This window comes from Tardiphaga sp. 619_E2_N8_4, assembly GCF_051810905.1.
Lineage (GTDB): Bacteria > Pseudomonadota > Alphaproteobacteria > Rhizobiales > Xanthobacteraceae > Tardiphaga > Tardiphaga robiniae.
In genome coordinates this window covers 5401904-5863276 of the sequence record NZ_JBPWQJ010000001.1, presented here as the reverse complement: position 1 = coordinate 5863276, position 461373 = coordinate 5401904, and the positions used below count along the sequence as shown (strand labels likewise).

The following is a 461373-nucleotide window of genomic DNA, read 5'->3' as shown; positions in this document are numbered from 1 at the left end:
GAGGACGCGAAAGCTGGCAGACACATAGGCTGCCAGCTGCTCCTCCCAGCGCCGCTGCATCTGGGGCTCGACCGCCATTGCTTTCAATGTCTCGATGGCAGTGACACTTTCGACCAGAAATGCCTGGTTCTCGGCACCGCGCCTGAATTTTTCATCGAGCCGGTACTGGAATAGCGGCGTCGCAACCGCAGAGATGACGACATAAATGGGAAACGCGGCGACGACGATCCAGGTGAGTAGGGGCGAATAGACAAACAGAACGCCAATGAAGATGATCGTGAAGAACAGGTCGATGGCAACGGTCAAAGACGAACTGGTGAGAAAAGTCCGGATGTTCTCCAGCTCACGGACGCGCGCCACGGAGTCGCCGACGCGCCGGGTCTGGAAATAGCCGATCGGAAGCGCCAGTAGATGTCGGAACAACCGGGCGCCAAGCTCTACGTCGATGCGGTTGGTGGTGTGAGACAGGAGATAGGTCCGAAGAATCGAAAGGACGGTCTCGAACAAAGCGATGGCAATCAGGCCAATCGCGAGCACGTCGAGGGTGCTCATACTGCGATGAACAAGAACCTTGTCGACCACAACCTGGAAAAAGAGCGGAGAGACCAGCGCAAATAGCTGGAGAAAGAACGAAGCAAGGAGAACTTCGCTCAACAGCCAGCGGTACTTGTAGATTGCCGCGATGAACCAGGTGAGGTCGAACCGCCGAGCCAGATCTGAAAGGGTTGCCCGTTTCGTCATCAAGAGAAGCGGGCCGTCCCATACGGTTGTCAGCTCGGATGGCGTCATCATTGTCGGCTGCGATCGACCCGGCTGCAGGACAATGACCCTCTCGGGCTCGACCTTGCCGAGCAGGAGGAACTGACCGTCCTTGAGAAGCGCCAGGGCCGGCATTGGCACCTTGGACAGCCGCACCCAACTGCTGCGCACAATGCGCGCCTTTAGGCCGAGATCCTTGGCGCAACGGAGCATCTCAGCCACGCCAATGAGCTTGTGGCCGAACTGATGTCGAATGCGCTCCGGGTCAATGCTCAGCCCCTGAAATCTGAGCATCATGACGAGAGCTATAAGACCGCCGTCAGGCTTTGCTGCTGTTGGCTCGAGGTGCTCTTCCATTGGTCCCCTCGCGCCGCGCGGCACCTGTGCTGCTACCATGTCGCGCTCGAGCCGCAGTAATGATCCGGTCCAATTCTGGCGCCGAAATAGAGGAGAAGTTCAGGCAGATGTCGTTGAGAGAGACTCTATTGCGCTGCGCTAAGCGGAGTTGACGCCCGTCAATATCACTGTCGTACCTACGCATACGCTTCGTTCATGGATCGTTTGAGAGACGTCTGAGAGATGGCTTCAACCCATAAAGACGAGGTCATTACGCATGCCCGCCAGTAGCGCGTTCCGCAACGAGAACATCGTGATGCTAAGGCCGTCGCAGGCCGAACGTAGCGCGGACGGAGGCACCGATATTCAACGGCCGACACTGAGTTGCGCTGCGGATCAGGTCGAAAAGATCCTTGTCGCGAATAAATTCTTCTTCCGGAATGGCGGCTCAGAGGCCGTTATGTTCGACGAAATGGACTGGATGAAGGGGCGCGGCATCGACGTCATGGAGTTCTCCATGCGCGACAGTCGCAATCGCCCGTCGAAATACGAATCTTACTTCGTTTCCGAGAAGAGCTACAAGGCGGGGTCGAGAAGCAGCAAAATAAGAGCGGCGATCTCCTTCGTTCGGTCTCAGGAAGCCGTAAGTAATATTTCCGCGCTCATACGCGACGAGAATCCCAACCTTTTACATTGCCACAACATCTACCATCAGCTGACGCCGTCGATCATCAATGCCGCTGCGCGGCTTCATACGCCAGTCGTCCTGACGCTGCACGACTACAAGCCGGTTTGCCCGGTCTACACGCAACTGTCGAATAGCGCAGTCTGCACAGACTGCACCAGCGGACGTTTCGAATCGATTTTGCGTAAACGATGTGCGGACGGGTCGCTGGGGCGAAGTGCGTTACTTTGGGCGGAAGCGCGCTATCACGCGGTGGCGCAAAGTTATCAACGTGTTAGTCAATTCATCGCGCCCAGTCGATTCATGCGTGACGCCGTCGCACGCCGGTTTGGAGACGCGAAAGTCACGCATATTCCCAATGGTATCGACGCCTCTGCGATCCAGGTATCTCGTGAAGATGGCGGCTATGTCCTCTATCTCGGGCGACTTTCGTCGGAAAAAGGTGTGGCCACCCTGCTGAAAGCACATGCTGCAGACAGTGCCATTTGGCGGCTTGTGGTGGCCGGGACCGGGCCTCTGTTATCTGAGCTCCGGACGCAATTTCCAGACGCCGAGTTCAAGGGACATCTGGCTGGTGCAGATCTGACGAGTGTCATTCGCGGAGCCGCCGTCGTTGTGGTGCCTTCGGAGTGGCACGAAAACAGCCCGCTCTCGATCCTGGAGGCGATGGCGCACGGAAAAACCGTTCTTGCATCGCGAATTGGTGGAATTCCCGAGTTGGTCAGAGACGGATTGACCGGGCTGCTGTTTGCCTCGAAGGACGTTCACGACCTATCGAGCAAAATTCGACTGCTGCTCGCGGACCGTGACCTCCGTGGGCGACTTGGTGCTGAGGCCAGGAAGGTCGTCGAAGCCGAATACTCGCTTCAAACCCATGGGGCGGCGCTGCTCGCGCTCTACCAAAGCGTCGTGAATCCCCTGAAGGAACAGAACAGAGTCGGAGTATAAAATGGATCTCACTATCATTTCGACGTTCCGCTGCAATTCCAAGTGCCAGATGTGCTATATTTGGCAGAACCCGACCGATCCGCGGGAAGAGATATCACTCGAGACACTGTCGAAACTGCCACCTGGCTTCGACAACCTCAATGTGTCGGGTGGCGAGCCAACACTTCGCAAAGATCTCGCCGAGATCGCGGACCTGCTTTATCCGAAAGCGCGGGTCCTCGAGATTTCGTCGAATGGCCTGCATCCCGAACGCCTGGTTCCAATCATCAAGAAGTATCCGAACATCAAGGTTCGGTTCTCCGTCGAAGGTGACCAAGTAACCAGCGATACGATCCGGGGCGAGAAGGGCGGCTATGCCACGAAGGTCGCCGGGCTCCGGATGCTGAAGGAGGCGGGCGGCACGGATCTTGGCTTTGCGATGGTGATCCAGGACGAGAATGTCGATCAGCTGGTCGATGTCTACGAATTCGCCCGCAAGGAAGGCTACGAACTCGCAACCTCGACGCTGCATAACGCCTGGCAATTCTACAAGAACGACAACTATTTCTATGATCGGCGCAGTGTCGCGCGCAAGGTCGAGGGGCTCGTCGAGGCGCTGTTGAAAAGCAACAAGCCGAAGAACTGGTTCCGCGCCTATCTGAATCTCGGTTTGATCGAGAAGATTCTCGGTCACGACAGGCTCATTCCCTGCAGCGCCGGAAAGGATTTTGCGTTCATCGATCCGTGGTCGGATGTCTGGGCTTGCAACGTCCGGTCCGATCTTCCGATGGGAAATCTTGCAAAGCAGTCGTGGGATGAGATCGCCAACAGCGACACCGCCCGGAAAACGCTCGGCAAGGTCGCTGGATGCGCACAGAACTGCTGGATGGTGACCACCGCACGGACAGCGATGCGATCCCGGATCGTGCCGCAACTGCCAAAGCAGGAGCCATTGATGTGGGTTCTGAAAAACAAAGCCAAGGTGTCGATGGGCAAGAAGATCTGCTTCGACAGCTATATCGACTATTCGGATGCGCGGCCGTCGCCGCATGTCGAGCGACCGTCATTCCTGGACAAGACCGTCAAGGCCAAGCTGGTCAAGGGGCGCATAACAACTGACCAACATTACCCACTGAAGTCATTCATCAACAACTAAGAGCGGGGAGTGGCGTCATGGGTAAGGGAGAGGTCTACACGTTCGGGTTTCGTGGCTTCCCGGACGTTCAGGGCGGGATCGAGAACCATGTCGAGAATCTCGCACCGAGGCTTGCGAAGCTCGGACAGGGTGTAACGGCCTGCGTGCGATCGCCATATGTGGACGCGCAGGAAGGCGATGCTTGGCGCGGAGTGAGGATCCTTCGCCTCTGGACTGTTCGCAGTGTGTATCTCGAAACGTTGCTGCACTCGCTGATCTGTGCGCTCGTCGCCGGGATTAAGCGACCGAGCGTCGTGCATATTCACGGAATCGGCCCGGCGATTGTGACGCCGTTGCTGCGATTATTTGGCTTGCGCGTGGTCGTGACGCATCATGGCGAGGACTACAATCGAGAAAAATGGGGTTGGGCTGCGCGGACGATTCTGCGGACCGGCGAGGCATTCGGAATGCGATACGCGCATAAGAGGATAGCTGTCAGTCGCAGCATCGGTCAGCTCATCGAGGAGAAGTATGAAAAGACGTGCGATGTCATACCAAATGGGGTCGTATTTTCCGAGCTTCCGCTGAACACAGACAAGATCAACGCACTGGGTCTCGAAGCGGGGCGGTATGTCTTGACGGTTGGGCGGCTGGTCCCCGAGAAGCGGCAGATCGATCTCTTGCGGGCGTTCGAGGGACTAAAATCGGATGGATGGAAGCTCGTTATCGTTGGGCGGATCGATCACAAGAACGAATACGCAGATCGGCTTGTGATCGAGGCGCAAGGCCAGGACAACGTTGTGATGGCCGGATACCAAAGCGGCGAGACGTTGCGTCAGCTCTATGCGCATGCGGGACTTTTCGTATTGCCGTCGTCGCATGAAGGATTACCAATCGTCCTACTCGAAGCCTTGAGTTATGGGCTTCCGGTGTTGGTTAGTGACATTCCGTCAAACTGCGAAGTTGTGACGGATCCAGCCAATATCTTTCCGGTTGGCGATTGCGAAGAACTCAGATCGAAGATGGCTGCTCTCACTGCGGTTCGGATGGGAGCGGCCGAGCGCGAGACGATTCGACACGAGAGTACGCGCCGTTATGACTGGAATGATATCGCTTCGAAGACGCTCGAAATTTATGATGCCGTGATGGGAGCGTCCCACCCGGACAGATCGACAACGCGTCCGCAGAAGGACAAGGATGACCTCATCGTCAGACCTCCAATTGGGCGCCGGCAGAAGCGACGACCATCGATGGTGGTGTCGGAGGTTGCGGTGATGAGGGCAAAGGCTGAGGAAGCGATCACCGATATGAGTGGCCGTCGATGAGCGAATTTGCGATCGAAGGCCGACCCACTGTTGCGGTACCGAAATCGTCTTACTTCTCGATGTTCTGCATCGGCTTGTTGATCGTCAATCTTTGCGCATTTCTTTATCACTTTCTGGGAGCGCAAGTCTTCAATGCCGTGGGAAACGCCGTCAGCCTCGCGATCATCGCATATTCAATTCAGATCATTATGCAGTCGAAGCGGGAAGACGGCGCGGCGAAGGGATATCTGCTCGTCGCGCTGGTGACGACGACGTTAAGTGTCATCTACAATCTGCAGGTTGCGTCGATGACGGATGCTCTCAAGTATCTGTCAATCTATGTGTTCTATGCTGCGGGACGCGCAACCGGTGGCAAGATGAAACCGATCGAGTTGCGCTGCATTGTTGCGCTCGGCATTGTGCCGATACTTTTCTTGCTGACCAAAGGGAGCAGCAAGGTTTACGAGAATGAGAGCTTTGCGAGTGAAGTCTTCTCGTATTTTCCGAACGCGAATACCGGTGTTTTGTATTTTTCTGCGCTTCTGTTTGCGGTAACGCAGCTCTACGGCAACCGGGTCATTCTGTTCCAGTTCATCAATGCTATCGTCATGAACAAGCTGGGGGCAGCCGTCGCGACAGCAGTGGCATCCTGCTTGTGGATCGTCATGCCGATCCGGAGCAGTTCTATCGTTGCTCTTATTGCCGTTGGCATAGGCGGTGCTGTCGCGCTGTCGGTTGGCGCCCTAGATCGCGGAATTGCGACGTTCGACAACTTGATGCTGGTATTCAGCATGGATCCGAGCGCGATTGCGTCAATGTCCTACAAGCAGCTTGTCACCATGACGGGTTCCACAGATCTTTCGGCATTCTTTCGTCTGATACATTGGACGGATATCTGGAATGTGTATTCGAGCCAGGGGACCGGTGTTTTTCTCTTCGGTTACGGATCGGGGCAAACGGCGCTTGTCACCTATGCCGCGCTCGTTGCGCATAACGACTATCTGCGCATTCTGGTAGAGTACGGTTTGATCAATCTCGCTATCTTCGTTCCATTTCTGATCCACGTTTACCGATCACTTCCGATTGGAGCGACGCGAGTTCTGTTTGTCGTTCTCTGTATCTATTTCTTCTCGGAGAACCTTCTCGATAATTTTACATCGATGGCCCTGTACTTTGCCTATGCGGGCCGGGCGTCGGTGATGCATGGAAGCCGTTCCGACGCGCAGGCGAGCGTAAGGAAAAGAGCGCGATACATCAGTCGGAAGACCGACGAAAAAGAATTTCTCTAGCTGGCCCGAGATGTCGAACCGTGAAGATTGTAACGGCTGAGCGTGGTGGTCCGTATGTGAGGCCGAGCGCTGCGTGTGGGGTGGATGATGAGTGAGACGCCGAATGTCGTGGTCGTGGGCGGCGCTGGGTATATAGGGTCGCATTGCTGCAAGGGTCTTGCAGAAGCCGGCTATCGTCCAATTTGCTATGACAATCTGTCGACGGGACATCGATCATCGGTCAAGTGGGGCCCATTGATCGAAGGCGATATTCACGCTCAGCGACGCTTGGCGGAGACGATTGAGAAATATCGCGCCGTGGCGGTGTTTCACTTCGCCGCCTCGAGCCTCGTCGGCGAATCCGTCAGTGATCCGGAAAAATACTACAGAAATAATGTTGAAGGCACGGTGAGTCTGTTGCGTGCCATGCGCGATGCGTCGTGCAAGACATTGGTGTTCTCGAGCAGCGGCGCTGTCTATGGATGCGTCGATAAGGATTTGATTGAAGAGAGTGAAGTCCTGCAGCCGATCAATCCGTATGGGAGAACCAAGCGGATCGTCGAGGACATGTTGGCGGATTTCGGTGAAGCCTATGGCCTGGCGACAATCTGCCTGCGATACTTTAACGCGAGTGGTGCGGATATTGGCGGAGAGATTGGCGAAGACCATTCCCCCGAGACGCATCTAATCCCGCGCGCTATTCTGGCGACGCAGGGCAAGCTGGATGATTTTGCGATTTTCGGAGACGACTATGCGACTCCCGATGGCACAGCCATACGTGACTATATTCACGTTACGGATCTGGCGCAGGCTCATGTCCTTGCCTTGAAGCATCTTCGCGCGGGTGGGGCCGGTGGATGCTTCAATCTGGGAACGGGAAGGGGATACTCCGTCAAGGAGATTATCGGTCAAATTCGGCGTGAGACGAATAGGGAGACGCCGTTCGTCATCAAGCCTCGGCGGAATGGCGATCCGCCGGTTCTGGTTGCAAATCCGGGGCGCGCCAAGGCAGTTCTGGGCTTCCAGCCCAGGTATTCCGACCTTTCGACCATCGTCGGCTCTGCATGGAAGTGGCATCAGCGAGCGACCTGAGAGAGACGCGGTATGCGATGCGCTCTCACGCAGTCATAGGCTGTCGGTTTGCCGTTATTATTCGGCTATCCAAATCGCACCGGATTGAACACTGGTGGCGCAGGCGTGCGAACATGCTAAAGGGAAGCGGTACGTAGACCCTGGACGCCGATTCGTGCGCACACCGACTGGCAATCTGTTTAGCCTGAGATAGCCGGCGCCAATGACCATTGTTGAAGCAGAAGCTGCCGCCTCGCAGATCGCAGCAGGCTTGCTCGATCGGATCATAGATGATGCCAAGGTTAGCCTGAGCGTCGCCGATGCACCCTACCTCAGCTCGTTGCCGGAATTCGCGAGAAATCCGATCGCCGTGGCACATGATAAGCTCAGGGAAATTGTAGAAGCGTTATTGCAATTTGAGACGGTCTGCGAAGATGCATGGGAATTTCAGAGAATCGCGAGCGGTCTGACGCAGGCAGAGGAGGCCAGCCGTCCGTATCAGCGTCTGAGATTCGTGCATTCCCATTTGGAGTATCTGTGCACCTCGTTCGACGAAGCGGTTATGCGTTTTGGGGTCTGTTATAACGCTGGGCTCGAATTGCTATCTGCCGATGAAGATCCGGTCGATGTTGGGTCGTTGACGCCGGGTATCCGCTCCAATTTGCAGGCGGCGCATGGTGAGACGCTGCCAAATGTGGGGCCGTGGTATACGGCTTCACCGAAATCGGCCGAGTTTCCGTTTCTCAATACGCCACGGATCGCAAGTCGCTGGCCAGATGAGTGGCCGTCTTTCGCGGAATTCTATGCTGAAGCCGATAAGGCGCTGACTCGTGAAATCCAGCGCTGCTGCGAGGAGATGCGAGCGAGATCCACGAGTATTGTTCTCGCCCATGGACCGGCTGTTCTTGAATTAGTTGGTCGACACAACACGATCGTTAGAAATTTCCAGTCGCAAAATCACGCTCCGTGAGGAGTGAGAAAAGGCCCCTCGAGGGGCGCGCATCTGGAGCGGCGCCCCCTAAGATTGATGTTGTCAGGTGTGCTGCTGCGATTGCGCTAACGTCTGTGAGAGAGTGGTGAGGGAGTCGGCCGCGTTCGCCAAGGGGCTGGTCCCGTAATCTGAATTGACAGCACTTGTTGCGGAATATTGATTGATAAGGTCGACGGCACGTGATGCCTGAGCCAGACTGGCCTGTGACGCGGATGTTATCGGCTGCTTGGCCACCAAACTCACATTGTCATAAAGTGCGCCCAAGCCGTCGCCGCCTTGGCCTGCGACCTCACGAATGGTCAGACGGTCAGACCCACCTGTGCCGGTCACCGTAAAATTATAGGTCTGCCAGCTACTTCCTGGTGGTACGCGCGCGACCACGGTGTCGTTCCAGAGAATTTCCATGGAGCAGGTTGCCCCCGTAAAGCCAGGCCGACTGCGCGCGTCGAGTGAGAGGTCGTAACTCTGGCCCTGGATAGTCAACACGTTCTGGTAGAGCCCGTCATCGGCGCCGAGATAATCGAGCTCTCCAAAGTTCACGCCATTGGTCGCTTTTACGCCGTTCAAATTGTTCCAAAGTTCGATCGTGCCACCGCTGACGGCCGACCATCCCGGAATCGTACTGAATCCAGCAAACCAGCTGGATTTCACGGCTGATGCCTCGAACGATCCGTTGACCAAAAGATTCTCACCCGTGACCGGGGGCGTAGAAGTCCCGCCTCCATCGACTCTGACGTTGAGCGGCGATGACGCTGTACTTGAGTTGCCGGCGACATCGGTGGCCGTAGCTGAAAAAGTGTGAGTGGCCGTCGACAGTGGCCCCGTTACCAAACTCCATGATCCCTGCGAATCGGTCCTCACGGTCCCGATCTGGGTCGCCCCATCGAACACCTTGACGGCGCTGCCAGCCTCCGCTGTGCCGGTCAGCTTAATGACAGCCGCGTCGGTCTTGCCGTCTCCGACGACGCCCGTGTCGGGAGAGAACGAGAGAAGCTTCGGTGCAGTGGGGGCAATCGTATCGACCTGAACAGTGAGGGTTGTCGATGCGGTGCTCGTATTTCCTGAGGCACTGATGGCCTTTGCAGTGAAGCTGTGCGACGTGCTGGTAAGCTGCGCCGTCGTAAACGTCCATGCACCGGACGCATCAGCCTTGGTGGTCCCGAGAAGCTGGGATCCGTCAAAGACGTTGACAGCGAGTCCCGCCTGAGCGGTCCCCGTCAACTTCAAGACAGATGCGTTCGTAATGCCGTCGCCGACGACGCCACTGTCGGCGCTGAAGAGCGTGATGGTAGGCTTTGGAACTTCCGTAACCACTCCTTCAAGCGGTGGTGGCAGGTCTACCTGAAATTGAGATGTCGTTGAGGAATAGAACCCGAGCGTGGTCCACTGAGTCGACAGCTCGACCCAGTTGCTCATGCCTGCCCCGGGATTATTGGTCATTCCGTTGGCGTAGCCGACCGAAGGGGTGCGCCACCAATCGGCGCCAACATTGGCGATCAGTTGCAGATTGGGATCGCTGACCTTCATATCCATCTGCACATAGACGGCATCAACCGCCCCCGCTGCATAGATACCGCGCGCGCTGGGCCAGAAATGGTCGTTGTATCCAGTCGGGGGGGCGGCCATTGTCGCGCTCCCCGCGGCCTGGGACCCGATCTTCATGGCGATCGCCGAGTTACCGCTGAAATCGGCAACGAAATGCGCGCCCGCAATCTGGTTATTGGCCTGATTCTGAACCAGAACCCACTCACCTGTGGCCTTCAGGTGCACATAAGTCTTGGCGTTGGCGACATCGATGGTAGCATTTGGATTCGAATACGCCGGGGCGCCAGCCTTCTGATAGACTTGCCCCCATCCAGTTACCGACGTGAAGTCGGATGGCGGACCGCTATAGCCAATTGGCCTATACAAACCGTTGTACCATGCGTAGCTCGCCGGCACGCCAACTGGTTTACCCTCACTATAACCGATCGTGTTCTGAGCTATGATATCCGAAACAGAAATTGCCATCCTATGTCCCCGGTTGTCGCTGCTTGGTGCGACCGATTTCAAAAGAAATACCTGTGAAGAGCATCCATCTCGGCCAAGAAGATGGGATTTTGACTGTTTCGAGATTGTGCCCGTACGAAACATGCGGGCGACGCGAAACCGGAGTTTTGCCGAGTGCCCACCGAACTTGCATCTGTCCAGGATGTCGGCCGATGAGGATTGATGTGACGAAGGCTCTTGTCGTTTGAAACGATTCGTAGCTTATGCGTAGTAGTTGTGCAGTCGCCAATAAATCGTGCATTGACGAATCAACAATAGTGTAGCGAACCGTGGCAACACATTTTGTTTTCAATGTGTTCGTGTTGCACCGCGTAATGGGCAGCAGCAGCGATACACTGATCGAGTAGTAGCTAACTACATAATACATTTAGAGAACGCATCTGCTATTGAATGCGAACGTCAGTGTAATCGCGGCACTGTGTCGCGGCGTGCAGTTTCCAGTACGCCTTTCAAGATAGCTATTGCGGTTGGGTTTCGCGACTGAGGGAACAAGGTATCCTCGCGATGTCGCGCCGCTTCGTTTTCGTAGGCATGTAGGGTAGCCGCGTGGATAGTAAGGGAGGCGGTGGGTCGGCCCACAGGTCGTCGTTGCTGGTTGAGTAGAAGCGTAGCGTCGACCACTGCGTCGAAAGGGTGAGCCAGTTGCTCATTCCGGCTCCGGGATTGTTTCCGAAGCCGTCTTCGAATGCGGCTGTTGCGTTGCGCCACCAATCGGCCCCGACGTTAGCGACGACGTTCAGTGCGGGATCAGCCGATCGCATATCCATTTGTACGTAGACCCCGTCAACGCTAGAGGCCGGATAGGTGCCGCGCGTAACGAGCCAGAAATGGCTGTTGTAGCCGGGCGGTGGCGCGCCAATCATCGCGGCGCCGCCTGGGCTTTGACGAATCTCCATCCGGATCGCCGCATTCTTGGAAAAGTCGGAGACGAAATGCGCACCGGCGATCTGTATGCGCGCCTGACTTTGGACCAATACCCAACCATTCCGTCCTTTGAGGTGGACATAGGTGCGTGAATTGGCGACCTCAATGACCGGATCGAGTGTGGAATATTCGGCTGCGCCTATTGCGGGATAGATTTGCCCCCAGCCGGTCACAGCGGTGAAGTCCGGTGGAGGCGCACGGTTGTTAGGCGGCCTGTAAGATCCACCACACCAGGCAAACGTCTTCGGGACGCCTGCAGGATACTGATCGCTGTAACCCGGAGTGTTTTGAACCGTAGCGTCCACTAGTGGTGTATCAATTGTGACCTCTCGCTCCGGTTTGAATCGCGGTATTCCAATTCGTCGTGGAGCCAGGTCCGCTGAATAGGCTGCCAGCCGATAAGGCTGCGCCAGAGCGGAGCGCGGCGTCGCGATCGTGAGGAGTTGCGTTGAATCAGATGCTGGAGGGGAGGAACCGTCAAAAGCGTTGGCGCTAACATTGAATGCAAGCAGAAGCGTTACAGCAGCCGCAGTCACCGATTTTCGCTGATATCCAGAAGAATGTTGAGTGCTATTCTGGCCTCGAAAAAATGCCGTCCATGGGTGAAACGGCTGGCGACAAGCAGGCATTCTCACACCAACTGCTCTGACGCGCCCCGACGTCGCTGGCGCAGATAGTCTGCAATGAAAGGAGGGCAGAGGACGAGTGCGAAGAAACGTAAGCCGACTTTTGGTCCGGCGGATGTCAGATAACTGCGGAATTTCCAAAGTAAGGTGATAAATCGGTCCATCTTCCCGCCGCTTGATCGATAATCGGAGAGAACGGTCAAGCCTCGTTGTGCAAAACACCGACGGGCATTGAGCTGCAGCAGACGCTGTTGCTCGGGGTCTCCGACATACTTCACGGCAAGGTCAGAAATCATTTCCTCCATATGCCGTCCGTCCAATAGCAGCTCCTCCGGACTCAATCGGGACGTCTCGGAGTTGCCATGATAGGAGAAGGTCGCGCACGGCTCGTTTACCAGCCCAGCTTCGCCTAGAAATAGAAGTGGTGCCCAGGCTGCGATATCAGCCATATGAGGACACTCCAGAGGAAATCCTCCATTTGCCCGAACGCAATCGGCACGCAGCAGAACGCTGCACATCGTGACAGTAATGTTATTCTGCAGGAACTCATCCAATACCGCCGTTCCTGGCCAGATTCCCGTCGACAACTTTCGGCTCCCGCGAGCCGCGAACGTCTTACCAACAGCTTCAGAATGCAAATTGCTCAGCGTAACGACTATCGGCAGGCCGGGTCGTTTACGGACAACGTCGATAGATTTCTGAATCATAAATGGCGACACACGATCGTCGTCGGAGAGAAAAACGACGTAATCGCCCTTTGCATCAGCGAGACAAGCATTCCAATTCGGCAGTAGTCCAATATTGCTCTGCTGCTGGACAATACGAAGCCTCTCGTCTGAAAACTCGTTCAGCACCTCGTGCGTTGTGTCCGTTGATGCATTGTTGGAGACCAGAACTTCGAAATTGTCGTAAGTCTGAGCGAGCGCCGACTTGATGCAATGGCGCAGATGCCTTGCGCGATTAAATGTCGGAATGGCGATTGTGACCATTGGCGACAGAGGGCGCGGTGATCCTGCGTCTAAACGAGACGGGTCCGAATGAACGTCATCATCATTATCAAAACAGAGTTGATCCATAATCCGTCCATGTATACTCAGTTTTAAAACACAGTGACAAATTAGTCACGCAATAGCGCAACTCATTCAGCCGCTTGTGCGGCTTTCAACGCTGCCTTGTACTCGCGAACCGATCGGATTCCGATTTCGTTCATTGCGAGCTCGCGCTCTTCAAGCTCGTACTGATCTTGGCGCAGGCGGCTCAATTCCTTCATGATGATGATGGCGGATCCCGCAATCACGCCGCCAAACAGTGCCAGCAGGACAAAGTGAAATCTCTGGGGAAAGATCGGCCGGAGAGGGCGATCGGCAGCTTGGATTACACGCACGCTCGACAACTGAGTTTTCTTGGCGATGTCGAGATTGATCTTTTCCTCGATGACTCGTGCGCCGTAGTGATCGGCGGCCGTGGAGGCGCGGACCAACGCGCGCTTGAGCTGGTCATACTGGGATTCCTTGGACGACAATGACGCGAGCTCGGCATTCACATGTTCGAGCTCGTCAGCAAGGAGGCTCTCAAGCTTCATGGATCCGTTCAGATCGGTGTTGACCTTGAAGAGAGTGGCGACGGCGTCCTGATACACTTTGATCAGCAATAATGGAGGGGTTTCCTCAAAGTTCTGAGGTGTCCCGGCAGCATTTGGCGTAACTGGATAATCGCGCGCACCCAGGCTATTGACGATACCAGTGACCGTTTTCGATTGTTGAACCGGCTTCAGTATCAGGAGCTGATCAACGATGGACTGCTTTTGGCCCTTTCGATCCTGGATCTGCGCACGGGTCGTTGAGATCAACGTACTCAGCTCGTTTGCCCGCTTGAGGAGCAGTGCGCGTTGCTCTGCAACAGAGTATATCGCCGCTCCGACCGAGAAATTCTGGAGTTCGGTCGCCGACTTTTCAGCTTCCAACTGCAGCCGTCTCGTTTGATCTTCAAAGAAGATATCGGCGCCAGGTGTCTGGACGAGATCGGCCTGAACCGCGACGAGGGCATTTGCCAGTTCAGTTAAAAAGCGTGTGGCAACAGCAGCGTCGGGATAGCGAAAGGAAATGCGCAGCAGGTCTGACCGCCCCTCCTGCTTCGCGGTAATCAGATCACGGAGCGAAGCGACCAATGTCGCCTCTTTACTTGGCGCCTGATCGCTGGCCTCGTTCGTGTCAGCCGGCTTCGACCAACTCGCTAATGCTTCGGCTACGCTCTTCGGCAGCAGCCGCGAAAGATCGATAGACCCGATCGTCTTGCTCATGGACGCCATTAGACTGTTGTCTCGGCCTTTGTTGAAGCGATCAAAGCCGGTGCTGGACGCTGCTTCCCGGACAACGTGGTCAGTCGTAACAAGTCGAGCGAGCGAATCGATTCGGATAGACAGGTCGGCGCCCTCGGCGAACGGATTCACGCTTGCGCCTGACGACCGGTCTTTGATGCCCTGGCCGACACGCAGCAGAGTGTAGGACTCATATCTTTCACCGATCGTTGCGTAGGCCATGAGGGTCAGGAGTGAGACGACAACGATGGAGCTGACGACAATGCCCTTTTGGCGCCAAATGCTTGGCAAGAGGACTCCGAGGAGCTGACCGTATCGTGTCATGTGCATTCTCCGAATTCAGGACGACGCGACGGCCTCTCCTGATTGGAGAAGACGCGGGTTCTGTCGCCGTGATCATGCGAGACGCGCATGGGTCAAAGTTGATGGGTGTCAAATTCGGGGGCGATTTCCCCAGGAACGCTCAGCACCTCCAAATGCCGCCAGGAGCGGCGCTGGGCCGAGCTTTAACATCGAATTGGGTGGGGGCAGGTTAGGAGCGCTCTCTTCGAATGCCAGCGTATTGAGAGTTGTCAAGTCTAAGGGCGCTGCCTGCGTTTAGCTGGTTCACACAGGTCGATGACGTGCCAATTGCAGACTGACGCTTTGCAGGATCTCGAGCTCATGGATGAGGGTTGGATTGGGTTTCGTACCAACGCCGTGACACCGGCGAATCTGCCCACATGGCTAGATCTCGCCCGTACGATGGCTGCAATCGAGGTGGTTGCGTTCCACTCCTACCAATTGATGTTTCTGGAAAGGTCTCCGGACCCGGGAGATGGCTCTCCAGTCAGCTATCTCTACTCTCTTGTACAGACCCTCAGCGCGCATGGTATGGCCGCTGTCATCGTCTTCTTCGTTTTGAGTGGCTATCTCGTGGGCGGACCAGCGATCGTCAGAGCAAGATCGGGGCAGCTCAATGCGATTGAGTACTTCGCGGCCAGAGGCGCTCGCCTCTATGTGGTGTTGATGCCCGCACTTGTGACGTCCATCTGCGCATATGGTTTGGCGAGACATTTGCCGAACTGGCAGGAATTCGTTGCGACGCGCCACGACCTATATGATGCAGGGAGGCTGTTCTCTGCAAGCGCTGGGGTGACGACGGCCGTATGTAATGTCGCATTTCTTCAGACGATCGCATGCTCGGAGTTTGCCGGAAATCTGGCATTGTGGAGCCTCTCCAACGAATTCTGGTACTATGTCCTGATCTTTGCTCTTGTCGTCGTTTGGTCTCGTCCCAGTTTTACATTTTTGATCATCGGCATTCTTGCCTTGTTTTGGTATGCAGAAAGACATGACCCGGCGGGGGCGCATATCGGAGCCAAATTCATCTTCTACTTTTTGATATGGTGCCTCGGCGCCGCCGTTTACGCCATTAGGGCGCCTGCCGTGAGTTGGCTGTTCTTATTCTGCGTAGGTCTCGTTGGAGCCTGGCTGCTCTATGTAGGGGGGGCGGCGCCGAAATGGGCGGCAAGCCAGCTGGCAACTGGCCTGATTGTCGCAGGCAGCATCGTGGGGCTGACTCTCTCAGGTGCATCTATGCCAAGGCGGCTGCACCCACTCGCAAACGGTGCGAAGTATAGTTTTTCGCTATATGCAACACACTATCCAATTTTGGTGGTGCTGAACGTTATCTTCAGTAGTGGCCCGAGCGAGTTTACGTTGTTCTCTCTCGTTCGCTTCGTGTCCTTCATGCTGCTCTGTGGTGCGCTATCTGTTGCGTTTTATCGCCTGTTCGAAATACACACTTCATCGGTCAAGGCGTTCGTCGCGAAAGCTGTGAGAACGATAGCGACCGAGACAGGAACGGTATTCGTTTCTCGGAGAGTTTTCGAAGAGCATGCGTTGACTACAAAATCAACGGGGAAAGGAGATCTATTTTTGCCTGAGGCCCGGGGAGCTGGGGCCCGCGAAAAATCCCGGTAATCTAGACACCGAACTGATAGCTCTCGGGATAACAGCCTGCTTGCAAAAGTATGGGAAAGGCAGCAGGTCGAAATCGCTGTGCTGAGGCTTAGTTGCCCCAACGTCGTGTCAATTTCGCAAGAGGATTTCGAGTTGGTAAGGAGAATACGAGGCCGCAAAAATAGGTTTCATACCCTGAGCTTAAAACTGCGTTCGAGTGAAAGGCCGATCTGCAACGCCACATCTCGGAATTTAGCTTCGGTTGGATTATTGGTCGGTGTTATCAGGCATTCCCAGCTGTCATCCACGCGAAATACAAATATATCCAGGTTGCTGGGCCACGGGCCGATGAGTCGGGTAGCTTCAGCAGAGATCATGCGGATAATTTCGGTTGGTGTCGTCTCTGTCTTGCCCATGCGTCTGGCTCGGGTCTCGGTTTAGATTGTAGAAATTGATTTCATGTTCTTGTTAAGGAGATGGGATTGACAAGATAAGCTGGATTCGATTCACGGAAAGGCCAATTGACGCGAGATGCACGATCGACTTGTGCTGTTAACAGCCTTCATCGCGGTACCTCGCGGCGGAAATAATCGTCTCGATTAAGCGTCACGACGGATATGTGCGCTCGGCTTTTGAAAACATCCCCCTTTAAGAGTGGGTTTTTGCGAACAGTATCAGAATACAATTTATGGAAGCTGTCACTAACTATTATCGGGAAAGGAATATTCTCGTGACCGATCCTTTCAGTGATCGACTGTTGTTTGCCGTAGAGATTGATGGACATCCGACGTTAGCGTTCGATGCGAGTTCTGTTGAGGTCGCGAAAGGCATATGTCTTCTTTCTGAGTTTCGAGAGGATCTCGGTAGGGTGACGTGCGACGGTCAGCGAATTTTCAGGCAGACATCGGTTATCAGTGTGCGAGGCGCAAGCGCGTGCGAGGCTGCAACGTTTTATGCCGCCTTGAAAGATTTGGGGCCCACGGCTGAAATATCGTTTGTGTTCCTCAGCAAGGTCGATCGTATTACTCTTGCAGCCGATGAAGGCGCTCAGCCACTTCCGGATGCCTTGGTCACTATCCGCAGAACCCATCCCTCATTTTAAAACGAGGCCCCGAGTTCCTGAGTGATCGTGCGTAGTTCACTCTCAAGCCCGCTTGGCCTGCGGCCTATACAACCGATTGGGTCGCTTGTGCCGGAAGGATTTCGATCTGGAGCAAGTGCTAGGCATCATCCTGCTGGTTGTAATCGTCGTTGTGCTCGCGATCGGATTTTTGGGATTGGCCAAGCTCATTCCCACCTATGCTGGATGCTCCAGAATTCGAGTGGCGTGGTCCGGCGGACAAGGCGCTTGGTACAATCCCAGGACAGGCGAAAGTATGCGGCCTGATCGGGCGCGCGCAAAGTGCGGTTGGGGCGAACGGTGGGGTTGATCCGGAAGAAATTGTAAAATCTAATAAAATCAACAAACAGTGCAGGATGCAGCTGGCATCACCACAGCTTTGCAAGCCTTACTGCTGATATGGCACCGAGTGCGGATAACCAACGGCCGTGCGGCACCGGCGCGAGATGCGGCAACTACACCGAGTTGATCGGAACTGCCTATGCCATCGATATTGCTTCATTCAATATTTCATGAGCGGCATTGCTTTAGGTGGCACGCTGTGGCCGCAATCACTGCCCCTCGTAAAAGATGCATCAGGCCTCATCTCGAGGAAGGAGTGGAACTACAGATCGCACGACTAACTCTTCCAGGCATCAGAAATCCAACGGGCGGGCGTAGTGCTTCTCGATCATTGAGGTGCGCGCCGTCACGCCCGTAGATGAGCGCGACGAACTTTACCGGTCCCAGAATGCCGGCGTCGCCTTAAAGCGCCGCCATTTCTTGCGCAGCGTTGTCGCGGCTGCAATCTCGTCGCGGACCTGCCAGCCCGTCACGGTGCCGATGGAGAGATGAAGCGCGGCCTGATCGTCCTGCCTGACCGAACGGAGCAATCCGCGGATACTTGCGATGTCGCACACGCGTCCCAGACTTTTTTGGAGTCTGGCGAGCCGAGCCACGTAGCGCTTGGCGGGCGCATGGCCGGTGTAAAGTGGCAAGAAGAATTCTGCCGCATAGCGCAGCCTCTTGAGCTGGATCCTGAGACTGTGCCGTGCAGCGGTGTCGAGCTGCCGGAAGTGCGTGCCACGCTTGCGCACCTTCCGCTGCTGTCGCGCCAGAATTTTGTCAGCGAGCGCCGGTATTGGCTGCGACAGGACAGCCAGCGCATCGCTGTCGATATCGTTGCGCCAGCTGCGGCGCTCGACCCAGTGCCCGAGCGAAAGCAGAAAACGGCTGTAGCGCGGATCGTCGAGAACCGCCTGCAGGCTGCCATAGCTCGACTTGCGCTGCCGCTCGATTGCCTCGCGCAAGCCGCCGAAGTCGACCTCCGGCGTGGTCGTCGCCACGCGAGAAACTATCGTGGTGGCGAAAACGTCCCAATCGCGGGTTCGGCCGAGCTGTCGCATCAGCCACCTCGCTTCGCTGTTGATCGCCTCAAACGAGGGCGATGGGATCTCGCGCCGGAACAGCGCACAGATCGTGCGCAAACGGCGCAAAGCGATGCGCATCTGGTGCACGCCTTCGGGGTCGGATCCCGCCTTTGCCACCGCATGATTGCGCAGGAGATGATGCCAGCAGGCGCCTCCCAGCAGCGCAATGACGTCGTCAACCGCGCGCTCGGCAGTGATGTTGACAGGTTCGGCTTTCACTGCCGGTTGCATGACATTGAACGCCAGCGCATAACCGCGTTCTGCCTTGCTCCGTGTGCCGACCTGCAGCGGCGCGGCATCGAGCAACTGCGTTCCGAGATCAAACAGCGCGCCGGCGTTGCCGCTCTTCAATTCGAGCTCGATCTCGGACAGGACTTCTTGACGCGTACCGGCCTCGATAGTCCCCACGTCGAAGGCGACTTCAACTGACGCATCAGGCAGATCGAGCTGCCGTGCATGCCGGCGAACTCTTGTTGCAAACGCTGGCACGAGCGCATCGGGCGTAAGTGTCGTCAGCGGATCGCCGATCTCGGCGACAGGAAGCCGCGCCAGATCGGGAGTCATACCGTCAACCGATGTTTCCCACTGTCGTCGCGCCAACGGCCGCCCGATGTCGGGCAGAAGCTTCAATGTCTGAATGAAATGCTTGCCGCTGCGTCGCACGCGCAGCGACATGCCGCGTTGAAACAGCGCCCCCTCCGGTGTGTCGTAATAAATTGTCTCCAACCGGCGGACCACGCCGCGATTGCGCGCATGCTGCACGATGACGGGGATCTCGCGCAGTTTTTCGAGGATACCTTGCGGCGCCAGCAGCTTAAGTTCGATTTCCGCCTGTTCACCCGGTCGTACAGCAATTGCTGCGCCAGCAGAATCGGGCACGATTGGCTGCTGGGCGTTCAATGGTAACTCCATCGGAAGCACGCATCATGTTTTATGACACTAGCAAGACATGCCCAAGATGGCGATGGAATGACGCGGTAAATTACGACGGCAATTTCCGGATCGATCGGGACCAGCGGGACTCAGGGCTGTTCGAATGGTGCGAACGCCCACATTCGTGAAAAGCGAAACGCTGCCTCAGTTGGCGGCCCTAGTTTGCTTTTCGCTCGGCGGTTTGACCGGGGTCGGCGGTACGGGACCGGTCACGACTGGAGATGATCTAGCACCGGATGGCTTATCATCGGAGGCGTGACTTCTGATTGTCTCGAGCACCAGAAAAAACTTCTCGGCAAGCATGGCAGTAACCTCGCTGGCGAAAGTATCTCCATCATTAGTTGAGTCGAGTTGCTGAAAATTCAATCACTTACGGCAGGCCGCCGCAATTAAATTTGCGCGCCAGAGTATCGCGAACGGGGCAGCGATATCCGCTTGGTTACCTCGTCGGACGAAAGCGATCCGGCGGAAGCCGGCGCTGCATTCCGGACGGGTTACGTCGTCCTTCTGGAAGCGGGACTGGGCCGCAAAGCGGACCTCGGCACGATTGAGCCTAAAGGAGTTCCCATAAATTATATAATGATATCAATTATATAATGCGCGTCTTCTTCAGACGTATCGAGCGCAAGATCGAGGTAGCACAGGCTGGTTCGAACAGGACAGAGAATGATGGTGCCAATCCGGATCAGGACGGATGATGCCGTGCAAATCAATCTCGAAGCAAAGGCAGGAGTATTTTGCCTTGCCGCTCGATCTCCGCCAGATAGGGCGTGTCGGACAGGATGAAATACTTGATTCCGAGATCGCGGTATTTCTGCAGCGAACTGGCCACTTCGGATGCCGAACCGACCAGCCAGGTGGTGCCGGCGCCGGCTGCTCCGAATTTTCCTGGTGCCGTATAGAGATTGTCATCGAGGACGTCGCCGCGGGCCTGGAGGTCGAGCAGTCGCCGTTGGCCGATTGCGATGGCTGGGCCGTGGTCGTTCCAGCCCGCGCCAGCTTTCTTCGCCATATCGGCAACCTTGGCTTCCGCCACAGCCCAGGCTTCGGCCGAGCTCTCGCGGACAAGCGTCGTGATCCTGAGTCCAAACTCCAAAGGCGGGAGGTCCCGATCGAGGCGCTGACTCAAGGTCTTGAGCCGTTCGATGCGCTGTTTGACGTCACCGAGCGGTTCGCCCCAGAACAGCTGGACATCGGCTTCGGTTGCGGCGACATGCTCGGCCGCGTCCGACGCCCCGCCGAAATACAGCTTCGGATGTCGGCGATTGCCGCGCTGGAGTATGCGCGGCGCCGCGGTCGAGTCTGAAACGCAAAAATGTGCGCCGGAATAGGTGACGTTTTCTTCGGTCCATAGCCGCCGGACGATGCGCATGAATTCCTTGGTGCGCGCATATCGCTGCGACGAGTCGGCTTCGTCATCCCCGTAAGCTGCCAGATTGTCCTTGCCGGAGACGATATTGATGCGAACCCGGCCACCGCTCAATTGATCCAGTGTGGCTGCGGCAGATGCAAAATGCGCCGGCTGCCAATAGCCGGGACGGATGGCTATCAGCGGCTCGAAACGCGTCGTTCGGGCCGCCAGCACTGACGCGACAGTGAATGTGTCCGGTCTTCCCCAGCCGGTTCCGATCAGCGCGCCTTGCCACCCATGACGTTCCAGCGCTTGCGCCTGGTCGGCAAGCGTCTCGACGCTGTTGTGGTTTGGATCGACGACATCGCCGCGGTGACCTGCCTTCACGTCATTCGGGATGTACCAAAGAAACTCCGAACGATCGCTCATGATGTCCTCTGACGATGGGACCGCATGTTTGCGTACGGCTCACCGTCCCGTGCCGTTGTCAAAATGGGCGCACCGATGTCGCGCCGAACACGATGGCTGCGATCAACGCAAATGCGCCGTAAACGGCGGCCGTGTGCAGGCGCACCGCTGTGCGGTTCGACGACGCGCGCGCACGGTTATGCAACCGGGCTTCCGCCGATAGTTCACGCATCATCGTTCTCCAACGCGCCATTTGCAGATAACAAGGCGATAAATCTGGTCTACGCAAGCGCGCGCCGGAAATAATGATGATCAGCACGTCGGGGCGTTCCGGCGTGGAGTAATATTCTCCATGCCGTCTGCGCCGGGCAATTTTGTTCGTTCGACGCTGATTGTCATTCTGGTCGGGCGAGGACAGTCTCAAACTCAGCGGGCCGTGGCGATACGGGATTGGCTAGCCTTGTGACTTCGCTGGTCCATAAGTGCCTTCGCTGCGCGTTCCGCTGCCCGGGCCGATCCGAAATGGTCGCCTTCAAGCGTGTCGAAGGCAGGTTCTGATGAAAAGAAACGAAATCCGCGCTCTTCCGCGACGACGATTCCGGCAGTGCGATGGAAGACTTCGATGACATAGGCATTGGACATGCGCGTTCTGTTCGCCGCCGAGGCAGCGATCCTATCAATGAGTGATGGAATGTTCGGTGAGAGTCGTTACGCTGGAATCAACAACACGCGCCGGTGGCCGCGGACACGCAGCGGCGGGTTACGCGCTTGCGCAACTGGCTCACTACTGTTGTCTCATATGCGGTCATGCAGGCATTCCGAAGTGCATAATCTGTGTCAGAAATATCCGACGTCGGCGTTCATTCGTCAATGAAATGGCCATCCAAATTTATCGGCACCTCAATGACGACGATGCTGCGCGCAGCCATGTGCGGCGAATGAACGGCTGTTTGGCGACGGCAGCAGCCATCCGATCACGGTAAAATCGTTCCGCCGTGCAGCTTGCACAGCCTTGGAAGCTGCGCGCACGCTGGTTCAGTGCCTGATTGCGATCGTATCGGAAGCGAAGGGCACGTGATGTGAGGTCGGCGCGTGAGGAGGAAGGATGGACGTATCGAAAATGCTGCACTTTTGGAATTCCTTGTCCCAGGCTCATGAGTCACAGTTGCAGCTGCGTGAGATCGCAACAGGGGAGCCGCGATGTCGAGGGTTGCCGAGGACGTCAAGCAAGACACAGATCGGGACGGTCCGGCGCCACTCTGGGACCTGGGTACGATCGTTGCCGGGCTGCGCGAGTCCCGCGATGTTGCCCACAATATCTGGCAGCGTGGGCCGAACAGACGGGCGCCGTCGCGCGAAGCCCTCGGGGACGTGCTCAAGAGCCTCACCGAGGTATTGTTTCCCCGGCATTACGGCCGCTCCGATTTCGGCACCGAAAGCATCGATGCGTTTGTCGAAGGCAAACTGGGCGCTGCGCTGGATGGCTTGCTCGAGCAAGTCTACCGCGGGCAGACTTTCGTTTCCGACGGCGCGCCGACCGAGCGACATTTCGAGGATGCCGTTACGTTGACGCGCGACTTCGCCGCCCGGCTGCCGGAAATCCGAGGCAGGCTGGTCAGCGATCTCAGGGCCGCCTTCGTGGGAGATCCTGCTGCAACGAGCTTCCCCGAAATCCTGATTGGCTATCCCGGCATGGTGGCGATCATCCATCACCGCGTCGCGCACCTGCTTTACAATCTCGGGGCAACGATGGTGGCGCGGTTGATCGCCGAGTTGGCGCATAGCGCAACGGGAATCGACATTCACCCGGGCGCGCGTCTTGGCGCCAGCATCTTCATCGACCATGGCACCGGCGTGGTGATCGGCGAAACTGCCATCGTCGGCGATCGCGTCCGAATCTATCAGGCGGTAACGCTTGGAGCCCGGCACTTCCCCACCGATCACGAGGGCAAGGCCATCAAGGGCAATGCGCGCCATCCGATCATCGAGGACGATGTCATCATCTATGCGGGCGCGACCATTCTGGGACGCATCGTGGTCGGAAGCGGCTCCACCATAGGCGGCAATGTCTGGTTGACCGAAGACGTACCGCCCAACAGTTTCGTGACGCAGGCATCGGTGCGCAGCAAGATCAGCCCGCGATGATGGTTGGATAGCCGCCGCGCTGGCACGCTGTCGCTATCCAACTGGCGCGGCCCGTGGTCGGGCCATGCCACATCGCGTCAGGGAGAACACCCGAGCTGCCATCCCGTTGGGATTACCAGGCGGCGAGGATCGAGCCGTTGAACTTGGTGCGGATGAAATCCTTCACCGGCTGCGAACGATAGATCGAGATGAATTTCTTGATCTGCGGATCGTCCTTGCGATCGTCACGTGCGGCGAAGACGAGGGTATAATATGGCTTGGCTTCGACGACGCTGGTCTCGGCCGCAAGCGCCTTGTTGAGATCCAGGCCAGCGAGATAGGCGTAGTTGGATGACACAAAGGCGGCTGCCACGTCATCGAGAGACCGCGGCAACTGGGCCGCGTCGATTTCAACGATCTGCAGCTTCTTCGGATTTTCAGTCACATCGAGAATGCTCGCCGAGAGGCCGGTATCGGTCTTCAATTTGAGCAGTCCGGCTGTCTGAAACAGCAACAATGCGCGTGCTGCATTGGTCGGGTCGTTGGGGATGGCGATCTTGGCCCCGTCGGGAATGTCGGAGGCCTTGGTGTATTTCTTGGAGAAGACGCCGGCCGGCACCAGGATCGATTCATCGAGGGCGGAGAGCTTGTAACCGCGCGCCTTCGATTGATTGGCGAGATAGAAGCGGTGCTGGAAGTTGTTGAGGTCGATGTCGCCTGCCTGCAGCGCTGCATTGGGCTGGTTCCAGTCGCTGAACTCGATGATCTCCGCCTTCAGTCCCTCTTTCTCGGAAAGCCGCGCGGCCTCGCGAAGAATGTCACCATAGGGCCCTGCCGAAACGCCGACCTTGAGCGGCTTGTCTGCGGCGTTGGCCTGCAGGGCGGGTAACGACAGTGCAAGCACCGAAAGGGAGAAAATAAGAAATCGAGATGCAGCTTTCATGATGTGTCCAGGTTGGGAATGAAGTGAATGTAACGCGCTCGCTACGACGGCGCAGCGTTCCGGATTGCCTAGAAGAAGCCCTTGGCCGGCAGCGGCGTGCCGTTGACCTCATACGCACCGATCGCCTGCGCCTTGTAGGTCACCGGGTTGTGCGACGACAGCGTTCGCGCATTGCGCCAGTGGCGGTCGAGGTTGTCGGACTTCTTGGTCGCGGATGCGCCGCCGGCATCGAACAGCAGGCTGCCGCTGCGGATAGCCAGTTCGTCGACGACGATCTTGGCTTTGGACGATGCGAGGGCGGCATCCAGCGCCGGCTTGGTATCTTCCCGATCAGGGGCCTTGCTCGATACGTCAAGCGCGTCGGCGGCGGCCAGCACGGTCGCTTCTGCCGCGAACGCATTGCTTGCGATCTGGCCAATAGTCTGCTGCAGGATCGGGTCCTCGCGCGGGCGAAGGGTGGGCGCGTAATAGAAACTGCGCGCGCGCCGCCTGACCAGGTCGCTGGCGTCACGCAGGATGGCTGCAGCGATGCCGGCATTGATAGCCGTCAGATAGAGTTGCGCGAACGTGTTCTGATAGGCGGCCCCATAACCGATATTGGGTTGATCGAAAATGAGCTCGGCCGCTTCGACCCGGACGTTGCGGAAATGCGTGGTGCCGCTTCCGGTCAGGCGCTGGCCCGAACCATCCCAGTCGTCGACCAGTTCGATGCCTTCGCGCTTGACCGGAATGATCGTGGTCGCGAGTGCTTCATTGCCGTCCGCGACGCGCACCAGCACGTAGTCCGCATAGAGCGTGCCGGTGCTGTAATATTTGGTGCCGTTCAGGCGGTAGCCGTCGCCATCCGGCGTGACGGTGGTGGCGGGAGCGATGTCTCCCACCTGCGAGCTGCCCAGCTCGGTGGTGGCGAGGCCAATGATGGCGCCGGCCGCGACGTCGTCGCGCCACTTGCGATTCTGCGCGCTTGGCGGCGAGGCCAGCAGACGCTCGACCACGCTATAGTGATTGCGCAGGATATGCGCGACATTGGCGTCGGCTTCCGCCAGCCTGATGACGGCAGTGAGCAGTTCTCGCACGGTACTGCCGCCGCCGCCGTCGGCTTTGGGAATGCGGAGCGCGCCGATCCGCGATCGGCGGATCAGCTCGATGATGTCGTAGGGCAGAACACGGTCGTGCTCGCGCTCTGCCTCGCCCTGCGCGATGTGATCAAACAACTGTTGCAAGTCGGACGAGCCGATCCGGATCGGCTGCGACACGTCGAACGAGTGCTGCGATGTGGGCTTGTTCATGGGATTCCTTCTCGGCGGTTCCGGTGGGAGGATCGAGCGGCGACAGAGGCTTAAAGACTGGCCAGATGATCCGAGACGGTGACAGACTCGGGCAGGACCTTGCGCTCGGTCAGCCAGTTCGCTGCGGTTTGCAGTTCTCCGACGAATTTCTTGTCCGACACGGGGATGAGCGTGTAGTTGCGTTTGCGCTCGATGAACTGGTCTCGAATCCGGTCGTCATATTTCGCGACCTTCTGGATGAGATGCTCGGCGTCGGTGGTGTTCTTGTTGACCCACTGCGCTTCCTTCTCGTAGGCCGCGTTGAGCGCCCGCAGGATGGCCGGATTGTCCTTCGCGAATTTGCGCGCCGTCACGTAAGAGGAGAAGTCGATCTGGAACGGCAGGTCGCGTCCCTCAAGGAAAACGTCGTGAGCCTTGTAGTCCAGCCGCGCGATGTCGACGCCCGGCGACCACATCGACCAGGCATCCACTTTGCCGGATGCGAGCGCCGGCGCTGCGTCCGGCGGGTTGAGATAGACGAATTTCACCTTGGAGCGGTCGACCTTGTGTTTCTCGAGCGCGGCGATGAGCAGGAACTCGCCAAGCCCGGAGCGGTTGACCGCGACCGACTTGCCGACCAGATCCTCGACCTTGTTGATGCCGGAATCATCCTTGGCGATGATCGCCGTCGTGCGCGGCTCGTAGAGCACGAATTGGGTGAAGACGAGCGGCGAGCCGGCGATAATCGCCGCCAGCGCGGGTGTGGTGCTGCCGCCAAAGCCAAAATCAGCACTGTCACCGGTCACTGCCTGTAAGGTCGGCGCGTGGTTCGGGAATGGGCCGAGCCATTCCACCTTGATGTCATGCTGGGCGAGTGCCTTCTCGAACTCGCCGCGTTCCTTCGCGATCAGCGTGAGACCGTGATAACCCCAGGTGAGACGGACCTTGTCGGTCTTTCGCCCGGTGCTTTGCGCGATGGCGTCGTCATGGCTGGCGAGATGAATGCCGGCATAGGCGCTGACACCAGCCATCGCGAGACTGAGAAAATCCCGGCGTGACGATGTGAAGAACGGTTTTGACATGAGAAAACTTCCTGTGAGGTGGAATCAGGCGACCTGGAGATTGGTGGTGACGCCGAGTTCGCGAAGCAGTTGATCGCGGGATGCAGCCGGCCCGCCGTGAGTGTGGGCGCGGTGCTCGGACGCGATCGCGCCGTTGCGCATCACCAGAATTCGATCGGCCAGAGCAATTGCTTCATCGACGTCATGTGTAACGAGAAGAACGCCGGGCTGGTGGCGGGCCACAAGCTCCTTGACCAGCACATGCATGCGAATCCGCGTCAGCGCGTCCAGTGCTGCGAAGGGCTCGTCGAGCAACAGCAGCCGGGGTTCCTGCACCAGCGCGCGGGCGAGTGCGACGCGCTGCGCCTGTCCGCCAGACAGATTACGGGGCCAGTCGTCCAGCCGGTCGCCGAGTCCGACCTCAACCAGAGCAGCGGCGGCGCGCTGGCGCGGATCCGCGCCGGGAAGGCCGAGCGAGACATTCTGCCAGAGCGTATCCCAGGGCAGCAGGCGATGTTCCTGAAACACCACGGCAGGTCGCCCGGGCACCTCGATATGTCCGCCCTGGATCTGGTCGAGGCCGGCGAGGGCGCGCAGCAACGTGGTCTTGCCGCAGCCGCTCTCACCGAGAAGTGCGACGAATTCACCGCGCCCGATGCGGAGATCCAGCCTGTCGATCACCACTCGCGGGCCATAGGCGCGCGTCAGGCCGCTCACGGTGACGGCGGTTTCGCTTGATGTCACGGATGTCGGGCTCATGATCGTGCGCCCTTGCCGTAGTTCGGATGCCAGGCGAGCAATTTGCGTTCGAGCAGCCGGGCGATGGAGTCGGCGGCAACACCGATTAGCGCGTAGATCACGATGGTCAGCACGATCACGTCGGTGCGCAGGAATTCACGGGCATCCATGGCGAGGAACCCGAGGCCTGACTGCGCGCCGACGGTCTCGGCCACCACAAGCGCCAGCCATGCCGTGGCCAGCGAATAGCGGACACCGGTGAGGATCGACGGCAGCGCGCCGGGCAGGATGACGCGCCGGATCAATTGCAGCGTGGACAGCCCCTGCACGCGGCCAAGCTCGATCAGCTTCGGATCGATCTGACGAATGCCGAGCGTGGTGTTGATATAGATGGGGAAGGCGACACCGAGCGAGACCAGAAAGATCTTCTGTCCCTCACCGACGCCGAACCAGACGATGACGAGGGGTACGAGGGCGAGGAACGGGATCGCGCGGATCATCTGCACGCTGCGATCGATCAATGCTTCCGCGATGCGCGAGAAGCCCACCAGCGTGCCGAGAATGAAGCCGATGCTGCCGCCGATTGCAAAGCCCGCGGCCGCGCGCAGCAGGCTGACGCCGAGATCGTTCAGCAGCGAGCCGGATAAAGTCAGTTTCCACGCCGTGCGCAGCACTTTCGAGGGGGCAGGAAGGACTTGCGGCGACAGCCAACCGGCCTGCGCCAGCGCTTCCCATACAACGATGAGAATAACGGGCGCGATCCAGGACAGGACGATCAGATTTGGCTTCAGGCCGGGTTTGGCAATGGCGGAAGCGTGGCGCGCGGGTGCCGGCGTTGCGGGCGCGTGATACTCCTGTTGAATGACGTAGTCGACGTTGCTCACCCTGCCATCCATTGCTGAAGTTCTAAAAGTCAGCGGCGATGATAAAGCAACGAAAAGCGCAGCGTCTTCAGTTTCTTCGGCGAAACCATTCTCCATGCGATATTAGATCAGTTTGATATCCGAGCGACGCGATTGAGAGGTGAACGATCTTTTGCAGTGCTTGTTTTTGGAAAATGAAGCTGCGCGTTGCCTTGAAATCCAATCGGCCCGAAGCGCAGTGGAATTTTCTTGTGGCGCTATGCGTCATGCGAAGAAGAAGTTTCTCGTTCGATCCGCGCTATTTTGCCGCCGATGTCATGAGTGCATGGCGGTGCTTGCATTGTTGTGTGCGGGTCGTCTTATAGCGAGAGCGACGTGAATATGAGGCAAACAATGAGCACGAATCCTCTTCGATTTGGCGTCTGGGCACCGGTGCATGGGCCACGGGCGGCGCATCAGGATCCCGAAGAGCCGTATGATGCATCGTGGGAGCGTAACAAGGCGCTGGTCCTGCAAGCCGAGGCACTGGGTTACGATTCGACCCTGATCGCGCAGCACACCATCAATCCGCATCAGGAAGATCTCGATCAACTCGAGACCTGGAGCTCCGCAGCGGCACTGGCTGCGCTGACCAGTCGGATCGAGATCATCGCGGCGATCAAGCCCTATCTGTTTCATCCCGTCGTACTCGCCAAGATCGCACTGCAGATCGAGAATATCAGCCGCGGCCGCTTTGCGCTCAATCTGGTCAATGCCTGGAACAAGCCCGAGCTGGAGAAGGCCGGTATCGGCTTTGCCAAGCATGACGATCGCTATGCCTATGGCAAGGAATGGATCTCGATCGTTGCGCAGCTGACGAGCGGGGAACGGCTGACGCACAAGGGCGAAAATTTCGATGTCCGAGACTACGCGCTGCGGCCGAAGGACCTGTACCGCGCGCGGCCTGCGATCTATGTCGGCGGCGAGTCGGAGCCGGCGCGCGAACTGGTCGCGTCCCACGGCGATGTCTGGTTCATCAACGGCCAGCCGCTGGCCGATGTGGCAGCGCTGATCGCCAATGTGGCGGCACGACCGCGCGCCGGCGCACCGCTGCGTTTCGGCCTGTCGGCCTTCGTGATCGCACGTGAGACTGACGCAGAAGCCGAGCAGGCACATCAGCGTCTGCTGGCGCTCGCCGCGCAGGACGCGCCGATGAAGGCCATCCAGCGTGCCAATACCGATCCCAAGGTCGTGATGATGCAGACGATGCAGAAGTCGCCGCGGGTCGGCACCAATGGCGGCACCGCTGCGGGTCTGGTGGGAAGCTACGATACGGTCACCGCTCGCATCCGCGAATTCCATGCCGCCGGCATCGAGTTGTTCATGCTGCAGTTCCAGCCATTGGAGAGCGAGATGCAGCGTTTCGCCGAGCATGTCTTTCCGCGGGTGAAGAGGGAGGCAGCTTTGCTGAAGGCCTCGCGCGGTTGAGTTGACACCGCGAAGCGGTCTTGCCGGAAGGCGAGAGCCCCGCTTAGCCAAACCACCACACGAACAGGCTGAGGAACGTCGCGTGTCCCAGTACCAAAGCGATCATCTTTCCGAGATACATGCCTTGGTCCCTTCTCCTGTCTACATGGCTGATGCGTTGTCTCTGACAGCATCGACGCGGAGTGCCTGCAGGGCGCGATCGAGTTGCTGGGCTGGTGTCACTGTGGCTGCAGCATTCCGGAACATGTCAGGCTTGGGCTGGTGGGCGGCGTGATAGGTCTCGACGGCCGTCGCGAGCGCGAGAGCGCCTGCGATGGCAACGGCGAGACGTGGCGGATGTGGCATCAATTCGACTCCTGAAGGCGCCCATTAACGCTCCACACAGCGCGCTTGGGAATTACAAAGTTGGGCCGAACGGCTTCCAATCCTTCTTTCGGAGCGTCGGTCATGAGGCGTAAATGCTTGCGGATGCAAGCGATGTCCCGCCTTACGTGGGAACACCGATGCCGAACGTCATTCACGATGGTCGTGATCACAACATTAAACATCTTCAATCGATATCAATGCTGAAATCGCATCATCTGTTTTCACGCTGCCGGGAAATGACGTTCTTATTTGAAAAGTCCCATTGGCGCGGTGGGTCGCCGGGATCAGATTGAAGCAAATGGGCCGCATGAAATGCGTGATGAGCCCATGTCAATCGGGAGAACCATCATGGGATTGCTCAACGAAAAGATCACGGCCGGTGCATTCGTCACCGCGGATCTGAACTATCTGGCACCGATCAATGGCCGCCCTCGTACCTATACATTCGATCCTCCGGCCGGCGAGCCGCGTTCCACTGCGGAACCGGAGCCGCATGCGGTTGCGATCCATGATGCGCGACCGAGCATCGATCAGTGGTCGCTCGATGAACACGGCTTTGCGGTGGCGCACCAGCACAGCGCGGTCTCCGACTTCTACGATGATGAGAACGTCAAGGGCGTCTACTATCCCGAAGCCGAGAAGCTGCTCAAAGACATCACCGGCGCGAGCCGCATCTTCATCTTCGATCATACCGTGCGCAAGCGCGTCGATGGCGTCAATGACCGCGGCGAAGGCCCGCGCCAGCCTGTCGCCCGGGTGCATGTCGATCACACCGATAGATCGGGTCCGCAACGTGTCCGCGATCTGCTCCCGGCGGATGCGGAAGAATTACTCAAGGGGCGCGTGCAGATCATCAATCTGTGGCGTCCGATCCGCGGCCCGTTGAAGGATTCGCCGCTGGCGGTCGCCGATGCGCGCACCGTTCGCTTTGACGAACTGGTCGGATCGGATCTGGTCTATCAGCACCGGGTCGGTGAAACCTACGCGGTGAAGTTCAATCCGCAGCATCGTTGGTACTACATGCCGGATATGACGCCCGACGAGATATTGCTGCTGAAGTGCTATGATTCGACCAAAGACGGCGTCGCACGTTTCGCTCCGCACACGGCGTTTGCCGATCCGACCGCGCCTGCTGATGCGCCGCCGCGAGAGAGCATCGAGTTGCGCGCGCTGGTGTTCCACGCGCCATAGGGCAGGTTAGAGCGACCATGAATGCTCCCGCCGATCGCGACGGGAGTATTCACTTGTGGTGATATCACGCCGTGACGGCCGCTGCGGGACGCTTGGCATAGCGGCTGGGCGGACGTTCCAATCCGAAGTGGTCGCGCAGCGTGGTGCCCTCGTAGTCGCGGCGGAAGATGCCGCGCTTTTGCAGCAGGGGGACGACTTCGTCGACGAACACGGCCAGGCCTGTCGGGAGTACGTCAGGCATCAGGTTGAAGCCATCGGCGGCACCGGCCCTGAACCAGGCCTCGATATCGTCGGCGATCGCCTCGGGTGTTCCGACGATGATGCGATGGCCGACCCCGCCGCCCAGCGCCTTGAGCAGTTGCCGCACCGTGAGATTATCTTTGCGGGCCATGGCGACGGTGCCCTTGAACATCGTCTGGTTGGCATTGGCCGGCAGTGGAATGTCCGGCAATGGCTTGTCGAGTTCGAGGATCTCAGGCGGGACATGCAGGGTTCCTGCCAGTCGCGACAGGCTGTACTGGATCGGCACCAAGTCCCACAACTCGTCCTGCCGTCGCTGCGCCTCGGCCTCGGTGCTGCCGATGATGGTCGCGAGGCCCGGCAGGATCACGATGGAATCGGATGGACGGCCATAGGCGACGGCCCGCGCCCGCAGATCACGCGCATAGGCGACGCCGTCGTCGATCGATTGCGAGAGCGTGAATACCGCATCAGCCTGCGCCGCGGCGAGGTCGCGGCCGTCGCTTGAACCGCCGGCCTGCACGGTGATCGGCCGGCCCTGCGGCGAGCGCGGAACGGTCAACGCACCGGCAACGGTGTAATGCGTGCCGCTATGATCGATGGCGTGAACCTTCGATATATCGACGAAGCGCGCCGTCGCCTTGTCGCCGACAAAGGCGTCGTCTTCCCAGCTATCCCACAGCGCGTGCGCGACCTCGGCGAATTCCTTGGCGCGCTCGTAGCGTAAGCCGTGTTCGAGCACGTTCGACAGGCCGAAATTGCGGCTCGCAGACGCGTCCGCGGTGGTCACCGCATTCCAGCCGACGCGGCCGCCGCTCGCATGGTCGAGCGTCGCGAAGCGCCGCGCGATATTATACGGCTCGTTATAGGTCGTGGATGCGGTGGCGATCAGGCCTATATGCGTGGTCGCGGCAGCCACGATAGCCAGAACGATGGTCGGCTCCATGGATTGAAAAGGCCGCAGGTCGATGCGGTCGGTGATGGCGGGCGTGTCGGCGAGGAAGATCGCGTCGAACTTTCCGCGCTCGGCGATCTTCGCGACATTCACATAATGCTGCACGTCGTAGAATGCGCCGGGATCGCTGTCCGGCAGCCGCCATGCCGATGCATAGACCCCGGAATGGAGCAGGTTCACGTTGAGATGCAGTTTGCGTTCACTCATGGAGCATTCCTGATGGGCGAGGCGGAGAGCGATCCAGTTGTCTTCGGGCTCGCACGTATGACATTCGCCCACTGATCGCATCGCATCGCGAATGATCTTTCAAACTTGGTGTCGCGACGGTGAGATCGCGTGAAGTGCATTGTCTTTGCGCGGATTGCAGATTTAGATCGCGCTACAAATTGCTACCGCGTTGCAGCGCTCAGATGAAGTGGCAACTCTATGCCATTGATCACTTCAGAAGATGCGAGACGTTGCTGCTGCGGTTGGTAGTGAAAAACACCAACGGACGGTCCCCAATGAGGAAGATTAGTATTTCGCCACGCACTGCGATCGTCATCGCGTCGGTCATGCTGGGCGGACAGCTTGCGCAGGCGCAGGAAGGCAAGCCGGTTTCCGGCGGCGCCATTACATGGGGCGTTGCGACCGAGCCGAGCTGCTTCGATCCGCATCGCGCCTCGCAGCAGGCTGCATTTTTCGTGGCGCGCAACTATATCGACTCGCTGGTTGGCAAGAAGACCGACGGCACCTTCGCGCCATGGCTGGCGACTGAGTGGTCGATCTCGCCGGACGGCAAGGAATATACGTACAAGCTGCGCGAGGACGTCGTCTTCCACGACGGCGAGAAGTTCGACGCGGCGGCGGTGAAGGCGAATTACGATTTCGTCAAGAAGCCGGAAAACGCCGCCAACGCAGTCGCGCTGCTGCAATATTTCGATCGTGCCGAAGTCGTGTCGCCCTATGTCGTCAAACTCATCCTGACGCAGCCTGATTCGACGTTCCTGGAGTCCACGTCCAACGTCAAACTGGGCATCATCTCGCCAAAGGCTCTCGCCAAGGGTGACCTGTGCGGCGGCGGGCCGCTGCTGGCGGGCACCGGACCGTTCGTGTTCGAGCGCTACAGCCGCGGCCAGTCGGCGGTGTTCGTGCGCAACAAGGATTACAAGTGGGGACCGGGTTATGCCGCGCATAGCGGGCCGGCCTATCTCGATCGCGTGACCTTGCGGTTTCTGCCGGAGGCTGCAGTGCGGGCCGGTGCGCTGACGTCGGGACAGGTCGATCTGATCGAAGGCGTGCAGCCGACCGACGTGGCGCTGTTCGCGGATCAGGCCGAATTCAAATTGCTGACCGGCCCGTCCGGCGCCAGCACGTCGTTTACGTTCAACATTAACTACACCATTCCGCCGGCTGATGACGTGCGAGTCCGGCGCGCGCTGCGAGACGGCTTCGATCTCGAGCCGCTGGTCAAGCAGGTCTATCTCGGCACCGTGCCGCGTGCATGGTCCATCATCGGCCCGGCCAACCCGGCCTATAACAAAGCGCTGGTCGGTGCGTGGGGCAACAATATCGCGGGCGCCAACAAGCTGCTCGACGAAGCCGGCTGGACCGGCCGCGATTCTGAAGGCTTCCGCACCAAGAACGGCGTGCGCCTGAAGATCGACGTCGGCTATCCGCAGCCTTACGTCCGCGACAATCGCGAAGTGCTGATCCAGGGTATCCAGGCTGCGTTGCGCAAGAATATCGGATTCGATCTCAATCTGCGCATCATCACCGCCGGCGAATATGCCAAGAACAACGCCAATGGCAACTGGACGATCTATCCGAACACCGACAATCCATCGGATCCCGCGCGGGAGTTGTGGGATATGCTCGGTTCCAAGGGCTTTCTGTATTCCAACATCGCCAATCCGGATCCGCAGATCACGGGTCTGATCGATGAAGCGCTGCGCTCGACCGACGTGGCGAAGAAGCGTGCCCTCACCGATGAGATCCAGAAGCTCGGCGTCGATCAGGCCTTCATCGTGCCGATGTTCGCCCCGAGCTGGTTTCTGGCGGCGAAGAACAATGTCAACGGGCTGAGCTTTGAGGCGGGTCTGGACTCGCCGTCGAGCGCTTATGACTTCTGGCTGGCGAAGTAGACGAGATCATGTGGTCTCGTATCATTTCCAGATTGCTCACCAGTCTCGTGGTGGCCTGGGCGAGTGTGACGGCGGCATTCTTGGCGCTGCACGCCTTGCCGGGGCGCATCCAGGATATCCTGGCGGGCGATCTGGAATATCCAGGGCTGCGCGAGGCGATTGCGGCGGAGTGGGGGCTCGATCGCAGTCTGCCCGCGCAGTACCTGGATTTTCTTCTGCGCATCCTGCAGGGCGATTTCGGCACGTCCTATGTGCTGCGTCAGCCCGTCACCGAGGTGGTGGGATCACAACTGATGCCGACCGTGCAGCTTGCGCTGCTCGGCGGGATTCTGGCCATCGTGATCGCAGTCGGGCTCGCGCTGCTGACAGCCGGCCGCGGGCGCATCTCGCGCCAGATCGCATCCTTTCTGGAACTGGTGTTCGCATCCACGCCGGTGTTCTGGCTTGGCATCCTGCTGCTGATGGCGTTTTCCTTCACGCTGCGCTGGTTTCCGGTGTCCGGGGCCAGTGGCTGGCAGTCGATCGTGCTGCCGTCGCTGACGCTGGCATTGCCGACGGCCGGCCTCCTCGCGCAGGTGCTGCGTGAGGCGATGGAGAAGACGCTCGATCAGCCCTTCGTCACCACGGTGCGTTCGCGCGGCGTCGGCGAGCTCGTGATCCGCGCGCGCCACGTCTTGCGGCATGCCTTACTGCCGGCAGTGACGCTCGGCGGCTGGCTGATCGGCGGACTGCTCGGCGGCGCTGTGATCACGGAGAAAGTCTTCGGGCGTCCCGGTCTCGGCACCGTGACGCTCGGCGCCGTGCTGACCCATGACGTGCCGGTGGTGCTGGCCGTGGTGCTGCTGGCCGCTTTCATCCATGTCGCCGCGTCGACGTTGCTCGACATCCTGTATTTGCTGATCGATCCGAGACTGAGGGCGCAATGAACGTGCAAACCCGTCCGCTCGCGGACCTGTCCATCGCGCTTGACCCGCAGGTCAATCCGCCCGGTGCGGTGGAAACGGTGACGACGGCGGCCGTGATCGCGCCGCGATTGCTGTCGCTGGGCCTTGCGATCTCGCTGCTGTTCCTGTTCGTGCTGCTTCTTGCCGCGGCATTCCCACGCGCCTTCACCCAGTTCGATCCGCTGATCGGCGATTACACGCTGGGGCTGAAGCCGCCGAGCTGGGAGCATCTGTTCGGCACGGACCGGCTCGGCCGCGACGTGTTCGCGCGGACCATCCACGGCACGCGCTATTCACTGTTGATCGGGATCGGCGGCATGGCGATCAGCCTGGCCTTTGGCATCGTGCTTGGCATTCTCGCCGGACAGCGTAACCGCTTTCTCGATGAGGCCACATCGCGCGTGTTCGACGTGCTGTCGTCATTCCCCGGCGTGCTGCTGGCGATGCTCGTGGTCACGTTTCTCGGGCAGGGTATGCTCAACATCGCCATTGCCGTGGGCATTGCCGGCATCCCGAAATTCGGTCGCGTGATCCGTGCCCAAACGCAATTGGTACGCGATGCCGATTACGTGACGCATGCCGTCGTCTATGGCCTCGGTCGCTGGCAGATCTTCATCCGCCACGTGCTACCGAATGTATTGGTCGCGGTGCCGGTGATCGCGACGGTCTATATCGGCAATACGATCCTCGCGGTGTCGGGCCTCAGCTTTCTGGGGCTCGGCCCGCAACCTCCGACGCCGGAATGGGGCGTGATGCTGGCGGAGAGCCGCGACGTGCTGCGCGTGGCGTGGTGGCCCGGCGTGTTTCCCGGACTCGCCATCACGCTGACGGTGATCGCCTTCACGCTGGTCGGCAATGCCATCCAGAAACGGTTCGAAGGGCGGCTGGCATGACCGACAAGCCATACCTGGTCATTCCACAACCCGACGATTTGCTGATCGACATCGAGGGCCTCTCGATCGGCTTTGCCGGCGCCAATGGCGGCGCACCGATCGTCAGGAACTTCGACCTGACGATCCGCCGCGGCGAATGCGTGGCTTTGGTCGGCGAGTCCGGATCTGGCAAGAGCATTACCGCGCGCAGTCTGCTGAATCTGTCTGGTGACGGGGCCAAGATCGACGCTGACCGTTTCCAGATCAAGGGCCGTAATGCGCTGGAGTTTCGTGAAGCCGACTGGCGCAAGCTGCGCGGCACGGTCACCGGTCTCGTCATGCAGGACGCGCTGGTGTCGCTGGATCCGCTACGCACCATCGGCCAGGAAGTCGGCGAGGTGCTCTCCGCGCATCGGACATTACGTGGGCGACAAACAGTTGCCGCACGTGTCACCGATGTGCTGCGCAAGGTCGGCATTCCCGATCCCGAACATCGAGCTGCACAATATGCGCATCAGCTCTCCGGCGGTTTGCGCCAGCGCGCATTGATTGCGTCGGCCATTGCGGCCGACCCGGATCTCATCATCGCAGACGAACCGACCACATCGCTGGACGTCACCGTCCAGGCGCAGGTGCTCGCCGTATTGGCCGAGCGCGTGCGGGAAGGCGCCGGACTGCTGCTGATCAGCCATGATCTCGCAGTTGTGGCTGGCATTGCCGATCGGGTGATCGTGATGCGCGACGGCCGCATCGTGGACAGCGGAGCTACGGCGGATGTCTTGCGCCGTCCGCGCCATCCCTATACGCGCCAGCTTCTTGCTGCGATCCCATCCGCTGATTCAAAAGGACATCTGCTCGCCTCCGCCCGGTTTGACGTCGCCGGCGCCGAAGGCGGCAGCACCAACGGGTCTATCATCGTCCGCGAGCCGCTTCCGGCCCGCAAGCCATCGGATGACGCCGTGGTGCTGCAGGTGGACGGCATATCGAAGCGATACGTATCGCGGCGGACGTCTGGCCGCGAGCCGCCGCTTCCGGCGCTGGATCGGGTCAGTTTTGCTGTGAAGGCCGGCGAGGTTGTCGGCATCGTCGGCGAATCCGGATCTGGCAAGTCGACCTGCGCCAAGATCGTGCTCGGATTGCTCGCGCCGGATGAGGGCGAGGTGCGCCTGCTCGGGCAGCGCTGGTCCGGGGTGGCGGAGGCCGAGCGGCGCGCGCTGCGCGCAAGACTGCAATATATCCCGCAGGATGCGCTCAGCAGTTTCGATCCGCGCTACCGGGTGGCCGATGTGATTGCCGAAAACCTGACCGGCGATGCGCGCGCAAAGCGCGACCGCATCGTCGCGCTGCTCGAGCAGGTCGGGCTGAATGCGGGGCATCTCGGCCGCACTCCGCGCTCCCTGTCCGGCGGCCAGCGTCAACGTGTCTCCATTGCACGTGCACTGGCGGCGGAGCCGGACATCATCGTATGCGACGAGCCGGTGTCGGCGCTGGATGTTTCGATCCAGGCGCAGGTGCTGGATCTGCTGAGCGAGCTGCAGGCGCGCCTCGGCACCGCGCTGCTTTTCATCTCGCATGATCTCGGCGTGGTCCAGCATATCGCCGATCGTGTGCTGGTGTTTCACCGCGGGCGGATCGTCGAAGCCGGACCGGTCGATCAGGTCTTTTCCAACCCAGCCGATGACTATACCAGGGCCTTGTTGTCATCGATCCCCGCGATCGAGAGTGCCTTCGTGCGTTCGTCTGCCAATGCGGCGATGGCTGGCCCTTCGACGGCACGATCGGTTTGAACGGAACGACAAGACGGCTTGAAATACTCTACGACGCCGGCACCCGTTTGCCGGTCGTGCGGTTTCGGAATGGCCGTGGCGGGTGCCGTGCCGTCTCGGCTTTCGCTGCCAGCGCATCGACCAGGCGGTACGCGGCCGGCCACGCGCCATAGCCCGACGCGATATTGATGTGGCCGGCATCGCCCATGTTGACGAAGTCCGAGCCCCAGCTCTCGGCCAGCATGCGCGCCCGTTGCAGCGACATGAAGGGATCGTTGCTGCTGGCGACGACGATGCTCGGAAACGGCAGGGATGTCGTCGGCATCGGTGCAAAGTTGCGCAATTGCGGGAATGCGTCGGTGTTCGTTTCCACATCGGCCGGTGCGACCAGAAGTGCGCCGCCGATTTTGATGTCCGGCACCCGCAGCGCTGCATGAGCAATGAGGATACAGCCGAGACTGTGGGCGACTGCGATCGCGCCGGGATTGGCATCCGCGCTCGACAGAAGTCGCTCCACCCAGCGATCGAGCACAGGTGCGTCCCAGTCGTCCTGCTCGACGCGGCGCGCAAATGGCGTATGGCTCTGCAACAGGGTCTGCCAGTGGCCGTCCGGTGAGCCGTGAAGGCCCGGAATGATCAGAGCGTCCCGCATGCGTCGATCCCTCTGCTGCTTTGATGCCAGCCCGAGCCGGAGGCCGACGTCGAGTCGTTCGGCCGTTACTCCGCGGCGATAGCGGCTGGCAGCGCGGGGCGGAACGAGGAGGCTGGATGCGGCGCCTGCAGCCGTGCGCGACCGGCACCGAATAATTTCTCGCGAAGCGTGCCGGGCGCGTAGGCGCTCTTGTAGATGCCGCGCCGGGTCAGTTCCGGAACCAGGAGATCGACTATGTCCTCGAAGCTGCCCGGCGAGATCGCGAAGGCGAGGTTCAGGCCATCGACGTCGGTCTGCGCGACCCAGTCCTCGATAGCGTCAGCCACCTGTTCGGGCGTTCCGACCATGATTGGCCCGATGCCACCGATGCCGACATGCTCGGCGACTTCGCGTACCGTCCAGGTGCGATCGGGATCGGCGCGGGTGATATTGTCCATCGCCGTGCGGCCGGCCTCGTTGTGGACGTGCTCCACCCTTTGGTCGAGGTCATAGGTCGAGAAATCGACGCCGGTCCAGCCGGACATCAGCGTCAGGGCGCCCTCATGGTTGATGTAGCGACGATACTCCGTATGCTTCGCGGCGGCTTCCTCCTCGGTGCGGCCGAGGATCACCGTCATCATGCTGAACATCAGGATTTCCGACGGGTCGCGCCCTGTTTCTGCTGTAAGCGCGCGGATCGCAGCGACGCGCGGCGCGATCACCTTTGCGGACGGACCGGACATGAACACGCATTCGGCGTGTTGCGCGGCGAACAGTTTTCCGCGCAGCGACGTTCCGGCCTGATACAGCACCGGCGTTCGTTGTGGTGACGGCTCGGAGAGATGGATGGCGTCGAGCGTGTAGTTCTCGCCATAATGCTGGACGCGGTGAACACGCGACGGCTCGGTGAAGATACCGCGCGCCTTGTCGCGCTGCACGGCGTCGTCTTCCCAGCTGCCTTCCCACAGCTTGTAGACGACCTCCATATATTCTTCGGCGACGTTGTAGCGGTCGTCATGGGCGTTCTGGCTGGCCTTGCCCATGCCCTTCGCGGCGCTGTCGAGATAGCCGGTAACGATATTCCAGCCGATACGGCCATCGGTGAGGTGATCGAGGGTCGACATCCGGCGCGCGAATGGATAGGGCGGCTCGTAAGACAGCGTACAGGTCACGCCGAAGCCGAGATTCTCGGTGACGGCGGCCATCGCCGACACCAGCAGTAGCGGGTCGTTGACCGGCACCTGTGCGGCATTGCGCAATGCCGCGTCCGGATTGCCGCCGAACACATCGTAGACGCCGAGCACATCTGCAAGGAACAGTCCGTCGAACCGTCCGCGTTCCAGCGTTCGCGCGAGATCGAGCCAGTAGGGCAGGCGATTATAGTCGCTGGAGCGGTCGTCGGGATGCGTCCATAGGCCGGGCGACTGGTGCGCCACGCAGTTCATGGCAAATGCGTTAAGGCGAATCTGCTTGGTCATGTGGGGTCCTCCAGATGCCCCGCGGCGTCATTGCGCCGCTGGGATCAAGGCTGGCGACGCATCAAACTTTTGCGGTCGGCCGGCGGTGATCGACGAGCGGTTCTCCGAACGGTCCGGTATTGGCGCGGAACTGCCGGACATTGCTGGTTTGTTGCAGCGACAGCAGCGGAAACACCAGTTCCGCAAACCGATAGGCCTCTTCGAGATGCGGATAGCCGGACAGGATGAACGTATCGATGCCGAGGTCCTGATATTCACGGATGCGTCCGGCGACGGTGACGGGATCGCCGACCAGCGCCGTGCCGGCGCCGCCGCGCACCAGGCCAACGCCGGCCCACAGATTCGGGCTGACCTCGAGCCGGTCGCGCCGGCCGCCGTGCAATTGCGACATGCGCTGCTGGCCGACGGAATCCATTCGCCCGAGAATCTGCTGCGCGGATGCGATCGTGTCGTCGGTGAGGTGTTCGATCAGTTCGTCGGCGGCCTTCCATGCCGCTTCATTGGTATGGCGGACGATGACATGGAGCCGAATGCCGAACGTGATCTTGCGGCCGCGCTGCTCGGCGATCCCGCGCACGCGTGCGATCTTCTCCGCGACCTGCGCCGGGGGCTCGCCCCAGGTCAGGTATTTGTCGACGGTATCGACAGCGACATCGATGCCGGCATCCGACGAACCACCAAAATAGAACGGCGGATGGGGTGTCTGGATCGGTGGATAGAGGATGCGGCCGTCTTCGACCGTGATGTGCTTGCCCGCGACAGTGACGGCTTCGCCGGCGAGCTCCCGTGCGTAAACATTCAGAAACTCACGGGTGACTTCATAGCGTTCGTCGTGATTGAGGAAGACGCCATCGCCCTTGTTCTCGACGGCATCGCCGCCCGTCACGATGTTGATGAGCAACCGTCCGTTGGTCAGGCGATCCAGCGTGGCAGTCATGCGCGCTGCTACTGTGGGCGACTGCAGTCCGGGGCGCACGGCGACGAGATAGCGCAATCGTTCCGTCCACGGCGCGATGGCCGATGCGATGACCCAGGAGTCTTCGCAATTGCGCCCGGTCGGGAGCAGGACCCCGTAATAGCCGAGCTTGTCCGCGGCACGCGCAATCTGCCGCAGATAGTCGAAATCGATCTCGCGCGCACCGGCCGTGGTTCCGAGATAGTGGCCGTCGCCGCTGGTCGGCAGGAACCAGAGAATCTTGAGAGCGTCGTCGGCAGCGGTCATGGTGCGGGTGTCCCGGCGGCGTCAGCTACGGCAATGGCTTTCGGGATCAGTCCGAGCGCCAGAAACGTATCGGCCAGTTGCTGCTGCTCGGTGATGACCTTGCGATCAATCGGCTTGATCCCGTAGGCCTGCCGCTTGAGCGCGACCTCCAGTACAGGAACCGGCAGGCCGACCGAGGGGCTCAATTGCTCGGCCACGGCCTTGATGTCTGTCTTGGCCCAGTCGTCGACTTCCCGCAGGCCTTCGAGAATCGCATCGACCACCTTGGGATCGGATTCCAGGAATTTCTGCGATGACAGATAGAACTGGTAGTTCGACACGGTATCGGTGCCGTCGGCAAGAACCGTCGCCTCAATTGCGGCTTCAGCGGCCGCCTGGAACGGATCCCAGATCACCCAGGCATCCACGGCTCCGCGCTCGAACGCAGCTCGCGCGTCAGCCGGCGCCAGGAACACCGGGGTGATGTCGGAATATTTGACATTGGCTTTCTCCAGCGCCTTGACGAGGAGATAGTGAACGTTGGAGCCCTTGTTGAGCGCGACCTTCTTGCCGTTCAGCTCGGTGACCGATTTGATCGGACTGCCTTTCGGCACCAGGATCGCTTCGCCCTTCGGCGCTGGCGGCTCGTAGGCGACGTAGCGGATCGGTGCGCCAGCGGCCTGCGCGAAGATCGGCGGCGCCTCGCCGGTGTTGCCGAAATCGAGCGCACCGACATTGATCGCTTCCAGCAGCGCGGGGCCTGCCGAAAACTCCGTCCACTTGATGTTCCAGCCAAGTGCCTTCAGGCGTGGCTCCAAACTCCCCTTGCTCTTCAGCAGAACCAGCTTGCCGTATTTTTGGAAGCCAATCCGGACGGTCTTCTCCTGCGCGTGTGCTGATCCGGAACCGATCAGCGTGGGAGCGGAGACGACAGCCACGCCGAGACCCATGGCGATGGCGGCTTTCAAGATCATTCGTCTGGCATGCATTGTCGTTGTCCTGCATTGGGGCGTGAAAGGCACCATCATTGATGACGCATTAGAGTCCCAAGCAGGCGATCTGGGGAATTCCAAAAACCAGGATGATCATGGGTTGATCGCTCTGCACAATGCCGCCATCCGGAGAACGTTGTGCCTCAGATGCGGTAACCTTGATCTTCGATCGATGCACTGCGGCGTTTGGCGCGCAAGCCGTGATCTGCAGCAGCACCATAGATGCACTGCGCGAAAGATGTATCGGGCGATTTGCTCAACTGTAGCAGAAATCCATCGTTGTTGATCATGGGCCAGAGCATCGCTCGCGGCGCGATCGAATGCTGAAGGATGAAATACTTTATTGAGATCAGCACATTGACATCTCTTTTGCGCTCGGAGACATGCCGCGGAACTCATAAGGAGATGATCATGAAGTTGGGACATTCGCTGCTGGCTGCCGCCGTGGCCATAGTGTTGCAGGCGGGCATCGCAAGCGCGCAGGATTCCCTGCGCATTGGCGCACCGCTTCCGCTGACGGGTGCGTTGGCTCCGGAAGGCGCAAAACTGAAGCAGGGCTATGAGCTTTGGCAGGAAAAGGTCAATGCGGCCGGCGGCATCAAGGCGGGTGAGAAGAAGCTGAAGATCGAACTGGTCTATTACGATTATCAGTCGACGACGCCCAAGGCGGTCCAGCTCGCGGAGAAGCTGATCACCGACGACAAGGTCGACTTCCTATTTTCGCCGTTCGGCTCTGGCGCAGCGAAGGCCGTGAGCGCGGTAGCCGAGAAAGCGGGCGTACCTCTGCTGGCATCGAGCGCGTCGTCGGCCGAGGTGTTTGATCAGGGGTACAAGAACCTGTTCGGCCTCTATACCGACAATAGCACGCTGAGCGAACCGATCGCCGATCTGATCAAGGCGAAGTTGCCGAACGTGAAGCGTGTCGCGATTCTGGCGCGCAACGATCTCTATCCGTTGTCGTTGGCCAATGAATTCGAGAAAAGCGCCAAGAAGCGCGGCTTCGAGGTCGTGTTCTTCGAGAAATATCCGATCGGCACGCTGGATCATTCTTCTGCGTTGACGCAGTTACGTGCCGCCAAGCCCGATTGGGTGGTGGTGACCGGCTACATCAACGACCTCATTCTGGCCCGCAAGCAGGCCGGAGAACTGAAGGTCGGCGGGCAGGCTTACACGCTGATCAATGGCCCGGCCTACAAGGAGTGGATCGATGCTGTGGGCCCGCTGTCGGAGAATGTCACGACCGCGAGCTGGTTTCATCCGATCCTGAATTACAAGAGCGAAGACGTGTTCGGCTCGACGCAGAATTTCGTTGCGCAATTCAAGACCAAATATGGTGCCGAGCCAGATTTCACCCAGGCGTCAGGCGCGGCGGTCGGTGTCATTCTGCAGCTGGCCGTCGAACGCGCCGGCTCGAAGGATCGCAATGCTGTCCGCGAGCAACTCGCGAAGGGCGGCTTCAAGACCTTCTTTGCACCGATCTCGTTCGGCCCGACGGGTATCGCCAACTCCTACATCCCGCCGGTCTATCAGATCCAGCAGGGCAAGGTGCAGGTGGTTTATCCCGCCGACATCGCCACCAGCGATTTCCGCGCGACCCCGGGAAATTGATCTTCTGACGCTTGCGAGGCCGTGGCAGTGCGCTCTGCCACGGCCTCTGCATTGAGGCATCGACATGCTCTGGATACAGGTGCTGGTCAACGGACTGGCTTTAGGTGGGCTTTATGCCTGCATCGCCGCCGGCTTTTCGCTGGTCTGGGGCGTACTCAACATCATCAACATCCTGCATGGGTCGCTGATCGTGCTCGGCGGATATCTGGCTTTCTTCGCCCATCAATCGTTCGGCATCAGCCCGTTCCTGTTCGCGCCGCTGGCGGGAGCGATCATTTTCGTGCTCGGCTATGTCATCCAGCGCATCGCGATCAATCCGGTGATGGGACGACCGGTGCTGATGACGCTGGTGCTGACCTTCGGACTCAACCTGTTTCTCGACAATGCCATGCTGGCCGGGTTCAAGGCCGATTACCGCAAGATCAATCTCAATCCGCCGCTTGGTGTTTTCGAGTTCGGCGACATCATCCTCCCCATCGACCGCGTCTATGCCACAGCGGTCGGGCTGGTGCTCGTCGTCGCCTTGGGACTGCTGCTGCGTTTCACCCAGCTCGGCCGCGCCATCGTGGCGGTGCGCATGGATCGTGATGCCGCGTCGCTGATGGGCATCGACGTCAAGCGTACCTATGCAATCGCGTTCGCGCTCGGAACCTTCATGGCGGGATCGGCCGGCGCGCTGCTCGCTGCCATCTTTCCGATCTCGCCGGTGTCCTCCGGCGGATATCTCGGCAAGGCGTTCGTGATCTGCGTGCTCGGCGGTCTTGGCAGCATCCCCGGCGTCGTTGCGGGCGGCTTTGCGCTGGGCGTGATCGAGAGTTTTGGCGCGCTGTTCATCGGGCCTGAGAATGCGCTGACGATCTCCTTCCTCCTTTTGCTGGTGTTGCTGGTGGTCAGGCCCACCGGGCTGCTGGGCCGCAAGGGGTTCAACTGATGCGCTGGAGGATATTCTTGGTCGCCGCCGGGCTGGTGCTGTTCATTGGGTTGTTGGCATTTGGCGACAACTATGTGCTGCGCCTCGCCACTACGGTCGCGATGTATGTGACGCTGGCCGTCGCCTGGAACATCGTCGGTGGTTTCTCCGGCTATCCGTCATTCGCGACAGCAGCCTTCTTCGGGCTTGGCGCCTATGCGGGCGGCCTTGCATCGTCGGCGGGTGTGCCGGCAGTTGCCGCCTGGATCGGTGCCGGTGTGTTCACGGCCGTCTTCGCGACCGCGCTCGGGTTCGCGATCCTGCATCTGCGCGGGCACTATTTCGCGATCGGCAGCCTCGTCGTTGCTGACGTGCTTCGCGAGGTAACCAATTCCTGGACGTCGCTGACCGGTGGCGGCATGGGCCTGAACGTGCCGTTGCTCGGCGGTAGTTCGAACAGCCAGGCGCAGTTGTTTCTCGTGGCGATGAGCGTCGTCGCGGTGGCAGCGGTTGTTGCATCGATCTGGATTGATCGGGCACGGCTGGGTGTCGCACTTCGCTGTATCGACCAGAACGAGGACGCCGCGCAGGTCATCGGCATCGATACCCGGCGCGCCAAGGTCATCGGTTTTACTTTGTCCAGCCTGTTCATCGGCATCGCCGGCGCGATCTATGCGTCATGGGTCAGCTATATCGATCCATCCGACGTCTATGATGTCTCACTCTCGGTCAAGCCGATCATCATGGCCCTGCTCGGTGGTGTCGGTACCATCGCCGGACCGGTGATCGGGGCCTTCGTCTTCCTCGGACTGGAGGAACTGATCTGGCGCAACAGTCTCGAATTCCACGCAGGCTTCCTCGGCCTGTTGGTGGTGGCGCTGGTCCTGTTCCTACCAAGCGGCCTTGGAGCGCTGCGCGGGCGTGGGATGCTGTCATCCATTGCCGCGATCATGCGGAGAAAGTCGCGATGAGCACACTTCTCACGATGAACCATCTCTCGCGCCGCTTCGGAGGCTTGCTGGCGCTTGACGATGTATCGGTGGCATTGAAGGAAGGCGAGATCATCGGCCTCATCGGTCCGAACGGCGCGGGCAAGACGACCTTCGTCAACGTCGTTACAGGCGTTCTGAAGCCGACATCGGGGACAATCGATTTCGCCGGACGGCAGATAGGTGGATTGCGACCGGACCTTGTGGCCCGCGCGGGCATCGCGCGCACTTTCCAGATCGTGCAGCCGTTTCCGCGTATGACTGTGCGCGAGAACGTCGCTGCTGCCGCGCTGTTTGCCGGGGGTGTTCCGACGCGCGAGGAGGCCAGCCGCGATGCCGACCTGCATCTGGCTTTCTGTGGGCTGACGCGTGAGGCCGATACGCTGGCGTCAGCATTGACGCTTGCCGGCCGCAAGCGGCTGGAACTGGCGAAGAGTCTTGCATCGAAACCGAAGCTGCTGCTGCTCGACGAGGTCAATGCCGGCCTAAATGCGGCGGAAATCGACAATGCCTTGCGCCTGATCGCCGATATCGCCGCCAAGGGCATTACCGTTCTGCTGATCGAGCATCTGATGAAGGTGGTGTCACGGTCCTGCAGCCGGCTGCTAGTGCTGCATCAGGGTCGGTTGGTGGCCGATGGCCCGACGGCCGAGGTCATGCAGGACGAAGGGGTGATCGAGGCCTATCTCGGTAAGCGCTTTGCTAGGCTGCAGAAGGAGATCACACCATGAGCGCGACCTTGCTCGAGGTCCGTCATCTCGCGGTTGGCTACGGCGACGTGCAGGTGGTCTGGAACGTCGATCTAGCTGTTCCGCAGGGCGATGTCGTCGCTCTCATCGGGTCGAACGGCGCCGGCAAGAGCACGATCCTGCGCGCTTTGTCCGGACTGCTGCAACCCACCGGCGGCAGGATCGTGTTCGACGGTGAGGAGGTGAGGGCAGCGTCGCCGCTGGATTTCGTCCGCCGTGGCCTGATACATGTGCCGGAGGGACGGCGCCTGTTCGCCGGCCTGTCGGTGCTAGATAATCTGATGCTCGGCGCCTATGGCCGCAGCAATCGCGGGGCGATATCCGCCGACATCGAGCGCGTCTTCGACCTATTTCCCCGTCTGCGTGAGCGGCGCAGGCAGGATGCCGTTACGCTATCAGGCGGCGAACAGCAGATGTGTGCGATCGGCCGCGGGTTGATGGCGGCGCCGCGCTTGCTGCTGATCGACGAATTGTCACTCGGACTGGCGCCAAAAGTAGTCGATGAATTGATCGAGGCGCTGCGCAAGGTGAATGCGGCGGGGACGAGCCTGCTGGTCGTGGAACAGGATGTGGCAACCGCGCTCGAATTCGCCGATCATGCCTATGTCATCGATCAGGGCCGCAGTGTTGCGGCCGGCACGGCAGCAGAGATATTGCGTGATCCGTCGGTTCGCGCCGCTTATCTTGGAATCTAGGTTTTGCTTTCAGAAGGACACGGCATGGCCGAGCAACATCCCCGGGTCGATTACTATTTCAGCTTCATCTCGCTGTGGTCCTATATCGGCAGCCTGGTGTTTCAGGACATCGTGAAACGCCATCACGTCGAGGTCGTCTACAAGCCCATCGACTTGCTGACAGTCTTCGCTGCCGGCGGCGGCAAGCCGGTTCGTGAGCGGCCGCTCCAACGCCAAGCCTATCGGCTTGTCGAAATGGAGCGCTGGAAGGGTATCCGCAACATTCCGCTCGTCACCTGGCCGAAATTCTATCCAGCCGACCCGTCGCTTGGTCATCGCATGCTGCTGGTCGCTATCGCTGAAGGCGCCGACGTCTCGGCTTTCGTGCATGCCGGACTCAAGGCGGTGTGGGCTGATGAGCTGGACATTGCTGACCCCGAGACGCTGGTGCGCCTGGCCGATCAGAGCGGTCTCGATGGACGACGGCTGCTGTCCGGCGCCAACGACCTTGCCGTGCAGGAACGCGAGGCGAGCCTGACGCGTGAGGCTGTCGATAGAAAGCTGTTCGGCGCGCCGTTCTACTTCTATCGCGACGAACCGTTCTGGGGCCAGGATCGTCTCGATCATCTCGAGCAGGCGATCGTATCGGGGCGCCCGCCGATCGCGACACCTGTTGTTTAAGAGCTGGCTCATTGGCCTGTCGTCGTCGCTCAGGCCTGCTCCTGGCCCCAGCGCTGCACCGTGATCCGCGTCAATGTGCGAAAGATAACTCCTTCGACGACGAGGCCGATCAGGATCACCGTCAGCAGTCCCGCGAACACGCTGGCCGTCTCCAGCTGTGCACGGCTGGTGTAGATGAACCAGCCGAGACCGCCGGAGCGCGCGCTGACGCCGAATACCAGTTCGGCTGCGATGAGCGTCCGCCATGCGAAGGCCCAGCCGATCCGCAGGCCCGACAGGATTTGCGGGAACGCCGCAGGCACCAGGATCTCCACCACGAACCGGCCGCCGGACAGGCCGAGATTGCGGCCAGCCATTCGCAGCGTCGGCGGCACGGCGAGGAAGCCGCCATAGCAGGCCAGCGCCACCGGCCATAGTACCGAATGGACGATGACGAAGATCAGGCTCGGCGTGCCGATGCCGAACCAAAGCAATGCAACGGGCAGCAGCGCGATGGCGGGAAGCGGATTGAACATGGATGTCAGCAGCCCGAGCGCTTCGTTGCCCCAGCGTGACAGCGCGGCGAGGGTCGTGAGCGCCGCGGCGACGGCTACACCCAGCGCATAGCCGGTGATCAGGACACGCAGCGACGTCAGGGTGCGGTCCGGCAGTTCACCGGAGACGATAGCCGCCCACAGCGCCGACAACGTCGCGCCCATGGTCGGCAGCAGCAGCGCATTGTCCAGCCAGCGTGCATAGAGCTCCCAGATCAGCGCGAAGCCCAGCAGGATGACGGCACGGCGCCACGGCGTGCCGGAGAACACGCGTTGTAGGGCAGGCGCGCGCACCAGTTTCGGCGCAGCAATATCAGACATGTTCGGTTTCCGGATCGGCGAACACGCTCTGCTGGATCTGTCGTTCCAGCTCGGCGAAGCGCGCGGTGCCGCGGATGCGGGTGTCGGGCGGCACGTCGAATGTCGCGCCCAGCCGGCCGGGATGCGGCGTCAGTGCGAGGATGCGGGTGCCGACGCGGATCGCCTCGTCGATGCCGTGGGTGACGAACAGCGCCGTGCTCCCGGTCTCCTCGCACAGCTTCAGCAGTTCGTCCTGCATCTGTCGACGCGTCAGCGCATCCAGTGCAGCGAACGGCTCGTCCATCAGCAGCAATGCAGGCTCGAGCGCGAAGGCACGGGCGATGGCGACGCGCTGCTTCATGCCGCCAGACAGTGTATGCGGATAGGCATCGACGAAATTCTTCAGCCCGACGCGGCTGAGCCAATGACGCGCGACATCCTCCGCCTGCCGGCGCGGCAGCGACTTGCCGCGCTCCAGCGCGTAACGGACATTGCCCAGCACCGTGCGCCATGGCAGCAACTGGTCGAATTCCTGAAACACCGTCATGCGGTCAGGGCCGGGCGCATCGATGCGCCGCCCGTGTAGCCGGATCTCGCCGGTGCTTGGCTTCAGGAAACCGCCCACCGTACGCAGCAGCGTGGACTTGCCGCAGCCCGACGGGCCGAGCAACACCAATCGCTCGCCGGCCGAGAGCGTGAAGCTGACATCCTCGACGGCCGTGAGGATGCCGTCGCGGGTGGGATAGCTGATGCTGACATGGTCGAGCGCCAGCAGCGGCGCCGTTACGGCGTCACCGACGAAGTCAGCCGATCGCGGTGCGACGTTCACGTCAGCTCCCCGGCTTCTCTCCGAGGCCGGACCAGAACAGATCCCGCCACGACGCCGGCGCCTGCTTGATGAGGCCGACCTTGGCTTCGAAGTCGGCGAATTTCTGCGCGCCCTCGGGAATTGTGGTGAAGTTGATGTTCTTGTCGCGAATGATGCTCTCGACGAAGTCCGGCGTGAGCTTCGAATTTTCGGCCTTGATGTAGAGCGCGGTGGCTTCTTTCGGATTGGCCTTGATCCAGTCATTGGCGCGGTCGAGCCCGCGCACGAAGGCCTGGATCGTCTTCGGATTGTCGTTGACGAATTTTGTGGTGGCATAGACCACGTTGAAAGTATGCGGGCCGCCGAGCACGTCGTAGCTGTTCAGCACCTGGTGCACCTTGCCGCTGGCGAGCTGCTGCTGCGAGAACGGCGGCGAGGTGAAGTGTGCCGTGATCTCGGAGCGACCCGACAGGATCTGCGCGGTTGCGTCCGGATGCGGCATGCTGACGGTGAGCTCGTCGAGCTTGTCGTATTTGCCGAACGCCTTGTCGGCCGCCATCTGCAGCACGATCGGCTGGAAACCGACCTTGACTGACGGCAGCGCGATGCGGTCCTTCTCGGTGAAGTCGGCCAGTGTCTTGACGTTCGGATTGTTGGTGGTGAGGATATTGGCCATCGATCCCAAGGCGGCGACGCCGATGATCTTGGCGGTGGTTCGCGTCTTGTCCCAGGTCAGGATCATTGGCGTTATGCCGGCGGTCGCGAAATCCAGTCCGCCGGAAATCAGTGCTTCGTTCATCGATGCGGCGCCCGAGAGCCGCAGCCATTCGATCTTCGGCGGCGTGATGCCAAGCGCCTTGGCTTCTTCCTCGATCAAGCCTCGTTCGCTCGCGACGATGAGCGGGAGATAGGCGATCCCGAACTGCTGCGCGATACGGAGTTGGGCCGTCTCGGCGCGAGCGCCTTGCATAGTCGCCGCGACAAAGCCCAATGCGAGCGCGCCGACGTGCAGAAATTTTGCTGTCTTCATGGTGTGTTTCTTCAATACCGGCTTGTGCGAGCCAAGTGTCGCGGTTTCAACAATTCGCAATTACACTTCAGGAAATCAGCAAAATGGTCCAGCGTGCAGATGCGATGGCACCATGTTCGGAAGAAGCCTGCTGGCACGACGGTGAATGTAGGAGAGTTTTTCTCGGAATTGCTTGTTCGAGAGAACGTCGTTGACCTGTCGGCCAGCAGTTTCAGGGCAGGGTTGCTGATTGGGGGCTGTCCCAAGCGAGACGTCTGGCAATTTCGGCACCCGCGCGCTGCCTCCGGATGCCGATCGACCTCCTGACGCCATCGCTGAATGGTCGCAGCACTCAATCAAACAGCGACGGCTTTCGCCGCGCGCGTCATTGCTATTCCGACTTCCAGTCGCGCTTGATCTTCTTGGCGAGCGACCATTTGTGGACTTCGGTCGGGCCGTCATAGATGCGGAACGCGCGGATCTCGCGGAAGGCCTGTTCGACGATGGTTTCGCCGGAAACGCCGGTGCCGCCCATCACCTGCACGCAACGGTCGGCGATCCGCATCAGCGCTTCCGACACGGCCACCTTGGCCATCGAGCTTTCGGCCGTGCCGAGCGAGCCGGTGTCGAGCACGTCGGCGCACCAGTCGATCATCAGTTCCGACTGTTTGATGTCGATCAGGTTTTCCGCCAGCATGAAGCCGACGCCTTCATGATCGATCAGGGCCTTTCCGAATGCATGGCGACGACAGGCATAGTCGGTCGCGATCTCGTTGGCGCGGATCGCAAGACCCAGCCAACGCATGCAATGCGACAGGCGCGCCGGGCTGAGGCGGATCTGCGCGTATTTGAAACCGTCGCCTGAGGCGCCAAGCATCTGGTCGGCGGGGACACGCAGGTTATCGATCTCGATCTCCGCATGGCCGCCGGGCATCGAGTTGTCGATCGTATCCAGCACGCGCAGGGTGCGGATCGCAGGATCGGGCAGATCGACAAGGAACATGCAGGCGCCGTCCTCGGACTTCGCCATGACGATCCCGACCTTGGCGCCTTCCGCACCGGTGATGAACTTCTTCCGCCCGTTGATCACCCAGTGATTGCCATCGAGCCTGCAGGTGGTCTGCATCATCGACGGATCGGAGCCTGCGCCGCCTTCGTTTGCCGGCTCGGTCATGAAGAATGCCGAACGCGCTTTCCCCGACACCAGCGGTTCGAGAAACCGCGTCTTCTGTTCGGCGGTACCGACCTTGCCGAGCAGGTACATATTGCCCTCATCGGGCGCCATCGTGTTGCAGGCAAGCGGACCCAGCGGCGAAAGACCGGACTTGATCAGGGCCTTTGCCGTTTCGCGCTGCGTCAGATGCGACCCATCCGCAAGAATATGCGGGGTCAAAACGCCAGCCTTGCGGGCCTTGTCGCGCAGCTCTTGCACCAGTTCGTCGCTCGGGCCGTGAGCACCTGTCCGCGGATCTTTCTCATAGGGGATGACTTCGGCGCGGATGAAGGTCTCGATCCTGGCGGCAATGGCGTCGGCGCGATCAGTCATGGATGCAGATACTCCGGTCGATCCTTGGGCGAAGCCCTGGGGCGGGATTGAGGCAGGCGGGGCCGATCACGGTACGGGTGGTGGCCGGCGACGAGGTGAGGGATAGCATTTACACGACCAGTATGCCTGATCGTATCGAACTCGGCTACGAGGCATCGATCGCCCTGAAGAGTGTCGTGGCGTCACTGACCCTCGCAGGGGCGTGCTGATCGGCTGGTCTTGATCGGTGGAAACCGCTATTTCGGCGCCGGCTCGGCGGCATCGAGATTGATGCTCGGGAAACGCCGTCTCAGGTCCCGCTTCAGCGATCTGAAATGCTCGATATTGTTTTCGAGCGTCCGCAGCCGTGCTTCGCCGATGCGGATCTCGTCGTCCGATTTCTGCAGGAGTTCCGCCCGTGGGTCCGACTGGCTGTTAACGTCCTCGATCTCGTTACCGCCGACAATTGCGGCGATGGAGATGACGTCTTCCAGCCGACGCTTCAGGCCGTCATGCTCGTATTCTGCGCTGCGCAGGCCGGAGTCGATGGTCGCCGCAATGGCAAGAACCAGCCGTTCATCGGTGATGCGATCGCGTTCCGGCGAGCGTGTCCGGAATGTCTCGGACGAGGAGCGAAAGATGCGCTTCAGCATGGCGGCATTTCCCTCTGGCTCAGGTGAGACCCTTGATCTTCTTACACGACGTTGCGGAACCTGACGACATCTGCACAATGCCCGATGTCGATTTCGTTAGCACGAGCTCCTTGGCGGAGATGAAGCGTAGCGTGGCTCTGGGGTTGGCGTCGCAGAATCGCGACAGCGTCGCCGCGGTGGCGGCCACCGTGTCCTGTTTCGGAATCACCGCGATGGCCCCATCCTTCAGGATGTAGGCATCTTTGACGTTCGGCATCGTCGCCGTCGCGGTGCAAACCTTGAACAGGCCTTCATAGGCCTGTGGCGGCATGGTGAGATCGCCTGCAAGGCCGCCGAGCAAATACTCCCGGCTCTTGTTGCAGTTGTCGGCCTGCGCGGCGCCTGCGGTGAGCACGAGCAATGTGACGATGGCAGCGAGCTGTTTCATGCCGATGCCCTCAGCTCCGATCCGGTCTGCAAGGCATCCTCCGACGGTGATGGCCGTTTCAAACCATAGGTTTCTGCGGCGCAGCGTTCCCACGACAGATCACGCGCATGTGCGGCGGCGCCAGCGCCGAGGCGCGCCCGCAGCTCATCGTCCTCGGCCAATTGCCGGATCACATGGGCGATCATGTCGACGCGGGGGGCGACCAGAAGGCCAGACTGGCCGGCGAGCACCGCATCGGGCACACCTCCGATATTGCTTGCGACGCTCGGCAGGCCCGTGGCACCGGCCTCAAGATAGACGAGACCGAAGCCTTCGACGCGGCCGGACGAATCCGGCACACCGGTCAGACAAAAGAAGTCTGCCGCACCGTAGATATCGCGAATTTCTTCATTCGATAGCGCGCCGAGTAGCCTGATGTCGCAGTCCGACGCAGCGATCATGCCGCGAAGCTCATCGACATAGTCAGCTTCTCCTTGCGGACCGATGACCAGCCAGGTGACGCGCTGACGTAATTCGTCAGGAAGCTGCGCGAGGGCGGCGAGCGTGAGATGATGTCCCTTGCGCCGCGTGAGCCGCGCCACAGTGACCAGGACGATCCGGTCTGGCGCAATGTCATAGATCGCGCGTGTGGCAGCGCGGTCGCTGCGCCGGCCGGACCAGAAATCGGAGACGCCAAGGCGAATGGCATGAATGCGGCGTTCGTCGATCGTGAATCTTTTGCGAAATAGCTCGCGTGTGAAGTTGCTATTGGCAGCGATCTCGGTGCGTGGCCCGAACACGCCACTGAACCGGATCGCCAGCCGCTTCAGTGGCGTCTGCGTCTCATTGATCTCTGTACCGTGCACAGTCATCAGCATCCGCGCCGGCGTGCGGCCGCGCGCGAGTGCGACCGGAATGAAGAAGGGCCAGTCGGCGGCATGCACCACATCGAACGGGGCCGTACCGATCCGGCTGCGCGCCAGCATGATCTTGGCAGGCAGATCACGCGCCGAATGCAATCCGCCGCTGAAGCGGTGGATTGCGAAGGGCATGGCGCGATCGTCGGCTGACATATCCTGTGCGTAATCGGGAGCGACCAGCGTCACCCGCGCGCCGAGCTGCGTTGCGGCCAATGCGATCTCATGGGCGTAGGTGCCTATCCCGCCGCGTGCGGGAGCATATTCGCTCGATAGCAACAGGATATTCACAAATAACCTCAGTGTGCCGCGGAGGGCGTCATCGTCATGTTGCGCGCATTCTGGATGTCCTGGTGATAGGTAAAGACGCGCGCCAGCTGTGTTGCTGGTGTGAAATTATCGATCGCGCTGGCAACCTGCGCCGGGTTGATCTCGCCGGTGCCGATCGCATCGCGGGTATCGAGGAAACGTTGGGCCAGGTTCTCGATCATCTCGTCGCGCGACGCGCTACGTGAAATCAGGTAGCCACTCTCGCCATCATGGATCACCGATTCCAGCTGCGGCAGGTGCACCGCGACGACCGGGCGGCCGACCGCAAGCGTCTCGAGCACGCAACGCGGCATGCCCTCGAACTCCGACGTCAGGATGCCTGCATGGGCATTGGCCAGTGTTGCGGCCATGCCGACAGCGTCCTTGAAGCCGTGCCGGATTGTGATGTCTTCGATCGCGGCGAATTCGGCAAAGCGATGCGGATCGCTGGTCCCGATATAATGGAATTCGAGATGGCCATGCAGCCGCTCGCGCAGACGGGCGATGGTGCTGAACATCAGCGGCGGATCCTTGAACTCGTCAAGGCGTCCCGCGAAGATGATTCGGAACGGCTCGGTCATCGCCGGAAACGGCTGTGGCTTGAAGATGTCGGTATTAACCCAGGTCCACAACGTGTCGATCTTGCCGCTCTGACCGGGATATGTCTTTTGCAGCCGTTCGGTGATGAACGGATTCACGCACAGAAATTTTGCGCTGGTCGTGACCGCGAAACGCTCGCCGATATTATGCACGAACGAATACTTCTTGAGGAGCGAATCCATTTGCAGCTTCGGCGCGCCCTCGCCATGCAGCATCTGGATGAACGGACGGCGCAGCAGCGTCGGCAGCCAGGAGAATTCGACACGGCGCAGATCGACCGTGCAGCCGCGCTCGCGGATCAAGCGCGACACCGGCCCGAAATAGCGCAGTAACGCCATGAAGAACTGGCCAGTGAGTGACGAGCGGATGGTGCGCGCGGCCTCTCGGGCCTGCTGGTCGGAATAGTGCAGGATCGGGAGAAAGTCGAAGTCGCGCCCGCGGAAAGTCAGCCGTCGCACTTCGCCGAGCTTGAGGTCGCCGATCGAATCCACGCCAACGAACAGGATGTCCGTGTCCGTGGGATGGAAGGTGATGAAGTCGCGGATATAGGTCTCTAGCCCACCCACCTTCTGGCCGCGCGGATCGAACGGGTGGATGAGGCAGATCTGGTAGCGTTGCTTGGCCGGCGCGGCGTTCCGGGCGCGAAGACCCAGAGTGAGTGTCGAGGTCATGCGGCTTTCCTCATGCGAGCGTTCAGGATTTGTGGAAGCGTACTGGCGATCAAACGTGGCACGGCGGCCGCGCAGCGTGCGTAACGGGGCGCAAGGCGGCGCGGATCCCGCAACATGCGCCAGGCCCATTCGAGACCGGCACGTTGGGTGAACATCGGTGCGCGAACCTGTGTACCTGCGATGAAGTCCAGCGCTGCGCCGAAACACAGGCAGCCCGTTCCGTCCAGCTCATCGATACAGCGCGACGCAAACACTTCCTGCCGCGGGGCGCCCAGCGCGAGGAAGCAGAGCTTTGCACCGGATGCGCGGATCTGTGCAATCGCTGTATCGGCCTCCGCTGAATAGGCCTCGAAGTTGCGACCAGGCGCGAAGGTGCCGACGATCTGCAAGCCCTGATATCGTTTGCGCAATTCCGCTGCAGTCTTGTCCAGCGTTGGCCTGTCGGAGCCGAACAGAAAGATGGGAAGCCCTTTCTTGCCTGCAGCTTCGCACAAGGGAGCAGCAAGATCAGCGCCGGTTGTTCGTGAAATAGGTTTGCCAAGCAGATGACTGAGAACGACGATCGGAAAGCCATCCGCAGTCACGAAGCGTGCGCGCCGGTAGGCCGCGCGAAAATCGGGCTTTTGTTGCAGATGTACGACATGATCGAGATTGAGCGTGCATACACTGAAGTTATCGCCGCGTTCGGCCGCTTCTACGATCGATAAAACGGCTTCGTCGAGCGATGAAACGTTCACGGTGACTCCGTCAACGGTGAGATTTTTGGCGTGTGGTGCCTGCGTCTTCGACATGTCGGTCCCCTGATGACGATGTAGCCGAGGTACGCTTGAACGAAGTGCACACCTGCTTGCTGCCGATGCAGCAAAGAAAAGTGAGTCGAAAATCATCTCCCCGACGTCATGGACATCAAAACGAACTATTGCGACGCAACGATGGCGATGCTGTCGCGCAATATGGAAAAGATAGCAGTCACGATTTTGAATCGATGGAGAGTGGATATGTTCGAATGTTCAAGGAGAAAGTCGCTCGCAGTCATCGCCGGTGCGACAGTCGCTATGCAACAACATGCACTCGGCGCGACTCAAATGCAGAGCCTTGGTACAATTGCGGCAAAAAATGGTTTGATGTTTGGCGCGGCTGCGGGGCCGGTGATCGACAAGGATGTCGGATATCGTGAGCTTTACACAACACAGACGAAAATTATAACGACGGACATCGCTCTGAAAATGGGCACGCTTGCGCCGATGGCGGGTCCGAAGCGATTCGAGAGCGCCGATCGATTGCTACAATTTTGTGCGAGCAATCGCATTCCCATGCGCGGTCATTGTCTGATCTGGAACGAATGGGTTCCGCAGTGGATCAAGTCCATGAGCAATACCGAGCGGCAGGCCTTCTTTGATAGTTATATCGATGAAGTCGCAGGACGTTATGCCGGCCAATTGCAGTCATGGGACGTCGTGAATGAGCCGTTCTGGCCCGGTCACAAGGCACCCGGCGGCTATCGCCTTGGCCCGTGGTACGATGCCTTTGGCACTGATTATATCAGGCGCGCCTTCGCGCGGGCCGGTGCTGTGGATAAGAAGACTAAACTTGTGCTCAATGAGGCACAGGCGGAACGCGATGACGATGTCGGTCTCGCGGTACGCACCGGACTGTTGCGTCTGGTCGATGAATTGCAGCATGCCGGCGTCCGGCTTGATGTCGTCGGCCTGCAGGGCCACTTGCAGCCGCGCTATCCGCATGATCCCCAGCGGTTTCTGGAATTCGTCCACGCGCTCGCCGAACGCAAGGTCGACATCTACATCACCGAATTCGATGTCCGTGACGACACGTTCCCCGATGACGTGGCCACGCGCGACAAGATGATCGCGGAGACCGGCGGGAAATTCCTCGAAACGGTGCTGCAGGTTCCGGCGGTCAAGGCCGTGATCGCATGGCAGCTGTCCGATCACTATTCATTCTATACGGACGCCGTGAGAAAGAAGAATCCTCTCGCAGAGCGACTGCCACGGCCGCTGCCGTTTGATGAGAACATGCAGAAAAAGCCGCTGTGGTACGCAATGGCCCGTGCGCTGGAGACCGCCAAACGGTCGTGACGATTTCACGACATTAGAGCTCCGAGAGTTGCGGCTGCCGGCGCAGCATCCGAAGCAACGTCGGCCCGTAAAGGATGGCAAGGACCAACACGTAGATCGCCGCGCCTGCGGCGACATGTGCTGCCAGTAAGACATGGTTGGGCGCTTCGGGCAGTTGCGTCAGCAGTGCCGCCATGGCCCCGGTTGCGAGGACGATGCGGGCGAGATGCGCCCAGGGCAGGGTCAGGCCGAATTTCGAAAAACCGATGATGAAACTGACCAGCGCTGCGGCAATGGCGGACAGCACTGTCGCGCCGGCCGCGCCAACGAGTCCCCAATAGTGGATACAGATGAAGCTCGCCACGATCGTCACCAGCGCGTCGATGCTGGAGACCACGATCATCAGCTGTGTCTTGCTGTGTAGGAGAAACACCTGATCGCCGAAATGGGCACGGATGTTGCGGATCGAACCGGCCAGGGCCGAGAGAGGCAGAATTGCCAGCGTCACCTGTTGAAACGGCGTGGCGATCAGCAGGTGCACGATCTCGGCCCGTAGCAGGAAGATGCCCGCAATGCTTGGCGCCAGAATGCCGATGAGCAGTGCACTGTTGTCGGCAAGCTGGCGCATCGCAGCCTTGCTGCCGCCTTGCTCCATGCTCTTGACCGCCAGCGGGAACGCCGCAGCCGTCACCAGCATCGCGGCCACTGCCGCGGCGCGCTGGCCCAGACCATAACCAACGGCAAAGAGACCGGCGGCGGCGACGCCGAGCATGTCGTTGACGATGAAGCGCGACGCATTGAGGCCGACCCAGCCCAGCGCGCCGCCGATAATCAGCGGAATGCCGTAGCTCACCGCATGGCGAATGATCTCGCGATCGATCGGCCACAGGCGGCGGCTGTAGCCGATATGGGGCAGGACGACCAAAGCGGCAAAGAGCTGCGCGGCGGCATAGCCCAGCAGCGGCCATTCCGGCGATGGGCCGATCAGCTTGATGAGTATCAGGCCAAGAATGAAGCCGATCGACGGCCCGACGATCTGCTGGATCGAATAGACGCCGATCTGGTGCCGGACCCGGGCGCGTTCAGCGATATAGAGATTGAGAGAGCGGCTGATGACATAAGCGATTGTGGCGCCGAGCAGCGCCGGGTTGGTGTCAGTCGCGATGACCGTATAGAGCACGCCGATCACGGCGGTGCTCTGCAGCACCAGCGAAACAAGAATGACGACATTCTCGGTGCGATAGAAGCGTTCGGCCTGTTCGCCGTCCTGATAGCGGCCGAAGAAGCGCAGCGCATATTGCGACCACCAGGCCAGGAACGCGATCTGTAGCAGCTCATGCGTTGCGGTGATCAGCGTGATCACACCCAGCGTATGCTCGTTGACCACATGGGTCCACACGATCATCGCGATCAGCTGGAACATTGGCCCGACGATCTGGGCCGGAAGATAAAGGATAGTGCGCCTCAGCAGCATGGTCAGGCTCCGAGCCAGCGGGCTGCGCGCGGCGGCGCCCATCGTTGCACAGCGAGCAACGCGACAAGGCTCAAGGCGACGGTGATCGCATACATCAGAAATGTCCCCGCAACCGGGCCGAACTGGCGCAGTCCGCCATGATCGCGCAAGGCCATGACAATGAAAATATGCCAGAGATAGATGAAGTAGCTGCCGGACCCGAGCATGGCCAGGACCGGCGTGCGGATGCCGAGTGCGAGCAACAGCACGCAGAGCGCCGCGGCATAGCCGAAGAACGCCATCGAATCATAATCCGCAGCGTCGCCGATCTTGAGCAGTCTCGCTGCCGCATAGATCACATAGGCCAGCAGTGCCGCCGCAGTCAGCGTCAGGCGCATGTGCGGAAGGGCCGGCCGCGCCGTCGACCCAGCGACCAGCATCCCCAGCGCCACGAAGCTGAACCAGAACGGGATATCGCGCATGCGCACTTCTTCGATCAGCCCATCGGATAGTCCGCGCTGGATCAGCAGGGGATCGAGATAGCTGCCGATGATCAGGCCGAAGACAAGGGCGAGCATCAGGACGACGCGCAGTCGCTCACTGGCTTGGGTCGGATCACGATGGGCAAACCACAGGGTCAGCCAGAGCATGAGCGTACAGCCGAGATAGACGAAGACATAATAATACACGAACACGTAAGCGAGCACGAAACGGGCAGCCGTTGTCGTTGGGCGGTGATCCATCGCCGGATTCTGCAGCGCCATGTAGAGATAAGCCGCAGCGAAAGCGATTGCATAGGGGATCAATGCGGCCATGACGCGCTTGCCGAGTGGAACGCGGCCCGACAGGGCGGTCAGATAGCCGGATGCGAACAGGAAGATCGGCACACAGGGGCGCAGCGCCGCATCGAGCATGGTCTGCCACGATGCATCGAGCGGTTGCTGCAGCGAATGGATGCCGATCACCATCAGAATGGCGAGGCCGCGCATGCTGTCGATCGCCACATCCCGGCTGGCCGTCCTCGTTTGAGTCAGCGGCCGCGTTGTCCCGGACATTGTCTGCGTTGCATCCACCATCAGGTCACGTCTGCCTTGGCACCGTCGCCGCGGCAATTCGCGTGCTGAAATGGCGATCATAAGCCTCATTGAGAGCGCGCCGCATGGGCGTCTCGAAATAGCGCAGGGACAGAATACTGACGGCGGCAAGAACGGCGATGGCCAGCGGCACTAGGGCGAGCTTGCCGCCGGGAATAACGGGGGCAAGGAAGCGTGCCGCCAGCGTGAGGACGACGGTCGCGACTGGAATATGCAGCATGTAGGAGGAATAGGTCAGCGACGACCAGCGCTCAAAGCCAAGGCGCGAGAACAGGGTGGTCTGGCGGGAAAGATCGTGATGGATGGCGAGGACGGCGATGAGATAGATCACCGCCAGCGCCACCATGATCGGAAGCTGCGCGCCGAAGATCAGGAACAGGACGAGGGCCGCGGTCAGCAGGCCCGGTATCGCCGGAAGGCGCGCAATCCGGTCGCGAAACAGCCAGCAGGCAATGCCGAGATTGAAGGCAGGCAAAGCGCGGAAGGCGCCGCCCTTGTTGATCCAGTCCGGCCAGGGCTCGGTGCCCATGGCAACGGCATAGATGCTGTTGGCCAGCAGCGGCAGCACGACGAGGGCCACAATCACCGTCCTGCTCCGCGCGATCGTCAGCACCATCAGCGGAAACAGCACATAGCAGAAGAACTCTGCCGACAGCGACCAGCTCGGAAAATTGAAGGTCAAGCGGTCGCCATCGATGGCGTGCAGCAGCAGGAACTGCGCCGGCAGGTCCGAGAACGGATAACGTGCCGGGTTGTCGGTCTTGGCGATGCCGGCATGAAGCGCCAGTGCGATCACGATATAGAAAGCCAGCGTTGCCAGATGCAGGGGATAGATCCGCGCGAGGCGCCGCCACAGGAAGCGGCCGACCGCGGCGGGTGAGCCAACTTTCGCCAGATACTGGCTGGCAATGACGAAGCCGGAGATGACGAAGAACAGATCGACGAACAGATTGAAGTGCCAGGTGTGGTCCACCATGAAGCGACCAATTGGCAGTTCCTTGATGTAATCTGAATAGTGCAGGATCACGACGGCGCTGGCCGCAACGATGCGCAGCCCGTCCAGATGTCGTGTGCTGGTGTCGATATCCTGCAAGAAGCAATATCCCCTGTTGAACGGACCGAGCGTGGCCCCGATCCGGCATGGACGCCGGCGCCGCGGTCCTAATGCGCGACGTTGGGCTTCGCCGCCGAACGACGGCCGGCCAGCTGCCCGCCGGCGAGTTCGGCGATCAGGTCGATGACGATGTCGTGGTCGCTTGCTGCCAGCGCGTTCCAGCGCGCGAGGTTTTCGGTCGCTGTCGCAACATACTGCCTGCGCCACTGAGAAGCCGCGATAGCCCCGCCGATCTGCGACGCTGCGGTGCCGTGGTCCGATGGATTGATGAAGATGCCGGATGTGCCCAGAACTTCGTGGAAGACGGGGGCATTCGGCGCCACGATCGGCAGGCCGGCATATTGGGCTTCGAGCAGTGGAAGGCCGAGGCCTTCGTCATGCGAGGTACACAGGAAAATATCGGCCTCATTGAGAATGCGCGTCACGTTCTCGGACGACTGGTAGCCATGCAAGGTCACGCACGACATGCGTTCCAGCGTCTTCCAGTCATCGCCCCAGCCCTTGCGGCCGACGATGTCGAGGGTGGCGCCGGGAAAACCGTGCTGGCGCAATTCACGTACGATATTGGCCGCGGCGATGAAGTTCTTGCGTGGCTCTACGGTGCCGAGGGCCACGACGCGCAGCGGCGACGTCTCGGGCTCGCGCTCGGCGCGCTCGGCGGATTCCAGCTTGAACACGTTGCGCACCGGCGGGCGATACAGCGTAATCTTAGCGTCCGGGCGACAATGCTCGGCCAGCTTGCGCTGGGTGTCGCGCGAATTGGTCAGGAAGCGCGGATAGTTCTTCAGCGCGATCTTGAAAGGCGTCGCCATATAGAGTCGCGCACGTGCATTGAGATCGGCCTGTCGCGTCAGCAGGAAGTCGTCGTGCATATAGGGCAACACGCGCGATGAAAACGGTCGTAGCAGCGGGCTTGGCGGAAAGCCGGGGCACAGCAGGAACGACGAGGGAGACGCCAGGCGCATCGGCAGACCGAAAGTCTGCGTCGCCACCATCTGGCCGGTGCCGCGCGAGGTAATGGGCACGACATCGAGCGGCGCCAAAGCCTGTTCCGAGAACAGCTCCAGTGTGATCCGTTCGAGCCCGGTCACATGGCGTCCGAGATGGGTGTGATCGACATAGATGGTCATGCAAACTCCTGATCCCGGGGGACGGCGCGGACATGCGGAGCCGCCGTCGGCGGCCGCTGATGGACATGGCGGGGTGGCGCCACGGCCGGCGCGCGTTCGCGCGGCAACAGCAGCGCGATGAGTAGAACGAGCTGCGCCAGCTGGATATTCTTAGACGAGAAGCTCACCGAGCTTGCCGCAATCATCAGGATCAGCAGCAAGATGGCGAAGGCTGCGCGGTCCGACCGGCGCAGCAATTCGATGAAGAAGCAGGTCAGGCCGAGCGTGATCAGGATGGTGTGGATCAGGCCGAATTGCACGATGCAGGACACCCAGAAATTCTCGATGCCATAATTCAAACCGAGCTGCGACTGCAGCGCGTTCACGCGAACCGGATTGGGTCCGAGGATCAGTTCGCTCCACTGGAAATGATTGAGCATGTCGAAGGTCGCAAAGCGAGCCAGGGCGCTGCCTTTATCCGATGAGAAGCGCAGCAGCATCTTGTCGAAGATGCCGAGATAGAGCGCAGCAAACACGACGCCTGCCGCCGCAAAAAGAAAGCAGATCGCGCCGACAGCGAACAGCAGCGGCACGCGCTTGCCGCGGATCAGCCGGATCGTCTCAAGCAGACCGAGGCAAGCCAGCACGAACAATACCGTCATCAGCGCGGTACGGCCGCCGAAGGCCATTAGCGAGCCCAGACTGAAGGCGATCAATGGCACGCGGATCATGATCGGCGGGCAGATGGCCGGCCGCAGCACCAGCGCCATGATATAGGCGCCGACAATGCCCGAGGCTGTCAGCGGATGGCCGAGGAGCGCAGCCGAGCGCCATTCACCGACCACCAGCACGCTGCCGAGTGTCAGCGGAATGATGCGATGGCCGGAAAAATATTCGTAATAGCCAATCAGGATGTTGAGCAGCAACGTCGCATGGATGGCCCAGACCAACGGCCGTCGTTGCGCCGGCGTCAGCCGCCAGATCAGCAGGCACAGCAGCACCGGCAGCAGGAACGTGTCGATGATGACCGTGAACGGGCGTTCCAGCACGAACATCTGGATCAACAGGACGAACCAGCAGAACAGATGCACCAGCAAAAGCTTGGCGTCCGTGAAGGCACGGTTGATCTCGCCGATCGGGTCACCGTCGCGCATCAGCAGCAAGAGCGTCGCGATGAATGTCGCATAGGTGCCGGGGTGCAATTTCTCGAGAAAATTGCCGCCGGGTGTCAGGTAGTGAATCTTGAGATTGGTCAGAACGCCGCCGGACAGCGTGAAGATCGCGACGATGGCGCCCAGCAGCACGCTGACGATCATCAAATTGATGAGCTGAGCCGTATTGACGATCTGGCGTCGTTGCGGAACGCGTGCACGCGAGCCCGCCGCGGCGACGGCGCCGTTGCGATGCAGCCTGAGCGGCGCGGTCCGGGCCAATGTCAACGCGCAGCTCCCGCACTGGCGGCGGCGACACCATAGGGCTTCAGATAGGCCGAGCTGCGGTAATAGTCGTAGAAGCGGATCTTGCTGAGATCGACCTGGGTCAGCACGGTACCGAGAATGCGATCATGCACCGGAGCCAGCAGCTCCATCGTGTGGGCGACGACTTCGCGCGGCGTCTGATTCCAGGCCATGGCCAGCAGGATTCGGTCGGCGAGTTCGGCCAGCGCGCGGCCGTCGACCAGCGGAATCAGCGGCGGCGAGTCGATGATGATCAGTTCATAATGTGACTTCAAGCGGTCGAGGATTTCGACGATCTGCTCGGAGAACATCAACTCGGTGATGGCATCGACGTCCTTGATAGCGGGGGAGGGTAGAATCGAGAGGCCGGTGCTGCGATCGAGCAGGATGGCGCGCTCCAGCGACACTTCGCCGGTCGCCACCTGCAGCAGGCCGGCATCGGCATTGGGGCTGACGGCGCGGGTCAGGCCGGGATTGCGCAGATCGCCGTCGATCAGCAGCGTCTTGATGCCCAGCGTGGCGAAGGACAAAGCGAGATTGCCGGCGAAGGTTGTCTTGCCTTCACTTTCGAGGCCCGATGTCACCAGCACGACCTTGACCGTGTCGATCTTGCGCGCACGCTGAATCGCCAGACGCACGGCACGAATCGCTTCGGCGAAGAATGTGCCGGGCTCCTCGATGGCATAGCGCATCAGTGGTGGCTGCAATGCAGCCGGCAGCAGCCGCATGGTGCGCGGATCGTAACTGCCGAGTTCGGTGCGGCCGCGTTTGGCACGCCCGGCGAGTTCGCGACTGCTGATCGATGGCAGCGCTGCCAGCGCGGGAACGCCCGAAATCTCTTCTGCCTGTTCCAGCGTCTTGATCCGTCCGTCGAGATAGTCGGTCAGGAATGCCAGCACCGTGCCGCCGCCGAGGCCGAGCAGGATGGCAAAGCCGAGAATAAGCATCGTCTTCGGCGCGGAAGGCTTGAGCGGGATGCTGGCAAAGCTGACGATGCGGGAGTCCGGCATCTCCAGGCTTTCCTGCGCCGTCGTCTCCTTCGAGCGCGCCAGATATGACTCATAGAGCGTGCGGTTGGCCTCGGCCTCGCGCTGCAGCTCATGCAGCCGGACCACGGCCTGACCGGACGTGCTGGAGACGCCCTGCAGCTTGTCGAAACTGTCCTGCAGCGACGCCTCGCGCGATTTCGCAACGTCATAATCATGCGCCGTGCCCTGCACGATGCGCCCGATTTCCTCGTTGATCAGCCGCTGCGTGTCCTTGAGCTGCGCCCGCACATTGGCGACCTGCGGATGCCGCGGACCATATTTGCTGGTCAGGTCGGCTTCGTTCTTGGCGATATCGGCATATTGCGCGCGCAGCTTGGTCACCATCTCCGAGGAGACGGCGGCATTGAGCCCGCCGGCATCGCCGCCGGTTTTCGCCAATTGTTGCACCTGATCGAATTTGGCACGCGCCTCGGCGGTCTGCACCCGGGCAGCAATCAGCTTGCTGTTGAGATCGGTGATCTGCTGGTCGTTGACCGTCACGCCCTGCGAGACCGCGAGGTTATTGGCGGAACGATAGTCCGCGACGGCCTGTTCGGAGGTGACGACGCGGTTCTTCAGCGCATCGATCTGGCCGCCGAGCCATTTGGCTGCGATGCGCGTCGCGTCGAATTTGGCGCGGACCTGTTCCTCGAAATAGGCGTCAGCCACCGCATTGGCGATGGTCGCGGCTTTCTGCGGCGATTCCGAGCTGACGGCGATATCGACCAGGAATGTCGTGCCTTGTCGTGTCACCTTCATGCGGCGCTGGAGCAGATATATAGAGTATGCACGCGCGGCGTCTTCGGGGCTCACGCCATCGACCGGACTGCTGCTGCGAAACAGATTGCGGATCGGATCGAGCAGGCCGGGCTTTGGCATGAACTCGAGATCCTGCGTCAGCTTCAACTTGTCGACCACGCGCTGCAGGATCGTGAGCGACTGGATCAGCAGCGTCTGGCTCTCGATGGTCGCATCGTCCGTGCCGAAATTGGTCAGCACCGATTGATTGGTTTCGACCACATTGGCGCGCCGGGGATCGACCAGTACGGTGGAGTTCGCAGTATAGAGTGTGGTCGCCGTCGCCACATAAGCGAGGGCGATGCCGCCGAGCACGGCGGCGGGCAGCACGACCGCGCGCCAGCGCCGGCGCAGGATGCGCGCCATTTCCCGGAGATCGACGGTTGGCGCCTGCCAACCGGCAACGGCGGTCGGAACCGGTTCCGGTGCCGCCGGATAAGGCTGGTCAAAATTGCGCTGTAACATTGAGCCCTACCTGATGTTTGTCATAACTGAAGGTGGGTATATCGCTGTCGCGCGATGTGTAGCGGTGATAGGCCGAGATCGCGCTGAAGCGGTTCATCAAATACTTCACGCTGGCATTGGTTGTGGTCACGCGGTCCTTGCGGGCCTGGCCGAAGAAGCGATCGATCTCATAGGCGCCCGCCAGCGACAGGATGACGTTGCGACGCAGCTCGTAGTCGACGCCGACCTGCACGGCATTGGCCAGCACGCCGGTCGAGCTGGTATCGGATGTCTGCGTGACCAGTTGTTCGGCCTTGACGTGGATGTCCATCAATCGCGTCGGGCTCCATGTGAGCTTGGCGCGATAGGACGGTCCGTCGACGGTGCCGATCAGAGGATTGTCGAAGCGCTGCTCGACATAGCCGCCGCCAAATTCGCCGCGGAGCAGATTGCCGAAACCGACGGTCAAGCCGGACAAAGCGCGATAGCCGGTGGAGTCCAACGTCTGGCCGGGCACGCCGCGGATGTTGCGCTGGTTGCCTTCGACGCCGCCGAACCAGCCGAGCACGGGCGAGAACGCATAATCGACACGGCCGTGAAGCGCATAGATCTGGCCGTCGCGGCTGCTCTGGTCGATCAGACTGCCATCCTGCGCGCGCGCCGTGCCGTAATCGTACGAGTCGACGCGTGCGCCGATCGATGTCGCCAGCCGGTTGAATTCCTTGCGGACGGTCAGGTCGCCGGACATCAGATTATAAGGCGTCGGTGTCACGGCATTGGAAGGCGAGCTCAGCGAACCCACACCCTCATTGAGATGCGCGATCTGGAAACTGCCCAGCACGACCATGTCGTTGGCGATATCGATCCAGCCGGCGCCCTTCAGGCTCACATCGGTCTGGTCGAGGCTCGAATTTTCATTATAGGCCGTGGTTCGTGAATTGAGCTTGATGTCGATGCCGTGTCGCTCCCACAGCGTGTGCGCACGCAGGCTGGGTTCGATCACCGCTGCGACGTCGCCGCGCTTCTGGGTGTTCGAGGCAAACACATTGCTGTCATAGAGCGCGCCCGTCATCAGCGACGGGTTGAACATCCAGGATCCCTGGCGGATGCCGACGGGTTCATAACCAGGTTGCTGTCTCTTTTTTACTGGCATGTCCTCTGGCGCTATTGCTTCGCGGTTATCCCGGTCGACCAGATCGGGCAGCGCGGACGGTTCGAAAATCCGTTGCGCATTCCAGGGCGGCGCGAGCTCGTCGCTGGTTGCCGGGATCGCCTGAGCGTTGGCGGGTGATGCAATACCAAGCAGAATCGCCGTGACCGGCCATGGCGCGATACGGAGAGCGCGGCGCGTGACGGGAATCGGCCGCAGCCCCTCCGGTCCTTCGCCGATCGCATCCGATCCTGCTGATACAAACGTACATTTCATCACTCATCCCTTGCGAAGGACATGCATTCCTCCGCTATCGAATTGTCGTCGAGACTTGATTGCCGCTTAGAAATTCATCCCGGCGCTTACAAACTCAGCAAGCCCGTGATGAATGTCGCGCCCCCACTAGCGCACTCAACACTCGTCTGATGAAACGCCCTTCTCTTTGCTGCCCACAATGCGAAGTACGAAGTAAAGTTCGTCGCACTGCACAAGAATACGCACCGCAAAAAGTCGAGACTATGGCGACGCGCGACATGAAGGCGCGCATCGGTCACTACACATCAGACAAAATCAAAAATGATGAGTTCAGAAGTATCGTTCTGGGACACGCACATTGTCGCCGGGAAATACCAGGACTGGCGAATCGAGCGCATAGATCTCTTCGACCGTTGAGCCCGATCGCCGCAAATACACTTTGTTCTCATTGGCACGGTAGGTGAACCCGCCGGCGGTCGCGACGGCGTCCATCACGGTCAGGCCCATGCGATAAGGGTATTCGCCACTCTTCTTCACTTCGCCGAGGATATAGAAGGGTCGATACAGCGCGATTTCCACGTTCACGCGTGGGTCTCGCACGATTCCCTTGGCCAACGCGGAGGAGATGCCCTTCTCTAATTGCCGTGTGGTCAGTCCAGCGGCCTTCACGTGGCCCGCAAGGGGAATCGATACAAATCCGTTGCTGTCGACTTCATATTCACCGGTGATATCAGCTTCGCCATAGACCTTCAGACGAATCCTGTCAGTTGGTCCAAGAAGATAGGTGCCTGACGGCGAAGCCGCAGAAACCCGCTGGTCCTGTGCGAGCGAGATCGACGGAGCGACGCCAGCAAGGAAAAATGAAAGCACCGGTACTATCAAAATGCCGGCGCATCGGTTCGTTCGCAACATGGTAGACCCCCAACACAACATCAATGTGATCATCTGCATCAATTCGATGACAATTGATGCAGACGACAATTGCGCGAGAGTGTCCGGCAAAAAACGGCGAAAGAATGTGGCGTACTCAGAGAGTGCGCAGATTGCGTACTAATGTCTTCTTAGAGAACCAGAATCTCTGTGCCTTCGATGGCAATGCACGTGAGGATGCCGCTGCGCCACGCACCTGTGTCAATATTCACACGGTTATCTCTAATATCTGCATGGGGAACCGGTGTGTGTCCGTGCACCACATAGACGCCATGATCGCGCTTGGAATCCAAAAACTCGTCCCTGATCCACATCAGATCATGTGGATCTTGAGATGACAGCGGTACATTGGGACGAATGCCCGCGTGAACGAACAAAAAGTCGCCGCATCTGATATTGTTCCGCAGGCAACGCAAGAAAGCGTCGTGCGCCGGAGGGAATGCGGCGCGAAAGGCGTTCTGTACATCGCGCGCCGTTGCCGTGCGCGATGGAGAAACGCCATAGGACGCGAGAGTCTGAAGTCCGCCCAGTTGGCGCCAGTGCTCAAGCACGCTGGCATCCTCCAGGAAGTCTTCCATGATGGCTTCGTGATTGCCGCGTAGGCAGATTGCATGGTTGTGCACCATGCGGACTGCCAGCAAATCGATCACACCTTTCGAATCCGCGCCACGATCGATGTAATCGCCGATATAGACTTCCGCCGCATAGGTGATCGGGCGACGTCGGATGTCCTCATCGATGCGCGCGATGGTTTCCTGCAGCAGGTCGGCGCGTCCGTGAATATCACCGATGGCATAGATGCGCGTATCGGGCGGCAGTGCCGCCTTGTTCGAATCTGACCTGGAGAGGGAGCGCGGCATTTCGCGCAAGCTACGATCAGGGAACCGTCGCGGTCAAATTCAATCGGCCGCGCAACGCATTGGGACTCATAAAGCTTTGGGGATAGCGAAGAGCTCAGAAGAAAATGATGCGAACGGCGACGATCACAGCGACCCAGACGGCCGCATTGATAAGAAGAAGTCTGTTTCGCAGTTTGCGGCCAGATGCGTTACGCACATCGTTGGCAGAACTATCCACAGGGTTGGAGATAGTGGCCTTATCCACGGCAATCGCGCGCGGGGGAAATGAAATGTCCCCTGTAGTCATCTGAGGTGTTCGTCGAGCGACCATGGCGATGCCGAAATATCTGGCGGAGTGAGCAGTCTCAGTGCGCAACATAATGGGCGCGCTTTAGTATCGAGTGAAAAATCAAGCTCGAATCGATTGCCGCTTGGTGGCGATTTGTTAATTGCGAAGATCATGCACCCGATCTCGCAGCGACGCGATGCAATTCATCGATCTGCGTCGTGTAATTATTTTGCATGGCTGCTGTGAGCGTGATGCAGCGCAATAGACGTACAAAACGATCTAAGCGCTTCCGTGCACAACGAATTTTGCGCGCCGCACAATTATATCAATATTGCGACTGCGTAATGTTACACGCCAATACCGTTTTGCCGCCCTAATTCGTTCGCACAGTTAAGAAATCTTCAGGGATGAAGGTTCTTGCTGATCGACGAAGATGGTTTCGCAATTGCGAATGTTCGTCGAAGGGAAGGGTTCTGAATTCGCATGCCTGCCACATAGGCATGTTTCTGTTCGATTATCGCGCACCAAAGTTCCAGCAGGGAGCGAGAGCATGGCCTCTACAGTTTCAGTTGGTTTTGATCGCAACAAGGTGACGCCGCTCTGGAAGGAGCGGCAGTTCATTTCAGTGCGGCCGGTCGAGTTTGCCGGCCACGGGTCCTATCGCAACAGCGCCTATCGCAGCCGCCGGACGAACCAGGTTGCCCGGTGCGAGCCGTCGGAGTCGATTGCCAAGCGATTGTTCGACATTGCGGCCGCAGGCTCGGCCCTGCTGTTTCTCGCGCCGCTGCTGATCACGATCGCAATCATCATCAAGGCGACCTCGCCGGGGCCGGTGTTCTTCACCCAGTATCGTTACGGCTACCGCAACCGCTTCTTTAAGATCTACAAGTTCCGCTCGATGCGCACCGATGCAGGCGACAAGCGCGGCATTCAGCAGACGGTCGAAGGCGACGCTCGGGTGACGCGGATCGGCAAGCTGCTGCGCAAGACCAGCCTCGACGAAATTCCGCAGCTGATCAACGTGCTCAAGGGCGATATGTCTCTGGTTGGGCCGCGGCCCCATGTACCGGGCATGCTGGCGGCCAACGTGCTCTATGAAGATCTCGTGCCGTATTACTTTACGCGTCATAGCGCACGGCCCGGTATCACCGGTCTGGCCCAGGTGAGCGGCTGCCGCGGCAGCACTGTCGAGGCGCCCCGGGCGATCTCGCGCATCGATTACGACCTCGAATATATCGAGAAATGGTCGATGCATATGGACATCATGATCATCGTGCAGACGGTCCGGCGCGAATTCCTCTCCGGTAATGCCTTCTGATGCCCACGCCCGATTGAGCGGCGGCATCGATCACACCACACATTGCAGACATTGCGCTGGCGGACCTCCGTCCGGCGCCCAGAATTGTTTTGCCTTGAAACCAGCCTCGAACGAAGGGTGACAGCCATGACGGCGACGCAACGGACCAAGCAGCTTCTGAAAGACGCTTTCCCGTCGATGTATCTGCGCTGGCGCTTCATGAAGCGTCCCAAATCGGCGGAGCGTGAACTGGCCTATCTCGATAAGATCGTGCCGCAGGGTGCTGTCACGGTGGATGTCGGCGCCAATTGCGGTCTCTACACCCAGCAACTGGCGCGGCTGTCCGGTCAGGTCCATGCATTCGAGCCGTCGCATGAGATGGCCGATCTGCTCCGGCGCACCTCCGCGTCCAATGTCCGCATCCATGAAGTGGCCCTCTCGGATCATGAAGGCGATGCCGAGCTTTACACACCGCAAGGCGAGGATGGCCTTGTTTACGGGCGGGCATCGCTCGAACAACAATATGAGCCGTCGGTGAAGCAACTGATCACGACGCATGTTCCATTGGCGCGTCTCGATGGTGTCGTGCGCGAGGACGTGTCCTTCGTGAAGGTGGACGTCGAGGGGCACGAGTTGAGCGTCTTGCATGGCGCCGTCGGTCTGATCGACCGGTGCCAGCCAGTCTTCCTTGTCGAGGCAGAGGATCGCCACCGTGCCGAGGCGACGCGCTCGGTGTTCGACTTCTTTCGCGACAAATCCTATCGCGGCTTTTTCCTCCAGGACGACGAGGTGATCTCCATCGATCATTTCAACGCCGGGGAAATGCAGGACGCCGATGCGCTGCTGCCCAATGGTGGCCGTAAACCCGGGCAAGCTTACGTCAACAACTTCTTTTTCTTTCCGCAGCATCTCGACGGCGAGTTGATCCTCAACAGCTGAGGCGCATGCGGAATTCTCGGGGGATGTCCGGGTCGTTCTGACCGCGGACTGTTTATAAGACAGGACATGCAATGCGAATTGCCATGATTGGCGCTGGCTATGTGGGGCTCGTGTCGGGGGCGTGCTTTTCGGACTTCGGCCATCACGTCACCTGCGTCGATACGGATCAGGGAAAGATCGATGCGCTGAACAACGGTGAGATTCCGATCCATGAGCCTGGTCTCGATGCGCTAGTCGCGAGCAATGCCAAGCAGGGACGGCTGAAATTCGTCACCGATGTCACATCTGCTGTCGGTGCGGCCGAGGTGGTGTTCATCGCCGTCGGTACGCCATCGCGGCGTGGTGACGGCCATGCAGATCTGTCTTATGTTTATGCGGCGGCGCGCGAGATCGCGAAGGCCATCAAAAAGTTCACCGTGGTGGTCAACAAGTCGACGGTGCCGGTCGGTTCCGGCGACGAGGTCGAGCGCATCATTCGCGAAGAGAACCCGGATGCCGAATTCGCGGTAGTCTCGAATCCGGAATTTCTGCGCGAAGGCGCGGCTATCAGAGACTTCAAACATCCCGACCGTATCGTGATCGGTTCCAGCGATCAGCGCGCCAAGGATGTCATGGCGGAAGTCTACCGGCCGCTGCACCTCAACTCGTCGCCGATCATGTATACGGATCGCCGCACGGCCGAACTGACCAAATACGCCGCCAACTCGTTCCTAGCGACCAAGGTGGCCTTCATCAACGAGATCGCCGATCTCGCCGAGAAGGTCGGTGCCAATGTGCAGGAAGTCGCGCGGGGCATCGGCCTCGACAACCGGATCGGCCTGAAGTTCCTGCACGCCGGACCGGGCTATGGCGGCTCGTGTTTTCCGAAGGACACGCTGGCACTGATCAAGACGGGCCAGGATTACGAAGCGCCGCTGCGCATCGTCGAGACCGTGGTTGCCGTCAACGACCAGCGCAAGCGCGCGATGGCGCGCAAGGTGGCGCATGCCTTCGGCGGCAATCTGCGCGGCAAGTCCATCGCCATACTCGGCGTGACCTTCAAGCCCAACACCGATGACATGCGCGATGCGCCGTCGATTCCGTTGATCACGGCGCTGCAGGATATGGGCGCCGAGGTGCGGGTCTATGATCCCGTTGGCATGGAGCAGGCGAAGAAGGTGTTCGAAAACGTCACCTTTTGCGAGGGGCCCTATGAATGCGCCCGCGGGTGTCACGCCATGGTCATCGTCACCGAATGGGAGCAGTTCCGCGCGCTCGATCTGAAGGAGATGGCGGCGATCATGGCCTGTCCGGTGATCATCGATCTCCGCAACATCTATTCGCCGGATGAAGTGACGCGGAACGGATTTCTCTATAGCGGCGTCGGGCGGCCGCAAGCAGTGGCTTACTAGCTCGCGCATCTGCGCAGATAAGGGGAGGCGCGCAGTGTCTTACTGCGTCGCTTCCTCCGTCGTGCCGGGCGCAGTCGCATGTTCGCTTCGCGGCGTCGTGGAGGCGTCGTTATAGCTTTCAGTCTGATAGATCGATTCCAGGTCGCTGCCGCCGAGATACCAGCTTCCAAGGAAATATGTGGCGCCGATGATGGCTGCGGCCATCACGAGGCCGCGGCCGACGGAGAAGACGATATCGGCCTTCGTGACTTTATGCGGAGCGATCTTGTCCATGAAGGCGTCCCTATGGGGCATGCCGCTATCCTGCAACGGCGTGGTCCAGTTGGTGCTCAGGAATTCGAGCGCAAGCAACAGCGCAATCAATCCCGGACAGTGTAGCGTTATCGACCTGACATGTCTGCTGGAAATGCCGAGATCGTCGCGTAGCAGAGAACCCATTGAATAAGCGAATAATGCGGCGCTCAGATCGCAGAATCACAATCACTTTCGGCATCCGCCCCATCCGCGAACATCGCTAATGCGGCTCATTTGTTCAACCGTCACAATTGCAACAATTCAACCCCGAATGTCGAAATACCGAACACAGGCGCGTGAGCACGAGCTTTCTCCCGTGGAACCTGAGGATGACGACAGAGTGACGATGCGTTGCTGGAGTACCGAGGTTATGATCGCACTATGAGACAAACTACATTTATACTGGCACTTGCCGCCGTGATCGCGTCCCCGATCTATGCGAACGAAATCGATCAGATGGCGAACAATCTGGAAACAAGCTGTTCGAACCACTTTCGCAAGCGGCCGAACAAACCTTCGAGCGATTCCAAAAAGTTCTGCAGCTGTTTTGCCGGAACCTTCACATCGACCATCTCGCTGCGGGAACTCGATGCCGCAAATGGGGTGGTAACATCGGAAATTCAGGAACAATTCGAGCGCGCTGCGGAGTTCTGCGGCCGCGATGTTGCGCCGTCCGTCGCGCAAGCGGGCAGGGCATGGATCATGGAATCCAACTGACCGACGAATCCCGGCGATCATTGTCGGCTGTTACCCTGACTCACTGTCGCCTCATTTGACCGCAAGTCTTTGCTCGTCGGCAAAGTGGGACACATCTTGCGCCGGCATTTGGGGACTGCTCATTGACTGACTCTCGTTTCAAGGCGCAAGTGGCGTCTCGCATGCCTATGCTCCGATTCAAGGAGTCGAAGCTCAGGCAGAAGGTCGGTTCCGCCGTCGAGGCGGTTTCGATTGCATGCGCCCATATTCTTGCTATCGCGGCCCTGGTAATCATCGGCGGTCTTGTCATCTATGTGAGATAATCGTCGTGCGTACTATTCTACTTGGACTGTTCCTGACGGCCGTCGCCCAGCCGTGTTTCGCGCAAAAATTTCTCTCCTTCGAACCTTTGATGATGGATCCGTATGCGACCGTGTTCGTCGACAACGGTTCGTGTTCGGCGGGCAAGGTGCTGAAGGTGCAAGGTGCGCCGAACAACCAGCGTCGTAAGAAAAGCTGTGTGCCGATCAGCGACGTTCGCGGCGCCGGCGCCGTCAGAGGCAAATAGCCAAGACCAGAGCAACGGCGCTTACGCCGTCGCCTGCTGTATCGTCGGTCGGCCCACGCTATAGGCGTTGACGGCGCCCGGCGGATCGATGCCGCGCATATGCGATGGATGTGGCTTCCGTGGCATCCATGCCCAAATGGGCAGCAAAGGCAGAAAATACGGGCTTAATTCGTCGAAAATGCCCGCATCCGCGCGGACGCGCTGACAAGCGGGAACAGCGTTGCTATGGTCGCGCGTACCGGTCGCGACGTGCCGGGTTCCGAATCGAGATGGATCAGTTCAGGTGACAGTTGAGTCTTCCGCGCGTCCGGGTGCAATGCAGGGCGGACTCGCGGCATGGTATATAAATATGACGGATGATGAGGCCGTCGATCTCGCCCGCGAGCGTTTTGGCATCGAAGGCCGTCCCACGCGCTTTGCCACCGAGAAGGACGACACCTTCCGAATCGCGCCGACAAGCGGGCCGCGCTTTATCCTGAAGGTTGCGAACCCCGTCGAGGACATTCCCGAGATTGATCTGCAGGTGCAGGTGCTCGATCACGTCGCGGCGCGTGCGCCCGATCTGCCGGTGCCGCGCGTCATTCCCAACGACAAGGGCGAGCGGCATTTCAACTATCTCGACCGCGCCGGCCAGAACCGCCAGGTGCGGATGATGTCCTATCTCGAAGGTCAGCCTTTGAGCGAGGTGCCGTCCACGGCCTCAGGTCGTGCAGAAATCGGCAAATTGCTGGCGCGGCTCCGCCTCGCACTGGCGGATTTCAGCCATCCGTCGGATTCCCGGGTCGTTGCATGGGACGTGAAGAATCTGCTGACGCTGCGCGATCTGCTGGCGGAAATCACCGATGCCGCACAGCGCCGCAAGGTCGAGGCTGCACTGGAGCGCTTCGCCGCCATCGAAACCCGGCTCAAACAGTGCCGCATGCAGGTGCTGCACAATGATTTCACCCGCTCCAACATTGTCGTCGATGCGTCGCTGCCGGGTTTCGTGAGCGGCATCATCGATTTCGGCGATACGGTCCGTACCGCGATCGCCATCGATGCGTCGACGGCGATGCTCAATCAGTTGCCCGTCGCGATGAAGGGCGATGTCTTTGCCGATGGCCGCGATCTGCTCAAGGGCTATCTCTCGATAGCCGATCTGACCGCGGAAGAACTCAGCCTCATTCCGCATCTGATCTTCTCGCGTCTGGCGACGCGGCTGCTGCTGTCCACGGCCATGGCCAACCGGGTGCCGTCCGTCGCCGCCTATGTCCTGCGCAACAATGAGCAGACCTGGGTGCAGATGGACTGGTTCATCGCTCGCTCGATGGACGAGATCTCCGATCAGTTGATGGACTTCGCCAGATAATCTCCGCCACATCCGACCCTGCTTCCAAAGGAAACAAGAACATGACCGCAGTCACCAGCGCCCCGCGCGGCAAGATGGTCAACGGCTTCGACCCCGCCACGGCAACCGGCCTCACCGAAGAGAGCCGCAAGCTCGTCACGCGCCGCACTGAGTTACTCGGCCCGGCCTACCGGCTGTTCTACAGCAACCCCGTCGAGGTCGCGCGCGCCAAAGGCGTGCTGCTCTATGATTCAGAGGGCAACGAATATCTCGACGCCTATAATAATGTGGTGTCGGTCGGCCACTGCCACCCGCGCGTGGTTGATGCCATCACTAAGCAGGCGCAGACCATCTGCACCCATACGCGCTACATCCAGAAGGGCATTCTCGATTACGCCGAGGACCTGCTCGGCACGTTCGACGGGCCGAAGCGCCATGTGATGTTCACCTGCACCGGCTCGGAAGCCAACGATCTCGCCATCCGCATGGCCAAGCATCACACCGGCAATCAGGGCATCATCATCACCGAGGAGGCCTATCACGGCAATTCGGAGCTGACCGCGGGCTTCTCGCCGTCGCTCGGGCCGTATTCGCCACTCGGCACCTATGTGCGCCGCGTGCCCGCGCCGGATTCCTATCGCATCGCGCCGGAGAAGATCGGTGCATGGATGGCGGAAAAAGTTTCCGAGCAAATCGTCGACCTGCAGCGTCGCGGCGTCGGTGTTGCCGCCTTCATCGCGGATTCGATGTTCTCGTCCGATGGCATCTTCTCGCATCCCACCGACGTGCTGAAGCCGGTGATCGATGTCGTGCACAAGGCTGGCGGCGTGTTCATCGCCGATGAAGTGCAGTCCGGCTTCGGCCGTAGCGGCGAGAAACTGTGGGGCTATCAGCGCCACGGCATCACGCCTGATATCATCACCATGGGCAAGCCGATGGGCAATGGCTACCCCGTCGCTGCCGCCGTGATGCTGCCGGAGATCGTCGAGAAATTCGGCCGCGACAACCGCTACTTCAACACGTTCGGCGGCAATACGGTGGCGATGGCGGCCGCACAGGCCGTGCTGAACGTCATTCGCGACGAGAAGCTGGTCGAGAATTCGCTCCGCGTCGGCAATATCCTGCGCGACGGCTTCCATGCGCTGGCGAAGAAATATGAGCAGATCGGCGATGTTCGTGGTTCGGGGCTTTATGTCGGCGTTGAACTCGTGAAGGATCGCAGTACCAAGGAGCCGGATGCCGCCGCGGCATCTGCCGTAGTCAATGGCCTGCGTGCACGCCGCGTATTGATTTCGGCGACTGGTCCCCATGCCAATGTTCTGAAGGTGCGCCCGCCGCTGGTCTTCACGGAAGCCAATGCCGACCGGCTGCTGACCGAGGCCGAAGCCGTGATGGCGTCGCTCTGAGATGACACGAATTGATGCCATTGCGCGGGTCAACGCGCAATTCACGTCAGGTGACTTCCTCGCCACGCTCGATCGCATGGTGGGCTACAAGACCGAGAGCCAGAGCGACAAGCGCGCCGACGATCTGCGCGCCTATCTCGAGCAGGAACTGACGCCGACCTTCACGGCGCTCGGCTTCACCACGCAGATCATCCCGTCGCCATCGGGACGCGGACCCCATCTGCTCGCGACCTATCACGAGAGCGACGATCTTCCGACCGTGCTGATGTATGGCCATGGTGATGTGGTCCCCGGCATGGAAGGCGAATGGCGCGACGGGCTCGATCCGTGGCGCTGCACGACGGTGGGAGAACGCGTCTATGGCCGCGGCACCGCCGATAATAAAGGCCAGCATGCAATCAACATCGCGGCCCTCCGGGCTGTGCATGAAGCGCGCGGTGGCAAGCTCGGCTTCAATGCTAAGTTCATTATCGAGATGGGTGAGGAGATCGGCTCACCCGATCTGCCCAAGGTCTGCGAAGCCCATCGCGATGCGCTGAAGGCCGATCTGTTTCTCGCCTCCGACGGCCCACGGTTGTCGGCGGAGCGTCCGACGATCTTCCTCGGCTGCCGCGGCGGCCGCCGCATTCACCTCGATATCGAACTGCGTGACGGCGCGCATCATTCCGGCAACTGGGGCGGGCTGCTCGCCAATCCCGCGACGATCCTCGCTTCGGCGATAGCGACGCTGGTCGACAGCAACGGCCGCATCCTGCTCGACGCATTGAAGCCGCCGCGCATTTCCAACCAGGTCCGTGCGGCTCTGGCGGATGTGATCGTCGCGCCGACCGCCGATGAACCTGCGCTCTCCGAGAATTGGGGTGAGGACGGACTATCGCCGGCGGAGCGGCTCTATGCCTGGAATACGCTGGAAGTGCTGGCGATCAATGCGGGCAATATCAACAATCCCGCCAATGCCATTCCCGGCAAGGCCGGCGCGGTGCTGCAGCTGCGCTTCGTGGTTGGCACCGATATCGAGAATGTCGTGCCGGCGATTCAGAAGCATCTCGCTGAAAACGGCTTCGCTGATATCAAAGTGAGCCAGTCGCAATATTTTTCGGCCTCGCGCACCGATATCGACAATCCATGGGTGGGCTGGGCCGTCGAATCCGTTCGCAAGACCACGGGTAGCGCGCCGGCGCTGTTGCCGAATTTCGGCGGCTCGCTGCCGAACGACGTATTCACGGATATTCTCGGTCTGCCCACCGTGTGGGTGCCGCATTCCTATCCCGGCTGCTCGCAGCACGCGCCCGATGAGCACATTCTCCTGCCGGTGACGGAACAGGCGCTGAACATCATGGCGGGTTTGTTCTGGGATTTGGGTGAGGCGCCGGTGCGGGCCTAATCGTTGCGATAGTAACGATGAGCAATGGCGCTCGTGCTTTACGCTGTCATGGCCGGGCTTGACCCGGCCATCCATCTTTCGCACCGGTCATCTTCAAAAAGATGGATCCCCGGGTCAAGCCCGGGGATGACGAGGAGGGGGCAGTGCGCCCTCTCAATCCTTCACAAACGCCAGCAGCACGCCATTGCCCTTGCTCGGCGGCACGACGACGCCGACATCGCTGCGGCTTCCGGCCGAACCAACGGCCTTCTCCGCCGCTGCAATATCAGCCACGCCGAACACCAGCGAAATGCCGCCGCGCTCCGGAATGCCGGCCAGCGATGTGCCTGGGAAGTGTTTCGCAAGCACGTCCTTGGTGACGAACACGAAGTCGGCGCGGTCGCCGCCTGACGGCACGGTCACGGCGCCATCGGCTTCCGTCTTTGCAGCGCCGTCGATCAGCTTCGCCATATGCTGCGCGTCCTTCTCCGGCTCCGGCGTGACGATGAACACCTTCTTCAGGCGCTTGGCCGTGTTGGCATGCACCTGCAGCTCGGGAATCCAGACCGTCTCGCGGGTCTTGTGCTGGCAGGCGAAGATGCGGAGGCCACCGGGCGCTTCTTCATAGGGCCACTGATAGGTGGCAAATTTCGCCGCGCTCAGGCTGCCGTCCGGCATCGTCACCGGGCGTTCGAAATCGGTCGGGCCGATCGGCGTGTAACCGCGCGCGCGGATTTCCTCGGCGCCGACAGCGGCGTCGGTGGTGGTGAAGGCGATGCGCTCGATGCCGTCGCCGCGCTTGGCGAGAAACGCCCGCGTCGGCGCGTTGTGCTCGGTCTCGTTAAGCACGCCCAGCAGCTCCACATAGTCCGGGCCGAGCATCATGGTGTAATTGCCGGAGCCCATCTTGGCGCTGTGGGTGCCGCGCGGCGACACTGTAAAGCCGAGGCTCTTCCAGTTCGCAGCAGCAGCGTCGAGGTCCTTGACGACGACCACGGCGTGGTCGATTCCAACGATGTTTTTCAGCGTCACGTGCTCATTACCTTGCAATGGATCAGGGCCGTAAACTATGCAGAATGCAGGGGTGCCGCAAGAGAACGGTTATGTTCGGTTGCGCGGCGCAATGCCCGATTGATGCTGCAGAAAGGCGTGACGATGGATACCGCAAACGTGCCCTGGCCGAAGTCGCTCTGGGCCGGCGTCACGCCTCCCGGTCCTGATTTGCCGGAATTGAGAGGCCCGGTCGAAGCCGATGTGGTCGTCATCGGCGGTGGCTTCACGGGGCTCTCGACGGCGCTGCATCTGCGCGAAGCCGGTATCGATGTTGCGGTTGTCGAGGCGATGGAGCCCGGATGGGGCGCCTCGGGGCGCAATAACGGTCAGGTGATTCCGACACTGTCGCGGCCCGATCCCGAAGACATCATCAAGCGCTACGGCGCCGCCGGCGAGCGCCTCGTCGGGCTGATCCGCGACAGCGCCTCGATCCTGTTCGACCTCACGCGCCGTTATCAGATCCAGGCCGAGGCCGAACAGAACGGCTGGATCCAGCCGGTGCATTCGCCCGGCCGCATCAAGATCGCCGAGCGCCGCGTGCGGCAGTGGTCGAAGCACGGCGCGCCGGTGGAGCTGCTGTCACGCGAGCAGATGCGCGGGCTGCTCGGCTCCGATGCGTGGTTCGGCGGCTTCTGGAACAAGACCGGCGGCCATATCAATCCGCTGGCGCTGGCGCGCGGTCTTGCGCGTGTGGTGCTGGAGCAGGGCGGCCGCATCTATGCGCGCTCGCCGGTGGAGAGTTACGAGCGCAAGGGCGATCGCTGGATTGTCAGGACGAAGAATGGCCAAGTCAGCGCGCGTAGCCTGATCGTCGCCACCAATGCCTATACCGGGGAATTCTCCAAGCAGCTCTCTCCGGGCATCGCGAGTGAGGTGATGCCGGTGCTGTCCTGGCAGATGGCGACGCAGCCGCTGTCGGACGAGGCGCGCAAGACCATCATCCCCGGTCGGCAGTCGATGTCCGACACGCATGGTGAGCTCTATTTCGCGCGCTACGACGCGCGCAATCGCCTCGTCACCGGCGGCAATGTCGTTGGGCTCGGCGACAAGACGGAGCGGCTGAAAGTTATGGTCGCGGAACGTCTGAAGCGGCTGTGGCCACAGATAGGCGATGTCCAGTTCGACTATGTCTGGAACGGCTATGTCGGCATGACCACGGACTTCCTGCCGCGCATGCATAGACTCGGGCCGAATGCCTATGGCTGGACCGGCTGCAACGGCCGCGGCGTCGCACTGTCGGTGGCGCTCGGCGATGAATTCTCGAAGGTGGTGCGCGGTGTGCCGGAGAGCGAACTGGCGCTGCCATTCTCCGAGCCGGTGCCGATTGCGGCGCATGGGCTCATGCGTCTGCTCGCGCCCTTCATGCTGCTGGTCTATCGCCGCAGGGACGCGAAGGAGATGGCTTAGCGTACGCCACACACTCAGCCCTCATCCTGAGGAGCCGCGCAGCGGCGTCTCGAAGGATGGGCGCGAGCTCGGAACCTAGCCATCTCATGGTTCGAGACGCGCGCAAGTGCGCGCTCCTCACCATGAGGGATGGAGCTACACCGTCACCGGCTTCCGGCTGCGCGCAAAGTCGCCGCCGGGGATCGAAGCCAGCAGGGCCTGCGTATAGGCATGCTGCGGATTGCCGAACACTTCGCCGGCCAGTCCGTGCTCGACGACTTCGCCGTCCTTCATCACAGCGACGAGATCACAGATCTGCGCGGCAACGCGCAGATCGTGCGTGATGAAGACGATCGAGAGCCCAAGCCGCTCGCGCAGTTCGTGCAGCATCTTCAGCACCTGCGCCTGCACGGAGACGTCGAGCGCCGAGACAGCCTCGTCGGCCACCAGCACGTCGGGCTTCAGCGCGAGCGCACGCGCGAGGCCGATGCGCTGGCGCTGGCCGCCGGAGAATTCGTGCGGGAAGCGATCGATCGCGGAAGGATCAAGACCGACCAGCCTGAACAGTTCTTTCGCTTGCGCCATGGCATCAGCACGCGGCGTACCGTGCACGATCGGGCCTTGCGCCACGAGATCGCCGGCCTTGCGGCGCGGGTTCAGCGAGGCGAACGGGTCCTGAAACACCATCTGGATGTGTTTGGTCTCGCGGCGCACCTCGTCGCGCGTGAGCTTCGCCCAGTCCTTGCCTTCCAGCACGATCGCGCCGCTATCGGGATCGATCAGCCTGATGATGCAGCGGGCCAGCGTCGATTTGCCCGAACCTGACTCGCCGACAATGCCGAGCGTCGCACCGCGTGGCAGTTTCAACGACACAGACTTCACCGCATGGGTTACGCGCACGCCGCGGCCGAGAAAGCCGCCATTGCGATAGGTCTTCGACACGTTGTCGAGCGTCAGGATGACGTCGTCGGACAGTGCGCGCGGCGGCGGCGCCGTCAGCGGTGGCACCGCGGCGATCAGCTGTTGCGTATAGGGATGCTGGGGATTGGTCAGCACGTCCTTGACCGCGCCTTGTTCGACCACATTGCCGTGCTGCATCACCACGACCCTGTCGGCGATCTCGGCGACGACGCCAAAATCGTGGGTGATGAACAGCACCGCGGTACTCCTGCGGCTCTGCAATTCCTTGATCAGTTTCAGGATCTGCGCCTGCGTGGTGACGTCGAGCGCGGTGGTCGGCTCGTCGGCAATCAACAGCCGCGGATCAAGAGCGAGCGCCATGGCGATCATCGCGCGCTGGCGCTGGCCGCCGGAGAGTTCGTGCGGATAGGCACGTGCGGCCTGGGCGGGATCGGGAATGTGCACATCCTGCAGCAGTGCCAGCACGCGCGCCTTGATCTCGGCCTTCGAGAGTTCGGTATGGATCTCGAACATCTCGCCGATCTGGTCGCCGATGGTGCGCAGCGGATTGAGCGCCGTCATCGGCTCCTGGAAGATCATCGCGATGCCGGCGCCCCGCACCTTGCGCATCTCGGCATTCGACGCGCTGGCGAGATCCTTGCCCTCGAACAGCACGCGGCCGCCATCGATGGCGACTTCGCCGGGCAGCAGTCGCATGATGGCATTGGCCATGACAGACTTGCCGGAGCCGGACTCGCCGACCACGCAGACGATCTCGTTGGCGGCAATCGCCATGGAGACGCCGCCAAGCGCATGCGAGCGGTCGGCGCCCTTGGGCAGCTTCACGCTGAGGCCGTCGATGGTGAGGATCGGATTGTCCACGGCGCTCATCGGCTTTTCAGTCTCGGATTAAGCGCATCGTTGAGGCCCTGGCCGACCAGCGATACGGCGAGCACCGTGAGCAGGATGGCGATGCCGGGGATTGCGGAGACATACCACTGCACGCGCAGCACGTCGCGGCCGAGACCAATGAGGTTGCCCCATGACGCCACGTTGGGATCAGAGAGACGCAGGAAGGCGAGTGCGCTTTCCAGCAGGATCGACAACGCCATCACCACGCTGGCATAGACGATCACGGGCGGCAGCGCATTGGGCAGGATCTCGCCCAGAATGAGCTGAATGTCTTTCATGCCCAGCGTGCGTCCGGCCTGCACGAATTCACGGCTGCGCAGCGACATGAATTCGGCGCGCGTCAGCCGCGCCGGTGCCGGCCATGATACGATGCCGACCGCGATGGTGACGGTGGTGATGGTCGAGCCGAATACGGCGACGAGCACCAGCAGCAGCACGAAATTCGGCAGGGTCTGGAACGCCTCGGTGATGCGCATCAAGACCGTATCGACCCAGCCGCCATAATAGCCGGCAAAGGCGCCGATCAGCACGCCGATGACCACGGCGATGACAGTCGCGACGCCGCCGATCAACAGCGAGATGCGCGCACCGTAGAAAATCTGCGCGGCGATATCGCGGCCGGAATTATCGGTGCCCAATAGGAAGCGCGGATTGGAGAACGGCCAGATCAGCGGCCGACCGGCCAGCGCCAGCGGATCGCGCGGATAGATCCAGCTCGCGGTGATCGCCATCACGATGACCACCAGCAGGAGCAGCAGGCCCACGACGGCGGCCGGGCTGCGGAAATAACGTTTGATCGCGTCCATCATCTCACGCCTCCGCCTGGATACGCGGATCGAGCCGCGCATAGAGAAGGTCGACGAGGAAGTTGACGAGGATCACGAGAAGCGCCGAGACGAAGACGATGCCGAGCAGCGTGTTCAGATCGCGCTGCACGACAGACTCATAAGCCAGCCGTCCGAGGCCGGGCAGGGAGAATACGCTTTCGACCACGACCGAGCCGCCGAGCATGGTGCCGGCCTGCAGACCGATCAGCGTCACCATCGGCAGCAGCGCATTGCGCAGCACGTGTTTCACCACCACGCGGGTCTCGTCGAGGCCCTTGGCGCGCGCGGTGCGCACGAAATCGAGGTTGAGCGCTTCCAGCATCGAGGCGCGCATGATGCGCAGATAAATCGCGAGGAAGATCAGGCCCAGTGTCAGCGTCGGCAGGATCAGATGCAGCGCGATGTCGATGGTGCGGCCAAATCCGGTCTGTACGGCGCCGATATCCTCGAAGCCACCGGCCGGCAGCCATTGCAGATAGATCGAGAACACCACGATGGCCATTAGGCCGAACCAGAATGACGGCGTGGCGTAGAAGACGAGGCCGAGGGTGGAGATCAGCGTATCCGGCCATTTGTTGACGCCGCGCGCGGCGACGACGCCAAGCAGCAGGCCGAAGAAAAACGCAAAGGACAGCGACGCGGTCATCAGCAGGATCGTCGGCGGCAGCCGTTCGAGGATCACGGTGGCGACCGGCTTGCCATAGATCGAGGAGAAGCCGAGATCGAGGCGGATCAGTCGCCACAGATAGTTGCCGAGCTGCATCGGGATCGAAAGGTCGAGCCCATAGAACTTGCGCAGCTCGCGCGCGGTCGCGGCATCGCCGCCGCCCATCTGCGCCATCATGGCATCGACGGTGTCTCCCGGTGCGAATTGCAGCAGCAGGAACACGCCGATCAGGATCAGGAATAGTGTGGGTATCGAGGCGGCGAGCCGCCGCCCCGCAAGGCTCAGGATGCGCATCTGGCTATTGTGGCGAAGTTTGGCTCAGGCGGAAAGCCAAAGATCGTGCCAGCTCGACGATCCCCAGCGCGGCGTGTTGGAATGGTTACGCGCCTTGGCCGTAATCACCGTGACGAAGATCTGTTCGATCGGCATCCACACCGGCAATTCGGTGTTGGCTTCCTTGACGAAGGTCGCGTAGAGCGCCTTGCGCTTGACCGGGTCGATCTCGGTGGCCGCGTCGTCGATCACCTTGTCGATGGCTTCATTCTTCCAGTCCCACTGGTTGGTCCAGGGCGCGCCCTTCGGCTGGCCCGAGCGATACCAGACCGTGGTCGAGACGGCGGGATCGTTGCGATACTGGTGCCAGCCGGTTGAGAGGTCGAAGGCGTGATCGTCATAGACCTGCTTCAGGAAGCCGCCGCCGTCGTTGCGGACAATCTCGACGGGAATGCCGACTTCGCCCAGCGACTGCTGGATGAAGGTCGCCCACAGCGAGATGTCCTCGCCCCAGGGCGCGGGCAGCAGACGCAGCGAGAAGCGGGTGCCGCCGGCACCCGGTTTGAAGCCGGCCTCGTCGAGCAGCGCGATCGCCTTCTTCTTGTCGTAGGGATATTGCGGCGTATCCGGACCCGGATAGAAGTCGGTGGAGACCGAGGGGATCGGGCCGGTGCCGAGCTTGGCGAAATCGCCGAGGAAGTTCTCGATGAAGAACGGCACGTTGATCGCATGCGCGATGGCGCGGCGAACGCGGATATCCGCGAGCTCCTTGCGGCGGAAGTTGAACTCGATGGTGTTGGTGCGCGCGTTGCCTTCATTGCCCTTTGTGGAGACGATGAAGCGCTTGTCCTTGGAGAGCCGTGCCGTGTCGGAAATCGTGAGACCGGTGAACGGGCTGTACTGGATGTCGCCGGCTTCCATCTGGGCGGCAGCGGCAGCGCGGTCGGTGACGACCTTCCAGACGATACGGTCGAGATAGGGTGCATTGGGGCGCCAGTAGTTCTCGTTGCGCTCGGCGATGATGTATTGGCCGCGCTCGTATTTGACGAACTTGAAGGGGCCGGTGCCGACCGGGGCGAGGTTGGTCGGGTTCTGCCGGATGTCGCTGCTGCCCTCATAGAGATGCTTGGCGGAGATGTAGCCGAGGTCCGGCAGCGCGCGCAGCAGCAGGCCGAGCGGCATCGGGCGCTCATATTTGAAGATCGCGGTCTGCGCGTCCGGCGTTTCGACAGCGGTGAGGAACAGCTGCAGGGTTGATCCGTAATTGAGGATCTTCTTCCACATGTTCATGGCGGTGAATTGGACGTCGGCCGAGGTGAACGGCTTGCCGTCGTGCCAGGTCACGCCCTTGCGCAACTTGAAGGTGATGGTCTTGCCGTCCGGCGTGGATTCCCAGCTCTCCGCGAGCACGCCGACCGGCTGGCCATTGGCGTCGAGATCGACCAGTGCTTCCTGGATCTTGCCGCCGATGATGTAAACGCCGGTGGAGGCCTGAATGCTGGGGTTGAGCTGACGCTGTTCTGCACCGTAATGGACGTTGAACACGCCGCCCTTGCGGGGCGTTTCCTGCGCGAAGGCGCGTAGCGGGTTCGCGACATTGGCAGCAATGGCGGCGGAGGTCAGCAGCGCCGTGCGGCGGGTCATTTCCAGGCGGGTCATGGTGTCGAAGTCTCCTGCGTCGTGCCTGCGCAGATGGAACCAGCGCATAGCCCGCGCAACCTAGGGCATAACCGGCGGCCAAGTCATTCCCTAATGCTGCGGCGGCTCAGAGAATTCTTGCAAGACATAGCAATGGCGCAGCATAAAATGCCGCGCCATTGCTTCGACCTGAAAGCTTTGCTCAAAAGTTATGCCGGCCCGCACACAGGGCGGGCAACCGCATGCTTCAGCGCATCTTGACGCTCGGTTCGCGGCTCCAGAGCCGCAGCTTGGCCAGCTTGTCCATGAAGCCCGGCACGTCGTCGGCGCTGCCCAGCGCAACGACGCCTTCATCGAGGTCGTCCGCGATTCCCACCTTGGCGAACAACCGCTCGGCGGCCTCGGAATGTCCGATAAACTTGCAGTGGGCAAAGGCGTCGGTGACGAAGTCGCGGGCGGTTGATTCCTGCAAGAGGTCGTCGATTCCGGCTTCCGCCGGGAGCAAGGCCACTGCGTCATAGAGAACGGACGGGCCACCATCGATCATCTGGTCGGCGGCGACCAGGCTGCCATCGCTGGCTTCAACGCCGTTCACCTTTGGCGCAATGATCTCGTATGTTGCGCCGGCCTCCGTCACCGCGCCTTGCAGGGCGGCAAGCAGCTTGGCATCGACCCCGTCGGTGACGAGGATGCCGAGCTTGCGGCCCTCGAAACGCTGCGGGCCATTTGCGACAATGCTGAGCGCTGGCGACTCCGCCAGATCCTGCCGCGTGGGCATCGCCGCGTCAGCAGGCTTCGGCATCGTCGGAAGACCCAGCATGGTGCCGACCCTGTTGGCCAGTCCTTCATCGATGTTCAGGAGATGCGCGACCATGCGCTCGCGGATCACCGGTGTCTTCACTTTGCTCAATTCGAAAGTCAGCGCTGCAGCAATATGGTGTTGCTCGCCCCTGGTCTGGCTGATGAAGAACTGCCGTGCCTGGCTGTAGTGATCCGCAAAGCTCTCCGCGCGCAGCCGACGCTTCGCGCCTTGCTCTATGTCAGCAAATGTCTTGAAGCCTTTGGCGGTTGACTCGCGCGGGCCTACGCCGAACGAATTTGGCTGGTAGTTGACGCGACCGACCGGGTTGCGCATGGCCATGTGCCCGTCCTGCTGGAAATGTCCGAACGGACATTTCGGAGCATTGATCGGGATATGGGTGAAGTTCGGACTGCCGAGCCGCTTCAGCTGTGTATCCAGATAGGAGAAGTTGCGGCCTTGCAGCAGTGGGTCATTGGTGAAGTCGATGCCGGGCGGAACATTCTGCGTCATGAACGCGACCTGCTCGGTCTCAGCAAAGAAATTGTCCGGCATGCGGTCCAGCACCAGACGGCCGATAGCGATCGGGGGCACGAGTTCTTCGGGGATGATCTTGGTGGGGTCGAGCACGTCGAAATCGAATTTGTCAGCAAACTCGTTGTTGAATAGCTGCACCCGCAGCTCCCATTCGGGATAGTCGCCGGACTGGATAGCGCTCCACAAGTCGCGGCGATGAAAATCCGGATCGGCGCCGTTGATCTTGACGGCCTCGTTCCACAGCACCGATTGCAGACCGAGCTTCGGCTTCCAGTGGAATTTGACGAAGGTCGATTCGTCCTTGGCGTTTACGAAGCGGAACGTATGGACGCCGAACCCCTCCATAAAGCGGAAAGAGCGGGGAATCGTTCGGTCCGACATCTGCCACATGACCATGTGCATGCTTTCGGGCGTCAGCGAAATGAAATCCCAGAAGTTGTCATGCGCCGACTGCGCCTGAGGGAAGGCGCTGTCGGGCTCTTCCTTCACGGCATGGACCAGATCGGGAAACTTGATTGCATCCTGGATGAAGAACACCGGGATGTTGTTGCCGACCAGGTCCCAGTTGCCCTCTTGGGTATAGATTTTGACGGCAAAGCCGCGCACGTCGCGTGCGAGGTCGAACGAGCCCTTGCTGCCCGCGACCGTCGAGAATCGAACGAAGGCGGGGGTTCGCTCGCCTGCGCGCTGAAACAGATCTGCGCGGGTATGCTTGGCCAGTGAACCGTAATTTTCGAAGAAGCCGTGCGCCGCGTAACCGCGTGCATGCACCACGCGCTCGGGAATCCGCTCGTGATCGAAATGGAAGATCTTTTCACGAAAGTGAAAGTCCTCGAGCAATGTCGGTCCGCGCGATCCGGCCTTGAGCGAGTTTTGATCGTCGAAAACCGGGCCGCCCTGGGCGGTCGTCAGCAACGCGTCCTCTGGTCCGGCTATCTGATGGAGTTCGCCGCCTTCACCGCGAATGAGCGTCTGATCGTGAATCGTTGCATTGGTGGTGCCGCTTTTGGGCATCGATGATTTGGCCATGGGATGTCTCGCAGAAGTTACCGGGAGAAGGGCCCGCGATTGCGTTCGCGGGCCTCAGGGAGTTCGGCGTTGGGCAGGCGCTACTTGCTGAGGTTCTGCGCCATTTCGAGGTGATGCTTCAGCGCCGGCAGCGTCTTTCCGGCCCATTCCTTCAATTCGGCATTGTCGCCGCTTTTGGCGTAGCGCTCGAACAAGTCAACCGCGTCCTTGTGGGCGTCGACCTGGACCGAATTGAAGTTCTTGCTGAAGTCAGCTCCGCTTTGTTCCTTCAACTTGTCGAGCTTACTCTGATGCGCGCTGTCGAGCGCTGGCGGAAGTTCGGCCTTAACCTTGCCGCTGCTGACCATCGCCTTCAGCTCGGTGCTGGTCTTGGTGTGATCTTTCACCATCATAGCTGCAAAGGATTTCTCGGCGGCATTTCCCTTGCTTTCCGCCAGCGTGTTGGACTGGATCTCGAACATGTCGCTGATCGCGACCTGCTTGACGAAATCAGGGGTGCTCGGGCTGACACCGAGAACGGAATTGACTCCCGTCTTTTCGCCGACGGACTGCGCGTAAACGGCTGGGGCGAGGGCGGAGGACACGAGCAACAGGCTCGCGGCAATAAGGGTGCGGCGTTTCATGATTTTTCCAATGTTTGGACGAGGGCATCAGGTGTCAGCACAACCGGATCAATCGTGTTGTGTTCCGGACCAAATGAGGCAGGGGGCGAAGGCCCGGATCAGGCCTGTCTGGGCCGCCCGGTCCCAGCGGGCCGGAAGGGCCTCGTGTTGGCTCGATCATTGCTTTCGGTTCTGGTACAAACCGCACGCAACCCGAACCCGGATAATTTTATGCGTAAGCTTACCGTCGCCGCTGCCCAACTGGGCCCAATTCAGAAAGCCGAAAGCCGCGAGGCCGTGGTCAAGCGCATGCTGGCGCTGCTGGACGACGCCAGGGTGAAGGGCGCTGATCTCGTCGTCTATCCGGAACTGGCGCTGACGACATTTTTCCCGCGCTGGTACATGACCGACCAGAAGGAGGTCGACACCTGGTTCGAGTCGGAGATGCCGAACGCCGCGACCCAGCCGCTATTCGACGCCGCCGCCAAGGCCGGTATCGCACTCTCGATCGGCTATGCCGAACTGACCCCCGACGGCCATCACTTCAACACCCAGATCCTCACCGACAAGACCGGCAAGATCGTCGGCAAATATCGCAAGGTGCATCTGCCCGGCCATGTCGAATTCGATACCGAGCGTGCCTTCCAGCATCTGGAAAAGCGTTATTTCGAACCGGGCGACCTCGGCTTTCCCGTCTTCCGCGCGCTGGGCGGCATCTTCGGCATGATGGTGTGTAACGACCGCCGCTGGCCGGAATCCTATCGCGTGATGGGCTTGCAGGGCGTCGAGATGATCGTGCTCGGCTACAACACGCCGTCGGTGAATTCGCAGAAGTCGGTCGAGGGCCCGGAGCAGCGCCTGTTCCACAACCGCCTGTCGGTGCAGGCCGGCGCCTATCAGAACTCGACCTTCGTGGTCGCCGTCGCCAAGGCCGGAGATGAAGACGGTCATCCCCTGATCGGCGGCTCACTGATCGTCGATCCCAACGGCGTCATTCTCGCCGAAGCCAAGACCGAAGGCGATGAGCTGCTGGTCTGCACCGTCGATCTCGATGACACGAAGTTCGGCAAGGACACGATCTTCGACTTCAAGCGTCACCGCCGCATCGAGCACTATGGCCGGATCACCAGCCAGACGGGCGTGGTTCTGCCGCCGGAGTAAGGCGACGCTCTTAAATCGACGAGAAGCACTGACCTAACCTCTCCCCGCTTTGCGCGGGGAGAGGTCGCCGCGTCTTCGCGGCGAGTGAGGGGCGGTTCACCGCAGTCGCGTTAATGTCGGATTCTCGTGTCGATCGTCGAGCAGTTCGCTTGCTGTAGAGTTAAGGCTGAGTTCGTGCCTCGCCCCTCACCCCGACCCTCTCCCCGCGCAGTGCGGGGCGAGGGAGCGCATTCCCGCCGGAGTGAAATCCGCTACTGAAACATCACCGTGCCGATGGCCATGCTCACCGCAGCCTGGGTCGGATCGATCACCGGAATGCCGAGCGCATCCTCAAGCGCGCTGCGATGACGCGACATGCCCGCGCAGCCCATCACCACGGCGTTGGCGCCGTCCTCGTCCTTCAACTGGCGGCCGACCTTGATCATGCGCGCCAGCGTGTCGTCGCCGGAGGCAGCTTCCGCCACACTCATGTTGAGCGGTCGTTCGCCGGCGAAGCGATCCATCAGGCACATCTGGCGGAGATAACGCATGTGCCGGCCGATCGAGCCCTGCGCCACCGCGATGACGCCGAAGCGGTCGCCGCGCGACAGTGCCGTCAGCACGCCGGATTCGGCGATGCCGAACACCGGGCGTTGCGTCGCCTCGCGGCAGACATGCAGGCCGGGATCGGAATAGCAGGCGATGACGAAGGCATCGGCGGAATTGTCCGCGGCCACCAGCCGGCTCAGCGGTATCGTGACGCTTTCGAGATCGGCCTGCGTCTGCACGCCCAATGGTCCTTCCGCCAGCGTGACGCATTCGATCTCGGGCCCGGCCTCGAACATCACCGGTTGCAGTGCTTCGGCGAGGTTGCGCGTCACCTGCGGATTGCTGTTCGGATTGACCACCAGAATCTTCTTGCGGGGCTGCATATTCGGCTCCTTGTCAGGACAGCAGTATTACCGGAAAGTGCCGACCGTCAAAGCCTGTAAAATGTTCGCATATCTGATCTCATCCCTGGAGTTCTGCCCTTGTCCGATCCCGTCTACGACCTCGTAATCCGCGGTGGCACCGTCGCCACATCGAGCGATGTATTTGCCGCCGATGTTGGTATTACCGGCGAGACCGTCGTGGCACTGGGCAGCGGGCTTGCAGCCGGCAAGACGGAGATCGATGCAACAGGCAAGCTGGTATTGCCAGGCGGCGTCGATGCCCATGCCCATATCGAACAGCTCTCCGCAGCCGGCATCATGAATGCTGACACTTTCGAGAGCGCGACGCGCTCTGCAGCTTTCGGCGGCACCACCAGCGTGATCTCCTTTGCCGCCCAGCATGTCGGGATGGATGTGCAAGAGGTCGTCACCGACTATACGGCGCTTGCAAGGAAGGGCGCGATGATCGACTACGCCTTCCACATCATCGTGTCGGATGTGACCGACAAGGTCATCGCCGAGGATATTCCGGCGCTGGTGAAGCAGGGCCATTCCTCGATCAAGATTTTCATGACCTATGACCGGCTCAAGGTCGATGACGAGAAGCTGCTGGATATCCTCGCCGCTGCGCGTGAGGCGAAGGCGCTGGTCTGCGTCCATGCAGAAAATCACGGCGTCATCGCCTGGATGGTGAAGCGCCTGATCGACAAGGGCTACATCGCGCCGAAATATCACGCCGTCAGCCATGCGCGCGTGTCGGAATCCGAAGCCTTCACGCGGCTGATCGCGTTCAGCGAATTGCTCGACCAGCCGGTGATGATCTTCCACGTCTCGACCCGCGAAGGCGCTGCCGTGATCCGCGAGGCGCGCGGCCGCGGCGTCAAGATTTTCGCCGAGACCTGTCCGCAATATCTGTTCCTCACCGCCGAGGACATGGACAAGCCCGGCGCCGAGGGCGCGAAATGGATGTGCAGCCCGCCGGCGCGCACCACGGACGATCAGGAGGCGCTGTGGCACGCGCTGGCGCTCGGCGATCTGCAACTGATCTCGTCGGATCACGCGCCGTATCGCTATGACGAGACCGGCAAGCTGCGCGCCGGGCCGAACCCGACATTCAAGCAGGTCGCCAACGGTCTGCCGGGCCTCGAAGTGCGCCTGCCACTGCTGTTCGACGCGATGGTGTCGAAGGGGCGTCTTGGTCTCTCGAAATTCGTCGAGCTGACATCGACCGCACCGGCGCAGATCTACAATCTGCCGAAGAAGGGCTCGATCGCCATCGGCAACGATGCCGACATCGCGATCTGGGATCCCGCGCGCAAGGTGACGCTGACGGACGAGATGATGCACGATCTCACCGGCTTCTCGCCGTTCTCCGGCCGCACCGTCATCGGCTGGCCCGAGAAGGTGTTGTTGCGCGGCCGCGTGCTGGTCGATGGCGATACGTTCACCAGCAAGCCGGGCGAGGGACGCCTGATGCTGCGCGAGGGCGGCAGGGCCGCGACGCCGTCAGGCAAGCTCGCTGCGGAAATGGACCTGGCGAAGAACTTTGGCGCAAAGCTGCTGTGATGCCAAAGATGCTCGATCCCAATCTGCCAGCTTTTGCGGATATCCAGACGCCTGCGCTGGTGCTGGATGCGTCTGCTCTTCAGCGCAACATCACGGCCATGGCCGAGTTCGCCAAAGCGAACGGCGTTGCGCTTCGCCCACATGCCAAGACTCACAAATCGACGCGTATCGCGCAGATGCAGATCGAGGCTGGCGCTGTCGGCATTTCCTGCGCGACGGTCGCCGAGATCGAGGCCTTTGCGCAGGCTGGCATCACAGGGCTGCTGCTGACGACACCTGTCGCCGACCGACCGAAGCTCGCGCGTCTGGCCGCTGTCGCCGACCAATCCGATATCAGCATCGTCGTCGATCACGCCGACCAGATTCACGTGCTGCATGAATTGCTCGATGCCGGCAGCCGTCAGCTGCAGGTGCTGATCGATATCGATGTCGGTCAGCGCCGTACCGGTGTGGTCGATACCGCATCGACGCTCGCGCTCGCGCAACTGATCGAAGCCACGCCGGGCATGAATTTCAGTGGCATCCAGGGTTTCGCCGGTCATGTGCAGCACATGATCGACTCGCAGGAGCGCAGGGCAGGTGCTGCGCGCGTGCGCGCGATGCTCGACGAGCATCTGCATGTACTGACGGAAGCCGGCATCAAGGCGGAGATCGTCACCGGCAGTGGCACGGGCGCCTGCGCCTATGATGTCACGGGCACCTATACGGAGCTGCAGGTCGGTTCCTACGTGTTCATGGATTCTGACTACGGCAAGTTGGAGCACGAGGGTGGCGCGCTGCCTTACGATCCAAGTCTGTTCATTCTCGCCACGGTCACCTCGGTGAATCGTGCCGGCGAATTCACCGTGGATGCCGGCGTCAAGGCGATGGCCTTCAACGGCCCGGTGCCGTCGCTGATGTTAGGTGTGCCGGAAGGGTCGACCTATCGCTTCGGCGGCGACGAACATGGCATGATCACGATGCCATCAGGCGCGGAAGCGCCGAAACTCGGTAGCCGCGTATTGCTGCTGACCACGCATTGCGATCCCACGGTAAATTTGCACGCGGACTATCACGTGGTCGGGCATAATATCGGCGTGGAGACCTGGCCGGTGCTGGCGCGGTATGGGGCGTGAGAACCTCTCCGCTGTCGTCCCCGCGCAGGCGGGGACCCATACACTCTAGAGATTTGGTTAGAACGCTGACCGTTGTAACTCTGCCGCCTAACCGCGTTGACCGTGGTTATGGGTCCCCGCCTGCGCGGGGACGACAACTGAGTGTCAATGTGTCCCACCCAAAAACGCATCCGACACCGTCGGATCATTGATCAACGCCTGCGCTGTGCCTGAGGTCACAACGCGGCCGGTCTCCAGCAGATAGGCCCGGTCGACGATCTTCAGCGTCTGCCGCGCCTTCTGCTCGACCAGCAGCACCGTGAGGCCTTCGTTGCGGAACTGCGCAATCATCTTGAACAGCGTATCGGTCATCAGCGGCGCGAGGCCGAGCGAGGGCTCGTCGAGCAGCAGCAGCTTTGGCTTCGACAGCAGCGCGCGGCCAATGGCCAGCATCTGCTGCTCGCCACCGGAGAGAAGACTGGCGAGACCGTCGCGGCGCTTGCCGAGAATCGGAAAGCGCTCCAGCATCTTGCCGACGTCGGCCATCGCCTCGGCCTTGTCTGGGCGGGTGTAGATGCCCATCAGCAGATTTTCATAGACCGTCATGCGCGCGAGAATGCCGCGGCCTTCCGGCACCAGCGCGATGCCGCGGCGGAGATTCTTTTCGGCCGCATTCGGCACGAGCTTCTCGCCCTGATAGGTGATGTTGCCCTGGAACGGCAGCAGTCCCGCAATGGACCGCGCGATGGTGCTCTTGCCGGCGCCATTGGCGCCGAGCAGCGCGACGATCTCGCCCTGCTTGATGTCGAGATCGACGCCGCGCACAGCGGTGATGGCGCCGTAGCGGACCTGCAAGCCCCGGATCGTGAGCATCAGTCGTCCTTTCCGAGATAGGCGTCGAGGACGACAGGGTTGGCGCGCACTTCCTCGGGTTTGCCTTCGGCGATCAGCACGCCGAAATCGAGGACATAGAGATAGTCGCAAAGCCGCATCACGAAATTCATGTCGTGTTCGATCAGGAGAATGGTGAGGCCGGTGTCGCGCAAGCGGATCATCAGCGCGCGGATTTCCTCGGCCTCGTCATGGTTCATGCCGGCCACGGGCTCATCCAGCAGCAGCAGCTTCGGCCTGGCGGTGACGGCGCGCGCCATCTCCACCTTGCGCTGGATGCCGTAGGGCAGCGACTTGGCCGGGCGGTCGCGCAGTTCGGTGAGGCCGAAGAACGCCATCACTTCCTCGGCGCGTTCCTGCGCCGCCGGATTGGCCCAGGAGATCGGCAGCAGACGCCGCCACGCGCTTTCGCTATGCGGCTGCGCCACCAGCAGATGCTCCCAGACCGTCATGCTGCCGAACAGCCGGATGTTCTGGAAGGTACGGGCGATGCCCTCGCGCACGATGCGATAGGACGGCCACTGCGTGACGTCGACGCCCTTGAGTTTCACTTCGCCGGCATCGGCGCGATAGGCGCCGGTGATGGTGTTGAACAAAGTCGTCTTGCCGGCGCCGTTCGGGCCGATCACGCCGACGATCTTGCCTTCCGGCACTTCGCAGACCATGCCGGACAGCGCATGGATGCCGCCGAACGTCTTGGTGACGCCGGTGAGTTGAAGCAGGGGCGTGCTCATGCCGCGGCCCTCCGGAAGGTCAGTGTGCGGATCAGCGAACGATCGAGAATGCCTTGACGCCGTACCAGCAGCACGACGATCAGCAGCGTGCCGAAGGCAGCGAGGCGCCAGTCGGCGATCGGACGCAGGAATTCAGGCAGGAACACCAGAAGGAGAGAGCCGACCAGCGAGCCCGGTCCGACAGTGGAGCCGCCGAGGATCACGGCCAGCACGAATTCGATCGAGCGATCGAAGCCGAAATTGGCCGGCTCGATATAGACGTTGTGATGCGCGAACAATCCGCCGGAGACGGCGGCCACGGCGGCGCCGACACCGAAGGCACCGATCTTGGTCACGGTGGTGTTGAGACCGATCAGGCCGGCGGCGGTTTCGTCGTCATGGACGGCCTGCATTTCCAGCCAGACGCGCGAGCGCTCCAGCAGCATCACCGCGATCAGGATGCCGCCGGCCCACAGCCAGACATAGCCGACCGAGATGTGCTGCATGCCGCGATAGCCGCCGGAGCCGCCCATGGCGTCGAAGTTGAGGAAAAAGCTGCGCACCATTTCGCCAAAGCCGACGGTGGCCATCGCGAGATAGATGCCTTTCAATCTCAAAGCAGGGAAGGCAACGATGGCACCGATGATGCCGGCGGCGATCGCCGAGATCACAAGTGCGAGCGTCAGCGGCACGTTCAGCGCGACGGTGAGGTAAGACGACAGATACGCGCCGATTCCCATGAAGGCGCCGTTGCCAAGCGAGAGCTGGCCGGTGGCGAGGATGATATAGACGCTGAGTGCGCCGAGCAGGAGGATGCCGGACTCGGCGAGCAGGCTTGCATAATAGGTCGACATCAGACGCGCTGCCCCTGATCGGACCGCGCGCCGCCGAGCAGGCCCTGCGGACGCAGCAACAAAATCAAAATCATGAAGCCGTAGACGACGAAGTCGCGGACCTGCGAGCCGCCGTAAGCAACCGTCAGCACTTCGGCGATGCCGATCAAGGGACCCGCGACCAGCGCGCCCCAGATCTGGCGCGTGCCGCCGATCACCATCACGGCGATGGCCTTGAGGCCGATCTCGACGCCGAGATAGGGCGTGATGGTGCCGTAATGCAGCGCGATCAATACGCCTGCGACGCCGGCGAGCGAGCCCGACAGGATGAAGGCCAGCATGGTCAGGCGGTCAGCGGAGACGCCCAGGATTCTTGCGACTTCGCGGTTCTCGGCGACGGCGCGCAGCGCGCGGCCCATCGGGGTCTTCTGCACGATATAGGCAACCAGCGCGACCAGCACGACGGTGGCGACCAGCACGATCAGCTGCATCTCGCCGATATTGACCGGGCCGAGCGCGTATTGCTTGCCGAAATACTCGTCGGGGAGCTGGGCAGGATCCGAGCCCCAGATGTTGGTGGCGACGTTCTGCAGGATGATCGAGAAACCCAGCGTCGACAGCATCGGCGTCACCAGCGGCGCGTCGCGCAGCGGCTGGTAGCCGATCTTCTCGATGGCGATGGCGATCACGGCTGCGCCGAGCATGCCGCCGAGCACGGCGACCGGAAGCGGGAAGCCTGCGGTGATCAGCGTGAAGCCGAGATAGCCGCCGATCATGAAGAGTTCGGCAATCGCGAGATTGAGAATGCCGAGAATGCCCATCACGAGCGAGAACGACAGCGCCAGCAGCGTATAGACCGCTCCGAGCGTCAGGCCGTTGACGAGTTGCTGTATCAGCATGGGAATCGCAATCGTTAAATCAGGTGGTCGTCATCATGACTGCGGCCGGGAGGACTTCCCGGCCGCAGCGGCGTGGATGGTGCGGAAGATCAGCAGGCCGGGTGGCCGGGCGCGGAGCTGCAGCCCTTGACCTTGGTGTCCCAGGCGCCGTTCTGGCCCTGCAGCACGTAGAAGGCCTTGATCGCGTCGCCGTCGTCATTGAAGCCGATCGGGCCGCCGAGACCGGCAAAGCCTTCGAGCTTGGCAAGATGATCGCGGATCTTGGTGCGGTCGGCTTCGAGATCGGCCGGCTTGCCGGTGACGCCAGTCTTCTTGATCGCGTCGATATACATCGAGACGATCTCGTAGATGTTGGCGTCATACATCGAGGGTTCGATGTCCTTCGGCAGGCCCGATTCCTTGCGCAGCAGCGGCGTCAGGGTGGCCGTGAATTTCTCGGGTGCCGGGCCCGTCATGGTGGCGTAGAAGGTTGCGGGCGCGATCACCGGGATTTCCGGCGCAGCCTTGAGAATCGCTGACGAGATCAACTGGGTGGCGCCGACAACCGGCTTGATCAGACCCTGGCGCTTCATCTCGCGCAGCACGGTGATGGCCTGGCTGTAATCGGCGCTGACAACGACGCCGTCGGGATTCAGGGCCTTCAGTTTGGTGACCTGTGCTGACACGTCGAGGTCGCCGGTGTTGAACGACAGCAGATCGTTCTCGTTGGCGACGATGATGTCATTGGCCTTCAGTACAGCCGGCATGATCACCTTGCCGACGGTGGACGCCGTGGCGTCCTTGGCGTCGAAGATCACGGCGACGGTCTTGATGTTGAAGGCCTTCTTGTAGAAAGGCACGGTGGTCTTGGCGAGCACGCCTTCGTCGATGGTGTTACGGAATGCCCACGGACGGTTGAGTTTCGCCACGCCCGGCTTCGAGGAGGCCTGCGAGGTGGAGACCACCTTCATTTCATTGGCGACCGGGAACGTCACTTCGGCGGCGCTGGAGGTGAGCGGGCCGGCCACGGCAAGAACCTTCTCGTCGCCGGCCAGTTTGCGCAGCGAGCTTGCGGCCTGCGCCGGCTTGGCGGCGTCGTCGAGAATGGTGATCTTCAGCTTGGCGCCATTGATGCCGCCGGCATCGTTGGTCTGCTGTTCCAGCATCTTCAGCGTCACGGTGTTGCTGCGGCCCCACTCGGCGAACGGACCGGAGCTCGGCACCACCGCGCCGATGGCGATTTCCTGCGCCCATGCCTGACCGCCAACCATGGCGGAAAGCGTGACGGCGGCAACTGTGCCCAATACGCGCGGCAAATTCGATTTGATCCGTGACATCGACGATCGTCCTCTTCTGCTGATGCTTTTGCTGCAGTGATCCGCAGCATAATCCAGATAAAGATTTCTATGCACGCCATGTGCCATCGCCGGCTGTGACAGCGGAATGACAGCGTTGGTCGGATCGTCCAATAAATTTCAGGCTTTGACAATCGTCATTCTGAGTATCTTTATAAAATAGTTCTCTTAAGAAGCTAATTTATGCGGCAGTGCGGCCCGGAAATGCAGCAATTCGAAGCTGGCGGGAATGCGCGCAATTGCCTGTTTCACGGGTGTTTGGTGTTGCGGGCGCGTCGAGGCTGATTCCCGCGTCGCCCTTGGGCGGGCGGGGGCTGTGCGCACGGGTGCCGTTTTGTCGCAGCAATAGCGACGCGGGCTATGGCTGTCCCCGGGGCCTTGGCCGGGTGCAACCGCCGGTCCTGACGCGGGTCAGATTGCAGACCGGATTCAGCCCTTGCGCGGCTTGCCGCGCTTGGCGACGGCGATCGATTGCGCCTCGGGCGAGAGCTGCTTCACATTGGTGTCGGCCAGATAACGCTGCAACGCAATGGCGCGGTCGCTGGAATCGACAAGCCGCTGCACCATGTCCAGCAACTGGTGGAATTCCCGGGTGCCGAGGCAGCCGAACTGCACGTCGTTGACCTGCGCCTGAGTCGGCGCGAGCCGCTCCAGCAATTCGGCGCCATGCGGCGTCACCACGAGGCTGATACGGCGGCGGTCGCCGGTATGCGAGGTCTTGGTGATGAGCCCTTTGGTTTCGAGCTTGTTGGTCACGGTGGTGACGAAGGCGCCGCTCAGATGCAGGTGATCGGCGACGGCGCGCACATGGACGTCGCCTTGCGCCGACAGATGCCGGATCGAGATCAGGGTGGTGTATTCGATGCCGGCAAGGCCGATGACGGCGGCGTGACCTTCGCGCAAGGTCTGATGGCGGACCAGAAAGCCGAACAGGCTGTGGACCAGGCGGCGGAACTGGGCGTCCGAGCCGTCCACCAGCAGCTCCTGACGGGAGACCGTCAATGCGGCGCGGGACGCCGGCCGGCCTGTGGCAGGCTTCTTGCTGATCTCCTTGCCAACTGATTTGCCGATCGAAGTGGAGCGCGCTGCGGATTTGGCCACGTGATGATCCCATGTATCAAAACTTGCCCGAGCTTGGCGGCTTCGCGCGGTAATTGCAATCACGACGAATGATGCAGTGTGCGAATGCCACAGGTCCGCTTGACAACGGATTTAAAATAGCTTCGGATGATAGCTATTAATGGTGATGACCGGCGCGCGGCCGGCAGCAGGTGACGGAGAAAAGTGATGAACAAGGCATTTGGATCCGGGGCGGCAGTTGCCGGCGTCAAGAACGGCGCCGAGCATGTCGCCGCTGTCCGCGACGGTCGTGCGGTCTATCTCGACGGCAAGAAGGTCGATGACGTCTCGACCCATCCGGCCTATCGCCATGCGGTCGCCTCGGCTGGCGCGCTGTATGACTATCAGGCCGACCCCGCCAATATCGAACGCATGACCTTCGATGTCGGTGGTGGCCGCCGCGTCAATCGCGCCTGGCAATTGCCGACGAGCTACGCGGAACTGGTCGAGCGTCGCAAGGCGCTGGTGGAGTGGGCCGAACTGTCCGGCGGCTTCCTCGGCCGCTCGCCCGATCACGTGGCCTCGTCCATGTCCGGCATGATGATGGGCATCGAGGTGTTCGACAATTACGATCCGAAACGCGCACAGGCGTTCCGCGACTGGTACGACTACGCCCGCAAGAGCGACCTGTTCCTGACCTATGTGATCAACAACGTGCAGGGCGACCGCTCCAAGGCGTTCGGCGATCAGGGCAAGAATGCGCAGGACATGGTCGCGCGCATTGTCGACGAGGATGCGTCGGGCATCACCATCCGCGGCGCCAAGCTGTTCGCCACGTCAGCCATCATGGCCAACGAGATCTTCGTCGGCTCCGGCCAGCCGCTGCGGCCTGGCGAGGAACATCTGGCCTTCTCCTGCGCGCTGCCGATGGGGACCAAGGGCCTCAAGATGCTGTCGCGCAAGAGCTTCGAGGCCCATGCGCCAAACGAATACGACAACCCGCTGGCCTATCGCTATGACGAGAACGACGCGCTGGTGTTCTTCGACGACGTGAAAGTGCCGTGGGAGCGCGTGTTCCTGCTTGGTAATACCGATATGTGCCGCGCCCAGCTCCATGACACGCCAGCCCATGTCTATCAGAACTATCAGGCGCAGATCCGCCTGTCGGTGAAGCTGCGTTTTCTGGTCGGCCTCGCGCGCGGCATAGCCAAGACCATCGGCACCATCAATTTCCCGCCGGTGGTGGATGTGCTCGGCAAGCTGGCCTCGCAGGCCGCGCTGATCGAGGGCATGGTGCTCGGCATGGAAGCCGGCGGCGCGATGCGCGGCGATTACTATCTGCCCAACAAGCATCTGCTCTATGCAGCGCAGGTGCAGTCGCAGGAGATGTATCCGCAGATCATCAGCGCCATCCGCGAACTCGCCGGTGGTGCGCTCTTGATGCTGCCGTCGTCGGTGGATGATTTCAGCAATCCGGAAATCGCGGATATTATCGGGCTGACCCAAATCTCGCCCGCGATGTCGGGCCAGGACCGCGTCAAGCTGCTGAAGCTGACCTGGGACGCCGTTGGCTCCGAATTCGCCTCGCGCCATCTGCAATACGAGATGTTCTATGCCGGTGCCCAGTTCGTCACCCGCGGCCACAGCTACCGTACCTATGACTGGGAGCGGGCAGGGGCCATGGCCGAGAAGATGACGGCGAAGTACGATTTGCCGGAGTTCAAGGGCAGCAACTAAAGCGCAGTCGCTTCCTTAACCTCTCCCCGTCCTTTACGGGGAGAGGTCGCCGCGTCTTCGCGGCGGGTGAGGGGCCATTTTCGGAGTTCAACGCAAGCGCAGTATGCGCTGTTCGGAGAACGTGCCGATCTGTGAGGGATCAATTGCGGCGAGTCTTGTGCCCTGCCCCTCACCCCACCCCTCTCCCCGTGCAGTACGGGGAGAGGGAGCCTACGGTGCGTGCCGCTGCCTCCCTGCAATCCCGATCAATGCGCCGCGGCGCCCGAGAAATCCCGCGGCAATCTCGTTTCCGCCACGCGCACATTACGCATCCCCGCCGGCGTGTTGCGGCTGCGGCCGACAAAGCGCGGCACGCCGTCAGTGATCACGGCGCTGACTGCCGGCACATCGCCGTTGCGAAGCGCCGACAGCGCATCGTCCTGTGAGCCGCCGGCGCAGGCGTCGATCAGTACCACGTCGGCATCCTTGCCCGTCTTCAGAAATCCGCTGTTGAGCCGGTAGACCGTTGCATTGTTCCCCGTCGCCGCCGCGATCGCCTGTTCGGGCGGCATGTGGCCCAGGCTGGCGAGATGGCTGATGGTGTAGAACATGCCGAGCGGCATGATCCCGCTGCCGGTCGGCGTGTCGGTCGCGATCAGCAGCCGCTCCGGTTGTTTGGCTTCGTCGAGCAGCTTCGCCGTCAGCAGCGCGGTGCGAAGATTGCCGGCGGTGCAGAGCTGCAGCGCGATGTCGCTTTCATTCACCAGCCGCGCAAAGCCGGCTTCCGGCATCGCCACCGGTCCGCCATTGACGTGAAACGACACGCTCGGATTCGATTTCAGCACATGTTCGGCCCAGATGCCGGACGAGCCGGGGATCGATGAGCCGCCGGTATGCATGGTGGTGACCATGCCGAGCTTGCGTGCGGCGAGCATCAAGGGCGCATAGTCGAATGGTGTCTCGAATGCGCCGAAGCCGGCCTTGGCAAGCCACAAGCCGGCCTTCACCAGTTCTTCCAGATCGGCCTCTGTTAGTCCCGGCTCGAGGATGATCGAGCCGGCATGGACGCGCATGCCGCCGGGGCGATAGTCGAGGAAACAGGCGCGGGCGGCCAGCGCCAGCGCCTTGACGCCCGCAGGATCCTTGGGACGTCCGGGCACGTGCACTTCCGACGCCGTGATGGACGTCGTCGTGCCGCCATGCACGTAGCTTTCGAGATAGCCGACCACGCGCTGCCTTGGCGTGTAATCGCCGAAGGTGATGTGCACATGGCTGTCGATCAGGCCGGGAATTGCCGTCGTGCCGGCGGCGTCGATCACCACATCGGCCGATGACACCTGGTCCGATGACAGCGTGCCGATCGCGCTGATGCGGCCATCCTGCATCAGGATGCCGTCGCCGTCGGCGAACGGCGCCTTGAGATCACCGGTGACGATGGTGCCGATATTGACGATGGCCGTTTTCATATCCGTCTCCGCAATCTCAAGGCCGTCCAAGGCCGCAGCCTAGCGCAAGCCGTCCTTGCCGCCGATATCCCTGGCATTCAACCCGCCGACCCGCGCATTGAGGCGCCCGCGATTGGCGAGACAGACGATCAGCGCAACTTCATCAGTGGCAGGCGCATCGGGTGGCAGCGTCACCGAGATGCCGTCGTAATGCGAGCGGACATAGAGCGCGTCCTTGTGCGCCAGGGGAACGTCGATCAGGCAGCCGGGGGCGGCGAGCTTGGTGAAGGAGGGAATCCAGGCTTCGGCGCCGCCGACGGCCTCGCGCAGCGGCGTGGCGAAAGTCGTGGTCAGCATCGCATTGGCATGTTCGAGTTCGCCGCCGAGGCCAACGACGCCGCCCTTGCCGTAGCTTTCCACCTTGTACGATCCCATCGCCTCGACGGCGAGCTTGGCCAGCACGGCGCCGACATCGACACTGGCGGCAATTGCCTCGGAGAGGTCTTCGACATAGCGTCCGGCATAGGGATTGGCGACGATGGCCACGGCGGCGACGCGGCGCAGCGGCTGCTCGTGCCGGTGGCCGGCCTCGACCTCCTTGTGGTCGGTGAAGCAGAGCAGGCGCCTGATATCGAGTTTCATGATGTTCTCCCGTCAGATGTGGCGCCGATCCTGACCCAGTAAATGCATTTGATCAATAGCTTCGTTAAGAAGGTATGCAGAATCGCTTGACGAAGCAGGGGCCGCCAGCCAATCCTGTAGCGGATCGTTCACTGGGAAGCGGTATGTCTCGTTCCAAGGTTGCGCCGCTCTCCAAGACGCCGGCGCTGCGTAAATCCGAAAAGGCCGCGGCCAAGCCCGCAGTGAAGACGGGAGCCAAAACCGCGCTCAAGGCAAAACTTCCGGCTCCGGCGCTGACCACGTCGCGCAAGGCGCTGCTGGTCGATGGTTCCGATCATGCATTCCGGCAACTCGTGCACACATTGCTGGCGTTCCTCGCGCGTCACGAGACCGTGCGTGAGGGGCATGCCGCCGCGATCGGCCTGGCCGGGATCGAATACACTGTGCTGATCTCGGTCAAATATCTGGCCGCTGAAGGCGATGTCAGCGTGCGCGAACTCGCAGCGCATCTGCATCTCAGCGGCGCTTTCGTCACCACGGTGTCCAACAAGCTGCAGCAGATGGGATTGCTCGACAAGCTCGTCGATCCCGCCGATCGCAGGCGCCTGCGTCTCATGGTGACGCAGGCCGGCGATGCGCTGCTGGCAAGCCTCAATCCCACGCAGCGTCAGGTCAATGACGTACAGTTCGATTGTCTCAACGCGGACGAATTTCATCAATTGCTGGGGAGCGTCGAGCGACTCGTCGAATCCAGCGAGCGCGCCATTGCGCTGCAACGCTATCTGCAGCCGCGCGGTCCGGATACTCCGGCGCCATCTGATGGCGGCGACAAACCGGCACGCCGCAAAAAGATATAAATCTGCGGTCTTTGGTACGAATCGAACCCGAATGCTGCGGCACCGGTATGGATTGCCGATATCGGGCGATTGAATCGGGTGCGACGACATGAGACATAATGTCACTCAGGTCGCTGCGAGGAAGACATGTCCCAGCTTGATGCATCCCCAACGCCGCAACCGGCGCCGTCACAACCTGTTGCGCCGACACCGGCACAACCGGCTGCGCAACCGCCCGCACAGCCTGCGGCGCTGACGCCAGCACAGCAGGCGTGGCGTCGTCTTGCGATTCCGCTGCTGGCCGTTGCTGCCGCGGTTGTCTTCATCGTTCTGGCCACCACCCGCTGGGACATCTGGATGGGCAACCGCGCGGTGCAAACCACCAACGATGCCTATATCCGCGCGCAGACGACGCGGCTGTCGAGCCGCGTGGCCGGTGCCGTGAAAGCCGTGCCGGTGAACGACTTCCAGCACGTCAAAGCCGGCGATCTGCTGATCCAGATCGATCCCGCGGATTACGAGGCGCAGGTAGCGCAAGCCGAAGCCGGCGTCGCCGGTGCGCAGGCGGCGCTGGACAATCTCGCCAACCAGGTCGAGCTGCAATACGCCACCATCGCGCAGGCCGAGGCGCAGCGCGTGTCGGCGCAGGCGATGGAAGTGCAGGCGCAACAGGAGCGGGAACGTCAGGCTTCGCTGACGCAGACCGAAGCCGGCACGCGGCAGCGCTTCGAACAGGCAACCGCCGCCTATGCCAAGGCACAGGCCGATGTAAAGGCGAGTGGCGCGGTGATCGCTGCGCAAAAACATCAGCTCGAAGTTCTCGCTGGCACGCGCAAACAGCGCGCGGCCGATCTGCTCGGCGCCAAGGCGACGCTCGATGCCGCCAGACTACGCCTCGGTTATACGAAGATCGTGGCGCCCTTCGATGGCGTGGTCAGCGAGCGTCAGGTGCAGCCGGGCGATTATGTGAATATCGGCTCCAGCCTGATCAGCATCGTGCCGCTGCCGGACGTCTATGTGATCGCCAATTTCAAGGAAACGCAGCTCACGCGCGTGAAGCCCGGCCAACCCGTCGACATCGTGGTCGATACATTCTCGGCGGAGACGCTGCGTGGCCGCGTCGAGCGCGTCTCGCCGGCGTCGGGATCGCAATTCGCTTTGCTGCCGCCGGATAACGCCACCGGCAATTTCACCAAGGTCGTGCAGCGCGTGCCGGTCCGCATCACGCTCGACAAGGGACAGCCGCTGCTCGACCGGTTGCTGCCGGGCATGTCGGTAACCGCGAGCATCAACACCGACGCGCCGGCGGCCGGCAATGGCGGAAAGTAAGGTCATCGAAAGCGGCCCGGTCTCGACCGGGGGCGTTTCGCACCATCCGATCTTTGCGGTCGGCGCGGTGCTGCTCGGCGCATTCCTCGCCAATTTCGATACGCGTATCTTCTCCATCGGCCTCGCCGATCTGCGCGGGGCGTTGGGGCTGAGTTTCGATGAAGGCGCGTGGCTCTCCACCGCCGGAACAGCGTCGCAGATCTTCATCGCGCCTGCGGTGGCCTGGATGGCCACCGTGTTCGGGCTCCGCCGCGTGCTCGGCATTCCCGCTCTGGTCTATGCGGCGATCTCGCTGGTGATCCCGCTGGTGCGCGACTACAATCTGCTGCTGGTGCTGAACATCGTGCACGGCATGCTGCTTGGCACCTTCGTGCCGGCAACGCTGCTGATCATCTTTCGCAATCTGCCGATGAAGTGGTGGCTACCGGCCATTGCGATCTATTCCATTCGCGTCGGCTTCTCGCTCAATTCCGGCACCGCGCTGGTCGGCTTCTATGTCAGCCACATCGGCTGGCAATGGATGTTCTGGCAGGATGTCATCATCGCGCCGCTGCTGGCGCTGTTCGTCTGGCTCGGCACACCGCGCGAGCCGATCAACCGCTTCGTGTTGTGCGAGGCGGATTGGGGCGGCATGCTCTTGCTCGGCACCGGCATGGCGATGATCTATGCCGGGCTCGATCAGGGCAACCGGCTGGACTGGCTGGGTTCGGGTACCGTGGTGGCGCTGCTTGGCGGCGGCACGGTCCTGACCGTCGGCTTCTTCATCAATGAGTCGGTGGTCAAACGGCCATGGGCGCATGCCGAGGTGCTGCTGTCGCGCAATATCGGTCTCGCGCTGCTGACGATCATTCTCTACACCATGACCAGCCTGTCCAATTCATCGTTGGCGCCGAATTTTCTCACCAACATCGCGCTGTTGCGGCCGGAACAGTCCGGCATGTTGTTTCTGCTCTATGCCGTCGTGCCGATGATCGTACTCGTGCCGCTGTCGATCTGGCTCATTCGCTACTACGACGTGAAGCTGACGCTGATCATTGGCCTTGCGGCATTCGCCGCCGCCGCCCTCCTGGGCACGCAGCTCACCCATGAATGGGCGCTTGGCGATTTCATCCCGATGGTGATGTTGCAGTCGCTTGGGCAGAGCTTCACGCTGCTGCCCATCGTGATCATCGCACTGTCGAATTCCGATCCGTCGCGCGCGACGGCTTTTGCGGCCTATATCCAGGTCTTCCGACTCGGCGGTGCCGAGATCGGCATCGCGCTGATGGGCACCTGGCTGCGCGTGCGCGAGCAGATCCATTCGAATCTGCTCGGCCAGCATGTCGCCAGCGGCGATGCCGATGTCGTCGGCATTCTTGCCAAACTCACCGGCCGCTTCGCCAGCCATGGCGAGGGCCTTGCCCAAGCCCGCGGCATCGGCACGCTCGCAAGCCTTGTGCAGCGCGAGGCCAATACGCTGGCCTATATCGACGGCTTCTGGCTCACCTTCTGGTTCGCGATGGCGGCGCTGATCGTCGTGTCGCTGATCGGCAATGCGCCGAAGGGACCGTTCACGCTAAAGCCGCGGGGGTGAGGGGGATCTCTCTCGTCATTCCCAGGCACACCAATTGGTGTGCCTGGGGGCCGGACTGAGCTCGGAATCTCGATCCAAGCTCGTCATTCCGGGGCGCATGAAAGCGGCGAAGCCGCTGCAATGCGAACCCGGAATCCCGACATGTTCAGCGCAAAACAGGTCGAGATTCCGGGCTCGGTCCCGTCGCCTCCGGCGCCGGTCCCGCCCCGGAATGACAGTATGGGGCGGCAAGACAGCGCCCAAACATTTTTTCCTATTTCCCGTTGACAGTATCCCTGTCTGGTTTATATTCCCATTCGTCCTGCCCCACCGAGAGGGGCGATCGCGATCGTCACGTTCGCGGGGCAGGATGCGGTGGACGCCGGAGATGCGGCGTCACGCGGTTTATGGGTGACGTCTGTCTTCGGGCAGGACGGATCTGCGCCAGCACTGCCACTGGCAAGGAGACGGCCGACCTTGGGATGGAAAGACTCTCTGGACAGTGTGACGGACGACCAAGTCAAAACGCGTTCGGCTTACTCGCTTGAGGCTCCCTTCCCATCGCCTTGGGACTTTAATTCGCGATCGGAGCGTTCGTCGAGGCAAAGTGCAAGCAACCGAAAAAACACCGCATGCGGAACGCCGGGCACTTGCTCGGCGCCTCCGAAAGTCCTGATGCACTCACAATTGCGGAAGACCGCATCGCATCAGGCCCAAGGGTGCAACGGGCACCTGGCGTTCCGCACGCCCTCTCACAGGGGGCAAGGAATGCAGCAGACGACGGCGCCCCCGCGCCGCAAATAATGGGGGTGATGACGCATGTCTGCAGAGCAGTGGCTGTTTGACATTCGAAGAAGCTGGGACGCGCAGGCGTTCGTGGAATCCCCCCGCCTGGCAAAGCTTCGCTTCGCGCGGGGGGAGGGATAAGAGAAGCGCCGCTAATCCTGCAGCTCGTTCACCTTGCTCACCCAGATACGCACGTCAGTGAGCACCTGCGGCAGCACGTCCTTGACCTCCTGCACGGTCATGCCGGCCTTGATGCGGGGATCGTAGAGGATGTTGAGGATGTACTGGTCGTAGACGTCGAAGAAGCCCATCTGGACGTTGTCGTTGAACATCGTCCACGGCACCGTACTGGTATCGTTGATCGGGCCCAGCGACTGCAGCAATTCCTCATAGGCGCAGTCGAGAAAGACGAAGTCGCCATTGTCGACGGTGAGGATCACGTCGGAGCGTTCGATCTCGAAGGCCTCGTTCTTGCGGAAGCCGGACAGGCATTGCGGGTCCAGGGAGTCGCGGATCTCGTTGGCCCGGTCGGTGCCATAGAAGGTCGAGATGGTGCGATAGAGATCGCGGTCGCGCACCAGCTTCACCAGTACATTGGCGTCGTCGCGGTTGTCCGCCATGGCGATGTTGAGATGCTGCACCCGGCGCGCGATGTCGGTCACGACCTTGGCGATTTGAGCCTTGCGGTCGGCACGGCCCTCGGCGAAGACCCGCACTGGAAGCTCATATTTGCGGATGCGGTCGACGCGGCCGGCGAGGTGATACTCGGCGCCAAAGGCGGTCTTGAAAAAACCGTCGATGATCTCGCTGTCGGTAAAGGTTTTCTTCTCGGTGCGCTGGCGCGCCGTAACGGCGGGCGGCTCGCTCGCACCGGCATAAGACGGCTGCGGCACGAAGGCGGTCAAAGACGCTAGCGCCAGCAGCGCGGCAATCGTCCGGACGATGAATCGATCTGGTGTCGGGGCGGGCATTATTACTCAAGTTCTCGCAATGCGCGTATTTGCGCAAGCGTTCAGTGCCGCCCCCGCGGACAATTCGAAGGCTTCCCGCAGGAAGCCTTCGTTCTCAGCTCAAGCTCAGTTCTTGACGATGACCGTCGCGCCGACCGAGACGCGGTTATAGAGATCGGTGACATCGTCATTGGTCATGCGGAAGCAGCCCGAGGACACGGCCTGCCCGATGGTCTCCGGCTCGTTGGAGCCGTGGATGCGGTACAGCGTCGAGCCGAGATACATGGCGCGGGCGCCGAGCGGGTTGTCGATGCCGCCGGGCATGTGGCGGGGCAGGTCGGGGCGGCGGGCGAGCATCTGGGCCGGCGGGGTCCAGCTCGGCCATTCCTTCTTGGCGGTGACGCGGTGGACGCCGCCCCAGCGGAAGCCATCGCGGCCGACGCCGATGCCGTAGCGCAGCGCCTGGCCGCCCGGCTGCACCAGATAGAGCCGGCGCTCGGCGGTGTTCACGACGATGGTCCCAGGGGCGTAATTGCTGTGGAAGCCGACGGTCTGGCGCTGGATCGGGCCGGAGCTGTTGCCGCCGCCATTGCCGAAATTGGAGAAGAAGTTGGAGAGCGACGGGCCGTCGTCGACCTCGAAGTCCTGCGCCGGCGGCTGGTTGCGAACGCGTGCATCGGCAGGAAACGCAATTGTGGTGAACGCGGCTGCGGCAAAAAAGAGAGCAAAAAGGCGCTTCATCATGGTCCTCGCCAGAAAAAATTGAGGCCCAAGACAGGCCATAAATCGCCCCGATCCGCAACCCACGGCCGTGTGAGGACAGCCCGGATGGAGCGATAATAACCGGCGTTCAGCCCGCCCCGCGGCCCTCACAACGAAGCCTTGCGTTCCGACCCTTTGACGGGCCCTCCGAACAATGGTTCATCAGCCCCCGAGATCAAGAAACCGAGATACGACCCTGAATCAAACGGAGTGAGACGATGAACGGTGCGGAAAGCCTGGTGCGGACATTGGTGGCGGGCAATGTGGATGTCTGCTTTGCCAATCCGGGAACGTCGGAAATGCATTTCGTTGCGGCGCTCGACCGCGTCGAAGGCATGCGCTGCGTGCTCGGCCTGTTCGAAGGCGTCGTCACCGGCGCGGCGGATGGCTACTTCCGCATGAAGGGCACCCCGGCCTCGACGCTGCTGCATCTCGGTCCCGGCCTCGCCAACGGCCTCGCCAACCTGCACAATGCCAAGAAGGCCAATTCGGGCATCGTCAACATCGTCGGCCAGCATGCCGTCTATCACATCGAATACAACGCGCCGCTGACCTCGGACATCGAGGGCCTCGCCCGTCCGATGTCGCAGTGGGTGCACACCTCGCCGGATTCCAAGTCGGTGGCCAAGGACGGCGCCGCAGCAATTGCCGCCGCCAAGGATCGCCAGATTGCCACGCTGATCCTGCCCGCTGACACCGCATGGGGCGCGGCCGATGGCGTGGCTCCGGTGCCGGCCGAGAAGCAGAGCGCCGGTTATTCGGCGCAGGCCGTCGAGACTGCTGCCAGGATCATGAAGGACGGTGGCGCCTCGACGCTGTTGCTGATGACCGGCCAGGGGCTGACCGAGAAGGGCCTGGCGCTGGCCGAGCAGATCGCCGGCAAGACCGGCTGCAAGGTGATGGGCCAGACCTATAATCCGCGCATGGCGCGCGGCCGTGGCCGCTTCTCCATCGATCGCATTCCCTATGTGATCGAAGCCGCACTTCCGCTGCTAAAGGACTTCAAGAACATCGTGCTGGTGGAAGCCAACGATCCCGTGGCCTTCTTCGCCTATCCGAACAAGCCGAGCATGCTGAAGCCGGAAGGCTGCGAAGTGCATCGCATCACCGCCGGCGGCGAGAACTCGATCGCTGCGCTGGAAGCGCTGGCCGGCGCGCTCGGCGCCAAGCCGTCGGATGTGAAGCCGCAGAAGCTCGCCGAATTGGTGAAGCCGACCGGCGCGCTGAACCACACCACGATTGCGCAGGCGATTGCCTATGCGATTCCGGAAAACGCCATCATGGTCGATGAGTCGCTGACCACCGGCCGCGGCTTCTTCCCGCCGACAGCAGCGGCTGCGCCGCATGACTGGCTGCAGAACATGGGTGGCTCGATCGGCTTCTCGACCCCGGTCGCCACCGGCGCCGCGGTGGCCTGCCCGGATCGCAAGGTGATCTGCATGGTCGGTGACGGCAGCGCGATGTACACGCTGCAGTCGCTGTGGACGCAGGCCCGCGAAGAGCTCGACATCACCACCATCGTGTTCGCCAACCGCAAGTATCAAATCCTGCTCGGCGAATTCGCAGGCGTCGATGCCGGCGAGCCCGGCCAGCGCGCGCTGGATATGCTCAATCTCGACCGTCCGACGCTCGACTGGGTGTCGCTCGCCAAGGGCATGGGCGTCCCCGGCGTCTCGGTGTCGAACGTCGACGACTTCAACAAAGCGCTCGCCAACGCGATCGCCGCGAAGGGTCCGAAGCTGATCGAAGTGGTGATGTGAGCCGCAGCTGACAGATACCCCGCTACCAAGCGGGGTGCCCGCCAAATAGAGAAAGGCTCCGGATCACTCCGGAGCCTTTTCAGTGTTCCCTGCTGGCGAAACGATATCAATTGAAACACGTTCCGATTTTTCGGCGCAACTCCACGCAGCGCTTTCTCCGGCAGGGATTGTGCTCTGCAACCTGGGCGCATCGGGAACAATAGTTGTGAACATCGCGTTGCAGAGAGACAGCTACCGCACAGACAAGTTATTTCAGCGCACTCATAAGATCAGATGGCAAAAAATCGTTGGGACGAGGAACAGATTGAAATTTTGAAAGGGCTTATCGCGCGTAAAGTATCGCTGGCCAGAGCCGCGGTGATCATGAAACGACCGCAGAGTTCCGTTCAGATCCAGGCACGCCGGCTCGGAGCACCATTCCCCGGTGTTCGAGCGACCAAGGCGCGGCTGAAAGCGCAAATCGATGAAGCCGAGAAGAAAGCGTTGCGGTGAAAAGCGCGATTGAGCTTGTGGTTGCCGCCTATGTCGATACGAACCAGCTAAGTGCGTTGCAAGATCTCAAGGTGCATCGCGAAACGCTGGCGGCGTCCGTCCGCAACAGAATGGACTTCAATTTCGGCGTGTTGCTTGGGCAGCTCGACGACGACATCCGCGAAATCGAAGCCGGTATTCGCCGATTGCGTGCTTCGATGGAAGCGCGGCCAGCGGTCGAGTCCTAAGCTGGTGCGCGTCGGTCACGTTGCCAAGTCCTCCGTCTGTTCGCTCCAGCGCAGATAGTCGCGTGGTGAAATTCCCATCGAGCGACGGAACATAGCGCTGAAGGCACTTGGACTATCATAGCCGAGATCGAGCGCCACATTGGTCACCGGCTCGCGCATGGTCAGGCGCGACAATGCTTCCATCAATCGCACCTGCTGGCGCCATTCGGCGAAGCTCATGCCGGTCTCGCGGCGAAACAGCCGCGTCAGCGTCCGTCGGCCGAGGCCGCCGATCTGCGACCAGGATTCCAGATCCTGATTGTTGCCGGGCTCGCGCAGGATCGCTTCACAGATACGCGCGAGGCGGCGGTCCTGCGGCATAGGCGCGCGCAGCGGCACGGCCGGCATGCGACCGATTTCCGCGAGCATCAAATTCATGATCTGCCCTTCGCGGCCATCCATGTCGTATTCGGTCGGGAAGGTGACGGCTTCGTTGAGCAATGCGCGCACCAGCGAGGAGACTTCCATCAACTGACACGAGGTCGGCAGGCCGATCGTCGCGTCGGGTTCGACATAGAGCGTACGCAGCTGCACGGTGCCCCAGCAGCGACTTTGATGGACGACGCCGGGCGGGATCCACAGCGCGTGCTGCGGTGATACGGTCCAGCTGCCAGTCTCGGTGATGACCGTCATGACCCCGGTCAGGCCGTGCAGGAACTGCGCGCGGCGGTGGCTGTGCCGGACGCCGACGCCGCCCGAGGAGAATTCGGCAGCCATCGCAACCACCGGGCGTTGTGCGCCCTGGAGTGCATCGGCGCGGCGGCCGCTGGCCTCGAAGCCGGAAAAACTCACCATGGCCGGCGGCGCAACGCGCTGGCGCGGCGTGTTGCACGAAATTGAAGAGATATGGCCCATACGCGACAAATCCTGACCCTGTGAAGACGGAGATGATGCGCCGACATCGTACCCTAGGATAGAGGTTTTGGGCGCATCGTTCCGGACGTTGCCATTCTCAAAGCAGGCTTCATGCCACTAGCGCGTTTTCCAGCGAAGTGGGTACCGGTTCGCGTTAAGAAAACGCGTAAAACAACAATCCTGAGCCCCGTTCCGATTCAATCGGAACGGAAACGGAAAAGGCTCGGGCAGAAAAAACGCAGGAATTCGATGACCCGCATTACTCTCATGACAACCCTGTCCAACACCATGGGCTTCCTGGAGGACCACCTGAAGCGGGTGGTTCCCGGCGCGGTCGTGACCACTTGGCCGGAAAACGGCGCGCTGGACGGGGAGGTGGTGGTCTGCTGGAAGCCACCGTCGGGCGTGATGGCGACCATGCCGAATTTGCGGCTGATCCATTCCATCGCCGCCGGTGTGGACAATGTGTTGTCCGACACGGCGCTGCCGGACCGGCCGCTTTGCCGGATCGTGGATCCGCTGCTGGGCAAGGCGATGGCCGAATATGTGCTGTGGGGCACGCTGTATTTTCACCGCGAATTCGACCGCGTCTCCACCAATGCCCGTAATGGGCACTGGCATCGCTACGATCAGGTCGCTGCCGCCGACAAGCGCGTCGGCATCCTCGGTCTCGGCACCCTCGGAATCCAGGCTGCCACGCTGCTGAAATCGGTTGGCTACAAGGTCTCCGGCTGGTCGCGCTCCGCAAAACAGGTCGAGGGTGTGGACGTCTTCGCCGGCGACGCCGCGCTCGACGATTTCCTGGTGCAGACCGACATCCTGGTCTGTCTGCTGCCGCTAACGCAGAGCACAGTGGGAATTCTGAATGCTGACCGCTTCGCCCGCCTGCCGAAAGGGGCGGCGCTTATTCTCTGCAGCCGTGGCGAGCATCTGAATGGTCCAGACCTCGTCGCCGCATTGCGATCGGGCCATCTGCGCGGCGCAATTCTCGATGTGTTCGACAAAGAGCCGCTGCAGCCTGACAATCCTCTCTGGACGGAGCCGGGTATTCTGGTGACGCCTCACATGGCCGGATTGGCCAAACCGCGCGTCATTGCCGACCAGATTGCCGAGAATATCCGCCGTCTCGAGGCTGGAGAGATTCTACTCAACCGCGTCGATCCGGCACTGGGATACTGAATGCCTGCTCATTCACGGAACATGCTCGGTTCTCGGACAACGCCGGCCCGATCGCGATGATGATCGGCCCGGCGACAGCGGCGGCTTGAATTTTGCAAGCTCATCCTTGCGCGTCAGTGCAACCCTGACGTTCAACCCTCTGTGTCCATCGGGAGAGCTGAATGAATCGACGTGAGTTTGCGAAATTGCTGGGTCTGAGCGCTACAGCGCTGTCAGGCATCCCGCTCGGCATTACCCGCGCCACGGGACAGACCAGAGGCGGTACGCTCAATACGATCATTCAGCCCGAACCGCCGATCCTGGTCACGGCGATCAATCAGCAACAGCCGACCCTCACCGTCGGCGGCAAACTCTATGAGAGCCTGCTGCGTTACGATTTCGATCTCAAGCCGATTCCCGGCCTCGCCAAATCCTGGGAGGTTTCGCCGGACGGGCTGACCTACACATTCAAGCTGTTCCCGAACATCACGTTTCACGACGGCAAGCCGCTGACGTCGGAAGACGTGATTTTCACCATGACCAAGGTGCTGATGGAAACCCATGCGCGCGGTCGCGTGACATTTGCGCGTATCGCGAAGGCGGAAGCGCCCGATCCACTGACGGTGATCTTCACGCTGAAGTCGCCCTTCGCGCCGTTCCTGACGTCGCTGGATTGCACAACGGCGCCGATCCTGCCGAAGCACATCTATGAGGGGACCGACTATCGCAAGAATCCCGCCAATGCGCAGGCAATCGGCTGCGGTCCGTTCAAGCTCAAGGAGTGGGTCAAGGGATCGCACATTCATTTTGTCCGGCACGAAGGTTACCATCGGCCCGGCGAGCCCTATCTCGACGAAATCATCTACCGCGCGATCCCCGATGGTGCGTCGCGTACCGTGGCGGTCGAGCAGGGCAAGGTGCAGCTGACGCAGTGGGGCGATATCGAATTCTTCGAGGTGCCGCGGCTGTCGAAACTGCCGAATTACGAGGTGTCCACCAAGGGCTACGAGTTCTTTGCGCCGCATCAATGGATCGAACTCAATAATCGCATCAAGCCGATGGACGACAAGCGTTTTCGTCAGGCCGTGATGCATGCGATCGACCGCAAGGCGATGCTGCAGCGAATCTATTTCGGGCTCGGCAAGCTGGCGACCGGCCCGATCTCGTCGAAGACACGGTTCTACGACAAGAACGTCAAGACGTATGACTACTCCCTCGACAAGGCGAAAGCGCTGCTCGACGAGATGGGGCTGAAGCCGGGTCCGGATGGCAAGCGCGTCACGCTGCGCTATCTGATCTCGCCGGTCAGCGAGGCCAATACGCGGGCCGCCGAATTCCTGCGCCAGTCACTCGGGCGCGTCGGCATCGATCTGCAATTGCAGACCACCGATATCGCCGGCTGGGCGCAAAAGTTCGCCGATTGGGATTACGATATGACCGGCAACCTGGTCTACCAGTTCGGCGATCCCGCGCTCGGCGTCGCGCGCACCTACATCACATCGAATATCAAGAAGGGCATCCTGTTCTCGAACACTGCCGGCTATTCCAATCCGGAAGTTGATCGCCTGTTCGAAGAAGCAGCCGTGGCAACATCCGATGACAAGCGGCAGGAGCTCTATAGCCAGGTCCAGAGAATTCTGGTTGAGGACGTTCCAGTGGTTTGGACGTTCGAGCAGGACTATCCGAACTTCATCGACAAGCGGCTGAAGAACGTGTTGTCGACGGCGATCGGAGTGCACGAGACGTTCGGGGCGGTGAGCTTCGGATGACGTTGAAGGTTTCAAATATCTTTGCTACAAAGGAATTAAGATGAACAGACGTGAATTCGCGAAGCTATTAGGTTTGAGTGCGACTGCGCTTTCGGGAATTCCTCTCGGCGTCACCCGCGCCGTCGGTCAGACCAAGGGCGGCACGCTCAATACGATCATCCAGCCCGAGCCCCCGATCCTGGTGACCGCGCTCAACCAGCAGCAGCCGACGCTGACGCTTGGCGGCAAGATCTATGAGAGCCTGCTGCGTTACGGCGCCGATCTCAAGCCGCTGCCCGGTCTCGCTGAATCCTGGACCGTTTCGCCTGATGGCCTCGTCTATACGTTCAAGCTGTTCCCGGGCATCACCTTCCATGACGGCAAGCCGCTGACATCGGAAGATGTTGTGTTCTCGGTGACCAAGGTCCTCGTCGAAACCCATGCGCGTGCGCGCGGCACCTTCCTGCGCATCGACAAGGCCGAAGCGCCCGATCCACTCACGGTGGTGTTCACGCTGAAGGCGCCGTTCGCGCCGTTCCTCAATTCGTTCGATTGCACGACAGCGCCGATCGTGCCGAAGCACATCTATGACGGCACCGATTTCCGCAAGAACCCTGCCAACGCGCAGGCGATCGGCTCGGGCCCGTTCAAGCTCAAGGAATGGGTCAAGGGCTCCCACGTCCATCTCGTCAAGCATGAAGGCTACTACCGCAAGGGCGAGCCGCATCTCGACGAGATCATCTACCGGGTCATTCCGGACGGCGCATCGCGCGCCGTCGCGCTCGAACAGGGCAAGGTCCAGTTGACGCAGTGGACTGACGTCGAACTGTTCGACGTCGCGCGTCTCTCGAAGCTGCCCAATGTCGAAATGACCACCAAGGGCTACGAGTTCTTCGCGCCGCATTTCTGGCTGGAGTTCAATCTTCGCGTCAAGCCGATGGACGACAAGCGCTTCCGTCAGGCTGTGATGTTCGCTGTCGATCGCAAGGCGCTGCTGCAACGCGTGTTCTTCAATCTCGGCAAGGTGGCGACCGGACCCGTTTCGTCGAAGACCCGGTTCTACGAAAAAGATGTCAAGCAGTACGACTACTCGCTGGACAAGGCGAAAGCCCTGCTCGACGAGATGGGCCTGAAGCCCGGTGCTGACGGCAAGCGTGTCAGCATCAAATTCCTGGTTCCGCCCTATGGCGAAATCTGGCAGCGCTCGGCCGAATTCTTCAAGCAATCGCTCGGTCGTGTCGGCATCGATCTGCAACTGGAAAATCTCGATCTCGCCGGCTGGGCCGAGCGCACCAGCAACTGGAATTACGAGATGACCTGTAATCTGCTTTACCAGTTCGGCGATCCGGCGCTGGGCGTGTCGCGCAGTTACATCACGGCGAATATCCGCAAGGGTATTCTGTTCTCAAATATCGCGGGCTATTCCAATCCGGAAGTAGACCGGCTATTCGAGGAAGCCGCCGTGGCGACCTCTGACGCAAAACGTCAGGAACTCTACACGGCCGTGCAGAAAATTGTCGTAGAAGAAGTCCCGATCGCATGGATGGTCGAGCAAGACTTCCCCAACTTCATCGACAAGCGGTTGAAGAACGTCATCACCACCGGCATCGGTGTGCACGAGACTTTTGGAGCCGTGACGCTCGGTTGAAGCCGAAGTTACTGAAAGTCACTTGATGGCTTGGCTGTAGCCGGACGTGCAAGCGTCCGGCTACAGCCACTGTCAGGCGTCAATGTTTAAAGGAAGAGGCTATGAATAGACGTGAATTCGCGAAGCTGATGGGCGTGAGCGCGGTTGCTCTCTCGGGTATTCCCCTCGGCATCACTCGTGCCGCTGGTCAGACCAAGGGCGGCACGCTGAACACGATCATTCAGCCAGAGCCTCCGATCCTCGTCACGGCACTGAACCAGCAGCAGCCGACGCTGACACTGGGCGGCAAGATTTATGAGAGCCTGCTGCGCTACAGCCCTGACCTCAAGCCGATGCCGGGTCTCGCACAGTCGTGGGAAGTGTCGCCGGACGGCCTGACTTATACATTCAAACTGTTCCCCGGCATTACCTTTCATGACGGCAAGCCGCTGACGGCTGACGACGTCATCTTCTCGATGACCAAGCTGCTGCCGGAGACCCATGCACGTGCGCGCGGTATTTACTCGCGCATCGAAAAGGCCGATGCGCCGGATCCGCTCACCGTGGTGTTCAAGCTGAAGTCGACCTTTGCCCCGTTCCTGACAGCGCTCGACTGCACGACGGGTCCGATCGTGCCGAAGCATATCTATGACGGCACCGAATATCGCAAGAACCCGGCCAATGCACAGGCGATCGGCTCAGGCCCGTTCAAGCTGAAGGAATGGGTGAAGGGCTCGCATGTTCATCTCGTCAAGCACGAAGGCTACTACCGCAAGGATCAGCCGTATCTCGACGAAATCATCTACCGCATCATTCCCGACTCCGCATCGCGCGCCGTTGCGCTGGAGCAGGGCAAGATTCAGCTGACGCAGTGGAACGACATCGAAATGTTCGATGTGGCGCGGCTGTCGAAGCTGCCGAATTTCGAGATGACCACCAAGGGCTACGAATACTTCGCACCGCATCAGTGGCTCGAACTCAACAACCGCATCAAGCCGATGGATGACAAGCGTTTCCGTCAGGCTATTGCCTATGCGCTCGATCTGAAGTCGATGGCGCAGCGCGTCTATTTCGGTCTGCCCAAGGTCGCGACCGGTCCAGTGTCGTCGGCGACCAGGTTCTACGAGAAGGACGTCAAGCGTTACGATTACTCGTTGGACAAGGCGAAGGCGCTGCTCGACGAGATGGGGCTTAAGCCGGGTGCCGGCGGCAAACGCGTTACCATCAAGTATCTCACCCCGCCTTATGGTGAAATCTATCAGCGCGCGGCCGAGTTCATTCGCCAGTCGCTCGGCCGCGTCGGCATCGATGTGCAGATCGAGAACACCGACGTCGGTGGCTGGGCGGAGAAGTTCAGCAACTGGGACTACGAGATGACCGGCAATCTGGTCTATCAGTTCGGAGATCCCGCGCTCGGCGTGTCGCGCACCTACATCTCGTCGAATATCAAGAAGGGCATCCTATTCTCGAACACGGCAGGCTATTCCAATCCGGAAGTCGACCGTCTGTTCGAAGAGGCTGCAACCTCGACCTCCGAGGCCAAGCGTCAGGAACTCTACAGCCAGGTGCAGAAGATCCTGGTCGAGGATGTGCCGGTGGTCTGGATGTTCGAGCAGGCCTATCCCACCTTCATCGACAAGCGCCTCAAGAACGTGACTACAACAGCGATCGGCGTGCATGAATCGTTCAGCGACGTGAGCTTCGGATGACGGCGGTATCGGTTAATGCAAAAGGCGGTCGCGTGTTCGCGATCGCCCTCGCGCTTGCGGGTTGGTTTGTCAAATTCGTAGCCGTCGTCTTGGTCATTGCGACCTTCAACTTTATTCTCGTTCATGCCGCACCTGGCGATCCCGCGCAGGTGATTGCCGGCCAGAGCGGCGCCTCCGACGAAAAGCTTCTGGCGCAGCTGCGCGCTGAATATGGGCTCGATAAACCCTATCCAATTCAGCTCGCCACCTATCTGAAGCGCGTCGTGACGCTCGACCTGGGCTATTCCTATCGCCAGCAGCGCACCGTAGCATCGCTCATTCTCGAGCGCTTGCCAGCGACGCTGCTGCTGACAGCGACGGCTTTCACCCTCGCGCTGCTGTCCGGGATCATTCTGGGCACACTGGCCGGTGTTCGTGCTGGCAAGTGGTCAGATACGTTGCTGACGATCGTGTCGTTGCTCCTGTATGCGACGCCGGTGTTCTGGCTTGGCCTGATGCTGGTGTTGCTGTTCTCGGTGCAACTCGATTGGCTGCCGGCCTTCGGCTATGTCACCATCGGCGTGCCGATGACGACACTGCAGCGCATGGGCGATATCGGGATGCATCTGATCCTGCCGGCAGTGTCGCTCGCAGCGGTGTATCTCGCGATCTACACGCGCCTGATGCGTTCGTCGGTGCTCGATGTGACCCATCAGGATTTCATCAAGACCGCCAAGGCCAAGGGCCTGAAGCAGGGCCGCATCATCATTCGCCATATCCTGCGCAATGCGATGCTGCCCATCGTGACTGTCGCAGGTATGCAGGCCGGTGCGCTGGTTGGCGGTGCGGTGGTGATCGAGACCGTGTTCGCCTGGCCGGGTCTCGGCCGTCTCATCTATGACGCGCTGTTGCAGCGCGACTATCCGGTGTTGCTGGGCGTGTTCCTGGTGATGTCGGTGATCGTGATTGCGCTCAATCTTCTCACCGATGCGATCTACCGGGTGATCGATCCACGCGTCTCCGTGCGTGCGGCATCGTGAACGGGATTATATGATGTCTACGCTCAAATCGTTTCTCCGCCATCCCACCGGGATGATTGGTCTGATCGTCCTCCTCGCGGTGGTCCTCCTCGCGGCGACGGCCCCGTGGCTGTTTCCCGACGACCCTTGGGACATGGTTGGCGCGCCGTTCCAGCCGCCGTTCAGCGAAGGGCTTTGGCTTGGCTCCGACATGCTTGGCCGTGACGTGGCTGCCGGCATCGCGCATGGCGCCCGCATCTCGCTGATCATCGGCGTCATCTCGACGCTAACCTCCCTGGTCATCGGCGTCACCATCGGCGCAACCGCCGGCTATTTCGGCGGCAAGGTTGATGAGGTGATGATGCGTATCACCGAGCTGTTCCAGACCATTCCGGGCTTCATTCTCGCAATCCTGCTGGTCGCGACCATCGGGCCGAAAATCTCCAATATCATCTTCGCGATCGGCATCGTCAGCTGGCCGCCACTGGCACGCCTGACGCGCGCCGAGTTCATGCGGCTGCGTGGGCGTGAGTTCGTTCAGGCTGCGGTGTGTCAGGGCCAGCGTCCGCTGACCGTAGTGCTGCGTCGCATTCTGCCGAACGCGATCTCGCCGATCATCGTCACCGGATCGCTGGCGGTCGCCAGCGCCATCCTGATCGAGAGTGCGCTGAGCTTCATGGGTCTCGGCGATCCCAATCTGATGTCGTGGGGCTTCATGATCGGTGCTGCGCGCACTGTGATCCGTCAGGCATGGTGGATGAGCGTGTTTCCCGGCCTCGCCATCCTGCTCACCGTGCTGGCCATCAATCTCGTGGGTGAAGGTCTCAACGACACGCTGAATCCCCGTATCTCACGCAAGCGATAGTATCCATGACTGACAAAACACTGCTTGCCATCGAGAACGTCTCTATCAGCCTGCCGCCGGGCGCAGATCGTCCTTTTGCCATCGAAGACGTATCGCTCACAGTCAACCGCAACGAAATCGTCTGTCTCGTCGGCGAGTCCGGCTCCGGCAAGTCGATGACCGCGCATGCGATCCTGCGACTGCTGCCCGACCGAACGGGCGTTGCGCAGGGCAGCATCAGCTTCAATGGTAACGACATCGCCAAGGCCGATGAGCCGACAATGCGCAAGCTGCGCGGCGGCGCCATCTCGATGATTTTCCAGGAGCCACTCAGCGCGCTCAATCCGCTGGCCCGTGTCGGCCAGCAGATTGCGGAATCGATCATCACACACACCAAGCCGACGCCGTCCAAAGAGGCGGTGGATGCGCGCGTGCAGGAGTTGATCCGGGACGTTGGCCTGCCGGATCCGGTGGCGCTCGCGCGCAGCTTTCCGTTCCAGCTCTCGGGCGGCCAGCGTCAGCGCATCATGATCGCGATGGCGATGGCGAATAATCCGGCGCTGCTTCTTGCAGACGAGCCGACCACCGCGCTCGACGTGACCACGCAAAAGCAGATTCTGGCGCTGGTGAAGAAGCTCCAGTCGGAGCGCGGTATGGGCGTGCTGCTGATCACCCACGATTTTGGCGTCGTTGCCGATGTCGCTGATCGCGTCGTGGTCATGCGCAACGGCCGTGTCGTTGAGCAGGGCACCGTCGACGAGGTCCTGCGTAATCCGAAGGACGATTACACCAAGAGCCTGATCGCCGCCGTCCCCGGCGCGCGCTCGCTGACCAAAGCCGATCGCAAGATCACCGGTGAGCCGTTGCTCGATGCGGTCGGGCTGAACAAGACCTTCATCACCAAGCAGGGCATGTTCCTGCCGCCGCGCCGGACCGATGCGGTGCAGAACATCTCGCTCGGCCTGAAGGCGCGCGAGACGGTGGCCATCGTCGGCGAGTCCGGGTCAGGCAAGTCCACGCTGGGGCGGTTGATCATGCGGCTGATCGAGCCTGACACGGGCTCAGTTCATTTCGATGGCAAGGATCTGCTGTCACAGCGTGGCGAACGATTGCGCCAGATGCGCCGCAAGATTCAGATCGTGTTCCAGGATCCCTTCGCGGCGCTCGATCCGCGCCAGAAGGTCGGCGACGCGATTGCCGGCGGCCCGATTGCCTATGGCACGCCCTCCAAGGAAGCCATGGCCGATGCCAAGCGCCTTCTGGCCCGCGTCGGCCTGCAGGAGAGTGCGGCCAATCGCTATCCGCACGAATTCTCCGGCGGTCAGCGCCAGCGTATCTGTATCGCCCGTGCACTGGCCCTGAAGCCTTCGGTGCTGGTCGCGGACGAAGCCGTCTCGGCGCTCGACGTGTCGGTGCAGGCGCAGGTGCTGCAGCTTCTCGCAGAACTGCGCGAGGAGATGAACCTCGCCATGATCTTCATCACCCATGACTTGCGTGTCGCCGCTGAAATTGCCGACCGCATCGTGGTGATGCGGCGCGGCGAGATCGTCGAGCAGGGCGAGACGCAGAAGATCTTCCAGAATCCCACCGACGCCTATACCCGCGCGCTGCTGGATGCGATTCCCGGCCGTGCGATGTTTGCCGGTCCAGGTGCCAGGCAGGCAGAAGTCGCTTCCGCATAAAAAAGCCCACCAGACGCAGGTTACCGCGTCCGGTGGGCTTTCGTGTGTTCGCTCGGATCAATCCAGCTTGACGTTGGCCTCGGTCACGACCTTGCGCCAGCGCGCCACCTCGGCCGACACCATCTTGCCGAAGTCGGCGCCGGCCACATCAGGCACGTCGGAGCCATTGCGCTCCCACGCTTCCTTGATCGCCGGCACCTGCAATGCAGCTTTCAATTCCTTCGCCATGCGCTCGACCACGTCGGGCGGTGTGCCCTTGGGGGCGAACAGCCCGTACCAGGTGGCGACTTCATAATTCGGCAAACCGGCTTCCGCCGCGGTCGGCAGATCGGGGAAGGCTGCCACGCGCTTCGGAGCGGCAATCGCTAGCGCGCGGAGTTGCCCCGCGCGGATTGGCGCGGCGGACGAGCCGAGACCGTCGAACACGACGGGCACGTGACCGGCGATCAGGTCCTGCATTGCCGGTCCGGCGCCGCGATAGGGCACGTGCTGGATCTTGGTCTGGGTCAGGATCTTGAACAGCTCGCCGGCTAGGTGATGCGTCGTGCCGGCGCCGGCCGATCCATAAGAGAGCTTGTCCGGGTTGGCCTTCGCATAGGCGATGAATTCACCCAGTGTCTTGGCGGCGACCTTGTCTGGATTGACCACGATAACCTGTGGCGGCCGTGCGATCAGCGCCACCGGGATGAAGTCTTTCTCGATGTCATAATCGAGGGTGGGATAGAGCGACGGGGCGATCGCGTGATGCGCGGCACCCATGAAGAAGGTATAGCCGTCAGGCGCCGCCTTGGCAGCCGCCGAAGCGCCGACCGTGCCCCCGGCACCGGCGCGGTTTTCGATGATGACGCGCTTGCCAAGCTGGGTATCGAGCTGCGCCGCCAGTGGCCGCGCAAAGGCATCGGTGCCGCCGCCGGCAGCGAAGGGAACGATGAAGGTGACTTGTTTCTGCGGCCACTGGGCGTGCGCGCCGGTCGTGATCGCAGAACAGCTCGCCATGACGGCAAGCAAGGCAACGTGAACGGCTTTGATCCGCACGGAATCCTCCCGATTTTATTGCGTCATTGGGGACGCTTAGTCTTATGTTCTGCGAGATAAGGCGCGGATGCAAGGTATCCGGCACCGGTATAACTCACACTATAGTCGGTATGGTTACGCCAATGGAACCGGACAAGGCTGTCCGTTGAGGCGTTTAGCCGCTAGCCACCCGCGGCTAGGCGCCGGCGGCCATTTTTTCTGCGGCGATCATCTCGATATGCGGAACTGCATCGACGAGCTCGCGGGTGTAGTCGGTCTTCGGGCTGTCGAACAACTGGTGACTCTCGCCTTCTTCGACGATGGCGCCGTTGCGCAGCACGATGGTCCGCTGGCACATCATGCGCACGACGTTGAGATCGTGGCTGACGAACAGGAAGGCGAGATTGTCTTCGCGGCGCAAACGATCGAGGAGCTGCAACACCACGGCCTGAACGGAAACGTCGAGCGCGGCCGTCGGCTCGTCCAGCACCAGAAGCTTCGGCCGGCAGGCAATCGCGCGCGCGATGCCGATACGGGCCTTCTGGCCACCCGAGAGCTGGTGCGGAAACCGTTCCAGCAGATTGGCGGGGAGGCCGACGCGATGAGCACATTCGCCGACGCGCTGGCGCAGCGCCGCCCCATTGCGCATGCCGAGCAGGCGGATCAGCGGATGCGCGATACAGTCGAAGGCGTTGAAGCGCGGATTGAGGCTGTCGTTCGGATCCTGGAAAACGATCTGGATCTCGCGGCGCTGCGGCGCGCGGTGGAAGTCTCGCGCCGGAATATGGCTGATCGACTGGCCGTTGAAATTGATGGTGCCTTCGGTCTGATCGAGCAAACGGCAGATCATGCGCGAGGTCGTGCTCTTGCCGGAGCCGGACTCGCCGACCAGACCGACGCTTTCCCCAGGCGCGATGGCCATCGAGAAATTCGCGACGCCGACAGTGCCGTCGTCGAAGCGTTTGACGAGGTCGAGAACTTCCAGCAGCGGCGGCGTGCCATGCGCCGGCTTTGGCGGCGGAGCGAGGGGGACGGTCGGTACCAGCAGCTTCTCGTCGTCGGTCACGAGATCCTCGACCCGCGAGGTCGCGGTTGGCGACGCTGCGACGAGCCGCTTGGTGTAGGGGTGCTGCGGCGATCGGAACAGCGTCAGGGCGTCGGCTTCCTCGACGAGTTTGCCCTGTTCCATCACCACGACGCGGCGGCAATAGCGGGCGGCGAGGCCGAGGTCGTGGGTGATGAGGATCGTCGCCATACCCCGCTCGGCGGCGATGCTGGCGAGGAGATCCATCACCACTTTCTGCGTGGTGACGTCGAGGCCGGTTGTCGGCTCATCCGCGATCAGCAGAGCCGGATTGCTGGAGATTGCCATGGCGATCATGACGCGCTGGCACATGCCGCCAGAGAGTTCGTGCGGATAGGCGTTCATGCGCTTTTCGGGGTCGCGGATCTTCACCGCACGCAGCAATTCGAGGGATTGCGCGCGTGCCTCGGAGGCGGAGATCTTGCGATGCGCCAGAATGGCATCGGCGATCTGCTGGCCGATGGCGCGGATCGGGTTCAGCGCGCCGCGCGGATTCTGGAAGATCATGGCCATCGCCGAGCCGTGCATCTCGCGCAGGCTGGCACTGGTCATCTTGGTGATGTCGCGATCACGGAAACTGATGCGGCCGCCGGAAATTTTACCCGATGTATCCAGCAGGCGCGTCATCGCAAAACCCGTGACGGATTTTCCGGAGCCGCTCTCACCGACGATCCCCAGCGTTTCGCCCTCGGCAAGCGACAACGAAATTCCGCGCACGGCCTCAACCGGGCCGCGGCGCGTTGAAAAGGTGACCTGAAGATTCTCGATATCGAGCAGCGGTTTTGGTGTCGTCATCACGTTCGCTGTCTCGGATCAAGAATATCACGCAGCCCGTCGCCGAGCAGATTGAAGCAAAGCACGGCGAGCATCAGCGCCAGGCCGGGAAACGCGACCAGCCACCATTTGCCGGTGGAGATGAAACGCGCGCCTTCAGCGACCATAATGCCCCATTCAGGCGTCGGCGGCTTGACGCCGAGCCCGATAAACGAGAGGCCGGCAGCATTGATGATGGCCCAGCCGAGATTGAGCGACATCTGCACTACCATCGCAGGCAGCACATTGGGCAACAGAAAGCGCAGCACCACCGAGACATGGCTGTCGCCGCAAGCGCGAGCGGCCTCGACCCAGCCGAGGTTGCGGCGCACGTTCACTTCTGCGCGTGCAAAGCGGATATAGAACGGCAGGTTGATGATTGCGGTGGCGATCACGATGTTCTCGACGCGATTGCCGAGGGCAGCGACCATGGCCATGGCCAGCACGAATAGCGGGAATGCCATCAGCACGTCGACGAAGCGGCCAACAGCGCGATCTAGCTTGCCGCCCGAATAGCCGCAGAGGGCGCCGATGACAGCGCCCAGCGCAAAGGAGATGCCAACCGCAGAGACGGCGATGGCGAGGTCGAGCTGTGCGGCGACGATGATGCGGCTGAACACATCGCGGCCAAGCTGGTCGGTGCCGGCCCAATGCGCAGCACTCGGCGGCATCAGCGCATTCTGAACGTTCGATGCGATGGGATCATAGGGTACGATCCACGGACCGAAGATGCCGACAAAGATCAGCAGCGCGGCGCCGATGGCGGCGATGCCGGTAATGGGATTGCCGCGCAGGATGAAGGCGGCGTGTTGAAGTGTTGCGCTGCTCATCCGATGGAAATCCTGGGGTCGGCGATGCCATAGAGCACATCGACGACGAGATTGACGATAACGAAGACCGAAGCCATCAGCAGCACGAAGCCTTGCACCGGGGCATAGTCCGACGACAGCAGCGCGTCGAGCGCGTAGGAGGCGACGCCTGGCCAGGAAAACACTTTCTCCACCAGCACATTGGCGCCGAGCATGGTCGAGAACACGATGCCGGCAATGGTGATGACAGGCAGGATCGCATTACGCAGCGCATAGGTGACGATGATGCGCCACCATGACAGCCCGACAGAACGCGCAGTGCGAACGAAGTCGCTGCCGAGCGAGGCCAGCATCGAGGCGCGGGTGATACGCGCCAATGGCGCGATAACAAACAGCGCCATTGTACAGGCCGGCAGGATCAATTGCTTGAATGCGGCCCACCAGCCATCGAAGTCGCCGGCGAGCGCAAAGTCGATCAACAGGAAGCCGGTATGTGCGGGCGGCAGCGTCGTGAAGATATCGACGCGCCCGGTCGGATCGGGCGACACGCCGAACAGATAATAGAAGATATAGATCAGCAGCAGGCCCGACACGAAGGTCGGGACACAGACCCCGAGAGCGCAGAAGAGCCTCACGCCGTGATCGACCAGCGATCCTGGTTTAAGCGCTGCAAGGACACCCAGCGGGATTGCGAGAACAAGTGCGATCAGGAGTGCTGAGAAGGTCAGTTCGAGGGAAGCGGGCAGGCGCTCACGCAAGTCCTTGGTGACGTTCTGGCCTGTCATCAGCGAACGGCCAAGATTGCCGCGGCCGACGTCGTAGAGATACAGGAACAGTTGCTGTGGCACGGGCTTGTCGAGACCCATCTGTTTGCGGATCGTCTCGATCTCTTCCTTGCCGGAGTTGGGTCCCGAGGCAAAGAACACGGCAGGATCGCCCGGCAAGACGCGCATCAGCAGGAAGGTGAAGATCAGCACGCCGAACAATGCAGGAAGCGAGGATGCGAAGCGTCGCGCTGCGCGGATGGCCGTTGCGCCCAGTGTCGTCATGATCGGTTACTCGAAGCCAAGGGCAGCTCGCTGCAGTTAAGTTCGCAAGCTGCATAGATCCGAAGCGCCGCTGAGGGGCGCTTCGGGATTTGCTCGCATGGTGCTCGGAGGATCACTTCCGGCTGAGGTCGCGGTAATCGACCTGGCGATGGAACTGATAGGTGTAGCCCGTCAGGTTCGAGGCCATCACCGCGTCCTGGCTCGGCTGCCACAGCGGAATCTGGGGCATCAGATCGAAGTTCATCGCGTTCAGCACCTTGCCGTCGGCTTCATACTTGGCCTTGTCAGCCTCGAAACGAGCCTTCTGCGCGACCGCGGTCAGCTCGGCATTGTCGATAGAGCTGTAGTTCCAGCGTTGATTGCCGGTGTAGAAGTTGCGGTAGAAGTAGTCGGTCGACGGCAGCCAGGCGACGATTCCCTCGGTGAAGAAGGGTAGCTTCTTCTCGGTGATCTGAGTCGACATCTGCGCATCCGGCAGCTTCTGGATATCGACCTTGATGCCGATCTTGGCGAGCGATTCCTTCAGCAGCGCAGCCATCGGCTCAGCAGTTGCCGACTGGCCCACATTGAAGCTGAACGTGGTCGAGAAACCGTCCGGATAGCCTGCGGCCTTCAGATAGGCCTTGGCCTTTTCGAGGTCGAGCTTGATCGGCTGCTTGATCGGAAATGCACCGCTCGGCGGCTTGCCATCGGCCCAGGTCGCGCCGGCCAGCAAATCACCGCGTCCGAATAGAGCGGCCTTGAACATATCGTCATAAGGCAGCGCATAGGCCACGGCGCGACGCACGTCCGGCTTGTCGAAGGGAGCCATCTGGTTGTTCATGGAGATGAAGGTGATGGCGTTATACTGCGGCGTCGAGATCACCTGCAGCTTGCCCTTGGCCTCTAACGCCTGCGCATCGCTGGCCTGCAGGTCGATGACGATATCAGCGTCACCCTTCTCAACCAGGTTGGCGCGCGTTGCCGGCTCTGGCACCGATTGGATGATCAGGCGCTTGAAGAAGGCCTGCTTACTGCCGGGCGCGCGATTCCATGCGTCATTACGCTTGAGGATGACCTGCTCGCCGGGCTTGAAGGTCTCGACGATATAGGCGCCGGACCCGGCGGTGTTTTCCTTCAGCCAAGCCTGTGCCCACGGATCTTCCTCGGTGGCGTGGGCCTTGGCGAGTTTCGAATTGATGATGATCGGATAGACCGTGGCGAGGTTCGGCAGCGCCAGTTTGTCCGGCTGCGGCAGTGTTACTTCGAATGTCGTGGGATCGATCACCTTGAACTGGCTGGCATCGGTAAGCGATCCGGTCAGCAGCTGCGCCTTGCCAAGGATCTTGGCGGTGACGGCGCGGTCGAGCGACCACTTCACGTCCTCGGCCGTGACCGGCGAGCCGTCCTGGAATTTCGCGTCGTTGCGCAGCTTGAAGGTGATCTTCAGGCCATCCGGGCTGACAGAGTAGGACTCTGCGAGTTCGCCGCGGATCGTGTCGAGATCGAACACCCATTTGCCATTCAGCTGCTTGCGGCCGAACGAGACGAGACGGTCATAGGTCGAGAGGCTGACGGCGAAGGCTTCGCGGGTCGAGCCGGGAATATTGGGATCGAGCGTGTTGACAGCGGCGCCGGTCACGTAACGCAGCGTCTCGGCGCGGGTCTGCGCCTTGGCAGGAACGGCAGCGGTGAAAAATGCCAGCGCTGCGGCGGCGCCGAGCATCTGCTTGGAATAGATCAGTCCCATAACCCTATCCTCTGAATTCGACGGAAACTCTGAACGGACTCGTCAGTGCCTGACCTGTCGAGCGACCCATCCACTGAAGCAAGGAACGCGCCAAACGATGGTCGATAGGTGCCAAGCGGAGAACTTTCCCCGTCGGAATAATTTGGTCCTTTAGCTTTTTGCCGCAGCTTCCGTCGCCCTTGCAATGGTCACTTGTGGAACGTCGTAAGCCTCGAACGCGGTCCAGTATCGCTCGATATCCGCGCGGAACAAGCCGCGCGTCAGGCCATGCACCAGTTTCGGGATCGCGGTGGTCATCGCATTGATCGATGACCCCGACGGACCGAAGCTCATGGTGGACGCAATTGCGAAAAGGTGGATGTCGGCGATCCACGGCGTGGTGCCGGGAACGCGTTCCATCAGCGCGTAATCATCGCCGAGATATGGAAAACGGCCGAGGCGCGGGCTGAACTCGGTATCCGGCGGCTGGTAGCGATCAGACCAGATCGCGATATTGCCGGCGCAGCTCTGTAGCTCACGACGGCCTGCGAAATCCATGTCGATTCCGGTTCCGCAGATCACGAAGTCCGCCGTGAAGGTACCCTGTGGCGTCTGCAATGTAACTTGGTTGCCTATTTTTTGTGCCGACTGAATGGGCGCGTTTTCGTGGAGATGGAAGCCGGCATGCCGCGCGCAGCGATCCCAGGTCGGCTGCGGGAAGCCTTCGCGTAAATCCATCAGCCGGCGCATGAAGCGCCAGCGCCAGGCATCGTCGAGCTCGCTGAAGTGACGCAGCAACCCGCGGAAGGTTAGCCAGTGGTAGGGCTGCACGATTTGGATTTCCGCGCGGCGGCACAACAGGTGCACCTCAGCGCCGGCTTCGAGCGCGGTTGCCGCATTGTCGAAGGCGGATGCGCCGGCGCCGATCACGGCGACGGTCTTGCCACGCAGGGCTTCGAAATCGATATCCGCGGATGCATTCACGCAAAGCGACGATGGCAGGTGCTGGAGTTGCCCCGGGATCATCCAGTTGCCCATGCCTTCCTGTCCGGTCGCCAGCAGCACCTTGCGCGCATGGATGATTTCGATGCCGTCGACGCCTTGTACGGTTGCTGCAAGCAAGCCGTTCGCGGCAGGTCCAATGTCCAGGATTTCGCAGCCATTGCGTACAGGCACGCCGGTGATGCGCCTGAACCACAGCAGATAGTCCGCCCAGTGTCCGCGCGGGATGCGATCGAGCGCCTGCCAGTGATCCTTCCCGAACATGGCTTCGTGCCATGACTGATAGGTGAGAGCGGGGATATCGAGATCGGGGCCGGTGAAGTGTTTGGGGCTGCGCAGCGTCGGCATGCGGGCGTAGGTGAGCCAGGGGCCTTCGCGGCCTTCGGCGCTTTTGTCGACAACGAGTATGTTGGTGACCTGCGATCGTAGCAGGCCAAAGGCCGCTGTGACGCCGCCCTGGCCGGCGCCGACGATCAGCACGTCCAGCGCGGCTGTGCCGTCCGGCGCGGATTTCGGCTGCAGCCACGGCATGTTCGGGTGGGCAATCTTGTGGAGATCGTCGCGGACCTGCGCTTCCAGCGCTGCGAGAGCGTCGCTCATGCTGCGAGCCATCCGCCATCGACCGGCATGACCGTGCCGGTCGTGAACGAGGATGCATCGCTCGCCAGATGCAGCGCGGTCTGCGCGACTTCTTCGGCCAGACCGAAACGCTTCATGGCGTGACGATTGCGCGAGGCATCGCGCACGGGTTCGGGGTCCGCATGGCGCGCGAAGCTGCGGCGCAGCAGCGGCGTGTCGATAGCGCCCGGTGCGATCGCGTTGACGCGAATGCCGTCGGTGGCGAAATCCACAGCCATGGTGCGTGTCAGGCTGATGATCGCGCCTTTGGCTGCGATATAGGCGCTATTGCCCTTGCCGCCGGCAATGGCCAATTGCGAGGCCAGCGTGATGATCGATCCCTTGCCCTGCTTCTGCATCTGCGGAATGGCCGCGCGCGCCCACAGCCAGGTGCCGCCGACATTGGTGCGAAACACGGCGTCCCAATCTTCTGGCGCTGTAGTCGCCACGGTGCCGCCGCAGGAAAAGCCAGCCGAGGTCATCAACACGTCGAGCTGACCGCGCCGGGCGACGATCTCCCCGACCACGGTCTGCGCGAAATCGCCGTCGCCGACATCACCGAGATGCATCGACGCCTTGGTTGCATTGGGCAGTGTCGCCAGCGTTTCTTTCAGGCCGGCCTCGTCGCGATCGACCAGTGCGACAAACGCGCCTTCCTGTGCGAACAGCATGGCACTGGCCTGGCCGATGCCAGAGCCTCCGCCGGTGATGATTGCCGTACGCCCCTGAAGTCTCATGTCATCATCCTATGCTGTGCCGTGCCGACCAGTCGATCAGATCCGCGGCTGAGTCGGCGCAGCCGAATTTGGCGCGCCATCCGAATTCCTGCTCCAATCGCGCGACCGATAGCGGTGCCCTGTCGCTGTCACTATGCAGATCGATGGTTGGGGTTTCGCCGGTGCTGGCCAGGCGGCAAACAAAGCCCGGATTGGATTCCGTCAATTGTTGGCCCCATTCCAGCGCTGACCACGGCGTGGCGGTTGAGATGTTGTAGAGGCGATGCTGCGTCTTCGGCGCCTCAATCAGCAAAGTCATGGCATCGGCGACATCGGGCGCATAGATCCAGTCCCGCACGCCGGAACGGACCAGAATGGCGGCGCTCTGCTTCGCGTGCGCCGCGAAAATCTGCATCAGCGGGCTGAGCGTATCCCGTACGCCTGTTGCGCGCTCCCATGGTCCAAACACGGCGCTGAGCCGCACGCTGATGAAATCGGTCTGCCAGAGCGCGGCGAGGCGCGCGGCGACTTTTTCCGATGCAAATTTGGTGATCGCGTAGAGCGAGACGGGATCGCAGGGCAGCTCTTCATCGAGCAGGGGATATTTGAACGCCGAGGCGCCGTAGGCGCCGGCGGACGACAGATTGATCACGCGTTTGACGCCATGGCGGCGCGCTACTGCGAGAATCGGCGTTTGCGCCATCAGGTTGACTTGCAGGATGCTTTCCGGATCGGCGGCATCGCGCTCTGTGCTTGCCGTGATCGCAGCGCCGAGAATGATGGCATCGAAGCCGGCCGCGATGACACCGTCGATCAGTGCTCGGTCAAGCACATCGCCGTCGATCACTGAAAGCCTGTCGCCATGATCAGCGAAGGCAAGCTGCGCCGCCGGTGGCAGGCCTGCGCGGTCGAACAGGGTCACCACATGGCCGCGCTTCAACAGGGCTTGTGCGATATTCAATCCGACAAAGCCGGTGCCGCCAAAAACGAGAATCTTCATCGATCAGCCTATGAACCGCGGGGCGGTCCTTCGCCCCTGTTTGGACCATCGCGCTCCATGCCCAAAGCACGTTTTGCAGGCGCTTGGCGATTATGCGGTGTGCAGCGATACGGGCCCAGGCTTTATTCGTCGTGATAGAGGCCTGCTAGGTCTTCGCGTCGGTCGCAATCTTCAATGTCGCAAGAACGGCATCGCCCGTCTTGCGCGTATGCGCACTGAGGGAGGCTGCAAATCCTTGCGCATCGCGCACGCGAAGCAGAGCCATGAAAGCCTCGTGTTCCCTTACGGATTCCGTCCACCGTGCCGCGTCATAATTGGCGGTGGCCCGTGCCCGATAGATATTCGCGTTCAACGTCGTCCAGATATTGAGGAGCACGGGATTCTTGGCGAGCCTGGTAATCTCGATATGGATGTCCTGGTTCAGCCTGAAATAGGCCGGGCGCGATGCTTCGCGATGAAGGGTAATAAGCTGGTCGTGCATCGCACTGAGCCGGGCAATATCTTGATCCGTCGCGCGCATTGCGGCCTCGGCGCCGGCAACGCCGTCCAGTGCGACCATGATCGCAAAGCTGTTTGCGATTTCTTCCCTGTCGACCGGGGTGACGACAGGGGTGCGGTGAGGGCGCAGTTCGATCAGCCCTTCGAAGGCTAGTATCTTGAATGCTTCGCGCAACGGTGTGCGCGATACGCCGAACGTTTCGCACAACATCTTTTCTGGCAAAGGGGCTCCGGCCTGGAGTTCGCCATCGACAATCATTTCGCGCACCTTCGCGACGAGTTGATCGTGCAGCGACATACGGTCCAGCGGCCGTTTTGAATGATCCGAGGAGAGCTTCAGCCGTGTCGGCTTGAAGCGCGTCCGAAGCTTCGCGCGTGGGGCAATCTCACTCATGGTTCAGTCTCTCGGGTGGCGAGGTTGCCTCCAAACGACATTCTTCGCCCAAAAATGCAGCATCGAAGTCAAGATGATAATAATTCATAGTTATTGATATTACTACATAATTTTATAATTGTATATCGTATCCGGATTGGCATGAGGCTTGCTGAGTGGTGGACGTATCGTGAATTCACCGCCACCCGCTCCGGAGATTGCGACGATGAAGAAAAATCTGCTCGGCATTCTGATCGCGCTTTGTTTGGCATCGATTGCCCCGGCTGCGATGGCCCAGTCCGAGTCGGTGATCAAGCTCGGCTATGCGAAATGTGCGCATTGCACACCGATGTCACTCACCCCGCAATACGCCAAGGGCGTTCAGATCGATGCGGTTGGATTTAACACAGGCACGGATGCGCTGACTGCGCTTGTCTCGAAGAATATCGACGTCGCCCAGGTGACCTATCTTCATTATGCGATCGCGCTCGACAAGGGTTTCGACGTGGTCGCCATTTCCGGGCAGGTCAATGGCGGTTCGGCAATGTTGGTCGGTAATGACCTGTCGATCGTTCCGAATGACTGGGCTTCGCTCAAGAAAGTCATCGCCGACTACAAGGCAGCGGGAAAGCCATTCCGCGTCGCGGCGTCCCGCGGCAACGCGCAGGACATTCATATGCGCGGCGCCTTTGCCAAGCAGGGCATCGACATCAACAAGGATGTGCAGTTCGTCAACATTCCCAATCCCTCCGATCACCTTCAGGCGCTGCGTCGCGGTGAAATCGAGCTGATCTGCACCGTGGAGCCGTTCGCCACGCAGATCCTTCAGGCCAAGGCCGCCAAGATGTTTGGCCTTCCCTACGATCAGGCTGCGGGAAAGCTCACCAACCTGATTCTGACACGGTCGGATGTCGTCAAGGACAAACCGAAGCAGCTCGAAGAGACCGTGCGTGCGGTTGTGAAAGTCGATGAATTCGTCGCGGCGGACAAGGGTGCCCTGATCGACGTGATTTCCAAGATCACCGGCCTCGACAAGGCGATCGCCACAGGCGCTGTCGAAAACCTCGATCCGGATCCGAAGATGTACCGCGCATCGGCGCTCGCCATCGCGGCAATGATGCGCGACCTGAAATACATTAATTCCGATGTCTCCGCGGCGGTTGAGAAAAACATGGACTACCGCTTCCTCGAGGCTGCCACCGGCAAGCCGAAATCCGAACTCGGCTACTGAGTCCAGTCATGCGCCAAATCGTCACGATGTTGAGACGGATGGATCGGTATGTCGTACCGGTCCTGATTCTGACGGGCTGGGAAGCGTTTTCCCGGTCCGGCGCACTGCCGGCGGCGCTGTTGCCGGCGCCTTCCACCGTGGCCTGGGCCTGGGCGGATTGGGTGTTGGGCACCGACGGCAATACCCAGACCTATAGCGGCCACTGGCTGTTCGACATGCTCGCCAGTCTGTCGCGCGTTCTCGCGGGCTTTGCCATCGCCACGGCGCTAGCCGTGTCGGTCGGGGTCGCCATCGGGTGGTCCCGCACTGTCGAGGTGATCATCGAGCCGACGCTGCAGACGCTCCGGCCGATCCCGCCGGTGTCGTGGATTCCGCTCGCCATCATCTGGTTCGGCATCGCCAACAAGCCGGCGATTTTCCTGGTGTTTCTCGGTGCGTTTTTTCCGATCCTGCTCAATACGATTCACGGCGTGAAGACCTGCGATCGCAATCTGATCCGCGCCGGCGCGATGGTCGGCGGCGGCAATCGCCAACTGCTGCGCTTCATCGTGCTGCCGGCCGCACTGCCCAGCATCTTTGCCGGTCTGCGGATCGGCATCGGCTCGGCCTGGATGCTGACGGTGACGGCGGAGATGGTCGCTGTGAAAAGCGGTCTCGGCTATGTGCTGTGGGATTCCTATTATTTCCTGCGCTACGACCTTGTGCTGGCTGCGATGGCCAGCATTGGTCTGCTCGGTTTTCTCAGCGACTTCGGCATCCGTCTCGTGATGGCGCGCGTGCTGCACTGGCAGCGCAACACGACGATCCAGAGCGGGGAGAGCTAGGTCATGGCGACGATCGAAATCTCCGGTGTCTCCAAAATCTTCAAGGACGCGAAACGCAAGGCCGATGTCACGGCTCTCGACGACATCAATATCAAGGTGGAGAAGAACCAGTTTCTCTGTCTGCTCGGCCCCAGCGGATGCGGCAAGTCCACGCTTCTCAATATGATCGCAGGCTTCGAGAAGCCGTCATCCGGCACCGTCACCGTCGATGGTCAATTGATCACGGCGCCCGGTTCGGAGCGCGGCGTGGTGTTTCAGCAGGCCAACCTGATGCCGTGGCTCCCGGTCTGGGAGAATGTCGGCTTCCACCTGCTGCTGCGCGGTGGCCAGAAGGCCGTGCGCCGCGAAACAGCACAGCGCTATATCGACATGGTCGGGCTCACGGGATTTGAAAATCATTATCCGTCCGAACTGTCAGGCGGCATGAATCAGCGTGTCGGCATCGCCCGTGCATTGCTGATGAATCCGCAGGTCATCCTGATGGATGAGCCGTTCGGCGCGCTCGATGAGCAGACCCGGATGGATATGCAGAATGAACTCGTCCGGATCTGGCAGGAACACCAGGGCACGATCGTTTTCGTCACGCATGGCATCGACGAAGCACTGACGCTGGGCACGCATGTTGCCGTGATGAGCGCCCGTCCGGGGCGTATCCGCGAAATCATCCCGTTGGACCTGCCGCGGCCACGCGACATCACTAGCCCGCAGTTCAACGAAATCAAACGTCACGTTCTCGATCTGCTTCGATCTGAACGGACGAAACCATCCCTCGAAACTCTGGATCATTCATGACCAAACGTGTGCTTCTCGGAATGCTGACGCCTTCGTCGAACACGGCGCTGGAGCCGATCACGACTGCTATGCTTGGCGAATTGCCCGAAGTCTCGGCGCATTTCTCGCGTTTCAAGGTCACGGAGATCGCGCTGTCGAACAAGGCGCTCGCCCAATTCGACAATTCGGAAATCCTGCGGGCCGCAGAATTGCTGGCTCATGCGAAGGTCGATGTCATCGGCTGGAATGGAACATCCTCTGGCTGGCTCGGCTTTGAGGCGGATGTCCGCCTGTGTGAGCAGATCACCGCAGCAACCGGGATTCCTGCGACGACGTCGATGTTGGCTCTCAATGAGATTCTTGAACATCAAAAGGTGAAGCGTCTGGGGTACGTGACGCCATATCTGGACGACGTTCAGGCCAGGATTCTGGAGAATTATGAAAAGCTGGGCTTTGCGTGCCAGGGTGAACGCCATCTCGGCCTGCAGGATAATTTCTCGTTCTCCGAAGTGCCCGTTGTGCAACTTGAGGATATGACGCGGGACGTGGCCAAGGAAAAGCCAGACGCTATCACGATCATCTGCACCAATTTGAGAGTTGCACCATCCGCGGCGAAACTGGAAAGGGAGACGGGCATTCCGGTCTATGACACCATTGCCACGGTGGTCTGGAAATGCCTGAAGATGGCTGGCGTCGATACCAAACGCGTCACCCAATGGGGATCGCTGTTTCAGCAAGTCTAGTATTTGTCTGTATGCAACCTGCGTTGCTGAATTGATGAGGTTTTGCTCATGACCGCTTTCGATACCGTCATTCGTCATGGCACCATTGCAACCGCGAGCGAAACCTACAAAGCCGATGTCGGTATCAGGAACGGCCGCATCGTTGCCATCGGCGAAGCGCTGACCGACGCGAACGAGACGGTCGATGCAACCGGTCTGCTGGTGCTGCCCGGCGGTATCGACAGCCACGTTCATATTGCGCAACCATCCGGCCCCGGCATCGTGATGGCCGACGATTTCGAAAGCGCCACGCGCGCCGCAGCCTTCGGCGGCAACACTTTCGTGATGCCTTACTGTCTGCAGGCGAAGGGCCAACCGATCCGCGAGGCGTTGAAGAATTATCACACGCTTGCCGATCAGAATTGCCATATCGATCATTCCTTCCACCTGATCATCGCCGATCCCAGTGAAGCGGTACTCGGGCAGGAGCTGCCAGCCTTGATCGCCGATGGCTACACCTCGCTCAAGGTCTTCATGACCTATGAAGACCTCGCGCTGAGCGATCTGCAGATCCTGCAGGTACTGGCCGTGGCGCGTGAATCCGGTGCACTGGTTCAGGTTCATGCGGAGAATTACGACGCCATCCGCTTTCTGGTCGACAAGCTCGAACGCGACGGCAATGTCGGCCCGTATTTTCACGCCAAGTCGCGGCCCATCGTCGTTGAGCGCGAGGCCACGCACCGGGCTATCTCGCTGGCGGAACTGGTCGATGTGTCGATGGTGGTGGTTCATGTCTCCAATCGGGAGTCCATGGAAGAGATCCGCCGCGCTCAGATGCGCGGGTTGACGATCCATGGCGAGACCTGCCCGCAATATCTCGTGCTGACCGAAGAGGATCTGAAGGATCTGGGTATGGAGGGGGCGAAATATGTCTGCTCGCCGCCACCGCGCGATCTCGCTAGCCAGCAGGCATGCTGGGAAGGTTTGCAGCAGGGTGTCTTCTCCCTGTTCTCCTCCGACCATTGCCCGTTCCGCTATGACGACGTGCAGGGCAAGCAGCCACCCAACGCGCGTACCAGCTTCCGCTGGATTCCGAATGGCATTCCCGGTGTCGAGACGCGCCTTCCGATCCTGTTCTCGGAAGGCGTCAGCAAGGGCCGCATCACGCTCAACCAGTTCGTGGCGCTGACATCGACCAATCATGCGAAGACCTATGGCCTCACCGGCAAGGGCTCCATCGCCATCGGCTACGATGCCGATATCGCGCTGTGGGATCCGAAGCGCCAAGCAACGCTCACCCAGGCGAACCTGCATCACGGCGCCGATTACACGCCTTATGAAGGTCTGGAGATCACGGGCTGGCCGGTGGCAACGATGCTGCGCGGGAAATTCGTGACGCGTGGCGGCAAGCTAGTCGGCGGAAAAGGCGAGGGACGCTATGTCAGCCGTGCGGCGCCATTTCCCGGCAAGGGCGCTACATCATCGGCCGCGTAACAGCGCGCGGTCGTCGCGCGCGCAGGCCGTGATGAATTCCAGCACGGCGCGCACCGACGGCTGATCGACGAGGTCCGGATGGGCCAGCAGCCAGATGTCTGAGAGGCTGGCCAGCTTCTGTGGTGCCACGCGCACCAGATCCGGATGGGCGTCGCCGACGATGCATGACAGCACGCAGATGCCGATCCCTGCGCGGACCGCTGCGAGCATGTCGGCCTGCGACGAGCAGCGGATGGCGACGGTCGCATCCTTGGTGATGTGGTCGCTCCAGCGTCCGAGTTCGGAATTCGACGATTTGTCGGCGAAGCCGATGACCGTATGGTCTTTCCACGCTGCGCGCTGCTCCGGCAGCGGGCATCGCGTGGCATAGTCGCGTGAGGCGTAGAAGCCGACGCCGAGCTTGGCGATTTTCCGTCCGGTGAGATTTTCTTCACCAGTCTGATACAGCCGCAGCACGATGTCGGCTTCGCGCTTGCGCACGCTGACCGGGAAGGGATGCGTCACCAGCTGGATCTCGACATGCGGATGCTGGCGGATGAAAGCACCGATATGCGGCATCAACCAGAAATTCGCCAGCGTCGGTCCGATCGACACCTTGACCACGCCACGTGCGCTCTGGCCCGACGCGCCGGCGGCAGCTTCTGCTTTCAGCGCGGCCTCGGCCATCGCCTTGGTGTTCTCGTGAAACCGCCGGCCGCGGGCAGTCAGCACCAGCCCTTCGTCGGAGCGCACGAACAGCTTGGTGCCAAGTTGCTTCTCCAGCGCCGCGACCTCGCGGCTGACGGTCGGGTGGCTGGTGCGCAACTGCTTGGACGCGCCGAGATAGCTTCCGGCGTCGACCACGGCATTGAAGGTGCGACAGAGATCCCAGTCCATATGATCAAATCCGGAAGGCCTATTGTTCAAATTCGAACAATACGCGCGGGCGGTCAACCCCTATAGTTCGGTTATAAAAAATATAAGGAAACGCTTATGTCGCTCCCCAAAGCTCTCGATGGCACCCTCGAGCTGCCTGTGCTCGGTTCCCCGCTGTTCATCGTCTCCGGTCCTGAACTCGTCATTGCGCAATGCAAGGCCGGTATCGTCGGTTCGTTTCCAGCGCTGAATGCGCGGCCGGTGGAAGTGCTCGATCAGTGGCTGACGCGCATCGAGGATGAGCTCGGCGAATACAAAGCGAAGAATCCCGGCAAGAAGGTCGCGCCCTATGCGGTGAACCAGATCTGCCACGCGTCCAACGACCGGTTGATGAAGGACATGGAAACCTGTGTGAAGCACAAGGTTCCGATCATCATCACCTCGTTGCGCCCGCCCTCGGAGATCGTCGAGGCCGCGCATTCCTATGGCGGCGTCGTGTTTCATGACGTTATCAACGTCAAGCATGCGCGCAAGGCAGCCGAGCAGGGCGTCGATGGACTGATCCTGGTCTGCGCCGGTGCGGGTGGCCATGCCGGCACGCTGTCGCCCTTTGCGCTGGTGCGCGAAGTGAAGCAGTGGTTCAAGGGGACTGTGCTGGTATCTGGTGCAATCTCCGACGGTTACGGGATTGCGTCGGCGCTCGCGCTCGGCGCAGACCTCGCTTATATGGGCACGCGCTTCATTGCGACCGAAGAAGCTAATGCCGACCCGGCCTACAAGAAGGCGCTGACCGAATTCGCCGCGCATGACACGGTCTACACCAACCTGTTCACCGGTATTCACGGCAACTATCTCGGCCCGTCCATCGCAGCCGCCGGCCTCGATCCCGACAATCTTCCGGTGGCTGACAAGACCAAGATGAACTTCGGCTCCGGCGGTAACATGAAGGTCAAGGCCTGGAAGGACATCTGGGGTTGCGGCCAGGGTATCGGCCAGATCGTTGATGCTCCCCCGGTGGCAGAACTCGTGGATCGCCTGAAGCGCGAATATGCGGAAGCGACCTCGGACTTTGCGAGACGGGCACGCGCATAAGCGCGGCCCGATAAAAATATAATGGGGAGAAGACAATCATGACATCAGTCATGCTGAGGACGCTTGGGCTGTTCGCTTTTGCCGTCTGCGTGAATGCGCCGACGCAAGCTGCGGCCAACAACAAGGAAGAGATCAAGATCGGGCAGACGCTTCCCTATAGCGGTCCGCTCTCGGGCTTCGGTGTGATCGGCCGCGCGCAGGAAGCCTATTTTGCCAAGCTCAACGCCGAAGGCGGCATCAACGGGCGCAAGATCAAGTTCATCAGTCTCGATGACGCCTATTCGCCGCCGAAGACCGTGGAGCAGACCCGCAAACTGGTGGAGCAAGATGAGGTTCTGATGATGTTCGGGACGCTCGGCACCGCGACCAACAACGCGGTGCATCGCTATTTGAACAGCAAGAAAATCCCGCAGCTGTTCGTGCTATCAGGCGCGACCAAATGGGCGGATCCGAAAGGTTTTCCGTGGACCATGCCGGGCATGGCCGCCTATGAATCGGAAGGCGTTGTCTACGCCAAGCACGTGTTGAAGATCAAGCCGGATGCCAAGATCGCCATTCTCGCGCAGAACGACGATCTCGGCAAAGACTATGTGGCTGGCTTTAAACGGGCGCTGGGCGACAAGGCCGCCAGTATGATCGTATCCGAGGCGACCTATGAGACCAGTGCGCCGACGATCTCGTCGCAGCTTGCGGCGCTCAAATCGTCCGGCGCGAATGTGCTGTTTGGCGCGGTGGTCGGCAAATTCTCGTCGCAGATGATCAAGGGCGTTGCGGAAATCGGCTGGAAGCCGGACCTGATGTTCGTCCCCACGTCCGCTTCGTCGATCACCTTTCTGGAGCCGGCAGGTCTGGACAACGCCACTGGCCTGATCACGTCGAGTTATCAGAAAGACATCAACGACGCGTCATGGGCCAACGACGAGGACGTGAAGGCCTATTTCGCTTTCATGAAAGAGAGCCTGCCGTCAGCCGATCCGCGCAACACCAATTATGCGACCGGCTTCCTGAATGCGCATCTCATCACGCATATCCTGAAAGCGTGCGGCGATGACGTCAGCCGGGAGAATATCCTGCGTCAGGCGACGTCGATGAAGAACGTCAAGCTGCCGCTGTTGCTGTCGGGCGTCACGGTCAATACCGACAAGGATGACTATCTTTCGTTCCAGCAACTGCGGCTGCGCCGTTTCAACGGCAAGAACTGGGAAGGCTTTGGCGAATTGCTCGACGACCAGTGAGCATCTGTACCATCACATCGACAGAACAAGGATCGAAGCCAGCGATGGCTTCGATCGATTCAAGAACAGTATAAGGGCGGACAATGATTATCAGCGGCGACCGGGCGATCAGCTATCCGGACATCATGCAGCGCATCGCCAAGGTGGCGACCGGGTTCAAGAGCCTCGGCGCAGGCGCCGATGCGCCGGTCGGCATGATGCTGCGCAACGATTTCGCGCTGTTCGAGACTGCGTTCGGCGCAGGTGCGCTCGGCGCGCGTGTGGTCCCGATCAATTGGCATCTGAAAGGTGAGGAGGTCAGCTACATCCTCGCCGACAGCGGTGCGAAACTGCTGGTCTGCCACGCCGATCTTTTGCCGCAGATCAAAGATAATTTGCCCGCGGGATTTCCGATCCTGATCGTCCGCACGCCGCCGGAGATCGCAGTCGCCTATGGTGTTGCCGAAGCTGCGACCGAGGTGCCTGCAGGCGCCACGGACTTCGATGTCTGGCGCGAGTTGCATGCGCCGGTGGAGAACGCGCCGAAGCGCGCGCTGACCATGTTCTACACGTCGGGCACCACGGGCCGTCCCAAGGGCGTGACCCGCGCGGCCATGACGCCGGAACAGGCTGCGGCATCCGAGCGCGTCGGCGGCATCGCCTATGGGCTGAAGCCGAACGAGGATCAGATCATCCTGATGAACGGGCCGATGTATCACTCGGCGCCAAGCTCCTACGGGCTGATGGCATTCCGTCATGGCAGCACGATCGTGCTCGAACCGCGTTTCGATCCCGAAGATCTGCTGCAGCTCACCGAGAAGCATCGCATCACCAACATGCATATGGTGCCGACTATGTTCGTGCGGCTGCTGCGTCTGTCGGACGAGGTGAAGTCGCGCTACGACCTGTCGTCGCTGCGCTTCATCATTCATGGCGCAGCGCCGTGCCCGATCCATGTGAAGCAGGCGATGATTACGTGGTGGGGACCGGTGATCAACGAATATCTCGGCTCCACCGAAACCGGGGTGCCGATCTGGCATTCATCGGAGGAGGCGCTGAGGAAGCCGGGCACCGTCGGTCGCACCATCGAGGGGGGCGTGGTCAAGATCTTCGATGCGGACGGCAAGGAATGTCCGGTCAATGTGCCCGGTGAAATCTTTATGCGGCAGACCTCGGTGCCGGATTTCAACTATCAGGGCCGCCCGGACGCACGTGCCGAAGCGGGTCGCGACGGTCTGATCAGCGTCGGTGACGTCGGCTATCTCGACGAGGACGGCTATCTCTTCATGTGCGATCGCAAGCGCGACATGGTCATCTCCGGCGGTGTGAATATATATCCAGCCGAGATCGAGAACACGCTGATCGGCATGGACGGCGTGCGCGACTGCGCGGTGTTCGGTGTGCCTGATGACGAGTTCGGCGAACGGCTGGTGGGCTGCGTCGAACTCGAAGATGATACGCAGCTCTCCTCGTCCGAGATCCAAGCCTATCTCAAGCAGCGGCTTGCCAACTTCAAGGTGCCGAAGGAAATCCACTTCCACACGGCGCTGCCGCGCGAGTCGACCGGCAAGATCTTCAAGCGCAAGCTGCGCGATCGATACGGTGCTGCGCCGGCTGCCTAATCGCCAATGTTCGTCGCAAGGGCTCCTTGCAATGACGGCGCAAAAAGAAGGCGCCGGGCTCGTTGCTCGGCGCCTTCTCTCTTTCGAGGACAGCGGCGATCAGGTGTTGATCCAGACCGCCTTGATGTTGAGATATTCGTCGATGTGATGGACGCCGGACTCGCGGCCATAGCCGCTCATCTTGTAGCCGCCGAACGGCACGGCAGGATCCATCGCCTGATAGCAATTGATCCAGACCGAGCCGGCCTGCAGGGACTTCGCGAGGCGATGCGCCTTGCTGACATCCTTGGTCCAGACGCCACTGCCGAGACCGAAGGTCGTGTTGTTGGCGCGCTGCACTAGCTCGTCCATGTCGGTGAACGAGATCGCGGAGATCACCGGTCCGAATATCTCTTCCTGCGCGATCTTCATGCTGTCCTGGACGTTGGCGAACACGGTCGGCTGCACGAAGAAGCCCTTCGACAGTTCGCCGTCCATCAGGCGGCCACCGCCGGACAGCGCCTTGGCGCCTTCGCCGCTTCCGGTGGTGAGATAGCCGGTGACGCGATCGAGCTGTTCCTTGGAGACCAATGGCCCGAGCTGGGTGTCGGGATTGGCACCGTTGCCGACCTTTAGATTCTTGGCGAATTCGGCGACGCGGCCGACGAATTCGTCATAGATCCTCTTTTCGACGAACAGGCGGGTGCCGGCGCTGCAGATCTGGCCGGAATTGGCGAACACCGCCATGGCGGCGCCTGGAACGGCGGCATCGAGGTCGGCGTCGGAGAACACGATGTTCGGCGACTTGCCGCCGAGCTCGAGCGACACGCGCTTGAGGTTGCCGGCCGAGGCGCGGATGATCGACTGGCCGGTGAAGTGGGAACCGGTGAAAGCGACCTTGTTGACGTCCATATGCGAGGCCAGCGCGGCGCCGGCGGTTTCGCCATAGCCCGGCACGACGTTGATGACGCCAGCCGGGAAGCCGGCTTCCAATGCCAGCTCACCGAGGCGTAGCGAGGTCAGTGGGGCTTCTTCAGCTGGCTTCAGCACGATGGTGCAGCCGGTGGCGATGGCAGGGCCGATCTTCCAGATACTGGCTGACAGCGGCGAGTTCCACGGAATGATCGCGCCGACGACCCCGACGGGCTCCTTCAGCGTGTAGGAGAAGATTTCGCCCGGCAGTGAGTTTTCGATGGTCTCGCCGTAGATCAGCGTGGCCTGGCCGGCATAGAAGCGCAGCATGCCGAGGATGCGCTGCTTGCCAGCGAAAGTGCGCATGACAGGCGCGCCCATATCGAGTGTATCGAGCATCGCGAGTTCATCGAAATGCTTCTCGACAAGCTCGGCGAATTTCAGCAGCAGCGCCTGGCGCTCGTAGGGCTTGGCCTTGCTCCATGGGCCTTCGAAGGCGCGGCGGGCGGCGGCGACCGCAAGGTCGATATCCCCAGCATCGCCTTCGGCGACGGTGGCAAGCAGTTCGCCGGTGGCTGGATTATGCGTTTCGAACTTCTTGCCGGATTGGGCGTCCTGCCATTTGCCGTCGATCAGCATCTGCTTGTAGGAGCCGTTCGCGTAGGGGTGCGCGGTGGCAGAGATTGGCTGCATCAAGCCCATAATGTGATCCTCCCGGACGTTTGTTTGAAGTGCCGTTGTAGTGCGCGGAATATATCGTTTTCGCGAAACGGGTAAAGGCGGGGAACCCGAAACGACTTGCATGGGAGGTCTTCGCGACCAATTCACGATCGTGAATTGATGCTTGGAATCGTTCAACCGATCTCGTGGATCCAGCGCGTAAAAATGCGATCGGCCTGGGCTGGCAGTCGGTTGGCGACGGCAGCGGTGCTTGAACGCAGTTGCGCGATGGAAATGCCGGCGGCGGCCAATTCGACCGCGTGACCGACATACCATTCCTCGAGCTGCCGTGGATCGGCTTCGAGATGGAACTGCAGCGCCAATGCATGGCGACCATAGGCAAAGGCCTGATTGTCATAGGCATCGTTCGAGGCCAGACGGATGGCACCCTCCGGCAGATCGAACGTGTCGCCATGCCAATGCAGAACGCTGGCGCCATCCTCTGCCAGCGGCGCGAGGCATGAGGCCGTGCCCTGCTTGGTCGGGGACACCTGGCCCCAGCCGATCTCCTTGATGCCGCCGGCATAAACGCGGGCGCCGAGTGCGCGGGCCATCAATTGTGCGCCAAGGCAGATGCCGAGCGTCGGGCGTCCCTGCGCGAGACGGCGTTCCAGCAGCGCGATCTCACGTGTCAGGAACGGGTAGGCGTCGGCCTCATAGACGCCGATGGGGCCGCCCAGCACAATCAGGAGGTCGGCATCTTCGATGGAGCGGTGGGAGACGTCATCAATGGCGGCATCGCAGAACGAGACGTCCCATCCCTCACGATCCAGTACCGACGACAGCAGGCCCAGGTCCTCGAAAGCGACATGACGCAGGGCGACGGCAGAACGCCGGTGACGGTTCATGAAGGAAAGCTCACGCGCAATTGACCGGCAATCGTTATATCCATAAGAATATAACGATCAACAACCAATTGCGCGACGCACCACGCCGCTGGTTGCCTCAGACGTTGAGATTCATCCAGACGGCCTTGGGCTCGGTAAAGTTCTCCAGCGCCGCATCGCCATGTTCGCGGCCGAAGCCGGAATCGCGCGAGCCGCCCCAGGGGAGCCGGACATCCGTATAGCCATAGGTGTTGATCCATACGGTGCCGGCTTTCACCTGTTTGGCGAAGCGCTGCACGCGGCCGATGTCCGAGCTCCAGACGCCGGCCGCAAGGCTGTATTTCGTGCCATTGGCCTTGCTGATGGCATCGGCCTCGTCGAAGAACCTGATGATGCTGACGACCGGGCCGAAGATCTCCTCCTGCGAGACACGCATTTCGTGTTCGACATTGGCGAACACCGTAGGCGCGACGAAATAGCCGCGGTCGCCGATCCGGGTGCCGCCGGTCGTCACAGTCGCGCCTTCCTTGGTGCCGATATCGACATATTCCAGCACCCGCTTCATCTGCAGTTCGGAGACGATAGGTCCCATTGTCGTACCGGACAGCGCGGGATCGCCGACGCGGATGGCCTTGGCGCGGGTCGTCATGCGCTCCACGACCTCGTCATAGACCGACGCATGCGCGAGAATGCGCGAACCGGCCGAGCAGACCTGGCCGGAATTGAAGAAGATGCCGGAAGCGGCGGCCTTGGTGGCGGAATCCAGGTCCGCGTCGTCGAAGATCACATTGGCCGATTTGCCCCCGAGTTCGAGCGTGACGCGTTTCAGATTGCCGGCGGCGCCGGCGAGGATTTCGCGGCCGACGGTCGGCGATCCCGTGAAGGTGATCTTGTCAATGTCAGGGTGATCGACCATGGCACGGCCGGCGGTCTTGCCAAATCCCGGCACGATATTCAGCGTGCCCGGCGGCAGGCCGGCGTCCAGTGCCAGTTCGCCAATCCGCAGTGCCGAAAGCGGCGTGATCTCGGCCGGCTTCAGCACGACGGTGCAGCCACAGGCCAGCGCCGGTGCGATCTTCCACATCCCGATCATCAGCGGGAAATTCCATGGCACGATGGCGCCGACGACGCCGATCGGCTCGCGCACCGTATAGGTCAGCGCGTCATGGCGCGCCGGGATCACCTGTCCGTTGATCTTGTCGGCCCAGCCCGCATAGTAACGCAGCGTATCGATGGCGGCAGGCAGGTCCTGGCGCTGCACGGCGGCGAGCGGCTTGCCGGTATCGAGACTTTCCAGCGCGATCAGTTCCTGCGCGTGATCTTCCAGCAGTTGTGCGAAACGCTGCAGCACGAGACCGCGATCGGCCGCGCGCATGCGGCCCCACGGACCCTCAAGCGCCTTGCGCGCCGCGCGGACCGCACGGTCGATGTCGCTGGCATCGGCTTCGGCGACGACGGCGATGATCTCGCCCGTCGCGGGATTGAGGACATCGAAATATCGGCCGGACAACGGCTCGACCTGCTGGCCGTCGATGAGGAGACGTTTGCGCGTCAGTTTCGACGATGCAGAAATGGCAAGATCAGCATGTGAGATCTCTGGCATAGTGTATACCTCCCGATGTTTCGACGATCGGATCAGGAGGAGCATCGACAGTAAATATGAGAACGTGAGTCACGGCGCGGCGGCACATATGCAATCGCGAACATAGGTGGCAGGGCGATAGGAAGCACGATGCGCATCGATATCGAAACCATCTGGCGATTCCGCAAGCCGGGTTCGCGCCAGCCGACATCGGTGATGCTCGGCTTTCTCAAGGACATCAACGAGACCGGCAAGCTGACGCTCGCGGCCAGCCGCAACCAGCTGTCCTACCGCCATGCGTGGAGCCTGGTGAATGACTGGTCGGCCTTCTTCGGCGTGCCGGTGGTCGAGCGCAGCAAGGGCAAGGGCACCAAGCTGACGGCATTTGGCGAGAAACTGGTCTGGGCCGGCGAACGGCTGGAAGCGCGGCTCGGACCGCAGCTCGACAATCTGGCGCAGGAACTGGCGACCGAACTCAAGGAGCTGCTGCCCAACCATCCTGCGGTCATCCGCGTTCATGCCAGTCACGGTTTTGCCGTGTCGAAACTGCGCGAGATGCTGAACACCACGGCGGGCACGGGCATCGATCTGCGCTATGTCAGCAACCAGACCTCGCTGGTGTCGCTGGCGCATAACACCTGCGATCTCGCTGGCGTGCATCTGCCGCGCGGCGAACTGCGCAAGCGCAGCGTCAATGCCTGCAAGGAGTGGGTCGACAACCGCGTCCATCGCGTCGTCGGTTTCGCGACCCGCGAAATGGGCCTCATGGTGAAGCCCGGCAATCCGCTGCGCATCACATCGATGGAAGCGCTGATCAATCCCGCGATCCGCTTCGTCAATCGCGATCAGGATTCCGGCACGGGGTTGCTGTTCGATCAGCTGCTTCGTCAACACAAGATCGATCCCGAGCAGATCAATGGTTATCAGCAGGTGGAGTTCACTCATGCGGCAGTCGCCGCTTATGTCGCCAGCGACATGGCCGACGTCGCCTTTGGCGTCGAGGCTGCGGCGCGGCAATTCGGGCTGGATTTCGTGCGGCTGCTGACCGAGGACTACTATTTCGTGTGCCGCGAGACGCTGCTCGATCAGGCCCCGATGCAGCATATCCTCGCATTGCTGCGCAGCGCAGAGTTTCATGACGTGCTGGTCAAGCTGCCCGGCTATGCCGCGTCGGACACCGGCGCGATCAAGACCGTGAACGAGGTGTTTCACGGGAAGAAATCGTAGTCATGCGCGGATGGACGCCGATCGCTAGCGATCATGTGAAATGCGAAGATGCGCGTTGATGCTATATGCATGGACGCAACCTCCCGGTACCGGAGAACATCATGTCCCATCCCGCTCTGTCCCCAGGTTCTGTTGCCGTCATCACCGGAGGCGCCTCGGGCATCGGCCTTGCCGCGGCGACGGCCTTTACGCGGCTGGGCCTGCGCATTTGCATTGTCGATCTCGGTGAGGATCGCCTGACGGACGCGGCCGGCAAAATCGCCAGCGTGGCGCGCGGCGGACGTGACGATGTGATGACAGCCGCGGTCGATGTCAGTGATGTCGCCGCGATGACCGGCCTCGCGGCCGATGTGCAGGCCCGTTTCGGCAGCTGCGATGTGCTGATGAACAATGCCGGCATTCAGGTGCCGACCTCGGCGCTCGGTCCGCGCGAGAATTGGGAGCGGCTGCTCGGCGTCAATCTGTGGGGCATCGTCAATGGTTGTCAGGCCTTCGCTGTGGACATGATCGCGCGCAAGCGGCCGGGCCTGATCATCAATACGGGCTCCAAGCAGGGCATTACAACGCCGCCCGGCAATCCCGCCTACAATGTCTCCAAGGCCGGCGTGAAAGCCTATACCGAAGCGCTGGCGCACGAGCTGCGCAACACCGAGGGATGTCAGGTCTCCGCCCATCTGCTGATCCCCGGCTTTGTCTTCACGCCGCTCGCAGCTGGCGGGCGCAGCGAGAAGCCGGATGCAGCGTGGACAGCCGAGCAGACCGTGGACTTCATGATGCAACGACTCGACGCCGGCGACTTCTATATCCTGTGTCCGGACAACGACGTGCCGCGCGCACTCGACGAACGCCGCATGTTGTGGGCCATCGGCGACGTCGTGGAAAATCGACCGGCGCTGTCGCGCTGGCATCCCGATTATGCCGATGCCTTCGCCGAATTCGTGAAACACAAATAGAACAACAAGGGAGAAACGCAGTGGATTACGTGAAATTTGGAAACACCGGCCTGGACGTCTCGCGTCTGTGTCTGGGCTGCATGACCTATGGCGTCTCCGATCGCGGCGCGCATGCATGGACGCTGGACGAGGACAAGAGCCGGCCGCTGATCAAGCAGGCGATTGAGCTCGGCATCAATTTCTTCGACACGGCGAATGTCTATTCGGATGGCACCTCGGAAGAGATCGTCGGTCGCGCGCTGAGGGATTTTGCAAGGCGCGACGACGTGGTGCTCGCGACCAAGGTCTATAACCGCATGCGCAAGGGCCCGAACGGCATGGGCCTGTCGCGTAAGGCGATCATGACCGAGGTCGATCACAGCCTGCGCCGGCTCGGCACCGACTATATCGATCTCTATCAGATCCATCGTCTCGACAAGAACACGCCCATCGAGGAGACGCTGGAAGCACTCCATGATGTAGTGAAAGCCGGCAAGGTCCGCTATATCGGCGCGTCCAGCATGTATGCATGGCAGTTCTCCAAGGCGCTGTATACGTCGCGGCTGAACGGCTGGACTGAATTTGTCAGCATGCAGAACCATGTCAATCTGCTGAACCGCGAGGAAGAGCGCGAGATGCTGCCGCTCTGCGCGGACCAGAAGATCGCGGTTATGCCGTGGAGCCCGCTGGCGCGCGGGCGCCTGACGCGGGCCTGGGACGAGACCAGCGAGCGTCAAAATACCGATGAATTCGGCAAGACGCTCTATGTGCAGTCCGAGGAGTCCGATCGCAAGATCGTCGAGCAGGTGGCCTCGGTCGCCAAGGTCCGCGGAGTACCGCAGGCACAGGTCGCGATGGCCTGGCTGCTGCAGAAACAAGGCATCACGTCGCCGATCATCGGTGCATCGAAGCCGGCGCATCTGACCGATGCGGTGGCGGCGCTGTCGTTGAAGCTGACGCATGAGGAGATCGCCTCGCTCGAAGCGCCCTATGTACCGCATGCCGTGGCGGGATTCGGCTAGGATTGGATTTAGAAAGCTAGAATCAATGGTGATGCGCTCGCACCCCTCCTCACGTCATTGCCGGGCTTGACCCGGCAATCCAACTTCAGGCCGCATGTTCGAGCGTTGGGCGAGGATGGATACGCGGGTCAAGCCCGCGTATGACGACTGAGTGGAGGGGCGTCTTGCCTGTCCAATGAAACGAAGCGCCTAGCTATACCGCTTCTCCTTGCCGTCCTCGGCATACCAGTCGAAGGTCTCATCCGAGAGATTGACGATCACGTTCTGGATCTGGGTGTATTCCTCATAGGCGACAATGCCGTTTTCGCGGCCGATGCCGCTCATCTTGAAGCCGCCCCAGGGCGAGCAGGGGTCGATGCGGTGGTGGTCGTTGATCCAGACGATGCCGCTCTCTAGCCGATGCGCCACACGGTGGGCGCGGGTGACGTCGCGGGTCCAGATCGAGGTCGCCAGCCCGAATTCGGTGCCGTTGGACAGCGCGATCGCTTCCTCTTCGGTATCGAACGGAATGACGACGACCACGGGCCCGAAGATCTCTTCCTGCGCGATCCGCATATTACCGGTCACGCCAGTGAAGATGGTCGGTTGATGATAGTAGCCGCTCTCGAAGGCCTTGCCGTCCGGTCGCTTGCCGCCGGCGGCGAGCGTCGCGCCTTCCTCGAGTCCGATCTTGACGTAGCGCTCGGTCAGCTCGCGCTGCTTCGCCGACACCAGAGGGCCCATCTGCGTCGCCATGTCCTGCGGATCGCCGATGCGGATCATATTGGTTCGGCGCACCAGCTCTGCGACGACGGCATCATGCACCGAACGCTGCACCAGCAGGCGCGCGCCCTGCACGCAAGTCTGGCCGGTGGCGATGAAGGACGCGAACAGTGCGGCCGCCACGCCGCGCTCGATCGAGGTGTCGTCGAACAGGATAACTGCAGCCTTCCCGCCGAGCTCGGCGGCCACCTTGGTGAGGTTGGCACCGGCCAGTGAAGCGACCATCTTGCCGGTCTCGGTGCCGCCGGTGAGGTCGATCTTCTTGATACGCTTGCTGGTGGTCAGAGCCTTGCCGGCGGTGGCTCCATAGCCGGGCACGACATTATAGACGCCGTCAGGAACGCCGGCTTCCTTGAAGATATCGCCGAGCAGCAGCGGCGTGATCGGCGCCAGTTCGCTGGGCTTCACCACCATCGTATTGCCCGCCGCCATCGACGGTGCGATCTTCTTGGTGAGGATCAGCAACGGATGATTCCATGGCGTCACATGGCCGACGACGCCGAGCGGCACCCGGCGGGTATAATTCAGGAAATTGCCACCGAACGGCGGCACGGTGTCCTCGTGGGTGCGCGCCAGAGCGCCGAAATAGCGAAACCATTCCGGCAGCCGGCCTAGCTGGGCGGTCATTTCGCGGCGGGCGCGGCCGATCTGGTCGACCTCGATGGTCACTAGTTCGGGGAGCTTTTTGGCCAGCAATTCGCCGGCCCGGTGCATGATGTCGCCGCGCACCGCGCCCGGTGTCGCCGCCCAGATTTTGCCGGCGCGTTCGGCGGCGTCGATGGCCAGATCGATATCCTTTTCGTCCCCCTCGGCGACATCGGCCAGATGGCTGCAGTCCTTCGGGTTCTCGATCCTGATGGTGCGGCCGGTCGAGGCTGGCTGAAACCGGCCATTGATATAAAGCCCGAACGGGCGACCATCGTTCATCATTGGCATGTCCTTGAATTTGCATCGTGATCGGCCTGGCGGCGGTAGCCGCTTTTGCGGACTATGACTAATCAGAAACAGGTGATTTTGCGATCAACGCGCGGTTGCAGCGCGGTGATTGAAGCGGGTCGCTCGAACCCATCGCAGAAAGTCGCTTGTGGATTCTTTGAGCCCGGAAAGGCGCTCTTAACCGGTACTCATGCACGTTGGCGATGACGCCGAGGACTCCGGTATCGTTTAATATTGACGCAACGCTTAGCCGATTATTGAAGGCAACCGAAAGCGCGGCAGGAGATTTTTTCAATGACCAAGCTGGACGCAGAAGTCGACGATCTCATCGCCGCCTGCCACGGCGACACCCGTGGCACCGTTGCTGCGCTCATTCTCGTCAACCAGCAGCTCGAGACCGAACTGGCCGAGCTGCGTGCGCAGATGGCCGCACGTCCGTCCGATGAGCAGATGGTGCACGCCGTTCTGCACTGATTGGTGACTTGATGCAGCGCAAGTGCGCCACAAGATTCGCGGTGTATAAATTCAATCTCGGCTGGGATTCGGAGCGCCCTTTTGGCGTAATCGGAATTCCGGGATGGAGGTTTGAATGCCCAGACAATTTGGATTGAAGGCGACATCGATTGCAGCGTCGACGCCCGCGACGGCGTGCAAAACGACGCTTGGCCTGATCGGATGGATGTTTGCGCCGAAGAACCGCGTGTCGCGTGGCGCCGCACCGGTGAGGCGCTCATCGGCATACACGGCGCTGCCCTATGCGCCAGCAAGCTGGCGCGGCTCCCGCGGCCGGCGATCGGTCTCGGTCAACTGAAATCCGTGTGACGTCGCGCGCTAGCGTGTCGAGCGTTTGTCCGGTGTGGCTCGTTCCTTAATTGGCGGCTCTTCCAGAAATTTGTTGGTCGGGGATGGGTCGTCCGTCAGCCAGTCCGCGAAGTGGACGGCATTCTCGATCCAGTCCATCAATCTCGTCCAGGCGCGTGTCAGGGCATGTGGCATACTGATTAGTCGCAGATAGCGCGGCTCGGGTTCAGTGGAGCAGCAAGAGCAGTGGATTGGGCTGTCAGGCGGCCTTCATCATTGTCGGCTTATCGTTTCCAGTTGTGCAGTCGGCAGCGATCTGATCGTCACCCGGTTGCCTGCGACGCAGGGTGGACTGCATCTTGCCGAACACCTCGACGACAGTACGGAGCTCCCTGCGCAGCTCTTCGATCTGCGTCGGCTTCGGTCTCTCGTGATATCGCAAATACCTGGCCGCGGCGACGATCTCCGGCGAAAGCGGCGCCTTCGGCTTGACGGCGAGCACCAGCCCTTCTCCAATTGCCTGTTACGTTTTGCGTTGATGAATTGCGGTCGCTGCCGTTTGAGCCTGCCGCCCCGTCGAATTTCACCCGCGCGGAGCGGGCGCAATGTCCGCCGGCATAATATCGTGCCCATCGCTATGTGTTAGCGCACTCAGGTCGAATGTCTCTCCGCGAATGCGCGATAGGGTGGACAAGGCGCGGTCGCGATCACTTTCCAGAAGCTGACCGAGATGTGTGACAGCGGCATTCGGCTTGCGCTGCCGGATCGCCTTCAATGTCGACGCCATCAGGTCGGCGCTGAGTCGGCGGATGTCGCGGGTCTGATAGTCCAGCGGCGTCTTCCATATGGTTTCCCATACGGTTTGATTGGCAAGGTCGGTGAGCAGTTCGACGAGCAGTTCGTTGCCCGAGCCGCGCGCAATGGTCTTTACCGCGCGCGTCGTGGTGTGTGCGAAAGCCATTGGATCATCGACCTCGACTGCGACTCTCAACTCGTCGCAGCGGCGCGCCAGTGTGTCGATGAAGCTTTCGACCGGCGTGGTCGCCATGGTGCGCACCGCCAGCATCGACAGTGCGGTGCGGACATTAAACAGGTCAGCCACCGATTTGAGTGACAGCGGTCTGATATAGGCGCCGCGCCGCGGAAAGATGTCGACCAGGCGCCGGCGCTCGAGAATGCGGATCGCTTCACGGATTGGGCCACGGCTGACGCCGAAATCGCGCGCCAGGTCGAGTTCGACAAGACGCTCGCCCGCTTTGCGACGGCCGGAGACGATTTCGGCACCGAGTTCCTCCGCAACCTGGTCGGGGATCGTACGCGGTGCAAATCTCCGTTCGACGTCGTGCTGGTTATCGTTGAATGGCCTGCGAAGTGTCGCTGCCATGGCTGCCTCCTGTCGATGCACGCTTGCCGCGTCATACGGTCCTGTCTACCGCAGAAGTCAACTGTTGACAATTGACAGTCGATGACCTTTCATTGGGTTACTGTCGCTTCAATACATACCGGCTCAAGTCGGACCGCGATGGAACGTCCCGATGCAAGATCTGCAGAACAGGGATGGCAAGGGAGGTGAACATGGCGGCTCTGTTTGCGTCGGCGCATGTCCGACTGACAACAGCCCAACAGACACGCGTCTGCGGCTTTCATCCGTATGTGCAAGTGCAGCACCGGCAAACCCTGCAGCAGCGGATGAGGCGCGGCGTCATTGGTCGTGTTCTGGCTGGCGAAGCGCAATGACAGGTGCGATCGACATCTCCGCTCCCACGGTAACGCGCGTTGCTGGAATGCCCGACGCGGGCGTTTCGCCGCAGCCGCTGCTGGAAGTACGCGATCTCTCGCTGTCATTCGCGACGGCGCGTGGCGCATTGCCGATCACCCGGAACGTAAATTTCACCATCGCGCCGGGCGAGCGCGTCGGTCTGGTCGGAGAGAGCGGCTGTGGCAAGACCGTCACTGGTCTGTCGCTACTGCGCCTGCTGCCGCCGCAATCGGCGCGGATCCAAGGCGATATCCTGTTCAACGGGACCAATCTGGCCACGCTGTCGCCGCGGCGCATGCGCGCCGTGCGCGGCCGTGAGATCGCGATGATTTTTCAGGAGCCGATGAGCGCGCTCGATCCTGTCTTCACGGTCGGCGATCAGATCAGCGAAGCCTATCGCATCCATTTTCCGGTCAGTCGCGCGGAGGGGCGCGAGCGCGCCATCGCTGCGTTGCGTGAAGTCGGTATCCCCGCGCCGGAGCGGCGCTGCGACGAATATCCGCATCAACTCTCGGGCGGCATGCGCCAGCGCGTGATGATCGCCATGGCGTTGATCTGCAAGCCGAAGTTGCTTGTGGCCGACGAGCCCACCACAGCGCTCGATGTGACCGTGCAGGCGCAGATCACCGATCTCTTGCGTTCGTTGAGCGAGCGCACCGGCACGGCATTGATCTTCATTACCCATGACCTTGGCGTCGTCGCCGAAACCTGCACCCGCATGATCACCATGTATGCCGGTGAGGTCGTCGAGGACGCGCCGGTGGACGACGTGCTGACGCGGCCGCGTCATCCCTATACATCCGGACTGCTGCGCTCGCTGCCTAGCCTCAGCCCGCACCGCGGTGTGCTGGCCTCGATCCCCGGCCGCGTACCGTCGCCCAATGCGATGCCGGCCGGCTGCCGCTTCCGATCACGTTGCACGCATGCCGTGGCGGGCTGCGAGCGGAGTCAGCCGATGATCGAGATCGAAAGCGGTCGTACTGCACGCTGCTGGCGTGCTCCCGAACTCGTGCTGCCGGGGGCGGTGAATTGATGTCTTCCGCGCAGAACCATAGTAGCGACAGCGGCATTCTCGCAGTGCGTGACTTGCGGATCCTGTTTCCGACCCGCGATGGCTGCGACACAGTCAAGGCGATCGACGGCATGGATTTCGAGGTCCGCGCTGGCGAGACCTTCGGCATTATCGGCGAGTCTGGCTCGGGCAAGACCACGCTCGGCCGTGCGCTGGTGTCGCTGCTGCCGCCGAGCCACGGCCAAATTCTGCATGACGGCACCGATCCGGCTGCCCTCAGCACAAGCGCATTCCGCAAGCACCGCCGCGATTACCAGATTATCTTCCAGGATCCGAATGCCGCGCTCAATCCGCGCATGACGATCATCGACAGCGTGGTCGAGCCGCTGGAGATCATGGGCGAAGGCGATCATGCCTCGCGCCATCGCCGTGGCATCGAGGTGCTGGAGCGCGTCGGCCTTGCCGCCGAAGCCGCCGATCGCTATCCGCATCAGCTGTCCGGCGGCCAGAAGCAGCGCGTTAACATCGCGCGCGTGCTGACGTTGCGGCCCAAGGTCATCGTTTGCGACGAGGTGGTGGCAGCGCTCGACGTCTCCATCCGCGGCGACGTGCTCAATCTTTTTGCTGACTTGCAGCGCGAATTCGGCCTGACCTATGTGTTTATCACCCATGACATCTCGGTGGTCTCGCACATCTCCGACCGCATCGCCGTCACCTATCTCGGCAAGCTGATGGAGCTCGGTCCGACCGAGGACGTGGTCGAGCGGCCACTGCATCCCTATACGCGCGCGCTGCTATCGGCCGAGCCGATCCCATTGCCGTCGCATTTGCGGGTCGACCGCCGCATCATTCTCGAAGGTGAAATTCCGAGCCCGGTGGCGCCGCCGTCGGGGTGCCGTTTCCGCACGCGCTGCCCGTCGGTGCAACCACGTTGCGTCAAAGAAGTGCCGGCCTGGCGCGACGTGAAGCCGGGACACCGCGTGGCCTGCCATTTCGCCACGGTGGACGGGCCACCGCCAGATAATCAAAAAGCGCAACGCGCATCATAATCAACGGGAGGATTTTCAAATGAAGACAATTGATCTGGGCAAGCAAACATTGCGTCGTCGTGACATTCTGGCGCTGATGGGCGGCGCTGCCGTGACCGGCGCACTCGGCCTGCCGGCCTGGGCGCAAGAGGCCAAGAAGGGCGGCGTGCTGAAGGTCGCCGCGCCGGCCAATCCGTCGTCGCTCGATCCGGCCACCGGCGGCGCCGGCTCCGACCACAGCATTCTGTGGACCATGTATGACACGCTGGTGGAGTGGGACTACGAGACGCTGAAGCCGAAGCCGGGCATGGCGAAATGGGCGTTCCCCGATCCGAAGACCATGGTGCTCGACATCAGCGCCGGCATCAAATTCCACGATGGCACACCGATGGATGCCGAGGCCGTCAAATTCAACCTCGAGCGCAACCGCACCGATCAGCGCTCCAACGTCAAGCCCGATCTCTCCAGCGTGGAAGCGGTTGAGGTGACCGGTCCGCTGCAGGTCACGCTGAAGCTTAAGAATCCGGACACGGCACTGCCGGCCATTCTGTCGGACCGTGCTGGCATGATGGTGTCGCCGACCAATATCAAAGCGCTCGGCAATGAGACCGATCGCAAGCCGGTCGGCGCTGGCCCATGGAAGTTCGTGCGCTGGAACGACAACGAGATCATCGTCGTGGCGCGCCATGACCAATACTGGCGTCAGGGCCGACCTTATCTGGACGGCATCGAATTCAACATCATTCCGGAAAATGCCACCGCCTTGCGTTCGGTCGTCGCTGGCCAGAACGATATGGCGTTCCAGCTGCCGGCGCGATTGAAGCCGGTGATCGAGCGCGCCAAGAATCTGGAAACCGTCAGCTCGCCGACATTGTATTGCATTCAGGTCTACATCAATTACGGCCGCGCACCGCTCGACAACGTCAAGGTCCGTCAGGCGATCAACTTCGCGCTCGACCGCGATGCTTTCGTCAAGGCGGCGCTCAACGGCCTTGGCGAACCGGCGCGCATGACGCTGCCGAGCTCGCACTGGGCGTTCAACAAGGACGTCGCGGGGATGTATCCCAACAACACGGAGAAAGCGAAGCAGCTGCTCGCCGAGGCCGGCTACAAGGATGGTCTTGAACTGACCATAGGCGGCTATATGGATCAGGATTCCGTGCGGCGTGGCGAGGTGATCCAGGATCAGCTCGGCAAGGCTGGTATCCGCCTGAAATTCACCCGCGGCACCATCGCCGAAATCAGCGCGCAGTTCTTTGCCACCGAGAAAAAGTTCGACCTTCTTGTCTCGGCATGGACCGGGCGTCCGGATCCGAGCATGACCTACGGGCTGAGCTTCGACAAAGGCGCTTATTACAATGCGGGCCGCAGCGGTGAGCCGGAGTTGTCGAAGTTGATCCAGGAGAGCCGTGTCAGCGAAGACCTCGCCAAGCGCGCCGAAGTGTTCGCCAAGATCCAGAAATTCACGGTGGAGAACGCTCTGTCGGCACCGCTCGCATTCCAGTTCGAACTCGATGCGCTGTCCGCCAAGGTGAAGGGCTTCAGGCCCAATCTGCTCGGCAAGCCGAAATTCGAAAACATCTCGCTCGGCTAATCCGCCCGACACAGAAACCGGCGCCGCGATCATCGCGGCGCCCTTAACTGGTGTAAATTGCGCATGTTGAATTCCGGACGCCTCCGCATCATCGGTCGTCGCCTGCTGCAGGCAATCCCGGTGGTGGTGCTGTCGACCTTCATCGTGTTCGGCCTGCTCAAGCTGGTGCCGGGCGATGTTGCGGTGACGCTTGCTGGCGACAATGCGTCGGAGCAGCGGATCGCCGAAATCCGCGAGCTCTATGGTCTGAACCAGCCGTTCCTGCTGCAATATGGCTCATGGCTCTGGAAGGCGGCGCATGGCGATCTCTCGAGTTCACTGATCTCCAACGAAGCGGTGCTGACCTCGATCCAGCGCTGCCTGCCGCATACCCTGCTGATCGTCGCACTCGCGCTGTTCATGGCGATGTTGGTCGGTATCCCCCTGGGCATTGCCGCGGCAACCAAGCCCGGCTCGTGGATCGACGGCTTCGTCATGGCGATTGCCTCGCTCGGTGTCGCCGTGCCGAATTTCTGGCTCGGCATGCTGCTGGTGGCGTTCTTCTCGCTGCAGCTCAATTGGCTGCCGGCCACGGGTGCGGTATCGCTCATGAAAGATCCGTGGGCGTCGCTCAGTCATGCCATCCTGCCGGCGGTGGCGCTCGCGTCCGGCGGCATTGCCGAGGTGGCGCGGCAATTGCGGTCGTCACTCGTCGAGATACTGTCGTCGCAACAGGTTCGCACGCTGCACGCCAAGGGGTTGCCGCCATCGTCGATCCTGTGGCGTCATGGTTTGAAGAATGTCAGCGTCAATCTGCTCACCGTCGTCAGCCTGCTCGCGAACCGCCTGCTCGCGGCGACCGTCGTGGTCGAGGCCGTGTTCGCGATTCCCGGCATGGGCGGGTTGATCGTCAACGGCGCGATGAACCGCGATTTCCCGGTGGTGCAGGGCGTGGTGTTCACCATGGTCCTGATTGTCGTCACGCTCAATCTGCTCACAGACATTCTGTACAGCGTCCTCGATCCGAGGATTTCATCATGACGGATGCTGTGATGGCGCCCGAGCGCCGGCCGGGACGTTTCTCGGGTTTTGTACGCTGGTTCGTCAGTGATCTACGCGGCGCTTTCAGCCTGACTTTCCTCGTCGCGCTGTTCACGATCTCGGTCCTCGGCCCGTGGATCTCGCCATATGCGCCGGCCGCACAGGATCTCGACGCGGCGTTGGCGACCATGTCGACTCAACATTGGCTGGGCGCTGACGATCTCGGTCGCGATACGCTCAGCCGCCTGATCTATGGCGGTATGGCGTCGCTCTATGCGAGCTTCCTTGCGGTCACGATCGCCGTTCTGATCGGCGTGCCTGTCGGCATTCTCGCCGGCTATCTTGGCGGCTGGGTCGATACGGTGATCAGCCGTGTTATCGACAGCTTCCTGTCGTTCCCGGCCATCGTGCTGGCGATCGCCGTGACAGGTGCGCTCGGCATCGGCCTCACCAACGGTATGATCTCGGTTGGCATCGTGTTTTCGCCGCAGCTAGCGCGCCTCGTCCGTGCGCGCACGCTGGTGGTGCGCAATGAGCTTTATGTCGATGCCGCGCGCTGTTTCGGCGGATCAACGCCACGCATCCTGTGGCGCCACGTGCTGCCGAACGCGATCCAGCCCGTCATCGTGCAGGTCACGCTGTTGCTGGCCGCGGCGCTCCTGGCGGAAGCGAGCCTCAGCTTCCTAGGCCTCGGCATTCAGCCGCCGGATCCGAGCTGGGGTTCGATGCTGGCGCGCGCCTATCAGAACATGGAAATCGCGCCCGAGCAGATGTATCCGCCCGGCCTCGCGATCCTGTTCACCGCACTGGCCTTCAACACATTGGGTGAATCGCTGCGCGTCGCGCTCGATCCGACCATGAAACGCAACTGACCAAGACCAAGAACAAGGACGACGGTGATGACCGCAAGCGCCAAAGAAACGGAATATCTCGCCAGGCTGCACGAGCTGTGGGCTAAGGCCTGGCCGAAAGGCACGCCGAACAAGCCGCAATATCTGCATGGCGAAATCGCGCTAACCGAATATTTGCGCGCGTGGGCCAAGCGTAATCCTGAAAAGCCTGCGGTGATCTTTTATGGTCACGTCACCACCTATGCCGAACTCGACGCGCAGAGTGATCGCTTCGCGGCGTTGCTGATGGAGAAGGGCGTCCGCAAGGGCGACCGTGTCGCGGTGTTCCTGCCGAACTGCCCACAATTCCATATCGTATTCTTCGGCATCCTCAAGCTTGGCGCTATCCACGTCCCCGTCAGCCCCCTGTCGCGCGCGTTCGAATTGTCCTACGAATTGAATGATACCGACGCCGAAGTCATCGTGGCGCTGGATCAATTGGCGCCTGTGGTCGACCAGGTACGAAGCGAGTCCAAGCTGCGCGAAGTGATAGTTACCAGTTTTGCGGATGTGCTTCCGGCCAAGCCGACCATTCCCGTCCCAGATTCGATCAGTGCGCCGCGCATTGCCATCTCCGGTGCGACCGATCTGCTGCCGGCGCTGGCTGCGCTGCCCGTGCCAAAGCCGCTGCCGCCCGCCGGACTCGATGATATCGCCGCGCTGAATTACACCGGTGGCACCACCGGCATGCCGAAGGGGTGCGTGCACACCCAGCGCGATATGGTCTATACGGCTGCCGCCAATCACGGCATCTCTGTCGTCGCCAATGAAAACAGCGTCTTTCTGTCGTTCTTTCCAGAGTTCTGGATTGCCGGTGAGAATTTCGGCCTGATCTTCCCGATGTTTACGGGCGCAACGCTCGTCCTGCTGGCGCGCTGGGATGCGATCGGGGCACTGTCGGCAATCGACCGCTACAAGGTCAATGTCACTGCGATGCCGGTCGATGGTGCCGTCGAGCTGATGGATCATCCGCGGTTCGGGGAATTCGACCTGTCGTCGCTCGATCAGGTGCGCGTCGTGTCCTTCGTGAAAAAGCTCAATCCGGCCTATCGCAAGCGCTGGAAGGATCTCACCGGCACGATCCTGACCGAAGCCTCGTGGGGAATGACCGAGACCCATACCTCCAACACCCTGACGGCTGGCTTCCAGGATGATGATTTCGATCTTCTGTCACAGCCGATCTTCGTTGGGCTCCCGGTGCCCGGCGCCGAGTTCAAGATCACCGATTTCGAGACAGGTGAACTCGTGCCGCTCGGTGGCGAGGGCGAGATCCGCGTGCGGACACCATCGCTGCTAAAGAGCTACTGGAATAAGCCGGAAGCAACAGCGGAGTCGTTGATCGATGGCTGGCTGCGGACGGGTGATATCGGCACCATCGATACCGACGGCTTCCTGCATTTCCTCGGTCGTCGCAAAGAGATGCTGAAAGTCAAGGGCATGAGCGTATTCCCGCCGGAGATCGAGGCGCTGCTCGGTCAGCATCCGAAGGTTCTCGGATCGGGCGTGGTCGGTCGCGAAGATGCCAGCAAGGGGCAAGTGCCCGTTGCCTTCATCCAGCTCAAGCCCGAAGAGAGGGGCACCATCACGCCAGCCGAACTGCAGGCGTGGTGTGCCGAACGAATGGCCGTCTACAAGGTGCCTGAGATCCGCATCATCGACGCGCTGCCGATGACGGCCACCGGCAAGGTGAAGAAGCAGGAACTCGACGCCAACGCGCCGCAGTAAATCGAAACGTTACATGGCCCCGGGTGTGGATGATGCCACCCCGGATCGCGTCTGTTGTTCACGGAGAGTTTCAATGCCCTTTCGCAAGTTGCTGATTGCCAATCGTGGCGAGATCGCCATTCGTATCGCACGCGCCGCGGCGGACGCCGGCCTTGCCACCGTCGCGATGTATCCGGCCGATGACGCGCTTTCGCTGCATGTACGGATCGCTGACGAGTCCACGGAAATCCCCGGCCGTGGTGCGCGTGCTTATCTCGATATCGAAGGTGTGATTGGTGCCGCGAAAGCCACCGGCTGTGACGCGCTGCATCCGGGCTACGGCTTTCTCAGCGAGAACGCCGATCTGGCCCGCCGCTGCGCCGAAGAGGGCATTACCTTTGTCGGCCCGTCACCCGCGGCATTGCAGCTGTTCGGCGACAAGGTCGCGGCCAAGCAACTCGCCAAGCGCTGTGGTGTGCCGATCATCGCGGGCACCACGGGCCCCTCGACGCTTGATGAGGTGAAAGCGTTTTTCACATCGCTGGGTAGCAATGCCGCCGTGATGATCAAGGCCATGGCTGGCGGCGGCGGCCGCGGCATGCGCGTTGTCGAGCGCGCGGAGGATCTCGACGACGCCTATGCGCGTTGCCAGTCCGAAGCCAAGGCGGCCTTCGGCAGCGACGGCGTCTATGTCGAGCGTCTCATTCGCAATGCCCGTCATATCGAAGTGCAAATCATCGGTGATCGTCACGGCGATATCAGTCAGCTCTGGGAGCGTGAATGCACCATCCAGCGCCGCAATCAGAAGCTGGTCGAAGTTGCGCCGAGTCCGTCGCTGTCACACAAATTGCGCAGCCGCATCGTTGAAGCTGCCAAAAATCTTGCGGCGGAGGCGAAGTATGACAGCCTCGGCACGTTCGAATTCCTGGTCGATGGCGAGGCTGGCGAGGGCGATGGCGCCTTCGCCTTCATCGAGGCCAATCCGCGGCTGCAAGTCGAACACACCGTGACCGAGGAAGTGCTGTCGGTTGATCTGGTGCGGTCGCAGCTCGCCGTTGCCGGTGGCGCCACGCTGGCGTCGCTCGGTCTCGATCAGGCCTCGGTGCCGAGTCCGCGCGGCTTCGCCATGCAGCTCCGCATCAATATGGAGACCATGGATGCCACCGGCGCCACCAAGCCGACCGGCGGCACGCTCGCGATTTTCGAGCCACCGTCAGGCCCGGGCGTGCGTGTCGATACGTTCGGTTATGCCGGTTACAAGACCAGTGCGGCCTTCGACTCGTTGCTGGCCAAGGTGATCGTCCACACGCCGTCGTCGAAATGGGCCGACGCCATAGCCAAGGGCACGCGGGCGTTACGCGAATTCCGCATCGAGGGCGTCGCCACCAATATCCCGTTGATGCGGGCGATCCTGGCCAACGCCGATTTCCAGGCCAATCGGATCAACACCAGCTTCATCGATCGCAACGTCGCCGATCTGGTCGCTGCCACACTGACAGCGGGCAAGCCGCTATTCGCCGCCAGCGGATCAACCGGTGATGCACGGACCTCCGCCGGCGTCGTACAGCCCGCGCCGGAAGGATCGATCCCGGTCGCGGCGCCGCTGCAGGGCACGGTCGTGTCCATTCCGGTGGCCGAAGGCGATGTTGTCAGGCCCGGCCAGCAACTCGCCATCATCGAATCCATGAAGATGGAGCATCTGGTGACTGCGGAGCAGGGCGGTCGCGTCACCCGGATCGCGGCATCCGATGGCGTCACGTTGATGCAGGGCGAGCCCATTCTGTATATCGAACCTCAGGACGTGGCCGGCGACCTCGCCACGGAAGAAGCCGATATCGATCTCGACCACATTCGTCCCGACCTTGCCGAACTGATCGCTCGCCAGGGGATCACGCTCGATGAAAACCGGCCCTCTTCGGTCGAGCGCCGGCGCAAGACCAATCAGCGCACCGCGCGCGAGAATATTGCGCAACTGGTCGATGACGGCTCGTTCATGGAATATGGCAGCCTCGCCATCGCCGGCCAGCGGCGCCGCCGCGCGGTCGATGATCTCATCAAGAACACGCCGGCCGATGGTCTGGTCGCCGGTACGGCCACGGTCAATGCTGCGAAATTCGGCGAGCACGAAGCACGCTGTATGGTGATCTCCTATGACTATACCGTGCTGGCCGGTACCCAAGGTCATATGAACCACAAGAAGATCGACCGCATGCTGTCGCTGGTCGAGCAGTGGAAAATGCCGCTAGTGTTCTATGCCGAAGGCGGCGGCGGTCGTCCCGGCGATACCGACCGGCTCGGCATGACGGGTCTCGACGGGCCATCTTTCGTGCAATTCGCCAAACTTTCGGGTCTCGTCCCGGTGGTCGGTGTGGTGTCCGGCTATTGCTTCGCGGGTAACGCTGCGATGCTCGGTTGTTGTGACGTTATCATCGCCACGAAGAACGCCTCGATCGGCATGGGTGGTCCTGCGATGATCGAAGGCGGGGGTCTCGGCGTTTATCATCCGGCCGAAGTCGGACCCGCCTCTTTCCAGTCACCGAACGGCGTCGTCGATATTCTCGTCGAGGACGAAGAGGAAGCGACACGGGCCGCGCAGAAATATCTGTCCTACTTCCAGGGCGCTGTGGCGGAATGGCGTGCGCCCGATCAGCGGCTGCTGCGACGTGCGATCCCGGAGAACCGGCTGCGCGTCTATGACATCCGCGCGGTGATCGATCTGATCGCTGATGAGGACTCCGTGCTCGAAATCCGGCGCGATTTCGGCGTCGGCATGATCACCGCGTTCATTCGTATCGAGGGCAAGCCATTCGGCCTGATTGCCAACAATCCCAAACATCTCGGCGGCGCCATCGACGCCGCGGCCGGAGACAAGGCGGCGCGCTTTCTGCAGCTCTGCGATGCATTCGACATTCCGATTGTGTCGCTCTGCGATACGCCGGGTTTCATGGTCGGGCCGGAGGCGGAGAAGACCGCGATCGTACGTCATGTCGCGCGTATGTTCGTCACCGGCGCGAGCATCACAGTGCCGTTGTTCGGCATCGTGCTGCGCAAGGGCTATGGACTCGGCGCGCAGTCGATGATCGGCGGCGGTTTCCACGCCTCGTTCTTCACGGCGGCGTGGCCAACCGGAGAATTCGGCGGCATGGGGCTGGAAGGCTACGTGCGGCTCGGCTTCCGCAAGGAAATGGAGGCGATCGCCGATCCGGTGGAGCGCGAGACCTATTACAAGAATAAGGTCGCTGAGCTCTATGCCAACGGCAAGGCGACCTCGATCGCGTCGGTGTTCGAGATCGACAATGTCATCGACCCCGCCGAGACGCGCCGCTGGGTGATGGCCGGCCTGCGTTCGGTGCCGAAGCCACCGCAACGCGAGGGTCGCAAGCGCCCCTGTGTCGATACCTGGTAGCCACAACGAACCGACGGCCCACATTCCCGGAGGAGTTTCCAATGATATCAAAAGCATTCGATACGGTGATTGAGGACGCCGGAAATGCACTGATCGGCCCGTGGCGACAGCCCCGACAGATGCTCCATGCGCAGACTTACGACTCTCACGCATCCATCCACGACGATGCCACCGCGCAGAAGCTCGGCTTCAAGGGCGGGACCATCGAGGGCCCGACTCATTTCAGCCAGTTTGCACCGCTCTGCGAACGACTGTGGGGCAAGGACTGGTTCGAGACGGGCTGCATCTCGGCGCATTATCGTGCTGCCGCCTTTGAGGGCGAGGAGGTACAGGCCGTTGTCGAAAAGCCGATCGATGGCGGGCATTATTGCACGATCAGGATGGTGAAGCGTGATGGCACCGAAGTGTTGCGCGGCAGTGCATCGATCGGCAGTGACGCGCGGGCCTCCGCCCTGGATATCCGACTCACTGAGCTGAAGCCGCTGAGTGATGCCGTAATCCTGCGCGACATCAAGCTCGGCATGACCACCGCATCGCAGACGGTTCGGATGGATTTCGATCAGAACATGGGCGAACTCTATCCATTCTCGCTTGAACAGAAGCTCAAGGTCATCAGTGAGCCGTCGCCCTATTACGCGCCAGAGAGCGCAGGCAGCTCGCCATGGGGACGTGCGATCATTCCGATGGAAATGCTCAGTGTGTTGTTTCAGCACGGCAGCAAGAAGGATCGTCTGCCGGTCAAGGGGCCGGCAGTCGGCCTGTTCGCTGATCAGGAAATCCGGTTGCTACGAGGTCCGCTGTTCGTTGGAGAAGACTACCGCATAGACCGCAAGGTCGTCGCGATGTCCGGCAGCAAGCGCACCGAGAGCCTGTGGGTGCGCACCGAAGTCTTCGATAGCTCGAACGCGCTGGTCGCGACGATGCTGCTCAATCTAGCGACGCTCAAGGAATCCTACGCCAGCTACGACCAAGAGTATGCTGCGCTTCCTCGAAGCCACGCGTAGCCTGATACGCTATCTTTTGGTTCAGGGGGCGGCCAGGCCGGGACAAAGAGCGTCGGCAGTCAGACAAAATCATCCCGGGATGTGACGCTCGTCACATCCACCTCCAGCGGGACGCAGTAAGGCTATGTGCCTTATCTGGAGGCAATCATGAGTGCGTCGGAAGATAAACTGGAGCAGTCCTATCGTCGATTATACCATCGCTTGATGATCGGGGCCGGAGTGATTTGCGCCGTCCTCATGTGTGCGATCGTGGTTGGGAAAACCGCCGCAGTCCCTGCCATCATGAAGCAAATCGTTTCAGGCTTTAACGATGTACATCCGTCGTCAGGGGCGGAGGCGCCGTCGCTACGCGCAGGTCGCAGTTGCCGGCTGAAGAACTCCTGGTCTATGATCGAGATAGCACCATTCGGTCCGGCGGCAGGTATCGATGATTACGGCTGGCGTATCAAAGTCGAGTCGCGTGGCGACGTGGTTGCAATCTAGTCGTCAGGAGCGGCGTCCTGAAATCGCCGTTGTTCAAGTCTAGCTAACAAGTTCTTGGCGGGCAAAATTGAGTGTGATCCGTCCGCGATACCGAGTTTGTGCGCATTAGTGCACAAGAGTGCGGATCAGAACAGTGACCAGCGTGGCTGATGGCTAGATCAAGCGCTTCACTCGCATTCGAGAATCCGGAATGGGTGGTGCGCACACTGCTCTTCGTGGACGTGGTCGAGTCCGTGCGACTGATGGAAGAGAACGAGGCCAGCACCGTACAGCGATGGCGTAAACTCGTTAAAACGATAGATGAAGATGTCCTGCCGCGGTTCGAGGGGCGGCTTGTAAAGAGCCTTGGGGATGGGCTCCTGATGGAATTCCCTCAATCTCCCCTCGCGGTGAGAGCTGCCTTTGCAGTCCAGAATGCGTGTGCGGTTATCAATGAAGGCGTTCCGCAAGATCAGTATATCCTCGTCCGTGAAGGAGCTCACGTCGGTCATCTTCTTGCGGACGAGCACGATGTTTACGGGGCTGACGTTAACCTTGCAGCCCGGCTCACAGGTTTAGCGGGGCCGGGGGAAATTGTTGTATCGGCCGATGTTCGCGACCAACTCGTGCCTGTATTGGATGCCGACGTCGAGGATTTGGGAGCTTGTTACCTTAAACATGTGCATGAACCCGTTCGAGCGTATCGTGTCGGCCCACCAGGGCCGCGACCCGTGATCGAGCCAGGTACTGTATCAATGCCGAAGTTGCGCGCCACTGTCGCGGTCGTACCTTTTACCGGGCTGGATGATGGTCCGGAACATCGGGTCATTGGCGAAGTGCTCGCCGACGAAATCATATCCGCGCTTTCGCGTTCATCGGAGCTGAACGTCATCTCGCGCCTGTCGACGTCTGTCTTTCGCGGGCGGGATAGTTCGGTCGAGGAGATCAGTAGCTATTTGACGGCGAACTACGTTCTGTCGGGCTCTTACCGCAAGGCCGGAAGTAAGTTGCGGGTGAACCTCGAACTGGCATCGTCGTCGAATCTGACAATCGTTTGGTCTGACTCGTTCGTTTGTAGCGCGACAGCTTTGATCAGCGGAAAGGACGGTGCTGTCGCGGGTATTGTGACGGCGGTCAGCTTGGCGATCATGGCGCGCGAGCTTGAACGCGCGCAGTCGCAATCACTCCCGACCGTCGAGAGCTACACGTTGTTGATGGGGGCGATCGCGCTCATGCATCGTCTTTCGGTGCACGATTTTGACAGGTCGCGCCAGATGCTCCAGGTCTTGACCGAGCGCATGCCCCGACAGGCCGTACCATGGGCATGGATGGCCAAGTGGCACATATTGCGGGTCCAGCAGGGATGGACCGATGACTGGAGTGCGGATACGCAACTGGCGCTCGATTGCGGGCGGCGAGCACTGAGTGCCGACCCGCGGTGTTCCCTCGCGCTGGTGGTTATGGGCTTTGCTCATACCAATCTGCTGAAACAATTTGACGTCGCGCAGGAGCAGTATGACCTCGCGCTGCGCGTCAATCCCAACGATGCGATGGCGTGGCTGCTAAAGGGAACGCTTCTTGCCTTCAAGGATGCAGGAAAGTCGGCAGTCGAGCACACCGAGCACGCGCTGAAACTGTCGCCGCTGGATCCTCACAGATACTTCTACGATTCCCTGGCCGCAACGGCTGCTCTCTCCGCCGGGCAATACAAGCGCGCCATCGATCTTGCCAACCGTTCGTTGCGCGCCAATCGCACGCATACGTCCACGTTTCGCGCGCTGGCGATCGCGCAATGGCAGCTCGGCCTTCAGCAAGAGGCGCGCAAGACGGTGACCGAACTGATGAAACTCGAGCCGGGCCTGACGGTCGCGAAATATCGCGAGCGTCACCCCAGTGGGGGATATGAAACCGGCCGCATCTGGTCGAGCGCATTGCAGGGAGCTGGCGTACCGAATTAGCAGAACGGGAGCAAAAACATGTGCACGATGGGTCCTGAAGGCGGCGCAGGAGGTGCGGGGGGCGCAGGCGGCGCCGGTGGTGCTGGGGGAGCGGGCGGTGCCGGAGGTGCAGGCGGTGCTGGCGCTGGGCCCTACGGCAGTTATGGATCGCCGCTGGTTGCCGATGCACTCGTCAAGCACCGCGACGGTATCGTCGGAAGCTGGCTCGGTCAGACCGTCAATCGGTCGCCACGTGCGCTGGACGACAAGAAGAACCTCGCGCTCTGGGAGCCGTGGGTGCGGGCGGCGGTCATAGACTTCGAACTGCTGTCGCACCTCCATTTTACAAGCCACTCAGAGAAATTCAGCTACAAGCATCAGGGCAAGAACGTCTCCCGGACACCGAGCGAGAAGTCGGTCACGGTCTGGCAGTTCCACGTTCAAACCACAGCGGCAGATCCGTCGCCCAAAGCGAAATCGAGCCGAATTGCGACTTTGATTCGCCCGCCGGTCGACACTTTCAAAGGCCAGCTGGATTTTCTGGATCAATACGCCGATCTTCGCGAGGATCGTGTTTCGGAAATCGTGACCCAGCTCGGCCCTCAATATGCGTTCTGGAGTTCGGTCGTGAACTTGCATCCGGATCGCACCAAGAAGACGATCGAGCTGCTCGATGCTGCGCTTCGGTTTGCGACCGCGGTGGAAATGCGCATCAAGCATGCTCTGGCGTGCTGGCGACCATATGAACTGTCGTCTCAGGTTCAACCGATCATTCTGACGCCGGGCCACGGGACATTTCCGAGCGGTCATTCAACCGAAAATCACATGATTGCGCGCATCCTGTGGGAGCTGTACGGGCGCGAACCGAGACTAGGTGAGCAGTTGATGCGACAGGCGGCGCGCATCGCGGTCAACCGCACAGTGGCGGGTGTCCATTTCCCGGTCGATACTGCGGCCGGTCAGGTGCTTGGACTGTCACTTGCCCGCTATTTCATTCTGCGGGCGAAAGGTGGGCCGAGGTTCAACGCCTGGCGTTTTGACGGCGGGCGATACGGAGCTACTCAGGACTTCAATTTCCATGATTTCTACAATCCAGCAAACGGACAGGAAAAGCTGAGCCCCCTGATTGATCCGCCCTATGTCGATTTTCTCGCCTCCACGCCGCCAGTTGTATCGCCGATTATGAAGTGGCTGTGGGATGCTGCGCTTGCAGAGGTGAAGTAGCTGCTGGGAAATGGCGGTAGGGCGATCGCATTCGCAAGGTGTGCGTTATGGCAGAACAACGGAAGCGGGTTTCACCTTATCTCGAATGGGCAGTGCTGACGGAGTTCGCTTATCTCCCGGGTGAGTGGTTCTGGGTCTTGTTGGAGCTTGATGGACCAGTGGAAGCCCTTGCCCGTTCCGTCGTGCGCTCGGGGCTGGATCAGTTCATTCGAATTCCCGCGGTCTATCAGGAGGCGCCACCCTCGCTGAGAGGTGCCGATCTAACATGCTGTATGGCGATTGCGAGACGCGAGGCTCTTTCCGCATTTGTTTCCGGCAAGGTATCGCGCGGTGACGCCAAACAGTTTGCGCCCCTGCTGTCCTCGATCAATCGAATCGAGCTTGGAACGCCGACGACGAATCTGTTCGAGAAGACTGAACCGATCGAGCAGCAGTTGCTTGCCACGAGTCCGTCGCGGCGGGCAATTGTCGCGATCATCGATGACGGATTGGCGTTCGCCCATGAGAGATTCCGCTTTCGGGATGGCCGATCGCTGGTGAAGTATTTCTGGAACCAGGACGATCACACAAATACAGGCATGCCGGCCGGCTTCGGCTGGGGGCGCGAGCTGCAGGAGAACGAGATCAATCAAATTCTGGCGTCCTGCACGCATACGGGATTGCTGGATGAGGATGAGTTCTATCGGTTGGCCGGTCAGAAGCTGGCTGCTCGCCGCGCCAAGCACGGTACGCACGTCATGGACATCGCCTGCGGGCTCGATCCGAAACACGCGGTTCCCGAAGATCCCAACCTTCCCTATATCATCGGCGTTCAATTGCCGAAGTGGGTGACAGAGGAGACGTCGGGCGCATTCCTGACTCCGAATGTCTACGCCGCCATCACCTATGTGCTCAGTCGTGCGGATCAGATCTCGGCCGCCGAAGGAACGGGGCCGATCCCAGTGGTCATCAATTTGAGTTATGGGACCATTGCCGGCCCGCACGATGGTACGTCACAGCTGGAAGCTGCGATCGATCAGTTGATAGCGTCACGCACCGCACCGCTCAGGGTCGTTCTGCCAGCCGGAAATCACTATCTGGCGCGATGTCATGCCTTGGTCGAACTGTCTCAGGCATCAGTCCCTGGTCAGTCGCCCAAGCGCTTGCGGTGGCGCGTGCAGCCCGACAATAAGGCCAACAGCTTTATGGAGCTGTGGCTGCCCAAACAGGCAACAGAGAAGTCCCAGCCCGAAATCGCCATAAGGATTACCACTCCGACCAACCAGCGCAGTCCTTGGATTGGGGCTAACCAGAACTGGCAGTGGCGCATATCAGGCCAGCTCCGGTTTTTCGCGAAATACTACACTGCAGTCGGGGAGCGATCGCAGATATTCCTTGCTATGGCGCCCACAGCTGATCTCGCAATGCCCTCGCTGACTGCGCCGTCCGGGACATGGCTGATCGAACTCAAAAACAAAGGGGCAGCCACGACAGTCGATGTCTGGGTTCAGCGCGGCGACACGCCATTTGGCTATCCGTTGTCAGGGCGGCAATCTCGGCTTGAAGACGAGAATTACGTGCGCTTCGATCTTGCCGGACGACCGGAGCAAGATGACAAGGGCTCCAGCCCGGTCCGGAGGGAAAGTACGATCAACGCATTGGCGACAGGGACGCACGCAATCGTCGTGGGTGCATATCTTCGCAGCGACAAGGCCGTCAGCGAGTATTCGGGGGCCGGAGGGCGCGCGACATCAGATGGCGCATCCCCAATCCGAAGCCCCGATGTGTCGGCAGTTGGAGACGAGTCGCCAGTACACAGGAATCTGCTTGCCGCCGGTACGCGCAGCGGTTCCGTTGTGACGATGAATGGGACAAGTGTCGCGGCTCCGCAGGTGACACGATTGATCTCGGAATTGATGATCTCGCAGCTTGCTTGCGATCGTCCGGACGTACAGCGCATCGCGAAAACAGGAGACACAAAGGCGCCAGGTCCCGGCTCACCATTGGCAGTGCGGATCGGGGCTGGCCGGCTGGATCGGTGCAGACGTCCAAACAGACCTTGATTTGGGACCGGTGCGGAGCACAGGAAACATCGCGGTGTCGAAAGCGAAGGCAGCGAGCTCAGCGGGCCGTCAGGCAGCAATGCGCATGAACGCGATCTTCAGCGACCTCGCGCCCGAGACGGTTGCCCAGCTGTTTCATCGCGCGTCTTTCCAGACCTTCGAACGGGGAGACTACATTTTTCGACGCGGAGACCCTGGGACGTGCCTGTTCGGAGTTGTGGAAGGCTCGGTGAGGATGTGTGCATCCTCTCCTGACGGTAAGAGCGCGGTGTTAAATCTGATCAGTGCCGGTCAGACATTTGGTGAGATTGCTGTTTTGGATGGCCTCGACCGAACAACGGATGCAATCGCGAATAGCGATTGTGAGATCTGGGGAATTGCGCGGCGCGATCTGATCCCCCTGGTTAGAGCCGAGCCGGCTTTGGCTGCAAAGTTCATTGACTTGTTATGCGCGCGCCTGAGATGGACGAGCGAGCATCTGGAAGAGGTGATCCTTCACGGTCTCGAGGCTCGTCTTGCCCATATCGTCATAAAATTTGCGGAGCCGAATGTGCAAATGGATGGACCCCTTGTGGTGAATATGACGCAACAGAGCGTCAGCGAGATGGTGGGAATTTCGCGGGAGCGCGCAAATAAAATCATATCCGCTTGGGCCGATCGCGGCTGGGTTCTGGTCAAGAATCGTACACTTGTCCTTCTCGATACTCAGGCGTTGAAGAACGTCGCCACGCGAAGTTAGAACGTGACGGTGCTTTACCGATCGGATGTGCATTTTTGCGCCGAGCAGTGAAAAGATCTGATGCTTTTGGTCTCCCGAGAGACTCTGGCTAGAGGACGAAGGCCACGCGGCGCGGGATCGACGAAGCTAGTGGTAAAAGTTGCCATCGGGATAATTGCTGAGGTTTTCTGTTGATATTGAGTCCGACCGCAACAACATCAATAGCCTGACTCACATCTTCAAATCGTCCGGTTTAAAATCGAGCCCGATGTCGAGAACGCCGACGCTATGGGTGAGCCATCCGATCGAGATCAGATCGACGCCGGTCGCAGCGATGTGTGGCGCTGTAGCGGGCGTGATGCGGCCGGAGGCTTCGGTTACCGCCCGACCTGCGACCATCGCGACGGCTTTCGTGAGCGTGGGTGGATCCATATTGTCAAGGAGTACCGCGTCTACACCGTGATCGAGCGCCTCGCGCAGCTGATCGAGCGTGTCGACTTCGAGTTCGATCTTGACCAGATGCCCGACACCGGTTTTCGCCCGCTTCAGCGCCTCGGTTACGCTGCCGGCGATGGCGACGTGATTGTCCTTGATGAGTACAGCATCGTCGAGGCCGAACCGGTGATTGCTGCCACCGCCAACGCGGATCGCATATTTTTCGATGGCGCGCAGCCCTGGCGTTGTCTTGCGCGTGCAGACAATTTTCGTCTGGTAGTCGCGGACCGCTGCAACCACAGATGCCGTTGCCGTTGCGATTCCGCTCAGGCGGCACAGAAAATTCAATGCAACCCGTTCAGCAGTCAAAATACCTCGCGCGGGGCCGGTGATCGTGGCGATCACGTCGCCGGGTGCCAGGACTGCGCAATCGTTGCGCTCGATATGCATCTCGATCGCGGGATCGATCAGTTGAAAGGCGAGTCGAGCGAGGTCGAGCCCGGCCACCACGCCGGGCTGGCGCGCAACAAGAAGTGTCGTGGCGCGTCGGTCGGCTGGCACGATCGCATCGGTCGTGAGATCGCCGGCTCGTCCGAGATCTTCAAGCAATGCCATGCGAACCAATGGCTCGATCATGACATGGGGTAGCGGTGAGGGCGTCATGGCGATCCTTTGGGTTAGGCGACGAGTTCCGGGATGTCGTCTCGCGCGGCTTGAAGCGCGTCATCAAGGCGCAGCGTCGAACGCTGTGCCAGACTCGTGTGCTTCGGGAAGTCGGTGCGTGCATGCGCGCCGCGGCTTTCTTGGCGGCGCAAGGCAGCGATCACGATCATCAGGCCGACAATTGCGGGATCGCTTGCAGCTTGCTGCGAGATCGCGAGGGGATAGAGCACGCGGGCGGCGGCACGCAGGCCTTCGCCATCGCGCAACACGCCTGCGGCACGCGACAGAATAGGGCGCACCGAACTTGGGTCGCTGTCCGTTACTCCACCGGGCAACATTGGCTGACGCCGCCGGATGGAGGTCGTTGCGGCAATATTCTGGGCAACCCAGCCGCCACACACGGCCGCCTCGAGGAGTGAATTACTGGCGAGCCGGTTTGCCCCATGGAGACCGGTGCAGGCGGCTTCGCCGCAGGCCCAAAGACCGTCGACGGAGGTCCGCCCGGTCAGGTCAACCAGTATGCCGCCCATGTGGTAGTGCGCAGCGGGACGGACAGGGATCGGCTGCGTAACCGGATCGATTCCTGCATCGCGACAAAGTGCCGTGATGGCCGGGAAACGCCGCGCAAAGTCGAGTCTCTTCACGCCCCTTGCGTCGAGAAAAACCCGATGCCCCGCCGCCATGTGCCGCCAGACGGCACGTGCAACGATATCGCGGGACGCAAGCTCGGCGCCGGGGGCACCGGCCATGAAGCGATCGCCATTTTCGTCGACCAAGATCGCGCCTTCTCCGCGTACGGCCTCACTGATGAGCTTCAGTGGAGAGGACTTGCTGTCGAGCGCCGTCGGGTGGAATTGGATAAATTCAAGATCGGCCATGACGGCGCCGGCGCGTGCTGCGAGCGCGAGGCCCTGGCCAAAGGATCCAGCCGGATTTGTCCCATGCAGAAACAGACCTCCGATGCCACCGGTCGCGATGACGACACGATCGGTGGCAAAGAGCACGGGTCCTCGACCGGTATGGCCGAGAAGACCCACCACTGCATTGTCTTCGACGACCAGGCGCTGTGCCGTGGCTCCCTCGATCACCGTGATCGCAGGCGTCTCGCGGACCTTGCGGACCAGGGCTCGAATAACGTCCCGGCCTGTTGCATCACCCCCGGCATGGACGATCCGGCGGCGCGAATGCGCGGCCTCGAGGCCGAGGATGATCTTGCCGCAGGCATCCCGATCGAAAATGACGCCGAGCCGCGCCAACTGTTCGATCGCGGCGGGCGCTGCGGCGAGGATTGAAGCCGCGATGGTTTCGTCGCACAAGCCATCACCGGCGGCGAGTGTGTCCGTCAGATGCAGCGAAGCACTATCATCCGCCCCGATACTGGCAGCGATACCGCCTTGCGCGAGTGCGCTCGACGATTCCGAGCCCAGTGGCGCGCCGGTCAGGAGCAGCACCGGTTGCGGCGCCAGCGCCAGGGCGGTCATGAGGCCGGCGATGCCGCCGCCGATGATAACGGGAGCGCCGTCCGTATCGTGTAATGCTGTCATGTGACGGCCAGCATTCGTTCGACCGCGAGGCGTGCGCGCGCTGCGACACCGTCGTCGATCGTGACCTGGTGCTGCATCGTCTCCAACGCGTGACGGATGTTGCCGAGTGTGATCGTCTTCATGTGCGGACAAAGATTGCACGGACGAATGAATTCGAGGTCCGGATACTGGATGGCGACATTGTCGCTCATCGAGCATTCCGTCAGAAGCACGACGCGCGGTGGTCGTTTGCTTGCGACGTAGGACGACATGGCGGCCGTCGAGCCGGCGAAATCGGCCTCCGCCAGCACGTCCGGCGGGCATTCCGGGTGCGCCAGTACGACGACACCAGGGTGGTTCTCGCGCAATTGACGCACCTCTTCGGCGCTGAAGCGCTCGTGCACCTCGCAATGACCAGTCCAGGTAATCACTTTAACCTTGGTTTCGGCAGCGATGTTCCTGGCCAGATATTCGTCCGGCAGCATGATCACGCGTTCAACGCCAAGCGACTCGATCACCGCCTTGGCATTGCCCGAGGTGCAGCAGATATCCGACTCGGCCTTCACCGCTGCCGAGGTGTTCACATAAGTCACGATCGGCACGCCAGGATAAGTTTGCCGCAGCAGCCTCACGTCCTCGGGCATAATGGAGTCGGCAAGCGAGCAGCCGGCGCCGCGATCGGGAATCAGCACGGTCTTCGACGGATTGAGTAATTTGGCCGTCTCGGCCATGAAGTGAACGCCGGCGAGAACGATGACGTCGGCCTCCACATGCATTGCTTCACGCGCCAGCGCGAGGCTGTCGCCGACTATGTCCGCGACGCAGTGGAAGATGTCCGGTGTCTGATAATTGTGGGCAAGGATGACGGCGTTGCGGCTCTTCTTCAACGCGATGATCGCGTCGATATCTTCTGACAGCATCGACCATTCGATCGCGGGGATCGCGTGGCGCACTTTCGCATAGAGATGTTCCGAAGGACGCAGTTCAGGTATCGACAGCATGATATATACTCTCGTTGAGCATATGTTATACTGTAATCGAGTATAAGGCTTGTCAAGCCCCCGAGACGGGAAGTTTGGTTCCGGCGATGGCGCGTTCCGCAAGGACGGCACGGCGAAAGCGGAAGAGTTTTGCCGGACGTCCGCCGGTGTCCTGGCTGGTTTCGCCAGTTTCCTCAACGAGTTCCTGCTGCTCGATCAGGCGGCGGAAATTCGGCTTGTGCACTTGCCGTCCGGCCAGCGCCTCAACACAGCGTTGCAATTGCAGCAGCGTGAATGTGTCCGGCATCAATTCAAATACGACAGGATGGTATTTGATCTTGGCCCTGAGTCTTGCAATTCCGGTGGCCAGAATCCGGCGATGGTCCAGGATCATGGGGTGACCCGGCGCGTTCGACAAAGCCGCACGGGTCGACGTGGATGCTGAGGAATTTCCCCGTGTCGCCTCGGGGATCAGTTTCGCCTCATATAATAGTTCGTATCGCTGCAGAACCAATTCCTCGTTCCAGCTGTGCTCCTCGAAACCGAACAGCATTGCGGTGCGTTGCCGACGAGCGCGCTGCGCCGCCCGGTCGGATGCTGCAGAAGCCCAGGCTTTGAGCCCTGGCTGCAGAGCTTTCTCCATCAGCGGCGGTGGGCCGTCACGATGATCCTCCCATGGGAAATAATCATACCAGCCGCGCCATCTGGCCTCGTGTTCGCCGAATGCCGGTTGTTCTCGTGTTAGGCCAAGATAGCTGATCGAGATGACATGCTGCCCAGTGGCGCCAGCGCGATCACGATCGGCAAAGGTGTAGAGCTGTTCGACATAACCAAGCGGCAACCGTGTCTGCCGTTCGACCCAGGCACGTAGCCCCGATTGCAGCGAACGATGGGCGAGTTCGAAAGGCCCGGAGGGCAGGGCGCGCTGATCCTGGATTGTTAGAACGCGAGGCTCGCCCGAGGTCACGGATACTAGCACGGCAACGAGATCAGCCGCAATTCCTTGCGGTGATGACTGCGTTGCCAGACGCGCATTTGGCTTGGAAGCGGAGCTGTCGAGCGGGTCCATGAGCTGGTCTGCTTAAGTGTTCATAGGGACAGGGTGAAAGGCTGCATCGCGAATCCACGCAGATATTTTAACATGAGGCTGCAACGTGACGCTCACGGCAAGAGCGGCCATCCAGACTTGAACAAGTCGCGTCAACGCACTTTTCCGATGTGCCGTCCTGGTTGTCGCATGGCCTTGTGAGGTCACGTGCCGATTGCGGATATTCCCGGGGCACGTCGGCGATCTCGCTTGGGCAAGTTCGCCAAAAAAACGCGCTGGTCGAGGTGCTCACCGACTTTCCGCGCCATTACCTGTCCACGTGCTCTATTTCCACACGCCAGCCCCAGCGATCCAGCAGGCGCTTGATGAACATCGACGGGCGACCATCAAACGAGCCGCGCCATTCATCCAACGCGATCTTCATCCCAGCCTCCCAAGAGTGGAGCGCATTCCACAGATCGACGTGCGTGGTTCGCGCATCGTTCTGTGCCGACTTGTCGATCAGATTTTCGGAGGGGCGAAAAAAGCCCAGCAATCACGGGCTTTAAAATGGTGGGCGCACAAGGGATCGAACCTTGGACCTCTCCCGTGTGAACCACAATCTGTAGACCCTAGCCAGCCAGCCCTAAGCATAGTAAATTTGCATAATGTCCTGTTAATTATGGTGTTTTTGTAGTGTGTGACCATAGTTGACCATGGTGGGCCATAGCACATTTTGTGTGCCCCTGTCGTGCCCCCCCGAATTTTCCCTTGGGGCACACAGTCGAGGGAAGGTCTGAGACCCGGTTCTTGCCGGTCCGATCATTCCCGCGTGGGCACAAGACGGAAGGGCAGGGACCGTGGGAGAGCCGATCAACTATTTGACACTGACCGACACGGTCATCCGCGACACGACAATGCCACCGGGCAAGGCGCAGCATTACCTCCACGACGACAAGCTGCCCGGTCTGGCGCTGCGCATGCGCGCGACGGGCGGCCGGACCTGGGTTTACCTGTTCACCAAGCCGGGAGTGAGAGGCACTCAGCGCAAGACCCTCGGGGCCTGGCCAAGGTTCAATGAGCGGGCGGCTCGGAAGGCCGCCACCATCGCCGCTAGTGAGGTGGTCACAGGGGTCGATCCGAACGACGCCAAACGAGAAGCCAAGCGCCGGCAACTGGCCGAGATGCAGCGCACTACGCTGGTGGCCTTGATCAGTGAAGACGGCCCTTATCAGACATCCCTGACCGGACGCCAAGTCGTGAACTGGAGGCCTGCGATGTCGGCGCTGCGGCGCGGTCTCAAGGATCATTTCGATCCCGCCATCGGCGAATTGACGCGCCGGCAAATCATGGCGGCAGTGGACAAGACCGCCAAGACCGGTAAGCGCGGTGCAGCCGGGGACTTGCGCAAGCACACCCACACATTCCTCGAGTGGTGTGTCGGCGAAGGTTACGTCGAGCACAACGTGCTTGCCGGCTATCGCGCGCCGAAAGAGACCCGTGCGCAGAGGGTCGGGCGCCGAACGAAGGGCCGCGCGCTGATGGATGAGGAGATCATCAAGGTCTGGCACGCATCCGGCAAGCTCGGGGCTTTTGGACAATTAGCACGCATGTGCCTGCTCGGCGGTCCGCGCCGCAGCGAGCCAACCATCATTGAGTGGCGAAAGCACATTATGGATGACCGCATCACCTTCGATGCGGCGTGGACCAAGATGGGCCTGCATCACGACGTGCCGCGCACTCATCTCGTTGACGAGGTGCTCACAGCTGCGAAGCATTTCCAGCGCGCAACGTCCGACTACGTCTTCCCGTCACCAAAGACCGGCGGCCAGTTGTCGGGCTTCACCAAGATGGTGAACCGTTTGGTTAAGGAAGCGGGTGTCGCCAGGTTCACCATGCACGATTTGAGGCGCAGCTTGCGCACCGTTATGTCACGGTGCGGCTACGACAACGAAATCCAGCGGTTATGTGTCGGGCAAAAGCCGCGCGGAATCGATCAGGTCTACAATCACGACGAACAGTGGATCATCCGCAAGATGGCGTTCGAAGCTGCTCATGACTACATCGCGCAGTTGGTCGGTGCGCAACGGGTCGGAGGGGTCGTGCGCCTGCAACGGACGAATCCACTTGACCCCATCAAGGCTGAGCTGCTCGGTCGTCTTCGCGAGCATTATGCGGCGGAGGCGTCTTAGTGGCTTTATCGCATCTGGCTAGATAGTCGCGCACCGCATCGACCCGATAGAGCGGGCGACCATCGACATGGCGCCATTTCAGGGGATGGTTCCGATCGCGCCGCCACTGCTCCAGCGCTCCGGGCGTGCGCCGGATGACCGCGGCCGCTTCCAATGCCGTCAAATTCGAGCTGCCCGGCAGCGTATCGATATCGAACGTCGCTGGCGGCGGCATGCCACGTTTCTTGCGAGGGCGCTTCGTGGCACGCGGCATTTTCCCCCTACCTGGCGACGCAAATGCCTCGATCCGAGTCTTTTCGTTCTTGCCGCCCATGCCTCCGCCCCGAACCACCATCGGTCTCAGACAATAAGATCGTAGGCTTCTCCAGCAAGAAAGAAATATAAAGCGCTGGTATGGCTGCTGTGTAGTTGTGGCGTACAAATAGGACGAATCGCCCCCTTTTGCCGCGAAGTTGACGAGCAACTGTGAATCGTAGGGGGCGATCGGCATCCTAATTGTCTGATGGACCTGGCATCTGTGGGGGCACTGTTCGGAGCCGATCCTAGATCGCCGTCGGCGCGTTGTGTCGTTCACACCCGGCAGCATCTTCGCGTTCGTCCGCTGGACCTCAAATGACTTTGGCACGGTCATCTCGCGGATCGACATCTTGCGGGCAGTCGCGGCCGGTCAGCGTTGCACCACGGTGCCCTATGTGAAACCCGGCGGCGAGATTCTGTTGCGGCTGTCGGGCTGGCCCAAGGTCGAGCGGGTGCTGCAACTGATCGATGCGATCGAAGCGCTCAGCATCGATCCCGCGAACGCTGCACCTGATTATTGGCATCACGTCCATAACCGCTTGTCCGTCAACGAAGCTCCACGAACCTACACTAAATCGCGTCACCAGGCCTGGCTTCACCGGCAGAGGATCGCACCATGAATGGCCGGTTCTCGGTGCTCGCAGTCATGTTTGTTGGGATCACCGTTCTCGTTGCCCCGGTCGTCGCGGAGCCGGTTCCCCTCTATGTGTGGAATGCTTCCGAAAGTGTGCCGCTTGGCCTCTATCGCTTGCAGCCTGCAGACAGACTGTTTGTCACCGAACTCGTCGCCATCAAGCCGCCTGAGCCGCTGGCGACCTTTCTTGACCTGAACGGCTATCTGCCGGTCGGCATTCCCATGCTGAAGCGCGTGCTGGCACTCCCGGGGCAAACGGTTTGCAGAAGCGGGCACACTATCTCGATCGATAAGATCGACATGGGTGAGGTGCGCGAGCGAGACAGCCACGGCCGACCGCTGCCGGTCTGGCACGGCTGTCGTGTTGTCGGCGAGGACGAACTCTTTCTCATGAACCGGCAGTCCAAGGACTCGCTGGACGGTCGGTATTTCGGGCCGATCGCGGCATCTGCCGTCATCGGCCGTGCACTCCCGGTGTGGACTGGGGAGAAGTGAGCGTGCGTATCTTCCTTGCTCGATCTGCCATTCCTCTGTTCGACCAAACGCTGCACCATTCCTCCGTCCCGACCAGAATTCGCAACGCCGGCGCGCGCAGCGGCGGTCCAGGGCGGCCGCAAGCCGTTTGGGGACGGTAGCTTGTACCGCCGTGATGGCGTTGTCGTTTGCGATTGTGCCGCTGAATGCCGCACAAACTGGCAGCGCATCAGCCAAGCATTCGGCGAGCGCACGGTCTGTCGGCTCGTTTGCGAACCTGATCGAAGAGGCCTCACGCCGCTACGCCGTACCGGTGCATTGGATACGCGCCGTGATGACCGTCGAAAGTGCCGGTGACGCGCGGGCAAGATCGCCAAAAGGCGCGATGGGGTTGATGCAGATTATGCCCGAGACCTGGGCAGACCTGCGCATACGTCATCGCATTGGCGACAATCCATACGATCCGCGCGACAACATTCTGGCAGGCGCAGCGTATCTCCACGAACTACACGACCGCTATGGCTCGCCCGGTTTCCTTGCGGCGTATAACGCGGGACCAGGCCGCTACGAACAGTATCTCGCGGGCCGTCCATTGCCGGCCGAGACCCGCGCTTATGCGGCAACGCTTGCTCCCCTGTTCGGTGGCGCCGAACTCGCCAGTCCGCTCTCCGTCGCAGTCGTTCACGCGAAGTCATGGACCGAGGCGCCACTGTTCATCGGGCAATCCGAACGCGCAACCGCTGTCGATCGTGTGTCGGCTGAACGGCGATCGGACCGCGTTCCGCCGAGCGATCCGACGCGCAATATCTCTGCGCTCGTGCCGCAAGCGCGCAGCTTGTTTGTTGCTCGATCCAGCGCGGGAGACCTGCAATGACAGGATGTGCAGTCTGGCGTGCCATGGCGTGCTCCGGGATAGAATGGCTGGGAAGGCGAGAGCAGTGGGGAGGCACGACAGCGGGACGGCGAGATAAAAGCGGCTCGCCGGCCGAACCGCAAGCCATTGGAATGGCTTGGGTTCGGCCGTGCCGGTCGGTCGGGGCGCGTGCCGCGCCTGATGCTTTCGCTAATGAATTCAAAAGTGTTTTCGGCACTGCTCCCCATTCCTTGCCCGTGGAGCGATTGCTGTGAGCGTAGGCGACAGCGATTTACGCATCCGGCCTGGCCGCATCCGCGGCACGCGAGCGGCAAAGCCCAAGAGCTTCATCAACCAGGTGCTGCGCGCGGCGAAGAAGTCCGGTCCCACCTCCAGTCTTGCGGCTGCGGGGAAGCGCTCCTCAAGCTACGGGCGCTCGACCTTCGGGCGCGGCCGGATCAGTTTTGGCCGCAACCGCCTGTTTAGCCCGGCGCGGCGCGTGGTGGTGAAGGCGCGCGTCGTCCGCCATCAGGGCCGTTCGTTTCGTTCCGCGCCGCTGACCGCTCATCTGTCCTATCTGAAGCGCGACGGCGTCACCCGTAACAGCGAGAAGGCGGTGATGTTCGATGCCGGTCATGACCGCACTGACGACGCGGCCTTTGCAGATCGCTGCAAGGACGACCGGCATCATTTCCGTTTCATCGTCTCGCCCGAGGACGCCGCTGAGATGACCGATCTCAAAGCTTTCACGCGCGATCTCGCCCGGCAAATGGAAGTCGATCTCGGCACCCGGCTCGCGCTCGGCCGGCTCGACTTCTTAGAATCCGCGCTGGCCTTCATGGCAGGTTACGACATCAAGAGCCTCCTGATCGCGCAGTCGCTGAACCAGATCGAGAAAGCCTACGGGCCCAACAACGCGATCCTCGACAACTGCCATGTCCGCGTCAGCTTTGCCACCAACGACGAGCGCACGGCGAAGCGTGTCTCCGATGCGCTGAGGATAGCAACCGAGATGCGCGCCATGAAGAACTATGCTGGTCACAGGCTGAATCCTTGGCTTGGTCACCTCATGGTCTCGCGGCAGGAGACGGCAAGGCCGCTGCTCACGCCGGGCGAGGTGATGCAGCTCCCGCCCACTGACGAGATCGTCATGGTTGCCGGCACGCCCCCGATCCGGGCGAAGAAAGCTCGCTATTACGAGGATCACCGTTTCACCGAACGGGTGCTGACGCCGCCCGATCCGGCGAAGTCTGGCCGGTCGTCACGGACGGATGGGTGGTCAGCTCTAACGCCGCAGGCACCGGACGCCGTGTTGCTTGGTGAGATTCAGAAGGCGGAACAGGATGCCGCCAATAGCGGCTTGCGTCGCGAACCCGAGCTTCCCGACCATGTCGCCATTGCCAAGGAGGCGACTGATCCGAGGCCTGCGGAAGAGTTCGCCGCTGTGCTCGACGACGAGTCGGACGATGCAGCCCGTCAGGCTCGCATCCTGCACCAGCAGATGCGTGGCATCGCTCGCCAGGTCTCGCTCGACCCGAATGACGGTATGGAGTTGTGAGACCATGCGGGACCGGATGAATGTGTATTTCCCGCCGGACCTTCTGAAGCAGATCGCCGATCTTGCCGACCGCAAGAAGCTTTCCCGATCGGCGATCGTGGAAGCGGCGGTCACCTCGTTTCTGTCTCCGGATGGGGAGGATCGGCGCGAGGCGGCGTTCGCGCGCCGTCTCGACCGGCTGTCGAGCCAAGTCCAACGTCTCGAACGCGATCTTGGGGTTACCGCGGAAACGCTGACCCTGTTCGTCCGCTTCTGGCTGACGATCACGCCGCCCTTGCCGAACGATGCGCAGGCTGCCGCCCAGATCAAGGGCCGCGAGCGGTTTGGCGGCACCTGCTTTTAAAGAGTCTTTTTGTAGTAACGTTGCACAGATAGCGGCTGCCACGCCGAGACGATCTGACCAAAATAGCGGTTCCGTCTTCCGGAGGCATTCGTAACGGGGGACAGACACCGAAAGAACTCACGGCCCGCTTATATCTCGTCAATCGGAGAATTACATACACTTGGCGGCCGCTTCTGGCGCAAAGCGGACGTCTATTGGTCCCGCCAATACCGCCAAGGCGGCGGATCGGGTAGTTTCGTCTTGAGGAAGTCTAAGAAGACCCTGACACGGTTACTTACCAGTCGGCGGCTCTGATACACCGCATAGATGGGATGTTCCTCTGGGCACTGATGTTCCGGAAAGAGCTCGACCAAGCGGCCTTGGGCGAGATCGTCGGCGATTTGGACTTCGACCAATCGCACGATGCCGAGGCCAGCGCGCGCGAACTCGATAAGGATCGAAGCCTGGTTCGAGCGTACACGGCTCTTGACGGCGAGCGGTGTGGACAAGCCATCGGCACCGCGAACGGTCCATGTGCTGGCGGCAATGGACGAATGAAAATTGAGACAGGCGTGGTCCGCTAACTCGTTGGGATGTGACGGCGTGCCGTACTCGGCCAGATAGCTCGGCGACGCACAAATGATCCATCGCGTGCTCGTAAATCGCGTGGCCACGAGCGAGGAGTCATTGAGGTGCCCAACATGAATCGCAACGTCGGTTCCCTCGTCAAGTAGCGGCCCGGGATCGATCCGCAGCTGAAGTTCAACCTGAAGGTCGGGATGCTGCCGGCAGAACTCCGGGAGCTTCTTGGCGAGGATGACCTGTCCGAAGATCGGCATCGAGCGAATGCGCAGGGTTTCGCGACCGAGCTTGCCGCTGAAGATCGTCGCGTCAGCGGCCTCGACGGCTTCGATGGCTGCAAGCGCCGCCCGATAGAAGACCTCTCCCTCCGGAGTCATGACGATGTTGCGGTGCGCACGGCGGAATAACAGCGCGCCCAACCGTTCTTCCATCCGCGCAATCAGCTTGCTGACTGCGGACGGCGTGATGGCAAGGTTCCGGGCCGCTGCAGAGAAGCTGCCGTCTTCCGCGGCCCTGACGAAAACCTGCATCTCTGTGTAGCGGTTCACGTTTTTCTCTTGTGACGGAAATTCACATCAGGTTTGAACGATAGAGTATGGAAAGCCATCCGGCAAATCTCTAGCCTTCGAGGCAATAGCGCGGCCATGCGAAGCCGCTCATAAACGAACGGGGAGACGACCGTTGGCGAGCAAGGAGAGCACTGCTTTTGCAGTGAACGAACAATCGAGCCATGCCTGTGACGCGATCATTATCGGCGCCGGATTTTCAGGCCTCTACCAGTTGCACAAATTACGGGACGAACTCGGCCTCGACGTCGTTGTGCTTGAAAAGGGCGATGGCATCGGCGGGACCTGGTTCTGGAACCGCTATCCGGGCGCGCGCTGCGATTCCGAGAGCTATTACTATTGCTACTCCTTTAACAAGGAGATCGAGCAGGAGTGGAGCTGGAGCGAGCGCTATCCCGAACATCCTGAAATCCGGAAATACCTGAATTTCGTCGCCGACAAGCTCGATCTCAAGCGCGATATCCGGCTGAACACCGAGGTCACCTCGGCCGCGTTCGATGACGCTGCCAATCTCTGGACGGTGCAGACGAAGAACGGACAGTTCTTCTCCGCGCCATTCCTGATTACGGCAGTGGGGTGTCTCTCGACAGCCAATGTGCCTGATATCAAGGGCCTCGATAGCTTCAAGGGCCAATGGTACCATACCGGCCTGTGGCCGCATGAGGGCGTCGATTTCAGCGGCAAGCGTGTGGGCCAGATCGGAACCGGATCGACCGGGATTCAGACCGCACCTGTTATTGCCGAGCAGGCAAAACATCTCATGGTTTTCCAGCGTACGGCAAATTACAGCATTCCGGCGCGTAACGGCCCGGTGACGGCGGACGACATCAAGCATACAAGGGACAATTACGACGAGATCTGGCGGCTGGCACGCGCCGGTACCAACGGACATCCGTTCACGATCTCGACGCGTTCCGCGCTGTCGGTGTCCGATGCGGAGCGGGAGGAGATCTATGAAAAGGCGTGGGAGCGCGGCGGATTGCGCTTCCGTGCATCGTTTTCCGATGTCCTGCAGAACGTCGAGGCAAACCTCACGGCCTCAGACTTCCTCCGCGACAAGATTAAGACCGTCGTCAGGAATCCGGTGGTCGCAGAGATGTTGACGCCACGCGATCATGGATTCGCGACCAAGCGTCCGCCGATCGACAGCGGCTATTTCGAAACGTTCAATCGGGACAATGTGCTGCTGGTGGATCTCAAGGCAGAACCGATCGTCGAGGTGACGGCGAACGGCATCCGCACGACGAAGCAGGACTACGCGCTCGACATCATCGTGTTCGCGACAGGCTTCGACGCACTGACGGGACCACTCGTCAATCTAAACATCAGCGGCAGCCAGGGTATCAAGCTGAAGGATGCCTGGGCGGCCGGCCCGCGCACTTACCTTGGCCTGCAGTCGCCGAAATTCCCGAATCTGTTCACCATCACCGGTCCTGGCAGCCCGTCGGTGTTGTGCAATATGCCGATTGCCATCGAGCAGCATGTAGACTGGATCACCAATTGCATCCGCGACATGCGCGCGAACGGCCAAAAGCGGATCGAGGCCAATACCGACTCGACCGAAAAGTGGGTCGCGCATGTCAACGAAGCCGCGGATGCGACGCTGCTGCCCATGGCAAGTTCGTCCTGGTATCTTGGCGCCAATGTACCGGGCAAGCCGCGTGTCTTCATGCCCTACGCCGGTGGATTGGCGCGCTACACCTCGATCTGTGACGACGTTGCGCAAAGCGGTTATCGCGGCTTCGCGCTGAGCTAACTGCCCATGCCGCGGCCGACGGAGCGAAAGCCGCGGGCAAGAGGAGTCGGCGCCGCAGCATTGGTCCCCGACCTCGCTGCGGCGAATTTACGCGAGGCATTCGGAAAGTCCGTTGGACAGCGCGCCGTTCCTGCTGCACGATCTTCGTATTGCGCTGATCGACCAAAGGACCGAGTGAGGAGAGTAAGCCACCAAGACGACGCTGATCTGGAAATAATAAAATCTGTACCGGCAAAGCCGGACATCAAAATCAGGGAGGGTTCAATGACCAAGACGACCAAGGGCATTTCACGCCGACGCGTCCTCAAGGGCGCTGGCGCCATGGCAGGCCTTGCCGCATTCGGCGCGCCGCATATCGCCGGTGCACAGGCGAAAGTCATCAAGATCGGCCTGCCGACGATCCTGTCGGGACGCGTTGCAATCCTCGGCACGTCCAGTCGGTTTGCAGTCCAGCTCGCTTTCAATCAGATAAACGAAGCCGGCGGCATCAATGGCCGCAAATTCGAAGTGGTCGACCGCGACTCCAAGGGGCGTCCCGACGAAGCCGCCAAGGTCACGCGCGATCTCATCAATAATGACGGTTGCGATATCATCGTCGATGGCGAGGCGTCGTCAGGCAGCTTCGCCGTGCATGAGGTCGTGCGCGATCTCGGCATCCTTTGCCTCCATACCTGCAGCGAAACCTCGTCGCTGACGGCAGACCCCAAGCAGTTCAGCAAGAATGTGTTCAGATGCGCCCGACAGGGCATCCATGATGCCGTCGCAGGTGGTAGCTACGCAGCGAAGATTGCCAAGGAGAAGGGGCTCAAGAAGTGGGCGACCTGTTCGCCCGATTACGCCTATGGCCGCGACAACACCGCGGAATTTCTGCAATACGCCAAGGTGTTCGAGCCGTCGATCGAAGTGGTCGATCAGCTCTGGCCGAAACTGTTTGCGCCCGATTACACCGAGAGCATCACCAAGCTGATGCAGGTGAAGCCGCAGGCGGTCTATTCGGCGCTGTGGGGCGGCGATCTCGTCGCGTTTATCGAGCAGTCGAACCTGTATCGCCTGTTCCAGAACACCGCCTATTTCTCCGGTGGTCTTGGCGATCCGCCGATCCTGACGGCCATCAAGAACCTGCCGCAGGGACTCAACACGGCCTATCGGTATAACAACGGATTTCCGAGTTCACCCGAGAACACCGCCTTCTGCGATGCCTATGTCAAGGTGGCGCCGCACGAGCCGACCAACTGGGCGTGGCAGAACTACGCGGCGTCGCAATTCATTATCGAGGCGCTGCGTCGCACGAACGGCAATACCGACAGTTCTGCGCTGGCGAAGGAAATCTCCGGCATGACGGTGAAGAAGCCGTTTGGCGGTGCCGGCATCACCATGCGTGACAGCGATCATACGATCATCAATTACCCCGTCGCATGGGGCAAGACGGTCAGCAAGTCACCCTGGGTGGTCGATTACGTCGATACGGAATGGTCGAAGATCGTCGAGCTCGAGAAGGAGTGGAAGAAGGAAAAGGGTTACGCCTGAGCTGTCTGCGGGCATCGTCGCTAGATGACGTGGCCCGTCGCATGGCGACGGGCTCGGCCGCTCCGTCGCACATCCGGCCTGCCGTTCGCGTCGGCCGGAACAGGCTCGTTCAGACCATCGAAGGTCAGACCATCAAAGGACTGCGCTGTGAACCTCGAAGCCCTTGCCTCCTGCCTGTCATCGTCAGCCTGCGCCGTGACGCAGATATCGACGGCGCTCATCATCGGCATGCTGCTGTTCATGGTGGCGTCCGGCCTGTCGCTGATCTTCGGCGTGCTCGGCGTCATCAATTTCGCCCATGGCGCGTTCTATATGGCTGGCGCCTATATCGCCTTCTTCACCTATCAGGCGACATCGAGCTTTTTACTGGCATTCCTGGCCGGCGCGCTCGGGGCAGGCCTGATCGGGGTCATCTTTGAGCGGTTCATCATCAGCAAGGTGTATGGCAAGGACATCCTGATGCAGTTGCTGGTTTGCTACGCCATCATCCTGATCTTCGACGATCTGGTGAAGATCATTGCCGGCCCGGAATACAAGATGATGGGCATGCCCGACGTGTTCGCGCTTCCGCCGCTTGAATTCGCCGGCGGCTTCGTTCCGGCCTATTACGTCTTCATGATCGTCGCGAGCCTGTCGATCGGCGCGATGCTCTGGCTCGCAATCGAGAAGACCCGGATCGGCAAGATCATCCGCGCCCTCGCCATCAATCCGCAGATGGTCGGCGCACTCGGGATCAACACGACGCTGCTCTACGCGGCCGTGTTTGGCGTCGGCAGCATGTTGGCGGGTATCGCCGGCTCCCTCGCGGCGCCGACACGCACATTGACGCCGGGTATGGGTCTATCGATCCTGATCGAAAGCTTCATCGTCACCGTGATCGGCGGGATGGGATCGATTGTCGGCGCGCTGATCGCAGCGTTGCTCATCGGCTTCACGCGGGCCTTCGGAGCGATCGGCTTCCCGCTCTTCGTTGACGGGATCATGTTCGGCATGATGGCCGTCGTTCTGATCGTCAAGCCCAGCGGTCTGCTCGGCCGGGAGATCGCGCGATGATGAAAGCGGGGTTCCTGCGCGATCTGTTCTTTGCGGCTGCCGTGCTGATCGTTTTGATTGTCGTACCGTTCATCTTCACCAAGCCATCGCTGCGCGACTTCCTCATCTATGTGATGGCCTATGGCCTGCTGGCGATGTCGCTGAATCTCCTCGTGGGGCTCACGGGGCTGGTCTCGTTCGGGCATGCGGCCTTCTTCGTGTCCGGCGCCTATATGTTCGGTCTGCTGATGCAGTCCGGCCGCGTGTCGATCCCCGTTGCAATTCTCGTCACGGTGCTCGGCACTGCGGTGCTTGCGCTGGTGATCGGTGCGATCTGCGTGCGGCTCAAGGAAATCTATTTCTCCTTCATCACGCTGGCCTTCCAGATGTTCATCCACTCGATCATCCTGACATGGGTCAGCTTGACCGGCGGGGATCAGGGCTTGCGCGGCGGCATTCCGCGGCCCCCGTTCTTCGGCATCGATCTCAGCAGCGGTGTGTCGCTTTATATCTTCTCGGCTTGCGTCTTCGTCGTCTGTATCCTGATCATGCGTCAGGTCTGGCAGTCGCCGTTCGGCTACACGCTGCGCTTGATCCGCGACAATCCGAACCGGGCCAATTACCTCGGCGTCGATATCGTTCGCATGAAGCTCGGCGTGTTCATCCTGGCCGGTGCGATGGCCAGCGTTGCCGGCATCCTGCTGTCGCTGTTCGTCTCCGGCGCCTATCCGGAATTCGGCTTCTGGACGACCTCGGGCGAGGCCATCTTCATGATCATGCTCGGCGGCTCGCAACTGTTCGTCGGGCCGATCATCGGCGCCATCCTGCTGCGCCTGCTCGAGCATTTCGTATCCATCTACACAGAATATCACGGCCTGGTGCTGGGCATCGTCATTCTGGCCATCGTGCTCGGTCTGCGGCAGGGCATCGCCGATTACATCGTCGAATTTCTGCAGCGACGCAAAGAGGCCAGGGTGGCTCCTGCCCAGGACGCTTCCGCCAAGGATGCCGCCTTCGCCAAGGAGAGGATTGCCTGATGCTCTCGGTGCAGAACCTCGACAAACGCTTCGGCGGTGTTCACGCCACGCGCAATGTCTCGATCGATTTTCCCGACGGCTCGCTCACGGCGATCATCGGACCGAATGGCGCAGGCAAGACCACCTTCTTCAACCTGATCTCGGGCGCGTTCCGGCCGAATTCGGGGAAGGTCATTTTCGACGGTCAGGATATCGTTGGTAAATCGAGCCTCGAGGTCGTGCGGCTCGGCATGACGCGGGCGTTCCAGGTCGCCGAGATCTTCCCCAGCCTGACCGTCACCGAGGCGATCATGGCGACGGTGATCTCTCATTTGCGCAAGTCATGGACCTTTCTGCGGCGGTTTCCTGTCGCGGAAGCCAAGGCGCGGACGGAAGAGATCATCGAACTGCTCGGGCTCGCGGACAAGGCGGGGACGCTCTCGCGCAATCTCTCCCATGGCGACCAGAAGCTGCTCGATATCGGCCTTGCGCTCGCCATGGAGCCAAAGGTGCTGCTGCTCGACGAGCCGACCGCGGGCATGGGGCCGGACGAGCGCTGGCGCATGATCGGCAAGGTGCAGCATCTGTGGCAGGTCAAGAAGATGACGGTGCTGTTCATCGAGCATGACATGGATATCGTCTTCAAGATCGCCCAGAAAATCCATGTGCTGAAATACGGCGCCGTGCTCGCGCAGGGTACGGCCAACGAGATCCGGCGCAATCAGGATGTCATCGACGCCTATCTCGGTGCCGATCACCATCTCTCCGCAGCAGTGGGAGAGGCATGATGACCGACCCGTTCCTCCATGTCGAAGCGGCAGACGTCTATTACGGTGCCAGCCAGATCCTGTTCGGCGTCGATCTCGCGGTCGAGCAGGGGCAAACCATGGCGCTGCTCGGCCGTAACGGCGCCGGCAAGTCGACGACGTTCAAGATGATCGCCGGCCTCGCGCCGCCACGCCGCGGCAAGGTTGCTCTTGCAGGTCAAGGGCTGGCCGGTCGACCGTCCTACAGGATCGCGCGCGCGGGGATCGGCTATGTTCCGGAGAACCGGCAGGTGTTCCCCGACCATACGGTCGATGACAATCTCATCGTCGCCGCCAAGAAGGGGCCGCGCGGCGACCATCACTGGAATCGCGAGCGCATCTATGAGGTGTTTCCGATCCTCGCCTCGATGAAGGACCGCCTGGCCGGCCGGCTGTCGGGTGGCGAGCAGCAGATGCTGACCATCGCCCGCACGCTGATGGGCAATCCCGATGTGTTGTTGCTCGACGAGCCCAGTGAGGGCCTCGCGCCGATCATCGTCCAGGCCATCGGCGAACTTATCAAGACGCTGCGCGGCATGGGCGTCACCATTCTGCTGGCCGAACAGAACATGCATTTCTGCCTGGGTATCGCGACCCATGCCACGGTGATCGACAAGGGACAGATCGTGTATCGCGCGACCATAGATGAACTCAGGCACAACGAGGACATCAAGCAACGCTATCTTGCGGTCTAGCGCCGCCGCCATCGTCAAACGCGCAGCTTTGCTGCGTGCAACAAGAAACGGACAACGGGAGTGCAGGATGAAACGAGACGAGGGGCGCGGCCGCATCGCCGTGGTGACGGGCGGAGCAAGCGGAATCGGCCTAGCCACAGCCGGTATCTTGATCGAGCGCGGATGGCGCGTCGTCATTTCGGATATCAATGCGAAGGCCAATCAGGAATCTGCAGCGAAGATCGGCGCGGACTCCGTGCCGTTCGACGTGACTGATGAACACGCGACCGAAACGGCTTTCGCGGATATCGAGGCGCGGCTGGGGCCGATCGAGGCGCTGTTCGCCAATGCCGGCGTGATCCAGTCCGGCGGCCGTGCAGAGAACCTGCCGCTCGCCGAATTCGACAGGGTAATCGCCGCCAATTTGCGCGGCGTTTACGTGTCCTGCCTCGCGGCCGGCAAGCGCATGACCAAGCGGGGACGCGGCGGCATCGTGATCACCGGCTCGGTCACGGCATCGCGCACAGCGCCGTTACACGCCTATGCGCCCTCGAAGGCTGCGGCGGTTCATATGGCGGCGTGCCTCGCGGCCGATTGGGGCCGTTCGGGTGTGCGGGTCAATGCGGTGTCGCCGGGCTATGTGGGAACCCCACCGGTGCTCGCCAACATCGAACGTGGGACGCGAGATCCGAAACTGCTGATCGAAGGCTCCGCGCTGGGACGCATGGTCGATCCGGAAGAAATCGGACGCGGCGTCGCGTTTCTGCTGTCCGACGACGCGTCGGCGGTTACCGGGATCAATCTTCCGATTGATGCTGGGTGGCTCGCGAGTTCGCATCTGACGACCTATGGCGGCGTGCCGCCGGCGCGCTGACCGTCGTCACGTCAACCGAATTGAACACCGTACTCTGCGTGGGTTTACAGAGGTGTGGTAACACAAGCGGGAATTATCGTCATGACGTCTTCTGAAAAATCCCCATTCGATCTCACCGGACAGCGCATTGTGATCGCGGGCGCGGCCGGCGGCATCGGCAGCGCTACGGCGAAGCTATGCGCACAGCAAGGCGCGACGCTTGTGCTGGTCGATATCGCAGGCAAGGATCGTATCCGCGAACGCGTCGGTGCCGAGGTTGCGGACCGCTCTGAAATTTACGGCCTCGACACCGGCTCGCGGCCCGACGTGACGGCGCTCGCGAGGCAGACTGGACCGGTCTATGGACTGATCGATACGGCGGCGATCGCACCGCATGACGACTGGATGGCCGAGGACTGGGAAGAGTCGCTTGATCGCGTCATTCGCGCCAATGTGAAGGGGCCGATCAATCTGACCCGCGCCTTCCTGCCCGGCATGATGGAGGCCGGCGAAGGCCGCATCGTGCTGTGCGGATCGGTGGCCGGGTGGATGGGCGGTCTGCGCACCGGGCCGCATTATGCCTTTGCCAAAGGCGGCATCCATTCCTTCGTGCGCTGGCTGGCGAGTAAGGCCGCACCGCGCAACGTCCTCGTGAACGGCATTGCGCCGGGGCCGGTAGAGACCGCGATGACCGAGGGCAAAGGCTATGACACATCGCTCTATCCGTTGAAGCGCATGGCCAAGCCGGAAGAGATCGCCGCCACCGCGGTGTTCTTATGCGGCGCTGGCAGTGGTTACGCCTCCGGTGCGATTTTCGATATCAACGGGGCCACCCACTTCCATTGACTGCTGCGGGCGCTGATCGCCTGCAGGACGCGGCGGATCTGCGCGCTGCGCCACCCACGATAACGCTGGGCCTGGCGTGTCACCGAGAAGATAGGGCGGCACGCATTGTTCGCCGCAATAGGTGCGGTCACATCCGCCGATCCGTCGGCTTGCGAGACAAAGGGATGTCACTTATTCGCTTGCAAGGTCTATGTCCGCTCCTGGCGCAAAGCGGACTCCTGTGAAAAAGGTGCCGCAGGTTTCGTGGCGAAGTTGCGCAGCGGCTTGCAACTAATACCGAACTGATTGCGGTTCCTGCATTCCCGATGGTCACCTAGCTGAGAGTTTGAGGCTCATGCCGGCCAGAGCTGGCCGCCGCCGTCGACGCGAATGACCTGCCCCGATACGAACGCTCCCATAGGTCCGGCAAATAACTCAATGACGCGCGCAACCTCGTCTATGGTGGCAATCCGGTCGAGCGACCCTTCCTGGATCAGGCGCGCCGGATCGACGGTACGTGTTGCCATAAACCGCTCCGTGCGTGTGTCGCCTGGGGCGATCGTGTTGACGGTGACATCATAGATTCGCATCTGGTCGGCGAGACACCGGGTAAAATGCATCGCGCCGGCTTTCGCCGTTGCGTAGATCGATGCATTTGTGCGTCCTTTGAATGCTGCAACTGAGCCGATGTTGATAATACGCCCCCGGCGTCGGTCCATCATGCCTCGCGCCACCTGCTGGCAGACGAAGATTGTGCTAAGAAGATTACGGTCGATGACGGCCCGCACATCTTCGGCCTTGATATTTACGACATCATTTGGGTTTGGCTTTCCGCCTGCAGCCGCGATGTCACCGCCGGCATTATGCACGAGGATGTCGATGGGGCCGAGATTGGTCTCGGTGACTTGAACGACCCGCTCGATGTCTTCCGATATCGTAAGATCGCCGAGAACCTTGAAAGTGCGGACGCTGTGTTTGTCGGCTATCGATCGAGCGACATCCGTAAGCGTTTCGATACCACCAAATTCGGCAGGGCCGTGCTCGCGCATGCCGTGAATAGCGATATGGCAACCGAGGGCTGCGAGCCGTTCGGCAAAGGCGCGGCCAAGCCCGCGACCTGCACCTGTGATAAGTGCGACCTGGCCTTCCAGCATACGAGCGGACATGACTTCATCCTGTCAGTTAAATGAGAGTTATCTTCAGTCGAGTGTAAGCGTGAGACCGACGGCCAGTGTCTGGGCGAGACACATGGGGGCGACCATCGTACGAAGTGCGGCTTCCGGCATATCCGGAATTTCGAAGACGACGCTGGCACCCTCGACAATGGGGCTGAGCAAGCTGTCCGTGATCGAGATGACGGGCAGGCGGCGGGCTACGAGTTCTGGAAACAGTCGCGCTGTGTCGGGATTGTAGACCCTGAAGCTGATGGCAACGAGCGCATCGGCGGGCGTCGCCGAAGCGGCCTGGTCGCCAAGCGCGCTGCCAAGTCCATCAAGGATAACAACGCGGCGCCCGAGTTTGCGCAAAACATAGGTCAGATGAGCTGCGACCGGGAAAGAGCCGCCAAGGCCCAGGACGTAGATCGTCTCTGCGGCGCCAAGCAGTTCGATCGCGCGCGCAAGATCTGCCTGCCTTACGCGGTCCTGCAGGCTTTCGAGCGAGACCATGCCTTCTGACGCGAAGCGGGTCAGAACCGCCTGAGGATTGTTCGCATCCTGAAAGCGGCCGTCGCGTCGCAGCCCGGTGATGCGCTCCTTGTAGCTCGGTGGCACGCTGGCGACGAGCCTTGAACGGAACACCTGTTGCAATTCCGTGAAGCCGCCATAGCCCAGTGCACGCGCAAATCTCACAATGGCGGACGGCTGAACCTTCGCACGCTGTGCGACTTCCGCGACGGTCCCGAGCGCCATCTCGGTGGGATGCTCAAGTGCAAACTCAGCGATCACCCGGAGGCGATCTGAAAAATCCGGATGTTGGCGTGCGATCTCATGACGGAGGTTTTCATAAGTGCCGTGCTGGGGGGCTCTGGCTTTAGTGGGCATGCGGTTGGCTCGTATTTGCGGTCATCGATTTCTCTGACTTGTATATTCTACTTTACATACTTCGTGGAATGTTTATTCTAAATCCATACAATGCGCGGACATCAATAAAAGAGCCGCCGATTCCAGGAGGAAACAATGAAGCGACGTAGCGATACGTCCGGGCTGTCCCGGCGTGCCCTCGTGAAGGGCGGCTTGCTGTCTGCCACAGCGACATTTTTCGGTCCATGGCAACACACACGTGTTCTGGCGCAGGGAGAAAAGAAGCCAATCAAGTTGGGGCTCACCTGTGATGCCAGCGGCCAATACGGCAATAGCGGGCAGGACGATATGCGTGGCATTCGCCTCGCAATTGATGAATTCAACGCAAAAGGCGGCGTGCTCGGTCGCAAGATTGAATGGACGACGGCCGACACCGAAACCAATGCGGCGACAGGTACACGCATCGCGGAGCGTTTCATTACGCAGGAGCAGTGCGGCTTTCTGATCGGCGCCGTGCATTCGGGCGTCGCCAATGCCATCACGCAAGTCGCGAATAAATACGGCACCGTCTATTTCAACACCAACTCGTCGGCACCGAGTGAGGCAGGTGAGAACTGCTCGCGCATCAAATTTGTCTGGGATGGGAACGGCACCAATTTTTCCAAGGCCGCCGTCCAGAACGCGGTTCAGAAGATAGGCAAGAAGTGGCTGTTGCTGACCAACGACTATGTGTGGGGGCACACGACATCGGCCGCGACCAAAGCCGAGGTCGAGAAAGCCGGCGGACAGATCATCGATAATCTGCTGATCCCGCAGAATACCCGCGATTTCACCTCCTATCTCCTCAAGGTGCAGCAGGCCAAGCCTGATGTGGTCGCCATGGCCGTTGGCGGCGATGATATGAAGGCGCTACGTCAGCAGATCAGTGCGTTGAAGCTGGAAGAGAAAACAGCCTGGATTAACAATCAGCAGGATTGGCCCGATATCTGGGGTGCGGAGGATACGCTGTTCGGCGTCTTTGGCACCAACTGGTATCATCTTTTGCCGCTACCCGGCGTTGCTGACTTCGTCAAGCGGTGGCAAACAACCTATCCGCAGTCGCCCATTCCGGTGCCGGGGAATGTCTCCTACAACGGCTACATCGCGACACGCGAATTGCTGCGCGCCATCGAGCGCGCCGGTACGACCAGCAATCATGCTGTGATCAAGCAGTTGGAAGGGCACAAGATGCTCGCTGCCGACCGCATGCAGCATTTCGATGCGTATATCGATCCTGTGACGCATCAAGTGCAGCAGACGATCTATCTTGCCCGCCGCAACGCAAAACCCGCCGACAAGACGGATCTGTATGAGGTCATCAGCTGGACCAAGCCCGAAACGGCGGTGGACGAAGCCTCACTGGAGAAATGCAAGATGAAGGCGCTCGCCGACGTTCCAGTCTTCGACACATAAAGCTTACGCATGAGCGCCCGGAACGTTCTCCGGGCGCTCATGCTCGCTCATTGGAATAGATGAACGCTTATGTCGCTGCTCAATCTCCTTCCGCATTTGCTGAACGGTATAGCGCTCGGCTTGCTTTTCTCCCTGATTGCACTTGGCTTTATGCTGATCCTCGGATTGATGGAGCAGATCAACCTTGCCCATGGCTCGTTGTTCGCTCTCGGGGCGTACTTTGCCTACGCTATTTGTGGGGCGAAACTGCCGTTGCCGCCGGATGTCCTGATCGCGTGGGCGGGCGTGCCGCTTGGCTTGCGGTTTGCCACAGCAGTTGTCGTAGCCCCGATCCTGGTTGCGCCCTTTGGCCTTGTGCTTGAACGATTGATGCGCCGCACCTATGGGCGCGATCCGCTGTATGGGCTTCTGCTCACCTTTGGTGTTGCCATGGTGCTGGAGGAGTTGATCCGCGTGGTTTGGGGCACGCGCGACTACATGATGCCGGTACCGCGTGACATGTCCGGCGGCTTTATCATGCTCGATCTGATCTGGTCGACCTATCGCTTCTGGGCTGCCGGCATGGCGATCGTGGCCATGGGAGCCGTCTGGTTCATCGTCGAACGCACGCGTTTCGGTGCGATGGTCAAGGCAGGCGCCCATGACAGCGAAATCGTCCAGGCGCTCGGTATCGATCTGACGCGATTGCGGGTTTGGGTGTTCGTCCTTGGCACGATGCTCGCGGCGTTCGCCGGTGTGATCATGGCGCCGCTTTGGGGAATCCGGCCGCATATGGGAGTCGATGCCGTTGTCCCGGCATTTCTCATCATCGTGCTCGGTGGTGTCGGGAGCTTCTGGGGGGCGGCGTTGGGCGGGCTCCTGGTCGGCATGGTGGTCGGGCTGTCCGGTGCCTATGCCTCCGAATGGTCGATGCTGTCCATGTATCTGTTGTTAATTGTCGTCGTGACGTTCCGCGCACGGGGCCTGTTCGGCAAGAAAAGCGTGTTGGAGGCTTGATATGGCAGCAGCCCGTACGGTTCCCAGCTTCACGCCTGCGATGCTCGTTACATGGATCCTGTTTGCAACCGTTCCCTTCTGGATCGAGCGGGTCGGCCTCTATCAATATCTCGGGGTCGAGATCCTGATCTTTGCGCTCTATGCGCTGGCCTACAATCTGGTTCTGGGCCATGCGGGATTGCCGTCGTTCGGGCATGGCGCATTTTTCGGGATCGGTGCCTACGCATTCGGTCTGGCGCAATCAAACATCGCGTCGAACCTGTGGGTCTGTCTTGCGGTTGCTGCATTTGCGGCCGCAATAGCGGGCGCTTTTGTGGCGCTCTTCATCTCGCACAGGCGAGGCATCTATTACGCATTGATGACCATCGCTTTCGGGCAGATCTTCTGGTTCATCGCGATCAAGGCGCACCGGATAACCGGCGGCGAAGATGGCTTGCTCAAGATTGAGAGGCTACCCGCCTCGCTTGGCATCACCACGTTCAACCTTGGCAGCAACATCGCGCTGTACTACTTCGTGCTGGCAGTCTTTGCTGTTGTCTCGTTCCTGCTGTGGCGGCTCGTGCATTCCCCCTTTGGGCGGGTGGTGAAGGCCATAAAGCAGAACGAAACACGTGCTCGTTTCGTCGGCTACGACGTCTGGCGCTACAAGGCGGCGGTCCTGGTTGTATCCACGACCTTATCGGGACTCGCGGGCGGATTGTTCGCGATGGCACAGACGTCCGCCTTCCCGGACGTGATGAGTCTGCACTATTCCGGCTACGTCGTCATGATGACATTGGTGGGTGGCGGGCTTGTCTCGTTCTGGGGCCCCGTCATTGGTGCCGTGGCCTTCTTCCTTGCACGCGACGTCATCGGATCATTCACCACCGGATGGATGCTATGGTTCGGCCTGTCGTTTGTTGTCTTGGTGCTTTTCAAGCCGGAGGGGATCGCCGGCATGTTTGCCGGCGTCATGAACGGACGAGACAAAATCGTTCCGCGCCCTGCCGCCGCTCCGCAATCGCAGGCGAGGTGAGCCATGCCCCTGTTTGAAGCCAAAGACCTGCATCTGCGATTCGGCGATCGCGTCGTGCTCGAGAGCGTCTCGCTTGCATTTGAAGCCGGCCAATTGTCCGGCATCATGGGGCCGAACGGCGCCGGCAAGACGACCTGTTTCAATGTGCTGACTGGCCGCTACAAGCCCAATCGCGGGCAGGTATTGTGGCAGGGAGACGATATCACCGGGAAAAGTCCCCAGGATATCGCACGCCTCGGCATCGCACGGTCGTTCCAGCTGATGAACCTGTTCGACGAGTTCACGGTATTCGAGAACATAGCCATTGCGCTTCCGGGCACGCGCCGGCGTGGGCATGACATGATTGCTCAGGCATATGCCGACACCGCGCTGGTCGACGAAGCTCACAGCATTCTCGAAAAGGTGGGTCTTGCAGGACGCGCCAACGATGAAGCCAAGTCGCTCTCCTATGGCGCACGCCGCGCGCTCGAAATCGGCGTCGCGCTGGCCTGTCGTCCAAAGCTGCTTTTTCTCGATGAACCGACTGCGGGTCTGGGTAGCGACGGGCGCGCGCGACTTACCGATCTCATCCTTCAGCTCAAAGGCGACCTGACCATCGTTGTCATCGAACATGACATGGAATTCCTCTTCTCGCTGGCCGATGAGATATCCGTCATTCATTGGGGGCAGGTGATCGCGCGCGGCGCGCCGGCCGCACTCAAGACGAACCCATGGGTCGAGGCTTCCAACCTGGGGCGGCTCAACTGATGCTCGATGTATCCAGTATCGATTCTTTCTACGGCGAGACGCAGGCGCTGTTTTCGGTCTCGTTGTCCGTACGCGCAGGCGAGGTGCTTGCCCTGCTCGGCGCTAACGGCGCTGGCAAAACCACGGTGCTCCGCTCCATCCTCGGTCTCACGCGCGCGCGCCGGGGTGACATCCGTTTTCAGGGAAAGTCGATCGCAGCAAGCGCGACGCATCATATAGCATGCGCCGGAATTGGCTGGGTGCCGGACGACCGTCGCCTCTGTCCGACACTCACCGTCGCGAAAAATCTGTCGTTAGGCGAAAAGCGCACGAACTTTCGAGGATGGTCTCTCGGAGAAGTCACCGAGATTTTCACACCGCTCAAATATCTGATGACGCGCGAGGCCGAGACTTTGTCCGGCGGCGAGATGCAGATGGTGGCCATTGCCCGCGCGTTGCTCGGTTCACCCGGCCTCGTGCTGTTCGACGAGCCAAGCCAGGGCCTTGCACCGAAAATCGTCGATGACGTGATGGCTGTCATCCGGCGCCTCAGGCAGGCGGGCATTGCCAGTATCGTGGTCGAACAGAATGCCGATGTCGCATTGAGCGTTGCCGATCGGGTTGTTGTGCTTTCGCAGGGGCATGTTGCCTGGGCGGGGGACGCGGCGGCACTGACTGCAGATCTCAGCCTCAAGCGCAAGCTTCTGGGAGGGCTGTCATGAGCGATACGCCGCTACTTGCGCTGGAAGGCGTGATCAAGATCTATCGCCGCGGCTTGCTCGACCGGGAGCCCGCATTTCAACTGCACGTGGATCGTGCTTTCATGCAGCCCGAGATCGTGGGCGTCATGGGGCCAAACGGCGCCGGCAAGACGACGCTATTCGAGATGATCGCGGGATCGAACGTGCCGTCGGAAGGGCGCGTGATGGTTGCCGGTCAGGACATGCAGAGGGTTCGCTATCTTCAGCGTGATCGTCTGGCCATTCATTACCATCAATCCTATCAAGTCCGTCAGTTCAGAAAGACGAGACCGTCCTTCACGATGGAGCAGGCTGCAAGCGCCTATCCGCTCGTTCATCTGTTCGATGAACCGCAGTTCAATACCCAGGATGGCTATATCGGATTCATGCTGGATTTTTTCCGCAAGCTGCGCACTGAGAAGCGGCTCGTTTTCATCTGCCTGCATCCGACGGCGACGTTTCAGCTGACGATCCTCAAGGAGATCTGCGAGCGTTTCCTGTTCGTCAGCGGCGGAGCGGTCACTAACTATGCTCATTTTGATGACCTCACCAGCCAGCCCGATGTCCGCCAATATCTTGGTGTGCTGGCCCCCTGAATAGACTCGCAACTCAATTCACGACAAACCGAAATCTGGAACAGGATTCAATCCATGCAGCGACAATATCTCGATACGCTCCCGCACTATATCAATGGCGCATGGGTCCAACCAACTTCGGGCGATTACCAGGACGTGATGAATCCATCCACGAATACGCCCATCGGCAAACTCGGGCATGCGTCAAAGGCCGATCTCGACAAGGCGATCGCGGCTGCTCAATCCGGCTTCAATACCTGGCGACGCGTCTCCGCCTTCGAGCGCAGCAAGATCCTGCGCAAGGCTGCCGATCTGGTGCGCGCGCGGGTCGAGCAGATCGCCACCATTCTCACCTTTGAGCAAGGCAAGCTCCTGGCCGAGGCGAAGCTCGAAGTCATGGGCTCGGCCGACGTCATCGAATGGTTCGCCGAGGAAGGTCGCCGCGCCTATGGCCGCATCATTCCGGCGCGCGCCGACGGCGTCCGCAACATGGTGCTGATGGAGCCTGTCGGTCCGGTGGCGGGCTTCTCGCCCTGGAATTTTCCGGTGTTACAGGCTGCTCGGAAAATCTCCGGTGCGCTTGCCGCCGGTTGCTCGATCATCATCAAATGCCCCGAGGAAACGCCGGGTTCGCCAATCGAGTTCGTAAAATGCTTCGAAGAGGCCGGTGTGCCCGCCGGTGTGATCAATCTGGTTTACGGCGTTCCGGCCGTGATCTCGGAATATCTCATCAGCTCACCGGCGATCCGCAAGATATCGTTCACGGGATCTGTCCCGGTCGGCAAGCATCTGGCCTCGCTTGCCGGACAGCATATGAAGCGCTCGACCATGGAGCTTGGCGGCCACGCGCCCGTGCTAGTTTTTGACGATGTCGAGACCGATGGCATTGCTACACTTCTGGCCGGCATGAAATATCGCAACGCGGGCCAGGTCTGTGTTTCGCCAACGCGGTTCTTTGTTCAGGAGAGGTCCTACGACAAGTTTGTTGCCAAATTCACGGACCTTGCGCGCGGTATCGCAGTCGGAGACGGGTTTGATCCCAACAGCAAAATGGGACCGCTTGCCAATCCGCGGCGGGTCAATGCGATGGAAACCACTCTGCTCGATGCCCAGGAGAAGGGTGCTAAAGTCGAAACGGGTGGCAAGCGCATTGGCAATGCGGGCAACTTCTTCGAGCCGACTATACTGACGAATGTCCCCGCTCATGCGCGAATTATGCACGAGGAGCCATTTGGCCCGATCGCGGTGATGCTACGTTTCAAGGATGCCGATGAAGTGCTGGAGCGCGCCAATAGTCTGCCGTTCGGTCTTGCGAGCTATGCCTTTACCAAGGATGCGAAGACTGCAACCAAGGTGTCCGATGGACTCGACCACGGAATGGTATCTATCAATCATTTTGGTATCGCGCTTCCGGAAACGCCATTTGGTGGCGTAAAAGAGTCAGGTTACGGGCACGAGGGAGGTATTGAGGGGCTTAATGCTTACTTGAGTACAAAATTCGTGAGCCATCTCGGTTGAGTTTGGCAGCTAGTCTCTCATGAAACCGTGGACGCAATTCTTCGTTCTGGATGCGGGTGTAGGGGAAAGTATCGACGCGTCGACAGTTCCCTTTGTAGATCGCTTTTGACCGCTTATGGCGCAAAGCGGACATTGATACGAGCCTGGGATGGATAGCTTGCTTACGGCGCATTATGAACGGACGGTTGAAGTCATTCTTCTCAAGATGAGCGGACATTCTCAGAGCTCACGGGAGTGGGCCAACGCAATCTTTGATAGTATCCGTTTGTAAAGGCGGATTGCAGGCGATGCGTGATCGCGAGGTAAAGTCTTACGTCTTTTTCGCGATCATGAAATCGAAGTCGCAGCCCCTATCGGCTTGCGTTACTGTCTGCTGAAACAGGCGAGCGTAGCCACGTTCAGGCAGGACTGCATGAACCTTTGACTGTGCTGCGCGGCGCCCGTCGAGTTCGGATTCATCGACCAGGAGGTTGATGGACCGCCCATCGACGTCAAGCCTGATCTGATCACCGTTGCGGACCAGTCCGAGCGGGCCGCCCACCGCGGATTCGGGCGTGATATGCAGCACGATTGTGCCGAATGCAGTGCCACTCATGCGGGCATCTGAAATGCGCACCATGTCCTTCACGCCTTGTCGGCCGAGCTTTTTGGGGATCGGTAGATAGCCCGCTTCCGGCATGCCGGGAGCGCCTTTGGGGCCGGTGTTCAGCAATACCAGAACGTCGTCGGCCGTTACGTCGAGATCGGGATCGTCGATCCGTAGTGCCATGTCCTCGACAGAAGTAAACACCACGGCGCGGCCGGTGTGCTGCAGCAGCCGGGGCGTCGCGGCCGAGCGCTTGATGATCGCGCCGCCTGGTGCGAGGTTGCCGTACAGCACGGCCATGGAGCCTTCGGCCTTGATCGGATTGCTGCGCGGCCGGATGACGTCCTGACCGGGGACGATCTCAGCTTCGGCCGCAATCTCGCCCAGCGTCTTGTCTGCGATGGTCGGCGCGCTGCCATCAATAAGGTCGCCAAGTTCTGCAAGCAACCTGGGCATGCCACCAGCGTGATGGAAATGTTCCATGTAGTGAGCGCCCGAGGGTTTCAGATCGATCAGCACAGGCGCAATGCGACCGATCTCGTCGAGCATGTCGAGATCGTAACCATAGGGCGTTCGGTTGGCGATCGCGGTGAGATGAATGATGCCGTTGGTGGAGCCGCCGATCGCTTGCATGACAACGGTGGCATTACGGAAAGCTGCAGGTGTCAGCAATTCCGAGGGACGTGGTCCGCCGCTTACCGCCATTTTGGCGGCGCGCTTGCCGCTTGCTTCGGCGAGACGGAAACGTTCGGCGTGCGGGGCAGGGATGGTCGCGCTCATCGGCAGCGACAGGCCCAGTACTTCCGTGACGCAGGCCATCGTGCTGGCGGTACCCATCACCATGCAGGTCCCGACGGATGGCGCGAGGCGTTCGTTGACTATCTCGATTTCCTCGGCGTCGATCTCGCCGGCGCGGTGCGCGCTCCAGAGGCGGCGACAATCGGTACAGGCGCCGAGCACCTCACCCTTGTGATGACCGACGACCATGGGGCCGACAGGGATCACCACCGTCGGCAGATTGACGGATGCCGCGGCCATGATCTGGGCCGGCAGCGTCTTGTCACAGCCGCCGATGACCACGATGGCGTCCATCGGCTGCGCGCGGATCATCTCCTCGGTGTCCATGGCCATCAGGTTGCGCAGGAACATCGAGGTGGGGTGCGCAAAACTTTCGTGGATCGAGATGGTCGGGAACACCATGGGCATCGCGCCGGCCAGCATCACGCCGCGCTTCACAGCCTCGATGATGGCAGGGACGTTACCGTGGCACGGATTGTAGTCGCTGTAGGTGTTGGTGATTCCAACGATCGGGCGCTCCAGCGCATCGTCGGAATAGCCCATCGCCTTGATGAACGCCTTGCGCAGAAATAGCGCAAATCCCGCGTCGCCATAGTTTGTCAGCCCTTTGCGAAGCCCTTTGGACATGTCGTTTCCCCTGCGGCCACCAAAGCCGATTTTCTTCGTTACATCGCCGGCGTCGTTGGAATTGTCAATAATCCTATTCGATACAACGGATATAATCGCTAATACCGCGGAATTGGATATTTATTATTGACAATATACCTGGACCTGTTCCAGGGTCCGGCCCAATAAAAAACAGACATCCGGAGGAGATCACCATGACGGCACGGAGAATTGGACTGGCTGCGGTTGTCGCGGCGGCCACCATCGCGAGCGCTGCTCCCGCTTTTGCGCAGGCCACGCAGATCACGATGTGGAGCAACTGGCCCGACGAGCCGGCCAAGAAGGATTGGGTGACGACGCGGGTGAAGGACTTTGAGGCTGCGAACAAGCAGTGTTCGGTCAAGCTCAGCTTCATCCCGAAAGCGGATCTCTACACCCAGGCCAAATCAGCGGTGCGGACCGGGCAGGCGCCCGACATCTTCTACATGGAGCCGGATCAGCCGGAATTTCTCGCCGGAGGCTTCCTCGAACCGCTGGATAGCTATGTCGATCTGGCGCAATACGAGGACTGGTCGAAACCAGCCTGGACATCGAAGGGCAAAGTCTACGGCCTGCCGGTCGAGGCCTATACGGTCGAGCTCTACTACAATAAGGACGCGGTCAAGAAGGTCGGCGTGGATGTACCGGCGTCGTTCCAGCTAACGCAGGAGCAGTTCACCGATCTGGTGAAGAAGGGCGTTGCCGCCGGCATCACCCCGGTGTCGCAGGGTGTCGGCGATCGTCCGTTCCCGGGTGGCTTGCTTCTGTTCGAGTCGCTGCTGCGTAAGCTCGGTATCGAGGACTATGGCAAGCTGCTCAATGGTGGGCTGTCGTTCAAGGATCCGCGCGTCGTTGAAGTCATGACCTGGATGAAGGGGCTGGTCGATGCCGGTGCCTATCCGAAGAGTTTTTCCACGCTGAAGCTCGGTGAGTCCCACTTCTATTTCTACAACACGCCGGGCGCGCTGACCTTCCCGGATCCGAGCTGGTTCACGGGTCGCGCCTTTGCGCCACCGGAAGGTGGTGGCATGCCGGCCAATTTCCCGCTCGGCATCATGCAATTCCCGGCAATGGACAAGGGCGCTTGTCAGGACTGCAAGACGCTCGCCGTCGCCGGCAGCTTCGTGATGTATTCAAAGAGCAAGAACAAGGATTGCGCCGGTGCGCTGATGAAATCCATGGCCACCGTCGAGAATGGCACCAAGTGGATGGAGCAGGTCTCGCTGCAGACCGGTCTGAAATCCGACCCGGCCAAGATCAACAGCCCGCGCAAGGACTACTTTGCGGAGCTCAACGCACGCAACAAGAACGTCAAATACTTCTTCGGCACGCCTCTGCTGTATTACCGCGCCAAGTGTGCGGAGACCTACACCCAGGTCATGAACAACGCTTTTCCGGCTGGCCTTCTGAGCGTTCAGGAAGCCGCGGAGAAGATGGACAGCGCCTGCTTCAAGAGCTGAGTACTAACAATGACATCGATCAGCATTCCATCCGCTGCCGAGGAGGGGGCTCAGCACGCAGCCCCCTCGCTGGCCGATCCGCGCCGGGCGAGCTGGTGGGTGCTGGCCGTCTTTCTGGCGCCGGCTTTGGCGGTGTATATCGGACTGACCGCCTATCCGGCGTTTCGAACCTTCTATGACAGCTTCTTCACCATTGAAGGTCTCGATGCGACCTTCGTCGGCCTGGATAACTATCGCGCGCTGATGTCCGACGAGACGTTCTGGGTGTCGGTGCGGAACACATTCATCTGGTCGTTCATCGCGCCCGTGCTCGATGTTGTGACAGGCCTGCTGCTCGCACTGGCGCTATATGCGGGCGTTCCTGCCGCGCGCTTCCTGCGGGTCGCGTGGTTCACTCCGGTCCTTCTATCCTACGTCGTCGTCGCGATCCTCTGGATGTGGATATTCAACTACGACTGGGGAATCCTCAACGCCATGCTGCGCGCCGTCGGGCTTGGGGCACTGGCGTCGTCCTGGCTCGGTGATCCAAATTTAGCGCTCGGCGCACTCATCGTGACCCATGCCTGGAAATGGGCAGGCTTCAACATGGTGGTCTGTCTCGCGGCGATTCATTCGTTGCCGCGCGAGGTACTAGAAGCCTCCGAACTCGACAATTGCGGCTGGGGCGCCAAGCTGCGCTACGTCATTATGCCGATGCTGCGGCCGACCTTGCTGAACCTTTATATTCTTGCCTTCATCGGCAAGATGAAGATCTTCGATCTGGTCTGGATCATGACCCAGGGCGGCCCGCTATGGGCGACCGAAACCGTATCTACCTACGTCTACAAGCGTGCTTTCAACTGGAACACCTTTGATCTCGGATATCCTTCCGCCATCGCGTCGGTGTGGTTCGTGGTGGTCTGCGCCGCTGTCATCATCCTCAATCGCCTTCTGGCGACCCGCGAACGTCTGGAGTACTGATCGTGGCTGCCATGCTTGCGGAACGCGCACCTTTGCCGCGTTTCTTCAGCCGCGGAGCGCTTGCTCTCGTGCTGGGCCTCTACACTATCTACACGCTGGGACCGTTCCTGTGGCTCGCCACGATGTCGGTGCGCACCACCGCCGAGATCAGCGCCGACCACTATGCGTGGCCCAAAGTGTTCCACTGGGAGCAGTTCCGGATCGCCTGGGTCGATTCCGATTTTGCGACCTATTTCTGGAATTCCACGATTGTCGTGGTGGGCGCCGTCGCCGTCGTGACGCTGCTTGGCGCCGCAGCAGCGCATGCGTTGGCGCGCTATCGTTTCCGCGGCAATCGGCTGGTCTACGGCATCCTGTTCTCGTCGATCATTTTCCCGCCGCAGATTACGTTGGTCTCGCTGTATCAGATCCTGGTCGACTACAATCTTTACAACAGCCTGCTCGGGCTGACGCTGGTCTATGTGTCGCTGCAGCTGCCGCTGACAATCTATCTTCTGGAAGGGTTCTTTGCGCGCATTCCGCAGGATCTGTTCGACGCCGCCAAGATCGATGGCTACGGCGATCTCGAAATTTTCCGGCGCATCGTGCTGCCCATCGGCATGCCGGCGATTGCCACTACGCTGATCCTGAACTTTATCCAGCTCTGGAACGAGTTTCTGTTTGCCGTCGTGCTGATCACCGATCCTGATAAGCGCACGCTGCCGGTCGGCATTCGCGCCTTCATGGGCGATCATTTCCAGGACATCGGTATGATCGCCACCGGCGTCATGATCTCCGTCATTCCGGTGATCATCGTCTACGTTTTCTTCTCAGAGAAACTCATTCGCGGCATGACTGCCGGCGCAATCAAATAAGAGGCAGCCATGGCCGTTGTCACCCTCGACAAACTCTCCAAACAATATGGGCCGACAGGTCCGGTAGTCGTTGACAAGGTCGATCTTCATATCGGCGACGGCGAATTCATGGTTCTGCTCGGGCCCTCAGGCTGCGGCAAGTCGACGACACTGCGCATGATCGCGGGCCTGGAAGAGATCAGCTCCGGCAAGCTCTCGATTGGCGATCGCGTAGTCAATCAGGTGCCGGCCAAGGATCGCGACATCGCGATGGTGTTTCAGTCCTATGCGCTCTATCCGCATATGAGCGTTGCGGACAATCTCGCCTTCGGCCTGCGCCGGCGCAATTTCGCCGCTGCCGAGATCGAACGCCGGGTGCAGGATGCGGCGAATATTCTTGGTCTGACGCCGCTGCTGACGCGCAAGCCCAGCGCGCTGTCCGGCGGCCAGCGCCAGCGTGTCGCACTCGGGCGCGCCATGGTGCGCGAGCCGATGGTGTTCCTATTCGACGAACCGCTGTCCAACCTCGACGCTGCGTTACGCGTCAACACCCGCAGCGAGATCATCAAGCAGCACAAGCGGCTGGGATCGACGATGATCTATGTGACCCACGACCAGGTCGAGGCCATGACCATGGGAACGCGGATCTGCGTCATGAATGCCGGTCGCGTTGCTCAGATCGGCGCGCCGCTCGACGTCTATTGGGAGCCGGCGGACACGTTCGTCGCCCGATTCTTGGGATCGCCACCGATGAATCTGGCGACGGCGGTTGTCGCTTCGGCCAATGAAAGCTCTGTGGCACGAAGCCAGAGCCTTGAGACGGCGCTGACGCGCTGGTCGCCTCAGTTATTGGGAAAGCTGGTAGACCAAAAAGTGACAATCGGCGTGCGCGCCGAGGATTTGCATATCAACAAGGCGGCGTTGGGCAGCGAGCCTGCGGGCCATGTGCGGGGGCGTACGATCGCGGTGGAGCCGTTGGGCGCGGAAACCTTGCTGTTGGTCGAAATCGAACCCGACGTGGAGTGGACGGCGCGATTGCCGCGTCATGTGCCTGTCGCCATCGACGAGACCGTCGATCTGTATTTCCCGGTCAATGCGGTCTTCGTGTTTGACGCAACGACGGGCCGGGCCGTCATCGGCGAGAAGCGTCGGGATATCGGGCAATGAGCAAGCCGTTGCGGATCGGATTGATTGGTGCGGGGTGGGTCACGCAATATCATCTGCTGGCATGGCAGAAGCTCGCGGGGCGTGCCGCGGTCGTCGCGATCGCCGATCCCTCGTCGGAGAATGCTGCTGCGCGCGCCCGGCAGTTCGGTATCGGGCAATGCTTTTCGCGCGCGGAAGACATGCTGGCGGCATGTGAACTCGATGCGGTCGATATTGCTGCGCCGCGTGCCTTCCATGCGCCTTTGGTACGCCTCGTCGCCGATCGTGGTCTGCCGGTGCTTTGCCAGAAGCCGCTCGCCCCGACACTCGCAGAAGCCGAGGCGTTGGCGCGTGATGTCGAGGGTCGCATCCGGTTGATGGTGCATGAGAACTGGCGCTTTCGTGCATACTATCGCGATGCCGCATCCTGGATCAGGGACGGTCGTATCGGGGCGGTGACAGCTGCCCGTCTGACGCTGCTGACATCGGGCACGATTCCCGATGCAAACGGCCAATATCCTGCGATCGAGCGCCAGCCGTTCATGCGCGGCGAGTCCCGCATGCTGGTGGCTGAAGTGCTAATTCACCATCTCGATACTTTGCGCATGCTGCTAGGCCCGCTGGATGTGATCGCGGCGGCGCTGACCCAAACATGTCCGGATATTGCGGGTGAAGACGGTGCCGTGATCCAGATGCGATCCCGCGGCGGCGCCGGTGTGTCGTTGTTCGCGAGCTTTGCAGCTCATGGCGCGCCGATATCGCAGGCCGATCAACTCGAAATCCTTGGCACGATTGGCTCAATTCGGCTCGAAGGTACGCAGCTGAAGCTGACGGGCGCGCAAAGCGAGATCCGCGCCTACGATCTAGCTGCGACCTATCAGGGTTCCTACGATGCGACCATCGCGCATTTCATCGATGCGCTGCAAAGCAGCGCGCCTTTCGAGACCTCTCCCGCGGACAATCTGCAAACCCTGCGCCTTGTCGAGGATTGCTACCGGTTGTCAGGGCGCGAAGCATCTCGAGGCAATGCCAGATGACCGTCACCAAAATTGCGTCACGCGCCGATGAACAGGCCGAGATCATCCGACGTGTCGAAGAGGATATCATCTTTGGCCGATTACCGCCCGGCGCGCGGCTGATCGAAGACAACCTGATGGAACGCTATGGCGCCTCGCGGCACTTCGTGCGCCAGGCGCTGGTGCATCTCGAGCATACCGGCATCGTCCAGAGGGAGAAGAATGTGGGCGCGACGGTGCGTTCCTATTCGACGGCCGAGGTGAAGCAGATCTATGAAGTGCGCGAGATGCTCACGCGCCAGGCCGCACTGATGATCCCGTTGCCAGCCAAGGCGTCGCTGATCATGGAGCTCGAAGCCATTCAAGCAGAATATGTGCGGTATGCCGAGCGCGGCGATTTGCGCGGCATTCACGACACCAATGACGCGTTCCACATCGCTCTGTTTGCGGCGTGCGGAAACCCGTATCTGGTGCGATCGCTGCAGGATTACATGGGCCTGACACTGCCCATGCGTGCTAAGAACCTTGCCGATCACAACGGGCTGCAGGTGTCGATCCAGCAGCACGATATGATGATTTCACTGCTGCGTGGCAACGACAATTGGGCGCTGTCGCAGCTCTGCGTCGAGCACATGCACTCCAGCAAGGCCGATTACCTGCAACGCGTGGCCGTGCCCGGCCCAAATCTAGGGCCGGACTGACAGGCCAACACGCATATCGATTCCGCATCTCGACAAAGGACAGGACATGGATCTCGGACTTCAGGGCAAGGTCGCGCTGGTGCTTGGCGCCGGCGGCGGCCTTGGAAGCGCTATCGCGAAGACGCTGGCGAGTGAAGGCGTGCGTGTCGCGCTTGCCGACATCGACGCGGCCGCGCTCGATCGTGTCGTCGCGGAGATCAAGCAGGGTGGAGGCGACGCGATGGCCGCCGCTTTCGATCTGGCCGATCGTGCCGCGATGGATGCGCGCGTCAGTGCCATCGAGGCAGCGTTCGGCCCCATCGATATCCTTGTCAACAATACCGGTGGGCCGCCGCCGACGCCTGCTGCCGGGCAGGACCCGGAACTGTGGAGCAGGAGCTTAGAGCAGATGGTGCTGTCGGTCATCACGCTGACCGATCGCGTATTACCCGGCATGCGCGCCCGCAAATGGGGACGTATCGTGACATCGACATCGTCTGGCGTGGTGTCGCCGATTCCCAATCTCGGCATTTCGAATGCACTGCGATTGTCGCTCGTGGGCTGGTCGAAGACGCTGGCCCGCGAAGTTGGGCGTGACGGCATCACAGCCAATATCGTGCTTCCAGGCCGGGTTGCCACCAGTCGCATCCGTTTCCTGGACGAGCAGAAGGCAAAGCGTGAAAGTCGCTCCGTCGAGGACGTGTCTGCGGAGAGCACCGCCAGTATTCCTGCTGGCCGTTATGGTGAGCCACAAGAATATGCTGATGTGGTCGCCTTTCTCGCCAGCACCCGCGCATCTTACGTCAACGGCTCGGTCATCCGCGTCGATGGTGGTCTCATTACTAGCATCTGAAGGATCAAATCATGGCTCTCGACGCAACCGCCTCTGGCGTCTTCCCAATCGCCCCCACCCCGTTTCATCCCGATGGTCGTCTTGATGAGGCCTCGCTCGGCACATTGATCGACGGATACCTCAAGGCTGGCTCAACCGGCGTCACGGTGCTTGGCATCATGGGTGAGGCGCCGAAGCTCAAGCCCGAGGAATCGATCGCGATTGCTAAGCATTTCGTGAAGGGCTTCGGAAAACTGCCGGTGATCGTCGGCGTTTCGGCGTCCGGTTTCGCAGCGATGCGCGCGCTGTCGCGAACCGTGATGGAGAATGGCGCGGCGGGTGTGATGATTGCTCCTGTGCCGAGCCTGCGTACCGACGATCAAATCACCGGCTATTACCGTCAGGCGATCGAAGCGATCGGATCCGACATTCCGTTCGTGATCCAGGACTATCCTTTGACACTGTCGGTACAGATGACGCCGAAAGTCATCCGTCAGATCGTGCAGGAGAATCCTTCCTGCATTATGCTCAAGCATGAAGACTGGCCCGGTCTTGAAAAGATATCGACGCTGCGTGCGTTCCAGGCCGAAGGGTCGTTGCGACCGATCTCGATTCTGACCGGTAATGGCGGACTGTTCCTCGACTTCGAAATGGAGCGTGGTGCAGACGGCGCAATGACTGGCTACGCCTTTCCGGACATGTTGGTCGAGCTGGTCAAGCTGCAGAAGGCCGGCAAGCGCGACGAGGCGCATGATCTGTTCGATGCGCACTTGCCGCTCTTGCGATACGAACAGCAGCAGGGCGTTGGCCTCGCCGTGCGGAAATATGTGATGATGAAGCGTGGGTTCCTGGCATCGGATGCCCAGCGCAAGCCCGGCTCGGTTCTCTCGGTGAAGGCGCGCGAGGAGGTCGACTACATGCTGTCGCGTTTGGAACGAGCTGTGAGGTAGTCGGTGGCAAGTCTCAAAGGCGGAGTTTTTCAACACGGCGCAAAGCGGACAGAGGCAGTCGTCAGCCTTGCCCCTCTAGAAATTCCGCGATCTGCGCCTTCAGAAATGCCTTTCTGGAGATTGTTCTCCTGCCGGAAATAGTAGAGCAAATGAACGCCACTTTCGGATGGAGTAGCTACGCCCAAGAAACCTGTTGCGCTCATCCGCCGCGCAGTGCGCGGCGGAAAACCCCAAAATCGGCCCATTGCGTTTGAAGACTGGCGAGAAGCCCACTCTGGGCCGGCCATCCAGCGAAGATCGAACCAAGTCTCCGCGCGCAGTCTCCCGAAAACGGGAGTTTCTGCGGTGTTAGCCGGAGATTTTTGGGAATTGGGCGGGTTATGGGGCCGATTTTGCCACCCGGAGACTTTCCCGCTCGCCTGAAAAGCCGCCCAATACGGGCCTTTCTCGACAAATTGGGGCTATCGGCCGTTTGGCCGGACTGCTTGGCTGGGGCGGGAGTGCCGTTCGCACCTGTCTCCGTGTCAATTCCCTGCAAACAGGGTATTTTACAGGGAATTTGCGATTTTCGACACCGGTGTTCATTTTCGACCCATCCATTCAGCGGATTAAAGGGGGAAAATCGTCGAATTCCCTGTGCCATCGAACAGGGAATTCATTTCGAATTGCAGGCAATAATGAAAATGGATCAGGGAAGACAAAAGCTGCTCTTCATGAGAGGCTAGCTACAGGACTTGCTAGAACCTTTTATTGGGAATGCCCGGACCAGGGCGACGCATACGACGATGAGATTGCATCGTTGCGGGACTACAGTCGAATCGATCGAACGTTGGCGTCGCCGTCTTGGATAGGCAGTCTGTTGCGTTTCGCGTGCGTGAACCCAGGACATAGTCGTTCCAGAATAGCCAAATGGCAGCTTTCGGCGCAAAGCGGACATCGGTCTAGTTGTTACGAGTTAGTTCCAGATTTGCATCCGCACGCGCGCGCCGCAGAGTTTCGGACGGAAGTTCGGTGAAGTGTCGCTTGTAGTCCTGCGAGAACTGGCTGAAGTGCCAGAAGCCCCACTTCACCGCGATATCATAGACGCCGATCCGCTCGTCTACACAGTGCTTGAGCTCGCGGCGCACGCGATTGAGGCGGACGGCGCGTAGATAGTGGATGGGGTTGCTGCCGAGTACGTCCTGGAAACAGTAGTTCAGCTTGCGACGGCTGGCGCCGACGCCCTTGCAGATGTCGAGGATGGTCATCGGCTGTTCGGGCGTGGACAGCATGAGGGAGCAGGCCCGATCAACGAGACGCTTGCGGGTGCCGCCACTACGGAGGTCATCGCATGGCTCGAGGTTCGGTAATAGATCGATCACCTCGGTCAGCAGGTTATCCTCGAGCTGCTGCCGTGCTGCGGGATTGTCGAGGATTGCCGGATTGTCGTCGGTGATCTCCTGGACGTATTCCAGCAATTGGCGAAGACGTTGCGCAGCGACGGGATCGGTGCGCAATTCCCGCAGCTGGTGCCAGATGCCCTCAGGCAGCTCGATCTGCATATCCTGCAGCGTGTCCTCAAGCAGCTGAGCATTCATCACAACCCCGCGCAGTTCGAATTCGGGCGGGGTGCACATATCGACTTCGGCATCAAAGCACGCGATCATATTGCCGGACGACATGCAGGCGCCATTGAAGTTGATGTCGCCAGCGCGCCAGGGCAGGGCAATGCCGAAACTATCGACCCCGAGGTGTCCATACTGGCGAACACGCTGGCTGGTGGTTTCGCGGAAGACCTGGATACCTGGCAGCCGCACCTCGACAAAACTGCCGCGAAACGCGCCGGCGCTGATCTGATCATAGTCAAGCCGCCAGCGCCCGAGATTGGCGCAATGTGCATCGACATCGTTGCTCGACGCAGCAAACAGCCAATGATCCGAGGCGTTTAGCGACATGCAGGCCCTCCGGACAGCCATTCAGGCGGTGCCAGACATAGATTGATCTTTCGAAAGACCGTTTTGCAAGCGACGTGCCATCTCGCTGTGAGCCGCGGGGCGCTCAAGAATTGCTGATTTTTGATAACGGTCAATTCGCATGCTCGCCGATGATCGCTCGTCCGGATCAATGCTGATGCCGGGCGACGGACATGTTCTGCGAGGATGCGATGAAGCCAAGCGATGTCATGAAAGGTGCTCCGCCCGCCGCTGAGGCGCTCGTGACCCGGTTCAACTGGCGCAAATATCCCTACAGCCAGTGGAGTTTTCGCAATGTCCGCCAGGTGTTGCCGACCGCCGATATACGGCGCGGTGCGGCGCCAAGGCCGCTCAAGACGGCATTTCGCGATCTCGGCGCCCTTGCATTCACCTATGGCGAGGGCGTCTCTACAACGCTCGCAGAGACGTTGGCCCAGACCTATGCCGATGGCCTCGTCGTGCTGCATCGCGGCGAGATCGTAACCGAGTGGTACGGCGAGGGCATGACCCCGCACACGCCGCATCTGGTCTGCTCGGTGAGCAAGTCGATCTGTGGCACGCTCGGCGGCGTGCTGGTCGAGCGCAGCCTGCTCGATCCCGACAAGCCGGTCACGCATTATGTCCCGGAAGTCGCGTCATCGGTCTATGGCGGCTGCACGGTCCGCGACCTGCTCGATATGACCGTGGCGATCAAGTTCGACGAGGACTACGACGATCCCGAAGGCGACGTGGTCAAGTATCGGCTATGCAATGGCTGGGACGTGCTGCCGGACGGAACGGCGCAAGGCGACCAGCGCAGCTTCCTCGCCACGCTGCGGCCGAATGGCGGGTCGCATGGCAAGGTCTTTCATTACGTCTCGACCAATACGGACGTACTCGGCTGGGTCTATGAAAAGGCCTGCGGCAAGCCCTATGCGCAGATTCTCTCGGACTATATCTGGGCGCCGATGGGGGCTGCGGACGATGCCTATATCACCCTCGACACCCATGGCGCGTCACGCTCGGCCGGGGGCATCTGCGCCACGTTGCGCGATCTCGCACGGTTCGGTGAAATGATCCGTCAGCGGGGTATCGCCAATGGCACGCAGGTGGTGCCGGGGGCGTGGATCGACGACATCCATGCCAACGGCGACAAGCAGGCCTGGAAAGACGGCGATCTGGCATTCGTGTTTCCAGACGGCCGCTACCGTGCCTGCTGGTACACGATTGATCCCGCGCGCAACGATCTCGCGGCGGTGGGTATTCACGGTCAGTGGATCCATGTCGATCCATCGACTGACGCCGTGATCGTGAAGGTCGCCGCCCAGCCCAGTCCGATGGATATCGCGATCGATCATCGCTGGCTTGCTGCCTTCCGAGCCATCGGTGCGCATCTGACCGCGTAGTTGTCCGACATCGTCCTTTCGATTTCAATTCCCATTGCCCCGGAGATCGTCATGTTCAATGATTTCAGCCGACGCTCGTTGCTCAAGGCAGGTGCCGCAGGGCTTGCTGCCGGGATGATGCCGCGCATCGCGCGTGCGCAGTCTGGCAAGGTTATCCGTGCAGTGATGCATGCGCCTTTGCGTGCCACCGATCCGGTCATCAACACGGCCTGGACCGGGCGCAATCACGGCCTGAACATCTATGACACGCTGTTCTCCACCGACTCCAAATTCCAGATCCGTCCGCAGATGGTCGATACCTATGAGGTGTCGGCCGACAAGCTGACCTATACATTCAAGCTGCGCTCCGGGCTGAAATTCCACGATGGCGCGCCGGTGACGTCCGCCGACGTCATCCCCTCGCTGCAACGTTGGGCCAAGCGCGACACCATGGGCGCGCGAATGATGACCTTCGTCGCCGAACTCAAGCCAGTGGACGAGCGCACGTTCCAGCTTGTGTTGAAATCGCCCTATGGCCAGGTGCTACAGACGCTCGCCAAGCCGTCGAGCATCATGCCTTTCATCATGCCGGCGCGCCTTGCCGCGCAGCCGCCGGAACAGCCGGTCACCGAATTTGTCGGCTCCGGCCCATTCCGCTTCGTTACCTCCGAATTCCGTCCGGGCAGCCGCGCGGTCTATGAGCGTAATGCGGACTATGTCTCGCGCGACGAGCCGTCGGACGGCCTCGCCGGCGGCAAGATTGTGAAGATCGACCGTTACGAGTGGATCAGCATGCCGGACTTCCAGACCGCGGCGAATGCGCTGATCAACAAGGAGATCGACTTCCTCGAAGCCGCGCCGCACGACATGCTGCCGTCGCTGATCGCGGCCAAGGACGTCACCGTGGCCGATTACAATCCGCTCGGCTTCATGTCGGTGGTGCGCATGAACTGGCTCAGCGAGCCGTTCAACAAGCAGGAAATCCGCCAGGCCGTCATGTATGCGAGCGACCAGGCCGACTGGCTCGACGCACAGGTAGGCAATCCCGACTACTATCAGGCCTCCGCAGCGATGTTCGGCGTCACCACGCCGCTGGCCAGCGAAGTCGGCTGGAACACCAAGCCTGATATCGCTCGCGCCAAGGATCTGCTCAAGAAGGGCAGCTACAAGGGCGAGAAGGTGGTGATGCTGCAGGGCACCGACTCGCCGCTGCTGTCTGGCTCCAGCACGGTCACTGCACAAAAACTGCGTGCCATCGGCATGAATGTCGAGGTGCAGACGATGGATTGGGGCTCGCTGCTGGCGCGCCGCGTCAAGCAGGATTCGACAGCGAATGGCGGCTGGTCGATGACCCACTGGGTCACCACGACCACCGAGTTGATGAATCCACTGGCCAGCACAGTGCTCGACACCCGCGGCAAGACCGGCGGCTTCTTTGGCTGGCCGGAGGATACGGAGATCGAAAGCCTGCGCAACAAGTTCGCGCTGGAGACAGATGCCGCTGCCCAGAAGACGGTAGCCGAAGCGATCCAGAAGCGGGCTTATGATGTGATGACCCATATTCCCGGTGGCCAGTTCAAGCAGCCGGTGTCGCACAGCAAGGCGCTCAAGAACATCGTCACCGCACCGGCGCCGCTGTTCTGGAACGTCGAGAAGACGGCCTGAGCATGGCAGTCGCCGGCGTCCTCCTGAAGCGATCGGTCTCCGTCATTCCCGTCCTGGGGGTGGTGGCGTTGATCGCATTCATGCTGCTGCGCTTCGCCTCGGGCGATCCGGTGGCGCAGCTCGCCGGCGATAATGCCGATCCCGCGGCCATCGCTGCCATCCGAGCGCGTCTCGGACTTGATCAGCCGCTGGCGATGCAGTTCCTGAACTGGCTATGGCGCATGTTGCATGGCGATCTCGGCACCTCGATCGTGTCCGGCCAGCCTGTCACGGCGCTGATCGCCCAACGCGTTGGCCCGACGGTGGCCGTGTCGATCACCACGATCGTGTTCTCGGTGGTGGTCGGTGTGCCAATCGGCGTGCTCGCCGCATGGCGGCGCGGCGGCTGGCTCGATCGCTTCGCCATGTGGACCTCGGTGACGGGCTTTGCGGTACCGACCTTTGCCATCGGTTATTTCTGGATCTATCTTCTCTCGATGCAGTTCGGGCTGTTTCCGGTGCAGGGTTATGTGCCGCTGAGTGATGGGCTCGGTCTGTTTCTCTGGCACCTTACATTGCCGACGCTGACGCTGAGCCTCGTCTATATCGCGCTGATCGCGCGCGTGGCGCGCACGAGCATGCTCGAAGTTCTGTCGGAGGATTTTGTCCGTACCGCGCGGGCCAAGGGCTTGCCGGAGCGGATCGTGGTGTTCAAGCATGCGCTGCGCAATGCGGCGGTGCCGATCGTCTCCATCGTCGGCATCGGCATCGCGTTGCTGATCGGTGGCGTCGTGGTGACCGAAAGCGTGTTCAATCTGCCGGGCCTCGGACGTCTCGTCGTGGATTCGGTGCTGGCGCGTGACTATCCGGTGATCCAGGGCGTGATCGTCGTATTCGGCAGCGCCTATGTGGCGATCAATCTGCTGGTCGATCTCAGCTATTCCTTCTTCGACCCAAGGATCAGTCAGCAATGAGCGCGATCACGGTCTCTGCACCCACCTCATCGATCAATATTCGCGCTTTCGCCGGCCGACTGCTGCGCAACAGGACAGTGCTGTTCGGCCTCTGCATCCTCGTGCTGTTGGCGTTGATCTCGATCTTTGCCAGCTGGCTATGGACGGTGGATCCAGCGGCCATCAAGCCGCGCTTGCGGTTGCGTCCGCCCAGTGCGGTCAATTGGCTCGGTACCGATAATCTCGGTCGCGATATCTGGAGCCGGCTGGTCTATGGCAGCCGCGTCTCGCTGGTCGTCGGCGGCTCGGTGGCCTTCATCGCCGTCGCATTGGGTAGCTTGCTTGGCCTGATCGCCGGCATGGTGCGCTGGATCGACAATGTGCTGATGCGCATGATGGACGGGATGATGGCGATTCCGGCCATCCTGCTGGCGATCGCGCTGATCGGCGGTCTCGGACCGTCCATCACCACCATCTGCATTGCCATCGCGATCCCCGAAATCCCGCGCGTTGCCCGCATGGTGCGCAGTGTGGTGCTCACGGTGCGCGAGGAGGCCTATGTCGAGGCGGCAGTCAGCATGGGCACGCGGCTGCCGGTGCTGATGGCTCGGCATATCGTCCCGAACATCATGGCGCCGCTGATCGTGCAGGCGACTTATATCGCCTCATCCGCAATCCTGATCGAGGCGTCGCTGTCGTTCCTCGGCATCGGCATGCCCGACGAGATTCCAAGCTGGGGCAACATGATGTCCGATGCGCGGCTTTATTTTCAGGTGCGGCCGGGACTGATGTTGTTTCCCGGCATCTGCATCGCGCTGACGGTGCTTGGCATCAACCGGCTCGGCGACGGTTTGCGTGACATGCTCGATCCGCGGCTGGCCCGATCGGTGGGAGGCCCGAAATGAGCGAAGAATTGCTCGACATCCGCGGCTTGAAAGTCGGCCTGAGCGGCGAGGCCGATGGTCGTCGTATCGTCAAAGATATCGATATCACGGTGCCATCGGGCGGCATTGTCTGCGTTGTTGGCGAGTCCGGCTCCGGCAAATCGGTCACGGCCTTCAGCGTCATGGGGCTGTTGCCTGACGGGCTGAGACCGGTGGGAGGCTCGATTAAGCTGCTAGGCGAGGAATTGCTTGGCGCATCAACAGAGCGCATGCGCGCGCTGCGCGGCAGCCGCATCGGCATGATCTTCCAGGAGCCGATGACGGCGCTCAATCCGGTAATGACCGTCCGCGAGCAGCTCGCCGAGCTCATCGAATGGCACTCGGACGTTCGGCCGAGCAAAGCCGAGGTCAATAGACGCGTGCTGGCGGCGCTGGAAGACATGCTGCTGCCCAATGCACCGCAGATGATGCATGCCTATCCGCACCAGCTGTCAGGCGGCCAGCGCCAGCGTGTGATGATCGCCATGGCGATGCTGCTGGAGCCGGTGCTGCTGATCGCGGACGAGCCCACCACGGCACTCGACGTGACCACACAGAAGCAGATCCTTATGCTCATCAAGGATCTGGTGAAGCGCAAGAATATCGGTGTGCTCTTCATCACGCATGATTTTGGCGTGGTTGCCGACATCGCCGATCAGGTGGTGGTGATGCAAAAGGGCGCGGTGGTCGAGAGTGGCGGCGCCGACGCGGTGCTCGGGCATCCCGCCCAGGCCTATACGCGCTTGCTGATCGACTCCGTGCCGAAGGGCATCACTATCCCGACGTCCGCGCGCGAGCTGGCGCCCGATGTGCTCGCGGTGAAGGGTCTGAAGATGACCTATGGTCATCGTGGCTTATTCGGGCGTGGTCGTGTCACCCATGCGGTCCGCGATGCCGCCTTCACGCTCGGCCGCGGCGAGATTCTCGGGGTAGTCGGCGAGTCCGGTTCCGGCAAATCGACGCTGGCGCGCTGCGTAGCACGGCTGATGAAGCCGACATCCGGCGAGATCAATCTGCTCGGCACGGATATCGCCGCTGTCTCCAATGAGACGCTAAGGCCACACCGACGCTACATTCAAGTCGTCTTCCAAGACCCTTATCGCTCGCTCAATCCACGCCTGTCGGTCGGACAGTCGATGATCGAGGGCGTGGTGAATTTCGGTGCCTCTCCGCAGGTCGCACGCGAAAAGGTGTCGGCGCTGCTCGAACTGGTCGGGATGGATCCGCAGGTGATGCATCGCTTCCCACACGAATTCTCCGGCGGCCAGCGCCAGCGCATTTGCATTGCGCGTGCCCTGGCCTCGGAGCCGCAGATACTGATCGCCGACGAAGCGGTGTCGGCGCTCGACGTCACCGTTCAGGCGCAGGTGTTGAAGCTGTTTGCTGACCTGCGCAGCCGGCTTGGCCTGGCGATGCTGTTCATCACCCATGACCTGCGCGTTGCCGGCGAACTTTGCGATCGCATCATGGTGATGAAATCCGGCGAGATCGTCGAGAGCGGTCCGACCGCGGAGATCTTTGCCAATCCGCAACATACCTATACCCGCGCGCTGTTCGCTGCTGCGCCCGGCCGCGAGCGTCTTCAATAATCTTCCAACCTACCGGCGCGATGCGCCTTCAGGAGTGTCGTCATGACGGTGATGCAGAAAATCCAGAACGATGCCGTGGTCGCCGCCATCCATCCGCTCGATCCGTTGACGCTGGAGGAGATCGGCGCCGCCTGCGATCTCGTCAAGGCGAATGGTAAGGTCACGCCGCGGTGCCGCTTCCCGATCGTACGGCTGGAAGAGCCAAGCAAGGCCGAGTTACGCAGTCATGCGACAGGTACGCCGTTGCCGCGACTGGCTTTTGTGGTGGCGCTGGAATCCGAGACTGGCGCTGCGACGGAGTTCATCGTCGATTTGACGGCGGCTCGCATCGTTTACACCAAGCTGCTGCCCAATGCCGATGCGCCCTATGGCCAGCCGCCGGTGATGATCGCCGAATTCATGCTGTGCGAGCAGATCGTCAAGGCAGATGAGGGCTGGCGCACTGCCATGCGCCGCCGCGGAATGTCTGACAAGGACATGGAAATGGCGCAGGTCGATCCGTTTTCGTCGGGGTTCTTCGATAGGGACTTCGAACGGGGGCGCCGCATCCTGCGCGCGGTGACATTCTTCCGCGACGATCTCAAGGATAACGCCTATGCACATCCAGTGGAAGGTGTCGTCGCTGTCGTCGATCTCGTCCATCAGAAGGTGGTCGATCTGCTGGATGACGACAAGGTCATTCCGATCCCGAAGAAAAAGCGCAACTACGGCGCTCATGAAAACACTAATCCGCGTACCGACATCAAGCCTTTGAACATTGAGCAGCCGGAAGGGCCGAGCTTCAAGGTCGACGGCTGGAAGGTAGACTGGCAGAAGTGGAGCTTTCGCGTCGGCTTCACGCCGCGCGAAGGATTGGTGCTGCATCAGCTGTCTTATCAGGACGGAGATCGCAAGCGTTCTATCATCCATCGCGCGAGCGTCACCGAAATGGTGGTGCCTTACGCCGACCCGACCGCCAATCACTATTGGAAGTCGGCCTTCGATGCCGGCGAATATGGCCTCGGCATGCTCGCCAATGCGCTGGAGCTTGGCTGCGACTGCCTCGGCAACATCCACTATTTCAATATCCCGGCGGCCGACGAGCAGGGCCAGCCATTTGAGATGAAGAATGCGGTCTGCATGCACGAAGAGGATTACGGCATCCTCTGGAAGCACTACGAATTCCGCAACGGGTTGTTCGAGGTGCGTCGCTCGCGGCGCCTAGTGATCAGCTTCTTCGCCACCGTCGGAAATTATGACTACGGCTTTTACTGGTATCTCTACCAGGACGGCACCATTCAGCTTGAGGCCAAGCTCACCGGTATCATCCAGACTGCGGCGGTGATGCCCGGCGAGAAATATGCGTGGGGCGGCATGGTCGATGACAATCTCGGCGGCCCCACGCATCAGCATTTTTTCAATGTGCGCATACATATGGATCTCGATGGCGGCGGCAACACCGTCACTGAACATGAATTCGCGCAGCGCCCATGGGGCACGGACAACCCTTATGGCAATGCTTTCGATCTCAAGAGCAAGACGCTGTCGCGCGAACGCGATGCAGCGGCCATCGCCGACGGGCAAAGCGGGCGTTACTGGAAGGTCACCAATCCGAACAGCAAGAACAGCGTCGGCAATCCCGTCGGCTACAAGCTGATCGTAACGCCGAGCCCGGTGATGCTGGCGCAAGAAGGCAGCTTCGTACGCAAGCGCGGCGGCTTCGCCACCAAGCATGTCTGGGTCACGCCCTACGATCCCGCGGAGAAATATGCCAGCGGCGACTATCCGAACGTGCATGCTGGCGGGGACGGCCTGCCGCATTACATCGAGCAGAACCGTAATATCGAGAACACTGACATCGTGCTGTGGCACTCGTTTGGCCACACCCATGTCTGCAAGCCCGAGGACTTTCCCGTGATGCCAGTGGAATATGCGGGCTTCATGCTGAAGCCGAACGGTTTCTTTGCTGCAAATCCGGCCAATGACATTGCTCCGGAGCGCAACGGACGCAGCGTGCTGAGTGCGGACACTGCAGGTGCTGCGACGGCTTCGTCATGCTGCGGCAAATCCTGATCGTCATGATCGAGAGGCCGGGGCGATGATCTGCTGTTTGCTGGCGCTGCTTGCAGCGCTTCCCGGCTTGTCGATGCTCCGCCGAAATCATCTCGGTCGCGGTCACTGCACGGTGCATCGCAGTCATATTACGACAGGTCATGCCGCGGCCAGGCAGATCACAATCGCCGGCGGCTTGGCGTTCGCGGTTACGTTGGGCCTGTTGACGGTCGGCATCTCAGGCATCGTGAGCCATCCGCTTGGGCCGATCTGCTCGGCCATCGATCGCGCCACGTTGGTTCGCTGATCCGAGCCATCTATTGATGAGGAAACATCATGCGTGACTTCATGGCTGTCGCCCGTTCCGTAGCCGTCGCCGAACGCGGCATGGCAGCAACCTCGCATCCGCAGGCGACGCTTGCGGCGGTCGAAATGCTGAAGGCCGGCGGCAATGCCATTGACGCGGCGCTGGCGGCCGTTGCGGTTCAAGGCGTTGTCGAGCCGCAGATGACCGGAATTGGCGGCGACTGCTTCGCACTGTATTCGCCGAAGGGTGGCGCTCCCGTTGCGCTCAATGGCTCTGGCCGCACACCGGCCAAGACCGATGCCAGCCGATATGCTGACGCGGGCGGCCGCGATATTCCGCCAACCTCACCCGAGGCGGTGACCGTCCCCGGCTCGATCGACGCCTGGTGCAGGCTGAGCGCCGACTACGGCAGCAGGCCGCTTTCCGAGGTTTTTGCGGCGGCCATTGACGCAGCCGAGAACGGTTTTCGCATTACGCCGCGTGTTGCCGCCGACTGGGCAGCGTTCCGTAGCCGGGTCGAGAGCCTTCCGGACACCGCAGCACAGTTTCTGCCGCACGGTGAGGCGCCGACAGTCGGCGACAAGCGGGCCCAACCTGCGCTGGCAACCACATTCCGGCGCATAGCGCGCGAAGGCCGTGCGGGCTTCTACGAGGGCGAGGTTGCCGACGACATCGTCGCGACGTTGCGTTCGCTCTGCGGTGTGCATGAAGCCGGAGATTTTGCCGCCCAGCGCAGCGAATATGTCACGCCGATCTCGGCGTCGTACCGTGATCACGACGTGATGGAGTGTCCGCCGAACGGGCAGGGTCTTGCCGCGCTGATGATCCTGCGCACCTTGGCCGGCTACAGCATGGGTGATCTGTCCGAGGCAGATCGCATTCATCTGCTGGCCGAGGCAACCAAGGCGGCGTATCGTGCCCGCGATGCATATTTCTGCGATCCGGTAACGGATGCGGTCGATGCATCGCACTTTCTGTCCGATGATTACATCGCCGCCATCCGCGCAAAAATCGACATGGCGAAAGCTTCCACGGTGGAAAGCTGGGACGACATTGAGCATCGCGACACGGTTTATGTCACGGTCGTGGACCGCGACCTCAACGCGGTATCGCTGATCAACTCGCTATTCTATCCGTTCGGCAGCGGAATTTATGCGCGGAAGTCGGGTGTGCTGCTACACAATCGCGGCTGGAGTTTTCGCGCCACGCCTGGCCACCCGAATTCGCTGGGACCGCGCAAGCGTCCGATGCATACAATCATCCCGGGGATGTTGATGAAGAGCGGCCGTGCGGTGATGCCGTTCGGCGTGATGGGCGGCCATTATCAGGCCTGTGGTCACGCAAACTTCCTCTGCAATATGCTCGATCATGGAATGGATATCCAGGCAGCGGCGGAAGCGCCGCGCTCATTTGCTTTCGACGGCATGCTGGAGCTGGAAACCACAATTCCGGAGGCGATGAAAAACGAGCTTTCCGCACGCGGGCATCGCATCAGGTGGGCGGATGCCGGAATTGGAGGTTGTCAGGCGATCCAGATCGACCGCGACCGCGGCGTCCTGCTTGGCGCATCGGACCATCGGAAGGACGGCCTTGCGCTCGGATTTTAGTCCCGTGACAGACCGCTTTTGGCGCAAAGCGGACGTTGCTCAACACTGGATTCCGAACCTCCGGATAGGGGCGGTGACGAACTACGCCCAATCCGCGAAAGCACCTTATAGGGATGCAAAAATGGCATTCTGAACAGCAGGTTGATTGCGCTTGTAACAGAATGATCGTCCCCACATTGGAGTAGTCTAATCTCACTTGACTCTGGAGACGATTTCTCCCGTGGTCGCGTGCCAAATTTCAGTGTGGCTGGCGATATGCTCAACAATCTCACTTAGATGGCGAAACCGCGCCGGCTGGGCTGATATCCACGGATGGATGTGGAGACCGAAGAACTTGGTCGATGCGGCGCCTTCAGCATAAAGGCCGTCGAACGCATCCATCACCGAAAGCGCATAGTCTTCACTGGTCACCTTGCGATGGACGAGCATCTCCACGTCGTTCCATTCCGACTGGTTAGGAACGGAGATAAGCGGAGGCGTTGTCGTGGTCGCGTAGGGTTGTTCGTCATTTCCATAGTCGCAAAGATAATCAAAGCCCGTCTCTGCCAGAATCGACGGAAGTTCGCGGGATTGCCCGTAGTCTTGCGATAGCCAGCCTTTAGGCCGCTGCCCTGTCGCTCTCTCAAGTGTGTCCTGTGATCGCGCCACGATCTGCCGCTGTTGCGCCAATGGCATTGCGGACGTGATCATCCGCGACGCATAGTCGCCGTGTGCCAGGAATTCGAAGCCGCGCTGTAGGAATTGATCGACCAGATAAGGATAGGCAGTGACCGCCGCGTTGTTGGCCGCCACGCTCGCGCGCAGGCCGTGCCGGTCAAGAAGATCAAGGACCCGGAAGATCCCGACCCTGTTGCCATACTCGAAGGCTGCGTTGGCGCGCAAATGCGGAGCATGCCGTGCAAAGCCCTGAATATAGCGCCGGTCGAAGATCGCCTCTTGCGGCGGCATCGCCTCGAATTGCTCGAAGTACAAATAAATGACGAAGGCAATGCGAGCCGCGCCATGCGGCTTCCATGGCTTGCGCCCCGGCAGCGGCGAGTGTGGGTAAATGTCTTGGTCCAGGACGTTCGGTTTGCAGGGAATCATTGACGGCTCTCCTCGAAGAACCCGGCCTCGCGCAACAGCGGTTCGATCAGCGGATGGTGATGTTCGTAATACCAGTCTGCAATCTGGCTCCCCGTTGCAAACCAAACATCGTCATGCGGGCTAACATGGGCCAGAATCTCGTCGAGATATTTGGCGCGGTGCGGCTGTCCGAGGAAAAATGGATGGATCGGAATGCAGGCGACCCGCCCGCCGCCATGGGCGCTGTCGCTGTAGAGCTGGTCGAAATAAGCGATCGTATTCCGGGCGAAGGCCTTTGCCTCCACATTGCCGCGGAAGTTCATGCCGTCATTGACATCAAACGAATAAGGGATGGCGAGCAGTTTCCCGTTCGGAACACGCAGTGGCGTCGGCTGATCGTCGAAGCCGTAGTCGACGTAGTAGCTCAGGCCGAGTTCCGCGCAGAGGTCCTCGGTATGTTCGGTCGATGCGGCAAAAGGCGCGAAGAAGCCGCGCATGTCGCGTCTGGTCAGGGCCTTGTGCCGGTCGATCGAGTTCTGGATCACCGCTCTCTCATCGTCGCGGCTTAGGCCCCAGTGGTGACGGCTGTTGTAGATGCCATGGCTCATGACTTCCCATCCGCGGGCCTCGCCGGCCTCGCGGATTTCAGGAAACATCTCGTACACAGCAAGATTTAGCGAGCAGGTGATCGGCAGTTGGTAGCGATCGAACACGTCCAGCATGCGCCAGAAGCCGATCCGGTTGCCGTAGTCGACGTCCGTGTAGACCATCATGTCGGGATGTGGCAGGCGCGGATACGGATCAACTTTTTGGCCGACGTCCCCTAGATATTGGTAGTGCTCGACATTCGGGACGATCCAGCACGCCATCCGTTTGCCGCCGGGCCAGCGCAGGTCTGGACGCTTGGTGATGGGGATATAGGCAATACGTGCGTTCATCAGCGGACTTCCTTGGCGAGGGGCGATGTGTTCAGCCATTGTATTGATCGCACAATCATTGTGTGCCGAGGAAGGCTGGCTATGCGGTCTTGCTCTGCCGGTCGGCGCATTGGGCGCCAGCTGGATGGAGGCGCCATCGCGCGGAAACGGAGCGACTTAAACTTCGGCAAGTCGCTCAATTGGATAGCATGGTCGCCGTCTGGGCCGGGATATCACAACGGTCTCGGTAGGCCAGCCGGTCGCTGATTGGGTTCCTGGGGGAGCACGCGGCCGGCAAGAACTCGCGATCTTTGGTCAGCCATCTCATCAGGTGGAATAAGATCGTCGTGAATACAGGGCGATCCGATTGTGGTGTCAGTCTTGCTTTGTGGTGATTACCGCCTTTGCAAGGAGCTGCCATGGCCACCACCAACGGGTTGTCGACAACCTCTGCGCGCATGAGCGCATCCACCGGCCTGACTGTTTTGCGCCCTCGCGTTTTCGCCGGGCAGATCGCCGCCGAGAAGGTCGAATTCCACCTGCGTGGCAATATCAATTCGATTGTCGGAACTTGGGACAACTAAGGAACGGACATGAGAAGAATCATACTTCTGGCCACTCTGCTTGCGGCGACCGGCTTTGCAGCGCCCTCCTTCGCGGCGGACAAGGTCATCGTTGGATATGGAACTGGCACCACGGCGCTTCCATATTTCGTCGGCGTCGAGACCGGTATTTTCGCCAAACACGGCATCGACATCGAAGGCGCTAAGATTCCGCTCAATTCGAATCTGCAAAGCTCGCTGATTGCGAACCAGATCGACGCCGCTGCAGTCATGCTGGCGGTTGAGGGCATGGCAGGCAACTTCGTCAAGCCGGGATCGATCACCTATATTTCGTTGAACGCACAAAGCGACGACTACCGCATGGAGCAGTTCGTTGCCCGCAAGGGTGTGGACATCAAGTCGCTTTCGGATTTCAAGGGCAAGAAGCTGGTCGCGGCGCCGGGCATCGGCAATGTGACAATCGCCAAGGCGGCTCTGCAGGCGGCAGGTCTGAAAGAGGGCGACTACAAGCTCGATCAGCTCGACACCTCCCAGCACATCAACGTGCTGACCTCCGGCCAGTATGATGGCGCCTTCACCCTCGAGCCCAATGCCACCATGATGAGGGCCAAGGATGTCGCCTACACGGTCGAGGCGGGCGTCGTTGCCGATATCGTGCTCGGTAACCGCAAGGCCAAGGCCTATATGGCGGGCGGTGCACTATCGCAGAAGTTCCTGGCGGATCGGCCGGAGGTCGCAAAGCGCTATGTCGCTGCGTGGGACGAGGCGCTCGATTTCATCAAGCAGAAGCCGACCGAGGCGCGCCAGACTCTTCTGAAATACACGCCGACTGCACCCGAGATCGTCAACGACGTGCCGTTGGTGTTGTTCTCGAAAATTTCGGATGTCAGTCAGGCGGATATCGAGAATTTCCAGAAGTATATCGATTTCTCGGTAAAAATCGGTGTGATCCCCGGCGCCGTCGATGTCCGGCGTTACATCGTGAAGTTCTGATGAGCGCGGACGCTCGCACTTCCATTTTGAAACCGATGTCCGTCGCGGGCAATCCCGATGCGCCGGTCGATACCCGCCCGTCAAAGTTCCGGCGCCCGCACGTGACCGTGCGGGGGCTTACCAAGCGTTTCGATGACCGCACGATCTATGAGAAGTTCGATCTCGATCTGCCGCGCGGGCAGTTCGTTTCGATCTTCGGCCCAAACGGTTGCGGAAAATCAACATTGATGAACATGATTGCCGGCCTGATCCCGGTGGACGAAGGACAGATTCTGTTCGACGGCCAGACCATCGATGAGATCCGGTTCGGCTATGTCTTCCAGAACTACCGTGACGCCCTGTTCCCGTGGATCAGCGCGTGGGACAACATCGCCTATCCCCTGCGCTTCATGAAAGTACCGAAGGCGGAGCGCAACAGACGCGTCGATGCGCTCGTGAAGAAATTCGATGTTCGCATCAATCTGAAACAGTACCCGTATCAGATGTCCGGCGGACAGCAACAGCTTGTCTCGATTTTGCGCGCGCTCGTGGTCGATCCAGAGATTCTCTTTCTCGACGAGCCATTCTCCGCCCTCGACTATGAGATGACTTTGTTCATGCGCGACCAGATGCAGCGCATGTTCCAGGAAACCGGAACGACGACGATTATCGTTTCCCATGATCTCGACGAGGCCGTCTATCTCGCCGACCGCATCCTGCTGCTGTCTCGCGCGCCGGCCAAGGTCGTCGATTTTCCGATAGTGGATGTGCCGCGCCCGCGCAATGCGCTGACACTGGCGGATCCAGAGTTCAACCGCGTTAAGGGGCATTGCCTCGAAATCTTCCAGCAGCAGGTCAGAAAATGAAGAGCAAGACCCTTGATCGGCTGCGTCCGTTTATTGGAGTCGTGATCCTCATTGGCATATGGCAGGCCATCGTCGCGCTCAAGATCGTCGACCCTGTGCTGCTTCCGTCGCCGGGCAAGACGTTCTCGGCTGTTTACACCGGACTGTTCGAACAGGGCCGGCTGGCCTTCGATTTCGGCAAGACGGTCGAGCGCGCTTGTATGGGCATTGCGCTGGCGACGGTGATAGGCGTTCCGGTCGGCGTCATTCTTGGGGCGTCGGAAAACGTCTACCGCTCCGTCGAGTTCATTATCGATTTTTTTCGTTCGACGCCGGCATCGGCCGTCTTTCCGCTGTTTCTCCTGTTGTTCGGCGTCGGTGAGATCACAAAAGTCTATATCTCCGCTTTCGGCGCATCGCTCGCGATCATTTTTAATGTTGCTTATGGCGTCATGAACGCGCGCAAGACACGCGTGCTTGCTGCGAAGATCATGGGTGCGCCGCCGTTGCAGCGGATGCTGGTAGTGCTGCTTGAATCGTTGCCGCAAACTTTCATCGGCCTGCGCATGGGAGCAACCCTCGCGCTCGTGCTGATGATCACGTCGGAGATGCTGCTCGGTGCGATCGATGGACTTGGTTTGCGGATCTTCGAGGAGCAGCAGCTGTTCAATATGCCGGGGATGTATGCGGCGATTTTCTGTTCCGGGCTGCTGGGTTATACGCTGAACCTATTTTTCTTCATAACAGAACGCCGGTTCGTCCATTGGGCTGGTCGATAATGCGTCAATCTCGCGACCGCGGCGCCTTGGAGTTTCTATGAATAAATATGTGAAAGACGATAGGTTTACGTCGCCGCAGCATTCGGAGGCCGTCGACGTAGCTGGCTGGATGCCCGAGGTGCCGTATGCCGACGAAAGCGCCTTTGCGGACGGCAAGGTGCAACTGCCAAAGACGATAAGTGAGCTGGCCGCCCATGCGCGCCGCGAAATGAATATTGCCCGCTATCCATCCAAGCATTGGTGTCTGCCGCGCACCAGCCCGGATGGCACGCAGGCACTGGACGTGCTGGTGGTCGGCGGCGGGCAGGCTGGTTTTGGCGTTGCTCATGCGCTCAAGCGCTCGCACATCGATAACATCCTCGTCGTCGAGGCCGAGCAGGAGGGCAGGGAAGGCCCGTGGGGTACATATGCCCGCATGCCGACGCTGCGAACCCACAAGGACAACGGTGGTCTTGAGGCCGGCATTCCCTCGTTGTCATTTCGGGCCTGGTATGAAGTGCAGCACGGCTACGGCAGCTGGCAGGCGCTCTATAAGGTGCCGACCGCTGCGTGGCATGCGTATCTTTCGTGGTTTCGTGAGGTCGCTGAACTTCCGGTACGCAACGAGACGCGCTTCGAAGGTTTCAGCCGCGACGGGTCTGGACTTATCGCCGCGCAGGTTACGGGACCGGCGGGAAGCTATACTTTGTTCACCCGCGCGCTGGTGCTGGCCACGGGGATCGAGGGAAATGGAATTCGCAATCTGCCCAGTTTGATCGGCGACGACATTCCGCGCGCGCTCTATGCGCATACCCAGGACGACATCGACTTTGCCGCTCTGAAAGGGAAGAAAGTTCTGGCGCTCGGCGGCGGCGCCTCTGCATACGACAGTGCCATCATGGCCGCGGAGGCCGGCGCCGACGTGCACGTGTTCCATCGCATGAAAGAGCTGGTGTCGGTCAATCCGGGTACCTGGGGTGAATTCAACGGCTATCTGGCACATTATGTCGAATTGCCGCCGGCGGAGAAATGGCGGTTCGCCAAGACGTTCGGCACGATCAAGAGCGGACCGCCAATCGCCACGCTGAAGCGGGCGCAGTCGATGGACAACCTTGCCATTCATCCCGGTGAAAGCTGGACCAGCATTGCTCACGAGGGCAATCGTCTAACGGTTGCGGCGACCAGCGGCACCTACGAGGCGGATTTCCTGATCCTCGGCACAGGCTACCGTCTTGATCTGTCCGCCGTCCCGGCGCTGAAAGATCAACTCGACGATATAGCGCTGTGGCGCGATATGTACACGCCGCCAGCAGACCTGCCTGGCAATGGCCTCGAACTCGCGCCCTGGCTGAACCCGGATTTCACGTTCTGCCCGAAGCCGGGCGGTATGCGGAGCTGGCATGACCAAGTGTTCAATTTCTCACGTGGCGCGCAGTTGTCGATGGGCACGCAGACGATCGGCCTGTCCGGTATTCGCTTCGGGATGGCCCGGCTGGCCGGCTGTGTGGAGAGCTATTTCTTCAAGCAGGACAGTGCGCTCTATCTCGAAGGCCTGCAGAGCTGGCAGACGCGCGACCTGGCCGCATTGGATACCTGAGGACTTATCGTGCAGGCTTGACTTCTGGTATGGTAGCGTCGGCGCGTAAACGCCGGACATCAACCGGAGAGACCCGTGGCGCAAGACCCCGAAACTGGACAGACATCAGGCGTTCGCTCGGTCGATCGTGCACTGGCGATCCTGCAAGCGGTTGCGGGCAGCCATGATGGTGCCACGCTTGCTGACGTCGCTCGGCAGCTATCGCTATCGCCCTCGACGGGGCATCGTCTTCTGACAACGTTACAGGAACGTGGTTTCGTTCGTTTTGAACGGCGAACGGGCCGTTGGATGATTGGGCGTTCGGCGCTCAATGTAGGCGCCAACTACGCCGCGTCACGCGATATTGTCGCACTAGCGCAGCCTTTCATGCAGCAGGCGTCGGTCCTGTGCGGCGAGACCATCAATCTCGGATTGCTGGAAGACGGTCACGTGACCTTTCTCTATCGAGTCGAGCCGCGAACGCGCCGTAGCTACGTTCCAGAGGCGCGCGTTAGGATCCCGGCTCATGGATCCAGTATCGGCAAGGCGCTGCTCTCCATGATGCCCGAGCGCGAGGTTCAGTCGTGCCTGGAGCAGAATACGCTCGTCCCGCTCACGCCGCATACGCTGCTCTCGCAGAATGCTCTGCGGCAGGAATTCGAGTCGATCCGGCGCGACGGTTATGCCGTCGACAACCAGGAAAACACGTTAGGGCTACGATGCCTGGCTGCGGCGATTTCCGATGAGTATCGCCGGCCCGTTGCGGCGCTGTCGATGGCGGCCCCTATCGAACGCCTCAAACTTCAGCAAGTTGCTCAACTGGGAAGCATGATCGCCTCCCTGGCTGGAGATATCACGACGGCCTGGAGCGGTCGGCCGGCGGTACGCTAGGCCCGTAGCGGGCCGAGGCCTTGGAGAAGGCTGGCGATCTTCGGTCGGCCATCTCACCACGTGGAATAGGATTGCATTGACGATCGCGCGGGCCAGTTGTGGTGCCAGTCTTGCTTGGTGAGGTCATGTACCGCCTGTGCAAGGAGCTGCCATGAGTGTTCTGACCAAGGATTCGCCGACAAGCCGTTCGCGCACTGCGTTTGTTGGCCTGTTTGGATTGTGTGCCGCCATCTTTGCCGGACCGGCTGGTGCGGCCGAAAAGGCTGCTTTCCTGCTGCCTGGCAGCATCAACGACCAGAGCTGGAACGCGCAGGGCTACCAGGGTGCCGAGAAGCTCAAGGCTGTCGGCTGGGACGTAGCCTATACCGAAAACGTGCAGGTCGCCGACATGGTCGAGGCGCTGCGCGATTATGCGCGCAAGGATTACAAGGTTGTGGTCGGTCACACCGGCCGGTTCCTATCGGCGATGGAGCGTATCGGTCCCGATTTCCCGAAGACGCTGTTCATTGTCGGTTCGGGCTCAGCCGGCGCCGGGACTAACGTGACCTCAATAGACTACGACAACACGCAGTTCGGCTTCATGATGGGCGTGCTGGCCGCGCGCATGAGCAAGACCGGCAAGATCGGTTCGGTGAACAGCCTCGAAGGGTTGCCGAACGTGGTCGCGCAAGTCGGCGGTTTCCGCAAGGGTGCCAAGAGCGTGCGCCCCGACATCGAGGTTAAGGTCATCTACATCAAAAGCATGGAAGACGCGGCCGAAGCCAAAGAGGCTGCATTGTCGCTGATCGCAGGCGGAGCCGACTTCATCAGCGGAAAGTTGAATGCGGGCCAGACCGGCATCATTCAGGCCGCCAAGGAAAAGGGAGTTTACGCCAACGGACGTTCGTTCGGTCACAGCGAGATCGCACCAGATGCCGTGCTGACCAACATCGTCGAAAAATGGTCCGACATGTATTCGCAGACGGCGCAGGAGCAGGCTAAGTCCGGCGGAGTCGGTGGAAAATACGTGCTCTACGGCCTGAACACGCCCGGCAGCACTGGTGCCGAGCTTGCCTACAATGCGACACAGCCGTTGAATCCCGCCGTGCCTGCGAGCGTGGCTAACGAACTGGACGCGTTGAAAGGAAAGTTCAAGGACGGGTCGCTCAAGATCGCTGTCAACCGCGAAGACGCGCACGGAGGAATCTGACCCTTGGCTATGGATTGATGCCCATGCTTGAGATGCGCGGCATCAAGAAAGCCTATGGCACTGTGCAGGCCAACCGCGGCATTGATCTCGATGTCGCGGCGGGCCAGATCGTTGGGCTACTCGGCGAGAACGGCTCCGGCAAAAGTACATTGATGAAGCTGCTGTTCGGTGTCGTCAGCGCAGATGCCGGGACGATCCGCTTCAAGGACAAGCCGCTCTCTGGGCATGGCCCCGCGCAGGCGATGGCTGCTGGCCTCGGCATGATCCATCAGCACTTCACGCTGGTGGAAGCGATGAGCGTGACTGAAAACGTCATGCTCGGTGCTCCTGACTCGAGTCCATGGCTGTCGCCGCGCGAGACGGCCAGCCGTATCAGGCAGGAGAGTGCGACTTACGGGCTCGACATCGACCCCGACGCGATGATCGGCGACCTGCCGCACGGCCGGCGGCAACGCGTCGAGATCGTCAAGGCGATTCTGCGCGGCGCGGATCTGCTGATCCTGGATGAGCCGACGTCCAACCTCAGCCCGCCGGAAGTCGAAGGACTATTGGGCATCATGGCTCGGTTGCGTGACCAGGGTCGGGCCATCGTCTTCATCTCGCACAAGCTCGACGAAGTGATCGCGATCTGCAGTGAAGTCGTAGTGCTGCGCGATGGTGCAGTTGCTGGAACATGCCGGGTGGAAGGTGCAACACGCGCCGGTCTGGCACGGATGATGGTGGGTCGGGACATGCCGCCACCCATCGCGCGCGAAGCTACCGCCGCGGGCCGCAACGTTTTGCATGTCGGACAGATGGCGCTAACCGAGCGTGGAGTGGAACGTCTGGCTCCGATTTCATTCTCGTTGCGTGCCGGAGAAATTCTCGCGATCGCAGGGATCGACGGCAACGGACAGACTGAACTGGCTGAATGTCTGGCGGGCCTGCGGCTTCCGACGGCAGGCGGTATCGACCTCGACGGTCACGATATCACGCTGGCGAGCGTCGGCGAGCGGACAGAATTGGGGATGGCCTATATTCCCGTCGATCGAGCCACGATGTCGCTGGTCACCGGAATGAGCGTCTCCGACAATCTGGCGTTGCGCGATTTCGACAAGCCGCCGCTGTCCCGGGGTGGATACCTGGCACGTAGCTACTTTGCGGAACGCGCCCGGGAGATGTCACAGCGTTTCGCGATCAAGGCCTCGGGCCCTGACATCGCCGCGCGGACGTTGTCGGGCGGCAATCAGCAGAAGATCGTGCTGGCGCGGGAGATCGGCCGACATCCTGCAGTCATGATCGCGCACCAGCCGGTCTGGGGGCTGGATCCCGGCGCCACACATTTCGTTATCGAGCAGATCTTGGCGCTGCGGGCCGCTGGCGGCGCAATCATCTATATCTCATCGTCTCTGGAAGAAGTGATGACGCTCGGCGACCGCATCGCGGTGATGCAGGGGGGGCGGCTGTCAATCCCGATCGACCGCGACACTGTAGACCTGACGCAGATCGGACTGATGATGGCAGGGGACGACAGCTTGATCCATGGCGCCGCGGCATGACCATCCTCTCTAATATCGACACGGTGAACAATGAGCCTCCACCGCGGAAGGTCACGTTCATGAAAGCTGCCAGCGTACTGCGGCGTTTGCTGGCAGGTACGGCGACACGCGCGACCCTGGCGGTGGCGCTGGCGCTGCTCGTAACTGCGGTGCTGATCCTGATCTCCGGCAAAAATCCGCTGCTTGCCTATGCCGCGCTATTAAAGGGAGCATTCGGCTCGATCGACCGCATCGCATTCGGCTTCAACAAGAGTACGCCGTATATTCTCGCCGGTCTTGGCGTTGCACTGTGCTTTCGCGCCAATGTCATCAATATCGGCGCCGAAGGGCAGATCGCGGTCGGCGGTATCGGCGCTACGGCGGTCGCGCTGAGCGGCCTGGCGTTGCCCGGCCTATTGCTGATGCCGCTTGCGCTGCTTGCGGGTGTTGTATGCGGCGCTGCGTGGTCTGGGCTTGCCGCCTTCGTCAGCCTCAAGCGCGGCGTTCATGAGGTTCTATGCACGCTGTTGCTGAATTTCGTCGGCGTCCTTCTTGTCAGCGAAATGTTGCATGGGAAACTGGGCGAACCGGGAGCCGGATTTCCGCAGTCACCGTTGCTGCCGCGGGCCATCTGGTTGCCGAAGCTGGTGGCCGGTACTGATCTGCATATCGGCATCGTTTTGGCAGTGATCGCGACCGTTGCTTGTCATATCCTGTTCTGGCGCACGACATTTGGTTTTCGCCTGCGGATCATGGGAGCCAGCCGGGATGCCGCACGTTATGTCGGTATTTCCAGTATCCGGCAGACCATGCGCGTGATGCTGACCGCCGGCGGCTTGGCGGGATTGGCCGGCGGTGTCGAAGTGCTCGGTGTGCATTATCGATTGATCGAGGGATTCTCGGCAGGATTCGGTTTCAACGCCGTGGGCGTAGCATTGCTGGCCTCGCTCAATCCCCTGGCCGTTCTGCCCGCCGGATTGTTCATTGGATTTCTGGAAGCGGGTGCGCTCGCCATGCAGCGTGAGGTCGGCGTGCCGTCATCGCTTGTCTTCGTCATTCAGGGACTGACGATGGTGTTCGTGCTGTGCGCGCTCGGATTGCGCGGCGAGCGAAGCAAGGTGTGACCATGGATCTCATGATGATTGCGGATCTCGCCGCTGCCACCATCCGGATTTCGACACCGCTATTGTTTGCCGCTCTGGGCGGGTTGTTGAGCGAAAAGGCCGGCACATTCGCCGTCGGCATCGAGGGCATGATGCTTGCCGGAGCATTCACAGGCGCGATCTCGGCATTTGTGTTCGGCAACGTCGCCCTCGGTTTTGCCCTTGCCGCACTGGGCGGTGCAGCGACGGGAAGCCTGCTCGCTTTCGCAACGGCGCGCTGCCGCGCCGACCAGATGGTGACAGGCCTCGCTGTAAACGTGCTGGTTCTGGGCTTGTCCAGTTTCTTGCTGCGCGGACTGTTCGGCGGACGTGCTCCCGTAATCCGACTGACGCCCCCGGGCACATGGCCGTTGCCCTGGCTCTCGGAGATTCCAGTCATGGGACCTGTCCTGTTTCGACAGTCTGCGATTGTCTATCTGGCGTTCCTACTCGTTGTTCCGTTGATACTGTTTCTGACCAAGACGCGGGCAGGGCTGACATTGCGGGCGGTTGGTGAAAATCCGGAAGCCGCATTCGCGGCCGGTTATGATCCGATCCGCATCCGCATGATCGCTATCGTCGCGGGGGGCGCTTTGGCAGGGCTGGGCGGGGCCGTGCTTGCTCTTCAGGAGGTCGGCAGCTTCACGGACGGCATGACGAACGGTCGCGGTTTCATAGCGCTTGCTGCCATCATGGTCGGCCGCTGGACACCGGTCGGTGCCATCGCTGGATGTCTGATCTTCGGCTTCGTGTCCGCGCTGGAACTGCGCGCCCAAAGCTGGGGCTTGCCGGTCAGTTCCTACGTGATGCAGATGATGCCTTATTGCCTCGCGCTCGCATTGCTCGCTGGCGTGAGTCGATCCGCCCGCCTACCGGCGGCGATCGGTGTTCCCTTCATCCGACATTAATACACACGCTGATCCGATGGAGTTCCTATGCATATCAACGTTCACAAGGTCGATATGGCTTCCCCGAGTGACGTTTCGGGGCTAGCTGCGCTGATCGATGCCGGCACGATCGATCCTGCGACGATCGTCGCATTGATCGGAAAAACAGAAGGCAATGGCGGCGCCAATGATTTTACCCGCGGTTTCGCCACGCTGTCCTATCAATTGCTGCTCGCCAAGAACCTTGCTATTTCGCCTGAGGACGTAGGCAAGCGCATCGCATTCGTTTGGTCCGGTGGCACCGAGGGCGTGCTGTCGCCTCACGCGACCATCCTGACAAGAACGCCGGCACAGGGCACGCCGGACGGCACCAAGCGGTTGGCGATCGGCATCACCATGACAGGTACGATCGCGCCGGAGGAGATCGGGACCAAGCGGCATGCATCTGCTGTCGCCGATGCCGTTCGGGAGGCTTTGGTGGAGGCCGGCATTAACAACCTTGATGATGTGCACTACGTCCAGGTGAAGGGGCCGCTTTTGACTCCGGCCGGCATCGCGGATGCGGACCGGCGCGGCGTCGCCACCGCGACGCGCGATCCGAACGGCTCGAAGGCATTTGCGCGCGGTGCGATGGCGCTGGGGGTAGCCCTGGGTCTCGGCGAGATCACGCAGGAGACGTTCGACACAACACGGATCGCTGGCGATCTCGATGTTTATTCGGCAGTTGCTTCCACATCGGCAGGCGGCGAGCTCATCAGCTGCGAGATTCTGCTGTTTGGCAATTCAAGTCAGGCAACCAGCCCGTGCCGCATGGGCCATGCAATCCTGAAAGACGCGATCGACGCCAGCGGCGTTCGCCGCGCGCTGGCCAGTGCGGGGCTGTCGCTGTCGGCAGAGCCGACGGAGGATGAGACATCCCGGATTGCGGCGATCTTCGCGAAAGCAGAGGCCAGCCCGACGGGCAAGATCAGGGGCCATCGCAACACCATGCTGTCGGATGCCGACATCAACTATGAGCGGCACGCGCGCGCCGCCTTGGGCGCTGTCATCGCATCAGTGACATCTGATACCGCAATCTTCGTGTCGGGCGGAACAGAGCATCAATGCGCACCGGGCGAAGCGCCGATCGCGGCGATCGTCCGGATATGAGCAGCACCGCTCCGCTCTGGACACTGACCGCAGCTCAGCTGAATCAGGCTTTTGCGGCGCGGATCGCAACACCGAGTGACGCAGTGGAGTCTATCCTCGCCCGCCACGACGAGGTCAATCCGCGCATCAACGCCGTCGTGACGCTGGATCGCGACGGTGCCAGGATCGCGGCGGCACAAAGCACGGCGCGGTGGCGCGCCGGTGCATCCAAAAGTGCCCTCGATGGTGTTCCGATTACCATCAAGGACAACATCCATGTCGCCGGGCTACGGACGACCTGGGGCAGCCGGCTCTTTGCCGATCACGTCCCGACGCGCGACGAAACACCTGTCGCAAGACTGCGCGACGCCGGCGCAATTATTCTCGGGAAAACAAACGTGCCGGAATTCACCGTGCAGGGGATCACTGACAACGCGCTGTTCGGCGCGACGCGCAATCCGTGGAATCCCGACCTGACACCAGGTGGTTCGAGTGGTGGTGCAGTTGGAGCTGTCGCTGCGGGTATTGGGCCGCTGGCTCTGTGCACCGATGGCGGCGGTTCGATCCGGCGTCCTGCAGGTCACACCGGGCTCGTCGGCTTCAAGCCGTCACGCGGGTTGGTGCCACGCGCGCATGGGTTGCCTGCGATCCTGCACGATTTCGAAGTTGCCGGACCGATCGGCCGGAGCCTCCGCGATGTAAAGATCATGCTTGATATCATCGCGGGTACTGAGTCGATCGCTCCGGAAGCCACTTCGAGACCGTTGCGCATTGCTTACATCCCGACATTCTCCGATGCGCCGGTCGATCCGACTATCGCCCGTAGTGTCGCAGCGGCTGCTAAAGCTTTTGCCGAACAAGGTCATCACGTGGAGCGACTTGACCATTTCGTTCTGGCTGAACCAATCGGCGCGATCTGGCCGACGCTCAGCGAAACCGGCGTCGCTTGGCTACTAGATCGGTATCCTGATCGGGATGGCGACGTCGGTGCCGGTGTCGCCGCGATGTCGGAGCGCGGTCGTCTGCATACGGCGCGGGATTACTTGAACCTGCTTCAGACGGTCGCCGATGTGGAGCATGAATTCATCGCATTGTTCGCGCGCTTTGATGTTCTGTTGTTGCCGACGGCAGCTGCACAGCCCTGGCCGATCGGCTTGTCGCATCCTGCTATGATTGACGGGCGACCGGTGGGACCTCGCGGGCATGCCGTTTTCACGGCGTTCGCCAATGCCCTGGGCCTTCCGGCCATCTCTATCCCCGGCGATCCAGCAGATGACGGGATGCCGATCGGCATACAGCTCTGCGGCGCGTGTGGCGCTGACGCACTCGTGTTTCGTGTCGCGGCGATCTTATCATCCGATATAGTGGCGGATATCCAGAACATAAGCTGAGCTGCGATCCGCAAATTTGAAGCTATGGACGCGATGCGTCGACAGTCACGCACCGGCGTGCGCGGGTTGATTCATCATGTTGTTGGAGTGAACAAAAAACGGCACGGCAGTCAAGCGTCGAACTCTTTGATGACACCCTCCGGCGCGTGCGTTCGTTGGCGCAAGTAACGCTTGTCTGCTTTTGGCGCAAAGCGGACACACGCGTAAAAGCTTCTGCGTGAGCTAAGCTCATCATTGGATCAAATGTGCAGTTATGCAGACCATACTGGCGGATAAGGGTTGCATGCGGATGTAGCACTCTGCGGATCCCTACCGCCGTCCCGCGTATTCCACCCCAAGTATACTTTCGAGTTCTGCGATGAACATGCGGACCTTCGGCAGCACGAGTTTTGCGCTCGGGTAGACGACCCAGATGGTGTGATCGCCCGCGCTGGCGTCGTCGAGTTCGAGGCGAACGAGCGTGCCGTCCCGCAAGTTCTCGCGGACGTTCCAATGAGAAAGAAGCGTGATCCCTGCGCCGTGCACACAGGCATCGTGCAGGGCGTCGGCGGTGGCGGTCAGGCGCACGTTGAGGGCCACCTGCCGCTCGCGGCCATCGATCCGGAGCGGCCAGCGGTTCATCGCGGACAGCGACAGGCATGCGTGGTGCTTCAAATCCGCGGCGGTGCGAGGCCGTCCGAATGCTTCGATGTAGCTGGGTGCCGCCACCAACACGCGGGGGCTGATTCCGATTGGGCGGGCCACCAGGCTATTCTCTCTGGGCTCCGTAAATCGGATCGCCAGGTCCATTCCGGTCCCCGTGATGTCCACGACGTCGTCGGTCAGCTCCAGATCGATCCGAAGTGAAGGGTGGGTCTTTAGCAAGCGCGGAACGATGGGGGCGATGAGCTTTCGTCCGAAGGCCGTCGAGGTGTTTACCCGCAGCGTTCCGGAGACGCCTTCCCTGGCGGCCCGAAGATTGGCGCGTGCAGCGAGTTCGCCTTCGACGAGCGCCTGCGCGTAGGGCAGGAACGCTTCGCCCTCCGGTGTTAGCGACATCGAACGCGTCGTCCGGTGAAACAGCCGGACGCCGAGATCTTTTTCGAGAGCGGCCAGCCGGCGTGTCGCCACCATGGGAGAGATTTGCAGTCGGCGAGCGGCCCCCGCAAGACTTCCCGCCAAGGCTGCATCGACCAGTACGGCGACGGCGTCGGTGTCCATTGTATCTTAATCCGATATGACGGCTTATCGATTGGGGACACTACCGCGGAAATCGATGCAACGCTAGTTGTGGCTCAGCAACGCATTCAAAAGGGTTTCCGATGTCCGAACTTGCAACGCCCTCCGTCGAGACCGTCGCTCGACCGTTCGGGCGCCCTCTGGCCTTCGTCATGGCCACCGCGACCGGCATCGCGGTGGCCAACATCTACTACAATCAGCCGATGCTCGGGGTGATTCAGGCAGCATTCCCCGGCCAGAGCGCTGCGGAGCTAATCCCGACGGCCACCCAGATCGGCTATGCCGCCGGGCTGTTTCTCCTCGTGCCGCTGGGCGACATGATGGATCGGCGACGACTCATCATCGTGCAATTTGGTTTGCTGGCCGTTGCGCTCGCACTCGCCGCCCTGGCGCCGACCGCCTGGGCCCTGGTCGCGGCGTCCTTGGTGGTCGGAATGACGTCGACCGTCGCGCAGCAGATAATTCCGTTTGCGGCCTCTCTGGCGTCGCCGGAGCGGCGCGGCCAGACCGTCGGCACGATCATGTCAGGATTGTTGTGCGGGTTGTTGTTCAGCCGCACATTGGCAGGCTTCGTCGCAAGCCATGCAGGATGGCGCGACATGTTCTGGTTGGGGGCTCCTCTGGCCATCGTTGCCGGAACTACGATGGCGACCGCTCTTCCTCGTAACAATCCCTACGTGGCGATGCCGTATGGCGACGCCATGAAGTCCATGGTCAAGCTGTGGAGTTCCGAGCCAACGCTTCGTTCGGCGACCATTGTGCAAGCCGCTCTGTTCGCGTCGTTCACGGTCTTCTGGACCATCCTCGCCCTGCACCTGCGCGAGCCACATCTCGCGCTCGGCGCGGATGTCGCGGGTCTCTTCGGGATTGTCGGTGCCGTCGGCGTCTTTGCGGCCCCGATGGCCGGTCGGCTTGCAGATCGTCGCGGTCCGCACGTGGTCGCCGGTGTCGGAATAGCGATCACGGTCGCCTCGTGGTTCATCTTCGGCTTCTGGAGCAGCCTGTTTGGGCTGATCGTCGGCGTCGTCGTTCTCGATTTCGGCGTGACGAGTGCATTGATCTCCAATCAGCACGTGGTCTTCGGGCTTCATCCTCAGGCGCGCGGAAGAATCAACACGATTTTCATGACTGGCATGTTTCTCGGCGGATCGCTGGGATCGGCCGGTGCGACGATCGCCTGGAACGAGGGAGGCTGGATTGCCGTGAGCATGTTCGGTGCTGCGCTCGCGCTATTTGCGGCCGGTGTCCACGTCTATGTCCGCACGTGACAAATGCGACCGCGGCAAACGGGATGAATGGCGCAGCCTTGAAAACGGCTCCCGACCTGTCGCATCAGGTCGGGATTTAACATGTCTGACCTGCGCATTGTTATGCCATCGCTGAGATACCGCAGTGACTCCCGCCAGGGTGCCAAGATCCTTGAAAACCGAGCGAGGGCAGTTCATGGCGCAAAGCGGACATCGTTGACCCACGAAATCTCCCTCGTAGCATCGTTGCCGCTCGGATGGCCGCACAGCATCAACACGTTGGTTTCAACTAGCGATAGCCTGCCGTGCGATTAATTCTTGGCGATTGTAAGCTGGACCCATACTTCATTGCTCGCGACGTCGGTCGCGGCTCTGGTGTAGGTCTACATCGTCGCACATCCTCGGTATCAGTGTCGAACTCGCGGTGGTGTACAGTTAGATGTGGAAGAGCGGTGAACAGGTGAACGAAAAGTGGTCGGCGTCAAATGACGTAGTGCACGCCGTGCCAGTTATGAGCGTCGTCGAGTTTTACGGTCTCGACGTGAATATACGTGCAGATCTTGCATAGGTAGACTCTCACCTCGACCCCGTCGTCGTACTTGCAGTGTCGATCTAAAGACATCTGGAAACGGCATCTCAGGCAACGCGTATTGTCTGCCATCTGCGCTCACCGAAACACCGCTGGACGCTTCTCGACGAACGCTCTGACGGCTTCGCGATGCTCCTCGGTCTGCGCGGAGCGGACCAGCCGCTCGGCCTCCTTGTCTAAAGATGCGGCGAAGCCGAGGTGTTGCACCTCGTCCAGGTTGTCTTTCATGGCACCGTAGGCCTCAGCGGGTCCATTCGCCAATCTCAACGCGATCATGAACGCCTCTTCGGCAAGCCTGTCGGCGGCCACGATCCGATTGAATAATCCCATAGTTTCGCAGCGTTGTGCATCGACTCTGTTGGACAACAACATCAGTTCTCTTGCGCGGGCGGCTCCCACCGTTCGCGTGAGTAGCCAGGCGATGCCGTAGTCGCCGCTCAGCCCGATTCTGGCATAGGCCGTACTGACGAATGCTTGCTCCGCTGCGATGCGGATATCGCAGGCCAATGCGAGCGAGAGGCCTGCGCCTGCAGCCGCACCGGGAAGGGCCGCGACCGTCGGCTTCCGCATCTCGAACAGCGCGCCGGTCAAAGTGCGTTGACGTTCGATCAGGCGCGTTACTTTCTGACCAAAGGTTAGTTCGTCTGTGCTGCTGCGGTCGCCCATGCCTTTCACATCGCCACCCGCGCAGAAAGCCTCGCCGGCGCCGGTGATCAGCACCGCGCGTATGCCATTGTCGGTCGAGCAGTATGCGATCATCCGGCGCAGGGCGGGTGTGAGTTTGTCCGACAGCGCATTGCGGGCCGCCGGGCGATTGAGCGTGATCACGGCGACCCGACGGTCGATATGACAAAGCAATTCGTCCGTTCCCGTTTCGACCGAAACTGGCGTCAAGATCGTCATGAAGAGTCCCCCCGTCGTGCACTGTTCGAAAATTGACAGTTCTAAAATAGAACTATAATCTTCGGGCAAGAGGCTGCAAGGCAGGATCGTCTCCGCTTGAGCCGATTGTCAAAGACGGTCAGCTGAATGACCGTCGGGAGGAAATAGATGCGCGGTCTGTCCGCGAAGTCCGATGGACTTCCGACGGAGCGATGTTGTGCCCGGTCGCGTGGAAACAGCATCCTCATCTCGAGCCATCCAGGCGTTGCGGTTGCCGAGCGAGTTGTGCATCGACGCGCAGGGGAGACAGTCGCATGAGCAATGTATCCGAGAATGGAGAATTCATCAGGATCGTCGGCGGTCGCGTGCTGTCTAACACCGTCGTCCGCACGCCCGTAATCCGGATTGAAAGCTTCCGCAGGGACGTGTCGAAGCAGGTTCAATGGCATTTCAAGCAGCCAGAACTAGCGCTCTTCTTCTATAGGAGGGGTGCGCGGAAGCTGCGCGGCAAGATGGATGGTCAGTCGTTCGACCAGCAACTTGCCGGCAACTTGGCCGTCTATCCGGCTGGCTTGGAGATCGACGGCGAATTCACCGTCACATCGGCAAAGTCGGATTATACAGTCGTGTTCTTCGACCAGACGTTCATATCGGAACGACTTCCAAGCTTTGCGGCAGCGCCGAGACTGGGGTTCGATAACCCCGCAATCGCCTTCGGACTGGAAGAACTGTGCAGCGAGCCGCATCATGACGACGATGTCTATGCGATGATGGCAGAGGGGTGGGCAATCCAGACACTCGCTGTTCTAAAGCGGTTGAGCGGCACCAAGACGCCGCTTGGCAACCGAGGTGGTCTCACCCAGTGCAATCTTAAAAGGATCTCCGAGTTCGTCGAGGAAAACCTGGGTCGGTCGATCGGATTGATGGAGATGGCTTCGCTGGTCGGATTGAGCACTCGACATTTCATTAGGGCATTTTCCGAAAGTACCGGCGATACCCCGCATCAGTATGTCATCGGTCGGCGCATTGAGCGCGCCAAATACCTTCTTATTAGTGAGAAGTGTTCGCTGACGGAAATTGGCCTTGCAGTTGGCTTCAGCCATTCGCAACATTTCACGACGAAATTCAAACAGCACACTGGTCTTTGTCCGTCGGGCTTTCGCGCCGCGGTGCGGCATTAGCAAAGTCGGAAAGCAATGTCGCTTTCACGTAGATCCGGCACTATCTGGCAAGCCTGGTCGCCCGCGATCTTCTAACAGATCCACTCAACGGTGCGTCGTGCGCCGAATGCAGTGGGAATGGAACGCATGCCAGGGCCTCTTTTGGGAGTTCGCGTACTTGATCTGACCAGCGTCGTGTCGGGTCCATTTGCAACCATGTTCTTGGCGGACCAAGGCGCTGAGGTCATCAAGATCGAGCCGCTGGGCGGTGACATCACGCGCCGCAGCCGGGCAGCCATCGACAAGGCCGGGCAGTTCTCGGCGCTGTTCATCTCGTCGAACCGAGGCAAGCGCTCGATCTCGCTCGATATCAAAAGCGAAGCCGGTGCGCGGATTGTCAAGAAGCTCATCGCTCAGTCCGATGTCCTCGTGCAGAACTTTCGCCCGGGTACGATGGAGCGTCTCGGGTTGGGAGCCGACGAACTCCGGGCGCAATATCCGCGCCTCATCTACGTTTCGATCAGCGGGGTCGGTGAAACCGGGCCGTACGCCAAGAAACGCGTCTACGATCCGATCGTCCAGGGGCTATCGGGTTTCGCCGACATCCAGTCGCAGGCCGGCACCAACCGACCTCAGATGATACGGACCATCGTCGCGGACAAGACGACGGCAGTGCTGACGGCACAGGCCGTGTCCTCGGCGCTCTATGCGCGCGAGAAGACTGGACGCGGCGATCACATTCGGGTCGCGATGCTGGACGCCATGCTGTCGTTCCTGTGGCCTGAAGGCATGATGCAACACACCGTCGTCGGCGCGGAGGCCTCGTCGCCGGATCCTAATGATCGCCCCGATCTGATCTTCAAGACTGTGGACGGCTATATCACCGCGGGCACGATCTCGGATTCCGAGTGGCAGGGCTTCTGCGGCGCCACCGACGACCCCGAGCTCGTCAAGGACGAGAGGTTCGCGACGCCTGCGGGGCGCTCGGTCAATGCCACCGCGCGCATCAACAAGATGCAGGAATACATCGCCACCCGGACCACGGCCGAATGGCTTACCAGGCTGGACACCGCGGACGTGCCATGTGCACCGGTGCTGCGCCGTAGCGAGATCGTCGCCAACGAGCAGGTGGTGGCGCGCGGCATCATCGAAGAGTTCGAGCAGCCGTCCGTCGGCCGCGTCCGTCAGCCGAAACCTGCGGCCCGGTTCGAAGAGCGCCCGGCGGCCATAGGCGGGCCGGCACCACGCATTGGCGAGCATAGTCGGGAGATCCTGCGTGATCTTGGATTCGACGATGCGGCAATCACGGAAATGACCCTGTCGAAGGTCGTCCGAATTGAAGGCGAGGGACGTTGACATGACTGACAAGAAGCAGGTGGCGCTCCTGGTGGGAGCGGGGGATGCAATTGGCGCGGCCGTCGCGCGGCGATTCGCACAGGGGGGATACGCGATCTGTATCGCGCGGCGCGATGCTGAAAAGTCTGCGGGCCTGGTCGAGGAGCTGCGCGCACAGGGCCACGACGTCCACGCCAGATCGATCGACGCGCGCAACGAGGAAGAAGTGCAGCGGCTGTTCCAGACGGTCGAAGATGAGATGGGCGCCATCGCGGTGTGTCTGTTCAATGCCGGATCCAATGTGCAGAAGCCACTGCTCGAAACGACCGGGAAGCTGTTCTTCAAGGCCTGGGAACTAGCCTGCTATGCCGGCTTCTTGGTGGGACGTGAGGCAGCGAAGCATATGGTGCCGCGCGGCGCCGGCACGATGCTGTTCACCGGCGCGACGGCCAGCATGCGCGGCGGCAGCGGCTTTGCCGCTTTCTCGGCAGCGAAATTCGGTCTGCGGGCCGTCGCGCAGGCCATGGCGCGAGAGCTCGGACCGAAGAACATCCACGTCGTGCACCTGCTGATCGATGCCGGCGTCGACAGCGAGGCGATCCATGAACGGATGAGGAGCCGGGGCCTGGATCCTGCAGCCCGCCAGCCCGACAGCCTCACCACGACGGCGTCGATTGCGGAAGCCTATTGGTTCGCCCATGCGCAGAAGCGAGACGGATGGACGCATGAACTCGATCTTCGGCCGGCTGCGGAGAAATGGTGATGAACCCGGAACTCGTGTTGTGGGGCGTTGGCACCAGCCGGACCATCCGACCTCACTGGGCGCTTCATGAATTGAAGCTCCCCTATACCCGAAAGCCGATCCTGCCGCGGACGGGGGAGACCGAAACGCCCGAATATACGGCCCTCAATCCCCGGCAAAAGGTGCCGCTGTTGCAGGACCACACGCTCGTCATCGGCGAGAGCGCTGCGATCATCGCCTATCTAGCCAAGACCTATCCCGACCAGGCCGCCTCCCTCATTCCGAAAGACTCCGAGACTTACGCGAAGTGGCTCGAATGGTGTTTCTTCATCGTCACCGAACTGGATTCCACGAGCCTGTACGTTATGAGGCGGCATGGGCAGATCAAGGGACTGTCTCACATCTATGGTGATGCACCGGGCGTTGTCGCCCAGGCTGCGGAGTATTTCCGGAAGCAGTTGAAGCACGTCGATGCCGCGCTGTCCGACGGGCGGGAATATCTCCTGGGCGAACAGTTCACCACCGCAGACATCCTGCTGACCACGTGTCTGACCTGGGCCATCGATTATCAGGTGGCGATCTGCGACAGCGCGACGCCTTATCTCGACCGTGTGCTGAATCGCCCCGCCTATCGGGATGCCTCGGCGGCCAACAAGCCGGGCTGATCGCTCCGACAAGACCGGGCGGCGTTGCAGCGTAACACCGGCGACGCTGGCCGCGCGTAAGCGAAATTGCGCCCGGCCTCAAGACGACGATCCGCAGCCGAACAGGCCTCAATGACGCGGACGGAAAAATGACGACGCCTATCAGAGGGAGGATGAAGAATGAAAATAACGCGCCGGTCTTTCTTGGCCGCAACGGCGTCCACCGTTGCATTCCCGTCGATCGCACGATCGGCGGCGGACACCTGGCCGCAGCGACCGATCAGGATCGTCGTCGGCTTCGCCCCGGGCGGACAGACCGACGTCTATGCGCGGATGTATGCCGAGTTCATCGGAAGCCAGACCGGCGTGCCGGTGATCGTCGAGAACAAGACCGGCGCGCTCGGTTCGATTGCCGGGGCCGAGGTCAAGCGGGCAGCGCCGGACGGCTATACCATCCTGTTCAATACGTCTGGCGCGATGACCGTGAACCGCGTGCTGGTAAAGGATCTTGCCTACGACACGGATAAGGATTTTCAGCTGGTTTCGGCGATGCCGACGGGTGGACTGCCGCTCATCACGCGCAAGCAGCTGGGCATCACCGACCTCGACGGCGTCGTTCGCCATGCGCGCGCGACGGGGCGCATGACGCTCGGAACGTTCGGGGTCGGCTCACCTCCGCACCTCACGATCCTCGCGCTCAACAAGCAATATGGCCTGAACATCGAGCCGATCCACTATCGCGGCGAGGCGCCGATGTTCACCGACATGCTGGCACAGACGGTCGACGGCGGTATCGGTACGATCGTTGGCGCGCAGCCCGTCCTACAGAGCGGGGCGGGTGCAGTCGTCGCCGTGCCACGGAAGCGGCTCACGACCTTCCCGGAAGTCAGGACGTTTGCCGAGCAGGGGGCGGATTCGCCGCTCTTCGGACTGCTGACCTATCAATGCTGTGCGGTGCCCACCGGTACGCCAACGGCCATTGCCGAACGCCTGTCGGATCTCATCATGCAGGCGGCGCAGACCGAAAAGGTCAGGACCATGTTCGCGACCTTCGGGATCGATGAAGGACCGATGTCGATGCAGGCGACACGCGAACTCTATGAGCGGGAAGCGCCGATCTGGGTCGACCTTGCAAAGCAGGCAATCGCAGATCGGAAAACCTAGCGTCCGATCCAGCCCCGTCTCATCGACGGGCGGCGTCGCGTCAGCTTCCACTTGCGCGGCGACAATTTGGCGATTGACAAGTTCTTTAAAAGAACTGACCTTGATCACCAAGATTATGGACTAATAATTGCGATCGAATGATTGCACGCCGCCGTGATCATTGCGGCGAGCCAGGGGAGGATATGATGCGCCGGATCACGACAGCGTTGATGGTTTGCGATCCCAATGGCGGTGCATGCCGCGCGCGGCGCCACGTGGCACGGTGATCGGTGCGGTGGGATCGCGCGTCATCGGCCCATCGATCGATAGCCAAACTCATTTCGAGGGCTGCCGGGTTTGAACGACGCAGCAGCGCCGGGCTTGGCCGGCCTCTGCCCTGACGAGCTACGGCACCCCGGGGATGGCCGATCCGGGCGCATGTCGCTGTCACCGATGGGTCATGTGCAGGGCTGTTTCGCTCGGCGACGTTGGCGAGAGCTCTTCATTCGAGAATTTTAAATGGCAGGCAGTCAAGCTTGCGGCACTGGAGGGAGCGGACAATGATGAGAAGAATGTTTGTTGGCGTTGCAATGGCAGCGACGCTGTTCGGACTGCAGGCGCGAGCCGAGACAGTCGGCGTCACGGATACCGAAATCAAAATCGGTGCGACCTTTCCGTTCAGCGGACCTGCGTCGCCCTTGAGCAATACCGGCAAGGGGCTCATTGCCTATGTCAACTCGATCAACGATCGCGGTGGCATCGGCGGCAAGAAGATCAATCTCATCACTTATGATGACGCCTATAGCCCGCCGAAAACGGTGGAACAGACGCGCAAGCTCGTTGAAAGCGATGAGGTCGCGTTTCTGTTCGGCCCGCAGGGCACGCCTGGAATTGGAGCGACGATCAAATACGTCAACGCGAAGAAGGTCCCGCACCTGTTCGTGGTGAGCGGCGTCAACAAGTTCACGAACTTCAAAGAATTCCCGATGACGACGACGGGCCTGCCCAGCTACGACACCGAGGGAAAGATCTACGCCAAATATATCTCGAAGGTGCTGCCGGATGCGAAGATCGCGCTATTGTATCAGAACGACGATCTCGGCAAGGACTTCCTCGCGGCGTTTAAGGCGTATTTCAAGGACGCTTTCGACAAGAAGGTCGTGGCATCCGCATATGAACTGAGTGAGCCCACCATCGACTCCCATGTGGTGAATCTGAAAGCCTCGGGCGCGGCAGCGTTCCTGGTTGCCGGCACGCCGAAATTCGCCGCGCAGGCGATCAAGAAAGCGTCCGAAATAGGCTGGAAGCCGCTGTTCTTGATCAACTACGTCTCAAGCTCGGTCTCGTCGACCATCGTGCCTGCAGGACCCGACAAGGCGATCGGTATCGTCGCGGCGACCATCGCAAAGGATCCGAGCGACAGCAAATGGGCGGATGATCCCGGGGTCCAGTGGTACAAAGCCCACTTCGCGAAATATCTGCCCGGTGCCGACATTGGCGATGCGAACTATGTGTATGGCACGGAGCAGGGCCAGATCCTGGAGCAGGTTCTGAAACAATGCGCTGGCGATTATTCCCGCGAGAATATCGTGAAGCAGGCACGCAATATTCGGGGCCTGTCCCTGCCGACGTTGATGCCGGGAATTACTATCAATACCGGACCGCAGAATAGCATGGCCTATACCCAGCTTCAGCTGCAGCGCTGGAACGGGAATTCCTGGGACCAGTTCGGCGGTCTTCTGGACGCGAGCTCGGAGTAACGCAGTCGTCGCCAAGTCCGGCTTGTTCTTCGTCCGGACTTGGCCTCAGGCGCGTTTTGCCCTGGAAGCGGTGGCTTTCGGCGCCTGCGCCTTAACCTGTGCCTTGACAATCTGCGTCCTGGGCATTGCCGTTTCGCGAGCGCCAGGCCCCGGATGGACGTGGACTTCCTTGGCAAGCACCGGCTCGCCGCATTCCGAGCAGATCATGAGCGGATCGAAGTGCTTGCCGCATGACTTGTGCTCGTGAAGCATCGGTCGCCCCCGCGAGTCGACCATGTGGATGTTACCCCAATGAACGACCGACATGATGATCGGGTAAAGGTCCAGTCCCTTCTGGGTCAAAATATACTCGTATCGCTTGGGTGCATCCATATAGGGAATGCGCCGAAGCACACCGAATCGAACCAGCTTCTTGAGGCGGTCGGCGAGCAGGTGCCGTGTAATTCCCAGCGATGTCTGGAAGGCGTCGAAGCGACGCTTGCGCAGGAAGCATTCGCGCAAAATCATAAGCGTCCAGCGGTCGCCAATCACCGCGACGGTGCGGGCCAGCGAACACGGCTCTTCCTCAAGCGAATCCCATTTCATCCCACGTCTCCGGCATTCCCATTCCGCGCATTCTATTTTGGCATGGACCTCAAAACAATACCGTTGTCGCCGTTCCAGCTTCAAAGCAGGTTTTGCCGTTGACAGTTCTAAAATAGAACTTTAGCGTTCGGTCAGGGCGGACATTTGATCGTGCCCGTCAAGATACAAGGGGAGGCGCCGTTGACCGATCGATCACAGCCGGAATTCCATTTCGATTTCGGCAGCCCGAACGCCTATCTCGCCGAAGCCGCGCTCCCGGGTATCGAGCAACGCACCAAGGTCAAATTTCAATATATTCCGGTCCTGCTGGGCGGGATTTACAAAGCTACCGGTAATATGTCGCCTGCGGAGTCGTTGCGCGGCATCAAGAACAAGCCTGAATACCAGAGGCTGGAGTCCGAGCGCTTCATCCGGCGCCACGGTATCACCAAGTTCCACAGCAATCCGTTCTTCCCGGTCAACACGCTCATGCTCATGCGTGGCGCTGTCGCGGCCAAGTTCGAAGGTGTATTCGATCCGTATTTCAGGGCGGCCTACCACCATATGTGGGAAGAGCCGAAGAAGATGGATGATCCCGAAGTATTCGCCGCGGCCTTCAGGGCGTCGGGCATCGACATCGACAGGCTGATCGCGCGCGCTCAACAGGACGACGTCAAGCAGAAGTTGATCAACGATACGAATGACGCAGTGAACCGTGGGTCGTTCGGGTCGCCGACGTTCTTCGTCGGCAACGAGATGTTCTTCGGCAAGGATAGTCTCAGGGATGTGGAAGAGGCGATCGTTGAGCAGGCTTCTGTCCTGAAAACGAGGACGGCCTAGGTTACCTGACCATTCGATTCAGAAGCTGCGACCAAGCGGCTCTTTTCCCGGGAGGACGAAGATGTTGAAGACGGTCGACGCCGATCAGGCGGCACGCATACTCTCTGCGTTGCCGCGCCGCATCGATCACGTCATTGACCGACATGCCGTCGAAACGCCCGATCGCATAGCGCTGATCGAAGACGGTGGCAGCCTGACTTATGGTGAGTTGCGCGAGGCCGTCGGCACCGTTGCTCGGGATCTCTCCAAGCTCGGCATCAGGCCCGGCGACCGCCTGATGATCGTCAGCGAGAACAGTATTCCACTCGCTGTACTTCTGCTCGCGGCAAGTCGCCTCAATGTCTGGGCGATCGTCGTCAATCCGCGGCTGTCCGCTCGGGAATTGGATCAGATCAGGGATCACAGCGGGGCGCGCCGCGTTCTTCTGACAACCGGCGTGTCCAAGGAAGCGGCGAGTCATGCCGCGCGGTATGAAGCCCAAGCGCATCTGATCGGCCCGCTATCCGAGGTGGCCGTGACCGCCCTCAATGAGGGTACGTCACCTGAGCCCGTCGAGGACAGTCCGAAGGATCAGGTCGCCGTGCTCATCTATACGTCCGGTACGACCGGCACGCCGAAGGGCGTGATGCTGACACACGAGAACCTGCTCTTCAGCGCTAAGACCACAGCGGACATCCGCCGCATGACTCCTGCCGACAAGCAGTACATCGTCCTGCCGATTTCGCATATCGTCGGCATTTCGTTGTTGGTGATGACGTTGATGACGGGCGCGTCCGTCCGATTGGCAAGCAAGTATGATCCGGCTGCGTTGACCAAGGCGATCTCTGACGAAGGCATCACGATTCTGAACGGCGTGCCGGCGACCTATCAGCGATTGCTGGAATACAAATCGATTGCCGGCTTGAGCAAGCTCGATCCGGGCTCTTTGCGCCTCATTGCAGTCGCAGGTGCGCCGCTCGATCTGGATTTGAAGTCGCGCGTGGAGCGAGAACTCGGGCTCTCACTATTGAATGGCTATGGCATCACTGAATGTTCGCCCGGGCTATCTGGCGTACGCATTGATGCGCCGCGCGATGATCAGGCGGTTGGCCCTCTGCTCCCAGGTATCGAGGCGAAGATTCTGAGTCTCGACGGGGCGTTCAAGCCTCCCGGCGAGGTCGGTGAGCTTCATGTCCGAGGCCGGAATGTGATGCGCGGCTATTACCGGGCGCCGGATCTCACCGCGAAAGCGATTGATCCGGACGGCTGGTTCAATACCGGAGATCTGGCACGCTTCGAGGGCGATTGTCTCTTCATCGTCGGCCGTACCAAGGAAATGATCATCCGGTCGGGATTCAACGTCTATCCCGCCGAGATCGAAGCGGTGTTGAGTACGCATGCCTCGGTCGTGCAGTGCGCGGTGGTGGGCCGTCAGGTGGATGGTAACGAAGAGGTCGTTGCCTTCGTGCAGCTTCTTCAGGGGACCGGGACAACGGCCTCCGACTTGATGGCGCATGTCGGGCCTCAGCTCACATCCTACAAGCGCCCATCGGAAATCATCGTTCTGCCGGCGCTGCCGGCCACATCCACGGGCAAGATTCTCAAGCACAAGCTGGCGGAATCGCTGCGCAGCCAAGCAGATTGAGGCGGCATTCGTCGCGACATACTCGTATCCAGGAGATTCAGGTGAAAAAACGCAATGCAACGGTGGCCGTCGTCGGCGCAGGTGACTTCATCGGCGGCGAGATCGCCAAGAAATTCGCTGCCGAAGGCTTCACGGTATTCGTAGGCCGGCGCCAGGGCGAGAAGCTGGAGCCGCTGATCAAGGAGATTGAGGCTGCCGGTGGGACCGTGTTCGGACGGGCTCTCGATGCGCGCAAGGAAGACGAGATGGTGAAATTCATCGCCGACGCCGACGCTCATGCCCCTTTGGAGGTGTGCGTTTTCAATATCGGCGCCAACGTCAATTTTCCGATCGTCGAGACCACGGAGCGGGTGTTCCGCAAGGTCTGGGAAATGGCGTGCTATTCGGGATTCCTCGCTGGACGCGAAGCGGCGCGGGCAATGCTGGCACGCGGCAAGGGGAACATCTTCTTCACCGGAGCGACGGCCAGCCTGCGCGGCGGCAACGGTTTCGCAGCCTTCGCGAGCGCCAAGTTCGGTCTCCGAGCCGTCGCGCAATCGATGGCCCGGGAACTCGGGCCAAAGAACATTCACGTCGCGCACCTGATCATCGATTCGAGTGTGGATACGGAATGGGTGCGACAGCTGATCACCAGCCGCGAAGGGCCGCAGGCAATGGAAAACCTCGATCCGAACCGGCTCATGCGGCCGGCGGCGGTCGCCGAGGCATACTGGTCCCTTTACCAGCAACCGCGCGATGCATGGACCTTCGAGCATGAGATCCGTCCATTCGGCGAGAAGTGGTAGCTCGTCATGGAGCTCAACCTTTCGGCGGAAGACGCGGCATTCCGTGACGCAGCTCGCTCCTTCATCTCGGAAAACTACCCGAAGGAAATGCGTGTCGCGAATCCCGAGACGGATCTCACGAAAGAGCAATCGCTCCTTTGGCACAGGATCCTCCATCAGAAGGGCTGGATCGCGCCGCTCTGGCCGAAGGAATATGGCGGCCCCGGTTGGTCGCTGACCCAGCGCTTCATCTGGGAGCAGGAGACCTCGCGTGCGGGGACGCTTCCGCCGCTCGCCTTCAGCGTGACCATGGTCGGCCCGGTTATCTACACGTTCGGAACGGAGGCCCAGAAGGCGAGGTTCCTGCCACGCATATTGTCGGGCGAGGACTGGTGGTGCCAAGGCTACTCGGAGCCGGGTTCGGGGTCGGATCTAGCCTCCGTCAGGACCAAGGCGGTTCGCGACGGCGATCACTACGTCGTCAACGGGCACAAGACATGGACCACTCTCGCGCAGCACGCGGACTGGATCTTCTGTCTCGTCCGCACCGATCCGTCCGCCAAGCCCCAAGCAGGAATCTCGTTCCTGCTGATCGACATGAAAACGCCGGGTGTGACGGTTCGGCCGATCATCACCATCGACGGCTCACATGAGGTCAACGACGTCTTCCTTGAGGACGTGCGGGTGCCGATCGAGAATCTGATCGGCGAGGAGAACAAGGGCTGGACCTACGCAAAATTCCTCCTCGGCAACGAGCGCACCAGCATGGCGGGTATCGGTCGTTCGACGCGGTACCTGCGGCGACTCAAGGACATCGTCAGGGCCGAAATTCCCGAGGACGATCCGAGTTTCGCGGAATTCATCCGCGAGATCGCCCGTGTCGAATTGGATGTGCTGGCCCTCGAAGCGACGGAATTGAGGGTTGTCGCGCAGATGTCACGCGGTATCGATCCCGGCCCGGCCGCATCGCTCTTCAAGATCAGAGGCACCGAGATCTTCCAGCGCATTACCGACCTCACGCACCGCGCGATGGGCAATTACGGCGTTGCTCTTCGAGAGCATCCCGACAGCGGGAACCGGTTCATGCCCGGGCCTGACTATGGGCATACGTCGGCGGAAAAATACCTCAACTCGCGCAAGCTCAGCATTTACGGCGGATCCAACGAGATTCAACGCAACATCATCGCGAAAGCCGTGCTCGGTCTTTGACCCGCACCAGGAGAGGCGTCCATGGACATCGAACTGACCGAAGACCAGGAATTGCTCCGCAACAGCGTGCAACGTTTCCTGAAGGAAGAATACGGCTTCGATGACCGAGCGAAGATCGTCGCGGGCGAAGATGGTTGGAGTCGCGCAGTGTGGGCAAAGTTCGCCGACCTCGGTCTTCTGGCGGCACCGTTCGCGGAGGAATATGGCGGCCTCGGGAACGGCCCGCTGACGACCATGATCGTCATGCAGGAGTTCGGCCGCAGCCTCGTCGTCGAGCCATATTTCGAGACGGTCGTGCTGGCGGGAGGGCTAATCGAGGCATTGGGGACCGACGACCAACGCGGGGAATTGCTCGCCGAGATCGCAGCGGGCGAGGCGACGTGGGCGTTGGCCTGGGCCGAACCGGGATCTCGGTACAACCTCAACAAGGTATCGGTGTCTGCGGACCGAAGTGGTGATGACTACGTCCTGTCGGGAACGAAAGCCGCCGTGATCGGTGCTCCGTGGGCCGACCGGCTGATCGTCTCCGCGAGAACGTCCGGCCGAGATGGCGATCGTGACGGCGTGTCCCTGTTCATCGTCGACAGCCGGGCGGCCGGTCTACATATGCAAAGCTACCAGACGGTCGACGGCAGGCGCGCCGCCGAGGTCACGCTGAAGGATGTTCGCATCCCGGCGGTCAACCTGCTCGGACGCGAAGGCCAGGGAGTCGTCGCGCTCGAGAGCTGTCGCGACCGCGGCATCGGCGGACTGTGTGCCGAGGCTATAGGCGCAATGACCGAGCTGAATGCGGCGACGCTAGACTACAGCAAGACCCGCAAGCAATTCGGCGTGACCCTCGGATCGTTTCAGGTGCTGCAGCACAGAATGGTCGACATGTTTATCGCGCTGCAGGAAGCCGTCTCGTTGATGCAGCATCTAACCCTGACGCTGGCGTCCAACGACGCCCATGTCACGAAGCTAGCCTCCGGTGCGAAGACAAAGGTCGGATATGCTGCGCGCTTCATCGGCGAACAGGCGATCCAACTGCACGGTGGCATGGGCATGAGCGACGAGCTCAAGGTCGGTCACTATTTCAAGCGTATCGGCGCCATCGACATCCAGTTCGGCGACCCCGCTTTCCATCTGATGCGATTCGCCCGCGCCGCATGACGCGCGGTCACGCCCGTCCCATCCAGCCAAGGAAATAATAAATGACCGAAGCCGTAATCGTATCGACCGCCCGCACCCCGATCGGAAAGGCCTATAAGGGCGCGCTCAACAATACCGAAGGTGCGACCATGATGGGACACGCCATTTCGGCTGCGCTCGCACGTGCGAACATCGTTGGCGGAGAAGTCGAGGACGTCGTGATGGGATGCGCCATGCAGCAGGGTACGACGGGGTCGAACATCGCGCGTAAGGCTCTGCTTCGCGCCGGTCTTCCCGTCACGGTCGCCGGCACCACCATCGACAGACAGTGCGCGTCGGGGCTTCAGGCGATCGCGCTTGCCGCTCGGTCGGTGATCTTCGATGGCGTGGAGGTCGCGGTCGGCGGAGGCGGTGAATCCATCAGCCTGGTCCAGAACGAGCACATGAACCAGTGGCACGCGGTCGATCCGGAGCTTCTGGCGATCAAAGGCGACGCTTACATCGCCATGCTGGATACGGCCGAAAACGTCGCAAAACGCTACGACATCTCTCGGGACGCGCAGGACGAATACAGTCTCGAAAGTCAGCGCCGCACCGCGGCCGCGCAGCAGGCCGGCCGCTTCAATGACGAACTGGCGCCGATCAAGACGACGATGGCCGTGACTAACAAGGAGACCGGCGCCATCTCCTACAACGAGATCACGCTCTTGGCGGACGAGGGCCCGCGTCCCGACACCACCGCCGAGGGGTTGGCCAAGGTCAAGCCCGCGAAGGGCCCCGGTTACACGATCACCGGCGGCAACGCGAGCCAGCTATCGGACGGTGCCAGCGCCACCGTGGTCATGAGCGACAAGCTCGCCGCCAAAAAGGGCCTAAAGCCGCTCGGAATCTTCCGTGGATTCGTCTCGGCGGGTTGCGAGCCGGACGAGATGGGCATAGGGCCGATCTTCGCCGTTCCGCGTCTCCTCAAACGTCATGGTCTCACGATCGACGACATCGACCTTTGGGAATTGAACGAGGCATTCGCGGTCCAGGTCATCTACTGCCGCGACAAGCTCGGCATTGATCCCGAGAAGCTCAACGTCAACGGCGGCTCCATCGCGGTCGGTCACCCCTATGGCATGACCGGCGCGCGACTGACGGGGCATGCATTGATCGAGGGGCGTCGTCGCAAGGCGAAGTACGCGGTGGTCACGATGTGCGTCGGTGGCGGGATGGGCGCAGCGGGTTTGCTCGAAATCGTTCACTGATAATAAGAAACCTAAACAGCGAGATTCGGAGACGATCATGAGAACCGCGATCACAGACCTGTTCGGGATCGAACATCCCATCATTCAGGGCGGCATGCACTATGTAGGCTTTGCCGAACTCGCCGCGGCCGTCTCGAATGCCGGTGGCCTGGGCATCATCACCGGATTGACGCAGAGAACGCCCGAGAACCTCGCGAAGGAAATCGCGCGCTGTCACGACATGACCGACAAACCGTTCGGCGTGAACCTGACATTTCTTCCGACGTTCGACGCGCCGCCCTATCCAGAATACATCGCCGCCATTAAGGAAGGCGGCATCAAGGCGGTGGAGACCGCAGGTCGAAGCCCTGAGCAATATATGCCAGCCCTGAAAGAGGCGGGGATCAAGGTCATCCACAAGTGCACTTCCGTTCGCCATTCGTTGAAGGCGGAGAAGATCGGTTGCGATGCCGTCAGCGTCGACGGCTTCGAATGCGGCGGCCATCCCGGCGAAGACGACATGCCAAACATGATTCTGCTGCCGCGCGCTGCCGAAGAGCTGAAGATCCCGTTCGTTGCATCGGGAGGGATGGCCGACGCGCGTAGTCTGGTTGCGGTGCTCGCGATGGGCGCTGCGGGCATGAACATGGGCACCCGGTTCGTGGCGACCAAAGAGGCGCCCGTTCATCAGAACGTCAAGGATGCGATTGTGAAGGCGTCAGAACTCGACACCCGTCTGGTGATGCGCTCGCTCAGGAATACCGAGCGCGTTCTCAATAACGCCGGAGTCGAGCGGCTGCTCGCAACCGAACGAGCTAAGGGTGACTCATTGGTCGTCGGCGACATCATCAATGAAGTGGCGGGCGTGTATCCGAAAGTCATGGTCGACGGTGACATGGACGCCGGCGCCTGGAGCTGCGGCATGGTTGCGGGCCTCATCAACGACATCCCGACCGTCAAGGAACTGATCGATCGCATCATGGCGGACGCCGAAAGCATCATCCGCCAGCGCTTGACCGGTTTTCTCGACGCCTCTGCCCGCGAACCCCTGCGCGCCGCAAGCTGAGGACGATGGCATGACGGATCATTTGAAGACGGATGTCGTCGATGGCGTGATGACGCTCACGATCTCGCGTCCCGAAAAGAAGAACGCGCTGACTGGCGCGATGTACGACGCGATGTCGGAAGGCCTCGAACGATCCGAAAGGGATCCCGCCGTCAAGGTCGTTCTGTTTCAGGGCGACGGCGACAGCTTCACCTCCGGCAACGACTTGGCGGACTTTGCCGCCCAGTCCACGGCAAACGAAACCACTGACAGTCCCGCGTTTCGCTTTATCGGCAATTTAGCAAAGGCGACCAAGCCGCTCGTCGCGGCCGTCCAGGGAAACGCCGTTGGTGTCGGAACCACGATGCTCCTGCATTGCGATCTGGTCTACTTGGCGGAGAATGCGCGCCTGATCACGCCTTTCGTCAATCTGGCGCTTGTGCCCGAAGCCGCCTCGAGTTGGTTACTCCCTTCGCGGATCGGGCACGTGAGGGCGTATGCCATGTTCGCGTTGGGAGAGCCGATGGATGCAGCAACCGCACTTCAATGCGGACTTGCCAATGCTGTTGTCCCTATCGGCGACGTTCGTGCGAGGGCGGCGACCGCCGCCCTGACTTTGACGCAGCGTCCGACGGGCGCACTTCGCCATACAAAGCTTTTGATGCGAGAGCAGCAGGAAATGGTCGAAAGGATCGCTGAAGAAAGCGCTCTTTTCAAAGAGCGGCTTCAGAGCGCGGAGGCTCGCGAGGCCTTCTCTGCCTTTACAGAGAAGCGAAAGCCCGATTTCACGAAAGTCTAACTTGGCGGCTAGAGAGCTGCGCCGGCCAATCCATGACGATGATCAAGCGCCGAAACGAGTGTGCCCCTGCTGTGCCCCAGCTTTTCCAGGGCACACTTCGAGGGAATAAGGCCACTAAGTACTTAAATATGCTGGAATAATGGTGGGCGCACAAGGGATCGAACCTTGGACCTCTCCCGTGTGAAGGGAACGCTCTCCCGCTGAGCTATGCGCCCGGGATGCCGTGCAGACCAAAAGGCCGGGCGGTAATGGCCCGGCGGGGACTGACGTCAGTGGCGCGATTTAGGGAATAGGGGGCGGGGGTGTCAAGCAAACCCTGCCGCAAGTCAGCACAATAAGCCTCCCCCATCCGGCCATGCGGGCGATCCGGGTTCCTGGCCCGCGATTTAGCCCGGCTGCGTGGCGCGGGAGGCATGGGACTGCAGCGCCCGGATCCGGTCGGCGAGGGTGCTGTTGGGGGCGAAACCTGCGTCATTGGCCGGGCGCGGCTGGGCTGTTGGGGCCGGTTCAGCGGCCAGAATTGCCTCGATGGGCGAATTCGGCCCTTCCAGCGTCATCGCCATCTTGGCCACTTCGGCCGCGATGTCGTTGATGCGCTCGCGCAGCAGGGCGTTTTCCATGCGCTCGGTGGCCCATGCGCTCTCGGCCTGCTGATGGACGCCGTTGAGGTCGCGCTGCAGCTTGGCGCGCTCTTCGCGGGCGGTGGCGAGTTCGGTCTCCACCGCGGCCTTCTCGGCGCGCAGCTTCTCGAGAACAGGCGATCCCTTGGCGCCGTTCATGGCGGCGAGCTCGACGCGCAGGTCGCGCGCGATTTGTTCGGCGGCTTCATTGGCTTGGCGCAACTGGCTGTTCTCGAAATCGCGCTCGGCGAGGATCTTGGTCTGGGTCGAGAGCTGGCTCTCGAGATCGGTGACCCGGGCGCCGAGCTGTTCGGCTTCGCGGACCTGAATGGTGAGCTGCTGATCGAGATCAGTTACGCGCTGGCTGAGATTCTCGACGCGCGCGCGCGCCTCAGTGAGTTCGCGTGTCGCGGTGTCGGATTCGCCGCGCTGCAGCTCCAGCCGGTGCTGCGTATTGGCGAATTCCTTTTCGGCATCGCCGACGCGGCCCTTCAATTCCTCGACTTGCGCGCGCACAGCAATGAGTTCGACCTGGCGGGTGTCGGCCACCATGGAGCGGTCCGAGAGGTCGTGGTTCAGCTTGGCGAGTTCGGTCTGCTTGTCGCTCAAGGCCTGTTCGGCGGCGCGCAACGCTTCTGTCTTGCTGGTGAAGTCGGCCTCGGTGAGGCCGAGCTTTTCCTTCACGGCGGCTTCACGGGCTTCCAGCGCGAAGATCGTGGCGTTCTTTTCGCCGAGCTCAAGCTTCATGCGGTTGATGGCGTCGGACTTCTTGCCGAGTTCGGCAAGCTGGCTGGTGGTCTTGTTCTTGAGCTGGTCGACGCTCATTTCCAGCCGGCGTGCCGCCATCGCGAATTCCGCGCGCAGCTGGTCCTTGTCGGCCTGGATTTCCGCCATCGACAGCGGCGTCGCGGCTTCGAGCCGGCGGGTGGTGAGGCGGACGGCGCGGTTATGCACCAGCGGCATGATCATCAGGCCGCAGAGCATCGAGATCAGAAAACCGATCGCCAGATACATGATCGGTTCAACCATGACGAATGCTCCCACGCTCTCAAAATGCAGCGGTTACCATGCCATGGCACCGCCGGCAAAGACAGCGTAACGCCTCGTTAACCTTTATTCAGCCGTTCAGAAGCGCCTGATCGCAGGACTGCGCGATCTAGGGCTTAGAACGGGTTCCAGGTCGCGCTGGGGGTATATTTGAGATAGCCGATATTGGCGCCGAGCCGCAGGCCGAGACCCGAACGGATCGGCACCAGCACGACGTTGTTGGCCGTCAGTGCCGTCATGCCGAAGCCGCCGATGATGTAGGCGGAACCGTCGATACCGGCGAAGCGCTGATAGATCGCCTGGGTGGCGGGCAGGTTATAGACCAGCGTCATGGTGCGGGCGCCGTCGCCGCCCCAGTCGAAGCCGACCGAAGGGCCCTGCCAGTAGACGCGCAGATCGCCGGCATTCTTCGTATAGAGCGTACCTTCGCCGTAACGCAGGCCTGCCACAATCGCGCCGCTGCCTTCCTCACCGAGAATATAGCCGTTCGGCAGGCCCCACTGGCTGACGGCCTTTTCGATCACCGAAGCGAGGCCGCGCGAGACATTGCCGAAAAACCGGTGTCCGGCCGTCATGAGTTCTTCGGACCGATAGGTGTCCGGTGCGGCCTGGCCGCGCGGTGGTTGCTGCGCAGAAGCCGGCGAGAAGGCGAGCGTGAACGTGGCTAGCGCGACCGCTGCCAGGCGTGATGCGAAGGTCATGAAAAGAACCCCTGGTATTTCAAATTTGCGACCGCGGCTTTAACCGGATGCTGAGAAGCACGGTTTAACTCTGCAGTCATTGTCCCCGACTCCCTATACTATCGGTATCAACTATGACGGCACAACGGCGGGAATTGTCAGGCTGGAGCCGTGGAATTGCCTTGATTCTGCTGCTGGCGGCCGCTCTGGTCCTGACGGGCGCGCAGGCTGCGACCAGCGAGCGCGTGGTCACTGACCGATATACGGGTCTCGCAATCAGCGGTTTCGATCCGGTGGCCTATTTCACCGAAGGCCGCCCGACGCTGGGTCAGCCGGACTTCGAAATGTCGGAAGAGGGCACCGTCTGGCGCTTCCGCAATGAGGGCAACCGCGCCTCTTTCGCCGCTCATCCGGACATCTACGGTCCGCAATTCGGTGGCTATGATCCCGTCGATGTCGCCCGCGGGGTCGCCTTCGCCGGCAATCCGCGTTTGTGGCTCATTACGGGCGAACGCCTTTACCTGTTCGGCCGGGAGGAAACCCGCGATGCCTTTGCTGCGGCACCGGCCAAATATCTGCCCGGCGCGCGCAAGCGCTGGCCGGGCGTGCAGGATATCCTGGCGAAATAATGCGGGTTCAGCCGCGCGCGCTCGCGGTGGGGTCACCCCAGGCGATGAATTCCGGCACGATGAAGTCTTCCCGGTTGCCGCCGAAGCGAACCGCCTTGCCAAAGGTGTCGGTCACCTTGCCGCCTGCAGCCACCACCACGGCATGGCCCGCAGCCACATCCCATTCGCAGGTTGGCGCCAGCCGCGGATAGATGTCGGCCTGGCCCTCGGCCACGCGGCAGAATTTCAGCGCCGAGCCGAACTCCTGTCTGACAGCGCCGGGGCGGCTGGCGATGAAAGCCTCGGTTCGCTGGTCGCCATGGGAACGGCTGACCGCAGCGGTCCACGCTGCGCCCGCAGCGGGCGCTGCGCGGGTCCGGATCGATGTGACCTTGCGGATGGACAGGTCTGGTGCGAGTTCGACACGTTCGGCGCCGCGGCCGACCAGCCCGCGCCAGATCAGCCCGAGGGCGGGGGCGCCGACGATGCCGAGCAATGGTGCGCCATCGACGATCAGGGCGATGTTGACAGTGAACTCCTGGCGGCCGGCGACGAATTCCTTGGTGCCGTCGAGCGGGTCGATCAGGAACAGGGTGCCGGCATAAGGCGGTGTCGCCAGGTGCAGGCGCTCTTCGGACAGCGACGGGATTCCCGGAAACAGCCGGGCCAGTCCTTCGCCGATGACATGGTCGGCCGCGAGATCGGCTTCGGTCACGGGCGAGCCGTCGGCCTTGCCATCCACGGTCATGACAGTGCGGTTGACCTTGAGGATGGCGGCGCCGGCCTGCGCGGCGAGCTCGGTCAGCGGCTCCATCAGGACGGCAGCCCGCGCGGCATCCATGCGAGGTCGCGAATCATCCGTCATCGACTAGCCTTCAATCCCCTGCATGTCATCCCCGTTCATTTCTACACGCGCCTGTTGCACCGGTGGACTGTGCCAGCCTTGTTGTGGTCGCGCCACCATCTGCGGTGTATCTAACCGTAAAGCAAATGCTTGATTCGCCGTTCATTCTGTGTGGCCCCAGGAGCGCATTTCATGTCCGACACTCCCACGCCAGGTCCGGCCCCCGATGCCCTTGAACTCGCGGCATTGCTCTGCTCGCGGGTCTGCCACGACCTGATCAGCCCCGTGGGCGCCATCGTCAACGGGTTGGAAGTGCTCGATGACAATCCCAAGCCGGAAGACAAGGAATTCGCGCTCGATCTGATCCGGAAGAGCGCCAAGACCGCATCGGCCCGCTTGCAGTTCTGCCGGCTCGCCTTCGGAGCCGCCGGCTCGGCGGGCGCGCAGATCGATCTCGGCGACGCGCAGACCATGTCGCGCGGTCATCTTGAAGACGCCAAGACCAAGATCGAATGGAATCTGCCGCGGCTTCTGCTGCCGAAGAACAAGGTCAAGCTGCTGCTCAACATGCTGGTAATCGCGCAGCAGACGATTCCGCGCGGCGGCGTGCTCAAGATCGATGGCATCGGCGAAGGTGAGCCGCAGGGTTTCAAGATCACGGCCGCAGGCCTCAACGCGCGCCTGCCGCAGGCCATCGTCGATATGCTGGCCTCGGAACAAGTTGGCAGCATCGATGCCCATGCCGTGCAGCCTTACTACACGCGGCTGCTGGCGCAGGCTTGCGGCCTCAAGGTGACCTTGGTGCCCGAAGGCGACGCCATCGTCGTCACCGCGATCTGATCGCAAACTCATTCAACTCTTAATGAACTCTTTACGAGTCCGCCGTTTGGCGGGCTCGTACGTGTGCGAGCATATAGCTAAATGTCGCATTCATTGTTTTTGGGAATGCTCAACTAATATTAAACGCTTTGCGGGGAAAGTAGCCAGACTTCGAAAGGCGTAGCGAAAGTCGCGAGCCTGGAGTGTGAAGGCCTATTTTCATGGATGATCTTCTCCGCGAGTTTTTGACGGAAACCAACGAGAGCCTGGATACGGTTGACAATCAGCTGGTCCGCTTCGAACAGGACCCGAATAACGCGAAAATTCTCGATAATATTTTTCGCCTGGTTCACACCATCAAAGGCACGTGCGGATTTCTCGGACTGCCCCGTCTCGAAGCCCTGGCCCACGCCGCCGAGACATTGATGGGCAAATTCCGCGATGGAATGCCGGTTACCGGAGAGGCGGTTACGCTCATCCTGACCACGATCGATCGCATCAAGGAAATTCTCAGTCAGCTCGAAGCCACGGAAGTGGAGCCGGAAGGCGTCGACGAAGATCTGATTGGCGAACTGCATCACATGGTCGAAAAAGGCATGGAATCGATGACGGAATCTGCTCCTCCGATCGCACCGGAAGCGCCTGTCGTGGCCGAGTCGGCCCCGTTGGTCGTTCCGACCCTGGAGCGTGAGCTGCGTCCCGGCGAAGTCTCGCTCGAAGAGCTTGAGCGCGCCTTCCAGGAAACCGCCATCGAAGTGGCACCGCCCGTAGCAGCTGCTGCGCCTGCGCCTGTCGCGCCGCCGGCTCCGGTTGCTGAAAAGCCCGCCGCGCCGAAGGCTGCTGCTCCGAAGCCTGCCGCCAAGAAGACCGCAGTCGAGGTCGACCAGCCAGAAGCTGACAAGGTCGCGAACCAGTCAATCCGCGTGAACGTCGACACGCTCGAACATCTGATGACCATGGTCTCGGAGCTGGTGCTGACCCGCAACCAGCTGCTGGAAATCAGCCGTCGTCATGAAGACACCGAATTCAAGGTGCCGCTGCAGCGCCTGTCCACCGTGACGGCCGAACTGCAGGACGGCGTCATGAAGACCCGCATGCAGCCGATCGGCAATGCCTGGCAGAAGTTGCCGCGTATCGTGCGCGATCTGGCCGGCGAACTAGGCAAGCAGATCGAACTCGAGATGCACGGCGCCGATACCGAACTCGATCGCCAGGTGCTCGACCTTATCAAGGATCCGCTCACCCACATGGTGCGCAACTCGGCGGATCACGGCCTCGAAACGCCGGCTGAGCGCGCTGCCGAAGGCAAGCCGGAGCAGGGCACCATCCGTCTGTCCGCCTATCACGAGGGCGGCCACATCCTGATCTGCATCGCCGACAACGGCCGCGGCCTCAACACCGAGCGGATCAAGGCGAAGGCGATCTCGAACGGTCTGGCCACCGAAGCCGATATTGAGAAGATGTCGGAAGCCCAGATCCACAAGTTCATCTTCGCACCGGGCTTCTCGACTGCAGCTGCAGTTACCAGCGTCTCCGGCCGCGGCGTCGGCATGGACGTGGTGCGCACCAATATCGATCAGATCGGCGGCACCATCGACATCAAGTCGGTCGCCGGCGAGGGCTCCAGCGTCACCATCAAGATCCCGCTCACGCTGGCCATCGTGTCCGCGCTGATCGTCGAAGCCGGTGGTGATCGCTTCGCGATCCCGCAGCTCGCGGTCGTCGAACTGGTGCGTGCGCGCGCCAACTCCGAACATCGTATCGAGCGCATCAAGGACACCCCGGTGCTCCGCCTGCGCAACAAGTTGCTGCCGCTGATGCATCTGAAGAAGCTGCTGCAGATCGATGACGGCTCGTCGGCCGATCCGGAGAACGGCTTCATCGTCGTGACCCAGGTGGGCAACCAGACGTTCGGCATCGTCGTCGATGGCGTCTTCCACACCGAAGAAATCGTCGTCAAGCCGATGTCCACCAAGCTCCGTCACATCGGCATGTTCTCCGGCAACACCATCCTGGGCGATGGCGCGGTGATCATGATCGTCGATCCGAACGGCATCGCGCAGGAGCTTGGTGCTCTGGCATCCAACGCTCACGAGATCGCCGACGAGAACGCTGCAATGCGCGCGATGAATGCAGAACAGCTGACGTCGCTGCTGGTGTTCCGCGCCGGCTCCGCACAGCCCAAGGCGGTGCCGCTCGGTCTCGTCACGCGCCTCGAAGAAGTGGGCGTTGACAAGGTCGAGCTGTCGAACGGCCGCTACATGGTCCAGTACCGCGATCAACTGATGCCGCTGGTGCAGATGGAAGGCGTGACCGTCCGTACGTCGGGCACCCAGCCAATCCTCGTCTTCGCAGACGACGGTCGCTCGATGGGTCTCGTCGTCGACGAAATCGTCGATATCGTCGAAGAGCGGCTGCATATCGAGGTGGCCAGCGGTCGCGAGGGGATCCTGGGCTCCGCTGTCATCAAGGGTCTCGCGACCGAAGTGATCGACGTCGGTCACTTCCTGCCGATGGCTTTCGCCGATTGGTTCTCGCGTAAGGAAATGCGTGTCTCGGCAACCGCCCAATCGGTGCTACTGGTCGACGACTCCGCGTTCTTCCGCAACATGCTCTCGCCTGTGCTCAAGGCTGCCGGCTACAAGGTACGCGTCGCCACCAACGCCCAGGAAGGTTTGTCATTCCTGCGCTCGGGTCAGGAAGTCGACGTAATCCTCACCGACATCGAAATGCCGGACATGAACGGCTTCGAATTCGCCGAGACCATCCGTGCGGATCAGAAACTCAGCCACACGCCGATCATCGCTCTCTCGGCCATGATCTCCCCGGCGGCCATCGAGCGCGGTCGCCTCGCAGGTTTCCATGATTACGTCGCCAAGTTCGATCGCCCCGGCCTGATTGCGGCGCTCAAAGAACAGACCACTGAAGTTCGCCAGGCTGCGTGAGGGAAATCGCAATGACCACCACCACTACGACCACCACCACCACCAAGGCTCCGAGCGCTGACGGCGCGATCACCGAATACGTGACCACCATGATCGGTGGACAGCTGTTCGGCATGCCGATCTCGCGCGTGCAGGACGTGTTCATGCCCGAGCGCCTGACCCGCGTGCCGCTGTCCTCCAGCGACGTCGCCGGCGTGCTCAATCTGCGCGGTCGAATTGTGACCGCGATCGACATGCGTTCGCGCCTTGGCCTGCCGAAGAACGATGACGGCAAGCCGCCGATGGCTGTGGGCGTCGATCTCCGCGGTGAATCTTATGGCCTGCTGATCGATTCGATCGGTGAAGTCCTGAAGCTCGCCGATGAGAGCCGTGAGGTGAATCCGGTCAATCTGGATCCGCGCATGGCCAAGATGGCCGATGGCGTCCATCGTCTCGATGGGCAACTGATGGTCGTACTCGACGTTGATCGCATCCTTGAAATCTCGCCTGACAAGCTGGCCGCCTAAGACCAGCACTTGGACAATTTTGTCCGCGGTGAAAATGAGGCTCACATGAAGACATGTCTGGTTGTCGATGACTCCAGTGTCATCCGTAAGGTCGCCCGTCGGATTCTCGAAGGTCTCGATTTCGAGATTACCGAAGCTGAAGACGGCGAGAAAGCGCTCGAAATCTGCAAGCAGAACCTGCCGGACGCTGTTCTGCTTGATTGGAACATGCCGGTGATGGATGGCTACGAGTTCCTGCGTAACCTGCGCCGCATGCCTGGCGGTGACGTTCCAAAAGTCGTGTTCTGCACGACCGAAAACGATGTGGCCCACATCGCGCGCGCGCTGCATGCCGGCGCGAACGAATACATCATGAAACCGTTCGACAAGGAAATCGTGTCGGCGAAGTTTCAGGAAGTCGGCCTGATCTAAGTTCTACGCCGGAATTGCGTATTCCATTTCCGGCGCCCGCCTTTTTGTTTGTGCATTTGTTTTGTCAGTGCATTTGTCGCGTTGTGTTGCGTCCGGTGAGTTCATGAGTGTTGATGTGATAAGTCCTCCTGTTGTCGATTCGCGGTATGAGCCACTGCGAGTCATGGTGGTGGACGACTCCGTCGTCATTCGAGGCCTGATCTCGCGCTGGATCGAGGCCGAGCCTGACATGGCCGTCGCGGCGTCGCTTCGCACTGGTCTCGATGCCGTCAACCAGATCGAGCGCATCAATCCCGACGTTGCGATTCTCGATATTGAAATGCCGGAGCTCGATGGCATTTCGGCGCTGCCGCAGCTGCTGGCGAAGAAGCGGAATCTCATTATCATCATGGCGTCGACGCTGACCCGCCGCAACGCGGAGATCAGCTTCAAGGCGATGTCGCTCGGCGCCGCCGACTACATTCCGAAACCGGAGAGCACCCGGGAGATTTCCGCAGCCGACATCTTCAAGCACGACCTGTTGCAGAAGATCCGTCATCTTGGCGCGAAGGTTCGCCGCCTGAAGTCGGCGACGACGCCGTCGATCGTGCCAGCTCCCGCGGCGCGTGAGGCTGCACCGTCTTTCAAGTCCGTGACATCAGTCGCCGCGCAGGCGCAGCTCGTGAAGCGTCCTTTCAGCGCCACGATGCCACGCGCGCTGCTGATCGGTTCGTCCACTGGTGGTCCGCAGGCCCTGATGACGCTGGTTGCCGAAATCGGCGCCGTGATCGACAAGGTGCCCGTTCTGATCACGCAGCATATGCCGCCGACCTTTACGACCATTCTTGCCGAACATCTTGCGCGCGCCAGCAAGCGTCCGGCTCGCGAAGGTGTCGATGGCGAAATCGTCAAGGCCGGTCAGATCTACCTTGCGCCAGGCGGCAAGCATATGCGCGCCGTCAAACAGGGTGCCAACATCGCCATCGCGCTCGATGACGGTCCGCCGGTGAATTTCTGCAAGCCTGCTGTCGATCCGCTGTTCACGTCTGCCATCGACGTCTGGCACGGCGCCATTCTCGCCGTCGTGTTGACAGGCATGGGTTCGGACGGCATGCGCGGCGGCAAGGATATCGTCGCGGCTGGCGGCAATGTCATCGCGCAGGACGAAGCATCGAGCGTGGTGTGGGGTATGCCCGGCGCTGCCGCCAATGCGGGCATCTGCTCGGCTATCCTGCCGCTCAATCAAATCGGTTCGAAAGTGGTTCGTCTTTTCTCGGGAGATCGGTCATGACACCGGCAGACTATGATTTCCTGCGCAAGTTCCTGAAGGAGCGCTCGGGTCTCGATCTGTCTGCTGACAAGCAGTATCTGGTCGAAAGCCGGCTGATGCCGCTCGCACGCAAGGCCAACCTGTCGGGCATTGAAGAGCTGGTCCAGAAGATCAAGAACGGCTCCTCCACGGTTGCGTCCGACGTGGTCGAGGCGATGACCACCAACGAGACCTTCTTCTTCCGCGACAAGCTTCCATTCGACCATCTGCGCGACGTCGTGCTGCCGGAGATGATCCAGGCACGTGCCGCCCGCAAGAGCCTGCGGATCTGGTGTGCGGCCGCGTCCACCGGTCAGGAGCCGTATTCGATCGCGATGACCATCAAGGAAATGAGTGCCCAGCTCGCCGGATGGCGGATCGAGATCATCGGCACCGATATCTCGCAGCAGGTGCTCGAGAAGTCGAAGTCGGGCATCTACACCCAGTTCGAAGTGCAGCGCGGATTGCCGATCCAGCTGCTGGTCAAATACTTCAAGCAGACCGGCGAGATGTGGCAGATCAATCCGGAGATCCGGTCGATGATCCAGTACAAGCCGCTCAATCTGCTGCAGGACTTCTCCAGCATGGGCAAGTTCGACATCGTCTTCTGTCGCAACGTGCTGATCTATTTCGATCAGGAGATGAAGACGCAGATCTTTGGCCGCCTTGCCAAGTGCACGGAGCCCGATGGCTTCCTGGCGCTGGGCGCCGCAGAGACCGTTGTCGGTCTGACCGACGCGTTCAAGCCGCATGCCGACAAGCGTGGCCTGTACCGTCCGAACGTCGTCCGTGCCGCACCGTCGATCGTGCCGAGCATGACGCCTGTGGGTCTGAAGGCCGCTGCTTCGCCGGCACGCTGAGCGCCGTCACAGGATCGCGTGCGGAATAAAGCGTGACATGTTGCCGGTGATCGGATTCTCATCCTCGCGGATCGAGAGCCCGCATGGCACCTCATCGACCAGCCAGCTGCCCAGCACCGGATACTGATCCGCAAAGTTCGGCAGCGGCATCAGCATCTGCCGGATGAAGCCTTCTTCGCCATAGGGACCGGGCTGCGCATCGATGGCGTTGCCGCCGCTCACCAGCGTGACATTGGCGCCTTCGCGCGAATAGAGCGGCTTGCGCACATAGGATGTGCCGAGCTCAGCGGCTGCAGCATCATCGTCGAAATAGGCCGGCAGCAGGTTCGGGTGGTTCGGAAACATCGCCCATAGCAGCGGCAGGATGCCCTTGTTGGACAGAATGGCTTTCCACGGTGGCTCGATCCAGCGCGTCGATGCGCCTTTCAGACGGCCGCCGAACGCCTCGCGGAACATCCACTCCCACGGATAAAGCTTGAACATCAGGTCGATCGGCTGGTCCTTGAGATCGACGAAGTGCCCGCTGTCGGCATAACCGATGTCCTTGATGTCGATCAGTGCCGGTGTGAGGCCGCCTTGCTGCGCGACATCGGCCAGATACTGTACTGTGCCGCGGTCCTCGGCATTGTCCATGGCGGCTGCGAGATGAATGGCTTTGTCGGTGCCGATCTTGCGCCAGGCCTCGATGAGCCGCTCATGCAGCGAGTTGTATTGATCGGCCCGCTTCGGGATGATCTGGCGCTCGATCGCCTGTTCGAGCCAGGTCCATTGAAACACCGCGGCCTCGAACAGTGAGGTTGGCGTGTCCGCATTGTATTCGAGCAGCTTTGCCGGACCTTTGCCGTCGAACTGGAAATCGAAGCGGCCGTAGAGGCTGGGATCGCTCCGTTGCCAGCTTGCGGCGATGAAGGTCCAGTAGGCCTGCGGGATCTTCAGCAGCCGCAGATAGCGCTCATCCTTGACCGCACGGCTCACCAGCTCGCGGCACATCGCGTTGAGTTCGGCAGTCGGAGCCTCGATCTGACGCTCGATCTCATCCAGCGTGAAGGCGTAGTAGGCGCGCTCGTCCCAATAGCGGTCGCCTGCCTCGGTATGAAATACGAAGCCCGTCGCGGCCGCGGTGGCCTGCCAATCGTCACGCTCGGAACATGCGATGCGCTGCATGAGAGACTAGCCGCCGCCGGAGAAATGCGAGGCGAAGGAGCCGAAGCCACCATGGGTTACGTGGCTGCTGCTGGATGACGAGCTGTCATATCCGCCGCTGGATGATGATCCGGTGCTGGCGAAGTTGCTGCGTCCCGAAGAACTGCTGCTGCCCCCTGAATAGCCATGGCCGCCGGAGGATGACGATGAACTGCGCTGCTGACACTCCTGCTGCTGGCCGGCGATGGCCGCGCGGTTTGGGTCGCAATGTTCGCTCGGCATCAGCGCATAAGCGCCGCCGCCCAAGGCCATGGTGCCCATGAGCAAGAGCGCCACGTGGTTGGAGCGTTTGCGCGACGGGGCTTCCTCATGCATTGGCTGCACGGGTTGGCGCTTGCCGAAGTTCTTCGCGGGCTCGCTGGTCATGGCGAATACACCATGGAGGCCGCGTTCAGCACGCCGGCGGCAAGAGAGGCGAGGCCGAGCCAGAGGGCCGGGGCCATCTCGCCATTGGCTATGCGATCCGACAATTGCGGCACCGGAATGCGGAGAATGAAATAGACGGCGATCTGCACGATCAGTGCGATGATCGCCCAGATCAGACAATCGATGACATTGGCGGAGTGGACGATCGCGCTGGCCACCGGCAGCACGAAGCCGAGCAGGCTGAGCCCGAGTGCGATCGCAGCCGGCGCGCAATCCTTGCGGATCAGTGCGAACTCGTCATGTGCGGTGACGCGCAGATAGACGAACAGGTAGAGCATCACGGCGACAATGCCGGTGCAGAAATAGACCAGAAAGGCCGGCAGCCCGACCAGAGATTGCAGAACCATTCCGCCCCCGAAATGTGCGCCAAACATGATCGCTTGGTATTCGCCTATGGCATTCGTCGCTGTAAGCAAAGGGTGGGTTCATCCACGCAAACAAAAACCCCGCCTTTCGGCGGGGTTTCGTGAGAACTTTCGGGGAGTGACGCTTAAGCCGGCTTGAAACTCAGGCCGGGATGCGGATCTCTTCTTCGTGCGGCTCGCGGAGCACATAGCCACGGCCCCAGACGGTTTCGATGAAGTTGCGGCCTTCGGAAGCGTTCGCCAGCTTCTTGCGCAGCTTGCAGATGAAAACGTCGATGATTTTCAGTTCGGGCTCGTCCATACCGCCATAGAGGTGGTTGAGGAACATTTCCTTGGTGAGGGTGGTGCCCTTGCGGAGCGAGAGCAGCTCCAGCATCTGGTATTCCTTGCCCGTCAGATGGACGCGCTGACCGCCGACTTCCACCGTCTTGGTATCGAGATTGACCACCAGGTCGCCGGTCTGGATGACCGACTGGGCGTGGCCCTTGGAGCGGCGCACGATCGCATGAATGCGGGCAACCAGCTCGTCCTTGTGGAAGGGCTTGGTCATGTAGTCGTCGGCGCCGACGCCGAGACCCTTGACCTTGTCCTCGATGCCGGCGAGGCCCGAGAGAATGAGGATCGGGGTCTTGATCTTGGACACCCGCAGCTGCTTGAGCACATCGTAACCGGACATGTCCGGCAGATTGAGATCGAGCAGGATAATATCGTAGTCGTAGAGCTTGCCGAGATCGACGCCCTCTTCTCCGAGATCCGTCGTATAGACGTTGAAACTCTCGGATTTGAGCATCAGCTCAATCGACTGCGCAACGGCGCTATCATCTTCAATTAGCAAAACGCGCATGCCAGTCCCCTTTAGTCGCCGCTCCGGGCGTCAGGTCGGCCGCCATACTTGCGGCACCAAAAAACGCCTACGAACAACTGATTCGGATCCTGACTGGATATGGTTAACAAAACCTGATTCTTCAGCGCAAGCTCTAATCGTGCAATTTTTGTCGAATCGCCATAAGATGTTGCAGCAAAGACTCTTTTTGTACCCGTACCCGCTCAAGCTCCACATTAAGAGCCGGACCTAACCGACTCCATCGACTCGCCCCTTCATTCTGATGGCGCGAATGCTCTCAGTCATCCAAGACAGTGACGTAATGATTAACGATGCGGGTAAACACGGGGTTAAGGCCGAGCCGGCAATGAAGCGAAACTTAAGGGTTTTGCAATGAAAGCCCTTGCGGAACAGATTACTGACCTCGATGGCGTCAATATTTACGGCCGGGTGGTCGGTGTTCGCGGGTTAATGGTTGAGGTGGCCGGGCCGATCCACGCGATGTCGGTCGGTGCCCGCATTACCATCGAGACCGGCACCAGCCGTTCCATCCCTGCCGAGGTGATTGGTTTCAGTGGCGACAACGCCGTGGTGATGCCCTTTGCCGGACTGGAAGGCGTACGTCGCGGCTGCCGGGCGGTGATCGCCAATGCCGCCAGCCAGGTGCGGCCCTCGATCGCCTGGCTCGGCCGCGTCGTGAACGCCATGGGCGAGCCGATCGACGGCAAGGGGCCGTTGCTGCAGGGTCCGGCACCGATGCCGTATCGCGCGTCTCCGCCGCCGGCGCATTCTCGCAAACGCGTCGGCGCGCCGCTCGATCTCGGGGTGCGCTCGCTCAATACCTTCCTGACCTGCTGCCGCGGCCAACGCATGGGCATCTTTGCGGGCTCCGGCGTCGGCAAGTCGGTGCTGCTGTCCATGCTGGCGCGCAATGTTGATGCCGACGTGTCGGTCATCGGCCTGATCGGCGAACGTGGCCGTGAAGTGCAGGAGTTCTTGCAGGAGGACTTGGGCGAAGAAGGTCTCGCACGCGCTGTCGTGGTCGTGGCGACTTCGGACGAGCCGGCACTGATGCGGCGCCAGGCGGCCTATCTGACGCTGTCGATCTCGGAATTCTTCCGCGACGAGGGCAAGGACGTCATGTGCATGATGGACTCGGTCACGCGTTTCGCCATGGCGCAGCGTGAGATCGGTCTGTCCGTCGGCGAGCCGCCGACCGCGAAAGGCTATACGCCGACGGTGTTCACCGAACTGCCGAAACTGCTGGAGCGGGCAGGGCCGGGCACCGATGAAGGCTCGATCACCGGTATCTTCACGGTGCTGGTCGACGGCGACGATCACAACGAACCCGTTGCTGACGCCGTGCGCGGCATTCTCGATGGCCATATCGTGATGCAACGCGGTATCGCCGAGCGTGGCCGCTATCCTGCTATCAATATCCTGAAGTCGGTGTCGCGAACCATGCCGCGGTCCTGCGATCCTGCCTATTTGCCGACGATCACGCGGGCCCGGCAGATCATGGCGACCTATTCGGATATGGAAGAGCTGATCCGGCTGGGTGCCTATCGCGCCGGTTCCAGTCCGGAAGTGGACGAGGCGATCCGGCTCCATGAGCCGCTTGAGGCATTCCTGCGGCAACGGAAGGACGAAGTCTGCGGACTGGCCCAAGGCTATCAGCAACTGCAACAAATCGTTGGTGGTTTGGAAACGGAACGCTAACTTTGTCAGGCCATCATGACCCTCAGAGAAGAATTTCGGCCGGTCAGCCCCTTGCGGTTGTCCGGTTGTGTCCCGCGTTGAGACTGGGACTTCTGGGGAGTATGAGTCGATGAAGTCACGTGACACCCTGATCCGCCTGAAGAAGTTCCAGGTCGATGAGAAGCGCCGCCGGGTCAATCAGATCGAAGGCATGATCGCGGATTTCCAGCGCATGTCGGTCGATCTCGAGCGCGAGATCCAGACCGAACAGGATCGCGCCGGTATTCAGGATCCCACTCACTTTGCCTATCCCACCTATGCGAAGGCTGCGATTCAACGTCGCGAGAACCTGACACGTTCGGCCGATGAGCTGCGCGTGCAGCTCGAAGACGCGAAGGCATTGCTGAGTGAAGCTTTCGAAGAACTCAAGAAGGTCGAACTGCTCGACGAGCGCGACCAGGCCCGTGCACGCGACGAAGAGAACGCACGCGAACAGGCCGACCTCGACAGCATTGGCCTGATGCGTGCCCGCATCGGCGCAGTGGCCTGATCCGCAGAAGCGGCGAGCCAACGAGCCTCAAAGATTGACGTCATCAAGCCCGGGCCGCGAGGTCCGGGTTTGCTGTTTGTGGTCTATCCACAGCATAAACAGCGACATGGCCCGCTTGCTATAATCTATGTTACGACAGGGAATACCGCCGGGCGGCACCTCCGTAAGGCGAAAGGTATATTGAGGTTGGGGAGACGTAATGCTGACGCCGGCTGAACTGGTCTGGCTTCTTGCCGCAGTTGCCAAGGGGGATGAAGTCGCCTTCGAGCGACTCTATGCAGCGACGCGCGCGAAACTCTTTGGCGTCGTGATCCGTATCTTGCGCAGACAGGATCTCGCCGAGGAAGTCATCCAGGAGGCCTATGTCAAGATCTGGAACAGCGCCGGGCAATTCAATCCCGGTGTTGCCTCGCCGATCACGTGGATGGCGTCGATCGCTCGTAACCGGGCTATCGATGTCGTTCGCAAGAGAAGCGAAACGTCTATCGAGGAAGAGCCGGCTGCAATGGAAGTGGCAGCCGATACACCTGACCCGCTCGCGCGTCAGGAAATGACCGAAGAATTGAAGCGCTTGTTGGAGTGCGTGGGCCGGCTTGAGCCGGACCGGCAGAAACTGGTGCTGCTTGCTTACTACAATGGCTGGAGCCGCGAACAACTCGCGACGAAGTTCGAAGCGCCGGTCAATACAGTAAAGACGTGGCTGCGCCGCAGTATGATGGACATCCGGGAGTGTCTGGGACTGACATGATGGCCTATAGCGAAGACCATATCGCGCTTGCCGCGGAATATGCGCTTGGCACGCTCAGTGCCGAAGAGCGCGTGCAGGTCGAGACCATGATGTCCGTCGACAAGGATTTTGCCGCTGTGGTCGAGGCGTGGGAGCGCAAGCTCGGCGTTTTGAATCAGATGGTCGGCCTTGTCGAGCCGCGTCCCGAAGTCTGGGAGAAAATCCGCGTTGCGATCGGTCTGGCCGGTACGCAAGAAACGATCGTGCATCCGGAAGCGCCGCAGCCGGTCGCTGCAGCGGCGGTCGTCGCTGAGCAGCCTGCGCTCGATCGTTCGACGCTCGATCGTTCGAACGTGATTGATTTCTCGGTCCAGGCAAAACGCTGGCGCGGTGTCGCCACCGGCATGACCGCGATTGCCGCCATGCTTGTTGCGTTGATTGCCGTGCAGGCCTATCGCCCCGAATTGCTGCCGGCAGGTTTACGCCCGAAGGCCGCGCAACAGGTGGTGCAGGCGCCAGCGCCGGTCGCGCCGCCCGCAGCAGCTCAGTCGCAATACGTCGCCTTGCTGCAGACCGACGCTGCGTCACCCGCATTCATCCTCACTGTCGATGCGGCGACCAAAAACTTTACAGTGCGCAAGGTTGGCGCCGAACCGCAGGCCGGCAAAAGCTACGAGCTCTGGATTGTGTCCGACAAGCTGCAACGCCCGCGTTCGCTCGGCGTGATCGGCAGCAACGACTTCACATCGCGCGCTGCACTCGCTGCCTATGATCCCGATGTCGTCAATCAGGCCACCTATGCCGTGACCGTGGAGCCGGAAGGCGGTTCGCCGACCGGTGCAGCCACCGGCCCGATCGTTTTCACCGGCAAGCTGATCGAAACGGTGCCGCCGGCACGGTGATCGTTTGGCTCTCTTGTCATCCGGCATTGGTCCCACAGTCGTCATTCCGGGGCGCATGAAAGCGGCGCAGTCGCTGAAGTGCGAACCTCAGTCACTCCGTGGGGAGTGACGTGGAATCTCGATGTGTGTTGCTCCCACTGTCATTCCGGGGCGCGGGCGCGCCTTCGCGCACGTGAACCCGGAATCCCGACATGTTTTGCGCTGAACATGTCGAGATTCAGGGTTTGCGTCCGGCAAAGTGCCGGCCGCGCCCCGGAATGACAATGGGAAGAGGAAGGCTTTAAACATTTTTTCCTATTGTTCTTGACAATATCCCCAGCAGGATTATCCTCCGCTCATCCGGTTCGCGAGGGGCGCTTCATGAGGCGTCTTGAAGTGGAACAGGGATGCGGCGCCTGCGGGTGTGGGGTGACGTACCCCGCGCACTCGGGAGGCCTTGGGTCACCGTCCGGCCCCACTACGGGGGTCTGCCACTCATGCTGGCTGGACGTGGCATTGGTGAACGGCGGGAAACCGTCGGGATCAGCGGAGTGCGGAGCTCTGCGCCTTTGCCCGGAAGAGCGGTCCCGGGGACAGAAATCGCCGCGGTGGTGCGCCGTGAGGCGTTGCGCGGTTGCAGCTTGCCGGCGTTCCGGTGGAGCGGATCGCGATAAAACCACCCTTTGCGCCTCACGGCGCGCCGCCACCCCTCATGTTTCGAGGGGAGACTATCCGCACAACTCGGGCTCATTGAGCCGCGAGACTGCGAGAGCGTGGCTGTTTGAAATTTGAATCTGTGATGGCGCGCTGGCGCGCAGAGTATCCCTCCACTGCGCAGCTGCGCTGCTTGAGGGAGAAGCAAGAAAGCACCCCACAAAAGAAAAACGCCCGTGGGGAGCGGGCGTTTTCCATTCAGAAGTCCACTCGGGGGGAAGTGGAGCTTCTATGTATTCACCTGACGACCTTGGGGGACATCGCCACGCGAATTCCTGAATTCCTTAGCGGACCATGCTGGCGTTCGAAGTGGTGACAGCAACCGGCTGGCCTGCTTTGATCACACGAGCGCTGGCGGTCTGGCTGTAGCCTTCGTCAGCATTCATGCGGGCCGAGATTCCGAAGCCTGCCACGAAGATACCGGCGACCAGAGCAACGATCACCACCTTGAGGTGGGTCATGCGATCCGCGCTGTAAATCGAGTGGTTCATTGGAAACGCTCCCTGCCGTCTTACTCTGCCTACGACCGTTTGTGTCGTGTCCGCGTCGGCAGGTTCAACTCATCACGCATAGGAAACGTGGTGTTGGGTCGTTCCGTTCCAAATAGTCGATCACAAGGCAGTGATAAGACGTGATCCGGCGAGATTGAAGCATCCGGCTTGGCCCTGAAATTCATAAATTATTATTTATTATCAGAGCGTTGAGAGTGATTCGTGCCGTCACCCCGAAATGGCCTCGGGATGCGACATTCTGGCAAATCTCTTGTCTGTGACGAATTTACATCGGTTTCGGGCAAGGTTGCTAGCCTCTTGCCGCCGAATCAGACGCTTCCGACGGTCTTCAGGCGCGCACGGGGGTGGATTTCCGCCTGGGACAGCACGGTGGTTTGTGCGCGGAACCGTTCCACCAGCGAGCGCACGAACGGCCGGATCGAGGCCGAGGTGACCAGCACCGGCGCTTCGCCTTCGCGCGCGGCCTGTTCGAAACGATCGCGCACGGTGGTCATGAACTCCGACAGCTTCGATGGCTGCATCGCGAGGCTGCGTTCTTCGCCGGTGCCGATGATCGATTCCGCGAAGGCCTGCTCCCACTGCGCCGACAGTGCGATGAGCGGTAGGTAGCCGTTGTAGGACGTGTTCTGCGCGCAGATCTGTCGCGCGAGGCGCGCACGTACATGCTCGACGATGGTCGATGGGTTGCGCGAGAAGGCGAGGGCGTCGGCAATGCCTTCGAGGATGGTCGAGAGATCGCGCACCGAAATACGTTCGGTGAGCAGCAATTGCAGCACGCGCTGGATGCCCGACACGGTGATGAGCGACGGGACGATATCCTTGACCAGTTCGCCTTGTTCTTTCGGCAGGTCCTTCAGGAGCTTCTGCACTTCGCCGTAGGACAAGAGATCCGACATATTGCCCTTCAGCAGCTCTGTCAGATGCGTCGACAAGACGGTGGCGGCATCGACCACGGTGTAGCCCTTGAGCGAAGCTTCTTCCTTCAGGCCGGCATCGACCCAGGTCGCGGGCAGGCCGAAGGTCGGCTCTGTCGTGTGAATGCCCGGGACGTTGACCTGATTACCACCGGGATCCATGACCATGAACTGGTTCGGCCAGATGCGGCCGGTGCCGGCGTCCACTTCCTTGATCTTGATGATGTAGGTGTTGGCTTCGAGCTGCACGTTGTCCAGGATTCTGACCGACGGCATCACGAAACCCATTTCGACAGCGAGCGACTTGCGCAGCGCCTTGATCTGCTCGGTGAGGCGATCGGTGCCGTCCGGGCCATTGACCAGTGGCAGCAGCGCGTAGCCCAGCTCGATCTTGAGGTCGTCGATCTTCAGCGACGCGGAGATCGGCTCGTCCGCGGCGGCAGCTTGTGCTGCTGCGGCGGCGGCGGGTGCTGCGGCCTGATGCGCGACTTCCGCGCGGGCGATCTTGTTGCGCTTGTTGGCGGTGACAGCGAGATAGGCTGCGCCGCCGCCGAGCGCGAGGAACGGCAGCATCGGAATGCCCGGCAGCAGCGCCAGCGTCAGCATGACGCCGGCCGACATGCCCAGCGCCTGCGGATAGCCGGAGAATTGCTTGATCAGCGTCTTGTCGGCGGCGCCGGTAATGCCCGCCTTCGAGACGAGCAGGCCTGCGGCGGTCGAGACGATCAGCGCCGGAACCTGGGTGACCAAGCCGTCGCCGACGGTCAGCAGCGTATAGGTGCGGCCGGCTTCCGAGAACGACAGGCCCTGCTGCGCGACGCCGATGATGATCCCGCCAATGACGTTGATGGCGGTGATGAGCAGGCCGGCAATGGCATCGCCGCGGACGAACTTGGAAGCACCGTCCATGGCGCCGAAGAAGCCGCTTTCGTCTTCGAGATCCTTGCGGCGCGCCTTGGCGGTGGCCTCGTCGATCAGGCCAGCCGACAGATCGGCGTCGATCGCCATCTGCTTGCCGGGCATCGAGTCCAGCTGGAAGCGTGCCGCGACTTCGGCGATACGGCCCGAACCCTTGGTGATGACGATGAAGTTCACGATCACCAGGATAGCGAACACGACGATGCCGATGACGAAATTGCCACCCATCACGAAATTGCCGAACGCCTCGATGACGTGGCCGGCGGCGGCGGTGCCTTCGTGGCCATGCGACAGGATCAGGCGGGTCGAGGCCAGGTTCAGCGACAGCCGCAACATGGTCGAGATCAGCAGCACGGTCGGGAACGACGAGAATTCCAGCGGCGTCTGGGTGAACAGCGCCGTCATCAGGATCAACACCGACATGGTGATCGAGATCGCGAGGAACAGATCCATCACGATCGCTGGCAGCGGCATGATCAGGACGACAAGGATGATCAGAACGCCGAATGCGAGGCCGATATCGCCGCGCAAGACGTTCGTCCTGATGCTTGCGAAGTCGAAACCGCCGCTCTTGGGTGCTCCGAGGCCCTGACCCGCGATCAAATCCGTCATCGATGCCGCTTCCCCGCGCGAATGTCGTTCGCGACTGCCGAACGTCTGCGCGGCGGCCGAAGGGCCGCCGATCCGCAAGTGAGGCACCGCACTGGCATCCACGGGCATTCCCCCGGTCAGCTGACGAGACGCGACTCCACTCGGCAATTTTTGCCGTGTGTATGGTTAGCAAAGGGTTAACGAGGCGTTACTGAGCGGCTTTGCCACAAGCCCGGAGCCAGTTTTGGCCGAAACGGTCTGTTGCACTGTTTCTGCATGCCTAATCCTTCGGCATATCGCTTGACCCGTGGGCACACGCCGAGGATGTTGCCGCCGTGACCATCGCGACCCCCACTTCAGATTCGATGCCGTTCCTGCCTGACTCCCGTCAGGCCTGGATCCGGCTGTCGCTTGCCCTGATCATCGGCTCACTGGGGTCAGTGGGCATGTGGTCGGTGGTGGTGGCGCTCCCGGCCGTGCAGGCCGATTTCGCCGCCAGCCGCGGCGCGGCGTCGCTGGCCTTCACCCTGACCATGGTCGGTTTCGGCCTCGGTGGCGTGGTCGCCGGCAAGCTGACCGACCGGTTCGGCATCGTGGCCACCATTGCGCTTGCGACGGTGCTGATGGGCGCCGGTTATCTTCTCGCGTCGCAGTCCAGGGCGCTCTGGCAGTTCAATCTTATTCACGTGGTGATCGGCGCAGGGTCGTCGGCGACCTTCGGGCCGCTGATGGCGGAAGCGTCGCACTGGTTCGAACGCCGGCGCGGCATCGCGGTGACTGTCGCTGCAACCGGCAGCTATATCGGCGGCACGCTCTGGCCGCCGATTGTCAGCTGGGGCATTCTGACTTTTGGTTGGCGCTCGACGCATATCAGTGTCGGGGTCGTCACAACCGTCCTGATGCTCCTGATGCTTGTGGTTCTGCGCGCGCAGATGGGCACGGTCACACGACGTAGTCACGTCAATGCGCCGCCGCCCAAAGTCGATCTCCAGCTCAGCAACAACACGCTGACGACGCTTCTCTTCGTGGCCGGCATCGGTTGCTGTGTCGCCATGGCGATGCCGCAGGTGCATATCGTCGCTTATTGCGGGGATCTCGGCTACGGCGTGACGCGCGGCGCCGAGATGTTGTCGCTGATGCTGGCCTGCGGGATTGTCAGCCGTGTTGGCTCGGGTTTTCTGGCCGATCGTATCGGTGGCATTCGCACACTGCTTATTGGCTCGTTGCTGCAGGGATTCGCACTGCTGTTCTATTTGTTCTTCGACAGCCTGGCTTCGCTTTACATCATCTCGGCGATGTTCGGCCTGTTCCAGGGCGGTCTGGTGCCGGCCTATGCCATCATCATCCGCGAGGCAATGCCCGCATCGCAGGCGGCTACGCGTGTCGGCATTGTCATATTGGGCACGGTAGGAGGCATGTCACTTGGCGGCTGGATGTCGGGCGTCATCTTCGACGCCACGGGCTCCTACGCGGCAGCGTTCATGAACGGCCTCGCCTGGAATGCGCTCAACGTCACCATCATCACGGCGCTGATGCTGCGGGCGCGCCGCAGGTTGATTTTCTCCTCGGGCGCATCGGTCGCCTAAGGCGTCAGATCCTGCACCGGCGGCATCGCCGGAAATCCATCGATCGGTACGTTTTCGAGCGCGCGTTTGGCCGGGCCGCTACCGAACATGCAGTCCAGCGTCGGCTCGGCAATCGCCGTCATGGTCCGCGGGATCAAGCTTCGTTTGTCCGGCGGCAGCCAGTTCTCGTTCAGCGTGGGGACGCCGCGCTCGGTGACCCCGTACAGGATCGCGTCGAGAATATCGCGATCGCCGATCTCGCTGATCAGCGCGGTGCGGACGCAGTCGCAGATCGCTTCGGGATGCGCATAGCGCGACACCATGAAGGGCGCGCAGAGCCGAATGAACTCGCCGCGCGGATCGGGCATCAGGGATAGGCGACGCGTGTCAGTCATCGCGATGGTCGACACCCCGCACGCCAACAGGCTGCCCAGGACAATGGGAGACAGTGTGCTGAGGGACAGGTACCGCAACAAATTCACCCGGGAAGCAACCGTAGGACGAGACACGTGCAGGACCTATTATAGATGATGTGAGGTGCGAATGTGAATGCCGCTGTGAGGTGTCACACAGCCTGGCCGACTTTCAGCAACATGCAGCCGCTGATCTTCAGGCTACCATCCGGCTGCGGCTCCAGCGTGTAGAGCGCATCCCACGGCACACCATCGGCATCGACGATATGGACCTTCTGCTCGATGGTGCCACCGGACGTATTGCTCTCGGTGAATTCGAAGCTGCGATGGCGATAGATGGGCGCATAGGCGTTGCGTACCATGTCCATGAAGCTGTCGGGATCGGTGAAAATGCTCTGGATGCCGGGGGCCGCGAATCCATAGGCAGTCACAGCATCGTCGCGCGCCAGCGCATCGGCTTGGGAGCTGATGATCTTTTGCGCCGCCGCTACATCGTCCGCAGCACGGACAGGCGATGCGAGGCCGATCATTATGACGGCAAGAAAGAGGAGGTTGCGCATAGACTCACTTGCTCAAAGTGTTCTTGTAGATGACGCCGTCTTTCATGATGATTTTGAGGTTATTCGCGGGATCGGCAATCAGGTTGATGTTGTCCAGCGGATTGCCGTCGACAAGCAGTAAATCCGCGAGCGCGCCCTGTTCCACGACGCCGAGCTTGCCGGGATAGGGATTGCGCTTGCCGGACAGTGCCAGCAGTTCGGCGTTTGTCGATGTCGCCATGACCAGCGCTTCGGCGGGCGTGTACCAGCGCGTGAGCGAGGCCAGAATTGCCCCCTGTTGCTGCGCGAGCGCGCGCGAGAACAGCACGTCGGTGCCCCACGCCGTCTTGATCTTGTACTTCTTGGCAAACTCGTAGGACCTGGCTATGCCGGGCCAGACCTCATCCGCCTTGGCCCGCTGGACTGAACCTTCGGGAAAGCCAAGCCTCAAGCCCTCGGGGAGGGGCTGCAAGCTCAACCAGATGTCCTTCTCGGCAAGCAGCCTGGCGGTTGCCTCGTCCATCAGCATGCCGTGTTCGATGCACTTCACGCCAGCGGCAACGGCTCTCTGGATCGCCGCCGGAGTAAAGGCATGCGCGGCGACATATGTGCCCCAATTCTCGGCCGCTTCAACGGCGGCGCGTAGTTCGGCTTCGGTGAAAGTGGTCACGTCGACCGGACTGAAGGGTGACGACACGCCGCCGCCCGCCGTCAACTTGACCTGGGAGGCGCCCTGCATGAGTTGCTCGCGCGCGCGCAGACGCACCTCGTCAGGGCTGTCGGCGACGATCGCGCCACCGACCTGCTCCATGCGGGTGAGCATGCCGCCGATCGTGCGTGGCAGATCGGTTAGCTGCCGGAAATCCCCATGCCCGCTCGTGATAGTGATCATGGCGCCAGACGGATAGATGCGCGGGCCCTTGACGATGCCCTCGTCGATGGCACGCTTGAGGCCGAACACCGGCCCGCCAACATCGCGAACAGTGGTGAAGCCGCGCATCAGCGTGTCAGTCGCTTCGCTGCCGGCCAGCAGATTGTTGTAGCCGACGTCACCGAAAGCCTGTGCCGGCGTCACCCGTATCAACATCGTATGCCAATGATTGTCGATCAGGCCAGGCATCAGCGTATGCCCGTTTCCTGCAACACGCTGAGCGTCTGCGGCTGCTATCGGTGCCGTGGAAATACGCTCGATGAGGTTGCCCTTGATCAGCACATTCGACGGAGCGGAAAGAGTGGCGCTTCTCCCGTCGAAGATTCGAACATTTTCGAGGAGCACATCGCCGGCGCTCGCGCTGGTGCAAAATGTCAGCGCAAGAATCGCTGCGAGCCATCGACTACCGACAGGGAACAACATGAGCGTTCTCCGAGCAGTAAAGCCTGCACTATGACAGATACCGGCGTCCACTTGAAGGTGGCGCCGCTACCAGTGGATCCCGGCTGATGTTACGGGGAATCCGCTCGGCCAGACGTGAATATATCTGGTTGCTCAAGCTCGTCTGGCATCGCCCATCCTTCAGCCATCAAAGCGACATGGAGCGCGGTTCGAACGTCGGGCGGCTCAATTTTCCCGACAGTCGCCTCATCAAGAACAGCGATCAGCTTCGTCCACCGCGGCGTTGTCTTGGCTTCGCTGTCAACGTAACGCTGGACCCATCTAACCGCCGCCAGGAGAGAAAAGATCGTGCGGTTCCTCGCCGGGGTTTGCCCGGGCGCCTCAGGCATCAATCGAATTGGTTCAAAGATCATTTGTACACAAACCGACTGCTGAAATTCGCTTCATCGTGCCACAGAGCCGGCAATACGCAATGGGTGCCGGCATGACACGCAGCAACTGCACGTCGCCCTGAAGGCCGTGATCAAGCGCGCGATCACCGTCCTGGATGCGCTGGGCGACTCCGAGATGCGATTTCAAAGCCAGGGGCAGGAGCCGGGCGATCAACGATGCTGAGCTAGCGTATGGCTATACTGACTATACTGAAGCGACGATGCAGTTCATCCCGACCGCGCGAGATTGCAGGCGCAAAGTCTTGGCACAAAACACCAAATCACTGGTGGGCCCGGCAGGACTCGAACCTGCAACCAGACCGTTATGAGCGGTCGGCTCTAACCATTGAGCTACAGGCCCCGCCGGCGTCCAGCGGGTGCGAGAACCGGGGACGGCGGTGCAGGCATTCCTTATATCGGCCATCGCCTGTCGGCAATGCCGCGTTCCCGGGGGCGGAACTTTGGCCAGGCGGTGGCGTTTGTCTGCGCAATTTCAACGTCGGGAGGCGCGGGTGTTTCGCTGGGCTGTCATCTGTCTGATCATTTCCCTGATTGCCGGCGGCCTCGGCCTCACCAACATCTCGGCTTTCGCCAAGAAGCTCTCGATCATCTTCTTTGCGCTTTTCTTCCTCGGCTTCCTGGCTTTGCTGGGCTTCGCCTATCTGGTCGCCGGGGCGGTCAGCAGTTCTGAGCTGCTGCCCGCCATGGTCGCGGTGAGCGTCTAGCTCAGTCGCCCCCGGATGAATCGCCCCCGGATCAATCGCCCCTGGCTCAGTCGACCGAGACGCCCGCGAATTCCACCACCTTGCGCCATTTCTCGGTTTCGGCGGCAACCAGTTTGCCGAATTCCTCGGGCGTCATCGGCTTCGGCACGCCGCCGGTCTCGGCGAGCCGTGCGATCAGCTTCGGATCCTTCAGCGCTTCGCCCACAGCCTTGTTGAGGGTGGCAATCACCTCCGGCGGCGTGCCCTTCGGCGCGGAGATGCCATAGAAGCCGATGGACTCGAAGCCTGGCACGGTCTCGGCAATGGCCGGGACATCCGGCACGATGGGCCAGCGTTGCGGCGAGGTGACGCCGAGCGCGCGGACGGTGCCGCCCCGCGACTGTTCGAGCGCCGTGGGCAGGTTGTCGAAGATCAACTGCACCTTGTTGGAGATGATGTCAGGGAAGGCGATCGCCGAGCCGCGATAGGGCACGTGGATCATGTCGCATTTGGTCATCGCCTTGAACAATTCGGCCGACATATGCACCGAGGTGCCATTGCCCGAGGACGCATAGGAGATCTTGCCGGGATTGGCCTTGCAGTAGTCGATGAACTCCTGGACCGTTTTCACGGGCATGCCATTCGACACCACCAGCATATTGGTGAGCTGCATGATGCTGGCGACAGGCACGGTGTCGCGGATGAAATCGTAAGGCAGCTTCTTGTAGAGCGAGGCCGAGATTGCGTTGTTCGGCGCGACGAACAGCAACGTATAGCCGTCCGGCGCAGAGGTGACAGCCGCGGCGGCGGCCAGATTGCCGCCCGATCCAGCGCGGTTTTCCACGACGAATTGCTGGCCGAAATGATCCGACAGCCACTGCGCCATGATGCGCGCCACGATATCGACGGGGCCACCGGCAGCGAAGCCGATCAGCCAGCGCACGGGGCGATCGGGATAGCCGGCGGCAGAGGCGGGGAGGGTTGTCGTGGCGAGGCTGGCGAAGCCGACGAGATACAGCACAGCAGCACGCAGAAAAGCGATCATAGTTCCTCCCAGACATGAAAATCGCAGCGCTGATGCGCGACGTCGTTCGATCGGGCTTGCCACCCGTTACCTCCATGCTTTCATAGAAATCGGATTTTGCCTACAAGCTTGGTCGAACGATGCAGGCGGATCGACGTCGAGGTGCCCCATGAAAATGATGCCGCTTCTTTGCGCAGCATTCCTGACTGTCACGACGGCCATTGCGCAGGAGGGAGCCAAGCCGATGTCGACCACCACCCCTCTCAGCTTGAGTCTCGGGACGGCGACGCCCGGCGGCGGCTTCCCGCTCTATGGCGACGCCTTTGCCGAGGTCATGAACAAGGCTGATCCGTCACTGACGCTGGCGACGCGCAACACCAAAGGCTCGACCGAGAACATCCCGTTGCTCGAAGCCGGCCAGCTCGATCTCGCTTTGGTGGCCGGCGAGCCCGCTTACGAGGCCTTCAAGGGCATCGGCCGGGCGCCGACGAAGCTGAAGATCATCACGGCGCTGTATTCCAATCCGGGCATGTTCGTGGTCCGCGCCGACAGTCCTTACAAAACGATCCGCGATCTTGTCGGCAAGCCGATCGCCTTCGGTGCCAAGGGCTCCGGCCTCGTGTTCCTGTCGCGCTATGTGCTGGACGGGATCGGCCTCGATCAGGACAAGGATTTTCAGGCGGTCTATCTCGACCGCGCGGGCGACGGTCCGGCGATGGTGCAGGACGGCCGCGTGGCCGCATTATGGGGCGCAGGCCTCGGCTGGCCCGGCTTCAAGGCGATGAGCGAAAGCCCCGGCGGCGCGCGCTTCATTGCGCCCGATGCGGCGGAGATCGCGCAGATCCGCGCCAAGCACGCCTTCCTCAAGCCGATGCTGGTGGGCGCCAACAGCTATCCGAACCAGCCGATGCCGATCGCGTCGGTGGGCTCGTGGAGCTACATCCTCGCGCGCGAAACGCTGCCGGATGAGGTCGCCTATCGTCTCGCGAAGACGCTGCACGGCGCCGAGGCCACGCTCGGCGCGCGGCTTGCACAGGCGAAGGAGACGACAGCGAGCAATACGGTCGCGGCGGCGCCGGATGTGGCGCTGATCCATCCGGGGGTGCTGAAGTACTATCGGGAAATTGGGTTGGTGAAGTAGCCGTTCTTTCTTCCCCTTTCCCCCGCGCAGCGTAGCTGCGCTAGGCAGGAGAGGGGGGATGCGCGCCGAAAGGCGCGCAGACGGGAGAGGGCGCGCACGGGCACCGCGCTTTGCTGCTACCCCTCTCCCGTCCGCGCTTCGCGCGGCCACCCTCTCCCGCAAGGGGAGAGGGAAGGTGGAGCGCCACCGATAGTTTCTCTTCTGCTATTTCTTCCCCAAAGCACACGCCGGATCAGGCGGTCCGAATGCTTCCTCTCCGGAAATCTTCGCGAGGATCTTGTAGTAGTCCCACGGATATTTGGACTCTTCCGGCGACTTGACCTGCACCAGCATCAGGTCGTGCACCATCAACCCGTCCTCGCGCAGTCTGCCGTTGCGCGCGAAGAAATCCTCGATCGGCTTCTCGCGCATCTTGGCGGCGACTTTGAGTGGCTCGTCGGTGCCTGCTTCCTTGATGGCGTTGAGATAGACCATGGTCGAGGAATAGACGCCGGCCTGCCACATGGTGGGCATGCGCTTGGTCTTTTCGAAGAAGCGCTTCGACCAGGCGCGGGTCTTGTCGTCCATGTCCCAGTAGAAGGCGGTGGTCAGCAGCAGACCCTGCGCCGTCTGCAGTCCCAGCGAGTCGATGTCGGTGATCAGCGCCAGCAGCGCGGCCATCTGCTGGCCGCCTTTGAACACGCCGAATTCGCCAGCGGTCTTGATCTCGTTGATATTGTTCGGCGGTCCGCCGGCGATGCCGATGATCTTGGCCTTCGAGGCCTGCGCCTGCAGCACGAAGGACGACAGGTCCGATGCGCCGAATGGCGGCCGTACAGAGCCAATCACCTTGCCGCCAGTCTTGGTGACGACGGCAGATGCATCGCGCTCCAGCGCATGACCGAAGGCGAAATCGTCGGTGATGAAGAACCAGCTGTCGCCGCCGCGCTTCACCACTTCCTGCGCGGTGCCGACGGCAAGGGCGCGGGTGTCGAACACCCATTGCATGGTATAGGGCGAGCAGAACTTGCCATGGAAGTCCGCGGCGCCGGTCGAATGGGTGATGAACAGCCGCTTGCGGTCGTTGGCGACGTTCTGCACGGCGAGGCCGACGGCTGAGACCGGCACATCGACGATGAGATCGACCTGATCGACATCGTACCAGCGCCGCGCGAGACTGGCGCCGATATCGGGCTTCAACTGATGATCGCCGATGATGATGCTGATCGGCTTGCCGAGCACGCTGTCGCCGAAATCATCCACGGCCATTTGCGCGGCCGTCACCGAACCCTGGCCGGAGGGCGTCGAGGCCGGACCGTTCATGTCGGTGAGCACGCCGATCTTGACGACGTCGTCGGAAACCTGGGCCGAGGCGGTTGAGGCGAGGAGAGCAAGTGCAATGCTTGAGATCACGGACAGCGAAGTACCGCGCATAAAGTTTCTCCCATATATCGCGACACTTCGGCCGCGTGATGGAAGCGAGACTAGCGCCAAGAAGATGCAAAGTCACAAATTCACAGTCGTCATGCCCGGGCTTGTCCCGGGCATCCACGTCTTTCTTGTTCGCGGTCAAGGCGTGGATGGCCGGAACAAGTCCGGCCATGACGGAGGCTTGGGAACTAGTCATCCAGCAATGCAAGCCGTTCGGCTTCGGCGATGTCGTCCATCGTATTGGCATTGAAGAACGGATCAATAGGATCAGTCGGCCATTCCACGGTTGCGAGTCTGTAGCGGGACGTCCAGCGGCCGACCTTGCGGATGTCCTCGTTGACGAGCGCGTGCCGTAACTCATGGCGCAGGGAGATATCCCACAAGCCGACGACGGGGTGCGACTGTCCTGCGGACGAGGCAACAGCAAGCTGCACATTCTCCGCGATGCGGGCCTGATGCAAGCGGGTGACGAGATCGCGCGGCAGGAACGGGCAGTCGCCGGCGGCACTCAGCATCCACGTGACATCTGGTCGGTTGGCGGCTGTCCATTCCAGACCTGCGAGAATGCCGGCGAGGGGGCCAGGGAAATCCGCAACGTCGTCGGCGATTACGGGGAGGGCAAAGGACGCGAACCGCGCGGGATCGCCATTGGCGTTCAGCACCAGTCCGTCGCATTGCGGCGCGATGCGTGCGATCACGCGGGCCAGGATGCTGCGGCCACCAATCTCACGCATCGGCTTGTCGCCGCCGCCCATCCGGCGCGCGAGACCGCCGGCGAGAAGCACGCCCAGCGTGGCCGGATATGTGTTCGTCATCGCCATACCGCTGCATATGACATTTGACGCCAGCCCGATATAACGCAGTTGCACCAAGTGGAACCGCGCGATGCCCGTGACCAAGCTCGACCTGACCGGATTGAAATGCCCGTTGCCGGCGCTGATGACGCGCAAGGCGATGAAGGCACTGTCGGTCGGCGACCGCCTCGAAGTCCACTGCACGGACCCCCTCGCGGTGATCGACATCCCTGCGTTGATTCAGCAAAGCGGCGATCAGATCGAAGCCTCCAAACGCAGCGGCGATGTGATCATTTTCTTCATCGAAAAACGAAATGCTGCGATTGCAAATCGCGATTGAATTGCTGCGATGCAGTGGAAATCATTGATAAATTTTCGCTCCTGATACCTTTGGACTATCGACTCCCGCAGTCGCTTCTGGCCCTGTTCTAAAGTGCGAGCGTGCGTGAATCTTTGTCCGCGCACCGCAGGGGAATTGACGAAGCGACTTTTTCAAATCGCAGACCGGCTCAGAAGGGGCGGCTGCAGGGGAGAACTTTCATGACAAGTGTGGGCAACGCCGGAACACTGTCTGGCACCAAGCCAGGATTGCTGGAACGCGAACGCATCATTGCGACCGCCGGCTTCAACCGGTGGCTGGTTCCACCTGCTGCACTCTGTATTCATCTCTGTATCGGCATGGCCTACGGCTTCAGCGTGTTCTGGCTGCCGCTGTCGCAAGCAATCACGACACCTGCCTCGAAGGAAGTGTGCGAGGGCATGAGCCTCGCCACCGAGCTGTTCACCACCACCTGTAATTGGAAGGTCGCCAGCCTCGGCTGGATGTACACGCTGTTCTTCGTGCTGCTCGGCGTCTCCGCCGCCATCTGGGGCGGCTGGCTCGAGCGCGTCGGGCCGCGCAAGGCGGGCTTCGTGTCGGCGATGTGCTGGTGCGGCGGCCTCGTGCTCGGTTCGATCGGCGTCTACACGCATCAGCTCTGGCTGCTGTGGATCGGCTCCGGCGTGATCGGCGGCGTTGGTCTCGGTCTTGGCTACATCTCGCCGGTATCGACGCTGGTGAAGTGGTTTCCGGATCGTCGCGGCATGGCGACGGGCATGGCCATCATGGGCTTCGGCGGCGGTGCGATGATCGGCTCGCCGCTGGCTAACCTCTTGATGAATTATTTCAAGACTCCGACCGATGTCGGCGTCTGGCAGACCTTCCTGGCCATGGGCGTCATCTACTTCGTGTTCATGACCATTGGCGCGTTCTCCTATCGCATCACGCCACCGAACTGGAAGCCGGAAGGCTGGACCCCGCCGGCTACGGCGAATGCGATGATCACCACCGGCCACGTGCATCTCGACAATGCGCACAAGACCAAGCAGTTCTGGCTGATCTGGGGCGTGCTCTGCCTGAACGTGTCGGCGGGCATCGGCGTCATCGGCATGGCCTCGCCGATGCTGCAGGAAATCTTCGCGGGCAAGCTGATCGGCGCGCCGGATCTCTCCTTCAGCCAGCTCTCAGCAGCGCAGAAGACTGCGATTGCCGGCATCGCAGCTGGCTTCGCGGGTCTGATCTCGCTGTTCAACATCGGCGGCCGCTTCTTCTGGGCGTCTTTGTCGGACAAGCTCGGCCGCAAGAACACCTACTACACGTTCTTCATCCTCGGTATCGTGCTCTATGCACTGGTGCCGACCTTCGCAGCGATGGGCAGCAAGGTTCTGTTCGTGCTGGCCTTCGGCATCATCCTCTCGATGTATGGCGGCGGCTTCGCGACCATCCCGGCCTATCTGGCCGATATCTTCGGCACCCAGTTCGTGGGTGCGATCCACGGCCGGTTGCTGACGGCCTGGGCGACTGCGGGCATCGTCGGTCCGGTGGTGGTGAACTACATCCGTGAATTCCAGATCGCCGCCGGCGTGCCGCGGGCGCAGGTCTATGACTTCACGATGTACATCCTCGCCGGCATGCTGGTGCTGGGACTGATCTGCAACATGCTGGTGAAGCCACTGGCGCCGCATTGGTTCATGAAGCCGGAGGAAGTCGCGAAGTTGCAGGCCAAGGGCGCCGAGGCGGCGTCGGCCGGCGGAGGCTCCTATGGCATTGGCAAGGGCGGTTTCGACGGAGCAGCCATTGCCTTCTGGGCTTTTGTCGGTGTCCCGCTGTGCTGGGGTGTCTGGCTGACGCTGCAGAGCGCCGCGCGCATCTTCCAGTAAAACCTGCGCGGGACCGGCAGCGAAAGCTTCCGGTCCCATTTTACATCTGACGAACAATCTTCAAAACAAGCACATTCGGGGATAACGATGACACGCATCACTACGGGCCTCTTGGCCGCACTGTTCGTTGTGACTTCAATGGGCGTTGCTTCGGCACAGGCGCCTGCGACGCCGGCAACCCCTGCTGCGCCCGCCAAGATGAAGCTGAACAAGCAGAGTCTGAAGGACATGAAGGCGAAGTGGAGCGCCAACAAGGGCAAGCTCAAGGCCTGCCGCAAGGACGTCAAGGTCAAGGGTCTCGCCGGCGACGATCGCTGGTTCTACATCGAAGACTGCATGGCCAAGAGCTGAGCGAGCGCTGGTCTTTCCGGCAGTTCCAGCCTCCTGATCTTTATGCCGCGCCTATGAACAGGCGCGGCTGCCCGTCTCGATTTCATATGGCGATGTCCGCATCTTCTCACCATCCCGACGCGCTCATGCGCCAGGGATTTGAGAAGACGGACAACGACCATGACGATGTTCTACAATCGCGATACGCAGCTGCACGATTTCTCGGCCGACAGCGCCTATCGCAGCTACCTCATCAGCCGCAATCAGCCGCCGATCGTCCATCACTCGGGCGATATCCAATGGAAACGGCTTTGCGTAACCATCAGGCTGACGCGTAACCACATCAAGGGCTTCTTCGCCGCCATCCACATGGCCCTGGTGGCCGACAAGATGCGCCGCGCGCGGCGTGAACTGGCGCGCGTCCGTGTGCGCGCCGCCGATACGCCGGTGCTTCCGGATCGCCGGAGCGTGCCATGAGGGAAGACCGTTCTGCAGCGCTGTTCGCGCGTATCGCCTCCTATGCGACCATCATGCCGGGCGTTCTCGCCCGGCTATGGCGTTTTGTCATTGGACCTGCTGTCTATCGGCCGGCTGCGCATTATATGCGCGGACCCGGCCCGAAATGTCGTGAGAAGAACGAGCGCGCGGGCCCCCAATCCTAGCGGGCGCGGCGCAGGGGCGGCGCGTCGTCGGGCTGCGCCCAGATCGCGTCCATCGCGGTGTGTACCTGCTGCTGCTCGGCATCTGTAAGCTCGGTCAGCGGCAGGCGCACGGCGGCACTCCCCAGGCCCCGCAAGGTCAATGCATATTTCACTGCCGATGTGACCTGGTCCGGCGGCAGAGCTGCTGCGAGCGGCGCCAGCATGTCGGAGATGGTCGTCGCATAGCGCGGGCATCCCTGGCGGGCCGCGTAATACATGCCGCGGCAGAGCTGCGGCGCCACATTGGCCATCGCGGAGACAACGCCGTCGCCGCCGAGCAGCAGATAGGGCAGGGCTGCGGTGTCCTGTCCCGTCAGCATCCGGAAACCCGCCGGCAGCAGCGGCCGCAATCGCGCGAGCCGTCCGGCATCGCCGGTGTCGTCGCGCAGGCCTATCAATCGTGGCGAGGCGGCGAGGCCGATGAGCGTGTCGTCGGTCAGCTCACGGGCACAACGCGACGGTGCGTCATGCACAATGACCGGCAGCAATGTCGCCTCCAGGATCGCACGGAAATGCGCTGCGATGCCATCTGCCGTCGGGCGATTGTAATACGGCACGACCGACATGACGGCATCGGCGCCGGCGGCCCATGCCAGCCGCGTCGATTCAATGGCGCGGCTGGTGCAGTTCGATCCCGCGCCGGCAATGACGTGGATGCGCCCGCGGGCGACGCCGGCGGCAGTGCGGATCAGCGTGGCGCGCTCGTTCGAGGCGAGCGTGTCGGCTTCGCCGGTGGTCGCGCCGACCACGATGGCACTAGCGCCGGCACAGACCTGTCGCTCGCACAGGCGTGCGAAAGTGACGAGATCGAGCGCGCCATGCGTGTCGAACGGCGTCGGCACATCGGCGATGATGCCGTGCAGCCAGTCGTTGGCGTGATGGGAGGCATGAGCTTGCGGGAGGGCATGAGCCCGAAGAGCAACTGTGGACATGGCGGGTAGCTCAGGCGACGCGCCGTTGTTGTAACCGTTCGACAGAGGTTGCTGCCGTGAAAGGCAGGGCGTTCATATCGAGTTCGATGAGGCCCGCCGTCTCGATGATAGCTTCGGGGCGATGGCCGTTCTCGAACAGAGCATAACGCACGGCATTCGCGCGGCTGACAAACAACCCGCCGAATAGGCCGTTTTGCTCCTGCGCGACCCACTGGCCGCGGCCGTTCTTGCCGATGAAAACGAGGGATGAGCTACACGAGGGAGGTTCGATGGTGATCACTTGCAGTCTCCAGTTCATTCGCTTGAGCGAATGGCTGCAAGATGATCGGCTGCCCGTTTGAAAACGAGATGAGCGGCGGTGCCGCGTTATAGGGATTTCATAAGTGCGTTCGTTCGCCAATCGTCCGCGTGGAACCATCACCCGCAGCGACGATTGATCGTTTCGATCACAACGGGAGCATGGAATGGCGAAATATTCCAAGAAGGCCACCGCGAAGGTCGCGCGGGCCATGAAGAAGCGCAAGGCCGGTACATTGCGAAGCGGCGGCTCGGGCAAGAAGGTCACCAGCAAGAAGCAGGCGATTGCCATCGGCCTATCCGAGGCTCGCGCGGAGGGCAAGAAAGTGCCGAAGGCGCCGAAGAAAAAGACGGTGAAGAAAGCCAGCAAGAAGACGGCGGGGAAAAAGAAAGCGGCCAAAAAATCCCGGAAGTCGACGAAGGCCTGAGGCTGCGCCGATGTACGTTGATCGACGCATATGAACCAATCTTCGTCATGCCCGGGGCTTGTCCCGGGCATCCACATCTTGGCGGGAGAAAAGACGTAGACGGCCGGGACAAGCCCGGCCATGACAGTTTCGACCGAAGCGGCATCGCCTCACTTCGTCTGCAGCGTCGCCTTCAGCAGGTGGTCCTTACATTCATCGTCCTTGCCCTCCGCCATTGCTTCGCTGGCCAGGCCGATCTCGTCGGAAGCGGTCTTCTTTTGCTTGCCTTCGGCCATCTTGGCGATGGCTTCGGCGACGAAGGCGATATTCGAGGCGTTGCATTCCCTTGTCTGTAGCTGCTGCGTCTGCGCTGCCACGGTCGGCATCAACGCGATGCCTATGATCATTCCCAAAATCTTCATGCGCTCAGCTTGCCTTGCGATGTCGCGCCGATGACCGCGCGGCCTTCTTGGCCGGACGCTTGCGTGCTACATGCGGTCGTGACGACGAAGCGCGTTTGGTCGATTTGCCCTTGCCACCCTTGAGGCTCGCCTTCAGCGCATCCATGAGGTTGATGACGTTGTCCGGCTTCTCCTCCTTCTCGACGACCTTCACCGGCTTGCCCGCAGCCTTGCGCTTCACCAGCGTCTTCAGCGCGGTCTCATATTCATCCTTGAACTTGCTGGGATCGAAATGCGACGCCTTGCTGTCGAGGATATGCACCGCAAGGTCGATCATGTCCTTGGAGATCTTCGGGCTCTTGATATCGTCGAAATAGTCCTCCTCGTCGCGCACCTCATAGGGGAAGCGCAGCGTAGTCCCGAGCAGCCCCTTGCCGAGCGGCTCGATGGCGATGATGTGTTCGCGATTGGTGAGCACGATGCGCGCCAGCGCTACGCGGTCCTTGTCCTTCATGGCATCGCGGATCACGGCGAACGCATCGGCACCGGCCTTGCCGTCGGGCGCGATGTAATAGGGATTGTTCAGATAGCGCCTGTCGATCTCGTCGCGCGGCACGAAATTGTCGATGTCGATGGTGTGGTTGCTCTCGATCTGCACGGCCTCGAGCTCTTCCTTCTCGATCTCGACATATTCGCCCTTGCTGATCTCGTAGCCGCGGCCCTTCTGCTCCTTCTCCACGACATCGCCGGTCTCGGCATCCACCATCTGCTGTTTCAGCCGGTTGCCGGTCTCGCGGTTGATCATGTGGAATTTGGTCTTCTCGATCGAGGTCGCGGCCGGATACAGCACCACCGGGCAGGTGACGAGCGACAGCTTGAGAGAGCCTTTCCAATAGGCGCGGGGCGGGGCCATACTCGTCCTCCAACTCGATCTACAAATGAAGCGCGCAGGCCGCAAAGTATTGCGCTGGCGTGGATTTCCAGGAACTTCAACGGCAGTTGCCGGTTTTGGTTCCGGGCCGGATCATGCGCCCAATGCGGTGAGTTGGGGGACGGTGTGACCGACAAGCAGCTTCAGATCTACCGCCGGAAACGCGATTTCGCGCTCACCAAGGAGCCCTCCGGCCAGATCGTGGTCGCGCCGGCGAAGCGCCGCCGCTTCGTGATCCAGAAACACGATGCCACGCGGCTTCATTACGATCTGCGGCTGGAGATGGACGGGGTGTTCAAGTCCTGGGCCGTCACGCGCGGGCCGTCGATGGACCCCGCCGACAAGCGCCTCGCTGTCGAGGTCGAGGACCATCCGCTGGATTACGGCGATTTCGAAGGCACGATTCCCCGGGGACAATATGGCGGCGGCACCGTGCAGCTCTGGGACCGTGGCTATTGGGAGAGCGACGATCCGGACAAGGGCCTCAAGAAGGGCGACCTGAAATTCACGCTGGACGGCGAGAAGCTGCATGGCGGCTTCGTGCTGGTGCGCATGAAGCATGACCGCAATGGCGGCAAGCGCACCAACTGGTTGCTGATCAAGCATCGCGACGACTTCGTGAAGGAGGGCAAGGCCAACACCATCCTCGACGATGACAAGTCAGTGGCGTCCGGCCGCAGCATGAGCGCCATCGCCTCAGGAAAAGGGAAGGCGCCGAAACCGTTCATGATAGCCAAAACGGCGAAGATCAAACCCGATGCTATCTGGGATTCCAGCGAGGGCAGTGCTGCTGACGCGCGTGCGAAGAAGGGTGTGAAGACCAAGGCGGATGTCGGCAAGCGTGCGACCAAGAAGATTGCAGCAAAGAGCGCCGTGACAAAAAAGGCAGCCAGAACCTCCGTGAAGCCGGTCAAGGTCACAAAGATGCCCGGCTTCGTGGCACCCCAACTTTGCACCATCGTGGATCGGCCGCCCTCCGCGGATGGCTGGGCGCATGAGATCAAGTTCGACGGCTATCGCGTGCAGCTCCGCGTCGAAGACGGCGAGGCCACGCTGAAGACACGCAAGGGGCTCGACTGGACCGATAAGTTTCAGGCCATCGCCAAGGAAGCCACCGGACTGTCGGATGCGATCATCGATGGCGAGATTGTCGGCCTCGATGCCCATGGCGCGCCGGATTTCGCGGCGCTGCAGGCGGCGCTGTCGGATGGCGAGACCGATACGCTGATCTTCTTCGTGTTCGACCTGCTGTTTGCGGATGGCGAAGACCTGCGCAAGCTGTCGCTTAGCGAACGCAAGGAGCGGCTCAAGACGCTGCTCGACAAAGCCCGCGGCCGTCGCAAGGAAAGCCTCATTCGCTATGTCGATCATTTCGAGACCGGTGGTGACGCCATTCTGCAGTCGGCCTGCAAACTGTCGCTGGAAGGCATCGTCTCTAAGAAGCTGTCGGAGCCCTATATGTCCGGCCGTTCGCAACACTGGACCAAGGCCAAGTGCCGGGCCGGCCATGAGGTCGTGATCGGCGGATGGAAGAGCAATGCGGGGAAATTCCGTTCGCTGATGGTCGGCGTCAACAGGGGCGATCATCTAACCTATGTCGGGATCGTCGGCACCGGCTTCGGCCAGGACAAGGTCACGCGCATCATGCCGGCGCTGAAGAAAGCAGCGGCGAAGACGAGCCCGTTCGGCGGCAAGGAGACGCCACCGGGTGGTCGGGACGTGCACTGGCTCAAGCCCGAACTGGTGGCCGAGATCGAATTCGCTGGCTTCACCGGCGCCGGCATGGTGCGTCAGGCGTCGTTCAAGGGGCTACGGCAGGACAAGCCGGCCGATGAGGTCGAGGCCGAGACTCCTAAGAAGACCGCGCTCGTCGAACCGAAGCCGAAGCGCGGTGTGAAGAAGGTAGCGAAAACCTCCACGAAAAAAGCCCCGCCTGCAAAGGCCGCAACAGGCTCTGCGGTCGTGATGGGCGTGGCGATCTCCAAGCCTGACAAGGAGCTATGGCCGGATGCTGGCGATGGCGAACCGGTCACCAAACGCGATCTCGCGGCGTATTTCGAAGCCGTCGGCGACTGGATGATGGATTATCTCAAGGGTCGCCCATGTTCGATCGTGCGCGCGCCCGATGGCATCGACGGGCAGCAGTTCTTCCAGCGCCACGCAATGCCGGGGACATCGAACCTGCTCGAACTCGTGAAAGTCTCCGGTGACCGCAAGCCTTACCTGCAGATCGATCGCGTCGAGGGTCTTGCGGCCGTCGCGCAGATCGGCGGGCTCGAACTGCATCCGTGGAATTGCGCGCCGGATGCGCCGGATACACCGGGGCGTCTGGTGTTCGATCTCGACCCGGCGCCTGATGTGGAGTTCATTGCCGTTATGGATGCGGCACGCGAGATGCGCGAACGGCTCTCGAGCCTCGGCATGGAGAGTTTCTGCAAGACGACCGGCGGCAAGGGCCTGCATGTGGTGGCACCGCTGCTGCACGGCGCGAAGGACAAGGTCGACTGGAAAACGGCGAAGAGTTTTGCGCAGGCCGTGTGCCAGCAGATGGCAAGTGATGAACCCGAGCGCTACCTGCTAAACATGTCGAAGAAGCTGCGCGGTGGAAAGATTTTCCTCGATTATCTGCGCAACGACCGGATGTCGACTGCGGTCTCGGTGTTGTCGCCGCGGGCGCGAAAGGGGGCCACGGTGTCGATGCCGCTGACATGGCCACAGCTGCGCAAAGATCTGGATCCGAAGAATTTCACTGTGCGCAGCGTCCCGTCGCTAATGGCGAAGAGCAAGGCGTGGGCGGGTTACGAGGATGCTGCGTCGTCGATCAAGTCGGCGATCGGGAAAATGAAATGACTCTCACCGTCATCACTCGCTTTCGCGGGTGATGACGGTGAGAGCGTACGCACATGGAAAAGCGCGCGATCCTTCCGGATCGCGCGCCTTGAAATCAATATCCGCTCTTACAGCTTACCAAGCAGCAGGAGGATCAGCAGAATTACCACGATGAGCCCGAGACCGCCGCCGCCGTAATAGCCGGTGCCGTAGAACGGACCGCCGCCGATACCGCTGAAACCACCAAGCAAGGCGATAATCAGAATGATCAGAATGATAGTACCAATGGACATGGATTTCTCCTCAGCCTGGCAGACGGACAAGCCTGCTGCCTTCATGCGATAAAAACGCGCAGGCATCCCCAAGGTTCCATGAGTGAAACTTTGATTACGACTACCGTCGGGCGAAATCGCGCTTACATCCGTGTGAGCTAACAAAGGATCATGAGATGTCTGCACCGCTCGTCGTTTCCATCCCGCACAGTCTCGGCCGCGAGGAAGCTGCGCGCCGGCTCAAGACAGGACTGACACGGGCAACAACTAATGTACCAATGTTGAAAGTTGACGAGGAGCGCTGGGACGGCGACCGGATGATCTTCCGCGTTCGTGCCATGGGGCAGGCGGCGTCCGGTCATGTCGATGTGGCCGAGGATCATGTCACCGTCGAAGTGCTGCTGCCCTGGTTGCTGCAGCGTTTCGCAGAAGTGGCGCAGGCAGCGATCAAATCGCGCGGAAATCTGCTGCTCACGAAAAAGAGTTGAAGCGGCGATTGCGGGGTGCAGAAAATCTCACGCATCTTCAATGTCTGCTGCTGCGCAACATAAAAATGCCGTGCGATAGTGCAGCGCACGCGAGTTTGATCGTAAACCACTCGCAAACAATTTGATGAAAAGCTTTGAGCACGCGGAGGAAGGGAACCGACCTTTCTCGAGTCGGCACGACATCCGCCAGGCCGTCCGGCCGTTGATCCCGGGCGGCCTTGTCGTGTGTGCTATCGCAAACGCGTCGAACGAATGCGTTTCGGCGCGGCATGTGCCTTCACGATCGCCATCGGAATCTGCCTGAAGAGCTTGGCAACGGAGAGCTGGATCGCGCCGTTCTTCTGCGCAGAGCCTTCAACGAGGTAGCCGGGCGCGATCACTGTCGCGTCGAAGGCCGTCGCCTCCGGCCAATGCCGCCCGCCTTGTGTCGCTTCGGAAAAAGCGCGTGGGATCACGACGATTGCCGCGTCGCGCTGATGCCGCCGAGCAAAGGCGATGATGTGCGCGGCATGAGGTCCGGTCACTTCAAGTGGTTCGTAATCGCCATCGGTGAAGACGGCTGCCATCTCGGTGCGGCGTTTCAAAAGCTCGCGCGTCCAGGCGAGCTTGATGTGGCCATCATCCCAGTGCTGCGCCAGTGCCGCCCAATCCGGTTGCTGCAGTGCCTTCAGCACTTTCGCGCGTTCGGCGAAATCCACCGGGCGGCGGTTATCGGGATCGACCAGCGAGAAATCCCAGAATTCGGTGCCCTGATAGAAGTCCGGCATGCCGGGAATGGTCGCTTTCAGCGTGATCTGGCTGAGTGAATTCAACGCGCCGATCAGCGATGTGCGTTTGGCAAAGGTCTCAAGCGCTGCAAGAAATTCCGGCGACTGGGCCGGGTCGAGAATGCGCTCCAGAAAGGTGCGCAGACCCTTCTCATAGGTGTCGTTGGGGTTGAGCCAGCTCGTTTCCTGCTTGCCCTCGCGCGCCGCCTTCAGCGCATAGGCCTGCATCCGCTCGAGGAAGGAATTGTCCTGCCCGCCGAGCGGCCATGCGCCGATAAGCGCCTGGTATAACATATACTCAAACGCTGCTGAGGGCGCGCGCATTTCGCCGTCAACAATCAGATGCGGCGCGTTCAGCAACTTCCAGCGGCTGACAGCACTGGCCCATTCACCGGGCATTTCGGCCAGCGCCAGCAAACGCGCGCGGGCATCCTCGCCGCGCTTGGTATCGTGGGTGGCCGTCGAAGTCATGCCATGCGGCCGCTCGAGCGCGCGTGTGATCATTATCTCGTGGAACGTGGCGAAAGGTATCGCTTCCGCTGCCGGCTCGCCGCCAACTTCGTTGAACGCCAGCAGGCGATGATAGCGATAGAAGGCGGTGTCTTCGAGCGACTTCGCCATCGTCGGCCCGGTGAACTGCTGCACCTTCAATGCAAAGCGTCGCACCCGCGGCTTGCTATGCGCGGGGCGGCCGGGTTTCAGCAGGTCCAGCGTCAGAGCGTCGCGCAAGAAGTCGAACAAGCCTTCATCGGCGCCGAACCAGTCGGCGCGAGCTTTCTCGATGGTCGTGGCGATCAGTTGTCGGTCGAGGGCAGATGGACCGGCGGTGGAGAGATAGGTGCGATAGACTGGAAAATGCAGCACGTAGAGTTCGAAAGCCTGACGCAGTGTGTCGGCGGAGAAGTCGCGCGTCGAATAATGCCCGTTGGCGATCCGTGCCAGCAGACGCGTCAGCACGGTGAATTCGCTGAGCAGCAGCGTATCGAGCACGCGGCGCTTGGCTTCCACCAGTTGTGGTTCGAATTTCGGCGAGACGTTGCTCACCTGTCGCCAGGTTTCGCCCAGTGGTTCCAGGCCTTTTTCTTCGACCAGCACCTGCGTGATCACATTGAGCCATTCATAGCCGGTGGTGCCATGTACGCCGGCGAAGGGCACCAGCTTCTCGTGCTCACCGAGAATCTTCTCGACCACGACATAGAACGGTTTGGTGCTGTTGCCATGCGCCTCGCGGATCAGCCGGCGCAGCCGTTGGAAATATTGCGAGGGATCGTGAAGGCCGTCGATGTGGTCCAGCCGCAACCCCTGCAGCTTGTCTTCGGCAATCAGCCGTTTGACCAGCGAATGGATCGCCTCGAACGTATCGGCGTCCTCGATACGCAGACCAGCCAGCGTATTGACGTCGAAGAAGCGGCGGTAGTTGATCTCGCTTGATGCCAGGCGCCACTGACCGAGCTTGTAGTGCTGGCGCTCCAGCAGCATGTGCATGGCCTGAATCTGGGCGGGCCGATCCAGCCCGGCGCGATAGGCGTCGAGGCCGCGCGTGATAACCTCGGTAGCGCCGTCGATCGACGCCAGCTGCTGCTTGAAAGCCGGCGCTTCCCGCCGGTTGGGATGGCGGAGGCCCTTGTGCCTGGCAGCCAGTGTCAGGATTGCGCGGCCGGCTGGCGTGTTGCCGGCGTCGGCTTCCTTGACGATGGTGCGCAGCATCTCGCTGTAGCGCTCCGGCGCGATCGGCAGCCTATGTTCGAAATACCAGGCCGAGAAGCTGCCTTCCTCGGCGTCGTATTTCAGCTCGATCTCGCCGTTGTCCAGTGCCTGGCCATAAGAGCTACCGATGATCGGTAGCAGCAGACCGCCGCGTGCGCGATAGGGCAGGGTGTCCCAGTCGATGTCGAAGGAGACGGCGTGCGGCGAGGCCTGTCCCCATTCCAGCACGTCGAGCCACCACGGATTGTCTGCGAAATGCACGCCCACATGATTGGGCACAAAGTCGAGGATCAGGCCGATATCACTGGCCTTCAGCGCGGCACTCAGGCGCTCGAAACCTTCGTCGCCGCCGAGTTCTGGATTGAGCTTGGTGTGATCGACAATGTCATAGCCATGGGTCGAGCCCGCGCGCGATTTCATGAAGGGTGAGGCATAGAGATGGGTGATGCCAAGCGCCTTCAGATAGGGGACGATGCCCGCGGTGGCATCGAAATCGAAATCCTTGGTGAGTTGAATACGGTAGGTCGCGACGGGAATCGCAGGAGCCATTATCTATCTCCGATCCGCCATACGACGGACCACGGCGTCCCCACGCCGGTGGTAGTGTTGCCCAAAATTGTTGTACCTGTGCTCGGCGGTGCTGCGTTGACGGCCTTGTCGGAAAGATTGGCCGTGAGATGCAGCCTGCTGCCGTCACCCATTGTCCAGAAGGCCGTGAGCAAACCGTCGTCGCTCGCCTCAGCCTGGCCGAACCGTGCGCCAGCGAGGCGCGGCACGATATGCTGCTTGCGCAATGCGAGCAGCTCGCGAACCAGCGTCAGCCGCGTCTTGCCCGTGGTCGTTTCGCGATTGTCCCAATCGACGAAGGCCGAGCGGAACGAGCTCTCGTCCAGCGGATCGGGAATCTCGTCGCCATACTTTTCGTACGCGCTGGCGAATTCCTTCTTGCGGCCATTACGTACGGCATTGGCGAGATCGCCCTCGAAATCGCAGAAGAACGGAAACGGCACTTTCGAGCCCCATTCCTCGCCCTGAAACAGCATCGGCACCATCGGCGCCAGCAATGTAACGGCCAGCGCAGCTTCGATGGCCTCGGGCTTGGCCAAGGTCTCCAGCCGATCGCCAAGCGCACGATTTCCGATCTGGTCGTGGTTCTGCAGGAAATTCACGAAGGCCGCCGGTGCGAGTTCGCCTGATGGTTCGCCGCGCGGTGCGCCGTCACGATGCGCCGACGACTGGCCCTGATAGGCGAAGCCCGAGCCCAGCGCCAGCACGATATGATCGAGCGGCTTCGGTGCGTAGTCGCTGTAATAGCCCTTGTCCTCGCCGGTGAGCAGCACGTGCCAGGCATGGTGATAGTCGTCGTTCCACTGCGCGCGATATTTGCCGCGCGGCGGGTTGGTGGCGGGATCGAGCAGAGTGGCGCGGTTGTCGTCGTTCTCGAGCACCAGATGGATCAGCCGGCCGGTGTCGGCGGCTAGCTTGCCGACCTCGCGGCTCAGCTCGTGCAGCATCGGGATCTCGCCCTGTTCGGGGATCGCATGCACGGCATCGAGCCTGAGCCCATCGAAGCGATAGTCGCGCAGCCACGCCACGGCATTCTCGATCGCGTAGGCCCGCACCTCCGGCAGGTGATAGTTGATCGCCGAGCCCCACGGCGTATGCGCATCGCCGAAGAAGGACGGCGCATATTGCCCGATGTAATTCCCTTCCGGGCCGAAGTGGTTATAGACGACGTCCAGAAACACCGTCAGCCCACGCAGATGCGCCTCGTCGATCAGCGCCTTCAGATCGTCCGGGCGGCCGAACATCGCGTCCGGCGCATACCACAGCACACCGTCATAACCCCAGTTGCGCTTGCCGGCGAAATCGGCCAACGGCATCAATTCCAGCGCGGTGATCCCCGTCGCCACAAGGTGATCGAGCTTGTCGATCATCGCGCGATAGGTGCCCTGCGGCGTAAAGGTACCGACATGGGTTTCAATCAGCACGGTCTCTTCCCACGGCCGCCCGCGCCAGTCGGTCGCGCGCCACGGATAGGCCTTGTGGTTGATCACTTCGGAAGGGCCGGCGATATCGTCCGGCTGAAAGCGTGAGCCGGGGTCGGGCACGTCGGTCTTGCCGTCGATCCTGAAGCGATAGGTGTTGCCAGCCTCGACACCTGCGACCTCCGCGGTAAACCAGCCGTCATCGCCGTGCTTCAAGGGATGGGATTGATTCCCAAGCACCACGTCGACGCGTTGCGCAGCCGGCGCCCAGAGGCGGAAGATCGCGCCTTTCTCAGTCAGCCGTGGTCCGAACGAATGCGCGCTCATGCTGGCGTCCCCGCAAAGGCAAGCACCGAGCGCGGTGGCGCATCGATGTCGCTGCCGGGGGGCAGGATAGCGATGGAGAGCTTTTCGTCGGCGGTGTTCAGTACCTGCCGCCAGTTCTTGTATTCCAGCATCTTCGGCAGCTTGAACGGAATGCCCTCAGGCGCTGCATTCAGCACGATGAAGATCGGATTGGTGTTGTCGCCGAAAGCGCTGAGTACATAAGAGAGAAAGCGGCCGTCGGGAAACGCCCAGTCCGTCTCGGTCATCTCGTCGGCCGAGGGGGTCAGCCATAGCACGCCATAGCTGCCATCCGCGCGGCGGCCGTCGAGCCAGCGCTGGGTGGTGATCTGCGGAAAACGCTGCCGCAGTTGCGCCATATGGCCGATGAAGTCGGTGAGATCGTCGTCCTTGTGGCCGAGATTGTCCCAGCCGACCCAGCCGATCTCGTTGTCCTGGCAATAGGCGTTGTTGTTGCCGCCCTGCGTGTTGCCCACCTCGTCGCCGGCCAGCAGCAGCGGCACGCCCTGCGCGAGGAACAGACAGGCGAGCTGGTTCTTGCGCAGCTGTCGGCGCAGCGCCAGCAGCTCGGGATCGTCGGTCGGGCCCTCGACGCCGAAATTGTTGCTGAGGTTATCCGACGAGCCGTCGCGATTGTCCTCGCCATTGGCTTCGTTGTGCTTCTCGTTATAGGCAAAGAGGTCGGCCAGCGGGAAACCGTCATGCACGGTGACATGGTTGATCCCGGCGCGCTGCTTGCGGCCGTCATGATTGAACACGTCGGACGAACCGGTCATGCGGCTGGAGACTTCGCCGATCAGCGAGCCTTCGCCGCTCCAGTAGCGGCGCATGGCGCTGCGATATTTGTCGTTCCATTCCGACCACTGCGACGGAAACGCGCCAACCTGATAACCGCCCATGCCGAGATCCCAGGGCTCGGCGACCATTTTGACGTTCGCGAGGACAGGGTCCTGCCGGATGGCGGTGAGGAAACCGCTATTACGATCGAAGCCATTCGGCCCGCGCGCCAGCGTGGTTGCAAGGTCAAAACGAAAGCCATCCACGTGACACACCTCAACCCAGTAGCGCAATGAATCCATCACCATCTGCAACACGCGCGGATGCGTAAGGTTCATCGAGCTGCCACAGCCCGTGAAGTCGTCATAGAATCGTGGATTGTCCGGCATCAGCCAGTAATAGGAGGCGTTGTCGATGCCGCGATAACTCAGCGTCGGGCCGAGATGATTGCCTTCGGCGGTGTGGTTATAGACCACGTCGAGCATCACCTCGATGCCCGCATCATGCAGCCGCGCCACCGTTGTGCGGAACGCATCGAGCGGATTGTCGGCGCCGTAGCGCGCTTCCGGTGCGAAGAAGGAGAGGGTGTTGTAACCCCAGTAATTCACCAGCTTCATCTCAACCAGACGCCGGTCATCGACGAAGCTGTGCACCGGCAGCAGCTCGATGGTGGTGACGCCAAGCCGTTTGAGATGCTCGATCATCGACGGTGACGACAGTCCGCGATAGGTCCCGCGCAGCCCTGGCGGTACGTCCTTGCGGGTCTGCGTCAGGCCTTTGACATGGGCCTCATAAATGATGGTGTCTTCCCAGGGTACGCTGGGACGCGCTTCCTTGCGGCCCCAGTTGAAGGTTTCGTCCACCACCACGGCCTTCGGCATGCCGCGCGCATTGTCGCGGCGATCGAAGGACAGGTCCTCGCGTGACGAGCCGGTGCGATAGCCGAAATGTGCATCGCTCCAGACGAGACGCCCGGCCAGTTTCTTGGCATAGGGGTCGAGCAGCAGCTTGTGCGCATTGAAGCGATGTCCATGCTCCGGTTCATAAGGCCCGTGCACGCGATAGCCATAGAGCTGGCCCGGCGAGACATCGTTGAGATAGCCGTGAAAGACGTGCTCGTTATACTCCGGCAGTTCGATGCGCTCGAGCTCGCGCCGCCCCTGGCTGTCGAACAGACATAGTTCGACCTTGGTGGCGTTTGCAGAGAACAAGGCAAAGTTGGTCCCCCGTCCGTCCCAGCTTGCGCCGAGGCGGGAGGGCATGCCGGCGGATAGTCTCATGCTCTAGAATTCCGGTACGAGAAAGAGTGCGGCCAGCGGTGGAAGGGTCAGACTGAGTTCGGGGACAAGCCCTTTGGCAATGACTTCGCCCGAATTGCCGACATTGCTGCCGCCATAATGCGCGGCGTCGGAATTCAACACCTCGCGCCAGGCGCCGGTGAACGGCACGCGGACGCGGTAATCGTGATAGACGTTTGGCGAGAAGTTCACGACCACGAGGCACTGCGTGCGCGGGTTGGCGCCCTTGCGCAGCCAGGCGAAGACGTTGTTGCCGGCATCGTCGGTGATCATCCATTCGAAGCCGGCCGGATCGCAATCGAGTTCATGCAGTGCCGGCTGGTTGCGATACAGCTCGTTGAGATCGCGGATCAGCGAGTGGATGCCGGCATGCTTGTCCTGCTCGAGCAGGTGCCAGTCCAGCGATGTGTCATGATTCCATTCGCGCTCCTGGGCAAATTCACAGCCCATGAACATCAGCTTCTTGCCGGGATGTCCGAACATGAAAGCGTAATACGCGCGCAGATTGGCGAACCGCTGCCAGTCGTCGCCCGGCATGCGGCCCAGGATGGACCGCTTGCCGTGCACGACTTCGTCATGCGATAGCGGCAGCACGAAATTTTCCGAGAAGGCGTATTGCAGCCCGAACAGAATGTCGTTGTGCTGGTACTTGCGATAGATCGGATCCTTGCTGATGTAATTCAGCGTGTCATGCATCCAGCCCATGTTCCACTTGTAGCCGAATCCGAGCCCGCCGAATTCGACGGGGCGTGAGACCTGCGGCCAAGCAGTGGATTCCTCCGCCGCCGTGGTCGCATTCGGAAATTTGGCGAAGACCTCGGTGTTAAAGCGGCGCAGGAAGCTGACGGCCTCGATATTCTCGCGGCCACCATATTTGTTCGGTATCCAGGCGCCGGCTTCCCGGCTGTAATCGAGATACAGCATCGAGGCGACGGCATCGACGCGCAGCCCATCCACATTGTAACGCTCAAGCCAGAACAGCGCGTTGGATACGAGGAAGTTTACGACTTCGGTGCGGCCGTAATTGTAGATCAGCGTGCCCCAGTCCATGTGCCGGCCCTGCAGCGGGTTGGCATGTTCATAAAGGGCCGTGCCGTCGAAATTGCCGAGGCCATGCGGATCATCCGGGAAGTGCCCGGGCACCCAGTCGAGCAGCACGCCGAGCCCCTCGGCATGACAGGCGTCGATCAGCAGTGCGAATTCTGCCGGCGTACCGAAGCGGCTGGTCGGCGCATACATGCCGGTCGGCTGATAGCCCCAGGAGCCGTCAAACGGATGCTCGTTGACCGGCAGGAATTCCACATGGGTAAAACCAAGATCGCGGGCATAGCGCGGCAGCGTCTCCGCGAGGTCGCGATAGGTCAGCCACTCATTGTCGCCCTTGCGACGCCAGGAGCCCAGATGCACCTCGTAGATCGACATCGGCTTGTTCAGCGCATTGATGTGATCCGGGGCAGGGCGCGGATGCGGGATCCTGGTTTCGTCGAGCACGATGGACGCCGTGGAGGGCCGCAGTTCGGCGGCGAAGGCCATCGGGTCGGATTTTTGCGTCAACTGGCCATGCGGGCCAATGATGTCGAACTTGTAGTGATCGCCGGGCGTGGCTCCGGGAACGAACAGCTCCCAGTAGCCCGCACCGCGCACGCGCATGGGATGACGCCGCGCATCCCAGAAATTGAAATCACCGACAACGCTGACACGCTTCGCATTGGGCGCGAGCACCACAAATCCGACGCCGCTGACGCCTTCAAGCACCATTGGATGGGCGCCGAGCTTGTCATAGAGCCGCTGATGGGTACCTTCGCCGAGCAGATAGAGATCGAATTCGGTCAGGATCGGCGGAAAGCGATAAGGGTCGTCGAGATCGACGGATCTGTCGCCATAGCGCGCCCGCAGTTGATACTTGGTCGAGCCATTAGCCAGCGCGCCGACAAACAGGCCGGCGTCATGGACGCGTTCCAATGCGGTCGTCGCGCCGTGATCGTCGATGGCATCGACCTTCACGGCTTCGGGCAGGAAAGCACGCACGACCGTCTTGTCGGCTTCCTTGTGGGGGCCGAGATAGTGGAATGGATCGGAGTGGCGGCCTTCGACGATTGCGTAAGCCTCGGCGGGCAAATTGGTCATACGGCTTCCTCAGAATACTGGTTCAGAATGCGCAGAATGCCAGTCAGTGGCACCCGCAGCCAATCCGGCCGATGCGCGAGTTCGTATTCGATTTCATAAAGCGCCTTTTCCAGAAGGAAGAAGTTCAGCATTTCCTTGGTGGCCCCCGCGTCTGCCGGCCACAGCCGCGCATCGGTCATGGTCTCGCGATAGGCGTCAACGAAAGCCGTGGTGGCACGTTCCCGCCAAGCGTCCAGTGCGGCAGCCAGCTTGCCGGTGTCGTCCGAAGTTACCTTGAGCGCGCGTTCCAGCGCTGCCGTTGCCGAATAATCGATCGAGCGAATGAGCCCGGCGATGTCACGTGCAGCGGGCGCCTTGCGGCGGCGCTCATCGATCGATCTGCGCGGTTCACCCTCGAAGTCGATGATAAAGATATCATCCTTGACGATCAGCATCTGGCCGAGATGGAAATCTCCGTGATGGCGGATCTTCAGTCCATCGATATTCTCCGGCAGCAGCTCGGTCAGCCATCCCCGCAAGCCGTGGCGCAGTTCCAGCACCTGATCGATCAGTGCGCGATCCGAATCCTTTGCAGCATTGCGACGTTGGGCGAGCGCGCTAAATACCGGCTCCGCACGCGTGACGATTTCATTGATCCAGAGCCTGATATCGTCAGGCGACGTCGGCTCCGGCTTGAAATCCGGGATGTCGTCGCGGCTGGCCAGCGCCATCTGCATCTCGGCGACGCGGCGGCCGGTCTGCGACATATAGAGCAGATACGGCACCTGTTCTTCACTGTGCGGGGCGTGGTCATCCACCGCCAGCAGACGCTGCTCATCGGCGAAACGGTCGAGATAGGCCGATGTCACGGTCCAGGCATCGCCCTGATTCTGCACGAAGGCATGCACGATGGCGACGGCGGTGCGCTGATCACCCTCGACCAGTTCGACGCTGCCAAGCAGAGCCGGCGTATTGGTGAAACCGGCGATATCCGTCAGGAAACGGCTAACCTCGATCTCCGGATTGATGCCGGCCTGCAGCTTGCGATAGATCTTCACGACATAGTCGTTGTCGACCAATGCAGTGCTGTTGGACTGTTCGGTTTCGACCGCACGGATGTTCTCCAGCGGCGCAGCCGGCTTTTCGGCAAGCTTGGTCGTCGGCCGGAATTCCAGACGGTTGCCCTCTTCTTCGACGGTCAGTGAAATGCGCAAATTGTGCAGCAGCAGCGCAATGAAGATGTGGTCGGTGGCAACGTCGAGTAGGGTACCTTCGCGCGCGCCCTGACGGACAGCGGCAAAGGCTTTCGGATTGTAGCGTTCGCGGTCGAAGCGGGTCCACTCGATCTGCATGGGCAGCAGATAGCGCGTCGCCACATTGCGCTGCGTGGTTTCGAAGAACACCAGCCATGGACGGTTGTCGCCGATCTCGCAGAACGGGATCGCGCCGGTCAGCACGGGCTGGATCGCCTTTGGCTGTCGCTCCGGATACCAGCGGCTGCGCGCCAGGAAGGAAGGCAGCACGTCGCGCTCGAACACACCGCGCGTACGGGCGAGAGTCATCCAGGTCGAGCCAAGCGGCACCACCAGCGTTTCGAATTCCGGCACCACCGGCGGCTGCGAATGTTCAGAGACATCGCGGAGCTGTAGCTGGAACCAGTAGAAGCCGTAAGGTGCCAGGGTGATCATGTAAGGCAGATCGCCGATCGGCGGAAATTTGGTGCGGCCGAGCATTTCCAGCGGCACGCGTTCCTTCCACGGCGACAGATCGAGTTCGGTGGCCTGCGCGGCGCGCGACAGGTTGGCGACGCAGAGGATCGCTTCGTCGCCGAGCTGGCGCACATAAGCGAGAACGGAGCGGTTGTCGGGGCGGATGAAGGTCATGGTGCCGCGGCCGAAAGCCAGCGTCGATTTCCTGACAGCAATGAGCCGTTTGGTCGCCGACAGCAGCGACGACAGGCTGCGCGATTGCGCCTCCACGTTCACGGACTCGTAGCCATAGATCGGATCCATGATCGGCGGTGCATAGAGCCGCGCAGGATCGGCGCGCGAGAAGCCGCCATTGCGGTCCGGTGCCCACTGCATCGGTGTGCGCACGCCGTTGCGGTCGCCGAGATAGATATTGTCGCCCATGCCGATCTCGTCGCCGTAATAGATGATCGGCGTGCCGGGGAAAGACAGCAACAACGAGTCCAGCAACTCGATCTTGCGGCGATCGTTGTCCATCAGGGGCGCCAGGCGGCGGCGAATGCCAACATTGATGCGCGCGCGCGGATCGTTCGCATAGGTCGACCACAGATAGTCGCGTTCGACGTCCGTGACCATTTCCAGCGTGAGCTCGTCGTGATTGCGCAGGAACATCGCCCACTGGCAGTCGCCGGGAATATCCGGCGTCTGCCGCATGATATCGGTGATCGGGAATCGGTCTTCCTGCGCCAGCGCCATATAGATGCGTGGCATCAGCGGGAAGTGATACGCCATGTGGCATTCGTCGCTGTTGCCGAAATATTCCTGCACGTCCTCCGGCCATTGATTGGCCTCGGCGAGCAGCAGCTTGCCCGGCGCATAGGCATCGAGTTCGGCCCGCAAATGCTTGATGACTTTGTGGGTCTCCGGCAGGTTCTCGTTATTGGTGCCGTCGCGCTCGACAAGATAGGGGATCGCGTCCAGACGGAAGCCATCGACGCCGGCATCCAGCCAGCGTTTCATCACCTGCACCACGGCAGAGACGACGCGCGGATTGTCGAAATTCAAATCCGGCTGATGTGAGAAGAAGCGGTGCCAGTAATAGGCCTTGGCCTCCGGGTCCCAGGTCCAGTTCGACTTTTCGGTATCGGTGAAGATGATCCGAGTGCTCTGATATTTCTGGTCGGTGTCGCTCCAGACATACCAGTTGCGCGCACTGGAGCCGGCCGGGCTGCGGCGGGCGCGCTTGAACCAGTCATGCTGGTCCGACGTGTGATTGATGACGAGTTCGGTAATCACGCGCAGGCCACGGCGCTTGGCTTCGTGGATGAAGCGCTTGAAATCCTTCATCGTGCCGAAGTCGGGATGGATCGAACCATAGTCGGCGATGTCGTAGCCGTCGTCGCGGCCTGGCGACGGATAGAACGGCATCAGCCAGATGGTGGTGACGCCGAGATCCTGCAGGTAATCCAGCTTCTCGGTCAGGCCGATAAAGTCGCCGATGCCGTCATGGTTGCTGTCGGCGAAGGTCTTCACATGCAGCTGATAGATGATGGCGTCCTTGTACCAGAGCTTGTCGATCTCCTCGGCGCGCTGTTTCGCTTTAACGTCGATATCGGTCATTACGTTCATGTCAACGCTTTCAGGCGAGGCAACGGAAGAAGATGGCGGGATCGCGCTGGGGATCGAGACGCAAGCGGATGCCGCCCCATTCGACGCCATGGCGCTCGCCGGTAATGATGTTCTCGACGGCGGCAACATTGCGCCGCTCGCCATCGACCATCACCTGCGTGTCGATCGGCAGCCAGAATTCATACGGATCGCGCGACAGGGCGATGGCGCCGGCGACGGTATTGGTGCCGTCCACCGACTCCTTGACGAAGCCGATGATGTTGTCGTTCTCCACCGGCATGAAGCGCAGGTTCGATGTCTGCTGCAACGCCGTGTTGGCACGGCGCGCGTGGTTGAGGGCGGTGATGTAGGGCTTGATATTCCCCGGCGCATTCCAGTCGCGGGTCCTGATCTCGTATTTCTCCGAGTTCAGATATTCCTCCTTGCCCGGAATGGCCTCGTGTTCGAGCAATTCGAAGCCGTTATAGATGCCATAGGTCGACGACAGCGCGGCCGCCAGTGCCACGCGAGCCTTGAACATCCAGGCTTCGCCGGATTGCAGGTGATAAGGCAGGATGTCCGGCGTGTTGACGAAGAAGTTCGGGCGATAGAATTCGCGCTCCGGATAGCCGCATAGTTCGTTGAGATATTGCTCGATCTCCCACTTTGCAGTGCGCCAGGTGAAATAGGTATAGCTCTGCGAGAAGCCGAGCTTGGCGAGGCCCTTCATCAGCTTCGGGCGCGTGAAGGCTTCCGCCAGAAACAGCGCGTCCGGATGCCTGATCTGCACCTCATGAATCGCCCATTCCCAGAACCGCAGCGGCTTGGTGTGCGGATTGTCGATGCGGAAGATCTTCACGCCCTGATCGCACCAGAACAGCAGCATGTCGCGCAGCGCATTCCACAGCGATCCCGCGTCCTCGCAGTCGAAGTCGGGATTGTGGATGTCTTCGTATTTTTTCGGCGGATTCTCCGCATATTTCATCGAACCGTCCGGCCGGCGCTTGAACCAGTCCGGATGCTCCTTGACCCACGGATGGTCCGGCGAGCACTGCACGGCCACGTCGATCGCCACTTCCAGACCGTGCTCCTTGCACGCAGCGATCAGCGCATGGAAATCCTCCATGGTGCCGAGCTGCGGATGCAATGCATCATGGCCGCCCTCGGCGCCGCCGATGGCATAGGGGCTGCCGACATCGCCGGGCTCGGAGGTCAGTGAATTGTTCTTGCCCTTGCGGTTGGTCTTGCCGATCGGGTGGATCGGCGTGAAATACAGCACGTCGAAGCCCATGGCCTGCACGTCGGGCAGGCGGGCAATACAGTCGCGGAACGTGCCATGCTGGCCGGGCACCGTGCTCTGGCTGCGCGGCACCATCTCGTACCACGCGCCGTTGCGGGCACGTTCACGGTCGATCATCAGCGGCAACAAAGGCGAGCGCGTCAGGTCCGGGCGTAACTGGGCCTCGCCCATGGCGGTGCGCAGCTCAGGTGACAGCAGCGGCTCATTGTCGCCGGTCTGCAGAAAATTCTCGCATTGCTTGACGATGAGCGCCGAAGCCTCGGGGCCGCCATTTTGCGCCTTGGTCATCAGGCCGGCGCCTTCCAGCGCATCGAGTGTGACATCCTGTCCGGCCTTCAGCTTCAGCTCGAAGCCGTGGCGCCAGGTGGCGAATTCATCGGTCCAGGCCTCGATCGCATACACATAGCGTCCGATGCCATCGGGGATGAATGAGCCGCCCCAGCGGTCGTTGACCTCCAGCGTCATGGGGACCCGATTCCACTCGCGGTCCTGCTCGCGGCGCCAGACGATGGCTGCGGCAATGATCTCGTGACCATCGCGGTACAGGTCGGCATAGACAGCGACAGGTTCGCCCACGATGCGTTTGACCGGGAAGCGGCCAGCGTCGATGATCGGATAGATGTTTTCGATATGGAAAGCCCCGCCGATACCGGCGGTGTCCACGATTTGCGATGTTCTGTTCACGGTGATGCCATCATGAGGTGTCGTCCCTGTTCGAATTTTCAAAAAGAGACGGTGCGATCATATACAAAGCCCCGTGACAGGGGTTTGGTTCCCCATGGAACTCAGCTTAGATCGACGCGTTGAAATCGGCTATCCTCTTCCGCAAATTCAGAAATTTCCCAGCAACTTTCGATTGTTGCTCTGCAAACAGCGTGCCGAATGGACCTTTTCACCAAAGCTGCCGAACTCGGAATCCAGACCGGTTTTCACGACGGTCAGGGCCAGTGGCACACCACGGGCGAAGCCGCCCTGAAGCTCATTCTGGACGCCATGCCGGTGCGCACGCCGCATCGCTTCGTGGCGAGTCCGGTCGTGGTCCGGGCCGGCGAGGGTGCCCGCACGGTCCTCAATGAGGCTGCCACGTTTCCCCTGACCTGGAAAATTCTCGACGGGGTTAAGGTTATCGCCGAGGGAACGACGGAGGGGCGCGAGATCACCTGGCCGCGCGACCTGCCGGTCGGCGTGCACCGGCTCAGGCTGGTCGACGCCAAGAAATTCCCCGACGAGGCGCCGTTCATCGTCGCGCCGTCCAGGGCATTTCCCGGCACTTTCGAGCGCTCCTGGATTCTCGCCGTGCAGCTCTATGGTGTGCGCTCCGAGCGCAACTGGGGCATCGGCGACTTCACCGATCTGCAGGACCTGATCAGACTGGCGGCCTCGATCGGCGCCGGCGGTGTCGGTCTCAACCCGCTGCATGCGCTGTTCGACGACAGGCCGGCCGAATGCAGCCCGTATTCGCCGAACAGCCGGCTGTTTCTCAATCCGCTCTATATCGACGTCGAGGCACTGCCCGAATACGCGGCCAATGACAGCGGCGACATGCTGGCGAATATGCGCGCCAGCAAGTTCGTCGATTACCCTGACATTGCTGCGGCAAAGTCGAAGGGCATGCGCGCGGCCTTCGAGGCTTTCTATGCCGATCCGACAGCCGAGCGTCAGAAGGCCTTTGCCGCATTCCGCGCCGAACGTGCGCCGTTGCTGACACGCTTTGCCTGTTTCGAAGTGCTGCGCCATCAGCAGCAGACCGCGTGGTGGGACTGGCCGTCGGAATGGCTGCTGCCCGATGACGTGACCTGCGAGGCCTTCCGCGCCGGGCCGGACGGCAAGGAAGTCGCTTATATCGAATACGTGCAGTGGAATGCCGATCTGCAGCTCAAGGCCTGTTTTGATCTCTCCATCAAGCTCGGTATGCCCGTCGGCCTCTATCTCGACGTCGCGGTCGGCGTGCAGTCCGGCGGCTTCGATGCCTGGAACGAGCAGATCGCGATCTCGCGTCATCTCTCTGTCGGCGCGCCGCCCGATGCGCTGCAGCCCGCCGGACAGAACTGGGGTCTTGCCGGCTTCAATGCCGCGGGGCTGGAAGTGCAGGGCTTCGCGCCGTTCAAGGACATGCTGCGTGCCTCGATGCGCTATGCCGGCGCCGTCAGGCTCGATCATGTGCTGGGCCTCAATCGCCTTTACGTCGTGCCGCATGGCTATGACGCCGACAACGGCGCCTATGTGAAGATGCCGCTGGAAGCGCTGCTGGCCGTGACGGCGCAGGAAAGCGTCGCCAATCGCTGCGTGGTGATCGGTGAGGATCTCGGTACCGTGCCGGACGGCTTCCGCGATCATCTCGCATCCTGGGGCATCTGGTCATATCTGGTGATGATGTTCGAGCGCGATGAACGCTATGCGTTCCGCGGTATCGACTATTACGCATCGAATGCGCTGGTGACCTTCAATACCCATGATCTGCCGACCTATGCCGGCTGGCGCAGCCTGCACGATCTGCAGCTGAAGCGCTCGCTGGGCATCGATCCCGGCGAGAGCGACGATGCCCGCCGTTACGCGCTGCAGATGCTCAGCGAGGCGCTGCGAGCCCAGGGCATCAATACCGAAGACTTCTACGCCGTCGCTCACTTTCTCGCGCGCACGCGGACCCGTTTGCTGGCCGTGGCGTTGGAAGACCTGTTGGGTGTGATCGATCAGCCGAATATTCCCGGCACCATCAATGAACATCCGAACTGGCGGCAGCGGCTGCCGGCCACGGTGGAGACGATGGCCACGTCGATCGATCGTGACGCGCTGCACATTGCAACCGCGGACAGGAGTTTGTCCGCATTGACCTAAATTTTGTCAGGTGGCGGAAAGACTTTGTACAGCAATATCGAAGATTACGCGCTGATCGGCGATTGTGAGACCGCCGCTCTCGTCAACCGCAACGGATCGATCGACTGGCTGTGCTGGCCGGCCTTCGATTCTGACGCATGCTTTACCGCGCTGCTCGGCACCAAGGATCATGGCCGCTGGCAAATCACGCCCGATGCTCCGATCACGGCATGCAAACGGCGCTATCGCGGCGACTCCCTCATTCTGGAAACCACGCTGGAGACGGACGACGGCGCCATCACGCTGATCGACTTCATGCCGCCGCGCGGCGCCGCCTCTGATGTGGTGCGCATCGTCCGCGGCGATCGCGGCACGGTGACGGTCCGGATGGAGCTGATCATCCGCTTCGGGTTCGGTGCGGCCATCCCCTGGGTGAAGCGCGACAAGGACGGCGGAGTGCTGGCGATTTGCGGGCCCGACATGACCGTGCTGCACACGCCCATCGAGACCCATGGCGAGAACCTCACGACCGTCGCGAAATTCGACGTCAAGCAGGGTGACAATATCCCGTTCGTGCTGACCTATGGGCCTTCGCATCTGAAGGTGCCGGCGCCGATCAATGTCGACGAGGCGCTGAAGGACACCGAGGAATTCTGGAAGGAATGGAGCAGCCGCTGCACCTATAAAGGCGAGCACCGCGATCTCGTGATGCGCTCGCTGATCACGCTGAAGGCGCTGATCTATGCGCCATCCGGCGGTATCGTCGCGGCGCCGACCACGTCGCTGCCCGAAAAGCTCGGCGGCTCCAGAAATTGGGACTATCGCTTCTGCTGGCTGCGCGATGCGACATTCACGCTGCTGGTGCTGATGAACAGCGGCTACACGGATGAAGCGCGCGCCTGGTATCGCTGGCTGCTGCGCGCTGTCGCCGGCGCACCGGCCGAGATGCAGATCATGTATGGCATCATGGGGCAGCGCCGCCTGCTCGAATGGGAGGCCGACTGGCTGCCCGGCTATGGCGGCGCGCTGCCCGTGCGCGTCGGCAATGCTGCGCATGCGCAGCTGCAGCTCGACGTCTATGGCGAGTTGATTGATGCCTTCCACCAGACCCGCGTTGCCAAACTCGATCTCGAGGATGGCACCTGGGCGGTGGAATGCGAGATCCTCGAACATCTCGCTTCTGTCTGGAATAAGCCCGATCACGGCATCTGGGAGCGCCGCGGCCCCGGCAAGCACTATGTGCTGTCGAAAGTCGGCTGCTGGGTTGCGTTCGACCGCGCCATCAAGAGCGCCGAGAGCTTCAATCTCAAAGGCCCCGTCGACACGTGGAAGGCGCTGCGCAAGGAGATTCATCGCGACGTTTGCGAGAAAGGGTTCGATCCCCGCGAAAACACCTTCGTGGAATCCTATGGCTCGGACGTGCTCGACGGCGCCATCCTGCTGCTGCCGGCCCTGGGTTTTCTTCCGGCCGACGATCCTCGCGTGAAGGGCACGATCGCAGCGGTCGAGAAATATCTGATACGCGACGGCTTCGTGCTGCGCCACGATCCCCGCGAGGTCACTGGCGAGGTGCAGCCCGCCGAGGGCGCGTTTCTCGCCTGCAGCCTGTGGCTGGCCGAGGCCTATATCAAGATGGGCGAGATCGCCAAGGCGGAGGAACTGTTCAATCGCGTCGTTGCGATCGCCAATGATGTCGGCCTGCTGGCGGAAGAATATGACAGCGGCGTCAAACGCCAGACCGGCAACTTCCCGCAGGCGCTGACCCATATTGCGCTGATCGCCGTGGCGCATAATCTGGCGAGCGCCAAGCGTCCGCAGGAGAAGAAGGTGGAGCGGGCGAAGTAGCTCTTCTCTCAACCCTCCCCGCAAGGGGGAGGGGGCTACGTCACATGGCATTCCTTTTCAAAATCATCTCCACCGCGCCCGCAAAGCCTTCCTCCTCATTCGACGTCGTCACATCCGTCGCCTGCGACTTCACATCGTCGCTCGCATTGCCCATGGCGATCGACATGCCTGACACCTTGAACATCGGCAGGTCGTTGCGCATGTCGCCGATGGTGGCGATGGCCTCAAGGGAGATGCCGAGGCGCTGCGCCATAGCCTGCACAAAGGTGCCTTTGTTCTGGTTGGGCGGAGTGATGTCGAGATAGTAATTCTGCGAGCGCACGGCGACAGCTGTATCGCCCAGCGCCTTCTGCATCGCGCCCTCACAGCGCTCCAGCAATGGAAAATCCTGGCTCGCACCGACGATCTTGCAGGCCTTGGCGAGATAGGGCGAGAAGTCATCCACCATCACGGCGTCATGTTGAATGGTGTCGCGCTCATGCGGCACATATTTGCCGTCGTCGCGCTTGATCACCCATTCGTCATTGGTGAAAATCCAGATATCGACGCCGTGGTCTTCCAGCACTTCAATGGCGCGCTTGGTCGCAGCTTCCGGGATCAGGTGCTGCACGATCGGCTTGAGGTCGCCGTCCACCATGGAGCTGCCATTGAACGGGCCGATCGGCAGCGTGATCCCCAGTGGCTTGACCAGGAAGCGCATGCCGACGGGCGGGCGGCTCGACGTGATCGTGAAGCCGATGCCGGCGTCTTCCAATTTCTTCACGGCCGCCTTGGCCGTGTCGGTGAGGCGTTTGTCGTGGGTGACGAGCGTACCGTCGACATCGGACACCACGAGAGCGATTTTGGTCATGGTCTGATCCTTCAGGCCGGCAGTTGTTTGATGATGGCGGAGACGATGCCGTCGACATCGTCGTCGATGGATACTGTCATTGGGCGTTCGTCTGGGCCGGGGATTTCGAGCGTCTTGAACTGACTGTCGAGCAGCGTCGGCGGCATGAAATGATTCTTCCGCGCCGCCATGCGCTTGGCGATTAGCTCCTTGGAGCCGTCGAGATAGACGATGCGAATGTCGTCGCGGCCGTGCAATAGCAGATCGCGATAGGCGCGCTTGAGCGCAGAACAGGCGACGACAAGCTTTTGGCCATCGGCGGTGACGCGGTCGATCTCGTCGGCAATGGCCTGCAGCCAGGGCCAGCGATCGTCGTCAGTGAGTGGCTGGCCCGCGCGCTGCTTCTCGATATTTGCCTTCGGGTGAAAATCGTCGCCATCGGCGAAGCGCCAGCCGAGGCGTTCAGCAAGCGTCTTCGCGATCGTGCTCTTGCCTGAGCTGGAGACGCCCATCACCACCAGAGCCTTGGGTGCCAGGATCTTGGGTGCCAGAGTCTTGGGCACGGTGTCAGCCACGCGCGTCGTCCGGGAGGGCGGCCTTGTCGCACAGCCACACGGTTTCGCCGTCCGACCGCGTGCGATTGGCTGGCAGATCCTCGCCCTTCAGCACGCGCGTCAGGATTGCGCGCTTATCCTCGCCGCTCATCAGGAAAAGCATCTCTCGGCATGAGGCCAGGGCCGGCAGCGTCAGGCTGACGCGCGGCACGAACGGCTTTACATGGGCTTCGGGCACGCCGACTACCCAGCGGTCCTTGATCTCGATGGCGGGATATCCGGGAAACAGCGACGCCACATGGCCATCGGGGCCGACGCCGAGCAATACGAGATCGAACAGCGGTTTGGCTTTATCGAGCTTGTCGGTGCCGTAGAAGGACTGCAGTTCGCGCGCATAGAGCGCCGCCGCGTCATCCGGATTCGCCGCATCGGTCTTGATCGGGTGCACATTCGCAAGTGGCGCGCATGCATCCAGAAACGCAGTTCGCGCCATGGTCATGTTGTTGAGCGGATCGCCTGACGGCACGAAACGATCATCGCCGACGAACCAGTGTACGCGATCCCAGGGGATTTCGCTGCGATAGGGTTCGGTGGCGAGCAGTTCATAGAGGCGCTTCGGGCTCGATCCGCCGGTCATGCAGATGGCGATGCGGCCGGGATTGGCTTCGATGCGCTCGATCAGCCGGTCGGCTGCGGCCTCGGCGAGAGCCACCGCATCCTCGACCACGACGATATGGCGATTGGGCGCTGTCATGGCGTCAGCTCAGTACGCGCCAGCTACGACCATCGCGCTTGAGCAGGTCGTCGGCTTCCTCGGGACCTTCGCTGCCGGCGTTGTAGGTCTTTAGCCCGTCCTTGCCGGCCTTCTTCCAGGCATCGAGGAATGGCTGCACGGCACGCCAGCCGGCTTCCACGCTGTCGGCGCGCTGGAACAGGATGTTGTCGCCGATCATGCAGTCATAGATCAGCGTCTCATAGCCCGTCGCCGGTGCAGCCTGGAAGTAGTCCTTATAGCGGAACTTCATCTCGACGCCGTCGATCTCCACAGCCGGACCGGGCACCTTGGTATTGAACTTCAGCGAGATGCCTTCGTTCGGCTCCACCGCGATAACGAGAAAGTTCTCCGCGAGGCTTTCCACGGACATGTCGCGGAACATGGCGAAGGGCGCCTGCTTGAACTTGATCGCCACTTCGGTGCGTTTGATACCAAGTGCCTTGCCGGTGCGCAGATAAAAGGGAACGCCGGCCCAGCGCCAGTTGTCGATCGACAGCTTCATCGCTGCATAGGTCTCGGTGGTACTGCCTTCCTTGACGTCCTTGGTCTTCAGATAATCACCAATGTCGGTATCGCCGACATGGCCGGCGACATATTGCGCGCGAACCGAATTCTGTAGTGCTTCGGCTTCGGTCTGCGTGGTGACGGCGGCGAGCACTTCAGCTTTCTCGGAGCGCACCGCATTGGCCTCGAAACGCGCGGGCGGCTCCATCGCGACTAGCGATAGCAATTGAAACAGATGGTTCGGCACCATGTCGCGCAGCGCGCCGGTCGCATCGTAGAACGAGCCGCGATGGCCGACGCCGAGTTTCTCGTCCACGGTGATCTGCACGTGATCGATATGGTTGCGATTCCAGATCGGCTCGAACATGCCATTGGCAAAGCGCAGTACCAGGATGTTCTGCACCGTCTCCTTGCCGAGATAGTGATCGATCCGGTAGATCTGTTGCTCGTTCATCAGGCCGAGCAGTTCATTATTCAGCTTCTTCGCGGATTCAAGGTCGGTGCCGAACGGCTTCTCGACCACGAGGCGGCGCCACGAGCCATTTTCCTTCAGCATGCCGGTGCGGCCGAGCTGACGCGCGATCGGCGCGAAGGCCGAAGGCGGCGTTGCCAGATAGAACAGGCGATTGCCCCCGGTGCCCCGTGCTTCCTCGAGTTTGTCGAGCTGGTCGCGCATGCGATCGAAGGATTCCGGCTCCCCCGGATCGGCTTCGATACAGGTGACGCAATTGAGCAGCTTCTGCGCGATGGCGTCGTCGACCGGGCGCGTCGCATATTGCTTCAGGCCCTTCATCAGGTCGTCGCGGAGTTCCGCGCCGGTCATGTCCTTGCGGGCGATGCCGACGACGCAGAATTTCTCCGGCAGAAGATCGGCCGCCTGCAGGTTATACAGCGCCGCGATGACCAGCCGGTGTGCGAGATCGCCGGTGACGCCGAAGATCACGAATGCGCAAGGGTCTGGCTTCTTCTTGGATTTGGCAGGGCCTGGAGCTTGTATCTCGGTCATGCGGGCTACGCCTTTGGTTTGATGATATCAGGCGCGTCCTGCCGTTTTGGATCCGGATGCTGATCGGGCTCTTTGTGGCCGCCGAAACCGGCGCGCATCGCGGATAGAATCTTCTCTGCAAATGTGTGCTCCTTGCGGGAGCGAAACCGCGCAAACAGCGCAGCAGTCAGAACCTCTGCGGGCACCGCTTCGTCGATGGCGGCATTCACCGTCCAGCGGCCTTCGCCGGAATCCTCGACAAAGCCCGAATAGGTATCGAGCGTCTCGTTCTTGGCGAGTGCCATGGAGGTGAGGTCGAGCAGCCATGACGGGATCACGCTGCCGCGGCGCCAGACTTCGGCGATATCAGGCAAATTGAGATCGAAGCGATGCGCTTCCGGCAGCGCCTCGATATTGGCGTTCTTCATGATGTCGAAGCCTTCGGCATAGGCCTGCATCAATCCGTATTCGATGCCGTTATGGACCATCTTGACGAAATGCCCGGCACCGACCGGGCCCGCATGGATGTAGCCGTTCTCGACGCGCGGATCTGAGTTGTCGCGGCCCGGCGTGCGCGGGATGTCGCCGATCCCCGGCGCCAGTGTCTTGAAGATCGGATCGAGCCGGTCGACCACAGTCTTGTCGCCGCCGATCATCATGCAATAGCCGCGCTCAAAGCCCCAGACGCCGCCAGATGTGCCGACGTCGATATAGAACAGGCCCTTTTCCTTCAGCGCCTGGCCGCGGCGAACGTCGTCCTGCCAGAACGTGTTGCCGCCATCGATGATGGTGTCGCCGGGCTCCAGCAGCCTTGTCAGCGCATCGATGGTGGTTTCGGTGATCTTGCCGGCTGGCAACATGACCCAGACGGCGCGCGGCTTGTCGAGCTTCTTGACGAAATCTTCGAGCGACGATCCGCCGATGGCACCTTCGGAGGCAAGGCCGCTGACGGCCTTGGCGTCCTTGTCATAGACGACGGCGGTGTGACCGTTCTTCATCAGGCGGCGGACAATATTTCCGCCCATTCGGCCGAGACCGATCATGCCGAGCTGCATTGTGTGATGTCCTTTATTGATTGCGCATGACCCGAAGCAATGTCCGGGCCATGCGGATCGTCGTTTAGTTCAATGCGGCAGTCATCGCCTTGTCGAGAACAGCAAGTCCGGCCTTGAGATCACCCTTGAGATGGACGCGCAGCGCGCGGCGGTTGCGATCCGTCAGTACGCCGAAGTCACCACGCGCCTGTGCCGCCTTGATGACACCGAACGAGGCGCGGTAATCGGGGATGGCGAGATCCTTGGCATCGTCAGCGGTGATCTGCAGGAAGACACCGGTATCCGGCCCGCCTTTATAGGCCTGGCCCGTCGAATGCAGAAAGCGCGGTCCGAATTCGGCGCAGGTTGCCACCTTCTTCTTGTCGCGCACCGCCATCCGCATGTGCTGCAGTGTGTCGATATGCGCGCTATCGCGTTCGACATAGGCCAGCAGGGCCACGTAATCGCCGGGCGTGACGCGTCGGAAATGCGCTTTCAGCCATGAGGTCAGATCGCCATTGGCGCCGGCCTTCTTCAGCAGTTCGGCATTGCTATCGTCCGTATAGAGATCGGCCTCCTTGGAGGACACCACCGGCGTTTCCGGCGGCAGCGAACCGGTCTTCTCAAACGCTTCCGTCAGCTCGCGCGTTTTGATCTTGGCGGCTTCCACGTCCGGCTGGTTGAAGGGGTTGATGCCCAGAATCGATCCCGCGACGGCGGTCGCGATTTCAAAGCGGAAGAATTCCTGGCCGAGATGATCGATGGACGGCATCACGATGCGCGCAACGGGATGACCGGCCTTTTCAAGCGCGTCGAGCTTGTCGTCATGTGTCTTGTCGTCTTCGCCCGATGTGCGCAGATCGATAAAGAAACGATCGGTGCCATAGACCGAGGGTTCGCCCAGCGTTTCGCCGTCGATCGGGATCAGGCCCTTGCCATCCTTGCCGGTGGATTCGGCGATAAGCTGTTCGGCCCATGCGCCGAAATCGGCGATTTTCTTCGAGGACAAGATCGTGACCTTGTCGCGGCCGTCGAGCCCGGCATTGCCCATCGCGAGGCCGAGCTGGACGCCGGGATTTTCAGCGGGCGGCACGTCCGGTCCGCAGGAGCGCACCATCGACAGCGTGAGATCGAGCAGTTTGGTGAGATCGACACCCGCCGCAGCCGCCGGCACGAGGCCGAACGGCGACAGCACCGAATAGCGCCCGCCGATGGTGGGATCGCCATGGAAGATGCGCGCAAACTTTTGGGTCTTCGCGACCTTCTCCAAAGACGAGCCGGGATCGGTCACGGCGACGAAATGGCCGCCGGCCTTGTCGGCGCCGATCGCCTTGGTCACCTCGTCGAAGAAGTAGTTCTTCATCACATTCGGCTCGGTGGTGCCGCCGGATTTGCTGGAAACGATGAAGAGTGTCTTGGCGATAGTCACCGCCGCGCCCATGGCGCGCACCTGTGCGGGATCGGTGGAATCCAGCACATGTAGTTTCGGGAAGCCCGACACCTTGGCAAAGGTCTGCGCCAGCACTTCCGGCCCGAGGCTCGATCCGCCCATGCCGAGCACCACCGCATCGGTGAATCCCTGCGCCTTCACCCATTTGGCGAAGTCGTTGTAGTCGGCGAGCTTGGCCTTCTCGTCGAAGGCGCTGTTCAGCCAGCCCAGCCACTTGTCTTCATCCGATCCGGTCCAGACCGATTTGTCCTTGTGCCAGAGCCGGCGGATCTTCGCGGACGCACGCCACTCTTCGGTCGAGGTCGCGACCTTCTTCGTGATGCCGTCGCCCAGCGCCAGCTTCTGCGATCCGATCCCGTTACCCAGCGATGTTGCGCGCTTGTGCGCCACCGCGCCATAGAGCTTGTCGGCCGCATCGGCGAACAGCTTGACGCCGTCCTCGACGAGATGCGTCGTAATCGCATCGAGCGAAATGCCGGTCTTGGCGAGATCGGCGAGCACCTTCTTCGCATCGTCGACATTCTCTTCGAGGCTGTCGCGCACCTCGCCGTGGTCGCGGAACGCGTCCAGCGTGGCGGGCGGCACAGTGTTGACGGTGTTCTTCCCGATCAGCTCTTCCACATAGAGCGTGTCGCGATAGTCCTTGCTCTTCACGCCGGTGGAGGCCCAGAGCAGGCGCTGCGGTTTTGCGCCTTTGGCCTTGAGCTTCTCCCAGCGCGGGCCGGCGAACAGTTTCAGATATTCCTGATAGGCGAGCTTCGCATTGGCGATGGCGACCTTGCCCTTGAGGTCCTTGAGCCGCGCCTTCTCGGAGGGATCATTGGCCTTGGCGATCTTGTCGTCGAGCTGCTTGTCGACCTGCGCATCGATGCGGCTGACGAAGAAGGACGCAACGCTCGCCACATGCGAGGGATCGCCTCCGCCGGCCACATACTTTTCGAGACCGTTGAGATAGGCCTCGGCGACCTCCACATAGGTCTTCTGCGCGAACAGCAGCGTCACATTGATGCTGATGCCTTCGCCGATCAGTTGCTGGATCGCGGGCAGCCCCTCCGGCGTTGCCGGCACCTTCACCATCAGGTTTGGGCGCTTGACGCTCGCCCACAGGCGCTCCGCCTCAGTGACCGTGCCCTTGGTGTCATTGGCGAGATAAGGCGAGACTTCCAGGCTGACGAAACCATCATCGCCCTTCATCTTGTCATAGACCGGCTTCAGCACATCGGCGGCGTGCTGGATGTCCTCGACGGCAATGTGCTCGAACAGGTCGGCAGGCGACTTGTCGCCGGACTTCAACGCCTCGGCAATCGGGGCATCATATTCGTCCGAACTTCCGATCGCCTTCTCGAAGATCGCCGGATTCGACGTCACGCCTTTCACGGCGTCGGTGTCGATCAGCTTCTTGAGGTCGCCCTTGGCGACGAAGCCGCGGGCGAGGAAGTCCAGCCAAACGGCCTGACCATGGGATTCGAGTGCTTTGACGGGATTCATGATGCCTTGTTCTGCTTACAATTATCAAAAGGCCGATCGCCGCGCGAAACGTTCCGCGGCCCGGTTCCAATGATCGCCCCAAACCCATACGCATGGCAAGCCGAACGGTTCCATTCAGGGCGCGGGAGCCGGATCGCAATTCCGTGTTCGCCAGATTGGCCCGGCGGCATGACAATTGTGCAAATTTTGTGCGTCGGTTTTGTGGGTTGGGGAGCGCCTCCAGCCCCTCACGTCATTGCGAGGAGCGAAGCGACGCGGCAATCCAGAGGATCAAAAGCGAAGAAAGACTGGATTGCTTCGTCGCAAGGGCTCCTCGCAATGACGGCGAAGGGGGTCAGGGGCGAATATACAGATAGCCCTGCGCCTGCAGCTCCGCGATCCGGACCACGCCGCCGCGGTCGGCGATGGTGAAGCCCGGCAGCAGGCCGTCCAGCGTCACATCCTGCGCCTTCATGGTGTTGCTGCAGGCGGCCAGTTGCAGGCCTGCCTTGGTGAATTTGCCGACCCGCGCGGTAATGTCGGGATTGGCGGAAGCCCGGGCAAATGACTTCAGTGCTGGGCCGAGCACGACCAGCGCGATGGTAACGTTGTCGGGGCCGCCGACACCGTCGACATGATTCTGGATATTGCCGAGTGCGAAATTCACCCGGTCGGCATCGGCGAGATGATAGACGACCTTGAGCCTAGCGGGCGGCTTCTCATCGGCCGTCACGGCATTCGCTCGCGATGCCAATAGTCCCGCGCCGACCGACGACAGGGCGGTCCACAATAGGCTGCGTCGATTCATGGTTGGCTCCGATTTGGCGTCAATCACGCTCACTTGCTGCGCATCGCCGCGAGTTCCTTGCGGTCCGTTATCAACGACTCACACTCCTTCAGGTTTGTGCGATCGAGCCGGAAAATCTTGTCGTCCTCGCCGCCGGTGAGCGCGTCGGTGCCGGGTTCTTCATCGGGTTTGCTGTTCTGCCAGATGCGGACGCGCTCGACACGGACCAGCGTTGCGTCGATGTCTTTGGCCAGGCCGATCGCAATGCCGCCGCCGTCGCAATCGACGCTGCATGCGAACTTCACCTGCTGGCCCTTGTCGGTATCCTGGATCTGGCCGCAGGAGCCGCTGGAATCCCAGTCGCCTTTGCGATGGCGATATTTGAATCCGAGCCGGAACGAGTAGGGCGTGTAGCTTTCCTCGGGCGGATGCCCGGCGACGACCAGCAGCTTCATGGTGCTGATCTTCTGCTTGGGATGCCGTGCCAGATGCTCGGCGTCATAGCGCCGAACGAAGCAGGCATAGGTCAGCTTCGGACCCAGCGGGCCGGCAAACATGCGCTCGTTGAATTCGGCTGCCTTCACCGCATCGATCTTGGCCGGCTCGTCCTCGGCGCGCGCCAGCGGGCCGCCGATGATCAGTGCGGAGGTGAGAACCAGAAGGGACAGCGCACGGATGGTCATCGACGTCTCGCAAGGTGAGGCGGCCCGTTGCGGGCCAGTTCACCTTGGTCGCGTCAGAGGTAGGATGCGTTCAATCGATGCTGGGCGCGGTCGATGCACTCCCTCGCCCCGCACTTGCGGGGAGAGGGTGGGGTGAGGGGCTTTTGCTGAGCTTCACCTCTAACTCCCCCTCACCCGGAGCTGTCGCTGCGCGCCGACTCCGACCTCTCCCCGCAAGCGGGGAGAGGTTAGGTAGCGTCGCGTCGACCGTGAATTCAAAGATCGCTCTTCGCCAGATCCCACATCAGTCGGTAGGTCCCCTCGGAAATCAGCTCTGCCTTTGCCGCTGCAATGGCCGCAGTGAAGCGGCCTTTTATGGTCGAAGCGACGGCTTCGACATCCGTCCCGTCGATCATCACATACCAGTCGCGCGCCGCAGGATTGGGCGCGGCAGGATCGTCGGTCAGCGGCTTCGAGAGGCGGGGATCGCTCTCCATCAGATGCATCGAAATGATGCCGTTGATATCGCCGGGATCGAGCTGCGCTTCGATGGCGCTGCGCAGTTTGTCAGCGCCTTGGGCGGGTGGCCGGATGCGCACCAGCCCGAGCGCCGCGCCGCGGCCCTGACCGCGGCTCACAGTGATCCGAGCCACCGAGCGCAGCATGTTCTGGAAGCGGCCGATATTGGCCAGCGACCACTTGGTCTGGTTGGCCAGCGCCGTGCGATAGGCATCACTGTCCAGCACGTCGAATGTCGCAGTTGAATAGAGCCCGAGATATTTCGGCCTGGCATTCACGGCCACGTAACGCCGGGCCTCGACGAAGCCCTCGATGGCGACGCGCTCGGCGAGATGCTCGCGGTCGTACCACGCGTTGAATTCCTGCTCATGGCTGGCGTCGATATCCATCGACGTCATCAGCATTCCCGTGCATTTGATCGGCATTCCAGAAGTCCTATTTCAATTTCGACGCGACATCGGCGATGGCCTTCATGACCGCATCGCGCATGCCGGAGTCATACAGGCTGTGGCCGGCGCCTTCAACGATGCGCACCTCCGCATCCGTCCAGCGCCTGGCCAGAGCGTGCGATGTCGCGGGCGGGCAGAGGAAGTCGTAACGGCCCTGAATGATGACGCCGGGAATGCCGCTGAGCCTGCCGGCATCCTCCATCAGTTGATGCGGCCGCATAAAGCAGTCGTGCTTGAAGTAATGCGCTTCCATCGCGGGTGTCGCCGGCATCGGGCGCGTGGTGTTGCCGAGTTCGGCACGGTCGAGCCGCGTGCGCTTCGGCGCGATTTCCGACAGGATGGCTTCGGTGCCGCCCCAGGCGCGGATCGCGGGGACATGCACGGCCGGATCGGCATCGAGAATGCGGCGATAGAAGTTCGGCAGCGGATCGGCGCGCTCGGCTTCGGCAAGGGCGCTCAGAAAATCTCCATGCAGGCCCGGATAATGCCGCGGCAGCATGACGTTGAAGACATCGTGCAATTCTTCCCGCGTGCCGAGAAACGTCGCGCGCAGCACGATGCCGGTCACGCGATCCGGATGTGCCTGCGCATAGGCCAGCGCCAGCGTCGCGCCCCAGGAGCCGCCGACCACGAGCCATTTGTCGAAGCCGAATGTCTGTCGGATCGTTTCCATATCGGCGATCAGATGCGGCAGCGTATTCGCCTCGCGCTTGCCTTTCGGCTTGCTGCGGCCGGCGCCGCGCTGATCAAACAACACGGTGTGAAAGCGCTGCGGATCGAACAGCCGGCGGTGATCGGGCTGGCAGCCGGAGCCGGGGCCGCCATGCAGATAGACTGCGGGAATGCCGTTGCTGCGGCCGACGCTCTCCACATGGATTGCGTGGCCGTCGCCGACATCCAGATGTTCCGAGGTCAGCGGCGCAAACAGGTCCGCATTCACCGGGGCGGGGACATCAGCGGCCATGGACGTCGTCCGCGTCCGGCTCCAGCGTGCCGCCTTTGAAGTTGCGATAGATGAAGCGGTCGCGGCCCTCGGTGGATTCCGTCTCGGCCAGTTTGAAGATTTCGGCGTGAACAGGCGACAGCGTGCAGGCGGGGTCGGTATTGCCGGCGTCGCCGGTCAGCGCGAAGGCCTGGCAGCGGCAGCCGCCGAAATCCACTTCCTTGAACGCGCAGCTCTGGCATGGCTCGGGCATCCAGCCGGTGCCGCGATAGCGGTTGAAGGCTTCGGAATTCTGCCAGATCCAGGCGATCGAATGATTGGAGCGCACGGATTCGAATTCCATCCCGGTGATGGTCTCGGCGGCATGGCAGGGCAGGATCTTGCCTGATGGAGAGATGTTGAAGAACTGCCGGCCCCAGCCGCCCATGCATTTTTTCGGTCGCAGCGCGTAATAGTCCGGGACGACATAGTCGATATCGAGAATGCCCTTCAGGCGCACTTGCGCATCCTCGACGATGCGGCTGGTCTCGTCGATCTGATCGATGGTCGGCATCAGGGCGGCGCGGTTCTTCAGCGCCCAGCCGTAATACTGCACATTCGCGACCTCCAGCCGGTCGGCGTCGAGATCGACCGCCATCTGGATGATGTCGGCGAGCTGATGCAGGTTCTGCCGGTGCATCACCGCATTCACCGTCAGCGGCAGGTCGAGCTCGCGCGTCCATCTGGCGACTTCGAGCTTCTTCGCGTGGCCATTGCGATAGCCGCCGACGCGGTCGGCCACCACGGGCTCATTGCCCTGGAAGCTGATCTGCACATGGCACAGCCCGGCATCCGCCAGCGCTGCGAGCTTGTCGCGCGTCAGCAGCACCGCCGAGGTGATGAGATTGGAATACAGGCCCACATCCGTCGCATGCTGCACCAGCTCGACGATGTCCTTGCGCGCGGTTGGTTCGCCGCCGGAGAAGTGGATCTGCAGCACGCCGATTTCGGCGAGCTCGGAGAGTACCTTCTTCCATTCGTCGGTGGTCAGCTCGGTGCTGCCGCGGTCGAGCTCCACGGGATTGGAGCAATATGGACATTGCAGCGGGCAGCGATGGGTGAGTTCGGCCAGCACGGCAAGGGGAATGCCGAAGGTCTCAGCGGTGGAGCGCGTGCGCTCCATGATCGCGAGACTGTCGTCGGGATCGGTGAAGACGGGACTGGCGTCGGTGAGGGTGGGGCTCATGATGTCTTCTCCCGCGCTTGCGTGAGAAAGCCCTTGTCGGCGAGGTCCTGCAGCATGGCCACGACATCGGTGCCGATATCGTCGCGCGGCGCGGCGTATTTGGCCACCAGCAGGTCGATGATATCGGCGACGTTACGTTCGCCATCGCAAAGCTGGAGGATTTCGACGGCGATATCGTCGGGCGCCAGCACGCGCTCCGGCGCCAGGATCACCCAGCGCTGGCGCGTCTCGTCGAACTTCAGCCTGGCGTGGCGCGGCAAGACCGGCTTGCTGGCCTCGCTGACACTGATCCGACGATTGCTGCGCAACTCCGTCATCGTTGCCTTCTTACTTGGCCGGGACGAACGCGCCCGGCGGCACATAGCCGTCCACATAGGCATGATACAGCGCATCGAGCTGCACCCACAACACATTGGTCTTGAAGATCAGTGCATTGCAAACCGCGCGGCGCTCGGCCGGGGTGTTGGCGTGCTGCTTGACGTAATCCAGCGCAAAGCCGGCATCGCGCGGCGCCTGGGTCAGGCGGCGGCTGAAATAGCTCATGATGTCCGGATTGACGAAGTCATAATGCTTCAGCATGCCGGAAATGCGTTCTTCATGCAGGTTAGGGGCGAACAGTTCCGTCAGCGACGAGGCAATGGCCTCGAGCGGCGTCTTGTCGCGCACGAAATGCACATAGGCCTCCACGGCGAAACGCGTCGCCGGCAGGATGCCTTCGGTGGATTCCACATAGGCTGAGTCGAGGCCAAGCCCTTCGGTCAGCTTCAGCCAGCGCTCGATACCGCCTTCGGCGCCGGTATCACCGTCGTGATCCTCGATGCGGTGCCGCCATTCCACGCGTGTCGCCCGGTCGCGGAAGCGCGAGATCACCACGGCGTCCTTGATGGGGATCGTGCTCTGGTAATAGTAGCGGTTCAGCGCCCAGGCCTGCACCTGGCCCTTGTTGAGCTTGCCGCCGTGCAACAATTTATGAAACGGATGCAGGCTGTGATAGCGCGTCGCGCCGATATGGCGCAGCGTCTCTTCGAGTTGCGCGGCATTCTCCAGCGGCACGCCTGGCGAAATCGAATAGGCGGAAATGGCGTTGGCGCCGATCATGTTTGCACTTGTCATGGTAGCACCTGGGGCGTTCACAGCGTGATCTCCATGCCATTGCCGGGGATTTGCCAGCCGGCGGTGGTCAATGCGGCGCGCTCGGTGGAATCATGCAGCAGCGCCGGGTTCGAATTGTTGATGTGCAGAAAGAACTTTCTGGCGATGCCGGCATCGGCCAGTTCGCTGATCGCGCCATCCGTGCCGGACATCGACAGATGCCCCATGCTCTGGCCGGTCTTATGGCCCAATCCTGCGGCGATCAATTCGTCGTCGCGCCACACGGTGCCGTCGAAGAACACCAGCGGGGCGCCGGAGATGCGCGTCTTCAGTTCGGGCGTCACCCGCGCGCAGGCCGCAATGAAATAGAAATGCTTGCCGGTGGCCTTCTCGGCAATCCGCAGACCCAGCGTATCGCCGTCGCCATCCTCACCGGCCGGATGTGCCTGGCCTTCGAGATACCACGCGCTTTTGCCGGGCACGACGAAAGGCAGCACCTCCAGGCCGGACGGCGCGCCGTCCTGCAGCTTCGGTTCGAAAGACGTATCAATCTCGATGGCGTCGCGGCGCACGTTCTTGTCCGAGAGCACGTTGAAAATGCTGTTGGCTTTCAGGATCGCCAGCACACGTGTGTGCGCATAGATTGTAAATGGCGAACCTTCCCGCATCGACAAGAGCCCGGCCACCGCATCGACCTCGCCATTGGTGAGGATCACGCCCGCGATCGGCGAGTGTCTGACATGATCGGGGTGGGGGTGAAGCTGGGGCGTATCGGTGACCTGTTGTCGCAGGTCGGGCGAGGCATTGATCAGGAACCAGTTGGCATTGTCGGCCGACACCGCGATCGAGGCCTGACCGCTCCGCAAGTCTGGCCGCTCATCGCGCGCCGCACGACAAATCCGGCATCCGCAATTCCACTGCGGAACACCGCCGCCGGCCGCGGCTCCAAGAACGACAACACGCAACATGAGATCGCCCTGAATCCCGGCCAATTAGCGTCTCGTAAAAAGACGCGGGGCGCCTGTCGTCGACGAAGGCGCCCCCAAAACTTAGCTTGAGCTCAAGTCTTACTTGCGCGCCGCGCAGGCGTACATGTTGATTTCCATGCCGACTGCAACTTCGACGATCTTCGGTGCTTTCCAGGCCATATTTCTCTCCCGCTTATCTGCAGTCAGGTACTGCATAACCATAACTCTATTCCCTGCTCAAAGGTTCGCCAACAACTTCGTCATCACAATGTGAAGCGATAGGGGTACAATATGCGTGCAATGCACAATCGGTTGCGCTGCAACATTGCAATGGCGAGAACGTTCCATAGATAGCGAAGGCCTTTGGTTGAAAGGCATTGATTCGTACTCAGCCCGCCGCATCTTCCGGGATATTCGCGTGGTCTGAGGTCTTCTGCGTCCGCGCCCAAGCCGAGTGCCAAGAGAATTGCCATGCCGCTTTATTTCTTCAACACACGCATCAACGACGAGCTGGTGGTCGATCCCGAAGGCGAGGAGCTGCGGGATCCCGATCATGCCTGGGATGTGGCGCGGTCGATGATCCTGCAATTGCTGCGCTCCGAGGGCACGCCGAGCGATCTGCTCAAAGCGGTGCTTGAGGTGACGGACAAGGACGGCGAGATCGTGCTTGAATTTCCGTTCACCGAAGCACTGCTCGATGCCACCGATGAGTCCGCAACGCGGCACTAGAGCGTTGTCGAGCGAAGTGGGCACTGGTTCGCGTCAAGAAAACGCGTCAATACACAACGCTAGAGCCTCGGTTCTAACTCTATCAGAACCGAAAAGGCTTTAGCCGATTGCGGGAATCCGCACAGGCTTGCTCGCGCGTGATGTTTTGATTGCGCAGCGACATAAAAATATCCAACAGTGCGATCCGGAAAGCCTCGGGGGCGGCGCATCTCATGCGCTGCGAGCAGAGAAGGCTTCCGTAAAAAGGGGAGAGATCCATGAGTGTCTACACGTCCGCGCGCCGGGCATTGCTTGCCGGTGCGTTCATCGGTGTCTTTACAAGCGGCGCTTTTGCCCAGCAGTCCGATACATCACCTGCAACACCGGCTCCTGCAGCCACGCCAAGTGCAGCTCCAAGTGCAGCGCCTGCTGCTCCCGCAGCGGCTCCTGCACCGGCACCAGCCGCCCCGCAGGCTGCCGCTCCGGCACCTGCAGCAGCGCCAGTCGCTGCCGCGGCGCCTGCGCTGCCGCCCGGCTCGCCGCTGATCGGCCGTCCCGATGGCGCTGCCGCAGCCAAGCTCGCGCCCGTCGCGCCGCCGCCGATTCCGTCCGCCGCCGACAAGCTGCCGACTGCGAAGCTGAAGGTGCCCGCGGGCTTCAATATCGAGGTTTACGCCGCCGGCATGGCCAATGCGCGCTCGATGCGCGAAGGCGACAAGGGCACGGTCTTTGTGGGGTCGCGCCTCGTCGACAAGGTCTACGCGGTCATCAACAATGACGGCAAGCGCCAGGTGAAGGTGCTGGCCTCCGGCCTCTATCGCCCGAACGGTCTCGCCTTCAAGGACGGCACGCTCTACATCGCCGAACTGTCGAAGATCTCGAAGATCGACAAGGTGGAAGACAATCTCGAAAATCCGCCGAAGCCGACCATGATCTACGACAACCTGCCGAAGGACGAAGCCCATGGCTGGAAGTTCATCGGCATCGGCCCGGACAACAAGCTCTATGTGCCGGTCGGCCAACCCGGCAACAATGTGCTGCATGACGAGGCCCATGGCCAGATCCGCCGCATGAATCTCGATGGCACCGGCGCCGAGATCTATGTGAAGGGCGTCCGCAACACCGTCGGCTTCGACTGGAATCCGACCACCAAGCAGATGTACTTCACCGACAACGGCCGCGACTGGATGTCGGAAGCGGTGCCGGAAGATGAACTCAACCGTGTCACCAAGGCGGGTGAAAACTTCGGCGCGCCATATTGCCTGCAGGGCAATATCCTCGATCCGGAATTCGGCTGGGGCAAGTCCTGCGCCGACTACACCGCGCCGGTCGGCCTGCTCGGGTCGCATACGGCGGCATTGGGCATGCGGTTCTACACCGGCAAGATGTTCCCGGCCGCCTACAAGGATGCGATCTTCATCGCGCGCCATGGCTCCTGGAACAAGACTCAGAAGCTCGGCGGAGACGTCGTTGTCGCGAAGCTGAACAAGGACGGCACGGTGAAGTCCGTCGAGCCGTTCCTCACCGGCTTCATCGAGGACAACAAATATGTCGGCCGCCCCGTCGACGTGCTGCAGATGAAGGACGGATCGCTGCTGGTCTCCGACGACTGGAACGGCGCGATCTATCGCATCACCTATGGCAAGCAGAAGGTGGCGGGCGCGAAGTGACGACGTTTTCTCACCTCTCCCCGCTTGCGGGGAGAGGTCGACTGCAACGCGCGAAGCGCGTGAAAGTCGGGTGAGGGGGACTCTCCACTTGCTCCGAGCGCGGTGAGAGTCCCCCTCATCCTCACCTTCTCCCCGCAAGCGGGGAGAAGGAATTCGCCACGCCGGAGTTTCAGTATTCAGAAAGTTCAAAGCCGATGCGCCCGTTTGCCGTCATCGTAGCTCTTTTTCTCTCGACGTCCCCACTCTTCGCCGCCGAACCCATCACCGAGCGGGCCGCGCCGTGCCTCGGTTGTCACGGCGAGAAGGGTGTCTCCGCAACCGAGAACACGCCGTCGCTCGGCGCGCAGCAGCCGGCTTATTCCCTGATCCAGATCTACATGTTTCGCGAGAAGCTCCGCATCGCAGAGCCGATGAACGACATGGTGAAGGATTTCACCGATGATGACCTGCGCCTGTTCTCGGATTATCTCGCCACGCTGCCGAAGCCTGTCGCACTGGAAGCGGGCGATCCTGCGCGAATGCAGGCTGCGAAAGCGCTGACATCGCAATTCCGCTGCGATAGCTGCCACAACGCGGACTTCTCCGGCCGCGACAATATCCCGCGCATTGCCAACCAGCGCGAGGACTACCTCGCCAAGACCATGCGCGAATACAAGGACAACTCCCGCCACGGTTACGATGCCACCATGGCCGATGTGATGCAGTCGATCTCCGAAGCGCAGATCGTGGAGCTGGCTTATTTTCTCGCAAGGGTGAAGTGACGTCGCGCGGGCTCACCCGCGCGACGTCATTCCGGGGCAGGCCGGGCCGCACAGCGGACCGGAATGAGCCCGGAATCCCGACATGTTCAGCTCCCGCTGTCATTCCGGGGCGCGCGCAAAGATGCGCGCACGCCCCGGAATGACAGTTTTTTTGGGGGGGGAGACGTCATTAAACATTTTTTCCTATTTCTTATTGACAATATCCCGACGTGGATTATTTTCCCCTTCGTCCGGCCCCGATGAGAGGGGCGAGCGCGATCGTCACGTTCGCGGGGCTGGATGCGGTGGACGCCGGAGATGCGGCGTTACGCGGTTTGGGGGTGACGTCTGTCTTCGGGCAGGACGGATCTGCGCCAGCACTGCCACTGGCAAGGAGACGGCCGACCTTCGGATGGAAAGACTCCTGGACAGTGTGACGGACGACCAAGTCAAAACGCGTTCGGCTTACTCGCTTGAGGCTACCCTGTCCCTCCGCCCTGGGACATTAATTTTGGTGATGGGACCGTTCGCCATGGCAGATGTGCAGGCAACCGAAAAAACACCGTATGCGGAACGTCGGGCACTTGCTCGGCGCCTCCGAAAGTCCTGATGCACTCTAGATTGCGGAAGACCGCATTCGCATCAGGCCCAAGGGTGCAACGGGCACCCGGCGTTCCGCACGCCCTCTCGATTGAGGGTGGGAAGGAATGCTCATAGCTCGGACGCTTCGGCGCCGCGAGACTGCGAAATCGTACCTGATTGGCAATCTCCGGCCGCCTGCGTTAACAAGCGACAAGCAATGGAGCACTGCATGAACGATCTCTGGCGCCTGTCGGCAACTGACCTCTCCGCACTCATTCGCGACCGCAAGGTGTCCGCCAAGGAGGCGACGGTGGCTGGCCTCGCACGGCTCGATGCTGTGAACCCTGCCATCAATGCCGTGGTCGACCATCGACCCAATGAGGCGCTGGCACGGGCGGATGCGGTCGATGCGGCGATTGCGCGCGGCGACGATGTCGGCCCGCTCGGCGGCGTGCCCATCACCGTCAAAGTGAATATCGACTACGCGACCTATCCGACATCGAATGGCGTGAAGATCCAGAACGAGATCATCGCCAAGACCAACAGCCCGGTGATCGACAATCTGCTGAAGGCTGGCGCCGTCATCATCGGCCGCACCAATTGCCCGGCATTTTCCTATCGCTGGTTCACCACCAATCAGCTCTATGGCGATACCAAAAACCCGCGCGATCCCTCGCTGACGCCGGGCGGATCATCAGGCGGCGCAGGCAGCGCGGTCGCCGCCGGCATCGGTCATATCGCTCATGGTACCGACATCGCGGGCTCGATCCGCTATCCCGCTTATGCCTGCGGCGTGCACGGTCTGCGTCCGACCGTCGGCCGCATCGCCGCCTATAATCAGGCGCTGCCCGAGCGCATCATTTCCGGCCAGATCACCGCGGTGTCCGGCCCGCTGGCGCGCACCATCAACGATGTCCGTCTTGGCCTCGCCGCGATGTCGCAGCCCGACGCGCGCGATCCCTGGTGGGTGCCGGCGCCGCTCGAAGGACCGACGCGCGAGAAGCGCGCCGCCATGTGCCTGCGGCCCGACGGGCTTGCCATCACCGCCGATGTCGAGGCCGCCGTGCGCGATGCCGGCAAGCGGCTGGAGCGGGCAGGGTGGGTCGTCGAGGAAGTCGAGAACACGCCGGCCCTGCGCGAGGCCGCCGCATTGCAGACGCAGCTCTGGTTCGGCGATGGCTATCAGGGCATGCTGGATGCGGCCGAACGCGAGGGCGATCCCGCAGCACTGGTCTGTCTGCGCGGGCAGAAGGACAAGCTCAAGGACTTCGAGAACGGCGGCCTGTCGCGTGCGCTGGTGCGCCGCTCGACCTTCGTGCGCGACTGGGAGCTGTTCCTGCAGACCTACAGCGTGGTGCTGATGCCGATGTCCGGCGAACTGCCGTTCCCGGATCATCTGGATATGCAGGGCCAGGAATCGTTCGATCGCGTCTGGGCCGCCCAGATGCCACAAATTGGAATTCCCTTCATGGGCCTGCCGGCGCTCAGCGTCGCCACAGGCCTCGTCGGCCGTGCGCCGACCGGCGTGCAGGTCGTCGCCGGCCGTTACCGCGAGGATCTCTGTCTGCTGGCCGGCGAAGCCATCGAGGCCGGCGGTACCCCGCCGATGCCTTGCGCCCCCGTGACGGCCTGAGAGGGATCAGTGCGATGACCGGCATCTCCGATTTTTCTGCGAACGCACTGACAGGTGAGCCTGTCGCGCTCAAGCAGTTCGAAGGAAAGGTGCTGCTGATCGTCAACACCGCCAGCGCCTGCGGATTCACGCCGCAATATGCCGGGCTGGAGAAGCTGCAGCAGGATTTTGCGCCGCGCGGATTTTCCGTGCTGGGCTTTCCCTGCAACCAGTTCGGCGCGCAGGAGCCGGGCGACGCCAAGGCGATCGAGAGCTTCTGCGAGGCCAATTACCACATCACCTTCCCACTGTTTGAGAAGATCGACGTGAATGGCGCCGGGGCGCATCCATTGTATAATTACCTGAAATCTGAAAAGTCCGGATTGCTGGGTTCGGGGATCAAATGGAATTTTACCAAATTCCTGATCGACCGTTCCGGACGGGTCGTCGAGCGTTTTGCGCCGACCGCCAAACCTGAATCACTGCGAGAGAAAATCGAGGCGCTGCTATGACCGACAACACCAATGCATCAGCCGATCTGCCTGATCGCCTGTCCACCGATCCGCGAAGCCCGTTCTACAATGCCGAAGTGCTGCAGCGCGATGTCGGCATTCGCTTCAAGGGTGCCGAGAAGACCAATGTCGAGGAATATTGCGTCAGCGAAGGCTGGGTGAAGGTGCCCGCCGGTGCGGCAAAGGACCGGTACGGCAATCCGCTGCTGATCAAGCTGACCGGCTCTGTTGAGCCGTATTTCCGCGACTAACGCCACGAAAGCGCCGAAAGCCCTGCTGCGGGAAGCTGACCTGTTCGCAGCAGGCGTTGACTAGCAAAAAGGCGTTGCCCGCATAAATTTGAAGCTTAAAGTAATTGCAGTTTCCGGCTACGCTGCGTCCGTCAGCATGATGGACACAGTCGGGCCGTCGTGATTGCAATGCGTGCATGGCAAATGAAGGACCGGGAATGCAGGTGGTGTCGCTACGTTCGGACGCTCACGCCGAGTCGGAACCGGTTTCCGGCCGCAAACCCGCTTCAGCCATGATCGAAATCGAGCACGTCTCGCAGCGCTTTCAGACCTCCGGCAAGCAAAGCCATCTGGCGCTGTCGGATATCAACCTCACCATCGAAGATGGCGCCTTCGTCTCGATCCTCGGACCATCAGGCTGCGGCAAGTCGACCTTGCTCTATATCGTCGGCGGCTTCGTGCAGCCGACCGATGGCGTCGCCAAGGTGAAGGGCAAGGCGATCACGGGACCGGGTCCTGATCGCGGTCCGGTGTTTCAGGAATTCGCGCTGTTTCCGTGGAAGAACGTGCTCGGCAATGTCATGTATGGCATGCGCCAGCAGGGCATGAAGAAAGCTGAAGCCGAAACGCGCGGCCGCAAGCTGCTCGAGATGGTCGGCCTGAAGGGCTACGAGAATTTCTATCCGAAAGAACTCTCCGGCGGCATGAAGCAGCGCGTCGCGATCGCGCGCACGCTGGCCTACGATCCCGCCGTGCTGCTGATGGACGAGCCGTTCGGCGCGCTCGATGCGCATACCCGCACGCGGCTGCAGAACGATCTACTCGACATCTGGGATACGCAGCGCAAGACGGTGCTGTTCGTCACCCATTCGGTCGAGGAAGCCGTTTATCTCTCCGACAAGGTGATCGTGATGTCGCGCTCGCCGGGCAGCATCAAGGAGATCGTCGATATCGATCTGCCGCGGCCGCGCAAGCGTGCGGATCTGCTGCTCGACGCACGGTTCCAGAAATACATCGTCGATATCGAGAAGATGATCGACGACGGCAAGGACCATCTGTGATGACCGTGCGCGGGGTGCTCAAGACACTTTCGCCATTGTTCGCCTGTATCGGCTTGCTGTGTGTCTGGCAGATTGCTTCGCTGCTGCTGGATACCGAAAGCTTCCCAACGGCTCTGGAGTCGATCAAGGCCATTCCGTCGATCCTCGGGGACAAGGGATCGCTGCTGAACATTCTCGATTCCATCCGTCGTATGGCCATCGGCCTCGTGCTCGCAGTGATGTTTGCGATCCCGCTCGGTCTGCTGATGGGGCGCATCAAGGCCGTAGCATCGTTCTTCAATCCGCTGATGATGATCATCTATCCGGTGCCGAAAGCGGCGCTGATGCCCATCATCATGCTGTGGATGGGCGTTGGCGACGTCTCCAAGATCCTCGTCATCTTCCTCGGCGTCTCGCTGCCGATTATCTATCACGCCTTCCAGGGCTCCAAAGCCGTCGAAGAAAAGATGCTGTGGTCGGGGGCGGCGATGGGTATGTCCGCGCCGATGCGCATGCTCCGCATCGTGTTGCCCGCAGCACTGCCTGAAATTCTCACGGGTTGCCGCACGGGTCTGGTGCTGGCGCTGATCACCATGATCACCTCCGAGATGATCGCGCGCCAGTCCGGCGCCGGCAACATCCTGTTCAACTCGCTCGACATGGCGCAGTACGACACGGTGTTTGCGATGATCCTGATCATCGGCGCCATGGGCATCATCTTCGATGCGGCCTTCGAGAAGCTTCGCCTGTCGCTGGTGCGCTGGTCGCAGCCGCGCGACGACATGCCTCTCAGCTTCACGTGAGCGCAACATGAACCAGACCCGCATCAATTCGGCTCTGCTGGGCATCACGCCGATCGTGCTGTTTCTGGCACTCTGGCAGTCGCTGATCTCGTTCGGCTTCGCGCCAACGAGCTTGCTGCCGCCACCGGGCGCCGTGTTCGGCAAGCTGGCGAAGGACTTCTTCAACGGCGACTTTCTGCACGACATCGCCGCCACATTGATCCGGCTGTTTGCCGGCTTCGGCATTGCCGTGGTCGTCGGCGTATTCATAGGTCTCGCGGCGGCAGTTAGTCCGGCTGTGAATGCCGTGGTCAAGCCGCTGGTGCGCGTGCTGGCGCCGATCCCGAAGATCGCGCTGTATCCGGCGCTGCTGCTGATCCTCGGCTTCGACCATGCCTCCAAGATCACGCTGGTCACCGCCGACGCGCTGTTTCCGATCCTGCTGTCGACCTATTACGGTGCGTCGATGGTCGAGCAGAAGCTGATCTGGTCGGCAATGGCCGCGGGCACGCCGCGCTGGCAGATCCTGTTCAAGGTCGTGCTGCCGGCCGCAATGCCGTCGATCCTGACGGGCTGCCGCATCGGCCTCGTGATCTCCTGCATCGTGGTATTCCTCGCCGAGATGATCACCTCGACCGACGGCCTCGGTCACATGCTAGTGCAGGCCGCGCGCACGTTCCAGACCGTGGACATGTTCGTGCCGCTGATCATGATCTCGATGCTGGGCCTGATCCTGAACAGCCTGCTACACTGGCTGCGCAGCTATCTGCTGCGGGGCTTTCCGGAAGTGTGAGGTCGGCTCAGCCGTCGAACTCATCTGCCAATGTTCGTCATGGCCGGGCTTGACCCGGCCATCCAACTATCTTCGGCGTTTGCGGCAAAGATGAATGCCCGGGTCAAGCCCGGGCATGACGAGAGAGTAGAGCGCGGTGTCTCAAAGCACCGGCGGCTTCTGCAACTGGAAGTGCTTCAGCAGATCCACGAATGCCGATAGCCGTCCCTCGCGATAGGCATCGACATCGAGCCCCTCATAATTGAGGAAACCTTCGCCCGTCTTGAGGCCGATGCGGCCTTCGGCCATGTTGCGGCCGACGATCTCCGGCGACGCGTAGCGGTCGTTGTTCAGCGCGCCGGTGAGATACTTGCTGGCGTAATACAGGATATCGCCGCCGCCCCAATCGACGAATTCCAAGAGGCCCAGCACCGCGAAGCGGAAGCCGAAGCCGTATTTGATCGCCTTGTCGATATCCTCAGGGCTGGCAACGCCTTCTTCGACCATGCGCGCGGCTTCATTCATGGCCATCGCCTGGATACGCGGCACGATATAGCCGGGCGTCGCGGCGCAAACTACGGGGACCTTGCCGATGCCTTCGAGCATTTCCTTCACCCGCGCGGTGATCGCCGGATCGGTCTTGGCGCCCGGCGAGACCTCGACCAGTGGCACGAGATAGGCCGGGTTCAGCCAGTGCGCATTGAGGAAGCGCTCGGGATGGTCGACGGCGCTGGAGATGTCGTCGACGAGGATGGTCGATGTGGTCGACGCGATGATCGGCGAGGGGCCTGCGAGTTGTGAGGCGCGCGCCAGCGCCTCACGCTTCTGGTCGAGCACTTCAGGCACGCCTTCGAATATGATGGCGGAACTGCTGAGCGCAGCACCGGCATCAGCTTCCGGAACGACGTTGACGCGTGACACCAGCGTCTCGATGTCGGCCTCTTTCAACAGACCGAAGCGCGCCATGCTGGCAAAGGTCTTGCGGATCTCGCCGAGCGCCTCAAGCTCCAGTGCCTTGAATTTATCCGCCTCGCGCGCCTTGAAGTCGACGATCGCGACATGGTGGCCCGCGTACGCAAAGGCGACGGCAATGCCGCGGCCCATGCGGCCCGCGCCAAGACATGCGATGGCGGCACGGGCGCTCATGCGGCAAAGCCTTCGCGCAGTAGCTTCAGCAGCGCGGCCTGATCGAGATCGCCGAAGCCGAGGCTTGCGAGCGTGCGGCCACCCTGCAGGAAGTTCTCGCCGCAGATCGCGCCGCCGATGGCGAGGAAGGCTTTGACCAGCGGTGTCTCGACGCCCGCGAGCGTGGCGCAGGACAGGAAGAACGACAGGCCCGTGCGTAGATCCTCGCGCATGTAGCGGTGCTCGGTGAGCACGATGTGCTCGCGCCAGTCACCGCTGTCGGTGAGACGATCATGCGAGCCGCGGCCATACATCCACTCTTCGCCTTCCTTGGCGTAGTGATCCGCCAGCGGGAAATGCGCGCCGTTGTAGCCAAAGGCCTTGCGGATGGCGATGCGCTCGGCGTCGAGCGCGTCGGTGACGCGGCGGATCGCGGGCTGCGTACCTTCCTTGTGAATGTCCCAGGTCGGAAAATGCTCAAGAGGGCCGGCATTCATCACGATGAGCGGCGGATGGATGATCGGCCCGGCATTCATCAGTGCGCCCGACAGTGCGTCACCACACGGCTCGATGACGCCGGGGAAGGCCTTGTCGATGACTTTGCAGGCATAGTCCATCATGTGGAGCGGGAACACGCCGGTCGGCAGCCGCTTGGCGCGGATGGTGATGGCGACCTCGAACGGGCCGTGCTTACGCGCGAGCCAGGGCAGTGTACCGGTTTCCGCAAAGGCGACCTTGGCCGTGTTGCCGGCGTCATGTGCGGCCTTGGCAAAGATCATCGAGCCGAAGGTCGCCGGCGGCAGATAGACGACCTGACCATCCTTGAGATACGGCGCGATCCGTTTGGCGATATCAGGCTGCGCAAAGGCGGGTGCGGGGCACAGGATCAGTTCGACGTCCTTGATCGCTTCCGCAATGTCCGTCGTTACCAGCGTCAATTGCGTATCGTGCGTGCCCTGCGCATTCTTGACCTTGATGCGCGAGCCGGCCTTGTTGTGCGCGGCGACAGCCTCGGCGTCGCGGCGCCACAGGCGGACGTCATGGCCCTGCAGTGCGAAATCACCCGCGGCTGCGAACGAACCGTTGCCGCCACCCAATACTGCGATCTTCAATTGGTCTCTCCGTCGCTCGGCGTTGCCGCCTGAACCTGCTTCAGTTTGAAATGCTGCACCTTGCCAAGCGCGGTGCGCGGCAGGTCTGTGACGAACACGATGTCGCGCGGCTGCTTGTAGCGGGCGAGCTGCGCGAGAACATGGGCCTTCAGTGTCTCGGCGGTCACGCTGCAATTCGGCCGCAGCAGCACATAGGCGACTGGTACTTCCTGCCATTTCGGATCTGGCACACCGACGACGCCGCAATCGGCGACATCGGGATGTTCGAGCAGCACGCGTTCGACTTCGGCGGGATAGACATTCTCGCCGCCGGAAATAATCATGTTCTTCTTGCGGTCGTGGACCCAGAAATAGCCGTCATCGTCGCGCGTGCCGATATCGCCGGTGCGATACCAGCCGTCATGTAGTGCCTCGCGCGTCGCGCCCTCGTTGCCCCAATATTCGTAGAACACGTTCGGGCCGCGCACCGCGATCTCGCCGGTGGCAGTGGCAGGCAGCTCGTTGCCGTCGTCGTCGATGATGATGGCTTCGCAGCACAGGCCGGGCAAACCCGTCGATCCCGTACGCGACAGGTCGCCGCCCAGCCGCGTATAGACCGCGATTGGACAGGTCTCGGTTGAACCATAGACCTGCAGCACGGGAATGCCGCGCGCTGTCAGGCGTTCGATCAGATGCGGCGGCACGATGCTGGAGCCGGTGGATACGGCCTTGAGGCAGGACGCGTCGGTCGCAGCCCAGGCGGGATGCTCGCTCATGGCCTGAATGATCGCGGGTACCCAAACGGTCAGGGTGGGTCGCTCCCGCGTGATCGCTTCCAGCGTGGAGTCGGGTGTGAAGCGCGCATGGATTGTTACGGTAGCGCCGTGATGCAGCGCCGGCGTGGTCTGGATGTTGAGGCCGCCGACATGGAAGAAGGGCAGCACGGTCAGGACATGATCGTCTGACGTGAGGCCATGCATGTGCTGGCTCATCACGCCGTTCCACAGCAGCGCTTCCTGGCGCAGCACGGCGCCTTTCGGGCGGCCTGTAGTGCCTGACGTGTAGACGATCAGCAGCGGGCAGGAGAGGTCGGTATGCGGATTGCGGCCATCTCCGGAAGCGCGGGACAGCAGTGTGTCGAATGTCTGGCCGGGGGCATCAGGCGCGAAATCGAACGCGATCACGCGCGTATCCGGCAAGTCCTTCGCAAGCGACGGGAGGATGGCCGCAAAGCTTTCCTCGAGCACCAGCACCTTCACCGAGGCGTCAGACAGGATGAAGAGCTGCTCGGCGACCGCGAGGCGCCAGTTCAGCGGCACCATGATCGCGCCGAGGCGGGCGCAGGCATAGAGCAGGACCAGATAGTCTGGCCGGTTCATGCTCAGGATCGCGACGCGATCACCGCGACTAACGCCGCATTCCGTCTTCAGTGCCTTCGCCGTCGCCTCGATCCGCGCGTTGAACACGGCATAGCTGAGTGTCTTGCCCTCGAAATGAATCGCGGGCTTGTCCGGCGTGAATGCGGCGTTGCGGGCGATGAGGCTGGAGAGATCCACGATTACTCGTCTTTCTCACCGGCCTCGTAGAGTGCTTCTCGGCCGATACGATCCAGACACAGTTCGGCAGTCCATGGCAGCATCAGTGCACCGCAGCGGCTGTCGCGATAGATGCGCTCCAGCGGCAGCGTCTTCAGCATGGCCTGACCGCCGCAGGTGCGGATCGCCAGTGCGGCGAGTTCGTTGGCGCCTTCCATCACGGTGTACTGGGCGGCGTAGGCGCGCAGCACCTGCTCCTTGCTCGGATTGGCACAGGCTTCGGTCACGGCCTGGAACCAGGTCGACTTGAGCTGCTCGAGCTTGATCTGCATCTGCGCCACGGCGATCTGCTTGGTCGGATACATCCGCCGCTTGACCGGCGGCATGCCCGGGATTTCGCCACGGAGATACTTCACGGTGAAATCGTACGATGCCTGCGCGAGACCGACGTAAGTCGGCGACAGCGTCAGGAACATGTGCGGCCAGCGCATCGCGGCCTGGAAGTAGACGCCGCGCGGCATCAGCGCTGCATCTTCCGGCACGAACACGTCCTTGAAGATCAGCGTGCGGGAGACCGTGCCGCGCATGCCCAATGGATCCCAGTCGCCGACGACGGAGACGCCTTCGGACTTGGCGGAGATCGCCAGATACAGCGTGTTGCGGCGCGAAGCCTTCTCGCCCTCAGCGACCTCGGTGCAGAGCACGCCGTAGTAATCGGCGAAGCCCGACAGCGAGGCGAAGATCTTCTTGCCGTTGACGATCCAGCCCCCCTTGACGGGCTTGGCTTCGGTGCCGAATGCAACGCCGCCTGCGGCCGCTGCGCCGCCTTCGGAGAACGGCTGCGAATAGATCGCGCCGTCTTCGACGATACGCTTGTAGTGGATGGCGCGGCGGCGGTGCTGTTCGGCGCGCATCTGGTCATCCATGTCGAGGTCATCGGCGAGTGGGCCGGACCACAGTGTCGAGCAGACATGCATGTTCCAGGTGAGTGCCGTGGCGCCGCAATAACGGCCAATCTCGGCGGCAGCGAGCGAATAGGTCTGATAGCCGGCGCCCGAACCGCCATTGGCTTTCGGGATCGAAATGCCCAGCAGACCCGCCTTGTGCAGGTCCTTGTAGTTCTCCAGCGGGAAGGTGGCCTCGGTATCCCACTTCGCCGCGCGATCGGCGAAGTTAGCCTGCGCCAGCTCGCGCGCCTTGGCGATCAGCCCGGCCTGCTCGTCGTCGAGACGATAGGCCTTCGGATCGAACATCGGCTTGTCGAGAACGGTGCTGTCGAGATCGGGCTTGCTGGCAGGCTTGTTCATGAGGATGACCCCGAAAGGTTGTGGCTGGTTTTGAGGAAGTCGGCGAGCACTTCGTTGAATTCGTGCGGACGTTCGAAACTGGCGAGATGGCCGACGCCCTCGAGTTCGACATAGGTCGACCCGGGCACGAGGCCCGCCATCTTTGCCATCGTCTTTGCCGGCGCGTTGTTGTCTTTCGATCCGGATAGGACTAAAGTCGGTATTTTGATGTCCGCAATGTTCTTGCGCAGATCGAAGCCGATCATCGCCTTCATCGAGGCGCGGTAGGTGTCGGGCTTCACAGCGGCCATGCAGTCGCGTGCGAGTTCAAGGCCGGCAGGATCCGGATTGTCGCCGATCAGGCCTGCCACCAGCTTCGGCGCCATCGAGACCATGGTCTCGCCGCGGTCGAGCGGGCCAAGCCGGGCGTCGATGAAATTCTTCTGCCATTCGCCGTCGGAGCTGCCGAAGGCGGAGGTGGTCTGCGCCAGCACGATGGCGCCGGCGAGATCGGGATAGTCCACCATGAAGCGCTGCACGATCATGCCGCCAATGGAATGGCCGACCAGCACCGGTTTCCTGGCGCCAATCTGCGCGAGAAAGTCCTTCAGGGCTTCGGCGAAGGCCGGGATGCTAGGTGTCTCAAGTTGCTTTGAACCGCCATAGCCCGGCATGTCCCAGCCGATGGCGTAGTAGCGGTCGCCAAACGTTTCGAGCTGGGGGCGCCAGCCGCGGCCGGCACCACCGATCCCGTGCAGAAACACCAGCGGCGTCGCCGCGGGGGAGCCTTTGGCCTCAAAGCCGAAGCGGCCGTCCTTCGTCGTCAGGGCTGCAGAATTTGGCACGCATAGGCCTCCTGTGCTGTCGGACAAGGGTGATCCTAGCATGTCCGAGATATATGAAAAGCGATAGTTTTAGACTTAAAGGGTTGTGGATTGCCTTATCCGGAGGCACGTCGTTGTTAGAGGTTGGGTCTCCGAGTGATGGACCCTGCGCCTGCCGCTTGGCGATGTTGTGATGTTCGGCCATCGCCCTTGTCCGGAATTTCTTTAGGTTTAAAACAATGTCGATTGCCGATGCATCGAGGGAGGAAGCCATGTCCGATCAGTCATTTTTGTCCTGGCCGTTTTTCGAGGACCATCACCGCGAACTGGCCACCGGCCTGTCGCGCTGGGCCAAGGCGACATTGCCCGGTCTGGTCGATCATCATGACGTCGATGGCTCCTGCAAACGTCTGGTGAAGGCGCTTGGTGATGGAGGATGGTTGCGCGCGGCAGTGCCGGCGAGCCATGGCGGAATGTTTCCGACCTTTGACGTGCGCTCGCTATGTCTGATCCGCGAAACGCTGGCCTATGAGACTGGTCTCGCAGACTTTGCCTTTGCGATGCAGGGATTGGGCACCGGCCCGATCAGCCTGTTCGGTTCGGAAGCATTGAAGTCGCGCTATCTACCGCGCGTCGCCAGCGGTGAGGCCATTGCAGCTTTCGCATTGTCAGAGCCCGATGCAGGTTCGGATGTCGCTGCGATGACGACGACGGCGATGCCTGATGGTCCGGATCATGTCCGCATTAATGGCCTCAAGACCTGGATCTCCAATGGCGGCATTGCCGACCAGTATGTCGTGTTCCTGCGTACCGGTGAATCCGGCGCGCGCGGCATCAGCGCATTCGTCGTCGATGCGGACACGCCCGGCTTCACGATTGCGGAGCGGATCGATGTGATCGCGCCGCATCCGCTGGCCACGTTGAAATTCGAGGATTGCCGCGTGCCTCTGGCGAACCGTATCGGCAAGGACGGCGAGGGCTTCAAGGTGGCGATGGCGACGCTCGATGTGTTCCGCTCGACGGTAGGCGCAGCCGCGCTCGGCCTCGCACGACGCGCGCTCGACGAAGCACTGCATCGCTCGGTGACGCGAAAAATGTTCGGTCATACGCTCGGTGATCTGCAACTGACGCAGGCTGGCCTCGCGGAGATGGCCACGTCAATCGATGCCTCCGCACTGCTGGTCTATCGCTCGGCCTGGACCAAGGATCAGGGCGCGGCGCGCATCACACGCGAAGCCGCCATGGCCAAGATGTTCGCGACCGAAGCGGCACAGACAGTGATCGACCGTGCTGTGCAGATTTTCGGCGGTCTCGGTGTGCAGTCGGGCGTCAAGGTCGAGGAGCTCTATCGCGAGATTCGCGCGCTGCGCATCTACGAAGGCGCAACCGAAGTTCAGAAGGTCATCATCGGTCGCGAGCTGATCAAGGCGGCGCAGACGGGGGCGTAGTAGTTAGTCGCCAATCTATCCATGTGTCGTCCCCGCGAAGGCGGGGACCCATACACGCTGGAGATCTGGTCGGAACACAGTCGGGGTAACTCTGCCGTTTGGACCACGTTGACAGTGATTATGGGTCCCCGCCTTCGCGGGGACGACAATGGAGGGTGAAGCTACGTGGCCGCAGCCTCCGCTTTGTAGTTCGGAGCCGACGCAAGAAACCGCGCATAGGCGTCCGCATCCGGCGGCGTGAACTTCTCCACCAGCGCGCTGCGCCGTTTGTTGGTGGCGCCCATGTCGTCGAGCAGTTCGTCGAAATGCTTGAAGTGATAGGGCGCCACACACAGTCCGCCATAGACACCGGCGGCCGGACGCTCAACGCGCTTGAAATGCAGCATCTCGTCCATGTTCCGATGCATCTCGGCTGCCGTCGGCTGTTTCGCCAGCTTGCCGTCGGCATAGCGCACCAGCCAGTTGGCGGCCATTTCCGCCGTCAGCACCGAGCAGAAGCTGGAGTTGAAGCCGACAAATCCCATGTCTGGCAGATCCGGATTGGCAATGACGCGATACAGCCGATACTGCCCGTCGTCCTGGATGAGCTTGTCGCGATATTGCTGCGGCAGGAACGGTACGCCGAGTGTGAAGCCGATAGCCAGCACGGCAACGTCAGCTTCGACGCGCTGGCCTGATGACATCACAATGGTCTTGCCGTCGTAGTGATCGAAGGTACCGCGGATGGCCTTGATGCGTCCGTCGGCAACCATCGGGAAGAAGTTAGGTGTAGCGATCGGTACCGAGCAGTTGATGCCGTCCTCGATACGGCCTTCCGGCACCATGTCGCATTTCTTGAGCTTGAGCTGGGTCTTCAACATGGCCTCCAGCCCGCGCCAGTTGGCCCAGATGAATGGCTTGGCAATGGCGTGATTGAGTCGCGAGAGCGCACTCAGGCCCCAGCCCCGAAACATCTCCTCCTGGGCGCGGATATAGAGGATGCGCTTGAAGTTGATCAGGCCGCCGATGAAATAGGGAATGCGCCAGACCGGCTCGCGATAGACGAAGGTAACGGCGCTGGCGCCGGCATTGACCGAATGCACGGCGATATCGGTGGCCGATTTCGAGCCGCCCAGCACGATGACCTTCTTGCCTTTGACGATGGATGAATCCGTGTGCTCGGCCGAATGCAGGATCACGCCGCCGGCGGCCTTGAACGCGTCTTCGCCGGGATGATGCAGTTCCTTGCGCTCGTTGAATTGCCCGGTGCAGACCGCCACGAAATCGAATGTTTCCTGCGCGGTGTTGCCAGTCGCATCGCGTGTCTCAAGCGTCCAGCCGGGGAGTCTATCATCGCGGCGTTTCATGCTCACGACGGTCGTGTTGAAACGCATCAGCGGGATCAGATTGTAGTCGCGTGCATAATCTGTGAGATAGGCATGGACCTGCGGCCCCTTGGGCCATTCCGGATAGCTCGCCGGCATCGGCTTGTCGGTGAAGCGATAGAGTTCCTTGGGACTCTGGGTCTGCACCTCTGGATAAGAGCGGGCTGGCTCCCAGACGCCGCCGAGGTCGCCGCTGCGCTCCAGCACCGTGACCTTGTGCCCGCGTGCTGTGAAGGATTTCGCGGCGGCAAGGCCGGCAATGCCGGCGCCGATGACGCAAACATTCTTCTGTCTGACCATGGCTCGTCTCCTGTCTGAATGCGGCGTTGGATCGCGGACGTGCGGGTTCGCGCGCAGACGGGTGTCTGCGCGGAACGTCCGCGATGCGTGAAAAAAACTGGGTTCGGCTGTTGACGCCTAGTCGTTGGCTTCCGGTGGCAGGAAGTTCACTTCATGCTCAGCGGAGACCCGCACGATGGCTTCGATGTCGCTCATATTGTGCAATTGCCTGAACAAGGCTTCGAGCTTCTGTGTCGGCGAGACCCAGAACAGCGCGCGGGCCGGTTTGTCCGATTTGTTGAAATAGCCATGCGGAATGCCGCGGGGCAGGCGGACCAGATCGCCGGTATGGGCGCGGACCCACTGGCCGTCGAGCTTGAGGTCGAGAATACCCTCCTGCACTAGGATGAATTCTTCCTGGGTCGGATGGATATGCACCGGCACGAACTGGCCAGGATCGCTGTTGGTCTCGAAGGCAAAGGTGGAGTCGGTCACGGCCTTCGGGAAATAGACCTGTCCAAGGATATTCCACGTGGTGCCGTTATATCCGGTGCCGTTCTGGGTAATGCCTTTTTCAAGTGCCGCCATGGTCCTGCTCCCTTGGGTTTCACGTCTGCAAGGATGCTGCGTGACCTCGGGGTCTGTCTCTAGCCGTTGAACGAATCCGCTATCCAAACGACGAAATAATTACCGGCGCAGGCGGGGCGCGCGTACGCTGCGCTGCACACTCATGTTTGGAAGACGCCGGCCTGCGCATTCGTTGTGCAGCACGGCAATATTTGCGGCGGGGCGCCGACTATGCGGCGTGACGGGACATGGATAGTCTAGGCTTCAAATAACGCAGGCGATCGGACCATGGTGTTGGACGCAGCCGTATCAGGGAATGCCCAGCCGGCCCGCGCCGCAAGGCTTGCGGCGTTCTCCCGCGTCTTCACCAGGGATATCGACGAAGCTGCCGACTCGATCGGGCGCATCTTCTGTCCGCATGCGCTGGACCCCTTGCAGCGCTCCTGGCCGGATTTTCATGCGCTCCATAACTGTGCCGCGTTCGATGGCTTCTCCGTGAACTATGTCTCCTATGGCGGTGCGGTCTCCATCGATCCCGGCTGTCTCGATCGCTTCTTCCTGCTGCAGATCCCGATGCATGGCGGTGCCCGGATCAGTACGGGTGGCCGGACGATCGAGGTATCTGCAGGGCGTGTCGCTTCCTTGCTCTCGCCCACAATGCCTACAAAGATGGTCTGGCAGGACGATTGCGCAAAATTGATCCTGCTGGTCGAACGACGGCTCGTCGAGGAGCGCGCGGCGGCGCTGGCGGAGAAATCCGGAGCGGTCATCGAGTTTGATCCGGAGGTCGACCTCAATACGCCGTTCGGTCTCGCGATCCGGTCCCAGATCGAATATCTGGTCGATCTCGCGGAGCATCGTGGGCCGGGGCAGCAGATCTCGCCAATGATGGCGGCGACCCTGCGTGACTCCGTGATTGGACTGCTGCTGACCGGTCAGCGACATACGCTCACCGACACCATCGATCGCACCCTCGCGCGCCTTGGTCCGCTCCCGTCAGTGCTGAGAAAGGCACGGGACTATCTTGAGGCTCATGCCACCGAGCCGCTCGATCTCGATCGGCTCTCGCGCGCAGCTGGCATCGGGATACGTTCGCTGCAGCTCGGCTTTCAGAAGCATTTCGGCATGTCGATTTCCGATGCGCTGCTCGATATCCGGCTGATGCATTTGAATGCACGACTGCTGCGGGCCGCGCCGGGCCAGCGCGTTATTGATATGGCCTTCGATCTTGGCTTTACCCATCCGAGCCGGATGGCCAGCTTCTACCGCGCCCGCTACGGCGAGAGCCCGTCGGATACGCTCCGCCGCAGCCGCTAGCAGCATGGCCTGCCTGTTTCTTGCAAAAGCTTGAAGTATAAAATAATATCCAGGCCGGCTCATGGAGAGCCTGCGGAAGGTGACGCATGTCCGGATTGTCTCGCTCCCCCCACGCTCTGGTGACCGGCGGCGGCCGCGGCATCGGCCGCGCCATTGCAGCATCGTTGGTGCAGGCCGGCGCGACCGTCACCATCCTGGGTCGCAATCTTGCAGTGCTGAACGAGGTCGTTGCCGCTGATGACGCGCACCATGCGATGGCCGCCGACGTGTCCGATCAAGCCGCGCTGAATGCCGCGATTGCGGATGCCGCGAAACGCCAGCCGATCGATATTCTGGTGGCGAATGCGGGTGCTGCGGAGTCCGCGCCATTCGTGAAATCGGATGCAGCACTGTTCCAGCGCATGATGGACGTTAATTTCATGGGCGTCGTCTATGCAACGCAGGCTGTGCTGCCGGATATGGTCAAGCGCAAGAGCGGCCGCATCGTTGCGGTGGCTTCGACGGCTGGCCTCAAGGGCTATGGCTATGTCAGCGCCTATAGCGCTGCGAAACATGCTGTCATCGGCCTCGTGCGCTCGGTGGCGCTGGAAGTCGCGAAAAGCGGTGTCACCGTCAACGCAGTGTGCCCAGGCTTTACCGAAACCGATCTGCTGGAAGGCAGCATCGACAACATCATGAGCAAGACCGGCCGTACGCGCGAACAAGCTGTTGCCGAATTGGCGAAGCACAATCCGCAGGGCCGTCTGGTGACGCCCGGCGAGGTCGCCGATGCTGTGTTGTGGCTGTGCGGCACTGGCGCCAGTTCCATCACCGGCCAGAGCATCGCCGTCGCTGGCGGCGAAGTCTGATCGAACCGCAACAACAAGAACCGAACAAATTACCGGGAGCCAATATGTCAGTCATGGTCAAGAACAAGGTCGCCAATCCCGTCACGCTGCCGCTGGCCGAGTTCAAGCCTGAGCATTTCCTGCTGGCGGTGGCCGATGGCATCGCGACGGTGACGCTGAACAGGCCGGAACGCAAAAATCCGCTGACCTTCCAGAGCTACCGCGAACTGACGGATTTCTTCCGCGCCTGTGCGATGGATGACAACGTCAAGGTCGTGGTCGTCACCGGTGCCGGCGGCAATTTCTCGTCGGGCGGCGACGTGTTTGAAATCATCGGCCCCTTGATCGAGATGAATACCAAGGATCTCACCGCCTTCACGCGCATGACCGGCGATCTGGTCAAGGCGATGCGCGCCTGCCCGCAGCCGATCGTGGCGGCCGTGGAAGGCATCTGCGCTGGTGCCGGCGCGATCATGGCGATGGCTTCCGACATGCGTTTGGCGGCGACCGGCGCCAAGGTCGGTTTCCTGTTCAACAAGGTAGGTCTCGCCGGCTGCGATATGGGCGCCTGCGCGATCCTGCCGCGCATCATCGGCCAGTCCCGCGCCTCGGAGCTGCTCTACACCGGCCGTTTCATGAGCGCCGAGGAGGGAGAGCGCTGGGGCTTCTTCAGCCGCATCGTCGCGCCTGCAGAGGTGCTGAGCCAGGCGCAGACACTGGCCAGGCAGATTTCCGAAGGCCCGACCTATGCCAACACCATGACCAAGCGCATGCTGTCGATGGAGTGGGCGATGTCGGTGGAAGAGGCGATCGAAGCCGAGGCGGTGGCGCAGGCACTGTGCATGACCACGGAGGATTTCGCCCGGGCGTTCCATGCCTTCGCGAACAAGCAGAAGCCGAAGTTCGAGGGTAATTGAGACACACGCACCGTCATGCCCGGGCTTGACCCGGGCATCCATCTTTGGCGGCAATGCGGGTGGTAAGATGGATGGCCGGGTCAGGCCCGGCCATGACAGAGTTTCAACAAGTCGCCTCGCGCGGGCGCGAGCAAATTCAAGATGCATCGCGCCGACTGATAATTTGATGTGCATCAAAGCCGGCGAATTGCCGGTTTGTCAGGCTTGCCAGGAATTGTTTTAGGTTTAAAATATCTCCATCCAGGCACGACTGCGGAGGTTGTCATGAAGATCGCGATTATCGGTGGCGGGCCGGCGGGCCTCTATTCTGCGATCCTGCTGAAGAAGCAGCGGCCGCAGGCAGAGATCACGGTTTACGAGCGCAACCGTCCCGACGACACCTTCGGCTTCGGCGTGGTGTTTTCCGACGCCACCCTCGATAATTTCGAGAAATACGATCTTCCAAGCTATCAGCGCATCACCCAGGAATTCGCTTACTGGGATGATATCGCCGTGCACTTTCGCGGCACGGTCCACCGCGTCGGCGGCAACGGCTTCTGCGGCTGTTCGCGCCGCACGCTGCTGATGATCCTCCAGGACCGTGCCCGCGAACTCGGTGTCCATCTGCTGTTCGAAGTCGATATCACAGACGAAGCACGTTTCGCCGATGCCGATCTGATCGTGCTGGCTGATGGTATCAACAGCCACTTCCGTAACAAATATATCGAGCACTTCGCGCCCGAAGTAGATTTGCGCTCGAACAAGTTCACCTGGATGGGTTCAACCAAGCCGCTCGATGCTTTCACCTTCCTGTTCCAGGAGACCGAGTGGGGTCCGTTCATCGCCCATGCCTATCAGTATGAGGCAGGCCGCTCGACCTGGATCTTCGAGACCGATCCTGAGACCTTCAAGCGCGCCGGCCTGGAAGGCCTCGGCGAGCAGGAATCCGCCGATCGGATGCATGAGATCTTCAAGTGGTTCCTCGGTGACCACAAGCTGCTGATCAACCGTTCGATGTGGCGCAACTTCCCGATGATCCGCAACAAGCGCTGGGTCAAGGACAACATGGTGCTGCTCGGCGACGCCAAGGCGACGGCACATTTTTCCATTGGTTCGGGCACCAAGCTCGCCATGGAGGATGCCATCGCGCTGCATGATGCGATGGCGAAGGCGCCCACTGTCGAGGCCGGGTTGCACGACTACGAACACGGTCGCCGCGAGGAGGTCGAGAAGATCCAGCATTCAGCGGACGTGTCGCTAGTCTGGTTCGAGCACGTGGATCGCTTTTGGGATTTTGACCCCGTGCAGTTCGCTTTCGGCGTCATGACCCGCGCCAAGGCGATTACCTACGATAACCTGACGCTGCGCGCGCCGGACTTCGTCAAGGAAGTCGACAAGTCGTTTGCGCAGAAGGTGCGCGCGCAGGGCTTCGACGTCGATATTGATAAGCCGGAAGTGCCGATGTTCCAGCCGTTCAAGATGCGGGATATGGTGCTTGCCAATCGCGCCGTAGTGTCGCCGATGTGTATGTATTCGGCGGAAGAGGGCGTGCCGAACGATTTCCATCTGGTGCATTACGGCTCGCGTGCCATTGGCGGCGCAGGTCTCGTCTTCACCGAAATGGTCTGCGTCGGCCGCGACGCGCGCATCACGCCTGGCTGTGCGGGACTTTGGACCGACGAGCAGGAAGCGCAGTGGAAGCGCATTGTCGATTTCGTGCACAACACGTCCGCCGCCAAGATCTGTCTGCAGCTCGGCCATGCCGGCCGCAAGGGCGCGACCAAATTGATGTGGGACGGCATGGACCGTCCGCTTGCCGATGGCGCATGGGACATCGTCTCGGCGTCGCCGCTGCCTTACTATCCGGACAGTCAGGTGCCCGCGGAAATCGATCGCGCCAGCATGGATCGTGTGAAGGCAGAGTTCGTCGCCGCGGCCATCCGCGGCGAGCGCTGTGGCTTCGACATGCTTGAGATGCATACGGCGCACGGCTATCTGCTGGCGAGTTTCCTGTCGCCGCTCACCAACAAGCGCACCGATGAATATGGTGGCTCCCTGGAGAACCGTCTGCGCTTCCCGCTCGAAGTGTTCACGGCGATGCGTCAAGCGTGGCCGGCACACAAGCCGATGTCGGTACGTTTCTCGGCGACCGACTGGGCCGAAGGTGGCAACACCGGTGACGATGCGGTGCAGATCGCCCGCGCCTTCGCCGAAGCCGGTGTCGATCTCGCCGATATCTCGACAGGCCAAACCGTCAAGGAGTCGCGTCCGATCTACGGCCGCATGTTCCAGACGCCGTTCTCGGATCAAGTCCGCAACGAGGCCCGCGTTGCCACTATGTGCGTCGGCAACATCACGTCCGCCGATCAGGTCAATACGATCCTGGCCGCCGGCCGTGCGGACCTCGTCGCGCTTGGTCGTCCGCACCTGACCGACCCGTCCTTCACCATCAAGGCGGCCGCCTGGTATGGTGCAAAGGATGCCTATTGCCCGCCGCAATATATGCCCGGCAAGGATCAGATTTTCCGCAACAGCGTCAGGGACAAGCAGGATTTCGAAGACCTGAAAATTAAGGCTAAGCCGAAGACCCGCGCCGAGATGCGGGCGGAGGCCGCCAAGCCACTTGCGGCTGAATGACTGGGCATGCGAGTTTATTGATCACAAACGTAGGATGGGTAGAGCGAAGCGAAACCCATGACTGCGGCGCGTATCGTTGATGGGTTTCGCAAGGGCTCTACCTATCCTACGGCATTGTATCGAGTGGAGTTGAGCTGATGAAAGCAATCATCGTGGGCGGCGGCGTTGGCGGTCTGACCACCGCCTTGATGCTGCGGGCGCGGGGCATCAATTGTGAACTCTACGAACAGGCTGACTCAATCCGCGAACTCGGCGTTGGCATCAACACGCTGCCACACGCGATCCGCGAACTCGCTGGTCTCGGTCTGCTCGATCGCCTCGATGCGGTGGCGATCCGCACCGATGAGCTGCATTATCTCAACCGTCACGGGCAGGAAGTCTGGCGCGAGAAGCGCGGCTTCGGCGCCGGCCATGACGTGCCGCAATTCTCGATCCATCGCGGCCGCCTGCAGAGTGCGATCCATCGTGCGGTGGAAGAGCGCCTTGGCGCCGAGGCGATTCACACCGGTCGTCGCCTGGGTCACTTCACGCAAGACGAAGGTGGTGTCACCGCTTATTTCTTCGATCGCAATAACAACCATGTCGAAACCGCGCGCGGCGATATCCTGATTGGCGCTGACGGTATCCACTCCAAGGTTCGGAGCACGCTGTTCCCGAATGAAGGACATCCGGTCTGGAATGGCCTGATGCTGTGGCGCGGTGCGCGCGACTGGCCGGCCTTCCTGACCGGAAATTCGATGATCGTCGCCGGTGGTCTCCATGCCAAGGTTGTGGTCTATCCGATCGCCGAGGGTGAGACGCCGGGCAACCGGCTGACCAACTGGGCGGTGCTGGTGAAGACCGGCGAGGGTGGCACATTGCCGCCGCGCCGCGAGGACTGGTCACGCCCCGGCAAGCGCGACGAATTGATGCCGCATGTGGCGCGTTTCAATGTGCCGCATATCGACGTGCCCGCGCTGATCACGGCGACGCCGGAATTCTGGGAGTATCCCTGCTGCGACCGCGATCCACTGCCATATTGGTCAGGCGGCCGCGTCACGTTGCTCGGCGACGCTGCGCATCCGATGTATCCGGTTGGCTCGAACGGCGCCTCGCAGGCGATCCTCGATGCGCGCGCGCTGGCCGACTCACTGGCCCATGCCGAACATCCGCGCCAGGCGCTGATGGCCTATGAGCGTAAGCGCCTGCCGATGACGGCCGAGATCGTGCGCTCCAACCGTCGCGGGGGCCCGGAGGGCGTGATCGATGCCGTCGAGCAGATTGCGCCGGATGGCTTCGACAATGTCGAGAACGTCCTGAGCTACGCCCAGCGCGAAGCTATCGTGAAGGGTTATGCGCACAAGGCTGGCTTTGCGGCGCAGCCCGGGCTTGCGGTGGTGAACGGCTGATCTAGCTCGCTGCAAATCGAGAATTTAGCTTTCGTCATGCGCGGGCTTGTCCCGGGCATCCACGTTTTGGGCGCCGCTTAAGACGTAGATGGCCGGGACAAGCCCGGCCATGACGTCGATGATGGTATGTGGCCTGAACGAAGAGCCGCGCTTAGGCGCCGGGAGGCGGCGGCAGGAAGTGGATGTTGTATTCGGCAGCGAGCGCCACCACGTCCTCGGGCTTCTGTTCCTTCATATTGTGGATCGCCCAGAACAGGTCATAGAGCCGGCGGCTCGGCGAGACCCAGAACAGCACCTTCGCGTTCTGATCGGACTTGTTGAAGATGCCGTGCGGAATTCCGCGCTGCAGGCGCACCAGATCGCCCGGGGTCGCCGAAGTTTCGGAGCCGCCGAGGAAGAAGTCGAGCTTGCCTTCGAGGATGTAGAGATACTCATCCTGGTCGGGATGGATGTGCGGCGGCACGAAGGTGCCGGGCGGGAAAGTGGCGTGCCACGAGAACGAATCCTCGGTGCAGTTCTTCGGCACATAGGTCTGGCCGAGGATGTTCCAGGTGATGCCCTGCATGCCTTCATTGGCGCGGGTGATGCCGGCGATCTCGGTCTTCATGGTTGGTCCTTCCTTGGGTCACGCATTACGACGCGTCGGGTGGTACTCGAAAACAGTTGATCAAACGTGGAGGAAACGGTCCTTCACGGTGGAGTCGCTTTTCAGTTGCTCGGATGTGCCGGTCCACACGACGCGGCCCTTTTCGATCACTACATGACGATCGGCGAAGCCGGCGAGCGCATCGACATTTTTGTCGATCACCAGAATGGACTGACGCTCGGCCTTGAGCTTCTTCAGGCAATTCCAGATCTCAAGGCGAATGAGCGGGGCGAGGCCTTCGGTGGCTTCATCGAGAATGAGCAGCTTCGGATTGGTCATCAGCGCGCGGCCGACAGCCAGCATCTGCTGCTCGCCGCCCGACAATTGCGTGCCGAGATTGCTGCGACGTTCCTTGAGGCGTGGAAACAGCTCGTAGATCTTGTCCAGCGTCCAGCGTGCCGGCGGATGCCGCACGGCGGCGGTGGCGACGAGGTTTTCTTCCACGGTCAGCGTCGGGAAGATATGGCGGCCCTCGGGCACGAGACCGATGCCCGCCTGGGCGATGCGATAGGACGGCAGCCCGGCCATCGGCTTGTCGTCGAATGTGACGGTGCCGCCGGTTGGATGAATCAGGCCCATGATGGCGTTGATGGTGGTGGTCTTGCCCATGCCGTTGCGGCCGAGCAGGGTAACGACTTCACCGGCATTGATGGTGAGCGAGATATCGAACAGCACCTTGGCCGCGCCGTAAGCCGCCTGCAGATTTGAGACTGACAGCATCAGGCAGCCTCCTCGCCGAGATAGGCGGCGCGCACCTCTGCATTGTCGCGAATGCTCTGCGGCGATCCGGAGGCGATGATGCGGCCATAAACCAGGACCGAGACGCGGTCAGCCAGTGCGAAGACGGCGTCCATATCGTGTTCGATCAGCACGATGGGAAGCTCCTTGCGCAGCTCCTGCAACGTGTTGATCAGTCGCTGCGATTCATCGTGGCTGGTGCCGGCGAGCGGTTCGTCGAGCAGCAGCAGCTTCGGCTTTGCAGCCAGCGCAATGGCGATTTCGAGCTGGCGTTTCTCGCCATGCGACATCTGCCCAGCCGGCACGCCTGCGCGAGCGGCGAGGCCGAAGCGCGACAGCAGGGCCATGGCGGTGTCGTTCAGCGCCGGCTCCTTGGATGCATTGCCGAAGAAACTGAAGCTCGAGCCGCTGCGTGCCTGAACGGCGATGGCGACATTCTCCAGCGCCGAGAAGCGTGGCAGGATCGAGGTGATCTGGAACGAGCGCACCAGGCCCATCCGCGCGCGCTCCGCCATCGGCAGCCGGGAAACGTCCTGGCCGTCAAAGATGATACGGCCGGAGTCTGATTGTGCATGACCGGAGATCTGGTGGATCAGCGTGGTCTTGCCGGCACCGTTGGGGCCGATGATGGCGTGCAACTCGCCGGCTTCGATGTTCAGCGACACATCGTCGGTGACGCGTAGCGCGCCGTAATTCTTGCAGATGTTCTGCAGCTGAAGCGGAGCGCTGCTCATGATTTGCTCCCGAACAGGCCGGTGATGCCCCCGCGCGCGTACAGCACGACGAGGATCAAGATGGGTCCGAAGATCAGCGCCCAGTTCTCGGTGTAATGCGACAGAATATCCGCCAGCAGGCTGAACACCGCCGCGCCGATGATTGCGCCATGCAGTGAGCCGAGGCCACCAAGGACCAGCACAAAAATCAGATCGCCGGAGCGTTGCCAGGCCGTATAGGCGGGGCTAACGAATTCGGTCTGGTTGGCGAGCAGAAACCCGGACACGCCGGCGATCATGCCCGCAATGACGTAGGCGGTGAGCTGATAACGATAGGGCGCAAAGCCGATCGCTTCCATGCGCACGGGATTCTCGCGAATGCCGCGTAGCACCCGACCGAAGCGTGACGCGACGATGGCGCGGAGCAGCAGATAAGCGCCGAGCAGCACGCCGAAGGCGACGTAATACATCGCCACATCGTTCTTCAGAAACTTCGAGCCGAAGAACATGCTGCGCGATGCCAGCGTTAGCCCGTCGTCACCGCCATAGGCAGCCAGCGAAGTGCCGAGGAAGAACAGCATCTGGCCGAAAGCCAGCGTAATCATGATGAAATAGACGCCCTTGGTCCGCAACGAGATCGCGCCGGTGAAGAGAGCGAAGATGAGCGAGACACCGAGCGCCACCGCAAGCTGGATGAAGCCGTCGGTGATTCCGTGGCTGGAAAGGATCGCGACGCTGTAGGCGCCGAGGCCGACATAGGCGGCATGGCCGAACGAGATCATCGCGCCGTAGCCGATCAGCAGATCGAGCGACATGGCGGCGAGCGCCAGGATCATGATGCGCGTGACCAACGCCAGGATGAAGCTCTGCGATCCCCACAGCACCGAGAGCGGCACAAGGGCGAAGATCGCGAAAACGATCAGCGGCAGCACATAGGCGCGGCTGGTACGCAGCGGCGTTGCGAGGGTAGGCGAAGCGGGGGTGTCGAGGTCGACGAGATTGTTCATGGTCTGCTCCCGTTACTGCTTGGACGGGAACAGGCCGGATGGCCGGAAGAACAGCACCGCAGCCATCAGGATATAGATCAGCATCGGCGCAATGGCGCGGCCGGTCTGGCTGGCTGCCGAGGGATCGAGCAGCAGCTTGAGCAGCGTGGGTGCGAAGAAACGTCCGAGCGTATCGACGAGACCGATCAGCAGGGCTGCGATGAAGGCGCCGCGGATCGAGCCGATGCCGCCGATGACGATCACCACGAAAGCAAGAATGAGCACGTTGTCGCCCATGCCAGGCTCTACCGAGAGGATCGGCGCAACCATGGCGCCGGCGAAGCCCGCAAGCATGGCGCCGACGCCGAACACGATGGTGAACAGCAGGCGGATGTTGACGCCCAGCGCGGAGACCATGGCAGCGTTGCTGGCGCCGGCACGCACGAGCATGCCAAGCTTGGTCTTGTTGACGACGAGATAGAGCGCGAGGCCGACAGCAAGACCGACGGCGATGATGACGAGACGCCACACCGGATAGAGCATGCCGTCGGTGATCTCGACCGCGCCCGACAGCGCGTCAGGAATTGCAACATTTAGCGGCGCAGCGCCCCAGATGTATTTCACGGCCTGATTGAGGAAGATGATGACCCCAAAGGTGGCGAGCACCTGATCGAGATGGTCGCGATCATACAAATGTCGAAAGATCAGGACCTCCAGCAGGAGCCCGAAAATCAGGGCTGCTGGTAGCGCCAGTGCGAGGCCGGCGACGAAACTTCCGGTCATGGCGGTGAAGGCGGCGACCAGATAGGCGCCGACCATGTATTGCACGCCATGTGCAAGATTGATGAAGTCCATGACGCCGAACACCAGCGTGAGGCCGGCGGCGATCAGGAACAGGATCAATCCGAACTGCAAGCCGTTCAGGATCTGGACGAGGGCAAGCGTGAGGGTCATCAGATAACTTGGTTTCTATACTGAGATAAACACGGGCCGATAAAACACCGGGCCGTCCCGCCTTCGCGGCAACGGCCCGGTGATGAGTGATCGCCAGGGCGATTACTGCGCAGCGCAGTCCTTGGCGTAGCGATCGCCGTAGTTCGAGAACACCTTCTCGACGATCTCGGTCTGGAACTTGCCGTCAGCGCGCTTGGCAACCTTGGTCAGGAAGAAGTCCTGAACGGGGTAGCCGTTGTTGCTGAACTTGAAGCCGCCGCGGATCGACGGGAAGTCTGCCTTCTTCATGGCTGCAGCCACCTTGGCCTTGTCCGAGAGGTCGCCCTTCACGGCAACGACGGCGCTGTTGATCAGCATGGCCGCGTCATAGGACTGGAAGGCGTAAGTTGCCGGCACGCTATTATAGGCCTTCTCGTATTCTGCCACGAACTTCTTGTTCTGCGGAGTGTCGAGGGTCGGTGCCCAGTTCGAGCCACCGAACATGCCGATCGCGGCATCCTGCTGGGCCGGCAGCGTCGATTCATCGACGGTGAAGGTCGACAGGAACGGAATGCGGTCGAGCAGGCCGGCCTGCTTGTACTGCTTGACGAGGTTCACGCCCATGCCGCCCGGCATGAAGGTGAGCACGGCGTCAGGCTTCATCGATGCGATCTTGGAGAGCTCTGCCTGGAAGTCGAGCGTGCCAAGCGGGATGAAAGACTCTTCGAGAATCTCGCCCTTGAAGTCCATCTTCACGCCGGCGACGAAGTCCTTGCCGGCCTGATAGTTCGGGGTCATCAGATAGATCTTCTTGTAGCCGCGCTTCTGGGCGACGTTACCGAGGATCTGGTGGATCTGGTCGTTCTGATACGACGTCACATAGAAGTACGGATTGCACTCCTTGCCCGCGTAGCTCGACGGGCCGGCATTCGGCGAGATCAGGAAGGTCTTGTTCTCGGTCACCGGCTTATGGATCGCGCCCAGGATGTTCGAGAAGATCGGGCCGACCACGAAGTCGACCTTGTCACGCTCCAGCAGACCCTTGACCTTGGTGACGGCGACGTCCGGCTTGAGTTCGTCATCAACAACGATGACTTCGACGTCCTTGCCGCCCATCTTGCCGCCGAGATCCTTGACAGCGAGGTTGAAGCCGTCGCGCGCCTGCTGGCCGAGCACGGCACCGGCGCCCGACAGCGACACGATCACGCCGACCTTGATCTTTTCCTGCGCCATGGCCGGGATGGCCGAAACGCTCATCATCAGGGCGGCCAAACCGGCCAGTTTGAAAGACTGCTTCATTAACTTCTCCTCCACTCGGCCGCGACAGGCAGCCGAAAAACGTGCCAACCCAAAATTTGCTCTTTTGCCTAGCTTATGCTCACCACGGCGGCAGCCGCAAGCAGCGTAAGTGATCTGCAGGCTCAAGAAATCAGTCGATTTGGCTATGCAAACCGCAGGCCAATTTATTTGAACCTTAAAGAAATATTCAAAATCGACGGTGGTCAAGGCTGCGGCGTTTTGGCTTGCGGTCGGGCGGAAATTCCTTGAAGGTCAAAGGATCGGCGCCGGGGCGGTACGAGATTGTGGATTGCCGGTCTCGTGGCCGCCGCGGGAGCTCCAAGCAGGTAAGATTGCATCATGATTCTCGATTCCGAGACCAAGGCTGTCGAACTTCCCGATGATCACGGCGATGAGCTGCGCCTGTGGCTCCGGCTCCTGACCTGTACGACATTGATCGAGGGTGAAGTCCGCAGCCGCTTGCGCGAACGCTTCGATGTTACGCTCCCACGCTTCGATCTGATGGCTCAGCTCGACAAAGTGCCCGACGGTATGACCCTGTCGGATGTCTCGAAGCGCATGATGGTGTCGAACGGCAACGTGACCGGCTTGGTCGAGCGTCTTGTCGAATCCGGCCACGTCGATCGCCGCACCTCCGACACCGATCGTCGGGTGCAGGTGATCCGGCTCACCAAACTCGGCCGCGCCGAGTTCCGCAAGATGGCCGAAGAGCATGAGACCTGGATCGCCGAAATCTTCACGGATCTGGCGCCGAAGGATGTCCGCGAACTGATGCGGCTGCTCGCCAAGACCAAGGCTTCTGCGCAGAAAGCGGCGCAAAAGGCAGCGAACGGCAAGATGCCGTAAACGCGACGCGGTGAGTGCAGTGATCGATCTCGAAGCCGAATACAACAATCGCGCAAAAGTCCCGGAAAGCTCTGCGCTGATCGCCGGCTGGGCACAGGACGCCAAAGCCTATCGCGACAGCGGCGTGCAGATGCGGGCCATTCCATATGGCTCAGGCGCACGGCACACGATCGACTACTTTCCCGCCAGCGACAAAGGTCCGATTGTCGTCTTCATTCACGGTGGCTACTGGCAGGCGCTGGATGCCTCGTTCTTCAGCCATCTGGCGCGCGGGCTGAACAGCCATGGCATCAGCGTGGCGATCCCCAGTTACGATTTGTGTCCGAACGTCTCGGTCGGCGACATCATTGTGCAGATGCGTGCGGCGACCCGCGAACTGGCAAAGCTCGGCGGGCGGCTTGTCGTGTCGGGGCATTCCGCGGGCGGTCATCTCGCCGCCTGCATGCTGGCGACGGATTGGCGCGCGCTCGATTCCGCGCTGCCGCAGGACCTGATTGTCGGTGCCTATGCAATCTCCGGCCTGTTCGATCTGGGGCCGCTGGTGCCGACATCCATCAACAATGCATTGCATTTGAGCGATACCAGCGCCCGTGAGGTCAGCCCGTCGTTCTGGCCGGCGCCTTCGCGCGGGTGTCTTGATGCGGTGGTCGGTGGTGATGAGGGCGTCGAATACTTGCGGCAGAGCCAAAGCATCGTCGACGCCTGGGGTGTCCATATTCCCGCGCGCTTCGAGGCGCTTCCCGGCGCAAATCATTTTACCGCCGTCGCACCGTTGGCCGATCCGCAGTCCGCCATGGTGCTGCGGCTGAAGGCGCTGGCCACGCTTTAGGCGCGGTTGCCTAAACAAACTGCGCAAATTCGCATCCTCAGCCGAAATTTTCGGCGTGCCGCAAGACTCCGCAGTTGCGGAAAACTGTTTTAAGTCTAAAATGATATTTGGATGACGTTGCCGGGCATCTGACGTGACGGGAGCATTGCAATGGCCGCTGATACTCAGCTGACAAAGCCTTATACGGCGCATGTTGATACGTTTGCGCGGGACAATATGCCCCCGCCGGAACAACTGCCGGAGTTTCTGTTCACCCGGCCAGAATTTCACTATCCGCCCCGCATCAATTGCGTGGTGCCATTTCTCGATCGCTGGGTCGCCGAGGGGCGCGGCGATGCGCCGTGCATGATCGGGCTGAACGAGAGCTACACCTATCGCGAGCTCTATGAGCTCGTGAACAAGATCAGCAACGTGCTGGTCAACAAGCTCGGCCTTGTCACCGGTGGCCGCGTGCTGCTGCGTTCCGCCAACAATCCGATGATGGTTGCGACCTATCTCGCGATCATCAAGGCCGGCGGCGTCTGCGTGTCGACCATGCCGCTGCTGCGTGCGAAGGAACTGTCCTATCCGCTGCAGAAGGCGAAGATCTCGCTGGCGCTGTGCGACAGCAAGCTGTCGGACGAGATGGAGAAGGCCAAGGCGGTTTCGCCTGAACTCAAGCGCGTCGTATATTGGGGCGCCGGCGAAGCCGAACTCGACAAGATGATCGCCGAAGCCAGCCCGGAATTCACCGCCGTCGATACGGCTTCGGATGATATCTGCCTGATCGCCTTCACTTCGGGCACGACGGGCGACCCGAAGGGCACCATGCATTTCCACCGCGACATGCTTGCGGTGTGCGACGGCTTTGCGCGCAATGTGCTACGCGCTAGCCCGGAAGATCGCTTCATCGGTTCGGCGCCGCTGGCCTTCACGTTCGGTTTCGGTGGCGTACTGTTCCCGCTGCATATTGGCGCGTCCTTCGTGGTGCTCGAGAAGGCTGGTCCCGACGAGCTGCCTGTGGCCGTTGCCAAGCACAAGGTGACGGTGTGCTTCACCGCGCCCACCGCCTATCGCGCCATTCTCGGCAAGATCGACCAGTACGATCTTTCGACGCTGCGCAAATGCGTCTCCGCCGGCGAGACGCTGCCGAAGGGCACCTATGATGCGTGGCTGAAGGCAACTGGCATCAAGCTGATGGATGGCATCGGCGGCACCGAGATGCTGCACATCTTCATTTGCGCCATTGAGGAAGAAATCCGTCCGGGCTCCACGGGTAAACCGGTGCCCGGCTATGTGGCCAAGATCATCGACGACGAAGGCAACGAAGTGGCACCCGGCACGCTAGGCCGTCTCGCCGTGAAGGGCCCGACGGGCTGCAAATATCTCGCCGATCCGCGTCAACTCAAATTTGTCCAGAACGGCTGGAACATCACCGGCGACACCTTCCTGATGGATGAGGATGGCTACTTCTGGTACCAGTCGCGCTCGGACGACATGATCGTGTCGGCGGGTTACAATATCGCTGGCCCCGATGTCGAAGCGGCTTTGCTCACCCATGAAGCCGTGGTCGATTGCGGCGTTGTCGGTTGCCCCGATGCCGATCGCGGTATGATCGTGAAGGCTTATGTCGTTCTGGCTCCCGGTCAAGCGGGGAGCGACGCGCTAGCGACCGAGTTGCAGAACCACGTGAAGCGCGAGATCGCGCCTTACAAATATCCGCGCGCCATCGAATTCGTGACACAACTGCCCAAGACCGAGACCGGCAAGCTGAAGCGCTTTGCGCTTCGCCAGCAAGCCGCGGCGGGCGTGTCACCGACCGTTGCCGCATAAGTTTGAAGACGTTTCTTTCAGGGAGGATTGCCCGGTGAATGCACCAAAGGGCCCGACATTGACCGTGGTGCCAAACGCAAAGGGCGATGTTGCAGCATCCGTTTCGCGCGCATTGCAGCCGAGTGGCTGGCCGAAGCCCAAAGGCTATGCCAATGGCATGACGGCAGATGGCCGCATCGTCGTGACCGGTGGTGTAATTGGCTGGGACGCCGAGGAGAAGCTGAAGCCGGATTTTGTATCGCAGGTGCGTCAGGCACTGCAGAACATTTCCGACATCCTCGCGGAAGGTGGCGCGAAGCCCGAGCATCTCGTGCGGCTGACCTGGTATGTCGTCGATATGGAAGAATATCTCGGCAATCTCAAAGCGCTCGGTCAGGCCTATCGCGAGATCTTCGGTGCACACTATCCGGCAATGGCGCTGGTGCAGGTCGTGCGTCTGGTTGAACTCGCTGCGCGCGTCGAGATCGAGGCGACTGCGGTGGTGCCGCGCTAAGCGGCGCTACTTCGCCTCGATAAACTCTGTCGGGCTCTTGCCCGTCACTTGCCGGAACGCGTGCGAAAACGCCGAGAAGCTGGCATAGCCGAGATCGGCAGCGAGTTGCTTCACCGACACGTTGCGGTTCATCGATAGTCGTTCGATCGCCTCTGCGATCCGGGCGCGTTGACACCAGCTCTTGAAGCTCAATTGCGTTTCTGCCGAAAAAAGCCGCGATAGTGTACGTGCAGACGTGCCGACGGTGCGCGCCAATGTTTCGATCTCGTAAGTCTGCGTCGGATCGGCCAGCACCATCTCCGCCGCGCGTCGGCAGCGCGGCTCTTGCGGCAGCGGCATGAAGGTGGCTGGATCGCCAGCCTGATGCAGTTCGAGCATGGCAATCTCGATCAACAGCTGATTGCGCGTGACGTCATCGCGCCCGTCGAATAGTGCCAGGATCGACTCGTGTAACAGGCGCGACACGCGAACCACGAACTCCGCTGCGAGGTCGCCATTGCGTCGATCCCGCGCCAGCCAATCGACGTTGAAATACAGCGAGCGCATCTCGATGTCGGCCAGAACGTCGATGGCGTGGGGCAGGTGGGCCGGCACCCAGACCGCGCGATCCGGTGGCACCAGCCAGCGGCCCTTTGGAGTCGTGACCTGCATAGTGCCCGCAGCGGCGAATACGAGTTGCGCCTCGCGATGGGCATGGGTGTCCAGCCGGATGCCCTTGCGGTAGCGCGTCGCCAGGATGTGGACACCGTCGGTCGCCGAGCGCCGGCGCTCCGATAAGTCCAGGATTGGCGGTTCTGCGACATTCATTGGCAACATCCCGTTAGAGCAAGCTCATATAACGGCATTCCAAGGTTGCCAAGGAATCGATTCATGAACGTCCCCAGCCGGGTCATCACCCTCGTTAATGTCGCCCATTTCATCGACCACTACGCGATGCTGATCTTTGCGGCAGCGGTGCTCGTGATGGGTCCGGCCATGAATATGACCTATACCGAGCTGCTGCCCTATGCGACGCCGGGCTTCATGGCGTTTGGGGCCGGCTCGTTGGTGACCGGCTGGCTCGGGGACCGCTGGAGCCGTCGCCACATGATGGTGATCTTCTTCTATGGCATCGGTCTGTCGATGATGGCTGTCGGCCTGGTGCAGACGCCTTTGCAGCTTGGTGCGGCGCTGTTCTCGGTTGGCCTGTTCGCGTCGATCTATCATCCGGTCGGCACGGCGATGATCGTCTCCTATGCCGACAAGCTCGGCAGCGCGATGGGCATTAACGGCGTGTTCGGCAATTTCGGCGTGGCATCTTCCGCACTGATCACCGGCGTACTCGGTCAGTTCCTCGGCTGGCGCTGGGCCTTCATCATTCCCGGCCTGGTCACCGTCGCGGCCGGCGTTGTCTTCATGCGCGAGGTCGCGCATGAAGATCGCTCGGGATTCAAACAGGCCGCGGCGCAAGCGCGCGTCGCGAAGTCCGACATGTGGCGTGTGATCCTTGCACTGTTGGTCACGGTGGTCGCGATCTCCACCGTCTTCAACGCCATCACCGTCGCGCTGCCAAAACTGTTTGCCGAGCGTCTGTCCGACATGACGGACAGCCCGGCATTGCTCGGCATTATTGCCGCCTGCGTCTACGTCTTCGGCGCGGCAACCCAGTACAACATCGGCAAGCTGATCGATAAGCACTCGCTGAAGGCGGTGAGCGTTCCGTTGTCGCTGGTGCTCGCGCCGTTCCTGTATTTCGCAGCGTCGCAATCGAACATCTCACTGATTGTCGTCGCGATCGGCATTATCATTGGTCTGTTCGGGCAGATCACCGTCAACGAGGCGATCGTCGGCAAGTATACAAGCGAGGAGTGGCGGTCGCGCGCCTACGCCGTGCGTTATTTCGTTGGCTTTACCGCAGCGGGAGCCTCGGTCGGGCTTGTCGCGTGGTTGTACGAGCAGGGTGGCTTCATCATGATGTTGCACGCCTTTGCCGCCTTGTCGGCGCTGGTGATCGTCGCTGCATTGATTTTGCCGCGGGAGTTGCCGCCGGCAAAAGCGCCTCTGGCATAAAATCTCTCGCTTGACACTGGCGAGCAGCGCGAGACCGGTCTAGTTAGGCGGTGAATACCATTCGCCTCCTGAACGGCGGCTGGCGAAAGTGGCATTTCGCGCACATCAGCATCGTGGTCGCAGATTTCCGAATGGTCTCGGGAATTGTCCGATGTCTGCGGTGTTGTATGATGGGTGCTGCTTTCTCACCGTGATGACCGAGACGCGAGCCGCCGGAAACCGTGTTGCTGGATCCATCCGTGAATTTTGAAACGCTCGTCGACGAGATTTATGAAGCGGGAGTTTTGCCGGAGCGTTGGCCGCAGGTGTTCGATCGCCTGGCGGCGATGGCAGATGCCGAAGGTGCGATGATTTTCGCATCCGCGCCCGGCATTCCGCGGTGGACGTCATCTGAGAGAATTCGCGAGCGGATCGATCGTTGGACCAAGAGTCCCTATGCGACCAAGAATCCACGAAGCGCCAGACTAATCGCGGAAAACGAGCCGTGGTTTCTGACGGATCTGGACCGTTTCACGATAGAAGAACTCGACAATGAGAGCTTCTATCGGGACATTCTCCGGCCGGCGGGTCTCGGCTGGTGCGCCGGTACCTCGGTAAGGTCTCCCTCCGGTGATACGCTCGTGATTTCGGTAGAGAAGGCTTACGCCAAGGGGCCGGTTGAACGCGCTGTGGCGGATCAACTGGATGGCCTCCGGCCTCATCTGGCCCGCGCGGCGGTGTTGTCTGGTCGTCTGGGCTTCGAACGTGCCCGCACGGCGGTTGCGACACTTCAGATGATTGGTCTTCCCGCGAGTGCTGTCAGTCAGGAGGGGCGCGTTATCGCGGCCAATCCTGGGTTCATTTCCAGCACGACGATTGTCGGCATTGGCGCGCAGGATCAGGTGCAGTTCGCCTCGCAGGTCGCTCAGACCATGTTTATCGAGGCGCTGAGCAAGCCCTTGTCTCTGTCGAAAACGGGCCGTTCAATTCCAATTTCTGGGACTGAGCACAGCCCACCCTTGATCGCGCATGTGCTGCCCCTCCGTCTGGCTGGCCTCGATGTTTTTGCGGGCGCTATGTCGATTCTGCTCCTGACGCCGATCACCCACCAGCAGCGCAGCCCGGGTCCGGAGCTTCTGCAGGCTTTGTTCGATTTGACGCCGGCTGAAGCGCGGATCACCAGCCTTTTGATCGATGGCAACTCAGTCACCGCCATCTCGAAAATGCAGAGCGTCAGCCTGAACACCGTGCGGACCCAGCTGAAATCCGTCTTCTTGAAAACCGGCGTCGAGCGGCAGGTGGACTTGGTTCGGCTTCTGGGCCAGCCGCGAGTTCAATTGATCCCGGACCGGGACGCCTGAAAAATCCACGAAAAAGGCCGGCACGATGGCCGGCCTTGATGCGTAAGTATGTCCGGTGAAAAATCGTGCAGTCGTCAATACACGGTCCGCCGAAGCGGTAATAAGAAACCGCTGCTATGCTGCTGAAGCAGCGGCGAAACAATTCCCGGTATCGACGTAGGTTATTCCTGCGACATCCGCGTCACCAATTTGGGTGAAGCGCCCGACTATTTGTATACAACGCAGGGTTTCACGAATTCACGTGAACAAAATCCCGCAGCAGCGGGTAGATCTCGTTGTTCCAACGGCGTCCGCTGAATACACCGTAATGGCCGACACCGGCCTGCATGTGATGGACTTTGCGATAGGCTCGCACGCCGGTGCAGAGATCCTGGGCTGCTAGAGTCTGGCCGATCGAGCAGATATCATCCTTCTCGCCCTCGACCGTCATCAGCCCCATGCGCTTGATCGATGCGCAGTTCACGGTCCGGCCCTTGTAGGTCAGCTTGCCTTGCGGCAACAGATGCTCCTGGAACACGTCGCGGATGGTGTCGATATAGAACTCTCCTGGCAGATCCATCACGGCGAAATATTCATCATAGAACGTCTTGATGACTTCCGCCTTCTCGGTCTCGCCCTTGGCGAGATGCTCGGCGAGATCGACATGTGACTTGATGTGCCGCTCGAGATTCATCGAGACGAATGCTGTCAACTGAATGAAGCCGGGATAGACCTGCCGGAACGCGCCTTTGCACTGGAATGGCACGTAGTTGATCATGTTATCTTCGAACCACTTCAACGATTTGCTCTTGGCGAACTCGTTGACCTTGGTCGGCTGAATGCGCGTATCGATCGGGCCCGCCATCAGCGTCAGGCTTGCCGGTCGCGCAGGGTGATTGTCTTCCGACATGATAGCTGCTGCAGCTAGCGCCGACACGGACGGTTGGCAAATCGCGACCATGTGGGAACGCGGGCCGAGCTCATTCATGAATGTGATCAGGTGCTCGGTATATTCGTCGAGGCCGAACTTGCCCTGATCGAGCGGTATGTCGCGCGGGTTGTGCCAGTCTGTGATATAGACGTCATGGTCCTGCAGCAGGGTCTTCACAGTGCCGCGCAGCAGCGTCGCGAAGTGGCCGGACATCGGCGCCACCAGCAGCATGCGTGGCTGCTCCGGTGCATTCTCTTTCTTGAAGTGTAGCAGCGATCCGAATGGCGTCTTGAAGGTGACTTCTTCCGTCACCTCATGCTCGCTGTTACCGACCATCACCTTGCCGATATCGAATTCGGGCCGATGATAGGTGAGGGCGGAGCGTGAGATCAGCTCAAGTGCTGCCGCGAGGCGGCCGAACAGTTTCTCGGACGTGCCGGCCGGGACGAGATTGAGGTACTTCAATGCGGCAGACGCACCGGTGCGCCAAGGTGCTGTCAGATCCATGTGATTCTGGTAGGCCTGATACATCATTGACATCATCCGGAGCTATCCCTGCTGTGTTGCTATGCAATATTGAAGCCAGAGAAGAGTCAATTCGTCTGGAAAACTGGCACGTGGTTTGCTGAATAAAATTAAAGCAGCACAAGCAATGGGCAGCCGGGAACCGGTTACCCCGAGGGCTGACCGGCTGCCTGGGTTCGGGCGTAAGGGGGATAAGTGATGGCCAACGCGACACTCACCATCAGCAGCAAGAACTACTCGTCGTGGTCATTGCGAGGGTGGCTGCTGACAAAATTCTCAGGCCTTGAGTTCGACGAAGTCGTTACGGCGCCGGACGATGCCTCCGCCAAGGCCGAGATCCTGTTGCTGTCTTCATCGATCCTGGTGCCCTGCCTGCGCCATGAAGGGGCGGTGGTCTGGGATACGCTGGCAATCGCCGAATATCTCAACGAGATCATGCCGGAAGCAAAGCTATTGCCGGCGGACCGCATCCTGCGGGCGCATTGCCGCTCGATTTCGGGTGAAATCCATTCCGGCTTCACGACATTGCGAGCGTCGCTGCCGGTCAACATCAAGGGGCATTTTCCGAACTTCAAGGTCTGGTCGCGCGCGCAAGCCGATATCGACCGGATCTGCACAATCTGGCGCGAGTGTCTGTCGAAGTCCGGCGGCCCTTTCCTGTTCGGCACCCGCAGCATGGCGGACGCCATGTATGCGCCGGTGGTGACGCGCTTCGCGACCTATGACGTCAAGCTCGATCCGCAGCTATCAGCCTATGCCAGCATGGTGATGAACCTGCCCGAAATGCAGGAATGGATTGCCGCGGCCAGGCAGGAGCCTACCGATATCGAGGAGCTCGAGGTCGAGTACTGATTGATAGTTCGGCAACGCCCCGCCGGCTTACAGATCGGGCACGGCGTGCTCAACTTGTATCCAGAATTTGTAGCGCTCGCCCGAGGATTTGCGCGGTTTGGCCGCCAGATCACCTGCTGACGAGCGCGATTGGTATCAAAACGCCTTTGACGCCAGCTGGCGCGATTTTCGCATAGCAGTAATTTCTCGCGAGCCGCATTGCGTTGGCTGCCGATCGATTGCACGCCAATCACAGTTCGGTCCCCGGGTGTTTTTAAACACGTTGGAGGATCCCATGAATGTACATGCTGCGATCGACCTCAAATGGCCTGGGCTTAAGCACCCGAACGGCGATCCTCTCCGCCTGAATCATGGGGATTTCGTAGCGATCGATCGGCAAAAGGATACGACATACGAGGCGACCTATCGCCCGCAGGCACTCTATAGCCGCGCCAATGAAGGCTTTCACGCCAATAACGAAACTTTCCTGCTCCATGAAGTCGCGACCAATCTGCCGATCTATCGCGAAGACACGGGCCCTACCGACTTCCATCTGCATCTTCCACCAGGCGGCTTCCAGCTCGTGCTGGTCACGTCGGGCATGTTCACCTTCGATTACGATGGGCGCTTCTACAATGTCGGCCCTGGCGCAGTGATGCTGCAAAGCGCGATCGTGCATCGTCAGCTGTTCTACACCTGGTCAGGTCTGTCCACGGAGGAGAACCTGAAGACACCGCAGACGGTGGTGCCCGATCCCCTCTCCATGGGCTACTCCGGCAAGTTTCTCGAAGCCTTCGTAACCGATCCGACGACCTTCCCGAACCCGACAATCGTGGGTCCGGATCAGATCAACGAAGCCGAGACGCCACGTATGGCCTGGACCCATGCGCTGCATGATCGCCCGGACGATGCAGGCTTCTGGCTTCAGGATCCGCTGGCGCTGGATGCGCTCTTCAAGCTGCTGGCTGATGACACCATCAAGTCGGCGGCGCCCGTCTATGTGCGCGATATTGGCATCGAGGCTCCGAGCGGGCATCTTGTCACCGGTCACATCATCGCAACCGATCCGCATGGCAAGTCCCTCTTGCCGAAGAGTTCCGCGGCGGCCGTGGATGCCGCCTCTTTCGCGAAAGGTGAGGTTGTCATCTATCGCGTCATTCGCGGCACGGCAGAATTCGTGGATAGTGCTGGGAAGACGTTCGAACTTGCGGCCGGTGATGTGGTGACGGCGGGCAAGAATTCGACCAGTCTCATCGGGATGGGCGAAAATACGCAAGTCCTCCGGCTTGGCCTGCTGAAAGGCATGGAGCAGCTTCGAAGCTGGACGCCGACCCAGCGCGATGAAATCGACGGCTTGGCGGCCAAGATCATTACACAGAATGACATCCGTCCCCTGCGGACCGAGGGCAAGCCGGTCGGCTATCTGTACGCGTAAGCGATGGCCGGCGAAGTGCGCCGCCGCCCCTAAAGCAGGTACACGGCGCTCACGCTGTACGTGGCAGCCGCCATCCGACTACGCGTGCCTCGACCGTGCTGCCCGTCTCGGCATTGCGCCATTCGCCATCGATGAACTGGCAAGGGAAGGGCAGCTGATAGGTGCCGCTGTGGTCCTCGCACAACACTTGCACCACCTGATCAGGCTCAGGATCACCCTGGCCATCGAATTCGGCCAGCCGTCGTTCACGCGTCGCCATGAGGTGCTCCGGTCCAAGGAACGGGCGGACATCTTCTTCGTTCCCATCACACCTGGTTGACAGCCGGGCGCCAGCACCGCTTGGTCTTGGCGGCATGACGGACATGATGGGGAAAACGATGCGCGGCCGAACAATCCTTGCGATGACATTGCTGACCATTTTGGGCGCCGCCAAGGCGCAGGCGCAGGATGTGCCGGGAATCGAGATCTGCACGGTCGAAAAGACCATGGAGCGCCGCACCAGCTGCCTGCAAAGCAACATCAATTTCCTGCAGCAGACGTTGGGCAAGCTGCGGCTTGATCAGCAACAGCGCCTTGATGCGGCCAACCGTCAGGTCGAGGCGCTGAAGGCTACCGTCGTTGCCCTGCAGAAGACGGTGGAGGAGCTGCAGGCGGCGCAAAAGAAGCCGGCGCCAGCTGCGAAGGAAGCTCCAGCTGCCGCGAAAGACGCGCCGGCGACCAAGGATGCACCAGCGCCTGCCAAGGATGCGGCGAAGTAGGGCGCTCGTCCTACTCGCTGCTCAGCACGGGTCCGAACAGTTCCCAGCGTTCGCCCTTGAAACGCATCATCTGCAACTGCTGCAGCGGGCTGTAGTCGGTTAGGCTGGTCTTGACGCGGGTGCCGGGCAGGAAGATGCCGACCTCATAATCGAGGCTGGTGGCCTGCTTCATCACATTCTCCCGCGTGAGCGTGTCGCCGCATCGCTCCAAGATATGCGCCAGCGTGCGCGCGATTCCGAAGCCGTACAGCGTGTAGATGTCGTTCTTGTCACCGTCGGGATAATACTTGTCCATGAAGGCAAGCCATTCCTTGATGGTCGGATCGTCCTTCCACTGCGGATCGGTGGGATCCTTCATATAGGCCGCGCTGATCACGCCCTGCGCATTGTCGAAGCCTGCGGGTTTGATCACCGAGCCGACAGACTGTGAGACATTGACTAGCATCTGCACCGGCTTCCAGTTCAGCTCGGCCACCTTCTTGATCGCCTGCGCGGCAAACTTGGGCGAGGCAATGTTCAGGAACACATCGGGGTTGGCGGTTCTGATCTGGACGATCTGTGAATCCACGGTCGGTGAGCTGGTCTCGAAGCTCGCCTGCACCGAGATCATCTTGTCGGCCTTGTCGCCGAGCCCCTCACGTACGCCGCTGAAATAGTCCTTTCCCATGTCGTCGTTCTGGAACAGCACGCCGATCCTGGCATCGGGATGGTTCTTCAGGATCCATGCGGCCCAGATGCGCCCCTCATTGTGGTAGCTGGGCGACCAGCCCATGGTCCACGGGAAGTGCTTTGGGTCGGCCCATTTCGAGGCGCCGGACGATACGAAGAGATGCGGCACTTTCTTGAGGTTCATGTATTTCTGGATCGCGGAATTGGTCGCCGTGCCCAGCGGATTGAACAACAGCAACACTTCATCGCTCTCGACCAGCTTGCGCGCCTGTTCCACCGTCTTCGGCGGCGAGTAGGCATCGTCATAGCTGATGAAATTGATCTTGCGGCCGTTGATGCCACCTTGGTCGTTCAGCATCCTGAAATAGGCCGCTTCGGATTTTCCGATCGAGGCATAGGACGATGCCGGTCCGCTATAGGGCATGATGTTGCCGACCTTGATCTCGGTATCGCTGGCGCCCGGATCGTATTTCTTCTGCGCGTGAGATGGCGTAGCGAGCGCGCCGAACATGAGCGCGGCAAAAGCGAGAGTCATTCCCCGGGGCAGTGTCCTGAGCATCGTTTCCTCTGACGTCTTGTATTTCCGCGGTGCGGTCCATCTGGGTGGACCATCGATCGCCGCAGCTTGCGTCGAGTATGCACGATTGAGGAGAGGGGGCCAGCAACGAGAGCGCGTGGCTCAGCACGCGTGCGTCCCCTCTGGCTCAGGAGAGGGGACGCTGGAGCGTATTGCTTACGAGTTCTTCTCGCCGGACATCAGCGGGCCGAACAGCTCCCAGCTTTCGCCCTTGAACCGCTGCATCTGAAGTTGCTCCAGCGGGCTGAAGTCGGTCGGGCTGGTCTTGATCTTGGTACCCGGCAGATAGATGCCGATCTCCATGTTCAGGCTCGCCGCCTGCTTCATGATGTTTTCGCGGGTGAGGTCATCGCCGCATTGCTTGAGCACCTGGACGATACCCTGCGATACGCCGTAGCCGAACACGGTGGCGCCGTCTTCCTTGTCGCCTTCGGGATAGTATTTGTCCATGAAGGCCGACCATTCCAGCATGCCCGGATCGTTCTTCCATGTCGGATCCTTGGGATCCTTCATATAGGCCGCGCTGAGCACGTCCTGCGAGTTGGCATAGCCCGCGGGCTTCATCACGCTGCCGACAGATGCCGAGACATTGGTGACGATGTGAACGGGCTTCCAGCCCATCTCGCCGACCTTCTTGATCGCCTGTGCAGCGAATTTTGGCGTGGCGATGTTGATGAAGACATCCGGATTGGCTGCCTTGATCTGCACGATCTGTGAATCCACCGTCGGTGACGCCGTCTCGTAAGGCACCTCAGAGACGATGTAATCTTTGACCTTATCGCCGAACCCCTCGTGCAGCCCGATGATGTAATCCTTGCCGAAGTCGTCATTGGCATAGAGCACGCCGACTTTCTTGCCGGGATGATTCTTCATGATGTATTGCGCGTAGATGCGCGCCTCGGCCTGGTAGCTCGGCTGCCAGCCCATGGTCCAAGGGAAGTTCTTCGGATCGGCCCATTTCGCGGCGCCCGTCGAGACGAATAGCTGCGGCACCTTCTTGGTGTTCATGTATTTCTGGATCGCCGTATTTCCCGGCGTGCCGAGCGGGTTCATGATGAACAGCACTTCGTCATTCTCGACCAGCTTGCGCGCTTGCTCCACCGTCTTCGGCGGGCTGTAGCCGTCGTCATAGCTGATGAAGGTGATCTTGCGGCCATTGATGCCACCCTTCTCGTTGATCATCTTGAAATAGGCGGCCTCGGTTTTTCCGATCGTCGCGTAGGAGGACGCCGGGCCGCTATACGGCATGATGTTGCCGATCTTGATCTCGGTATCGGTGGCGCCAGTATCGTATTTCTTCTGCGCGTGGCTTGTGGTGGACGTAAGCGCTACGACAACGCCGGCGAGCAAAGTCACTCGCAGAACTTTCCAGTCATGCTGCATGGTCAAGTGTCCTCCCTGTGGTTCGATCAACCGCATCGGCCCGTCTATGCAGGCTTTTGTGATGCGGCTCGAATGCCGGGAGTATGCACCAAGCCTTGAAGTTGGAAAGCTGACTTAATCAGCAAAGCATGACGCGGCGCACAACACCGCGTCTATGTTTGTGCGTCGCGCTCACTTGCCAGTGAATTTGGCTGGGCGCTTTTCAAGAAACGACGCCATGCCTTCGCGGAAATCCGCTGTGCGAAACAGCGGCAGCAGTTGCAGGAACACGTGATGGACGTGGTCGCCAAAGCTCTCGGACAGACCTGAGCGCATCATGCGTTTGGCAGCCTGCACTGCGAGTGGCGCATTGGCGGCGATCTCGGCCGCCACTGCATTGGCGCGCGTCATCAATTCCGCATCATCGACCACCTCGTTGGTAAGGCCCATTTCGAGGCTTTCGCGCGCCGACAGTGTGCGGCCTGTGAAGATCAGCTCGGCTGCCTTGGCCCAGCCAATCATCCTCGGCAGAAACCAGGTGCCGCCGGATTCAGGTACCACGCCACGTTTCACGAAGGCCGCGGCGAATTTGGCACTCTCCGCCATGATGCGCATGTCGCAGCCGAGCGCGACGTCCATGCCATAGCCGGCGGCGGCGCCATTCATGGCGCATATGGTCGGCTTCTCCATGTTGAACATCACGATCGGAGGCGCAGTCTTGAGATCGAGCGTGGTGCGGCTGTTGTTGGCGTCGTTGGCGGAGCCGATACCGGTGCCCTTGGTGGCGCTGGCCATGTCGAGCCCGGCGCAGAAGGCGCGGCCGGTGGCCGTCAGGATGATCACGCGCACGTCGGGATCGGCATCGGCTCTCAGAAACAGGTTGCTGAGCTGCGACAGCATCTCGCGGGAGATCGTGTTCAACCGTTGCGGGCGATTGAGCGTGACGGTCGCGATGCCATCGGCGACAGAGTAGAGCACTTCGTCATCGGCTTCAGGCGCAACTGCGGTGTCGGTCGGCATCGGGTTTCCTCGGATTTTTGGCGCTATTGTTGGTCGCAGCTAAAGCCGAATGGAAATTCCACGCAAGTGGCCATGCATTTGCGCGGCTTGGCAGCGCCGGACATGTTTGCTCTACTTTCGTCACGCTGCGTCGCCCACCCAGGGTGCGATAACAAACCAAGAAAATGTCAGGGAGTTTCCATGTCCAGTCCCAACATCCGCGTCCTCGCCACCGATCTCGCATTCCCCGAAGGCCCGGTGGTGATGCCGGACGGCTCCGTCATTCTGGTTGAAATCCGTGCGCAGCAACTGACGCGGGTGTGGCCCGATGGCCGCAAGGAAGTGGTCGCGAAAATCCCGGGCGGCCCGAACGGCGCAGCGCTCGGCCCTGACGGCAAGATGTATCTCTGCAACAATGGTGGCTTCAGCTGGGCGGCGTCGCGCGGCGCCATCATGCCTGGCGCGCCGGAGCCACATGAATATATCGGCGGCTCGATCCAGCGCGTGGACCTCTCTAACGGCAAGGTCGAAACCCTGTTCGACAAATGCGGCGCGCATCCGCTGAAGGGACCGAACGATCTGGTGTTCGACAAGCAGGGTGGGCTCTGGTTCACCGATCTCGGCAAGCGTCGCCATCGCGACATGGATGTCGGCGCGTTCTATTACATGAAGCCGGGTGCCACCGAGGTCGTCGAAGGTCATTTCGGCATGTTGCCCGCGAATGGCATCGGCCTGTCGCCGGACGAGAAGACCGTTTATGTGGCCGAGACGCCGACGGCGCGGCTGTGGGCCTTTGACGTCGGTGCACCCGGTGAGGTGAAGCCGGCTGATGTGATCTATCGCGGCGAGCGCGGTCGACCCATCGCGGGTCTTGGCGGTTACCAGATGTTCGATTCTCTCGCGGTTGAAGCCTCCGGCAATGTCTGCGTCGCAACGCTGGTCAGCGGCTGCATCTCGGTGATTGCGCCGGACGGAAAATTGGTGGAACAGATACAAACTGGCGACCGCGTCACCACGAATATCGCATTCGGCGGCCCCGAGCTGAAGACGGCCTATATCACGCTGTCGGGCAAGGGCGAGCTGATCGCGATGGACTGGCCGCGCGGTGGCTTGCCGCTCAATTTCTTGAACAAGTAGCCCGAGCGCGATCAGCAAAAGTGGAAGCCGGTTTTGCGTCCGATCGCGCGTCTAGAACGAAGGAAGACAGATGCCGTGGCTTGAACCCGTTACGCTCAATGGACCTCACGCCCGGCTCGAACCTCTTGCCAAAGATCACTGCGATGGCCTGATCGAGGCCGCCAGGTCGGGCGATCTTTCGAAGATCTGGTACACGGCGATCCCGACGCCCGAAAAGATGAGTGCCGAGATTGACCGTCGGCTCGCTCTGCAGGCATCAGGCGCGATGCTGCCATTCACGGTGAAAGATGCCGACGGCAAGATCGCCGGCATGACGACCTATATGAATGTCGATGCCGCCAACCGCCGGGTCGAGATCGGTTCGACCTGGTATGGCAAGTGGGTGCAGCGCACCGCGCTGAACACCCAGTGCAAGCTCCTGTTGCTCGGGCATGCTTTCGAGAAGCTGGATTGCATCGCGGTGGAATTCCGCACGCATTTCTTCAACCACCAGTCCCGTCGTGCCATCGAGCGGCTCGGCGCCAAGCAGGACGGCATCCTGCGCAATCATCAGATCGCGCCGAACGGCACGCTGCGCGACACGGTTGTCTATAGTATCTTGCCCGGCGAATGGCCGACGGTGAAGGCGCATCTGACCTATCAGCTGGACGAGAAGCCGCGCTGACGATCAGACGGCGGTGCGTCGCTTGCGGGCTGGCGGATAAATCCGGTCAATCAGGCGATTGCAATAATCGGGTGTCGGTATCTGTTCGCTGAATAGCGCGCGATAGATGATCGGCGCCACCACATGGTCAATCACCTCGTCGATGTCGAAGGGCGTCTCGCCGCGCGCTTTGGCGCGTGCGTTAAGGGTGGTGAGGTGATCGCAGGTGAAGCCCGCGCAGGCGCTGGGCAGTCCCACCTTCAGTGCCGACAACACGTCCCGCATCAAGGCCTGGCCGACTGGGGACGACATCTCTTCGGCATATTGCTCGATGAAGGCGCGCAGATCGGTTTCGACCGCACCAGTGTCGTCGGGATCTGCGATCGGCCGCAGCCGCGCCACGGCGACGTCGGCGAGCAGCGCGGAGAGATCGCCCCAGCGCCGATAGATGGTCGACGGCGTCACGCCAGCCTCGGCAGCGATTTGCGGCACGGTGATCTGGTTTCGGGTGGAAAGAGCCCCCAATTTGCGGACAGCATCATGCACGGCGCTCTGTATCCGCGCGCTGCGTCCACCAATCCGGACTCGTTCCTTCACCGTCACATCGGTCTCCCACGGTCGCACATGCGCAAAAAACTGAAATTCTTAACGCAAAATATTTGCATTAAGGTCTCGGGCGACCTAGATGCCTAATGCAACTATTTAGCTTTTAGGAATGAGCTATGCAAGGCAGTGCCGAAAAGACCTGTGTTTCCAATGCCCAAGCATCACCAGCCAGAGCCGGTTGGGTGTTGAAGCCATCAGCCATGACGGCATTCAGTTTTGCCGGGGCCGCGCTGGTCGCGGCCAGCAGCAGCGCGGTGACGCCGCTGTACCGGCTCTACCAACAGTCGATGCACCTCTCGCCGCTGATGATCACGCTGGTGTTTGCGGTCTATGCGATCAGCCTGCTGGCCGCGTTGCTGACAGTCGGCGGCCTGTCCGATTATGTCGGACGCCGTCCGGTCATTCTCGGCGGTCTGTTGCTGAATGCTATCGCAATGGTGCTGTTCTCCTATGCCAGTGATGTCGGGCAATTGATCCTCGCGCGTGCCGTGCAGGGCCTGTGCGTCGGCACGGCGACAACGGCATTGGGTGCTGCGATCCTCGATACTGACCGCAAGCGTGGACCGCTCCTCAACAGCGTGACCGCCTTTCTTGGCCTGATGGTCGGCGCGCTCGGCGCGGCGGCGCTCGTCACCTTCGCGCCCGATCCGCTGCATCTGGTTTATGAGGTTCTATTCGCGCTGACGGCTGTGATGATTGTGCTGCTGTTCGTGATGCCGGAGACCGTGTCGCGCAAATCGGGAGCGCTGGCCTCGCTGCGGCCGCATGTGCGCGTGCCCAGCCAATCGCGCGCCGCGCTGCTGCGCGTTGCACCGGCCACCGTCGCCACATGGGCGTTGGGCGGCTTCAGTCTATCCTTGATGCCTACGGTGGTCGCAACAACGATGGGCGTCTCCGCGCCTTGGGTTGGCGGCGTCGTGGTCGCGACCCTGATGCTCGCTGCAGCACTGACCGTGGCCGCCCTTCGGCAGCTTCCGGCGCAGCGGTTGCTGGTGATTGGCACGGCCGCACTGTCGCTGGGCGTCCTCGTCTCGCTGCTCGGCATCTGGCAGCACAGCGTTGCGATGCTGTTTGCCGGTTCGGTGATCGCAGGTTTCGGCTTCGGCGCGTCCTTCGCCGGCTCGCTGAGCACGCTGCTGCCGACCGCCGAGGCGCATCAGCGCGCCGGTTTGCTGGCGGCGTTCTATGTGTTGTCCTATCTGGCCTTCAGCCTGCCGGCACTCGCTGCAGGTGTGGCTGTGCCATATGCCGGACTGGCCGTCGTGGCCTATGTCTATGGCGCCGTGGTCATCGTGCTCGCGATCATGTCGATGATTGCGTCGCTGCGCGGTGAACGCTGACGGTCAGACAGCGTCCGGCTGATACAACGTATCCACCGTCACCGTGCCGACGACGCGCGAGACGCAGGGACAGATCTTCGTATTGCCGCTCTTTTGGTGATCGCTGAAGAACACGTCGCGATGATCGATTTCGCCGTCGATGGCGAGGACATCGATGGCGCAGACCCCGCATTCGCCGCGTTCGCAGTCCGACATCACCTCGAAGCCGGCGTCGTTGAGCGCTGCCAGCATCGAACGGCTCTGCGGCACTAGGATCTCCGCGCCGCTGCCCTTCAGCCGAACGCGAAATTCCGTGGTTGGCAGGAGACCGCTGGAGCCGAATGTTTCATAGCGCAGATCAGCGGGCGCGCGCCCGGCAGTGTTCCATTCGCGCCGGGCCGCTTCCAGCATCCGCATCGGGCCACAGAGGATAACGATGGCATCGTGAGGCAAGGCAGCAAAGGTCGCGGCGAAATCCAGTCGTGCGCCTTCATGGCTGGCGTGCACCGTCAGGCGGTCGCCGAGCAGCGTCGATAGTTCATCGAGATAGGCGGCTTCGCTGCGAGCCTTCACCGCATAGTGTAGCTGCAGATCGATGGCTTTGCTGTGGAGCGCCGCGGCAATGCCGGTGATCGGCGTGATGCCGATGCCGCCGGCGATCAGGCAGTATGTCCCACGATTCCAGTCGATATCGTAGAGCGATGACGGGCTGGAGATTTCCAGCCGCGCCCCGACCTGCAGCGCCCACATGGCTTTGGAGCCGCCGCGACTATCCGGCGCCAGCCGCACCGCAATGCGCAGCACATCGGTCACGCGTTCTCCCACCAGCGAATAGGATCGCGTTTGTGGCTGGCCGTCGATCAGGAGGCTGACATTGATATGGCTGCCGAGAGGGTAGGACGGCAGCGGTGTATCCGGCTTCAGCGTGATCTCGCGAATGTTCGGCGCCACATTGCGCGTGGCCTCGACGCGGCATCCCATCCAGTGTTCTGCAAAACGCATGAAGGTCTCCGTCAATCCGCCGGTGTCGAGGTCAGCAATGCCAGTGCAGGCAGCAGGTCGAGATGGTTGCGATTGCGCAGCGCCAGCCGCAGATTGCGCACGGCAAGCCGCGCGTGCTCACGCATGATCGCCTCGGCGCGCGCACCTTCGCGATTCTCGATGGCGTCGACGACGATGCGGTGATGTTCCTGGCCGATCAGCAGGATGTTGTGCGCTTCCGGCAGCGCTGACTGCGCCATCACGAAGGCGCTGGGCGAGGCAAAGGGCATCGCCGAAACACGATCTATTTGCCGGATCACCGGCGCGCTGCCGGAGAGATCGGTCAGCAGCGCATGGAAACGGGCGTTCATGGTGACATAGGCAGAGAAGGCTTCCACCGAGATCGGATCCTGCCGCACCAGTTGATCCAGATCCGACAGACATTCTTTCAGTGGTTCAAGGTTGCGGGCGCTGGCGCCGCGCTCGGCGGCGAAGCGGGCTGCGAGGCCTTCCAGCGTACCGCGCAGTTCGATGGAGTCGAGAATGTCGCGCTCGGAAAACGCCTTCACCATGAAGCCGCCGGAGGGGATCGCCTGCAGCAGACCCTCATCTTCCAGACGCACCAGTGCGAGGCGCACCGGCGTGCGCGAGACGCTGGTGATTTCCACAGCCTGCAATTCGCTGATGCGCTCGCCCGGGCGCAGCGTGCCGGACAGGATCATGTCGCGCAGTGCGAGCTGCGCACGCACGGTCTGCGAGACGGAGCGTTCGGTATCGCGTTCGCTCATGATTTTACTCTGCCGCCTGCAGTTTGGGTGGCGTAGTTTCCTTCGCCACCATGCGGTCGATCACCCGTCGGCACCACATGGCGCCGGCATCGATGTTGAGATTGTAGAAGACGCGGTCGGGATTCTCGGTCATCGCCTTCTGCTGCGCTTCGAGTATGATCTCGTCCTCGCGGAAAATACCCGCGACGCCTTCGCGGATTTCCGTGGTGATCTTCTGTTCGGTGATGCGGTGGTTGCGCACAAAGGCCCAGAAATAGTGGCACGTGGTCTCGGTTTCCGGCGTCATGGTGTTGAGCACGAAGCCATTGACGCCCTGCGAGCGATCGCCTTCCGGCGCGCCGGTTCCGGCCGGTGCGACGCCGACGTCGATATTCACCGTGCTCGGCGCCTGGAAGTGGATGATCTGCCAGCGATCGACGGGACCGGGCTTGCGCAACTGCGCGGCCCAGAATGGCGGCGCCTCAATGCCCTTCATCCAGCGCGTCACCGTCACGGTCTTGTCGCCATGGGTGACATCGAAAGGAGATTCAGCGACGTCCTCCTGACCGATGCTGGAGCCGTGTACGAAGGTTTCGTGAGTCAGATCCATCAGATTGTCGACCACGAGGCGGTAGTCGCACTTCGCGTGAATCGTCTTGCCGTCGCCGGCCCATTCCGGATCGTCATTCCAGTGCATGTCCGGCACTAGTGCCGGATCTGCCAGCGCCGGGTCGCCCATCCACAGCCAGATGAAGCGATGCCGCTCGACCACGGGATAGGAGCGCACGCAGGCGGAGGGATTGATGGTCTCCTGCGAGGGCATAAAGGTGCAGCGGCCTTGCGCGTTGTATTTCAGGCCGTGATAGCCGCAGACCACCATGTCGCCCTCGAGACGTCCCTTGGACAGCGGCACCAGCCGGTGCCAGCAGGCATCCTCCAGCGCGCTGACGCCGCCATCGGAGCGTCGATAGATCACCACATGCTTGCCGCAGATCGTGCGCGGGAAAAGCTGGTGCTTGATGTCGGCATCCCAGGCGGCGGCGTACCAGGCGTTCAGCGGGAATGAAGCGGGCATCGTATTCCTCCGTGGCGCAGTTCTTGAGTCCTGTTTGTATACAGGGATGGCGTTTGAAGGGACGATATCTCAATAAAACGAGGATTAGAACCAGCTTATGTATACTGAAATTGGAAAATATCTCCGGAATAGGTATTAAAAAACCGCCCCTGAGGGCGGTTTTTCGTGAAGGCTGTATACCTCGATGGTGGGATCAGACTTCCCGTCTGTTCAAAAACGCCAGCCGCTCGAACAGGTGCACGTCCTGCTCGTTCTTCAGCAGTGCGCCGTGCAGCGGCGGGATCAGCTTGCGCGGGTCGCGCTCCCGCAGCATCTCCGGCGACATATCCTCATTGACCAGCAGCTTCAGCCAGTCGAGCAGTTCCGACGTCGATGGCTTCTTCTTGAGGCCGGGCACATCGCGCACCTCGAAGAAAATACGCATCGCTTCGGCGACGAGGCGATGCTTGATGCCGGGGAAGTGGACCTCGACGATCTGGTTCATGGTGTCGATGTCGGGGAACTTGATGTAGTGGAAGAAGCAACGGCGCAGAAACGCGTCGGGCAATTCCTTCTCGTTGTTCGATGTGATCATCACGATCGGGCGCTTTGCCGCCTTGATGGTCTCGCCGGTCTCGTAAACATGGAATTCCATGCGGTCGAGCTCGAGCAGAAGGTCGTTCGGGAATTCGATGTCAGCCTTGTCGATTTCGTCGATCAGCAGCACCGGTCGCTCTGCGTGGGTGAAAGCTTCCCACAGCTTGCCGCGCTTGATGTAGTTGCCGATGTCCGAGACGCGGGGATCGCCGAGCTGGCTGTCGCGCAGGCGCGAGACGGCATCGTATTCGTAGAGGCCCTGCTGCGCCTTTGTGGTCGACTTGATGTGCCAGGTCAGCAGCGGTGCGCCCAGCGCCTTGGCGACTTCCTCGGCCAGTACGGTCTTGCCGGTGCCAGGTTCACCCTTCACCAGCAGCGGGCGTTCGAGCACGATAGCGGCATTGACCGCGACCTTGAGATCATCGGTCGCGACATAGTTTTCGGTGCCGGTAAATTTCATGGAGACTTTGCCTTGTTCTTCTTGTCGCGCGGACGCGCGCCGCCGAAAATGATGGGAATCGCGGTAGGCGATCGCAGAGTGAGGGGATGCGACGTCAGCGCCGGATCAGCGACAGGATGACGAGCACGATCACCGCGCCGATGGTGGCGTTGATGATGTCGCGGATCGCCCCGACGCCAAGGCTCACACCCAATCGCGGCAGCAGCCAGCCAGCGACCAGTGCGCCGATGATGCCGATTACGATATTGCCGAGCAGGCCGAAGCCGGCGCCACGAACGATCAACCCGGCCAACCAGCCGGCGATGGCACCGATCAGCAATGCTGCGAGAATTCCCATGGATCAATCCTTCGCGGGCGACATCAAGTGACGCGCCATTCCTGTTGTGATCATCAGCCGTCGGCCAATTTGGCCAGCCGGCACGTTTCCGGGCGAAGTTTAATTGAATTATTGGTCAGGTCCAGCCACCATTCCGGGCACTTCGCGGGACCTTTTGCGATGACGAAGAACATATCATGGCGGGGAAAAGCCGGGCGGTCTGGCGGCAATTGGCGGATCAGCCGTTGTGAGAAAAGCCCGCGCTGAAATATTCGCGTTGCAGCGCCGAATTGGCGACAACGCAATCTCGACCACGTCGTTTGGCCTCGTAAAGCGCCAGATCGGCCTCGCCGACCAGGACGGCTTCGTTCGAGGTTAGGCTGTTCCGGCTGGCGACGCCGACGCTGATCGACAGGTTGCCACGGGTTGATGCCATATTTGGAATCTCCAATGCCCTGACCCGAAGACGCAGGGCTTCCGCGATTATGATCGCATCGGCCTCGGATACGTCCGGCAAAACGATGGCGAACTCCTCGCCGCCATAACGTGCGGACAATGCCGGCGTATTGATCGTGGCGTCGGCGATGACGGATGCGACGCGTTTCAGGCATTCGTCGCCGGCTTGGTGGCCGTTGCTGTCATTATAGCCCTTGAAGTTGTCGACATCGATCAAAAGCACCGACATCTCGTCGTGCTGCTCAAAGACGCGGCGCAGAAAGCCGTCGAGTGTGCGGCGGTTGGCGAGCCCCGTCAGCCCGTCAGTGGTCGCGAGTTCTGCGAGCTTTGTATTCAACGACGTCAACTCGTCCTGCATGCTTTTTCGAAGGGTGACGTCGCGTAGCACGCCTACGATTTCGACCTTGTCGCGATCGATCTCGCGGGTGGCCAGTTTGAAGTTAACCTCCACCCAAGCGAGTGAATGGTCGTCACGATAAGTTCGAAAAATCACGGTGCGGTTCGCTGTGAGATCTTTCAATTGCGCGCTGGCCGCCTTCACGGCTTCCACATCCTCCGGGTGCACCAGTTCGAAACAGGAGCGCCCGAGCAGATCTTTCGGATTATGCCCCAAAACGAATTCGACCGAATGCGAGACGAAGACGATATTTCCAAAGCGATCGAGCAGGATAATAACATCGGCGATGTTGTCGGCGAGCAGGCGATAGCGGGACTCGCGCTCGCGAAGCGCGTGTTCCATGTTGAGCCGGAAGCGGAACTGGGTCGATAGCAGTGCGGCGAGCAGGATCACGGTGCAGAGCAGGACTGAAGCAACGATAACGTCGGACAGCAGGTTGCTCTTCCATATGGCCAGCACCTGATCCTCGGGAATCGCAACTGTCACGATCAGCGGATACTGCGTGGTTTGCTCGTAGCTGAAATATTTGGTGATACCGTCAAACGGCGAATCGATCTTGTAGAAGCCTGCCAGACTCTGTTTCAGACGGGTCTGAATGAGTTGAGTTCCGGAGAGGTCCTTTCCAACCTCCATCGATGGCCAGTGAATCAGCAGTATGCCGTCGCTTCGGATCAGGCTGATGCCGCCGCTCTCGCCGATCTGGAATGTTTTGTAGAAATCGCTGAAGTACTGGTTGTCGATTGCGCCCGTCAGCACACCTTTGAAGGTGCCGTCGGGCCCGTCGATCCGCTTCGACAGGATGATTGATGTACGGCCGGTTAGCCGCGACGTGATGGGAGCGTTGATCCTGATATTGGAGTCGGTGTGATCGCGATGATAGGTGAAATAGTCGCGGTCGGAATTATTGTGCGTTGGCGTTTCCGGCAGCGAGGAATAGCGCCAGTTCCCAAGCGTATCGAATACACCGATTTCGCGCAGCTGTGGCAGTGCATTCGCCGTGTTGGCCAGAAACGTGTTGAAGCGATCCGGCTGCGGGTTTTGGTACTTCAGCAGATCCGCCATCCCGCTCATGGCGATATCGATGGCCTGTATCGAGCGCGAAGCATGTTCGACCAGCGAATGTGCGAGGTTTCGACTGTCGGTCTCGCTTTGCGCCAATACGGTTTGGCGGGCATCGAGCGCCTTCCAGACGACAAGCCCGAGCACGCACGCGCTCATCGCCAGCACGAACAGCGTGACGATCACACCTGGCGCGGAGAGTCGGCTCGGCGAACTGCTGGTCAGTGTCGTGGGTACGGTCATTCGATTCTATGTTGACAGCAAAACAGGCCATCACCATGGCCGTTGTTGCTTTCACGATAGCTAAGAATGCCCGCCGATGGCGGGACACCGCGCTGCGTGGTTACTGACGCCGGAATTGTTGAAACAAATACCTGCAATCTGACAAGCGATTGCTTCACCATGCCGCGGAGCGGAATTCGCCCCGGTTTGACTGACAAATCTCGCTTATTCCGGATATGCGCCGCGATGGCGCACCACGGAGCTGTGTAGGTTTCTACCACATCCGGCCCTTGACGGACGCGGGTGGTCGGGCAATCTGTCAATCATGTTCTTGCAATTCTTCACATCGCTGCGCGATGCACAGGTCCCGGTGACTCTGCGCGAATATCTCACGCTGATGGAGGCGCTCGACGCCGACCTAGCTGATCAGTCGGTGGAGAATTTCTACTATCTGTCCCGTGCAGCGCTGGTGAAGGACGAGCGCAATCTCGACAAGTTCGATCGGGTGTTCGGGACGGTCTTCAAGGGGCTTGAGAGCCTGCTCGATGCCATGGAAAAGGCGGAGATTCCCGCCGAGTGGCTGAAGAAGCTCGCCGAGAAATATCTTACCGAGGAAGAGAAGAAGCAGATCGAGGCCATGGGCTGGGACAAGCTCATGGAAACCCTGCGGAAGCGCCTTGAAGAGCAGAAGGAACGTCATCAGGGCGGCAACAAATGGATCGGCACCGCCGGGACCTCACCGTTTGGCGCCGAAGGCTACAATCCCGAAGGCATCCGTATCGGGCAGGAGAAAAGCCGCCACCGGCGCGCGGTGAAAGTCTGGGACAAGCGCGAGTTCAAGGATCTCGATGGCAATGTCGAGCTTGGCATCCGCAATATCAAGGTGGCGCTGCGCCGTCTGCGCAAGTTTGCCCGCACCGGTGCGCCGGATGAACTCGATCTCGACACCACGATTCGGGAGACCGCCAATCACGGCTATCTCGACGTCCATATGCGGCCGGAACGGCGCAATGCGGTCAAGGTGCTGGTGTTCTTCGATATCGGCGGATCCATGGATTCGCATATCGAGCAGGTCGAGGAACTGTTTTCGGCGGCGAAGAGCGAATTCAAGCACATGGAGTATTTCTACTTCCACAACTGCCTCTATGAAGGCGTGTGGAAGCAGAACAAACGTCGCTTCACGGACCGCACGCCGACTTGGGACGTGCTGCACAAATATGCCCATGACTACAAGATCGTGTTCGTTGGCGATGCCTCGATGTCGCCTTACGAGATCATGGTGCCCGGCGGTTCGGTCGAACATGTGAACGAAGAGTCCGGCTCGGTCTGGCTGGAGCGCATCACGCAGACCTATCCGAATGCGGTGTGGCTCAATCCTGTCGCCAAGCGGCACTGGGATTACTCGGAGTCCACGACCATCATTCGGCGACTGTTCTCGGAACGGATGTATCCGCTGACGATTGAAGGTCTCGAAGGTGCAATGAAGGAACTGGTGCGAAAAGCATGACGCAGACGATTACCCGCGGCTACAAGGCGCTGCTCGACGAAGCTAACGCGCAGATCGAGACCATGAGCGTCGAGGACGTAATGAAAGCGGCGGAAAGCCCGGATGTGGTCATCGTCGATATCCGCGATCCCCGCGAGATCGAACGCGAAGGCAAGATCCCGGGCTCGTTCTCCTGCACCCGCGGCATGCTGGAATTCTGGATCGATCCGGAAAGTCCCTATGGCAAGCCGATCTTCCAGGAAGACAAGAAATTCATTTTCCATTGCGCCAGCGGCTGGCGCTCGGCGCTGGCGGCCAAGACCGCAGCCGATATGGGCCTGAAGCCGGTGGCGCATCTGGGCGGTGGCTTCACCGCCTGGCGCAATGCGGGCGGCGCGGTCGAGAAGGTCGAGTCGAAGGCGTCGAAGTAATCGTAACTCTCGGCCGTCATGCCCGGCGAATGCCGGGTATCCACGTCTTGCCGCGAGTGAAGACGTGGATGGCCGGGACAAACCCGGCCATGACGGTGTTTCAAAATAAAAGGGCACTTGTGCATGGCATCCACTGATCCTCTTGTCTCGACCGAATGGCTCGCCGCGCATTTGGGCGATCCCAAAGTCAAAGTCATAGATGCGTCGTTCAAGATGCCTGGCGTGCTGCCACTGCCGGTCGATGACTATCTCGCTGCGCATATTCCCGGCGCTGTGTTCTTCGATGTCGATGCGGTCTCCGATCACTCTGTGTCGCTGCCGCATATGTATCCTGATGCCGACCAGTTTGCGCGCGATGTCGCCGCGCTCGGCATTTCCTCTGATGATACGGTCGTCGCCTATGATGCGGGTGGCTGGGTCGCGGCGCCGCGGGCGTGGTGGATGTTTCTCTCTTACGGCCACGCCAATGTGAAGGTGCTCGATGCCGGGCTGAAGAAGTGGAAGGCCGAAGGGCGTGCGATAGAAACCGGAAAGTCGTCACCGAAGCCTGGCACTTTCAGTGCCGCGCTCGACAAGTCGTACATCCGCAGCAAGGCGCAGGTCGTTGCCAATCTGGATTCGCGCAAAGAGCAATTGATCGATGCGCGTGCCGCCAATCGCTTTGAGGGAAGTGTCCCTGAACCGCGCGCGGGCATTCGCTCCGGTCACATCCCCGCCAGCCGCAACCTGCCTTACAACCTGTTGTTCGACGCTGCGACCGGCACGATGAAGCCGCTCGAAGAATTGCGCGAAGCCTTCACCGGCACGGGGCTCGATCTCGACAAGCCCATCGTCACCACATGTGGCTCGGGCGTATCTGCGGCGGTGTTGACGCTGGCGCTTTATCGTCTCGGCGTGCGCGGTTCAGCGCTCTATGACGGCTCGTGGTCGGAATGGGGGCAGCCCGACGGTCCGCCCGTCGCGACCGGACCGGCGTAACCGGGGTCGAGGTCAGCGCGCGACCGGCAATCCGAACGGGTCAGTTGGCTGTGGTGCAGCGGCCGCCATAGGCCTGGCGGCCACACGCCGCTTTTTGACGACGATGCGCTTCTTCACGATCTTCCTGGCGGGCTCTGCAGCAGGCTTCGCTTTCGGGAGTGGAACCGACTCGGTATCGACGGGCGGTCCGCCCAGCATCGCAATTTTCGTCGAAGACAATCTTGCGTCGTCATCGGTCAGCGTCGCCGTCGGCTGTGACCCCGCTACAACCTCTGCGGCGGCGGCTGGTGCTGGAACGACGGCAGGCTCGGGAGGAGGGGCAGCAACTGGTTCGACGGAGGTCGCTGGTGCGACGGCAACCGTCGTTAGAGGTTCGCGTTCTTCGATCTTCGTTGCTTCCGACTTCGCTACAACTTCAGGCTTCGGCGTCGCCGCCACCGGGGCAGTCATCTCGACTGTCGGTGCGGCCAGTGTCGCCGGGGGCGCGGCGGTCTCGGGCAAGGCGATCTTTTCCGGCTCCGCAGGAGCCGCGATGGGGGGCACCTGTTCTGCCGCCGATGTCACGGAGACCACTGGCGGCGCGACAGTCTCAGGGGTGGGGGCTGCCGGTGCCTCGACGCGTAGCATGGCCAATGTCGGTGGAGCTTCGACGGGCGGCTGCGCAAAGACGGCCTGCGGCGCGCGCCTGGTCGGAATGGTCGCGAATTCCTGATGGGCAGAGCGCAGCAGGGCTGCGGCGCCAAGGCCGAAGACCACCAACGAGACTGTGAGCAGGACGGCTGCGAACAGAAATCGGAAACCCGGAAGCATGAATGGCAGTTCCGCCTTCGGACAGACCGTGGAAGGCTTTCGAACGACGGGGACGCGGTGACAACACTGGAAGCGGCCCGTTCCGCAGAATCGGCTGCCGCCAAAGCGTCGCGAATCAGGACCATTTGAGGATAACGCACGGCCTCAGGAACCGTTTGTTAAAAAGTGAGATGCACAACTGAGGACGCATTCCTGAGCAGTGATTTCAGCGGGGGTGAGGCAAGATAGCCACGCCGGCGTGTGATCTCGCGAATATGACCGAAATGGGAAGCTTTTTTCCGGAATTGTCTTGAATGCGCCGCTATCCTGCGCGATCTGACGGCATGTTCCGGTTTTTGCTTGAGCTTATACAAGGGCAATGATGATCAAGCGTGTTTTGACGACATTGGCGACCGTGGCTCTCGGTAGCGTCGCGGGTCATTCGATTGCGGTGGCGCAGGGCTATCCTGTGGGCACGCCAAGCGGCTATTCGATTCCGGCCGATCCCAACTATCCCCCAGGCGGCTATCCGGCCAATTCGCGCGCCGATCGCGCGCTGGACGCCATGCCGGACTTTGACGCACTCGACGAAGATGACGCGCCGCCCTCTCGTGGTGGCCGGCCGATGACGGGGCTGTCCGCGCCCGGAATTGCGCCCCAGAGCCCGGTGATGTCTCCGGATGACCCGCGCTATGGTCGTCCTGCTGGTGCTGCCCCGGTTTATTCCGATCGCGCCATGCCGCAGGGGCCGGTGATGTCGCCGGACGACCCGCGTTACGGCCGCCCGATGGCGCCGCCGGCGGTGGTCTATTCGAACCGTGGCAACGGTGATGGCGCAGTGCGTCCGCCTGAAGGCATGGGCGGGCAGGGTGCCCCTTTGACCGGCTCGGTGCAGGGACAGGGTCTTGGTGCCAATGGCAGCTCTGTGATGGTGGCTTCATTGCCTCCGGAAGATCAGCCAGAAACTGGTCCGGCGCAGTTGCCGCCGCAGTTCCGCCGGCAGGAAGTGAATTTCGTGACGAAGGAGCCTGCGGGCACCATCGTCGTCGATACGCCGAACTTCTATTTGTACTATGTGCTCGGCAACAACCGCGCGATGCGCTATGGCGTCCGTGTCGGCCGCGACGGCTTCACCTGGAACGGTGTGCAGAAGATCACTCGCAAGGCAGAGTGGCCGGATTGGCATCCGCCGACCGAGATGATCGAGCGTCAGCCCTATCTGCCGCGCTTTATGGCGGGTGGCGAAGGCAATCCGCTCGGTGCCCGCGCGATGTATCTCGGCTCGACGGTCTATCGTATTCACGGCACCAACCAGCCGTCGACCATCGGCAAGTCGGTGTCCTCTGGCTGCTTCGGCATGCTCAACGACGACGTCTCGGATCTGTTCGAGCGCGTCAAGGTCGGTACCCGCGTGGTGGTGATGCCGGGCAAGGCTCCGGCAACGACCGCCTCCGCGCAGCCGGTCCCCGGCCCGAGCGCCAGCGCCGCGCCGGCACCGCTGCCCGGTACCCAGCCGACATCGGTTCAGCCGCTACCGGCCCCGGTCAGCATTCGCTGATTTCTTTCAGCTGATTTCGAGAAAACGGGCGCTGTGTAATCACACGGCGCCCGTTTTCTTTTGCGCAGTGAGCGCTTGCGTCAGTTGAGCTTGCGGACGGGGGCGCTGTTCAACCAGCCGTCGATGCCCTCGATCATCTCCGCATAGATGCGCTTGTAATTTTCGGCGGTGACATAACCGAGATGCGGCGTGATCACGACATTGTCGAGTTTGCGCAGCGGACTGTCGAGCGGCAGCGGTTCGTGGGAATAGGTGTCGATGCCGGCACCGGCAATTTTCCCGGCTTGTAGCGTCTCAAGTAGCGCCGCTTCGTCGACGATCGGGCCGCGTGCCGTGTTGATGAGATAGGCGGTTGGTTTCATCCGCGCGAGATCCGCCCGGGAGACCAATCCGCGCGAACGGTCGCTCAACACCAGATGGATGGTGATGACATCGGCGGTGGCGAACAGTTCTTCCTTGGTGGCGTAGGTGACGCCGGCTTTTTCGCAGGCCTCGGGCGTCAGATTGGTGCTCCAGGCAATCGTCTTCATGCCAAGCGCGCGGGCAATGCCGGCAACCTGACTGCCGAGCTTGCCGAGGCCGATGATCCCGAGCGTCTTGCCTTCGATGTCCTCGCCGATCGTCACCTGCCAGGGCTTGCCGGCCTTCATGCGTGCGTTTTCAAAGCCGATCTTGCGGGTCAGTTCCAGCATCAGGCCGGTGGTCAGGCCGGCCGTCGGATTGCCCACCATCGCGGTACCGCAGACGGTGACGTCATGAGCCTTCGCGGCCTCGAAATCGATCGCGGCATTGCGCATGCCGGAAGTGATCAGCAGCTTGAGTTTCGGCAGCGCCTCGAACATCGCGCGGGGAAACGGCGTCCGCTCGCGCATGGCGCAGATGATTTCGAAATCCTTCAGCGCTGCAGCCGCTTCGTCCGCTGAGGCGAACGGCTTGTCGAAGACGGTGATCTCAATGCGGTCGGCGAGTGCGCTCCAGTCACCAAGCGTCAGGGCCACGTTCTGATAGTCGTCGAGAATTGCACAGCGCAGCCGCGTCATGGGATCGTCCATCCGGTGTGGTGATGACGGTGTTGAAGCCGTCAGGGGATGGACACATTGCGCGCCTCGCGGGCGTGCGCAAGCGTCTGCATCGTCGGCGGCAGTGCGATCAGCTTAATGTGAGGGCGGGACCGGCGCGGACGGGTCCTTGGCGCGACAGGCGGGGCCCGGGCCGCGCATGTAATGCTGCTCGGGCCGGTAAGGATCGAAGGCGGCGACGAAGAACAGCTGCCAGAACGTCCGGATTTCGTGGAGTAGGCCTGGGCGCGCCGCGCTGGTTTCGGCGGCGGCTGGAGAGGGGACTGATGTAGTGATCGCCATGACGAGGCTCCGCCTGTCTGCCCGCGACTTCAGTCGCGAGGGGCATGATTGATCGCCCTGGGAGCACTCTTGGCGGAAGTCGTTAAAAAGCGGTTTTAATTGTCATAATGGCTGCCTCGAAGAAGTGCAGAGTTACCAAATCCTTAAGACCCCCGGTTGCCCTTTCGGGGCCACGCCGCTACATCAGCGACAACCCATTTTTCACGCCCGCGACGGTTTTCAAGGATCACGATGGCTCGCCAATTCGTCTACTTCATGCAGGGTCTGACCAAGGCCTATCCGACCCGCAAGGTGCTGGATAACGTCCATTTGTCGTTCTACCCGGACGCCAAGATCGGCGTGCTCGGTGTCAACGGCGCCGGTAAGTCGACGCTGCTCAAGATCATGGCTGGCCTCGACAAGGAATACACCGGCGAGGCCTGGGTCGCGCAGGGGGCTCGCGTCGGCTACCTCGAACAGGAACCGCAGCTCGATGCGTCTTTGAACGTCCGCGAGAACGTCATGCTTGGCGTCGCCAAGCAGAAGGCTGTTCTCGATCGCTACAACGAGCTGGCGATGAACTACTCGGAAGAGACCGCTGACGAGATGACCAAGCTGCAGGACGAGATCGAGGCGCAAGGCCTCTGGGATCTCGACAGCAAGGTCGACCAGGCGATGGATGCGCTGCGTTGTCCGCCTGACGATGCCGACGTCACCAAGCTCTCCGGTGGCGAACGCCGCCGCGTCGCACTCTGCAAGCTGCTGCTCGATGCACCCGAACTGCTGTTGCTCGACGAACCGACCAACCATCTCGATGCTGAATCCGTGTCGTGGCTCGAAGGCCATCTGCGCAACTATCCCGGCGCGATCCTGATCGTGACCCACGATCGCTACTTCCTCGACAACGTGACGTCGTGGATTCTCGAACTTGATCGCGGCCGCGGCATTCCCTACGAGGGCAACTACTCGTCCTGGCTGGTGCAGAAGCAGAAACGCCTGGCACAGGAAGGCCGCGAAGACGCAGCCCATCAGAAGACGCTGGAACGCGAGCAGGAGTGGATCGCCTCGTCGCCCAAGGCCCGTCAGGCCAAGTCGAAGGCGCGCTACCAGCGTTATGACGAGCTGCTCAAGAAGGCCAGCGAGAAGCAGACCCAGGGTGCGCAGATCACCATTCCGGTGGCCGAGCGCCTCGGCGATAACGTCGTCGACTTCGAAGGCCTCACCAAGGCCTATGGTGATCGCGTGCTGATCGACGATCTGACCTTCAAGCTGCCGCCCGGCGGTATCGTCGGCGTCATCGGCGCCAACGGTGCCGGCAAGACGACGCTGTTCAAGATGATCACCGGCCAGGAGAAGCCCGATAGCGGCACGATCACCGTCGGCGAGACCGTTCATCTCGGTTATGTCGATCAGTCGCGCGATGCGCTCGACGGCAAGAAGACCGTGTGGGAGGAAATCTCGGGGAATAACGAACTGATCCTGCTCGGCAAGAAGGAAGTCAATTCGCGCGGCTACTGCTCGTCATTCAACTTCAAGGGCGGCGATCAGCAGAAGAAAGTCGGCGCATTGTCGGGCGGTGAGCGCAACCGCGTGCATCTCGCCAAGATGCTGAAGTCCGGCGCCAACGTCCTGCTGCTCGACGAACCGACCAACGATCTCGACGTCGACACGCTACGTGCGCTGGAAGAGGCGCTGGAAGACTTCGCCGGTTGCGCCGTGATCATCAGCCATGACCGCTGGTTCCTCGACCGTATCGCGACGCATATGCTCGCCTTCGAAGGCGACAGCCATGTTGAATGGTTTGAAGGCAACTTCCAGGACTACGAGAAGGACAAGATGCGCCGGCTCGGTCAGGATTCGATCATCCCGCATCGCGTGAAATACAAGAAACTGACGCGCTGAGGAGAACTCTCAAATGGCCGACTGGAGCGCGCAGCAGTATCTGAAGTTCGAGGACGAGCGAACCAGGCCGGCACTGGATCTGCTCGCGCAGATTCCGCTTCTCGATGCCCGCAAGGTCGTCGACATCGGCTGCGGGCCTGGCAACTCGACGGAACTTCTGGTCAATCGCTGGCCACAAGCGTCGGTCATCGGTGTCGATACGTCGGCCGATATGCTGCGGCAGGCGCGGGAACGTCTGCCCGCGCAGACGTTCATCGAAGCCAACATCGCCCATTGGGTAGCGCCGGCCGGCTCCGATGTCTTGTTTGCCAATGCCGTGTTTCAGTGGGTGCCGGATCACATCAAGCAGCTGAAGCGTCTGGTCGGTGCCTTGCCTGACGGCGGCGTGCTGGCCGTGCAAATGCCGGATAATCTCGACGAGCCCTCGCACATCCTGATGCGCGAGGTCGCCTATCTCGAGCCGTGGCGCGCGCAGCTCTCGAAGGCTGCGGAGCTGCGTGACTCATTGCCGAAACCCGGGGCTTATTACGATGCGCTGCAGCCGCTGTGTTCCCGCGTCGAGATCTGGCACACCGTCTACAATCATGCGTTGGCCGATGCCGCCGCGATCGTGGAATGGGTGAAGGGCACCGGGCTGCGTCCGTTCGTCGATCCGCTGGAGCCGCCGGAGCGCAAGGCTTACATCGCTGAGTATACCGCGCGCATCGCTGCTAGCTATCTGCCGCAGGCGGATGGCAAGGTTCTGCTGAAGTTTCCGCGGATCTTCATCGTCGCCGTCAAATAGCTGATGCGGCCAGTTGCCGCGCATTCACGACATCATCGCGTCCAGAACGCGCCGTTATAAGATCGGCGCTTCCATTGCATTCCGATTCGACCCATAGCGAGCCCCCCATGTCCATGACGCCCGAAACGCCATTGCCGCCCAGAGGAAAAGGCGGGGCGATGCGACCGATTCCGGCGCTGATCTTTGGCTCGCGCTGGCTGCAGCTGCCGCTCTATATCGGCCTGATCGTGGCGCAGTGCGTCTATGTCGTGCTGTTCCTCAAGGAGCTCTGGCACCTCATCGCACACTCGTTCGACTTCAGCGAACAGCAGATCATGCTGGTCGTGCTGGGTCTGATCGACGTTGTGATGATTTCCAACCTGCTGGTGATGGTGATTGTCGGTGGCTACGAGACATTCGTGTCGCGGCTCAATCTGAACGGTCACCCGGACGAGCCGGAATGGCTCAGCCACGTCAATGCCAGCGTGCTGAAGATCAAGCTGGCGATGGCGATCATCGGCATCTCGTCGATCCATCTGCTGCGCACCTTCATCGAGGCCGGCAATCTCGGAAGCACCAGCGCGCGCACGACAAACTACACCGAGGTGGGTGTGATGTGGCAGACCATCATCCACATCGTGTTCATTCTCTCGGCCGTTGGCATCGCCTATGTCGACAAGCTCTCGAACGGAGTTGTTCCGCATTCGCCAGAAAACGGTCACGGCAAGCAGGGCCATGGAGGCCACGCGCATTGAAATTGAAGCCGGGCATGTGGACGACACTGCGACCGCTCTCAGTCGTCGTCATCCTGTGCCTGATAATCGGGCCGGTTCCGTTGCTTGCTGCACCTGACGCCAGCTTCACCACTTTCATTGCTTCGCTCTGGCCTGAAGCCCAACAGGCGGGCGTCTCGCGCAAGACCTTCGATGAGGTCACGCGCGGGCTGGAGCCGGACTACAAGCTTCCGGATCTCATTCTGCCCGGCCGTCCTGCGACTGGCGCGCCGTCGCAGGCGGAATTCGTGCAGGTGCCGGCGGATTATGTGAAGGAGGCCAGCGTCATCCGGCTGGCGGGCGAGGGGCAGCGGCTGTTGCAGAAGCACCGCGCGACACTCACCGCCATCGAGCAGCGCTTCGGCGTGCCGGCGACAATCATCCTGGCGATCTGGGGGCGCGAGACCGATTACGGTCGGTATGCGTTGCCCTACGACGGCATTCGCGTGCTGGCGACGCAGGCCTATGTCGGCCGCCGCAAGGACCAGTATCGCGGCGAGTTCATCGCAGCATTGAAGCTGATCGAGCGCGGCGACGTATCGCGCAAGGATCTGCGCGTGTCCTGGGGCGGCGCGACGGGGCTCACGCAATTCCTGCCGTCGGAACTGGATAAGCACGGCGTCGATTTCGACGGCGACGGCCGTGTTGATATCTGGAAGTCGGTGCCGGATGCGCTGGCATCAGCGGCGCAGCAACTCACGAACAAGGGTTGGCAGCGCGGTCTGCGCTGGGCCTATGAAGTGCGTGCGCCGGCCAATGCCGACTGTACGATGGGTGTGCCAGAAGTCACCCGGCCGATTGGGGAGTGGATTCGTGCCGGCTTCACTCCGGTCCGTGGCGAGAAGCTCAGCGCGGCGGAGCAGGCGCAGCCCGCATCGCTGCTGCAGCCGGAGGGTGTCTACGGCCCGGCCTTCCTGACGACGAAGAACTATTTCGTCATCAAGGAATACAATTTCTCCGATCTCTATGTGCTGTTCGTCGGCCATCTCAGTGATCGAATGGCCAATGCGCAGCCCTTTGCAACGCCGTGGTCGGCATCGAACCAGTTGCGCAGCACCGATGTCGAGGCCATGCAGCGGCAGCTGACGAGGCTTGGCCTCTATGCCGACAAGATGGATGGCAAGGCCGGCATGAAGACGCGTGCCGCGCTCGGCGCCTATCAGAAGTCAGCGGGCCTCAAGGTCGATTGCTGGCCCAGCGAGACGGTGTTGCGCGCGATGAACGCAAGATAGTCGCACCTTCAATCGCCCAACGAAAAACCCGGCCGCGTAAACGGCCGGGTTTTGAATTTGGATCGTGCGCGCGAATGCGCGGTCATCAGATCAGATCAATCGCAAACTTCGACCGGGCGCGAACGCCAGACACCGCGATATTCGTCCCAGACGCGCTGGCGGACGACACGGCATTCCGGTTCGACATAAACCGGAGCGGGGGCGTAGCCGTAGCCATAGGCCGGAGCCGGACGGCTGGCTGCAATGGCGCCACCGAGGAGAGCGCCACCGATCAGGCCACCGGCAACGCCAGCGGCGATGCGGCCACCGTCGGCCTTTGCGGCAGGCGCAACAGCAACCAGCGAACCGGCAACCGTCGCGGCGGCGAGCAAGGCGGAAATCGTCTTCTTCATCTCAAGTCTCTCCAGAAGGGCGCCGCAAGCGACGCACGGTTAAAGGTCTACTCACGCTGCGATTCGAACTGACGGCCTCACGTAGAAGCGCCCAACCGTCAATTCGATGTAAACGTTAGCCAGTCAATGATCCGAAAAAGCGGTTTTTTCGGGCCATTGCAAGCATCACGCACTGGAAATGTCGTAGGTTTCCGATGCGTAACAGTCGTAGGTTTCCGATGCGTAACAGGAGATCAGAGTGATCTCAGAGATCACATGATCCCGCGATCTCAGCCGCACACGCGGACGCGGCGAATGCGCCAGCCATAGCCGTCCCAAAAACGCTGACGTTGCCAGAAACAATCGCCGTAATAGCCCGGGCCGGCCACATAGGCAGGACGGCCGTAATAACCGTAGCCGGGACCATAGTATCCCGAACCGGCAGCGATCGCGCCGCCAAGCAGGGCGCCACCAATCAGACCTGCAGCCACTGCGCCACCGCCGCCATGTCCACGCCAGTGCTGCGCGCTTGCCGATGTCGGAGCCATGGCGGAAACGGCCAGGGTGGCAACGGCGGCAATGGCCATCAGAGTTTTCTTCATGGCATTCCCTTTCTCAATCGGGCTGCGCTCACACATAGCGCTGCCTGACGCGAAAAGTTTCATACTTCACTTGAATGATCAATGAACGGGACCGCGCGATCCAGGTTACATCTTGATATTAAAGCCATTCCGGACGGAGGTTCGCGACTCTCCCCAAGGGCATGCCGCGCTGCAGGCGGTTACTGGATAGGGGCATCTGTCGGCTAGCCGTCTCCGATCATGGCGCTTGCGAGCGCTCAGACGAATTTTAGATTCGTTCCAATTTCTTCCATGCGATCAGTAGTTTGGAATAGCTTCAAAGTCGGCGTTTTCCTTTTGCATCGGGGCGGCCTCTTACATATCCAAGAGGGGTCCTGACCTGCGAGTTCGCCTTCATCTCATGATCGTTTGTTCCTGCAACGTCTTTTCCGACCATGATGTCCGTAGTGCCGTTGCCGGAGCGCGTCCGCCGCGTACGCCGGGGCAGGTCTATGGATGCCTCGGTTGCAGCGCCCAGTGCGGACGGTGCGTACGGACGATCAAGAAGATCATGGACGAAGCGCTGGGCGCCTGCGCCAAGTCCTGCTGTGCCGGATGCCCGCATACAGCGGCCCACGGGCAGTCTCACACCGAGACTCATGCGCATATCGAACTGGCAGATATTGCCTCGATCGAAGCGGCAGCCTAAGCGCTTATAAATTCAACAGCTTTCCAGCTTTTCCACGCCCTTTGCCGAATTGAGCAAAGAAGGGTTGTCCTGTCGTTGAATCTGATTTAGAAGCATTCTAAATTCAGACGAGGGCCTGTTTCGGACGGGTTCAGCAGACAGGAGAACATCATGAAGGGCGACCCGAAGGTCATCGAATTCCTCAACAAGGGCCTGCGCAGCGAGCTCACCGCGATCAGCCAGTATTGGCTGCACTTCCGGCTCCTGAATCACTGGGGATTGGTCGACATGGCCAAGATGTGGCGCAAGGAATCCATCGAAGAGATGAATCACGCGGATCGTTTTACCGATCGCATTCTCTTTCTGGACGGCTTCCCGAACATGCAGGTTCTCGATCCGTTGCGCATTGGCCAGACAGTCAAGGAAATCATCGAATGCGATCTGGCCGCCGAAATCGGTGCCCGCACGCTTTATGAAGAAGCCGCCACCTACTGCCACGGCGTCAAGGATTACGTCTCGCGCGACCTGTTCGAGAAGCTGATGAAGGACGAGGAAGGTCACATCGACTTTCTCGAAACCCAGCTCGATCTGATCGAGCGGATCGGCATCGATCTCTACACCCAGAAGCACATGGGTGGCCTTGAGAGCGAGTTCTAAGCCAGGATCATCTGCGGCGTCTCAATAGACGCCGGACAATGTCGTCCGCCCCTGTTCCGGCAGGGGCGGTTTCGGCATATCGCATTTCGCGAATGCCGCGCGGATCGCCGCAGTCGATCCCTCCAGCGGATATTCGACGGCCGTTCGGCCCCCGTTGATCGACCTGATCCGGACATACAACGTCTTCGCACCGGCAAGCTCGCTGACAAAGGTTGCGATCTCTGCCCTGTCTTCGATGACGATGATCTGGTTTCCCCGCACCACCCGCGAGCCGACGTCGTCGTGACCAGGTTTTCCATCGAAGCGATAGCCGAGCACCGTGTTGCGGTTGCTGCCGATCTTGAAATCAAAGGCGAAGCGGATCAGTGGCGCGCCGTCGATGCATGTCAGCAGCAATGATGAGACGCGTGGAAAATCCACATTGCTGTTTGACGCTTCGGCAAAGACATAGGCGCTCGGTAGTTCGGCTCCGGTAATGCGGTCGATCTGGTGCGGGATCAGCCATTCGCCTGCATAGGTTTCGTCCCGTTCTGTCACGAATGGATCACGCACGCAGCCGCCTAGGATGAGGCCCGCGACCGTCATCAACTGGATCAACGCAACGCCACGCACAACGCTCTCCCCAAGCGTCGTGACTATACAACCTTAAGTGATAATTTCAAATAGAGGTTGTGCGTGGATGGCCGCGGCTACCGGAGCTCCTTTGGATCCGGACGAGGCCGACGAGCTACAACTGCTGGCGATAGGCGACGTCGATCTGTTCCTGGGTCATCGGCTCACCGAGTTTGGTCTGGTCGTGAACCATTTCGGAGATGCTCGGCATCACGGAGCGCTTCACCTGTACTTCCGGCGACCACAGCTTCGAACGCATCAGGGCCTTGCCGCAATGGAAATAGGCTTCGGTGACGGAGATGCTCAACACCGCGCGCGGGAGCTTGCCGAACTCTTCCATCGACGCCATCAGTTCCGGGTCTTTAATCAGCTTGGCGACGCCACTGACACGCAAGGTGTCGTCGATGCCCGGAACGAAGAAGATCAGCTGCACATGGCCGCTGCCCGCCATCAGATTCTGGAACGTATCGATGCGGTTGTTGCCGGGACGGTCCGGCATCTGCAATTCGGTCGGCGAGGCGATCCGCACGAAGCCGACGCCGCCACCGCGCGGCGATGCATCGACGGCGCCGTCGGGACCCGATGAGGCAAGCACGCAAAACGGCGACAGCGAGATGAACTTGCTGGAATGCATGTCGAGCGTCGGTCGCGCCTTGGCGATCACGCGCGGATGCGGCGTTGGATAAATGGTGCGGAGTTCGTCTGCTGCGACGTCGGTCACGTCTGCTCTCCCGATATGATTTGATAACGCTAAACTAGCATGGTGGCGCCTTGCGGAAAAGTCGCGCAGACAGCACCGCAACCGACGCCGGAGTCACCACGCGACTCCATAACGAATGTTGTTTGCCGATTTGGCCCGTTCGCTATGAGTCTGTGGCGTCTTTGTGTGGCCCGGGCCAATTGATGACGCCGGCCCACCAACGCAACCGTGTGCGTGTCACAAGTGCAAGCGATGCGGCGATTTCAATGACGCCGCTGGCGATGATGAGTTCGCGCGCGAAGGGTACCCAGGCGGGCGTGATGAGCAACAACTTCTCCGGCATGGCGAGATACGCAATGCCGGACGCCATCGGGCGCGTTGACGTCAGTTGGGTCATTCACCTGTCTTCGCGATCAGGCCTTGTCGATGATGTGGGTGTTGGGACGATCACTGCCCGAGGCAGTTTCCTCGTGCCACTGCCCTTTCTCGTCCTCATAGGCAATCACCTCGGTGCGTCCCGGCACCCTCTGCTCGGCCGCGGCGCGCTTGGCGGCTGCGGTGGCGAGTGCGTGCGTCGCATACGGCTCGGAGAAGACGGCGCCAACCTTATAGGCCCAACCGCCATCATGCTCGACGATCACATAGGTCACTTCCGTCATATCAGTCTCTCTTTATCCCGTAGTGCCCGCGGCGAGGTGACGGCGGGGCCAGAATGACCTAACGCGCCGCGCGCAGAATTAGCCTCAAATTGGGCCCGATTGCCTGTGGATTGCAAGGCCGCACCCTGGCACCGTTTCGTGATTGTCATCATGCGGCGTCAGCCGGAACGAAACAGCTGATGATGATCTCGCCGCGATGGCGCACATACCAGACGACAGCTTCGCCAACGGGGTTGCCGCGATCGCGGATCACGGCGCGCCTCGGCACCTCCGTCCATATGCCTTCGATCGGCACCCAATAGGCACCGTTGCGGACGTCATATTCGGTGCGATGGCCGTCGGAGATATCGCAACACGGCACGCCATTAGGGCTGATGACGCTTTTGAACCAGTTCCGGATATCGTCGGGCACATCGCTGAACTGGCCGCGATCGATGGCGTGAGCGGTCGTCGCCATCACGGTAAGCGCTGCCAGCAGCACCACTTGAATCAATCCCCGCATGCGAACCTCACGGTGTTGCATCACGCGCGGACGCCGGGTGCCGCACGGGACGACTCGGATTCTTGCGATGATTAAGCCCGAGCTATGGCGGCGACGCCTGCCCAAAAATTATACCCGGAGCGACGAGCTGGGGATCGCTGCGCTGCAGTATCGATCTGTTGGTCTCCTGGCTCACGCTGCCGTGCTAGCATCTGTGTCAAGCGGCCCGATCAAATGGCTGCGCCGGGGAGGATGACGATGCCCAGCCGTTCTATGCGCGCGTTGTGCGCTGCTGCTGTCGTGACATGTGCTTCGCTTGCTGCCGTGACCGCGTTCGCCGCTGATTATCCGGCGCCAAAGCAGGGCGACTGGATCGCGAAGGATTTCAAGTTTCATACTGGCCATGTGATGCCGGAGTTGAAGCTGCATTACACGACGGTGGGTGAGCCGAGCGGCCAGCCGGTGCTGGTGCTGCATGGCACCGGCGGTTCGGCGCAGAGCATATTGACGCCTGCTTTTGCGGGCGAGTTATTCGGCGCGGGCCAGCCGCTCGATGCCACAAAATATTACATCATCATTCCCGATGCGGTCGGCCACGGCAAATCGTCGAAACCCTCTGATGGCATGAAGACCGCATTTCCGAAGTACAATTACGACGATATGGTCGATGCCCAGCACCGGCTGCTGATCGAAGGGCTCGGCATCAAGCATGTGCGCATGGTGATCGGCAATTCCATGGGCGGCATGCATGCGTGGATCTGGGGCACGAAATATCCCGATGTGATGGATACCCTGGTGCCGATGGCATCGCAACCGACCGAGATGAGCGCGCGAAACTGGATGATGCGGCGCATGATGATCGAGACCGTGCGCGCCGATCCAGACTACAAGGCCGGCAACTACACATCGCAGCCCGGCATGATCAAATTTGCCAGCGTGATGTATGGCATCGCGACAGCCGGCGGCACGCTGGCCTATCAGATGCTGGCGCCGACCGGCGAGGCCGCCGACAAGAATGTCGATGACCGGCTCAAGGCGCCATTTGTCGCCGATGCAAATGATTTCATCTATCAGTGGGAATCGTCGCGCGACTACAATCCATCAGCAGGTCTGGACAAGATCACATCCGTCGTGCTCGCGATCAACGTTGCCGATGACGAGCGCAATCCGCCGGAGACCGGGTTGATGGATGCCGCGCTGAAGCGGATCAAAAACGCGAAGATGCTGCTGATCCCGGCAAGCACCGAGACCCGTGGTCATCTCACGACGGGCGGTGCTAAATTCTATAAGCAACAGCTTCAGGAGCTGCTGCAGACCGCACCGCAGCGGACCATGTAAAAAGTAAAGGCGACGGGCCGGCATTGCGGCGCGTCGCCTGATCTGTTGTCGCGCGTCCGTATCGAACGACGCAGCAGTGCTAGTCGTCCTTGTTCTTCTTGCGCTTCTTCTTTTTCTTGCCGTCGTCGGTTTCATCGGACTCGTCCGCGATGGCGGCTTCGGCCTCGATCATCGCGGCGACACGTTCAACGGCTTCCTGCTGCTCGCGCAGCAGCGCCTCTTCGCGCTCCTGGGCTTCGCGCAGGCGCATCTGGCGGTGGTCTTCCCAGGCGTCGAACACCATGTGCAGCCACGGCATGATCTGCTCGAGGCTCGGCAGCGTGCCGGGAGGACCCTGCTCGCCGCGCGGCCCGGCTTCACCCTGCACGCCGGGCTTGCCCTGAAGGCCCTGTTCACCCCGTGGTCCCTGCGGCCCGGCCTTGCCCTGCGGTCCCATTGGACCGGGCTTGCCGTCGGCGCCAGCCTTACCATTGACGCCAGCCTTACCCTGGGGGCCTGCTTCGCCGCGCTTGCCCTGAGGCCCCGGCTTGCCATTGGCGCCGGCCTTGCCGGCCACGCCCGGCTTGCCCTGCGCGCCATCCGGCCCCGGCCGTCCGGGATGGCCCTGCGGTCCGGGAAGTCCCGGTTCGCCGCGGGGGCCGCGTAATCCGGTCTGGCTGATCGTATCTTTTGCCACGCCTCACACTCCGTATTGATTCTGTCCGGCCGCTTTTAACAGGGGATGGATGACGGCTTCAATTCGCCGCTGCTGCCATGCCACCACAGACATTGCCGGTTGCGCTTCACCACATGCGGACTAGCATCGGCTGTCGCTTGACCTGCCGGCACCCGCGCCAGTTTGGCGTGGCGGCGAACAGAAGATCAGGGAGGAGATCATGCGGAGAGGGCAGGTCCTGTGGTTGCTGTGCGGCGCTGTGGCGCTGCTGGGGGCACCTGCGCCGGCCGCGGCTGCCGGACAGCTCGCCGTCGCGGTGGCCGATTTCGACTATAGCGACACCTCCGGCGAGGAGGCCGACCAATCCGCGCAGCATCGCGACCGCATGACCATCTTCGCTGCACTGCTGCGCGACGGGCTGGCGCAGCGCGACTACCGCGTGGTGCGCCCGGCATGTCCGCAGCCCGCCTGCACTGCCATCAGCATGGCGCCCGACGATCTCGTCGCCGCAGCGCGGCGCGACGGGGCGCGTTACCTGGTCTATGGCGGCATCCGCAAGATGAGTACGCTGGTGCAATGGGGCGAGGTGCAGTTGTTCGATGTCGAGCGCGAGCAGCTGGTGATGCGTCGCGCCGTCACCTTCCGCGGCGATACCGACACAGCGTTCCGCCGCGCCGCCGATTTCGTCAGCGAGACGGTGAAGGATGCGATGGCCGGCCGATGAGCGTCGTTACGGTAGCGAAGCCACACACTCGATCTCGATCAGCATTGCCGGATTGGGCAGCGCCTGAACCACGCAAGTGGTGCGCGCCGGATAGGGCGGTGGTCCGAAGGCTTCGGCATACAGAGCATTCATGGGAGCCACGTCGGACGCGCGCGTCAGCAGCACGTTGACCTTGACGAGATGCGAGATGTCGGTGCCTGCATCCTTCAGCACTCGTTTGATCGTGCGCACCACAAATCCGAACTGCGCCTCGAATTGTTCCGGCAATTGGCCATTGGCGTCGAAGCCGGGGATGCCGGAGACGAACAGGAGATCGCCGACCCGCGCCGCATAAGACAGCGGCGGCGCCTTGATTCCGGGAGGGGGCGGGAAGTGCTGGATGGGCATGATCGGGCCTCGCGCTCATGTGTGACAAGCCAGCGTAGCAGGTCTGCACACGGGGCGCCCGCGAATTGCCGGGCCCTGTCGAACCGGAATGGGATCCGCGGCGACTTACGCTCTCATCAGGGCAACGGGCGACGACATATGAAATCATATCTGGCGCTGCTGACCTTGTTGGCCCTCACGAGCGCAACGCATGCCGGCGAGATACGCCTAGGGGCGTCCATGCAGGTGAAACCGGATTCGATCTGGTTCGAGGATCGCGCGAATCTGGCGCGATGGCAGGCACTGAAGAAAGCCGGCGATTCAAAAGCTCTGGCGTCGTATCAGGAGGGCCTGCTGCAGGCGCGCGAGGCATGGCAGTTCACCAGGCCGCTCACTGTCAGAATTCGCGGCTTTGAGCCGAAGGCGCATCTGGTCGATGTCGAGATGCAGACCGAAGGCGGGCTGCAGGGCTCCACATGGGTGCTGGATACCAGCGCGCTCCAGCAAGAGCGCCGCGCGCTAACCGTGCGCCGGCACGTCGGCCCCATCCGCTGAATACTGTTTGATCTTGTTACGCATGGTGCGAACGGAGACGCCAAGCACGCGGGCGGCATGGGTGCGGTTGCCGTCGCAGCGCGCCAGCGTCTGCAGCATCAGTTCGCGTTCGACCTCATGGACAGTCGCGCCGATCAGCATCGTCACGACCTCGCTGGGATCTGACGAGGGGGCAAACGTGTCCATTACAGCCGGCGAATCGTCACGCGGGCGGCGAAGGGACTCGTAAAGGGATTCCTGGATCATGGGTATCTCCCGATCAACGCCTGCTTCGTTGCGCGAAGCAACAACATCGAGAACGAACAGCCCCCAGCCGTTGCGTTGCGGCAGGTTGGGCGCGATTGGTTAACGAAAGGTTAATCAATGGGTACCATTGGATGTACCGCCGGGATATTGCAACAAAGAAAGTCGTTTTGTCTGCCCCTGACGCCTTGGAAGCCGGCATGTCGATAAGCGCACAGGGCGCGCGTGCCTTGTGATGTCAGTGAGGATAGGGGAGTGGTGCGAGCACAGCCAGTGATCGCCGATTATGACGCCATGCCGCGGGTACTGCATTGGTCGCTTTCAAGGTTACGATTGGTTCAGGCCGTTACCCAATCTACGCTTTCTCGATCTGTCGCATGAGCGTGCGACGTGTGCCCCATGCATCGTGACCGAGCATGCCCACCGCCATTGCGACGACGAACACAATCACCGGACGGCCTAGCCCCGCGAGGTTGACCAGCGCGGGGCCAGGACAGAGCCCCACGAGGCCCCAGCCGATCCCAAACAGCGTGGTCCCGATAACAAGCGGTGTGTCGACGTCCCTGCGTGTCGGCCACAGGTTCTTTGCGGCAAGGACAGGTGTGCCGCGCCGCCGCGCCAGTGCGAAGCCAAGACCGGTGACCGCGACTGCGCCGGCCATCACGAAAGCCAGCGTCGCGTCCCAAGCCCCGAAGATATCGAGGAAGCCGAGTACTTTCCCGGTGTCCGTCATGCCCGAGATCAGGAGGCCGATGCCGAACACGAGACCGCAAGCAAAGCTGACGAAAACAAGTAGCATTGCATCAGCCTCCGATACCGTGACGCACGACGGCGACCGTGGCGATCGCTGCGGCCATGAAGATCGCTGTGGCGACGATTGAACGTGCTGACAGGCGTGCGATACCGCATACGCCATGGCCGGATGTGCAGCCGCCGCCCATGCGGCTGCCGAAACCGACCAGAAGCCCGGCGATAACGATGACGATCAGGCTCGCCGGCATCGCTGGTGCTGGCAATGGTGTGCCCGAAAGCGAAGCGAGCAGGGGCGCTGCCAGAAGTCCGGCGACGAAGGCGATGCGCCAGCCGCGATCGCCGGCACCGGGCTGGAGTAGCCCCCCGAAAATGCCGCTGATCCCGGCGATGCGTCCGGTCAGCAGCATCAGCATGGAGGCAGCGAGCCCGATCAGCGCACCGCCGACGATTCCAGAGAGAGGCGTAAGGTGATGCATGGTTCTGGCCTCCACCGACCGTGTCGTCGTTCAGCGATGGATGTTATCATAGCTAGCGATTGTTCTGCATCGGCGTGAAACAAAATGCGGAGCGCGCCGGTGTCCATTGCGAAAAGCAAGGATACGCCGCGCTTGAACCGGGCCAGTTTTGCAACGTTTGGATACGAGAGAAGGCCGGGCAAATGCCCGGCCTTCTTTGGCGAGATGAATGCCGGGCCAAGTCCTGGCATGATGATGCAAGCAGGGGATGCGCTTACAGCGCCTTATTACTCTCCTTCACCGCCTCCGCCTGGACATAGACCTGCTCGCCCATGTCCTTGAACTTCTGGCTCATGCTGGCCATGCCGTCCTCGATCACGCCAGACATCGACATGCCCATCGTCGCTGTGCCGCCGAGGTTCAGCGCGGCCTTCTCGTTGTCGCCGAGGGTTGCCGCATAGTCGCGGACGTCCTGCGTGATCTTCATCGAGCAGAACTTCGGCCCGCACATCGAGCAGAAATGCGCGACCTTGTGGGCGTCCTTCGGCAGCGTCTCGTCGTGATAGGCGACGGCGGTTTCCGGATCGAGGCCGAGATTGAACTGGTCCTGCCAGCGGAAGTCGAAACGGGCGCGGGAGAGCGCGTCGTCGCGGAGCTGCGCGGCGGGGTGGCCCTTTGCGAGATCCGAGGCATGCGCGGAGATCTTGTAGGTGATGACGCCGACCTTGACGTCGTCACGATTGGGCAAGCCGAGATGCTCCTTCGGTGTCACGTAGCAGAGCATTGAACAGCCGAACCAGCCGATCATGGCGGCGCCGATGCCCGAGGTGATGTGGTCGTAGCCCGGCGCGATGTCGGTGGTCAGAGGCCCGAGGGTGTAGAACGGCGCTTCGCCGCATTCCTTGAGCTGCTTGTCCATGTTGATCTTGATCTTGTGCAGCGGCACATGGCCGGGGCCTTCGATCATCACCTGACAGCCCTTCGCCCATGCCACCTTGGTGAGCTCGCCCAGCGTCTCCAGTTCGGCGAATTGCGCGCGGTCATTGGCGTCGGCGATTGAGCCGGGGCGGAGGCCGTCGCCGAGCGAGAACGACACGTCATACTTGCGCATGATGTCGCAGATTTCCTCGAAGTGGGTGTAGAGGAAGCTCTCCTGGTGATGCGCGAGGCACCACTTGGCCATGATGGAGCCGCCGCGCGAGACGATGCCTGTGACGCGATTGGCGGTGAGATGGATATAGGCCAAGCGCACGCCGGCATGGATGGTGAAGTAGTCGACGCCCTGTTCGCACTGCTCGATCAGCGTGTCCTTGTAGAGCTCCCAGGTCAGCTTGACCGGATCGCCGTCGCACTTCTCCAGCGCCTGATAGATCGGCACGGTGCCGATCGGGATCGGCGCATTGCGCAGGATCCATTCGCGGGTGGTGTGGATGTTGCGGCCCGTCGAGAGGTCCATCACGGTATCGGCGCCCCAGCGGATCGCCCACACCATCTTGTCGACTTCTTCCTCGACTGACGAGGTCACGGCGGAGTTGCCGATATTGGCGTTGATCTTGGTGAGGAAGTTGCGGCCGATGATCATCGGCTCGAGTTCGGCGTGGTTGATGTTGCAGGGGATGATGGCGCGGCCCCTAGCGATTTCCGAGCGCACGAATTCCGGCGTGACGAACAGCGGCACTTCGGCGCCGAAGCTCTCGCCGTCGGCGCGCGCGGCCTCGGCGCGCTCGAGCTGGACCTTGCGGCCGAGGTTCTCGCGCTCGGCGACGTAGATCATTTCCTTGGTGATGATGCCGGCGCGTGCGAATTCATATTGCGTGATCATGGCATCGCCGGTGCCGCGTAGCGGCTTGTGATAGGCCTTGAACGACTTCGCAGCATGCGCTGCGCCGACATTGCCGTTGTCTTCCGGCTTGATCTCGCGGCCCTGATATTCCTCGACGCCGCCGCGTTCCTTGACCCAATCGAGACGCGCGCGAGACAACCCGTTGTTGACGTCGATCAGCACGTCCGGATCGGTATAGGGACCCGACGTGTCATAGACCGGCAGGTTCGGCTCGCCCGCGCCTTCGGAGAGAATGATTTCGCGCAGCGGGACGCGCAGGTCCGGCGCGCTCTCTGGGATCGCGTAGATCTTGCGCGACGAGGGCAGGTTGCCGGTGGTGACGGCGGGCAGGGTGGTGTCGGGATTGGAGCGGATGTTCATGGACTAATCCTCCGTTGTCGTTCTTGAAATGTCAGGCGGCTTTGGCGGATGCGCCAAGCCATTGATGGACGCGTGCGTCCGGGTCGGCGTGTTGGGTAACGTCGCTGACGACGGCGATGGAATCCGCGCCGGCGGCAAAGATCTCTTCGGCCTGTTCGAACTTGATGCCGCCGATCGCCACCAACGGCAGGGTGCCGATGCGCTTCTTCCAGACCGAGATTTTCGGAATGCCCTGCGGCGCGAAACGCATGGACTTCAACGTCGTGAAGAAGATCGGCCCGAGCGCGACGTAATCCGGATTGGCGCGCAACGCGGTTTCAAGTTCTTCCTCGTCATGAGTCGAGAGACCCAGCGTGATGCCGGCCTTGCGGATCGCGGCCACGTCGGCCTCGGCCAGATCTTCCTGGCCGAGATGCAGATGCTGTGCCTTGAGGTCGATGGCGACGCGCCAGTAGTCGTTGATCACCAGCTTGGTCTTGGTGCCGTTGGTGACATCGAGCGCCTCGCGAAATAGCGTGGTCGCCGCTGCGTCGTCGAGATCCTTGGCGCGAAGCTGCACGGTGCCGACGCCCAGCCGCGTGAGGCGCTTCACCCAGGCTACGGTGTCGACGACGGGATAGAAACGGTCAGGATACGGCATGCCAGAACGGTGTCCCGATGACTGGAGTGGAAGGAGAAGCGAAATCGCGCGCGCCCATCAGGCCCGCCTCGAAGCCGGTGCGGCCGGCCTCGACGGCGAGGCGGAAGGCATTGGCCATGGCGACGGGATCGGCCGCCTTGGCGATAGCGGTGTTGAGCAGCACGGCGTCATAGCCGAGTTCGAGTGCTTCGGCGGCATGCGATGGCGCGCCCAAACCGGCATCGACCACCAGCGTGATATCGGGCAGGCGGTCACGCATCAGTTTCAGCGCGTCGGCATTGATGATGCCGCGTGCGCTGCCGATCGGCGCCGCCCATGGCATCACCACCTTGCAGCCGGCATCGACGAGACGCATCGCGACACTCAAGTCCTCAGTGCAATAGGGGAACACCTCGAAGCCGTCCTTGATCAGGATATCGGCGGCTTCGACAAGGCCGACCACATCGGGCTGCAGCGTGTCATTGTCGGCGATCACTTCGAGCTTGATCCAGGACGTGCCGAACAATTCGCGTGCGAGCTTTGCGGTCGTCACCGCCTCGCGCACGCTGCGGCAGCCCGCGGTGTTCGGTAGCACGGTGACGTCGAGTTCGCGGATCAGCGACCAGAACGCATCGCCTGTCTTGCCGCCGGCGGATTCACGCCGCAGCGACACGGTGACGATGCCGGCGCCGGAGGCGCGGATCGCGTCCTGCATGATCGCGGGAGAGGGATAGAGCGCTGAGCCAATCAGCAGCCGCGATTTGAATTCCTTGCCGTAGAAACTCACCATCAGGAATCAGCCTCCCTGCCGTGGCGTGATGATCTCGATCTCGTCGCCGGCCTTCAGTGGCGTCTGCGCCCAAGCACTGCGTGGCACCACGTCGAAGTTCAGCGCAATGGCACAGTGCGTGCCTTCGTAGTCCAGTTCCTGCAGCAGCGCACCGACATGCGACGCCTCGATCTCGCGGTGCTCGCCATTGACGATCACTTGCATTGCATCACCTCATTGTCGATCTCGCCCCGCTTGATATAGTTGAGCGTCAGCTCCGCCAGCGCAGGCGCCAGCAGGAAGCCGTGGCGATAGAGGCCGTTCACTGCAATCGTGTTCTTGTCGATCGCAATGCGCGGCAGGTTGTCAGGAAAAGCCGGCCGAAGTCCCGATCCGAATTCGAGAATGCGCGCTTCGGCAAAGGCTGGATGCACCGCATAGGCAGCGCCGAGCAGTTCGAGTGCAGAGCGCACGCTGACGCCGGTGTCCTCGCCTTCGATGGAGGTCGCACCGAGCATGAAGCGATTGTCCGCGCGCGGGATCACGTAAAGTGGCCATCGCGGATGCATCAGGCGGACGGGGCGCGACAGCTGCACCTCCTCGGTCTCGACGATGATGATTTCGCCCTTGACGCCGCGCAGCTTCGGCGTGCTGGCATCGTCACGTGCCGCAAGCCCGCGGCAATCGATCACGAGACCGTCGAGATCCTTCGGCTGCTGCTCGCTGTTGTATTTGATGATGCCACCGGCAGCGGTGATCCGCGCATGGAGTTGCGGGAGCACGCGACGCGGCTCCACATGGCCTTCGCCGGGATAGAACAGCCCGTCGCGAAACCGGCCTTCGAGCGAGGGCTCGATCTCGGCGACGCCAGCCGCATCGAGCCGCGTATGGCCGGAGGTCATCTTGGCGAAGCGTTCGAAATCGGCGCGGTCGCGCGCATGTGCAACGACCAGCGAGCCATTGAACGGTGTGTCGGGGAGTTCCTCGCGCCACAGATCGAGTGCACGTAGGCCGAGGCGGGAGACCACAGGCTCGGAGACCTCGGCTTCGCACCAAGGCGCCAGCATGCCGCCGGCCCAATGGCTGGTGGCGTCGCGCATGCTGGCATCGCTGCGCTCATGCAGCGTCACGGCGTGGCCCGCCTTGGCCAGCATCAACGCCTGCCAAGCGCCGGCAATGCCAGCGCCAATGACTGATATCGATTGACCCGCCACGGGAGAGTCCCCGCGCGGAGATTGCGTAGTCTGAAACATCCCTGTCCCTTCGCCGGCATGACCCGGATCAGGTTCAAAGGGTCACCGCGGTCTCGCGCGTCTCTTCCGGAACAGGAAAAGTGCAAGCTTGCGGTATCTCAGCTCCTCGTCGGAGCCCCCCTCGGAACGACTCTAATGTAAACCTATGGATGGGCGTGTCAACGCGCCCCGGGAATCCCTTGACGTGTAATCCCTTGGGATTCCACCCGATCACGCGCAATTACGGCTTCGGAGCCTGGGCGTTGGCATTGGCCGTGTTCTGCAGGTGGAGGCGCTCGGCATCCTTGGCGAAGAGTGGTTGATGCGGCGGCGCGGAAACCTCGCGGCGCTGACGCTTGGCGGCATAGTAGTAGCCGCCGGCATAATACGACACTGCGCGGTTGTGATTGCCGTTCGCGGCGCGGTAGGCGCCGGCGAGATATTTCACCGCGTAAGTGAGATTGGTGTTGGGATCGCGGAGGCCTTCGGCGGTGCCGGTGTAGCCAACGCCGCGCGCGGTCGCGAGCTTGATCTGCATCAGGCCGATGGTGCCGCCGCGGCCGATCAGATTGGGGTGATACTTGCTTTCGCGCACGATCACACGATGCACCAGCGCCTCGGGCACGCCATTGGCCTGGGCATGGGTGGCAACCATGGCGTCGTAGTCGGCACGCTGCTGTGCGGATGCCAGTTGCGGAAGAGCGGCAACAGCCAGAATCGTCGCCAGGGACAGAGAAATGCGTTTCATGAATGGTCTCGAAAACTTCGTTCTCCGCCAGTAGCGGAGGCAGCCTTTCAGACGGCCTAAACCATCCGATTCAATTATCCGAGATGAGGGCTCGAATTGAGTCTTTCTGTAGGCCAGATTCGCGAGTTCCGCCCGATATTTACCCCAAATTATGCCCTGTCGTGGTTTGCTGCGGTATTCCGGCGCTTTTCTTGCGACTTTCCAGGGGCATGCCGAGCATGACGATGTCCGCCACCCATCCCGTCGTAACGCGCAAAACGATGCACGGGCTGCTCCCGCTCTGGGTGGGGATTGCGGTCTATACGCTGTGGCTCGCGGCGGGCAACGCCCTCCTGAGAGATCCGGATGCGTATTGGCAGATCGCAGTCGGGCAGTGGATTCTCGATCACCATGCGGTGCCGACGACCGACATCTACTCGTTCACGATGTACGGCCAGCCATGGATCTCGACCCAGTGGCTGTCTCAGGTCCTTTACGCGGTCGCCTATGCCGGCGCTGGCTGGACCGGCGTGGTGGTGCTTGCTGTCGCTGCGCTAGCTGTGACAATGGCGCTGTTGGCGCGCTTTCTCGATAAGCGCCTGCCGGCCACGGTGACGATCATTTTCGTCGCGACGGCACTGGCGCTGATGGCGGGGCATGTTGTTGCGCGGCCGCATCTGCTGGCGATGCCGGTGATGGTGGCATGGGTCGCCGGCCTTGTGAATGCGATGGATCGCAAGAGTGTGCCATCGTTCTGGCTGCTGCCGCTGATGGCGCTTTGGGCCAATCTGCATGGCGGCTTCATTCTCGGATTGGCGCTGATCGGTCCGATCGCCATCGATGCGATCTGGCATGCACCGAAGACGATGCAGCGCGCGCTGCTGCTGCGCTGGGCGCTGTTCGGCATTGCCGCGCTGGCAGCAAGTTGCGTGACGCCTTATGGCTGGGACTCGCTGCTGGCGTCGCGTCGCATTCTCAATCTCGGTGAAGCGCTGGCGCTGATCGGCGAATGGCGGCCTGCGAATTTCAATCATGCCGGGCCGCTGGAACTGACCGTGCTGGCAGCGTTCGCGCTGGCGCTGTGGCGCGGCATCACGCTGCCGCCGATGCGCATCGTGCTCGTGATCGGCTTCGTGTTCATGGCGCTCAGTCACGTGCGCAACGCCGAAGTGCTAGCGCTGCTGGCGCCGATGGTCTTGGCGACGCCGCTTGGTCGACAAATCGGTGGACCTCAGACGCCAGAAGCCAATCATGTATCGCCGCAGCGCGGCTTGTTGTTCGCGGGGATTACGATCTGCCTGATCGCCGGGACATTCGTGTTGGCGTCCGTGCAGCGCTACATGCCGCTCGAGGCGGCTGCGCCCGCAAAGGCGGTGACTGAACTCCAGAAGCTCAAGCTCCGCCGCGTGTTCAACGACTACGACTTCGGCGGCTATCTGATCGCGCGTGGGGTGCCGACCTTCATCGATGGCCGTACCGAATTGTTCGGGACGAAGCTGATGGTCGACCACAACAATGCCAGCGGTCTGATCGAGCCCGACAACCTGTTCCGGCTGCTGAAGGATTACGACATCGAGGCGACGTTGCTGCGAACCCAGAGCGCAGCAACCAAGTTGCTCGATCGCGTCGATGGTTGGGAGAAGGTCTATAGTGACGACATCGCTACGATCCATCTGCGCAAGCCGGGTGCGGTCCACAGCGTTGCGCCAGCGGTGAAGGCGAACTGAGCGCTACGCTGCGGCTCTGTCCGTATCGCGTGCCGGCAGCGTGATGCGGACGATCAGGCCACGCGGCTGACGATCCAGCAGTGTCAGTTCGCCGCCATGGGCCAGCGTTACGGCGCGGGCGATCGACAGGCCGAGGCCGAAGCCGGCAGCTTCATGATCCATGTTGCGGGCGTCGTCGCCGCGCACGAAGGGCTGCAGCATCGCGCTCTTTTGTGCGTCCGAAATGCCAGGACCGTCATCGGCGACGTCGATGATGGCGCCGCCCTCGGACATCGTCAGAGAGATATTCGCTTCCGAGCCGAACTTCACGGCGTTCTCGACCAGGTTGGTCACTGCGCGATGCAGATCGTCGGGCCGGGCCATCGCCATGGCATGGGAGGGGCCCTGATAGGTCACCATATGCCCGATGTCGGCAAATTGGTCGGCGATCAGCTGCAGGGTTGTGGCGATATCCGTCAGCGTCATCTCTTCCAGCCGGCGGTCGTTGCGCAGGAACGAGAGCACCGCTTCGAGCATCGATCGCATCTGGTCGAGGTCGCGCAGCATGTGGCGGCGATGGCCGTCGTCCTCGATGAATTCCGAACGTAGACGCAGCCGGGTGATCGGCGTGCGCAGGTCGTGGCTGATCGCGGCCAACATCTTGGTGCGGTCGTCGATCAACGTGCCGATGCGCTCGCGCATCCGGTTCAGCGCGCGTGCCACCGATCGGATTTCTTCGGGGCCGCGCTCGGGCAGGGGCTCAGCCGAGCCGTTCAGGCTGAACTCTTCCGCTGCCTTGGCAAAGGCCGAAAGCGGCGCGGACAGCATGCGGGCCGCCCACAGGCCCAGCAGCGTCAGGCTGATCACCACGAACAGAAACGTGAGAACCCAGGGACCGCCTAGAAAGAAGCCTGGTCGTCGCTCCGGCAGACTACTGAAGGAGAACATGTCGCCGTCCGGGAGGGTGACCCCGATCCGGTCCGGCGCGCCACCGATCGTCAGCAGTCGCGCGTCGGAACCAAGCAGCCGGCGTAAGCTGTGACGCGGATAGTCGGGGCCATTGTCGGTTGTGACCGTTGCATCCCGAGGGACTGGCCGGATGTCGAATTTAGGAAAGGCGTTTTTCAGATTGACCAGAAGTTCCGGGCGATCGGCGATCGGTGTTGCTTTCAGCAAGCGAACAATCGCGATCAACTCGCCGTGGCCACGATCCCGCTCCTGATCATTCGGGTCCGGTCTCATCAGCGTGAACAGCAGCGAGAGAACGATGTGGATAGCCACGATCGACATCACCACCAGGGCGGTGATCTGGCCGCTGATCCGACGCAGATTGAGGACGCTGAACATCTCGATGAAACTAGTTGGTCGTCGCCGTCGCGACCGCTTCCACCGTCGGCGTAAACATGTAGCCGCCCGAACGCACCGTCTTGATCATTTGCGCGTCCTGCGGGTCGATCTCGATCTTGCGGCGGATACGGCTGACCAGCACGTCGATGCTGCGTTCGAACGATCCGGCGCTGCGGCCTTGCGTGAGATCGAGCAGGCTGTCGCGCGACAGTACCCGACCGGAGCGCTCGACAAAGGCGCGCAGCAGATCGAATTCGGCCGAGGTCATGGCGACGCGCGCGCCTTCGGGATTACGCAATTCGCGTAGGCGCAGGTCGATCTGCCAGCCGGCGAATGACAGCGCCGTGGCGTTCGGCGTGGCGCTGGCATTGAGCGCCGTGGCCTGTCGGCGCAGCACCGCATTGATGCGTGCCAGCAATTCGCGCGGATTGAAGGGCTTTGGCAGGTAGTCGTCGGCCCCCATTTCAAGGCCGAGAATGCGGTCCACGTCTTCGCCGCGCGCGGTCAGCATGATGATCGGCAGTTGCGACTCGGCGCGCACCTTGCGGCACAGGCTGAGGCCGTCTTCGCCGGGCAGCATCACGTCGAGGATCAGCAGGTCGACACGGGTGTCGGCCATCACCTTTTCCATCTCGCGCCCGTCGGCAGCGGTGGTGACGTTGCAGGAATTGGTACGCAGATACTTCGCGATCAGCGTACGGGTTTCGCGGTCGTCTTCTACGACCAGGATGTTCGGTACGTTTGCCATGCGAACTCTTTTGGCCGGGATCGGCGCGGGCTGCAGAAGTTTTTTGTTTCGGACTATTGCTGGTGGCTGAGGCGCAACAAACCGCAACATGTCAGCAAGGCAATAACAAGACCTCGTTAAGAAGGTTAACCGCAAGTTGCGAGCACTAAGCAAGCACCTTGGAGCAGATCATGACCTCTATCTCGGCTGCGTCCAGCAGTTCCTACCAATCCCCCCTTCAGAAACTGCAGCAGGAGCTGCAGGCCGAGCTTTCCTCCGGAAAGATCAGCAGCGGCGATCAGGATGCGCTGTCCTCTGCTTTAACCGATATCGACTCGTCGCTGCAGGCCGACCGTTCGAGCCAGAGCAGCGGCAGCCGGCCGTCGCCGGACGAGATGAAATCGAAGATCGACGATCTCATCAGTGCCCAGGTGTCCAGCGGCAAGCTGACCTCGGACCAGGCCACCGAATTGCAGGGCGTGTTCCAGTCGGCCTTCGCCGATGGCGGTCCGGGTGGAGCAGGCGGCGCTCGCGGTGCCGGTGGTCCACCTCCTGGCGGTGGACCCGGCGGCCCACCGCCGTCGGATAGCGCCGATAGTACCGACAGTACCGATGATACGGACAGTGCGACCAGTATCTCCGATATCATGAAGCAGTTCCTGGACTCGCTGAAGCAATCGCTGGAGGCCTCGTCTTCAAGCTCCTACAGCGCGAGCGGCACCAGCGCTACAGCATCCAGCAGCAAGGCGTCATTCACCGCCCTGCTGATCGACTACCAGACCTGATACGAAGACCGCGACGCTTACGACCAGGCTGACGCCACCATCTTTCCCGCAAGGGAAAGGTGGTGGTTTCTTTTGTGCAGGTCACTTTCGCGCTATTGCCGGAACAAGGAACACGTCCGGGCATTGTTACCCCTTCAATTGATTTATGGAGGCGACAATGACTCCCGACGTCATGACGAAGCCGCATAGCCTGATTGCGAGCGACCGGATCGAGGGAACGGCGGTACGACGTCCGAATGGCGAACGCATCGGTCATATCGAACGTCTGATGATCGACAAGATCAGCGGCAAAGTGTCCTACGCGATTCTGAGCTTCGGCGGCTTTCTCGGTCTCGGCTCGAATCTGCTGCCGCTGCCTTGGGCGCGGCTGACCTTCAATCGCACGCTCGACGCGTATCAACTTGATATCAGCGAAGAGGAATTGCGCAGCGCGCCGTCATTCACCGAGAAACGCGAGTTCGACTGGGGCGACAGGTCGCAGGAAGAAGCGCTGCATCGCCACTACGGCGTCGCACCCTATTGGGGCGAATTCTAACGACCAATTTCGGTGGAACCGGAACAGTCATTGTACCTCCGCGTTGGTTTTGGACGACCCACAACGACAGGAGGAACATATGTTCAAGAAATACATGACGGCTGGTATCGTTGGTTCGGCGTTGCTGGCAACCGCAGCTTTGGCGCAGAGCCCGAGCGCAACTACGACAACCACAGCCCCGGCAGCTGCGCCGGTCACCGCATCTGATACGACGTTCAATGGCAACTGGCGTACATCGAAGGTGGTCGGTCTGAGCGTATATAACGAAGCCAATGAGAGCCTCGGCTCGATCAACGATCTCCTGACCGACAAGCAGGGGAACATCAAGGCGGTGGTGATTGGCGTCGGTGGTTTCCTCGGTGTCGGCGAACGCCTGATCGCCGTGCCTTATGACAAGATCAAATTCGTGAACGAGCCGGTCGCAACAATGGCGTCTTCAACTGGCGGTTCGTCGGGCATGAAGTCGACCTCGCCCCCAAGCGGCATGACCACGGGTGCAGCCACCTCGGGTGCAGCTCCCGCAGCCGCCAAGGCTAATCCCTGGTACCCCGACCATGCGGTGCTCAGCGGCGCCAGCAAGGATCAATTGAAGGCGATGCCTGAGTTCAAGTATGCGATGTAAGGCTTTTTGCGTCACGTTGTGATAACGCGAGCCAAGAACCAGTAAGCTCAAGAACCAGTAAGCTGACGATAAGGGCGCGCCCGTTTTGCGGGTGCGCCCTTCACCGCGTCATCGCGTTGAATCTACAGCCCCGGTAAGGCCGTCACATTCACATTGATGGCGCCATCGGCTTCCGCGATCACCCGGAGTGTTTTGGAATCGAAGGCGATCCCGCCAAGGCGGAGGCTGCTGATCTCGGCGCCGACGCGGATGCCGTTTTCGTTCTTCTGGAAGTCGGCGATGACGGCGGCGATCTTCTTTTGCGCGTTCGAGGCAAAGGGCTTCAGATCGATGGTCGCACGTTCGGCCAGCGTCTTCTGTAGCAATGGCATGGCTGCACGAGCTGCCGCGCCGAGCAGGCCAAAGGCCGCTTCTGATTCAACGGCAAGTTCCAGATCGGTAAAGCGCAGCGTCTGTGCCGCTTGATCGAGCGCAGGCTTGCCCCAGACATGGACGGTTGCTTCGCCGCCAAGACCGAACCAGCTCTGCTTCTCCTTGGCATTCACCAGCAACGAGATGAGCAGGCGGTCGCCGGATGCCGAGACAGTTGCCTTCTTCACCGTCACTGCGACCGCGCCGGAATTGTCTTCCGGGAATGTCTTGCCGACGAGTTGCGCCTCGATGATCTTATTCAGTTCAGTGAAAGGCATGTCCACGGGCACACCGATGCTGAGTTTGCCGGGGCCGGGCGGCACGATGGTGAGTGTGGCGGGGAACGGACAATTTGGCTGCGTCTGTGTTGAGGTCACGCGTGTTTCGGCCTCGACGCCGAGTGTCAGCGTCAAATTGCTGGCATCGATGCGCGGCTGGGCGGCGACGGCACGCGTCGGCTTCAGTTCGATGAACAGGTTCTGCAATGCGCTCGCACCTTGCAGCGGGATCGACCGGCAGAGTTTGGCCCATTCACGCCGGGCATTCTGTTCGAAAGCGGGATCGTTGCGCAGGCGCTGCTGCAGGGCGATGATCTGCTCGTTGACCGCATTGTCGATCATCGGCTTGACCTGCGCGGGCACATTGATGCGGGCGCCGGCGACCGCGACATTGGTGTCGCCGAGTGTCACCTGAGCGGTCAGGTTCGGGTCGATCCGCCAGTTCGGCGTCAGCCGCGGCTGCGCCGAGACTACGACATTGCCGCGGATTTCCGCATTGGCATTGACGTTCTTGATGTTGATGTTGCCAAGCTGCTTGGCAACATTGCCGCCGAGCAGGTTGCCGAGCGCACCGCCCAACGCATCGCGCACATTCGTCGAGATGGTGCCGGTGACATTGAGCGTGCCGCTCAGTGGCGTGGACATGGTCAGCGTGTCCTGCGTGCCAGTCGCCGCGATCGGACCGCGTGCGGCGGTCCACTTGATATCGGCATCTTGAAGCAATTGCTGTACAGGATTGTCAGCCGTGCCGTTGAAGCTGCGCGGCGCGCCGCGATCGGCGGCATCGCGGATCGCGGTGAGTGCAATGGCGACCGGCGCGATGATGCTTGAACTGCGTGCGGGTGAGGGTGGCAGCGGCGGCAATGCGACCAGCACCGGCGCCGATCCGGCGCCGCGCGGAGCCACATAGTCCATCACCTTGAGTGCGACCACGAAAAAGACGGCGACCAGCACCGCGCCGATGAGAATTGGTTTCAGACGCATGATGTCCCCGCTCGAAAACGCGGGGACATTACAATGCTGTGGTGACGCGCGCCAGTTAGGAGCCGCGCCTCAGATTAGCCACGCTTGCCGCTTGCGCTGTCTGCACGGCGATCCATCGGCAGCACGACGACCTTGGTGCCGACTGTGACGCGGGAATACAGATCAGACACGTCCTGATTGGTGAGGCGGATGCAGCCGGACGACACCTGCGTGCCGATGGTCTCCGGCATATTGGTGCCGTGGATGCGATAGATGGTGCCGCCGAGATACATGGCGCGGGCGCCGAGCGGGTTGCCGGGACCGCCGGCCATGTGGCGCGGCAGATAGGGCTGGCGTGCGATCATTTCAGCGGGCGGGGTCCATGCCGGCCATTCGGCCTTGCGAGTCACGGTTTGTACACCGGACCATGTGAAACCATCGCGGCCAACGCCGATGCCGTAGCGGAGCGCCTGACCGTTGCCGAGCACGTAATACAGATAGGTGTTCGGCGTATCGACGATGATCGTGCCGGCGGCCTCGCGGGTCGGATAGTTGACGATCTGCCGCCTGAAGCGCGCGGGCTGTTCGATGGCAGAGCGCTCGTCATCCATCTGCGGCGACTGCACATAGGGCGCAGGCTCGCTCTGGACCGGCGGCGCCATGAAGAACGGAAACAGCGGCAGCGGCGTTGCGGCTGCCGGATGGGCAAAGGAGAATGCGCCGGCAAGGAGCGCGCCGATTGCGACGGCAGCACGGCGAATTTTTCGTTCGAAAGAAGCGAGGGTGATCATGGGAATCTCCGTTTGAGCGCCTGTGAATGAGCGCCCGTTCGGCGCCTCGTTGGCAGGAGATGTACCCAGCGGCCGTTTCAGGAGATTTGCGTCAATTCTGCAAAACGGTTTCGTCGCGGCGGGGAAATGTGTCGTCGCGGGGGGAGGCGGACAACATTGTTGCACCGGGAATGACCGCCGGCGCGCTGATTTGAATCAAGCGCGCCGGGCTTCAGTGGTCACTCGTTAACGGTGGTATCCGGGCGCCAGGTCAGCAGCCGGTTTTCGATCATGGTCAGGATCCATTCGGCCAGCAGCGCCACGATCGCGATAACGATCATCGCGGCGAACACGCCGTTGGAATCGAACGAGCCCTGTGCGGTCGCGATCAGCAGGCCCATGCCTTCGCGGGCGCCCAAAAACTCTCCGACGATGGCGCCGACCAGCGCGAAGCCGAACGAGACATGCAGGCTGGCGAGAATCCAGGACAGCGCCGAGGGCAGCACCACAGCGCGGGTCATCTGCCAGTTGCTGGCGCCGAGGATGCGTGCATTGGCGATCAGGTTCTTATCGGCCTCGCGCACGCCCTGGAAGGCGTTGGCGAACACCACGAAGAACACCATCACGACGGCGAGTGCGATCTTCGATGCCGCGCCAAGACCGAGGGCCACGATGAAGATCGAGCCGAGCACGACGCGCGGGATCGAATTCGCGACCTTGATGTAGATCGAGAACACGTCGGAGATGAGTTGGTTACGCCCCAGCGCGATGCCGCACAGGATTCCCATGGCCGAGCCAATCAGGAAGCCGGCGCCAGCCTCATAGATTGTCACCCAAATCTGCTTCCACAGCGGGCCGATCGAGGTGCCGTTCTCGGTCCAGTCTATCAGTTTCAGGACGATGCCGGAGGGCTGGCCGAAGAAGAACGGATCGATCAGCTCGAAGCGCACGCCGAATTCCCAACCGCCGATCAGGAATACGAGAACGGCAAGCCGCAGTACCAGCACGAGGCGCTGATGGCGGCGCATGCGCTGGACGGCGGTCTCGATGCGGCCGTCGGTGGCAAGGGGTGTGGTCACTGTTGTCTCGGTCATGTCAATGTCCCGCCCGTGCGCGCAATACTTCCTCGCGCAGGTCGTCAGAGATCTTTCGCGCAATGGCGATGAAACGTTCATCGTAGCGTAGCGTCGCGACATCGCGTGGACGCGGCAGATCGATCGTGTGGACGGACTTCACGCGCGCCGGTCGTGTGGTCAGCACCGCGACGCGATCGGCGAGCAGGATGGCTTCGTCGAGATCGTGGGTGACGAACAGCACCGCCGATTTCGCCTGCGCCCAGAGCTGCAGCAATTCCTCCTGCATCAGCTCGCGGGTCTGCACGTCGAGCGCGGAGAACGGCTCGTCCATCAAGAGGACCTGCGGATTGTTGATGAAGGTCTGCGCCAGCGCCACGCGCTTGCGCATACCGCCGGAGAGCTGATGCGGATGGTGATGTTCGAAGCCCTTCAGGCCGACACGAATGATCCAGTCACGCGCGGTAGCCTCTGCCTCGTCTTTCGGGACGCCGCGAAACAGCGGCCCGGCCATGACATTGCCGAGCACGTCGCGCCACGGAAACACGGCATCCTGCTGGAACACGAAGCCAACGCGCCGGTCAACACCGGTCACCGGCGCATCGAACAATGTGACTTCGCCGCCTTGCGGGCGGGCGAGGCCGGCGATCAGCCCGAGCGTCGTCGACTTGCCGCAACCGGTCGGGCCCACCACGGCCATGAATTCACCGGGCGCAATGCTGAGGTCGAAATCCTCCAGCGCGGAGAGAACGTCACCCGAAGGCGTGACGAAGCGGCGCGCGACGTTCTTCAGCGCGACGGCAGAGGGTGCGGGGGCATTCATGATTGCATTCGCTTTATCATCAGAGTCGTTGTTGAAGTCGGCGGGTAAAGCGCGTTCGTTCTGCTCCCTCCCCCCTTGCGGGGGAGGGTCGGGGAGGGGGGTCCACAAGTGACGTCCCTTGTGGCTACCCCCACCCCCGGCCCCTCCCCGCTAGGGGGAGGGGAGAAGGGCCTCAGTTCGTCGCGTTGGCTTTGACCACGAAATCCGTGGTGTAGGTCTTGGCGAGGTCGATGGTCTTGCCCTTGAAGTTGGGCGAGAAGCTGTTCAGCACACTCAGCACTGACTCCGGTGCACCAGCAGGCATCATGCCGTCGACCGAATATTGCGGCTTGCCTTCGCGCAGGCCCTGCACATAGAGATCGAGTTCGCCGGCATAATAGTCCTTCGGCATCTGGGTGGCGATTTCCTCGGGCGAGTGGGTATTCATCCACTTCAACGTCTTCACGAAGGCATTGACGACCTTCTGCGCGGTCTCCTTGTTCGCCTCCATCCAGGCGCGGTCCATATAGAGACACGCGGCCGGATAATCGCCGCCGAGTGCAGCGCGGGTGCTTTCCGGTGTGCGCAGATCGATGCCGACTTTGGCCGTGCCGTTTTTCACAGCGCGCGCCACCGTCGGCTCCGTCGTCATGCCGGAGACGATCTTGCCCTGCTGCATGGAAGCCAGGAACGTATCGCCTGCGCCGACCGGCACCAGCGTGTAGTCCTGCATCTTCAGCCCTGCTTTGGCGGCGAGCGCGCGGGTCAGGAAGTCGGTGGCAGAGCCGAGGCCGGTGACGCCGAGCGCCTGACCCTTCCAGTTGGCGGGATCCTTCAGCTTGTCGGCGTCGGCGGCTTTCACCAGCACGACTTCGCCCGGCGCGACGGCGAATTGCACCACCGAGGTGATGAACTTGCCCTTGGACTGCAGGTCGATGGTGTGATCGTAGAAACCGACCACGCCTTGCACTTCGCGCGCGAGCAGGGCGGTCGCCGCCTGTGAGCCGGAGGTGGAGTTGAACAGTTCGACGTCGAGCCCCTGTTCCTTGAAGAATCCGAGCTGCGCCGCGAGTTTCGCCGGCAGATAGATCTGCTTGTCGATACCGCCAACCATGATCTTGATCGGGGTTTGCGCCGCAGCAGGGGCTGCAAGTGCAGCGGCGAGTGATACAGCCGCAATGGCTGCGGCAAAGAATTTGCGCATAGGCGTTTCCTGACTTCTGAATGCGGCGCTGGTCTACTGCGCGGGCGGTTGTCCCGGTCCATGCGCAAGCGCTCGTAACGGGGCATCAGGCCCCGGCCTGCGTCAAACTGTCAATCGGTTACTGGCAGGTCACGACAGCAAAAAGCGCCCGCTCAGGAGAGCGGACGCCATAGGTGAGAAAGCTTTATGGGATTAGGGCTCTACAGCACGCCAAATACGATAGCGCCGACGAAGGCGATTGCCGCATAGGCGGCCACAACGCTCAGTTGGCCGAACATAGTCATGGGAACCCTCCCTTTGACGTTGTCGCGCGGAGTAACGCGAAAGCTGGCGGTCCGTTCCCGCAGAAAAGAGAAGGAAGTCGACCAACTGCGGCCGTAGCGGTACGAGCGTCGGCAACATGGTAAATCAAACGTGAATTCAATGCGTTGAAGAGTCTTTAAAACATTTCGACCACCTTGCGCGAATGACGCGCAGAGTTCGTTTGTATCTCGTCGGCTCCGTCGTCCTTGTATCGCTTGCGGGTTGCGGACGCGGTCTGTTTCAGACCCAGGAACGCGAACCATGGCGTGCCGAGGCAGAAGTCGCATGTCTCAAATCCGGCACGGTGAAAGAGGGGGCTGATCTCGTTCGGATCAACCCGATTTCCGGGCCCGGCGTCTGCGGCGCAGAATTTCCCTTGAAGGTCGCAGCTCTTGGCGAGGCCAGCAGCAGCTATGGTTTTGCCGATGAAACCTTGCGGCCGCCTGGCGGCATCAGCGGTGCAAGCCAGCCACGTTGGCCGGTGCAGCAGCAGCCACAGACCATGGCGCGTCCCGCGAACAGCTATCCGAGTTCCTATCCGCAAGCCGCGCCGCAGCAGCCGTCCTATGGCGGTTCATCCTATGGCGGCGCTGCCAATAACGGACCGATCTCGCTGAACGCGCCAGGCGTGCCGCCGGACAATGAAGACGAAATCGAATTGCCGCCGGAAGGTTCGCCGCAGACGATGCCGGCCCCGCAGCCGCAGCCGCGCGCGCCTTACGGCCGTTACAGTTCTGGTGTGCAGCAGAGCCAGCCGCCGCAGGATTATGCCCCGCGGCGTCTTGGACCGGGACAGGGCAATGTCACGGGCTCGGTCGGCCCCGTCGTCGTGAAACCGACGGCGACGCTGGCCTGTCCGATCGTCTCGGCACTCGACAAGTGGCTCGCGGAGTCCGTGCAGCCGGCAGCGATGCGCTGGTTCGGCACCCGCGTCGCCGAGATCAAGCAGATCTCCGCTTATTCGTGCCGCGGCATGAACGGTAACTCGCGCGCGCACATCTCCGAGCATGCATTCGGCAACGCGCTCGATATCTCCGCCTTCGTCCTCGCCGATGGTCGCAGTGTCTCGGTGAAGGCAGGCTGGAAGGGGATGCCGGAAGAGCAGGGCTTCCTGCGCGACATCCAAGGCGGCGCGTGCCAGGTCTTCAACACCGTGCTGGCGCCAGGCTCCAACGTCTATCACTACGATCACATTCACGTGGATCTGATGCGCCGGCCCAAGCGCCCGGTGATCTGCCAGCCGGCGGCCGTATCGGGCGAGGAGATTGCTGCGCGCGCGCAGAGCCGCAATCCCTATGCCAGCCGCAATAATGACTATGGCGGCGTGACCGGCTCGATCGGCCGCACGGCCAAGAAGTCCACGCGCAAATCGCCCGACGACGAGGACTTCTACGAGAACGAATAAGCGAGTGCGTCAGATGCGATAGGCGGCGAGGAACATCCGCACCGCGCTGTCGACCACCTTGTCGATCTCCGCGGCCGTGGGTGTCGGCTTGGCCTGGAAGATGAAGGGCTGAAACAGCGTCGCCTGGCAGGACATCATGAATTGCGCGGCGGATAGCTCGGTATCAGTGATCGCCAATTCCTTCGCAGCGACGCGGGCATCGAGATAGGCCGCGACCTGCCGGATCGCGTGCGCCAGCACCGCTTCATAAAAGCGTTTGCCGACATCGGGCATGCGCTCCGCGATGGCCATCACGGTACGGATCGCCGAGCCGCCGCCGGGACGGCACAGCAACTGAATATAGGCGCGGCCGAACTCGCCGAGCGTGGTCACTGCATCGCGTTCCGGATCGAGATTGAAGACAGCCTTGCCCTGCTCGAGCTTCTCCTGCTCGACGATCGACTCGAACAGCGCGCTCTTGTCGGTGAAATAGACGTAGAGCGTGCCCTTGGAGACGCCGGCGGCACGTGCGATCTCGCCCATGCTGGCGCCGTCGAAGCCCAGATCCAGGAAGACTTTTCGCGCACCGTCGAGAATTTGGCGGCGCTTGGCGCTGTCTTCCTCGCCGACAGGCGAGAGGGGGGCAGGGTGGGAGGCAACCATTCGTTCAGCCTGTTCGATGAATCAGCGGGATATCGCCCGCGATGAAACCGGAATAACGCGAAATCGTGATGAACTGACCAAACTGTATCTTGACCGAACCGTTCGGTCAATTTACATATTTCCGCAGCAAGCGGGGACCCGGCATGTCCGATGGTGTCCGCATTCTCACGTTTGAGGAGGCCGGAATGGCCGGACCACGCGACCAGGCTGCCCGTATCATTCGCCCCGAAGGCGAGACTGACAGCGCGCCGGTGCGCGTCGTGTCGCCCGCAGCGGATGAACCCGCAGCCCGCGGTCCTGCGGATGCGCTCGCACCTGAACAGCCCTCTACAGCAGCACGGGCCGCGACCGCGCAGACCTCTGCGCCAAAATCCGGCAAGAAGAAAAAAGTGCTGCTCGGTGTCGGCGCGCTGCTCGCCGTCGCAGGCGTCTATTATGGCGTGAACTATTATCTGGTCGGCCGCTTCATCGTCTCGACCGACGACGCCTATGTCCGCGCCAGCAACACCACGCTGGGTGCGCGCGTATCGGGCCACATTGCGCAGATCCTGCCGGGCGACAACGTCGCGGTGAAGGCCGGCGAGGTGATCTTCAGGATCGATGACGGCGACTATCGCATCGCCGTCGATGCCGCCAAGCGCAAGATCGACACCCAGAAGGCCACCATCGAACGGATCGGCCGTCAGGTCGGCGCGCAGGAAAGCGCTGTCGAGCAGGCGCAGGCCCAGCTTGCATCGGCCGATGCCGCTGCCAATCGCGCCGTGCTTGAATTCGATCGCCAGGAAACGCTGAGCAAGCAGGGCTTCGCTTCGCGCTCGGTCTACGAGACCTCGCAGTCGAACCGCGACCAGACCTCGGCTGCCGTCAAGGCCGCGAAGGCATCCGTCGATGCAGCCAAGAGCAGCGTCGAAGTGACGAAGGCGCAGCAGAACGAAGCGCGCGCGCAGCTCGCCGAATTGCAGAGCGCGCTGGACAAGGCCGTGCGTGATCTCGACTTCACCACCGTGAAGTCGCCGGTGGATGGCATCTTTTCGAACCGCCTCGTGTCGACCGGCGATTTCATCAGCGCCGGCCAGCGTCTCGGCAATGTCGTGCCGCTCAACGACGTCTATATCGATGCCAATTTCAAGGAGACGCAGCTGCGCCGCCTGAAGCCGGGCCAGCCGGTCTCGATCGAGCTCGACGCCGATAGCAGCCGCGCCATCGAAGGCACTGTGGAAAGCCTCGCACCAGCCGCAGGCTCGGTGTTCACGCTGCTGCCGCCGGATAACGCCACCGGCAACTTCACCAAGATCGTGCAGCGTGTGCCTGTGCGTCTCAGGGTGCCGGCTGACGTTGCCAAGGAAAACCTGCTGCGGGCCGGCATGTCGGTCTATGTCCGCGTCAACACCAAGCCGGGTGCAGAACCCGCGCGTTAAGTCAGGACAAGCAGATGTCCACGACAACCACCGTGTCAGGCGCACCGCCGGCCGCTCCGGCTGCGGACTATGTCGCGCCGAAACGCCTGATCGCGTTTCTGATCATGGTGTTCGGCATGTTCATGTCGATCCTGGACATTCAGATCGTCTCGGCCTCGCTGTCTGAAATCCAGGCCGGATTGTCCGCGTCGTCCAGCGAAGTCTCCTGGGTGCAGACGGCCTATCTGATCGCGGAAGTGATCGCGATCCCGCTGTCGGGCTTCCTGTCGCGCGCACTCGGCACGCGGCTCTTGTTTGCGATCTCGGCCGCCGGATTCACTTTCGCCAGCCTGATGTGCGGCTTCACCTCGTCGATCGAGCAGATGATCCTGTGGCGTGCGATCCAGGGCTTCCTTGGCGCCGGCATGATCCCGACGGTGTTCGCCTCGGCTTATACGGTGTTTCCGCGCTCCAAATTCCACATCGTCGGCCCGATCATCGGCCTCGTCGCGACGCTGGCGCCGACCATCGGCCCGACGGTGGGCGGCTACATCACCGATGCGCTGTCCTGGCACTGGCTGTTCTTCATCAATGTGGTGCCGGGCATCGGCATCACCATCGGCGTGCTCGCGCTGGTGGATTTCGACGAGCCGCATTTCGAACTGCTCGATCATTTCGACTGGTGGGGCCTCGGCTTCATGGCGGGTTTCCTCGGTTCGCTGGAATATGTGCTGGAAGAGGGGCCGCGTAACGACTGGTTCCAGGACACGTCGATTGCGATCTTCGCGGTCATCTGCCTGCTGTCGGCCATCGCATTTTTCTGGCGCGTGTTGACGGCGAAAGAACCGATCGTTGACATCCGCGCTTTCACGGATCGTAATTTCGCGCTGGGCTGTCTGTTCTCGTTCTGCGTCGGCATCGGGCTCTACGGCCTGACCTATCTCTATCCGCGTTATCTCGCGGAGATCCGCGGCTACAGCGCGCTGATGATTGGTGAGACGATGTTCGTCTCGGGCGTTGCGATGTTCCTGACGGCGCCGCTGGTGGCGCGTCTGATGCAGAAGATCGACATGCGCTATCTCATCATGACGGGATTGGTGCTGTTCGCTGCCGGCACCTGGCAGATGACCTGGGTGACGCGCGATTTCGATTTCTACGAATTGCTGCTGCCGCAAATCCTGCGCGGCATCGGCATGATGATGGCCATGGTGCCGATCAACAACATTGCGCTCGGCACGCTGGCGCCGCAGATGCTGAAGAACGCTTCCGGCCTATTCAATCTGACGCGCAATCTTGGCGGCGCACTCGGCCTCGCGCTGATCAACACCGTGCTTGATCACCGCACCGACTTCCACATCACGCGGCTGCACGACAAGGTCACCTGGGGTAATGCGCAGGCGGTCGAGATGCTCAATATGTTCACCCAGAAGTTCCAGGGCATGGGCGACGCCTCGCGCATGGCGATGAAGCAGCTGTCGCAGATCGTACATCGCCAGGCCGTCGTGATGAGCTTTGGCGACGCTTTCTTCGCGCTGTCGGTGTTCTATGTCGGTCTCAGCCTCATGGTGATGCTGCTGAACAAGCCCAGCAATCCTGCCAATGCAGGCGGCGGGCACTAGAGCGTTTTCGAGCGAAGTGGATGCCGGTTCGCGTCAAGAAAACGCGTCAAAACAAAAAGCTAGAGCGGCTGGAGCGGTTCTATCGCCAGCCGACGCTTTCCTGCCGGCCATCATGTTGCCAAATCCCGACGGCACATCTATAAAATCAACATCCATTGCTCGAACCCGAGGGAGAGTCTGCATGAAGTCGATTGATCTGCTCTCCGGAATTCTCGGTTCGGTGCACGCATGCGGGTTTATGCGGGCTCGTTGAGCCCCGGTTCCGCCTCTGCCGGTCGGGCCTGATGTCCCGATCATCCTGATCTTTCCCGTTTCTGTACTTTTAGGACGCTCGCGCTCGGTCTGGCCGTTGCGCGTCAAACCATGGAGCCGGTCTGCGCAGGGGCGCTGCCGGATGAAGTCATGACTCTGAAATCGAAGGACCGCGCCGCCGCCATCCGCGTGGTGATCCCTTTCGTGATCCGGCACTGGTTCCGGCAGCCCGGACGGGCGGCGACGGTTGCCGTCGGTCTGCTCGGCGCAACGGTGGCCGATCTGTTCATGCCGCTGTTCTCCGGCCAGCTGGTCGATGCCGTCACCAAAGGTGGCGCCGATCCGGCAGCCCGGCAGGCGGCATTCACAGCCTTTGGCGCCATCGTGGCGCTTGGCGCGACGTCGATGCTGCTGCGGCTGCTCGGCATCCACGCCATCGTTCCGTTCACGCTGCGCATCATGTCGGATCTGTCGCGCGAGGCTTTCGCGCGCGTGCAGCGTTTCTCGACCGACTGGCACGCCAACAGCTTTGCGGGCTCCACGGTGCGCAAGGTCACGCGCGGCATGTGGGCGGTCGATCTGCTCAACGACACGCTGTTGATGGCGCTGCTGCCGTCGCTGGTGGTGTTGCTTGGCTCGATGCTGCTGCTCGGCTGGCACTGGCCGGCGCTGGGCGGTGTGATCGCTGTCGGCACGGTCGCCTATATCGCCATGACCGTGTGGTTCTCCACGCGTTACATCGCGCCGGCCGCGCGCGTGTCGAATGCATGGGACACCAAGGTCGGCGGTACGCTGGCGGATGCCCTGACCTGTAACGCCGTGGTGAAATCCTTCGGTGCGGAAAGCCGTGAGGACGGTCGGCTGGGGCAGGTCGTCGGCCGCTGGCGCGTGCGCGTGGCGCGCACATGGTATCGCTACAACACCACGAGCACGGTGCAGCTCGCAGTGCTGCTCTGCGTGCGCACAGCGGTGATCGGCGGCGCCTTGTGGCTGTGGCTGCAAGGTCAGGCGACGGCAGGCGATGTCACCTATGTGCTGACGAGCTATGTCGTGATCCACGGCTATCTGCGTGACGTCGGCATGCACATCAACAACCTGCAGCGTTCGGTGAACGACATGGAGGAGCTTGTCGCGATTCATGATGTCGCGCTCGGCATCGCCGATGCTCCCGATGCCCAGCCGGTCGCCATCACCGGCGGCCGCATCCTGTTCGACGACGTGACATTCCATTACGGCGGTCATGCCACGCCGCTCTATGACGGGCTGTCGGTGGACATCCGCGCCGGCGAACGCGTCGGTCTGGTCGGACGTTCGGGCTCCGGCAAGACGACCTTCGTGAAGCTGATCCAGCGGCTCTACGATGTCTCGAGTGGTCGCATCATGATCGATGGTCAGAACATCGCGGAGGTCACGCAGGAGTCGCTGCGCAGCCGGATTGCGATCGTGCAGCAGGATCCGATCCTGTTTCACCGCTCGCTGGCCGACAACATCGCCTATGGCCGGCCCGGCGCCAGCATGGAGGCGATTGAACAGGCGGCGCGGCTGGCGAATGCGCATGACTTCATCACCCGGCTGCCGAAAGGTTACGGCACGCTGGTTGGTGAGCGTGGTGTGAAACTGTCGGGCGGCGAGCGGCAGCGTGTCGCGCTGGCGCGTGCGTTTCTCGCGGATGCGCCAGTACTTATTCTGGACGAGGCGACATCGAGCCTCGATTCAGAGTCGGAGGCGTTGATCCAGGAGGCGATGGAGCGGCTGATGAAAGGCCGCACCTCGATCGTGATCGCGCATCGCCTGTCGACGGTGCGCAGCCTCGATCGCATTCTGGTGTTCGATCACGGGCATATCGCGGAAGAGGGCACCCATGCCACGCTCACGGCGCGACCGGGTGGCATCTATCGCGGTCTGTTCGAGCGTCAGGTGCTCGATCTCGATCGCACCGCCGCCGCGGAATGATATCAGGAAGGAACGGGGGCCGCCGTTGGCCCTCGTTCGCATTTCGGCGCATGTCGTGAATGCGTTCGTCCCCCGTGGGCGAGCCGATCGTGGCGACACCCGCACGGTGACGCCCGTCGTCGCAAAATCGGATGTCGTTGACAGTTCCTGCTTTGCGCAACACTCTGTCGATCCTGCGACCAGTATAGACCGTATTGGGGGTCGACGATGGATTGCTCGCCGGACATTCAGACATGGTCGACTGCTCTCGTCGAGCCGGAACGACGGCTGGATTACTGGATTTCCGCGGTCTGCGAAGGCTTTCTGGAGATGGATATCGCCAGCCTCGCGCCCGCGAGCTTTGCGTCCGAACTACAACGCGGGCAGCTCGATGTGATTGGGGTCAATCAAGTTCGAGGCGATCCCCAGCATGTCTATCGCACCAGACGCGCCATCGCGCGCGGCCAGTCCAATTTTTACTATCTGCTTTGCAAGACCGACCGGAACTGGTCGGCCATGCAATGCGAGAGAACGGCGATGTTGCGCCCCCATGATCTTCTCCTGGTGGATTCGCGGCGCCCCTATGAATTTCATTTTCCGGTGACGTCGGACACGATTTCGCTGGAGCTGCCGATGGGATGGGTCGAGCGCTGGCTTACCGCGCCCGAGCAGCATCTTGGCCGGGTGATTGATGGACAGTCTGGCTGGGGACTGGCACTGAGCGGCTTCGTCCGGCAATGGTCACCGGAGCTGGCCGTTCGCAGTCCGCTGCCGGCGCCTCTCCTCGTCGATCAATTGGGAGCCCTGCTGGCTCTGACACTGGAAGGCGATGTGACGCAGTCGCCGGCGGAGACCTCCGGCACGGCCGCGCTAATTGATCGGATTCGTCGCGCTCTGCGCGAACGCTATGCCGAGCCCGGCCTCACTGCAGCGTCGATTGCCGCGCAACTGCAAATCTCGGAGCGCACGCTGCATCGCGGTCTCGCCAGCGCGTCCGTGACCTTTAGCGGGCTGCTCGCCGATTGCCGCATGTCGATGGCCCGCAAGATGCTGGCCGAGCCGCGCTTCGACCGTGTGAGTATCGGTGGCATCGGCCAGAAGGTCGGCCTGACGGATCCATCACACTTTATCCGCCAGTGCCGCAAATATCTGGGTGTGACACCTGGCGAGTTCAGGCGCCGACGATTGCCTGTGACGCAAATCGTCGATTGGGCTGGCACTATCCGGCCATCTGCCCGGCATGTCAGTGATTATGAATGTCCGGGAAACATCGGGAGGATTGCATGGCAGATCTATACGTCCTGGTTCACGGCGCCTGGCACACGGGACAGGAGATGGACGCGGTCGCCGGTCATCTGCGTGCGAGCGGGCATGTGGTTCATTGCCCGACGGTCGCTGGCAACAACGCAAATGACGACCGCAGCAGTGTTGGACTGACGCAAGCCATCGCTTCGATCGCGGATTATATCGAGAAAGAAAATCTGCGGGACATACGCCTTGTCGGACACAGCTATGGCGGCATGGTGATTTCGGGCGTCGCGGACCGTATGGCAGAACGCATCAAGCGGCTGGTCTATGTCAACGCCTTCGTTCCGCTGGACGGACAGTCGCTCAACGACATGGTGCCGCCGCATTACCTTGGCCTGTTCGATTCCATCGCTGCCGCCAACAACAACGCGGTGATGCTGCCGTTCGAAATCTGGCGCGACGCTTTCATCAACGATGCCGATTTCGGACTGGCGAAGTCAGCCTATGAGCAACTCAATCCGCATCCCTACAAGACATTCACCGACAAGATTTCGCTGAGCAAGCCTCTCGCCGAACTTGCGGTCGGGAAATCCTACGTGAATTGTCAGCAGGACATTGCGCTGCCACACAGCCTGCCATGGCATCCCCGACTATCCGAACGTCTTGGTCTGTTTCGGCTGGTCGAATGTCCGGGTAGCCATGAAATGTTCTTCAGCAATCCTGCACGCCTCGCAGAGGCGATCATTCAGGCAGGACGGGACTGAAGCAGATTTCGGTGCGGTCATCGGCGCCAAAACTGGCGAAGGACCCGGCGTTTTGCGCCGGGCCCTTCGTTGTTCAGAAAGTTATCAGCCGGCCTGTAAGCCGGGTTCTGTAGGGCATCGCCGATTTGCACCGGCGATACGTGACGGCCATTCCTCTGGGACCATAGTTGCCTATGGCCTCAAGCAACCTACCCGGACAGCGAGCAAGACATCGCCCCGCAGTGTTATCGCTCAAGGTGAGCGAACTGACTGCTTTGCCGTCCCTATTCGGTTTTGCTCCCGGTGTGGTTTGCCATGCCGTTTCCGTTGCCGGATACGCGGTGCGCTCTTACCGCACCTTTTCACCCTTACCCGCCTTCGCAGCTTGCACTGCTACGGCGTGGCGAGCCCGAAGGCCTGTCGCGCCGAAGTCCCGAAGGGACGTAGGAGGGCGGTTCGTTCTCTGTGGCACTTTCCCTGGGGTCACCCCCGCCGGACGTTATCCGGCACCGTATGTCGATGGAGCCCGGACTTTCCTCTCCCGCAGCCTTTCGACCGTAGCGGGAGCGGCCGTCCAGCCGACTGACGGCACAGGCATGGAGGCTCAGGGCCGTGGCGTCAAGCCAGGAACGCGCGCAGTCTTTGCCAAAATAAATTATCCTGAAGATGTCGTTCTGCTGCCGGTTCGTTCGACTGACCGCATGATCCCGGAAAGTGGCAACCAGTTTTCGGACCCGATCATGCCCATGTCACGGCGAATGCGCCGCTCAAGAGGAGAGAACGCAATGCAGTATCTGCTGATGATCTACCAGAACGAAGCCGAATACGCGAAAATGGACGCCGCCACAGGCAAGAAGATGCTTGAGGAATATGGCGCGTTCACCCAGTCCATCGTCCAGAGCGGCAATTTCAAGGCCGGTGACCGGCTGCAACCGACAACCACAGCGACCACGGTGCAGGTGCGTGACGGCAAGATGCTCACCACCGATGGTCCGTTCGCCGAGACGCGCGAACAGCTCGCTGGTTACTATCTGGTCGACGCCAAGGATCTCGATGCCGCACTGGCGATTGCGGCGCGGATTCCCAGTGCGCGGGTCGGTTCAATCGAGGTGCGGCCGATCTGGGTCTATAACTGACACCATGACGCTGGCCGAAATCGACAGGATCTTTCGCAACGAGGCGGGTCGCGCGCTGGCGACGCTGATCCGCCTCGTCGGCGATTTCGATTTGGCTGAAGATGCGCTGCAGGATGCCTTCGCGGTTGCGCTTGAAAAATGGCCCGCCGCCGAGCCGCCGGAAAATCCGCGTGCGTGGCTTGTCAATGTCGGGCGCAACAAGGCGATCGACCGTGTCAGGCGTCAGGTCTCGTTTCGCGGCAAGCAGGAACAGGTGACGCACGAGCTGTTGCTGAATGCGTGCGCAAATGACGATCGCTGTGATGACGCCGTTCTCGACGACGACATGTTGCGGCTGATTTTCATCTGCTGCCATCCGGCTTTCGCCGTGGAGGTGCAGGTGATGCTGACGCTGCGGACCGTCTGTGGATTGAGCACCGCTCAGGTGGCACGGGCGTTTCTGATCGGCGAAGACGCCATGGCGCAGCGTTTGGTGCGTGCCAAACAGAAGATCCGCATCGCCGGAATTCCCTATGAAGTGCCTGTGCTGGATGCGCTCGAACAGCGCCTGCGCGGCGTGTTGGCCGTGATCTATCTGGTTTTCACCGAAGGCTACGTTGCCACGTCAGGTGACGATCTGATGCGGCCGGACCTGGCGCGGGAAGCAATCCGGCTGGCTCGTTTGCTTGATGCGCTAATGCCGCAGCGACGCGAGATCAAAGGCCTGCTGGCGCTGATGCTGCTGCACGACGCGCGCCGCTCCGGTCGTGCTACGGCGGATGGCGATATCGTGCTGCTGGAAGCGCAGGATCGGTCGCTGTGGGATCACCAACAGATTGCCGAGGGATTGCGGCTGGTCGAGGACGCGTTGCACGCTCCGGGCCGACCCGATGACTATGTGGTGCAGGCCGCGATCGCGGCGCTGCATGCGCAGGCGCCAAGCTATCAAGCCACCGACTGGCCGCAGATCGCCGGGCTCTACGAAGTCCTGCTGCGGATCAGGCCATCGCCGGTGATCGAGCTCAACCATGCCGCCGCGGTGGCCATGGTCGATGGTCCGCTGCGTGCCTTGAATCTGGTCGACGCATTGCAGGCGAGGGGCGGACTCGACGGCTACGATCTGCTGCCGGCCGTGCGCGCCGACCTGTTGCGCCGTCTTGGCCGGCGCGATGCCGCCCGCGATGCGTATCATCGGGCCAGTGCGGCCACACAACTTGAGCCATTGCGTCGGCTTTACGCGCGGCGATTGGCTGAGCTGGACGAGATGACCGATCCGGAGATCTAGGCTGTCGCTTCGCTGGGCAGGCTGGCGAGCAGGGCCTGCAGCGTGGTCAGCGTCGAGTGATCCACGAGACCGTCGACGCGCTCGGGACGGAAATGGCGCTGGAAGGCGGTGACCACTTCCATGGTCGGAGCATTGTACTGGCCATCGGTCTCGATGCCGTAGCCATAGCGCGCCAATGCATGCTGCAGCGCCAGTACGTCGTCGCCTGCAGTGCCGAGTTTCATAGTTTCGCCGCGCACGATCGGCGCCGGCATCACCCAGTGTCCGACGCCCGAATTGGCCAGCGAGTGCCACGGGAATTTTTCGCCGGGATCCTTCTTGCGCGAAGGCGAGACGTCGGAATGACCGAGCACGCGATGCGGCTGCAGGTCATGACGCAGCATGATGCCGCGGCATAGCGCGGTGACGGCGGCGATCTGCCGGCTCGGAAAATCCGGATAGCCCCAGTCATGACCGCGATTGATGATCTCGATGCCGATCGAGCAGGAATTGATGTCCTCTTCGCCGGCCCAGAAACCGACGCCGGCGTGCCAGGCCCGCTTGGCTTCCGGCACCGTCTGCACGATGCGGCCGTCCTCGAGCACGATGTAATGCGCAGAGACATCGGTGCCCGCGCTGCACAGGCGCGCGATCGCGCCTTCCGGATCGGGCATGCCGGTATAGTGCAGCACGATCATATCGGGCACGAGGCCCTTGTTACGCTCACCGAAATTCGGCGACGGGATCACGTCGGAAACGACGGATGAATCCGGGGTAAAGGTCGGCATGTCCGCGGCGCCCTTGGGAATCGGGAGGGCGCGTTGACGCTTGGAGTCGGATCCAGCGGGTGCGGACGTAGGTGAAGCCATCAGAAAACTCAAATCAGTCACGAGAACAGCGACACATATCGGTTGTGCCGCAGGCGCGTACTATCCTCGACCGGCACCTTGCTATGCAACGACTGCATGACAGTTTTGCCCCATTTTTATCCACTGTGGGCTTAAAGCATCAGCACTACGATGAAACCGGCACTTGCAATTGATCGACTGCTCTCCAACCCATCAACGCTTTCTTAACGCTAAGTGCCGTTACTGAGTGGTGAAGAGCCAACCTGAAAAGGGCGGCCAAAGTTCCATTTTGACGTTCAAATCCCATGGCAATCCCGACAAATCCATGCGGACGTCCGGCCTTTCCCGCGCCAAACGCGGGTGGCGCGTCGAATGGAACCCGCAATCGCGCGGCGACCGGGCTTTTCAGGAGGAAAAGCCAGGCGGCGCGCCGACAGTTGAGGCGACATGGGCCTGTTCGTGTCCAGTTTGATTTTGCGCCTCGATGCGAAGGAACGGAACGCGCTGTCTGCACGCCTCCGGCCGGCGCGCGCATGAGCACGCCCGATACAAGACATATCTCCGTTCTCGGCGTTGAAGCCGTCGACATGCTGAGCCCGCGCGCCGGTGGAATTTATGTCGATGCCACATTCGGCGCAGGCGGCTATTCCCGCGCCATTCTCGCGACCGAGGGAACCCGCGTCATCGCCATCGATCGCGACCGGACGGCCATCGCCGGTGGTTTCGATCTGGTCGACGCGTCTGACGGTCGTCTCACGTTGGTCGAGGATCGCTTCTCCAATCTCACCGATGTGTGTGCCGCCCAGGGCGAGCCGCTCGTCGATGGCGTCGTGATGGATGTCGGCGTGTCGTCGATGCAGATCGATCAGGCCGAACGCGGCTTCTCGTTCCGTTTCGACGGCCCGCTCGACATGCGCATGAGCCAGCACGGGCCGACCGCGGCCGATGTGGTGGCGAAGGCCTCCGAGGCCGATCTCGCCAATATCATCTATATCTTCGGCGAGGAACGGCATTCCCGCTCTGTTGCGCGCGCGATCGTCGCGGCGCGCAAGGAAGCTGACATCGAAACGACGAAACAGCTCGTCGATATCGTGCAGAAGGTCGTGTGGGCCAAGCCCGGCGAAATCCATCCGGCGACGCGCACGTTCCAGGCGCTGCGCATCTTCGTCAATGCAGAGCTCGACGAACTCCACACTGCGCTCGCCGCCGCCGAACGCGTGCTGAAGCCGGGCGGCCGGCTGTCGGTGGTCTCGTTCCATTCGCTGGAAGACCGCATCGTCAAGAATTTCATGACCGAGCGCAGCAAGACCGGCGGCGGTTCGCGGCATCTGCCCGAGGTCGCGCAATCCCGTCCGCGCTTCTCGCTCGTCAACAAGCGCCCGATTACCGCTGGCGAAGACGAACTCAAGGCCAATCCGCGCGCGCGCTCTGCGAAGCTGCGCGGCGCCGAGCGCACCGATGCGCCGGCGCAGGATGCCGGCCCGTTGCCGGGCTGGCCGACGCTCGCCTCCGTGTTGAGGGGAGGCTGACCATGCGGATCATCCACCTTCTCGTGATCGCCGTTCTCGTCTTCGCCGCCGCCTATGTCTATCGTATCAAGATGGAATCCACGGTGCGCACCGAGAAGGTGCTGCGCCTGCATGCCGATATTCGCGAACAGCGCGATGCGATCGCGTCGTTGCGTGCCGAATGGGCCAAGCTGGATGCGCCGATGCGGCTGCAGGGGCTGGCCGAACGTCATCTCAAGCTGCAGCCGGTGACGGCGCAGCAATTCGACACGATGAAAAATCTGCCGGATCGGCCGCCGAATTTCGCCAAGCCCGGTGAGCCAGATCCGATCGGCGCGATGATCCACACCATCGATCCGGATATCGTGACCGGTTCGCTGCCGGCGCCGGAGGATCCGCAGTGACAGGTCCGCAACTCGACCCGAACAAACCGATCACCCGGCCGCCGGAGCCCTGGCGCCAGCGTCTGATCCGCAGCCTGCTCTACGGGCGCAACGTCGATCGTGCGGCGAAGGCACGCGCGCGCGTCGGTCTTGCGATGATCGCGTTCGGCGGCGTGTACGGCATCATTGCCGTGCGCCTGATCATGTTCGCCGTCAACGGCGACACCCATGCGGAGCGCCGCTCCACGCGTGACGCTATCGCGACCGCACGTCCCGATATCGTCGACCGCAACGGCGCGATCCTGGCGACCGACGTGAAGTCACCATCGCTGTTCTCGGAGCCTCGCCGCATCATCGACAAGGACGAAGCGGTCGAATTGCTCACTGGCGCATTGCCCGATCTCGACGGCGCCGAAGTGCGCGAGCGGATCATGAGCAAGAAGGGCTTTGCCTGGCTGAAGCGCGAGATCACGCCGCAGCAGCAGCGCGACATTCATCGGCTGGGCATTCCGGGCATCGGCTTCCTGCGCGAGAACAAGCGTGTCTATCCGAGCGGCGCGGCGGTCTCGCATCTGATCGGCCTGACCAATATCGACAACCAGGGCATTGCCGGCATCGAGAAATGGCTCGACAGCAATGGCCTCGCGGATCTGCATCGCGCGGGCTTCGCCTCCGATCGTCTGCAGAAGCCGGTCGAACTCGCCGTCGACCTGCGCGTCGAACACGCGCTGCGTGATGAACTGCTCAAGGCTAAGGCGAAGTACAGCGCCAAGGCGGCGTCGGGCCTGGTGTCGAACGTGAAGACCGGCGAGATCGTCGCGATGGTCTCGCTGCCCGACTTCGATCCGAACAATCCGAAGGAAGCGCACGATCCCGATCGCATCAACCGCCTGACCACCGGCGTCTATGAAATGGGCTCGACCTTCAAGACGCTGACGCTGGCGATGGCGCTGGACAGCGGCAAGGCCAATCTCAATACGATGTATGACGCGCGCTATCCGCTCAGCTACGGCAAGTTCAAGATCCACGACACCCATCCGGTGCCGCGTCCGATCTCGCTCACCGAAGTCTTCACTTTTTCGTCAAACGTCGGCGCTGCGAAGATCGCGCTCGGGCAGGGCGTCGAAGCGCACAAGGCCTTCCTGAAGAAAGTCGGCCAGCTCGATCGCCTGCGCACCGAACTGCCGGAAAGCGCGATGCCGATCGTACCGAAACGCTGGGGTGAACTGAACACCATCACCATCGCATTCGGTCACGGCATGGCCGTGGCGCCGCTGCAGGCGGTGATGGGCGTCAATGCGATGATTAATGGCGGGTTGCTGATCCCGCCGACCTTCCTGAAGCGCACCGAAGAGGAAGCGCGGGAGATCGGCAAGCGCGTCATCAAGAAAGAGACCAGCGACAAGGTGCGTTACATGATGCGCCTGAATGCCGAGACCGGCTCGGCGCGGCAGGCGGAAGCCAGGGCCAAGGGTTACTATCTCGGCGGCAAGACCGGTACGGCCGAGAAGGTCGTCAACGGCCGCTATTCCAAGAAGCAGGTGCTGAATTCCTTTACCGCTGTGCTGCCGATGGACAATCCGCAATTCCAGGTTCTGGTGATGCTGGACGAGCCGAAGGCGCTGCCGGAAACCCATGGTTTCATCACCTCGGGTTGGAATGCGGTGCCGACGGGGGGCAATGTGATCGCCCGTATCGCGCCGCTTTTGGGGCTTGAGCCGCGCTTCGATCTGGCGCCGTCCGACCGCCTTATTCTTGCGACATCCAAGGTGACTCAGTAACGCCGCATCTGCGCTTTACAGCCGGTGCAAAATGCGGTTTGCGTGGCGTTGCGAACCCGATGTGTCACTCGATCTGGCCTGCCCGGAGCAGCATGAAACTACGCGATTTGTTCAACCCTGATGCTGTGATGGAGCCGTCCGCAAGGGACGTCACCGTCACCGGACTGGCTGTGGACAGCCGCGCAGTGAAACCGGGCGATCTGTTCTTTGCACTCGCCGGTGCGAAGACCGACGGTTCGCGTTTCATTGCACAGGCACTGGCGTCAGGTGCCGTCGCTGTCGCCAGTGACCACAAACCCGACGATTTGTCCGTACCCTTTGTGCGCACGCCCAATCCGCGCCTTGCGCTGGCTCTGGCGGCGTCGAAATTCTATCCGCGTCAGCCAGCGGTCATTGCCGCCGTCACGGGGACATCGGGCAAGACCTCGGTCGCATCCTTTGCGCGCGAAATCTGGGAGCGCCTTGGACACGTCTCCGCAAGTATCGGCACCATCGGTCTCGTCTCGCCGAAGCGCACCGTCTATGGCTCGCTGACCACGCCGGATCCGATCTCGCTGCATAAGCAGATCGACGAGATCACCGGCGAGGGCGTGACGCATCTCGCGCTCGAAGCATCGTCGCACGGGCTTGATCAATTCAGGCTCGATGGCGTGCGGGTCTCTGCCGCCGGCTTTACCAATCTGTCGCGCGATCACATGGACTACCATCCGGATGTCGCGCACTATCTCAGTGCCAAGCTGCGTCTGTTTCTCAATCTCGTCATTGACGGCGGCGTTGCCGTGATCGCTGCCGATCATGAGCATTCGCCGCAGGTGATCCATGCCGCACAGTCGCGCCACCTGCGTCTGATGAAGGTCGGTCGCAAGGGCGACGGCGTGGGCGAGGGTATTCGCCTTGTGGAGGCCACGGTCGAAGGCTTCGCGCAGAAACTCACACTTGAGCATCGCGGCAAGAGCCATCAGATCAAGCTGCCACTGGTCGGTGAATTCCAGATCGAGAACGCGCTGGTCGCGGCCGGTCTTGTGATCGGTACCGGCGGTGATGTCGATGCGACATTCGCCGCGCTCGAACATCTCCAAGGCGCCAAGGGGCGTCTCGAGCAGGTCGGCGCGCACAATGGCGCGCCGGTGTTCGTCGATTACGCACACAAGCCGGATGCACTGGCGAAGGCACTGCAGGCCCTGCGCCCTTACGCAAAGCGCAAGCTCGTCGTGGTGTTCGGCGCCGGCGGTGATCGCGATGCCGGCAAGCGGCCGCTGATGGGCGAGATTGCCGCCGAGAATGCCGACAGCGTGATCGTCACCGATGACAATCCGCGCAGCGAGAATCCTGCCACCATCCGCGCTGCCATTCTGGCCGCTGCGAAAGGCGCCATCGAAATCGGTGATCGCGCCGAAGCCATTCGCGTGGCCGTCGAGGGTCTGCAGCCCGGCGATGCCCTGCTGATCGCCGGCAAGGGCCACGAGACCGGACAGATCGTCGGTGACCGCACGCTGCCGTTCAGCGATCACGAGGCCGCCGCAGCGGCGCTTGCCAAGAGGACTGCATGAGCGAGTTTCTTTGGACATCTGCCGCGATGGCCGACGCGATGCACGCCACAATACAGGGCGCGCTGCCGGAAGGCATCACCGGCATCTCCATCGATACCCGCACCATCAAGCCGGGCGAGGCCTATTTCGCGATCAAGGGCGACGTGCATGACGGCCATGCCTTCGTCGAGGCCGCGCTGAAAGCCGGCGCTGGTCTCGCTGTGGTCGAAGCGGCGCAGCGTGACAAGTTTTCCGCCGATGCGCGCCTGCTGGTGGTCGACGACGTGCTCGCAGCGCTCGTCGAACTCGGCATCGCCTCGCGTGCACGTCTGAAGGCGCCGATCATCGCAATCACCGGTTCGGTCGGCAAGACCTCGACCAAGGAAGCGCTGCGCCGCGTGCTGGAAGCGCAGGGCAAGACACATGCCTCGGTCGCCTCGTTCAACAATCACTGGGGCGTGCCGTTGACGCTGGCGCGCTGCCCGGCCGATGTACGTTTCGCGATCTTCGAGATCGGTATGAATCACGCCGGCGAAATCGAGACGCTGGTGAAGATGGTCCGGCCGCATTACGCCGTCATCACCACCGTCGAGCCGGTGCATCTGGAATTCTTCGCGGGCGTTGAAGCGATCGCCGACGCCAAGGCCGAAATCTTCTCGGGGCTTGAGCACGATGGCGTCGCGATCCTCAACCGCGACAACGCGCAATTCGCGCGGCTGCAGAAGAGCGCCAAGAAGGCCGGCGTCTCGCGCATCGTCTCGTTCGGCGCCGACCAGAAGGCTGAGGCACGGCTGCTCGACGTCTCATTGCATCCGACCTGTTCGGCGGTGCATGCCAACATTCTCGGCCATGACGTCACCTACAAGCTTGGCATGCCCGGCCGCCACATGGCGATGAATTCGCTGGCGGTGCTGGCGGCAGCCGAATTGATGGGCGCCGATCTCGTTCATGCCGCGCTGACGCTGTCGCAGGTCGTGCCCGCTGTGGGCCGCGGCGCTCGCCATGTGCTCGAAGTGCCAGGCGGCGAGGCGACGCTGATTGATGAGAGCTACAATGCCAATCCGGCTTCGATGGCGGCCGCCATCAACGTGCTGGGCGCTGCGGCTGTCGGGCCGAAGGGTCGCCGCATCGTGGTGCTGGGCGACATGCTCGAACTCGGCGCCGATGGCGCGAAACTTCATGCCGGGCTGCTGGATGCGGTGCAGTCCAACGGCATCGATCTGGTATTTTGCTGTGGTCCCCTGATGCGCAATCTTTGGGACGCCCTTTCCACGGGCAAGCGGGGCGGCTATGCCGGGGATGCGGCGGCGCTCGAATCGCAGGTGCTGGCCGCGATCCGCGCCGGTGACGCCATCATGGTCAAGGGCTCGCTCGGCTCGAAGATGAAACCGATTGTCTCCGCGCTCGAAAAGCGCTTTCCCGGCAACGCCGCGCTCGACGACGCCGCGGTATAGGGCGGACTGAATGTTCTACTGGCTGATCGACTTCGCGGGCACCGTGCCGGTGTTCAACGTGTTCCGCTACATCACCTTCCGCACCGGCGGCGCAGTGGTCACCGGCGCACTGTTCGTGTTCCTGTTCGGACCCTGGATCATCGACAATCTGCGTCTGCGCCAGGGCAAGGGCCAGCCGATCCGCACTGACGGCCCGCAGTCGCATCTGGTCAAGGTGGGCACGCCGACCATGGGCGGGCTGATGATCCTGTCCGGCCTGGTGGTCTCCACGCTGCTCTGGGCCAATCCGCGCAATCCCTATGTCTGGATCGTGCTGGCGGTCACCCTCGGCTTCGGCTTCGTCGGTTTCTACGACGACTATCTGAAAGTGACCAAGCAGAGCCACAAGGGCTTTGCCGGTCGCACGCGTCTGCTGATCGAATTCATCATCGCAGGCGCCGCCTGTTTCGCCTTCGTCAAGCTCGGCCGCGATCCACTGTCCTCCTCGCTGGTGATCCCGTTCCTCAAGGACGTGATCGTGAATTTCGGCTGGTTCTTCGTGCTGTTCGGCGCCTTCATCGTCGTTGGCGCTGGCAATGCCGTGAACCTCACCGACGGTCTCGACGGTCTCGCCATCGTGCCTGTCATGATCGCATCGGCCTCGTTCGGCATGATCGCCTATCTCGCCGGCAACGCGGTGTTCTCCGACTACCTGCAGATCAACTATGTCGCCGGCACCGGTGAACTCGCTGTGCTCTGCGGCGCGGTGCTCGGGGCAGGGCTTGGCTTCCTCTGGTTCAACGCGCCGCCGGCCTCGATTTTCATGGGCGATACCGGCTCGCTGGCGCTGGGCGGTATGCTCGGCTCCATCGCGGTGGCCGTGAAGCACGAGATCGTGCTCGCGGTGATCGGCGGCCTGTTCGTGCTGGAGGCCGTCTCGGTGATCGTGCAGGTCACGTCCTTCAAGCTCACCGGCAAGCGCGTGTTCCGCATGGCGCCGATCCATCACCACTTCGAGCAGAAGGGCTGGACCGAGCCGCAGATCGTGATCCGCTTCTGGATCATCTCGGTGATGCTGGCGCTGGTCGGCCTCTCCACGCTGAAGCTGCGGTGATTGAAATGAGATGGAGCGCCGCGCGTAGTGCTCCCTCCCCCCTTGCGGGGGAGGGCCGGGGAGAGGGGGGCCACGCACGCCGGACGTCGCTTGTTGACACCCCTCTCCCGGCGCTACGCGCCACCCTCTCCCGCAAGGGGAGAGGGGACAAGAAAGCAAACGGAGCGTTGCTTTGATCCCCGTCACCTCATTCGCCGGCAAGACCGTCGCCGTGTTCGGCCTCGGTGGCTCCGGCCTCGCGTCCTGCCACGCGCTGCAGGCGGGCGGTGCTGAAGTCATCGCCTGTGACGACAGCATCGACAGGATGGTCCAGGCCACGCAGGCCGGTTTCATCACCGCCGATCTGCGCACGGTCGCGTGGGGCAGTTTTGCGGCTCTGATCCTGACGCCCGGTGTGCCGCTGACGCATCCGGCGCCGCATTGGACAGTCGTCGCTGCGAAAGCAGCAGGCGTCGAGGTTATCGGCGACATCGAACTGTTCTGCCGCGAGCGCAAGCTGCATGCGCCCGATGCGCCCTTCGTTGCCATCACCGGCACCAATGGCAAATCGACGACGACGGCGCTTGTTGCGCATCTGATGCGCGAGGCCGGTTTCGATACGCAGATGGGCGGCAATATCGGTACCGCGATCCTGTCGCTCGAGCCACCGCGCGCTGGCCGCGTCCATGTGATCGAGATGTCGTCCTATCAGATCGATCTCACGCCCTCGCTCGATCCGTCCGTCGGCATCCTGCTCAACGTGACGCCCGATCATATCGATCGTCACGGCACGCTGGCGCATTACGCTGCGGTGAAGGAGCGTCTCGTCGCCGGCGTGCAGGCGGGCGGCACGGCCATCATCGGTGTCGACGACGACTGGTGCAGCAAAGCCGCTGATCGCATCGAACAATCCGGCAAGCGCGTGGTTCGCGTCTCCGTCGAACATCCACTGGCCGATGGCCTCACCATCCGTGGCAGCACCATCGTGCGCAATGCCGGCGGCGCGCAGAGCGATGTCGTCGATATCGCGGGTATCGGCTCGCTGCGTGGCTTGCATAATGCGCAGAACGCCGCCTGTGCCTCGGCCGCAGCGCTGGCGCTCGGCGTCAGCCCGGCCGTGCTGCAGAAGGGCCTGCGCAGCTTTCCCGGTCTTGCCCATCGCATGGAGCAGGTCGGGCGTCAGGGCGCGACGTTGTTCGTCAACGACTCCAAGGGCACCAATGCGGACGCTGCGGCGAAAGCGCTGTCGTCCTTTAACGACATCTTCTGGATCGCCGGCGGCAAGCAGAAGGAGGGCGGCATCACCTCGCTCGCCGAATTCTTCCCGCGCATCCGCGGCGCCTATCTGATCGGTGAGGCAGCGAACGACTTCGCGCAGACGCTGGACGGCAAGGTGCCATACGAGATCAGCGTCAGCCTCGACGTCGCGGTGGCCAATGCCGCGCGCGATGCCGCCGAAGCCGGGCTGACAGAGCCGGTCGTGCTGCTGTCACCCGCCTGCGCCTCATTCGACCAGTTCCGCAATTTCGAAATCCGCGGCGACCGGTTCAGGGAACTGGTGCTGGCGCTGGATGGGGTGAGGGCGGTTTAAGGCGCGATCTTCACGATCCAGTATCAGCCGACGTGTTCTGGCTCAGTCGAGGGAATATCACGCGGCTGTTAGGAGCCAACAGTCGAGGTCATTTGATCGCACCGTGCAGGGGGCGTTGATGATTGAGCCGTCGGATGATCGCAAGGACACGTCGCCGCTGATCGCAGAGATCGCCGAATTTATTCGGCATCATGCGACGGGCTCGATCCTCCGCGTCGGGATCGATGGCGTGGACGGTGTAGGAAAGACGGTGTTCGCGGACACGCTCGCGCGTGTAATCGGCACGCTCGGACGGCCCGTTATCCGCGCCTCCGTGGACAGCTTTCATAATACGCGCGAGATCCGATACCGGCAGGGGAAAACCTCTCCACGTGGCTTTTACGCGGACTCCTACAATTATGTTGAGTTGCGGAAAGTACTGCTCGATCCTCTCGGATCCGGCGGCTCACGCGTCTATTGCCCTGCCATCTTCGATCACACCGTGAACGCCCCGGTCGCCGCTTGCTGGTCGATTGCCGATCCCGATGCTGTCCTCGTCTTCGACGGCATCTTCCTGCATCGACCGGAACTCAGGGATGTCTGGAACCTGTCGATTTTTCTGGATGCGCCATTCGCCATCACCATCCCGCGCGGCGCCGGTCGCGGCCCCGGATACGGATCGGCTGATGTGGATGCCGCGTCCAACCGGCGTTATATCGAAGGCCAGCGCCTGTATCTGCAAGAGAACGACCCGCAAAACCGCGCGAATCTCGTCATCGACTATTCCGATTTCACGCACCCTGCAGTCACAGCCCGCCGCTGGCCGCCCTGAATGGAGCCAAATTTTCACAATCCATTAACCGTCTGGCAACCACGATGGCCCATCGATAGGAGTTCATCGACCCGCAGGACGCGCTTATGATCTCTCGCGAACAACGCACCCCGCTCAGCGAATGGTGGTGGACCGTGGACCGCCTGCTGCTGGCGGCGATCATCGCGCTGATGCTGGCGGGGGTGATCCTCTCGCTCGCGGCGTCGCCGCCGGTGGCGACCCGCATCGGGCTTGATCCGTTCCACTTCTTCAACCGGCACATCCTGTTCCTGGTGCCGTCGATTATCGTACTGATCGGCGTGTCCTTCATGACGCCGCGGCAGATCCGCCGCTCGGCGCTGGTCGTGTTCGCGATCTCCATCGTGCTGATCCTGGCGACCTTGCTGATCGGGCCGGAAGTGAAGGGCGCCAAGCGCTGGATCACCATCCTCGGCATCAACATCCAGGCATCTGAATCCGCCAAGCCGGCTTTCGTCGTCATCGCCGCCTGGCTATTCTCGGAATCCGCGCGCAAGCCGGAAATGCCGGCGACCTCCATGGCCATCGTCCTGCTGATGATGCTGGTGTCGCTGCTGGTGATGCAGCCTGACTTCGGTCAGACTATGCTGATCCTGATGGCCTGGGGGTCGCTGTTCTTCATCGCCGGCATGCGCATGGTCTGGGTGTTCGGCCTCGGCGCCACCGCGGCAGGTGGACTCTTGATGGCTTACTTCCTGGTGCCGCACGTGGCCGGCCGTATCAAACGCTTCATGGACCCCGCCTCGGGCGACACGTTCCAGGTCGATACCGCGATGGAAGCGTTTTCGAATGGCGGCTGGTTCGGCCTCGGGCCGGGCGAGGGCATCGCCAAGCGCAGCCTGCCGGACAGCCACACCGACTTCGTCTTCGCCGTCGGCGCCGAAGAGTTCGGCATCCTGCTGTGCCTCGCCGTGCTTAGCCTGTTTGCCTTCATCGTGATCCGCGCGATGTCGCGCGCTTACGCCACCGAAGATCTGTTCTCGCGCTTCGCTGCCTCGGGCCTCGCGATCCTGTTCGGCGTGCAGGCGGCGATCAACATGGCGGTCAATCTGCATCTGATCCCCGCCAAGGGCATGACGCTGCCCTTCATCTCCTATGGCGGCTCGTCGATGATCTCGCTGGCTTACAGCGTCGGCATGCTGCTCGCTTTGACGCGGATGCGCCCGCGCACCGAAGTCGAGGCGATCGACGCCCACGTCGCGCGCACTTACGCGTGATGAGTACCGCGCCCCTCATATTGCTGGCGGCGGGCGGCACCGGCGGACATCTGTTTCCGGCGGAAGCGCTCGGCGTCGCGCTGATGAAGCGCGGGCTGCGCGTCCGGCTCGTCACCGATGCGCGGGCGCTGAAATATAGCGGGCTGTTTTCGCGCGAGATGATCGATGTGGTGCCGAGCGAGACGGTGCGCTCCCGCAATCCCATCTCGCTAGCCCGCACCGCGATCATGCTCGCTGCTGGCACCGCGATGGCGCTGAATCTGATGCGCAGCCTGAAGCCAGCGGCGGTGATCGGCTTCGGTGGCTATCCGACTGTGCCGCCACTGTTTGCCGCGCGTCTGTTCGGCATTCCCACCCTCATTCACGATTCCAACGCCGTCATGGGCCGCGCCAACCGCATGCTGTCCGGCAAGGTCAGCGCCATCGCCACATCGCTGCCCGGCGTGCTCGACCGCGATCCCGAATTGTCGAAGAAGACCACCACCACAGGCACCCCGATGCGCCCGGCGATCCTCGCCGCTGCTGCCGTCCCCTATGCCGCGCCGGATCTCACCGGGCCATTCCGCTTGCTCGTCGTCGGCGGCAGCCAGGGCGCGCGCATCATGGCCGATATCGTGCCGCCGGCGATCGAGCGTCTCGAACCGGCGCTGTGGAATCGTCTCGTCCTCACACAACAGGTGCGCGACGAAGACATGAGCCGCGTGCGTGCCGTTTACGACAAGCTCAAGATCAAGGCCGAACTCGCGCCGTTCTTCAGCGATCTCCCCGCGCGTCTCGCATCGAGCCAACTTGTGATCTCGCGCTCCGGTGCGGGCACCGTCGCCGAACTTGGCGCCATCGGCCGTCCGTCCATTCTGGTGCCGCTGCCCGGTGCGCTCGATCAGGATCAGTTCGCCAATGCCGGTGTGCTTGCCGATGCCGGCGGCGCACTCCGCATCGCGCAGAGCGACTTTACGCCGGATCGTCTGGCGGCTGAAATCTCGGCGCTGGCCGGCGCGCCGGCGCGGTTGACCGCGATGGCTGCAGGTGCGCGCAAGGTCGGCAAGCTCGATGCAGCAGAGCGGCTGGCGGATCTGGTTGCCAAGGTCGCGAAGATTTAGGTCATCGGTTCTGCTACACGTCGTCCCCACGCGGTTCGCCCGGGGGGACAATGAGCGGAGAGCATCTTTCCAATATTCCGATGACGCACCGCGAGATCGCGCAGGCTGCGCTCAGGGCGTCCGTCGGTTCTGCAACCATCGATTCCATCCGGCCGATTCCGGGTGGCGTCTCGGGTGCTTTTGTCTATCGAGTAGCCGCCGGCGATCGCCGCTACGTATTGCGCATGGAGGGCTTTGCCAGTCCGCTGCGCAACCCGCATCAATATACGTCGATGCGCATCGCTGCAGAGGCAGGGATCGCGCCGCGGCTCTATCATGTGGACGAGGTCGCCCGTGTGGCGGTGATGGACTTCATCGTCGAACAGCCTCTGCAGTCCTATCCCGGCGGTCCCCATGCTTTGGCACAGGCGCTGGGAGAAATGCTGCGGCGCCTGCAGGCGACGCCGAGGTTCGGGCGCTTCGTCGATTATCCGGACATCACCGCCCGGCTGTGGGCCCATGTCTGCCGCACAAATCTGTTTGCGCCTGGCGTGCTCGATGCCCACACGCAGCGTCTGGCAGACCTCCGTAGCGCCTATACGTGGAATAGCGACGAGGCGGTTTCCAGCCACAACGATATCCTGCCGCGCAACCTTCTGTTCGATGGCGAGCGTCTGTGGCTGGTCGATTGGGAGTCGGCCTATTGCAACGATCCTGTCGTCGACATGGCGACCATGCTCGATAATTTTGCGCCGTCACCTGAACTCGAAGAGGTGCTTTTGCAGGCATGGCTCGGTCAGCCGCCTGATCGCGGCCTGCGCGATCGTCTCGAATTGATGCGCGCGCTCACCCGTCTGTTTTATGCGGGCGTCCAGTTCAGCGCCGTAGCGACCGCGTCGCGCTCGGTGCCGGACACGGACCTTTCGGCTCCTACACTTGCGGAATTCCGGCAAGCCTTGCGCGACGGGCGGCTGGCGCCCGACGCGTTGGAGACCAGGCATCTGCTTGGAAAGATGTATCTCGCTGCATTTTTCACGGGCGAGAAACCGCCGGGGCTGCCTCCGCCGATCAGTGCCTTTCAAGTAATGGGCACAGCGGAGGCATGACGACGAGGTGCTGAAACGCTACAGCCTCACGGTCTCCACCAGATAATCCAGAAACGCCCGCACCCTTGCCGGCAATTGTCCGCCGTGGCCGACGAACACCGCGTGGATCGGTTCGATGTCGCCTGGATTGAAAGCTTCGAGCACCGGCACCAGCCGGCCGGCCTTGATATCGGCCTCGACGTGAAAGCGTGCGAGCCGCGCGAGGCCCATGCCGGCCACGGCAAGGTGCTGCATCGCTTCGCCGTCGCTGACGAGGGCATTGCCTGACGGCATCACGGCGATTGTCTCGCCGCCGATCTTGAACGGCCAGCCGTTTTCCCACTTGGCGAAGCCGAAGCGCAGCAGATTATGGTCAGCGAGATTATCCGGCGTCTTGGGTGCGCCGCGCTCTTTGAGATAGTCCGGCGCGGCAACCACCACCATCCGGCTCTCGCCGAGTTTGCGCGCCAACAGTCGTGACTCGCGCATCAAGCCAACGCGAATGGCGACATCGGCGCGCTCTTCCAGGAGATCCACCACGAGATCCGTCAGAACGACCTCGACCTTGATGTCCGGATAGCGCTTCGCGAAATCCGGCAGCAGCGGCAGCAGGAGACGCAGGCCGAAGGGCACGCTGGTATTGACGCGCAGCAGGCCGCTCGGTGTGGCGCCGATGGCGGCCTCGCGTTCGGCCGCGCTGATCTCGTCGAGAATGCGTAGTGCGCGCTCGTAGAAAGCACTGCCTTCGGGGGTCAGTTGCAGCTTGCGCGTCGAGCGGTTGATCAGCCGCACGCCGAGCCGTGCTTCCAGCCGCGCCACCAGTTTGCTGACGGCAGAGGGCGTCATCCGGAAGGCCCGCGCCGCGGTCGAAAAACCGCCGAGCTCGACCACGCGGGTGAACACTTCCATCTCGCCGGAGCGGTTGACGTCCAGTCGTGACATCTGGCCGTAATTCGTTGAGTGAATTCAATTCACAAATATTGTTCCTATGCCACGTCTATCTCATCAATGTCAGGAGGTCCACATCTCCCGTCGTCGGGCAATTGGCCCGCTTCACCCACGGGACACCACGTTCATGCCTCTTGCACTCTACGCGCTTACCGCCGGCGCCTTCGGAATTGGCGTCACCGAATTCGTCATCATGGGTCTTCTCATCGAGGTCGGCGGCGACCTCGGCGTGTCGATCCCGGCCGCGGGTCTGCTGATCTCGGGCTATGCGCTGGGTGTCGTGCTCGGCGCCCCGATCATGACCATCGCCACCAGTCGCTGGCCGCGCAAAACCGTGCTGCTGGTGCTGATGGGCATCTTCACGCTGGGTAATCTCGCTTGCGCCCTGGCGCCGGATTACTGGAGCCTGATGGCCGCCCGCGTGTTGACGGCCTTTGCGCATGGCACGTTCTTCGGCGTCGGCTCGGTGGTGGCGACGAGCCTCGTGCCCGAGAACAAGAAGGCGTCGGCGATCTCCATCATGTTCGCCGGCCTGACGGTGGCGACCATTCTCGGCGTGCCGTTCGGGACGTGGCTCGGGCAGGGCTATGGCTGGCGCGCGACCTTCTACGCGGTGACGCTGGTGGGAATGGTTGCGATGGCCGCAGTGGCGCTGCTGGTGCCACCGGTCAAGGCGCCGGAAGAACACAGCAAGCTGTCCGACGATCTCGCAGTGCTGGCGCGGCCTCAGGTGCTGCTCGGCCTGCTCACAACAATTTTGGGCTGGATCGGCATCTTCGCGCTGTTCACTTATGTCGCGCCGATCCTGACGAAGATTTCTGGCTTCTCCGATGCGGCCGTGTCGCCGATCCTGCTGGTGTTCGGCGCGGGCGCCATCGTCGGCAATCTGGCCGGCGGACGTCTTGCCGATCGCTGGCCGGCGGGCAGCGTGTTCGGCAGCCTGCTGGCCCTGGCGGTGACGCTCGTGCTGATCACCTTCGCCGCGCATAATCAGGTCGCCGTCATCATCGCTATCGCGCTGCTGGGTGCCACGGCCTTCGCCACCGCGTCGCCCTTGCAGATGGCGGTGCTACGCAAGGCCGAGGGCGCCGGCCAGAGTCTCGCGTCGAGCTTCAACATTGCCGCGTTCAATCTCGGCAATGCCATTGGCGCGTGGCTTGGCGGCGCGGTGATTGCGCATGGCGGTCTGAGCGCGGTGCCATGGGTCGCGGCGCTCGCTCCGCTGGCTGGGGTCGCTGTGGCGCTCATTGCCAATCGTGCGGATCGCGCACCGGCGCCGGTTCCCGCGCCGGCGGAATAGGGTGCTCAAGGCGGATTCGCCTGATCCGCAAGCCAAATTTCCGTCTTTTTCGTCATGGCCGGGCTTGTCCCGGCCATCCACGTCTGTTTGAAGGAGTCATCTGCTCGAACGAGCTTGGATGCCCGGACGTCCAGCGAAGCTCGTTTCGCGCTGCCCGGACATGATGGAACATAGAGACGCCCCATGAGACTGCCGCGCGAAATCGGACCCATTCACTTTGTCGGTATCGGCGGCATCGGCATGAGCGGCATTGCCGAGGTGCTGTGCAATCTCGGCTACACCGTGCAGGGCTCGGACGCCTCCGAAAGCGCCAACGTCAATCGTCTGCGCGAGAAGGGCATCACCATCCATGTCGGCCACAAGGCCGATAACGTGTCGGGCGCCGACGTGCTCGTGGTCTCCACGGCGATCAAGCGCGACAATCCGGAGCTGATGGCCGCGCGCGCGCAGCGCATCCCTGTCGTGCGCCGCGCCGAGATGCTCGCCGAGCTGATGCGCTTGAAGAGCTGCGTCGCTATCGCGGGCACCCATGGCAAGACCACAACGACGTCGATGGTCGCCGCATTGCTCGATGCCGGCGAACTCGATCCCACCGTCATCAATGGCGGCATCATCAATGCCTATGGCACCAATGCGCGGCTCGGCGCCGGCGAGTGGATGGTGGTCGAAGCCGACGAGAGCGACGGCACCTTTCTGAAGCTGCCGGCCGATGTCGCCATCGTCACCAATGTCGATCCCGAACATCTCGATCACTTCAAGACCTTCGATGCCGTGCAGGACGCGTTCCGCCACTTCGTCGAGAACGTGCCTTTCTACGGCTTCGCTGTCATGTGCATCGATCACCCCGTGGTGCAGAGCATCGTCGGCAAGATCGAGGATCGCCGCATCATCACTTACGGACAGAACCCGCAGGCCGATGCGCGGCTGGTCGATCTGAAGCCTGCCAATGGCGGCTCGTCCTTCAAGGTCGCGTTCCGCGACCGCAAGGCCGGCACCGCGCATGAGATTGACAATCTGCTGCTGCCGATGCCAGGCCGTCACAACGCCCTCAATGCCACGGCAGCGATCGCCGTCGCGCATGAACTCGGCATGTCCGATGAGGCGATCCGCAAGGCCATCGCGGGCTTCGGCGGCGTCAAGCGCCGCTTCACCAAGACCGGTGAGTGGAACGGCGTCACCATTATCGACGACTACGGCCATCACCCCGTGGAGATTTCCGCCGTGCTGCGCGCCGCGCGTGAAAGCACCGCAGGCAAGGTGATCGCCGTGGTGCAGCCGCATCGCTACACGCGCCTGCAGTCGCTGTTCGAGGAATTCTGCACCTGCTTCAACGACGCCGACACCGTGATCGTCGCCGACGTCTATCCCGCCGGCGAAGCACCGATCGAGGGCATCGACCGCGACAATTTCGTGCTCGGCCTGCGCGCCCACGGCCATCGCGAGGTGATCCCGCTGCAGGAGTCGGCGGCGCTTGCTGGTCTTGTCGCGGGCGTAGCGAAGTCGGGCGATACGGTCGTGTGCTTGGGTGCAGGCAACATCACGCAATGGGCTTATGCATTGCCGGGCGAATTGAAGGCGCTGGGGTAGGGATTGTTGATGTTTGATATCAGCATCGCAACACACGCCGCTGCGCTCCCTCCCCCCTTGCGGGGGAGGGTCGGGGAGGGGGGGAACCCCGAGCGCCGGCGCCTGCGGCTTCCCCCCTCCCGGCGCTACGCGCCACCCTCCCCCGCAAGGGGGGAGGGTGCACACTTCGCACCGTGCAAAACACGCTATGACCTTCCCCGACATCACCCCCTCACTCAAATCCGCGATGCCCGATCTGCGCGGGCGTCTGCTCGCGAACGAGTCCCTCGCACCGCTGACATGGTTTCGCGTCGGTGGTCCGGCGCAGGTGTTGTTCACGCCAGCCGATGAAGACGACCTCGCTTACTTCCTGTCGAAGCTGCCGAGCGATATTCCGGTCACCGTCGTCGGCGTCGGCTCCAATCTCATCGTGCGCGATGGCGGCATCGAAGGCGTTGTCATTCGCCTGAGCCCGCGCGGCTTCGGCGCAACGTCAGCCGATGGCGACATTGTCAGCGCCGGCACGGCTGCGCTCGATAAGCGCGTGGCAGAGACGGCGGCAGCGGCGAATGTCGGCGGTCTCGAATTCTACTTCGGCATTCCCGGCTCCATCGGCGGCGCGCTGCGGATGAATGCCGGCGCCAATGGCGACGAGACCAAGGATGTACTGATCGAGGCCACCGCCATCGGCCGCGATGGCACGAAGCACGTCTTCGATAATGCCGGCATGGCGTTCGTCTATCGCAATTCCGGCGTCGATCCCTCGATCATCTTCACCTCAGCGAGATTCCGCGGAACGATTACAAAGCCCGCAGCCATTCGCGCGCGGATGGACGAGGTGCAGGCGCATCGCGAGACCGCGCAGCCGATCCGCGAAAAGACCGGCGGCTCCACGTTCAAGAACCCGCCCGGTCACAGCGCGTGGAAGCTGGTCGATGCCGCTGGCTGCCGCGGCCTGCGCGTCGGCGGCGCGCAGGTGTCGGAGATGCACTGCAATTTCCTGATCAACACCGGCGATGCCACGGCGAGCGATATCGAAACGCTCGGCGAGACCGTGCGCGCGCGCGTGCTGGCGCAGTCGGGCATCGATCTGCATTGGGAAATTAAGCGCATCGGCGTCGCGCCGTAACACGATATGTCTGACGCATTTCCTTAACGCGAACCGGCACCACTTCGCTCGGAAACGTTTTGGCTGCTATTTCGGCGGTGGCGGTAGTGCCGACGCCGGTCCGGCCTCGCTGATGCTCAGCAGATTTTCCAGCGGCGCAGGGGCGACGCGGAAGGCGCCGTCGAACGGATGCTCCTGCAGCGCGATAATGCCGAGCGCGACGATGGCGCCGCTGGCGAACACCGTGAGCGCCGCGAGCATGGCCCGCGGACGTTCCAGATGCACCAGCGCCAGCGCCAGTTGCGTGATCAGCCCGAGCAGCAGCACCGACGTCCATTTCAGATCGTTGGTGTGGTCGGTCGACAGGCTGAGCCGGTCATTGCGCGCGGTCCCCGCGCGGATCGAGGCGCCCATCAGCGCCCCATGCACCGTGTTGCTGGCATCGCGCGTGATGGCGGGATCGCTGATTTCGCGCAGCAGGCTGTCATAGGCCACATCGGTGCGCGGCGACTTCAGGCCGAGCAGCATTGCCGGCCATTCCTCCGTCACTTCCGATGTCACATAGGCCTTCAGCGCGGCGCGTATGTTGGACATGTCGGTGACCGATGCCACGCTCAGCGTGTGGATGTTGCGCAGCTCGCCGGCCTCGATCTGAACGGCGCGGACGGCCTGGCGATTACGGTCGCCGACGTCGCTGGCAAGGAAGCCCGTGAGCAGGCCGAACAGGATGGCCACCGAGGAAAAGAAGGGCGCGACGATGCCGTGGATGGACTTCAGCCGCATCGACAGCAGCCGGCTGGATGTCAGCCCCACGAGGATCAGTGCGACTCCGTAATAGATGGTGCCCAGCGTCGCGAAGATGCCGAAGGTAGAGAGTTCGAGCCAGGCTCTGATCATCAGGTCGCTTCCATGTCACCGCGGGGCGGGCTCGCAAAACCGCCCCCGACAAGGCATTATATGACTCGGCTAGCGTGATGCTATTGCCTTGTCGGCAAAGGCGCGATTCGCGGATGGGTTCGGAGACGACACGATGACGGAGCAGGCGAGACCTCAGCGGATCACCATCATGTTTGGTGGCCTGAACAAGGAGCGTCTGGTGTCGGTGGCCTCCGCACAGGCCCTGCACAGCGCGTTGCCCGATGCGGATCTGTGGTTCTGGGATGCCGATGACCGCGTCTACGAGACGTCGGGCACGGCGCTGCTCTCCCATGATCGTCCGTTCGAGGATCCGTTCAAGCCCGGTGGCAGCAGCATCGGCGTGCTGACGCAGGCGCTCGACAAGGCCCAAGCCGAGAACCGTGTGCTGGTGCTCGGCATGCATGGCGGCGCTGCGGAGAATGGTGAGCTGCAGGTGATGTGCGAAATGCGCGGCATCCCGTTCACCGGTTCCGGTTCGGCATCATCCAATCTGTCTTTCGACAAGGTCGGCGCCAAGCGTTTCGCGGTCATCGCAGGCGTGCCGATCGCGGCGGGTGTCGCATTGAACGATATGGAAGCGGCACTTGCAGAATACGGCAAGCTGATCGCCAAGCCTGCGCGCGATGGATCGAGCTACGGCCTGATGTTCGTCAATGCGAAGCAGGATTTCGTCGCTGTGCGCAACGCAGCCAAGACCGAGGATTATGTGATCGAGCCGTTCGTCGCCGGCGTTGAGGCGACCTGCGCCGTGCTGGAGCAGGCCGATGGCTCGCTGATCGCATTGCCGCCGATCGAGATCATTCCGGCCGATGGCGGTTTCGATTATGAGGCGAAGTATCTCGCCAAATCGACGCAGGAAATCTGCCCCGGGCGTTTCACGCCGGAGGTTTCCGCGGCGATCATGGATTTCGCGGTCAAGGCGCACCGCGCGATGTCGTGCCGCGGCTATTCGCGGTCGGACTTCATCGTGTCGGCCAAAGGCCCAGTCTATCTGGAGACCAATACGCTTCCGGGCCTGACCAAGGCTTCGCTCTATCCCAAGGCGCTCAACGCCCAGGGGATCAGTTTTGTGGATTTTTTGAACGGCCAGATCGAGCTCGCGGTGAAACGGGCAGGTGGCTAGCCAGCCAGTTATCTCACTCCGTCATGGCCGGGCTTGTCCCGGCCATCCACGCCTTACTTTGCTGCGAAGACGTGGATGCCCGGCATAAGGCCGGGCATGACGGAGTTTCAACCGCGAGCATTGCCGCAACCCGATCCCCCGCGTTAATTCCGGCAACCGGCGATGCCGGCCATGAAGCTGCCGCAGTTCCCTCGGGCGCGTCGGCCACACCTCGGCTAAAGTCTTCCACAGCCGCATCAAATCGCGCTCTGCGCCCATCCCCTTTACACTTTGTTTACCAGGAAGGCCGAAGGTTAACGCTGGCGGCGCGTGTGCGCTTGGCTGCCGAGGCGTGAGCTTTGCGGGGACTCCGTGACGACGCGTATCGATGGAAAACCGGCCTTTTTCAAAGGCTTGAATCCATCCCGGCAGGACCGAGACGTCACTCGCGCCTCAAGTCCCGCGCCAATGCGGACGTAACCTGTGACGAGCTCGTGGTATGGATGGTGGAGGACGCCTCTCTCGGTCGGTGCGACCCTTGAGGCCCCAAGCTGATCTTAAAATGGCTGCCCTTGGGGCAGGCATTCTGCTGCGCGAGCAGCTGAGCCCGCTCGCCCGCTTCTGGGCCCGCTTTCGTGCCGCCAAGCCTGCCGTCCGCGAACAGAGCTCCAACCGCTTCATCGCGACGCTCGAGCGTTATGCGCCGCGCCGCGTCGGCATTGCGGCCACCGTGCTGATGCTGACGGGCAGCCTCGCGCTCGGCGTGGTGAAGGGCAATCACGTTGACGAAATGGTCGAAGCTTTCAGCGATGCGCGCAATGCTGCCGCCAATGCTGCCGGCTTCCGCATTGCCTCCGTCATTCTCAACGGCCGCAAGCAACTGACCCAGGACGAGATCCTGGCCATCGGCGGCGTCAATGGTCGCTCGTCGCTGTTCTTCCTCGATGCCGCGGCTGTCCGCGATAAGCTCAAGGCCAATCCGTGGATTGCCGACGCCAATGTGCTGAAGCTCTATCCGAACCGTCTGCAGATCGATGTCACCGAGCGCACGGCCTTTGCGCTGTGGCAGGAGGACGGTCGTCTCTCGGTGATCGCCGATGACGGTGCCGTTCTCGAAAACTACGTGTCGCGCCGCTTCATGTCGCTGCCGCTGGTGGTGGGCAAGGGCGCCGACAGCAACGCCAGGGATTTCCTCGCGCTGCTGGATCGCTACCCACAGGTCCGCTCGGTCACCAAGGCCGCGATCTTCGTCGGTGAGCGCCGCTGGAATCTCCGCCTGAAGGATGGCCTCGACATCCGCCTCCCGGAAATCGACGTCGGCAACGCGCTGGCCATGCTCAGCAAGCTCGACAAGGAAGACCGCCTGTTCTCGC

General features: G+C 61.2%; 417 protein-coding genes, 2 tRNA genes, 1 other RNA gene, 2 pseudogenes and 1 riboswitch (2 of these 423 only partly in view). Of the genes and pseudogenes, 229 read left to right on the top strand and 193 right to left on the bottom strand.

From position 1 onward, the window contains the following. A protein-coding gene (locus tag AB8A23_RS27855) for a type I secretion system permease/ATPase (protein ID WP_439060440.1) crosses the window boundary here: on the bottom strand, positions 1-1116 show its 5' portion. The gene continues 1029 nt to the left of window position 1, outside the view; 1116 of the gene's 2145 nt are visible here — the first part of the coding sequence; the start codon lies at positions 1114-1116; the stop codon falls past the left edge of the window. Between the two features lie 256 nt (positions 1117-1372). On the opposite strand from AB8A23_RS27855, the gene AB8A23_RS27850 reads away from it, so the two are divergent. The 6 genes from AB8A23_RS27850 to AB8A23_RS27825 all read left to right on the top strand — a co-directional run bounded on the left by AB8A23_RS27850 (position 1373) and on the right by AB8A23_RS27825 (position 8455). Then, complete coding sequence (locus tag AB8A23_RS27850) at positions 1373-2728, top strand: glycosyltransferase family 4 protein (RefSeq protein ID WP_439057478.1); 1356 nt, start codon at positions 1373-1375, stop codon at positions 2726-2728. Between the two features lies 1 nt (position 2729). Next, positions 2730-3863, top strand: coding sequence for a radical SAM protein (locus AB8A23_RS27845; protein WP_093760290.1), 1134 nt, complete (start codon positions 2730-2732; stop codon positions 3861-3863). A gap of 17 nt (positions 3864-3880) precedes the next feature. After that, positions 3881-5167, top strand: coding sequence for a glycosyltransferase family 4 protein (locus AB8A23_RS27840; RefSeq protein WP_120288744.1), 1287 nt, complete (start codon positions 3881-3883; stop codon positions 5165-5167). After that, positions 5164-6435 carry an O-antigen ligase family protein gene (locus AB8A23_RS27835; protein ID WP_439057479.1) on the top strand — a complete coding sequence of 424 codons (1272 nt, stop codon included), beginning with the start codon at positions 5164-5166 and terminating at the stop codon, positions 6433-6435. The genes AB8A23_RS27840 and AB8A23_RS27835 overlap by 4 nt, the downstream gene beginning before the upstream one ends. 87 nt (positions 6436-6522) lie before the next feature. Next, entirely contained in the window at positions 6523-7506 is a 984-nt protein-coding gene (gene galE / locus AB8A23_RS27830) for a UDP-glucose 4-epimerase GalE (protein ID WP_439057480.1), read from the top strand. Between the two features lie 202 nt (positions 7507-7708). Next, positions 7709-8455 carry a hypothetical protein gene (locus AB8A23_RS27825; RefSeq protein WP_439057481.1) on the top strand — a complete coding sequence of 249 codons (747 nt, stop codon included), beginning with the start codon at positions 7709-7711 and terminating at the stop codon, positions 8453-8455. Between the two features lie 63 nt (positions 8456-8518). On the opposite strand, the gene AB8A23_RS27820 is transcribed toward AB8A23_RS27825, so the two are convergent. From AB8A23_RS27820 to AB8A23_RS27805, 4 genes are all read right to left on the bottom strand, one after another. Beyond that, a complete protein-coding gene (locus AB8A23_RS27820) occupies positions 8519-10486 on the bottom strand; it encodes an Ig-like domain-containing protein (RefSeq protein WP_439057482.1) in 1968 nt (655 codons plus the stop codon). Between the two features lie 497 nt (positions 10487-10983). Continuing rightward, positions 10984-11622 carry a hypothetical protein gene (locus AB8A23_RS27815; RefSeq protein WP_439057483.1) on the bottom strand — a complete coding sequence of 213 codons (639 nt, stop codon included), beginning with the start codon at positions 11620-11622 and terminating at the stop codon, positions 10984-10986. A gap of 458 nt (positions 11623-12080) precedes the next feature. Further along, entirely contained in the window at positions 12081-13151 is a 1071-nt protein-coding gene (locus AB8A23_RS27810) for a glycosyltransferase family 2 protein (RefSeq protein ID WP_439057484.1), read from the bottom strand. 62 nt (positions 13152-13213) lie between these two features. Next, positions 13214-14716: a hypothetical protein gene (locus AB8A23_RS27805; RefSeq protein ID WP_231077819.1), complete on the bottom strand. Its 1503-nt coding sequence runs from the start codon at positions 14714-14716 to the stop codon at positions 13214-13216. 339 nt (positions 14717-15055) lie between these two features. Between AB8A23_RS27805 and AB8A23_RS27800 the strand changes: the two genes are divergently transcribed. Then, positions 15056-16357 carry an acyltransferase family protein gene (locus AB8A23_RS27800; RefSeq protein ID WP_231077818.1) on the top strand — a complete coding sequence of 434 codons (1302 nt, stop codon included), beginning with the start codon at positions 15056-15058 and terminating at the stop codon, positions 16355-16357. Positions 16358-16524: 167 nt separating this feature from the next. On the opposite strand, the gene AB8A23_RS27795 is transcribed toward AB8A23_RS27800, so the two are convergent. Further along, positions 16525-16752: a hypothetical protein gene (locus AB8A23_RS27795; protein WP_139285903.1), complete on the bottom strand. Its 228-nt coding sequence runs from the start codon at positions 16750-16752 to the stop codon at positions 16525-16527. A gap of 272 nt (positions 16753-17024) precedes the next feature. Here AB8A23_RS27795 and AB8A23_RS27790 point away from each other — a divergent pair, with 272 nt between their 5' ends. After that, positions 17025-17438 (top strand): hypothetical protein, encoded by a 414-nt coding sequence (locus tag AB8A23_RS27790; RefSeq protein WP_120288753.1) that lies wholly within the window; start codon positions 17025-17027, stop codon positions 17436-17438. Between the two features lie 734 nt (positions 17439-18172). On the opposite strand, the gene AB8A23_RS27785 is transcribed toward AB8A23_RS27790, so the two are convergent. The 4 genes from AB8A23_RS27785 to AB8A23_RS27770 all read right to left on the bottom strand — a co-directional run bounded on the left by AB8A23_RS27785 (position 18173) and on the right by AB8A23_RS27770 (position 22199). Beyond that, the gene (locus AB8A23_RS27785) at positions 18173-19744 is read right to left on the bottom strand and encodes a CYTH and CHAD domain-containing protein (protein WP_231077817.1); all 1572 of its coding nucleotides are present in this window, start codon (positions 19742-19744) and stop codon (positions 18173-18175) included. A 763-nt stretch (positions 19745-20507) separates the two neighbouring features. Further along, positions 20508-21578 (bottom strand): LLM class flavin-dependent oxidoreductase, encoded by a 1071-nt coding sequence (locus AB8A23_RS27780; protein WP_231077816.1) that lies wholly within the window; start codon positions 21576-21578, stop codon positions 20508-20510. Between the two features lie 58 nt (positions 21579-21636). Further along, positions 21637-21876 carry a hypothetical protein gene (locus tag AB8A23_RS27775; protein ID WP_231081285.1) on the bottom strand — a complete coding sequence of 80 codons (240 nt, stop codon included), beginning with the start codon at positions 21874-21876 and terminating at the stop codon, positions 21637-21639. A gap of 107 nt (positions 21877-21983) precedes the next feature. Next, on the bottom strand, positions 21984-22199 hold the full coding sequence (locus AB8A23_RS27770) for a hypothetical protein (RefSeq protein WP_231077815.1): 216 nt from the start codon (positions 22197-22199) through the stop codon (positions 21984-21986). Between the two features lie 558 nt (positions 22200-22757). On the opposite strand from AB8A23_RS27770, the gene epsC reads away from it, so the two are divergent. After that, on the top strand, positions 22758-23702 hold the full coding sequence (epsC, locus tag AB8A23_RS27765) for a serine O-acetyltransferase EpsC (RefSeq protein WP_439057485.1): 945 nt from the start codon (positions 22758-22760) through the stop codon (positions 23700-23702). A gap of 112 nt (positions 23703-23814) precedes the next feature. Here epsC and AB8A23_RS27760 read toward each other — a convergent pair whose 3' ends face one another. The 5 genes from AB8A23_RS27760 to AB8A23_RS27740 form a co-directional block, all read right to left on the bottom strand. Beyond that, positions 23815-24624 (bottom strand): MetQ/NlpA family ABC transporter substrate-binding protein, encoded by an 810-nt coding sequence (locus AB8A23_RS27760; RefSeq protein WP_439057486.1) that lies wholly within the window; start codon positions 24622-24624, stop codon positions 23815-23817. Between the two features lie 68 nt (positions 24625-24692). Continuing rightward, positions 24693-25913, bottom strand: a complete 1221-nt coding sequence (locus tag AB8A23_RS27755; protein ID WP_439057487.1) for an acyl-CoA dehydrogenase — start codon at positions 25911-25913, stop codon at positions 24693-24695. 50 nt (positions 25914-25963) lie between these two features. Beyond that, the gene (locus AB8A23_RS27750; protein WP_439057488.1) at positions 25964-26974 is read right to left on the bottom strand and encodes an NrtA/SsuA/CpmA family ABC transporter substrate-binding protein; all 1011 of its coding nucleotides are present in this window, start codon (positions 26972-26974) and stop codon (positions 25964-25966) included. Between the two features lie 24 nt (positions 26975-26998). Next, positions 26999-27712, bottom strand: coding sequence for an ABC transporter ATP-binding protein (locus tag AB8A23_RS27745; protein WP_439057489.1), 714 nt, complete (start codon positions 27710-27712; stop codon positions 26999-27001). Continuing rightward, on the bottom strand, positions 27709-28587 hold the full coding sequence (locus AB8A23_RS27740) for an ABC transporter permease subunit (protein WP_439057490.1): 879 nt from the start codon (positions 28585-28587) through the stop codon (positions 27709-27711). The genes AB8A23_RS27745 and AB8A23_RS27740 overlap by 4 nt, the downstream gene beginning before the upstream one ends. Before the next feature lie 360 nt (positions 28588-28947). Here AB8A23_RS27740 and AB8A23_RS27735 point away from each other — a divergent pair, with 360 nt between their 5' ends. After that, positions 28948-30021: an LLM class flavin-dependent oxidoreductase gene (locus AB8A23_RS27735; RefSeq protein ID WP_439057491.1), complete on the top strand. Its 1074-nt coding sequence runs from the start codon at positions 28948-28950 to the stop codon at positions 30019-30021. A 141-nt stretch (positions 30022-30162) separates the two neighbouring features. On the opposite strand, the gene AB8A23_RS27730 is transcribed toward AB8A23_RS27735, so the two are convergent. Further along, on the bottom strand, positions 30163-30366 hold the full coding sequence (locus AB8A23_RS27730; protein WP_439057492.1) for a hypothetical protein: 204 nt from the start codon (positions 30364-30366) through the stop codon (positions 30163-30165). A gap of 369 nt (positions 30367-30735) precedes the next feature. Here AB8A23_RS27730 and AB8A23_RS27725 point away from each other — a divergent pair, with 369 nt between their 5' ends. Further along, the gene (locus tag AB8A23_RS27725) at positions 30736-31578 is read left to right on the top strand and encodes a CmcJ/NvfI family oxidoreductase (protein WP_439057493.1); all 843 of its coding nucleotides are present in this window, start codon (positions 30736-30738) and stop codon (positions 31576-31578) included. 64 nt (positions 31579-31642) lie between these two features. On the opposite strand, the gene AB8A23_RS27720 is transcribed toward AB8A23_RS27725, so the two are convergent. Beyond that, a complete protein-coding gene (locus AB8A23_RS27720) occupies positions 31643-32980 on the bottom strand; it encodes an LLM class flavin-dependent oxidoreductase (RefSeq protein ID WP_439057494.1) in 1338 nt (445 codons plus the stop codon). Between the two features lie 296 nt (positions 32981-33276). Here AB8A23_RS27720 and AB8A23_RS27715 point away from each other — a divergent pair, with 296 nt between their 5' ends. The 4 genes from AB8A23_RS27715 to AB8A23_RS27700 are packed head-to-tail and all read left to right on the top strand — an operon-like array spanning position 33277 to position 38499. After that, positions 33277-34896 (top strand): ABC transporter substrate-binding protein, encoded by a 1620-nt coding sequence (locus AB8A23_RS27715; protein WP_439057495.1) that lies wholly within the window; start codon positions 33277-33279, stop codon positions 34894-34896. A gap of 8 nt (positions 34897-34904) precedes the next feature. After that, entirely contained in the window at positions 34905-35822 is a 918-nt protein-coding gene (locus AB8A23_RS27710) for an ABC transporter permease (RefSeq protein ID WP_439057496.1), read from the top strand. Further along, positions 35819-36733 (top strand): ABC transporter permease, encoded by a 915-nt coding sequence (locus AB8A23_RS27705; RefSeq protein WP_439057497.1) that lies wholly within the window; start codon positions 35819-35821, stop codon positions 36731-36733. The genes AB8A23_RS27710 and AB8A23_RS27705 overlap by 4 nt, the downstream gene beginning before the upstream one ends. Next, a complete protein-coding gene (locus tag AB8A23_RS27700; RefSeq protein WP_439057498.1) occupies positions 36730-38499 on the top strand; it encodes a dipeptide ABC transporter ATP-binding protein in 1770 nt (589 codons plus the stop codon). The genes AB8A23_RS27705 and AB8A23_RS27700 overlap by 4 nt, the downstream gene beginning before the upstream one ends. Before the next feature lie 28 nt (positions 38500-38527). Here AB8A23_RS27700 and AB8A23_RS27695 read toward each other — a convergent pair whose 3' ends face one another. The 4 genes from AB8A23_RS27695 to AB8A23_RS27680 form a co-directional block, all read right to left on the bottom strand. Next, on the bottom strand, positions 38528-39130 hold the full coding sequence (locus tag AB8A23_RS27695) for an RBBP9/YdeN family alpha/beta hydrolase (RefSeq protein ID WP_439057499.1): 603 nt from the start codon (positions 39128-39130) through the stop codon (positions 38528-38530). A 65-nt stretch (positions 39131-39195) separates the two neighbouring features. Then, complete coding sequence (locus AB8A23_RS27690) at positions 39196-40587, bottom strand: LLM class flavin-dependent oxidoreductase (protein WP_439057500.1); 1392 nt, start codon at positions 40585-40587, stop codon at positions 39196-39198. A 61-nt stretch (positions 40588-40648) separates the two neighbouring features. Further along, positions 40649-41809 carry an FMNH2-dependent alkanesulfonate monooxygenase gene (gene ssuD / locus AB8A23_RS27685; RefSeq protein WP_439057501.1) on the bottom strand — a complete coding sequence of 387 codons (1161 nt, stop codon included), beginning with the start codon at positions 41807-41809 and terminating at the stop codon, positions 40649-40651. After that, positions 41806-42738, bottom strand: a complete 933-nt coding sequence (locus AB8A23_RS27680; RefSeq protein WP_439060441.1) for a sulfonate ABC transporter substrate-binding protein — start codon at positions 42736-42738, stop codon at positions 41806-41808. Before AB8A23_RS27680 ends, ssuD begins: the two co-directional genes overlap by 4 nt. A 453-nt stretch (positions 42739-43191) precedes the next feature. Here AB8A23_RS27680 and AB8A23_RS27675 point away from each other — a divergent pair, with 453 nt between their 5' ends. From AB8A23_RS27675 to AB8A23_RS27650, 6 genes are all read left to right on the top strand, one after another. Further along, the gene (locus AB8A23_RS27675) at positions 43192-44388 is read left to right on the top strand and encodes an amino acid ABC transporter substrate-binding protein (protein WP_439057502.1); all 1197 of its coding nucleotides are present in this window, start codon (positions 43192-43194) and stop codon (positions 44386-44388) included. 64 nt (positions 44389-44452) lie between these two features. Next, the gene (locus AB8A23_RS27670) at positions 44453-45319 is read left to right on the top strand and encodes a branched-chain amino acid ABC transporter permease (RefSeq protein ID WP_439057503.1); all 867 of its coding nucleotides are present in this window, start codon (positions 44453-44455) and stop codon (positions 45317-45319) included. A gap of 17 nt (positions 45320-45336) precedes the next feature. Further along, complete coding sequence (locus AB8A23_RS27665; protein WP_439057504.1) at positions 45337-46269, top strand: branched-chain amino acid ABC transporter permease; 933 nt, start codon at positions 45337-45339, stop codon at positions 46267-46269. After that, on the top strand, positions 46266-47018 hold the full coding sequence (locus AB8A23_RS27660; RefSeq protein WP_439057505.1) for an ABC transporter ATP-binding protein: 753 nt from the start codon (positions 46266-46268) through the stop codon (positions 47016-47018). The genes AB8A23_RS27665 and AB8A23_RS27660 overlap by 4 nt, the downstream gene beginning before the upstream one ends. After that, positions 47015-47731, top strand: coding sequence for an ABC transporter ATP-binding protein (locus tag AB8A23_RS27655; RefSeq protein ID WP_439057506.1), 717 nt, complete (start codon positions 47015-47017; stop codon positions 47729-47731). The genes AB8A23_RS27660 and AB8A23_RS27655 overlap by 4 nt, the downstream gene beginning before the upstream one ends. 24 nt (positions 47732-47755) lie before the next feature. After that, complete coding sequence (locus AB8A23_RS27650) at positions 47756-48391, top strand: 2-hydroxychromene-2-carboxylate isomerase (RefSeq protein WP_439057507.1); 636 nt, start codon at positions 47756-47758, stop codon at positions 48389-48391. Positions 48392-48420: 29 nt separating this feature from the next. Here AB8A23_RS27650 and AB8A23_RS27645 read toward each other — a convergent pair whose 3' ends face one another. From AB8A23_RS27645 to AB8A23_RS27605, 9 genes are all read right to left on the bottom strand, one after another. Continuing rightward, on the bottom strand, positions 48421-49245 hold the full coding sequence (locus AB8A23_RS27645; RefSeq protein ID WP_439057508.1) for an ABC transporter permease: 825 nt from the start codon (positions 49243-49245) through the stop codon (positions 48421-48423). Continuing rightward, positions 49238-50053, bottom strand: coding sequence for an ABC transporter ATP-binding protein (locus AB8A23_RS27640; RefSeq protein WP_439057509.1), 816 nt, complete (start codon positions 50051-50053; stop codon positions 49238-49240). Before AB8A23_RS27640 ends, AB8A23_RS27645 begins: the two co-directional genes overlap by 8 nt. Position 50054: 1 nt before the next feature. Continuing rightward, positions 50055-51062: an ABC transporter substrate-binding protein gene (locus AB8A23_RS27635; RefSeq protein ID WP_439057510.1), complete on the bottom strand. Its 1008-nt coding sequence runs from the start codon at positions 51060-51062 to the stop codon at positions 50055-50057. Between the two features lie 370 nt (positions 51063-51432). Continuing rightward, a complete protein-coding gene (locus tag AB8A23_RS27630; protein ID WP_439057511.1) occupies positions 51433-52587 on the bottom strand; it encodes an acyl-CoA dehydrogenase family protein in 1155 nt (384 codons plus the stop codon). A gap of 236 nt (positions 52588-52823) precedes the next feature. After that, positions 52824-53219, bottom strand: coding sequence for a hypothetical protein (locus tag AB8A23_RS27625; protein WP_439057512.1), 396 nt, complete (start codon positions 53217-53219; stop codon positions 52824-52826). A 19-nt stretch (positions 53220-53238) separates the two neighbouring features. Further along, positions 53239-53646, bottom strand: coding sequence for a hypothetical protein (locus AB8A23_RS27620; RefSeq protein WP_176454758.1), 408 nt, complete (start codon positions 53644-53646; stop codon positions 53239-53241). Further along, complete coding sequence (locus tag AB8A23_RS27615) at positions 53643-54833, bottom strand: glycosyltransferase family 4 protein (RefSeq protein WP_439057513.1); 1191 nt, start codon at positions 54831-54833, stop codon at positions 53643-53645. The genes AB8A23_RS27620 and AB8A23_RS27615 overlap by 4 nt, the downstream gene beginning before the upstream one ends. A gap of 8 nt (positions 54834-54841) precedes the next feature. Further along, on the bottom strand, positions 54842-56122 hold the full coding sequence (locus AB8A23_RS27610; protein WP_439057514.1) for a glycosyltransferase: 1281 nt from the start codon (positions 56120-56122) through the stop codon (positions 54842-54844). Continuing rightward, a complete protein-coding gene (locus AB8A23_RS27605; protein WP_439057515.1) occupies positions 56119-57009 on the bottom strand; it encodes a WecB/TagA/CpsF family glycosyltransferase in 891 nt (296 codons plus the stop codon). The genes AB8A23_RS27610 and AB8A23_RS27605 overlap by 4 nt, the downstream gene beginning before the upstream one ends. A gap of 45 nt (positions 57010-57054) precedes the next feature. Between AB8A23_RS27605 and AB8A23_RS27600 the strand changes: the two genes are divergently transcribed. Next, the gene (locus AB8A23_RS27600; RefSeq protein ID WP_439057516.1) at positions 57055-58218 is read left to right on the top strand and encodes an endo-1,4-beta-xylanase; all 1164 of its coding nucleotides are present in this window, start codon (positions 57055-57057) and stop codon (positions 58216-58218) included. Between the two features lie 13 nt (positions 58219-58231). Here the strand turns inward: AB8A23_RS27600 and AB8A23_RS27595 are convergent, their stop codons facing one another. The 9 genes from AB8A23_RS27595 to AB8A23_RS27555 all read right to left on the bottom strand — a co-directional run bounded on the left by AB8A23_RS27595 (position 58232) and on the right by AB8A23_RS27555 (position 69889). Further along, positions 58232-59671 carry an oligosaccharide flippase family protein gene (locus AB8A23_RS27595; protein ID WP_439057517.1) on the bottom strand — a complete coding sequence of 480 codons (1440 nt, stop codon included), beginning with the start codon at positions 59669-59671 and terminating at the stop codon, positions 58232-58234. Between the two features lie 2 nt (positions 59672-59673). After that, on the bottom strand, positions 59674-60654 hold the full coding sequence (locus AB8A23_RS27590) for an acyltransferase family protein (RefSeq protein ID WP_309946984.1): 981 nt from the start codon (positions 60652-60654) through the stop codon (positions 59674-59676). Positions 60655-60730: 76 nt separating this feature from the next. Then, on the bottom strand, positions 60731-61837 hold the full coding sequence (locus tag AB8A23_RS27585) for an acyltransferase family protein (RefSeq protein WP_439057518.1): 1107 nt from the start codon (positions 61835-61837) through the stop codon (positions 60731-60733). Positions 61838-61905: 68 nt separating this feature from the next. Further along, a complete protein-coding gene (locus AB8A23_RS27580) occupies positions 61906-62988 on the bottom strand; it encodes a glycosyltransferase family 4 protein (RefSeq protein WP_439057519.1) in 1083 nt (360 codons plus the stop codon). After that, the gene (locus AB8A23_RS27575; protein ID WP_439057520.1) at positions 62985-64406 is read right to left on the bottom strand and encodes a VpsF family polysaccharide biosynthesis protein; all 1422 of its coding nucleotides are present in this window, start codon (positions 64404-64406) and stop codon (positions 62985-62987) included. Before AB8A23_RS27575 ends, AB8A23_RS27580 begins: the two co-directional genes overlap by 4 nt. Then, a complete protein-coding gene (locus tag AB8A23_RS27570) occupies positions 64403-66715 on the bottom strand; it encodes a GumC family protein (RefSeq protein ID WP_231077790.1) in 2313 nt (770 codons plus the stop codon). Before AB8A23_RS27570 ends, AB8A23_RS27575 begins: the two co-directional genes overlap by 4 nt. Further along, a complete protein-coding gene (locus tag AB8A23_RS27565) occupies positions 66696-68120 on the bottom strand; it encodes an outer membrane beta-barrel protein (RefSeq protein WP_089268061.1) in 1425 nt (474 codons plus the stop codon). Before AB8A23_RS27565 ends, AB8A23_RS27570 begins: the two co-directional genes overlap by 20 nt. A 309-nt stretch (positions 68121-68429) precedes the next feature. Further along, the gene (locus AB8A23_RS27560) at positions 68430-69011 is read right to left on the bottom strand and encodes a polysaccharide biosynthesis/export family protein (protein ID WP_439057521.1); all 582 of its coding nucleotides are present in this window, start codon (positions 69009-69011) and stop codon (positions 68430-68432) included. 149 nt (positions 69012-69160) lie between these two features. Next, entirely contained in the window at positions 69161-69889 is a 729-nt protein-coding gene (locus AB8A23_RS27555) for a metallophosphoesterase (RefSeq protein WP_089268102.1), read from the bottom strand. A gap of 818 nt (positions 69890-70707) precedes the next feature. Here AB8A23_RS27555 and AB8A23_RS27550 point away from each other — a divergent pair. The 3 genes from AB8A23_RS27550 to AB8A23_RS27540 all read left to right on the top strand — a co-directional run bounded on the left by AB8A23_RS27550 (position 70708) and on the right by AB8A23_RS27540 (position 73784). Then, a complete protein-coding gene (locus tag AB8A23_RS27550; protein ID WP_439057522.1) occupies positions 70708-71475 on the top strand; it encodes a sugar transferase in 768 nt (255 codons plus the stop codon). A gap of 126 nt (positions 71476-71601) precedes the next feature. Further along, positions 71602-72393, top strand: a complete 792-nt coding sequence (locus AB8A23_RS27545; protein WP_092149417.1) for an FkbM family methyltransferase — start codon at positions 71602-71604, stop codon at positions 72391-72393. A 71-nt stretch (positions 72394-72464) separates the two neighbouring features. Continuing rightward, positions 72465-73784, top strand: coding sequence for a UDP-glucose dehydrogenase family protein (locus AB8A23_RS27540; protein ID WP_089268057.1), 1320 nt, complete (start codon positions 72465-72467; stop codon positions 73782-73784). Between the two features lie 39 nt (positions 73785-73823). Here the strand turns inward: AB8A23_RS27540 and AB8A23_RS27535 are convergent, their stop codons facing one another. Then, positions 73824-74078, bottom strand: a complete 255-nt coding sequence (locus AB8A23_RS27535; protein ID WP_139285856.1) for a hypothetical protein — start codon at positions 74076-74078, stop codon at positions 73824-73826. Between the two features lie 456 nt (positions 74079-74534). Between AB8A23_RS27535 and AB8A23_RS27530 the strand changes: the two genes are divergently transcribed. The 5 genes from AB8A23_RS27530 (at position 74535) to AB8A23_RS27510 (ending at position 79459) form a co-directional block, all read left to right on the top strand. Next, positions 74535-74795 carry a hypothetical protein gene (locus AB8A23_RS27530; RefSeq protein WP_141137206.1) on the top strand — a complete coding sequence of 87 codons (261 nt, stop codon included), beginning with the start codon at positions 74535-74537 and terminating at the stop codon, positions 74793-74795. 307 nt (positions 74796-75102) lie between these two features. Then, a complete protein-coding gene (locus AB8A23_RS27525; RefSeq protein WP_093759180.1) occupies positions 75103-75342 on the top strand; it encodes a DUF6719 family protein in 240 nt (79 codons plus the stop codon). A gap of 349 nt (positions 75343-75691) precedes the next feature. Beyond that, positions 75692-76690 carry a phosphotransferase gene (locus AB8A23_RS27520; protein ID WP_439057523.1) on the top strand — a complete coding sequence of 333 codons (999 nt, stop codon included), beginning with the start codon at positions 75692-75694 and terminating at the stop codon, positions 76688-76690. A 41-nt stretch (positions 76691-76731) separates the two neighbouring features. Then, positions 76732-78075: an aspartate aminotransferase family protein gene (locus tag AB8A23_RS27515; RefSeq protein ID WP_439057524.1), complete on the top strand. Its 1344-nt coding sequence runs from the start codon at positions 76732-76734 to the stop codon at positions 78073-78075. A gap of 1 nt (position 78076) precedes the next feature. Further along, the gene (locus tag AB8A23_RS27510; protein ID WP_439057525.1) at positions 78077-79459 is read left to right on the top strand and encodes a M20 family metallopeptidase; all 1383 of its coding nucleotides are present in this window, start codon (positions 78077-78079) and stop codon (positions 79457-79459) included. A gap of 153 nt (positions 79460-79612) precedes the next feature. Here the strand turns inward: AB8A23_RS27510 and AB8A23_RS27505 are convergent, their stop codons facing one another. Next, positions 79613-80470, bottom strand: a complete 858-nt coding sequence (locus AB8A23_RS27505) for a VOC family protein (RefSeq protein ID WP_439057526.1) — start codon at positions 80468-80470, stop codon at positions 79613-79615. 123 nt (positions 80471-80593) lie between these two features. Here AB8A23_RS27505 and AB8A23_RS27500 point away from each other — a divergent pair, with 123 nt between their 5' ends. Next, positions 80594-81898: an NAD(P)/FAD-dependent oxidoreductase gene (locus AB8A23_RS27500; RefSeq protein ID WP_439057527.1), complete on the top strand. Its 1305-nt coding sequence runs from the start codon at positions 80594-80596 to the stop codon at positions 81896-81898. Positions 81899-82033: 135 nt separating this feature from the next. On the opposite strand, the gene AB8A23_RS27495 is transcribed toward AB8A23_RS27500, so the two are convergent. The 6 genes from AB8A23_RS27495 to AB8A23_RS27470 form a co-directional block, all read right to left on the bottom strand. Next, complete coding sequence (locus AB8A23_RS27495) at positions 82034-83668, bottom strand: ABC transporter ATP-binding protein (RefSeq protein WP_439057528.1); 1635 nt, start codon at positions 83666-83668, stop codon at positions 82034-82036. Next, on the bottom strand, positions 83665-84495 hold the full coding sequence (locus tag AB8A23_RS27490; RefSeq protein ID WP_120289215.1) for an ABC transporter permease: 831 nt from the start codon (positions 84493-84495) through the stop codon (positions 83665-83667). Before AB8A23_RS27490 ends, AB8A23_RS27495 begins: the two co-directional genes overlap by 4 nt. 4 nt (positions 84496-84499) lie before the next feature. Continuing rightward, on the bottom strand, positions 84500-85477 hold the full coding sequence (locus AB8A23_RS27485) for an ABC transporter permease (protein ID WP_439057529.1): 978 nt from the start codon (positions 85475-85477) through the stop codon (positions 84500-84502). Positions 85478-85501: 24 nt separating this feature from the next. Then, positions 85502-87115 carry an ABC transporter substrate-binding protein gene (locus AB8A23_RS27480; RefSeq protein ID WP_439057530.1) on the bottom strand — a complete coding sequence of 538 codons (1614 nt, stop codon included), beginning with the start codon at positions 87113-87115 and terminating at the stop codon, positions 85502-85504. 226 nt (positions 87116-87341) lie between these two features. Next, positions 87342-89459: a catalase gene (locus AB8A23_RS27475; protein ID WP_439057531.1), complete on the bottom strand. Its 2118-nt coding sequence runs from the start codon at positions 89457-89459 to the stop codon at positions 87342-87344. Positions 89460-89539: 80 nt separating this feature from the next. Continuing rightward, complete coding sequence (locus tag AB8A23_RS27470) at positions 89540-90082, bottom strand: DUF4142 domain-containing protein (RefSeq protein WP_175366880.1); 543 nt, start codon at positions 90080-90082, stop codon at positions 89540-89542. A 210-nt stretch (positions 90083-90292) separates the two neighbouring features. Here AB8A23_RS27470 and AB8A23_RS27465 point away from each other — a divergent pair, with 210 nt between their 5' ends. Beyond that, complete coding sequence (locus AB8A23_RS27465) at positions 90293-91222, top strand: N-carbamoyl-D-amino-acid hydrolase (RefSeq protein WP_175366879.1); 930 nt, start codon at positions 90293-90295, stop codon at positions 91220-91222. A gap of 251 nt (positions 91223-91473) precedes the next feature. Here the strand turns inward: AB8A23_RS27465 and AB8A23_RS27460 are convergent, their stop codons facing one another. Further along, complete coding sequence (locus tag AB8A23_RS27460) at positions 91474-92133, bottom strand: aspartate/glutamate racemase family protein (RefSeq protein ID WP_170849729.1); 660 nt, start codon at positions 92131-92133, stop codon at positions 91474-91476. 99 nt (positions 92134-92232) lie between these two features. On the opposite strand from AB8A23_RS27460, the gene hydA (AB8A23_RS27455) reads away from it, so the two are divergent. Both hydA (AB8A23_RS27455) and AB8A23_RS27450 read left to right on the top strand, forming a co-directional pair. Then, positions 92233-93699 carry a dihydropyrimidinase gene (gene hydA / locus AB8A23_RS27455; RefSeq protein ID WP_439057532.1) on the top strand — a complete coding sequence of 489 codons (1467 nt, stop codon included), beginning with the start codon at positions 92233-92235 and terminating at the stop codon, positions 93697-93699. 8 nt (positions 93700-93707) lie between these two features. Next, positions 93708-94814 (top strand): DSD1 family PLP-dependent enzyme, encoded by a 1107-nt coding sequence (locus tag AB8A23_RS27450; RefSeq protein WP_439057533.1) that lies wholly within the window; start codon positions 93708-93710, stop codon positions 94812-94814. Between the two features lie 144 nt (positions 94815-94958). On the opposite strand, the gene AB8A23_RS27445 is transcribed toward AB8A23_RS27450, so the two are convergent. The 6 genes from AB8A23_RS27445 to AB8A23_RS27420 form a co-directional block, all read right to left on the bottom strand. Continuing rightward, on the bottom strand, positions 94959-95666 hold the full coding sequence (locus tag AB8A23_RS27445; protein WP_439057534.1) for an ABC transporter ATP-binding protein: 708 nt from the start codon (positions 95664-95666) through the stop codon (positions 94959-94961). Then, positions 95666-96418, bottom strand: a complete 753-nt coding sequence (locus AB8A23_RS27440) for an ABC transporter ATP-binding protein (RefSeq protein ID WP_320447283.1) — start codon at positions 96416-96418, stop codon at positions 95666-95668. Before AB8A23_RS27440 ends, AB8A23_RS27445 begins: the two co-directional genes overlap by 1 nt. Further along, a complete protein-coding gene (locus tag AB8A23_RS27435; RefSeq protein ID WP_120288801.1) occupies positions 96415-97251 on the bottom strand; it encodes a branched-chain amino acid ABC transporter permease in 837 nt (278 codons plus the stop codon). The genes AB8A23_RS27440 and AB8A23_RS27435 overlap by 4 nt, the downstream gene beginning before the upstream one ends. Next, a complete protein-coding gene (locus AB8A23_RS27430; protein WP_068738539.1) occupies positions 97251-98129 on the bottom strand; it encodes a branched-chain amino acid ABC transporter permease in 879 nt (292 codons plus the stop codon). Before AB8A23_RS27430 ends, AB8A23_RS27435 begins: the two co-directional genes overlap by 1 nt. An 89-nt stretch (positions 98130-98218) precedes the next feature. Beyond that, a complete protein-coding gene (locus AB8A23_RS27425) occupies positions 98219-99445 on the bottom strand; it encodes an ABC transporter substrate-binding protein (RefSeq protein ID WP_170849727.1) in 1227 nt (408 codons plus the stop codon). A gap of 447 nt (positions 99446-99892) precedes the next feature. Further along, entirely contained in the window at positions 99893-100564 is a 672-nt protein-coding gene (locus AB8A23_RS27420; RefSeq protein ID WP_439057535.1) for a MarR family winged helix-turn-helix transcriptional regulator, read from the bottom strand. Between the two features lie 186 nt (positions 100565-100750). Between AB8A23_RS27420 and AB8A23_RS27415 the strand changes: the two genes are divergently transcribed. Continuing rightward, positions 100751-102259: a 4-hydroxyphenylacetate 3-hydroxylase family protein gene (locus AB8A23_RS27415; RefSeq protein WP_439057536.1), complete on the top strand. Its 1509-nt coding sequence runs from the start codon at positions 100751-100753 to the stop codon at positions 102257-102259. A gap of 245 nt (positions 102260-102504) precedes the next feature. On the opposite strand, the gene AB8A23_RS27410 is transcribed toward AB8A23_RS27415, so the two are convergent. Both AB8A23_RS27410 and AB8A23_RS27405 read right to left on the bottom strand, forming a co-directional pair. Continuing rightward, positions 102505-103704, bottom strand: a complete 1200-nt coding sequence (locus AB8A23_RS27410; protein ID WP_439057537.1) for an amidohydrolase family protein — start codon at positions 103702-103704, stop codon at positions 102505-102507. A gap of 39 nt (positions 103705-103743) precedes the next feature. Continuing rightward, positions 103744-104325, bottom strand: a complete 582-nt coding sequence (locus tag AB8A23_RS27405) for an amino acid synthesis family protein (RefSeq protein ID WP_439057538.1) — start codon at positions 104323-104325, stop codon at positions 103744-103746. A 143-nt stretch (positions 104326-104468) separates the two neighbouring features. Between AB8A23_RS27405 and AB8A23_RS27400 the strand changes: the two genes are divergently transcribed. The 3 genes from AB8A23_RS27400 (at position 104469) to AB8A23_RS27390 (ending at position 108042) form a co-directional block, all read left to right on the top strand. Further along, positions 104469-105161, top strand: a complete 693-nt coding sequence (locus tag AB8A23_RS27400; protein WP_439057539.1) for a MarR family winged helix-turn-helix transcriptional regulator — start codon at positions 104469-104471, stop codon at positions 105159-105161. 126 nt (positions 105162-105287) lie between these two features. Continuing rightward, complete coding sequence (locus tag AB8A23_RS27395) at positions 105288-106469, top strand: HlyD family secretion protein (protein ID WP_089268096.1); 1182 nt, start codon at positions 105288-105290, stop codon at positions 106467-106469. Next, positions 106456-108042, top strand: a complete 1587-nt coding sequence (locus AB8A23_RS27390; RefSeq protein WP_439057540.1) for an MFS transporter — start codon at positions 106456-106458, stop codon at positions 108040-108042. The genes AB8A23_RS27395 and AB8A23_RS27390 overlap by 14 nt, the downstream gene beginning before the upstream one ends. A gap of 917 nt (positions 108043-108959) precedes the next feature. On the opposite strand, the gene AB8A23_RS27385 is transcribed toward AB8A23_RS27390, so the two are convergent. Together AB8A23_RS27385 and AB8A23_RS27380 are read right to left on the bottom strand one after the other, a co-directional pair. After that, positions 108960-109778: a DUF2927 domain-containing protein gene (locus AB8A23_RS27385; RefSeq protein ID WP_089268029.1), complete on the bottom strand. Its 819-nt coding sequence runs from the start codon at positions 109776-109778 to the stop codon at positions 108960-108962. Positions 109779-109883: 105 nt separating this feature from the next. Next, positions 109884-110498 (bottom strand): L,D-transpeptidase, encoded by a 615-nt coding sequence (locus tag AB8A23_RS27380; RefSeq protein WP_081422064.1) that lies wholly within the window; start codon positions 110496-110498, stop codon positions 109884-109886. 239 nt (positions 110499-110737) lie between these two features. On the opposite strand from AB8A23_RS27380, the gene AB8A23_RS27375 reads away from it, so the two are divergent. From AB8A23_RS27375 to AB8A23_RS27365, 3 genes are all read left to right on the top strand, one after another. After that, positions 110738-112279, top strand: a complete 1542-nt coding sequence (locus AB8A23_RS27375; RefSeq protein WP_089268028.1) for an acetolactate synthase large subunit — start codon at positions 110738-110740, stop codon at positions 112277-112279. Between the two features lie 273 nt (positions 112280-112552). Further along, entirely contained in the window at positions 112553-112771 is a 219-nt protein-coding gene (locus tag AB8A23_RS27370; protein ID WP_120288809.1) for a hypothetical protein, read from the top strand. A gap of 17 nt (positions 112772-112788) precedes the next feature. Next, positions 112789-112998 carry a hypothetical protein gene (locus AB8A23_RS27365; protein WP_139285955.1) on the top strand — a complete coding sequence of 70 codons (210 nt, stop codon included), beginning with the start codon at positions 112789-112791 and terminating at the stop codon, positions 112996-112998. 15 nt (positions 112999-113013) lie between these two features. On the opposite strand, the gene AB8A23_RS27360 is transcribed toward AB8A23_RS27365, so the two are convergent. After that, positions 113014-113892: an AraC family transcriptional regulator gene (locus AB8A23_RS27360; RefSeq protein ID WP_210291527.1), complete on the bottom strand. Its 879-nt coding sequence runs from the start codon at positions 113890-113892 to the stop codon at positions 113014-113016. Between the two features lie 267 nt (positions 113893-114159). Between AB8A23_RS27360 and AB8A23_RS27355 the strand changes: the two genes are divergently transcribed. The 7 genes from AB8A23_RS27355 to AB8A23_RS27325 all read left to right on the top strand — a co-directional run bounded on the left by AB8A23_RS27355 (position 114160) and on the right by AB8A23_RS27325 (position 123658). Beyond that, on the top strand, positions 114160-115071 hold the full coding sequence (locus AB8A23_RS27355; protein WP_439057541.1) for a 2-hydroxyacid dehydrogenase: 912 nt from the start codon (positions 114160-114162) through the stop codon (positions 115069-115071). Positions 115072-115232: 161 nt separating this feature from the next. After that, positions 115233-116819 (top strand): ABC transporter substrate-binding protein, encoded by a 1587-nt coding sequence (locus tag AB8A23_RS27350; protein WP_320447296.1) that lies wholly within the window; start codon positions 115233-115235, stop codon positions 116817-116819. Between the two features lie 40 nt (positions 116820-116859). Beyond that, entirely contained in the window at positions 116860-118446 is a 1587-nt protein-coding gene (locus AB8A23_RS27345) for an ABC transporter substrate-binding protein (RefSeq protein WP_439057542.1), read from the top strand. A 101-nt stretch (positions 118447-118547) separates the two neighbouring features. Continuing rightward, on the top strand, positions 118548-120134 hold the full coding sequence (locus tag AB8A23_RS27340) for an ABC transporter substrate-binding protein (RefSeq protein WP_439057543.1): 1587 nt from the start codon (positions 118548-118550) through the stop codon (positions 120132-120134). Next, complete coding sequence (locus AB8A23_RS27335) at positions 120131-121153, top strand: ABC transporter permease (protein WP_120288814.1); 1023 nt, start codon at positions 120131-120133, stop codon at positions 121151-121153. Before AB8A23_RS27340 ends, AB8A23_RS27335 begins: the two co-directional genes overlap by 4 nt. Positions 121154-121166: 13 nt before the next feature. Continuing rightward, on the top strand, positions 121167-121997 hold the full coding sequence (locus AB8A23_RS27330; RefSeq protein ID WP_439057544.1) for an ABC transporter permease: 831 nt from the start codon (positions 121167-121169) through the stop codon (positions 121995-121997). A gap of 5 nt (positions 121998-122002) precedes the next feature. After that, entirely contained in the window at positions 122003-123658 is a 1656-nt protein-coding gene (locus tag AB8A23_RS27325; RefSeq protein ID WP_120288815.1) for a dipeptide ABC transporter ATP-binding protein, read from the top strand. Positions 123659-123715: 57 nt separating this feature from the next. Here the strand turns inward: AB8A23_RS27325 and AB8A23_RS27320 are convergent, their stop codons facing one another. The 9 genes from AB8A23_RS27320 to AB8A23_RS27280 all read right to left on the bottom strand — a co-directional run bounded on the left by AB8A23_RS27320 (position 123716) and on the right by AB8A23_RS27280 (position 134363). After that, positions 123716-124693, bottom strand: a complete 978-nt coding sequence (locus AB8A23_RS27320) for a Bug family tripartite tricarboxylate transporter substrate binding protein (RefSeq protein WP_231077759.1) — start codon at positions 124691-124693, stop codon at positions 123716-123718. Between the two features lie 175 nt (positions 124694-124868). Beyond that, a complete protein-coding gene (gene nikE, locus AB8A23_RS27315; RefSeq protein ID WP_120289228.1) occupies positions 124869-126551 on the bottom strand; it encodes an ABC transporter ATP-binding protein in 1683 nt (560 codons plus the stop codon). Continuing rightward, the gene (locus tag AB8A23_RS27310; protein WP_068737405.1) at positions 126551-127399 is read right to left on the bottom strand and encodes an ABC transporter permease; all 849 of its coding nucleotides are present in this window, start codon (positions 127397-127399) and stop codon (positions 126551-126553) included. The genes nikE and AB8A23_RS27310 overlap by 1 nt, the downstream gene beginning before the upstream one ends. Beyond that, complete coding sequence (locus AB8A23_RS27305) at positions 127396-128427, bottom strand: ABC transporter permease (RefSeq protein WP_170849808.1); 1032 nt, start codon at positions 128425-128427, stop codon at positions 127396-127398. Before AB8A23_RS27305 ends, AB8A23_RS27310 begins: the two co-directional genes overlap by 4 nt. Before the next feature lie 112 nt (positions 128428-128539). Beyond that, entirely contained in the window at positions 128540-130156 is a 1617-nt protein-coding gene (locus AB8A23_RS27300; protein WP_439057545.1) for an ABC transporter substrate-binding protein, read from the bottom strand. 150 nt (positions 130157-130306) lie between these two features. Further along, positions 130307-131737: an NAD(P)-binding domain-containing protein gene (locus AB8A23_RS27295; protein WP_439057546.1), complete on the bottom strand. Its 1431-nt coding sequence runs from the start codon at positions 131735-131737 to the stop codon at positions 130307-130309. Continuing rightward, the gene (locus AB8A23_RS27290; protein ID WP_309946924.1) at positions 131734-132492 is read right to left on the bottom strand and encodes an SDR family oxidoreductase; all 759 of its coding nucleotides are present in this window, start codon (positions 132490-132492) and stop codon (positions 131734-131736) included. Before AB8A23_RS27290 ends, AB8A23_RS27295 begins: the two co-directional genes overlap by 4 nt. Before the next feature lie 4 nt (positions 132493-132496). After that, a complete protein-coding gene (locus AB8A23_RS27285) occupies positions 132497-133471 on the bottom strand; it encodes an NAD-dependent epimerase/dehydratase family protein (RefSeq protein ID WP_439057547.1) in 975 nt (324 codons plus the stop codon). A 145-nt stretch (positions 133472-133616) separates the two neighbouring features. Next, positions 133617-134363, bottom strand: a complete 747-nt coding sequence (locus AB8A23_RS27280) for a GntR family transcriptional regulator (RefSeq protein ID WP_439057548.1) — start codon at positions 134361-134363, stop codon at positions 133617-133619. Positions 134364-134568: 205 nt separating this feature from the next. On the opposite strand from AB8A23_RS27280, the gene AB8A23_RS27275 reads away from it, so the two are divergent. Genes AB8A23_RS27275 through hydA (AB8A23_RS27255) form a run of 5 tightly spaced genes read left to right on the top strand, consistent with a single transcriptional unit; the run spans position 134569 to position 139384 of the window. Continuing rightward, positions 134569-135573: an ABC transporter substrate-binding protein gene (locus AB8A23_RS27275; RefSeq protein WP_439057549.1), complete on the top strand. Its 1005-nt coding sequence runs from the start codon at positions 134569-134571 to the stop codon at positions 135571-135573. A gap of 8 nt (positions 135574-135581) precedes the next feature. Further along, positions 135582-136397: an ABC transporter permease gene (locus AB8A23_RS27270; protein WP_439057550.1), complete on the top strand. Its 816-nt coding sequence runs from the start codon at positions 135582-135584 to the stop codon at positions 136395-136397. A 3-nt stretch (positions 136398-136400) separates the two neighbouring features. After that, the gene (locus AB8A23_RS27265; RefSeq protein WP_175368171.1) at positions 136401-137189 is read left to right on the top strand and encodes an ABC transporter ATP-binding protein; all 789 of its coding nucleotides are present in this window, start codon (positions 136401-136403) and stop codon (positions 137187-137189) included. Then, complete coding sequence (locus AB8A23_RS27260; protein WP_175368172.1) at positions 137186-137911, top strand: maleate cis-trans isomerase family protein; 726 nt, start codon at positions 137186-137188, stop codon at positions 137909-137911. Before AB8A23_RS27265 ends, AB8A23_RS27260 begins: the two co-directional genes overlap by 4 nt. A 48-nt stretch (positions 137912-137959) precedes the next feature. Next, positions 137960-139384, top strand: coding sequence for a dihydropyrimidinase (gene hydA, locus AB8A23_RS27255; protein ID WP_439057551.1), 1425 nt, complete (start codon positions 137960-137962; stop codon positions 139382-139384). Here hydA (AB8A23_RS27255) and AB8A23_RS27250 read toward each other — a convergent pair. Continuing rightward, positions 139370-140260, bottom strand: coding sequence for a LysR family transcriptional regulator (locus tag AB8A23_RS27250; RefSeq protein ID WP_439057552.1), 891 nt, complete (start codon positions 140258-140260; stop codon positions 139370-139372). The genes hydA (AB8A23_RS27255) and AB8A23_RS27250 overlap by 15 nt on opposite strands. A gap of 96 nt (positions 140261-140356) precedes the next feature. Here AB8A23_RS27250 and AB8A23_RS27245 point away from each other — a divergent pair, with 96 nt between their 5' ends. The 3 genes from AB8A23_RS27245 (at position 140357) to AB8A23_RS27235 (ending at position 144167) form a co-directional block, all read left to right on the top strand. Then, positions 140357-141331 (top strand): NAD(P)H-dependent flavin oxidoreductase, encoded by a 975-nt coding sequence (locus AB8A23_RS27245; RefSeq protein WP_115033477.1) that lies wholly within the window; start codon positions 140357-140359, stop codon positions 141329-141331. A gap of 50 nt (positions 141332-141381) precedes the next feature. Continuing rightward, complete coding sequence (locus AB8A23_RS27240) at positions 141382-142566, top strand: ABC transporter substrate-binding protein (RefSeq protein WP_439060442.1); 1185 nt, start codon at positions 141382-141384, stop codon at positions 142564-142566. Between the two features lie 83 nt (positions 142567-142649). Beyond that, positions 142650-144167 carry an acyl-CoA synthetase gene (locus AB8A23_RS27235; protein ID WP_439057553.1) on the top strand — a complete coding sequence of 506 codons (1518 nt, stop codon included), beginning with the start codon at positions 142650-142652 and terminating at the stop codon, positions 144165-144167. A gap of 99 nt (positions 144168-144266) precedes the next feature. Here AB8A23_RS27235 and AB8A23_RS27230 read toward each other — a convergent pair whose 3' ends face one another. The 3 genes from AB8A23_RS27230 to AB8A23_RS27220 all read right to left on the bottom strand — a co-directional run bounded on the left by AB8A23_RS27230 (position 144267) and on the right by AB8A23_RS27220 (position 148208). Further along, the gene (locus AB8A23_RS27230; RefSeq protein ID WP_439057554.1) at positions 144267-145751 is read right to left on the bottom strand and encodes an aldehyde dehydrogenase family protein; all 1485 of its coding nucleotides are present in this window, start codon (positions 145749-145751) and stop codon (positions 144267-144269) included. Between the two features lie 161 nt (positions 145752-145912). Continuing rightward, positions 145913-146626, bottom strand: a complete 714-nt coding sequence (locus AB8A23_RS27225; protein ID WP_439057555.1) for a glutamine amidotransferase — start codon at positions 146624-146626, stop codon at positions 145913-145915. A 97-nt stretch (positions 146627-146723) separates the two neighbouring features. Further along, positions 146724-148208 (bottom strand): aldehyde dehydrogenase family protein, encoded by a 1485-nt coding sequence (locus AB8A23_RS27220; protein ID WP_439057556.1) that lies wholly within the window; start codon positions 148206-148208, stop codon positions 146724-146726. Between the two features lie 129 nt (positions 148209-148337). Here AB8A23_RS27220 and AB8A23_RS27215 point away from each other — a divergent pair, with 129 nt between their 5' ends. The 3 genes from AB8A23_RS27215 to AB8A23_RS27205 all read left to right on the top strand — a co-directional run bounded on the left by AB8A23_RS27215 (position 148338) and on the right by AB8A23_RS27205 (position 151368). Further along, positions 148338-149414 (top strand): substrate-binding domain-containing protein, encoded by a 1077-nt coding sequence (locus AB8A23_RS27215; protein ID WP_439057557.1) that lies wholly within the window; start codon positions 148338-148340, stop codon positions 149412-149414. A 101-nt stretch (positions 149415-149515) separates the two neighbouring features. Then, positions 149516-150367 carry an SDR family NAD(P)-dependent oxidoreductase gene (locus AB8A23_RS27210; protein WP_439057558.1) on the top strand — a complete coding sequence of 284 codons (852 nt, stop codon included), beginning with the start codon at positions 149516-149518 and terminating at the stop codon, positions 150365-150367. A 20-nt stretch (positions 150368-150387) separates the two neighbouring features. Further along, the gene (locus AB8A23_RS27205; protein WP_439057559.1) at positions 150388-151368 is read left to right on the top strand and encodes an aldo/keto reductase; all 981 of its coding nucleotides are present in this window, start codon (positions 150388-150390) and stop codon (positions 151366-151368) included. A 189-nt stretch (positions 151369-151557) separates the two neighbouring features. Here the strand turns inward: AB8A23_RS27205 and AB8A23_RS27200 are convergent, their stop codons facing one another. Beyond that, positions 151558-153060: an aldehyde dehydrogenase gene (locus AB8A23_RS27200; protein WP_439057560.1), complete on the bottom strand. Its 1503-nt coding sequence runs from the start codon at positions 153058-153060 to the stop codon at positions 151558-151560. Between the two features lie 300 nt (positions 153061-153360). On the opposite strand from AB8A23_RS27200, the gene AB8A23_RS27195 reads away from it, so the two are divergent. Beyond that, positions 153361-153540 (top strand): hypothetical protein, encoded by a 180-nt coding sequence (locus AB8A23_RS27195; RefSeq protein WP_439057561.1) that lies wholly within the window; start codon positions 153361-153363, stop codon positions 153538-153540. A gap of 115 nt (positions 153541-153655) precedes the next feature. After that, positions 153656-153877: a hypothetical protein gene (locus AB8A23_RS27190; RefSeq protein ID WP_139285954.1), complete on the top strand. Its 222-nt coding sequence runs from the start codon at positions 153656-153658 to the stop codon at positions 153875-153877. Positions 153878-154126: 249 nt separating this feature from the next. On the opposite strand, the gene AB8A23_RS27185 is transcribed toward AB8A23_RS27190, so the two are convergent. Both AB8A23_RS27185 and AB8A23_RS27180 read right to left on the bottom strand, forming a co-directional pair. After that, positions 154127-154369 (bottom strand): hypothetical protein, encoded by a 243-nt coding sequence (locus AB8A23_RS27185; RefSeq protein WP_439057562.1) that lies wholly within the window; start codon positions 154367-154369, stop codon positions 154127-154129. 81 nt (positions 154370-154450) lie between these two features. Further along, entirely contained in the window at positions 154451-155251 is an 801-nt protein-coding gene (locus tag AB8A23_RS27180) for a GntR family transcriptional regulator (RefSeq protein ID WP_184514378.1), read from the bottom strand. Positions 155252-155600: 349 nt separating this feature from the next. Between AB8A23_RS27180 and AB8A23_RS27175 the strand changes: the two genes are divergently transcribed. From AB8A23_RS27175 to AB8A23_RS27115, 13 genes are all read left to right on the top strand, one after another. Beyond that, on the top strand, positions 155601-156659 hold the full coding sequence (locus AB8A23_RS27175) for an ABC transporter ATP-binding protein (RefSeq protein ID WP_439057563.1): 1059 nt from the start codon (positions 155601-155603) through the stop codon (positions 156657-156659). Beyond that, positions 156659-157687 (top strand): ABC transporter ATP-binding protein, encoded by a 1029-nt coding sequence (locus AB8A23_RS27170; protein WP_439057564.1) that lies wholly within the window; start codon positions 156659-156661, stop codon positions 157685-157687. The genes AB8A23_RS27175 and AB8A23_RS27170 overlap by 1 nt, the downstream gene beginning before the upstream one ends. Positions 157688-157706: 19 nt before the next feature. Further along, positions 157707-159260, top strand: coding sequence for an ABC transporter substrate-binding protein (locus AB8A23_RS27165; RefSeq protein WP_439057565.1), 1554 nt, complete (start codon positions 157707-157709; stop codon positions 159258-159260). Positions 159261-159323: 63 nt separating this feature from the next. Then, positions 159324-160280 carry an ABC transporter permease gene (locus tag AB8A23_RS27160; RefSeq protein ID WP_068737345.1) on the top strand — a complete coding sequence of 319 codons (957 nt, stop codon included), beginning with the start codon at positions 159324-159326 and terminating at the stop codon, positions 160278-160280. Then, entirely contained in the window at positions 160277-161152 is an 876-nt protein-coding gene (locus tag AB8A23_RS27155; RefSeq protein ID WP_120288836.1) for an ABC transporter permease, read from the top strand. Before AB8A23_RS27160 ends, AB8A23_RS27155 begins: the two co-directional genes overlap by 4 nt. Positions 161153-161179: 27 nt before the next feature. Beyond that, positions 161180-162895, top strand: a complete 1716-nt coding sequence (locus AB8A23_RS27150) for an AMP-binding protein (RefSeq protein ID WP_439057566.1) — start codon at positions 161180-161182, stop codon at positions 162893-162895. Between the two features lie 73 nt (positions 162896-162968). After that, positions 162969-166280 (top strand): carboxyl transferase domain-containing protein, encoded by a 3312-nt coding sequence (locus tag AB8A23_RS27145; RefSeq protein ID WP_439057567.1) that lies wholly within the window; start codon positions 162969-162971, stop codon positions 166278-166280. Between the two features lie 41 nt (positions 166281-166321). After that, a complete protein-coding gene (locus AB8A23_RS27140; RefSeq protein ID WP_439057568.1) occupies positions 166322-167284 on the top strand; it encodes a hypothetical protein in 963 nt (320 codons plus the stop codon). Positions 167285-167431: 147 nt separating this feature from the next. After that, positions 167432-167767, top strand: a complete 336-nt coding sequence (locus tag AB8A23_RS27135; RefSeq protein WP_231077733.1) for a hypothetical protein — start codon at positions 167432-167434, stop codon at positions 167765-167767. A gap of 197 nt (positions 167768-167964) precedes the next feature. Then, positions 167965-169704 (top strand): adenylate/guanylate cyclase domain-containing protein, encoded by a 1740-nt coding sequence (locus AB8A23_RS27130; RefSeq protein ID WP_439057569.1) that lies wholly within the window; start codon positions 167965-167967, stop codon positions 169702-169704. A gap of 27 nt (positions 169705-169731) precedes the next feature. After that, entirely contained in the window at positions 169732-170907 is a 1176-nt protein-coding gene (locus AB8A23_RS27125; RefSeq protein WP_439057570.1) for a phosphatase PAP2 family protein, read from the top strand. 47 nt (positions 170908-170954) lie between these two features. Next, the gene (locus tag AB8A23_RS27120) at positions 170955-172949 is read left to right on the top strand and encodes a S8 family serine peptidase (protein WP_439057571.1); all 1995 of its coding nucleotides are present in this window, start codon (positions 170955-170957) and stop codon (positions 172947-172949) included. Positions 172950-173034: 85 nt separating this feature from the next. Further along, the gene (locus AB8A23_RS27115; protein ID WP_439057572.1) at positions 173035-173688 is read left to right on the top strand and encodes a Crp/Fnr family transcriptional regulator; all 654 of its coding nucleotides are present in this window, start codon (positions 173035-173037) and stop codon (positions 173686-173688) included. 210 nt (positions 173689-173898) lie between these two features. Here the strand turns inward: AB8A23_RS27115 and nadC are convergent, their stop codons facing one another. The 5 genes from nadC to AB8A23_RS27090 form a co-directional block, all read right to left on the bottom strand. Next, positions 173899-174765 carry a carboxylating nicotinate-nucleotide diphosphorylase gene (gene nadC, locus AB8A23_RS27110; protein ID WP_439057573.1) on the bottom strand — a complete coding sequence of 289 codons (867 nt, stop codon included), beginning with the start codon at positions 174763-174765 and terminating at the stop codon, positions 173899-173901. A gap of 14 nt (positions 174766-174779) precedes the next feature. Then, positions 174780-176309 carry an L-aspartate oxidase gene (locus AB8A23_RS27105; RefSeq protein ID WP_439057574.1) on the bottom strand — a complete coding sequence of 510 codons (1530 nt, stop codon included), beginning with the start codon at positions 176307-176309 and terminating at the stop codon, positions 174780-174782. Next, positions 176306-177289, bottom strand: a complete 984-nt coding sequence (nadA, locus tag AB8A23_RS27100; RefSeq protein ID WP_439060443.1) for a quinolinate synthase NadA — start codon at positions 177287-177289, stop codon at positions 176306-176308. Before nadA ends, AB8A23_RS27105 begins: the two co-directional genes overlap by 4 nt. A gap of 52 nt (positions 177290-177341) precedes the next feature. Continuing rightward, the gene (locus tag AB8A23_RS27095; RefSeq protein WP_439057575.1) at positions 177342-178337 is read right to left on the bottom strand and encodes an NUDIX hydrolase; all 996 of its coding nucleotides are present in this window, start codon (positions 178335-178337) and stop codon (positions 177342-177344) included. A gap of 286 nt (positions 178338-178623) precedes the next feature. Next, positions 178624-178851, bottom strand: coding sequence for a hypothetical protein (locus AB8A23_RS27090; protein WP_439066034.1), 228 nt, complete (start codon positions 178849-178851; stop codon positions 178624-178626). Between the two features lie 304 nt (positions 178852-179155). On the opposite strand from AB8A23_RS27090, the gene AB8A23_RS27085 reads away from it, so the two are divergent. From AB8A23_RS27085 to AB8A23_RS27060, 6 genes and pseudogenes are all read left to right on the top strand, one after another. After that, on the top strand, positions 179156-180487 hold the full coding sequence (locus AB8A23_RS27085) for a tyrosine-type recombinase/integrase (RefSeq protein WP_439057576.1): 1332 nt from the start codon (positions 179156-179158) through the stop codon (positions 180485-180487). Positions 180488-181002: 515 nt separating this feature from the next. Continuing rightward, positions 181003-181404, top strand: coding sequence for a DUF2840 domain-containing protein (locus AB8A23_RS27080; protein WP_231081177.1), 402 nt, complete (start codon positions 181003-181005; stop codon positions 181402-181404). After that, positions 181401-181913, top strand: a complete 513-nt coding sequence (locus AB8A23_RS27075) for a S26 family signal peptidase (protein ID WP_199712040.1) — start codon at positions 181401-181403, stop codon at positions 181911-181913. Before AB8A23_RS27080 ends, AB8A23_RS27075 begins: the two co-directional genes overlap by 4 nt. Positions 181914-182067: 154 nt before the next feature. Next, positions 182068-182766 (top strand): lytic transglycosylase domain-containing protein, encoded by a 699-nt coding sequence (locus AB8A23_RS27070; RefSeq protein WP_231077727.1) that lies wholly within the window; start codon positions 182068-182070, stop codon positions 182764-182766. Positions 182767-183538: 772 nt separating this feature from the next. Next, positions 183539-184303: pseudogene (locus tag AB8A23_RS27065) on the top strand (type IV secretory system conjugative DNA transfer family protein); the annotation flags it as partial. Between the two features lie 4 nt (positions 184304-184307). Then, positions 184308-184634: pseudogene (locus tag AB8A23_RS27060) on the top strand (CopG family transcriptional regulator); the annotation flags it as partial. A gap of 203 nt (positions 184635-184837) precedes the next feature. Here the strand turns inward: AB8A23_RS27060 and AB8A23_RS27055 are convergent. Continuing rightward, positions 184838-185755 carry a LysR family transcriptional regulator gene (locus tag AB8A23_RS27055; RefSeq protein ID WP_089263791.1) on the bottom strand — a complete coding sequence of 306 codons (918 nt, stop codon included), beginning with the start codon at positions 185753-185755 and terminating at the stop codon, positions 184838-184840. A 133-nt stretch (positions 185756-185888) separates the two neighbouring features. Between AB8A23_RS27055 and AB8A23_RS27050 the strand changes: the two genes are divergently transcribed. The 8 genes from AB8A23_RS27050 to AB8A23_RS27015 all read left to right on the top strand — a co-directional run bounded on the left by AB8A23_RS27050 (position 185889) and on the right by AB8A23_RS27015 (position 194283). After that, positions 185889-187529, top strand: a complete 1641-nt coding sequence (locus tag AB8A23_RS27050; RefSeq protein ID WP_439066033.1) for a flavin-containing monooxygenase — start codon at positions 185889-185891, stop codon at positions 187527-187529. A 264-nt stretch (positions 187530-187793) separates the two neighbouring features. Then, positions 187794-189056, top strand: a complete 1263-nt coding sequence (locus AB8A23_RS27045; RefSeq protein WP_120288860.1) for an ABC transporter substrate-binding protein — start codon at positions 187794-187796, stop codon at positions 189054-189056. 147 nt (positions 189057-189203) lie between these two features. After that, complete coding sequence (locus AB8A23_RS27040) at positions 189204-190109, top strand: branched-chain amino acid ABC transporter permease (protein ID WP_089263793.1); 906 nt, start codon at positions 189204-189206, stop codon at positions 190107-190109. Further along, positions 190106-191125, top strand: a complete 1020-nt coding sequence (locus AB8A23_RS27035) for a branched-chain amino acid ABC transporter permease (protein ID WP_231077724.1) — start codon at positions 190106-190108, stop codon at positions 191123-191125. Before AB8A23_RS27040 ends, AB8A23_RS27035 begins: the two co-directional genes overlap by 4 nt. After that, on the top strand, positions 191125-191892 hold the full coding sequence (locus AB8A23_RS27030; protein WP_120288862.1) for an ABC transporter ATP-binding protein: 768 nt from the start codon (positions 191125-191127) through the stop codon (positions 191890-191892). The genes AB8A23_RS27035 and AB8A23_RS27030 overlap by 1 nt, the downstream gene beginning before the upstream one ends. Further along, positions 191892-192605: an ABC transporter ATP-binding protein gene (locus tag AB8A23_RS27025; protein ID WP_374725681.1), complete on the top strand. Its 714-nt coding sequence runs from the start codon at positions 191892-191894 to the stop codon at positions 192603-192605. Before AB8A23_RS27030 ends, AB8A23_RS27025 begins: the two co-directional genes overlap by 1 nt. Before the next feature lie 67 nt (positions 192606-192672). Further along, a complete protein-coding gene (locus tag AB8A23_RS27020) occupies positions 192673-193458 on the top strand; it encodes an SDR family NAD(P)-dependent oxidoreductase (RefSeq protein ID WP_231077722.1) in 786 nt (261 codons plus the stop codon). 81 nt (positions 193459-193539) lie between these two features. Further along, on the top strand, positions 193540-194283 hold the full coding sequence (locus tag AB8A23_RS27015) for an SDR family NAD(P)-dependent oxidoreductase (protein ID WP_231077721.1): 744 nt from the start codon (positions 193540-193542) through the stop codon (positions 194281-194283). A 332-nt stretch (positions 194284-194615) separates the two neighbouring features. Here the strand turns inward: AB8A23_RS27015 and AB8A23_RS27010 are convergent, their stop codons facing one another. Further along, positions 194616-195428 carry an SDR family NAD(P)-dependent oxidoreductase gene (locus AB8A23_RS27010; protein ID WP_439057578.1) on the bottom strand — a complete coding sequence of 271 codons (813 nt, stop codon included), beginning with the start codon at positions 195426-195428 and terminating at the stop codon, positions 194616-194618. A gap of 33 nt (positions 195429-195461) precedes the next feature. Then, complete coding sequence (locus tag AB8A23_RS27005; protein WP_439057579.1) at positions 195462-196304, bottom strand: MurR/RpiR family transcriptional regulator; 843 nt, start codon at positions 196302-196304, stop codon at positions 195462-195464. A gap of 135 nt (positions 196305-196439) precedes the next feature. Between AB8A23_RS27005 and AB8A23_RS27000 the strand changes: the two genes are divergently transcribed. From AB8A23_RS27000 to AB8A23_RS26970, 7 genes are all read left to right on the top strand, one after another. Then, on the top strand, positions 196440-197735 hold the full coding sequence (locus AB8A23_RS27000; RefSeq protein ID WP_120288867.1) for an ABC transporter substrate-binding protein: 1296 nt from the start codon (positions 196440-196442) through the stop codon (positions 197733-197735). 69 nt (positions 197736-197804) lie between these two features. Next, a complete protein-coding gene (locus AB8A23_RS26995) occupies positions 197805-198731 on the top strand; it encodes a branched-chain amino acid ABC transporter permease (RefSeq protein WP_175368212.1) in 927 nt (308 codons plus the stop codon). A gap of 1 nt (position 198732) precedes the next feature. Then, on the top strand, positions 198733-199746 hold the full coding sequence (locus tag AB8A23_RS26990; protein ID WP_089263801.1) for a branched-chain amino acid ABC transporter permease: 1014 nt from the start codon (positions 198733-198735) through the stop codon (positions 199744-199746). A gap of 3 nt (positions 199747-199749) precedes the next feature. Continuing rightward, on the top strand, positions 199750-200493 hold the full coding sequence (locus AB8A23_RS26985; protein ID WP_175368214.1) for an ABC transporter ATP-binding protein: 744 nt from the start codon (positions 199750-199752) through the stop codon (positions 200491-200493). After that, positions 200493-201194, top strand: coding sequence for an ABC transporter ATP-binding protein (locus AB8A23_RS26980; RefSeq protein ID WP_231077715.1), 702 nt, complete (start codon positions 200493-200495; stop codon positions 201192-201194). Before AB8A23_RS26985 ends, AB8A23_RS26980 begins: the two co-directional genes overlap by 1 nt. After that, the gene (locus AB8A23_RS26975; protein WP_120288870.1) at positions 201191-201808 is read left to right on the top strand and encodes an ATP-binding cassette domain-containing protein; all 618 of its coding nucleotides are present in this window, start codon (positions 201191-201193) and stop codon (positions 201806-201808) included. The genes AB8A23_RS26980 and AB8A23_RS26975 overlap by 4 nt, the downstream gene beginning before the upstream one ends. Positions 201809-201862: 54 nt before the next feature. Then, on the top strand, positions 201863-203305 hold the full coding sequence (locus AB8A23_RS26970; RefSeq protein ID WP_439057580.1) for an NAD-dependent succinate-semialdehyde dehydrogenase: 1443 nt from the start codon (positions 201863-201865) through the stop codon (positions 203303-203305). A gap of 310 nt (positions 203306-203615) precedes the next feature. Here AB8A23_RS26970 and AB8A23_RS26965 read toward each other — a convergent pair whose 3' ends face one another. Further along, on the bottom strand, positions 203616-205316 hold the full coding sequence (locus tag AB8A23_RS26965) for an IlvD/Edd family dehydratase (RefSeq protein WP_439057581.1): 1701 nt from the start codon (positions 205314-205316) through the stop codon (positions 203616-203618). Between the two features lie 194 nt (positions 205317-205510). Here AB8A23_RS26965 and AB8A23_RS26960 point away from each other — a divergent pair, with 194 nt between their 5' ends. Genes AB8A23_RS26960 through AB8A23_RS26925 form a run of 8 tightly spaced genes read left to right on the top strand, consistent with a single transcriptional unit; the run spans position 205511 to position 213211 of the window. After that, the gene (locus AB8A23_RS26960) at positions 205511-206794 is read left to right on the top strand and encodes an ABC transporter substrate-binding protein (protein ID WP_093760902.1); all 1284 of its coding nucleotides are present in this window, start codon (positions 205511-205513) and stop codon (positions 206792-206794) included. 9 nt (positions 206795-206803) lie between these two features. Beyond that, on the top strand, positions 206804-207754 hold the full coding sequence (locus tag AB8A23_RS26955; RefSeq protein WP_439057582.1) for a carbohydrate ABC transporter permease: 951 nt from the start codon (positions 206804-206806) through the stop codon (positions 207752-207754). Between the two features lie 11 nt (positions 207755-207765). Next, the gene (locus AB8A23_RS26950; RefSeq protein WP_439060444.1) at positions 207766-208608 is read left to right on the top strand and encodes a carbohydrate ABC transporter permease; all 843 of its coding nucleotides are present in this window, start codon (positions 207766-207768) and stop codon (positions 208606-208608) included. A 9-nt stretch (positions 208609-208617) separates the two neighbouring features. After that, positions 208618-209754 (top strand): ABC transporter ATP-binding protein, encoded by a 1137-nt coding sequence (locus AB8A23_RS26945; protein WP_175368218.1) that lies wholly within the window; start codon positions 208618-208620, stop codon positions 209752-209754. Beyond that, on the top strand, positions 209751-210770 hold the full coding sequence (locus AB8A23_RS26940) for a Gfo/Idh/MocA family protein (protein ID WP_120288875.1): 1020 nt from the start codon (positions 209751-209753) through the stop codon (positions 210768-210770). Before AB8A23_RS26945 ends, AB8A23_RS26940 begins: the two co-directional genes overlap by 4 nt. Continuing rightward, a complete protein-coding gene (locus AB8A23_RS26935; RefSeq protein WP_093760894.1) occupies positions 210767-211450 on the top strand; it encodes a GntR family transcriptional regulator in 684 nt (227 codons plus the stop codon). The genes AB8A23_RS26940 and AB8A23_RS26935 overlap by 4 nt, the downstream gene beginning before the upstream one ends. 46 nt (positions 211451-211496) lie before the next feature. After that, positions 211497-212282, top strand: coding sequence for an SDR family oxidoreductase (locus AB8A23_RS26930; protein ID WP_439057583.1), 786 nt, complete (start codon positions 211497-211499; stop codon positions 212280-212282). Positions 212283-212293: 11 nt separating this feature from the next. Beyond that, complete coding sequence (locus AB8A23_RS26925; protein ID WP_439057584.1) at positions 212294-213211, top strand: dihydrodipicolinate synthase family protein; 918 nt, start codon at positions 212294-212296, stop codon at positions 213209-213211. A 941-nt stretch (positions 213212-214152) separates the two neighbouring features. Here the strand turns inward: AB8A23_RS26925 and AB8A23_RS26920 are convergent. Continuing rightward, on the bottom strand, positions 214153-215145 hold the full coding sequence (locus AB8A23_RS26920; RefSeq protein WP_439057585.1) for a helix-turn-helix domain-containing protein: 993 nt from the start codon (positions 215143-215145) through the stop codon (positions 214153-214155). 209 nt (positions 215146-215354) lie between these two features. On the opposite strand from AB8A23_RS26920, the gene AB8A23_RS26915 reads away from it, so the two are divergent. The 6 genes from AB8A23_RS26915 to AB8A23_RS26890 are packed head-to-tail and all read left to right on the top strand — an operon-like array spanning position 215355 to position 223688. Beyond that, the gene (locus AB8A23_RS26915) at positions 215355-216548 is read left to right on the top strand and encodes a serine hydrolase domain-containing protein (protein WP_120289247.1); all 1194 of its coding nucleotides are present in this window, start codon (positions 215355-215357) and stop codon (positions 216546-216548) included. 51 nt (positions 216549-216599) lie between these two features. Then, the gene (locus AB8A23_RS26910) at positions 216600-218192 is read left to right on the top strand and encodes an ABC transporter substrate-binding protein (protein WP_120289249.1); all 1593 of its coding nucleotides are present in this window, start codon (positions 216600-216602) and stop codon (positions 218190-218192) included. A gap of 2 nt (positions 218193-218194) precedes the next feature. Then, complete coding sequence (locus tag AB8A23_RS26905) at positions 218195-219145, top strand: ABC transporter permease (protein ID WP_175368222.1); 951 nt, start codon at positions 218195-218197, stop codon at positions 219143-219145. After that, positions 219142-220029 (top strand): ABC transporter permease, encoded by an 888-nt coding sequence (locus AB8A23_RS26900; RefSeq protein WP_175368223.1) that lies wholly within the window; start codon positions 219142-219144, stop codon positions 220027-220029. The genes AB8A23_RS26905 and AB8A23_RS26900 overlap by 4 nt, the downstream gene beginning before the upstream one ends. Then, positions 220026-221636, top strand: a complete 1611-nt coding sequence (locus AB8A23_RS26895) for an ABC transporter ATP-binding protein (RefSeq protein WP_120288881.1) — start codon at positions 220026-220028, stop codon at positions 221634-221636. Before AB8A23_RS26900 ends, AB8A23_RS26895 begins: the two co-directional genes overlap by 4 nt. A 42-nt stretch (positions 221637-221678) precedes the next feature. Beyond that, entirely contained in the window at positions 221679-223688 is a 2010-nt protein-coding gene (locus AB8A23_RS26890; protein ID WP_439057586.1) for a primary-amine oxidase, read from the top strand. A gap of 138 nt (positions 223689-223826) precedes the next feature. Here AB8A23_RS26890 and AB8A23_RS26885 read toward each other — a convergent pair whose 3' ends face one another. Further along, complete coding sequence (locus tag AB8A23_RS26885) at positions 223827-223949, bottom strand: hypothetical protein (RefSeq protein WP_256461200.1); 123 nt, start codon at positions 223947-223949, stop codon at positions 223827-223829. 54 nt (positions 223950-224003) lie between these two features. Here AB8A23_RS26885 and ggt point away from each other — a divergent pair, with 54 nt between their 5' ends. Then, positions 224004-225581: a gamma-glutamyltransferase gene (ggt, locus tag AB8A23_RS26880; RefSeq protein ID WP_439057587.1), complete on the top strand. Its 1578-nt coding sequence runs from the start codon at positions 224004-224006 to the stop codon at positions 225579-225581. 192 nt (positions 225582-225773) lie between these two features. Here ggt and AB8A23_RS26875 read toward each other — a convergent pair whose 3' ends face one another. Then, positions 225774-226667 carry a polysaccharide deacetylase family protein gene (locus AB8A23_RS26875; protein ID WP_120288883.1) on the bottom strand — a complete coding sequence of 298 codons (894 nt, stop codon included), beginning with the start codon at positions 226665-226667 and terminating at the stop codon, positions 225774-225776. Continuing rightward, the gene (locus tag AB8A23_RS26870; protein ID WP_231077708.1) at positions 226664-227623 is read right to left on the bottom strand and encodes a polysaccharide deacetylase family protein; all 960 of its coding nucleotides are present in this window, start codon (positions 227621-227623) and stop codon (positions 226664-226666) included. Before AB8A23_RS26870 ends, AB8A23_RS26875 begins: the two co-directional genes overlap by 4 nt. A 359-nt stretch (positions 227624-227982) precedes the next feature. Between AB8A23_RS26870 and AB8A23_RS26865 the strand changes: the two genes are divergently transcribed. The 12 genes from AB8A23_RS26865 (at position 227983) to AB8A23_RS26810 (ending at position 240422) form a co-directional block, all read left to right on the top strand. Continuing rightward, a complete protein-coding gene (locus AB8A23_RS26865) occupies positions 227983-228147 on the top strand; it encodes a hypothetical protein (protein WP_439057588.1) in 165 nt (54 codons plus the stop codon). Between the two features lie 9 nt (positions 228148-228156). Continuing rightward, positions 228157-229119: an ABC transporter substrate-binding protein gene (locus tag AB8A23_RS26860; protein WP_439057589.1), complete on the top strand. Its 963-nt coding sequence runs from the start codon at positions 228157-228159 to the stop codon at positions 229117-229119. After that, positions 229119-229964, top strand: coding sequence for an ABC transporter ATP-binding protein (locus tag AB8A23_RS26855; RefSeq protein ID WP_210269251.1), 846 nt, complete (start codon positions 229119-229121; stop codon positions 229962-229964). Before AB8A23_RS26860 ends, AB8A23_RS26855 begins: the two co-directional genes overlap by 1 nt. Next, positions 229961-230722, top strand: a complete 762-nt coding sequence (locus AB8A23_RS26850) for an ABC transporter permease (RefSeq protein WP_120288887.1) — start codon at positions 229961-229963, stop codon at positions 230720-230722. Before AB8A23_RS26855 ends, AB8A23_RS26850 begins: the two co-directional genes overlap by 4 nt. Positions 230723-230771: 49 nt before the next feature. Beyond that, a complete protein-coding gene (locus AB8A23_RS26845) occupies positions 230772-232298 on the top strand; it encodes an NAD(P)-binding domain-containing protein (protein WP_439057590.1) in 1527 nt (508 codons plus the stop codon). A 75-nt stretch (positions 232299-232373) separates the two neighbouring features. Next, positions 232374-233168: an IclR family transcriptional regulator gene (locus AB8A23_RS26840; RefSeq protein WP_120288889.1), complete on the top strand. Its 795-nt coding sequence runs from the start codon at positions 232374-232376 to the stop codon at positions 233166-233168. 151 nt (positions 233169-233319) lie between these two features. Beyond that, positions 233320-234357, top strand: coding sequence for a BMP family protein (locus tag AB8A23_RS26835; protein ID WP_231077706.1), 1038 nt, complete (start codon positions 233320-233322; stop codon positions 234355-234357). A 23-nt stretch (positions 234358-234380) separates the two neighbouring features. Then, positions 234381-235895, top strand: a complete 1515-nt coding sequence (locus AB8A23_RS26830; RefSeq protein WP_439057591.1) for an ABC transporter ATP-binding protein — start codon at positions 234381-234383, stop codon at positions 235893-235895. After that, complete coding sequence (locus tag AB8A23_RS26825) at positions 235892-236998, top strand: ABC transporter permease (RefSeq protein ID WP_175368233.1); 1107 nt, start codon at positions 235892-235894, stop codon at positions 236996-236998. Before AB8A23_RS26830 ends, AB8A23_RS26825 begins: the two co-directional genes overlap by 4 nt. Before the next feature lie 2 nt (positions 236999-237000). Then, positions 237001-237924 carry an ABC transporter permease gene (locus AB8A23_RS26820; protein WP_439057592.1) on the top strand — a complete coding sequence of 308 codons (924 nt, stop codon included), beginning with the start codon at positions 237001-237003 and terminating at the stop codon, positions 237922-237924. A 27-nt stretch (positions 237925-237951) separates the two neighbouring features. Further along, positions 237952-239052, top strand: coding sequence for a ring-opening amidohydrolase (locus AB8A23_RS26815; RefSeq protein WP_120288894.1), 1101 nt, complete (start codon positions 237952-237954; stop codon positions 239050-239052). Continuing rightward, positions 239049-240422, top strand: a complete 1374-nt coding sequence (locus AB8A23_RS26810; RefSeq protein WP_120289253.1) for an amidase — start codon at positions 239049-239051, stop codon at positions 240420-240422. Before AB8A23_RS26815 ends, AB8A23_RS26810 begins: the two co-directional genes overlap by 4 nt. 309 nt (positions 240423-240731) lie before the next feature. Here AB8A23_RS26810 and AB8A23_RS26805 read toward each other — a convergent pair whose 3' ends face one another. Beyond that, positions 240732-241622, bottom strand: a complete 891-nt coding sequence (locus AB8A23_RS26805) for a LysR family transcriptional regulator (RefSeq protein ID WP_120288895.1) — start codon at positions 241620-241622, stop codon at positions 240732-240734. Positions 241623-241723: 101 nt separating this feature from the next. Between AB8A23_RS26805 and AB8A23_RS26800 the strand changes: the two genes are divergently transcribed. Next, positions 241724-242908, top strand: a complete 1185-nt coding sequence (locus AB8A23_RS26800) for an MFS transporter (protein ID WP_439057593.1) — start codon at positions 241724-241726, stop codon at positions 242906-242908. A 646-nt stretch (positions 242909-243554) separates the two neighbouring features. Here AB8A23_RS26800 and AB8A23_RS26795 read toward each other — a convergent pair. Next, complete coding sequence (locus AB8A23_RS26795) at positions 243555-244373, bottom strand: enoyl-CoA hydratase-related protein (protein WP_439060445.1); 819 nt, start codon at positions 244371-244373, stop codon at positions 243555-243557. A gap of 299 nt (positions 244374-244672) precedes the next feature. On the opposite strand from AB8A23_RS26795, the gene AB8A23_RS26790 reads away from it, so the two are divergent. The 6 genes from AB8A23_RS26790 (at position 244673) to AB8A23_RS26765 (ending at position 251142) form a co-directional block, all read left to right on the top strand. Beyond that, positions 244673-245539 (top strand): AraC family transcriptional regulator, encoded by an 867-nt coding sequence (locus AB8A23_RS26790; RefSeq protein ID WP_309946839.1) that lies wholly within the window; start codon positions 244673-244675, stop codon positions 245537-245539. A 126-nt stretch (positions 245540-245665) separates the two neighbouring features. After that, positions 245666-246874 (top strand): CaiB/BaiF CoA transferase family protein, encoded by a 1209-nt coding sequence (locus AB8A23_RS26785; RefSeq protein ID WP_309946837.1) that lies wholly within the window; start codon positions 245666-245668, stop codon positions 246872-246874. Position 246875: 1 nt separating this feature from the next. Further along, on the top strand, positions 246876-247616 hold the full coding sequence (locus tag AB8A23_RS26780) for an SDR family NAD(P)-dependent oxidoreductase (protein ID WP_309946835.1): 741 nt from the start codon (positions 246876-246878) through the stop codon (positions 247614-247616). Beyond that, complete coding sequence (locus tag AB8A23_RS26775) at positions 247616-248260, top strand: glutathione S-transferase family protein (RefSeq protein WP_176454722.1); 645 nt, start codon at positions 247616-247618, stop codon at positions 248258-248260. The genes AB8A23_RS26780 and AB8A23_RS26775 overlap by 1 nt, the downstream gene beginning before the upstream one ends. Positions 248261-248419: 159 nt before the next feature. Next, complete coding sequence (locus AB8A23_RS26770; protein WP_439057594.1) at positions 248420-249403, top strand: Bug family tripartite tricarboxylate transporter substrate binding protein; 984 nt, start codon at positions 248420-248422, stop codon at positions 249401-249403. A gap of 539 nt (positions 249404-249942) precedes the next feature. After that, positions 249943-251142, top strand: coding sequence for an ABC transporter substrate-binding protein (locus tag AB8A23_RS26765; protein WP_120288900.1), 1200 nt, complete (start codon positions 249943-249945; stop codon positions 251140-251142). 45 nt (positions 251143-251187) lie between these two features. Here the strand turns inward: AB8A23_RS26765 and AB8A23_RS26760 are convergent, their stop codons facing one another. Then, a complete protein-coding gene (locus AB8A23_RS26760) occupies positions 251188-251727 on the bottom strand; it encodes a winged helix-turn-helix transcriptional regulator (RefSeq protein WP_439057595.1) in 540 nt (179 codons plus the stop codon). Positions 251728-251907: 180 nt separating this feature from the next. Here AB8A23_RS26760 and AB8A23_RS26755 point away from each other — a divergent pair, with 180 nt between their 5' ends. From AB8A23_RS26755 to AB8A23_RS26720, 8 genes are all read left to right on the top strand, one after another. After that, positions 251908-252546 (top strand): 2-hydroxychromene-2-carboxylate isomerase, encoded by a 639-nt coding sequence (locus AB8A23_RS26755; protein WP_439066032.1) that lies wholly within the window; start codon positions 251908-251910, stop codon positions 252544-252546. 61 nt (positions 252547-252607) lie between these two features. Continuing rightward, entirely contained in the window at positions 252608-254170 is a 1563-nt protein-coding gene (locus tag AB8A23_RS26750; RefSeq protein ID WP_439057597.1) for a class I adenylate-forming enzyme family protein, read from the top strand. A 41-nt stretch (positions 254171-254211) separates the two neighbouring features. After that, positions 254212-254955 (top strand): SDR family NAD(P)-dependent oxidoreductase, encoded by a 744-nt coding sequence (locus AB8A23_RS26745; protein ID WP_439057598.1) that lies wholly within the window; start codon positions 254212-254214, stop codon positions 254953-254955. 6 nt (positions 254956-254961) lie between these two features. Continuing rightward, a complete protein-coding gene (locus AB8A23_RS26740; protein WP_439057599.1) occupies positions 254962-256143 on the top strand; it encodes an acyl-CoA dehydrogenase family protein in 1182 nt (393 codons plus the stop codon). Positions 256144-256164: 21 nt separating this feature from the next. Next, positions 256165-257295 (top strand): acyl-CoA dehydrogenase family protein, encoded by a 1131-nt coding sequence (locus tag AB8A23_RS26735; RefSeq protein ID WP_439057600.1) that lies wholly within the window; start codon positions 256165-256167, stop codon positions 257293-257295. Between the two features lie 41 nt (positions 257296-257336). Beyond that, on the top strand, positions 257337-258524 hold the full coding sequence (locus AB8A23_RS26730; RefSeq protein WP_175365715.1) for an acetyl-CoA C-acyltransferase: 1188 nt from the start codon (positions 257337-257339) through the stop codon (positions 258522-258524). 37 nt (positions 258525-258561) lie between these two features. Then, positions 258562-259569, top strand: coding sequence for an NAD(P)H-dependent flavin oxidoreductase (locus tag AB8A23_RS26725; protein WP_439060446.1), 1008 nt, complete (start codon positions 258562-258564; stop codon positions 259567-259569). A gap of 10 nt (positions 259570-259579) precedes the next feature. Beyond that, positions 259580-260347 carry an enoyl-CoA hydratase gene (locus AB8A23_RS26720; protein ID WP_309946822.1) on the top strand — a complete coding sequence of 256 codons (768 nt, stop codon included), beginning with the start codon at positions 259580-259582 and terminating at the stop codon, positions 260345-260347. A gap of 140 nt (positions 260348-260487) precedes the next feature. Here the strand turns inward: AB8A23_RS26720 and AB8A23_RS26715 are convergent. From AB8A23_RS26715 to AB8A23_RS26705, 3 genes are all read right to left on the bottom strand, one after another. Further along, positions 260488-260562, bottom strand: a tRNA-Val gene (locus tag AB8A23_RS26715). Between the two features lie 171 nt (positions 260563-260733). Next, the gene (locus AB8A23_RS26710; RefSeq protein ID WP_439057601.1) at positions 260734-261996 is read right to left on the bottom strand and encodes a hypothetical protein; all 1263 of its coding nucleotides are present in this window, start codon (positions 261994-261996) and stop codon (positions 260734-260736) included. A 134-nt stretch (positions 261997-262130) separates the two neighbouring features. Then, positions 262131-262715 (bottom strand): DUF1134 domain-containing protein, encoded by a 585-nt coding sequence (locus tag AB8A23_RS26705; protein ID WP_089267524.1) that lies wholly within the window; start codon positions 262713-262715, stop codon positions 262131-262133. 113 nt (positions 262716-262828) lie between these two features. On the opposite strand from AB8A23_RS26705, the gene AB8A23_RS26700 reads away from it, so the two are divergent. Further along, on the top strand, positions 262829-263323 hold the full coding sequence (locus tag AB8A23_RS26700; RefSeq protein WP_439057602.1) for a YHS domain-containing (seleno)protein: 495 nt from the start codon (positions 262829-262831) through the stop codon (positions 263321-263323). Positions 263324-263330: 7 nt separating this feature from the next. Here AB8A23_RS26700 and cysQ read toward each other — a convergent pair whose 3' ends face one another. Continuing rightward, complete coding sequence (gene cysQ, locus AB8A23_RS26695; protein WP_120288929.1) at positions 263331-264167, bottom strand: 3'(2'),5'-bisphosphate nucleotidase CysQ; 837 nt, start codon at positions 264165-264167, stop codon at positions 263331-263333. A gap of 171 nt (positions 264168-264338) precedes the next feature. Between cysQ and chpT the strand changes: the two genes are divergently transcribed. The 6 genes from chpT (at position 264339) to AB8A23_RS26665 (ending at position 270975) form a co-directional block, all read left to right on the top strand. Continuing rightward, positions 264339-264986 (top strand): histidine phosphotransferase ChpT, encoded by a 648-nt coding sequence (gene chpT / locus AB8A23_RS26690; protein ID WP_068737134.1) that lies wholly within the window; start codon positions 264339-264341, stop codon positions 264984-264986. A 200-nt stretch (positions 264987-265186) separates the two neighbouring features. Then, positions 265187-267910: a hybrid sensor histidine kinase/response regulator gene (locus AB8A23_RS26685; protein WP_439057603.1), complete on the top strand. Its 2724-nt coding sequence runs from the start codon at positions 265187-265189 to the stop codon at positions 267908-267910. An 11-nt stretch (positions 267911-267921) separates the two neighbouring features. Next, positions 267922-268416 carry a chemotaxis protein CheW gene (locus AB8A23_RS26680; protein WP_093760982.1) on the top strand — a complete coding sequence of 165 codons (495 nt, stop codon included), beginning with the start codon at positions 267922-267924 and terminating at the stop codon, positions 268414-268416. Between the two features lie 45 nt (positions 268417-268461). Beyond that, entirely contained in the window at positions 268462-268827 is a 366-nt protein-coding gene (locus tag AB8A23_RS26675) for a response regulator (protein WP_068737128.1), read from the top strand. Positions 268828-268930: 103 nt separating this feature from the next. Next, positions 268931-270097: a protein-glutamate methylesterase/protein-glutamine glutaminase gene (locus AB8A23_RS26670; protein ID WP_093760980.1), complete on the top strand. Its 1167-nt coding sequence runs from the start codon at positions 268931-268933 to the stop codon at positions 270095-270097. Next, entirely contained in the window at positions 270094-270975 is an 882-nt protein-coding gene (locus tag AB8A23_RS26665; RefSeq protein WP_309946814.1) for a CheR family methyltransferase, read from the top strand. Before AB8A23_RS26670 ends, AB8A23_RS26665 begins: the two co-directional genes overlap by 4 nt. 6 nt (positions 270976-270981) lie before the next feature. Here AB8A23_RS26665 and AB8A23_RS26660 read toward each other — a convergent pair whose 3' ends face one another. The 4 genes from AB8A23_RS26660 to ctrA form a co-directional block, all read right to left on the bottom strand. Beyond that, positions 270982-272139, bottom strand: a complete 1158-nt coding sequence (locus tag AB8A23_RS26660; RefSeq protein ID WP_439057604.1) for a glutathionylspermidine synthase family protein — start codon at positions 272137-272139, stop codon at positions 270982-270984. A 6-nt stretch (positions 272140-272145) separates the two neighbouring features. Next, positions 272146-272544 (bottom strand): hypothetical protein, encoded by a 399-nt coding sequence (locus AB8A23_RS26655; RefSeq protein ID WP_320447348.1) that lies wholly within the window; start codon positions 272542-272544, stop codon positions 272146-272148. Next, positions 272541-272951, bottom strand: coding sequence for a DUF350 domain-containing protein (locus tag AB8A23_RS26650; protein ID WP_089267516.1), 411 nt, complete (start codon positions 272949-272951; stop codon positions 272541-272543). The genes AB8A23_RS26655 and AB8A23_RS26650 overlap by 4 nt, the downstream gene beginning before the upstream one ends. A gap of 160 nt (positions 272952-273111) precedes the next feature. Continuing rightward, complete coding sequence (gene ctrA, locus AB8A23_RS26645; protein WP_068737116.1) at positions 273112-273813, bottom strand: response regulator transcription factor CtrA; 702 nt, start codon at positions 273811-273813, stop codon at positions 273112-273114. A gap of 372 nt (positions 273814-274185) precedes the next feature. Here ctrA and fliI point away from each other — a divergent pair, with 372 nt between their 5' ends. The 4 genes from fliI to AB8A23_RS26625 all read left to right on the top strand — a co-directional run bounded on the left by fliI (position 274186) and on the right by AB8A23_RS26625 (position 277669). Then, positions 274186-275511: a flagellar protein export ATPase FliI gene (fliI, locus tag AB8A23_RS26640; protein WP_089267515.1), complete on the top strand. Its 1326-nt coding sequence runs from the start codon at positions 274186-274188 to the stop codon at positions 275509-275511. Positions 275512-275620: 109 nt separating this feature from the next. Further along, complete coding sequence (fliJ, locus tag AB8A23_RS26635) at positions 275621-276040, top strand: flagellar export protein FliJ (protein ID WP_068737112.1); 420 nt, start codon at positions 275621-275623, stop codon at positions 276038-276040. A 199-nt stretch (positions 276041-276239) separates the two neighbouring features. Further along, positions 276240-276788: a sigma-70 family RNA polymerase sigma factor gene (locus AB8A23_RS26630; protein ID WP_093760972.1), complete on the top strand. Its 549-nt coding sequence runs from the start codon at positions 276240-276242 to the stop codon at positions 276786-276788. After that, positions 276788-277669, top strand: a complete 882-nt coding sequence (locus tag AB8A23_RS26625) for an anti-sigma factor (RefSeq protein WP_439060447.1) — start codon at positions 276788-276790, stop codon at positions 277667-277669. Before AB8A23_RS26630 ends, AB8A23_RS26625 begins: the two co-directional genes overlap by 1 nt. Before the next feature lie 977 nt (positions 277670-278646). On the opposite strand, the gene AB8A23_RS26620 is transcribed toward AB8A23_RS26625, so the two are convergent. After that, a complete protein-coding gene (locus tag AB8A23_RS26620; protein WP_068737106.1) occupies positions 278647-278853 on the bottom strand; it encodes a hypothetical protein in 207 nt (68 codons plus the stop codon). Positions 278854-279182: 329 nt separating this feature from the next. Next, the gene (gene flhA / locus AB8A23_RS26615; protein WP_439057605.1) at positions 279183-281420 is read right to left on the bottom strand and encodes a flagellar biosynthesis protein FlhA; all 2238 of its coding nucleotides are present in this window, start codon (positions 281418-281420) and stop codon (positions 279183-279185) included. A 242-nt stretch (positions 281421-281662) separates the two neighbouring features. Here flhA and AB8A23_RS26610 point away from each other — a divergent pair, with 242 nt between their 5' ends. After that, complete coding sequence (locus AB8A23_RS26610) at positions 281663-282883, top strand: MFS transporter (RefSeq protein WP_439060448.1); 1221 nt, start codon at positions 281663-281665, stop codon at positions 282881-282883. On the opposite strand, the gene AB8A23_RS26605 is transcribed toward AB8A23_RS26610, so the two are convergent. From AB8A23_RS26605 to AB8A23_RS26590, 4 genes are all read right to left on the bottom strand, one after another. Continuing rightward, positions 282880-283257 carry a hypothetical protein gene (locus AB8A23_RS26605; protein WP_139285952.1) on the bottom strand — a complete coding sequence of 126 codons (378 nt, stop codon included), beginning with the start codon at positions 283255-283257 and terminating at the stop codon, positions 282880-282882. The two genes, AB8A23_RS26610 and AB8A23_RS26605, sit on opposite strands and share 4 nt — an antisense overlap. A 170-nt stretch (positions 283258-283427) precedes the next feature. Beyond that, a complete protein-coding gene (locus AB8A23_RS26600) occupies positions 283428-283835 on the bottom strand; it encodes a DUF4864 domain-containing protein (protein ID WP_439057606.1) in 408 nt (135 codons plus the stop codon). A gap of 4 nt (positions 283836-283839) precedes the next feature. Further along, positions 283840-285168, bottom strand: a complete 1329-nt coding sequence (locus AB8A23_RS26595; protein WP_439057607.1) for an amidohydrolase family protein — start codon at positions 285166-285168, stop codon at positions 283840-283842. Between the two features lie 695 nt (positions 285169-285863). Beyond that, positions 285864-285939: transfer RNA gene (locus tag AB8A23_RS26590), tRNA-Ile, on the bottom strand. Between the two features lie 151 nt (positions 285940-286090). On the opposite strand from AB8A23_RS26590, the gene AB8A23_RS26585 reads away from it, so the two are divergent. Next, complete coding sequence (locus AB8A23_RS26585) at positions 286091-286303, top strand: DUF1328 domain-containing protein (protein WP_093760748.1); 213 nt, start codon at positions 286091-286093, stop codon at positions 286301-286303. A gap of 46 nt (positions 286304-286349) precedes the next feature. On the opposite strand, the gene AB8A23_RS26580 is transcribed toward AB8A23_RS26585, so the two are convergent. Continuing rightward, positions 286350-287327 carry a Bug family tripartite tricarboxylate transporter substrate binding protein gene (locus AB8A23_RS26580; protein ID WP_439057608.1) on the bottom strand — a complete coding sequence of 326 codons (978 nt, stop codon included), beginning with the start codon at positions 287325-287327 and terminating at the stop codon, positions 286350-286352. A 148-nt stretch (positions 287328-287475) separates the two neighbouring features. Here AB8A23_RS26580 and AB8A23_RS26575 point away from each other — a divergent pair, with 148 nt between their 5' ends. Further along, a complete protein-coding gene (locus AB8A23_RS26575; protein WP_439057609.1) occupies positions 287476-288447 on the top strand; it encodes a TAXI family TRAP transporter solute-binding subunit in 972 nt (323 codons plus the stop codon). A 204-nt stretch (positions 288448-288651) separates the two neighbouring features. Here AB8A23_RS26575 and AB8A23_RS26570 read toward each other — a convergent pair whose 3' ends face one another. Together AB8A23_RS26570 and mobA are read right to left on the bottom strand one after the other, a co-directional pair. Beyond that, on the bottom strand, positions 288652-289860 hold the full coding sequence (locus AB8A23_RS26570; RefSeq protein ID WP_439057610.1) for an ABC transporter substrate-binding protein: 1209 nt from the start codon (positions 289858-289860) through the stop codon (positions 288652-288654). A 185-nt stretch (positions 289861-290045) separates the two neighbouring features. Further along, positions 290046-290672, bottom strand: coding sequence for a molybdenum cofactor guanylyltransferase MobA (gene mobA / locus AB8A23_RS26565; protein WP_439057611.1), 627 nt, complete (start codon positions 290670-290672; stop codon positions 290046-290048). Between the two features lie 70 nt (positions 290673-290742). Between mobA and AB8A23_RS26560 the strand changes: the two genes are divergently transcribed. From AB8A23_RS26560 to AB8A23_RS26540, 5 genes are all read left to right on the top strand, one after another. Further along, positions 290743-290991, top strand: coding sequence for a sulfurtransferase TusA family protein (locus AB8A23_RS26560; protein WP_439057612.1), 249 nt, complete (start codon positions 290743-290745; stop codon positions 290989-290991). Between the two features lie 200 nt (positions 290992-291191). Then, the gene (locus tag AB8A23_RS26555) at positions 291192-292850 is read left to right on the top strand and encodes an OFA family MFS transporter (protein WP_175367285.1); all 1659 of its coding nucleotides are present in this window, start codon (positions 291192-291194) and stop codon (positions 292848-292850) included. An 87-nt stretch (positions 292851-292937) separates the two neighbouring features. Beyond that, a complete protein-coding gene (locus AB8A23_RS26550) occupies positions 292938-293201 on the top strand; it encodes a hypothetical protein (RefSeq protein ID WP_089267466.1) in 264 nt (87 codons plus the stop codon). 159 nt (positions 293202-293360) lie between these two features. Beyond that, the gene (locus AB8A23_RS26545; RefSeq protein ID WP_439057613.1) at positions 293361-293657 is read left to right on the top strand and encodes a hypothetical protein; all 297 of its coding nucleotides are present in this window, start codon (positions 293361-293363) and stop codon (positions 293655-293657) included. Beyond that, positions 293654-293842, top strand: a complete 189-nt coding sequence (locus tag AB8A23_RS26540; RefSeq protein WP_439057614.1) for a hypothetical protein — start codon at positions 293654-293656, stop codon at positions 293840-293842. The genes AB8A23_RS26545 and AB8A23_RS26540 overlap by 4 nt, the downstream gene beginning before the upstream one ends. On the opposite strand, the gene dapA is transcribed toward AB8A23_RS26540, so the two are convergent. Continuing rightward, a complete protein-coding gene (gene dapA, locus AB8A23_RS26535) occupies positions 293839-294813 on the bottom strand; it encodes a 4-hydroxy-tetrahydrodipicolinate synthase (RefSeq protein WP_439057615.1) in 975 nt (324 codons plus the stop codon). The two genes, AB8A23_RS26540 and dapA, sit on opposite strands and share 4 nt — an antisense overlap. A 10-nt stretch (positions 294814-294823) precedes the next feature. Next, complete coding sequence (locus AB8A23_RS26530; RefSeq protein WP_120289267.1) at positions 294824-295093, bottom strand: hypothetical protein; 270 nt, start codon at positions 295091-295093, stop codon at positions 294824-294826. Between the two features lie 184 nt (positions 295094-295277). Between AB8A23_RS26530 and AB8A23_RS26525 the strand changes: the two genes are divergently transcribed. After that, complete coding sequence (locus AB8A23_RS26525) at positions 295278-295538, top strand: DUF6496 domain-containing protein (protein ID WP_439057616.1); 261 nt, start codon at positions 295278-295280, stop codon at positions 295536-295538. A gap of 149 nt (positions 295539-295687) precedes the next feature. Here AB8A23_RS26525 and AB8A23_RS26520 read toward each other — a convergent pair whose 3' ends face one another. Beyond that, a complete protein-coding gene (locus AB8A23_RS26520) occupies positions 295688-295924 on the bottom strand; it encodes a hypothetical protein (RefSeq protein ID WP_439057617.1) in 237 nt (78 codons plus the stop codon). Between the two features lie 19 nt (positions 295925-295943). Continuing rightward, positions 295944-296831: a Ku protein gene (locus AB8A23_RS26515; protein WP_439057618.1), complete on the bottom strand. Its 888-nt coding sequence runs from the start codon at positions 296829-296831 to the stop codon at positions 295944-295946. 144 nt (positions 296832-296975) lie between these two features. On the opposite strand from AB8A23_RS26515, the gene ligD reads away from it, so the two are divergent. After that, positions 296976-299699, top strand: a complete 2724-nt coding sequence (ligD, locus tag AB8A23_RS26510; protein WP_439057619.1) for a DNA ligase D — start codon at positions 296976-296978, stop codon at positions 299697-299699. Between the two features lie 107 nt (positions 299700-299806). Here ligD and AB8A23_RS26505 read toward each other — a convergent pair whose 3' ends face one another. Then, positions 299807-299971: a DUF3309 family protein gene (locus tag AB8A23_RS26505; protein WP_081422059.1), complete on the bottom strand. Its 165-nt coding sequence runs from the start codon at positions 299969-299971 to the stop codon at positions 299807-299809. Positions 299972-300126: 155 nt separating this feature from the next. Here AB8A23_RS26505 and AB8A23_RS26500 point away from each other — a divergent pair, with 155 nt between their 5' ends. Then, complete coding sequence (locus AB8A23_RS26500; protein ID WP_439057620.1) at positions 300127-300438, top strand: polyhydroxyalkanoic acid system family protein; 312 nt, start codon at positions 300127-300129, stop codon at positions 300436-300438. Positions 300439-300668: 230 nt separating this feature from the next. On the opposite strand, the gene treY is transcribed toward AB8A23_RS26500, so the two are convergent. The 6 genes from treY to AB8A23_RS26470 are packed head-to-tail and all read right to left on the bottom strand — an operon-like array spanning position 300669 to position 314706. Continuing rightward, positions 300669-303461 (bottom strand): malto-oligosyltrehalose synthase, encoded by a 2793-nt coding sequence (treY, locus tag AB8A23_RS26495; protein ID WP_439057621.1) that lies wholly within the window; start codon positions 303459-303461, stop codon positions 300669-300671. Continuing rightward, the gene (gene treZ, locus AB8A23_RS26490; RefSeq protein WP_439057622.1) at positions 303461-305227 is read right to left on the bottom strand and encodes a malto-oligosyltrehalose trehalohydrolase; all 1767 of its coding nucleotides are present in this window, start codon (positions 305225-305227) and stop codon (positions 303461-303463) included. Before treZ ends, treY begins: the two co-directional genes overlap by 1 nt. Continuing rightward, the gene (glgX, locus tag AB8A23_RS26485; RefSeq protein WP_439057623.1) at positions 305224-307302 is read right to left on the bottom strand and encodes a glycogen debranching protein GlgX; all 2079 of its coding nucleotides are present in this window, start codon (positions 307300-307302) and stop codon (positions 305224-305226) included. The genes treZ and glgX overlap by 4 nt, the downstream gene beginning before the upstream one ends. A gap of 3 nt (positions 307303-307305) precedes the next feature. Beyond that, positions 307306-309447 carry a 1,4-alpha-glucan branching protein GlgB gene (glgB, locus tag AB8A23_RS26480; RefSeq protein ID WP_439057624.1) on the bottom strand — a complete coding sequence of 714 codons (2142 nt, stop codon included), beginning with the start codon at positions 309445-309447 and terminating at the stop codon, positions 307306-307308. Next, positions 309444-312743 (bottom strand): maltose alpha-D-glucosyltransferase, encoded by a 3300-nt coding sequence (gene treS / locus AB8A23_RS26475; RefSeq protein ID WP_089267454.1) that lies wholly within the window; start codon positions 312741-312743, stop codon positions 309444-309446. Before treS ends, glgB begins: the two co-directional genes overlap by 4 nt. Before the next feature lie 10 nt (positions 312744-312753). Further along, entirely contained in the window at positions 312754-314706 is a 1953-nt protein-coding gene (locus AB8A23_RS26470; RefSeq protein WP_439057625.1) for an alpha-1,4-glucan--maltose-1-phosphate maltosyltransferase, read from the bottom strand. Positions 314707-314904: 198 nt separating this feature from the next. On the opposite strand from AB8A23_RS26470, the gene malQ reads away from it, so the two are divergent. Together malQ and AB8A23_RS26460 are read left to right on the top strand one after the other, a co-directional pair. Then, positions 314905-316857, top strand: coding sequence for a 4-alpha-glucanotransferase (gene malQ, locus AB8A23_RS26465; RefSeq protein WP_439057626.1), 1953 nt, complete (start codon positions 314905-314907; stop codon positions 316855-316857). A 24-nt stretch (positions 316858-316881) separates the two neighbouring features. Further along, positions 316882-318681: a glycoside hydrolase family 15 protein gene (locus AB8A23_RS26460; protein ID WP_439057627.1), complete on the top strand. Its 1800-nt coding sequence runs from the start codon at positions 316882-316884 to the stop codon at positions 318679-318681. Between the two features lie 40 nt (positions 318682-318721). Here the strand turns inward: AB8A23_RS26460 and AB8A23_RS26455 are convergent, their stop codons facing one another. The 15 genes from AB8A23_RS26455 to pqqA form a co-directional block, all read right to left on the bottom strand. Beyond that, positions 318722-319531: an HAD family hydrolase gene (locus tag AB8A23_RS26455; protein ID WP_439057628.1), complete on the bottom strand. Its 810-nt coding sequence runs from the start codon at positions 319529-319531 to the stop codon at positions 318722-318724. 11 nt (positions 319532-319542) lie between these two features. Further along, positions 319543-320022 carry a gluconokinase gene (locus AB8A23_RS26450; RefSeq protein WP_089267449.1) on the bottom strand — a complete coding sequence of 160 codons (480 nt, stop codon included), beginning with the start codon at positions 320020-320022 and terminating at the stop codon, positions 319543-319545. A 55-nt stretch (positions 320023-320077) separates the two neighbouring features. After that, positions 320078-320818, bottom strand: a complete 741-nt coding sequence (pgl, locus tag AB8A23_RS26445) for a 6-phosphogluconolactonase (protein ID WP_439057629.1) — start codon at positions 320816-320818, stop codon at positions 320078-320080. 4 nt (positions 320819-320822) lie between these two features. After that, entirely contained in the window at positions 320823-322349 is a 1527-nt protein-coding gene (zwf, locus tag AB8A23_RS26440; protein ID WP_439057630.1) for a glucose-6-phosphate dehydrogenase, read from the bottom strand. Positions 322350-322354: 5 nt separating this feature from the next. After that, the gene (gnd, locus tag AB8A23_RS26435; protein WP_439057631.1) at positions 322355-323383 is read right to left on the bottom strand and encodes a phosphogluconate dehydrogenase (NAD(+)-dependent, decarboxylating); all 1029 of its coding nucleotides are present in this window, start codon (positions 323381-323383) and stop codon (positions 322355-322357) included. Positions 323384-323447: 64 nt separating this feature from the next. Further along, complete coding sequence (locus AB8A23_RS26430) at positions 323448-326300, bottom strand: bifunctional transaldolase/phosoglucose isomerase (RefSeq protein WP_439057632.1); 2853 nt, start codon at positions 326298-326300, stop codon at positions 323448-323450. A gap of 334 nt (positions 326301-326634) precedes the next feature. Continuing rightward, entirely contained in the window at positions 326635-327087 is a 453-nt protein-coding gene (locus tag AB8A23_RS26425; RefSeq protein WP_439057633.1) for a DsrE family protein, read from the bottom strand. Between the two features lie 29 nt (positions 327088-327116). Beyond that, on the bottom strand, positions 327117-327749 hold the full coding sequence (locus tag AB8A23_RS26420; RefSeq protein WP_439057634.1) for a hypothetical protein: 633 nt from the start codon (positions 327747-327749) through the stop codon (positions 327117-327119). Between the two features lie 254 nt (positions 327750-328003). Next, positions 328004-328672 (bottom strand): hypothetical protein, encoded by a 669-nt coding sequence (locus AB8A23_RS26415; RefSeq protein WP_439057635.1) that lies wholly within the window; start codon positions 328670-328672, stop codon positions 328004-328006. Between the two features lie 10 nt (positions 328673-328682). Further along, positions 328683-329660, bottom strand: coding sequence for a prolyl aminopeptidase (pip, locus tag AB8A23_RS26410; protein WP_439057636.1), 978 nt, complete (start codon positions 329658-329660; stop codon positions 328683-328685). Further along, complete coding sequence (pqqE, locus tag AB8A23_RS26405) at positions 329650-330864, bottom strand: pyrroloquinoline quinone biosynthesis protein PqqE (protein ID WP_439057637.1); 1215 nt, start codon at positions 330862-330864, stop codon at positions 329650-329652. Before pqqE ends, pip begins: the two co-directional genes overlap by 11 nt. Then, entirely contained in the window at positions 330861-331181 is a 321-nt protein-coding gene (gene pqqD / locus AB8A23_RS26400; protein ID WP_439057638.1) for a pyrroloquinoline quinone biosynthesis peptide chaperone PqqD, read from the bottom strand. Before pqqD ends, pqqE begins: the two co-directional genes overlap by 4 nt. A gap of 10 nt (positions 331182-331191) precedes the next feature. Continuing rightward, positions 331192-331962 (bottom strand): pyrroloquinoline-quinone synthase PqqC, encoded by a 771-nt coding sequence (gene pqqC / locus AB8A23_RS26395; RefSeq protein ID WP_439060449.1) that lies wholly within the window; start codon positions 331960-331962, stop codon positions 331192-331194. Between the two features lie 32 nt (positions 331963-331994). Beyond that, the gene (pqqB, locus tag AB8A23_RS26390; RefSeq protein ID WP_175367304.1) at positions 331995-332924 is read right to left on the bottom strand and encodes a pyrroloquinoline quinone biosynthesis protein PqqB; all 930 of its coding nucleotides are present in this window, start codon (positions 332922-332924) and stop codon (positions 331995-331997) included. Between the two features lie 99 nt (positions 332925-333023). Beyond that, complete coding sequence (gene pqqA / locus AB8A23_RS26385; RefSeq protein ID WP_089267584.1) at positions 333024-333104, bottom strand: pyrroloquinoline quinone precursor peptide PqqA; 81 nt, start codon at positions 333102-333104, stop codon at positions 333024-333026. 291 nt (positions 333105-333395) lie between these two features. On the opposite strand from pqqA, the gene AB8A23_RS26380 reads away from it, so the two are divergent. The 9 genes from AB8A23_RS26380 to AB8A23_RS26340 all read left to right on the top strand — a co-directional run bounded on the left by AB8A23_RS26380 (position 333396) and on the right by AB8A23_RS26340 (position 341593). After that, the gene (locus AB8A23_RS26380; protein ID WP_089267437.1) at positions 333396-333653 is read left to right on the top strand and encodes a DUF6894 family protein; all 258 of its coding nucleotides are present in this window, start codon (positions 333396-333398) and stop codon (positions 333651-333653) included. A gap of 257 nt (positions 333654-333910) precedes the next feature. Then, entirely contained in the window at positions 333911-335302 is a 1392-nt protein-coding gene (locus tag AB8A23_RS26375) for a PQQ-dependent sugar dehydrogenase (protein ID WP_439057639.1), read from the top strand. A 194-nt stretch (positions 335303-335496) separates the two neighbouring features. Next, positions 335497-336063, top strand: coding sequence for a c-type cytochrome (locus tag AB8A23_RS26370; RefSeq protein ID WP_439057640.1), 567 nt, complete (start codon positions 335497-335499; stop codon positions 336061-336063). A 790-nt stretch (positions 336064-336853) separates the two neighbouring features. After that, positions 336854-338257: an amidase family protein gene (locus AB8A23_RS26365; protein ID WP_439057641.1), complete on the top strand. Its 1404-nt coding sequence runs from the start codon at positions 336854-336856 to the stop codon at positions 338255-338257. A 14-nt stretch (positions 338258-338271) separates the two neighbouring features. After that, positions 338272-338748: a glutathione peroxidase gene (locus AB8A23_RS26360; RefSeq protein ID WP_439057642.1), complete on the top strand. Its 477-nt coding sequence runs from the start codon at positions 338272-338274 to the stop codon at positions 338746-338748. Then, complete coding sequence (locus AB8A23_RS26355; RefSeq protein WP_089267433.1) at positions 338745-338999, top strand: DUF3297 family protein; 255 nt, start codon at positions 338745-338747, stop codon at positions 338997-338999. The genes AB8A23_RS26360 and AB8A23_RS26355 overlap by 4 nt, the downstream gene beginning before the upstream one ends. 197 nt (positions 339000-339196) lie before the next feature. Beyond that, positions 339197-340039, top strand: a complete 843-nt coding sequence (locus AB8A23_RS26350; protein WP_244528451.1) for an ABC transporter ATP-binding protein — start codon at positions 339197-339199, stop codon at positions 340037-340039. Next, on the top strand, positions 340039-340821 hold the full coding sequence (locus AB8A23_RS26345) for an ABC transporter permease (RefSeq protein ID WP_439057643.1): 783 nt from the start codon (positions 340039-340041) through the stop codon (positions 340819-340821). Before AB8A23_RS26350 ends, AB8A23_RS26345 begins: the two co-directional genes overlap by 1 nt. Before the next feature lie 7 nt (positions 340822-340828). After that, complete coding sequence (locus AB8A23_RS26340; RefSeq protein ID WP_439057644.1) at positions 340829-341593, top strand: ABC transporter permease; 765 nt, start codon at positions 340829-340831, stop codon at positions 341591-341593. A 141-nt stretch (positions 341594-341734) separates the two neighbouring features. Here the strand turns inward: AB8A23_RS26340 and AB8A23_RS26335 are convergent, their stop codons facing one another. From AB8A23_RS26335 to AB8A23_RS26315, 5 genes are read right to left on the bottom strand one after another with little or no spacing between them, the layout of a single operon-like run. Beyond that, the gene (locus AB8A23_RS26335) at positions 341735-342718 is read right to left on the bottom strand and encodes a 3-hydroxybutyryl-CoA dehydrogenase (protein WP_439057645.1); all 984 of its coding nucleotides are present in this window, start codon (positions 342716-342718) and stop codon (positions 341735-341737) included. After that, positions 342715-343809 (bottom strand): NAD/NADP octopine/nopaline dehydrogenase family protein, encoded by a 1095-nt coding sequence (locus tag AB8A23_RS26330; protein ID WP_439057646.1) that lies wholly within the window; start codon positions 343807-343809, stop codon positions 342715-342717. Before AB8A23_RS26330 ends, AB8A23_RS26335 begins: the two co-directional genes overlap by 4 nt. Next, positions 343806-345344 (bottom strand): class I adenylate-forming enzyme family protein, encoded by a 1539-nt coding sequence (locus AB8A23_RS26325; protein WP_439057647.1) that lies wholly within the window; start codon positions 345342-345344, stop codon positions 343806-343808. Before AB8A23_RS26325 ends, AB8A23_RS26330 begins: the two co-directional genes overlap by 4 nt. Before the next feature lie 2 nt (positions 345345-345346). After that, a complete protein-coding gene (locus tag AB8A23_RS26320; protein ID WP_439057648.1) occupies positions 345347-346630 on the bottom strand; it encodes an acyl-CoA dehydrogenase family protein in 1284 nt (427 codons plus the stop codon). Further along, a complete protein-coding gene (locus AB8A23_RS26315) occupies positions 346627-347454 on the bottom strand; it encodes an alpha/beta fold hydrolase (protein ID WP_439057649.1) in 828 nt (275 codons plus the stop codon). The genes AB8A23_RS26320 and AB8A23_RS26315 overlap by 4 nt, the downstream gene beginning before the upstream one ends. A 251-nt stretch (positions 347455-347705) precedes the next feature. Between AB8A23_RS26315 and AB8A23_RS26310 the strand changes: the two genes are divergently transcribed. Continuing rightward, entirely contained in the window at positions 347706-348881 is a 1176-nt protein-coding gene (locus tag AB8A23_RS26310; protein WP_439057650.1) for an acyl-CoA dehydrogenase family protein, read from the top strand. Between the two features lie 161 nt (positions 348882-349042). On the opposite strand, the gene AB8A23_RS26305 is transcribed toward AB8A23_RS26310, so the two are convergent. Beyond that, on the bottom strand, positions 349043-350545 hold the full coding sequence (locus tag AB8A23_RS26305; RefSeq protein WP_439057651.1) for a flavin-containing monooxygenase: 1503 nt from the start codon (positions 350543-350545) through the stop codon (positions 349043-349045). A 117-nt stretch (positions 350546-350662) separates the two neighbouring features. After that, the gene (locus AB8A23_RS26300) at positions 350663-351112 is read right to left on the bottom strand and encodes a cupin domain-containing protein (protein ID WP_120288976.1); all 450 of its coding nucleotides are present in this window, start codon (positions 351110-351112) and stop codon (positions 350663-350665) included. 267 nt (positions 351113-351379) lie between these two features. Between AB8A23_RS26300 and AB8A23_RS26295 the strand changes: the two genes are divergently transcribed. The 5 genes from AB8A23_RS26295 to AB8A23_RS26275 all read left to right on the top strand — a co-directional run bounded on the left by AB8A23_RS26295 (position 351380) and on the right by AB8A23_RS26275 (position 358156). Beyond that, positions 351380-352408 (top strand): AraC family transcriptional regulator, encoded by a 1029-nt coding sequence (locus tag AB8A23_RS26295; RefSeq protein ID WP_439057652.1) that lies wholly within the window; start codon positions 351380-351382, stop codon positions 352406-352408. Between the two features lie 86 nt (positions 352409-352494). Then, positions 352495-353256 (top strand): SDR family oxidoreductase, encoded by a 762-nt coding sequence (locus tag AB8A23_RS26290; protein ID WP_120288978.1) that lies wholly within the window; start codon positions 352495-352497, stop codon positions 353254-353256. Between the two features lie 53 nt (positions 353257-353309). Continuing rightward, positions 353310-354152, top strand: a complete 843-nt coding sequence (locus AB8A23_RS26285) for an enoyl-CoA hydratase family protein (RefSeq protein WP_120288979.1) — start codon at positions 353310-353312, stop codon at positions 354150-354152. Positions 354153-354416: 264 nt separating this feature from the next. Continuing rightward, complete coding sequence (locus AB8A23_RS26280; RefSeq protein WP_439057653.1) at positions 354417-356768, top strand: bifunctional salicylyl-CoA 5-hydroxylase/oxidoreductase; 2352 nt, start codon at positions 354417-354419, stop codon at positions 356766-356768. A gap of 137 nt (positions 356769-356905) precedes the next feature. Further along, entirely contained in the window at positions 356906-358156 is a 1251-nt protein-coding gene (locus AB8A23_RS26275; protein WP_175367244.1) for a flavin-dependent oxidoreductase, read from the top strand. 151 nt (positions 358157-358307) lie between these two features. Here AB8A23_RS26275 and AB8A23_RS26270 read toward each other — a convergent pair whose 3' ends face one another. The 6 genes from AB8A23_RS26270 to AB8A23_RS26245 all read right to left on the bottom strand — a co-directional run bounded on the left by AB8A23_RS26270 (position 358308) and on the right by AB8A23_RS26245 (position 363471). Then, positions 358308-358763 carry a cupin domain-containing protein gene (locus AB8A23_RS26270; RefSeq protein ID WP_089267419.1) on the bottom strand — a complete coding sequence of 152 codons (456 nt, stop codon included), beginning with the start codon at positions 358761-358763 and terminating at the stop codon, positions 358308-358310. Positions 358764-358823: 60 nt separating this feature from the next. Beyond that, positions 358824-359522 (bottom strand): ABC transporter ATP-binding protein, encoded by a 699-nt coding sequence (locus tag AB8A23_RS26265; protein ID WP_439057654.1) that lies wholly within the window; start codon positions 359520-359522, stop codon positions 358824-358826. Next, a complete protein-coding gene (locus AB8A23_RS26260; RefSeq protein ID WP_089267417.1) occupies positions 359522-360274 on the bottom strand; it encodes an ABC transporter ATP-binding protein in 753 nt (250 codons plus the stop codon). The genes AB8A23_RS26265 and AB8A23_RS26260 overlap by 1 nt, the downstream gene beginning before the upstream one ends. Continuing rightward, positions 360271-361260, bottom strand: a complete 990-nt coding sequence (locus tag AB8A23_RS26255; RefSeq protein WP_439057655.1) for a branched-chain amino acid ABC transporter permease — start codon at positions 361258-361260, stop codon at positions 360271-360273. Before AB8A23_RS26255 ends, AB8A23_RS26260 begins: the two co-directional genes overlap by 4 nt. 12 nt (positions 361261-361272) lie before the next feature. Next, entirely contained in the window at positions 361273-362193 is a 921-nt protein-coding gene (locus AB8A23_RS26250; protein ID WP_089267415.1) for a branched-chain amino acid ABC transporter permease, read from the bottom strand. 102 nt (positions 362194-362295) lie between these two features. After that, entirely contained in the window at positions 362296-363471 is a 1176-nt protein-coding gene (locus AB8A23_RS26245; protein WP_093760644.1) for an ABC transporter substrate-binding protein, read from the bottom strand. Positions 363472-363810: 339 nt separating this feature from the next. On the opposite strand from AB8A23_RS26245, the gene AB8A23_RS26240 reads away from it, so the two are divergent. The 4 genes from AB8A23_RS26240 to AB8A23_RS26225 all read left to right on the top strand — a co-directional run bounded on the left by AB8A23_RS26240 (position 363811) and on the right by AB8A23_RS26225 (position 367451). Beyond that, positions 363811-364317 (top strand): MarR family winged helix-turn-helix transcriptional regulator, encoded by a 507-nt coding sequence (locus AB8A23_RS26240; RefSeq protein ID WP_439057656.1) that lies wholly within the window; start codon positions 363811-363813, stop codon positions 364315-364317. A 10-nt stretch (positions 364318-364327) separates the two neighbouring features. Beyond that, the gene (locus AB8A23_RS26235) at positions 364328-365146 is read left to right on the top strand and encodes an alpha/beta hydrolase (protein ID WP_439057657.1); all 819 of its coding nucleotides are present in this window, start codon (positions 364328-364330) and stop codon (positions 365144-365146) included. Positions 365147-365290: 144 nt separating this feature from the next. Further along, positions 365291-366958, top strand: coding sequence for an AMP-binding protein (locus AB8A23_RS26230; protein ID WP_439060450.1), 1668 nt, complete (start codon positions 365291-365293; stop codon positions 366956-366958). Positions 366959-366992: 34 nt separating this feature from the next. Continuing rightward, the gene (locus tag AB8A23_RS26225; protein WP_089267412.1) at positions 366993-367451 is read left to right on the top strand and encodes a RidA family protein; all 459 of its coding nucleotides are present in this window, start codon (positions 366993-366995) and stop codon (positions 367449-367451) included. A 6-nt stretch (positions 367452-367457) separates the two neighbouring features. Here the strand turns inward: AB8A23_RS26225 and AB8A23_RS26220 are convergent, their stop codons facing one another. Further along, the gene (locus AB8A23_RS26220; RefSeq protein ID WP_439057658.1) at positions 367458-368258 is read right to left on the bottom strand and encodes an AraC family transcriptional regulator; all 801 of its coding nucleotides are present in this window, start codon (positions 368256-368258) and stop codon (positions 367458-367460) included. Between the two features lie 63 nt (positions 368259-368321). Here AB8A23_RS26220 and AB8A23_RS26215 point away from each other — a divergent pair, with 63 nt between their 5' ends. Together AB8A23_RS26215 and AB8A23_RS26210 are read left to right on the top strand one after the other, a co-directional pair. Beyond that, complete coding sequence (locus tag AB8A23_RS26215; protein ID WP_089267410.1) at positions 368322-369500, top strand: MFS transporter; 1179 nt, start codon at positions 368322-368324, stop codon at positions 369498-369500. 224 nt (positions 369501-369724) lie between these two features. After that, the gene (locus AB8A23_RS26210; RefSeq protein WP_439057659.1) at positions 369725-370840 is read left to right on the top strand and encodes a helix-turn-helix transcriptional regulator; all 1116 of its coding nucleotides are present in this window, start codon (positions 369725-369727) and stop codon (positions 370838-370840) included. A gap of 229 nt (positions 370841-371069) precedes the next feature. Here the strand turns inward: AB8A23_RS26210 and AB8A23_RS26205 are convergent, their stop codons facing one another. Then, entirely contained in the window at positions 371070-372293 is a 1224-nt protein-coding gene (locus AB8A23_RS26205) for a polyhydroxyalkanoate depolymerase (protein ID WP_439057660.1), read from the bottom strand. 180 nt (positions 372294-372473) lie between these two features. Here AB8A23_RS26205 and AB8A23_RS26200 point away from each other — a divergent pair, with 180 nt between their 5' ends. After that, positions 372474-373127: a glutathione S-transferase family protein gene (locus AB8A23_RS26200; protein ID WP_093760630.1), complete on the top strand. Its 654-nt coding sequence runs from the start codon at positions 372474-372476 to the stop codon at positions 373125-373127. Between the two features lie 274 nt (positions 373128-373401). Beyond that, positions 373402-374541 carry a hypothetical protein gene (locus AB8A23_RS26195; RefSeq protein WP_184514579.1) on the top strand — a complete coding sequence of 380 codons (1140 nt, stop codon included), beginning with the start codon at positions 373402-373404 and terminating at the stop codon, positions 374539-374541. A 49-nt stretch (positions 374542-374590) separates the two neighbouring features. Here the strand turns inward: AB8A23_RS26195 and AB8A23_RS26190 are convergent, their stop codons facing one another. After that, positions 374591-374800, bottom strand: a complete 210-nt coding sequence (locus tag AB8A23_RS26190) for a hypothetical protein (RefSeq protein WP_184514581.1) — start codon at positions 374798-374800, stop codon at positions 374591-374593. Positions 374801-374918: 118 nt separating this feature from the next. Here AB8A23_RS26190 and AB8A23_RS26185 point away from each other — a divergent pair, with 118 nt between their 5' ends. Continuing rightward, a complete protein-coding gene (locus AB8A23_RS26185) occupies positions 374919-375299 on the top strand; it encodes a hypothetical protein (RefSeq protein ID WP_184514583.1) in 381 nt (126 codons plus the stop codon). A 10-nt stretch (positions 375300-375309) separates the two neighbouring features. Here AB8A23_RS26185 and AB8A23_RS26180 read toward each other — a convergent pair whose 3' ends face one another. The 3 genes from AB8A23_RS26180 to AB8A23_RS26170 all read right to left on the bottom strand — a co-directional run bounded on the left by AB8A23_RS26180 (position 375310) and on the right by AB8A23_RS26170 (position 378927). Next, entirely contained in the window at positions 375310-376503 is a 1194-nt protein-coding gene (locus AB8A23_RS26180) for an ABC transporter substrate-binding protein (RefSeq protein ID WP_244628445.1), read from the bottom strand. Positions 376504-376701: 198 nt separating this feature from the next. Next, positions 376702-377928, bottom strand: coding sequence for an ABC transporter substrate-binding protein (locus AB8A23_RS26175; protein WP_093760624.1), 1227 nt, complete (start codon positions 377926-377928; stop codon positions 376702-376704). Positions 377929-378099: 171 nt separating this feature from the next. After that, the gene (locus AB8A23_RS26170) at positions 378100-378927 is read right to left on the bottom strand and encodes an enoyl-CoA hydratase/isomerase family protein (RefSeq protein ID WP_439057661.1); all 828 of its coding nucleotides are present in this window, start codon (positions 378925-378927) and stop codon (positions 378100-378102) included. A 180-nt stretch (positions 378928-379107) separates the two neighbouring features. On the opposite strand from AB8A23_RS26170, the gene AB8A23_RS26165 reads away from it, so the two are divergent. Then, a complete protein-coding gene (locus AB8A23_RS26165) occupies positions 379108-380043 on the top strand; it encodes an SMP-30/gluconolactonase/LRE family protein (protein WP_439057662.1) in 936 nt (311 codons plus the stop codon). Positions 380044-380113: 70 nt separating this feature from the next. Beyond that, positions 380114-380707 carry a GNAT family N-acetyltransferase gene (locus tag AB8A23_RS26160; protein WP_439057663.1) on the top strand — a complete coding sequence of 198 codons (594 nt, stop codon included), beginning with the start codon at positions 380114-380116 and terminating at the stop codon, positions 380705-380707. Positions 380708-380710: 3 nt separating this feature from the next. On the opposite strand, the gene AB8A23_RS26155 is transcribed toward AB8A23_RS26160, so the two are convergent. After that, on the bottom strand, positions 380711-381289 hold the full coding sequence (locus tag AB8A23_RS26155; RefSeq protein ID WP_439057664.1) for a TetR/AcrR family transcriptional regulator: 579 nt from the start codon (positions 381287-381289) through the stop codon (positions 380711-380713). 203 nt (positions 381290-381492) lie between these two features. On the opposite strand from AB8A23_RS26155, the gene AB8A23_RS26150 reads away from it, so the two are divergent. Beyond that, complete coding sequence (locus tag AB8A23_RS26150; protein WP_439057665.1) at positions 381493-382632, top strand: MFS transporter; 1140 nt, start codon at positions 381493-381495, stop codon at positions 382630-382632. Positions 382633-382635: 3 nt separating this feature from the next. Here AB8A23_RS26150 and AB8A23_RS26145 read toward each other — a convergent pair whose 3' ends face one another. The 6 genes from AB8A23_RS26145 to AB8A23_RS26120 form a co-directional block, all read right to left on the bottom strand. Beyond that, complete coding sequence (locus tag AB8A23_RS26145) at positions 382636-383613, bottom strand: PDR/VanB family oxidoreductase (protein WP_439057666.1); 978 nt, start codon at positions 383611-383613, stop codon at positions 382636-382638. Positions 383614-383624: 11 nt separating this feature from the next. After that, positions 383625-384380, bottom strand: coding sequence for a GntR family transcriptional regulator (locus AB8A23_RS26140; protein ID WP_439057667.1), 756 nt, complete (start codon positions 384378-384380; stop codon positions 383625-383627). A 4-nt stretch (positions 384381-384384) separates the two neighbouring features. Next, positions 384385-385434 (bottom strand): aromatic ring-hydroxylating dioxygenase subunit alpha, encoded by a 1050-nt coding sequence (locus AB8A23_RS26135; RefSeq protein ID WP_439057668.1) that lies wholly within the window; start codon positions 385432-385434, stop codon positions 384385-384387. 193 nt (positions 385435-385627) lie between these two features. After that, positions 385628-386470: an AAA family ATPase gene (locus AB8A23_RS26130; protein WP_068732213.1), complete on the bottom strand. Its 843-nt coding sequence runs from the start codon at positions 386468-386470 to the stop codon at positions 385628-385630. A gap of 94 nt (positions 386471-386564) precedes the next feature. Continuing rightward, positions 386565-386807 (bottom strand): GlsB/YeaQ/YmgE family stress response membrane protein, encoded by a 243-nt coding sequence (locus AB8A23_RS26125; protein WP_068732215.1) that lies wholly within the window; start codon positions 386805-386807, stop codon positions 386565-386567. Between the two features lie 217 nt (positions 386808-387024). Continuing rightward, on the bottom strand, positions 387025-388941 hold the full coding sequence (locus tag AB8A23_RS26120; protein WP_439057669.1) for a diguanylate cyclase: 1917 nt from the start codon (positions 388939-388941) through the stop codon (positions 387025-387027). Positions 388942-389245: 304 nt separating this feature from the next. Here AB8A23_RS26120 and AB8A23_RS26115 point away from each other — a divergent pair, with 304 nt between their 5' ends. From AB8A23_RS26115 to sseA, 3 genes are all read left to right on the top strand, one after another. Next, positions 389246-390427 carry a vWA domain-containing protein gene (locus AB8A23_RS26115; RefSeq protein WP_068732219.1) on the top strand — a complete coding sequence of 394 codons (1182 nt, stop codon included), beginning with the start codon at positions 389246-389248 and terminating at the stop codon, positions 390425-390427. Continuing rightward, the gene (locus tag AB8A23_RS26110) at positions 390424-390837 is read left to right on the top strand and encodes a rhodanese-like domain-containing protein (protein WP_439057670.1); all 414 of its coding nucleotides are present in this window, start codon (positions 390424-390426) and stop codon (positions 390835-390837) included. The genes AB8A23_RS26115 and AB8A23_RS26110 overlap by 4 nt, the downstream gene beginning before the upstream one ends. Before the next feature lie 123 nt (positions 390838-390960). Next, positions 390961-391815, top strand: coding sequence for a 3-mercaptopyruvate sulfurtransferase (gene sseA, locus AB8A23_RS26105; protein ID WP_439057671.1), 855 nt, complete (start codon positions 390961-390963; stop codon positions 391813-391815). Between the two features lie 12 nt (positions 391816-391827). Here the strand turns inward: sseA and AB8A23_RS26100 are convergent, their stop codons facing one another. Continuing rightward, positions 391828-392625, bottom strand: a complete 798-nt coding sequence (locus tag AB8A23_RS26100) for a hypothetical protein (protein ID WP_439057672.1) — start codon at positions 392623-392625, stop codon at positions 391828-391830. Positions 392626-392983: 358 nt separating this feature from the next. Between AB8A23_RS26100 and AB8A23_RS26095 the strand changes: the two genes are divergently transcribed. Further along, positions 392984-394162, top strand: coding sequence for a L,D-transpeptidase family protein (locus AB8A23_RS26095; protein WP_439057673.1), 1179 nt, complete (start codon positions 392984-392986; stop codon positions 394160-394162). Between the two features lie 80 nt (positions 394163-394242). On the opposite strand, the gene AB8A23_RS26090 is transcribed toward AB8A23_RS26095, so the two are convergent. Both AB8A23_RS26090 and AB8A23_RS26085 read right to left on the bottom strand, forming a co-directional pair. After that, complete coding sequence (locus AB8A23_RS26090) at positions 394243-395202, bottom strand: D-2-hydroxyacid dehydrogenase family protein (protein ID WP_439057674.1); 960 nt, start codon at positions 395200-395202, stop codon at positions 394243-394245. Between the two features lie 114 nt (positions 395203-395316). Then, complete coding sequence (locus AB8A23_RS26085; protein WP_231077610.1) at positions 395317-395523, bottom strand: hypothetical protein; 207 nt, start codon at positions 395521-395523, stop codon at positions 395317-395319. Positions 395524-395754: 231 nt separating this feature from the next. Here AB8A23_RS26085 and ettA point away from each other — a divergent pair, with 231 nt between their 5' ends. From ettA to AB8A23_RS26065, 4 genes are all read left to right on the top strand, one after another. Beyond that, complete coding sequence (ettA, locus tag AB8A23_RS26080) at positions 395755-397404, top strand: energy-dependent translational throttle protein EttA (protein WP_089267386.1); 1650 nt, start codon at positions 395755-395757, stop codon at positions 397402-397404. A 13-nt stretch (positions 397405-397417) separates the two neighbouring features. Next, positions 397418-398188 carry a trans-aconitate 2-methyltransferase gene (tam, locus tag AB8A23_RS26075; RefSeq protein ID WP_439057675.1) on the top strand — a complete coding sequence of 257 codons (771 nt, stop codon included), beginning with the start codon at positions 397418-397420 and terminating at the stop codon, positions 398186-398188. A gap of 107 nt (positions 398189-398295) precedes the next feature. Beyond that, the gene (locus AB8A23_RS26070) at positions 398296-398922 is read left to right on the top strand and encodes a TIGR00645 family protein (RefSeq protein WP_120289007.1); all 627 of its coding nucleotides are present in this window, start codon (positions 398296-398298) and stop codon (positions 398920-398922) included. A gap of 14 nt (positions 398923-398936) precedes the next feature. Beyond that, positions 398937-400172, top strand: coding sequence for a lytic murein transglycosylase (locus AB8A23_RS26065; protein WP_439057676.1), 1236 nt, complete (start codon positions 398937-398939; stop codon positions 400170-400172). 95 nt (positions 400173-400267) lie between these two features. Here the strand turns inward: AB8A23_RS26065 and AB8A23_RS26060 are convergent, their stop codons facing one another. Beyond that, positions 400268-400564: a hypothetical protein gene (locus tag AB8A23_RS26060; protein WP_068732235.1), complete on the bottom strand. Its 297-nt coding sequence runs from the start codon at positions 400562-400564 to the stop codon at positions 400268-400270. Between the two features lie 269 nt (positions 400565-400833). Then, on the bottom strand, positions 400834-401145 hold the full coding sequence (locus AB8A23_RS26055) for a hypothetical protein (RefSeq protein WP_068732237.1): 312 nt from the start codon (positions 401143-401145) through the stop codon (positions 400834-400836). A 379-nt stretch (positions 401146-401524) separates the two neighbouring features. Between AB8A23_RS26055 and AB8A23_RS26050 the strand changes: the two genes are divergently transcribed. Beyond that, on the top strand, positions 401525-401812 hold the full coding sequence (locus AB8A23_RS26050) for a (2Fe-2S)-binding protein (RefSeq protein ID WP_068732239.1): 288 nt from the start codon (positions 401525-401527) through the stop codon (positions 401810-401812). A 150-nt stretch (positions 401813-401962) separates the two neighbouring features. Continuing rightward, positions 401963-402448: a bacterioferritin gene (bfr, locus tag AB8A23_RS26045; RefSeq protein WP_068732242.1), complete on the top strand. Its 486-nt coding sequence runs from the start codon at positions 401963-401965 to the stop codon at positions 402446-402448. 21 nt (positions 402449-402469) lie between these two features. On the opposite strand, the gene AB8A23_RS26040 is transcribed toward bfr, so the two are convergent. The 5 genes from AB8A23_RS26040 to AB8A23_RS26020 form a co-directional block, all read right to left on the bottom strand. Further along, entirely contained in the window at positions 402470-403060 is a 591-nt protein-coding gene (locus AB8A23_RS26040) for a hypothetical protein (protein ID WP_439057677.1), read from the bottom strand. 115 nt (positions 403061-403175) lie between these two features. Continuing rightward, positions 403176-403781, bottom strand: coding sequence for an MSMEG_1061 family FMN-dependent PPOX-type flavoprotein (locus AB8A23_RS26035; RefSeq protein WP_439057678.1), 606 nt, complete (start codon positions 403779-403781; stop codon positions 403176-403178). A 142-nt stretch (positions 403782-403923) separates the two neighbouring features. Then, positions 403924-404157, bottom strand: coding sequence for a hypothetical protein (locus AB8A23_RS26030; RefSeq protein WP_439057679.1), 234 nt, complete (start codon positions 404155-404157; stop codon positions 403924-403926). 16 nt (positions 404158-404173) lie between these two features. Continuing rightward, entirely contained in the window at positions 404174-404419 is a 246-nt protein-coding gene (locus AB8A23_RS26025; RefSeq protein WP_068732250.1) for a DUF2188 domain-containing protein, read from the bottom strand. 148 nt (positions 404420-404567) lie between these two features. Beyond that, positions 404568-404921, bottom strand: a complete 354-nt coding sequence (locus AB8A23_RS26020; RefSeq protein ID WP_120289009.1) for a hypothetical protein — start codon at positions 404919-404921, stop codon at positions 404568-404570. A gap of 252 nt (positions 404922-405173) precedes the next feature. Between AB8A23_RS26020 and AB8A23_RS26015 the strand changes: the two genes are divergently transcribed. Then, a complete protein-coding gene (locus AB8A23_RS26015; protein WP_439060451.1) occupies positions 405174-406238 on the top strand; it encodes an alpha/beta fold hydrolase in 1065 nt (354 codons plus the stop codon). Between the two features lie 79 nt (positions 406239-406317). Here AB8A23_RS26015 and AB8A23_RS26010 read toward each other — a convergent pair whose 3' ends face one another. Next, the gene (locus tag AB8A23_RS26010) at positions 406318-406914 is read right to left on the bottom strand and encodes a collagen-like protein (protein WP_439057680.1); all 597 of its coding nucleotides are present in this window, start codon (positions 406912-406914) and stop codon (positions 406318-406320) included. 199 nt (positions 406915-407113) lie between these two features. Between AB8A23_RS26010 and AB8A23_RS26005 the strand changes: the two genes are divergently transcribed. Continuing rightward, positions 407114-407617, top strand: coding sequence for a DUF2380 domain-containing protein (locus AB8A23_RS26005; RefSeq protein WP_089267378.1), 504 nt, complete (start codon positions 407114-407116; stop codon positions 407615-407617). A gap of 6 nt (positions 407618-407623) precedes the next feature. Here AB8A23_RS26005 and AB8A23_RS26000 read toward each other — a convergent pair whose 3' ends face one another. Beyond that, positions 407624-408004 carry a RidA family protein gene (locus AB8A23_RS26000; RefSeq protein WP_093760584.1) on the bottom strand — a complete coding sequence of 127 codons (381 nt, stop codon included), beginning with the start codon at positions 408002-408004 and terminating at the stop codon, positions 407624-407626. A 138-nt stretch (positions 408005-408142) separates the two neighbouring features. Between AB8A23_RS26000 and AB8A23_RS25995 the strand changes: the two genes are divergently transcribed. Then, positions 408143-408538 carry a hypothetical protein gene (locus AB8A23_RS25995; protein ID WP_439057681.1) on the top strand — a complete coding sequence of 132 codons (396 nt, stop codon included), beginning with the start codon at positions 408143-408145 and terminating at the stop codon, positions 408536-408538. Here AB8A23_RS25995 and AB8A23_RS25990 read toward each other — a convergent pair. From AB8A23_RS25990 to AB8A23_RS25950, 9 genes are all read right to left on the bottom strand, one after another. Further along, a complete protein-coding gene (locus tag AB8A23_RS25990; RefSeq protein ID WP_439060452.1) occupies positions 408503-408724 on the bottom strand; it encodes a helix-turn-helix domain-containing protein in 222 nt (73 codons plus the stop codon). The two genes, AB8A23_RS25995 and AB8A23_RS25990, sit on opposite strands and share 36 nt — an antisense overlap. Before the next feature lie 412 nt (positions 408725-409136). Then, a complete protein-coding gene (locus tag AB8A23_RS25985; protein WP_120289015.1) occupies positions 409137-409580 on the bottom strand; it encodes a DUF6691 family protein in 444 nt (147 codons plus the stop codon). A gap of 4 nt (positions 409581-409584) precedes the next feature. Next, entirely contained in the window at positions 409585-410010 is a 426-nt protein-coding gene (locus AB8A23_RS25980; RefSeq protein WP_120289016.1) for a YeeE/YedE family protein, read from the bottom strand. 253 nt (positions 410011-410263) lie between these two features. Continuing rightward, a complete protein-coding gene (gene thiC / locus AB8A23_RS25975; protein WP_439057682.1) occupies positions 410264-412192 on the bottom strand; it encodes a phosphomethylpyrimidine synthase ThiC in 1929 nt (642 codons plus the stop codon). A gap of 31 nt (positions 412193-412223) precedes the next feature. Further along, positions 412224-412832, bottom strand: coding sequence for a thiamine phosphate synthase (locus AB8A23_RS25970; RefSeq protein WP_439057683.1), 609 nt, complete (start codon positions 412830-412832; stop codon positions 412224-412226). Beyond that, the gene (locus AB8A23_RS25965; protein ID WP_175367204.1) at positions 412819-413601 is read right to left on the bottom strand and encodes a thiazole synthase; all 783 of its coding nucleotides are present in this window, start codon (positions 413599-413601) and stop codon (positions 412819-412821) included. Before AB8A23_RS25965 ends, AB8A23_RS25970 begins: the two co-directional genes overlap by 14 nt. A gap of 6 nt (positions 413602-413607) precedes the next feature. Beyond that, a complete protein-coding gene (thiS, locus tag AB8A23_RS25960) occupies positions 413608-413805 on the bottom strand; it encodes a sulfur carrier protein ThiS (RefSeq protein ID WP_068732274.1) in 198 nt (65 codons plus the stop codon). Then, positions 413796-414833 (bottom strand): FAD-dependent oxidoreductase, encoded by a 1038-nt coding sequence (locus AB8A23_RS25955; RefSeq protein WP_439057684.1) that lies wholly within the window; start codon positions 414831-414833, stop codon positions 413796-413798. The genes thiS and AB8A23_RS25955 overlap by 10 nt, the downstream gene beginning before the upstream one ends. Continuing rightward, positions 414821-414965, bottom strand: a riboswitch (TPP riboswitch). (Overlaps the previous gene by 13 nt.) A gap of 88 nt (positions 414966-415053) precedes the next feature. Next, positions 415054-415560 (bottom strand): lytic transglycosylase domain-containing protein, encoded by a 507-nt coding sequence (locus tag AB8A23_RS25950; RefSeq protein ID WP_175367202.1) that lies wholly within the window; start codon positions 415558-415560, stop codon positions 415054-415056. 218 nt (positions 415561-415778) lie between these two features. Here AB8A23_RS25950 and AB8A23_RS25945 point away from each other — a divergent pair, with 218 nt between their 5' ends. Next, on the top strand, positions 415779-417266 hold the full coding sequence (locus AB8A23_RS25945) for a hypothetical protein (RefSeq protein ID WP_439057685.1): 1488 nt from the start codon (positions 415779-415781) through the stop codon (positions 417264-417266). 3 nt (positions 417267-417269) lie between these two features. Here AB8A23_RS25945 and AB8A23_RS25940 read toward each other — a convergent pair whose 3' ends face one another. Both AB8A23_RS25940 and AB8A23_RS25935 read right to left on the bottom strand, forming a co-directional pair. Then, positions 417270-418592, bottom strand: coding sequence for an ATP-binding protein (locus AB8A23_RS25940; RefSeq protein ID WP_120289024.1), 1323 nt, complete (start codon positions 418590-418592; stop codon positions 417270-417272). A gap of 10 nt (positions 418593-418602) precedes the next feature. Further along, positions 418603-419340: a response regulator gene (locus AB8A23_RS25935; RefSeq protein ID WP_089267366.1), complete on the bottom strand. Its 738-nt coding sequence runs from the start codon at positions 419338-419340 to the stop codon at positions 418603-418605. Positions 419341-419510: 170 nt separating this feature from the next. Between AB8A23_RS25935 and AB8A23_RS25930 the strand changes: the two genes are divergently transcribed. From AB8A23_RS25930 to AB8A23_RS25920, 3 genes are all read left to right on the top strand, one after another. Beyond that, positions 419511-420104 carry a hypothetical protein gene (locus AB8A23_RS25930; protein WP_089267575.1) on the top strand — a complete coding sequence of 198 codons (594 nt, stop codon included), beginning with the start codon at positions 419511-419513 and terminating at the stop codon, positions 420102-420104. A 157-nt stretch (positions 420105-420261) separates the two neighbouring features. After that, entirely contained in the window at positions 420262-420639 is a 378-nt protein-coding gene (locus AB8A23_RS25925; protein WP_120289287.1) for a PRC-barrel domain-containing protein, read from the top strand. Positions 420640-420718: 79 nt separating this feature from the next. Then, the gene (locus tag AB8A23_RS25920; protein WP_120289026.1) at positions 420719-421261 is read left to right on the top strand and encodes a PRC-barrel domain-containing protein; all 543 of its coding nucleotides are present in this window, start codon (positions 420719-420721) and stop codon (positions 421259-421261) included. A gap of 122 nt (positions 421262-421383) precedes the next feature. Here the strand turns inward: AB8A23_RS25920 and AB8A23_RS25915 are convergent, their stop codons facing one another. The 5 genes from AB8A23_RS25915 to AB8A23_RS25895 form a co-directional block, all read right to left on the bottom strand. Then, a complete protein-coding gene (locus AB8A23_RS25915) occupies positions 421384-422934 on the bottom strand; it encodes a DUF4403 family protein (protein ID WP_439057686.1) in 1551 nt (516 codons plus the stop codon). A 74-nt stretch (positions 422935-423008) separates the two neighbouring features. Beyond that, positions 423009-423704, bottom strand: a complete 696-nt coding sequence (locus tag AB8A23_RS25910; RefSeq protein WP_089267363.1) for a L,D-transpeptidase — start codon at positions 423702-423704, stop codon at positions 423009-423011. A gap of 218 nt (positions 423705-423922) precedes the next feature. After that, entirely contained in the window at positions 423923-424777 is an 855-nt protein-coding gene (locus AB8A23_RS25905) for an ABC transporter permease (protein WP_439057687.1), read from the bottom strand. Position 424778: 1 nt separating this feature from the next. Then, positions 424779-425579, bottom strand: a complete 801-nt coding sequence (locus AB8A23_RS25900) for an ABC transporter ATP-binding protein (protein ID WP_309946658.1) — start codon at positions 425577-425579, stop codon at positions 424779-424781. 172 nt (positions 425580-425751) lie between these two features. Continuing rightward, complete coding sequence (locus tag AB8A23_RS25895; protein ID WP_439060648.1) at positions 425752-426762, bottom strand: ABC transporter substrate-binding protein; 1011 nt, start codon at positions 426760-426762, stop codon at positions 425752-425754. Positions 426763-427228: 466 nt separating this feature from the next. Between AB8A23_RS25895 and AB8A23_RS25890 the strand changes: the two genes are divergently transcribed. Then, on the top strand, positions 427229-428470 hold the full coding sequence (locus AB8A23_RS25890) for an extensin-like domain-containing protein (protein ID WP_439060649.1): 1242 nt from the start codon (positions 427229-427231) through the stop codon (positions 428468-428470). 9 nt (positions 428471-428479) lie between these two features. Here the strand turns inward: AB8A23_RS25890 and AB8A23_RS25885 are convergent, their stop codons facing one another. Then, the gene (locus tag AB8A23_RS25885) at positions 428480-429112 is read right to left on the bottom strand and encodes a TetR/AcrR family transcriptional regulator (protein WP_093760548.1); all 633 of its coding nucleotides are present in this window, start codon (positions 429110-429112) and stop codon (positions 428480-428482) included. A 185-nt stretch (positions 429113-429297) separates the two neighbouring features. Between AB8A23_RS25885 and AB8A23_RS25880 the strand changes: the two genes are divergently transcribed. The 5 genes from AB8A23_RS25880 (at position 429298) to AB8A23_RS25860 (ending at position 436324) form a co-directional block, all read left to right on the top strand. Beyond that, the gene (locus AB8A23_RS25880; RefSeq protein ID WP_439060650.1) at positions 429298-430530 is read left to right on the top strand and encodes an HlyD family secretion protein; all 1233 of its coding nucleotides are present in this window, start codon (positions 429298-429300) and stop codon (positions 430528-430530) included. Positions 430531-430544: 14 nt separating this feature from the next. Then, positions 430545-432128: a DHA2 family efflux MFS transporter permease subunit gene (locus AB8A23_RS25875; protein ID WP_439060651.1), complete on the top strand. Its 1584-nt coding sequence runs from the start codon at positions 430545-430547 to the stop codon at positions 432126-432128. A 402-nt stretch (positions 432129-432530) separates the two neighbouring features. After that, positions 432531-434333 (top strand): ABC transporter ATP-binding protein, encoded by a 1803-nt coding sequence (locus AB8A23_RS25870; protein WP_439060652.1) that lies wholly within the window; start codon positions 432531-432533, stop codon positions 434331-434333. Positions 434334-434540: 207 nt separating this feature from the next. After that, complete coding sequence (locus AB8A23_RS25865; RefSeq protein ID WP_439060653.1) at positions 434541-435749, top strand: helix-turn-helix domain-containing protein; 1209 nt, start codon at positions 434541-434543, stop codon at positions 435747-435749. Continuing rightward, a complete protein-coding gene (locus tag AB8A23_RS25860) occupies positions 435647-436324 on the top strand; it encodes an alpha/beta fold hydrolase (protein ID WP_439060654.1) in 678 nt (225 codons plus the stop codon). Before AB8A23_RS25865 ends, AB8A23_RS25860 begins: the two co-directional genes overlap by 103 nt. 80 nt (positions 436325-436404) lie before the next feature. On the opposite strand, the gene rnpB is transcribed toward AB8A23_RS25860, so the two are convergent. Further along, positions 436405-436889, bottom strand: an RNA gene (gene rnpB, locus AB8A23_RS25855) — RNase P RNA component class A. Between the two features lie 199 nt (positions 436890-437088). Between rnpB and AB8A23_RS25850 the strand changes: the two genes are divergently transcribed. After that, positions 437089-437439 (top strand): YciI family protein, encoded by a 351-nt coding sequence (locus tag AB8A23_RS25850; protein ID WP_068732310.1) that lies wholly within the window; start codon positions 437089-437091, stop codon positions 437437-437439. Between the two features lie 4 nt (positions 437440-437443). Continuing rightward, positions 437444-438703, top strand: a complete 1260-nt coding sequence (locus AB8A23_RS25845) for an RNA polymerase sigma factor (protein WP_175367188.1) — start codon at positions 437444-437446, stop codon at positions 438701-438703. On the opposite strand, the gene AB8A23_RS25840 is transcribed toward AB8A23_RS25845, so the two are convergent. Further along, positions 438700-439551 carry an N-acetylmuramoyl-L-alanine amidase gene (locus AB8A23_RS25840; RefSeq protein WP_175367187.1) on the bottom strand — a complete coding sequence of 284 codons (852 nt, stop codon included), beginning with the start codon at positions 439549-439551 and terminating at the stop codon, positions 438700-438702. The genes AB8A23_RS25845 and AB8A23_RS25840 overlap by 4 nt on opposite strands. 512 nt (positions 439552-440063) lie before the next feature. Here AB8A23_RS25840 and rsmH point away from each other — a divergent pair. The 11 genes from rsmH (at position 440064) to AB8A23_RS25785 (ending at position 453079) form a co-directional block, all read left to right on the top strand. Continuing rightward, positions 440064-441059 (top strand): 16S rRNA (cytosine(1402)-N(4))-methyltransferase RsmH, encoded by a 996-nt coding sequence (rsmH, locus tag AB8A23_RS25835; RefSeq protein WP_439060655.1) that lies wholly within the window; start codon positions 440064-440066, stop codon positions 441057-441059. A gap of 2 nt (positions 441060-441061) precedes the next feature. Beyond that, a complete protein-coding gene (gene ftsL / locus AB8A23_RS25830; protein WP_089267351.1) occupies positions 441062-441442 on the top strand; it encodes a cell division protein FtsL in 381 nt (126 codons plus the stop codon). Beyond that, positions 441439-443202 (top strand): peptidoglycan D,D-transpeptidase FtsI family protein, encoded by a 1764-nt coding sequence (locus AB8A23_RS25825; protein ID WP_231077580.1) that lies wholly within the window; start codon positions 441439-441441, stop codon positions 443200-443202. The genes ftsL and AB8A23_RS25825 overlap by 4 nt, the downstream gene beginning before the upstream one ends. A gap of 92 nt (positions 443203-443294) precedes the next feature. Next, positions 443295-444752 (top strand): UDP-N-acetylmuramoyl-L-alanyl-D-glutamate--2,6-diaminopimelate ligase, encoded by a 1458-nt coding sequence (locus tag AB8A23_RS25820; RefSeq protein WP_439060656.1) that lies wholly within the window; start codon positions 443295-443297, stop codon positions 444750-444752. Continuing rightward, positions 444749-446185: a UDP-N-acetylmuramoylalanyl-D-glutamyl-2,6-diaminopimelate--D-alanyl-D-alanine ligase gene (locus tag AB8A23_RS25815; protein ID WP_439060657.1), complete on the top strand. Its 1437-nt coding sequence runs from the start codon at positions 444749-444751 to the stop codon at positions 446183-446185. The genes AB8A23_RS25820 and AB8A23_RS25815 overlap by 4 nt, the downstream gene beginning before the upstream one ends. A 10-nt stretch (positions 446186-446195) precedes the next feature. Beyond that, a complete protein-coding gene (mraY, locus tag AB8A23_RS25810; RefSeq protein WP_068732324.1) occupies positions 446196-447278 on the top strand; it encodes a phospho-N-acetylmuramoyl-pentapeptide-transferase in 1083 nt (360 codons plus the stop codon). 172 nt (positions 447279-447450) lie between these two features. Continuing rightward, positions 447451-448848 (top strand): UDP-N-acetylmuramoyl-L-alanine--D-glutamate ligase, encoded by a 1398-nt coding sequence (gene murD / locus AB8A23_RS25805; protein ID WP_439060658.1) that lies wholly within the window; start codon positions 447451-447453, stop codon positions 448846-448848. A 118-nt stretch (positions 448849-448966) separates the two neighbouring features. Next, complete coding sequence (locus tag AB8A23_RS25800; protein WP_439060659.1) at positions 448967-449659, top strand: uridine kinase; 693 nt, start codon at positions 448967-448969, stop codon at positions 449657-449659. Between the two features lie 86 nt (positions 449660-449745). Then, on the top strand, positions 449746-450894 hold the full coding sequence (gene ftsW, locus AB8A23_RS25795) for a putative lipid II flippase FtsW (RefSeq protein ID WP_089267347.1): 1149 nt from the start codon (positions 449746-449748) through the stop codon (positions 450892-450894). Then, the gene (murG, locus tag AB8A23_RS25790) at positions 450891-451994 is read left to right on the top strand and encodes an undecaprenyldiphospho-muramoylpentapeptide beta-N-acetylglucosaminyltransferase (RefSeq protein WP_439060660.1); all 1104 of its coding nucleotides are present in this window, start codon (positions 450891-450893) and stop codon (positions 451992-451994) included. The genes ftsW and murG overlap by 4 nt, the downstream gene beginning before the upstream one ends. A 50-nt stretch (positions 451995-452044) precedes the next feature. Then, positions 452045-453079: a phosphotransferase gene (locus AB8A23_RS25785; RefSeq protein WP_439060661.1), complete on the top strand. Its 1035-nt coding sequence runs from the start codon at positions 452045-452047 to the stop codon at positions 453077-453079. Positions 453080-453097: 18 nt separating this feature from the next. Here AB8A23_RS25785 and AB8A23_RS25780 read toward each other — a convergent pair whose 3' ends face one another. Continuing rightward, positions 453098-454000, bottom strand: a complete 903-nt coding sequence (locus tag AB8A23_RS25780; protein ID WP_184514693.1) for a LysR family transcriptional regulator — start codon at positions 453998-454000, stop codon at positions 453098-453100. Positions 454001-454133: 133 nt separating this feature from the next. Here AB8A23_RS25780 and AB8A23_RS25775 point away from each other — a divergent pair, with 133 nt between their 5' ends. The 3 genes from AB8A23_RS25775 to murB all read left to right on the top strand — a co-directional run bounded on the left by AB8A23_RS25775 (position 454134) and on the right by murB (position 458001). Then, the gene (locus AB8A23_RS25775) at positions 454134-455306 is read left to right on the top strand and encodes an MFS transporter (RefSeq protein WP_120289045.1); all 1173 of its coding nucleotides are present in this window, start codon (positions 454134-454136) and stop codon (positions 455304-455306) included. Between the two features lie 183 nt (positions 455307-455489). Next, positions 455490-456893, top strand: a complete 1404-nt coding sequence (murC, locus tag AB8A23_RS25770; RefSeq protein WP_068734093.1) for a UDP-N-acetylmuramate--L-alanine ligase — start codon at positions 455490-455492, stop codon at positions 456891-456893. A gap of 187 nt (positions 456894-457080) precedes the next feature. Beyond that, a complete protein-coding gene (gene murB / locus AB8A23_RS25765) occupies positions 457081-458001 on the top strand; it encodes a UDP-N-acetylmuramate dehydrogenase (RefSeq protein WP_439057688.1) in 921 nt (306 codons plus the stop codon). A gap of 66 nt (positions 458002-458067) precedes the next feature. Here murB and AB8A23_RS25760 read toward each other — a convergent pair whose 3' ends face one another. Continuing rightward, positions 458068-458877: a DUF4239 domain-containing protein gene (locus AB8A23_RS25760; RefSeq protein WP_089267341.1), complete on the bottom strand. Its 810-nt coding sequence runs from the start codon at positions 458875-458877 to the stop codon at positions 458068-458070. 133 nt (positions 458878-459010) lie between these two features. Between AB8A23_RS25760 and AB8A23_RS25755 the strand changes: the two genes are divergently transcribed. Then, positions 459011-460021, top strand: a complete 1011-nt coding sequence (locus tag AB8A23_RS25755; RefSeq protein WP_439057689.1) for a D-alanine--D-alanine ligase family protein — start codon at positions 459011-459013, stop codon at positions 460019-460021. A gap of 478 nt (positions 460022-460499) precedes the next feature. Further along, positions 460500-461373, top strand: the 5' portion of a protein-coding gene (locus AB8A23_RS25750) for a cell division protein FtsQ/DivIB (protein WP_089267340.1). Its footprint extends 131 nt past the window's final position; the window shows 874 of its 1005 coding nt (coding positions 1-874); its start codon is at positions 460500-460502; its stop codon lies off the right edge, out of view.

Excerpts from the sequence above, each read along its gene's own strand:
- AB8A23_RS26360 (WP_439057642.1), top strand. The coding sequence starts at position 338,272 with ATGACCGGCATCTCCGATTTTTCTGCGAACGCACTGACAGGTGAGCCT.
- AB8A23_RS26870 (WP_231077708.1), bottom strand. The coding sequence starts at position 227,623 with ATGGCTGAACACATCGCCCCTCGCCAAGGAAGTCCGCTGATGAACGCA.
- AB8A23_RS26970 (WP_439057580.1), top strand. The coding sequence starts at position 201,863 with ATGCAGCGACAATATCTCGATACGCTCCCGCACTATATCAATGGCGCA.
- AB8A23_RS27330 (WP_439057544.1), top strand. The coding sequence starts at position 121,167 with ATGTCTACGCTCAAATCGTTTCTCCGCCATCCCACCGGGATGATTGGT.
- rsmH (WP_439060655.1), top strand. The coding sequence starts at position 440,064 with ATGAGCACGCCCGATACAAGACATATCTCCGTTCTCGGCGTTGAAGCC.
- thiC (WP_439057682.1), bottom strand. The coding sequence starts at position 412,192 with ATGAACATCCGCTCCAATCCCGACACCACCCTGCCCGCCGTCACCACC.
- AB8A23_RS26065 (WP_439057676.1), top strand. The coding sequence starts at position 398,937 with ATGTGGACGACACTGCGACCGCTCTCAGTCGTCGTCATCCTGTGCCTG.
- AB8A23_RS27220 (WP_439057556.1), bottom strand. The coding sequence starts at position 148,208 with ATGCCAGAGATCTCACATGCTGATCTTGCCATTTCTGCATCGTCGAAA.
- AB8A23_RS27430 (WP_068738539.1), bottom strand. The coding sequence starts at position 98,129 with ATGCTGATACAGCAACTCGTCAACGGCCTGACGCTCGGAGCGGTCTAT.
- AB8A23_RS27370 (WP_120288809.1), top strand. The coding sequence starts at position 112,553 with ATGGCAAAAAATCGTTGGGACGAGGAACAGATTGAAATTTTGAAAGGG.
- AB8A23_RS27120 (WP_439057571.1), top strand. The coding sequence starts at position 170,955 with ATGGCAGAACAACGGAAGCGGGTTTCACCTTATCTCGAATGGGCAGTG.
- AB8A23_RS26015 (WP_439060451.1), top strand. The coding sequence starts at position 405,174 with ATGCGCGCGTTGTGCGCTGCTGCTGTCGTGACATGTGCTTCGCTTGCT.
- AB8A23_RS25995 (WP_439057681.1), top strand. The coding sequence starts at position 408,143 with ATGAAATCATATCTGGCGCTGCTGACCTTGTTGGCCCTCACGAGCGCA.
- AB8A23_RS26555 (WP_175367285.1), top strand. The coding sequence starts at position 291,192 with ATGACAAGTGTGGGCAACGCCGGAACACTGTCTGGCACCAAGCCAGGA.
- AB8A23_RS27195 (WP_439057561.1), top strand. The coding sequence starts at position 153,361 with ATGACCAAGCTGGACGCAGAAGTCGACGATCTCATCGCCGCCTGCCAC.
- AB8A23_RS26265 (WP_439057654.1), bottom strand. The coding sequence starts at position 359,522 with ATGCTGTCAGTCTCAAATCTGCAGGCGGCTTACGGCGCGGCCAAGGTG.
- AB8A23_RS26875 (WP_120288883.1), bottom strand. The coding sequence starts at position 226,667 with ATGATTCCCTGCAAACCGAACGTCCTGGACCAAGACATTTACCCACAC.
- galE (WP_439057480.1), top strand. The coding sequence starts at position 6,523 with ATGAGTGAGACGCCGAATGTCGTGGTCGTGGGCGGCGCTGGGTATATA.
- AB8A23_RS26650 (WP_089267516.1), bottom strand. The coding sequence starts at position 272,951 with ATGGTTCTGCAATCTCTGGTCGGGCTGCCGGCCTTTCTGGTCTATTTC.
- AB8A23_RS27790 (WP_120288753.1), top strand. The coding sequence starts at position 17,025 with ATGGAAGCTGTCACTAACTATTATCGGGAAAGGAATATTCTCGTGACC.
- AB8A23_RS27165 (WP_439057565.1), top strand. The coding sequence starts at position 157,707 with ATGAAGACAATTGATCTGGGCAAGCAAACATTGCGTCGTCGTGACATT.
- AB8A23_RS27580 (WP_439057519.1), bottom strand. The coding sequence starts at position 62,988 with ATGACCATCTATGTCGATCACACCCATCTCGGACGCCATGTGACCGGG.
- AB8A23_RS26685 (WP_439057603.1), top strand. The coding sequence starts at position 265,187 with ATGGATGATCTTCTCCGCGAGTTTTTGACGGAAACCAACGAGAGCCTG.
- AB8A23_RS27210 (WP_439057558.1), top strand. The coding sequence starts at position 149,516 with ATGTCCCATCCCGCTCTGTCCCCAGGTTCTGTTGCCGTCATCACCGGA.
- zwf (WP_439057630.1), bottom strand. The coding sequence starts at position 322,349 with ATGACCGAGATACAAGCTCCAGGCCCTGCCAAATCCAAGAAGAAGCCA.
- AB8A23_RS27010 (WP_439057578.1), bottom strand. The coding sequence starts at position 195,428 with ATGTCCGCTCGTATGCTGGAAGGCCAGGTCGCACTTATCACAGGTGCA.
- AB8A23_RS26515 (WP_439057618.1), bottom strand. The coding sequence starts at position 296,831 with ATGGCCCCGCCCCGCGCCTATTGGAAAGGCTCTCTCAAGCTGTCGCTC.
- AB8A23_RS27305 (WP_170849808.1), bottom strand. The coding sequence starts at position 128,427 with ATGACGACACTGGGCGCAACGGCCATCCGCGCAGCGCGACGCTTCGCA.
- AB8A23_RS26560 (WP_439057612.1), top strand. The coding sequence starts at position 290,743 with ATGCCCGTGACCAAGCTCGACCTGACCGGATTGAAATGCCCGTTGCCG.
- AB8A23_RS27190 (WP_139285954.1), top strand. The coding sequence starts at position 153,656 with ATGCCCAGACAATTTGGATTGAAGGCGACATCGATTGCAGCGTCGACG.
- ctrA (WP_068737116.1), bottom strand. The coding sequence starts at position 273,813 with ATGCGCGTTTTGCTAATTGAAGATGATAGCGCCGTTGCGCAGTCGATT.
- AB8A23_RS27705 (WP_439057497.1), top strand. The coding sequence starts at position 35,819 with ATGAACGTGCAAACCCGTCCGCTCGCGGACCTGTCCATCGCGCTTGAC.
- AB8A23_RS27115 (WP_439057572.1), top strand. The coding sequence starts at position 173,035 with ATGAACGCGATCTTCAGCGACCTCGCGCCCGAGACGGTTGCCCAGCTG.
- AB8A23_RS27200 (WP_439057560.1), bottom strand. The coding sequence starts at position 153,060 with ATGATGAACGATGGTCGCCCGTTCGGGCTTTATATCAATGGCCGGTTT.
- AB8A23_RS27760 (WP_439057486.1), bottom strand. The coding sequence starts at position 24,624 with ATGAAAGCTGCATCTCGATTTCTTATTTTCTCCCTTTCGGTGCTTGCA.
- AB8A23_RS27280 (WP_439057548.1), bottom strand. The coding sequence starts at position 134,363 with ATGAGTGAGATTGCCCCACGCGCGAAGCTTCGGACGCGCTTCAAGCCG.
- murB (WP_439057688.1), top strand. The coding sequence starts at position 457,081 with ATGACCTTCCCCGACATCACCCCCTCACTCAAATCCGCGATGCCCGAT.
- AB8A23_RS26030 (WP_439057679.1), bottom strand. The coding sequence starts at position 404,157 with ATGACCCAACTGACGTCAACGCGCCCGATGGCGTCCGGCATTGCGTAT.
- AB8A23_RS27350 (WP_320447296.1), top strand. The coding sequence starts at position 115,233 with ATGAATCGACGTGAGTTTGCGAAATTGCTGGGTCTGAGCGCTACAGCG.
- cysQ (WP_120288929.1), bottom strand. The coding sequence starts at position 264,167 with ATGACGGATGATTCGCGACCTCGCATGGATGCCGCGCGGGCTGCCGTC.
- AB8A23_RS26805 (WP_120288895.1), bottom strand. The coding sequence starts at position 241,622 with ATGGACACCGACGCCGTCGCCGTACTGGTCGATGCAGCCTTGGCGGGA.
- AB8A23_RS26945 (WP_175368218.1), top strand. The coding sequence starts at position 208,618 with ATGGCCGTTGTCACCCTCGACAAACTCTCCAAACAATATGGGCCGACA.
- AB8A23_RS27035 (WP_231077724.1), top strand. The coding sequence starts at position 190,106 with ATGATGAAAGCGGGGTTCCTGCGCGATCTGTTCTTTGCGGCTGCCGTG.
- AB8A23_RS26135 (WP_439057668.1), bottom strand. The coding sequence starts at position 385,434 with ATGCCCGCTTCATTCCCGCTGAACGCCTGGTACGCCGCCGCCTGGGAT.
- AB8A23_RS26430 (WP_439057632.1), bottom strand. The coding sequence starts at position 326,300 with ATGAATCCCGTCAAAGCACTCGAATCCCATGGTCAGGCCGTTTGGCTG.
- AB8A23_RS26760 (WP_439057595.1), bottom strand. The coding sequence starts at position 251,727 with ATGAAATGGGATTCGCTTGAGGAAGAGCCGTGTTCGCTGGCCCGCACC.
- AB8A23_RS26280 (WP_439057653.1), top strand. The coding sequence starts at position 354,417 with ATGAAGATCGCGATTATCGGTGGCGGGCCGGCGGGCCTCTATTCTGCG.
- AB8A23_RS26935 (WP_093760894.1), top strand. The coding sequence starts at position 210,767 with ATGACCGTCACCAAAATTGCGTCACGCGCCGATGAACAGGCCGAGATC.
- AB8A23_RS26250 (WP_089267415.1), bottom strand. The coding sequence starts at position 362,193 with ATGACCCTCACGCTTGCCCTCGTCCAGATCCTGAACGGCTTGCAGTTC.
- AB8A23_RS27250 (WP_439057552.1), bottom strand. The coding sequence starts at position 140,260 with ATGGACTGGGATCTCTGTCGCACCTTCAATGCCGTGGTCGACGCCGGA.
- AB8A23_RS26800 (WP_439057593.1), top strand. The coding sequence starts at position 241,724 with ATGTCCGAACTTGCAACGCCCTCCGTCGAGACCGTCGCTCGACCGTTC.
- AB8A23_RS27260 (WP_175368172.1), top strand. The coding sequence starts at position 137,186 with ATGACCAAACGTGTGCTTCTCGGAATGCTGACGCCTTCGTCGAACACG.
- ettA (WP_089267386.1), top strand. The coding sequence starts at position 395,755 with ATGGCTCGCCAATTCGTCTACTTCATGCAGGGTCTGACCAAGGCCTAT.
- AB8A23_RS26865 (WP_439057588.1), top strand. The coding sequence starts at position 227,983 with ATGGCCACCACCAACGGGTTGTCGACAACCTCTGCGCGCATGAGCGCA.
- AB8A23_RS27490 (WP_120289215.1), bottom strand. The coding sequence starts at position 84,495 with ATGGACGCGATCAAACGTTATTTCCGCAGCCCGGCCGCCGTCGTGGGC.
- AB8A23_RS26820 (WP_439057592.1), top strand. The coding sequence starts at position 237,001 with ATGGATCTCATGATGATTGCGGATCTCGCCGCTGCCACCATCCGGATT.
- AB8A23_RS27160 (WP_068737345.1), top strand. The coding sequence starts at position 159,324 with ATGTTGAATTCCGGACGCCTCCGCATCATCGGTCGTCGCCTGCTGCAG.
- AB8A23_RS27025 (WP_374725681.1), top strand. The coding sequence starts at position 191,892 with ATGACCGACCCGTTCCTCCATGTCGAAGCGGCAGACGTCTATTACGGT.
- AB8A23_RS26345 (WP_439057643.1), top strand. The coding sequence starts at position 340,039 with ATGACCGTGCGCGGGGTGCTCAAGACACTTTCGCCATTGTTCGCCTGT.
- AB8A23_RS26610 (WP_439060448.1), top strand. The coding sequence starts at position 281,663 with ATGCCGTTCCTGCCTGACTCCCGTCAGGCCTGGATCCGGCTGTCGCTT.
- AB8A23_RS26860 (WP_439057589.1), top strand. The coding sequence starts at position 228,157 with ATGAGAAGAATCATACTTCTGGCCACTCTGCTTGCGGCGACCGGCTTT.
- AB8A23_RS26785 (WP_309946837.1), top strand. The coding sequence starts at position 245,666 with ATGCCAGGGCCTCTTTTGGGAGTTCGCGTACTTGATCTGACCAGCGTC.
- epsC (WP_439057485.1), top strand. The coding sequence starts at position 22,758 with ATGTCGAGGGTTGCCGAGGACGTCAAGCAAGACACAGATCGGGACGGT.
- AB8A23_RS27730 (WP_439057492.1), bottom strand. The coding sequence starts at position 30,366 with ATGCCACATCCGCCACGTCTCGCCGTTGCCATCGCAGGCGCTCTCGCG.
- dapA (WP_439057615.1), bottom strand. The coding sequence starts at position 294,813 with ATGTCCACAGTTGCTCTTCGGGCTCATGCCCTCCCGCAAGCTCATGCC.
- pqqB (WP_175367304.1), bottom strand. The coding sequence starts at position 332,924 with ATGTTGCGTGTTGTCGTTCTTGGAGCCGCGGCCGGCGGCGGTGTTCCG.
- AB8A23_RS26790 (WP_309946839.1), top strand. The coding sequence starts at position 244,673 with ATGAGCAATGTATCCGAGAATGGAGAATTCATCAGGATCGTCGGCGGT.
- AB8A23_RS27385 (WP_089268029.1), bottom strand. The coding sequence starts at position 109,778 with ATGCCCGCCCCGACACCAGATCGATTCATCGTCCGGACGATTGCCGCG.
- AB8A23_RS26380 (WP_089267437.1), top strand. The coding sequence starts at position 333,396 with ATGCCGCTTTATTTCTTCAACACACGCATCAACGACGAGCTGGTGGTC.
- AB8A23_RS26215 (WP_089267410.1), top strand. The coding sequence starts at position 368,322 with ATGAACGTCCCCAGCCGGGTCATCACCCTCGTTAATGTCGCCCATTTC.
- AB8A23_RS27800 (WP_231077818.1), top strand. The coding sequence starts at position 15,056 with ATGGATGAGGGTTGGATTGGGTTTCGTACCAACGCCGTGACACCGGCG.
- AB8A23_RS27805 (WP_231077819.1), bottom strand. The coding sequence starts at position 14,716 with ATGACACGATACGGTCAGCTCCTCGGAGTCCTCTTGCCAAGCATTTGG.
- AB8A23_RS27000 (WP_120288867.1), top strand. The coding sequence starts at position 196,440 with ATGAAGCGACGTAGCGATACGTCCGGGCTGTCCCGGCGTGCCCTCGTG.
- AB8A23_RS27015 (WP_231077721.1), top strand. The coding sequence starts at position 193,540 with ATGACGTCTTCTGAAAAATCCCCATTCGATCTCACCGGACAGCGCATT.
- AB8A23_RS26930 (WP_439057583.1), top strand. The coding sequence starts at position 211,497 with ATGGATCTCGGACTTCAGGGCAAGGTCGCGCTGGTGCTTGGCGCCGGC.
- AB8A23_RS27745 (WP_439057489.1), bottom strand. The coding sequence starts at position 27,712 with ATGAGCCCGACATCCGTGACATCAAGCGAAACCGCCGTCACCGTGAGC.
- fliJ (WP_068737112.1), top strand. The coding sequence starts at position 275,621 with ATGAAGTCACGTGACACCCTGATCCGCCTGAAGAAGTTCCAGGTCGAT.
- AB8A23_RS26425 (WP_439057633.1), bottom strand. The coding sequence starts at position 327,087 with ATGAATCGACGCAGCCTATTGTGGACCGCCCTGTCGTCGGTCGGCGCG.
- tam (WP_439057675.1), top strand. The coding sequence starts at position 397,418 with ATGGCCGACTGGAGCGCGCAGCAGTATCTGAAGTTCGAGGACGAGCGA.
- AB8A23_RS27435 (WP_120288801.1), bottom strand. The coding sequence starts at position 97,251 with ATGTCGACCTATTATGCAAGCCTGCTCGCCGAGTCCGGCATCCTCCTG.
- AB8A23_RS26925 (WP_439057584.1), top strand. The coding sequence starts at position 212,294 with ATGGCTCTCGACGCAACCGCCTCTGGCGTCTTCCCAATCGCCCCCACC.
- AB8A23_RS27265 (WP_175368171.1), top strand. The coding sequence starts at position 136,401 with ATGGCGACGATCGAAATCTCCGGTGTCTCCAAAATCTTCAAGGACGCG.
- treS (WP_089267454.1), bottom strand. The coding sequence starts at position 312,743 with ATGAACGTAATGACCGATATCGACGTTAAAGCGAAACAGCGCGCCGAG.
- AB8A23_RS26415 (WP_439057635.1), bottom strand. The coding sequence starts at position 328,672 with ATGCCGATCAAATGCACGGGAATGCTGATGACGTCGATGGATATCGAC.
- AB8A23_RS27405 (WP_439057538.1), bottom strand. The coding sequence starts at position 104,325 with ATGAAACTCGATATCAGGCGCCTGCTCTGCTTCACCGACCACAAGGAG.
- AB8A23_RS26320 (WP_439057648.1), bottom strand. The coding sequence starts at position 346,630 with ATGAACAAGCCTGCCAGCAAGCCCGATCTCGACAGCACCGTTCTCGAC.
- pqqC (WP_439060449.1), bottom strand. The coding sequence starts at position 331,962 with ATGATCGGCGCCAACGCCATTTCCGCCTATTCGATTTCGCCAGGCGTG.
- AB8A23_RS27290 (WP_309946924.1), bottom strand. The coding sequence starts at position 132,492 with ATGAGACTTCAGGGGCGTACGGCAATCATCACCGGCGGAGGCTCTGGC.
- AB8A23_RS27075 (WP_199712040.1), top strand. The coding sequence starts at position 181,401 with ATGAATGGCCGGTTCTCGGTGCTCGCAGTCATGTTTGTTGGGATCACC.
- AB8A23_RS26940 (WP_120288875.1), top strand. The coding sequence starts at position 209,751 with ATGAGCAAGCCGTTGCGGATCGGATTGATTGGTGCGGGGTGGGTCACG.
- AB8A23_RS27355 (WP_439057541.1), top strand. The coding sequence starts at position 114,160 with ATGACAACCCTGTCCAACACCATGGGCTTCCTGGAGGACCACCTGAAG.
- AB8A23_RS26700 (WP_439057602.1), top strand. The coding sequence starts at position 262,829 with ATGACGGCACAACGGCGGGAATTGTCAGGCTGGAGCCGTGGAATTGCC.
- AB8A23_RS27605 (WP_439057515.1), bottom strand. The coding sequence starts at position 57,009 with ATGATTTTCGACTCACTTTTCTTTGCTGCATCGGCAGCAAGCAGGTGT.
- AB8A23_RS26240 (WP_439057656.1), top strand. The coding sequence starts at position 363,811 with ATGATTCTCGATTCCGAGACCAAGGCTGTCGAACTTCCCGATGATCAC.
- AB8A23_RS26665 (WP_309946814.1), top strand. The coding sequence starts at position 270,094 with ATGACACCGGCAGACTATGATTTCCTGCGCAAGTTCCTGAAGGAGCGC.
- AB8A23_RS27840 (WP_120288744.1), top strand. The coding sequence starts at position 3,881 with ATGGGTAAGGGAGAGGTCTACACGTTCGGGTTTCGTGGCTTCCCGGAC.
- AB8A23_RS27635 (WP_439057510.1), bottom strand. The coding sequence starts at position 51,062 with ATGAAGACAGCAAAATTTCTGCACGTCGGCGCGCTCGCATTGGGCTTT.
- pip (WP_439057636.1), bottom strand. The coding sequence starts at position 329,660 with ATGGCCGCTGATGTCCCCGCCCCGGTGAATGCGGACCTGTTTGCGCCG.
- AB8A23_RS25945 (WP_439057685.1), top strand. The coding sequence starts at position 415,779 with ATGACGATGTCCGCCACCCATCCCGTCGTAACGCGCAAAACGATGCAC.
- AB8A23_RS27175 (WP_439057563.1), top strand. The coding sequence starts at position 155,601 with ATGACAGGTGCGATCGACATCTCCGCTCCCACGGTAACGCGCGTTGCT.
- AB8A23_RS25955 (WP_439057684.1), bottom strand. The coding sequence starts at position 414,833 with ATGTTTCAGACTACGCAATCTCCGCGCGGGGACTCTCCCGTGGCGGGT.
- AB8A23_RS27770 (WP_231077815.1), bottom strand. The coding sequence starts at position 22,199 with ATGTCCAATGCCTATGTCATCGAAGTCTTCCATCGCACTGCCGGAATC.
- AB8A23_RS27005 (WP_439057579.1), bottom strand. The coding sequence starts at position 196,304 with ATGCCCACTAAAGCCAGAGCCCCCCAGCACGGCACTTATGAAAACCTC.
- AB8A23_RS27825 (WP_439057481.1), top strand. The coding sequence starts at position 7,709 with ATGACCATTGTTGAAGCAGAAGCTGCCGCCTCGCAGATCGCAGCAGGC.
- AB8A23_RS27595 (WP_439057517.1), bottom strand. The coding sequence starts at position 59,671 with ATGCTGCTGAGGCGCACTATCCTTTATCTTCCGGCCCAGATCGTCGGG.
- AB8A23_RS27295 (WP_439057546.1), bottom strand. The coding sequence starts at position 131,737 with ATGAGCGACGCTCTCGCAGCGCTGGAAGCGCAGGTCCGCGACGATCTC.
- AB8A23_RS25820 (WP_439060656.1), top strand. The coding sequence starts at position 443,295 with ATGAAACTACGCGATTTGTTCAACCCTGATGCTGTGATGGAGCCGTCC.
- AB8A23_RS25950 (WP_175367202.1), bottom strand. The coding sequence starts at position 415,560 with ATGAAACGCATTTCTCTGTCCCTGGCGACGATTCTGGCTGTTGCCGCT.
- AB8A23_RS26895 (WP_120288881.1), top strand. The coding sequence starts at position 220,026 with ATGAGCGAAGAATTGCTCGACATCCGCGGCTTGAAAGTCGGCCTGAGC.
- AB8A23_RS27145 (WP_439057567.1), top strand. The coding sequence starts at position 162,969 with ATGCCCTTTCGCAAGTTGCTGATTGCCAATCGTGGCGAGATCGCCATT.
- AB8A23_RS26995 (WP_175368212.1), top strand. The coding sequence starts at position 197,805 with ATGTCGCTGCTCAATCTCCTTCCGCATTTGCTGAACGGTATAGCGCTC.
- AB8A23_RS27235 (WP_439057553.1), top strand. The coding sequence starts at position 142,650 with ATGATTATCAGCGGCGACCGGGCGATCAGCTATCCGGACATCATGCAG.
- AB8A23_RS25920 (WP_120289026.1), top strand. The coding sequence starts at position 420,719 with ATGTTCAAGAAATACATGACGGCTGGTATCGTTGGTTCGGCGTTGCTG.
- AB8A23_RS26815 (WP_120288894.1), top strand. The coding sequence starts at position 237,952 with ATGCATATCAACGTTCACAAGGTCGATATGGCTTCCCCGAGTGACGTT.
- AB8A23_RS25875 (WP_439060651.1), top strand. The coding sequence starts at position 430,545 with ATGTCCACGACAACCACCGTGTCAGGCGCACCGCCGGCCGCTCCGGCT.
- AB8A23_RS27530 (WP_141137206.1), top strand. The coding sequence starts at position 74,535 with ATGGCGAACAATCTGGAAACAAGCTGTTCGAACCACTTTCGCAAGCGG.
- AB8A23_RS27300 (WP_439057545.1), bottom strand. The coding sequence starts at position 130,156 with ATGGGACTGATCTATTCCAAGCAGATGCTCGGCGCCGCCGCAGCGCTG.
- AB8A23_RS26670 (WP_093760980.1), top strand. The coding sequence starts at position 268,931 with ATGAGTGTTGATGTGATAAGTCCTCCTGTTGTCGATTCGCGGTATGAG.
- AB8A23_RS27710 (WP_439057496.1), top strand. The coding sequence starts at position 34,905 with ATGTGGTCTCGTATCATTTCCAGATTGCTCACCAGTCTCGTGGTGGCC.
- AB8A23_RS27480 (WP_439057530.1), bottom strand. The coding sequence starts at position 87,115 with ATGACCCGCCTGGAAATGACCCGCCGCACGGCGCTGCTGACCTCCGCC.
- AB8A23_RS27740 (WP_439057490.1), bottom strand. The coding sequence starts at position 28,587 with ATGGATGGCAGGGTGAGCAACGTCGACTACGTCATTCAACAGGAGTAT.
- treY (WP_439057621.1), bottom strand. The coding sequence starts at position 303,461 with ATGGCTCCTGCGATTCCCGTCGCGACCTACCGTATTCAACTCACCAAG.
- AB8A23_RS26740 (WP_439057599.1), top strand. The coding sequence starts at position 254,962 with ATGGAGCTCAACCTTTCGGCGGAAGACGCGGCATTCCGTGACGCAGCT.
- AB8A23_RS25900 (WP_309946658.1), bottom strand. The coding sequence starts at position 425,579 with ATGAATGCCCCCGCACCCTCTGCCGTCGCGCTGAAGAACGTCGCGCGC.
- AB8A23_RS26115 (WP_068732219.1), top strand. The coding sequence starts at position 389,246 with ATGTTCTTGCAATTCTTCACATCGCTGCGCGATGCACAGGTCCCGGTG.
- AB8A23_RS25755 (WP_439057689.1), top strand. The coding sequence starts at position 459,011 with ATGACGGAGCAGGCGAGACCTCAGCGGATCACCATCATGTTTGGTGGC.
- AB8A23_RS27400 (WP_439057539.1), top strand. The coding sequence starts at position 104,469 with ATGTCTCGTTCCAAGGTTGCGCCGCTCTCCAAGACGCCGGCGCTGCGT.
- AB8A23_RS27360 (WP_210291527.1), bottom strand. The coding sequence starts at position 113,892 with ATGGGCCATATCTCTTCAATTTCGTGCAACACGCCGCGCCAGCGCGTT.
- AB8A23_RS27600 (WP_439057516.1), top strand. The coding sequence starts at position 57,055 with ATGGCGATGCTGTCGCGCAATATGGAAAAGATAGCAGTCACGATTTTG.
- pqqA (WP_089267584.1), bottom strand. The coding sequence starts at position 333,104 with ATGGCCTGGAAAGCACCGAAGATCGTCGAAGTTGCAGTCGGCATGGAA.
- AB8A23_RS26630 (WP_093760972.1), top strand. The coding sequence starts at position 276,240 with ATGCTGACGCCGGCTGAACTGGTCTGGCTTCTTGCCGCAGTTGCCAAG.
- AB8A23_RS25840 (WP_175367187.1), bottom strand. The coding sequence starts at position 439,551 with ATGGCTTCACCTACGTCCGCACCCGCTGGATCCGACTCCAAGCGTCAA.
- AB8A23_RS25800 (WP_439060659.1), top strand. The coding sequence starts at position 448,967 with ATGATTGAGCCGTCGGATGATCGCAAGGACACGTCGCCGCTGATCGCA.
- AB8A23_RS27625 (WP_439057512.1), bottom strand. The coding sequence starts at position 53,219 with ATGCTGAAGCGCATCTTTCGCTCCTCGTCCGAGACATTCCGGACACGC.
- bfr (WP_068732242.1), top strand. The coding sequence starts at position 401,963 with ATGAAGGGCGACCCGAAGGTCATCGAATTCCTCAACAAGGGCCTGCGC.
- AB8A23_RS27340 (WP_439057543.1), top strand. The coding sequence starts at position 118,548 with ATGAATAGACGTGAATTCGCGAAGCTGATGGGCGTGAGCGCGGTTGCT.
- AB8A23_RS27325 (WP_120288815.1), top strand. The coding sequence starts at position 122,003 with ATGACTGACAAAACACTGCTTGCCATCGAGAACGTCTCTATCAGCCTG.
- AB8A23_RS27655 (WP_439057506.1), top strand. The coding sequence starts at position 47,015 with ATGAGCGCGACCTTGCTCGAGGTCCGTCATCTCGCGGTTGGCTACGGC.
- ftsW (WP_089267347.1), top strand. The coding sequence starts at position 449,746 with ATGATCTCTCGCGAACAACGCACCCCGCTCAGCGAATGGTGGTGGACC.
- AB8A23_RS25965 (WP_175367204.1), bottom strand. The coding sequence starts at position 413,601 with ATGGTGAGTTTCTACGGCAAGGAATTCAAATCGCGGCTGCTGATTGGC.
- nikE (WP_120289228.1), bottom strand. The coding sequence starts at position 126,551 with ATGACGACACCAAAACCGCTGCTCGATATCGAGAATCTTCAGGTCACC.
- AB8A23_RS27170 (WP_439057564.1), top strand. The coding sequence starts at position 156,659 with ATGTCTTCCGCGCAGAACCATAGTAGCGACAGCGGCATTCTCGCAGTG.
- AB8A23_RS26750 (WP_439057597.1), top strand. The coding sequence starts at position 252,608 with ATGTTGAAGACGGTCGACGCCGATCAGGCGGCACGCATACTCTCTGCG.
- AB8A23_RS25865 (WP_439060653.1), top strand. The coding sequence starts at position 434,541 with ATGGATTGCTCGCCGGACATTCAGACATGGTCGACTGCTCTCGTCGAG.
- murC (WP_068734093.1), top strand. The coding sequence starts at position 455,490 with ATGAGACTGCCGCGCGAAATCGGACCCATTCACTTTGTCGGTATCGGC.
- AB8A23_RS26975 (WP_120288870.1), top strand. The coding sequence starts at position 201,191 with ATGAGCGATACGCCGCTACTTGCGCTGGAAGGCGTGATCAAGATCTAT.
- AB8A23_RS26340 (WP_439057644.1), top strand. The coding sequence starts at position 340,829 with ATGAACCAGACCCGCATCAATTCGGCTCTGCTGGGCATCACGCCGATC.
- AB8A23_RS27545 (WP_092149417.1), top strand. The coding sequence starts at position 71,602 with ATGACGGCGACGCAACGGACCAAGCAGCTTCTGAAAGACGCTTTCCCG.
- nadA (WP_439060443.1), bottom strand. The coding sequence starts at position 177,289 with ATGCTGTCGATACCTGAACTGCGTCCTTCGGAACATCTCTATGCGAAA.
- AB8A23_RS25760 (WP_089267341.1), bottom strand. The coding sequence starts at position 458,877 with ATGATCAGAGCCTGGCTCGAACTCTCTACCTTCGGCATCTTCGCGACG.
- AB8A23_RS27680 (WP_439060441.1), bottom strand. The coding sequence starts at position 42,738 with ATGGGTCTCGGCGTGGCTGTCGTCTCCGCTCCCACGCTGATCGGTTCC.
- AB8A23_RS26550 (WP_089267466.1), top strand. The coding sequence starts at position 292,938 with ATGACACGCATCACTACGGGCCTCTTGGCCGCACTGTTCGTTGTGACT.
- AB8A23_RS26985 (WP_175368214.1), top strand. The coding sequence starts at position 199,750 with ATGCCCCTGTTTGAAGCCAAAGACCTGCATCTGCGATTCGGCGATCGC.
- AB8A23_RS26190 (WP_184514581.1), bottom strand. The coding sequence starts at position 374,800 with ATGGCGACGCGTGAACGACGGCTGGCCGAATTCGATGGCCAGGGTGAT.
- AB8A23_RS26055 (WP_068732237.1), bottom strand. The coding sequence starts at position 401,145 with ATGAAGAAAACTCTGATGGCCATTGCCGCCGTTGCCACCCTGGCCGTT.
- AB8A23_RS26775 (WP_176454722.1), top strand. The coding sequence starts at position 247,616 with ATGAACCCGGAACTCGTGTTGTGGGGCGTTGGCACCAGCCGGACCATC.
- AB8A23_RS26160 (WP_439057663.1), top strand. The coding sequence starts at position 380,114 with ATGCCGTGGCTTGAACCCGTTACGCTCAATGGACCTCACGCCCGGCTC.
- AB8A23_RS26830 (WP_439057591.1), top strand. The coding sequence starts at position 234,381 with ATGCTTGAGATGCGCGGCATCAAGAAAGCCTATGGCACTGTGCAGGCC.
- AB8A23_RS27215 (WP_439057557.1), top strand. The coding sequence starts at position 148,338 with ATGCGCATCGATATCGAAACCATCTGGCGATTCCGCAAGCCGGGTTCG.
- AB8A23_RS26710 (WP_439057601.1), bottom strand. The coding sequence starts at position 261,996 with ATGGTTGAACCGATCATGTATCTGGCGATCGGTTTTCTGATCTCGATG.
- AB8A23_RS26605 (WP_139285952.1), bottom strand. The coding sequence starts at position 283,257 with ATGACTGACACGCGTCGCCTATCCCTGATGCCCGATCCGCGCGGCGAG.
- AB8A23_RS26070 (WP_120289007.1), top strand. The coding sequence starts at position 398,296 with ATGTCCATGACGCCCGAAACGCCATTGCCGCCCAGAGGAAAAGGCGGG.
- pqqE (WP_439057637.1), bottom strand. The coding sequence starts at position 330,864 with ATGAGCCCCACCCTCACCGACGCCAGTCCCGTCTTCACCGATCCCGAC.
- gnd (WP_439057631.1), bottom strand. The coding sequence starts at position 323,383 with ATGCAGCTCGGCATGATCGGTCTCGGCCGAATGGGCGGAAATATTGTC.
- AB8A23_RS26595 (WP_439057607.1), bottom strand. The coding sequence starts at position 285,168 with ATGTTGTTCCCTGTCGGTAGTCGATGGCTCGCAGCGATTCTTGCGCTG.
- mobA (WP_439057611.1), bottom strand. The coding sequence starts at position 290,672 with ATGACGAACACATATCCGGCCACGCTGGGCGTGCTTCTCGCCGGCGGT.
- AB8A23_RS26990 (WP_089263801.1), top strand. The coding sequence starts at position 198,733 with ATGGCAGCAGCCCGTACGGTTCCCAGCTTCACGCCTGCGATGCTCGTT.
- AB8A23_RS27700 (WP_439057498.1), top strand. The coding sequence starts at position 36,730 with ATGACCGACAAGCCATACCTGGTCATTCCACAACCCGACGATTTGCTG.
- AB8A23_RS26275 (WP_175367244.1), top strand. The coding sequence starts at position 356,906 with ATGAAAGCAATCATCGTGGGCGGCGGCGTTGGCGGTCTGACCACCGCC.
- AB8A23_RS26765 (WP_120288900.1), top strand. The coding sequence starts at position 249,943 with ATGATGAGAAGAATGTTTGTTGGCGTTGCAATGGCAGCGACGCTGTTC.
- treZ (WP_439057622.1), bottom strand. The coding sequence starts at position 305,227 with ATGAGCGCGCATTCGTTCGGACCACGGCTGACTGAGAAAGGCGCGATC.
- AB8A23_RS26675 (WP_068737128.1), top strand. The coding sequence starts at position 268,462 with ATGAAGACATGTCTGGTTGTCGATGACTCCAGTGTCATCCGTAAGGTC.
- AB8A23_RS27610 (WP_439057514.1), bottom strand. The coding sequence starts at position 56,122 with ATGACCTCGACACTCACTCTGGGTCTTCGCGCCCGGAACGCCGCGCCG.
- AB8A23_RS27135 (WP_231077733.1), top strand. The coding sequence starts at position 167,432 with ATGAGTGCGTCGGAAGATAAACTGGAGCAGTCCTATCGTCGATTATAC.
- AB8A23_RS25940 (WP_120289024.1), bottom strand. The coding sequence starts at position 418,592 with ATGTTCAGCGTCCTCAATCTGCGTCGGATCAGCGGCCAGATCACCGCC.
- AB8A23_RS27795 (WP_139285903.1), bottom strand. The coding sequence starts at position 16,752 with ATGGGCAAGACAGAGACGACACCAACCGAAATTATCCGCATGATCTCT.
- glgB (WP_439057624.1), bottom strand. The coding sequence starts at position 309,447 with ATGACCAATTTGCCCGCCGAGGCTTACGCAATCGTCGAAGGCCGCCAC.
- AB8A23_RS26195 (WP_184514579.1), top strand. The coding sequence starts at position 373,402 with ATGAATGTACATGCTGCGATCGACCTCAAATGGCCTGGGCTTAAGCAC.
- AB8A23_RS27540 (WP_089268057.1), top strand. The coding sequence starts at position 72,465 with ATGCGAATTGCCATGATTGGCGCTGGCTATGTGGGGCTCGTGTCGGGG.
- AB8A23_RS27460 (WP_170849729.1), bottom strand. The coding sequence starts at position 92,133 with ATGCAGCCCCGCAAGAAGATTCTGGTGGTCAATCCGAACAGCAATCCG.
- AB8A23_RS27470 (WP_175366880.1), bottom strand. The coding sequence starts at position 90,082 with ATGAAACGCCGCACCCTTATTGCCGCGAGCCTGTTGCTCGTGTCCTCC.
- AB8A23_RS27650 (WP_439057507.1), top strand. The coding sequence starts at position 47,756 with ATGGCCGAGCAACATCCCCGGGTCGATTACTATTTCAGCTTCATCTCG.
- AB8A23_RS26335 (WP_439057645.1), bottom strand. The coding sequence starts at position 342,718 with ATGAGCGCCCGTGCCGCCATCGCATGTCTTGGCGCGGGCCGCATGGGC.
- AB8A23_RS27645 (WP_439057508.1), bottom strand. The coding sequence starts at position 49,245 with ATGTCTGATATTGCTGCGCCGAAACTGGTGCGCGCGCCTGCCCTACAA.
- AB8A23_RS27095 (WP_439057575.1), bottom strand. The coding sequence starts at position 178,337 with ATGGACCCGCTCGACAGCTCCGCTTCCAAGCCAAATGCGCGTCTGGCA.
- AB8A23_RS25885 (WP_093760548.1), bottom strand. The coding sequence starts at position 429,112 with ATGGTTGCCTCCCACCCTGCCCCCCTCTCGCCTGTCGGCGAGGAAGAC.
- AB8A23_RS26825 (WP_175368233.1), top strand. The coding sequence starts at position 235,892 with ATGACCATCCTCTCTAATATCGACACGGTGAACAATGAGCCTCCACCG.
- AB8A23_RS26450 (WP_089267449.1), bottom strand. The coding sequence starts at position 320,022 with ATGGGCGTCTCCAGCTCAGGCAAGAGCACGATCGCGAAGACGCTTGCT.
- AB8A23_RS26220 (WP_439057658.1), bottom strand. The coding sequence starts at position 368,258 with ATGAATGTCGCAGAACCGCCAATCCTGGACTTATCGGAGCGCCGGCGC.
- AB8A23_RS27030 (WP_120288862.1), top strand. The coding sequence starts at position 191,125 with ATGCTCTCGGTGCAGAACCTCGACAAACGCTTCGGCGGTGTTCACGCC.
- AB8A23_RS27230 (WP_439057554.1), bottom strand. The coding sequence starts at position 145,751 with ATGCAGCCAATCTCTGCCACCGCGCACCCCTACGCGAACGGCTCCTAC.
- AB8A23_RS27695 (WP_439057499.1), bottom strand. The coding sequence starts at position 39,130 with ATGCGGGACGCTCTGATCATTCCGGGCCTTCACGGCTCACCGGACGGC.
- AB8A23_RS26205 (WP_439057660.1), bottom strand. The coding sequence starts at position 372,293 with ATGATGTCAATGATGTATCAGGCCTACCAGAATCACATGGATCTGACA.
- AB8A23_RS25775 (WP_120289045.1), top strand. The coding sequence starts at position 454,134 with ATGCCTCTTGCACTCTACGCGCTTACCGCCGGCGCCTTCGGAATTGGC.
- AB8A23_RS26980 (WP_231077715.1), top strand. The coding sequence starts at position 200,493 with ATGCTCGATGTATCCAGTATCGATTCTTTCTACGGCGAGACGCAGGCG.
- AB8A23_RS26025 (WP_068732250.1), bottom strand. The coding sequence starts at position 404,419 with ATGACGGAAGTGACCTATGTGATCGTCGAGCATGATGGCGGTTGGGCC.
- AB8A23_RS26725 (WP_439060446.1), top strand. The coding sequence starts at position 258,562 with ATGAGAACCGCGATCACAGACCTGTTCGGGATCGAACATCCCATCATT.
- AB8A23_RS26705 (WP_089267524.1), bottom strand. The coding sequence starts at position 262,715 with ATGACCTTCGCATCACGCCTGGCAGCGGTCGCGCTAGCCACGTTCACG.
- chpT (WP_068737134.1), top strand. The coding sequence starts at position 264,339 with ATGTCCGACACTCCCACGCCAGGTCCGGCCCCCGATGCCCTTGAACTC.
- AB8A23_RS26090 (WP_439057674.1), bottom strand. The coding sequence starts at position 395,202 with ATGACGCGGCTGCGCTGTGCAATTCTCGACGACTATCAGAACGTGGCC.
- AB8A23_RS26855 (WP_210269251.1), top strand. The coding sequence starts at position 229,119 with ATGAGCGCGGACGCTCGCACTTCCATTTTGAAACCGATGTCCGTCGCG.
- sseA (WP_439057671.1), top strand. The coding sequence starts at position 390,961 with ATGGCATCCACTGATCCTCTTGTCTCGACCGAATGGCTCGCCGCGCAT.
- AB8A23_RS25880 (WP_439060650.1), top strand. The coding sequence starts at position 429,298 with ATGGCCGGACCACGCGACCAGGCTGCCCGTATCATTCGCCCCGAAGGC.
- AB8A23_RS25780 (WP_184514693.1), bottom strand. The coding sequence starts at position 454,000 with ATGTCACGACTGGACGTCAACCGCTCCGGCGAGATGGAAGTGTTCACC.
- AB8A23_RS26300 (WP_120288976.1), bottom strand. The coding sequence starts at position 351,112 with ATGGCGGCACTTGAAAAAGGCATTACCCAGAACGGCACCGGATATAAC.
- AB8A23_RS26580 (WP_439057608.1), bottom strand. The coding sequence starts at position 287,327 with ATGATCGCTTTTCTGCGTGCTGCTGTGCTGTATCTCGTCGGCTTCGCC.
- AB8A23_RS27395 (WP_089268096.1), top strand. The coding sequence starts at position 105,288 with ATGTCCCAGCTTGATGCATCCCCAACGCCGCAACCGGCGCCGTCACAA.
- AB8A23_RS26310 (WP_439057650.1), top strand. The coding sequence starts at position 347,706 with ATGTCCGATCAGTCATTTTTGTCCTGGCCGTTTTTCGAGGACCATCAC.
- AB8A23_RS25845 (WP_175367188.1), top strand. The coding sequence starts at position 437,444 with ATGACGCTGGCCGAAATCGACAGGATCTTTCGCAACGAGGCGGGTCGC.
- AB8A23_RS25860 (WP_439060654.1), top strand. The coding sequence starts at position 435,647 with ATGGACGCGGTCGCCGGTCATCTGCGTGCGAGCGGGCATGTGGTTCAT.
- AB8A23_RS25980 (WP_120289016.1), bottom strand. The coding sequence starts at position 410,010 with ATGCATCACCTTACGCCTCTCTCTGGAATCGTCGGCGGTGCGCTGATC.
- AB8A23_RS25905 (WP_439057687.1), bottom strand. The coding sequence starts at position 424,777 with ATGACCGAGACAACAGTGACCACACCCCTTGCCACCGACGGCCGCATC.
- AB8A23_RS27450 (WP_439057533.1), top strand. The coding sequence starts at position 93,708 with ATGCTCGATCCCAATCTGCCAGCTTTTGCGGATATCCAGACGCCTGCG.
- AB8A23_RS26965 (WP_439057581.1), bottom strand. The coding sequence starts at position 205,316 with ATGTCCAAAGGGCTTCGCAAAGGGCTGACAAACTATGGCGACGCGGGA.
- AB8A23_RS27125 (WP_439057570.1), top strand. The coding sequence starts at position 169,732 with ATGGGTCCTGAAGGCGGCGCAGGAGGTGCGGGGGGCGCAGGCGGCGCC.
- AB8A23_RS26255 (WP_439057655.1), bottom strand. The coding sequence starts at position 361,260 with ATGAACAATCTCGTCGACCTCGACACCCCCGCTTCGCCTACCCTCGCA.
- AB8A23_RS25870 (WP_439060652.1), top strand. The coding sequence starts at position 432,531 with ATGACTCTGAAATCGAAGGACCGCGCCGCCGCCATCCGCGTGGTGATC.
- AB8A23_RS27105 (WP_439057574.1), bottom strand. The coding sequence starts at position 176,309 with ATGACAGCATTACACGATACGGACGGCGCTCCCGTTATCATCGGCGGC.
- AB8A23_RS26295 (WP_439057652.1), top strand. The coding sequence starts at position 351,380 with ATGGTGTTGGACGCAGCCGTATCAGGGAATGCCCAGCCGGCCCGCGCC.
- AB8A23_RS27380 (WP_081422064.1), bottom strand. The coding sequence starts at position 110,498 with ATGAAGCGCCTTTTTGCTCTCTTTTTTGCCGCAGCCGCGTTCACCACA.
- AB8A23_RS26915 (WP_120289247.1), top strand. The coding sequence starts at position 215,355 with ATGAAGCCAAGCGATGTCATGAAAGGTGCTCCGCCCGCCGCTGAGGCG.
- AB8A23_RS26110 (WP_439057670.1), top strand. The coding sequence starts at position 390,424 with ATGACGCAGACGATTACCCGCGGCTACAAGGCGCTGCTCGACGAAGCT.
- AB8A23_RS26085 (WP_231077610.1), bottom strand. The coding sequence starts at position 395,523 with ATGGCGATCACTACATCAGTCCCCTCTCCAGCCGCCGCCGAAACCAGC.
- AB8A23_RS26850 (WP_120288887.1), top strand. The coding sequence starts at position 229,961 with ATGAAGAGCAAGACCCTTGATCGGCTGCGTCCGTTTATTGGAGTCGTG.
- AB8A23_RS26770 (WP_439057594.1), top strand. The coding sequence starts at position 248,420 with ATGAAAATAACGCGCCGGTCTTTCTTGGCCGCAACGGCGTCCACCGTT.
- AB8A23_RS26625 (WP_439060447.1), top strand. The coding sequence starts at position 276,788 with ATGGCCTATAGCGAAGACCATATCGCGCTTGCCGCGGAATATGCGCTT.
- AB8A23_RS25990 (WP_439060452.1), bottom strand. The coding sequence starts at position 408,724 with ATGGACACGTTTGCCCCCTCGTCAGATCCCAGCGAGGTCGTGACGATG.
- AB8A23_RS26050 (WP_068732239.1), top strand. The coding sequence starts at position 401,525 with ATGATCGTTTGTTCCTGCAACGTCTTTTCCGACCATGATGTCCGTAGT.
- AB8A23_RS26375 (WP_439057639.1), top strand. The coding sequence starts at position 333,911 with ATGAGTGTCTACACGTCCGCGCGCCGGGCATTGCTTGCCGGTGCGTTC.
- AB8A23_RS27620 (WP_176454758.1), bottom strand. The coding sequence starts at position 53,646 with ATGAAACAGCTCGCTGCCATCGTCACATTGCTCGTGCTCACCGCAGGC.
- AB8A23_RS26540 (WP_439057614.1), top strand. The coding sequence starts at position 293,654 with ATGAGGGAAGACCGTTCTGCAGCGCTGTTCGCGCGTATCGCCTCCTAT.
- AB8A23_RS26720 (WP_309946822.1), top strand. The coding sequence starts at position 259,580 with ATGACGGATCATTTGAAGACGGATGTCGTCGATGGCGTGATGACGCTC.
- AB8A23_RS27675 (WP_439057502.1), top strand. The coding sequence starts at position 43,192 with ATGAAGTTGGGACATTCGCTGCTGGCTGCCGCCGTGGCCATAGTGTTG.
- AB8A23_RS27630 (WP_439057511.1), bottom strand. The coding sequence starts at position 52,587 with ATGACTGATCGCGCCGACGCCATTGCCGCCAGGATCGAGACCTTCATC.
- AB8A23_RS26290 (WP_120288978.1), top strand. The coding sequence starts at position 352,495 with ATGTCCGGATTGTCTCGCTCCCCCCACGCTCTGGTGACCGGCGGCGGC.
- ssuD (WP_439057501.1), bottom strand. The coding sequence starts at position 41,809 with ATGACCGCTGCCGACGACGCTCTCAAGATTCTCTGGTTCCTGCCGACC.
- AB8A23_RS25925 (WP_120289287.1), top strand. The coding sequence starts at position 420,262 with ATGACTCCCGACGTCATGACGAAGCCGCATAGCCTGATTGCGAGCGAC.
- AB8A23_RS26950 (WP_439060444.1), top strand. The coding sequence starts at position 207,766 with ATGCTTGCGGAACGCGCACCTTTGCCGCGTTTCTTCAGCCGCGGAGCG.
- AB8A23_RS26365 (WP_439057641.1), top strand. The coding sequence starts at position 336,854 with ATGAACGATCTCTGGCGCCTGTCGGCAACTGACCTCTCCGCACTCATT.
- AB8A23_RS26600 (WP_439057606.1), bottom strand. The coding sequence starts at position 283,835 with ATGCGCAACCTCCTCTTTCTTGCCGTCATAATGATCGGCCTCGCATCG.
- AB8A23_RS27720 (WP_439057494.1), bottom strand. The coding sequence starts at position 32,980 with ATGAGTGAACGCAAACTGCATCTCAACGTGAACCTGCTCCATTCCGGG.
- AB8A23_RS27735 (WP_439057491.1), top strand. The coding sequence starts at position 28,948 with ATGAGCACGAATCCTCTTCGATTTGGCGTCTGGGCACCGGTGCATGGG.
- AB8A23_RS26000 (WP_093760584.1), bottom strand. The coding sequence starts at position 408,004 with ATGCCCATCCAGCACTTCCCGCCCCCTCCCGGAATCAAGGCGCCGCCG.
- AB8A23_RS27780 (WP_231077816.1), bottom strand. The coding sequence starts at position 21,578 with ATGAGCGATCGTTCGGAGTTTCTTTGGTACATCCCGAATGACGTGAAG.
- AB8A23_RS26955 (WP_439057582.1), top strand. The coding sequence starts at position 206,804 with ATGACATCGATCAGCATTCCATCCGCTGCCGAGGAGGGGGCTCAGCAC.
- AB8A23_RS27565 (WP_089268061.1), bottom strand. The coding sequence starts at position 68,120 with ATGAAATGTACGTTTGTATCAGCAGGATCGGATGCGATCGGCGAAGGA.
- AB8A23_RS27310 (WP_068737405.1), bottom strand. The coding sequence starts at position 127,399 with ATGAGCAGCGCAACACTTCAACACGCCGCCTTCATCCTGCGCGGCAAT.
- AB8A23_RS27425 (WP_170849727.1), bottom strand. The coding sequence starts at position 99,445 with ATGTCACGGATCAAATCGAATTTGCCGCGCGTATTGGGCACAGTTGCC.
- AB8A23_RS26140 (WP_439057667.1), bottom strand. The coding sequence starts at position 384,380 with ATGAGCGAACGCGATACCGAACGCTCCGTCTCGCAGACCGTGCGTGCG.
- AB8A23_RS26780 (WP_309946835.1), top strand. The coding sequence starts at position 246,876 with ATGACTGACAAGAAGCAGGTGGCGCTCCTGGTGGGAGCGGGGGATGCA.
- AB8A23_RS26420 (WP_439057634.1), bottom strand. The coding sequence starts at position 327,749 with ATGACCATCCGTGCGCTGTCCCTTCTGGTTCTCACCTCCGCACTGATC.
- AB8A23_RS27270 (WP_439057550.1), top strand. The coding sequence starts at position 135,582 with ATGCGCCAAATCGTCACGATGTTGAGACGGATGGATCGGTATGTCGTA.
- nadC (WP_439057573.1), bottom strand. The coding sequence starts at position 174,765 with ATGACGCCCTCACCGCTACCCCATGTCATGATCGAGCCATTGGTTCGC.
- AB8A23_RS27240 (WP_439060442.1), top strand. The coding sequence starts at position 141,382 with ATGCTGAGGACGCTTGGGCTGTTCGCTTTTGCCGTCTGCGTGAATGCG.
- AB8A23_RS26020 (WP_120289009.1), bottom strand. The coding sequence starts at position 404,921 with ATGCGGGGATTGATTCAAGTGGTGCTGCTGGCAGCGCTTACCGTGATG.
- AB8A23_RS26370 (WP_439057640.1), top strand. The coding sequence starts at position 335,497 with ATGCGCCCGTTTGCCGTCATCGTAGCTCTTTTTCTCTCGACGTCCCCA.
- AB8A23_RS27465 (WP_175366879.1), top strand. The coding sequence starts at position 90,293 with ATGCGTAAGCTTACCGTCGCCGCTGCCCAACTGGGCCCAATTCAGAAA.
- AB8A23_RS27285 (WP_439057547.1), bottom strand. The coding sequence starts at position 133,471 with ATGAAGATTCTCGTTTTTGGCGGCACCGGCTTTGTCGGATTGAATATC.
- AB8A23_RS26180 (WP_244628445.1), bottom strand. The coding sequence starts at position 376,503 with ATGACTCTCGCTTTTGCCGCGCTCATGTTCGGCGCGCTCGCTACGCCA.
- AB8A23_RS26350 (WP_244528451.1), top strand. The coding sequence starts at position 339,197 with ATGCAGGTGGTGTCGCTACGTTCGGACGCTCACGCCGAGTCGGAACCG.
- AB8A23_RS26885 (WP_256461200.1), bottom strand. The coding sequence starts at position 223,949 with ATGGCCGAGCAGATCGGCCCAAGCGGATGGCTCACGATGCCTGAGATG.
- AB8A23_RS27045 (WP_120288860.1), top strand. The coding sequence starts at position 187,794 with ATGACCAAGACGACCAAGGGCATTTCACGCCGACGCGTCCTCAAGGGC.
- AB8A23_RS26285 (WP_120288979.1), top strand. The coding sequence starts at position 353,310 with ATGGTCAAGAACAAGGTCGCCAATCCCGTCACGCTGCCGCTGGCCGAG.
- AB8A23_RS27415 (WP_439057536.1), top strand. The coding sequence starts at position 100,751 with ATGAACAAGGCATTTGGATCCGGGGCGGCAGTTGCCGGCGTCAAGAAC.
- AB8A23_RS27245 (WP_115033477.1), top strand. The coding sequence starts at position 140,357 with ATGTCGCTCCCCAAAGCTCTCGATGGCACCCTCGAGCTGCCTGTGCTC.
- AB8A23_RS26185 (WP_184514583.1), top strand. The coding sequence starts at position 374,919 with ATGCGCGGCCGAACAATCCTTGCGATGACATTGCTGACCATTTTGGGC.
- AB8A23_RS27335 (WP_120288814.1), top strand. The coding sequence starts at position 120,131 with ATGACGGCGGTATCGGTTAATGCAAAAGGCGGTCGCGTGTTCGCGATC.
- AB8A23_RS27500 (WP_439057527.1), top strand. The coding sequence starts at position 80,594 with ATGGATACCGCAAACGTGCCCTGGCCGAAGTCGCTCTGGGCCGGCGTC.
- AB8A23_RS26520 (WP_439057617.1), bottom strand. The coding sequence starts at position 295,924 with ATGATCATAGGCATCGCGTTGATGCCGACCGTGGCAGCGCAGACGCAG.
- AB8A23_RS26125 (WP_068732215.1), bottom strand. The coding sequence starts at position 386,807 with ATGGGAATTCTCGCAGCATTGCTGATCGGTGCCATCGCCGGCTGGTTG.
- AB8A23_RS26200 (WP_093760630.1), top strand. The coding sequence starts at position 372,474 with ATGGCCAACGCGACACTCACCATCAGCAGCAAGAACTACTCGTCGTGG.
- AB8A23_RS27155 (WP_120288836.1), top strand. The coding sequence starts at position 160,277 with ATGACGGATGCTGTGATGGCGCCCGAGCGCCGGCCGGGACGTTTCTCG.
- AB8A23_RS27150 (WP_439057566.1), top strand. The coding sequence starts at position 161,180 with ATGACCGCAAGCGCCAAAGAAACGGAATATCTCGCCAGGCTGCACGAG.
- AB8A23_RS27845 (WP_093760290.1), top strand. The coding sequence starts at position 2,730 with ATGGATCTCACTATCATTTCGACGTTCCGCTGCAATTCCAAGTGCCAG.
- AB8A23_RS26270 (WP_089267419.1), bottom strand. The coding sequence starts at position 358,763 with ATGAAGACCGAGATCGCCGGCATCACCCGCGCCAATGAAGGCATGCAG.
- AB8A23_RS27445 (WP_439057534.1), bottom strand. The coding sequence starts at position 95,666 with ATGCTCACGATCCGGGGCTTGCAGGTCCGCTACGGCGCCATCACCGCT.
- AB8A23_RS27550 (WP_439057522.1), top strand. The coding sequence starts at position 70,708 with ATGGCCTCTACAGTTTCAGTTGGTTTTGATCGCAACAAGGTGACGCCG.
- AB8A23_RS27510 (WP_439057525.1), top strand. The coding sequence starts at position 78,077 with ATGACACGAATTGATGCCATTGCGCGGGTCAACGCGCAATTCACGTCA.
- AB8A23_RS26730 (WP_175365715.1), top strand. The coding sequence starts at position 257,337 with ATGACCGAAGCCGTAATCGTATCGACCGCCCGCACCCCGATCGGAAAG.
- AB8A23_RS25850 (WP_068732310.1), top strand. The coding sequence starts at position 437,089 with ATGCAGTATCTGCTGATGATCTACCAGAACGAAGCCGAATACGCGAAA.
- AB8A23_RS27715 (WP_439057495.1), top strand. The coding sequence starts at position 33,277 with ATGAGGAAGATTAGTATTTCGCCACGCACTGCGATCGTCATCGCGTCG.
- AB8A23_RS26100 (WP_439057672.1), bottom strand. The coding sequence starts at position 392,625 with ATGCTTCCGGGTTTCCGATTTCTGTTCGCAGCCGTCCTGCTCACAGTC.
- AB8A23_RS26130 (WP_068732213.1), bottom strand. The coding sequence starts at position 386,470 with ATGAAATTTACCGGCACCGAAAACTATGTCGCGACCGATGATCTCAAG.
- malQ (WP_439057626.1), top strand. The coding sequence starts at position 314,905 with ATGGACCTTTTCACCAAAGCTGCCGAACTCGGAATCCAGACCGGTTTT.
- AB8A23_RS27560 (WP_439057521.1), bottom strand. The coding sequence starts at position 69,011 with ATGTTGCGAACGAACCGATGCGCCGGCATTTTGATAGTACCGGTGCTT.
- AB8A23_RS26660 (WP_439057604.1), bottom strand. The coding sequence starts at position 272,139 with ATGCAGCGCATCGCATGTTCCGAGCGTGACGATTGGCAGGCCACCGCG.
- AB8A23_RS25970 (WP_439057683.1), bottom strand. The coding sequence starts at position 412,832 with ATGCCGTATCCTGACCGTTTCTATCCCGTCGTCGACACCGTAGCCTGG.
- AB8A23_RS27225 (WP_439057555.1), bottom strand. The coding sequence starts at position 146,626 with ATGAACCGTCACCGGCGTTCTGCCGTCGCCCTGCGTCATGTCGCTTTC.
- AB8A23_RS25785 (WP_439060661.1), top strand. The coding sequence starts at position 452,045 with ATGAGCGGAGAGCATCTTTCCAATATTCCGATGACGCACCGCGAGATC.
- AB8A23_RS26735 (WP_439057600.1), top strand. The coding sequence starts at position 256,165 with ATGGACATCGAACTGACCGAAGACCAGGAATTGCTCCGCAACAGCGTG.
- AB8A23_RS25915 (WP_439057686.1), bottom strand. The coding sequence starts at position 422,934 with ATGCGTCTGAAACCAATTCTCATCGGCGCGGTGCTGGTCGCCGTCTTT.
- AB8A23_RS26505 (WP_081422059.1), bottom strand. The coding sequence starts at position 299,971 with ATGTCCATTGGTACTATCATTCTGATCATTCTGATTATCGCCTTGCTT.
- pqqD (WP_439057638.1), bottom strand. The coding sequence starts at position 331,181 with ATGACGGAGTTGCGCAGCAATCGTCGGATCAGTGTCAGCGAGGCCAGC.
- AB8A23_RS27495 (WP_439057528.1), bottom strand. The coding sequence starts at position 83,668 with ATGAGCGCCGTGGACAATCCGATCCTCACCATCGACGGCCTCAGCGTG.
- AB8A23_RS26305 (WP_439057651.1), bottom strand. The coding sequence starts at position 350,545 with ATGGTCAGACAGAAGAATGTTTGCGTCATCGGCGCCGGCATTGCCGGC.
- AB8A23_RS26260 (WP_089267417.1), bottom strand. The coding sequence starts at position 360,274 with ATGAGCAGCGCTCCGCTTCAGCTGCAGAACATCTGCAAGAATTACGGC.
- mraY (WP_068732324.1), top strand. The coding sequence starts at position 446,196 with ATGTTCTACTGGCTGATCGACTTCGCGGGCACCGTGCCGGTGTTCAAC.
- AB8A23_RS26810 (WP_120289253.1), top strand. The coding sequence starts at position 239,049 with ATGAGCAGCACCGCTCCGCTCTGGACACTGACCGCAGCTCAGCTGAAT.
- AB8A23_RS27670 (WP_439057503.1), top strand. The coding sequence starts at position 44,453 with ATGCTCTGGATACAGGTGCTGGTCAACGGACTGGCTTTAGGTGGGCTT.
- AB8A23_RS26355 (WP_089267433.1), top strand. The coding sequence starts at position 338,745 with ATGACCGACAACACCAATGCATCAGCCGATCTGCCTGATCGCCTGTCC.
- AB8A23_RS26920 (WP_439057585.1), bottom strand. The coding sequence starts at position 215,145 with ATGTCGCTAAACGCCTCGGATCATTGGCTGTTTGCTGCGTCGAGCAAC.
- AB8A23_RS26835 (WP_231077706.1), top strand. The coding sequence starts at position 233,320 with ATGAGTGTTCTGACCAAGGATTCGCCGACAAGCCGTTCGCGCACTGCG.
- AB8A23_RS27275 (WP_439057549.1), top strand. The coding sequence starts at position 134,569 with ATGAAGAAAAATCTGCTCGGCATTCTGATCGCGCTTTGTTTGGCATCG.
- AB8A23_RS27725 (WP_439057493.1), top strand. The coding sequence starts at position 30,736 with ATGGGATTGCTCAACGAAAAGATCACGGCCGGTGCATTCGTCACCGCG.
- AB8A23_RS26905 (WP_175368222.1), top strand. The coding sequence starts at position 218,195 with ATGGCAGTCGCCGGCGTCCTCCTGAAGCGATCGGTCTCCGTCATTCCC.
- AB8A23_RS27485 (WP_439057529.1), bottom strand. The coding sequence starts at position 85,477 with ATGCGCATCCTGAGCCTTGCGGGGCGGCGGCTCGCCGCCTCGATACCC.
- ggt (WP_439057587.1), top strand. The coding sequence starts at position 224,004 with ATGCGTGACTTCATGGCTGTCGCCCGTTCCGTAGCCGTCGCCGAACGC.
- AB8A23_RS26545 (WP_439057613.1), top strand. The coding sequence starts at position 293,361 with ATGACGATGTTCTACAATCGCGATACGCAGCTGCACGATTTCTCGGCC.
- AB8A23_RS27345 (WP_439057542.1), top strand. The coding sequence starts at position 116,860 with ATGAACAGACGTGAATTCGCGAAGCTATTAGGTTTGAGTGCGACTGCG.
- AB8A23_RS25895 (WP_439060648.1), bottom strand. The coding sequence starts at position 426,762 with ATGCGCAAATTCTTTGCCGCAGCCATTGCGGCTGTATCACTCGCCGCT.
- AB8A23_RS25910 (WP_089267363.1), bottom strand. The coding sequence starts at position 423,704 with ATGATCACCCTCGCTTCTTTCGAACGAAAAATTCGCCGTGCTGCCGTC.
- AB8A23_RS26060 (WP_068732235.1), bottom strand. The coding sequence starts at position 400,564 with ATGAAGAAGACGATTTCCGCCTTGCTCGCCGCCGCGACGGTTGCCGGT.
- AB8A23_RS26120 (WP_439057669.1), bottom strand. The coding sequence starts at position 388,941 with ATGACCGTACCCACGACACTGACCAGCAGTTCGCCGAGCCGACTCTCC.
- AB8A23_RS26170 (WP_439057661.1), bottom strand. The coding sequence starts at position 378,927 with ATGCCGACCGACACCGCAGTTGCGCCTGAAGCCGATGACGAAGTGCTC.
- AB8A23_RS27410 (WP_439057537.1), bottom strand. The coding sequence starts at position 103,704 with ATGAAAACGGCCATCGTCAATATCGGCACCATCGTCACCGGTGATCTC.
- AB8A23_RS27390 (WP_439057540.1), top strand. The coding sequence starts at position 106,456 with ATGGCGGAAAGTAAGGTCATCGAAAGCGGCCCGGTCTCGACCGGGGGC.
- fliI (WP_089267515.1), top strand. The coding sequence starts at position 274,186 with ATGAAAGCCCTTGCGGAACAGATTACTGACCTCGATGGCGTCAATATT.
- AB8A23_RS26900 (WP_175368223.1), top strand. The coding sequence starts at position 219,142 with ATGAGCGCGATCACGGTCTCTGCACCCACCTCATCGATCAATATTCGC.
- AB8A23_RS25890 (WP_439060649.1), top strand. The coding sequence starts at position 427,229 with ATGACGCGCAGAGTTCGTTTGTATCTCGTCGGCTCCGTCGTCCTTGTA.
- AB8A23_RS27515 (WP_439057524.1), top strand. The coding sequence starts at position 76,732 with ATGACCGCAGTCACCAGCGCCCCGCGCGGCAAGATGGTCAACGGCTTC.
- AB8A23_RS27850 (WP_439057478.1), top strand. The coding sequence starts at position 1,373 with ATGCCCGCCAGTAGCGCGTTCCGCAACGAGAACATCGTGATGCTAAGG.
- AB8A23_RS25815 (WP_439060657.1), top strand. The coding sequence starts at position 444,749 with ATGAGCGAGTTTCTTTGGACATCTGCCGCGATGGCCGACGCGATGCAC.
- AB8A23_RS26150 (WP_439057665.1), top strand. The coding sequence starts at position 381,493 with ATGACGGCATTCAGTTTTGCCGGGGCCGCGCTGGTCGCGGCCAGCAGC.
- AB8A23_RS26890 (WP_439057586.1), top strand. The coding sequence starts at position 221,679 with ATGACGGTGATGCAGAAAATCCAGAACGATGCCGTGGTCGCCGCCATC.
- AB8A23_RS26500 (WP_439057620.1), top strand. The coding sequence starts at position 300,127 with ATGTCTGCACCGCTCGTCGTTTCCATCCCGCACAGTCTCGGCCGCGAG.
- AB8A23_RS27180 (WP_184514378.1), bottom strand. The coding sequence starts at position 155,251 with ATGGCAGCGACACTTCGCAGGCCATTCAACGATAACCAGCACGACGTC.
- AB8A23_RS27440 (WP_320447283.1), bottom strand. The coding sequence starts at position 96,418 with ATGAGCACGCCCCTGCTTCAACTCACCGGCGTCACCAAGACGTTCGGC.
- AB8A23_RS27535 (WP_139285856.1), bottom strand. The coding sequence starts at position 74,078 with ATGCCCCATAGGGACGCCTTCATGGACAAGATCGCTCCGCATAAAGTC.
- AB8A23_RS25935 (WP_089267366.1), bottom strand. The coding sequence starts at position 419,340 with ATGGCAAACGTACCGAACATCCTGGTCGTAGAAGACGACCGCGAAACC.
- AB8A23_RS27835 (WP_439057479.1), top strand. The coding sequence starts at position 5,164 with ATGAGCGAATTTGCGATCGAAGGCCGACCCACTGTTGCGGTACCGAAA.
- glgX (WP_439057623.1), bottom strand. The coding sequence starts at position 307,302 with ATGAGACTATCCGCCGGCATGCCCTCCCGCCTCGGCGCAAGCTGGGAC.
- AB8A23_RS26575 (WP_439057609.1), top strand. The coding sequence starts at position 287,476 with ATGAAAATGATGCCGCTTCTTTGCGCAGCATTCCTGACTGTCACGACG.
- AB8A23_RS26145 (WP_439057666.1), bottom strand. The coding sequence starts at position 383,613 with ATGCGTTTTGCAGAACACTGGATGGGATGCCGCGTCGAGGCCACGCGC.
- AB8A23_RS27475 (WP_439057531.1), bottom strand. The coding sequence starts at position 89,459 with ATGGCCAAATCATCGATGCCCAAAAGCGGCACCACCAATGCAACGATT.
- AB8A23_RS27750 (WP_439057488.1), bottom strand. The coding sequence starts at position 26,974 with ATGTCAAAACCGTTCTTCACATCGTCACGCCGGGATTTTCTCAGTCTC.
- thiS (WP_068732274.1), bottom strand. The coding sequence starts at position 413,805 with ATGCAAGTGATCGTCAATGGCGAGCACCGCGAGATCGAGGCGTCGCAT.
- AB8A23_RS26655 (WP_320447348.1), bottom strand. The coding sequence starts at position 272,544 with ATGACCAGCGAGCCCGCGAAGAACTTCGGCAAGCGCCAACCCGTGCAG.
- AB8A23_RS25985 (WP_120289015.1), bottom strand. The coding sequence starts at position 409,580 with ATGCTACTTGTTTTCGTCAGCTTTGCTTGCGGTCTCGTGTTCGGCATC.
- AB8A23_RS26525 (WP_439057616.1), top strand. The coding sequence starts at position 295,278 with ATGGCGAAATATTCCAAGAAGGCCACCGCGAAGGTCGCGCGGGCCATG.
- AB8A23_RS27375 (WP_089268028.1), top strand. The coding sequence starts at position 110,738 with ATGAACGGTGCGGAAAGCCTGGTGCGGACATTGGTGGCGGGCAATGTG.
- AB8A23_RS27520 (WP_439057523.1), top strand. The coding sequence starts at position 75,692 with ATGACGGATGATGAGGCCGTCGATCTCGCCCGCGAGCGTTTTGGCATC.
- AB8A23_RS27820 (WP_439057482.1), bottom strand. The coding sequence starts at position 10,486 with ATGGCAATTTCTGTTTCGGATATCATAGCTCAGAACACGATCGGTTAT.
- AB8A23_RS27140 (WP_439057568.1), top strand. The coding sequence starts at position 166,322 with ATGATATCAAAAGCATTCGATACGGTGATTGAGGACGCCGGAAATGCA.
- AB8A23_RS27690 (WP_439057500.1), bottom strand. The coding sequence starts at position 40,587 with ATGACCAAGCAGATTCGCCTTAACGCATTTGCCATGAACTGCGTGGCG.
- AB8A23_RS26910 (WP_120289249.1), top strand. The coding sequence starts at position 216,600 with ATGTTCAATGATTTCAGCCGACGCTCGTTGCTCAAGGCAGGTGCCGCA.
- AB8A23_RS27070 (WP_231077727.1), top strand. The coding sequence starts at position 182,068 with ATGGCGTTGTCGTTTGCGATTGTGCCGCTGAATGCCGCACAAACTGGC.
- AB8A23_RS26960 (WP_093760902.1), top strand. The coding sequence starts at position 205,511 with ATGACGGCACGGAGAATTGGACTGGCTGCGGTTGTCGCGGCGGCCACC.
- AB8A23_RS26620 (WP_068737106.1), bottom strand. The coding sequence starts at position 278,853 with ATGAACCACTCGATTTACAGCGCGGATCGCATGACCCACCTCAAGGTG.
- AB8A23_RS25930 (WP_089267575.1), top strand. The coding sequence starts at position 419,511 with ATGACCTCTATCTCGGCTGCGTCCAGCAGTTCCTACCAATCCCCCCTT.
- AB8A23_RS27660 (WP_439057505.1), top strand. The coding sequence starts at position 46,266 with ATGAGCACACTTCTCACGATGAACCATCTCTCGCGCCGCTTCGGAGGC.
- AB8A23_RS27020 (WP_231077722.1), top strand. The coding sequence starts at position 192,673 with ATGAAACGAGACGAGGGGCGCGGCCGCATCGCCGTGGTGACGGGCGGA.
- AB8A23_RS27810 (WP_439057484.1), bottom strand. The coding sequence starts at position 13,151 with ATGGATCAACTCTGTTTTGATAATGATGATGACGTTCATTCGGACCCG.
- AB8A23_RS26680 (WP_093760982.1), top strand. The coding sequence starts at position 267,922 with ATGACCACCACCACTACGACCACCACCACCACCAAGGCTCCGAGCGCT.
- AB8A23_RS27755 (WP_439057487.1), bottom strand. The coding sequence starts at position 25,913 with ATGAACAAGCCCACATCGCAGCACTCGTTCGACGTGTCGCAGCCGATC.
- AB8A23_RS26570 (WP_439057610.1), bottom strand. The coding sequence starts at position 289,860 with ATGCGCGGTACTTCGCTGTCCGTGATCTCAAGCATTGCACTTGCTCTC.
- AB8A23_RS26175 (WP_093760624.1), bottom strand. The coding sequence starts at position 377,928 with ATGCAGCATGACTGGAAAGTTCTGCGAGTGACTTTGCTCGCCGGCGTT.
- hydA (WP_439057551.1), top strand. The coding sequence starts at position 137,960 with ATGACCGCTTTCGATACCGTCATTCGTCATGGCACCATTGCAACCGCG.
- AB8A23_RS27555 (WP_089268102.1), bottom strand. The coding sequence starts at position 69,889 with ATGCCGCGCTCCCTCTCCAGGTCAGATTCGAACAAGGCGGCACTGCCG.
- AB8A23_RS26455 (WP_439057628.1), bottom strand. The coding sequence starts at position 319,531 with ATGACCAAAATCGCTCTCGTGGTGTCCGATGTCGACGGTACGCTCGTC.
- AB8A23_RS26165 (WP_439057662.1), top strand. The coding sequence starts at position 379,108 with ATGTCCAGTCCCAACATCCGCGTCCTCGCCACCGATCTCGCATTCCCC.
- pgl (WP_439057629.1), bottom strand. The coding sequence starts at position 320,818 with ATGACAGCGCCCAATCGCCATATCGTCGTGGTCGAGGATGCGGTGGCT.
- ftsL (WP_089267351.1), top strand. The coding sequence starts at position 441,062 with ATGCGGATCATCCACCTTCTCGTGATCGCCGTTCTCGTCTTCGCCGCC.
- AB8A23_RS26245 (WP_093760644.1), bottom strand. The coding sequence starts at position 363,471 with ATGAAGCAGTCTTTCAAACTGGCCGGTTTGGCCGCCCTGATGATGAGC.
- AB8A23_RS27570 (WP_231077790.1), bottom strand. The coding sequence starts at position 66,715 with ATGTTACAGCGCAATTTTGACCAGCCTTATCCGGCGGCACCGGAACCG.
- AB8A23_RS26005 (WP_089267378.1), top strand. The coding sequence starts at position 407,114 with ATGCGGAGAGGGCAGGTCCTGTGGTTGCTGTGCGGCGCTGTGGCGCTG.
- AB8A23_RS26095 (WP_439057673.1), top strand. The coding sequence starts at position 392,984 with ATGATGATCAAGCGTGTTTTGACGACATTGGCGACCGTGGCTCTCGGT.